General features: G+C 68.2%; 408 protein-coding genes, 3 tRNA genes, 1 other RNA gene, 6 pseudogenes and 1 riboswitch (1 of these 419 only partly in view). Of the genes and pseudogenes, 228 read left to right on the top strand and 190 right to left on the bottom strand.

Annotated elements, in window-relative coordinates; all coding sequences use genetic code 11:
- Nucleotides 1–374, bottom strand: partial view of an FtsX-like permease family protein gene (locus tag E0H75_RS12700; protein WP_131513694.1) — the 5' end (the start) only. The gene continues 2,725 nt to the left of window position 1, outside the view; the window shows 374 of its 3,099 coding nt (coding positions 1–374); its start codon is at nt 372–374; its stop codon lies beyond the left edge, outside the window.
- Nucleotides 375–554: 180 nt separating this feature from the next.
- Here E0H75_RS12700 and E0H75_RS12705 point away from each other — a divergent pair, with 180 nt between their 5' ends.
- From E0H75_RS12705 to recO, 3 genes are all read left to right on the top strand, one after another.
- Nucleotides 555–1,544, top strand: coding sequence for an aldo/keto reductase (locus E0H75_RS12705; RefSeq protein ID WP_131513695.1), 990 nt, complete (start codon nt 555–557; stop codon nt 1,542–1,544).
- Nucleotides 1,541–2,377: an SDR family oxidoreductase gene (locus E0H75_RS12710; protein WP_131513696.1), complete on the top strand. Its 837-nt coding sequence runs from the start codon at nt 1,541–1,543 to the stop codon at nt 2,375–2,377. Before E0H75_RS12705 ends, E0H75_RS12710 begins: the two co-directional genes overlap by 4 nt.
- Before the next feature lie 248 nt (nt 2,378–2,625).
- Complete coding sequence (gene recO / locus E0H75_RS12715) at nt 2,626–3,360, top strand: DNA repair protein RecO (RefSeq protein WP_131513697.1); 735 nt, start codon at nt 2,626–2,628, stop codon at nt 3,358–3,360.
- On the opposite strand, the gene E0H75_RS12720 is transcribed toward recO, so the two are convergent.
- From E0H75_RS12720 to E0H75_RS12735, 4 genes are all read right to left on the bottom strand, one after another.
- Nucleotides 3,357–4,346, bottom strand: coding sequence for a hypothetical protein (locus tag E0H75_RS12720; RefSeq protein ID WP_131513698.1), 990 nt, complete (start codon nt 4,344–4,346; stop codon nt 3,357–3,359). The two genes, recO and E0H75_RS12720, sit on opposite strands and share 4 nt — an antisense overlap.
- A 3-nt stretch (nt 4,347–4,349) precedes the next feature.
- Nucleotides 4,350–4,775 (bottom strand): hypothetical protein, encoded by a 426-nt coding sequence (locus E0H75_RS12725; protein ID WP_131513699.1) that lies wholly within the window; start codon nt 4,773–4,775, stop codon nt 4,350–4,352.
- 130 nt (nt 4,776–4,905) lie between these two features.
- Nucleotides 4,906–5,628, bottom strand: coding sequence for an ATP/GTP-binding protein (locus E0H75_RS12730; RefSeq protein ID WP_131513700.1), 723 nt, complete (start codon nt 5,626–5,628; stop codon nt 4,906–4,908).
- Nucleotides 5,629–5,885: 257 nt separating this feature from the next.
- On the bottom strand, nt 5,886–6,260 hold the full coding sequence (locus tag E0H75_RS12735) for a hypothetical protein (RefSeq protein ID WP_131513701.1): 375 nt from the start codon (nt 6,258–6,260) through the stop codon (nt 5,886–5,888).
- Between the two features lie 558 nt (nt 6,261–6,818).
- On the opposite strand from E0H75_RS12735, the gene E0H75_RS12740 reads away from it, so the two are divergent.
- Nucleotides 6,819–7,640, top strand: coding sequence for an isoprenyl transferase (locus E0H75_RS12740; protein ID WP_475009173.1), 822 nt, complete (start codon nt 6,819–6,821; stop codon nt 7,638–7,640).
- Here E0H75_RS12740 and E0H75_RS12745 read toward each other — a convergent pair.
- The 4 genes from E0H75_RS12745 to E0H75_RS12760 all read right to left on the bottom strand — a co-directional run bounded on the left by E0H75_RS12745 (nt 7,633) and on the right by E0H75_RS12760 (nt 11,274).
- Nucleotides 7,633–8,277: a response regulator gene (locus E0H75_RS12745; protein WP_131513703.1), complete on the bottom strand. Its 645-nt coding sequence runs from the start codon at nt 8,275–8,277 to the stop codon at nt 7,633–7,635. The genes E0H75_RS12740 and E0H75_RS12745 overlap by 8 nt on opposite strands.
- On the bottom strand, nt 8,274–9,491 hold the full coding sequence (locus E0H75_RS12750) for a sensor histidine kinase (RefSeq protein WP_131514099.1): 1,218 nt from the start codon (nt 9,489–9,491) through the stop codon (nt 8,274–8,276). Before E0H75_RS12750 ends, E0H75_RS12745 begins: the two co-directional genes overlap by 4 nt.
- A 98-nt stretch (nt 9,492–9,589) precedes the next feature.
- Nucleotides 9,590–10,399 (bottom strand): ABC transporter permease, encoded by an 810-nt coding sequence (locus E0H75_RS12755; protein WP_131350128.1) that lies wholly within the window; start codon nt 10,397–10,399, stop codon nt 9,590–9,592.
- The gene (locus E0H75_RS12760) at nt 10,396–11,274 is read right to left on the bottom strand and encodes an ABC transporter ATP-binding protein (RefSeq protein WP_131513704.1); all 879 of its coding nucleotides are present in this window, start codon (nt 11,272–11,274) and stop codon (nt 10,396–10,398) included. The genes E0H75_RS12755 and E0H75_RS12760 overlap by 4 nt, the downstream gene beginning before the upstream one ends.
- Nucleotides 11,275–11,501: 227 nt before the next feature.
- Between E0H75_RS12760 and E0H75_RS12765 the strand changes: the two genes are divergently transcribed.
- Nucleotides 11,502–12,596: an S-(hydroxymethyl)mycothiol dehydrogenase gene (locus E0H75_RS12765; RefSeq protein ID WP_131513705.1), complete on the top strand. Its 1,095-nt coding sequence runs from the start codon at nt 11,502–11,504 to the stop codon at nt 12,594–12,596.
- Here E0H75_RS12765 and E0H75_RS12770 read toward each other — a convergent pair.
- The 7 genes from E0H75_RS12770 to E0H75_RS12800 form a co-directional block, all read right to left on the bottom strand.
- On the bottom strand, nt 12,593–13,078 hold the full coding sequence (locus tag E0H75_RS12770; protein ID WP_131513706.1) for a GNAT family N-acetyltransferase: 486 nt from the start codon (nt 13,076–13,078) through the stop codon (nt 12,593–12,595). The two genes, E0H75_RS12765 and E0H75_RS12770, sit on opposite strands and share 4 nt — an antisense overlap.
- A 92-nt stretch (nt 13,079–13,170) precedes the next feature.
- Nucleotides 13,171–14,142 carry an aldo/keto reductase gene (locus E0H75_RS12775; protein ID WP_131513707.1) on the bottom strand — a complete coding sequence of 324 codons (972 nt, stop codon included), beginning with the start codon at nt 14,140–14,142 and terminating at the stop codon, nt 13,171–13,173.
- Nucleotides 14,143–14,214: 72 nt separating this feature from the next.
- Complete coding sequence (locus E0H75_RS12780) at nt 14,215–14,694, bottom strand: MerR family transcriptional regulator (RefSeq protein ID WP_131513708.1); 480 nt, start codon at nt 14,692–14,694, stop codon at nt 14,215–14,217.
- A gap of 59 nt (nt 14,695–14,753) precedes the next feature.
- Nucleotides 14,754–15,149: a Fur family transcriptional regulator gene (locus E0H75_RS12785; RefSeq protein ID WP_131513709.1), complete on the bottom strand. Its 396-nt coding sequence runs from the start codon at nt 15,147–15,149 to the stop codon at nt 14,754–14,756.
- Nucleotides 15,150–15,199: 50 nt separating this feature from the next.
- Nucleotides 15,200–16,204, bottom strand: a complete 1,005-nt coding sequence (locus E0H75_RS12790; protein WP_131513710.1) for a metal ABC transporter permease — start codon at nt 16,202–16,204, stop codon at nt 15,200–15,202.
- On the bottom strand, nt 16,201–16,965 hold the full coding sequence (locus E0H75_RS12795) for a metal ABC transporter ATP-binding protein (RefSeq protein WP_238162985.1): 765 nt from the start codon (nt 16,963–16,965) through the stop codon (nt 16,201–16,203). Before E0H75_RS12795 ends, E0H75_RS12790 begins: the two co-directional genes overlap by 4 nt.
- The gene (locus E0H75_RS12800) at nt 16,962–17,933 is read right to left on the bottom strand and encodes a metal ABC transporter substrate-binding protein (protein WP_131513712.1); all 972 of its coding nucleotides are present in this window, start codon (nt 17,931–17,933) and stop codon (nt 16,962–16,964) included. Before E0H75_RS12800 ends, E0H75_RS12795 begins: the two co-directional genes overlap by 4 nt.
- Nucleotides 17,934–17,985: 52 nt before the next feature.
- Here E0H75_RS12800 and E0H75_RS12805 point away from each other — a divergent pair, with 52 nt between their 5' ends.
- Nucleotides 17,986–19,284, top strand: coding sequence for a YibE/F family protein (locus tag E0H75_RS12805; RefSeq protein WP_131513713.1), 1,299 nt, complete (start codon nt 17,986–17,988; stop codon nt 19,282–19,284).
- 111 nt (nt 19,285–19,395) lie between these two features.
- Nucleotides 19,396–20,547: a metabolite traffic protein EboE gene (gene eboE / locus E0H75_RS12810; protein WP_131513714.1), complete on the top strand. Its 1,152-nt coding sequence runs from the start codon at nt 19,396–19,398 to the stop codon at nt 20,545–20,547.
- 28 nt (nt 20,548–20,575) lie between these two features.
- On the opposite strand, the gene E0H75_RS12815 is transcribed toward eboE, so the two are convergent.
- Nucleotides 20,576–20,887 carry a DUF6703 family protein gene (locus E0H75_RS12815; RefSeq protein ID WP_131513715.1) on the bottom strand — a complete coding sequence of 104 codons (312 nt, stop codon included), beginning with the start codon at nt 20,885–20,887 and terminating at the stop codon, nt 20,576–20,578.
- A gap of 33 nt (nt 20,888–20,920) precedes the next feature.
- Here E0H75_RS12815 and E0H75_RS12820 point away from each other — a divergent pair, with 33 nt between their 5' ends.
- From E0H75_RS12820 to ligD, 13 genes are all read left to right on the top strand, one after another.
- Entirely contained in the window at nt 20,921–21,211 is a 291-nt protein-coding gene (locus E0H75_RS12820) for an antibiotic biosynthesis monooxygenase family protein (protein ID WP_202872975.1), read from the top strand.
- Between the two features lie 95 nt (nt 21,212–21,306).
- Nucleotides 21,307–22,692 (top strand): glycine--tRNA ligase, encoded by a 1,386-nt coding sequence (locus E0H75_RS12825; protein WP_131513717.1) that lies wholly within the window; start codon nt 21,307–21,309, stop codon nt 22,690–22,692.
- A gap of 1 nt (nt 22,693) precedes the next feature.
- Complete coding sequence (locus tag E0H75_RS12830; protein WP_131513718.1) at nt 22,694–23,386, top strand: hypothetical protein; 693 nt, start codon at nt 22,694–22,696, stop codon at nt 23,384–23,386.
- A gap of 3 nt (nt 23,387–23,389) precedes the next feature.
- Nucleotides 23,390–24,511 carry a tRNA dihydrouridine synthase DusB gene (gene dusB / locus E0H75_RS12835; RefSeq protein WP_131513719.1) on the top strand — a complete coding sequence of 374 codons (1,122 nt, stop codon included), beginning with the start codon at nt 23,390–23,392 and terminating at the stop codon, nt 24,509–24,511.
- A gap of 238 nt (nt 24,512–24,749) precedes the next feature.
- On the top strand, nt 24,750–25,613 hold the full coding sequence (locus E0H75_RS12840) for a helix-turn-helix domain-containing protein (RefSeq protein ID WP_131513720.1): 864 nt from the start codon (nt 24,750–24,752) through the stop codon (nt 25,611–25,613).
- Between the two features lie 55 nt (nt 25,614–25,668).
- The gene (locus E0H75_RS12845) at nt 25,669–26,976 is read left to right on the top strand and encodes an FAD-binding oxidoreductase (RefSeq protein ID WP_131513721.1); all 1,308 of its coding nucleotides are present in this window, start codon (nt 25,669–25,671) and stop codon (nt 26,974–26,976) included.
- A gap of 37 nt (nt 26,977–27,013) precedes the next feature.
- Nucleotides 27,014–27,610 carry a dihydrofolate reductase family protein gene (locus tag E0H75_RS12850; protein ID WP_131513722.1) on the top strand — a complete coding sequence of 199 codons (597 nt, stop codon included), beginning with the start codon at nt 27,014–27,016 and terminating at the stop codon, nt 27,608–27,610.
- A complete protein-coding gene (locus E0H75_RS12855; RefSeq protein ID WP_131513723.1) occupies nt 27,607–28,527 on the top strand; it encodes an NAD-dependent epimerase/dehydratase family protein in 921 nt (306 codons plus the stop codon). Before E0H75_RS12850 ends, E0H75_RS12855 begins: the two co-directional genes overlap by 4 nt.
- Before the next feature lie 106 nt (nt 28,528–28,633).
- Complete coding sequence (locus tag E0H75_RS12860; protein ID WP_131513724.1) at nt 28,634–29,017, top strand: PPOX class F420-dependent oxidoreductase; 384 nt, start codon at nt 28,634–28,636, stop codon at nt 29,015–29,017.
- Nucleotides 29,018–29,148: 131 nt separating this feature from the next.
- The gene (locus E0H75_RS12865) at nt 29,149–30,075 is read left to right on the top strand and encodes an acetylxylan esterase (RefSeq protein ID WP_165553670.1); all 927 of its coding nucleotides are present in this window, start codon (nt 29,149–29,151) and stop codon (nt 30,073–30,075) included.
- Between the two features lie 3 nt (nt 30,076–30,078).
- Entirely contained in the window at nt 30,079–30,927 is an 849-nt protein-coding gene (locus tag E0H75_RS12870; protein ID WP_131513726.1) for an acetylxylan esterase, read from the top strand.
- A complete protein-coding gene (locus E0H75_RS12875) occupies nt 30,924–32,066 on the top strand; it encodes an aminotransferase class V-fold PLP-dependent enzyme (RefSeq protein ID WP_131513727.1) in 1,143 nt (380 codons plus the stop codon). Before E0H75_RS12870 ends, E0H75_RS12875 begins: the two co-directional genes overlap by 4 nt.
- Complete coding sequence (gene ligD, locus E0H75_RS12880) at nt 32,047–33,021, top strand: non-homologous end-joining DNA ligase (protein WP_131350180.1); 975 nt, start codon at nt 32,047–32,049, stop codon at nt 33,019–33,021. The genes E0H75_RS12875 and ligD overlap by 20 nt, the downstream gene beginning before the upstream one ends.
- On the opposite strand, the gene E0H75_RS12885 is transcribed toward ligD, so the two are convergent.
- Both E0H75_RS12885 and mug read right to left on the bottom strand, forming a co-directional pair.
- The gene (locus E0H75_RS12885) at nt 33,018–33,344 is read right to left on the bottom strand and encodes a hypothetical protein (protein WP_131513728.1); all 327 of its coding nucleotides are present in this window, start codon (nt 33,342–33,344) and stop codon (nt 33,018–33,020) included. The two genes, ligD and E0H75_RS12885, sit on opposite strands and share 4 nt — an antisense overlap.
- Before the next feature lie 98 nt (nt 33,345–33,442).
- Nucleotides 33,443–33,943: a G/U mismatch-specific DNA glycosylase gene (gene mug / locus E0H75_RS12890; RefSeq protein WP_202872977.1), complete on the bottom strand. Its 501-nt coding sequence runs from the start codon at nt 33,941–33,943 to the stop codon at nt 33,443–33,445.
- Nucleotides 33,944–34,114: 171 nt separating this feature from the next.
- On the opposite strand from mug, the gene E0H75_RS12895 reads away from it, so the two are divergent.
- From E0H75_RS12895 to E0H75_RS12920, 6 genes are all read left to right on the top strand, one after another.
- Entirely contained in the window at nt 34,115–34,831 is a 717-nt protein-coding gene (locus tag E0H75_RS12895) for a Clp protease N-terminal domain-containing protein (protein ID WP_131513729.1), read from the top strand.
- Nucleotides 34,832–34,840: 9 nt separating this feature from the next.
- On the top strand, nt 34,841–36,118 hold the full coding sequence (locus E0H75_RS12900) for a serine hydrolase domain-containing protein (RefSeq protein WP_131513730.1): 1,278 nt from the start codon (nt 34,841–34,843) through the stop codon (nt 36,116–36,118).
- Between the two features lie 45 nt (nt 36,119–36,163).
- Nucleotides 36,164–37,561 carry an ATP-binding protein gene (locus tag E0H75_RS12905; protein WP_131513731.1) on the top strand — a complete coding sequence of 466 codons (1,398 nt, stop codon included), beginning with the start codon at nt 36,164–36,166 and terminating at the stop codon, nt 37,559–37,561.
- 1 nt (nt 37,562) lies between these two features.
- Nucleotides 37,563–39,521 carry a vWA domain-containing protein gene (locus E0H75_RS12910; RefSeq protein ID WP_131513732.1) on the top strand — a complete coding sequence of 653 codons (1,959 nt, stop codon included), beginning with the start codon at nt 37,563–37,565 and terminating at the stop codon, nt 39,519–39,521.
- Nucleotides 39,522–39,806: 285 nt separating this feature from the next.
- Nucleotides 39,807–42,461 (top strand): pyruvate, phosphate dikinase, encoded by a 2,655-nt coding sequence (ppdK, locus tag E0H75_RS12915; protein WP_420323289.1) that lies wholly within the window; start codon nt 39,807–39,809, stop codon nt 42,459–42,461.
- A gap of 332 nt (nt 42,462–42,793) precedes the next feature.
- Nucleotides 42,794–43,072, top strand: coding sequence for a YciI family protein (locus tag E0H75_RS12920; protein WP_131513734.1), 279 nt, complete (start codon nt 42,794–42,796; stop codon nt 43,070–43,072).
- A gap of 240 nt (nt 43,073–43,312) precedes the next feature.
- On the opposite strand, the gene E0H75_RS12925 is transcribed toward E0H75_RS12920, so the two are convergent.
- Complete coding sequence (locus tag E0H75_RS12925; RefSeq protein ID WP_131513735.1) at nt 43,313–44,533, bottom strand: type II toxin-antitoxin system Phd/YefM family antitoxin; 1,221 nt, start codon at nt 44,531–44,533, stop codon at nt 43,313–43,315.
- A 174-nt stretch (nt 44,534–44,707) separates the two neighbouring features.
- On the opposite strand from E0H75_RS12925, the gene E0H75_RS12930 reads away from it, so the two are divergent.
- Nucleotides 44,708–46,234: a helix-turn-helix domain-containing protein gene (locus tag E0H75_RS12930; protein WP_131513736.1), complete on the top strand. Its 1,527-nt coding sequence runs from the start codon at nt 44,708–44,710 to the stop codon at nt 46,232–46,234.
- Here the strand turns inward: E0H75_RS12930 and E0H75_RS12935 are convergent.
- From E0H75_RS12935 to E0H75_RS12945, 3 genes are all read right to left on the bottom strand, one after another.
- Nucleotides 46,199–46,750: an alpha/beta hydrolase gene (locus E0H75_RS12935; RefSeq protein WP_238162986.1), complete on the bottom strand. Its 552-nt coding sequence runs from the start codon at nt 46,748–46,750 to the stop codon at nt 46,199–46,201. The genes E0H75_RS12930 and E0H75_RS12935 overlap by 36 nt on opposite strands.
- Before the next feature lie 96 nt (nt 46,751–46,846).
- Nucleotides 46,847–48,109, bottom strand: coding sequence for an MFS transporter (locus tag E0H75_RS12940; protein ID WP_131513737.1), 1,263 nt, complete (start codon nt 48,107–48,109; stop codon nt 46,847–46,849).
- A complete protein-coding gene (locus tag E0H75_RS12945) occupies nt 48,106–48,651 on the bottom strand; it encodes a winged helix-turn-helix domain-containing protein (protein ID WP_131513738.1) in 546 nt (181 codons plus the stop codon). The genes E0H75_RS12940 and E0H75_RS12945 overlap by 4 nt, the downstream gene beginning before the upstream one ends.
- 74 nt (nt 48,652–48,725) lie before the next feature.
- Between E0H75_RS12945 and E0H75_RS12950 the strand changes: the two genes are divergently transcribed.
- From E0H75_RS12950 to E0H75_RS12960, 3 genes are read left to right on the top strand one after another with little or no spacing between them, the layout of a single operon-like run.
- Complete coding sequence (locus E0H75_RS12950; RefSeq protein WP_131513739.1) at nt 48,726–49,331, top strand: RibD family protein; 606 nt, start codon at nt 48,726–48,728, stop codon at nt 49,329–49,331.
- A gap of 32 nt (nt 49,332–49,363) precedes the next feature.
- Complete coding sequence (locus tag E0H75_RS12955) at nt 49,364–50,590, top strand: deoxyguanosinetriphosphate triphosphohydrolase (RefSeq protein ID WP_131513740.1); 1,227 nt, start codon at nt 49,364–49,366, stop codon at nt 50,588–50,590.
- A 10-nt stretch (nt 50,591–50,600) separates the two neighbouring features.
- On the top strand, nt 50,601–51,848 hold the full coding sequence (locus E0H75_RS12960; RefSeq protein WP_131513741.1) for an NAD(P)/FAD-dependent oxidoreductase: 1,248 nt from the start codon (nt 50,601–50,603) through the stop codon (nt 51,846–51,848).
- Here E0H75_RS12960 and E0H75_RS12965 read toward each other — a convergent pair.
- On the bottom strand, nt 51,845–52,705 hold the full coding sequence (locus E0H75_RS12965; RefSeq protein WP_131513742.1) for a TolB family protein: 861 nt from the start codon (nt 52,703–52,705) through the stop codon (nt 51,845–51,847). The genes E0H75_RS12960 and E0H75_RS12965 overlap by 4 nt on opposite strands.
- Before the next feature lie 18 nt (nt 52,706–52,723).
- On the bottom strand, nt 52,724–54,358 hold the full coding sequence (locus tag E0H75_RS12970) for a glycoside hydrolase family 99-like domain-containing protein (RefSeq protein WP_131513743.1): 1,635 nt from the start codon (nt 54,356–54,358) through the stop codon (nt 52,724–52,726).
- Nucleotides 54,359–54,422: 64 nt separating this feature from the next.
- Here E0H75_RS12970 and dnaG point away from each other — a divergent pair, with 64 nt between their 5' ends.
- Both dnaG and E0H75_RS12980 read left to right on the top strand, forming a co-directional pair.
- Complete coding sequence (gene dnaG, locus E0H75_RS12975) at nt 54,423–56,321, top strand: DNA primase (RefSeq protein WP_131513744.1); 1,899 nt, start codon at nt 54,423–54,425, stop codon at nt 56,319–56,321.
- Nucleotides 56,322–56,387: 66 nt separating this feature from the next.
- Nucleotides 56,388–56,822 (top strand): VOC family protein, encoded by a 435-nt coding sequence (locus tag E0H75_RS12980; RefSeq protein ID WP_131513745.1) that lies wholly within the window; start codon nt 56,388–56,390, stop codon nt 56,820–56,822.
- Here E0H75_RS12980 and E0H75_RS12985 read toward each other — a convergent pair.
- Nucleotides 56,806–57,426 (bottom strand): nucleotidyltransferase domain-containing protein, encoded by a 621-nt coding sequence (locus E0H75_RS12985; protein ID WP_131513746.1) that lies wholly within the window; start codon nt 57,424–57,426, stop codon nt 56,806–56,808. The genes E0H75_RS12980 and E0H75_RS12985 overlap by 17 nt on opposite strands.
- An 86-nt stretch (nt 57,427–57,512) precedes the next feature.
- Between E0H75_RS12985 and E0H75_RS12990 the strand changes: the two genes are divergently transcribed.
- Nucleotides 57,513–57,980, top strand: coding sequence for a GNAT family N-acetyltransferase (locus E0H75_RS12990; protein ID WP_131514101.1), 468 nt, complete (start codon nt 57,513–57,515; stop codon nt 57,978–57,980).
- Between the two features lie 100 nt (nt 57,981–58,080).
- Entirely contained in the window at nt 58,081–58,578 is a 498-nt protein-coding gene (locus E0H75_RS12995) for a DUF1269 domain-containing protein (protein ID WP_131513747.1), read from the top strand.
- A 61-nt stretch (nt 58,579–58,639) separates the two neighbouring features.
- On the opposite strand, the gene E0H75_RS13000 is transcribed toward E0H75_RS12995, so the two are convergent.
- From E0H75_RS13000 to E0H75_RS13010, 3 genes are read right to left on the bottom strand one after another with little or no spacing between them, the layout of a single operon-like run.
- Entirely contained in the window at nt 58,640–59,728 is a 1,089-nt protein-coding gene (locus tag E0H75_RS13000) for a CU044_5270 family protein (RefSeq protein ID WP_131513748.1), read from the bottom strand.
- Nucleotides 59,721–60,377: an RNA polymerase sigma factor gene (locus tag E0H75_RS13005; protein ID WP_238162987.1), complete on the bottom strand. Its 657-nt coding sequence runs from the start codon at nt 60,375–60,377 to the stop codon at nt 59,721–59,723. Before E0H75_RS13005 ends, E0H75_RS13000 begins: the two co-directional genes overlap by 8 nt.
- A 55-nt stretch (nt 60,378–60,432) precedes the next feature.
- The gene (locus E0H75_RS13010; protein WP_165553673.1) at nt 60,433–61,176 is read right to left on the bottom strand and encodes a helix-turn-helix transcriptional regulator; all 744 of its coding nucleotides are present in this window, start codon (nt 61,174–61,176) and stop codon (nt 60,433–60,435) included.
- An 84-nt stretch (nt 61,177–61,260) separates the two neighbouring features.
- On the opposite strand from E0H75_RS13010, the gene E0H75_RS13015 reads away from it, so the two are divergent.
- Nucleotides 61,261–62,028 (top strand): phytanoyl-CoA dioxygenase family protein, encoded by a 768-nt coding sequence (locus tag E0H75_RS13015; protein WP_131513750.1) that lies wholly within the window; start codon nt 61,261–61,263, stop codon nt 62,026–62,028.
- A 4-nt stretch (nt 62,029–62,032) separates the two neighbouring features.
- Here E0H75_RS13015 and E0H75_RS44615 read toward each other — a convergent pair whose 3' ends face one another.
- Nucleotides 62,033–64,945 carry a helix-turn-helix transcriptional regulator gene (locus tag E0H75_RS44615; RefSeq protein ID WP_165553675.1) on the bottom strand — a complete coding sequence of 971 codons (2,913 nt, stop codon included), beginning with the start codon at nt 64,943–64,945 and terminating at the stop codon, nt 62,033–62,035.
- A 126-nt stretch (nt 64,946–65,071) separates the two neighbouring features.
- Between E0H75_RS44615 and E0H75_RS13025 the strand changes: the two genes are divergently transcribed.
- From E0H75_RS13025 to E0H75_RS13030, 3 genes are all read left to right on the top strand, one after another.
- On the top strand, nt 65,072–65,899 hold the full coding sequence (locus E0H75_RS13025) for a methyltransferase domain-containing protein (RefSeq protein ID WP_165553677.1): 828 nt from the start codon (nt 65,072–65,074) through the stop codon (nt 65,897–65,899).
- 71 nt (nt 65,900–65,970) lie between these two features.
- Entirely contained in the window at nt 65,971–66,147 is a 177-nt protein-coding gene (locus E0H75_RS43020; RefSeq protein WP_165553679.1) for a hypothetical protein, read from the top strand.
- Between the two features lie 147 nt (nt 66,148–66,294).
- Nucleotides 66,295–66,519: a hypothetical protein gene (locus E0H75_RS13030; protein ID WP_131513753.1), complete on the top strand. Its 225-nt coding sequence runs from the start codon at nt 66,295–66,297 to the stop codon at nt 66,517–66,519.
- On the opposite strand, the gene E0H75_RS13035 is transcribed toward E0H75_RS13030, so the two are convergent.
- Together E0H75_RS13035 and E0H75_RS43025 are read right to left on the bottom strand one after the other, a co-directional pair.
- The gene (locus tag E0H75_RS13035) at nt 66,479–67,834 is read right to left on the bottom strand and encodes a chloride channel protein (protein ID WP_131513754.1); all 1,356 of its coding nucleotides are present in this window, start codon (nt 67,832–67,834) and stop codon (nt 66,479–66,481) included. The two genes, E0H75_RS13030 and E0H75_RS13035, sit on opposite strands and share 41 nt — an antisense overlap.
- An 81-nt stretch (nt 67,835–67,915) precedes the next feature.
- Complete coding sequence (locus E0H75_RS43025) at nt 67,916–68,086, bottom strand: hypothetical protein (protein WP_165553681.1); 171 nt, start codon at nt 68,084–68,086, stop codon at nt 67,916–67,918.
- A gap of 140 nt (nt 68,087–68,226) precedes the next feature.
- Between E0H75_RS43025 and E0H75_RS13040 the strand changes: the two genes are divergently transcribed.
- The gene (locus E0H75_RS13040; protein WP_131513755.1) at nt 68,227–70,578 is read left to right on the top strand and encodes an arylsulfatase; all 2,352 of its coding nucleotides are present in this window, start codon (nt 68,227–68,229) and stop codon (nt 70,576–70,578) included.
- A 33-nt stretch (nt 70,579–70,611) separates the two neighbouring features.
- On the opposite strand, the gene E0H75_RS13045 is transcribed toward E0H75_RS13040, so the two are convergent.
- On the bottom strand, nt 70,612–71,061 hold the full coding sequence (locus E0H75_RS13045) for a MarR family winged helix-turn-helix transcriptional regulator (RefSeq protein ID WP_131513756.1): 450 nt from the start codon (nt 71,059–71,061) through the stop codon (nt 70,612–70,614).
- 90 nt (nt 71,062–71,151) lie between these two features.
- Here E0H75_RS13045 and E0H75_RS13050 point away from each other — a divergent pair, with 90 nt between their 5' ends.
- Nucleotides 71,152–71,568, top strand: a complete 417-nt coding sequence (locus tag E0H75_RS13050; RefSeq protein WP_165553683.1) for a MarR family winged helix-turn-helix transcriptional regulator — start codon at nt 71,152–71,154, stop codon at nt 71,566–71,568.
- Nucleotides 71,569–71,681: 113 nt separating this feature from the next.
- Here E0H75_RS13050 and E0H75_RS13055 read toward each other — a convergent pair whose 3' ends face one another.
- Nucleotides 71,682–72,572, bottom strand: a complete 891-nt coding sequence (locus E0H75_RS13055; protein WP_131513758.1) for a hypothetical protein — start codon at nt 72,570–72,572, stop codon at nt 71,682–71,684.
- Complete coding sequence (locus E0H75_RS13060; protein WP_131513759.1) at nt 72,569–73,063, bottom strand: SigE family RNA polymerase sigma factor; 495 nt, start codon at nt 73,061–73,063, stop codon at nt 72,569–72,571. Before E0H75_RS13060 ends, E0H75_RS13055 begins: the two co-directional genes overlap by 4 nt.
- Nucleotides 73,064–73,334: 271 nt before the next feature.
- On the opposite strand from E0H75_RS13060, the gene E0H75_RS13065 reads away from it, so the two are divergent.
- Entirely contained in the window at nt 73,335–74,804 is a 1,470-nt protein-coding gene (locus E0H75_RS13065) for a DUF2252 domain-containing protein (protein ID WP_131513760.1), read from the top strand.
- Between the two features lie 56 nt (nt 74,805–74,860).
- Nucleotides 74,861–75,676, top strand: coding sequence for an MIP/aquaporin family protein (locus tag E0H75_RS13070; protein WP_131513761.1), 816 nt, complete (start codon nt 74,861–74,863; stop codon nt 75,674–75,676).
- A gap of 372 nt (nt 75,677–76,048) precedes the next feature.
- Here the strand turns inward: E0H75_RS13070 and E0H75_RS13075 are convergent, their stop codons facing one another.
- A complete protein-coding gene (locus E0H75_RS13075) occupies nt 76,049–77,359 on the bottom strand; it encodes a ferredoxin reductase family protein (protein WP_131513762.1) in 1,311 nt (436 codons plus the stop codon).
- Between the two features lie 195 nt (nt 77,360–77,554).
- A complete protein-coding gene (locus tag E0H75_RS13080) occupies nt 77,555–78,475 on the bottom strand; it encodes a MerR family transcriptional regulator (protein ID WP_131513763.1) in 921 nt (306 codons plus the stop codon).
- A 91-nt stretch (nt 78,476–78,566) separates the two neighbouring features.
- On the opposite strand from E0H75_RS13080, the gene E0H75_RS13085 reads away from it, so the two are divergent.
- Entirely contained in the window at nt 78,567–78,818 is a 252-nt protein-coding gene (locus E0H75_RS13085; RefSeq protein ID WP_131513764.1) for a DUF378 domain-containing protein, read from the top strand.
- A 151-nt stretch (nt 78,819–78,969) separates the two neighbouring features.
- Here E0H75_RS13085 and E0H75_RS44620 read toward each other — a convergent pair whose 3' ends face one another.
- The 6 genes from E0H75_RS44620 to E0H75_RS13110 all read right to left on the bottom strand — a co-directional run bounded on the left by E0H75_RS44620 (nt 78,970) and on the right by E0H75_RS13110 (nt 85,827).
- The gene (locus E0H75_RS44620; RefSeq protein WP_131513765.1) at nt 78,970–81,954 is read right to left on the bottom strand and encodes a helix-turn-helix transcriptional regulator; all 2,985 of its coding nucleotides are present in this window, start codon (nt 81,952–81,954) and stop codon (nt 78,970–78,972) included.
- Between the two features lie 223 nt (nt 81,955–82,177).
- Nucleotides 82,178–82,399, bottom strand: a complete 222-nt coding sequence (locus E0H75_RS13095) for a hypothetical protein (RefSeq protein ID WP_131513766.1) — start codon at nt 82,397–82,399, stop codon at nt 82,178–82,180.
- A gap of 49 nt (nt 82,400–82,448) precedes the next feature.
- On the bottom strand, nt 82,449–83,387 hold the full coding sequence (locus E0H75_RS13100) for an aldo/keto reductase (RefSeq protein WP_131513767.1): 939 nt from the start codon (nt 83,385–83,387) through the stop codon (nt 82,449–82,451).
- A 1,260-nt stretch (nt 83,388–84,647) separates the two neighbouring features.
- Complete coding sequence (locus tag E0H75_RS44985; RefSeq protein ID WP_420323295.1) at nt 84,648–84,965, bottom strand: helix-turn-helix domain-containing protein; 318 nt, start codon at nt 84,963–84,965, stop codon at nt 84,648–84,650.
- Nucleotides 84,966–85,003: 38 nt separating this feature from the next.
- Nucleotides 85,004–85,225, bottom strand: a complete 222-nt coding sequence (locus E0H75_RS44990) for a helix-turn-helix domain-containing protein (protein WP_131513768.1) — start codon at nt 85,223–85,225, stop codon at nt 85,004–85,006.
- Nucleotides 85,198–85,827 (bottom strand): SOS response-associated peptidase, encoded by a 630-nt coding sequence (locus tag E0H75_RS13110; protein WP_165553687.1) that lies wholly within the window; start codon nt 85,825–85,827, stop codon nt 85,198–85,200. Before E0H75_RS13110 ends, E0H75_RS44990 begins: the two co-directional genes overlap by 28 nt.
- A gap of 113 nt (nt 85,828–85,940) precedes the next feature.
- On the opposite strand from E0H75_RS13110, the gene E0H75_RS13115 reads away from it, so the two are divergent.
- Nucleotides 85,941–86,135 carry a hypothetical protein gene (locus E0H75_RS13115; RefSeq protein ID WP_202872978.1) on the top strand — a complete coding sequence of 65 codons (195 nt, stop codon included), beginning with the start codon at nt 85,941–85,943 and terminating at the stop codon, nt 86,133–86,135.
- Between the two features lie 607 nt (nt 86,136–86,742).
- On the opposite strand, the gene E0H75_RS13120 is transcribed toward E0H75_RS13115, so the two are convergent.
- From E0H75_RS13120 to E0H75_RS13130, 3 genes are read right to left on the bottom strand one after another with little or no spacing between them, the layout of a single operon-like run.
- Nucleotides 86,743–87,543: an ABC-2 transporter permease gene (locus E0H75_RS13120; protein WP_131513770.1), complete on the bottom strand. Its 801-nt coding sequence runs from the start codon at nt 87,541–87,543 to the stop codon at nt 86,743–86,745.
- Nucleotides 87,540–89,045 carry a DUF1349 domain-containing protein gene (locus E0H75_RS13125; RefSeq protein WP_131513771.1) on the bottom strand — a complete coding sequence of 502 codons (1,506 nt, stop codon included), beginning with the start codon at nt 89,043–89,045 and terminating at the stop codon, nt 87,540–87,542. The genes E0H75_RS13120 and E0H75_RS13125 overlap by 4 nt, the downstream gene beginning before the upstream one ends.
- Nucleotides 89,042–89,965 carry an ABC transporter ATP-binding protein gene (locus tag E0H75_RS13130; protein WP_131513772.1) on the bottom strand — a complete coding sequence of 308 codons (924 nt, stop codon included), beginning with the start codon at nt 89,963–89,965 and terminating at the stop codon, nt 89,042–89,044. Before E0H75_RS13130 ends, E0H75_RS13125 begins: the two co-directional genes overlap by 4 nt.
- A 142-nt stretch (nt 89,966–90,107) precedes the next feature.
- Between E0H75_RS13130 and E0H75_RS13135 the strand changes: the two genes are divergently transcribed.
- Together E0H75_RS13135 and E0H75_RS13140 are read left to right on the top strand one after the other, a co-directional pair.
- Entirely contained in the window at nt 90,108–91,328 is a 1,221-nt protein-coding gene (locus E0H75_RS13135; protein ID WP_202872979.1) for a sensor histidine kinase, read from the top strand.
- Entirely contained in the window at nt 91,325–92,023 is a 699-nt protein-coding gene (locus tag E0H75_RS13140) for a response regulator (protein ID WP_131513774.1), read from the top strand. The genes E0H75_RS13135 and E0H75_RS13140 overlap by 4 nt, the downstream gene beginning before the upstream one ends.
- On the opposite strand, the gene E0H75_RS44995 is transcribed toward E0H75_RS13140, so the two are convergent.
- Together E0H75_RS44995 and E0H75_RS13150 are read right to left on the bottom strand one after the other, a co-directional pair.
- Nucleotides 91,947–92,597 carry a site-specific integrase gene (locus E0H75_RS44995; RefSeq protein ID WP_202872980.1) on the bottom strand — a complete coding sequence of 217 codons (651 nt, stop codon included), beginning with the start codon at nt 92,595–92,597 and terminating at the stop codon, nt 91,947–91,949. The genes E0H75_RS13140 and E0H75_RS44995 overlap by 77 nt on opposite strands.
- A gap of 396 nt (nt 92,598–92,993) precedes the next feature.
- Nucleotides 92,994–93,749, bottom strand: a complete 756-nt coding sequence (locus E0H75_RS13150) for a class I SAM-dependent DNA methyltransferase (protein ID WP_131513775.1) — start codon at nt 93,747–93,749, stop codon at nt 92,994–92,996.
- Nucleotides 93,750–94,068: 319 nt separating this feature from the next.
- Between E0H75_RS13150 and E0H75_RS43035 the strand changes: the two genes are divergently transcribed.
- A complete protein-coding gene (locus E0H75_RS43035; RefSeq protein ID WP_165553689.1) occupies nt 94,069–94,236 on the top strand; it encodes a DNA ligase-like domain-containing protein in 168 nt (55 codons plus the stop codon).
- 136 nt (nt 94,237–94,372) lie between these two features.
- Here the strand turns inward: E0H75_RS43035 and E0H75_RS13155 are convergent, their stop codons facing one another.
- The 10 genes and pseudogenes from E0H75_RS13155 to E0H75_RS13200 all read right to left on the bottom strand — a co-directional run bounded on the left by E0H75_RS13155 (nt 94,373) and on the right by E0H75_RS13200 (nt 104,302).
- Nucleotides 94,373–94,954, bottom strand: coding sequence for a GNAT family N-acetyltransferase (locus E0H75_RS13155; protein WP_131513776.1), 582 nt, complete (start codon nt 94,952–94,954; stop codon nt 94,373–94,375).
- A 9-nt stretch (nt 94,955–94,963) separates the two neighbouring features.
- Complete coding sequence (locus tag E0H75_RS13160; protein ID WP_131513777.1) at nt 94,964–97,441, bottom strand: tyrosine-type recombinase/integrase; 2,478 nt, start codon at nt 97,439–97,441, stop codon at nt 94,964–94,966.
- 317 nt (nt 97,442–97,758) lie between these two features.
- Nucleotides 97,759–98,028: pseudogene (locus tag E0H75_RS13165) on the bottom strand (ATP-binding protein); the annotation flags it as partial.
- A 378-nt stretch (nt 98,029–98,406) separates the two neighbouring features.
- Nucleotides 98,407–99,261, bottom strand: coding sequence for an alpha/beta fold hydrolase (locus E0H75_RS13170; RefSeq protein ID WP_131513778.1), 855 nt, complete (start codon nt 99,259–99,261; stop codon nt 98,407–98,409).
- Between the two features lie 27 nt (nt 99,262–99,288).
- Nucleotides 99,289–99,711 (bottom strand): DoxX family protein, encoded by a 423-nt coding sequence (locus E0H75_RS13175; protein WP_131513779.1) that lies wholly within the window; start codon nt 99,709–99,711, stop codon nt 99,289–99,291.
- A gap of 103 nt (nt 99,712–99,814) precedes the next feature.
- Nucleotides 99,815–100,657, bottom strand: a complete 843-nt coding sequence (locus E0H75_RS13180) for an ABC transporter permease (protein WP_131513780.1) — start codon at nt 100,655–100,657, stop codon at nt 99,815–99,817.
- The gene (locus E0H75_RS13185; protein WP_131513781.1) at nt 100,654–101,619 is read right to left on the bottom strand and encodes an ATP-binding cassette domain-containing protein; all 966 of its coding nucleotides are present in this window, start codon (nt 101,617–101,619) and stop codon (nt 100,654–100,656) included. Before E0H75_RS13185 ends, E0H75_RS13180 begins: the two co-directional genes overlap by 4 nt.
- 106 nt (nt 101,620–101,725) lie before the next feature.
- On the bottom strand, nt 101,726–102,319 hold the full coding sequence (locus tag E0H75_RS13190) for a PadR family transcriptional regulator (protein ID WP_131513782.1): 594 nt from the start codon (nt 102,317–102,319) through the stop codon (nt 101,726–101,728).
- 472 nt (nt 102,320–102,791) lie between these two features.
- The gene (locus E0H75_RS13195) at nt 102,792–103,235 is read right to left on the bottom strand and encodes a class I SAM-dependent methyltransferase (protein WP_131513783.1); all 444 of its coding nucleotides are present in this window, start codon (nt 103,233–103,235) and stop codon (nt 102,792–102,794) included.
- A gap of 191 nt (nt 103,236–103,426) precedes the next feature.
- The gene (locus tag E0H75_RS13200; protein ID WP_165553693.1) at nt 103,427–104,302 is read right to left on the bottom strand and encodes a phosphotransferase; all 876 of its coding nucleotides are present in this window, start codon (nt 104,300–104,302) and stop codon (nt 103,427–103,429) included.
- Nucleotides 104,303–104,604: 302 nt separating this feature from the next.
- Here E0H75_RS13200 and E0H75_RS13205 point away from each other — a divergent pair, with 302 nt between their 5' ends.
- Complete coding sequence (locus E0H75_RS13205) at nt 104,605–104,967, top strand: hypothetical protein (protein WP_131513785.1); 363 nt, start codon at nt 104,605–104,607, stop codon at nt 104,965–104,967.
- Here the strand turns inward: E0H75_RS13205 and E0H75_RS13210 are convergent.
- Nucleotides 104,964–105,221, bottom strand: a complete 258-nt coding sequence (locus E0H75_RS13210; protein WP_131513786.1) for a hypothetical protein — start codon at nt 105,219–105,221, stop codon at nt 104,964–104,966. The two genes, E0H75_RS13205 and E0H75_RS13210, sit on opposite strands and share 4 nt — an antisense overlap.
- A 60-nt stretch (nt 105,222–105,281) precedes the next feature.
- Between E0H75_RS13210 and E0H75_RS13215 the strand changes: the two genes are divergently transcribed.
- The 5 genes from E0H75_RS13215 to E0H75_RS13240 all read left to right on the top strand — a co-directional run bounded on the left by E0H75_RS13215 (nt 105,282) and on the right by E0H75_RS13240 (nt 109,709).
- Nucleotides 105,282–105,557, top strand: a complete 276-nt coding sequence (locus E0H75_RS13215) for an SOS response-associated peptidase family protein (protein ID WP_131513787.1) — start codon at nt 105,282–105,284, stop codon at nt 105,555–105,557.
- Between the two features lie 342 nt (nt 105,558–105,899).
- A complete protein-coding gene (locus E0H75_RS13220) occupies nt 105,900–106,841 on the top strand; it encodes a phosphotransferase family protein (RefSeq protein WP_131513788.1) in 942 nt (313 codons plus the stop codon).
- Between the two features lie 252 nt (nt 106,842–107,093).
- Entirely contained in the window at nt 107,094–108,410 is a 1,317-nt protein-coding gene (locus E0H75_RS13225; RefSeq protein WP_238162988.1) for an alpha/beta hydrolase, read from the top strand.
- Between the two features lie 385 nt (nt 108,411–108,795).
- Nucleotides 108,796–109,410, top strand: coding sequence for a hypothetical protein (locus E0H75_RS13235; protein WP_131513789.1), 615 nt, complete (start codon nt 108,796–108,798; stop codon nt 109,408–109,410).
- Complete coding sequence (locus E0H75_RS13240) at nt 109,395–109,709, top strand: hypothetical protein (protein ID WP_131513790.1); 315 nt, start codon at nt 109,395–109,397, stop codon at nt 109,707–109,709. The genes E0H75_RS13235 and E0H75_RS13240 overlap by 16 nt, the downstream gene beginning before the upstream one ends.
- Nucleotides 109,710–109,810: 101 nt before the next feature.
- Here the strand turns inward: E0H75_RS13240 and E0H75_RS13245 are convergent, their stop codons facing one another.
- Together E0H75_RS13245 and E0H75_RS13250 are read right to left on the bottom strand one after the other, a co-directional pair.
- Nucleotides 109,811–110,176: a type II toxin-antitoxin system death-on-curing family toxin gene (locus E0H75_RS13245; RefSeq protein ID WP_131513791.1), complete on the bottom strand. Its 366-nt coding sequence runs from the start codon at nt 110,174–110,176 to the stop codon at nt 109,811–109,813.
- Complete coding sequence (locus tag E0H75_RS13250; RefSeq protein WP_131513792.1) at nt 110,173–110,364, bottom strand: ribbon-helix-helix protein, CopG family; 192 nt, start codon at nt 110,362–110,364, stop codon at nt 110,173–110,175. The genes E0H75_RS13245 and E0H75_RS13250 overlap by 4 nt, the downstream gene beginning before the upstream one ends.
- A 174-nt stretch (nt 110,365–110,538) precedes the next feature.
- Between E0H75_RS13250 and E0H75_RS13255 the strand changes: the two genes are divergently transcribed.
- Complete coding sequence (locus E0H75_RS13255) at nt 110,539–111,285, top strand: phosphotransferase family protein (RefSeq protein ID WP_131513793.1); 747 nt, start codon at nt 110,539–110,541, stop codon at nt 111,283–111,285.
- Nucleotides 111,286–111,658: 373 nt separating this feature from the next.
- Here the strand turns inward: E0H75_RS13255 and E0H75_RS13260 are convergent, their stop codons facing one another.
- Entirely contained in the window at nt 111,659–111,898 is a 240-nt protein-coding gene (locus E0H75_RS13260) for an integrase core domain-containing protein (RefSeq protein ID WP_131513794.1), read from the bottom strand.
- Between the two features lie 226 nt (nt 111,899–112,124).
- Nucleotides 112,125–112,513, bottom strand: a pseudogene (locus tag E0H75_RS13265) (transposase); the annotation flags it as partial.
- Nucleotides 112,514–112,568: 55 nt separating this feature from the next.
- Between E0H75_RS13265 and E0H75_RS13270 the strand changes: the two are divergent.
- Both E0H75_RS13270 and E0H75_RS13275 read left to right on the top strand, forming a co-directional pair.
- Nucleotides 112,569–112,982 carry a GNAT family N-acetyltransferase gene (locus tag E0H75_RS13270; protein ID WP_131513795.1) on the top strand — a complete coding sequence of 138 codons (414 nt, stop codon included), beginning with the start codon at nt 112,569–112,571 and terminating at the stop codon, nt 112,980–112,982.
- A gap of 209 nt (nt 112,983–113,191) precedes the next feature.
- Nucleotides 113,192–113,641, top strand: a complete 450-nt coding sequence (locus E0H75_RS13275; protein WP_202872981.1) for an SRPBCC family protein — start codon at nt 113,192–113,194, stop codon at nt 113,639–113,641.
- Nucleotides 113,642–113,916: 275 nt separating this feature from the next.
- On the opposite strand, the gene E0H75_RS13280 is transcribed toward E0H75_RS13275, so the two are convergent.
- A complete protein-coding gene (locus E0H75_RS13280) occupies nt 113,917–115,137 on the bottom strand; it encodes an RNA polymerase sigma factor (protein ID WP_238162989.1) in 1,221 nt (406 codons plus the stop codon).
- Nucleotides 115,134–115,511 (bottom strand): YciI family protein, encoded by a 378-nt coding sequence (locus E0H75_RS13285; protein ID WP_131513797.1) that lies wholly within the window; start codon nt 115,509–115,511, stop codon nt 115,134–115,136. The genes E0H75_RS13280 and E0H75_RS13285 overlap by 4 nt, the downstream gene beginning before the upstream one ends.
- 97 nt (nt 115,512–115,608) lie before the next feature.
- Here E0H75_RS13285 and E0H75_RS13290 point away from each other — a divergent pair, with 97 nt between their 5' ends.
- The 5 genes from E0H75_RS13290 to E0H75_RS13310 all read left to right on the top strand — a co-directional run bounded on the left by E0H75_RS13290 (nt 115,609) and on the right by E0H75_RS13310 (nt 119,305).
- Nucleotides 115,609–115,983, top strand: a complete 375-nt coding sequence (locus E0H75_RS13290) for a PQ-loop repeat-containing protein (protein ID WP_202872982.1) — start codon at nt 115,609–115,611, stop codon at nt 115,981–115,983.
- A 174-nt stretch (nt 115,984–116,157) separates the two neighbouring features.
- Nucleotides 116,158–116,910, top strand: coding sequence for an SDR family NAD(P)-dependent oxidoreductase (locus tag E0H75_RS13295; RefSeq protein ID WP_131513798.1), 753 nt, complete (start codon nt 116,158–116,160; stop codon nt 116,908–116,910).
- A 25-nt stretch (nt 116,911–116,935) separates the two neighbouring features.
- Nucleotides 116,936–118,417, top strand: a complete 1,482-nt coding sequence (locus E0H75_RS13300; protein WP_131513799.1) for an MFS transporter — start codon at nt 116,936–116,938, stop codon at nt 118,415–118,417.
- A gap of 25 nt (nt 118,418–118,442) precedes the next feature.
- Nucleotides 118,443–118,625: a YciI family protein gene (locus tag E0H75_RS13305; protein ID WP_131513800.1), complete on the top strand. Its 183-nt coding sequence runs from the start codon at nt 118,443–118,445 to the stop codon at nt 118,623–118,625.
- A gap of 146 nt (nt 118,626–118,771) precedes the next feature.
- On the top strand, nt 118,772–119,305 hold the full coding sequence (locus E0H75_RS13310; RefSeq protein WP_131513801.1) for a dihydrofolate reductase family protein: 534 nt from the start codon (nt 118,772–118,774) through the stop codon (nt 119,303–119,305).
- A 392-nt stretch (nt 119,306–119,697) separates the two neighbouring features.
- Here E0H75_RS13310 and E0H75_RS13315 read toward each other — a convergent pair whose 3' ends face one another.
- A complete protein-coding gene (locus E0H75_RS13315) occupies nt 119,698–119,919 on the bottom strand; it encodes a hypothetical protein (RefSeq protein ID WP_131513802.1) in 222 nt (73 codons plus the stop codon).
- A 571-nt stretch (nt 119,920–120,490) separates the two neighbouring features.
- Between E0H75_RS13315 and E0H75_RS13320 the strand changes: the two genes are divergently transcribed.
- The 4 genes and pseudogenes from E0H75_RS13320 to E0H75_RS44075 form a co-directional block, all read left to right on the top strand.
- Complete coding sequence (locus E0H75_RS13320; RefSeq protein ID WP_165553697.1) at nt 120,491–120,802, top strand: transposase; 312 nt, start codon at nt 120,491–120,493, stop codon at nt 120,800–120,802.
- Nucleotides 120,799–121,068 carry a hypothetical protein gene (locus E0H75_RS13325; RefSeq protein WP_131513804.1) on the top strand — a complete coding sequence of 90 codons (270 nt, stop codon included), beginning with the start codon at nt 120,799–120,801 and terminating at the stop codon, nt 121,066–121,068. Before E0H75_RS13320 ends, E0H75_RS13325 begins: the two co-directional genes overlap by 4 nt.
- Before the next feature lie 446 nt (nt 121,069–121,514).
- The gene (locus tag E0H75_RS13330; protein ID WP_238162990.1) at nt 121,515–122,510 is read left to right on the top strand and encodes a ferritin-like domain-containing protein; all 996 of its coding nucleotides are present in this window, start codon (nt 121,515–121,517) and stop codon (nt 122,508–122,510) included.
- A gap of 227 nt (nt 122,511–122,737) precedes the next feature.
- Nucleotides 122,738–122,905, top strand: a pseudogene (locus E0H75_RS44075) (IS481 family transposase); the annotation flags it as partial.
- A 348-nt stretch (nt 122,906–123,253) separates the two neighbouring features.
- Here E0H75_RS44075 and E0H75_RS13340 read toward each other — a convergent pair.
- Nucleotides 123,254–123,327 (bottom strand) — tRNA-Ile (locus tag E0H75_RS13340).
- Between the two features lie 127 nt (nt 123,328–123,454).
- Here E0H75_RS13340 and E0H75_RS43045 point away from each other — a divergent pair.
- A complete protein-coding gene (locus E0H75_RS43045) occupies nt 123,455–123,592 on the top strand; it encodes a hypothetical protein (RefSeq protein WP_165553701.1) in 138 nt (45 codons plus the stop codon).
- A gap of 156 nt (nt 123,593–123,748) precedes the next feature.
- Here E0H75_RS43045 and E0H75_RS13345 read toward each other — a convergent pair.
- The 5 genes from E0H75_RS13345 to E0H75_RS13365 form a co-directional block, all read right to left on the bottom strand.
- Nucleotides 123,749–123,821, bottom strand: a tRNA-Asn gene (locus tag E0H75_RS13345).
- 104 nt (nt 123,822–123,925) lie between these two features.
- Nucleotides 123,926–124,465 carry a hypothetical protein gene (locus E0H75_RS13350; RefSeq protein WP_131513805.1) on the bottom strand — a complete coding sequence of 180 codons (540 nt, stop codon included), beginning with the start codon at nt 124,463–124,465 and terminating at the stop codon, nt 123,926–123,928.
- Nucleotides 124,466–124,523: 58 nt separating this feature from the next.
- Entirely contained in the window at nt 124,524–125,408 is an 885-nt protein-coding gene (locus E0H75_RS13355; protein WP_131513806.1) for a sigma-70 family RNA polymerase sigma factor, read from the bottom strand.
- A gap of 150 nt (nt 125,409–125,558) precedes the next feature.
- Entirely contained in the window at nt 125,559–126,065 is a 507-nt protein-coding gene (locus tag E0H75_RS13360) for an SRPBCC family protein (protein WP_131513807.1), read from the bottom strand.
- Entirely contained in the window at nt 126,062–126,382 is a 321-nt protein-coding gene (locus tag E0H75_RS13365; RefSeq protein ID WP_131513808.1) for an ArsR/SmtB family transcription factor, read from the bottom strand. The genes E0H75_RS13360 and E0H75_RS13365 overlap by 4 nt, the downstream gene beginning before the upstream one ends.
- Before the next feature lie 104 nt (nt 126,383–126,486).
- Between E0H75_RS13365 and E0H75_RS13370 the strand changes: the two genes are divergently transcribed.
- Nucleotides 126,487–127,356 carry an exodeoxyribonuclease III gene (locus E0H75_RS13370; RefSeq protein WP_165553703.1) on the top strand — a complete coding sequence of 290 codons (870 nt, stop codon included), beginning with the start codon at nt 126,487–126,489 and terminating at the stop codon, nt 127,354–127,356.
- Nucleotides 127,356–128,477, top strand: coding sequence for a hypothetical protein (locus E0H75_RS13375; RefSeq protein ID WP_131513809.1), 1,122 nt, complete (start codon nt 127,356–127,358; stop codon nt 128,475–128,477). Before E0H75_RS13370 ends, E0H75_RS13375 begins: the two co-directional genes overlap by 1 nt.
- On the opposite strand, the gene E0H75_RS13380 is transcribed toward E0H75_RS13375, so the two are convergent.
- Nucleotides 128,470–128,970 (bottom strand): mycothiol transferase, encoded by a 501-nt coding sequence (locus tag E0H75_RS13380; protein ID WP_131513810.1) that lies wholly within the window; start codon nt 128,968–128,970, stop codon nt 128,470–128,472. The two genes, E0H75_RS13375 and E0H75_RS13380, sit on opposite strands and share 8 nt — an antisense overlap.
- Nucleotides 128,971–129,044: 74 nt before the next feature.
- Between E0H75_RS13380 and E0H75_RS13385 the strand changes: the two genes are divergently transcribed.
- Entirely contained in the window at nt 129,045–130,076 is a 1,032-nt protein-coding gene (locus tag E0H75_RS13385; protein ID WP_131513811.1) for an aldo/keto reductase, read from the top strand.
- Here E0H75_RS13385 and E0H75_RS13390 read toward each other — a convergent pair.
- Nucleotides 130,057–130,665, bottom strand: a complete 609-nt coding sequence (locus E0H75_RS13390) for a hypothetical protein (RefSeq protein WP_131513812.1) — start codon at nt 130,663–130,665, stop codon at nt 130,057–130,059. The genes E0H75_RS13385 and E0H75_RS13390 overlap by 20 nt on opposite strands.
- 26 nt (nt 130,666–130,691) lie before the next feature.
- Here E0H75_RS13390 and E0H75_RS13395 point away from each other — a divergent pair, with 26 nt between their 5' ends.
- The gene (locus E0H75_RS13395; protein WP_131513813.1) at nt 130,692–131,435 is read left to right on the top strand and encodes a DUF5995 family protein; all 744 of its coding nucleotides are present in this window, start codon (nt 130,692–130,694) and stop codon (nt 131,433–131,435) included.
- Here the strand turns inward: E0H75_RS13395 and E0H75_RS13400 are convergent.
- On the bottom strand, nt 131,432–132,136 hold the full coding sequence (locus E0H75_RS13400) for a M50 family metallopeptidase (protein ID WP_131513814.1): 705 nt from the start codon (nt 132,134–132,136) through the stop codon (nt 131,432–131,434). The genes E0H75_RS13395 and E0H75_RS13400 overlap by 4 nt on opposite strands.
- 140 nt (nt 132,137–132,276) lie before the next feature.
- On the opposite strand from E0H75_RS13400, the gene E0H75_RS13405 reads away from it, so the two are divergent.
- From E0H75_RS13405 to E0H75_RS43570, 3 genes and pseudogenes are all read left to right on the top strand, one after another.
- Complete coding sequence (locus tag E0H75_RS13405; protein ID WP_238162991.1) at nt 132,277–134,379, top strand: S41 family peptidase; 2,103 nt, start codon at nt 132,277–132,279, stop codon at nt 134,377–134,379.
- Between the two features lie 18 nt (nt 134,380–134,397).
- Nucleotides 134,398–135,636 (top strand): aconitase X, encoded by a 1,239-nt coding sequence (locus tag E0H75_RS13410; RefSeq protein ID WP_131513815.1) that lies wholly within the window; start codon nt 134,398–134,400, stop codon nt 135,634–135,636.
- Nucleotides 135,633–135,908, top strand: a pseudogene (locus E0H75_RS43570) (aconitase X swivel domain-containing protein); the annotation flags it as partial. The gene E0H75_RS13410 and the pseudogene E0H75_RS43570, both read left to right, overlap by 4 nt.
- A 78-nt stretch (nt 135,909–135,986) precedes the next feature.
- Here E0H75_RS43570 and E0H75_RS43575 read toward each other — a convergent pair.
- On the bottom strand, nt 135,987–137,186 hold the full coding sequence (locus E0H75_RS43575; protein WP_131513817.1) for an MFS transporter: 1,200 nt from the start codon (nt 137,184–137,186) through the stop codon (nt 135,987–135,989).
- Between the two features lie 260 nt (nt 137,187–137,446).
- Between E0H75_RS43575 and E0H75_RS13425 the strand changes: the two genes are divergently transcribed.
- Entirely contained in the window at nt 137,447–138,268 is an 822-nt protein-coding gene (locus tag E0H75_RS13425; protein WP_238162992.1) for a phosphatase PAP2 family protein, read from the top strand.
- Here E0H75_RS13425 and E0H75_RS13430 read toward each other — a convergent pair.
- Nucleotides 138,211–140,415 carry a bifunctional SulP family inorganic anion transporter/carbonic anhydrase gene (locus E0H75_RS13430; protein WP_131513818.1) on the bottom strand — a complete coding sequence of 735 codons (2,205 nt, stop codon included), beginning with the start codon at nt 140,413–140,415 and terminating at the stop codon, nt 138,211–138,213. The two genes, E0H75_RS13425 and E0H75_RS13430, sit on opposite strands and share 58 nt — an antisense overlap.
- A 174-nt stretch (nt 140,416–140,589) precedes the next feature.
- Nucleotides 140,590–141,921 carry a nuclear transport factor 2 family protein gene (locus E0H75_RS13435; RefSeq protein ID WP_131513819.1) on the bottom strand — a complete coding sequence of 444 codons (1,332 nt, stop codon included), beginning with the start codon at nt 141,919–141,921 and terminating at the stop codon, nt 140,590–140,592.
- Between the two features lie 91 nt (nt 141,922–142,012).
- Between E0H75_RS13435 and E0H75_RS13440 the strand changes: the two genes are divergently transcribed.
- Both E0H75_RS13440 and E0H75_RS13445 read left to right on the top strand, forming a co-directional pair.
- Nucleotides 142,013–142,393: a winged helix-turn-helix transcriptional regulator gene (locus tag E0H75_RS13440; protein WP_131513820.1), complete on the top strand. Its 381-nt coding sequence runs from the start codon at nt 142,013–142,015 to the stop codon at nt 142,391–142,393.
- A 20-nt stretch (nt 142,394–142,413) separates the two neighbouring features.
- A complete protein-coding gene (locus E0H75_RS13445) occupies nt 142,414–143,187 on the top strand; it encodes an SDR family NAD(P)-dependent oxidoreductase (RefSeq protein WP_131513821.1) in 774 nt (257 codons plus the stop codon).
- 167 nt (nt 143,188–143,354) lie between these two features.
- Here E0H75_RS13445 and E0H75_RS13450 read toward each other — a convergent pair whose 3' ends face one another.
- The 4 genes from E0H75_RS13450 to E0H75_RS13465 all read right to left on the bottom strand — a co-directional run bounded on the left by E0H75_RS13450 (nt 143,355) and on the right by E0H75_RS13465 (nt 148,593).
- Nucleotides 143,355–144,080 carry a DUF427 domain-containing protein gene (locus E0H75_RS13450; RefSeq protein WP_131513822.1) on the bottom strand — a complete coding sequence of 242 codons (726 nt, stop codon included), beginning with the start codon at nt 144,078–144,080 and terminating at the stop codon, nt 143,355–143,357.
- 59 nt (nt 144,081–144,139) lie between these two features.
- A complete protein-coding gene (locus E0H75_RS13455; RefSeq protein ID WP_238162994.1) occupies nt 144,140–146,209 on the bottom strand; it encodes a fibronectin type III domain-containing protein in 2,070 nt (689 codons plus the stop codon).
- Nucleotides 146,210–146,307: 98 nt separating this feature from the next.
- Nucleotides 146,308–146,922 (bottom strand): GNAT family N-acetyltransferase, encoded by a 615-nt coding sequence (locus E0H75_RS13460; RefSeq protein WP_131513824.1) that lies wholly within the window; start codon nt 146,920–146,922, stop codon nt 146,308–146,310.
- 132 nt (nt 146,923–147,054) lie between these two features.
- Nucleotides 147,055–148,593, bottom strand: coding sequence for an MFS transporter (locus E0H75_RS13465; RefSeq protein ID WP_131513825.1), 1,539 nt, complete (start codon nt 148,591–148,593; stop codon nt 147,055–147,057).
- A gap of 109 nt (nt 148,594–148,702) precedes the next feature.
- Here E0H75_RS13465 and E0H75_RS13470 point away from each other — a divergent pair, with 109 nt between their 5' ends.
- The gene (locus E0H75_RS13470; protein ID WP_238162995.1) at nt 148,703–149,590 is read left to right on the top strand and encodes a LysR substrate-binding domain-containing protein; all 888 of its coding nucleotides are present in this window, start codon (nt 148,703–148,705) and stop codon (nt 149,588–149,590) included.
- A 16-nt stretch (nt 149,591–149,606) separates the two neighbouring features.
- Here the strand turns inward: E0H75_RS13470 and E0H75_RS13475 are convergent, their stop codons facing one another.
- A complete protein-coding gene (locus E0H75_RS13475) occupies nt 149,607–150,233 on the bottom strand; it encodes a dihydrofolate reductase family protein (protein WP_131513826.1) in 627 nt (208 codons plus the stop codon).
- Between the two features lie 124 nt (nt 150,234–150,357).
- On the opposite strand from E0H75_RS13475, the gene E0H75_RS13480 reads away from it, so the two are divergent.
- On the top strand, nt 150,358–151,218 hold the full coding sequence (locus E0H75_RS13480; RefSeq protein WP_131513827.1) for a LysR family transcriptional regulator: 861 nt from the start codon (nt 150,358–150,360) through the stop codon (nt 151,216–151,218).
- Here the strand turns inward: E0H75_RS13480 and E0H75_RS13485 are convergent.
- Nucleotides 151,215–152,027: a UbiA family prenyltransferase gene (locus tag E0H75_RS13485; protein WP_238162996.1), complete on the bottom strand. Its 813-nt coding sequence runs from the start codon at nt 152,025–152,027 to the stop codon at nt 151,215–151,217. The genes E0H75_RS13480 and E0H75_RS13485 overlap by 4 nt on opposite strands.
- An 18-nt stretch (nt 152,028–152,045) precedes the next feature.
- Between E0H75_RS13485 and E0H75_RS13490 the strand changes: the two genes are divergently transcribed.
- The 4 genes and pseudogenes from E0H75_RS13490 to E0H75_RS44080 all read left to right on the top strand — a co-directional run bounded on the left by E0H75_RS13490 (nt 152,046) and on the right by E0H75_RS44080 (nt 154,630).
- Nucleotides 152,046–153,098, top strand: coding sequence for a type III polyketide synthase (locus tag E0H75_RS13490; RefSeq protein ID WP_131513828.1), 1,053 nt, complete (start codon nt 152,046–152,048; stop codon nt 153,096–153,098).
- A complete protein-coding gene (locus tag E0H75_RS13495) occupies nt 153,098–153,610 on the top strand; it encodes an isoprenylcysteine carboxyl methyltransferase family protein (protein WP_131513829.1) in 513 nt (170 codons plus the stop codon). The genes E0H75_RS13490 and E0H75_RS13495 overlap by 1 nt, the downstream gene beginning before the upstream one ends.
- A pseudogene (locus tag E0H75_RS45000) lies at nt 153,607–154,020 on the top strand (FAD-dependent oxidoreductase); the annotation flags it as partial. The gene E0H75_RS13495 and the pseudogene E0H75_RS45000, both read left to right, overlap by 4 nt.
- A 151-nt stretch (nt 154,021–154,171) precedes the next feature.
- Nucleotides 154,172–154,630: an NAD(P)/FAD-dependent oxidoreductase gene (locus E0H75_RS44080; protein ID WP_238162997.1), complete on the top strand. Its 459-nt coding sequence runs from the start codon at nt 154,172–154,174 to the stop codon at nt 154,628–154,630.
- A gap of 219 nt (nt 154,631–154,849) precedes the next feature.
- Here the strand turns inward: E0H75_RS44080 and E0H75_RS13505 are convergent, their stop codons facing one another.
- A complete protein-coding gene (locus E0H75_RS13505) occupies nt 154,850–156,397 on the bottom strand; it encodes a helix-turn-helix domain-containing protein (RefSeq protein ID WP_131513830.1) in 1,548 nt (515 codons plus the stop codon).
- Between the two features lie 90 nt (nt 156,398–156,487).
- Here E0H75_RS13505 and E0H75_RS13510 point away from each other — a divergent pair, with 90 nt between their 5' ends.
- The 3 genes from E0H75_RS13510 to E0H75_RS13520 all read left to right on the top strand — a co-directional run bounded on the left by E0H75_RS13510 (nt 156,488) and on the right by E0H75_RS13520 (nt 159,439).
- Nucleotides 156,488–157,765: an NAD(P)/FAD-dependent oxidoreductase gene (locus E0H75_RS13510; protein WP_131513831.1), complete on the top strand. Its 1,278-nt coding sequence runs from the start codon at nt 156,488–156,490 to the stop codon at nt 157,763–157,765.
- 250 nt (nt 157,766–158,015) lie between these two features.
- A complete protein-coding gene (locus E0H75_RS13515; RefSeq protein ID WP_131513832.1) occupies nt 158,016–158,417 on the top strand; it encodes a VOC family protein in 402 nt (133 codons plus the stop codon).
- A gap of 104 nt (nt 158,418–158,521) precedes the next feature.
- Nucleotides 158,522–159,439 (top strand): hypothetical protein, encoded by a 918-nt coding sequence (locus E0H75_RS13520; protein WP_131513833.1) that lies wholly within the window; start codon nt 158,522–158,524, stop codon nt 159,437–159,439.
- 31 nt (nt 159,440–159,470) lie between these two features.
- Here E0H75_RS13520 and trxA read toward each other — a convergent pair whose 3' ends face one another.
- Nucleotides 159,471–159,860, bottom strand: coding sequence for a thioredoxin (trxA, locus tag E0H75_RS13525; RefSeq protein ID WP_131513834.1), 390 nt, complete (start codon nt 159,858–159,860; stop codon nt 159,471–159,473).
- A 152-nt stretch (nt 159,861–160,012) separates the two neighbouring features.
- Nucleotides 160,013–160,888: an aldo/keto reductase gene (locus E0H75_RS13530; RefSeq protein WP_131513835.1), complete on the bottom strand. Its 876-nt coding sequence runs from the start codon at nt 160,886–160,888 to the stop codon at nt 160,013–160,015.
- A gap of 769 nt (nt 160,889–161,657) precedes the next feature.
- On the opposite strand from E0H75_RS13530, the gene E0H75_RS13535 reads away from it, so the two are divergent.
- The 9 genes from E0H75_RS13535 (at nt 161,658) to E0H75_RS13575 (ending at nt 173,928) form a co-directional block, all read left to right on the top strand.
- Nucleotides 161,658–162,557 (top strand): conjugal transfer protein, encoded by a 900-nt coding sequence (locus E0H75_RS13535; RefSeq protein WP_165553705.1) that lies wholly within the window; start codon nt 161,658–161,660, stop codon nt 162,555–162,557.
- Nucleotides 162,558–162,606: 49 nt separating this feature from the next.
- Nucleotides 162,607–162,894 (top strand): hypothetical protein, encoded by a 288-nt coding sequence (locus tag E0H75_RS13540; protein ID WP_131350394.1) that lies wholly within the window; start codon nt 162,607–162,609, stop codon nt 162,892–162,894.
- Nucleotides 162,895–163,479: a hypothetical protein gene (locus E0H75_RS13545; protein ID WP_131513837.1), complete on the top strand. Its 585-nt coding sequence runs from the start codon at nt 162,895–162,897 to the stop codon at nt 163,477–163,479. It begins immediately after the preceding gene.
- Complete coding sequence (locus tag E0H75_RS13550) at nt 163,476–166,682, top strand: ATP-binding protein (protein WP_131513838.1); 3,207 nt, start codon at nt 163,476–163,478, stop codon at nt 166,680–166,682. Before E0H75_RS13545 ends, E0H75_RS13550 begins: the two co-directional genes overlap by 4 nt.
- Before the next feature lie 182 nt (nt 166,683–166,864).
- Nucleotides 166,865–168,661, top strand: a complete 1,797-nt coding sequence (locus E0H75_RS13555) for a type IV secretion system protein (protein ID WP_165553708.1) — start codon at nt 166,865–166,867, stop codon at nt 168,659–168,661.
- A gap of 915 nt (nt 168,662–169,576) precedes the next feature.
- Complete coding sequence (locus E0H75_RS13560) at nt 169,577–170,623, top strand: VldE C-terminal domain-containing protein (RefSeq protein ID WP_131513840.1); 1,047 nt, start codon at nt 169,577–169,579, stop codon at nt 170,621–170,623.
- A 349-nt stretch (nt 170,624–170,972) separates the two neighbouring features.
- Nucleotides 170,973–171,776, top strand: a complete 804-nt coding sequence (locus E0H75_RS13565) for a M48 family metalloprotease (protein ID WP_165553710.1) — start codon at nt 170,973–170,975, stop codon at nt 171,774–171,776.
- Complete coding sequence (locus E0H75_RS13570; RefSeq protein ID WP_131513842.1) at nt 171,773–173,425, top strand: type IV secretory system conjugative DNA transfer family protein; 1,653 nt, start codon at nt 171,773–171,775, stop codon at nt 173,423–173,425. Before E0H75_RS13565 ends, E0H75_RS13570 begins: the two co-directional genes overlap by 4 nt.
- A gap of 272 nt (nt 173,426–173,697) precedes the next feature.
- Nucleotides 173,698–173,928, top strand: a complete 231-nt coding sequence (locus tag E0H75_RS13575; protein WP_131513843.1) for a hypothetical protein — start codon at nt 173,698–173,700, stop codon at nt 173,926–173,928.
- Between the two features lie 45 nt (nt 173,929–173,973).
- Here E0H75_RS13575 and E0H75_RS13580 read toward each other — a convergent pair whose 3' ends face one another.
- Nucleotides 173,974–175,095, bottom strand: a complete 1,122-nt coding sequence (locus E0H75_RS13580; protein WP_131513844.1) for a winged helix DNA-binding domain-containing protein — start codon at nt 175,093–175,095, stop codon at nt 173,974–173,976.
- A 211-nt stretch (nt 175,096–175,306) separates the two neighbouring features.
- Here E0H75_RS13580 and E0H75_RS13585 point away from each other — a divergent pair, with 211 nt between their 5' ends.
- The 5 genes from E0H75_RS13585 (at nt 175,307) to E0H75_RS13605 (ending at nt 180,769) form a co-directional block, all read left to right on the top strand.
- Complete coding sequence (locus E0H75_RS13585) at nt 175,307–176,767, top strand: M36 family metallopeptidase (protein WP_131513845.1); 1,461 nt, start codon at nt 175,307–175,309, stop codon at nt 176,765–176,767.
- A 40-nt stretch (nt 176,768–176,807) separates the two neighbouring features.
- Nucleotides 176,808–177,743: an oxidoreductase gene (locus E0H75_RS13590; protein WP_131513846.1), complete on the top strand. Its 936-nt coding sequence runs from the start codon at nt 176,808–176,810 to the stop codon at nt 177,741–177,743.
- 54 nt (nt 177,744–177,797) lie between these two features.
- A complete protein-coding gene (locus E0H75_RS13595) occupies nt 177,798–179,393 on the top strand; it encodes a CocE/NonD family hydrolase (protein WP_131513847.1) in 1,596 nt (531 codons plus the stop codon).
- A gap of 193 nt (nt 179,394–179,586) precedes the next feature.
- Nucleotides 179,587–180,423: an aldo/keto reductase gene (locus E0H75_RS13600; RefSeq protein WP_165553711.1), complete on the top strand. Its 837-nt coding sequence runs from the start codon at nt 179,587–179,589 to the stop codon at nt 180,421–180,423.
- 3 nt (nt 180,424–180,426) lie between these two features.
- Nucleotides 180,427–180,494, top strand: a riboswitch (guanidine-III (ykkC-III) riboswitch).
- 20 nt (nt 180,495–180,514) lie between these two features.
- A complete protein-coding gene (locus E0H75_RS13605; protein ID WP_131350418.1) occupies nt 180,515–180,769 on the top strand; it encodes a CBU_0592 family membrane protein in 255 nt (84 codons plus the stop codon).
- Nucleotides 180,770–180,778: 9 nt separating this feature from the next.
- Here E0H75_RS13605 and E0H75_RS13610 read toward each other — a convergent pair whose 3' ends face one another.
- On the bottom strand, nt 180,779–181,624 hold the full coding sequence (locus E0H75_RS13610; protein WP_131513849.1) for a hypothetical protein: 846 nt from the start codon (nt 181,622–181,624) through the stop codon (nt 180,779–180,781).
- A gap of 241 nt (nt 181,625–181,865) precedes the next feature.
- On the opposite strand from E0H75_RS13610, the gene E0H75_RS13615 reads away from it, so the two are divergent.
- The 4 genes from E0H75_RS13615 to E0H75_RS13630 all read left to right on the top strand — a co-directional run bounded on the left by E0H75_RS13615 (nt 181,866) and on the right by E0H75_RS13630 (nt 185,499).
- Nucleotides 181,866–182,900: an AAA family ATPase gene (locus E0H75_RS13615; RefSeq protein WP_131350422.1), complete on the top strand. Its 1,035-nt coding sequence runs from the start codon at nt 181,866–181,868 to the stop codon at nt 182,898–182,900.
- A gap of 29 nt (nt 182,901–182,929) precedes the next feature.
- On the top strand, nt 182,930–183,889 hold the full coding sequence (locus E0H75_RS13620; RefSeq protein ID WP_131513850.1) for a DUF58 domain-containing protein: 960 nt from the start codon (nt 182,930–182,932) through the stop codon (nt 183,887–183,889).
- The gene (locus tag E0H75_RS13625) at nt 183,889–184,842 is read left to right on the top strand and encodes a VWA domain-containing protein (protein WP_131350426.1); all 954 of its coding nucleotides are present in this window, start codon (nt 183,889–183,891) and stop codon (nt 184,840–184,842) included. The genes E0H75_RS13620 and E0H75_RS13625 overlap by 1 nt, the downstream gene beginning before the upstream one ends.
- 159 nt (nt 184,843–185,001) lie before the next feature.
- Nucleotides 185,002–185,499, top strand: a complete 498-nt coding sequence (locus tag E0H75_RS13630; protein ID WP_131350428.1) for a DUF3145 domain-containing protein — start codon at nt 185,002–185,004, stop codon at nt 185,497–185,499.
- 311 nt (nt 185,500–185,810) lie between these two features.
- Here E0H75_RS13630 and E0H75_RS13635 read toward each other — a convergent pair whose 3' ends face one another.
- From E0H75_RS13635 to E0H75_RS13660, 6 genes are all read right to left on the bottom strand, one after another.
- Entirely contained in the window at nt 185,811–187,241 is a 1,431-nt protein-coding gene (locus E0H75_RS13635) for an acyl-CoA carboxylase subunit beta (RefSeq protein WP_131513851.1), read from the bottom strand.
- 78 nt (nt 187,242–187,319) lie between these two features.
- Nucleotides 187,320–188,555 carry a beta-ketoacyl-ACP synthase II gene (gene fabF, locus E0H75_RS13640; RefSeq protein WP_131513852.1) on the bottom strand — a complete coding sequence of 412 codons (1,236 nt, stop codon included), beginning with the start codon at nt 188,553–188,555 and terminating at the stop codon, nt 187,320–187,322.
- Between the two features lie 136 nt (nt 188,556–188,691).
- A complete protein-coding gene (locus tag E0H75_RS13645) occupies nt 188,692–188,940 on the bottom strand; it encodes an acyl carrier protein (protein ID WP_130446978.1) in 249 nt (82 codons plus the stop codon).
- Nucleotides 188,941–189,022: 82 nt separating this feature from the next.
- Nucleotides 189,023–190,018, bottom strand: coding sequence for a beta-ketoacyl-ACP synthase III (locus E0H75_RS13650; RefSeq protein ID WP_131513853.1), 996 nt, complete (start codon nt 190,016–190,018; stop codon nt 189,023–189,025).
- Nucleotides 190,019–190,133: 115 nt separating this feature from the next.
- Complete coding sequence (locus E0H75_RS13655; protein ID WP_131513854.1) at nt 190,134–191,327, bottom strand: ACP S-malonyltransferase; 1,194 nt, start codon at nt 191,325–191,327, stop codon at nt 190,134–190,136.
- 78 nt (nt 191,328–191,405) lie between these two features.
- The gene (locus E0H75_RS13660) at nt 191,406–192,653 is read right to left on the bottom strand and encodes a PucR family transcriptional regulator (RefSeq protein ID WP_420323290.1); all 1,248 of its coding nucleotides are present in this window, start codon (nt 192,651–192,653) and stop codon (nt 191,406–191,408) included.
- On the opposite strand from E0H75_RS13660, the gene E0H75_RS13665 reads away from it, so the two are divergent.
- Entirely contained in the window at nt 192,652–193,695 is a 1,044-nt protein-coding gene (locus E0H75_RS13665; protein WP_131513856.1) for a PHP domain-containing protein, read from the top strand. The two genes, E0H75_RS13660 and E0H75_RS13665, sit on opposite strands and share 2 nt — an antisense overlap.
- 52 nt (nt 193,696–193,747) lie before the next feature.
- Entirely contained in the window at nt 193,748–194,755 is a 1,008-nt protein-coding gene (locus E0H75_RS13670; protein WP_131513857.1) for a pirin family protein, read from the top strand.
- Here E0H75_RS13670 and E0H75_RS13675 read toward each other — a convergent pair.
- From E0H75_RS13675 to aceE, 7 genes are all read right to left on the bottom strand, one after another.
- Nucleotides 194,721–195,263, bottom strand: a complete 543-nt coding sequence (locus E0H75_RS13675; RefSeq protein ID WP_131513858.1) for a hypothetical protein — start codon at nt 195,261–195,263, stop codon at nt 194,721–194,723. The two genes, E0H75_RS13670 and E0H75_RS13675, sit on opposite strands and share 35 nt — an antisense overlap.
- A gap of 74 nt (nt 195,264–195,337) precedes the next feature.
- Nucleotides 195,338–196,954 carry a helix-turn-helix transcriptional regulator gene (locus E0H75_RS13680; protein WP_131513859.1) on the bottom strand — a complete coding sequence of 539 codons (1,617 nt, stop codon included), beginning with the start codon at nt 196,952–196,954 and terminating at the stop codon, nt 195,338–195,340.
- A gap of 34 nt (nt 196,955–196,988) precedes the next feature.
- A complete protein-coding gene (locus tag E0H75_RS13685) occupies nt 196,989–198,086 on the bottom strand; it encodes a flavin-containing monooxygenase (protein ID WP_131513860.1) in 1,098 nt (365 codons plus the stop codon).
- Nucleotides 198,083–198,403: a hypothetical protein gene (locus E0H75_RS13690; protein WP_131513861.1), complete on the bottom strand. Its 321-nt coding sequence runs from the start codon at nt 198,401–198,403 to the stop codon at nt 198,083–198,085. Before E0H75_RS13690 ends, E0H75_RS13685 begins: the two co-directional genes overlap by 4 nt.
- Before the next feature lie 91 nt (nt 198,404–198,494).
- Nucleotides 198,495–199,004: a GNAT family N-acetyltransferase gene (locus E0H75_RS13695; RefSeq protein WP_131513862.1), complete on the bottom strand. Its 510-nt coding sequence runs from the start codon at nt 199,002–199,004 to the stop codon at nt 198,495–198,497.
- A 13-nt stretch (nt 199,005–199,017) separates the two neighbouring features.
- The gene (locus E0H75_RS13700) at nt 199,018–199,539 is read right to left on the bottom strand and encodes a GNAT family N-acetyltransferase (RefSeq protein ID WP_131513863.1); all 522 of its coding nucleotides are present in this window, start codon (nt 199,537–199,539) and stop codon (nt 199,018–199,020) included.
- A gap of 68 nt (nt 199,540–199,607) precedes the next feature.
- A complete protein-coding gene (gene aceE, locus E0H75_RS13705) occupies nt 199,608–202,337 on the bottom strand; it encodes a pyruvate dehydrogenase (acetyl-transferring), homodimeric type (protein WP_238163021.1) in 2,730 nt (909 codons plus the stop codon).
- Nucleotides 202,338–202,633: 296 nt separating this feature from the next.
- Here aceE and E0H75_RS13710 point away from each other — a divergent pair, with 296 nt between their 5' ends.
- The 3 genes from E0H75_RS13710 (at nt 202,634) to E0H75_RS13720 (ending at nt 203,665) form a co-directional block, all read left to right on the top strand.
- The gene (locus E0H75_RS13710) at nt 202,634–203,092 is read left to right on the top strand and encodes a DUF3052 domain-containing protein (protein WP_131513865.1); all 459 of its coding nucleotides are present in this window, start codon (nt 202,634–202,636) and stop codon (nt 203,090–203,092) included.
- A 7-nt stretch (nt 203,093–203,099) separates the two neighbouring features.
- Complete coding sequence (locus E0H75_RS13715; RefSeq protein ID WP_131513866.1) at nt 203,100–203,567, top strand: peroxiredoxin; 468 nt, start codon at nt 203,100–203,102, stop codon at nt 203,565–203,567.
- Between the two features lie 26 nt (nt 203,568–203,593).
- Nucleotides 203,594–203,665 (top strand) — tRNA-Val (locus E0H75_RS13720).
- A gap of 27 nt (nt 203,666–203,692) precedes the next feature.
- On the opposite strand, the pseudogene E0H75_RS45005 reads toward E0H75_RS13720, so the two are convergent.
- Together E0H75_RS45005 and E0H75_RS13730 are read right to left on the bottom strand one after the other, a co-directional pair.
- Nucleotides 203,693–203,899 (bottom strand): annotated as a pseudogene (locus E0H75_RS45005) (winged helix-turn-helix transcriptional regulator); the annotation flags it as partial.
- Nucleotides 203,900–203,917: 18 nt separating this feature from the next.
- Nucleotides 203,918–204,670 carry an SDR family oxidoreductase gene (locus tag E0H75_RS13730; RefSeq protein ID WP_131513867.1) on the bottom strand — a complete coding sequence of 251 codons (753 nt, stop codon included), beginning with the start codon at nt 204,668–204,670 and terminating at the stop codon, nt 203,918–203,920.
- A gap of 136 nt (nt 204,671–204,806) precedes the next feature.
- Here E0H75_RS13730 and E0H75_RS13735 point away from each other — a divergent pair, with 136 nt between their 5' ends.
- The 4 genes from E0H75_RS13735 (at nt 204,807) to E0H75_RS13750 (ending at nt 216,709) form a co-directional block, all read left to right on the top strand.
- The gene (locus E0H75_RS13735; RefSeq protein WP_131513868.1) at nt 204,807–205,259 is read left to right on the top strand and encodes a MarR family winged helix-turn-helix transcriptional regulator; all 453 of its coding nucleotides are present in this window, start codon (nt 204,807–204,809) and stop codon (nt 205,257–205,259) included.
- 85 nt (nt 205,260–205,344) lie between these two features.
- Nucleotides 205,345–205,494 carry an Ltp family lipoprotein gene (locus E0H75_RS13740; RefSeq protein ID WP_131514112.1) on the top strand — a complete coding sequence of 50 codons (150 nt, stop codon included), beginning with the start codon at nt 205,345–205,347 and terminating at the stop codon, nt 205,492–205,494.
- Between the two features lie 202 nt (nt 205,495–205,696).
- Complete coding sequence (locus E0H75_RS13745) at nt 205,697–206,473, top strand: collagen-like triple helix repeat-containing protein (protein WP_131513869.1); 777 nt, start codon at nt 205,697–205,699, stop codon at nt 206,471–206,473.
- Nucleotides 206,474–206,929: 456 nt separating this feature from the next.
- Nucleotides 206,930–216,709: a non-ribosomal peptide synthetase/type I polyketide synthase gene (locus E0H75_RS13750; RefSeq protein ID WP_131513870.1), complete on the top strand. Its 9,780-nt coding sequence runs from the start codon at nt 206,930–206,932 to the stop codon at nt 216,707–216,709.
- A 91-nt stretch (nt 216,710–216,800) separates the two neighbouring features.
- On the opposite strand, the gene E0H75_RS13755 is transcribed toward E0H75_RS13750, so the two are convergent.
- Entirely contained in the window at nt 216,801–217,421 is a 621-nt protein-coding gene (locus E0H75_RS13755) for a hypothetical protein (RefSeq protein WP_131513871.1), read from the bottom strand.
- 347 nt (nt 217,422–217,768) lie between these two features.
- Complete coding sequence (locus E0H75_RS13760; RefSeq protein ID WP_131513872.1) at nt 217,769–218,695, bottom strand: ROK family protein; 927 nt, start codon at nt 218,693–218,695, stop codon at nt 217,769–217,771.
- A 259-nt stretch (nt 218,696–218,954) separates the two neighbouring features.
- Between E0H75_RS13760 and nagZ the strand changes: the two genes are divergently transcribed.
- Nucleotides 218,955–220,436 carry a beta-N-acetylhexosaminidase gene (nagZ, locus tag E0H75_RS13765; protein ID WP_131513873.1) on the top strand — a complete coding sequence of 494 codons (1,482 nt, stop codon included), beginning with the start codon at nt 218,955–218,957 and terminating at the stop codon, nt 220,434–220,436.
- Here nagZ and E0H75_RS13770 read toward each other — a convergent pair.
- Entirely contained in the window at nt 220,423–221,616 is a 1,194-nt protein-coding gene (locus tag E0H75_RS13770; RefSeq protein ID WP_131513874.1) for an ROK family protein, read from the bottom strand. The two genes, nagZ and E0H75_RS13770, sit on opposite strands and share 14 nt — an antisense overlap.
- 112 nt (nt 221,617–221,728) lie before the next feature.
- Here E0H75_RS13770 and E0H75_RS13775 point away from each other — a divergent pair, with 112 nt between their 5' ends.
- The 5 genes from E0H75_RS13775 to E0H75_RS13795 all read left to right on the top strand — a co-directional run bounded on the left by E0H75_RS13775 (nt 221,729) and on the right by E0H75_RS13795 (nt 227,961).
- Entirely contained in the window at nt 221,729–223,360 is a 1,632-nt protein-coding gene (locus tag E0H75_RS13775; RefSeq protein WP_131513875.1) for a glycoside hydrolase family 13 protein, read from the top strand.
- Between the two features lie 18 nt (nt 223,361–223,378).
- A complete protein-coding gene (locus E0H75_RS13780) occupies nt 223,379–224,512 on the top strand; it encodes a Nif3-like dinuclear metal center hexameric protein (RefSeq protein WP_202872984.1) in 1,134 nt (377 codons plus the stop codon).
- A 66-nt stretch (nt 224,513–224,578) separates the two neighbouring features.
- Nucleotides 224,579–225,292: a zinc ribbon domain-containing protein gene (locus E0H75_RS13785; RefSeq protein ID WP_202872985.1), complete on the top strand. Its 714-nt coding sequence runs from the start codon at nt 224,579–224,581 to the stop codon at nt 225,290–225,292.
- Nucleotides 225,293–225,368: 76 nt separating this feature from the next.
- Entirely contained in the window at nt 225,369–226,493 is a 1,125-nt protein-coding gene (locus E0H75_RS13790) for a bifunctional RNase H/acid phosphatase (protein ID WP_131513878.1), read from the top strand.
- Nucleotides 226,494–226,524: 31 nt separating this feature from the next.
- Complete coding sequence (locus E0H75_RS13795; protein WP_131513879.1) at nt 226,525–227,961, top strand: RNB domain-containing ribonuclease; 1,437 nt, start codon at nt 226,525–226,527, stop codon at nt 227,959–227,961.
- An 8-nt stretch (nt 227,962–227,969) separates the two neighbouring features.
- Here E0H75_RS13795 and E0H75_RS13800 read toward each other — a convergent pair whose 3' ends face one another.
- Nucleotides 227,970–228,536: a TetR/AcrR family transcriptional regulator gene (locus E0H75_RS13800; RefSeq protein WP_131513880.1), complete on the bottom strand. Its 567-nt coding sequence runs from the start codon at nt 228,534–228,536 to the stop codon at nt 227,970–227,972.
- A 52-nt stretch (nt 228,537–228,588) separates the two neighbouring features.
- On the opposite strand from E0H75_RS13800, the gene E0H75_RS13805 reads away from it, so the two are divergent.
- A complete protein-coding gene (locus E0H75_RS13805) occupies nt 228,589–229,083 on the top strand; it encodes a GNAT family N-acetyltransferase (RefSeq protein WP_131513881.1) in 495 nt (164 codons plus the stop codon).
- A 2-nt stretch (nt 229,084–229,085) separates the two neighbouring features.
- Here E0H75_RS13805 and E0H75_RS13810 read toward each other — a convergent pair whose 3' ends face one another.
- Nucleotides 229,086–230,219: an alpha/beta hydrolase gene (locus E0H75_RS13810; RefSeq protein WP_165553713.1), complete on the bottom strand. Its 1,134-nt coding sequence runs from the start codon at nt 230,217–230,219 to the stop codon at nt 229,086–229,088.
- 70 nt (nt 230,220–230,289) lie between these two features.
- The gene (locus E0H75_RS13815) at nt 230,290–231,192 is read right to left on the bottom strand and encodes an aldo/keto reductase (RefSeq protein ID WP_131513883.1); all 903 of its coding nucleotides are present in this window, start codon (nt 231,190–231,192) and stop codon (nt 230,290–230,292) included.
- Between the two features lie 140 nt (nt 231,193–231,332).
- On the opposite strand from E0H75_RS13815, the gene E0H75_RS13820 reads away from it, so the two are divergent.
- On the top strand, nt 231,333–231,830 hold the full coding sequence (locus E0H75_RS13820; RefSeq protein WP_131513884.1) for an NUDIX hydrolase: 498 nt from the start codon (nt 231,333–231,335) through the stop codon (nt 231,828–231,830).
- Nucleotides 231,831–231,859: 29 nt separating this feature from the next.
- Here E0H75_RS13820 and E0H75_RS43055 read toward each other — a convergent pair whose 3' ends face one another.
- The gene (locus tag E0H75_RS43055) at nt 231,860–232,036 is read right to left on the bottom strand and encodes a hypothetical protein (protein ID WP_165553602.1); all 177 of its coding nucleotides are present in this window, start codon (nt 232,034–232,036) and stop codon (nt 231,860–231,862) included.
- 63 nt (nt 232,037–232,099) lie between these two features.
- The gene (locus tag E0H75_RS13825) at nt 232,100–232,849 is read right to left on the bottom strand and encodes a helical backbone metal receptor (RefSeq protein WP_337589504.1); all 750 of its coding nucleotides are present in this window, start codon (nt 232,847–232,849) and stop codon (nt 232,100–232,102) included.
- 292 nt (nt 232,850–233,141) lie between these two features.
- Between E0H75_RS13825 and E0H75_RS13830 the strand changes: the two genes are divergently transcribed.
- Nucleotides 233,142–233,711: a histone H1-like repetitive region-containing protein gene (locus E0H75_RS13830; protein WP_131513885.1), complete on the top strand. Its 570-nt coding sequence runs from the start codon at nt 233,142–233,144 to the stop codon at nt 233,709–233,711.
- A gap of 109 nt (nt 233,712–233,820) precedes the next feature.
- On the opposite strand, the gene E0H75_RS13835 is transcribed toward E0H75_RS13830, so the two are convergent.
- Complete coding sequence (locus tag E0H75_RS13835) at nt 233,821–234,009, bottom strand: hypothetical protein (RefSeq protein ID WP_131350497.1); 189 nt, start codon at nt 234,007–234,009, stop codon at nt 233,821–233,823.
- A gap of 53 nt (nt 234,010–234,062) precedes the next feature.
- Between E0H75_RS13835 and map the strand changes: the two genes are divergently transcribed.
- Both map and E0H75_RS13845 read left to right on the top strand, forming a co-directional pair.
- Entirely contained in the window at nt 234,063–234,911 is an 849-nt protein-coding gene (gene map / locus E0H75_RS13840; RefSeq protein ID WP_131513886.1) for a type I methionyl aminopeptidase, read from the top strand.
- Between the two features lie 184 nt (nt 234,912–235,095).
- Nucleotides 235,096–236,094 (top strand): molybdopterin-dependent oxidoreductase, encoded by a 999-nt coding sequence (locus tag E0H75_RS13845; RefSeq protein ID WP_131513887.1) that lies wholly within the window; start codon nt 235,096–235,098, stop codon nt 236,092–236,094.
- A gap of 16 nt (nt 236,095–236,110) precedes the next feature.
- Here the strand turns inward: E0H75_RS13845 and E0H75_RS13850 are convergent, their stop codons facing one another.
- Nucleotides 236,111–236,581: a GNAT family N-acetyltransferase gene (locus E0H75_RS13850; RefSeq protein WP_131513888.1), complete on the bottom strand. Its 471-nt coding sequence runs from the start codon at nt 236,579–236,581 to the stop codon at nt 236,111–236,113.
- On the bottom strand, nt 236,578–238,065 hold the full coding sequence (locus tag E0H75_RS13855) for a S10 family peptidase (protein WP_131513889.1): 1,488 nt from the start codon (nt 238,063–238,065) through the stop codon (nt 236,578–236,580). Before E0H75_RS13855 ends, E0H75_RS13850 begins: the two co-directional genes overlap by 4 nt.
- Before the next feature lie 83 nt (nt 238,066–238,148).
- Here E0H75_RS13855 and E0H75_RS13860 point away from each other — a divergent pair, with 83 nt between their 5' ends.
- Entirely contained in the window at nt 238,149–238,517 is a 369-nt protein-coding gene (locus E0H75_RS13860) for a DUF952 domain-containing protein (protein WP_131513890.1), read from the top strand.
- Nucleotides 238,518–238,526: 9 nt separating this feature from the next.
- Nucleotides 238,527–238,927, top strand: an RNA gene (gene rnpB, locus E0H75_RS13865) — RNase P RNA component class A.
- Between the two features lie 433 nt (nt 238,928–239,360).
- On the opposite strand, the gene panB is transcribed toward rnpB, so the two are convergent.
- From panB to E0H75_RS13885, 4 genes are all read right to left on the bottom strand, one after another.
- Entirely contained in the window at nt 239,361–241,394 is a 2,034-nt protein-coding gene (gene panB, locus E0H75_RS44085; RefSeq protein WP_238162998.1) for a 3-methyl-2-oxobutanoate hydroxymethyltransferase, read from the bottom strand.
- 152 nt (nt 241,395–241,546) lie between these two features.
- The gene (locus E0H75_RS13875; protein WP_131513891.1) at nt 241,547–243,319 is read right to left on the bottom strand and encodes an NAD+ synthase; all 1,773 of its coding nucleotides are present in this window, start codon (nt 243,317–243,319) and stop codon (nt 241,547–241,549) included.
- Nucleotides 243,320–243,335: 16 nt separating this feature from the next.
- The gene (locus E0H75_RS13880) at nt 243,336–243,869 is read right to left on the bottom strand and encodes a P-loop nucleotide/nucleoside kinase family protein (protein ID WP_131513892.1); all 534 of its coding nucleotides are present in this window, start codon (nt 243,867–243,869) and stop codon (nt 243,336–243,338) included.
- Nucleotides 243,866–244,513, bottom strand: a complete 648-nt coding sequence (locus tag E0H75_RS13885; protein WP_165553715.1) for a GNAT family N-acetyltransferase — start codon at nt 244,511–244,513, stop codon at nt 243,866–243,868. Before E0H75_RS13885 ends, E0H75_RS13880 begins: the two co-directional genes overlap by 4 nt.
- A gap of 86 nt (nt 244,514–244,599) precedes the next feature.
- On the opposite strand from E0H75_RS13885, the gene E0H75_RS13890 reads away from it, so the two are divergent.
- On the top strand, nt 244,600–245,787 hold the full coding sequence (locus tag E0H75_RS13890; protein ID WP_238162999.1) for a DUF418 domain-containing protein: 1,188 nt from the start codon (nt 244,600–244,602) through the stop codon (nt 245,785–245,787).
- On the opposite strand, the gene E0H75_RS13895 is transcribed toward E0H75_RS13890, so the two are convergent.
- A complete protein-coding gene (locus tag E0H75_RS13895) occupies nt 245,733–246,371 on the bottom strand; it encodes a peptidoglycan recognition protein family protein (protein ID WP_131513895.1) in 639 nt (212 codons plus the stop codon). The genes E0H75_RS13890 and E0H75_RS13895 overlap by 55 nt on opposite strands.
- Before the next feature lie 81 nt (nt 246,372–246,452).
- Here E0H75_RS13895 and E0H75_RS13900 point away from each other — a divergent pair, with 81 nt between their 5' ends.
- Both E0H75_RS13900 and E0H75_RS13905 read left to right on the top strand, forming a co-directional pair.
- Nucleotides 246,453–246,935 (top strand): hypothetical protein, encoded by a 483-nt coding sequence (locus E0H75_RS13900; RefSeq protein ID WP_131513896.1) that lies wholly within the window; start codon nt 246,453–246,455, stop codon nt 246,933–246,935.
- A complete protein-coding gene (locus E0H75_RS13905; RefSeq protein ID WP_131513897.1) occupies nt 246,932–247,864 on the top strand; it encodes an HTTM domain-containing protein in 933 nt (310 codons plus the stop codon). The genes E0H75_RS13900 and E0H75_RS13905 overlap by 4 nt, the downstream gene beginning before the upstream one ends.
- On the opposite strand, the gene E0H75_RS13910 is transcribed toward E0H75_RS13905, so the two are convergent.
- The gene (locus E0H75_RS13910; RefSeq protein ID WP_131513898.1) at nt 247,790–248,209 is read right to left on the bottom strand and encodes a hypothetical protein; all 420 of its coding nucleotides are present in this window, start codon (nt 248,207–248,209) and stop codon (nt 247,790–247,792) included. The two genes, E0H75_RS13905 and E0H75_RS13910, sit on opposite strands and share 75 nt — an antisense overlap.
- A 113-nt stretch (nt 248,210–248,322) precedes the next feature.
- Between E0H75_RS13910 and glnA (E0H75_RS13915) the strand changes: the two genes are divergently transcribed.
- Nucleotides 248,323–249,663, top strand: a complete 1,341-nt coding sequence (gene glnA / locus E0H75_RS13915) for a type I glutamate--ammonia ligase (protein WP_131513899.1) — start codon at nt 248,323–248,325, stop codon at nt 249,661–249,663.
- Nucleotides 249,664–249,782: 119 nt separating this feature from the next.
- Here glnA (E0H75_RS13915) and E0H75_RS13920 read toward each other — a convergent pair whose 3' ends face one another.
- The gene (locus E0H75_RS13920; RefSeq protein WP_131513900.1) at nt 249,783–250,172 is read right to left on the bottom strand and encodes a hypothetical protein; all 390 of its coding nucleotides are present in this window, start codon (nt 250,170–250,172) and stop codon (nt 249,783–249,785) included.
- 91 nt (nt 250,173–250,263) lie between these two features.
- Here E0H75_RS13920 and E0H75_RS43060 point away from each other — a divergent pair, with 91 nt between their 5' ends.
- Nucleotides 250,264–250,506 carry a hypothetical protein gene (locus tag E0H75_RS43060; protein ID WP_165553717.1) on the top strand — a complete coding sequence of 81 codons (243 nt, stop codon included), beginning with the start codon at nt 250,264–250,266 and terminating at the stop codon, nt 250,504–250,506.
- On the opposite strand, the gene E0H75_RS13925 is transcribed toward E0H75_RS43060, so the two are convergent.
- Entirely contained in the window at nt 250,459–250,929 is a 471-nt protein-coding gene (locus tag E0H75_RS13925) for a hypothetical protein (RefSeq protein ID WP_238163022.1), read from the bottom strand. The genes E0H75_RS43060 and E0H75_RS13925 overlap by 48 nt on opposite strands.
- Nucleotides 250,930–251,092: 163 nt before the next feature.
- On the opposite strand from E0H75_RS13925, the gene E0H75_RS13930 reads away from it, so the two are divergent.
- The 4 genes from E0H75_RS13930 to trmB all read left to right on the top strand — a co-directional run bounded on the left by E0H75_RS13930 (nt 251,093) and on the right by trmB (nt 255,640).
- On the top strand, nt 251,093–254,077 hold the full coding sequence (locus tag E0H75_RS13930) for a bifunctional [glutamine synthetase] adenylyltransferase/[glutamine synthetase]-adenylyl-L-tyrosine phosphorylase (RefSeq protein WP_131513902.1): 2,985 nt from the start codon (nt 251,093–251,095) through the stop codon (nt 254,075–254,077).
- A gap of 73 nt (nt 254,078–254,150) precedes the next feature.
- Nucleotides 254,151–254,465 (top strand): ArsR/SmtB family transcription factor, encoded by a 315-nt coding sequence (locus E0H75_RS44090; RefSeq protein ID WP_131513903.1) that lies wholly within the window; start codon nt 254,151–254,153, stop codon nt 254,463–254,465.
- Entirely contained in the window at nt 254,462–254,905 is a 444-nt protein-coding gene (locus tag E0H75_RS44095; RefSeq protein WP_131513904.1) for an SRPBCC family protein, read from the top strand. Before E0H75_RS44090 ends, E0H75_RS44095 begins: the two co-directional genes overlap by 4 nt.
- A gap of 24 nt (nt 254,906–254,929) precedes the next feature.
- The gene (trmB, locus tag E0H75_RS13945) at nt 254,930–255,640 is read left to right on the top strand and encodes a tRNA (guanosine(46)-N7)-methyltransferase TrmB (protein WP_131513905.1); all 711 of its coding nucleotides are present in this window, start codon (nt 254,930–254,932) and stop codon (nt 255,638–255,640) included.
- Here the strand turns inward: trmB and E0H75_RS13950 are convergent.
- Nucleotides 255,621–258,254, bottom strand: a complete 2,634-nt coding sequence (locus E0H75_RS13950; RefSeq protein WP_131513906.1) for a family 78 glycoside hydrolase catalytic domain — start codon at nt 258,252–258,254, stop codon at nt 255,621–255,623. The two genes, trmB and E0H75_RS13950, sit on opposite strands and share 20 nt — an antisense overlap.
- 316 nt (nt 258,255–258,570) lie before the next feature.
- On the opposite strand from E0H75_RS13950, the gene E0H75_RS13955 reads away from it, so the two are divergent.
- From E0H75_RS13955 to E0H75_RS13975, 5 genes are read left to right on the top strand one after another with little or no spacing between them, the layout of a single operon-like run.
- Nucleotides 258,571–259,482, top strand: a complete 912-nt coding sequence (locus E0H75_RS13955) for a sulfite exporter TauE/SafE family protein (RefSeq protein ID WP_131513907.1) — start codon at nt 258,571–258,573, stop codon at nt 259,480–259,482.
- Between the two features lie 58 nt (nt 259,483–259,540).
- Nucleotides 259,541–260,608, top strand: a complete 1,068-nt coding sequence (locus E0H75_RS13960; protein WP_131513908.1) for an ABC transporter substrate-binding protein — start codon at nt 259,541–259,543, stop codon at nt 260,606–260,608.
- A gap of 17 nt (nt 260,609–260,625) precedes the next feature.
- The gene (locus E0H75_RS13965) at nt 260,626–261,420 is read left to right on the top strand and encodes an ABC transporter ATP-binding protein (RefSeq protein ID WP_131513909.1); all 795 of its coding nucleotides are present in this window, start codon (nt 260,626–260,628) and stop codon (nt 261,418–261,420) included.
- On the top strand, nt 261,407–262,285 hold the full coding sequence (locus E0H75_RS13970; RefSeq protein ID WP_131513910.1) for an ABC transporter permease: 879 nt from the start codon (nt 261,407–261,409) through the stop codon (nt 262,283–262,285). The genes E0H75_RS13965 and E0H75_RS13970 overlap by 14 nt, the downstream gene beginning before the upstream one ends.
- A 17-nt stretch (nt 262,286–262,302) precedes the next feature.
- Nucleotides 262,303–262,773, top strand: a complete 471-nt coding sequence (locus tag E0H75_RS13975; RefSeq protein ID WP_131513911.1) for a PLD nuclease N-terminal domain-containing protein — start codon at nt 262,303–262,305, stop codon at nt 262,771–262,773.
- A 59-nt stretch (nt 262,774–262,832) separates the two neighbouring features.
- Here the strand turns inward: E0H75_RS13975 and E0H75_RS13980 are convergent, their stop codons facing one another.
- The 4 genes from E0H75_RS13980 to E0H75_RS13995 form a co-directional block, all read right to left on the bottom strand.
- Nucleotides 262,833–263,126, bottom strand: a complete 294-nt coding sequence (locus tag E0H75_RS13980) for a WhiB family transcriptional regulator (protein WP_131350551.1) — start codon at nt 263,124–263,126, stop codon at nt 262,833–262,835.
- Between the two features lie 211 nt (nt 263,127–263,337).
- The gene (locus tag E0H75_RS13985; protein WP_131513912.1) at nt 263,338–263,886 is read right to left on the bottom strand and encodes a histidine phosphatase family protein; all 549 of its coding nucleotides are present in this window, start codon (nt 263,884–263,886) and stop codon (nt 263,338–263,340) included.
- A 9-nt stretch (nt 263,887–263,895) separates the two neighbouring features.
- Nucleotides 263,896–264,252, bottom strand: a complete 357-nt coding sequence (locus tag E0H75_RS13990; RefSeq protein WP_131514115.1) for a hypothetical protein — start codon at nt 264,250–264,252, stop codon at nt 263,896–263,898.
- A gap of 67 nt (nt 264,253–264,319) precedes the next feature.
- Nucleotides 264,320–264,835, bottom strand: a complete 516-nt coding sequence (locus E0H75_RS13995; protein ID WP_131513913.1) for a GNAT family N-acetyltransferase — start codon at nt 264,833–264,835, stop codon at nt 264,320–264,322.
- 252 nt (nt 264,836–265,087) lie between these two features.
- Here E0H75_RS13995 and E0H75_RS14000 point away from each other — a divergent pair, with 252 nt between their 5' ends.
- Entirely contained in the window at nt 265,088–266,182 is a 1,095-nt protein-coding gene (locus tag E0H75_RS14000) for a 3-deoxy-7-phosphoheptulonate synthase (protein WP_131513914.1), read from the top strand.
- 53 nt (nt 266,183–266,235) lie between these two features.
- Complete coding sequence (locus tag E0H75_RS14005; protein ID WP_131513915.1) at nt 266,236–268,311, top strand: phosphocholine-specific phospholipase C; 2,076 nt, start codon at nt 266,236–266,238, stop codon at nt 268,309–268,311.
- Here the strand turns inward: E0H75_RS14005 and ybaK are convergent, their stop codons facing one another.
- Together ybaK and E0H75_RS14015 are read right to left on the bottom strand one after the other, a co-directional pair.
- Nucleotides 268,312–268,800 carry a Cys-tRNA(Pro) deacylase gene (gene ybaK / locus E0H75_RS14010; protein ID WP_131513916.1) on the bottom strand — a complete coding sequence of 163 codons (489 nt, stop codon included), beginning with the start codon at nt 268,798–268,800 and terminating at the stop codon, nt 268,312–268,314.
- Nucleotides 268,787–269,473, bottom strand: coding sequence for a helix-turn-helix transcriptional regulator (locus E0H75_RS14015; RefSeq protein WP_131513917.1), 687 nt, complete (start codon nt 269,471–269,473; stop codon nt 268,787–268,789). Before E0H75_RS14015 ends, ybaK begins: the two co-directional genes overlap by 14 nt.
- A gap of 77 nt (nt 269,474–269,550) precedes the next feature.
- Between E0H75_RS14015 and folE the strand changes: the two genes are divergently transcribed.
- Nucleotides 269,551–270,162 carry a GTP cyclohydrolase I FolE gene (folE, locus tag E0H75_RS14020; RefSeq protein WP_131513918.1) on the top strand — a complete coding sequence of 204 codons (612 nt, stop codon included), beginning with the start codon at nt 269,551–269,553 and terminating at the stop codon, nt 270,160–270,162.
- Between the two features lie 7 nt (nt 270,163–270,169).
- Here the strand turns inward: folE and E0H75_RS14025 are convergent, their stop codons facing one another.
- A complete protein-coding gene (locus E0H75_RS14025; protein ID WP_131513919.1) occupies nt 270,170–270,493 on the bottom strand; it encodes a hypothetical protein in 324 nt (107 codons plus the stop codon).
- A gap of 286 nt (nt 270,494–270,779) precedes the next feature.
- Here E0H75_RS14025 and E0H75_RS14030 point away from each other — a divergent pair, with 286 nt between their 5' ends.
- The 3 genes from E0H75_RS14030 to E0H75_RS14040 are packed head-to-tail and all read left to right on the top strand — an operon-like array spanning nt 270,780 to nt 275,994.
- Complete coding sequence (locus E0H75_RS14030) at nt 270,780–272,186, top strand: 3' terminal RNA ribose 2'-O-methyltransferase Hen1 (protein ID WP_131513920.1); 1,407 nt, start codon at nt 270,780–270,782, stop codon at nt 272,184–272,186.
- Entirely contained in the window at nt 272,186–274,711 is a 2,526-nt protein-coding gene (locus tag E0H75_RS14035; RefSeq protein WP_131513921.1) for a polynucleotide kinase-phosphatase, read from the top strand. Before E0H75_RS14030 ends, E0H75_RS14035 begins: the two co-directional genes overlap by 1 nt.
- Nucleotides 274,708–275,994: an alpha/beta fold hydrolase gene (locus E0H75_RS14040; protein WP_131513922.1), complete on the top strand. Its 1,287-nt coding sequence runs from the start codon at nt 274,708–274,710 to the stop codon at nt 275,992–275,994. The genes E0H75_RS14035 and E0H75_RS14040 overlap by 4 nt, the downstream gene beginning before the upstream one ends.
- Before the next feature lie 93 nt (nt 275,995–276,087).
- On the opposite strand, the gene E0H75_RS14045 is transcribed toward E0H75_RS14040, so the two are convergent.
- Complete coding sequence (locus tag E0H75_RS14045; protein WP_131513923.1) at nt 276,088–277,068, bottom strand: carbohydrate kinase family protein; 981 nt, start codon at nt 277,066–277,068, stop codon at nt 276,088–276,090.
- A 94-nt stretch (nt 277,069–277,162) separates the two neighbouring features.
- Between E0H75_RS14045 and E0H75_RS14050 the strand changes: the two genes are divergently transcribed.
- Genes E0H75_RS14050 through E0H75_RS14060 form a run of 3 tightly spaced genes read left to right on the top strand, consistent with a single transcriptional unit; the run spans nt 277,163 to nt 280,006 of the window.
- Entirely contained in the window at nt 277,163–277,804 is a 642-nt protein-coding gene (locus E0H75_RS14050; RefSeq protein ID WP_131513924.1) for an O-methyltransferase, read from the top strand.
- A 7-nt stretch (nt 277,805–277,811) separates the two neighbouring features.
- Complete coding sequence (locus E0H75_RS14055; RefSeq protein WP_238163001.1) at nt 277,812–278,453, top strand: ABC transporter ATP-binding protein; 642 nt, start codon at nt 277,812–277,814, stop codon at nt 278,451–278,453.
- Nucleotides 278,450–280,006, top strand: a complete 1,557-nt coding sequence (locus E0H75_RS14060) for a DUF6297 family protein (RefSeq protein ID WP_131513926.1) — start codon at nt 278,450–278,452, stop codon at nt 280,004–280,006. Before E0H75_RS14055 ends, E0H75_RS14060 begins: the two co-directional genes overlap by 4 nt.
- Nucleotides 280,007–280,008: 2 nt before the next feature.
- Here E0H75_RS14060 and E0H75_RS14065 read toward each other — a convergent pair whose 3' ends face one another.
- Nucleotides 280,009–280,305 carry a nucleoside triphosphate pyrophosphohydrolase family protein gene (locus E0H75_RS14065; protein WP_238163002.1) on the bottom strand — a complete coding sequence of 99 codons (297 nt, stop codon included), beginning with the start codon at nt 280,303–280,305 and terminating at the stop codon, nt 280,009–280,011.
- Between the two features lie 77 nt (nt 280,306–280,382).
- Between E0H75_RS14065 and E0H75_RS14070 the strand changes: the two genes are divergently transcribed.
- On the top strand, nt 280,383–281,300 hold the full coding sequence (locus tag E0H75_RS14070; RefSeq protein ID WP_131513928.1) for a glycoside hydrolase family protein: 918 nt from the start codon (nt 280,383–280,385) through the stop codon (nt 281,298–281,300).
- 21 nt (nt 281,301–281,321) lie between these two features.
- Here the strand turns inward: E0H75_RS14070 and E0H75_RS14075 are convergent, their stop codons facing one another.
- From E0H75_RS14075 to E0H75_RS14085, 3 genes are all read right to left on the bottom strand, one after another.
- On the bottom strand, nt 281,322–282,137 hold the full coding sequence (locus tag E0H75_RS14075; protein WP_131513929.1) for a peptidoglycan recognition protein family protein: 816 nt from the start codon (nt 282,135–282,137) through the stop codon (nt 281,322–281,324).
- 120 nt (nt 282,138–282,257) lie between these two features.
- The gene (locus tag E0H75_RS14080; protein ID WP_165553719.1) at nt 282,258–282,935 is read right to left on the bottom strand and encodes a hypothetical protein; all 678 of its coding nucleotides are present in this window, start codon (nt 282,933–282,935) and stop codon (nt 282,258–282,260) included.
- A 106-nt stretch (nt 282,936–283,041) separates the two neighbouring features.
- A complete protein-coding gene (locus E0H75_RS14085) occupies nt 283,042–284,094 on the bottom strand; it encodes an LLM class flavin-dependent oxidoreductase (protein ID WP_131513931.1) in 1,053 nt (350 codons plus the stop codon).
- Nucleotides 284,095–284,352: 258 nt separating this feature from the next.
- On the opposite strand from E0H75_RS14085, the gene E0H75_RS43585 reads away from it, so the two are divergent.
- A complete protein-coding gene (locus E0H75_RS43585) occupies nt 284,353–284,910 on the top strand; it encodes an aldo/keto reductase (RefSeq protein ID WP_202872986.1) in 558 nt (185 codons plus the stop codon).
- Between the two features lie 7 nt (nt 284,911–284,917).
- Here the strand turns inward: E0H75_RS43585 and E0H75_RS14095 are convergent, their stop codons facing one another.
- Nucleotides 284,918–286,114, bottom strand: a complete 1,197-nt coding sequence (locus E0H75_RS14095) for a lipid-transfer protein (RefSeq protein WP_131513933.1) — start codon at nt 286,112–286,114, stop codon at nt 284,918–284,920.
- An 8-nt stretch (nt 286,115–286,122) separates the two neighbouring features.
- Nucleotides 286,123–286,977, bottom strand: coding sequence for a proline racemase family protein (locus E0H75_RS14100; protein ID WP_131513934.1), 855 nt, complete (start codon nt 286,975–286,977; stop codon nt 286,123–286,125).
- Between the two features lie 146 nt (nt 286,978–287,123).
- Here E0H75_RS14100 and E0H75_RS14105 point away from each other — a divergent pair, with 146 nt between their 5' ends.
- From E0H75_RS14105 to E0H75_RS14125, 5 genes are read left to right on the top strand one after another with little or no spacing between them, the layout of a single operon-like run.
- Nucleotides 287,124–287,855 (top strand): SDR family NAD(P)-dependent oxidoreductase, encoded by a 732-nt coding sequence (locus E0H75_RS14105; protein ID WP_131513935.1) that lies wholly within the window; start codon nt 287,124–287,126, stop codon nt 287,853–287,855.
- Between the two features lie 7 nt (nt 287,856–287,862).
- The gene (locus tag E0H75_RS14110; RefSeq protein WP_131513936.1) at nt 287,863–288,999 is read left to right on the top strand and encodes a glycine C-acetyltransferase; all 1,137 of its coding nucleotides are present in this window, start codon (nt 287,863–287,865) and stop codon (nt 288,997–288,999) included.
- Between the two features lie 36 nt (nt 289,000–289,035).
- On the top strand, nt 289,036–289,560 hold the full coding sequence (locus E0H75_RS14115; RefSeq protein ID WP_131513937.1) for a hypothetical protein: 525 nt from the start codon (nt 289,036–289,038) through the stop codon (nt 289,558–289,560).
- Between the two features lies 1 nt (nt 289,561).
- Nucleotides 289,562–291,769 carry an ATP-binding protein gene (locus E0H75_RS14120; protein WP_131513938.1) on the top strand — a complete coding sequence of 736 codons (2,208 nt, stop codon included), beginning with the start codon at nt 289,562–289,564 and terminating at the stop codon, nt 291,767–291,769.
- Complete coding sequence (locus E0H75_RS14125; protein ID WP_131513939.1) at nt 291,766–294,690, top strand: ABC transporter permease subunit; 2,925 nt, start codon at nt 291,766–291,768, stop codon at nt 294,688–294,690. The genes E0H75_RS14120 and E0H75_RS14125 overlap by 4 nt, the downstream gene beginning before the upstream one ends.
- A gap of 12 nt (nt 294,691–294,702) precedes the next feature.
- Here the strand turns inward: E0H75_RS14125 and E0H75_RS14130 are convergent, their stop codons facing one another.
- The gene (locus tag E0H75_RS14130; protein ID WP_131513940.1) at nt 294,703–295,551 is read right to left on the bottom strand and encodes an SDR family oxidoreductase; all 849 of its coding nucleotides are present in this window, start codon (nt 295,549–295,551) and stop codon (nt 294,703–294,705) included.
- A gap of 129 nt (nt 295,552–295,680) precedes the next feature.
- Between E0H75_RS14130 and E0H75_RS14135 the strand changes: the two genes are divergently transcribed.
- Genes E0H75_RS14135 through E0H75_RS14155 form a run of 5 tightly spaced genes read left to right on the top strand, consistent with a single transcriptional unit; the run spans nt 295,681 to nt 301,434 of the window.
- Nucleotides 295,681–296,217, top strand: coding sequence for a hypothetical protein (locus E0H75_RS14135; RefSeq protein WP_131513941.1), 537 nt, complete (start codon nt 295,681–295,683; stop codon nt 296,215–296,217).
- A 38-nt stretch (nt 296,218–296,255) separates the two neighbouring features.
- Nucleotides 296,256–297,602, top strand: coding sequence for an ABC transporter substrate-binding protein (locus E0H75_RS14140; RefSeq protein WP_131513942.1), 1,347 nt, complete (start codon nt 296,256–296,258; stop codon nt 297,600–297,602).
- 37 nt (nt 297,603–297,639) lie between these two features.
- Nucleotides 297,640–298,881: a serine hydrolase domain-containing protein gene (locus E0H75_RS14145; protein ID WP_131513943.1), complete on the top strand. Its 1,242-nt coding sequence runs from the start codon at nt 297,640–297,642 to the stop codon at nt 298,879–298,881.
- Nucleotides 298,882–298,894: 13 nt separating this feature from the next.
- Nucleotides 298,895–300,274 carry a serine hydrolase domain-containing protein gene (locus E0H75_RS14150; RefSeq protein ID WP_131513944.1) on the top strand — a complete coding sequence of 460 codons (1,380 nt, stop codon included), beginning with the start codon at nt 298,895–298,897 and terminating at the stop codon, nt 300,272–300,274.
- Nucleotides 300,274–301,434 (top strand): dipeptidase, encoded by a 1,161-nt coding sequence (locus tag E0H75_RS14155; protein ID WP_131513945.1) that lies wholly within the window; start codon nt 300,274–300,276, stop codon nt 301,432–301,434. The genes E0H75_RS14150 and E0H75_RS14155 overlap by 1 nt, the downstream gene beginning before the upstream one ends.
- Nucleotides 301,435–301,489: 55 nt before the next feature.
- Here E0H75_RS14155 and E0H75_RS14160 read toward each other — a convergent pair whose 3' ends face one another.
- Entirely contained in the window at nt 301,490–302,725 is a 1,236-nt protein-coding gene (locus tag E0H75_RS14160; RefSeq protein ID WP_131513946.1) for a metal-dependent hydrolase family protein, read from the bottom strand.
- Between the two features lie 148 nt (nt 302,726–302,873).
- Between E0H75_RS14160 and E0H75_RS14165 the strand changes: the two genes are divergently transcribed.
- From E0H75_RS14165 to E0H75_RS14195, 7 genes are read left to right on the top strand one after another with little or no spacing between them, the layout of a single operon-like run.
- Complete coding sequence (locus E0H75_RS14165) at nt 302,874–303,572, top strand: TetR/AcrR family transcriptional regulator (RefSeq protein ID WP_165553721.1); 699 nt, start codon at nt 302,874–302,876, stop codon at nt 303,570–303,572.
- Nucleotides 303,569–305,125, top strand: a complete 1,557-nt coding sequence (locus tag E0H75_RS14170) for an AMP-binding protein (RefSeq protein ID WP_131513948.1) — start codon at nt 303,569–303,571, stop codon at nt 305,123–305,125. Before E0H75_RS14165 ends, E0H75_RS14170 begins: the two co-directional genes overlap by 4 nt.
- Before the next feature lie 22 nt (nt 305,126–305,147).
- Nucleotides 305,148–306,341 (top strand): acyl-CoA dehydrogenase family protein, encoded by a 1,194-nt coding sequence (locus tag E0H75_RS14175; RefSeq protein ID WP_131513949.1) that lies wholly within the window; start codon nt 305,148–305,150, stop codon nt 306,339–306,341.
- 17 nt (nt 306,342–306,358) lie between these two features.
- The gene (locus E0H75_RS14180; RefSeq protein ID WP_131513950.1) at nt 306,359–307,396 is read left to right on the top strand and encodes a dipeptidase; all 1,038 of its coding nucleotides are present in this window, start codon (nt 306,359–306,361) and stop codon (nt 307,394–307,396) included.
- A complete protein-coding gene (locus E0H75_RS14185) occupies nt 307,393–309,240 on the top strand; it encodes a CocE/NonD family hydrolase (RefSeq protein ID WP_131513951.1) in 1,848 nt (615 codons plus the stop codon). The genes E0H75_RS14180 and E0H75_RS14185 overlap by 4 nt, the downstream gene beginning before the upstream one ends.
- Complete coding sequence (locus E0H75_RS14190) at nt 309,237–310,025, top strand: enoyl-CoA hydratase-related protein (RefSeq protein WP_131513952.1); 789 nt, start codon at nt 309,237–309,239, stop codon at nt 310,023–310,025. Before E0H75_RS14185 ends, E0H75_RS14190 begins: the two co-directional genes overlap by 4 nt.
- 50 nt (nt 310,026–310,075) lie before the next feature.
- Nucleotides 310,076–311,803 carry an MOSC domain-containing protein gene (locus E0H75_RS14195; RefSeq protein ID WP_238163003.1) on the top strand — a complete coding sequence of 576 codons (1,728 nt, stop codon included), beginning with the start codon at nt 310,076–310,078 and terminating at the stop codon, nt 311,801–311,803.
- A 3-nt stretch (nt 311,804–311,806) separates the two neighbouring features.
- On the opposite strand, the gene E0H75_RS14200 is transcribed toward E0H75_RS14195, so the two are convergent.
- A complete protein-coding gene (locus E0H75_RS14200) occupies nt 311,807–312,571 on the bottom strand; it encodes a pyrroline-5-carboxylate reductase family protein (protein ID WP_131513954.1) in 765 nt (254 codons plus the stop codon).
- Between the two features lie 182 nt (nt 312,572–312,753).
- On the opposite strand from E0H75_RS14200, the gene E0H75_RS14205 reads away from it, so the two are divergent.
- The 5 genes from E0H75_RS14205 (at nt 312,754) to E0H75_RS14225 (ending at nt 318,486) form a co-directional block, all read left to right on the top strand.
- The gene (locus tag E0H75_RS14205; protein WP_131513955.1) at nt 312,754–313,443 is read left to right on the top strand and encodes a pyridoxamine 5'-phosphate oxidase family protein; all 690 of its coding nucleotides are present in this window, start codon (nt 312,754–312,756) and stop codon (nt 313,441–313,443) included.
- A 29-nt stretch (nt 313,444–313,472) separates the two neighbouring features.
- Nucleotides 313,473–314,699: a PucR family transcriptional regulator gene (locus tag E0H75_RS14210; RefSeq protein ID WP_131513956.1), complete on the top strand. Its 1,227-nt coding sequence runs from the start codon at nt 313,473–313,475 to the stop codon at nt 314,697–314,699.
- Nucleotides 314,700–314,809: 110 nt separating this feature from the next.
- Complete coding sequence (locus E0H75_RS14215; RefSeq protein WP_131513957.1) at nt 314,810–315,784, top strand: ornithine cyclodeaminase family protein; 975 nt, start codon at nt 314,810–314,812, stop codon at nt 315,782–315,784.
- A 12-nt stretch (nt 315,785–315,796) separates the two neighbouring features.
- Nucleotides 315,797–317,041: an NAD(P)/FAD-dependent oxidoreductase gene (locus E0H75_RS14220; RefSeq protein ID WP_131513958.1), complete on the top strand. Its 1,245-nt coding sequence runs from the start codon at nt 315,797–315,799 to the stop codon at nt 317,039–317,041.
- 62 nt (nt 317,042–317,103) lie between these two features.
- Nucleotides 317,104–318,486, top strand: coding sequence for a mercuric reductase (locus E0H75_RS14225; protein ID WP_131513959.1), 1,383 nt, complete (start codon nt 317,104–317,106; stop codon nt 318,484–318,486).
- 215 nt (nt 318,487–318,701) lie between these two features.
- Here E0H75_RS14225 and E0H75_RS14230 read toward each other — a convergent pair whose 3' ends face one another.
- Entirely contained in the window at nt 318,702–319,313 is a 612-nt protein-coding gene (locus E0H75_RS14230) for a hypothetical protein (RefSeq protein ID WP_131513960.1), read from the bottom strand.
- Between the two features lie 73 nt (nt 319,314–319,386).
- A complete protein-coding gene (locus tag E0H75_RS14235) occupies nt 319,387–320,565 on the bottom strand; it encodes a helix-turn-helix domain-containing protein (protein ID WP_238163004.1) in 1,179 nt (392 codons plus the stop codon).
- An 81-nt stretch (nt 320,566–320,646) separates the two neighbouring features.
- Between E0H75_RS14235 and E0H75_RS14240 the strand changes: the two genes are divergently transcribed.
- Both E0H75_RS14240 and E0H75_RS14245 read left to right on the top strand, forming a co-directional pair.
- Nucleotides 320,647–320,826, top strand: a complete 180-nt coding sequence (locus E0H75_RS14240) for a hypothetical protein (protein WP_131513961.1) — start codon at nt 320,647–320,649, stop codon at nt 320,824–320,826.
- A gap of 103 nt (nt 320,827–320,929) precedes the next feature.
- The gene (locus tag E0H75_RS14245; RefSeq protein WP_131513962.1) at nt 320,930–321,136 is read left to right on the top strand and encodes a hypothetical protein; all 207 of its coding nucleotides are present in this window, start codon (nt 320,930–320,932) and stop codon (nt 321,134–321,136) included.
- A 26-nt stretch (nt 321,137–321,162) separates the two neighbouring features.
- On the opposite strand, the gene E0H75_RS14250 is transcribed toward E0H75_RS14245, so the two are convergent.
- Both E0H75_RS14250 and E0H75_RS14255 read right to left on the bottom strand, forming a co-directional pair.
- Entirely contained in the window at nt 321,163–321,615 is a 453-nt protein-coding gene (locus tag E0H75_RS14250; protein WP_131513963.1) for a hypothetical protein, read from the bottom strand.
- A gap of 353 nt (nt 321,616–321,968) precedes the next feature.
- Nucleotides 321,969–322,436 (bottom strand): hypothetical protein, encoded by a 468-nt coding sequence (locus E0H75_RS14255; RefSeq protein ID WP_131513964.1) that lies wholly within the window; start codon nt 322,434–322,436, stop codon nt 321,969–321,971.
- A 107-nt stretch (nt 322,437–322,543) separates the two neighbouring features.
- On the opposite strand from E0H75_RS14255, the gene E0H75_RS14260 reads away from it, so the two are divergent.
- Complete coding sequence (locus E0H75_RS14260) at nt 322,544–322,906, top strand: tyrosine-type recombinase/integrase (protein ID WP_238163005.1); 363 nt, start codon at nt 322,544–322,546, stop codon at nt 322,904–322,906.
- A gap of 33 nt (nt 322,907–322,939) precedes the next feature.
- Here the strand turns inward: E0H75_RS14260 and glnA (E0H75_RS14265) are convergent, their stop codons facing one another.
- The gene (gene glnA, locus E0H75_RS14265) at nt 322,940–324,364 is read right to left on the bottom strand and encodes a type I glutamate--ammonia ligase (protein WP_131350677.1); all 1,425 of its coding nucleotides are present in this window, start codon (nt 324,362–324,364) and stop codon (nt 322,940–322,942) included.
- Between the two features lie 190 nt (nt 324,365–324,554).
- Between glnA (E0H75_RS14265) and E0H75_RS14270 the strand changes: the two genes are divergently transcribed.
- Complete coding sequence (locus E0H75_RS14270) at nt 324,555–325,016, top strand: RDD family protein (RefSeq protein ID WP_131513966.1); 462 nt, start codon at nt 324,555–324,557, stop codon at nt 325,014–325,016.
- Here E0H75_RS14270 and E0H75_RS14275 read toward each other — a convergent pair whose 3' ends face one another.
- The 3 genes from E0H75_RS14275 to lipA form a co-directional block, all read right to left on the bottom strand.
- The gene (locus tag E0H75_RS14275) at nt 325,017–326,294 is read right to left on the bottom strand and encodes an SAM-dependent methyltransferase (RefSeq protein WP_131513967.1); all 1,278 of its coding nucleotides are present in this window, start codon (nt 326,292–326,294) and stop codon (nt 325,017–325,019) included. It abuts the gene before it with no gap.
- Nucleotides 326,295–326,459: 165 nt separating this feature from the next.
- Nucleotides 326,460–327,158: a DUF4191 domain-containing protein gene (locus tag E0H75_RS14280; protein ID WP_131513968.1), complete on the bottom strand. Its 699-nt coding sequence runs from the start codon at nt 327,156–327,158 to the stop codon at nt 326,460–326,462.
- Between the two features lie 18 nt (nt 327,159–327,176).
- Nucleotides 327,177–328,133 (bottom strand): lipoyl synthase, encoded by a 957-nt coding sequence (gene lipA, locus E0H75_RS14285; RefSeq protein WP_131513969.1) that lies wholly within the window; start codon nt 328,131–328,133, stop codon nt 327,177–327,179.
- Nucleotides 328,134–328,189: 56 nt separating this feature from the next.
- Here lipA and E0H75_RS14290 point away from each other — a divergent pair, with 56 nt between their 5' ends.
- Entirely contained in the window at nt 328,190–329,557 is a 1,368-nt protein-coding gene (locus E0H75_RS14290) for a sensor histidine kinase (protein ID WP_131513970.1), read from the top strand.
- Nucleotides 329,554–330,237 (top strand): response regulator, encoded by a 684-nt coding sequence (locus E0H75_RS14295; protein ID WP_131513971.1) that lies wholly within the window; start codon nt 329,554–329,556, stop codon nt 330,235–330,237. The genes E0H75_RS14290 and E0H75_RS14295 overlap by 4 nt, the downstream gene beginning before the upstream one ends.
- Here E0H75_RS14295 and E0H75_RS14300 read toward each other — a convergent pair.
- Nucleotides 330,192–331,388: a low temperature requirement protein A gene (locus E0H75_RS14300; protein ID WP_238163006.1), complete on the bottom strand. Its 1,197-nt coding sequence runs from the start codon at nt 331,386–331,388 to the stop codon at nt 330,192–330,194. The two genes, E0H75_RS14295 and E0H75_RS14300, sit on opposite strands and share 46 nt — an antisense overlap.
- 147 nt (nt 331,389–331,535) lie before the next feature.
- Here E0H75_RS14300 and E0H75_RS14305 point away from each other — a divergent pair, with 147 nt between their 5' ends.
- From E0H75_RS14305 to E0H75_RS14335, 7 genes are all read left to right on the top strand, one after another.
- A complete protein-coding gene (locus E0H75_RS14305; RefSeq protein WP_131513972.1) occupies nt 331,536–332,273 on the top strand; it encodes an SDR family oxidoreductase in 738 nt (245 codons plus the stop codon).
- Entirely contained in the window at nt 332,270–332,512 is a 243-nt protein-coding gene (locus tag E0H75_RS14310; protein ID WP_131513973.1) for a hypothetical protein, read from the top strand. The genes E0H75_RS14305 and E0H75_RS14310 overlap by 4 nt, the downstream gene beginning before the upstream one ends.
- The gene (locus E0H75_RS14315; RefSeq protein WP_131513974.1) at nt 332,509–333,390 is read left to right on the top strand and encodes an RNA polymerase sigma-70 factor; all 882 of its coding nucleotides are present in this window, start codon (nt 332,509–332,511) and stop codon (nt 333,388–333,390) included. Before E0H75_RS14310 ends, E0H75_RS14315 begins: the two co-directional genes overlap by 4 nt.
- A complete protein-coding gene (locus E0H75_RS14320) occupies nt 333,390–333,749 on the top strand; it encodes a sigma-70 family RNA polymerase sigma factor family protein (protein ID WP_165553725.1) in 360 nt (119 codons plus the stop codon). The genes E0H75_RS14315 and E0H75_RS14320 overlap by 1 nt, the downstream gene beginning before the upstream one ends.
- A gap of 127 nt (nt 333,750–333,876) precedes the next feature.
- On the top strand, nt 333,877–334,758 hold the full coding sequence (locus E0H75_RS14325) for an ABC transporter ATP-binding protein (RefSeq protein WP_131513976.1): 882 nt from the start codon (nt 333,877–333,879) through the stop codon (nt 334,756–334,758).
- Nucleotides 334,755–335,927 carry an ABC transporter permease gene (locus E0H75_RS14330; RefSeq protein WP_131513977.1) on the top strand — a complete coding sequence of 391 codons (1,173 nt, stop codon included), beginning with the start codon at nt 334,755–334,757 and terminating at the stop codon, nt 335,925–335,927. The genes E0H75_RS14325 and E0H75_RS14330 overlap by 4 nt, the downstream gene beginning before the upstream one ends.
- A 147-nt stretch (nt 335,928–336,074) precedes the next feature.
- Nucleotides 336,075–337,040, top strand: a complete 966-nt coding sequence (locus E0H75_RS14335; RefSeq protein ID WP_131513978.1) for a LysR family transcriptional regulator — start codon at nt 336,075–336,077, stop codon at nt 337,038–337,040.
- A 130-nt stretch (nt 337,041–337,170) separates the two neighbouring features.
- Here the strand turns inward: E0H75_RS14335 and E0H75_RS14340 are convergent, their stop codons facing one another.
- Nucleotides 337,171–338,856 carry a hypothetical protein gene (locus E0H75_RS14340; RefSeq protein WP_131513979.1) on the bottom strand — a complete coding sequence of 562 codons (1,686 nt, stop codon included), beginning with the start codon at nt 338,854–338,856 and terminating at the stop codon, nt 337,171–337,173.
- Between the two features lie 117 nt (nt 338,857–338,973).
- On the opposite strand from E0H75_RS14340, the gene E0H75_RS14345 reads away from it, so the two are divergent.
- On the top strand, nt 338,974–340,275 hold the full coding sequence (locus tag E0H75_RS14345; RefSeq protein WP_131513980.1) for a sulfatase-like hydrolase/transferase: 1,302 nt from the start codon (nt 338,974–338,976) through the stop codon (nt 340,273–340,275).
- 25 nt (nt 340,276–340,300) lie between these two features.
- Here E0H75_RS14345 and lipB read toward each other — a convergent pair whose 3' ends face one another.
- Entirely contained in the window at nt 340,301–341,017 is a 717-nt protein-coding gene (lipB, locus tag E0H75_RS14350; protein WP_131513981.1) for a lipoyl(octanoyl) transferase LipB, read from the bottom strand.
- A 143-nt stretch (nt 341,018–341,160) separates the two neighbouring features.
- On the opposite strand from lipB, the gene E0H75_RS14355 reads away from it, so the two are divergent.
- A complete protein-coding gene (locus tag E0H75_RS14355) occupies nt 341,161–342,840 on the top strand; it encodes a protein kinase domain-containing protein (protein WP_165553727.1) in 1,680 nt (559 codons plus the stop codon).
- 32 nt (nt 342,841–342,872) lie between these two features.
- Here the strand turns inward: E0H75_RS14355 and E0H75_RS14360 are convergent, their stop codons facing one another.
- From E0H75_RS14360 to lpdA, 3 genes are all read right to left on the bottom strand, one after another.
- A complete protein-coding gene (locus tag E0H75_RS14360) occupies nt 342,873–343,763 on the bottom strand; it encodes a TIGR01777 family oxidoreductase (RefSeq protein WP_131513983.1) in 891 nt (296 codons plus the stop codon).
- 132 nt (nt 343,764–343,895) lie between these two features.
- Nucleotides 343,896–345,794 (bottom strand): 2-oxoglutarate dehydrogenase, E2 component, dihydrolipoamide succinyltransferase, encoded by a 1,899-nt coding sequence (sucB, locus tag E0H75_RS14365; RefSeq protein ID WP_131513984.1) that lies wholly within the window; start codon nt 345,792–345,794, stop codon nt 343,896–343,898.
- 139 nt (nt 345,795–345,933) lie between these two features.
- Nucleotides 345,934–347,322 (bottom strand): dihydrolipoyl dehydrogenase, encoded by a 1,389-nt coding sequence (lpdA, locus tag E0H75_RS14370; RefSeq protein ID WP_131513985.1) that lies wholly within the window; start codon nt 347,320–347,322, stop codon nt 345,934–345,936.
- Nucleotides 347,323–347,478: 156 nt separating this feature from the next.
- On the opposite strand from lpdA, the gene E0H75_RS14375 reads away from it, so the two are divergent.
- The gene (locus tag E0H75_RS14375; RefSeq protein ID WP_131350737.1) at nt 347,479–347,796 is read left to right on the top strand and encodes a hypothetical protein; all 318 of its coding nucleotides are present in this window, start codon (nt 347,479–347,481) and stop codon (nt 347,794–347,796) included.
- 127 nt (nt 347,797–347,923) lie between these two features.
- Complete coding sequence (locus tag E0H75_RS14380) at nt 347,924–348,256, top strand: cupin domain-containing protein (RefSeq protein ID WP_131513986.1); 333 nt, start codon at nt 347,924–347,926, stop codon at nt 348,254–348,256.
- Here the strand turns inward: E0H75_RS14380 and E0H75_RS14385 are convergent.
- The gene (locus tag E0H75_RS14385) at nt 348,245–349,738 is read right to left on the bottom strand and encodes a leucyl aminopeptidase (protein WP_131513987.1); all 1,494 of its coding nucleotides are present in this window, start codon (nt 349,736–349,738) and stop codon (nt 348,245–348,247) included. The genes E0H75_RS14380 and E0H75_RS14385 overlap by 12 nt on opposite strands.
- 99 nt (nt 349,739–349,837) lie before the next feature.
- Here E0H75_RS14385 and gcvT point away from each other — a divergent pair, with 99 nt between their 5' ends.
- The 6 genes from gcvT (at nt 349,838) to E0H75_RS14415 (ending at nt 357,486) form a co-directional block, all read left to right on the top strand.
- The gene (gene gcvT, locus E0H75_RS14390; RefSeq protein WP_131513988.1) at nt 349,838–350,944 is read left to right on the top strand and encodes a glycine cleavage system aminomethyltransferase GcvT; all 1,107 of its coding nucleotides are present in this window, start codon (nt 349,838–349,840) and stop codon (nt 350,942–350,944) included.
- A 380-nt stretch (nt 350,945–351,324) separates the two neighbouring features.
- A complete protein-coding gene (locus E0H75_RS14395) occupies nt 351,325–352,332 on the top strand; it encodes an ABC transporter permease (protein ID WP_131513989.1) in 1,008 nt (335 codons plus the stop codon).
- A gap of 41 nt (nt 352,333–352,373) precedes the next feature.
- Nucleotides 352,374–354,134, top strand: a complete 1,761-nt coding sequence (locus E0H75_RS14400) for an ABC transporter substrate-binding protein (protein WP_131513990.1) — start codon at nt 352,374–352,376, stop codon at nt 354,132–354,134.
- Nucleotides 354,135–354,231: 97 nt separating this feature from the next.
- A complete protein-coding gene (locus E0H75_RS14405) occupies nt 354,232–355,224 on the top strand; it encodes an ABC transporter permease (RefSeq protein ID WP_131513991.1) in 993 nt (330 codons plus the stop codon).
- Complete coding sequence (locus E0H75_RS14410; RefSeq protein WP_420323291.1) at nt 355,221–356,384, top strand: ABC transporter ATP-binding protein; 1,164 nt, start codon at nt 355,221–355,223, stop codon at nt 356,382–356,384. Before E0H75_RS14405 ends, E0H75_RS14410 begins: the two co-directional genes overlap by 4 nt.
- 19 nt (nt 356,385–356,403) lie before the next feature.
- Entirely contained in the window at nt 356,404–357,486 is a 1,083-nt protein-coding gene (locus E0H75_RS14415) for an ABC transporter ATP-binding protein (RefSeq protein WP_131513992.1), read from the top strand.
- Between the two features lie 44 nt (nt 357,487–357,530).
- Here E0H75_RS14415 and E0H75_RS14420 read toward each other — a convergent pair whose 3' ends face one another.
- From E0H75_RS14420 to E0H75_RS14485, 14 genes are all read right to left on the bottom strand, one after another.
- Nucleotides 357,531–358,736 carry a low temperature requirement protein A gene (locus E0H75_RS14420; RefSeq protein WP_131513993.1) on the bottom strand — a complete coding sequence of 402 codons (1,206 nt, stop codon included), beginning with the start codon at nt 358,734–358,736 and terminating at the stop codon, nt 357,531–357,533.
- A 98-nt stretch (nt 358,737–358,834) separates the two neighbouring features.
- On the bottom strand, nt 358,835–360,136 hold the full coding sequence (locus E0H75_RS14425; protein ID WP_131513994.1) for a sugar ABC transporter permease: 1,302 nt from the start codon (nt 360,134–360,136) through the stop codon (nt 358,835–358,837).
- Nucleotides 360,133–360,948 (bottom strand): ATP-binding cassette domain-containing protein, encoded by an 816-nt coding sequence (locus E0H75_RS14430; RefSeq protein WP_202872987.1) that lies wholly within the window; start codon nt 360,946–360,948, stop codon nt 360,133–360,135. Before E0H75_RS14430 ends, E0H75_RS14425 begins: the two co-directional genes overlap by 4 nt.
- 110 nt (nt 360,949–361,058) lie before the next feature.
- Nucleotides 361,059–362,138 (bottom strand): substrate-binding domain-containing protein, encoded by a 1,080-nt coding sequence (locus tag E0H75_RS14435; RefSeq protein WP_131513995.1) that lies wholly within the window; start codon nt 362,136–362,138, stop codon nt 361,059–361,061.
- 158 nt (nt 362,139–362,296) lie between these two features.
- On the bottom strand, nt 362,297–363,484 hold the full coding sequence (locus E0H75_RS14440) for an ROK family transcriptional regulator (RefSeq protein WP_131513996.1): 1,188 nt from the start codon (nt 363,482–363,484) through the stop codon (nt 362,297–362,299).
- 148 nt (nt 363,485–363,632) lie between these two features.
- The gene (locus E0H75_RS14445; RefSeq protein WP_131514120.1) at nt 363,633–364,409 is read right to left on the bottom strand and encodes an adenosylcobinamide-GDP ribazoletransferase; all 777 of its coding nucleotides are present in this window, start codon (nt 364,407–364,409) and stop codon (nt 363,633–363,635) included.
- A gap of 77 nt (nt 364,410–364,486) precedes the next feature.
- Entirely contained in the window at nt 364,487–365,017 is a 531-nt protein-coding gene (locus E0H75_RS14450; protein WP_131513997.1) for a bifunctional adenosylcobinamide kinase/adenosylcobinamide-phosphate guanylyltransferase, read from the bottom strand.
- The gene (locus E0H75_RS14455) at nt 365,010–365,819 is read right to left on the bottom strand and encodes an ECF transporter S component family protein (RefSeq protein WP_238163007.1); all 810 of its coding nucleotides are present in this window, start codon (nt 365,817–365,819) and stop codon (nt 365,010–365,012) included. The genes E0H75_RS14450 and E0H75_RS14455 overlap by 8 nt, the downstream gene beginning before the upstream one ends.
- The gene (locus E0H75_RS14460; protein ID WP_131513998.1) at nt 365,816–367,426 is read right to left on the bottom strand and encodes an ABC transporter ATP-binding protein; all 1,611 of its coding nucleotides are present in this window, start codon (nt 367,424–367,426) and stop codon (nt 365,816–365,818) included. Before E0H75_RS14460 ends, E0H75_RS14455 begins: the two co-directional genes overlap by 4 nt.
- Complete coding sequence (locus E0H75_RS14465) at nt 367,423–368,511, bottom strand: energy-coupling factor transporter transmembrane component T (protein WP_131513999.1); 1,089 nt, start codon at nt 368,509–368,511, stop codon at nt 367,423–367,425. The genes E0H75_RS14460 and E0H75_RS14465 overlap by 4 nt, the downstream gene beginning before the upstream one ends.
- Entirely contained in the window at nt 368,511–369,221 is a 711-nt protein-coding gene (locus E0H75_RS14470; RefSeq protein WP_131514000.1) for an SCO2322 family protein, read from the bottom strand. Before E0H75_RS14470 ends, E0H75_RS14465 begins: the two co-directional genes overlap by 1 nt.
- 213 nt (nt 369,222–369,434) lie before the next feature.
- Nucleotides 369,435–369,644, bottom strand: a complete 210-nt coding sequence (locus E0H75_RS14475; RefSeq protein ID WP_131514001.1) for a hypothetical protein — start codon at nt 369,642–369,644, stop codon at nt 369,435–369,437.
- The gene (locus E0H75_RS14480; RefSeq protein ID WP_131514002.1) at nt 369,641–370,654 is read right to left on the bottom strand and encodes an aldo/keto reductase family protein; all 1,014 of its coding nucleotides are present in this window, start codon (nt 370,652–370,654) and stop codon (nt 369,641–369,643) included. Before E0H75_RS14480 ends, E0H75_RS14475 begins: the two co-directional genes overlap by 4 nt.
- A gap of 24 nt (nt 370,655–370,678) precedes the next feature.
- Nucleotides 370,679–371,266: a DUF3043 domain-containing protein gene (locus tag E0H75_RS14485; RefSeq protein WP_131514003.1), complete on the bottom strand. Its 588-nt coding sequence runs from the start codon at nt 371,264–371,266 to the stop codon at nt 370,679–370,681.
- Between the two features lie 165 nt (nt 371,267–371,431).
- On the opposite strand from E0H75_RS14485, the gene E0H75_RS14490 reads away from it, so the two are divergent.
- The 4 genes from E0H75_RS14490 (at nt 371,432) to E0H75_RS14505 (ending at nt 375,020) form a co-directional block, all read left to right on the top strand.
- The gene (locus E0H75_RS14490; protein WP_131514004.1) at nt 371,432–372,256 is read left to right on the top strand and encodes a PspA/IM30 family protein; all 825 of its coding nucleotides are present in this window, start codon (nt 371,432–371,434) and stop codon (nt 372,254–372,256) included.
- Entirely contained in the window at nt 372,253–372,528 is a 276-nt protein-coding gene (gene pspAA, locus E0H75_RS14495; protein WP_131350805.1) for a PspA-associated protein PspAA, read from the top strand. Before E0H75_RS14490 ends, pspAA begins: the two co-directional genes overlap by 4 nt.
- Before the next feature lie 271 nt (nt 372,529–372,799).
- Nucleotides 372,800–374,326: a sugar transferase gene (locus E0H75_RS14500; protein WP_238163009.1), complete on the top strand. Its 1,527-nt coding sequence runs from the start codon at nt 372,800–372,802 to the stop codon at nt 374,324–374,326.
- A 91-nt stretch (nt 374,327–374,417) separates the two neighbouring features.
- A complete protein-coding gene (locus tag E0H75_RS14505) occupies nt 374,418–375,020 on the top strand; it encodes an RNA polymerase sigma factor (RefSeq protein ID WP_131350808.1) in 603 nt (200 codons plus the stop codon).
- Between the two features lie 41 nt (nt 375,021–375,061).
- Here the strand turns inward: E0H75_RS14505 and E0H75_RS14510 are convergent, their stop codons facing one another.
- From E0H75_RS14510 to E0H75_RS14560, 11 genes are all read right to left on the bottom strand, one after another.
- A complete protein-coding gene (locus E0H75_RS14510) occupies nt 375,062–375,430 on the bottom strand; it encodes a hypothetical protein (RefSeq protein WP_131350811.1) in 369 nt (122 codons plus the stop codon).
- Between the two features lie 5 nt (nt 375,431–375,435).
- Nucleotides 375,436–377,049: a right-handed parallel beta-helix repeat-containing protein gene (locus tag E0H75_RS14515; protein WP_131514005.1), complete on the bottom strand. Its 1,614-nt coding sequence runs from the start codon at nt 377,047–377,049 to the stop codon at nt 375,436–375,438.
- A gap of 34 nt (nt 377,050–377,083) precedes the next feature.
- A complete protein-coding gene (locus tag E0H75_RS14520) occupies nt 377,084–378,286 on the bottom strand; it encodes a glycosyltransferase (RefSeq protein ID WP_131514006.1) in 1,203 nt (400 codons plus the stop codon).
- Nucleotides 378,283–379,530, bottom strand: coding sequence for an O-antigen ligase domain-containing protein (locus E0H75_RS14525; RefSeq protein ID WP_131514007.1), 1,248 nt, complete (start codon nt 379,528–379,530; stop codon nt 378,283–378,285). The genes E0H75_RS14520 and E0H75_RS14525 overlap by 4 nt, the downstream gene beginning before the upstream one ends.
- A complete protein-coding gene (locus E0H75_RS14530) occupies nt 379,527–381,161 on the bottom strand; it encodes a YveK family protein (RefSeq protein WP_131514008.1) in 1,635 nt (544 codons plus the stop codon). Before E0H75_RS14530 ends, E0H75_RS14525 begins: the two co-directional genes overlap by 4 nt.
- Nucleotides 381,158–382,372, bottom strand: coding sequence for a Wzz/FepE/Etk N-terminal domain-containing protein (locus tag E0H75_RS14535; protein ID WP_131514009.1), 1,215 nt, complete (start codon nt 382,370–382,372; stop codon nt 381,158–381,160). Before E0H75_RS14535 ends, E0H75_RS14530 begins: the two co-directional genes overlap by 4 nt.
- A gap of 77 nt (nt 382,373–382,449) precedes the next feature.
- Nucleotides 382,450–384,411, bottom strand: coding sequence for a heparinase II/III family protein (locus E0H75_RS14540; protein ID WP_202872988.1), 1,962 nt, complete (start codon nt 384,409–384,411; stop codon nt 382,450–382,452).
- Entirely contained in the window at nt 384,408–386,585 is a 2,178-nt protein-coding gene (locus tag E0H75_RS14545; RefSeq protein ID WP_131514010.1) for a bi-domain-containing oxidoreductase, read from the bottom strand. The genes E0H75_RS14540 and E0H75_RS14545 overlap by 4 nt, the downstream gene beginning before the upstream one ends.
- 26 nt (nt 386,586–386,611) lie before the next feature.
- Nucleotides 386,612–388,531, bottom strand: a complete 1,920-nt coding sequence (asnB, locus tag E0H75_RS14550; RefSeq protein ID WP_131514011.1) for an asparagine synthase (glutamine-hydrolyzing) — start codon at nt 388,529–388,531, stop codon at nt 386,612–386,614.
- A gap of 1 nt (nt 388,532) precedes the next feature.
- Complete coding sequence (locus E0H75_RS14555; RefSeq protein WP_202872989.1) at nt 388,533–389,768, bottom strand: glycosyltransferase family 4 protein; 1,236 nt, start codon at nt 389,766–389,768, stop codon at nt 388,533–388,535.
- Complete coding sequence (locus tag E0H75_RS14560) at nt 389,765–391,087, bottom strand: nucleotide sugar dehydrogenase (RefSeq protein ID WP_131514013.1); 1,323 nt, start codon at nt 391,085–391,087, stop codon at nt 389,765–389,767. Before E0H75_RS14560 ends, E0H75_RS14555 begins: the two co-directional genes overlap by 4 nt.
- 174 nt (nt 391,088–391,261) lie before the next feature.
- Between E0H75_RS14560 and E0H75_RS14565 the strand changes: the two genes are divergently transcribed.
- Genes E0H75_RS14565 through E0H75_RS14615 form a run of 11 tightly spaced genes read left to right on the top strand, consistent with a single transcriptional unit; the run spans nt 391,262 to nt 402,619 of the window.
- Nucleotides 391,262–392,338 carry an NAD-dependent epimerase/dehydratase family protein gene (locus E0H75_RS14565; protein ID WP_131514014.1) on the top strand — a complete coding sequence of 359 codons (1,077 nt, stop codon included), beginning with the start codon at nt 391,262–391,264 and terminating at the stop codon, nt 392,336–392,338.
- Complete coding sequence (locus E0H75_RS14570; protein ID WP_131514015.1) at nt 392,338–393,570, top strand: class I SAM-dependent methyltransferase; 1,233 nt, start codon at nt 392,338–392,340, stop codon at nt 393,568–393,570. Before E0H75_RS14565 ends, E0H75_RS14570 begins: the two co-directional genes overlap by 1 nt.
- Nucleotides 393,571–393,614: 44 nt before the next feature.
- Nucleotides 393,615–394,481, top strand: coding sequence for a sugar phosphate nucleotidyltransferase (locus E0H75_RS14575; RefSeq protein ID WP_131514016.1), 867 nt, complete (start codon nt 393,615–393,617; stop codon nt 394,479–394,481).
- Nucleotides 394,481–395,146, top strand: a complete 666-nt coding sequence (locus tag E0H75_RS14580) for a PIG-L deacetylase family protein (protein ID WP_131514017.1) — start codon at nt 394,481–394,483, stop codon at nt 395,144–395,146. Before E0H75_RS14575 ends, E0H75_RS14580 begins: the two co-directional genes overlap by 1 nt.
- 14 nt (nt 395,147–395,160) lie before the next feature.
- Nucleotides 395,161–396,282, top strand: coding sequence for a class I SAM-dependent methyltransferase (locus E0H75_RS14585; RefSeq protein ID WP_165553729.1), 1,122 nt, complete (start codon nt 395,161–395,163; stop codon nt 396,280–396,282).
- Between the two features lies 1 nt (nt 396,283).
- Nucleotides 396,284–397,594, top strand: a complete 1,311-nt coding sequence (locus E0H75_RS14590) for an MATE family efflux transporter (RefSeq protein ID WP_202872990.1) — start codon at nt 396,284–396,286, stop codon at nt 397,592–397,594.
- A complete protein-coding gene (locus E0H75_RS14595; protein WP_131514019.1) occupies nt 397,591–398,541 on the top strand; it encodes a glycosyltransferase family 2 protein in 951 nt (316 codons plus the stop codon). The genes E0H75_RS14590 and E0H75_RS14595 overlap by 4 nt, the downstream gene beginning before the upstream one ends.
- Complete coding sequence (locus tag E0H75_RS14600) at nt 398,538–399,791, top strand: polysaccharide pyruvyl transferase family protein (RefSeq protein ID WP_131514020.1); 1,254 nt, start codon at nt 398,538–398,540, stop codon at nt 399,789–399,791. The genes E0H75_RS14595 and E0H75_RS14600 overlap by 4 nt, the downstream gene beginning before the upstream one ends.
- An 8-nt stretch (nt 399,792–399,799) precedes the next feature.
- Nucleotides 399,800–400,348 carry a dTDP-4-dehydrorhamnose 3,5-epimerase family protein gene (locus E0H75_RS14605; RefSeq protein ID WP_131514021.1) on the top strand — a complete coding sequence of 183 codons (549 nt, stop codon included), beginning with the start codon at nt 399,800–399,802 and terminating at the stop codon, nt 400,346–400,348.
- Nucleotides 400,345–401,670 carry a glutamate-1-semialdehyde 2,1-aminomutase gene (locus E0H75_RS14610; protein ID WP_131514022.1) on the top strand — a complete coding sequence of 442 codons (1,326 nt, stop codon included), beginning with the start codon at nt 400,345–400,347 and terminating at the stop codon, nt 401,668–401,670. The genes E0H75_RS14605 and E0H75_RS14610 overlap by 4 nt, the downstream gene beginning before the upstream one ends.
- A 55-nt stretch (nt 401,671–401,725) precedes the next feature.
- Entirely contained in the window at nt 401,726–402,619 is an 894-nt protein-coding gene (locus E0H75_RS14615; RefSeq protein WP_131514023.1) for a phytanoyl-CoA dioxygenase family protein, read from the top strand.
- 15 nt (nt 402,620–402,634) lie between these two features.
- Here E0H75_RS14615 and E0H75_RS14620 read toward each other — a convergent pair whose 3' ends face one another.
- Nucleotides 402,635–403,318 carry a phosphatase PAP2 family protein gene (locus E0H75_RS14620; protein ID WP_131514024.1) on the bottom strand — a complete coding sequence of 228 codons (684 nt, stop codon included), beginning with the start codon at nt 403,316–403,318 and terminating at the stop codon, nt 402,635–402,637.
- A 264-nt stretch (nt 403,319–403,582) separates the two neighbouring features.
- Here E0H75_RS14620 and E0H75_RS14625 point away from each other — a divergent pair, with 264 nt between their 5' ends.
- Genes E0H75_RS14625 through E0H75_RS14645 form a run of 5 tightly spaced genes read left to right on the top strand, consistent with a single transcriptional unit; the run spans nt 403,583 to nt 409,058 of the window.
- Nucleotides 403,583–405,073 carry a sugar transferase gene (locus E0H75_RS14625; protein ID WP_238163011.1) on the top strand — a complete coding sequence of 497 codons (1,491 nt, stop codon included), beginning with the start codon at nt 403,583–403,585 and terminating at the stop codon, nt 405,071–405,073.
- Complete coding sequence (locus E0H75_RS14630) at nt 405,073–406,002, top strand: GDP-L-fucose synthase family protein (protein WP_131514026.1); 930 nt, start codon at nt 405,073–405,075, stop codon at nt 406,000–406,002. Before E0H75_RS14625 ends, E0H75_RS14630 begins: the two co-directional genes overlap by 1 nt.
- A complete protein-coding gene (gene gmd, locus E0H75_RS14635; protein ID WP_131514027.1) occupies nt 405,999–406,982 on the top strand; it encodes a GDP-mannose 4,6-dehydratase in 984 nt (327 codons plus the stop codon). Before E0H75_RS14630 ends, gmd begins: the two co-directional genes overlap by 4 nt.
- A gap of 3 nt (nt 406,983–406,985) precedes the next feature.
- Nucleotides 406,986–407,774, top strand: a complete 789-nt coding sequence (locus E0H75_RS14640) for a WecB/TagA/CpsF family glycosyltransferase (protein WP_131514028.1) — start codon at nt 406,986–406,988, stop codon at nt 407,772–407,774.
- Between the two features lie 9 nt (nt 407,775–407,783).
- Nucleotides 407,784–409,058 carry an MATE family efflux transporter gene (locus tag E0H75_RS14645; protein ID WP_131514029.1) on the top strand — a complete coding sequence of 425 codons (1,275 nt, stop codon included), beginning with the start codon at nt 407,784–407,786 and terminating at the stop codon, nt 409,056–409,058.
- A 302-nt stretch (nt 409,059–409,360) separates the two neighbouring features.
- Here the strand turns inward: E0H75_RS14645 and E0H75_RS14650 are convergent, their stop codons facing one another.
- From E0H75_RS14650 to E0H75_RS14660, 3 genes are all read right to left on the bottom strand, one after another.
- Nucleotides 409,361–410,860 carry a fibronectin type III domain-containing protein gene (locus E0H75_RS14650; protein ID WP_131514030.1) on the bottom strand — a complete coding sequence of 500 codons (1,500 nt, stop codon included), beginning with the start codon at nt 410,858–410,860 and terminating at the stop codon, nt 409,361–409,363.
- Between the two features lie 134 nt (nt 410,861–410,994).
- The gene (locus E0H75_RS14655; protein WP_131514031.1) at nt 410,995–412,518 is read right to left on the bottom strand and encodes a WD40 repeat domain-containing protein; all 1,524 of its coding nucleotides are present in this window, start codon (nt 412,516–412,518) and stop codon (nt 410,995–410,997) included.
- Nucleotides 412,519–412,690: 172 nt separating this feature from the next.
- Nucleotides 412,691–414,904 (bottom strand): LamG-like jellyroll fold domain-containing protein, encoded by a 2,214-nt coding sequence (locus E0H75_RS14660; RefSeq protein ID WP_131514032.1) that lies wholly within the window; start codon nt 414,902–414,904, stop codon nt 412,691–412,693.
- Nucleotides 414,905–415,087: 183 nt separating this feature from the next.
- On the opposite strand from E0H75_RS14660, the gene E0H75_RS14665 reads away from it, so the two are divergent.
- Nucleotides 415,088–416,707 carry a Wzz/FepE/Etk N-terminal domain-containing protein gene (locus tag E0H75_RS14665; RefSeq protein WP_131514033.1) on the top strand — a complete coding sequence of 540 codons (1,620 nt, stop codon included), beginning with the start codon at nt 415,088–415,090 and terminating at the stop codon, nt 416,705–416,707.
- A gap of 10 nt (nt 416,708–416,717) precedes the next feature.
- Nucleotides 416,718–418,031 (top strand): O-antigen ligase family protein, encoded by a 1,314-nt coding sequence (locus E0H75_RS14670; RefSeq protein ID WP_238163012.1) that lies wholly within the window; start codon nt 416,718–416,720, stop codon nt 418,029–418,031.
- Nucleotides 418,032–418,040: 9 nt separating this feature from the next.
- Here the strand turns inward: E0H75_RS14670 and E0H75_RS14675 are convergent, their stop codons facing one another.
- Together E0H75_RS14675 and uxaC are read right to left on the bottom strand one after the other, a co-directional pair.
- Nucleotides 418,041–419,573: a right-handed parallel beta-helix repeat-containing protein gene (locus tag E0H75_RS14675; RefSeq protein ID WP_131514034.1), complete on the bottom strand. Its 1,533-nt coding sequence runs from the start codon at nt 419,571–419,573 to the stop codon at nt 418,041–418,043.
- 68 nt (nt 419,574–419,641) lie between these two features.
- A complete protein-coding gene (gene uxaC / locus E0H75_RS14680; protein ID WP_131514035.1) occupies nt 419,642–421,048 on the bottom strand; it encodes a glucuronate isomerase in 1,407 nt (468 codons plus the stop codon).
- 183 nt (nt 421,049–421,231) lie between these two features.
- Here uxaC and E0H75_RS14685 point away from each other — a divergent pair, with 183 nt between their 5' ends.
- The 6 genes from E0H75_RS14685 to E0H75_RS14710 all read left to right on the top strand — a co-directional run bounded on the left by E0H75_RS14685 (nt 421,232) and on the right by E0H75_RS14710 (nt 427,713).
- Nucleotides 421,232–422,221: a LacI family DNA-binding transcriptional regulator gene (locus E0H75_RS14685; RefSeq protein ID WP_131514036.1), complete on the top strand. Its 990-nt coding sequence runs from the start codon at nt 421,232–421,234 to the stop codon at nt 422,219–422,221.
- Between the two features lie 70 nt (nt 422,222–422,291).
- Nucleotides 422,292–423,521, top strand: coding sequence for an ABC transporter substrate-binding protein (locus tag E0H75_RS14690; RefSeq protein WP_131514037.1), 1,230 nt, complete (start codon nt 422,292–422,294; stop codon nt 423,519–423,521).
- A complete protein-coding gene (locus E0H75_RS14695) occupies nt 423,518–424,606 on the top strand; it encodes an ABC transporter ATP-binding protein (RefSeq protein ID WP_131514038.1) in 1,089 nt (362 codons plus the stop codon). The genes E0H75_RS14690 and E0H75_RS14695 overlap by 4 nt, the downstream gene beginning before the upstream one ends.
- Nucleotides 424,603–425,487, top strand: a complete 885-nt coding sequence (locus E0H75_RS14700; RefSeq protein WP_131350912.1) for an ABC transporter permease — start codon at nt 424,603–424,605, stop codon at nt 425,485–425,487. The genes E0H75_RS14695 and E0H75_RS14700 overlap by 4 nt, the downstream gene beginning before the upstream one ends.
- Nucleotides 425,484–426,320 (top strand): ABC transporter permease, encoded by an 837-nt coding sequence (locus E0H75_RS14705; protein WP_131514039.1) that lies wholly within the window; start codon nt 425,484–425,486, stop codon nt 426,318–426,320. Before E0H75_RS14700 ends, E0H75_RS14705 begins: the two co-directional genes overlap by 4 nt.
- A gap of 16 nt (nt 426,321–426,336) precedes the next feature.
- Nucleotides 426,337–427,713: a mannitol dehydrogenase family protein gene (locus E0H75_RS14710; RefSeq protein WP_131514040.1), complete on the top strand. Its 1,377-nt coding sequence runs from the start codon at nt 426,337–426,339 to the stop codon at nt 427,711–427,713.
- Between the two features lie 306 nt (nt 427,714–428,019).
- Here the strand turns inward: E0H75_RS14710 and E0H75_RS14715 are convergent, their stop codons facing one another.
- Nucleotides 428,020–429,690 carry a right-handed parallel beta-helix repeat-containing protein gene (locus tag E0H75_RS14715; RefSeq protein WP_131514041.1) on the bottom strand — a complete coding sequence of 557 codons (1,671 nt, stop codon included), beginning with the start codon at nt 429,688–429,690 and terminating at the stop codon, nt 428,020–428,022.
- 187 nt (nt 429,691–429,877) lie between these two features.
- Nucleotides 429,878–431,500, bottom strand: coding sequence for a right-handed parallel beta-helix repeat-containing protein (locus E0H75_RS14720; protein WP_238163013.1), 1,623 nt, complete (start codon nt 431,498–431,500; stop codon nt 429,878–429,880).
- Between the two features lie 142 nt (nt 431,501–431,642).
- Between E0H75_RS14720 and E0H75_RS14725 the strand changes: the two genes are divergently transcribed.
- The 5 genes from E0H75_RS14725 (at nt 431,643) to E0H75_RS14745 (ending at nt 435,696) form a co-directional block, all read left to right on the top strand.
- A complete protein-coding gene (locus E0H75_RS14725; RefSeq protein ID WP_238163024.1) occupies nt 431,643–432,845 on the top strand; it encodes a glycosyltransferase family 4 protein in 1,203 nt (400 codons plus the stop codon).
- A 97-nt stretch (nt 432,846–432,942) separates the two neighbouring features.
- Nucleotides 432,943–433,368 (top strand): adenylyltransferase/cytidyltransferase family protein, encoded by a 426-nt coding sequence (locus E0H75_RS14730; protein WP_238163014.1) that lies wholly within the window; start codon nt 432,943–432,945, stop codon nt 433,366–433,368.
- A complete protein-coding gene (locus E0H75_RS14735; protein ID WP_131514044.1) occupies nt 433,365–434,093 on the top strand; it encodes a CDP-alcohol phosphatidyltransferase family protein in 729 nt (242 codons plus the stop codon). Before E0H75_RS14730 ends, E0H75_RS14735 begins: the two co-directional genes overlap by 4 nt.
- Nucleotides 434,093–434,509 carry an FAD synthase family protein gene (locus tag E0H75_RS14740; RefSeq protein ID WP_131350933.1) on the top strand — a complete coding sequence of 139 codons (417 nt, stop codon included), beginning with the start codon at nt 434,093–434,095 and terminating at the stop codon, nt 434,507–434,509. The genes E0H75_RS14735 and E0H75_RS14740 overlap by 1 nt, the downstream gene beginning before the upstream one ends.
- A complete protein-coding gene (locus E0H75_RS14745; protein WP_131514045.1) occupies nt 434,509–435,696 on the top strand; it encodes a glycosyltransferase family 4 protein in 1,188 nt (395 codons plus the stop codon). Before E0H75_RS14740 ends, E0H75_RS14745 begins: the two co-directional genes overlap by 1 nt.
- Here the strand turns inward: E0H75_RS14745 and nadA are convergent.
- Nucleotides 435,693–436,874 (bottom strand): quinolinate synthase NadA, encoded by a 1,182-nt coding sequence (nadA, locus tag E0H75_RS14750; RefSeq protein WP_131514046.1) that lies wholly within the window; start codon nt 436,872–436,874, stop codon nt 435,693–435,695. The genes E0H75_RS14745 and nadA overlap by 4 nt on opposite strands.
- Between the last annotated feature and the right edge of the window lie 119 nt (nt 436,875–436,993).

A 436,993-nucleotide genomic window follows, 5' to 3' on the forward strand; every position in this document is an offset into this window, starting at 1 on the left:
AGCTGCTCGCAGTACCCGTCGCGCCAGGTCAGCCGGCCGACGACCGCGTCATCGGCAGGCTGGAGCCGCCAGCCGATGTCGGTGTAGATGCCGTGCACGGGCGGCGAGAAGAGCGGCTTGAGGTCGGCGGGGATCAGTTGGTCGAGGCTCTCCGGGCGATCGGTGCCGGGACCCTGCGCCCGGCTGCGGGGCAGTCCCGCGATCTGCCAGGCCGCGGTCAGGCGCTGCGCGGACAGGGTCTCCGTCGTCACGGTCTGCTCGACGGCCCGGGCGTACCAGGGCGCGAACACGGCGCAGGTGCCGATCAGCAGGCTGACGCCCGCCAGCACCAGCGCCTGGGACCACCGGTACCGCAGCGCCTTCCGGAGAAACATGTGTTCACCCACCCCAGTGTTCCGCTCGCTCGCTCGCCTGAAGATACGGAACGCGGCGCCGGGTCGGCCTGACCGTGGCGAAATGTCACAGAGTTGTTGTCTAGGCAGGAACGCGATCACGGACGGTCACCGCCCGAGGGTGTTGCCCACCGCAACCGGTGACGGCGGTAGGTTCGGCACATGCGTGAATCCCAGCTCGGTGACCTGACCGTTTCCTGCCTCGGCCTCGGCTGCATGGGGATGTCCCAGTCCTACGGTGCGACCACGGACGAGTCGGAGTCCATCGCGACCCTGCACGCCGCCATCGACGCCGGCTGCACCTTCATCGACACCGCCGACGTGTACGGCGACGGCGCCAACGAGGAACTCGTCGGCCGCGGGCTGACCGGCCGCCGCGACCAGGTGGTGCTGGCGACCAAGTTCGGCTTCAAGAAGCCCGCCAGCAGCGCGGCTCTCCCGAACGTCGTCGACGGATCGCCGGAGTACGCCCGGCAGGCGATCGATGCGTCGCTGCGGCGGCTCGGCGTGGACCACGTCGATCTCTGGTACCTGCACCGCAAGGACCCGCAGGTCCCGATCGAGGAGACCGTCGGCGCGATGGCCTCGATGGTGAAGGCCGGCAAGGTGCGGTACCTCGGCCTGTCCGAGGTCAACGGCGACACGGTCCGGGCCGCGCACGCGGTGCACCCGATCAGCGCCGTCCAGAGCGAGTGGTCGCTGTGGACGCGCGACCCGGAGACCGTCGTACTGCCGACTCTGCGCGAGCTCGGGATCGGGTTCGTGCCGTTCAGCCCGCTCGGGCGTGGATTCCTCACCGGGCAGCTGAAGTCGCCGGACGACTTCGAGCCGGACGACATGCGGCGCGGGCTGCCGCGGTTCATGGGCGAGAACTTCCAGCGCAACCTGGACCTGGTGGAGAAGGTCCGGGAGCTGGCGGCGGCCAAGGGCGTCACCGCCAGTCAGCTCGCGCTGGCATGGCTGCTTGCTCAGGGCAACAACGTGGCACCGATCCCGGGGACGAAGCGGCGCAAGTACCTGGCCGAGAACCTCGGTGCCGCCGACGTCACGCTCACGGCCGAGGAACTCGCCGCTCTGGATGAGGCGTTTCCGGCAGATGTGGCGACCGGGCAGCGTTACACCGACGGCGGGATGGACCTGGTGGGCAAGTGATCGGTGTCACCGGATCCACCGGGCAGCTCGGTTCCCGGATCGCCAGGTTGCTGGCGGATTCCGGCGTACCGCAACGGCTGCTCGTCCGGGATCCGGCGCGGGCTCCTTCGCTCCCTGGTGCCGAGGTGGCCCAGGCGGCGTACGGCGAGCACGCGGCACTGCTGAACGCGCTGGACGGGGTTGACACCCTGATGTTGCTCAGCGCAACGGAGTCCGCAGATCGGGTGGCGTTGCACGAGGCAACAGTTGATGCTGCGGTGGCAGCCGGCGTACGGCGGATCGTGTACACGTCGTTCGCCGGGGCCGCACCGGGGGCGACGTTCACCTTCGCCCGCGACCACTGGCACACCGAGCAGCACATCCGCTCGCTCGACGTGGAGTTCACGTTCCTGCGGGACAACCTGTATCTGGACTTCGTACCGGGCTTCGTCGGCGAGGACGGAGTGATCCGGGGTCCGGCGGGGGACGGACGGGTCGCGGCCGTCGCCCGTGACGACGTGGCTGCCGTTGCGGCCCGGGTCCTCGCCGACTCCGGGCACGCCGGCGCGACGTACGAACTGACCGGGCCCTCCGCCTTCACCCTGGCCGAGGCGGCCGGCGTACTGTCCGACGCCCTGGGCCGAAAGATCCGCTACGAGCCCGAAACCCTGGACGAGGCCTACCGCTCCCGCGAGGGCTACGGAGCCCCCGCCTGGGAAGTAGCCGGCTGGGTAACCTCCTACGCCGCCATAGCCAGCGGCGAACTAAGCCACCTCACCCCCACAGTCCAAGAAATCACCGGGCGGGCGCCCCTGGGCCTCGAGCAGATCGTCGGCGCCCGGCCGAGACACTGACCGCCTGCCGCTCGCGCCCGCTCCTCCCTCTCAGCCTTGGGGTGAGTTGCCGGGGGAATGGTCGGTGAGAGACTGACCTCGTGCCGCTCGCACCCCTCCTCCCGCTCTCAGCCTTGGGGTGAGTTGCCGGGGAAACGGTCGGTGGTGGGTGAGAGACTGACCTCGTGCCGCTCGCACCCCTCCTCCCGCTCTCAGCCTTAGGGTGAGTTGCCGGGGAAACGGTCGGTAGTGGGTGAGAGACTGACCTCGTGCCGCTCTATCGGGATGAGGCGATCGTGCTGCGCACCCAGAAGCTGGGTGAGGCGGACCGGATCGCGACGCTGCTGACCCGCGGCCGCGGCAAGATCCGCGCGGTCGCCAAGGGAGTCCGCCGTACCTCCTCCCGCTTCGGCGCCCGCCTCGAACCGTTCAGCCACGTCGACCTCCAACTCGCCACCGGCCGAACCCTCGACGTAGTCACCCAAGCCGTCTCCATCGCGGCGTACGGCGAAGGAATCGTCGGCGACTACGCCCGGTACACCACAGGCACCGTCCTCCTGGAAACCGCCGACCGCCTCGTGGTCGAGGAGAAGGAACCCGCCACCCAGCAGCACCTCCTGCTGGCCGGCGCCCTCCGAGTCCTCTCCACCGGCGAACGCGAACCAGGCCTCGTACTCGACTCCTTCCTCCTCCGCTCCCTGGCGATCTCCGGCTACGCCCCGTCCTTCGCCGACTGCGCCCGCTGCGGCGAACCAGGCCCGCACCGAGCCTTCAACCCAGCCTCCGGCGGCATGGTCTGCTCCTCCTGCCGCCCCCCAGCCTCAGCCATGCCGGCCACCACCACCGTCACCCACCTCTCCGCCCTCCTCACCGGCGACTGGCCCACCGCCCTCCAAGCCGACCCCCGAACCCGCCGAGAAGCCACCGGCCTGATAGCCGCCTTCTTCACCTACCACCAAGACCACCAACTCCGCTCCCTCCCCCACCTGGACCTAACCCCCTAGGGCTCGCGGACCACCGGCCGACCGAACCGGTTCGGGCTCCCACGCCGACTGCTAGAGACTCTGCCGTGCGCCGCGTCGGTGCGTGCCCTGTCGCCTAGTTCGGGCATGGACAGGGGCGCCTGCGCGGCGGGCGCCAAACCTGTGAGAACGCGCATTTCGGCACCGGGGTCATGCGGCTGTGAAACGGCAGACGCCGTCTTCGTGGGGTACGGCGTACTAGGACTCTTCGTGTAGTGGTCGCGGACCCGCTGGGTCGCGTTGTCCAGCGCGCGCGTGGTGTCACGAGCGACCACGGGGCCGACGATCGGTTGCGACGTATCGAGGTGACCCCATGAAAGCTGCGTCATCGCGTTGATCAGCTCGGCTCGCGCGGCCTGTTGGTGCTGCGGGTCCCGCGGTACGACATCTGCCAGCTTGTTCTTGACGATCTCGTCGGTGATGACATCCCAGCGCATCACCACCGGAGCGTCAATCGCGCGATCGGCTGTTCGTCTGGCGGCGTCTGCGCCGGCGGGATACTCGAGCAGCGAGTTCGCGGCATGGTAGGCGGCGGGATATGCGGCTGGCGGATCCGGCAGCTCGCCGTAGCCAGCCCTGTCGGCGAACATCGCGACGTCATCGACGGAGATCCACTCCGTCAGTCCTTCGTCTAAGGACTTTGAGTGTCTCGAGCGTACGGCGTTGGGCTCGTCGGCGGCGTCGATCTGGACGCGGGCATGGTTCGACTCGTGCAGTACGGTCGTGAGTGCCTGTACCCGCTCTTGCGGAGTGGCGTGGTCACCGAGCTTGTCGAAGACCAGTTCTTTCGAGAACTTGAACGAGCCGTCAGGTTGCAAGCTGCCCCAGCAGTCCGCTTCGCCGACTGTGGCGTAGAGCTCGCGGTTCCAGCGATCGATCTTGCTCGGGCGCAGTGCACGTGCCACCTCGTACAGATGGACGAACCGTCGGTACTCCTCCGACGACGGATTGATCCGGACGACGGCCATCGATCAGCTGCCGTTGCTGTCCTGCGGCCAGTCCGGGTCTCGCAAGTTGCTCTCGAGATGCTCTAGGACGCGAGTCAGGGCCCGGATGCCGGGGGCCTCGTCGGCCGGCGCCCGGTCCGCGATCTCGAAGATCCTCCGGCGGGCCGCAGCCATGATCGCGATGCGTTCATCGACCGAGCCGACAGACTCGGTGGCGGCGCGCTCGACCGACAGCGCTTCCTGCATCAGTGGTGTGGGAGGCTTCGGTGGCACGGCATACCCAGACAACCGGTTGATCAGGTTGATGGCTACGCGACGGTCCTCGTCCGACTCGAGCTGCGGAAGCAACTCACGCAGTTCCTGTTCAGCCGGAGCGACCGCCGCAACACCTTCACGCTGAATGCGCCGCTTCGCAGTCGCATGCACACTACTGAACTCACCGAGCCGCATCGAGCCTCCTCTCCTCTCGCACCCCACTTGGCCCCCGTACGCCGCAGGGCACCTCTCAACCGTCCGGCAGCCTCATCACCGCCGACGTCTCACGAAGAACCTATTCGTTCCGCCCCAACCACATCACGAGTTATCCACAGCCACCTTTGGCTGGCGCTACGGCCTCGCCTCCGTCGGGATCAACCAGCACAGGAACCGCCTCCCCGATCCGCAGTTGCGTGGCGGCCTGCTGGGTTACAGAGAGCTCGCCAGTATCGCCAAGCGTGCTCTGCCAAGAGATGTTCCATTGGGCCGTGGCCGTGACGGGGTAGCTGCAGTCGCTCAGCTCGCGAGAGGCCTTCTTGTATCGGTGTCCGCAGTCGGGCGAGTCCTTGACCCCTCTCGACTTGTCGTACGGCGTTCCGGCGCCCTCACAACGAATGGTGTTGCCATCCCCCATCGACCAATTGATCGCCTCCACCTGTGCTGTGGCGGTCACCGACAGCCCGGGAACGGTCGCGCTCCGAGTGATCGGCCCCCACGTGCTCTCCGTTTTCTCCACCCACAACCACACAGGCATGTTCACAAGGCCGATCTGCCCGACACCCGGTGCCGACCTGACCAGCGGTTTCGCGAGTCGCATTGCCGCGATGGCCCGATATGCCAGCGTTAGTGGATCGATGACCACTGTGTCCGGTTCTCCGGGCAGCCATACCCAGCGGCTGACCAGGTGCTCGCCCAGGTCGTATCCCTGCTTCCGTGCACAAGCCCAGATGCTCCCGTCCGTGTGCCCCTGCCACCGCGGGTCACTGAACGGTGGCTGCGGTTCCTCGCGCGACATATAGCACTGCTGACTGTTCGACCAGTTGCCCATCGCTCCGTCAGTGCATGCCTGGGCGGCGCCGTTGAATTGGCAGGTGGGCTTCTTCGGCTGCTTCGGGGGGTGGCCTTTCGACCCAGGATCTCCGTCGACGGGAATCTTTGCGCTGAGTACAAGGACGTAGGTGCCCGACAGAGGATCCCAGACCCATTCATAGCCAGGAGGCGCGTTCTGCGCCGATGAGACTGTCGGATGCAGCCACCCGATGCTCGCAGCGAGGACTAAGACGAGTAGAACCCTTTGGAGACCCCTCAGCATGATCCGACCGACTTCTCCTCGACCAGAAACCACATCTTGGCCCCGCCTTTCGCGGTGGCATAGACGAGGCGGACGCTCATTGTGTGCCGAGTACCGCCGCTTGTGGTGACGACAGGCACGGGCTTACCGGTTGCGCGGTATCGCATCATCACGCCCGCGCCGTCAACGCAATTCTTCAGGACCACCGAAGGTTGCTCGGCAGAGAGATTCACAGACGTCGCCGTCGAAGACACGATCCTGGCATCACCGCTCTGGTAGAGACCGCGGTCGCGCAAGAAGACGATGCGCTCGACGATGGACGTGAGCCATGCGCCTCCGTTGCCAGCCGCCTCCAATAGATCGCGACTCGCTGTGCCCGGGTCGCGCAAGGCCCCTCCTGCAGCAGTTCGTGCTTTCGCGTACTGCGACTTGGCGGCGGTGATCGCTGCTTGTTCTTCGGGGGTCCAGGTTGGGGTTGAGGGGGCGGTCGGGGTTGGGCTGGTGGTGGGGGAGGTTGGATTTGTGTTGGGCCGGCCTGCCTCGGGGGAGCCGTGGCAGGCGGTCAGTGCGGTGAGGGCACAGAGCGTCGCGACGGTGGTGGTGAGGGGGCGGCGGGGCATGCAGGGCTCCGATCTGGGGTTGCTGTTGGTGTAAGGGTGTCATACGGAGGGTGTTCGGCGGCGGAGTTTTCCACAGGGGTGGGGGAGTCGTTTGCGTTGGTTTCGCCTGATGGCGGGGGTGGGCGGCGGTTGCCTTGTCCTTGCAATCGGTCCTTCTGGACTCGGCCACCCGTCGGTGGGAAGTCTCGGTAGGCGGGGGTGCGGGTGGGACTTGTTGGGGTGGTTGGGGGGCGTGGCTGGGGAGGTGGGGGTGTGGGGGAGGATTTGGGTATGTCGCCTATTGGTCGTCGTCGTCGGGGTGTGGAGGGGTCTCGGGGGGAGAAGGTGGTGGTGGCGCCGGATGGGCATCCTTCGGGGGCTCGGGCGCCAGGGGTGCCTAGGGAGTTGGTGCCTAAGCACGTGGCGATTGTGATGGATGGGAATGGGCGGTGGGCCAAGCAGCGGGGGTTGGCTCGGACGGAAGGGCATCGGGCGGGGGAGGCTTCGCTGCTGGATGTGATCAAGGGTGGGATCGAGATCGGAGTGAAGTACATCTCGGCGTACGCGTTCTCGACGGAGAACTGGGCGCGGTCGCCGGAAGAGGTGCGGTTCCTGATGGGGTTCAACCGTGAGGTGATCCATCGCCGGCGGGACGAGTTGGACGCGATGGGCGTGCGGGTGGTGTGGTCGGGACGCCGGCCGCGGTTGTGGAAGAGCGTGATCGACGAACTCGAGTACGCGCAGGAGCGGACCAAGGACAACGACACGATCACGCTGCAGTTCTGCGTGAACTACGGCGGCCGGGCGGAGATCGCCGACGCGATGCGCAAGATCGCGGCAGAAGTTGCCGAGGGCAAGCTCAAGCCGGGCCGCATCAATGAGCAGACGATCGCGCGGCACTTGTACGCGCCGGACATCCCTGAGGTCGACCTGTTCGTCCGGTCGTCGGGGGAGCAGCGGACGAGCAACTTCCTGGTCTGGCAGCTCGCGTACGCCGAGATGGTCTTCCTGGACACGCTGTGGCCGGACTTCGACCGCCGCGACCTGTGGCGCGCGATCGAGATCTACGCCCAGCGCGACCGCCGCTACGGCGGCGCCATCCCCAACGAGGTCAAGCAAAACCCCAACGAGGCCAACCCCACAAGCGTCAACCCCACCAGCGTCAAGTAGTACGAGGGTTAGGCAACAACCCGCGTTCGTAAGCCACCGTCACAGCGCGAGTCCGATCGTCCACGTCGAGCTTCGTGAAGAGCCGCTGCAGATGCGTCTTCACCGTCGCCTCGCCGATGTACAGCTCCCGCCCGATCTCCGCGTTGCTCAACCCACGCGCCACCGCCGCCAGCACCTCGAGTTCCCGCGGTGACGGCTGCGCGGCGGGCGGCGTGCTCGGCGCACGCAATCGCGACATCAACCGCGCCGCAACCGGAGGCGCCAGCACGGTCTCCCCACGCGCCGCCGCGCGGATCCCATCCAGCAGATCAGCATGCGGAGTGTCCTTCAGCAGATACCCCGCCGCCCCCGCCTCGACCGCGTGCAGGATGTCGGTGTCGGTGTCGTACGTCGTCAGCACCAGCACTCGCGTCGACGGGTACCCGGACACGATCGCCCCGGTGGCAGTGACCCCGTCCGTCCGAGGCATCCGCAGATCCATGAGTACGACGTCCGGCCGCGCCGACTCGACCAGCGTGAGCGCCTCCGAACCGTCTCCGGCCTCGCCGACCACCTCGATGTCCTCGGTCACGGAGAGCATGCCGACCAGCCCCGACCGCACCACTGGATGGTCGTCGACCACCAGAACCCGAATCACGCATCCTCCTGGACCGGCATCAGCACTTGCACCTTGGTACCGCGGCCCGGCGCACTCTCCACCTGCACCGAACCCCCGGACTCCTCGACCCGCCCGCGCATCGCGGCCAGCCCGAACCCCCCGGACACCGTCGCGGGTGCGAACCCGGACCCGTCATCCCGGATCTCGATCCACACGCGCCCGTCGGACAGTCCCAACGTGATCAGGACCTGAGTCGCTCGCGCATGCTTCCGTACGTTCGCCAGCGCCTCCTGAGCCGCTCGCAGCAACACGACCTGCTGCGCCTGCGGAAGCGCCGCGACCTCCTCGTCCGGCAGATCCAGCGACACCTGTACGTCGACGCCGGTCTCGGCCGCGAACCGTTCGGCCTGCCGGCGCAGTACCTCGGTCAATGTTGCCTCCGACAACGCAACCGGGGTGAACGCGGCAACCAACGCGCGGGCCTCGGCGAGGTTCTCCCGGGCCGTGTCCTCGATCGCGGCCAACCGTGCCGCCGCCCCGTCCGTACCGCCGCGTTGCAACTCCACCGCGGCCGCCTGGGCGAGCATCACGATGCTGGTCATACCCTGCGCGAGCGTGTCGTGGATCTCGCGCGCCATCCGCTCCCGCTCGGCCATCACTCCGGCGCTGTGGTGCGCCTCAGCCAGTTCGTCGCGGGCCGATTCGAGCTGCTCGATCAGCTCCGCCCGCTGCTCGCTCTGCGTGATCACCTTCTCGATCCAGATGCCGAACAGCAGGCTCACCACCAGGCTGACCAGCATCCACGGCAGGACCTCCCAGAACGTGTCCCAGCCCCAGCCCGCGCTCCACAGTTGCGCGGCGCCGACCCCGATCACGAGCAGCACACTGAACGCCGCACCCTCGCGTACGTTGTCGCCGAGCAACCAGATCTGCGCCGAAACGATGAACATGAGGAACACCGACTGCGGGAACAGCCCGACCAGCACCATCAGGCACGCGATCATAATCAATCGATAGGCGTGCGACGGCAGCCGCCGCCGGGACCTGATCGCGGGCAGCCCGATGAACTGGTACGCCGCCCCGAGCACCACCACCGCACCGACGAAGAAGGCCCGCCGGACCGGGCTGAGGTCGACCGTGAAGGACACGGCCAGCGTCGTCGCCAGCAGGACCCAGAACACGACATGCCAGCCGACCAGCGTCCGAGTCCAGACCGGCTGGTCCACCCGCTTCGTCGCTTCCACGGCCACCATCTTCCTCCACACCAGGACCCACACACGCGGCGCGCCCCAGGCGGACACGGTACGACGCCGGGCCACCGGGGCCGGTGCCGTACCGCGTTGGTGCTTCATCAGCCCGCGTCCCGCCGGGTCCAGCGGAAGACGCGCTGGGCAACGAAGAGACCGACCACCAGCCAGACCGCGAGCACGATCGCACCGGTTCCGAGCTGCCACGAACCGCCCGGCTCATTCACCTCGAACCCGTCCGGCAGGAACACCGACCGCATGCCCTGCGCGAGCCACTTCAGCGGGAAGATCTCCGCCACCGTGCGCATCCAGGCCGGCAGACTGCTGTAGACGAAGTACACGCCGGAGATGAACTGCAGGAGCAGGACCACCGGCGTCACCACCGCGGATGCGGCCCGCCCGGACTTCGGTACGACGGAGAACGCGATCCCCAGAACGCACCCGGACGCCGTACCCAGGATGAAGATCCAGACGAAGTTCAGCCACTTCTCCGGCTCGCTCGGGATGTCGACACCGAGCAGCAGACCGGCGATCGCGAGCAGCAGTCCGAACTGCAGGACGGAGGTGACCAGGACAACGCCGATCTTGCCGATGAAGTACGACTGTGAGGACATCGGCGTACCGCGGAGCCGCTTCAGGACGTCCTGGTCGCGCTCGATCGCGATGCCGATGGACAGCGACTGGAAGCTGGTCAGGAAGATGCCGGAGGCAATCATTCCCGGGGTGAAGTAGGTGGCCGCGTCGACGCCGCCGGAGAAGTCGGTGCCGCTGAACACGGCGGAGAAGATGCCGAGGAAGATGATCGGGAAGAGGAACGTGAAGATCAGCTGCTCCCGCTCCCGGAAGAACTCCTTCACCTCCAGGCGGGTCCGGGAGAGGCCGATCTTGAGGGGGGAGGGCAACGCCGTGCTCATCGAACCGCTCCTTCCAGGACCGGAGCGGCCGCGACCGCCCCGATCAGTTCCAGGTAGATGTCTTCCAGGCTCGGCCGGCGTACCTGCAGCTCCGGCACCTCGCCGTCGTACTCGGCCATCAGCCGCGCGACCTCGGCGGTCGGGTGGTCGGTGCGCACCTCGCGCATCCCGTCGGCAGACAGCCAGGAGACTCGTGCGGTCCGGGCACCGCGCCCGCCGAGCGTGTCGGGGGTCGCGACCTCGATCATCCGGCCGTCGGCGATCACGCCGACCCGGTCGGCCAGGTGCTCGGCCTCGTCGAGGTAGTGGGTGGTGAGCAGGATGGTGGTGCCCTCGGTGCGCAGGTTCTCGATCAGCGTCCAGAACTGCCGGCGCGCCTCGGGGTCGAACCCGGTGGTCGGCTCGTCCAGGAACAGCAGCTCGGGGTTTCCGACCACGCCGAGCGCGACGTCGAGGCGGCGGCGCTGACCGCCGGACAACTTGCGAGTCCGGGTACGGCGCTTCTCCTCGAGACCGGTCGCGGCGATCACCTCGTCGGGGTCCCGCGGATTCGGGTAGTACCCGGCGAAGTGGTGGACCAGCTCGGCGACGGACAGCTCGGCCTCGTCGCGGGAGGTCTGCGACACGATCCCGAGTCGCGCCCGCCACTGCCGGCCCCCGTGCGCCGGATCAGTGCCCAGCACCCTGACCTCGCCCTCGTCGGCGTGGCGATACCCCTCCAGAATCTCCACGGTCGTCGTCTTGCCGGCACCGTTCGGCCCGAGCAGGGCGAACACCTCGCCGTGGTGGATGTCCAGGTCGACCCCGTCGACCGCCACCTTGTCCGGGTACCGCTTCACCAGCCCCCGCACCGTCACTGCGTTGTCTGTCTGCATGCCTCAACCTTCCCGTCCGCACCCCGTCCCCCGGGAGCGTCGCCCGGCGGACTCCCTGTCCCCCGACCGGTGGACAGACCGTGTCCTACGGACAGGAGGTAGAGGGTCGGCGAGCGCAAACGGTGGTAAAGGTCAGGCGGCGCGAGGGATGTACGTAGACGAGTACGTCCTGTCCTTAGGCACGCCGTGAGATGACGAGACCACCCGCAGCCGGTTAGCGTCTGGGCATGGCTCAGACGGTGCGTGGAGTGGTGGCGACAGGCAAGGGCAAACCGGTGTCGATCGAGGAGATCACGATCCCCGATCCCGGCCCGGGCGAGGCGGTGGTGAAGATCCAGGCGTGTGGTGTCTGCCACACGGACCTGCACTACCGGGAGGGTGGCATCAACGACGACTTCCCGTTCCTGCTCGGCCACGAGGCGGCAGGCGTGGTCGAGTCGGTCGGTGAAGGCGTCACCGACGTGGCGCCCGGCGACTTCGTCGTACTGAACTGGCGTGCCGTCTGCGGCAACTGCCGGGCCTGTCTGCGCGGCCGTCCTTGGTACTGCTTCAACACCCACAATGCCAAGCAGAAGATGACGCTCAAGGACGGCACCGAGCTCAGCCCGGCGCTCGGCATCGGCGCGTTCGCCGACAAGACCCTGGTCGCGGCCGGCCAGTGCACCAAGGTCGACCCGGCCGCCAAGGCCGAGGTCGCCGGCCTGCTCGGGTGCGGCGTGATGGCCGGCCTGGGCGCCGCCATCAACACCGGGAACGTCGGCCGCGGGGACACCGTCGCCGTGATCGGCTGCGGCGGCGTCGGTACGGCGGCCGTGGTCGGTGCCCGCCTCGCCGGCGCGGCGAAGGTGATTGCCCTCGACATCGACGAGCGCAAGCTCGCGGTGGCCCGGGAACTGGGTGCGACCCACGCGATCAACTCCAAGGACCTCGACCACGACGGGGTCGTCGAAGCGGTCCAGGAGCTGACCGGTGGGTTCGGTGCGGACGTGGTGATCGACGCGGTCGGCCGGCCCGAGACCTGGAAGCAGGCGTTCTACGCCCGCGACCTGGCCGGCACCGTCGTACTGGTCGGCGTACCCACGCCGGACATGACGCTCGACATGCCGCTGCTCGACTTCTTCGGCCGCGGCGGTTCACTCAAGTCGAGCTGGTACGGCGACTGCCTCCCGAGCCGGGACTTCCCGCTGCTGATCGACCTCCATCTGCAGGGCCGGTTGCCGCTGGACCGCTTCGTGTCCGAGACGATCGCGCTGGACGAGGTCGAGGCCGCCTTCACCAAGATGCACCACGGCGACGTACTGCGATCGGTGGTCGTGTTCTAAACCTTGAACGAGATCCACGAGTCCGGAGTCGCGTCGGGCTTGCTCGGGATCGTGCGGTGCTCCCTGGTCCAGACGTCGCCGGACACCTCGGTCGCGACCCGCTGCCAGAAGCGGACGGCCTTTTCGTTGTTGTCCTGGAACGCGACATCGCACTGTCCAGGGTGGTGCGCGAGCACCTCCTGGACGGCGCGGAGCCCGAGTCGGTTGCGCCGCATCGGCCGCACCATGAAGAAGGCGTTCAGGACTCGCACCGGTTGGGTCAGCGCCCGCATGAAGCAGAAGCCGATCGGGTTCTCGCCGTTGAAGAACAGATAGCCCGCCCAGTCCGGATCCCCGGTCAGCACCTTCTCCAGCCACTCGCTCCGGTAGCCGCCGTCCGGCAAGGGCAGCTGCCCCTGGAACTCGGACATGTCATGCCGGAACATCAGCCACAACCGCTCCAGCACGACTCGGTCCTCGGCGGCGGCACGTCGTACGAACATAGGTCTCCTCACCAGCAGCACAGGAATCAGAACGCAGAAAAGCCTCCCGCCGGAAGAAGATCCGGTACGGAAGGCTTACTGCGTACAGTTTATCAGTCCAGCGGTGCGGTCTTCCCGGCGACCCAGGCCATGTCCGGGTAGCGGGCGCCGGCCGGGGTCAGCCCGGACAGCGAGGCGAGGTCGTCCGCGGACAGCTTGAGGTCGACCGCGGCCCAGTTCTCCTCGAGGTAGCGGCGCCGCTTCGTTCCCGGGATCGGTACGACGTCGTTGCCCTGCGCAAGCACCCAGGCAAGCGCGACCTGTCCCGGCGTCGCGTCGTACCGGCCGGCGATCTCGCGGACCTGCTCCACCAGCGCCAGGTTCGTCTCCAGGTTCTCGTCGCTGAAGCGGGGGAGGGTACGCCGGAAGTCGTCGTCGGCGAGATCCGTCGGCAGCGCGCCGGTCAGCAGACCGCGGCCGAGCGGCGAGTACGGCACGAGCCCGATGCCGAGCTCGCGGCAAACCGGCAGCACCGACTCCTCGATGTCGCGGCTGAACAGCGACCACTCGGACTGCACCGCCGTGATCGGGTGGACGGCGTGCGCTCGCCGGATGGTGTCCGCGGACGACTCCGAGAGACCGAGGTACCGCACCTTCCCGGCCTCGACCAGCTCCGCCATCGCCCCGACCGTCTCCTCGATCGGTATGCCGGGGTCCGCGCGGTGCTGGTAGTACAGGTCGACGTGGTCGGTGCCGAGCCGGGTCAGCGACGCGTCGATCGCGGACCGCACGTACTGCGGCGACCCGTTGACGCTCCGGTCGCCGGCGAGCGAGTTGCCGACGATGCCGAACTTGGTCGCCAGGAACACCTCGTCCCGGCGGTCTGCGATCGCCCGGCCGACCAGCTCCTCGTTCGCGCCGAAGCCGTACAGGTCGGCGGTGTCGAGGAAGGTGATGCCGAGGTCGAGGGCGCGGTGCAGGGTCGCGATCGACTCGGTGTCGTCGGTCGAGCCGTACGCGAAGCTCATTCCCATGCAGCCCAGTCCCAACCGGCTGACTTCGGCTCCGCTGCTTCCCAGTTTCATCTCTGCTCCTGATTTGGCATGGCTTCGCCCACCGACGGACCGCAGCGGTCCGCCGGTCCGGCGAAACGTGATTTACGAGGGGACGATGCCGCCGTACACGGAGATCTTGTAGTCGGTCACCGCCAGTGCGAGCTGCAGATCGCGCAGCTGCTGCTGGATCCGGGCCCGGTGCTCCTCCATCAGGGCGAGCCGCTGTGGTTCGGTGTGCTCGCCCTGCTCGACCAGGTCCACGTAGTGGCTGACCGTGCCGATCGGCATCCCGGACACGCGCAGCCTGGTGATGACCACGATCCGGGCCAGCGCCCTGCGGTCATAACTACGGTAGCCGGTGTCGTCGCGCTCCACGCGGACGAGACCGATCCGTTCGTAATACCGCAGCGTGTGCGCGGTGAGCCCAGTGACGTCCGCGGCCTCGGCGATGGTCATCCGCTCGGGCAGGTCGTCCGGCAGATCGAGCAGGCAGAGCAGGTCGGCGTCGATCGGCTCCGGGTCGCCGTGGAAGGCGGCGATCGCCTGCCAGCGTTCCTGTGCGGTCAGCTCGGTCGTGGTCATGTCTTCGACCGTACGCCTTAGAGTGCGCTCAAAGGCAAAGGTGACCTGGGTCACACTTGTCAGGCAGGCTGCTGGCAGTCCTGGCAGGTGCCGAAGATCTCCAGCGTGTGGCTGATGTCGGCGAAGCCGTGCTCGGCAGCGACCTTGTCGGCCCAGCGCTCGACCGCCGGCCCCTCGACCTCGACGGTGCGGCCGCAGTTGCGGCAGACCAGGTGGTGGTGATGGCCCTTGGAGCAGCGTCGGTACGCCGTTTCGCCGTCGGCGGTCCGGAGTACGTCGACCTCGCGTGAGTCGGCCAGTGCCTGGAGGGTCCGGTAGACGGTGGTCAGGCCGACGGCCTCACCGGAGGACCGGAGCTCCTGGTGAATCTCCTGGGCGGTCCGGAAGTCGTCGAGATTCTCCAGCGCCGACGCTACCGCCGCGCGCTGACGGGTCGAGCGTGTTCCGATGGCCACCGTTCCTCCTGTTCTCTGGTCCACGTCAATTCTCGCAGAAGTCGGCAACCCTAGTGCTCATCCCAATGGTCACCGTGCGCAGCATGCAGGTGACCGTCGTGGACGTAGTCGACATGGTCGTCGTGCTCCACCTTGGTGTGGCCGCACTGCGGATTGTGCGCATGGGGGTGCCCGGCACTGACAACATGTGGCTCTGGCACCGGTACACCGACCTCCGGCTCCGCGTCGGCCAGCGGCGCGACCCGGCCCTGCCGCCGACGGATCAGCGTCCCGGCCGTAGCCGCCACCACGAACCCGGCCAGGGCCAGTACGACGATGGTGGCGCCCGGAGCGACGTTCGCGTTGTACGACGTGACGATGCCGGCCAGACACGCGACGACACCGATGATGCACGCCGTGACGAACGTACTGCGGAACGACCGGGTGATCTGCTGTGCTGTCGCCACCGGGACGACCATGAGTGCACTCACCAGCAGCAGGCCGACAGTCCGCATCGCGACGGTCACCGTGACGGCAGCCATCACTGCGATGAGGAGGTTGAGCAGTTGGACCCGCAGCCCGGTCACCCGGGCGAACTCCTCGTCCTGGCACACCGCGAACAACTGCGGTCCTAGCCCGATCGCCACCACCAGGACGGTCACGGCCAGTCCGACGACGACGTACAGGTCGCTGGACGAGACTGTGGTCAGCGAGCCGAACAGATAGGTGTTCAGCGTGGCCGCACCTTGGCCGGCGAGGCCGATCAGCAGTACGCCGCCTGCGATGCCGCCATAGAAGAGGAGTGCAAGGGCAACGTCGCCACTGGCCTTGCCGCGGGCCCGGACGAGTTCGATCGCTGTGGCGCCCGCGATCGAGACGATGACCGCTGTGAAGACCGGGGCGGTGCCGGTGAGCAGGCCGAGGGCCACACCGGTGATCGCGATGTGTCCGATGCCGTCGCCCATCAGCGACAGCCGCCGCTGCACCAGGTAGGTGCCGATGGCGGGCGCGGACAGTCCGGTGAGCAGCCCGGCAATCAGCGCCCGCTGCATGAACTCCAGCTGGAACATGGTCATGAGGTCAGCCACCCTGGTTCGTCGCCACCGTGTGAGTGGTGGACGTGGGCGTGGGTCTGGGAGGCGTGCGGCGGACCGTCGTACACGATCCGGCCGCGACGCAGGACGACGGACCGGTCGATCAGCGCGTCCATCGGGCCGAGGTCGTGGCTCACCATCACCACCGTGGTGCCGCGCGCGACCCGGTCCCGGATCGCGTCGGCGAAGATCTGCTGGCTGGCCAGGTCCACTCCGGCCGTCGGCTCGTCCAGGACGAGCAGCTCCGGGTCGGACACCAACGCTCGCGCGATCAGGACTCGCTGCTGCTGCCCACCGGACAGCTCAGCCACGGCGTCCTTGCGCCGGTCGGCCATGTCGACGATCTGCAGCGCGTCCTCGACAGCTCGCTTGCCGGACGCATGCATCGGGGTGAACAGCCGCCGCTGCGACAGCAGTCCGGACGACACCACTTCGTACACAGTCGCAGGTACGCCGCCTGCCGCAGTGATGCGCTGCGGGACGTACCCGATGCGCTTCCACTGCCTGAAGCGGGGGACCGGCGTACCGAACAGGCGGACCTGGCCGCGGGCCGCGGGCAGCAGACCGACGACGGTGCGGATGAGGGTGGACTTGCCGGAGCCGTTGGTGCCGAGGACGGCGACCACCGCGCCCTGGCGGACCTGTAGGTCGACGCCGCGCAGGATCAGCCGGCCACCCAGTTCGACCGAGAGATCGGCGACCTGGACGGCCGGCGCAGCGGAGTCCGGTGGTTGTGATGTCACGCGCAGCTGTTCGCCTTCCGGAGCTCCTGCAGGTTCTCCCGCATCAGGGTCAGGTACGTCTCCTGCGAGTTCGCGTCGGACAGGCCCTCGATCGGGCTCAGTACGGCGGTCTGCACGCCGACGTCACGGGCGATCGTCTCGGCCACCTTCGGGCTGACCAGTTCCTCGTAGAAGATCGTGGTCACCTTCTGGGCCTTCACGATGTCCTGGACCTCCTTGATCCGGGCCGGGGTCGGCTCGGCGTCCGGGGTGAACCCGGCGATGCCGACCATCGTCAGACCGTATCGCTTCGCGAGGTAGGCGAACGCCTCGTGGCTGGTCACGAAGGTCTTGAGCCGGCAGTCGGCCAGGCCGGTCTTGTAGTCGGTGTCGAGCTCGCCGATGTCGGCGAGCAGGGCCTTGGACCGTTCCTGGTAGCCCGCCGCGTTCGCGCTGTCGGTGGCGACCAGCTTGTCGGTGACCGCCTTGACGACATCGGCGTACCGGACCGGGTCCAGCCAGAAGTGCGGATCCAGCGCCTCGTCGGTGTAGGCGGCGGGGTGGGTGGTTCCACCCGGCGTGGCCGCGCCCTGGGTCTCGTCGTGCTCCTCGAAGTCCGCGCCGGTCGCCTCCAGGTGGGCCGCCGGGACGACGTCGAAGCCGGCGTCCTCGGCGTTCTGCTCGACCGCCTCGTCGACGGCCGGCTGCAGGTTCTTCTCGTAGACGACGAGCTTCGCGGTCGCGATCGTGCCGACCTGCTTGGGGGTGAGTTCGAGGTCGTGCGGCTCGACGCCGGGCGCGGTCAGTGTGGTCACGTGCACCGCATCGCCCCCCACTGTCCGGGCGATGAACTCGAGCGGGTAGAACGATGTTACGACGTCGAGCTTGCCGCCAGCAGAGCCGCTGGCGGACGAGCCGCCGCAGCCGGCCAGAGTGACGGCAGCCAAGGCGGTGGCGCCGGCGAAGACAGCACGAAGACCAGATCTCATGACAATCATTTTCATTTAGTTGGAACTGATTGTCAAAACAGGGAGTTCATCCATGGCCAGTCGCACCGTTGGACGCCGCCGTGCCGACCGTCGTCCCAACCGGCCCCGGACGATCGATATTCAGCAGGGTCACGGGCATGGACACGGGCACGGCCACAGCGATCACGTGGTCGATACCTCGGTGGTCGACGCGGATGCGATCGTCGCCCGCCGTGTCCGCATCGTGGTCGCGGCGGTTCTCGCGCCGCTGCTCGCGGCCGCGGTGATCGCCATGATCGTGATGTGGCCCGGTGGTGGCGTGAAGGTCGCGTCGTACCAGACCGACTCGGCCCGGGGTGAGGTCACCGCGCTGACGCCGTGCGCCGAGCAGAAGGATCAGTGCGACGAGGCCACGGTGAAGCTGACCAGCGGGCCGGACGAGGGCAAGTCGGTGGCGGTCCAGGTGCCGAAGGCCGGCCAGGCTCCGGTGAAGATCGAGGTCGGGCAGTCCCTGATGCTCGGCATTCAGAAGGGTGCTCCGCTCGAGCAGCGCTACCAGTACGTCGACCACGACCGGACGACGCCGTTGCTCTGGCTGGTGGCGATCTTCGCAGTCGCCGTGGTGGCGCTGTCGAGATGGCGGGGCTTCGCGGCCCTGATCGCGCTGGCGGTCACCGCGGTGACACTTACCCAGTTCATCCTGCCCGCGATCCTGAAGGGCTCGAATCCACTGCTGGTCGCGGTCGTCGGCGGGGCCGTGATCATGGCGATCGCGCTGTTCCTCACCCACGGGATCAACGCCGAGAGTTCGATCGCCTTGTCCGGGACGATCGCCGCGTTGGGTCTGACCGTGGTGCTCGGCTGGTTCTTCACCAAGTTCTGCCAATTGAGTGGACTGGCGTCGGAGGGCGCGTCTGGGGTGCAGGCACTCGTGCCCGGCGTGGACCTGAAGGGTTTGCTCGTGGCCGGCATCGTCATCGGAGCGCTCGGCGTACTCGACGATGTGACCGTCACGCAGGCCGCGGCCGTCTGGGAACTGTCCGCTGCGAACCCGACCGCGACCCGGCGTGAGTTGGTCGGTGCGGGCCTGCGGATCGGACGTGCGCACGTCGCGTCGGTCGTCAACACTCTCGTGCTCGCGTACGCCGGTGCGGCCTTGCCGGTGCTGATGACGTTCGCGATCCAGGGTGTTCCCGGCCGGTATGTGATCTCCACCGAGATGGTGGCGATGGAGATCGTCCGCGGGCTGGTCGGCAGCCTCGGCATCATCGCCGCGGTCCCGCTCACGACGGCTCTGGCTGCGATGGCGGTGGCTGACCGTTCGCGCGACCTGATCTCGACCGAACCCGAGCACCTTCACGAACCGGTATAGCTGCGCACCATCCTCTTCCCTCCGGAGCACGAGGCTCCTAGAGTGCTGAATAGGTCACGGAGAGTCCGTCTGCAAATACTTTCCGTGGCTGCATCGGGGTGAGGAGTGCTGATGAGATTTCGGCATCGGGACGGTTCGGCCGTCCACCTGGGGTACTGCGCGAACGTCCATCCGGCCGGCGATCTGGACGGCGCGATCGCCGGTCTCGACGGCTGCGCGTCGTTGGTTCGCAAGGAGTTGGACGTCCCGGTGCTCGGCGTCGGCCTGTGGTTCCCGAGCACGCTGGCCGACCGGTTGGCGAACTCGCCGGCCGCGCTGAACAGGCTGCGCCGCGCGCTCGGTCGCAACCAGCTCGAAGTCGTCACGCTGAATGGGATCCCGCACAGCTTCTTCACCGAGGAGATCGTCGGTACCAGGGTGTACTGCCCGGACTGGACCGACCCCGAGCGGCTCCGCTACACCCTCGATCTGGTCGACGTCCTGGCCGAGTTGCTGCCGGACGATGCGGCGTACGGCTCGATCTCGACGCTGCCGCTCGCCTGGCGGGTGCCGTGGTCGAAGGCCCGGAACGCCGCGGCACAGGAGGCATTCGACCAGGTCGAGCGGCATCTCGCCCGGACCGAGGCGCGCACGGGCCGCCGGATCCGGATCGCCGTCGAACCCGAACCGGGCTGCGTGCTGGAGATGCTCGGACAGGCCACCGCCTGGCTCAGCCGCTACGCCAGCCCGTACGCCGGGGGATCGGCGATCGGACTCGGATTCGACACCTGCCATCTGGCGGTGCAGTTCGAGGAACCCGATCGTGGGTTCGAAATGCTCTGGCGAGCAGGCATTGATGTGGTGAAGGCGCAGCTGTCCGCGGCGCCGCAGCTCGCGGATCCGTCCGACTACTCGGGGCGCCGAGCGCTCGCGAAACTGGGTGATCCGAAGTACCTGCGTCAGGTCCGGGAGTGGTGCGGTCCGGGTGTTGACGACGTGGATCTGGCCTACCAGTTGTCGGGCCATGCGGCCTGGCGGATGCATGCGCATGTCCCTGTGCACAAGGCGTTACCGCCTCCGCTCACTGGCACGAACGGCGTACTCGACGACTGCTTGAACCGCCTCGTTGGTGGTGGTCACCCGTTGACGCACCACCTGGAGTCGGAGGTCTACACGTGGCCGCATATGCCACGGACGCAGGAGAAACTGGCCGAACGCATCGCCGGAGAACTCTGTTGCCTCCGCAAACACCTGCTGGGCTTGGGACTTGAGGCATCAGGCTGACTCGATGCCCAGGGCAACAGTCTCGGGCTCAGCTGCTGGCGATCTTGGAGACCGCGAAGAGCAGGATGATCAGGATCGAGAACACGCGCAGGAACCGCGGACCGGTGCCGACCGCGGGCCAGGAAAGGAACCCGAGCCAGGCCAGCAGCAGCGCGAGCAGGATCAGCGCCGGTACGGCGATCGCCACCGGAGCGAAGACTCCGGCCAGGGCCAGCACCAGCGTGATGGCGGGGAGGGTGAGGGTGGGCATCCCGTGCAGCTTCGCCACGTACGGGTAACTGAACTTCGTGATCCGCTGCCGGAGCGGACTCGCCGGCTGACCACCGCTGGGGGAACTCATCTCCCCATTGTTCCAGGTCTTATGGTGGTGCCTGTGTTCGTGGTGATCAGGTTCCGGGTGGAACCAGGGGAGCAGCCGGGGTTTTTCGAGCGGCTACGGGGTGCGGTCGAGGTGCTGGGGAAGCAGAAGGGGTTCGTCGCCGCCCGGGCCGGGCGGAACGCGGACGACCCGGAACTGCTCGCCTTGACGATGGAATGGGAGAACATCGGCAGTTACCGTCGCGCACTGTCGCCGTACGAGGTGAAAGTGGCCGCCGTCCCGCTGCTGTCGCTGGCGATCGACGAGCCCACCGCGTACGACGACGTACCCGAGTTCCTGCCGTAGCAGCGGTCGTTCGGCCGGATGCGACGGTGGCCACCCTGGACCGATAGCCTGGACCCTTCGTACCGCAACCTGTGCCCGTTATCTGGAGTCGAAAAGTGCCCGTGGAAACCGTCGATGCCGTCGTCAGCCTCAGCAAGCGGAGAGGCTTCGTGTACCCGTGCGGCGAGATCTACGGCGGAACCAAGTCGGCCTGGGACTACGGGCCGCTGGGTGTGGAGCTGAAGAACAACGTCCGGACCCAGTGGTGGCGGGCAATGGTGACGAGTCGTGACGACATCGTCGGCCTGGACTCGTCGGTGATCCTGCCGACCAAGGTCTGGGAGGCGTCCGGGCACCTGTCGGAGTTCGTCGACCCGCTGACCGAGTGCCAGTCCTGCCACAAGCGGTTCCGCGACGACCACCTGCGCGAGGACTACGCCCGGCGCAAGAACAAGGACGCCGACGACGTCAAGCTGGCTGAGATCGCCTGCCCGAACTGCGGCAACAAGGGCACCTTCACCGAGCCGCGGATGTTCAACGGCCTGCTGAAGACCTACCTCGGCCCGGTCGAGTCCGAGGAGGGGCTGCACTACCTGCGGCCGGAGACCGCGCAGGGCATCTTCATCAACTTCGCGAACGTGATGGGCACCGCCCGGAAGAAGCCGCCGTTCGGCATCGCCCAGGTCGGCAAGAGCTTCCGCAACGAGATCACCCCGGGCAACTTCATCTTCCGGACCCGCGAGTTCGAGCAGATGGAGATGGAGTTCTTCGTCGTCCCGGGCTCGGACGAGGAGTGGCACGAGTACTGGCTGAAGACCCGCTGGGACTGGTACGTCGGACTCGGGCTGAACCCGGACAACATGCGGTTCTACGAACACCCGCAGGAGAAGCTGAGCCACTACTCGAAGCGCACCGTCGACATCGAGTACAAGTTCAACTTCGGCGGCAAGGAGTTCGACGAGCTCGAGGGCATCGCGAACCGGACCGACTTCGACCTGTCCACGCACTCCAAGCACTCCGGTGCGGACCTGTCGTACTTCGACCAGGAGAAGGGTGAGCGCTGGACGCCGTACGTGATCGAGCCGGCGGCCGGCCTGACCCGCAACGTGCTCGCGTTCCTCTTGGACGCCTACACCGACGACGAGGCGCCGAACGCGAAGGGTGGCGTGGACAAGCGCACGGTGCTGCGGTTCGACCCGCGGCTGGCCCCGGTGAAGGCCGCCGTACTGCCCCTGTCGCGCAACGCAGACCTGTCGCCGAAGGCTCGCGATCTGGCCGCCGAGTTGCGGCGGAACTGGAACGTCGACTTCGACGACGCCGGGGCGATCGGCCGCCGCTACCGCCGGCAGGACGAGATCGGTACGCCGTACTGCATCACCGTCGACTTCGACACCCTCGACGACCAGGCCGTGACGATCCGGGAGCGCGACTCGATGAAACAGGAACGGGTGGCCCTCACCGAGGTCACCGGCTACCTCGCCCAGCACCTGGTCGGCTGCTGACATGGCGGCTCGGCGGTTCCTCGGTCGTGGACACCTGCGCTTCGGCCTGACGGTCTTCGGGCTGTCCGCGGTGATGGTGTTCGTGCTGGCAGCATGTTCGGACTCCAAGCCGCAGGCGGGCGACGACAGCCCCGCTCCGTCGACGCCTCCGGCGAGCTCGAACTCGCCGATCCCGACCGCGTCCACGCCGGCGCTGACGCCGCTGCCGACACCGTCGAAGCCGTGGCCGACGCCGAAGGTGACCGGCGAGCCGGCAAGCGACGCAGCCCTGGCCGACCGGATCCGGTTCGCGATCGCCAAGCAGGCGCAGATCGCGGCCGGCAAGGCCGCCACCACGACGGTGAAGTGCCCGGGCATCGAGGACGTGGAGAAGCCTGGCAATCACTCGTTGACGTGCACAGTCACGTACGGCGGGAAGCCGTACAGCGGGACGCTGACGGTCGACGCGAAGCAGTACTCCGCGTCGTACAAGTTCACCTCCGACTCGGTCGCGATCGTGAAGGCCAAGGTCGTGGACGCGGTGCTGCGTACGGCGCCCGATGCGGCCAAGGTGACCTGCACGATGGCTGATGTTGCCGTGGTCAAGCATTCCGGCGAGCCGATCGCGTGCGGCGTCACCACGATGTCGAACGCGGTCGATCCGTACAAGGCGCAGATCTCCGGCAACGGCCAGGTGCTGGTGGCGAAGGCCTGAACCATGCTGCGACTGGGCAACCTCACGATCGACACACCCGTGGTGCTGGCGCCGATGGCCGGCATCACCAATGCGGCGTACCGACGACTGTGCGCGGAGCAGGGCGCGGGGCTGTACGTGTGCGAGATGATCACGTCGCGCGGGATCGTCGAGGGTGACCAGAAATCGCTCGACATGCTCACGTTCGACGAGCGTGAGACGGTCCGCTCGGTGCAGTTGTACGGCGTCGATCCGACGTACATCGGTCGTGCCGTGCAGGTGTTGTGCGACCAGTACGGCGTCGCGCACATCGACCTGAACTTCGGCTGCCCGGTCCCGAAGGTGACCCGCAAGGGCGGTGGCGCCGCGCTGCCGTGGAAGCGCAACCTGCTCGGCGCGATCCTGCGCTCGGCGGTCCACGCCGCGACGCCGTACGGCGTGCCGGTCACGATGAAGACCCGGATCGGCATCGACACCGACCATCAGACGTACCTCGACGCGGGCCGGATCGCCGAGGAGTCGGGAGCTGCGGCGATCGGGTTGCATGGGCGTACGGCGGCGCAGGCGTACTCCGGTCAGGCCGACTGGTCCGCGATCGCCTCGCTGGTGGACCACGTGAGTATCCCTGTGCTCGGGAACGGTGACATCTGGGAGGCCGGCGACGCTCTGCGAATGGTCGCGGAGACTGGGTGCGCTGGGGTCATCGTTGGGCGTGGATGCCTGGGCCGGCCGTGGCTGTTCCGGGACCTCGCGGTTGCGTTCTCCGGTGGGGAGGCGTTGAACCTGCCGACCCTCGGTGAGGTCGCTGTCGTGATGCGCCGGCATGGTGAGCTGCTGGCTGACCTGATGGGGGAGCCGCGCGGTCTGCGAGACTTCCGCAAGCACGTCCCGTGGTATCTCAAGGGCTTCCCGGCCGGCGGCGAACTCCGCGCGGCGCTTGGGATGGTTGAATCGTTGGCGCAGCTGGACGAGTTGCTGTCCCAGCTGGACCCGGCGGTTCCCTTCCCGGTTGCCGAACTGGGCGCGCCCCGAGGTCGTCAAGGCAGTCCTCGCGACCACATCGTCCTCCCACACGGCTGGCTCGACGACACCGACGGCCTAACCGCCGACCTAGCCGAAGCCGAACTAGGCGTCTCCGGCGGCTGACAGAGGAAACCGCCTCCGGCCCCGGCTGCTCCGGGCGTGGCCGGTGCTGCACACGGTTGTCGCAGACGCATGTAGTCGCCGCGTGGTTCGGAGTGGTAGGCCGGCCTCGCGCCAGTGGTTGTTTAGGGGTAGTGGAGCCATCCGTTCTTGGGTGATTGAGTCGAGGTCAGGCGGGGCCTGAGTATGCACGCAGGTCGAAGGGCTTGACGGCGGTGTGGTTGGCCGGTTCAGTGCCAAGATGGCGGTTGTGGAGTCGTACGTTGAGCGGCCGCCGTTGCCTGGGTTGGCGGGTGTGGTGCGGACGGTTTGGATTCAGCGGACCGGCGAGGCGGCGTACGTGCAGCGGCATTTGCCTACCGGTGGCGTGGAGATTCACTTTCCGATCGGTGGGCGTCCGCAGTTGGTGGGGCCGTTGACCGGGCCTGAGGTCGAGGTCATTCCGGCGCACACCACGATCGTGGGGGTGCGGTTCCACCCGGGCACGGCGCCGCCCTTGCCGACGGTGCTCGACGATTTGGTGGATCAGCGTGTCGGCCTGGCGGACTTGTGGGGAAGTCTCGAGGACCGGCTTGTCGAAGCGATGGCTCGGGCGGGGACAGCCGAGCGAGCCTTGATGTTCTTGCAGACCCACCTGCTGCAGGAGTTTCGTACTGCGGTGCGCGTGGATCCGCTGGTGGGCGAAGCCGTGCAGGCGCTGATGCCGTGGCGGCCGCTCAACATCGACACGCTGGCCAACCATCTGGCGCTGTCGGCGAGCCAACTGCGTCGCCGCTGCCTGCATGCGGTGGGGATGAGCCCCAAGGTGCTCCAGCGGACCTTGCGGTTCCAGGGGTTTCTCGCGCTGGCGCAGGCCGGCGCCACGCCCACGGGTCGGCGTGGTGCGGACGGTACGGCGGGACTTGCGATCGACGCGGGGTACGCCGACCAGGCGCACCTCAGCCGGGAATGCCTCCGGCTGACCGGCCTCACCCCGCGCCAACTCCTCGGCCTCAACCCGAGCCAGCTTCTCGGCGGCACCGTCGATCGGTGCATGTGCGGCCACGACCACTCCGCGTCGTACAAGCCGTTCCTCGCCACCCGGAGGCAGCCGCTCCGGGTCTGACCCGTGCGCGATTCGTTCAAGACCCGGGCAGAGCGCTGGTCATAGCGTCTGACTCATGACCGACTGGATCGACACACTCGACGGCGAGCTGTTCAGGCCCGAATCAGCGGGCTACGACGTGATCCGCCGCCCATTCCACCCCGCCTACCGGGACATGCGGCCCAGGCTCGTGGCTCTGTGCCGCTCGGTCTCGGACGTCGTCAGCATCATCAAGTACGCCGCGACCACCGGGGACCGCATCGCTCCTCGCGGCGGCGGCCACTGCTTCGCCGGCCGATCGTCGACGGACGGGATCGTGCTCGACCTGTCCGGACTCGACACCATCTCGGTGGCGCCCGAGGGGCTCGCCACGATCGGAGCCGGCGCCCGCCTGGCACAGGTGTACGCCGCCCTGCACGCCCACAGCCGAACTGTCCCAGGCGGATGCGGTCCGACCGTCGGCATCACGGGCCTCACCCTCGGCGGTGGGATCGGCCTGCTCGGGCGCAAGTACGGGCTGACCTGCGATCGTCTCGTCGGCGCACAGGTCGTACTCGCAGACGGCAGTGTCGTGGAGTGCGACGCCGACCACGAACCGGACCTGTTCTGGGGCCTGCGCGGCGCCGGCGGCGGCCACTTCGGTGTCGTCACCTCGCTGCGATTCGACACCGTCCCTGAACCGATCACCACCCGCATCGAGGCGCATTGGTCGGGCATCGCAATCGAGGGTCTGGTCTCAGCCTGGCAAGCCTGGGCACCGGACGCCCCGGACGAACTCACCGTCAACCTCTCCCTGGTGTCGGAGCCCGGCGTACCCGTCCGAGCCACGCTCTTCGGAGCTTCGATGCTCGATGAAGCGGCGACCCGGGAGCTGATGCAGCAGTTCATCGATCGGGCAGGGGCGACCTCAACGTTCGACTTGCGTGCCGGACTGCCGTACAGCCAGCTGAAGAGCACCTTCGGCGACCCACTCGACGAACCCGAACGCCTCACCCGGCTCAGGTCGGAGTTCTTCTCCAACCCGCTGGCCGACGGCAGCATCGCGTCTCTCCTGAAGCAGTTCTCGAGGACCGCGGGCCGACGAGAGCTGGCATTGACAGCAATGGGCGGGGCCTACAACAGGATTGTCGACAATGCCACGGCGTTCGCGCATCGCAGCACGCGCTTCCTGCTCGAGCACATCGCTGACGCGGACGATCCTTGGGTCGACGAGTCCTGGGCGACCGCGCACGCCGATGGGTCCGGCCGCGTCTACCCCAACTTCCCGGACAGCGCGCTCGACGACTGGGCGTCGGCGTACCACGCGGACAACTATCCGCGGCTGGCAGCGGTCAAGCGCGCGTACGACCCGCGCCGATTCTTCGACTTCCAGCAAGCCATCTGATCACCACCAAGCCATCTGATCACCACGGAGGACAGACATGAGCAAGGTCATCAGTGCCCATTCGGTTTCGGTCGACGGGTACATCACCGGTCGCGATCCCGGCGCCGGGCGTGGGCTCGGCGACGGAGGGATGCTGTTCAACTGGTACTTCGACGGCGACACACCGAGCCAGGTGTTCGACGGCTTCAAGCTGAGCGAGGCCAGTGTCCGGTTCTTCGACGCGAGCGCCGAACGTGTCGGCGCCAGCCTGGCCGGTCGCAACACCTACGACGACTCCGGCTGGGTCAACGGCGGAGCCCCACATCCGACCGCCCCGCTGGTCGTCGTCAGCCACCGTCCTGTACCGGGGATGAGTGACAAGCGTCAGACCCTGATCACGACCGGGATCGAGGACGCTGTCGCCGCGGCGCGCGAGGTTGCCGGCGGCAAGGACGTCGCCATCATGGGCGGCGGTGCGGTGACGTCGGCGCTCGCGGCCGGCCTCGTCGACGAGGTGATCCTGCACCAGGTGCCGATCCTGCTCGGCGCCGGTCGCAGCTTCTTCCAGGAACTCCCAGAACACGTGGAACTACGCCTGCTCGAAGCGATCCCCGCGCCCGGTGTGACCCACCTGCACTACGAGGTTGTCCGATGATCCTCGTCACCGGCGGGCTCGGCATGATCGGCGCTCACACCGCCCGCGCGCTCCTCGATCTCGGGCAGGAGGTCGTCGTCACCACTCACCGCCGTACCGAGGTCCCGTCGTTCCTCGCCGGCCGGGTCATCGTCGAACCCCTCGACGTCACCGATCGGGACGCCTTCCTCGCCCTCGGCGCCCGCCACGACATCAGCGACGTCGTCCACCTCGCCGGCAGCGTCCCGGGCGAGAACCCGGTGGACTTCTTCCGCACTGATACGTCCGGGCTGCTCAACGCGCTCGACGCTGCCCGAGCATGGGGCGTCCGCAGGTGCGCCGTCGCCAGCAGCCTCGGCGTGTACATCGGCCGGTCCGAGACCCGCTGGCACGAGGAACTTGATCTGCCCACGACCAAATTGCCGCACCTGATCATCGCGTTCAAGAAGGCCGTCGAACCACTCGCCATGCACAGCCTGCAGGGCAGCGGCGTCCAGCCCGTCGTACTCCGGATCGGGACCATCTGGGGACCGCTCGTCGACCCGGAATCGCCGTTCTTCTACATCCCGCCGTACATCAGCGCCGTGCTCCGCGGTGAGGAGCCGAAGCCCCTGTCCGCCGACGACGGTGGCGACTGCTGTTACGCGCCGGACGCCGGGCGTGCGATCGCACTTCTGACCACCGCGGAAAGCCTGGCGCACAACGTCTACAACGTGTCCAGCGGCCGGGCGTACACCAACCGCGACTTCGCGGACGCATTGCAGACAATCACACCAGGCCTGCAACTCGACCTCCTGCCCGGACGGCAGGGCGGACCCGGCGTGGACCCGTACCTCGACATCGCTCGGCTCACCGACGACACCGGCTTCGCGCCCGCCTTCGACGTCGCCCAGTCCGTCGCCGACTATGTCGCCTGGCGCGCCAAGAATCCCCGCTGAAGAAGAACCCCTGCAGCAACAACCCCTCTGAGCAACGTCCCCGCTGAGCAACAATCCTGCTGAGCAACAACCCTGCTGAGCAACAACCCTGGTAAAGGAGAGACCCATGCTCGACCCGAAAGTGCGTAGCGTCCTCGACGGCACCTCGATCGCTCACCTCGCCACGATCTGCGCCGACGGCTCGCCGCACAGCACTCCCGTGTACGTCGGCGCCCGCGGTGACCGCATCGTCTTCTTCACCGGTCCAACCATGCGCAAAGCACGCAACCTGCGCCGTGACCCGCGGGTGGCACTGTCCATCGCGCCTGTCGACAATCCGTTCGAGCCCGTCGTGATCCGCGGCCGGGTCGTCGAATGGATCGAGGGCGACGAGGCCTGGGAGATTGTCGACAATCTGGCCATCAAGTACGCCGGCGCACCGTACCCCCGCGGCGACGAGCGCGTCGTCGCCGTCATCGAGCCCGAGCACCAAGCCGTGGGAGTCGGCTGAGGCCCAGCCGCTCGGACCTGATGAACTTGTCTGGGTCCGGATCGGCGGCGGTTGAAGGACCGGGTGCGGACGCATGCTCTACCGAGCAACCAGCGCACGCTCTACTCAGCACCCCATCGAGAGGAATGCTCTTGAGAGACCCTGAGACCGCCATCGTCGAGGTCGAACTGCCGGACGACTTCGACGCCTTCTGGGCGGCCGGCCTGGCGGACTGTGCGTCGTACCCGCTGGAGCCGGTGCTCACCGAGATGCCGACACTCTCCACGGACAATGTGATTGTCTACGATCTGCGCTACACCAGCTTCGGCGGACTGCGGATCGCCGGCTGGTACACGACCCCTCGCGACCGCCCGGCGCCGTACCCGGCACTCGTGACGATCCCCGGCTACATCTCCGAGCCGACAATCCCGAAGGAATGGTCCGAGCTCGGGTACGCCGCTCTCGCGGTGGCGCCGCGCGGCAAGCTGCGGTCGAACGACGTGTTCAACCCGGGCTACCCGGGACTGCTGACGCACAACATCGTCGACCACAACACGTACGGCTATCGCGGTTTCTACCTCGACGTCGTACGGGCGGTCGACGTACTGCTCGGTCGTCCGGAAGTCGACAATGCGCGGATCGGACTGCAGGGATCGAGTCAGGGCGGTGGGCTCGGGATCAGTACGGCGGCGCTGCGGCCCGACGTGATCAAGGCCGTCGCGGCCGGAGCGCCGTACTTGTGCGGCATCATGACCGCGCCGACGCTGACCCGGTCGTACCCGTACGAGGAGATCAGCGAGTACCTGCGGGTGCATCCCAAGGACGTGGATCGGGTGCGGGAGTCGGTCGCGTACTACGACGGTCTCAACTTCGCGCCGAAGGTGCAGGCGCCGACGCTGCTGTACCTCGGGCTGGAGGACGACGTCTGCCCGCCGGAGACCGGGTTCGCGCTGCATCGGACGCTGACCTGCGAGAAGACGCTGCACACCTTCCCGCACTGCGCACATCACGCCGGGCTGCCGGGCGTGATGCGGATCGTGGAGGACTTCCTTGCCGAGCACCTGCAACCGGGACGGTGACTGATGGATTTCGACGACTACTGGGCCGCGGTCGACAACGAACTGGCCGCGATTCCCGCCCGTCCGGTGCTCGACGTCGTGCCGGCGCGGGCGACCGACGAAGCGACCAGCTACACCGTCCGCCTGACAAGCACGGGCCCGTACCGCGTCTTCGGCCACTTGAGCATCCCCACCGGTGACGGTCGGTTCCCCGCGCTGCTGCAGACGCCGCGGTACGGCAGCGTCAACCACGTGCCGCACCCCAACGACCGGAGCCGGTACGTCGTGTTCGGTCTGATGCATCGTGGTCAGCGATTGGCCGACGAGGGGTTCTCGGCGGCGTACCCGGGATTGTTGACAATGGGGATCGACGATCCGGCGTCGTACATCTACCGCGGGATCGCGGCGGACTGTCTTCGGGCGGCCGAGTTCCTGCTGGGGTTGTCAGAGGCCGATCCGGCGCGCGTGGCGGTGACCGGCGACGACCTGGCCGTGCTAACGGCCGCGCGGCGGCCGGGTTTCACCGCGCTCCGGGTGACTGATCTGCTGTTCTACCGGGCGATGGAGGCGCGGTTGAAGTCCAGCTCGTATCCGCTCGAGGAGCTCAACGATCACCTTCGAGCCGGCTCCTCGGTGCAGATTGTCGACAACACTCTGTCCTACTTCGATCCGACTCGGCACGCGTCCGCGGTGACCGCCACGAGTCTGGTCGCAGCCGACGATCAGGACTGGTGTGCACCGCTGATCAACGCTCTGCCTGCTGCGAGTGTCTACAAGCTGACGCATCTCGATGCGACGGACAACGACTTCCTCGACGCGTGGTTGGCCGAGCTGTCCGGGGTCCCGCCGATGTCAAGGTTCCTGGTCGGATGACCGATCCGCTCGAGGTAGCTCCGCCGGTCCGTCCGTCCACCACGGTGGGCGGGCTCGGCGTGCGGCCGGTGATCAACGCGTCCGCCACGTTGACCATGCTCGGTGGCTCGTTGATGCCGGCCCCGGTTCTGCAGGCGATGAACGACGCGGCCGCTCAGTTCGTCGATCTCGACGAACTGCACACTCGCGTGGGTGAGCGGCTGGCCGAGCTGACGCACAACGACGCGGCATACGTGACTTGCGGTGCGGCGGCGGCGATCACGCTGACCGTTGCCGCCTGCATCACCGATCAGTCGCAGGCGTTTCCGGTCGACGCCGAGGTAGTGATGTTCGCCTCGCAGCGGAACGGCTGCGACTACGGCGTCCAGTTGACCGGCGCCCGGATCGTCGAGATCGGTCCGTCGGTCGACGAACTGCGAGCGGCCCTCGCCCGCGAGCCAGCCTGCGTCCTGTGGTTCGCCGGGACCCATTTCGCGGCCGGTGCGCTTGCCGTCGAAGAGGTGATCGGCATCGCCGCGGAGGCCGGCGTACCGGTGATCGTCGACGCGGCCGCGCAGATCCCGCCGGTCGCGACGCTGTGGCGATTCACTCGGGATGTCGGGGCGGACGCGCTGATCCTCAGCGGCGGGAAGGGGCTGCGCGGTCCGCAGGCCAGTGGCCTGGTGCTGGGACGCCGGTGGATCGTGGACCGTTGCCGGCTGCATGCATCGCCGAACCAGGACATCGGGCGCGGCATGAAGGTCGGGAAGGAGGAACTGCTCGGGTTGCTCGCGGCGGTCGAGTGGACGCTGGAGCAGGATGAGGCGGCGATGCTCGCCGGCTACGAGCGGATTGTCGACAACTGGATCCGCGGATTGCAGGGAATGCCCGGAGTGACCGTTACCCGCGGCTATCCGAGTGAGGCCGGCCAGCCGCACAGCCGGGCGGTTGTGCGATTGTCGACAACCTCCGGCTGGACCCGGGACGACCTGGTCACGGCGTTGTGGAACCGCGACCCGCGGATCGCGGTCGGCACCTATCGGATGCCCGACGACGCGATCGCGCTCAACCCCCAGACGGTGGAACCCGGCGAGGCGGAAAAGGTTCTCGAAGCCCTCGTCGGCCTTCTAAGCTCTGGGAATGGCGAGCAAGCCGGATGAGACGCGGGACGGGGTCGACCTGACCAACTTGGATCAGCCCTTGTTCGACGGGGCTGACGCGACCAAGCGGGATCTGGTCGACTATCTGGATGCTGTGCACGAGCGGATCCTGCTCGAGTTGCGGGAGCGGCCGCTGTCGGTGATCCGGATCCGGCCGGGGCAGCCCAAGTTCATGCAGAAAAACGTGCCGAAGTACACGCCGGACTGGGTCAAGACGGTGCCGGTGTGGGCGGAGGCGTCCAAGCGCGAGGTGTCGTACGCGTTGTGCGACGACCGGCGGACGCTGCTGTGGTTCGCGAACCAGCGCGCGGTCGAGTACCACCCGACGCTGATGCGCGCGGACCATTGGGACCGCATCACGCATCTTGTGCTTGACCTCGACCCGCCGGAGGGGGACGAGACGTTCGCGAAGGCGGTGCAGGCGGCGTTCCTGGTCCGGCAGGCGTTGGCCGACGCCGGGCTGTCGGGTGCGGTCAAGACGAGCGGCGCGAAGGGTGTGCACGTGTTCGTGCCGATCGACGAGTCGGTGTCGATCGAGGACGCGGCGGCCGCGACCCGGGCGATCGCGGCGCGGGCCGAGCGGATCGACCCCGACGTCGCGACCACGGCGTACATCAAGGAGGACCGGGGCGGGAAGGTGTTCGTCGACTCGACGCGATCCGGTGGGGCGACGGTGGTCGCGGCGTACAGTCCGCGGGTCCGGCCCGGTACGCCGGTGTCCTTCCCGGTCGGCTGGGACGACCTGGACCGAGTCACTCCACGCGACTTCACGGTCCGCACCGCCGTCGAGCAGCTCGGCGACGCCGACCGCTGGGCCGATCAACTCCCAGCTCCCCAGTCCCTCCCCGAAGACCTCCTCGAGGAAGGCCGAGCCATCCCCATCGCCCGAGTCATCGCCATGCACGAAGGCAAACGCCGCAAACGGGCCAAGGAGAAGGCCGAGAAGGAGGACTAATCCTCGCTCGCCGTCGTCAGTTCGAGTGCGAGCTGACGGACGTCGGTGGACGGGTGGTTGCGCAGGGCAATGAGTAGGGCGCGCCAGGTGGAGGACCAGCCTGAGCGCGGGCCGGCGGCGGAGATCAGGGACCAGGCGAGCAGGCCGGCGGTCAGGTCCGGGTCGTGGACGAGCTGTGTCGCCGGACCTGCCAAGGACTCAGGGGACCAGGTGGCTTCGCTTGCGGTCAGACGGGAGCGGAGGAGGTTGGCTGCCGAGAAGGCGGTCAACGGGCGGTCGCCAAGTCTGCTGCGCAGTTCGCGCAGCTCGGCTGAGATGTTCAACCAGTCGATTGCGTAGATCAGCAGGTGCAGGCGGAGGCCCAGGAGGGCCGGGGATTCGAGTTCGCCGGCGATGGTCTTGAGGACTTGGCGGCGGTCTCTCAGCTGACTTGCTTGAGTTCGGCGAAGGCAGCAGCGAGCTTCGGCAAGGTGTAGTGGGCGTTGAGTCCACTCGGGTTCGGCAGGACCCAGACGCGGGTGTCGCCGATCAGGCGGTCCTGCTTGCCCATGGCAGCCTTCCGCTCGCCGAAAGCGTCGCGGTACGCCGTGACGCCGACGATCGCGAGCCACTCCGGCTGGATCTGGAGAACCTTCTTCACCAGGTTCTCCCCGCCGGCCAGGTACTCCGCACGGGTGAGTTCGTCGGCGCGCGCGGACGGGCGGTCGACGACGTTGGTGATGCCGAGGCGATAGGTCAGGAGCTCACCCTGCTCGTCGGGTCGCAACAGGCGCGGCGTGAAACCGCTCAGGTGCAATGCCGGCCAGAACCGATTCCCGGGCCGGGCGAAGTGATGACCGGTCTCCGCCGACATCAGCCCGGGATTGATCCCGCAGAACAGCACCCGCAGCCCGTCACTGATCACGTCCGGCAGGGGTTGCACGCGCCAAACCGTACCTAAGGACAGGAGGTAGTGGTCGCCCGCAGGGTCGCTCACGCCTGACGTCAGCGTCGGAGCGGCTCCGCGACCGACCACCTCCTGTCCTTAGCTACACCCCAGGCCGCGTCAACCCAGGGTTGACGGAAAGCAATTTGTCAACCTAAGGTTGACGGCATGACTCCTGGACCTGACCTGCAGCAACTCATCAACACGATCAAGGCGGACGCCGGCAGCGACGACGAACTCGAGCAGCTTGCCGCCGCGGCGTCGACGATCAGCGAACTGACCAGCACCGGCGACGCCGCCCTCGGCTTCTTCGTCGACCGGGCCCGCGGCGCCGGCAAATCGTGGGTCGAGATCAGCGCGGTGCTCGGCGTGAGCAAGCAGGCCGCGCACAAGCGCTTCGCCGACTCGTGGACGAGCAAGCCGGCCTTCAACCGCTACACGAAGCGTGCGATGGCCGTGGTGAAGGCCGCGTCGGAGGTGGCCCGCGGCGACAACCACGACTACATCGGCACCGAACACCTGCTGCTCGCGTTCTACGCAGAGCCTGAGTCGTTGGGTACGAAGGCGCTGCTGCACCACGGCATCACGAAGGAAAAGGTCCGCGCCGCCGTCGACGAGGTGAATCCAGCGGAGGAGCCGACCGACCCGCCGAAGACGCTCGACGCCGAGCGACCGCCGTTCACCCGTAGGACCTCGCACGTGTTGCAAGGAGCGGTCGGAGAGGCGCTGACGCTGGGCCACAACTACATCGGCACCGAACATCTGCTGCTGGCGTTCTACCGGGATTCGGCCAGCGTGGCGACGAAGATCCTGCTGGCGGAGAACTTCGACGAGACCGCAGCCTGGACTGCCCTCCGTGCGCTGCTGGAGGAGGCGACGAAGTAGGTTGGGCACATGCCTGACTGGTCTGCGCGGTTGAGTGAACTGGCGGTGGCGGCGAAGGTTCCGGGGGCGGTGCTCGGGATCTGGCAGGACGGTGAGACGACGATCGCACCGTACGGCGTACTGAACGCGTCGACCGGGGTCGAGACGACCGAGGACGCGGTCTTCCAGCTCGGGTCGGTCACCAAGCCGTGGACCGCCACGATGATCGTCCAGCTGGCCGCTGAAGGGCGGCTGGACCTGGACGACGCCGTGGTGAAGTTGTTGCCCGAGGCATCGATCGATCCACGGATCACCGTCTGTCACCTCCTCACTCACACCAGCGGCATCGACGGCGACGTGTTCACCGACACCGGCCGCGGCGACGAGTGCCTCGAGCGGTACGTCGCTCTTCTCGCCGACGTCGAGCAGTTGTTCGAGCCAGGTACGGCGTACTCGTACTGCAACGCCGGGTTCGTGCTGCTCGGCCGACTGATCGAGGTGCTCGACGGAGGCACCTGGGACGAGTCGCTGCGCAAGCGCCTGGTCGAGCCGCTCGGGCTGACCCGGACCGTCACGCTGCCGGAGGAGGCGATCCTGCACCGCGCCGCCCTGGGCCACCTGGGCACCGACGGATCGCCGGTCAAGACGTGGCAGTTGCCTCGGAGCATTGGTCCGGCCGGAGGGGTCACCGCGTCTGCGGGCGACCTGCTCGAGTTCGCCCGGATGCATCTGACCGATGAGCGCTACCGGTCGATGCAGGAGCCGCAAGTCCCGTACGCAGGCGGCATCGGCGGCTTCAGCAACCTCGGCCTGGCCTGGCGGATCTACGACTGGCAAGGCCGCGGCCTGTTCGGCCACGACGGAACGACGATCTCGCAGGTGGCGTTCCTCCGGATCGACCCCGAGGCACGGCTGATCATGTGCCTGCTGACCAACTCCGGCAACGGAACGGCCCTGTTCGAGCCGCTGGCCACCGAGGTCTTCAGGCACTTCACCGGCGTTGGCCACCCGGCGTCACCGCAGCCGGCGGACGGTCCGGTCGACGACCGCCATGTCGGCCGGTACGAACGAGCTACCGTCCAACTGGACGTCGTACGGCGAGATGAGGCGCTCGTGATGGAATTTCGGGCCACCGGTGACCGGCTGTCGTTCGCCGAGCAGCCTGTGCAGGAGTACGAGCTGCGCCCGACCGAGCCCGCGGACGGCGATCACTTCGTCGCCCGGGAGGCGCCGGATCATCCGTGGGTCCCGGTCACGTTCACCCCGAGTCACGTCTTCGCGTCCGGCCGGGTCACGCCCAAGCGCTGAGATATTCGGGGTGCGATTTGGGGTGACCGAGCTAACTTGTGACCTGTGACTAGTGCACCTGCTGAACTTCCTCGTAAGGCCGGTGACCTCCGGGCCGCCGGGCATCTCCCACGGTCGATCAAGGCCGAGATTCGTGACAACCTGCTGACAGAACTCCGGGCCGGGCGTGATCCGTGGCCCGGCATCGTCGGATTCACCCGGACGGTGATTCCGCAACTCGAACGCGCCCTGCTCGCGGGGCATGACGTCGTCCTGCTCGGTGAGCGCGGCCAGGGCAAGACCCGGCTGCTGCGCACCCTGGTCGGCCTGCTGGACGAGTGGACCCCGGTGATCGAGGGCGCCGAGCTGCCCGAGCACCCGCTCGACCCGATCACGCCGGCATCGCGCCGCCGCGCCGTGGAGCTCGGCGACGACCTGCCCGTCACCTGGATCCATCGAAGCGAGCGGTACGCCGAGAAGCTCGCGACACCGGACACCTCGGTGGGCGACCTGATCGGCGACGTGGACCCGGTGAAGGTTGCCGAGGGCCGCAGTCTGGGTGACCCGGAAACCATCCACTTCGGTCTGGTGCCGCGGGCGCACCGCGGCATCGTGGCGATCAACGAGCTGCCGGACCTGGCCGAACGGATCCAGGTCGCGTTGCTCAACGTGATGGAGGAGCGTGACATCCAGGTCCGCGGGTACACGCTGCGGCTGCCGCTCGACGTGTTGCTGGTGGCAACGGCCAACCCGGAGGACTACACCAACCGCGGCCGCATCATCACGCCGCTGAAGGACCGGTTCGGCGCCGAGGTCCGGACCCACTACCCGCTCGACATCGACGCCGAGGTGGACGTGATCCGGCAGGAGGCCGAGTTCACCGCCGAGGTCGGGGAGCCGCTGCTCGAGGTGCTGGCCCGGTTCGTCCGGCACCTGCGCGAGTCGACGTCGATCGACCAGCGGTCGGGTGTGTCGGCTCGGTTCGCGGTCGCCGCGGCCGAGACGATTGCCGCCGCCGCGCTGCGGCGCAGCGCGATCACCGGCGAGGAGCCGGCCGTCTCGCGGCCGGTCGACCTGGAGGCCGTACCTGCCGTGCTGCGCGGCAAGCTCGAGTTCGAGCCCGGGGAGGAGGGGCGTGAGATCGAGCTGCTCGAGTACCTCCTGCGTCGCTCGGTCGCGGACACCGCGCGGGAGCGGTTCGCTGGTCTCGACCTCAGCCCGCTGGCGAACGCTGTTGCCGATGGCAACCTTGTGACGACGGGTGAGCGGGTCCCCGGCCGGGATGTGCTGGCCGCGCTGCCGGAGCTGCCGGTCCTGCATGATGTCGCCGCGCGCGCAGGCGTCGAGCCGGACGAGTCGCCCGGCCGCATCGCTGCCGCGGTCGAGCTCGCCCTGGAGGCGTTGTACCTGTCCAAACGACTGGCCAAGGACGCCGACAACGACACAACGATCTACGGGATCTGACATGTCCGCGTCGATACCGGAAGGCTGGTCGTACGGGCCGTGGCATGACGGGCCGGATCCGCTTGCGGCGCCGGCCGATCTGCGGGACGCGCTGGATGAGATCGGTCGCGACGTGATGAACGGCTCGTCGCCGCGGTCCGCGCTGGAGGAACTGCTCCGGCGCGGCACCCGGAACACGCAGGGCCTGGACGACCTCACCCGCAGGATGTGGGAGCGCCGCCGCGAGATCCAGCGGCAGCACAACCTCGACGGCACCCTGCGGGACGTCCAGCGGCTGCTCGACGAGGCGCTGGCGGCCGAGCGCCGCGAACTGTTCCCGAATCCGTCCGACGACGCCCGGTTCAAGGAGGCCGAGCTCGACGCGCTTCCGTCGGGTACGGCGGCCGCCGTACGAGAGCTGGCCAACTATCAGTGGGAGTCGTCGGAGGCACGGCAGAAGTACGAGGAGATCCGGGAACTGCTCGGGCGCGAGCTGCTCGGGTCGCGGTTCGAGGGCATGAAGGAGGCGCTGCAGCAGACCACGCCTGAGGACGTGGAGCAGATCAACGAGATGCTCACCGACCTCAACGCGTTGCTGGCGGCGCACGCGCAGGACCGGCCCGAGGTGCCGGAGTTGTTCGACGAGTTCATGGCCAAGCACGGCGAGTTCTTCCCGGAGAATCCGCAGAACGTCGACGAACTGATCGACGTACTGGCGCAGCGGGCGGCCGCGGCGCAGCGGATGATGAACTCGATGACTGCCGAGCAGCGCGCCGAGCTGATGGAGCTGTCGCAGCAGGCGTTCGGCAGTCCGCAGCTCGCTCAGCAGTTGGCGCAGCTGGACGCGCAGCTGCAGTCGCTGCGGCCGGGGGAGGACTGGGCCGGGTCGGAGCGGATGAGTGGTGACGACCCGCTCGGTCTCGCCGACGGTGCGCGGGCGATGTCCGACCTCGCCGAGCTCGATGCGCTGGCCGAGCAGTTGGCTCAGTCGTATCCGGGCGCGCGGCTCGAGGACATCGACCTCGACGCGCTGACCCGGCAGCTCGGCGACGAGGCGACGGTGGATGCTCGCCGGTTGTCCGAGCTGGAACGGCAGCTGCGCGACCAAGGGTTGCTCGAGCGAGCGCCCGACGGTTCGTTGCGGTTGTCGCCGAAGGCTCTGCGGCATCTCGGGCAGACCGCGCTGGCCGACGTACTGCGGGCTGCGCGCGGTTCGGGTGAGCGGGATGCGGCCAATGCCGGGGCGGCCGGAGAGCTGAGTGGCTCCAGCAGGCAGTGGCAGTTCGGCGACACGCAGCCATGGGACGTGCCTCGGACCGTGCGGAACGCTGTACTGCGGAGCGCTACGCGTAGTGGGTCGGTCAAGCTCGATGTGGCCGATGTGGAGATCGCGGAGACCGAGCATCGGGCCCGGGCCGCGGTCGCGTTGCTGGTGGACACGTCGTGGTCGATGGTCCAGGAGGGCCGTTGGCTGCCGATGAAGCGGACGGCGCTCGCGCTGCACCAGCTCATCTCGACCCGCTACCGCAACGACGCGCTCCAGCTCATCACCTTCGGGCGGTACGCCGGAGTCGTCGAGCTACCCCAGCTGATCGGGATGGAGGGCGCCTGGGAGCAGGGGACGAACGCGCATCACGCCCTGCTGCTGGCCGGCCGCCACCTGCGTCGTCATCCGGACGCCCAGCCGGTGGTCCTGATGGTGACCGACGGCGAACCGACCGCGCACCTCGAGCCGGACGGTACGGCGGAGTTCTCCTACCCGCCCGAGCCGGCCACACTCCGCAAGACGATCTTCGAGGTGGACCGCCTGGCCAAACTAGGCGCCTCGCTCACCGTCTTCCGCCTGGGCGACGACCCGCGCCTCAACGCCTTCGTCGACCTCCTGGCCCGCCGCAGCGGTGGCCGAGTCCTCGCCCCGGACTCCGACGGCCTCGGCGCCGCCGTAGTCGGCGACTACCTCCGAACCCGCCGGAAGTTGTAGCCGAGAAGGACTCCCAGAAGCAGGGTGTTACCCGTCTGAAAGGTGGGTAACACCCTGCTTCTGCGTTTCGGTGGGAGATGTGCCGTTTGTCTCGCGTTGTCAATGGGGGAAGGGTTTTCCGGCCTTCGACCTGTGGGCAGAGTCACGTCGGCATCGTGAGACCAGTGTTCAACTGGACTGGTTTTTGGGCTTACTCTGAAGGCAACGCCCCCGCCACTGGAGTCGATGGGCCAGCGGGCCACCACACCGCGCTCAGAAGCACCGCCCGAACCACAGGGAGTGATCGTGCCGAAACTCGTCTACGACTTCGCCGAAGGCAACAAGGACATGAAGGAGCTGCTCGGCGGGAAGGGGGCGAACCTGGCCGAGATGACCAACCTCGGCCTGCCGGTGCCACCCGGATTCACCATCAGCGCCGAGGCTTGCCGCGCGTACCTGGCCACCGGCTCGGTGCCATCGGACCTGGCCGACGAGATCGATCACCACGTCGACGTACTGCAGCAGAAGATGGGCAAGAAGCTCGGCCAGGCCGACGACCCGCTGCTCGTCTCGGTCCGGTCCGGAGCGGCCGTGTCGATGCCCGGAATGATGGAGACCGTTCTCAACGTCGGCCTGAACGACGACTCGGTGAACGGGCTCGCGCACCACTCCGGCAACCCGCGGTTCGCCTGGGACGCGTACCGCCGGCTGATCCAGATGTTCGGCAAGACCGTGCTGGACATGGACGGCGACGTGTTCGAGGACGCGATCGAGGCGGCCAAGGAAGCCAAGGGCACCCGCAACGACCTCGATCTGGACGCGGACGACCTGAAGCGCCTGGTCGAGACGTTCAAGCAGGCCGTGCACGAGCACACCGGACGCGAGTTCCCGCAGGACCCGCGGACCCAGATGGACCTGGCGATCGAGGCGGTCTTCGGCTCGTGGAACTCCGAGCGCGCGATCCTCTACCGCCGGCAGGAGCGGATCCCGACCGACCTCGGTACGGCGGTCAACATCTGCTCGATGGTGTTCGGCAATCTCGGCATGGACTCCGGCACCGGCGTCGCGTTCACCCGCGACCCGTCGAGCGGTCAGCCCGGTGTGTACGGCGACTACCTGCAGAACGCGCAGGGCGAGGACGTGGTGGCCGGCATCCGCAACACCGTCCCGCTCGCGGATCTGGAGCAGATCGACAAGACGTCGTACGACGATCTGATGGCGATCATGGCCAAGCTCGAGGGGCACTACCGCGACCTGTGCGACATCGAGTTCACCGTCGAGCGCGGCAAGCTGTGGATGCTGCAGACCCGGGTCGGCAAGCGGACCGCGGCAGCCGCGTTCCGGATCGCGACCAGCCTGATCGACGAGGGCGTGATCGACACCGACGAGGCGCTCAAGCGGGTGAAGGGTGCACAGCTCGCGCAGTTGATGTTCCCGCGGTTCGACGCGGACGCGGACACCGACCTCATCACCAAGGCGATCGGTGCGTCGCCGGGTGCGGCGTCCGGCACGATCGTGTTCACCTCGGCCGCCGCGGTCGAGGCGGCGGACCGCGGTGAGAAGGTGATCCTGGTCCGCCGTGAGACGAACCCGGACGATCTGCACGGCATGATCGCGGCGCAGGGCATCCTGACCAGCCGCGGCGGCAAGACCTCGCACGCGGCCGTGGTCGCCCGCGGCATGGGCAAGACCTGTGTCTGCGGCGCCGAGGAACTCGACGTGAATGTTGCCCAGGGCACCATCAAGGTGAACGGCACGGTGATCGAGGCCGGCGAGACGATCTCGATCGACGGAACCACCGGCGAGGTGTTCCGTGGCGAGGTCCCGGTGGTCGCCTCACCAGTGGTGCAGTACTTCGAGGGCTCGCTGGCACCGGACCAGGGCGACGAGCTCGTGGCCGCCGTCCACCGGTTGATCACCCATGCGGACGAGGTACGGCGTCTCGGCGTACGGACGAATGCGGACACCGCGGACGACGCGGCCCGGGCGCGGCGGTTCGGGGCCGAGGGGATCGGGCTGTGCCGGACCGAGCACATGTTCCTGGGTGAGCGGCGGGAGGCCGTCGAGCGGCTGATCCTGGCCGACAACGACGGTGATCGTGATGCGGCGCTGACCGAGCTCGAGCCGTTGCAGCGGGGCGACTTCCTGGAGTTGCTCGCCGCGATGGACGGGCAGCCGGTGACGATCCGGCTGATCGACCCGCCGCTGCACGAGTTCCTGCCGTCGATGGAGGATCTGGCGGTCAAGGTCGCGCTGGCCCGCGAGCGCGGTGAGGATCCGGGTCACGATGCCGCGCTGCTGGCGGCTGTCGAGCGGCTGCACGAGGAGAACCCGATGCTCGGCCTGCGGGGTGTCCGGCTCGGTCTGGTCATCCCCGGGCTGTTCGCGATGCAGGTCCGGGCGATCGCGTCCGCGGCCGTCGAGCTGAAGCAGCAGGGCAAGGACCCGCAGCCGGAGATCATGATCCCGCTGGTCGGCGCGGTCCAGGAATTGCACCTGGCCCGGGACGAGGTCGAACGCGTGATCGCCGAGCTGGGCGTCGAGTGGGACATCCCGATCGGCACCATGATCGAGCTGCCGCGCGCGGCGGTGATCGCGGACCAGATCGCCGAGGCGGCCGACTTCTTCTCGTTCGGCACCAACGACCTGACCCAGACCACGTGGGGCTTCAGCCGCGACGACGTCGAGGGCGCCTTCTTCTCCCGCTACCTGGAGAAGGGCATCTTCGCGGTGTCGCCGTTCGAGTCGATCGACCGGGAAGGTGTCGGTGCGCTGGTCCGTACCGGCGTCGACCGCGGCCGCGCCACCAAGCCGGATCTCAAGCTCGGTATCTGCGGTGAGCACGGCGGCGACCCCGACAGCATCCACTTCTTCCACGACGCCGGCCTCGACTACGTCTCCTGCTCACCGTTCCGGATCCCGGTGGCCCGTCTCGAAGCCGGCCGAGCCAGCCTGGCCTGACCTCCGTCGCCGCCCGGTTGTGGGGCTTGACAGCCGGGCGGCGTGACGGACGGTGCAGGTGTACGGCGCGTCGCTGACCGTGACCGGGGATTCCATCACGAAGCGTCACGGGCCTGAACTGTCCGCAGCAATTGTCTTAACCAAACCCTTGCGTACCGGCGGTCCGGCTGGTCAAAATGTCCGGGCGGGAAGGGAGATCACTCGTCGACTTTCGGGTCTGACCTGAACCAGCCGCTGTGGCGGCTCGTGACTCCCTTCCCGCACCAAATCCTTTGCAGAGCAGGCCTAGTGTCCTGAGTCGGAGGTTCGGGACACTAGGTAGGGTTTCTGCCATGGCCCAATATGTCGTGCAACTGCGCTTCGACCTTGCTGAGACCGACCGCCGGATGGAGGTCCGCCCGGCCCATCGCGACTACCTCACCGAGCTGAAGGCCTCCGGCAAGCTGGTCGCCGCCGGACCGTTCGCCGACCAGACCGGCGCGTTGCTCGTGTACGACGTCGCCGACGAGACCGAGCTCCGCGAGATCCTCGCCAAGGACCCCTACACCCCGGCGAACGTCTACGAGATCGCCACCCTCGCCGAGTGGCAGCCGCTGTTCCCGTTGGCCTGACCCACCCAACGCCGGGCTGCTCACCCGCCCGCCAACCGCCAACCGCCAACCGCCAACCGCCAACCGCCAACCGCCAATTTCAGCGGATGACCCCTGAAGTTGCCGGTTCTCACCTCGGAATTTGAGGGTAGAACGAGGGACTTGAGGGGTTATCCGGTCAAATGGCCGCCGTGGGGGCGGCCGCTGGTCGAAGGCGAGGCGGTCCTCGGGCGACGGGCGAGAGCCGGAGGTGGTGGTGGGCTAGATGTCCGCGCCTTCGAGGTCCAGGTGGTCGACGTACGCCCAGAGCCAGACCAGCGGCGCGAGCACCAGCTCGGGCTCGCCTTCCTCGTCGGCCACGAAAACCATTGACGCCTCGCCGTTGGAGATGTCCTCGATCACCGCGTCGCAGACCTCGATCGCGGCCTCGAACGGCAGCAGCCGGGGCCCGTTCTCCCAGCGCGGCTGGGGGAGCGGGAGCACCGGCGCCTCGTCGGTCCCGTCCAGCTCCACCGAGACCTTCTGCAGTTCCTCGTACAGGTCGTAGGTGATCAGCCCGGCCAGCGGACGGCCGTCGAGACCGATCAGGTACGGATCGTCGGAGCCCCCGCGGAAGTTGTCCCGCAGTTCCGCGAACGCCGCCTTGAGGTCGGTCGCCTCGAGGTACGGCGCCTCGTCCAGCTCCTCGTCCTCTACCTCGACCTCGGTCAGCCCGCTGCGCATCTCGTCGAACTGGTGCAGCAGCGTGTTCAGCTCGTCGTACGCACCGCCGCCGGGAGCCTTCTGCGCCCGTGCCTCCAGGTCGTGCAGGTGCTCGAGCAGATCGTCCTCGAAGTGCAGCTCGTACCGCGGCAGGCCGGGCTCGCGGCCGGCATTGATCTGGGCGACCAGCTGGGTCGACACCGGTCCGAGCCGCTCGGCCAGCACCTCCAGCGGCGTGGTCGGCTTCTCCTCGTCGTCGTGCGCGCAGGAGTCGTCCTCGACCTTCCCGCCCTCCAACGCGAGCAGCACCTGGAACGCCGGGAACGCGACCAGCGCCGCGGTCGCCATCATCCCGTCGCCGATCAGCATCAGCGGGTTCGCACCGGCTTCGGTCCGGCGCAGATGGTCCGGCATCAGTACGGCGGCCTGGTCGACGTTCACCTGGCTGGCCAGGGACGACAACCCGTGGTCGGCGTCGACGCCGAGCAACTCGACCAGCCGCTCCGAGCTCATGTCGAAGTTGGAGCGCAGGTAGTACCGCAGCCAGCCGGCATCGACCGGGTTGGCGAGCAGCTCCGCGACCCTGGCGCGGAAGTCGGCCAGGTCTGCGATCGCGAGCACCACCAGGACCGGCTGCTCGCCGTCACCGATCACCAGCGGCCGGGTGTCACCGTTCTGGAACCCGTCGATCACCTGGTGCAGGCTGTCCGCAGCCGCATCGAGCGGCCACGACTCCGCCTCGAACTCGTTCACCACCGCGGCGGAGGTGTCATCGGGCATCTGCTGGTCCTCTCCGGGTGGCGGCGGGAGTTGGGGTAACTCTAGGCGGCCGGGGTTTCGACGGACGGTGAGGGGCCCGTCCGGGGGCCGGTGTGAGCACCGGCGTGACATTGGCTACGCTGGCACCGGCGGGTCGATGCAGAGGTATCTCACATGTGAGATAAGGTCCGGCGCATGACCGATGACTACCTGAGCCGGATCGGAAATCTCATCCGGGACGCCCGCAAGCATCGCGGCTGGACACAGACGCAACTCGCGGAAGTACTGAACACCAGCCAGAGTGCGGTGAACAGGATCGAAAAGGGTCATCAGAACCTCACCCTCGAGATGCTCGCCCGGATCGGCGAGGCCCTCGATTCCGAAATTGTCTCTCTCGGTGGCGGTCCGGTCCACCTCCGCGTCGCCGGTGGCCGGCAGCTTTCCGGGTCGATCGACGTCAAGTCCAGCAAGAACGCCGGCGTCGCGCTGCTGTGCGCCAGCCTGCTGAACAAGGGCCGCACCACGCTGCGCAAGGTCGCCCGGATCGAAGAGGTGAACCGGCTGCTCGAGGTACTGAACTCGATCGGCGTCCGGACCACCTGGCTGAACGACGCCGGCGACCTGGAGATCGTCCCGCCGGCCCACCTCGACCTGGGCAGCATGGACGCCGAGGCGGCCCGTCGTACCCGCTCGATCATCATGTTCCTCGGCCCGTTGCTGCACCGCGAGGACACCTTCCAGCTGCCGTACGCCGGTGGCTGCGACCTCGGTACGCGGACCGTCGAGCCGCATATGGCGGCGCTGCGGCCGTTCGGGCTGGAGGTGAAGGCGACCGGCGGTGAGTACCACGCGGTGGTGAATCGGGCGCTCTCGCCGGGCAAGCCGATCGTGCTGACCGAGCGCGGCGACACCGTGACCGAGAACGCGATCATGGCCGCGGCCCGGTACGACGGTGTCACCGTGATCCGCAACGCCAGCTCCAACTACATGGTCCAGGACCTGTGCTTCTACCTGGACCTGCTCGGCGTCACGATCGACGGCATCGGTTCGACGACGCTGACCGTGCACGGCAAGCCGGAGATCGACGTGGACGTCGACTACGCGCCGTCGGAGGACCCGATCGAGGCGATGAGCCTGATCACCGCGGCGGTCGTGACCGGATCGGAGATCACCATCCGGCGGGCGCCGATCGAGTTCCTCGAGATCGAGCTGGCGCTGCTGGAGGAGATGGGCTTCGACTACAGCCGCAGCGCGGAGTACCTGGCTGAGAACGGCCGGACCCGGCTGGTCGACCTGACCACCCGGCCGTCCAAGCTGCACGCGCCGATCGACAAGATCCACCCGATGCCGTTCCCCGGCCTGAACATCGACAACCTGCCGTTCTTCGCGGTGATCGCGGCGACGGCGACCGGGCAGACGCTGATCCACGACTGGGTCTACGAGAACCGGGCCATCTACCTGACCGACCTGAACAAGCTCGGCGGCCGGGTCAAGCTGCTCGACCCGCACCGGGTGATGGTCGAGGGGCCGACGCACTTCTCCGGCGCCGAGATCATGTGCCCGCCGGCACTCCGGCCGGCCGTCGTCACGCTGATCGCGATGATGGCCGCGAAGGGTACGTCGGTCCTGCGCAGCGTCTACGTGATCAACCGCGGCTACGAGGAACTGGCCGCCCGGCTCAACTCGCTAGGCGCTCAGATCGAGACCTTCCGCGACATCTGACACCCGCGCGTCCTGCAGGAACGCGACGGCCTCGGTGATCACTTCCGGATCGGTCATGATCCGGCGGTGACCGAGGCCGGTCGTCGCGAGGAAATGCGCTCGCGGCCCGTAGGCCCGCAGCAGCACCCGTACCTGCTGGGGATCCACGACATCGTCCTCGTCGTTGTGGATCACCAGCAGGTCCGCGTCGGCGGCCGCCACGGAGAACCTGGCCCAGATCTGCTCGTCGCCGTCGAAGTACCCGCGCTCGATCGACCGCCGGAGTGCCTTGTTGGTCTCCGGCCCCAGGCCGAGCTCGCGGCAAGGGGTGTCGCCGTGTCCGGGAGCGTCGAACGAGACCGGGCTGTAGCCGAGTTCGAGCAGCCTGGCGACGAATCCGGCGTACCGCGACGCGCGTGAGCGCCAGCCGTGCACGAGCAGGACCGGGCGGCGGCCGTCACCCCAGGCGTAGGTGACGACACCGTCGACGACCTCGACCCGCGCGGCCTCGTGGATCGCCCGCTCGGACTCACGCACCCGGCCGCGGCGGGCCTTCGACCTGAACGCGTACTACGAGGCCGCCAACTTCGCCTCGATCCTGCACGACGACGGCAAGGCGTACGACCGTGCTCGTCAGGCCATCCGGTCCCGGCTGGAGTCGGTCGTGGTCGCTGGTACGACGCTGCCGTGGTGAGTGGGGAGATCGCGGCGCCGGCGGATTGGTGAGCACAGGAGCACCAGGCCCGCGAGTGGAACTCCCGCGGTCGTGATCCAGAGCGCCGGCCCGAGTCCGAGCGTCTGGCCGAGTGTTCCGCCGAGGAGCGCGCCCAGCGGGATCGTTCCGTAGTTGACGAACGAGCTCGTCGCGGTCAGCCGACCGAACAGGGCCGGCGCGCAGTAGGACTGCAGGAAGGTCGCTTTCACGACGTTGCCGCCGACGACGCCGAGACTGACGCCGAAGCCACCGGCCAGGTACAGCCACGGGCTGAGGCTGCTCAGCGGTATGAGCAGGGCGAGGGTCGGCAGGCCGAGTTCGCAGATCAGGAGTGCGCGCGCCGTACCGAAGCGCGCGGCGAGACGCCGGCCCGCGAAGGCGCCGGCGACGCCACCACTGGTCGCGGCGGCCACCAACGCACCGACCGTCCCTGCCGTCAGGCCGGCTTCTCGGACGAGGAACACGACCACGATGGCTTGGTAGCCCATCAGGGCGAGGTTCGAGACCGCGCCGAAGATCGTCAGCGTCCGCAGCCAGACATCCCTTGCCACCAAGGCGATTCCTGCCCGGATCGCACCGGCTTGGCGGCCGGACGTCGTACGGCGTTCCCGGAATCCGATCGCGGCCAGGCACGCGAGAGCGACCAGGAACGTTGCGGCGTCGACGAGTAGTGCATTGGCCGGGCCGGCCAGTTGGACGACCAGGCCGCCGCAGCCCAGACCAGCGATCTGGGCGGCTGAAGCGCTGCCGTGGAGCTTGGCGTTGCCCTCGGCGTGGTCGGCCGAGTCGAGGAGAGTGGGCAGATAGGCGGTGTACGCGGTCTGGAACCCGACTGCGGCGGCACCGGCAAGGATCGCAGCGGCCAGCAGCAGGTGGATCGTGAGTACGTCGGCCCAGGCCGCGAGGGGGAGTACGGCGAAGAGCAGGAACGATGCGGCCGAAGAACCCAGCAGGACCGGGCGACGGCGTACCCGGTCGATCCAGGCGCCGGCGGGCAGTCCGATCAGCAACCACGGCGCCCAGGCGGCCGCGGTCAGGAGGCCGACCTGGAAGGTGGTTGCCTGGAGCATCGAGATGGCGATCAGCGGGAGCGCCACCGACGAGGTTGCGGATCCGAACCGGCTGATCGTCTCGCCGGTCCAGAGCAGCCGGAAGTCGCGGTGCCGCCGGAGCAGGCTCATGATCTGCGCGGGAAGGACTGCAGTTGCACGATCACGCGCTCGGTGTTCGCACCCGCGGGCTCTGTGCTGGTGTACTGCTCGACGACCGCGGCGATCTCCTCGTTGAGGTTGTGCAGCTGAGTCGGTGTGAGGTGCAGATCGCGCCAGTCCGAGAGGGCGGCCGCATGCTGCCACTCGGCGGGCCAGTTCTCGTCGACGTACGCGCGGACGCGGTCGAAGTACCGCTCGACCAAGTCGCGCAGGTAGACCTTCAGCGCGCCGCTGGTCTCGGGATCGTCGCGGAACTCTCCCGGGTCGAGGACTGTCTGCCGCGCCGCGAGCCGCCACCACCGCTCACGCCTGGTGCCGCGCTCGACGTCCTCGTCGAGGTAGCCGTGCTCGGCGAGCAGCCGCAGGTGCCAGCTGATCGTGCCGGTGCTCTCACCCAACCGGGCCGCCAGGCTGGTGGAGGTGGCCGGGCCGTCGAGCTCGATCGCCTCCAGGATTCTCATCCGCAGCGGGTGGGCGAGTCCGCGCAGACTTCTCGCATCGATCCGTCGCATAAATGCAGAGTAGTCTCTGCAAAGGAGTCTCTGCAATGCCGGTTTTGTCGGTGGCGACTCCTAGCGTTCGGGGCATGCGGCCTCAGGTAGTGGCTCAGGTGGCGGTGTCGCTGGACGGCAGGACGTCCGGATTCGACGCCGACCTCGCGCGGTTCTATGCGCTCGTGACGTTGTGGCAGGAGGACGTCACGCTGGTCGGTGCGGACACGATCCTGGCCCAGGAGGCGGCGGTTCGCGCCGCGTCGCATCCGGGTCCACGGCCGGCTGCGCCGCTGCTCGCGGTCGTGGACAGCCGAGCGCGGGTCCGTGAGTGGGAGGGGCTACGGCAGCTCGGCCACTGGTCCGACGTACTCGCTCTGTACGCCGACCAGACGCCGGCTCGACCGCCGGACGCGACGACGCGCGAGCTCGTCACTGGGTACGACCGGGTCGATCTGGCCGAAGTGCTCGATGTCCTCGGTGATCGCGGCGCCAAGACCGTCCGCGTCGACTCCGGTGGCACGTTGATCGCCGTACTGCTCGAACTGGGTCTCGTCGATGAAATCGCGCTCCTGGTCCATCCCGTTGTCGTCGGATCCGGCCGGCGATGGTGCGGGTTGGAGGAGGTGCCGTTACGTCATGCCGGCACCGAGGTCTTCGAAGGTGGCATCGTCTGGCTCCGGTACTGCGTCTCCGCCTGAACTGTCGGTGCCGGCCGCTACTGTGAGCGGTGATGAGGAAGCAGCACGAGTGGTACGACGAGCATGACGCCGAGCGCTGGGTGGCGGAGCCGGTCAAACGGCCGGGCCGGACTGCTTTCGCTCGCGATCGTGCGCGGGTGCTGCACAGTGCGGCGCTGCGGCGGCTGGCGGCCAAGACCCAGGTGGTGACGGCGGGCAGCGACGACTTCGTCCGCAACCGGCTGACGCACAGTCTCGAGGTCGCGCAGATCGGCCGCGAGCTCGCCCTCACGCTCGGCTGCGACCCGGACATCGTCGACGCGGCCTGTCTGTCGCACGACCTCGGCCACCCGCCGTTCGGTCACAACGGCGAGCGCGCGCTCGACCAGGTGGCGACCGAGATCGGCGGCTTCGAGGGAAACGCGCAGACACTGCGGCTGCTGACCCGGCTGGAGTCCAAGACGTTCGACCCGGCCGGCCGCAGCGTCGGTCTCAACCTGAGTCGCGCCACGCTGGACGCCGCGACGAAGTACCCGTGGTCCCGCCGCGCCGGCGAGCGCAAGTTCGGCGTGTACGACGACGATCTCGCGGTCTTCACCTGGTTGCGCCAGGGCGTCGGCGAGCAGCGGTGCCTGGAGGCCCAGGTGATGGACTTCGCCGACGACGTCGCGTATTCGGTGCATGACGTCGAGGACGGGATCGTTGCCCACCACATCGACCTGGCGCGGGTCGGTGCGGACCGGGCGCCGTACTGGCAGACGGTCCGGCAGATGTATTTGCCGGAGGCAACGGATGTGGAGCTGGACGCGGGCTGGCGGCGACTGACCTCGCTGGCCTACTGGCCGGCGGCGTCGTTCGACGACAGCCGGCGCGCGCTCGGCGGGTTGAAGGACCTGACCAGCCAGCTGATCGGCCGGTTCTGCACGGCGGCGGAGCAGGCGACCCACGCGGTCTTCGGTCGCTCGCGGCTGATCCGCTACGAGGCGGACCTGGTCGTCCCGGACGGCATCCGGGTGGAGATCGGCCTGCTGAAGGGCGTGGGCATGTTCCACGTGCTCAACTCGCCCGAGCGGCAGGCACGGCGCGCCACCCAGCGCGAGCTGCTCACCGAGCTCGTCGAAGCGCTGTGGAAATCCGCTCCGCGACACCTTGACACCGCCTTCGCCGCGGACTTCGCCGAGGCCGCGGACGACGGCGCGCGGCTGCGGGTGATCGTCGACCAGGTCGCGTCGCTGACTGACCCGTCAGCTCTTGCCTGGCACACGTCGTTGAAGGGTTAATCTGCTGGGTATGAGTGACGCAGACCAGCAGCCCATTGTCATCGTCGGCGCGAGTCTCGCAGGTGCGACCGCGGCCGGGGAACTTCGGAACGACGGTTGGACCGGAGGCATCGTCCTGATCGGCAGCGAGACCCGGCTGCCGTACGAGCGACCACCGCTGTCCAAGGGGGTGCTGCTCGGCAAGGACGAGACGGACGTCGCGCAACTTCACGACCAGCAGTGGTACGACGACAACAAGATCGACCTGCTGCTCGGCAAGACCGTGACCAGCATCGATGCCGCCGGCCATACCGTCACGCTGGACGACGGCTCGCAGGTGTCCTACGGCAAGCTTCTGATCGCGACCGGCAGCCGGGTCCGGCGTCTCGACGTACCCGGTAGTGACCTGGCCGGGATCCACTATCTGCGGACGGCCGAGGAGTCGCAGGCGCTGGACGACGCGTACGTCGCCAAGCCGCGCGTGGTCGTGGTCGGCGCGGGCTGGATCGGCCTCGAATCGGCGTCGGCCGCTCGGGAGCGCGGCTCCGAGGTGACGGTCGTCGAGCCGCAGTCGACGGCGTTGGCGTCCGTGCTCGGTGAAGAGGTCGGCGGGTTGTTCGCCGAGTTCCACCGGCAGCACGGCGTCCAGTTCCGGTTCGACACCGGGGTCGAGGGCTTCGAGGGCACCGACAAGGTCACCGGCGTACGGCTCTCCGGTGGCGAGGTCATCCCGGCGGACCTGGTGGTCGTCGGCGTCGGCGTACAGCCGAACACCGAGCTCGCCGCCGAGGCCGGCATCGAGGTCGCGACCCGGGAGAACGGCTCCGGCATCGTCACCGGCTCGGATCTGAAGACGTCGGTAGCGGACGTCTACGCAGCCGGCGACGTCGTGCGGTGGGACCACCCGCTGTTCGGCCGGTCGGTCCGGGTGGAGCACTGGCAGAACGCGAAGGACAGCGGTGCCGCGGCCGCCAAGGCGATGCTCGGCCAGGAGGTCGCGCACGACGCGATCCCGTACTTCTTCACCGACCAGTTCGACCTCGGCATGGAGTACGCCGGTGAGATTCCGCGCGGGACGTTGTACCAGGTCGTGCTGCGCGGCGACCCCAAGTCCGGTGCCTACTTCGCGTTCTGGCTGGACGACGATCGGCACGTCCTGGCCGGCATGCACGTCAACAACTGGGACACGATCGACGCGATCCAGGACCTGATCCGCTCCGGCAAGCAGGTCGACCCCGCCCGCCTCGCGGATCCCTCGGTGGAACTCTCCGACGTCTAAACCGGATAGGCGACGAACGCGAACTGGGTGCTGTCCGGCGACCAGCTCGGCACGTTCATCGTGCCCTGGCCGCCGAACAGCGTCCCGAGCTCGCGGATCTCGCCACCGGGGCTGAGCAGCCGCAGGCGTACGTCGTCCACATCCGCCGGATGACCCAGCGTGCCGGACGGGAAGCTGACGTAGGCGATCACCGATCCGTCCGGCGCAGGATGCGGGAACCAGTTGACCCGCTCGTCGGAGGTCAGCTGCTCGACCTCACCCGTGCTCACCGAGATCCGGAACAGCTGCGCGTGCCCCGGCGTCGAGGAAGCCCGCTCGGAGTTGAAGTAGATCCACTTCCCGTCCGGGCTGTACTCCGACCCGTCGTCGGCGTGCTCGTCGTTCGTCACCTGGACGTCGGCCCCACCGGCGGCCGGAATCGTCCACACGTTGGCGATCCGGCGCCCGTCGACCTGCTCCAGGCCGATGTACGCCAGCGTCTTCCCATCCGGCGACACCCCGTGCAGGTAGTGGTGGAAGCCCGGTCCGCGGTCGTTGGTCACCCGGCGTCCAGGCCCGCCGTTCAGCGGCACGGCGTACAGGTGACCGTCGTCGGCCGACACGTACACGGTCGTCCCGTCCGGGCTCACCACGTGGTCGTTGTTGATCGCCGGCACTCCGCCGAGCTCGATCTCCCGCAGCTCACCGTCGAGGCGGAACAGCTGACCGTTGCCATTGACGATCAGCTGTCCGTCCGGCGTCCAGTTCGGCGCCTCGAAGAGCAGAGTGGATGAGCTGTGCACCAGACGACGCTCGCCCGTGGCGATGCCGACGACGTACAGCTCGGACCGTTGATCAGGGCGCAGGGTTCGTGGCACGCCCTCCAACCTATGTCATCAGCTCGGGGGAGTGCCTTCCGGATCAGCGACACAGCCCGGGCCTTGAAGCTGGAGCTCGGTGTGCAGGATGTCGAGGTACGCGCAGCCGTCGCGTTCGTTCGGCTCGATGATCCCGCCCTCGTGCCACTCGTTCCACGCGTAGAGGAACAAGTAGTTGTCCACGGTCGACGGCCGGGTCGAGGTCGCCATGTCGGCGGTCGCGTTGCGGACCGCCTGGCGGTAGCCGTCGAACGACTGGTCCGGCATCCAGCGGATCGCGTTCACGTCGGGAGTCTCGATCGGGTACCGCGGTCGCTCGTCGAAGTCGGACAGGACGCAGCGGCCGTACGCGCCCGGCGCCTGGTTGTAGAAGGCCCGCTGACCCTGCAGGTACGTCGCGTACGAGCGGCTCTCGACGGCCGGACCGTCGGTCGTGCAGTACGGCGCATCGGCGCCGGCGGCCGGCACCTGCTTCGGATCGAAGCCCGCCTGGTTGATCATCACGTAGATGTCCTCGCCGAGCTGGCTGCGGGCCTTCGCCCGGACCGCGTCGACGAACTGCTTCACCTGCGCGTTGCTGCCGTCACCGAGTCCGCGGGCGTCGCAGATGTTGAGGATCTTGCGGCCGTCGTTCGTCCGCAGCGTGTTGTCCTGCCCGAGGAACCGCATCAGGTTCGTGGCCACCGCGTCGTACTGCGTGGTCGGGATCTTCAGCGTGTCGTACGGGTGGGCGCAGACGCCGACGGTGAAGTCGATGCTCTCTTTGTTGCGGGCCTGCAGGAACGCGTCCAGTGCGGCCGCGGTGACGGTCTGCTGCTGCTTGGTGTTGTCCCAGTACCAGTAGAAGTTGAAGAAGCTCAGCCCGGCCGACGTCGCCTGGGTGATGTGCTTCTCCAGCGTCGTGGGCTGCGAGTCGTCGTAGTACCCGATGGACGGCTTCAGGTACGACCAGTCCTCACCGGGCCAGTTGTCGGTGGCGTAGTGCGTGCCGTCGTGGAAGTCGCGGACGCCGCCCCACCAGTCGTTGTCACGTCCGTAGATCTCCTTGGTCCGGGCGATGATCGTCCCGTGGCCGTGGGTGTTGAACATGCCGAAGTACACGGCTCCGGCGCGGATCCAGGTCTGGTGGACGTACCCGACCGGGCCGTCGAGGGTGTAGCCGGCGTTCAGGAGTTCGGTGGTCTTCGCCTCCGGCGCCAGGCGCCACTCCTTGCCGTTGGTGAAGCGGCGGAGCTGGATCAGGCCAGGGCCAGGCTGCTGGGCGACGTACCCGGCAGTGCCCTCGAGGATCCACTTCTGCTGGACCAGCGCGTCGCGCTCCTGCGTGGACGAGGTGAAGAGCCATCTGGTCGCGGTCGCCGTCGGCTTGAGCCGGAAGAGCGGCGTCTCGCCGGTCTGCTGCACCCGGCCGAGGAACCCGACCTGGCCGGGCTGGCGCTTGTACCCCGCGCCGGTCGCCGCGGCGAGTTCGCGGGGATCGGCGGTGTAGAGGCGGCCGACGCCGCCCGGGGCGACGAGTTCGACGAAGGGTCTCGGCTGGGCCGGGCGGGCGGCCGCCTGGGCCTGCGGTGGATCTTGGTTCTGGTCGGCGATCGCGGGTCCGGCGGTCAGGATCACGGCGGTGAACGCCGCGGCAAGAGCAAGAAGGCGCACGTACTTTCCCCAGTTTCGTCCTCCCGTGGCCGGGAGTGCTTGCCGATGATCGTAGACTCACGGGGTGGCAGGCCGGATCAAGGACGAGGACATCGCGCTGGTGCGCGAGCGCGCCCGGATCGACGACATCGTCGGCTCGTACGTGACCTTGAAGAACGCCGGCGGTGGTTCGCTGAAGGGTTTGTGCCCGTTCCACGACGAGAAGTCGCCGTCGTTCAACGTCACCCCGGCCCGCGGGTTCTTCTACTGCTTCGGCTGCCAAGAGGGCGGCGACGTCATCGACTTCATCCAGAAGATCGATCAGATCACCTTCAGCGAAGCGGTCGAGACGCTGGCCTCGAAGGTCGGCATCCAGCTCCGGTACGACGACTCCGGCGCCCCGATGCAGCGCGGCCCGGGGAACCAGCGGCCGCGGCTCGTCGAGGCGCACAAGGTCGCCGCGGAGTACTTCGTGGAGCAGCTGTTCGGTGCGTCCGACGCGGCGGCCGGGCGGCAGTTCCTGGACCAGCGTGGGTTCGACAAGGACGCGGCCGTGTACTTCGGGGTCGGGTTCTCGCCGCGCGGTGGTGAGGCGCTGACGGCGCACTTGCGTGGCCGCGGGTTCACCAACGCCGAGCTGGTCGCGTCCGGGCTGTCCGCCGACGGCCAGCGCGGACTGTACGACCGGTTCCGCGGCCGGCTGATGTGGCCGATCCGGGACGCATCGTCGGATGTGATCGGATTCGGTGCCCGTCGTCTGTTCGACGACGACCGGATCGAAGCGAAGTACCTGAACACGCCCGAGACCCCGATCTACAAGAAGTCCAAGGTCCTGTACGGCGTCGACCTCGCCCGGCGTGAGATCGCCAAGGGCCGTCAGGCCGTGGTCGTCGAGGGCTACACCGACGTGATGGCCTGTCACCTGGCCGGGGTACAGACGGCGGTCGCCACCTGCGGGACGTCGTTCGGCGACGACCATGCCCGGGTGCTGCGGCAGCTGCTGCTGGATCACGACCAGTTCCGCGGCGAGGTGATCTTCACCTTCGACGGTGACGAGGCCGGCCAACGGGCGGCGCTGAAGGCGTTCGCAGGCGATCAGGCCTTCGCTTCGCAGACGTATGTCGCGGTCGAGCCGGACGGGCTGGACCCATGCGACGTGCGACTGCAGAAGGGCGACGCCGCGGTCCGGGAGCTGATCGGCCGGCGCGTGCCGCTGTACCGGTTCGTGCTGACCAACGTCCTGTCGAAGTACGACCTGGACCGCGCGGACACCCGGATCGACGCGCTGCGCGAGGCCGCGAAGCTGGTGATCAGCATCCGCGACCGGTCGAAGGTTGACTCGTTCACTCGCGAGCTCGCGGGCCAGCTCGGCATGGAGGTCGACCAGGTCCGGTCTGAGGTCTATCGCGCTGCGTCGCGAGGTCCGGAGCTGGTTGCAGACCGCCGTACTCCGATGGGCCAGCCTGAGGTCGCGGCGCCGCCGCCGCGCGTCGATATCCCGTCGCCGCGGGATCAGCGGTTCGTGATCGAGTGGGACGTGCTGAAGATCGCGATGCAGCATCCCGCACTGGTCGGGGTCGCATTCGACGAGTTGGACGATCACGACTTCACCCATCCGTGGCTGGCCGCGGTGCGGGCCGCCATGGCGAAGGCCGGTGGGCCGTCGGCCGCGCCCGCGGCTGAGGCGTGGGTGGTCGCCGTACGCGATGCCATTGGCAACGATCCGGCTGCCGCGGTGGTCAGTGCCCTTGCCGTCGACCCGCTGCGGCTGGGCCGCGAGCCGGACGAGGCGTATGCGTTGGCGCTGCTGGCTCGGCTGCAGGAGTTGACGTGTGCTCGGCGGATCCAGGATCTGAAGTCGAAGCTGCAGCGGACGAACCCGATCGATCGACCCGACGACTACAACAAGATGTTCGGTGAGCTGATCGCGCTCGAGGCTTACCGTTCCGATCTACGCAAGAAGGCGATCTCCGGGGCGCTCTGAGGTTCACTCTGGTTCATCTGCGCCTGTTCGGCGTGAGCATTCCGGCCGCGTGACGGATGCTGGGGTATGCCCGATGACGGACTCCTGCGACGAGTCGACGCCGTACAGGTCCCGGTGCCGAGCCTGGACGAGGGCCTCGCCTTCTACGTCGAGGCCCTCGGCCACCGGCTGCTCTGGCGGAACGACGACCTGGGCCAAGCCGGCCTCGAACTCCCGGATGGCGACAGCGAATTGGTGCTGACCACAACCAGTCCGTACGAACCCAACTGGCTGGTCGACGACGTACCCACAGCCATCGCCACCATCACCGACCACGGCGGCGCGGTCGTGACCGGCCCTTTGGACATCCCTGTCGGCCGAGTCGCCGTGGTCCAAGACCCGTTCGGCAATCCACTCGTTCTGGTAGACCTGTCCAAGAGCCTCTACACCACCACCTCCGACGGCACCATCACCGGCGTCCGGCCCACGCAGGGCCCAGCTGAGGTCAATCCAGCGACGTGATCCAGGGGTGATCGCTGCCTTTGGTCTCTGTCAAGGCACTCGCGAGCCAACTGCGCGCGCCTGCATCGAGCAGTGGTGCGGTGGCTTCGAAGTCTGCTTGATCCTTCGGGCGGGTCTGCAGGCCCTTGAACAGGAGCACGAGCTCTGGCCGGAGGTATGGAATGCCGTCTGGCGTGTGGGCGATCGATTCGTCGTACGGCCGGTGAATTGCGCGGTCGAGGGCGCAGATCCAGTGCGCGCGGTTGTCCGGGCAGCGCATCACGTCAACGCGCCACTTCCCGTTCGCCGGGTCACGCACCATCGTCTGCTGGTACTCGAAGTACGCCCCACCGGCACCGTCGACAGGCCAGAACCCTTCCCGCCCCGCCACGAAGAACTCGTACGCCGACAACCGCTCCCGCAGTACGTCGAAATCCCACAGCGGCGTAGCGATCTCCAAATCCTCATGAGCCCGTGTCTGGTGACCCCGGAACAAATCCAGTGCCCACCCACCGACTACACACCAGCGCGCGTCCACTCCCGCCAGCAGCTTCGAAATCTCCTCAGGCCGCCACGCATCCCACGTCTCGGGTCCCCACTCCAACTGCACCGGCTCAACCAACATCCCGCGAGCGTAACCGCCCCTCAGGTCCGCCCGTCGCCTGGAATCCGGGTGACGCTGCCTCGCGGTTCTGCGAGCCTTCGAGAGTGATGGACGTGACGATCTCGGCGGCGGTGGAAGCGGACGAACGGGCGAGCAGTACCGCGCGGCTCCTGAGTCAGCTGCCCGCCTGGTTCGGTATGGCAGAAGCAAATGATGCCTACGTGAAATCGGCGCGCGAGTTCCCCGCCCTCATCGCCCGTGCCGGAGACGAGACTGTCGGCATCCTGCTGCACCACCGGCATTTTCCCGAGGCGGCCGAGATCCACCTGATGGCGATCTCGCCTGCGTGGCACCGTCGAGGCATCGGCACCGCGATGATCGGGAAGCTCGTTTCGGACTTACGTCTCGACGCCTGCCAGATCCTGCAGGTGAAGACGTTGGGCCCAAGCCATCCCGACCTCAACTACGCCAGGACCCGCGCGTTCTACCGCTCCGCCGGCTTCCTTCCGCTCGAAGAAACCTCAGCTCTCTGGCCGGGCAACCCGTGCCTGCTGATGGTCAAACCTCTCGGCTGACCGGCGTACTCGGAGAGGTGATGTCACCCGACTGGGGTGAGGTGATCGGGGTGGTGCGGCGGGAGGCTGGGCACGATGGAGCAGTCGAGGGAGACGCGCGATGTCGACACTGACAGTCTGGAAGTTCTCGACCTGGGACGGCGCCAACCAGGCGATCGCGACGTTGGAGGGGTTGGCCAAGCAGGGGCTGATCAGGGTGCATGACGCCGCGTCGGTGTCGTGGCAGCCGGAGGCGAAGCGGCCGAAGACCCGGCAGTTGCGCAGTCTGACCGGCGCTGGTGCGATCGGCGGCATGTTCTGGGGCATGCTCTTCGGAATGATCTTCCTGATGCCGTTCGCGGGCGCCGCCATCGGAGCCGCATCAGGCGCCATCGCAGGTTCGCTCGCCGACGTAGGCATCGACGACGACTTCATCAAGTCCACCCGCGACCAGATCACCCCTGGCACCTCAGCCCTGTTCCTGATGTCGAGCGAAGCAGTCCTGGACAAGGTCCAGGAAACCTTCGAAGCAACCGGCCTCCAGAAGGCAGCCCGCCTCGTCCAGTCCAACCTCTCCACCGAACAGGAAGCAGCCCTCCGCGACATGTTCGGCGGCTGACCCACGCACAGCTGACCAACGCAGCTGGCTCGGCAGCGAGGCTGCCGAGCCGGCTGGTGAGTCAGCGAACTACGGGGCGGTTCGGGGTGATGCGGCTGCTGACGGAGGTCCAGCTGACGACGTCGCCACGCACCAGCGCCTGCGGGTCGCCGTCGCCGTTCAGGGGGCCGGTGACGGTGGCGACTTCGCGAAGGCCGAGGAACTGACCGGTCCCAGGGTCGATGATGAGATCCTTGCGAACGCCCAGGAACTCGACCAGGCCGATCGCAAGTCCGCTCTTCCCATCGAGGTTTACCGCGTCGGCCTGGAGTTGAATGCCGGGAATCTTGCGGGCTGCCTGGTACAGGGCGGCACGCAGGTCGGCGGGTGCGATGCCAGAGGCCAGGACGGTGGCGACCCGGTCGAACGCCTCGAGGTTCAACGACTCGGGAGTTTGCCCCCGGGTTTTCGTCGGGGTGCCATCATGGCGTAGCGCCGTCAGCAGTTTGTCGGGGTCCCGCGGCAGCCGGGCGAGAAAATCGGGAGAAGGCATCAACCAACTGGGGGTGCAGATGTTCTTCCCGTCCTTCTTCTGGAGCATGAGGTAGCCACCGTTCGTGCCCACCCCGCAGACGTACGGTGACTTGATCATCTCGGGCTTGATGTTCAACGGGTCGAGCTTGTTCCATAGCGTTCTGGCCGCTGGGCTGGAGAACTCCTTCTTGGCACTGAGCACCGAGGTCGCAGTGTACGGCGGCTTCTGGTCGGCTGAGATCCACCAGTTGCTCACGTCGAGGCGGGTGCCGACGTACGAGTTGTGAGGCCCGAATCTCCACGTTCCCTGGCTTCGCTGGGTGACCTGGCGGTACTGCCCCGGCGGGATCGGCGCGTCCGGGTTGGCGTTGGTGAGTTCGGCGGCGTTGGCCAGGAAGGTGCTCGCGTCAGCGACCGCGCCGGGCTTCGTGGCGCCGTCCTTGATGACCACGTCGTTCACCAGGAAGCCGACGGCCAGCGTCGCGGCCACTGCGCCGGCAACCAGCACCCGGCGCCGGCCGACGAAGCGGCGTACGGGAGAGGGGGTCAGCACACGCTGACGGGCGCGGGCCAGTGCGACTGGGTCCGCCGGGGGTACGTCGTCGCGTACCCGCTTGAGCAGGTCGATCTCATTCATCAGGGTTCTCCTGGAAGTCGGGGCCGAGTGCTGTGCGCAGGGCGCGGCGGGCTCGGTGCAGTCGGGACCGGACCGTCCCGATCGGGATGTCGAGGGCGTCGGCGATCTCGGGGTAGCTGAGGTCTTCCCACGCGAAGAGCAGCAGGATGTCGCGGTCGGCTTGCCGCAGACCGGCCAGTACTCCGGCCAGAGCGCGCGAGGCCGACTGCGCGTCGACCCGGGCGGCGACCTCCGCTGAGAGCATGTCCGCGCCGTCGAACGATCCACCGGGATCCGAGCGCGAGTAGGCGCGGTACTGGCGGATCTCGTCGCGCCGTCGTCGATGGATCAGGTTGGTGGCGATGCCGTAGAGCCAGGGCAGCGCGCCTGCCGAGGACTCGTGGTAGCTGTGCCGGCGTTCGAAGGCGATCAGGAACGTCTGCCCGACCAGGTCGTCAGCTTCGGTGGTGCCGAGCCGACGGGCGACGTACCGGTGGATCGCGACGGCATGCCGATCGAACAGCAGGGCGAAGTCCTCCTGGCTGGCGGACACGAGTTGGGCGTCCGTACGCCGGCCGACCGAATCGGTCCTCAGGGCAGCTTCTGGCGGTGGCTCCGGTTCGGGTGGCAGGCGTTCGCGGGAGAAGGCCGCCGTCTCTATTCGGTTCACGCCTGCTTCTGCCCGATCGCCAGATATCGGTTCCGCCCCACCCGGAAAGCATGACCTAGTCGGCGGTGCGGAGTGCGCCCGGGGCCGAACCGGTCGCGGCCTTGATGTGGCGGCTGAGGTGGCTGACCGAGTCGTAGCCGGTCAGGTCTGCGATCGCCTGCAGCGGCAACGTGGAGTTGCGGATGTGGCTGAGAGCGTGTCGCAGCCGCACGTGCTGCAGCGCCGTACTCGGGCTCGTGCCACGCAGCCGCGCGAAGGATGCCCGCAGCCCAGACGGCGAGATGCCGAGTTCGGCGGCGACCGAGGCGATCCGGACTCCCGAGGCGAAGCGTTCCTCGAAGATCCGCTCGGCCTGCGCGACGAGTTGCTCTGCCGCGGTCACCGGCGCCTGCGCCGCGCGGCGCAGTAGCAGGTCGAGTTCGCCGAGCAGCAACGAGCAGAGCTGGTCGCTGTCGGTGGTGGGCTGCGTGCTCTCGCGTACGAGCGAGTCGAAGACCCGTCCGAGGTTGCGGTCGCCGTCGTCGAAGCAGACGCGTGGCCAAGGCCAGCGTGGAGCCGCGTCGACCTGCAGAAAGCGGTTGGCGTAGCCGGTGCGGCTGAGCTCGGCGTGCCATGTCCGCGGTGGAGTGAGCAGCACGGTCCCCGGCGTGGCGGCGTACGTCTCGTCGCCGATCGGGCAGGTGATCCGCCCGCGCACGTAGTACACCAGCTCCCACGAGGTGTGCGCGTGCGACGGGTAGTCCTTGCCCGGCCCGGCGGTGTGTACGCCGGCGCCGAGCAATCGAAGCGATTTGTGCATAACCGCTGTCGCCTTCTGCATTGTTTTCTTTGGACGTCGCATCGATGCTGGCATCGATTCGTGCATCTGTGAAGGAGTGCTTGGATGGATATGGCGACCGCACTGCGCGACCTCGGCGTGACCGACGACATACTCACGCACGGCGAGAAGGATCAGCTCGACCGCGACGGATTCCTCCCGCTGGAGGGAATCCTCACGCCGGAGGAGGTGTCCGGGCTCACCAAGCGGATGGCGGAACTGACCGCCGCCGAGGGCGACCGGGCGGGCCTGGAAGTCCATCAGGAGCAGGGCACCGATCGGCTCGCCGACCTCGTCAACAAGGACCCGCGGTTCGAGGTGTGCTTCAGCCACCCGCGCGTTCTGGCCGCGATGCGGCACGTGCTCGGCGAGTTCAGGTTGTCGTCCCTCAACAGCCGCGCGGCGCTTCCGGGTCAGGGACACCAGGGTCTGCACGCCGACTTCGGCCACCCGGTCGAGCCTGGCGCGTACGAGGTGTGCAACTCGATCTGGTTGCTTGACGACTTCACACCGGAGAACGGCGCGACGCGCGTCGTACCCGGGTCACATCGGCGCGGGACCATGCCTGGCGACGAGATGGCCAACCCAGGCGACGAGCACCCCGAGCAGATCCAGCTGGCCGGCAAGGCCGGGACGGTCGTGGTCTTCAACAGCCACCTGTGGCACGGCGGCACCCTGAACCGTACCGACAAGCCGCGCAGGGCGATGCACTCCTACTTCGCGTTGCGTCACCTGCCGCAGCAGCTCGACCAGCAGGCGTACCTGCGGGTCGAGACGTACAAGCGGCTGAGTCCCGCACAACGCTTCATCCTCGACGTCACCGGCACGAGCTGAGCGGTCAGTCTTCGGGCGAGGCAACCAGTTGGTGAGCGATCCGCGCTGCTTCGACGCGACTCGAGACGCCTAGCTTGCGCAGGATGTGTGAGACGTGAATGCTGGTGGTCTTGATGCTGATCGTGAGCTCGGCCGCGATCTCCCGATTTGTGTTGCCGCGGGCAAGCAACCGCAGTACGTCGCGTTCGCGCGCCGTGAGACCGAGGACGTCGTCCTGACCGCTGAGCGCGGGGTGATCCGCGAGGTCGAGGTGAGCCAGCTGCGCGAGCACCTCGAGCTCGTTCAGCAGCGGCCGCGCGCCGAGCCTGCTCGCAACCAGGTGTGCTTCGCGGGCGGGGACTGCCGCCTCCGCTCGCGAAGCGCCGGCGGCGACGAGCGCCTCGGCGTGCCGCCAGCGGCAGTAGGCGGCAGGGTACGGGCGCTCCAGCTGATCCCAGGCTGTGCTCGCCGCCGCCCACAGCGCGGGTTGGGAGCAGCCCTCAACGCGGGAGTGCTCGGCTTCGGCGACGGCGAGCCAGCCGGCCGCGTCCAGTGTCACCGCGGCCACCTCGGCAGCCGAGTGGCGGGCGCGTTCGAGCAGCTGCTGCGCGCGACGGCGCACATCCTCGACAGCCGCTGTGTCGCGGCGGATCGCCGCAAGCTGCGCACGGTCCGTCTCGGCTTGGATGGCGAGAGCGCAAAGCCTCGGCTCGCGGATCGTCACGTCGCCCGTCGCATCGAGCCGCAGCGCGGCATCGAGCACACTCGCCGCGTCCTCGGGCCGCCGCTCCCACAAGGCGAGCTCCGCGACGAGGCAGGAGTACGCCGCCGTCAACTGCGGCTCGAGCACCGCCTGCCCGGCCGCTTCCAGGTGCTGATGGGCGACGGCAAGCTCGCCACGCCTGAGCCCCAGCTCGGCGCGGATCATGTGCACGCCCTCAGGCCGAAAGCTGCTGGTCAGGTGGAGCGCCGCGTCGAGCATCTCCTCGGCGCGAGCCCAGTCGCCCAAACCGAGGAGCGCCTCTGCCGCGTTGGACGCGATCACCATGCCGCTGCTTCGCTCGTACCCGTACCGGCGAGACTTGGCGACACCCTCGAGCGCGTCCTCGGCCGCCTCGCGCAGCCGTCCGCCGATCAGGTGCACGTCCGAGAGCAACACGTACGTTCGCAGCTCCTCGACCACCGCGCCATGCGCCAGCGCGCGCCGGCGGGTGTCCAGGAGGCATTCGATGCCCTCGTCTCCGCGTCCGAGGAATTGAAGGTCCAGACCGAGGATCGCGAGCGCCCGCAGGGCAGGTAGGTCGTCGCCGATCGCAGCGGCGACCGCCAACGCCTGCTCACAGACGGCGCGCGACTCGACCGGCCGCCAGGACAGGCTCAGCGCGTTGGCGAGTGCCGACAGGACGCGGGCTCGCTCCGGCGAGGGCGGCTGCTCCGGAACGAGCTCGACCGCCCGTTCGAACGCTGCCCGGGCGCCGTCCCGATCGCCGATCGGGAGGAGGTAGGTGCCGAGCCGTTCGTACATCAGCCCGAGTTCCGCGTCGTCATCAGCCAGCGAGATCGCCTGTTGCAGGAGCTCCGGAGCCCGTTGGCCGGCGCCGGCGAAGTACGCGACCTCGGCCGTCCGGGCCAGTACCGCGCCGAGGTCGTGCCCGGCCGCGGACTCGGGATCGTCGACCTGCTCCCACAGCTCGAGCGCGCGGTCGAAGTGCTGGAGTGCCTCCGCCGGCCCGGAGACGGCGAGCGCTGCGTCGATCGACGATCGGAGTGCCTCCACAGGCCTCCCGGCCGCCGACCAGTGGAGCGCCAACTCAGCCGCTGTCGGACCAGCGGCGAGACCGGGCTCCGCGCGCAGCGCACGCGCGAGACGCTCGTGCAGTTCCTCCCGCTCGCCCGGCAGGAGAGTCGCATAGACGGCCTCGGCCAGAAGCGAGTGCCGGAACCGGAAGGAGCTCGCCGTCTGATCAGGCACGAGTACGTCGTACTCGACTGTCTCGCGCAGTGCCTCGACGAGTCGTTCCTCGGGCAAGCCTGCGACCGCGGCGAGGAGCCGGTACGGGACGTCACGGCCAGCGACGGCGGCGATGCGGAGGAGCGCGCGGCTCTCACCGTCGAGGCCGTCGAGTCGCTGCAGCAGTACGTCGCGAAGTACCCGGGGAAGCGTCTGCTCGCCACGGACTGCAGCCGCTAGGAGCTCCTCGGCGAAGAACGGATTCCCCTGCGAGCGTTCGTAGATCTCGTTCGCCAGCTCCACCGGGACCGGCGCGGTCCCCGCGAGCAGTTGTGCAACCTCATCACGCTCCAGCGGCTCCAACGCCAGCGCAGTCGCCGCCCGCGCGCGCAAGAGTTCCCCGACGAGGCGTCGCAGGGAGCTGTCCGGCGCGAGCTCGTCGCTGCGGTACGTCGCGACCAGCAGCAGCCTCCGCTCACGCGCCGCATGTGCAAGGAAGGACACGAGATCCAGCGTTGATCGGTCGGCCCAGTGCAGATCCTCGACGACCAGGACGACCGGCGCTTCGGCGCCGAGGTGCTCGAGCAGGGTGAGCGTCTCCTCGAACAGCCGGAGCCGCGAGTCAGGACCACCGAAAGCTGCAGGCGTCTGCGGCTCCGTCAGCTCCGGGACGAGCCGCGACAACTCCGGCAGCGAGCAACCAGAGACGGCCGGTGATCCCCGCAGCGGCCACAGCGCCTCGACGAGGGGGAGATAGGACATGCCGCTACCGACGAGATCGATGCAGCGTCCCCGCAGTACGGTTGCACCCGCCCGCTGCGCCCGACCGCCCAGCTCGGACACGAGTCGGGTTTTGCCGATGCCGGCTTCACCCTCGACCAGCACAGTGGAGCCACGAGCGCGTGCCGCGGCCGCGAGCGTCGCATCGAGGCGTTGCAGCGCGTCGGCCCGCCCCACGAACCTCGGCCACGCCGGTCCTGGCTCCATGTCTAGTTCGAGTATGCGCCCGGGATAGGACGTCGGTGGCCGGGAAGTAGGACGGACCTCCCGATGGTGCGGGCCTCGGCTGAGGGCCAGCATCGGAGGCGGGACGAGCCAGGCCGGGGAGGGGCGATGACTACACAGCAGCAGGTTCGGGATGCGATGCAGTTCGTCAACGAGCAGGACGCCGCGACAGTCGAGCGCTTCATCGAACGGCTCGAGCTTCGCGGCAAGGATCCGACGTTCGTGGCCTACCGCGAGGCGTACGTCGACGCGATGGACCTGCCGCCGACGGCCAGGGTCGTCGAAGTCGGGTGCGGTACGGGCGTCGTGTCCCGCGCGATCGCCTCGCGCGATGGATTCGCCGGCACAGTGACGGGGGTCGATCAGAGCCGGGATTTCATCGCGGTCGCGCAGAGGCTCGCGGCGAACGAAGGCGTTGGCGACCGAGTGGAGTTCGCGGTCGGTGACGCGCACAAGCTCGACCTGCCGAGCGCGAGTTTCGACGCCGCCATCGCCCACACTCTCGTCAGCCACGTCCGCGATCCACTCGCGGTACTCAAGCAGATGGCGCGCGTCATTCGCCCCGACGGCATCGTTGCCGTCTTCGACGGCGACTACGCGTCCCTCACCTTCGACTGCGCTGATCGGGACCTCGGCAAGGCTGTCGAAGGCGCGCTGGAGGCGATGATCATGAGCTCGTCCCGAGTCATGCGCGAGCTCCCGCGCCTGCTGCCGCAGGCCGGACTCCGACTCCTTGTCACGCAGGCGAACGTGTACGCGGAGATCGGCACGAGCACGTTCATGCTCAACCTGGCCGAGACCTACGCGCCGCTGATCGCCACGCAGGGCCTCCTGCCCGCAGCCCAGGTCGACGAGTGGCTCGCGCACCAACGCCGTTCCGCCGCCGACGGCACCTTCTTCGCCGCCTGCAACTACTACGCCTACCTCGCCCGCTAAGCTCCGGCGGGTGGAGGATCCCGAGGTCGCGGCCTGGTTGGGACAGTTGCAGGAAGAGTCGTTCGACCGGGGTGCTCACGGAGGGGCCGGCTGAGGTGCTGGCCACTGTTCCGGACGAAGTGTGGGAGCTGACGCGGCGCCGCAACGACGGCGGCAGCGTGGAATGGGCGACGGCGTGGTTGCGGATGACTCCGCAACGGCTGTTGAGCTTCGCCGAGGTCGCCTGGCGGGAGTCCGGTAGTTCCTGACCACCTTGGTGCATCCGCAAGGTCGACGTACGAGAACGCCTTTGATCGTGGTGGTCGAGGCGGTCCGACGCCGTTCGTCTCACCTTCAATGCGTCGAGCCACCCTCATACCGTTGAAGGTGCTCGAACTCGAAGGGAGCACCCGGACATGACGATCTTCATCCCCGGCAACACCGCCGTCGAGAACACCCGCACCCTGGCCCAGTCGGCGCTGCCCAACGCCCCGGTCGTTACCGACGAACCCCGCACCGGCGTTGAGATCCGCGCCCGGGCCGGAGCCCTCCTCCGCACCGCCGCCCAGCGCCAGCAACGCCTGGCCGACCGGATCGACCCTAGTCTTGGTGTCCGGCCGGTTCGGGGAGCACGTTGGTGAGGACGAAGGCGACGGCTACGGCGACGATGACCTGTGGCGTCACCGATATGCCGTCGGTGCCGAGCAGCAGGGTGGCCAGCAGGGTGGAGGTCAACGGCAACCGCAGCATCGCGGCACACATCGCTCCGATCCCCATCCCGATCGCCGGCGCCAGGCTCATGCCGGGCAGGCCCGCCGCGGCGATCCCCAGTACGGCACCGATGAACATGGAGGGGAAGACCGGCCCGCCCCGGAACGCGCTCAGCGAGAGGCCGTACGCGAGCAACTTGCAAACGCCGAGCAGGATCAGCACCCCGACCGAATAGTCTGTGGCGCCTTTGACGAGCGCGGGCAGCGCGTCCTGGCCGGAGAACAGCACCTGAGTGAAACTGTTGCCGGAGATCAGCTGGTAGGCCATGGCGATCAGGCCGATGAGAAGGCCGAGAGCCGCCGTCACCAAGACCCGATTCAGGTGTACGACCGGACGCAGCGACAGCCCGATCGAGCGGATCACCCAGCCCAGCAAGGCCCCAGCCGCTCCCATCGCCAGAGCCCAGGCCATCGTGGCCAGCGTCGGATCCACAGCCGGCGGCACCGACGGGAGGGCCAGCGAGAAGCTGCCGAGTCCCGTCCAGTTGTCCAGACCGACGAAGACCAGAGCGCCGACGCCGGAGGCCAGCAGACCCGGCAGCGCGATCAAGCTCAGCGTCGCGCCTCCGATGCCGGCGACCTCCATGATCAGGAACGCACCGAGCACGGGGGAGCCGAGCAGCGTGCTGATCGCCGCGAAGCTGCCGGCCGACGCCATGATCGTGAGCGCCATCGGTGGCGCGTCCTTCTTGACCAGATGGACGGTGAGCGCCGCGAGGCCGCCACCGATGGCAATGAGGGGAGCCTCAGGCCCGAGGACGGCGCCGAAACTGAGTGTGGCCAAGGCAGCCAGGATGATGCCGAACAGCTCCTTGTCAGCCGCCGGACCTCCACCGGTCTTGAACCCGAACGCGGGTGAGTGCCCTCCGTTGCCGGGCAGATACCGAACGGTCAACCCGGTCAGCAATCCGCACAGCACCAACCAGGGCACCGGCCACCACGCGGGTGTACCGCCGCTGAAGATCTGCTGCGGAAGATCGTCGAACACGGCCTGCTGGATCGTGCTGACCAGAGCCAGGAAACCGTACGCGATGGCCGAGATCGGAATACCGAGGATCGCGGCGAGCAACAGCGCCGCAACGTACGGCTTCGAACGGATGACCGCGGTCGGGTCCATCGCCGGTGGACCGCCCGCCGGCCGCTCAGCCGTGCGTGCTGCGGCCGCTGGGCGCCGCGAGTCGGTCATGCCTCACTATCCGTGGACGAGGCGCCCGGCCACATCGTCCCGGCCGGATGATCGTTCACCGCGGCGCCAGCGGTACGACGGTCAGCGGCGTCCCCACCGACGCCCGGCCCCGACACCGGCGAGGTGCAGCGCGATGCACAGCAGGCCGGCCATCAGCAGCGTCTGTGGCGTGAACGCATCACTCACACTGGCGTCGGCCCAGTCCAGGATGAGTGCCAGCCCAAAGATCACAGCGGCGATGATCGCGAACATTGAGTGCTCCTTCGAACGATCGGGCGGAAGTAGCCATCAAGTACCCATCGGCCAACCGCGGCAGAATCACCCCACGCGGGGGATGTGACGCGTGCGGCGTTCGGCTGGGGTGGTTGGACATTCATGCGAGGGGGCGACCGATGGCGCTGAACGAGTACGAAGCCGGTAGCGGATTCACCGGCACGATCGGCAGGACGGCGGACGAATCGACGCCCGCGTGGCCGAAGCCCACGCGTGCCGCGCCAGGTGCACCCAACGTGCTGATGGTCGTACTCGACGACACCGGCTTCGGCCAGCTGAGCTGTTACGGCAGCCCGATCGCGACGCCGAACTTCGACAGTCTGGCCGCCGGCGGGCTGCGCTACAACAACATGCACACCACGGCGCTGTGCTCGCCGAGCCGTTCGTGCATCGTCTCCGGACGCAACCACCACAGCAACGGGATGGCGTGCATCACCGAGTTCGCCACCGGCTATCCCGGGTACAACGGCGTGGTCCCGTTCGAGAACGGGTTCCTCTCGGAGATGCTGCTCGGGCAGGGATACAACACGTTCATGGTCGGCAAGTGGCACCTCACTCCGAGCAACCAGGAGACTGCCGCCGGACCGTACGACCGTTGGCCGCTGTCGCGCGGCTTCGAGCGGTTCTACGGCTTCCTCGGCGGCGACACCAGCCAGTGGTACCCCGACCTGGTGTACGACAACCACCAGGTCGAGCCGCCGGCGACGCCGGAGCAGGGCTACCACCTCACCGAGGACCTGGTGGACCGGTCGATCCAGTTCGTCGTCGACGCGAAGCAGGTCGATCCGGACAAGCCCTTCTACCTGCATCTGTGCTTCGGCGCGACCCACGCGCCGCACCACGCCCCGAAGGAGTGGGCCGACAGGTACGCCGGCCAGTTCGACGACGGCTGGGACGCGTACCGGGAGCGGGTGTTCGCCGAGCAGAAGGCGCTGGGGATCGTCCCCGAAGACGCGGAGCTGTCTCGTCACGATCCCGACGTACCCGACTGGGAGTCCCTGCCTGAACCCGCTCGGCGCCTGTACAGCCGGATGATGGAGGTCTTCGCCGGCTTCCTCAGCCATGCCGACCACCACCTGGGCCGGCTGCTGGAGTTCCTCCGCGAGCAGGGCGAGCTCGACAACACCATCGTCATGGTGATCTCCGACAACGGCGCCAGTGCCGAGGGCGGCCCGACCGGTACCACCAACGAGGCACAGTTCTTCAACAACGCGCAGGAGTCGCTCGAGGACAGCCTCGCGGTCATCGACGAGATCGGCGGTCCCAAGCACTTCAACCACTATCCGTGGGGCTGGACGTGGGCCGGAAACACGCCGTTCCGCCGGTGGAAGCGCGAGACCTACCGTGGCGGGAGCTCCGACCCGTTCATCGTCAGTTGGCTCCAGGGCATCCGGGCCCGGGGCGAAGTACGAACGCAGTACGCGCACATCATCGACATGGTGCCCACCGTCCTCGATGCGCTCGGCCTCGAGCCGCCGGCCACGATCCGGGGCATCACGCAGTCGCCGCTGCAGGGGGTGAGCTTCGCGCACACGTTCGACGACGCGGACGCACCGACCAAGCGCCACACGCAGTACTTCGAAATGCTCGGTCACCGCTCGATCTACCACGACGGTTGGCGAGCTGTCTGCCCGTGGCCCGGCCCTTCGTTCACCGAGGCCGGAGCAGGTTTCGGCCAACCCATCTCGGCGGACAAGCTCACCGAGCTCGACGCGACGGGCTGGGAGCTGTACCACGTGGCCGAGGACTTCGCCGAGAACCATGACGTCGCGAGCGAGCACCGCGACAAGCTCATCGCACTCATCGGCATGTGGTACGCCGAGGCAGGCAAGTACGGCGTACTCCCCGTGGACGGAAGCGGCGTCGCGCGGCTCCTCGTCGAGAAGCCGCAGGCCGCCGTACCGCGGGACTCCTACGTCTACCGTCCTGACACCCAGTCGATCCCGTTCAGCGCCGGCCCGCGGGTGCTGAACCGGCCGCACAGCATCACCGCCGATGTGGACCTGCCCGAGGACGGCGCCGAAGGAGTCCTGCTGAGCCAGGGCACGGCGGCCGGCGGATACTCGCTGTTCATCAAGGATCGCAAGCTGCATTACGTGCACAACTACGTCGGCCGCGGCCTGTACAAGGTGTCGACACCGGACGTGCTTCCTGCCGGTCCGCACAAGCTGCGTTTCGAGTTCGAGCCGACCGGAAAACCGGATATGGCCAACGGCCGCGGAACACCAGGACTGATGCAGCTCTACGTCGACGGCACCCTCGTCGCCGACGCCGAGGCACCAGTGACCACACCCTTCATCCTCAACCCCGGCGCCCTGACCTGCGGCGCCAATCCCGGCTCCCCGGTGACCCCGGACTACCCGTCCCCGTTCCGCTTCACCGGCACCCTCCGCACCGTCACCATCGACGTCTCCGGCGACCTCATCACCGACACCGAAAGCGAACTCCGCGCAGCCATGGCCCGCCAGTAAATGGGGTCGCCGGACCGGGCTGGTGCTGGCTGGTCACGCTGGTGCCTCGGCGAATGCGACCGCGTTGATCGTCGCTGGGTCGGTCTCGGCGAGCTGTTGAAGAAGGGCGCGGGCTGTCTCGACCTGGGTCGCGTCGAAGAGGCTGAACACCCGACCGGCAGCCGTGGCGATCCGGTCACGGACGGACGTGTAGCGCTCGGATCCTGCGGGGGAGAGCTGGAGTAGTCCGTCGCGGTCCTCGATGAGTCCGCCTGCGGCGAGGCGCGGGAGCAGCGCGTCGGCCCTCGGCTCGTCGTACCCGCTGGTGGACAGCAGCTCTTTGACAGTGGTCGTCGGGACAATGCCACGCAGACCGAGGGCGTTGAGCGTGAACCACGCGCCGGGCTCGAGGTCTTCCTCGGTGAGAATCCGGGTCAGTGGACCGCGCAGGTTGCGCTCGGCCAGCGCCATCGCGGTGCCGAATGGGAGTGTCGGTGCGTTCACCGTCATGGTCCTTCCTAAGATAGACAGGTAACTGTCCACACCGTAGTCAAAAGACAGGAGACTGTCTATATGCCTGGGCATCCTCAACCGATGATCGGATTGCTGCTGCGCCTGGCGAACCAGCGCTGGTCCACGGAGATGGACGCGGAACTCGAGAAGCTCGGCGTTCGCGGCCTCACCGCGGCACACGCGCGGGTGATTCCGTTCGTGCCGCCTGAGGGCGTCAGCGTCCAGGCGCTCGCCACCAAAGCCAACGTGCGCAAGCAGACCATGGCCCAGAGCGTCGAGCAGTTGATCGCGGCCGGCCTGGTCGAGCGCCGTCCGGACCCCAACGATCGGCGCGCGTGGCTCGTCGTACTCACCGAGTCCGGCCTTGCGATCCGACCGAAGTCCCACAAGGCCGGGGGCACGGTCGAGCGCGCCTGGGCCGGCCAGTTAGGCGAGGATCGACTGGAGGCCCTCCGGACAGCGCTGATCGAACTGGTCGGCTACGACACCGAGCTCTAGCCGGCCTGTTCCCAACGAACGCCCGGCAGCACACAGCCGGCCGACCAGCGTTTCCTGGTCGGCCGGCTGCCTACGCTCTTCGCTCCGCCGGGAGCGTGGTGCTGGTGTCCTGATCAGGTGCTGATCTTGAACTTCGCCGAGGTCACCAGCTCGGCCAGCTGGCGGGCGGTGAATACCGGTTGCGTCAGCGGCGATCGCCCCGAACGGTCGAACTTCTTGGACTGCGCGAAATACACGACGGTGCCGTCGCCGTACCGGTAGGCGGCCCACTGGTCGTAACTGCCGCGCCCGTTCGTGGTCACCACGCCGACCTTCTTTCCGCCGACGTCCACGATGGCGCAGCTACCGGTCCCGCTCCAGAACTTCCGCGCCAGCTTGCAGGGGTCCATCGCCGGTTTCCCGTCGGGCGTGGTCGACTGCACCAGCAATCGGCCGACCCGACCGGCGGTTTCCACCGGGATGGAGGCCTTGTACTCCCAGTAGTCCCGCTCCCCGTCGTTGGACGCATACTGGCTCTGCGGCCATCTCATCGGGTGGCCGTCCGGGTACTTCAGGTCCGGCTCGCTGAACCCTGGCGGTACTGACGAGCCCAGGTCGTGCATCAGCGTCACGGCCCGGGCGGCGCGAGGACCCGCGGTCGCCGTGCGGTCCACCTGGCCCTCCGGCCACGGATCACCAGTCTTCCGCGTGGACGGCACATTCGACGGCGTCTTCGTCGGCGTCATGGTGGAGACCGGCGTCGGCGTAGACACTGGCTGCGTCATGCCGGTGCCGCTCGCCACCATCGGGCCCGCCGACCGGTGACCGGTGTAGTTCGCGACCAGTGCGGGACCGGCCCCGACGCCAACCACCAGTGGTACGACGGCAATCGCGGCCCACGCCACCCTGCGCCGCTTGCGGGCCCGGTGGGCCTGGTCGAGAGCGCGCGCAGGATCCATCGACGGTGGCGGGCTGCTGCGCACCATCACGTCATGGAATGCCTCGTTGAGATCCTCTTCGTTCATCGAACCCTCTCCTCTTCCAGCAGACCGCGCAGTGTCGCCAGCCCGCGCGCGGCCTGGCTCTTGACAGTTCCGGCCGAGCAGTCGAGCATCGCGGCCGTCTGCTCGACGGACAGGTCCTCCCAGTACCGCAGGACCAGGACGGCGCGTTGCCTCGGCGGCACCTTCGCGAGTGCCTCCAGCAACACGAGCCGTTCGTCGGCGCGGTCGCCCGACGGCGCCGCCTGATCGGTCGGTAGGGGCCCGACCGACTCGTGCCGGAACCACCCCCGGCGCCGCTCGGACAGGAACGTACGTACGAGTGTCTGCCTGGTGTAGCTGTCCATGGCCTCGTGCCGCTGGATCCGGTGCCACACCAGGTAGATCTTCGTGAACGTCTGCTGGACCAGGTCTTCCGCGCGATGCCAGTCGCCACACAGCAGGTACGCCGTGCCGCGCATGGCGTCGGAACGTGCCGCGAAATACACCTGGAACGCGGCGTCCCGATCACTCATCTGTTCTCCCATCCTCGATCCCGGGTTAGACACGCCAACAAGCCCGAAGTTGGTTGCATCCGCCGGCAGGCAAGCGTCACCCGGCAGGGGTGATGTCGCGCGTTCCCTCCCGGCTTCAGGGTAGGAGCGTGGTCCTGGAGACGATGTCGCCCCCACCGGTCCCCAGGCCTCCGGGCACGCTGCGTGCCCGTCGCTCTTGCTGGTCCAAGAACTCCACGGCCCGTTCGATCTGGTTCGGGCCTTCTCGGCGGCATGGGCGGAAGGGGGAGCTATGACAGTGACGACTGGGAGCGGCAGCTTGGCGGACCCTGCCACGCGGGCGTTCCGAAGAGATTCGAAGCGGGCCGGGACACACGAGCAGTCGAGCCGTGCGGACCGGGTCGCGCTGGGGAAGGACGCCCGCAGGGTCACTCCGCGGGAGTCGCATGCGGAGTTCCAGGCCGACGGGTCGCGGGATCCGGTGGGGTTGTTGCTGGAGCAGTCGAAGTCGCGGGTGCCGGAGCTGGTGCCGATCCGGCACGGGCGCATGCTGCTGTCGGCGTTCACGTTCTACCGCGGGGCTGCTTTGCCGATGGCGGCTGACTTGGCCACGACGCCTGCGTCGGGGCTGCAGGTGCAGCTGTGCGGAGATGCACATCTGTCCAATTTCGGTGCGTACGCCTCTCCGGAGCGAGAGCTGGTCTTTGACGTCAACGACTTCGACGAGACGCTGCCCGGCCCGTTCGAATGGGACGTCAAACGGCTGGCGGCGAGCCTGGCAGTAGCGGGACGGGACAACGGGTTCCGAGCCAAGCACCGCCGCAAGATCGTCCTCGCGGCGGTGAAGGCGTACCGGAAGGCGATGCGCGGGTTCGCGGAGCAGACATTCCTGGAGGTGTGGTACGCACACCTGGACATCGAAGAGGCCATCTGGCAGTTCCGGTCCCAGATGAAGGCCAAAGGGTTCGAGGCCACGGAGAAGATGCTGGCCAAGGCCCACACCCGCGACAGCACCCAGGCGTTGCGCAAGTTGACCAGGGTCGTCGAGGGCCGCCGGCGAATCATCAGTGACCCCCCGATGGTCGTTCCTGTCGAGGAAGTCTTCCCCGACGTGCAGGCCAGTGCGGTGTATGAGCAGATCCGCGCGGTACTGGGCAAGTACCGGCGCACCCTTCAATCGGACCGGCGGCACATGCTCGAACAGTTCACGCTGGTCCAGGCGGCTCGCAAGGTCGTCGGCGTGGGCAGCGTCGGCACTCGCGCCTGGATCGTGCTGATGGACAGCGGGGACGGAGTCGAACCGGTGTTCCTCCAGGCCAAGGAGGCACAGCCATCGGTTCTGGCCGAGTACTGCGGACGCAGCAAGTACACCAACCAGGGCGAGCGCGTGGTCGCTGGACAGCACCTGATGCAGGCCGAAAGCGACATCTTCCTCGGCTGGACCCACATGCCGAGCCCGGACGGAGTGGACCGCGACTATTACGTCCGCCAACTCAAGGACTGGAAGTTCTCCGTCCCGATCGAACAGAGTGCCCCCTCGGGCATGGTCGTCTATGCCCGTGTCTGCGGCCGGACCTTGGCCCGCGCTCATGCTCGCTCCGGCGACCGCGTCGCCCTGGCCGCCTACCTCGGCCGATCGGACGCCTTCGACCACGCAATCGCCGACTTCGCGGAAACCTACGCCGACCAGAACGAACGCGACTACACCGCGTTCCAGCGCGCCGTCGAAGACGGTCGAGCCCAAGCGACCACCGACATCTGACCACCGAACCCCGGGCGATCCAGCCCGGGCGGCCGAGAAGGAGAGGGTTACGCGCCATGGCAGAACCCGCGATCGATCCCGATGCCGAGCACAGAGCATCACTCGGGCGCCGGTACTTCATCCGATTCGAGGAAGACACGCTGCGGCAACGGCCGTTGTGGATCCGGCTGATCATCGAGTTCCTGGGCACCTTCGTCCTGGTGACAGTGGCGGCCGGATCAGGGGTGATCAACCAGTATGTGGGCAACGAGCCGATCAGCAGGACCGCGGCGGTGATCGCGCCCGGGGCGGTGGTCATGGCCATGATCTACGCCTGGGGCCCGCTGTCGGGACTCCACATCAACCCCGCGGTGACTCTCGCCTTCTCCGCCCGGGGAGTGTTTCCCACCAAGTGGGTGCTGCCGTACTGGGTGGTCCAGATGGCCGGGGCGATCTGTGCCGCACTGTTCCTGCAGTTGATGTTCGTCAACGCCAGCGCAGGCGGGAACTACCCGATCAACACTCCCGGTGGGGAGTGGAAGTCGCTGGTGATGGAAACCGTCCTGACCGCGATCTTGGCCAGCATTATCCTCAACACGGCGACCGGAGGCCGCAGCATCGGCCACAACGCGGCGATCGCGGTTGGCTCGACGGTCGCCCTGCTCGGCTTGTTCGCCAGCCCGATCAGCGGCGCGTCGATGAACCCGGCCCGCACTCTCGGACCCGATATCGTCGGCAACGACTACACGGGCTGGTGGGTCTATGTCGCAGGTCCGGTGATCGGGGCCGCGATCGCTGTGGCCATCATCGGAGCGGTGCGCGGACTGCCCGACAAGGACGAGCGTGAGGCCGCCGAGGGCGGCGCCCTGCCGATGACCACCACCACGGAGTAGGCAGGCCCACAGCAGTTGGCATCCGGCCAGCGTCAGGAGCGTGCGCCCGCCTCGTGTTCAGCCACCCCCTGCCCGGTGATGCGGTCCCCGGTCTCGACGAATCCAAGTCCTACCAACGCTGGCTGTCCCCATGAAGCGAACAAGCTGATCCAGCACCGTGAGACTCTCCTTGCCGTGACTTCGTACCACGTCTGATCCCACGGCGAGGGCCGAGTGGAGGTGCGGCCGGCCGCACCTCCGCCACTCGCTGGATGACGGCGCTGGGGTGCCTTCAGTTCTGGACGAGAGCGAAGGCCAGGCAGGCGAGGAGCAGGAGCACACTCGTGACCACCGCTATGCGGGTCAGATAGACATGGCGCACAGGAGCTCCCTTCAGACCCAGTCGAACTTTTCGGTGTGAATGCGGTCGGCGGGCGCACCGATACCGACCAGCGCCGTCTCCACGGCGGCGAGCATCGGGGTCGGGCCGCAGGCGAAGTACTGGAATCGCCGGAATCCCGTGGGTAGATGGCGGGCGAAGATGTCAGCCTCGATGTAACCGATCTCTCCATCCCAGTTCGGCGGCGGCACCTCGAGCACGTGCACCACTGCCAGATTCAGCCGAGTGGCAAGTTGGTCGACTCGATCGCGCAAGATGATGGTGTCCCAGGCCCGGTTGCCCGCGAACAGGACAACAGGCCGGACGTCGCCACGATCGGCGAGGGTTTCGAGCATGCTCAGGGCGGGGGCGATCCCGACGCCACCGGCGATCAGGCAGAAACCGGCGCCTTCGTACTGGTCGATCGAGAACACCCCATGCGGTCCGTCCACGTAGACCACGGTCCCCGGCTCGACGGACGCGATGCTGGAGGTGAAGTCGCCGGCAGCCTTGATTGCGACGTCGAGGCTGCCCTCCCGCTCGGCGCTCGAGCAGAACGAGAACGGGTGGGACGTGATCGAGAAAGGCGATCTGCCGACCGTGATCCACGCGAACTGACCGGGTTCGAAGCGCAGGCCGTCGTGGCCGTCGGGGCGCAGAGTAAGGATCGTCGTACTCTCGCGGTCCGGTGCGACTCGGTCGACCATCCAAGGCCGGCGGCGTAGTCGCAGTGGACGAAGCAGGCGCACCCAGACGAGCAGCCAGAGGAACGCCGCGGACATGATCGACCACAAGACCTGCTTCCACAGGCTGTCGACGTAGTAGTTCACCAGCAGGACGTGAACCAACGCCGCGACAACCGCGATCACCGCCAGTACTGCGTGCAGGCCCTGCCACACCTCGTACGACAGTCGTAGCCGGCGACGCCATACCGAGCTGGCTACCAGGACGAGCAACGCGGCCGCCGCGATCCCGCCGAACCAGACCCTCGCGGGAGTATCGCTCGGTGTGAACGGGTTGGCCTCGCTCCAATCGGCGGACAGCGCCACGTGGATCACCACAAAGATGAGGCCCGTGTATCCGATCTGCCGGTGGAAATCGATCACCGCGTCCGTGCCGAAGGGCTCCGCCAGAGACCTGACCCGCGCCACCAGCGCGAACTCGATCCCCATCAGGGCCAGGCCGACGAAGCCGAGAGCGACGGAGAAATCGGTCCAGAAACCTTGCCCCGGTTGACTCGTGCTCATCAGTGCGAACACCAAAGGTGCCACGCAGATCCCGACGAACACCCCGAGCCAGGCAATTCCGCGCACGATCGCCGTCATGGCGCCGTCGCTCCAGGAACGGACGCCGCACACCTCACGAACACGACGAGCATGAACACTCCCGGGCGCTGCCCAGCCTCGGTCATGACCTGATCATGCGAACTGCCCACAGACTACCAACATCACTCGAGCGCGCTTCGCCGTACCAGAAGGTGCTCCTAGCACGGGCGCGACCGGCTTGGGGGGCGTCTGCAGTTACGCCGATGAACGGGAGCGGGTGGCCCCTGGCATGCGCTCCGCGGCGGTGACCGGGTCTTCGGTCAGCAGCCGGGCTCCGATGGCATCTGCGATCTCCTGGCTCGTACCGGCACCCGCGATCGCGAGTGGCGCGACCTGAGCCAGCCTGGACAGTTGCTCGGTCAGGCCGTCGAACCGCTCCGGCGCGGTCGCGGCCAGCACGATCAGATCCGGCGGCACTGCGGTCGTGGCCTGGGTCACGTCGTCCAGCGGGGTGTTTGCGCCGAGGTAGGTGATCCGCCAGCCGTTGCGGTTGAGTACCACGCCGAACGCGAGCAACGCCAGCTCGTGCTGCTCCCCAGGTAAGCAGGCGAGCAGAGCCCGTGGCCCGTGGCCGTGTCCCCATCCACGCCCGAGGCCGGCCAACCGGCCGCGGATGACGTTGGACGCAAAGTGTTCCTGTACGACGCTCACGGAGCCGCGCGCCCAGCGCTCCCCGAGCTCGCCCAGATACGGCATCAGTACGTCGCGAATGACGGCCTCGACGGTCAACATGCTCAGCAGGTGATCGATGACGGCCTGCGCGGCCGGTTCGTCGAACTCGTCCAGTGCTACAGCCAGCGTCCGTGCGCCGTCGGCAAGTCCTTCGAGACCGACCTCACTCGGCCGTTCTCCACGCTCGGAGGGCTCGGCCGTCCGCGCCTCGCCGATGGCGGCGCGGGCGGCTTCGGCCGCGGACAATCCCCGAGCAAGGTGGTCCTGCATCCGCTGGACCCGGTGAAGATCGGCCTCGGAGTACAGCCGGAATCCACCGGCTGACCGCACCGGCTGGAGCAGGCCGTACCGCCGCTCCCAGGCGCGCAGCACGTGATCGCTGACGCCGAGCCGGCGACTCAGCTCACCAATCCGCAGTACCGCGGGCGATTCGTTCGTGGCCACGCCCTCACCATACAGAACCTAGACGGATTCTTGACAACCTCTCACGGAGACTCCTACAGTCTAGACAAAACCTAGACGGAGGTTGCACAACATGAAGAAGTTGGATCTTGTCGCAGTAGTACTGCTCGTGGTCGGTGGCCTGAACTGGGGCCTGGTCGCGCTCGCCCGATTCGATCTGGTCGCGGCCGTGTTCGGCATGGACTTCGGGGAGACCAACGCGCTGACCCGGATCGTGTACGGCCTGGTCGGGCTCTCCGCGGTGTACGTCGCCGCGCAGCTGCGAGCCATCCCTCGCCGGTGGGCAACCACCTCACCCACCCACGCCCACACAACGGCCTCGTGATCCATCAGCAGCCCGACATCCGACCGCACGGCCCGCACGATCTAAACGCGGGCCGTGCGCCACGGCATCATCAGACTGACACTGCCCCAGCTGATCCGACACCGACGAGCGAGTGCGGGATCAGGTCCGCCAGACGGCAGGGGTCGCAGGCTCAAGTAGCACTGTGCGTTGTACGGCCGAGTCTGAGCGCGAGAGCAGAGACCTCGTGACGCGATGAGGTTCCTGTCTTTCGCAACAGATGAGACACATGGGCGCTGACGGTCTTCTGGCTGATGAACAGCGCGTCTGCGATCTCGGCGTACGTTCGGCCCGCGACCAGGTGAGCGAGCACCTCTCGCTCCCTCGGCGTCAGGGAACGAAGGGCCACCGGCGTGCGGTCGAGCGGCGGCACCCGCGGCTCTTCCAATCGGATCTTGCCGAGGACGGCCAGTCTTTCCAGCTCGCGCTGGAGGGCGGTGGCGTCGACCTCGACGGCGAAGGCGTACGCAGATCGCAACGGCGCAACGAACGCGACTGTGCTCGGGCTTTGGCTGAGCAGTGCCTGCGCCCAGCGCCATGACATGACCGCTTGTTCCCAACGCATATCGGCAGCTGCACATCGGTCTGCTGCTTCTTGCCATATCTCGGCCCTGACCGACCCGAACTCGCATCGTTCGGTCTCTGCGGTGAACAAGGCCTCCATGGCTGGTCGGACCAGATCATCGGCTGCGAGGACATCGAAGGGGACCGGTTGCACAGTCCCGCGAAGGTTGACGACTTCCTCGAGTAGCCGTTGAGCGTTCGCTACGCCTTCGCGGTCGCGTCGGTCACGCGCACGCTCCGCGAGGTCGGCGGCTGAGCGTGCGCTCCACATCAGCATCTCGTCCGCGATCTGGACATCAATGGACTGCACTATGAGGGTCCGCGAAAGCATGCTCTGAGCTTCGTCGGGACGACCATCTGCCAGCAGGTGCTCGGCGAGGATCGGCGGCGCCATGAGAGCTGGGCGGTCCTCCAGGTCCGGTATGGCTTCTCTGGCTCGCCGTAGGTGCAGACGGGCCGCGGCCAGGTCTCCACGCCGTGTGGACAGCAATGCGGCGGCGAGCCGTACGTCGGCCGTCTTGTCCGCTCCTTCGACCAAGGCGAGGCCTCGGCGGATGACGTGGCCGGCGTCCGCGAAGCGTCCGAACATCAGCAGTTGGCCCGCCAGAACCCGCGTGAGGCCGGAGACCACGTTTGACGCGCCCGCGGCTACGACCTCGCTGAGCCCTTCGGCCATGATCTCGGTCGACTCGGCGACACGGCCGCGCGAGTCGAGGTAGTCGGACCTGACCATACGGGCGTTTTCGAGCAAGATAGGGTCCTTCGTCATCCGGGCGAAACGCACGCACTCGGCTGAGTCGCGATCGGACCGGTCCTCCCGGATGAAGGCCAACGCCCGGGCCCGGTATGCGTGCGTCAGCGCCTCGTTGGTTCCGGACCGGTGCGCTGCCTGGACTGCTTGCTCGGCGTACTGTCGCGCCGACTCGGGGGCGTTGCTGAATGTGTGACTCTCGCTCAGAGCGGCGAGCGCGTCGGCATACTCCCGGCTGTCAGCAGACGTCCGGGCCAGCTCGACAGCGCGCTCGAGCTCATGGATCGGTTCGCCGCTGGCACGGCCCGTTGCCAGGGCGCTGAAGGACCAGCCCCTGATGACCCGGCTTGCCCGCACTGGGTCGGCTCGTTCATCGACGAGGTCATGCGCCCGATCCCACGCCGTGAAGATTGACTCGTCGTCCCCCGCCAGCCGGTGAGCATCAGCGACGCGCTCCAGCAGGTCGAGTTCTTGGACCACGCTGTGCGCTTCGCCGTGATGGACGGTAGGCCAGAGGCGCGTCGCCCGGCTCAGGTGAAGCGCCTCCTCGCGAAGCGCCTTGACCTCGTGTGCGAGATCGGCCGCGCGTAGCGACGTTTCGAGGCAGGACTTCAGGTCTCCTGCACTCTGGTGGTGCAGTGCCAGGTCGCCGAGCCGCCGTACCTCGTCGATGCCTGTGCGGGACCGGGACTCGAGCGCCTTCGCCCACGCCGCGTGCAGGGGACCTGCCTCTCCAGGGACAAAGGTTCCATGCAGTACGTCGGGCACGAGGGGATGCCGGAACCAGCACGTCTCGGCGCCCAGTGCAACGCAGATGCCGGCGTTCGTCGCTTCGACCAGCGCGGCGACCACGGCCTCGGCGCCGATGCCGCGCGTAGCGGCGACCGCGGTCAGATCGTGGATCAGCACGGGCCTTCCGCCGACTGCCAGCATCCGGGTGACCTCGCGCGCCGGCGCCGGCAGCCGGTGCCAGGCCCCGAGCAGTGCTGCCGTCAACTCTGTGGGCAAGTCAGCGGGCAGGCGGTCATCTCCGAGCGTGACTCCACGCACGAGGAGCTCGCTGAGATAGGGATTGCCGTCGGAACGTCGGACCACCTCGGCTACCAGCCGCGGATGTGGTCGGCCGCCGAGCAGCGAGACGAGCTGATCCTCGGTCTCGTCCCGGCTCAGCCTGTTCAGCTGCAGGGATGAAACCGACGGTAGCCGGGCCAGGTCTGCCAACCAGCCGTGCAGCGGATGCCCCACCGGTAGTTCCTCGTCCCGATACGTCGTCAGCAGGGCCAGCCGTTGGCTCCTATAGCCGGCGACAAGGTAGGTGATCGCATCACGCGACGCAGGATCTGCCCATTGCACATCGTCCACGACCAGCACAGTCGGCCGCCGCGACGCGATTGCCATCAGCAGCCCATCGACGACCGCCAGCAATCGAACCGTACCCAGCGAGGGCTGCCCGCCCAACGAAGGCAACAGTTCAGCAGCGTCCGGGACAGCGGCCAACACTTCGGACACCTCCGAAGGCGAGGCCGACTCCAGCCAGCCCTCCAAGGCGCTGACCAGCGGCATGTACGGCGCATCAACCGCACCGAACCGCACGCAGCCGCCCCACAACACCGCTACGCCTTGCGCAGCCGCTTCTTCGCAGACCGCCCTCACCAGGCGCGTCTTGCCAACGCCCGCCTCGCCGTGCACGAACACCGCACACGGCCGACCGTCAACGACGGCACCAAGCGCCGTCGCGAGAACCCCGCGCTCCTCAACCCGGCCGGCGATGTCGGTATCCCGCCGAGCCGCCGCCCCTTCCACAATGCCCAGTCTGACGGAGCACCGCTAGCTTGTCTGCCCGTCCAGACGACAAACGCTGCCTTGCCAAACCGCGGCACGTACGGCATCGAAGGACCGGTTCTTGACTCCAGTTGCTCCAGGAACTCCGCCGCACAGAGCTGGCAGGCGTGCCCTCAGACACCGGCAGATCGCCTGGGAGGTGGTGTCGAGGGCAGCCTGCCGGAACGGCTCTGTGGTGTGTCGGTCAGCCGTTGATGTAGAACTCTTTCCCGTAGTGGTAATACTCCGGGAGCGGGCCGAGCCAGATGTCGATGTAGATCCACGCATCGTAGGGGAGGTCGTGGGAGCCGCCATCCGACTCCTGGGCGTCGACGCATGTTCCCTTCCCGCCCGATGCGGTCAGGGTGTAGCGAATGTTGTACTGACCGGACAAACTCTGGGTGGTGACGCCCATCCTGGGCGCCATGCGACGTCCTGACCCCTTCCCGCATTGAGAGCTGTCCGCACGTCGTCGCCTATGCGTTGTCCAGTTCCGCCAGTTCGTCCTCGGTGAGGATGGTGGACGCGCCTACCACGGCCTCCTCGACCTGATTGACGCTGCTGGCTCCGACGATCGGGGTGAGCGCCGGGCTCCCGGAGGCCAGCCACGCGAGCACCACCTGGCCCGGTAGGAGTCCGCGCGCAGTGGCGACACGGGTCAGCGCCGCCAGCCGTCGTTCGGTGCCGGGGTGGCGGTACTCGGTCTCGAGTGGACGGTCGGTGCGGTCGTATCGGCCCTGGAGGGTGGCGGTGTAGACCCAGCCGTCGAACGACGGGTTGCGTCGCAGGAAGTCGAGGCCGTCCGGTGACAGCATTCCCAGCGGGATCGGCTGGCCCTCCACGTCCATGCCGCCGGCGGGCTGTAGATAGGAGTAGCGCTCCTGGTAAGCGACTGGTTGCGGGTGGCCGGCGCGTTCGGCGGTGGCCCGGATCCGCTCGAGCAGCCAGGACGGGTGGTTTGACACGCCCCAGCGAGCGGTCAGGCCGTCACGGACCAGGCCGCCGAACGTCTCGACCAGGTCCTCCACCGGAACGGTCGGGTCTTCGACGTGCGCCCAGTACAGGTCCACACCGTCCACGCCCAGCCGCTCCAAGCTCTTTGCCATCGCTCCGCGCACGACGTCCTCGCGCAGTCCTTCGAGATGGTCGGGGAACCCGCCGACCCGCGTGGGCTGGGCGCCGACCTTGGTACTGAGGTGGACGCGGACCCCGGAGTTGGACGCCAGCCAGCGGCCCAGCAGCGCCTCGCTCTGGCCGCCGAAGCCCGTCTCGGAGGTCCAGAAGCTGTAGTTGTCGGAGGTGTCGATGAAGGCCCCGCCCAGTTCGGCGTACCGGTCGAGGATCGCGAAAGCGGTCCGTTCGTCCACCGTGGTGCCGAAGTACATCGTCCCGAGGGCCATAGTGGGTGTGTTCATTGCTCCAGCCTCATTGCTGGAGCGCGTTCCAGGTCAAGCCGCAAGTTCACGAGACCTGCGGAGTCGCGGGAGGCAGGCTCGGGCAGACCCGCCCGAAGCGGTCAGGTTGGCGACGGCACCGCTCCGACCAGCACCGGCGCCATCCGAGCCACCGGACCGGAAGGGCCGAGGCGCCCAGCCGACGCACGTCGTCGCCGGCGTTGATCAGCTCGGTCGCGTTGTAGTGACGCTGGTTTCTTGAGAGACGCGAGAATGCCAAGGCGGCGTGCGGCTGAGGCTTCGGAGTTGGTAGCCCCGGCTTGCCTGCGTGCTCGGTGGGGTTGACTGCCGCACCGTTGAGTCGGCCAATCCCTTGCAGACATGAGGTCTGCACATCCGGCGACACAGTCGGCAGCCTGCTGGGTTGTTCCGGGGTGCGCCGGTTGCCCGCGTGGTCGTGACACTGATGAGGCTTAGTCGTTCGGTGCTCGATGTCCTTCTGATGGCCCCTGCGATGGATGCGGCATCTGCGCAGCTCTGCAGAGAACGTGTCCAGGGTTTCCACGTTGAGCCGCGCCAGCTGTGTCGACCCGAGGAAGCCGGTGGAGGAGCTGCGATCACCGAGGCGACCGAGGCGCCCAGGAGAGGTGGCCCCGATCACCTCGCGGGTTGTCGATGCGGGTGCTCTATCCGCTGCTGGGCACGGAGAGCTGGCTGGCCGAGTGCCGCTCGTCGAGCCCCCGAGAGAATTCGGCCCGAAGCCGCCTGAAGATCGTGATCCAGAGTCTTGACTAGTGCTTGATCGTCCAGTCGTGTGGGTTATGGCGAGTACAACCACGAGTGGGGGACGAGTGTCGCGCATCACCCGACGGAGGACAGGCTGCCGTCGAGAAGAGCCTGCCGGACACACCTCTTATGGATCAAGGACGCGCCTGCGGCGCGCGGCCCCGGACTGCGGGCGGCGCTGGCGCGCCGTCCTCGCCGGTGCCCAACAGCAGGACGCTTCCCCATCACTCGATCGCAACCGCCAGGAGCCGCACACCCCACTCAGGAACGCATCCTCTGGCTCGCCGCCGGCAGCCAGCGCGTCGTCGCGCCGCTCAGCCGTCAGCCAGAGCCGCGCGAACTCGCGCACGGGTACCCGCAAGTTCGTCCGCGGGATCCGCTCGAAATCCCGAGCAGTCAGCTCCATGCCACAACACGATCAGCAGACACCGACAAATTCCACAGAAACTACCTCGCGCGGCGGGCAGAGATGCATTCATCATCGGTACGTCGCGACTACCTGGGATGACTGTCCAGCGCGAGCGCAGCAGCCCTTGCCCGCTGATACATAATCAGATGGTCCTCTCGGAACCAGAACCTGCCACGAGCGTCACGGTCACACGGAATCCGGTCGGCCCTGGCCATCCGTCGAACAGTTGAGACGCTGCAACCCAGAATCTTCGACGCCGCGGTTGGACTCAGCTGCCCGGCCCGACCGTCGATTGGAGGATGAGACTCTACATACTGCTCGACCTCACGCCGAAACAGCGGAAACGTCGAGGTCAGGGAGCAGCGCAGCTGACCCGCGGCGACCAGTTCCCGAACTGCGGCCATCGGACGAGCGATGATGCGCGCAGCCTCTCCGATCGAGATCACGTCCCCCAGAGCCAGCAGCGCCTCCAACGCCGGGCGGGGGTATCTCCGGTACCCCGACCCACGCTCGAGCAGCCCCTGCGCGCCATCCGGTGCACCGTACTTTCACTCACGCCGAGAATACGGGCTGCCTCCTTCGCCGAGACCCACTTGGCCTCGTGCTGCTCATAGGCGCGGCGCGTGTCTGGTGTGGTCAAGATGCGGGGAGGGGGTCGAGCCATTGGGCCCAGTCGTCGGGGCCGATGGCCATGGGCATGCGGTCGTGGATGCGTCCGATCTCGTTGGTCGCGGTGGTGGTCAGGATCGTGTAGGACCACCACAGCAACGCACCGGGATCGTCCTCCGGCAACGTCTTGTCTTTCCAGACTTCGTACAGGCCGGCCAGAGCGAGTGAAGAGCCGTCAGTGGGCCGGAACGCGAAGGGCTGCTTGAGCGGCTTCTTGGTCTTCTCGCTGATCTGGTCGGTCTCGAACCACTCGTAGAAGGCGTCGACCGGGATCCGGCAGCGCCGCGACTTGAACGCCGCCCTGTAAGCAGGCTTCTCATCGACCCTTTCGGACCGTGCGTTGACCATCCGGTTGCCGATCTTGGCGTCTTCGGCCCAGAACGGGACCAGGCGGCCCCATTTGAACAGGCGCAGTTGCCGGACCGCGTCGGCGTCCTTCGGGCCGCCCGACGGTGCTCGCGCGATCACGACCGGCGCGGTCTTGGTCGGGGCCACGTTGTAGTCCGGGCTTTTCAGGTCCTCGGCGTTGTCGCCGTCGACCTGGAACTGTTCGAGCAGGACGGTCCGGCGGGCTGTTGACGCGTAGCGACCACACATGACTCCCAGCCTGCCACGCCCGGCGGCGCAGCAGGGTTGAGGTTCGGGTTGAGAGGGTGATACCGGGGCTGTAGGCAACCACCTTCGATGAAGGGAGCACAGCCAGGTCGGAGATGACATCGAGCCGCAGCAGCGGCCACGACTGGCCGGACGAGCAGGTCGATCAGCTGCACGACCTGGCCGCGGGCAACACACCCGTCGGGGTGATGAGTGTCAAGCTCGGGCGGTCCGAGGATGCGATCCGGTCCAAGGCGCAGTCGGAGGGATCAGGCTGGCGCCGCCGACCCGGTCGCCGTACGGCGACATGAGCTGAGGTCTGGGCGCAGTCTGGTGCCATGGCCTGGGTCTGGCGGTGCGGGAAGTGCGACGGGGCCAACGCCCTGGAGCATCACCGGTTCTGCCTGTACCGCGACCGCCGGCACAAGGTCCGAGGCGTGAAGATCGTCGTGTGGCCGCCATTCCGCCGAGCGGGGGACAGGGGTGGCGATGACACCGGCCAAGCGACGCACTGAGCCGACGGAGTTCCGGATCCCGGCCGATCTGGCCGGTCCGGTCGAGGTGGCCCTGGCCCGTTCGGTGGACGAGATCCCCGGACCGCGCGCGCGACCAGGTGGCTCGCGCTACGAGGTGAAGTGGGACGGCTATCTTCACTGGACCTGTCAACTGGAGTGGCAAGCAGGCAGGCCGTTGCGCCATGCGGACAGGCAGAGCAGGCTGGGCCGACATCCGGGCGGCGCTCGGCCTCGTCAGCGTCCAAGTTCCGGCCCCGTCCGTTCTGTGGCCCGGGCATGGTCTCGCACGTTGTTCGGCGGGTCCGCGAGACGTGCTGACCAGCGATCAGATGTCACCCATCCGCGCGGCAGACCCGCGAGCGGCCCGACGCCACCGGGCAGCGTCTGTACGATTCGCGAAGATTCACGCGTCGCGGACCTCGAGCAGGATGCCACCCATAGCTAGGGCTGCGCCGGCGTACGCGGCAAGGATTGCCAGGCCTTGCCACGGACCGACCGGCATTGTTTCCAGTCCGCGGCTCGTTTGGACCGCCAGCCCGGCGGTCATGGGTGCCCATTCGGTCAGCCACTCTCGCCAGCGCGGTTCGCTCACCAGGGTTGCGACGATGGGGAAGACGAAGAGCAGGGAGAGCGAGATCGCAATGGCCGCTCCGGTGTTGCGCACGATGAGTGCGACTCCGAGACCTATCAGTGCGATCAGGAAGAGGTAGAGCACGGTGCCGGCGCATGCCCGCAGCGTTGTCGTGTCACCTAGCGACAAGGCCGGGTAGCCGTGCGCAGGGGTGAACCCGTTGGAGGGAAGGACCGTCCTGGCCACCAGCAACGACCCGGTCACCGCGAGGAGGGAGGCCACGAGGACCGGTCCGGTCACAGCGATCGTCTTGGCGACCAAGGTCAACCACCGTCGGGGGACGGCGGCAAGGGTTGTTCTGATTGTCCCGGTGGCGTACTCGGAGGAGGCGACCAGGACTCCGAAGACGACAGCGGCGATCTGACCGACGTACACCCCGGAGAGCGCGATCCTGGTCGCGTCGATGTCGCATTGGCCACCTTGCGGTGCACAGCCGTCGAAGCGGACGCTGGCGGCAATCACGGCGCCGAGTCCGAGTGTGAGGATGGTGATGCCGGCGAGCAGCCAGCCGGAGGAGCGGACCGTGCGGGTCTTGGTCCACTCGGCGTGCAGCGCCCGGCCGGCCGGGCTCACGCGTCGCGCCGGCGAAGCTGGAGGAAGGCGGCAACCAGGGCGACGGCAACCCACCCGGCCAGCACGGCGGTGCCGGCCCACGGGCCGATGGCGTCGTCCCACCGCTCGCGCGTCTGCTGGATCGCCATCCCGGCCCCCGGGGTGACGCGCTTGAGCCAGGCTTCTCCGCCGAGCGTGAGGAAAGGCCCGATGATCAACGGCGTCAAGACCAGGGCGATGACCAACGTGATGGCGGCTGCGCTGGAGCGCAACAAGGCGCCCAGGGCAAGGGAGAGGATCGCGAGCAGCGCCAGCACGAGTCCGGTGCCGAGGACAGCGCGTGCTACCGGACCGTCGGTGAGCGAGACCGTCGGGTACGCCGGCGGGGCGAACCCGTTTGCCCGCAGCAGCGGCTGGCTGATCAGGAACGCCGGCACGGCTGCGGCGATCCCGGTTACGAACGCGAGCGCAGTGAGAACGACCACCTTGGCGGCCAGAACTCGCCCGCGACGCGGGGTGGCGGTGAACGTCGTACGGATGATGCTGCGGCGGAACTCGGTGGTGATGAACAGTGCTGCGATGACCGAAAATGCGACGAACCCGATCAGGATGCCGGAGAGGCTGTCGCGGACCGCGTCGTTGTCCCCTCCTGTGCCGGGCTGCTGGACCCCGAGGTCACCGGCACCCGACACGGTGAACCTGTCGCCATCCTGGGTGAACGATCCCGCGACACTGTCGTGGGGTAGCTCGCGCGGTGCTCCGTCGGTGTCTAGGTGTTTCCACGTCCCGGTGAGCGGCTCACCATCGGACCCGGTGACGTGAACCGAGTCGAAGACCGCAGTGCTGAGGGTGTAGTCGGGGCTGCTATCGGTCGACGTGGGCGAGCGACGGACGGTCTTCACCCCGGTGGGAGGCGAGGTCACGAACATGCCGATCTCAGCCGTCTCGGGCAGGTGGGCGAGGTCGATGGTGCCGACCTGGGTCCAGGTCACTCCGTCGGCGGACTCGTACCCGGTGATGCGGGACCCTTCGCGGGTCAGCTTTAGCCAGCGAGGACTAGATCCCTTCGACCCGGACGCTTCTTCGGTGAAGTCCGATTGCCACTGGACGCCGTGCCCGGGGGTGACCATGATCGCGGCGTATGCCGCGGAGGTGCTCGCGGCTGTTTTACCGCCGACCGACTTCTGCGTGCTGTCGGTCGGGGCGGTGATTGGGCCGGTGATCATGAGACCTGACTTCGCGTCCGGCCCGGTGTCTTCCTGGTTTGTGACGTCGGCGATGATCGAGCCGTCACCGGTGAGCGGGCGGTGGACGAGTTGCACGGCGAAGAAGCGTTGTGGGCCGACCTCGTTCGCATCGGTGGTGTTGCCTTTGCCGGCGAGGTAGGCCAACAGGATCGTGAGGCCGATGGTGAGTCCGACGCAGACCCAGGTGCTGCGAAGCGAGCGGAGCTTGGTCCATTCGGCGCGCAGCAGGTGTGCGAACCCGGCGCCATGGCTTGAGACGGTGGAGGCGTACGTCATGGGGTCGCCCCCTGCGCACCGAACTCAACGGCGTCCCGGGTCAGCTCCATGTACGCCTCTTCCAGAGTCGCCCGGTGCACGCCGAGCTCCGAGAACGGAAGCTGCGCGGCTCCCAGCAGAGCCGCGACGCGTTCGGCGGACAGCCCGTCCACGGTGACCGCGTTGTGGTCGATCGATGCAACGGTGGCTCCGGCGTTGGCGAGCACCGTCATGGTCTCGGAGCGCTGAGGTGTGCGGAGTAGGACTCGCGATCCCGAGGCCCTTGCGACCAGGTCTGCCACACTCGTATCGGCCATCAATCGCCCGCGGCCGATGACGACAAGGTGGTCGGCGGTCTCCTCGAGTTCGCTCATCAGGTGGCTCGAGACCAGGATCGCCCGTCCTTCTGCTGCGAGGCTTTGCAGGTATCCGCGGATCCAACGGATCCCCTCGGGGTCCAAGCCGTTGACCGGCTCGTCGAAGATCAGCACCGGCGGGTCGCCCAGCATCGCCGCGGCGATGCCGAGCCGCTGGCGCATCCCGAGTGAGAACCCTCCGGCTCGCCTCCGTGCGGCCGACGCAAGGCCGACCTGCTCGAGCACCTCACCAACACGCCGGCCGGGAAGGCCATTGCTCTGTGCCATCCACAGCAGGTGGTCCTGTGCCCGACGCCCGGGATGAACCGCCTCCGCATCGAGAAGGGCGCCGACCTCGGTCAGCGGAGCCGCCAGCGACCGGTAGGGGCGGCCCCCGATGCGAGCAGATCCCGCGTCCGCCGCGTCCAGCCCGAGCACGATGCGCATCGTCGTGGACTTCCCGGCTCCGTTCGGACCGACGAACCCTGTGACCTGGCCGGGGCGCACCGTGAACGTGAGATCGTCGACGGCCACGGTGGTGCCGTAGCGCTTTCGAAGGCCCGCCACTTCGATAGTTGAGTCCATGACGCAGACGCTAGAGACTCGTGCGCCTCACGTCGTCACGCCCGAGAGCGGTCCTTGCGTCCTGCCGAGTCCCCCACACGGGGGACACGACACCACAGTCCCGGGGGACGCCACGGAAGAGTGCAACGGTGACAATGGTGTGGTGAGTCACGCGACATCACCCGCGAGCCGCGCGCTGGCAGCCGGCCGACGGCTCACGCATGCCCCCGGACTGCCGATCACCGGTGCCGTCGTACTTGCACTACTCGCCTTGATCCAGGTGACGGGCGCGACGACGAGCAATGGTCCTGCGTCCGGCCTCGGCAATGTCGGCCCGGTCGCTGGCGGTCCGCCGACCTTCGCCCTACTGCTCGGCCTGCTCGGCACCGCTCCCGTGGCGTTCGTGCGAACCCACCTGCTGCCCGTGGCCCTGGTCGTGACCCTGGCGAACGCGCTGACCCTGGCCGGGGGATATGTCCCCACTCTCGCGGCAACCGTCGCGCTGGTCGTGGTGGTCTTCCTGGTCGCGCGGCAGCGGGCCCCTCGCGTCTGGCTGCCGCTTCTCCTCCCGTTCGTTGTCTTCCTGGCCATTCCACTGGGAGCAGTCGGCGGCCACGAGGACGCCGTCGCCGTCGTACTGACGTTGTCCACGGTCGCCGGGCTCGTCGGAAGCACGGCTCGTTCCCGAAGCGAGTCGGCGGCACGACGTGAGTCCGAGGAGCACCTTGTCGGGAGCATGCTCGAGAACGCGGCGCGCGGGGAGCGAGCCAGGATCGCCCGCGAACTCCACGACGTCGTCGCCCACCACATCTCGATGATCTCGATCCAGGCCGAGACCGCCCGGCTGACGACCCCGGGGATGCCGCCTGATGGCGCCAGACGACTCGCCGCCATCAGTGAGACAGCCCGCGAAGCACTCGGCGAGATGCGGCGGCTCCTCGGCGTCCTACGACAGGACGCGGACACACTCCCGACCCGTGCGCCCCAACCGGGCCTCGACGACCTCGTGGACCTCGTCGATGCGGCGCGCGAGACCGCTAACGGTGCCAGCACCAGACTCATCGTGTCGGGGCAGGTGAGCCCGCTCGAGCCAGGCGTCGAGCTCACGGCCTACCGGATCGTCCAAGAGGCTCTCACCAACACCCGGCGCCACGCGCCAGGGGCCGCCGTCGACGTCGAACTGGACTACACCGACACCGAACTCCACGTCCGCGTCCGAGACAACGGTCCGGGGTTGTCGACTGAGGCTGCAGCGGTCGGGCACGGCCTGCTCGGCATGCGCGAGAGGGCAGCCATGGTCGGGGGCGACATCCAGGTCCTGTCCCGGCAGACGGGGTTCCACCTCGAAGCAAGGCTCCCGCTCGACCATGCTGGTACGCCATGATCCGCGTCGTTGTGGTCGACGACCAGGAAGTGGTGCGAGCCGGATTCGGCGCCCTGATCGCGACACAGCTCGACTTCGCAGTCGTCGGCACGGCCCAGAACGGCGCCGAAGCAGTTCGGCTGTGCGCCGCAGAGCATCCCGACGTGGTGCTGATGGATGTGCGAATGCCGGTGATGGACGGCATCGAGGCGACCCGACAGATCACAACAACGGTCGGGGGTGGCGTACCGAAGATCCTGATGCTGACGACGTTCGACCTCGACGAGTACGTCTTCGACGCCCTCAGTGCCGGAGCGAGCGGGTTCCTGCTCAAGGACGTGACCGCAGAGCGCCTGTTCGACGCCGTCCGCGTGGTCGCTGCCGGAGAAGCGCTGCTCGACCCGGCCGTGACCAAGCGACTCATCGGTGAGTTCGCCCGACTGCACTCCAGGTCGGCCACTGCCCCCTCACTCCTGGCCGAACTCACGCCGCGAGAGGTCGAAGTGCTCGCACTTGTCGCAGAGGGTCTCTCGAACACCGAGATCGCCGAGCGGCTCGTCGTCGGCGACCAGACGATCAAGACCCACGTAAGCCGGGTGCTCACCAAACTCGGCCTTCGCGACCGCACCCAGGCCGTTATCACAGCGTACGAGTCCGGACTCGTTGTACCGGGCACCGCGCCACCGGGGAGCCGATCCCCTTGGGGCTCGGCCTAGTCCCGCGCGTTTCAACGGCGAGAGAACCCTCCCGGCGACTTGGAATACATCGAACCCGGCGTGTCGGGCCGGAGACGAACACGCCGTACCAAGCCAGGACGCGCGTCAATGCTCTGATCAAAGCCCTCGAGGAACGAGCCCAGCGTGCCCATTCGTAGAAGCCGAACAAGACGCTCAGCTGATGGTTGATCGTGCGTGGGGCGTACTTCGTTCCCAGCACCGCCTTGCCCGTGATCGGGTTCACCGACCCCGCCGCCGGTGCATCCGCTCGCCGGTTCAGCCGCTGAGGCACCGGCGAGTCGCGTAACCACTCGACGAACTCCCGGACATCAATCCGCTCAGCGCGCTCCCACGCTGTCCACCGGTCATGCAGAAAACGGAACAACCGCAGCAGGTCGTAGGCATAGCTGCGCAGCGTCGCCGGCGAACAATCCGACGCAGCCAGATCCCGCAAGAACGACGACGCCGACACATGCTCCTCGTCCGGAAACCACACCGGCCAACGCAGACCCTGCGCGAACTCGACAACCCGCCCCAACTCGCAACCCGACACCGACAGGCCCTCTCCAGCCACCCACCAACGACGCCAATCGGGCGCATGAAGAGTTCAGTCAACTAGCCGCGTGGCGATCGTCCGTAGCGGTGACGGGGCGCGGCTGTGGACCCGCAACCGCAACGACATCAGCGACCGCTTCCCTGACATCGTTGCCGCCGCCTCGCAGCAGGTGGCCGCCGGCATCGTTCTGGATGGCGCTATCTGCGGTCGTAGGTTACGTGTTCAACACGTCGCGGACTCGCCGATGGGCGTCCGTGGCTGTCGTGTTGGACAGCCCTAGGTTCTCGTGTCTACGACCCGGCGGGAGAGCCGATGATCCGACGCCTTCTCGCAGCGCGCCCCGAGGAGGACCTAAGGCCGCGTTCACAGTTTCTGCGGCCAAGCTGCGGCCGCCGCGAGCCGCTGACCACGCGCTCAGTCGGACTTAAGCCCAGTCGCTGGCTTTCGCCAAACAGAGATGTGACTTTCGCTGTCCGAGGTGAAGGGGCTTCGGCGCCAATCGCCAAATCTGTCTTCCAGTTCCAATCCGGCCAGTTGCGCCATGAGGTCGCACTCGGCTGGCCAGATGTAGCGGAAGTGGCCTGCGCCGTAGCGCGTGGTCCCGTCGGATTCGCGCCAGTAGTGGTGCGACGTGCACTGTTGCGTGGCGAGGTCGTAGGTGTCGAACACGATGTGTCCGTCGCCGATGCTCATCGGCACCGCTGGCTGACCGGGGGGTAGGCGACGCACAGCGGGCACCCAGAGCTCGATGACGAACCGCCCACCAGGGGCAAGGTGTCGAGCAGCGTTGCGGAAGCACTCGACCTGCTCTGTCTGCGTGCGCAGGTTGGAGATGCTGTTCCACACGAGATAGACCAAGGCGAACTCGCCCGGAACGCTCGTAGTGGCCATGTCTCCAACCACCACGGGCAGCGTCGCATTGTCGACCTTGTGCCGCAGCTTGGCCACCATTGGCGCCGACAGTTCGATCCCGGTCACAGAGACACCCCGGGCGGTAAGCGGGATGCCGACGCGCCCGGTGCCGATCGCGAACTCCAATGCCGCCCCAGGCCCCGCGAGAGGCGCCAAGAAGTCCACAGCCGGGTCGAGTACATCACGTGCGAACATCTCGGCGGAGGTCGTGTCGTACCGCTCCGCAGTGTCGTCGTCCCATACTTCGCTACTTGTCATCGTCCGGCAGCCTGGTGGACAAAGCCTGATCTTGTCGAGCCGTTTTCCAATGTCATGCGGAGGCAGACCACCGGAGCCAGCCGCCGGGTCGTCCGCGATGGGTACGCCTAGTGGCGGCCGTCGCCATAGACCCAGCGTGCCGTGCTCACCAGTCCGCCGCTCGGCTGCAACCAGGGAAACCATGCCTTCGTGGACACGTCCAGGACGCTCACGGCCAAGCAGTACAGCACCCTCCAACTGCCGGCTGAAGATAAACGGCGAGCTCGTCGTACTCGGCGCCGACGGTCGCCTGAGCTTCGACGCCCTCCAGCAGCGTCTGGTGACCAGCCCGGCGAAAGCTCGCAACCGGAGCGCTCAGGTTCCAGCCGCCTATGCGGCCTTCGATCTGCTCGCGATCGGCGGAGTGGATCTGCGCACCCAGCGCTGGACGGTCCGCAGGCAGCGCCTCGAGCAGCTCGCCCGCTCGTGGGTGCCTTATCCGAACTAGGCAGGTTGGAGTGGGTGATCTGTCTGACTGGCTGGGTCTTGTCAGCCCGTGGGCTGAATTCTCATGGCGTTGTGGCAGACCCTGATCCCTGACATCGCGGCCAGGTCCTAGCCCGCTCGTTCCAGGCGGTTGCTGCTCAGGTGTCGGTGCGTAGACGGCCGTGAACATGCCAGTCGTGCCAGCCGTCGGCGTGCTTGATCGCCTGCCGCAGCGTTCCCTCGAGCCTGTATCCGGTGCGCTCGGCGACCTGGCAGGATGCGGTGTTGGCGGTTGAGTGGTGGATGTTCAGCCGGTTGAACCCGATCTGCCCGAAAGCCCAGGCGGCCAAGGCTTCCACTGATCTCGCGGCGATGGCTCGTCCCCGGGCCGTCGGGGTCACCCAGTAAGACAGGTCTGCCGACCCCTCGGCCAGAGAGATGTTGCGCAGTCCGACCTGGCCGAGCGGCTGGTCGTCGGCATCGACGGCCGCCCAACTCGCCGCCGTCTCGGTGTCCCAGCGGTCGGCCCACTGCCCGGTCCACTGACTTGCCTCCTCGAGAGTGTCGAGTCGCCGGACGTGCCAGCGCTGGATGTCGGGACAGGTGAACGCGGTCCGCACTGCGGCGGCGTCGCTCTCCTTCCATGGCCGCAGGACCAGTCCGTCGTTGGTCGCTAGATGCGGTTGTGCGGCGTCCCGCAGTGTTCCCTGCGGCAAGGCCGGATCGACGAGCAGAGGCATGCCGTGATGCTAGTGCGGGTGGTCCCGGCCTTGGGGCCCGGTCTCGTCAGCGGCCATGTCGGACGGTGCGTTGATCTTGGGGAGGCCGAGTAGGACAGGGCCGTCGTCGGCCGTCGAGCGTTCCATTTGGTCGAGTTTCTCTTGTGCGCCGGCGAGGCTGACCTTGAGTCCTTCGACCTCGCCGAGCCAGTTGTTCTGTTCGGCTTCGGTGATGCGGGCGTGAAGGTTGGTGATGATTTCGCGGAGCCGGTCGGCTCGTTCGAGGTCGGGCCTGAGCAGTGCGCATCGAAGGCAGGCGTGTTCGTGGTGGCAGTTGGTGCCGTAGGCGCGGCCGCAGCTGCCGAGGCTGACCTTGCGCTTGACGAAGTGGCCTTCGAACTCTTCCCGCTCCGCGGGGGTTGGACGACGGTATTCCTCGCTGGGACGGGTGAGTCGTCGTTGGCTGATCCAGGTGCGGTGGTGGCGGATCACGTCTTGGGGATAGATCGCCGCGTATCCCTGGGTGGTGGCGATGCTTTTGTGGCCGAGTAGGACCTGCAGGATGTGGGGAGGCAGGCCGCTGGCCAGGGCGTCGGTCGCGAAGATGCGGTGGAAGTCGTGGGTGGTGAAGTGGACTTGTTCGCCGTCGACGATGATGTTGGCGCGTTCGGCGCATCTGCGTATCAATGTCCAGACGGTGCCGGGTGAGATCGGGCGGAGTTCGGGACCCCAGTACTTGGCGAACAGGTGCGGCAGCGTGGGGCCCCACTCGTGGTCGTGGGGGTCCCATCGTGGCGTCAGCGGGATGTCTTGGTGGCCGCCCCGAACGCGGTGGATGATTTCGGACAGGACGTGCACGAGTTCGGGTCCGGCGACGAGGAGGCGTTCTTCGTCGGTCTTGCTGGGCGCGATGTGCAGGAGGGGAATTTCTTCTTCGTTTGATGGGATCCGGTAAGGAACGATCGACACATGGGTCAGCTCGAGTAGCTCCTCGCAGCGGATTCCTGTGAGCCGAAACGTCTCGATCATTGCCCATGACCAGAAGGCCGCGTCCTCTTCGTAGCTCAGGTTTCGCGATTTGTGGTCTGCGCTGTCGATGCGAACCTGTCCGGTGGGCCGAGCCCGTCGGACAGTCCAGGTATCACTGGCAACGCTGATGCTGCCGCCATGGCCGGCCGCGGTGGCCGCGGCGAGCAGTGCGGCCGACGCGTGGCGGTCCTTCCTCGCCTGTGCGAGTAGCTGCGGGAGAACCGGCGCGATCTGGCGGGTTCGTTGCTGTGTTCGCGCAACCTGCTTGCGGCGCAGCTTGGCGTAACCGGCGACCTCGTGCCGGCTGATCGGTGAGGCGCAGGCCCAGGGAGCCCAGTACGAGTCCTCCAGCGCCCACTGGGCGAGGTCGAGATAGAACGCCCGCACGATGAACAGCTGATTCAGATGGCCGACTCGCAGCTCGCCGTCCTGCCGGACTCTGATGCGTTGCTTCCACTCGTCGGCGATATCGCGGGTGAGAGCGAGACTCGGCAGGTCGGGGTGGCGAGAAGTGATGTCCAGCCAGAAGTTCTTGACCAGGATCTGTGCGTGGCTGCGCCAGGTCGAGTAGTCCAGGCTCGGCCGGCGCTGTTTCAGGTACTCAAGGAACAGCTCACGATGAGGGCTGCGAAGGTCGTAGCGGTCGATCAGTTCCTCTGCTGACAGCTGCGGCTCGTGGCCCCGCTGCACCGGCCAGGCCACGGTCTCGTAACTGATCCAGCCCAGGTCCATCAACACTCGCCACAGGTGCTCGATCGAGCGTCGATGCGAACTATGCAGTCGCAGCGGCGCCAAGGTCGCATCCATGGTCAACAGGTCTTCTGCGGTCACCTGGCGGATCGTCTTGCCGGTGTGAGCCAAGATCTTGCCCGGCGTGTGCCGGACTCGCTTGCTGAGCGTGGTGCTGCCGAGCAGTTGATCGATCCGCGCGCCGATGATCGCCGCGTTGCTGGGGTCGCGATACTCGCCGATCGTGTGGAACAGGCCAAGCTGGCGGCCCTGCTGCCAGGCATACGACGGACGCATGATGTCGAGGACGACCATCACGGTGAGACCTGCCGTCAACGAGTCGCGCAGTGGCCTGGCGCAACCGGGCTGCACGACGGTTTGCCAGTCCTCGTGACCAGCTCGGCGGCGCCCGCTCGCAGACGTCGCGGCATCGAGCAGCAGCCACCGGTCGTTCCATGTGTCGCCCGGCAGAGCGGCAAGGTAGTCGAGCATCGCGCGAGCCCCTCTACCTGATCCAGCAGCCCAGATGCGTTTCTCTCGTGTCATCGTGCTTGCGTGGTTTCCTCGGCCGGTCCGCTCACAAGCTGCCAGCTGATGTTCCTCGACCGCCTGCTGAATCTCATCAGCGGTTGCGGCGGCCCACCGCATGGGCAGCGGTGGTTCTCCAATCGGCGCGGATCGCGGATCCGGTGGCACCTCAAGCAGCGGATTCGGACTGCGGCGAGGCCCCTGCTTGACCCCGGCAATCACCGGTCCCTTCCCAACACCGTCGACAATGCCCCCGGGTCATATCCGGCCGGGCCGCCTTGTTCTTCTCGGTCGACGGAGGGACCGAACACGGCGCGGTGGTGAGCGACAACATCCTCGAGCCGTGGCTTGCTGTAGACAGCGAGCGTGTCCAGCGACGCATGGCCCAGCAGGTCCTGCACCTCGTGCAGCGGCACCCCGCCGTCTGGCTGCGGAGGTTTCGTCCGACACCGCTTGTTGGCGAGTTCTGACACCGCCGGGCACGTGTCGGTGCCGCGGATGTTGGTTTGCGTCGACACCGCTTCCGCGCCCGACGGGTGTCAGGTTGTCCGCTGCTTTGTGGCTTGGGCCAGACGGTAGGAGTCGGTGCCGGTCTCGAGGATGGTGCCGCCGAAGGTGAGTCGGTCGACGATGGCTGCGCATAGCCGGGGGTCGGTGAAGGTCTTGGTCCAGCCGCCGAAGGACTCATTGGACGCGATCGCGACCGAGGCCTTCTCCTCACGCTCGGTGAGGACCTGGAAGAGGAGTTCCGCGCCGCGGCGGTCGAGTTGCATGTAGCCGAGTTCGTCGATGCACAGCAGGTCGACTTTCGGCACCGGGCCACCGCCCGGGAACGGTGACCGCATGCGACCACAGTCCGGAATCACTGGCCCTACCGAGGTGCCTGGTCATGTGCTGCGCAGGGCTTCGGTGGGCGGTATTGAGTCGGCCCGGAGTGCGGGGTACGACCGACGACGGAGCCGATGAGCAGCGAGTAGGCCAGGTCGAGTCCCACTGAAGCCCAGGTCAGTACGACGGCCCGGCCTTGCGTGGTGACGAAGACGTTGGTGACGAGCACGCCCAGGATCAGGCCTGTGATGCCGCCGACGACATCAACCTCGACACCACCTGTCCGCCCCGTGTCCCTGGCGCGACGAAGATCTGCTTGCGGGGTCTAATCGGTCTTCCCGCAACACCTCGCGGGCCCCTCAGTGTTCGCTGCTGAAGAACCGTAGCAACAGCGGGCCGACGGTCTGTGGGTCGACGACGTGATCCGGCCCCTCGAGGGTCTCCCGTTGAGCGTGGGGTAATAGGTCTGCAAGCGCGTCGGCTGCGCGGTCGAAGAAGTCCGAGGGCAGGCCTGCCAGGTAGGGGGACGAGATCGGTCCTCCGGTGATGACCAGGACCGGTTGGGTGACCGTTGCCAGGCGATCGGCCGGCAACTGGTAGCGGTTGAGGAAGACGCTGTCGTGGACCAGCGTGGGTGCGAGGGCGACCGAATGCGCCCAATGCGGCGTCTGCTTGGCCGCGGTCGACATTCTCGAACGCATCATCGCCCCTGCCGCGATGTCGTCGTCGGAGGCGCCGGTCACGCGCATGAACAGTTCGAGAACCTCCTCGTCTCGCCCGGCGTCGAACGCGCGTCGGGTGTCCGCGATGTACTTCTCGAATCGAGGGCGTATGTCGTCCCCGACCGCGTAGGGCACGTCCCACACGGCGATCGTGTCGATGGTTGACTCGGCCGCAGCGGCTTCCATCGCCAGCGCACCACCAGAGGACGCCCCGAACAGGTGTGCCGAGCCGCCCGCCGCCGCGATCAACGCATCCAGGTCCTCGATCTCCCTTTCCACGGCGTAGGGCTCGGTAAAGCCGCTCGCGCCGCGTCCCCGACGGGCATAGTTGTAGACCGTGAAGCGCTCGGCGAGAGCCGGCGCCAAGGGCGCATTCTCCACCCCGTCGTCGAGTCCCCCGCCCACCAGAATGACGGCCGGACCGCTTCCCTTCCGGTCGTAGGCGATGGTGGTGCCATCGTTTGATGTCACGCGAAAGGCCATCTCGTTCATCTCACATCTCCGTTCGAGAGGTTTGTCTCAGCGCCTGAGCAGCGTGCCGACGACGGCCTCGGTGCGCGACCAGCGCGCCCTTGCGATCACGGCCGCCACCACCAGGAATGCCAGCGGATGCCAGGGGCTCTGCTCGAGCACGAATTGATTGGTGATGGTGGCACCCGCCAGCAGCGCGACCAGCCCGAGACCGGCCATGCCCGCCAGTGCCGGGATCAGAAGTCCAACCCCTCCCGCGACCTCCAGCGCTCCGACCAGGTACCGGAGCCACTGGCCAGCCCCGATGTCGGCGAACATGTCCACCATGACCGGGTCGCCGGCGAGCTTCGAGATTCCGCCGCCGGCGATTATCGCCGCCAGCACGACTTGCAGAATCCAGACCCCGATGCTGCTCGCCCGCCCGGGCGTGTGCGCAACGGTTTCCGAGTTGTTCTTGGGGATGGTGCTCATTCGGCTCTCCTTGTCGTGTCCGGGCCTGGTACCGGTGATGGCGTTGGCCGAGTGGGCCGGGTTGTCGGAGTTGATTTCGACCAAGTGCTCGCGGTAGCGGCATCTACTTCTTGTTGCGGTAGAGGACCATGGTGATGGGACCGAAGACCGCGACGAGAAGTACGGACGAGGCGAGCACCCAGCCGATTTCCCCGGCGGGCACCGAGCCGTGCATCAGGCCGCGTACCACGGTCGCCAGGTGGGTGATCGGGTTGACCTCGACGACCGCCTGCATCCACCCGGGCATCGTCTTCGGGTCCACGAAGATGTTGCTCACGAACGTCAGCGGGAACATCACCATCATGCTGACCCCCGCCACCGAGTTCGGCGTGCGCAGGATCAGGCTGAGCATCGTCCACAGCCACGACAGGCAGAACGAGAACACCAGCAGCAGTACCACCGAGAGCACCACCCCGACGGCGCCACCCTCCGGCCGGAACCCTAGGACCAGGCCGAGCGTGATCACGATCGCCGACCCGATCGAGTAGCGCATCACATCGCCGAGCAGGGCGCCGACCAGCGGCGACGGTCGCCACACCGGAAGTGACCTGAATCTGTCGAACACCCCCTTCTGGATGTCGGTGTTCAGCGTGATGCCAGTGTTCATGGTGATCATGACGTTCGCCTGCACCAGGATGCCGGGCAGCAGGAACTGCAGGTACTCCTGAGTCGACCCGGCGAGCGCGCCACCTAACAGGTAGGTGAACATCAGCGTGAACATGATCGGGAACATGGTCACGTCGACGAGCTGCTCCGGGACGTGTTTGATCTTCAGCAAAGCGCGCCAGCCGAATGTCAACGAGGTGAGCACCGGGCCGGGGCTAGACGGCCGCTCGCCGGCCAGCACACTGCGCAGCGCGTCCTCGGTGACCGGCGCCGACGCCTGCTCCGCGGACGTGGCATTCATGTGGCATCCTCCTTGGGTGTCTCCTCGGCGGCGTGTCCGGTCAGGGCGAGGAACACCTGGTCCAGGCTCGGCTGACCGAGCGCGAACTCGGTGACGTCGATGCCGCTGCGGGACAGCTCGGCGAGGGAACGGGCGACCCGCTCGGGGCCGGAGATCCTTGCGGACAGCGCGGCCGGGTCGGCGGACGGCTCGGCCGGCACCTCGAGGACGCCGGCGAGGACTCGTTCGGCCTCGGCCCGCTGCTCGGGCGCACGTAGCCGTACGTGCAGCGAGCCGGCGCCGACCGATGCCTTGAGCTGGCCGCTCGAGCCCTCGGCGATCACCTTCCCGCGGTCGATCACCGCTATCCGGTCGGCCAGTTGGTCGGCCTCGTCGAGGTACTGCGTGGTCAGCAACACGGTGGTGCCCTCGGCGACCATGCCCCTGACGATCTCCCAGACCTGGTTCCTGCTGCGCGGGTCGAGCCCGGCCGTGGGCTCGTCGAGGAAGATCAGTTCGGGGGTGACGACCAGGCTCGCCGCGATGTCGATGCGCCGGCGCATCCCGCCGGAGTACTTCTTCACCTGCCGGTCGGCCGCCTCGGCAAGACCGAACGCGTCGAGCAGGTCGGCCGCCCGCTCCCTGCCTCGGCGGCGTGAGTAGCCGAGCAGCCTGGCGAGCAGCAACAGGTTCTCCGCCCCGGTGAGGTCCTCGTCGACCGACGCGAACTGCCCGGTAAGGCCCACCCTGCTCCGTACCGAACGCGCGTCACGCACGACGTCGTAGCCGAGCACTTGCGCCTCTCCGGCGTCGGGGCGCAGGAGCGTGGCCAGCATGCGGATCGTGGTGGTCTTGCCCGCCCCGTTCGGGCCGAGCACGCCGTACACGCCCCCGGCGCTCACGGCCAGGTCCACACCGGCGACCGCGTGGGTCTTGCCGAAGCTCTTCTTCAACCCTCTCGTCTCGATCGCGAACTTTCCCATGGGTCGAGTCCTTCTCTCGGTGTTGCGAACGGATTGGTTGCGCTAGTCAAGTTTGACTACTTGGCCAGAGTGCACGGAGGAGGAAGAAACGTCTAGTCAAGTTTGATTAGGAGCGCATCTTGAGGTGATCGGGGACCGTTCGCCACGAACCCGGATCATCGGCCATGGTGTAGGCGCCCTCAGACAGTCGTTTGCTCAGGCTCTTCGCCCACTCCAGTTCGGTGCGTGCGTGTCCCGCCCACAGTTCGGCCTGATCTTGGACGTGCTCGGGGGTGTCCCGATTGGGGTGCTCCCGCCACTTGGCCTGCACTACGAGCTCCGCTTCCAGGCGCGCGACCCGCTCGTTAATGTGCGCGATGGCATCTGTCCTGGTCAGCATGGGCAACATGGCGATGGACGCGTTGAGCATGTCCGGGTCGTGGGTGCGCCGCAGACCGTCGCGGACCAGTTCGACCATCTCGTCACGTCCCCGAGTTGTCGCGCGGTACAGAACGCGCTCCGGCCCAGAGTTGCCCGGCTCGGCGTGTTCGGTGAGGAGGCCATCAGCCGCCGCCTTCTTCAGCGCGTGATAAATCGAGCCGGGCTTGATCTTGGCCCAACTCTCCGCACCCCAGCTCTGCAGTTCGGACCGCACCTGGTAGCCATGCGCGCCGCCGGAGAGGTGCACGATACCGAGCACCAGGAGCTTCGTCGCCGACACGCGCCCACCTCCGCTCAACCCTCTCGTCTCGATCGCGAGCTTTCCCATGGGTTCGGTTCCTTCTCTCGGCGTTGCGAACGGATTGGTTGAGGCTAGTCAAGTTTGATTACTTGGCGAGAGTACACGAGGAGGAAACGTCTAGTCAAGTTTGATTAGAAGCGTATCTTGAGGTGATCGGGGACCGTTCGCCACGAACCCGGATCATCGGCCATGGTGTAGGCGCCCTCAGACAGTCGTTTGCTCAGGCTCTTCGCCCACTCCAGTTCGGTGCGCGCGTGTCCCGCCCACAGTTCGGCCTGATCTTGGACGTGCTCGGGGGTGTCCCGATTGGGGTGCTCCCCGCCACTTGACCTACGAGCTCCGCTTGCGCGCCCGCCAGGGTGGTGTCAACTCCCACCAACACTAGGCTGCCCTCCTGGTCCGGGTGGTGTCAGCACTGACCTACAAACGGTGCTGGTGGAGACCTCCAAAATCACGGGTGCATGACGGCGCCGACGATCGGGTTCAGGATCAGCGAGGCAATCGACCAGGGAAAGTCTGCGCGCGCTTCTTCGCTGATGCCGACCACGACGAGTCGGCCGCCCGGGCGCAGCAATTCGCGCGCCTTCTCGAGTGTGGCCGGCAACGGCAGATGATGCAGCACCGCCACGAAGGTGATGAGGTCGTAGCGGTTGCTGTGGGACTCGTCGAACGGTTGGGTCAGGATGCGGACGTTGGCGAGGTCTGCGGTGGTGCGCCGGGCTTCGTCCGCGGTCGGGGCATTGGGCTCGATGCCAGTTACTGCGGGAAAGACGTTGGCAAGCCGGCGGACGAGGTTGCCTGTCCCGCAACCCACGTCCAGGGCCTCCGTTCCGCCGCGCGTACACGACGTGCGTGGTGGAGGACGAGTGCGGCATAGGCGTCGTTCTGGGACCAAGGATGGGCGTCATTGAAGCGACCCACGGCGGCCAGCGCACTGTGGAAGGCACGAGACATAGTGCGACAGTACCGACGGATCTCCATTCCGCCCGAATGTCAGGTAGGCCGGGTGTTGAGCTGAGTCATCAGTTCGCGATTGGCCGCCCGGGCCGCGGCGAGTTCATCGCCACGTTCTCGAGTCGCTGCCTGTTACGTGTGGCTGAGGTGACGGGGAAGGTCGTCGAACCAGTTCGACCATCCCTGGTAGAAGCGCCGGATCATCGCCAGTTGTCCAGCAGGCATGGCTTCATCGACAAGCATCCCTGCCCAGTCGGGACTACTCAACATCCGCAGACAGCTCGCGATGCGATAAAGGCGCAGCAACGTCCGAGACACTTCACGTCCGTACCCGGCAAAGAACGCGGCAGGCAACTCGGTGAATCCGTGGAGGTAGGCGTGTTCCTCCACGCCCGCCAGCTCATCCAACGGATACCGCACCGCGGGAAAATCCCAGTCGATCAGCGTCACCGATCCGTCGCCCACTACGACGTTGTGCCAGTTCGGATCGCCATGGCTGAGACACGGGATCTCAGCACGGACCTCATCGGAACGCTGTTTGATCCGTGACCTCAGCTGTTCGAGATGCCCGGCCAACCTCGGTCGATGCCGAGCGACCCACGGCTCGCCGGAGTCAACGGTCGTCAGGAGGCTGTCGACCGGATCGTCGGGTGCGAGCTGCAGCTCCTGTGGGCCGAACGTGCCAGTCAGAGGTCTCGGAAACCGCACCCTGTGGACCTTGGCATATGCCTGCCCAAGTCGGCGCCACACCTCATCGGTTACCGCGCCGCGCTCGGCAGCGGCGGCCATCGTCTCGCCAGCCACGAAGTCGACCAGGACGGCACCGGTGTCATCTGCGGCCCACAGGCGTGGTGCACCGACCTGATGCAACTCCAGGAACCTGGCACGAGGAGCGGGCGCTACCGAGGCTGATCCTTGCCGAAGCAGGACTTGCTGACCGTTGACGAGCGTCGCTAGCAGCAGCTGATTGTCCAGCCCCAGGCCGGGCAATGGCTCGGCTTCAGCCACTGGCGGGAGTGATGCTGCAGCTACCAGTCGGTCCAAGGTCGTCCGTAACTTCACGCGCCGCACCCTACGGACTGAGGCGACCCGACCGCAGCTCGAATACGGGCACCCGACGGCAGCCGAACCATAAGCGCCTGCACAAGACCGCCGCCGACCGCCATACCTCGACAACTGGCACGAGCGCCAACGTAGAGCCACCACGCCTCACCGCAGCCGAGGTGTCGTGCACCCGCCGGATTGCCATCCCCGCGCGATAGTGCACGCTAGAGAACCCAGCCCTCTGAAAGGTCAAGCGCCGCGACACCGTGGAGGTCATCGTCGGCGGCGTCGTCGGACCCATCGACCGGCCGGAGGTAGTGATCGCCGGCCGCTACCGAGGCAACGAGCTGGTTGTCGTCGGCCGCACGGTTCCGCTGAACGCGGCGCAGTCGGCCGAGCTCGGGGCGATGCTTCGCCCGGCCCGGCGCGGGCACCCCTGGCCCGACGAGATCAGCTCCCAGCGCTGGGGCGGCAAGGACGCGAAGAAACCGCTGACCAAGGTCCGGCCCGAAATAGTGGCCGAGGTCACCGCAGACGCCGCGCTCCAGGCCGGCCAGTGGCGGCATCCGCTCAGGTTCGTCCGGCCGCGCGCCGACCTCGATTCCAGCGACGTCGAGCAGCTCCTCTAAGGGCGGCCGCGGTTGAGGCGTGACCCGACCTGCACCTGCACGGTGAGCTGGCTGCCGGCGCCTGGACCGGCAACCACCGCAACGGTGACCAGGTATCGGCCGCTGCCAATGTCGACGGGCCGGGAGATCACCCGGAAGGTCTGACCGCCGGTGGCGAAGAGCAGATCGATCTCGACGCGCTCGGCCGCGAGCCGAAACTGCCCCGGTCCGGCACGCACCGCGTCAACCGGTACGCCGCTGTCTTGCCCGTCCACTCCTTGCCGGTACCCGGCGCTGCTCCGTTGTCACCAGGCGTCGCGCGGCAACCTCGGGGTATGCGTGGTCGCTATGCATCGACAGCCAGCCGGGCGAGCCTTTTGGAGCGGTTCGTCGTCGACGAGCAGCACGCCGACGAACTGCGGGGACCGGACTACAACGTCGCCCCGACCAAGAACAACCCGGTGGTGATCGCCCGGGTCCCGAAGGACGCCGGCGACGACGCGGACCCCGTGCGAGAGCTGCGCAGCTTCCGGTGGGGGCTTTTACCGGATCAACTGCGCCGCAGCCGTGGGACAAATCTGTCCGTATGGCGCTCCTGTCCGGGCGGGTAGCACCGGGCGGGTCGAACGGGCACCAGCGATTTGCGCGCGCGACAGGCGCAGAGGGTATCCCGCAGGAGGAACCGCTTGCGGACACCGTCAGGTGTGGGTTCAGACCTTGGAATCTAGCCGTCGCGGTAGCTGCTGGCTTGGGTGTGTACATCTTGGCGTAGTGACCGTTGAGCGCCATGAGTTCGGCGCCGGTGCCTTGTTCGACGATCTGGCCGGCATCGACTACGAGCTGCCGCGCTTGAGCTAAGGGGGGAGGTGTGAAGATGTACTGGTGGGCGGGAGAGCTCCATCTTCTCTTCGTTCCCCTTCACACACATTCACTGTTGAAGGGAACCTTCGAAGATGACTCATTCGCCACGTGAAGCTACGCTGGCTTGGGCCTGTGGTGCCCTGGGTGCCGGCAGGAGCCAGCTCTCCGTTGAAAGCCTAGGTCGCGGCGGCCACCGCTCTTCTGGCACGTTCCGCCTGAGAATCGAAGGACCGGCGGCCCAGGCCACGGACGTGATCTTGAAGGTACCCGTCCGGGGCTGGATCGCCGCCGCGTGGCTGATCACGAACGCCCGAGCCCTTCAGCTGGCCGAGGCCCGTGGCCTGGCCGCGCCGCGGCTGATCGCCGCCGATTTCGGCGGGAGGGGGAGCGGAACCGTCACCACCCTGGAGACCTTCCTGTCCGGCAGCGCCGATTTCCCGCCGACGGCTTCGGTCGCCCGGCTCCGGGAAGGAGGAGCCGCCCTTGCCAGGGTCCACGCTTTCAACATGGGGGCTCAGGCCCACCTGCCGTACCGCCCTCGGCCGTGCGCCGTTGACGACCGCGCCGGCGAACGCCGGCGCGGCTCGGTGCCGACCACCCCTCTTCTGCGGCAGGCCGACGAGCGGGTCAGATCGCACGGTGTGCCCGCGGCTGCGTCGGTGTTCGTGCATGGCGACGTCTGGGCCGGCAACATGCTGTGGGAGGGAGATCGTTGCGTCGCGCTGATCGACTGGAAGACGGCCGGCGTCGGTGATCCGGGGGTCGATCTCGGCAGCCTGCGGATGCAGATGGCCCTTCAGTACGGCCAGGACGCGCCGGACCATGTGTTGGAGGGCTGGCGGCGACAGGCCGGTCGGGCGGCAACGTCTGTGCCCTACTGGGATGCGGTGGCCGCGCTCAACACGCCGACCGTGATGCACGGCTTCCCGGGGTTCGCTGACGACGGTAGCCCGCTGGACGCAGCGGCCGTCACCGAACGCCGCGACGCGTTCCTCCGCGCCGCACTCGATCAGTTTCCCGTGCGAAGCAGCTGACCGCGTCGTGGAGCGCTCTACCGGCGTGCAGCATCTCCTCCCAGCGACCGTGCGCATGGATGCCGGCTCGGAAGGTCAGCGCCGCGCACCCCGAGATGGTGTACCTGCCCGAAACAGCCCGGACGGGTCGGGCAAGGCGAAAGGCCGCATGCGTGGTCACCTCGGCAGCGTCGATGCCGCAAGCTGTGACGAAGACTACGCAAATTGAATGACCGGACCGCTGACTTGCGGTCCAGATAGGGGGTTTCTCGCTTGAGCATCAGTAAGCGCGATCAGGTGCAGCTCCAGGCGGCGGAGGCGGGCGACGAGCCCTACGAACTCGGCACCGACTCGCTGCCTCAGCCGGGAACCCCTCGGGGCAGCGTCGCCGAGTACCGACTCGACGACAGTGAGAGGTTCCCCGGAACGAAGCGCCGATACTGGGTGTACGTCCCCGCCCAGTACACGCCGGATCACCCGGCGAACCTAATGGTGTTCCAAGACGGCGAATCGTACCTGCGGCCGAATGTCAACGCCCACGTGGTCTTCGACAATCTCATCCATCGAGGCGAGATGCCGGTCTGCATCGGTGTGTTCGTCGAGCCTGGCGACAGCGGTCCCGGCAACCCGCTGTGGGGTGGCGACACGAACCGCAACGTCGAGTACGACACACTCAGTGACGCCTATGCGCAGTTCCTGCTCGATGAGCTGATCCCACGCCTTCCGGTTACCGTGACCGACTATGCCACGCGTCGCGCAATCTGCGGCCACAGCTCGGGAGGGATCTGTGCGTTTACCGCCGCCTGGGAACGTCCCGAGGCCTTTGGCAACGTCGTGAGCCACTGCGGCAGCTTCGTCAACATACGCGGGGGTCACGAGTACCCGAGCCTGATCCGCCGGACCGAACGCAAGCCGCTACGCGTGTTCCTGCAGACCGGTGAGCGAGACCTTGATGTCGTCTTCGGGAACTGGCCAATCGCCAACCGAGACATGGCGTCCGCGCTTGCCTACCGCGGCTACGAGTGTGAGTTGGTCATCGGCGAAGGTGGGCACACGCTCAAGCACGGCGGAGCCATCTTCCCGGACACGATGCGGTGGTTGTGGGGGGCGTACGTAAGACCCACAGCCAAGGAGAAGTCGCCGGGTGACCGCTCAAGCTGCGCCGCGCTACTGGGTACCGGGTGGCTCAGCGATCACGTGGACATGGTCCTGTTCTCGATCGGCCTACGGATCTGCTGGTCGTTCGTCAACTCCAGTCATCTGTTCGGGCTGGGGCATGGAGGGTTGTTGGGTTTGGATGGCTGCGATGGTTGGCCGGGAGGCGGACCAGCCGACGAGGATGGCCATTGCGGCGCCGCATCCGCTGCGGATGGTCCGGATCCGTGCCCGGCCTGGAGCCAGAGGACGTGGCGACGCTTTCAGACGCCAGCCTGCCGAGGACAACGCGGGGATTGTGCTCATAAGCCAGTGTTGAGCTGCGTCATCAGTTCGCGGTTAGCCGCCCGGGCCGCGGCCAGTTCGTCGTCGCGTTCTTCGAGCTGGCGGCGCAGCTCGAGGAGTTGTTGCTCGCGGTCGGTGAGTGCCTGCTGAAGCTGTGGATGTCGTCGGGCGCACCGAGGCCGCTCTCACGAAAGACGGCCTCGCCGAGGCTCTCCGACAGCCGGGTCTCCAGGGCATGGATGTGCTGCTGCAGCCGGGTGTTGTGCGCGCGGGCGTTGAGCAGGTCTGCGCGCAGCGACGCGATGCTGATGGCACTGTTGCTGGAGGCTGGTTCTGCCGGGACGGCGGCTGCCGCGAGCACGGCTGCGTGGAGGTCTCGGTGGCGGTGGATGAAGCTTCGGTGCACTCGGGCTGCCCGTGCGATCGAGGACACCGTGATCGATGTTCCGGCGGGCCGCTGGACCCGAAGGCATAGCCGGCTGGTCCACGCGACGCGCGTTGCCGATCACGGCGCGCTCAACGCACTGGTGGACAAATGGAGACCGACGCCGCGATGGTCGAGCTGTACGGGTTGATACCCGAGCAGTCCATCGGCGCCCGGAACCTACTCGCCAAGGCGGCCCTCGATACCGGAGACCAGCAGACCGCCGCTGCGGTAGCGGCGCTGCGCAAGCCGACGGTGTCGGCCTGGCTCGCCAACCAACTCGTCCGCACCGATCCCGACGGCATTCACGCCTTGACCCAGCTCGGCGAACAGCTGCGCGAGACCTACCTGCCGTCCGACAGCACCCGACGGCGCGAACTCACCCGGCAACGCCACGACCTGGTGTGCGGCCTCGTCCGGGTCGCGCGCGACCAGGCCGCCGGCGGCCGCCGCGTCACGCCCGCAACCACGGAACGACTCACCGAAACCCTCGACGCCGCCCTGGTCGACCCCGCGGCCGCGCAACTGCTCCGCTCCGGACAGCTGACCACGCCCTTCGGCGCGTCGGATTCGGCGTGGTCGACGAGAACGGCGACCCGGTGGGGTTCGCCCCGATCGGGCCGCGCGTCGTACGCCGCGTCGCCCCGCCGCGCAAACGCCCGACTGCGACGACCACGCGGCGCCTTCCTGCAAAGGCTGGCCACTCGCCGGTGGACCACACGCTGAAGCAGCGCCGAGCCGGCCAGCGGAAACGCCGCGACGAGGCGCAGACGGACTACACACTGGCCGCGGCCGAGCACGAGCAGGCCGGTCAGGTGCTCGACGCGCACCAGCATCGCATCGCCGACCTGGAAGCCGACCTTGTCCGGCTCAACGACCAACTTGAACAGACCCGCCAGAGGCTGCGCGAAGCGCGCAAGCAAACCCGGCGCCTCGAACGCGCCTTCCACCAGGCGGCTCGCAACGCCGCCGCCGTCAGAAAGCGGTTCGACACCGAGGAGCAGCGTCTGACCGCAATGGAGTGACCGCCGCGCGCAATCGCCGGGCGCACGTGTGATGTCTCAGGACATGGGTGACAGTTGATGTGTCAGGACTTCGGTGAGGTCTCTGGGGGTTGGGGCCCGGGTTAATGCCAGGAGCCCAGCAACCGCGCAACGTGGTGAACGTCGTCGAGGCCCTTGGCAATGTCCAGCACCAACTCGTAAGCCGTGTCCTCGTCGAACCGCAACTCGACACCGTTGAGGGCATAGAACAACCGCATCGCGACCCAGCCGAGGCGCTGGTTGCCGTCGACCAGGGCATGGTTGCTGACCACCGAGGTCAGCAGCGCGGCCGCCTTCAGGTCCAGACTCGGGTAGACGTCGATCCCGAACACGACCGAGGTGTGCCGTGCGATCGACGACGACAACAGCCCCACGTCGCGAATGCACTCCGAGCCGCCGATCCGTTCGGCAGCCCTCACCAGATCCTCGAGCCTCAGGAACTCGGTCACTCGGCGAGACGCTTCAGCAGGTTCTCGTCCTCGGTGAAGATACGGTCGAGGAGCCGGTCACGCAGTGCGCGGTGGTTTTGGGTGTATTCGGCGATCGCGTTTCTGGCGACGTCCTGCATCGAGCGGTGCTCGGCCTCGGCGGTTCGCCGCAGGGCCTCCGTCTCTTCCTCGGTGAGTCGCAGTGTCATAGCCATACCAAATGATACCATGGCGGTATCACGCGGCCAATCGTGCCATTCGACGTCACCTCGGCGGCAGTGGCGTCGCGCGCGCGGGTCTGCCGGATCGCGCGACGGCCATCGCGCGTGCGCACGCGATAAATTCGGTGACGGAGGCGATCACCCCCGCCATACTGGCCGCCCATGGATGAGGTCAAAGTCGTCATCGCCCACTCCGAGCGCGCGACCCTGCGCGTCGGCGACGTGTTCTTGAAGGTGGATTCCGACCCCGCGCGCCTCGACCGCGAGGTCGAGGTGATGGCGCTGGTGCCGGTCCCGGCCCCGAGGGTGCTCTGGCACAAGCCGTCCGTGCTCGCGATCTCCGCGGTCCCAGGGACAGTGCTGGGCCGGATCGGCACGCCGTCGACGTCATCCCCGGCGGCCTGGGCCGCGGCGGGTGCCGTGGTCCGGGAGTTGCACGACGCGCCGGCGCCGCCTTGGCCCGGCGGGGGCGGCCAGGGGATCGACGAGTTGGCGGCGAAGCTCGACGAAGAGTGCGAGCGGCTCGTGAGGGACGGTCTCCTGCCCGCCAACTTGGTCGCCCGCAACCGCCGGGTCGCCGCGGCCGCGCTCCGCCCGTGGACCCCGGTGTTCACCCACGGGGACCTGCACATCACCCACGTGTTCGCCGACGGCGACGAGATCACCGGCATCATCGACTGGTCTGAAGGGGGACAGGGCGACGCCCTGCGCGACCTCGCCACCCTGACGCTTGGGCACCCGGAGCACCTCGGCGACGTCGTCGCCGGCTACGGCGGAGACGTAGACCTCGACGTGGTCCGCGCGTGGTGGTCGTTGCGATCTCTGCTGGTGGTTCGTTGGCTTGCCGAGCACGGCTTCGACCCGTTCTCGCCACGCGGAGAAGCCGACGTACTGCGCGCCCGGATGTGAGCCTCCGACCCCCGTAGTCGCATCTACTCCGGTGGCCGCTGGCTGATAACAGGTCCTACGTACGCTACAGACTGCACTAGTTCCGCTCGATGCGTCGGCCCGCGGCCCACGAACGGTCGGTGCGCTCTGAGGAGTGTTGAAAATCGATCGTTGTCGACACTGGTGGCCCGGGATCGCTGCCAGCCCTCGCCGCAGCAGGATCTCGCGTTCAGAAACGTGTTGCGCAAGCAACGTGGCTGACAAGCCGGCACTGACCGTTTCCCAACGGCGGACCGGACGACAACCGAGTGTGCTCGTGCTGCGGGTCCGCGCGAGTTGGATCGCGCCGCTGGCGTTGACCCGTTTTGACAGACAGGTTTGATGTGGGGCTGGTTCACGCTACCTGTTCGGTACTGGTGATAATGGTGGTTTCGAACGTGGCAGGGCTGAGGTAGCCGAGGGTGGAGTGGCGTCGGCGGGTGTTGTACCAGCCTTCGATGTAGTCGAAGATCGCGCTGGACGAGGCCTGGGGGGTCGGCCAGGCGCGGTGACGGATCAGCTCGGCTTTCAGGGGCGCGAAGAATGATTCCGCGACGGCGTTGTCCCAGCTCTGCCCGCGTCGCCCGACCGACATGACGACACCCAGATCCCTTGCCAGGTCGGCGTACTGAGTCGATGTGTACTGACAACTGCGGATGGTTTCCTGTTTGTCAATGGCTGGTTTGGCGGCTCCTCCGTTTGTGATGATGGTGTGCCGGTGCTCGACGCGGTCAAGGTCGTTCAGCCGTGGGGTGCTCCATCTTGACCGCGTCTGCGCTCCGGCTGGTTGGCGGCGATGGAGGAGCCGCTGGGGTGTGAGTTCATGCGGCTGGTCGCCGGTGGTAGGGGCGGCGGGTGATGTGGGGCTGGCCGGGGTTGAGCAGGTAGTAGATCTCGCGGGCGAGGTAGCGCTTCAGGCACCTGATGATCTCGAGCTTGGAGCGGCCTTCGGTGGTCTTGCGCGCGACGTAGGCCTGGGCTTGGGGTCGATGCGGATGCGGCTGACGACGGCCAGGTGCAGGGCCCGGTTGGCTTGGCGGTCCCCGCCGCGGTTCAGCCGATGCCGTCGGGTCATCCCTGACGAGGCCGGCAGTGCAGCGACGCCGCAGAGCATCGCGAATCCTGCCTCGGACTTCATCCTGGCGGGGTTGTCGCAGGCGGTGACGAGCATTTGTCCGGCGATTTCGACGCCGATGGAGAGCCGTGCGAGCGCCGATCGTCTCGGCGAGGCCCAGTGTCCTTCGCGAGGATGAAACGATAGCCCGATGCCTGAGTACACACGGTTTGTGGCCGCACATCTCGACGGGGTACTGCGACTCTGCACCAACGAAGGCTGGCCGTCGTTTCCCGCGGACCCGGCGCGTGCTACGAGAGTGCTGACGGCCCCCGGTGTGACCACGGTCGTCGCGCTTGATCACGGGGCCGTCATTGGGTTCGCTGAGCTCTTCAGCGATGGAGAACTACAGGCGTACCTCGCCAACATGGTGGTCGACGAGACTCGCCGCGGCGAGGGGATCGGCCGTGCCATGGTCAACGAGGCTCTGCGCCTTGCCGGCGGGGAGCGAATAGATCTCCTCAGTCAGGACGATGCCACCGACTTCTACCGGACATTCCCTCACTTCGAGAAGGACGGCTTCCGCCTCTACCCGTTCTATCAAGACAGCACACAAGCAAGCTGACCGCGAACCACGGAACCGCAGTGGTGACTGGGTCTGGAGCGGCGATCAGGGCGCGGCGCACCCAGCTACCGGCTCATAAACTCCCGTTCCTGCCAGTTGGCCCCCACGGGAGTTCGTTGCGAACGGACCCGCCTGTGCCGAGCCTTTCGAGCTGACAGACTAATGGCATTGGCGAGTACGAGCTCAGCTCTTTTGGGAGGACCGGAGTGGTGCGGGAGCGGATGATCGAGGTCTCGAGGATGGTGGCGGCCACGCCGGAGACCGTTTTCGGGTTCCTCGTCCGGCCGGACAACCATCACCTGCTCGATACGAGCGGGATGGTCCAGGGGTCGGCGGACCATGTCACGCTCACCGAGCTCGGACAGGTGTTCACGATGAACATGCACAACGCGTTCAAGGGCGACCACACCGTCGAGAATCACGTGGTGGTATTCGAGCCCCACCGGGCGATCGGGTGGGCACCGGCCTCGCCGGGGGATCCTCCGGCCGGGCATGTCTGGTTGTGGCGGATGGCTCCGGCTGGATCCGGCTCCCTGGTGACGCATGTCTACGACTGGCGGAAGTTCACCCACCTCGACATGATCGACAAGCTGCCCGTCATCGGACCCGACGGCCTACAGGAATCCCTCGACCGCCTCGCCCTCGCGGTTTCGGGCTGAACCAGGCAACTCGCGTCGTCCGCGAGGTACCGGTGGCGCAAGGCCCAATGCCAGGATCACGTCGTCCCGCGTTTCCTGTGTAGTCCAGGGCCTGCCAATAGGCGAGTCCAGGGCCTGCCAATGGGCGAGGTTGCCGCGGGCGGTCAGGGTCCTGGGGTGGTCCGGGCCGAGCACCCGCAGCATGTCGGTGAGCAGCGCCTCGGCCGCGGTGGCCACACCGGGGGTCCACCGGCCAAGCCGCGCCGGTTCGCGATGTTGCCGCGGGTGGGCACGGGTCAGTGGGGCAGTGCTGCGGCGCGTGCTTGCAGGTAGAGCTGTTCGGGGATGCTGAGGGTGCGTTGTGCGGCTAGCTGGTATTCGGCGCGGGCGGCGTCTGTGTCGCCTGTCTCGTCGAGCAGGTGGGCGCGGACGGCGTGTGTCCGGTGGTGATCGGCCAGGGCGGGGTCGGCTTCCGCGGCGGCGAGCTCGTGCAGCCCGGCGGCGGGGCCGTGGACCATGGCGTGGGCGATGATCCTGTTGAGGGTGATCATCGGCCCGGGGGCAAGGCTCTCGAGTAGCTGGTACAGGGTGAGGATCTGGGGCCAGTCTGTGGCTTGGTAGCTGGCCGCTTCGTCGTGGAGGGCGGCGATCGCGGCTTGCAGCTGGTAGGGACCGACGGGCGCGGCCGCGAGCGCGCCGCCGATCAGGGCGGTGCCTTCGGTGATGGCCTGGGTGTCCCAGCGGGCGCGGTCTTGTTCGGCGAGCGGGATGAGGGCGCCGTCGGGCCGGGCACGGGCAGGTCGGCGCGCGTCGGTGAGCAGTTGCAGGGCGAGTAGGCCGGTGACCTCGCCGTTGTCGGGGAGGGCGTCGTGCAGTTGGCGGGTCAGTCGGATCGCCTCGGCGGTGAGGTCCACCCGGGTGAGCGCTGTGCCGGAGGTCGCGGTGTAGCCCTCGTTGAAGGTCAGGTAGAGCACGTGCAACACCGCGGCTAGCCGGTCGGGCAGCTCCTCTGGCGGTGGAGTGCTGAACTGGGCCCCGCTGGCTTTGATGGCCTGTTTGGCGCGGCTGATCCGCTGCGCCATGGTGGCCTCGGGCACCAGGAAGGCTCGGGCGATCTCCCCGGTGCTCAGGCCGCCGACGGCCCGCAGGGTGATTGCGATTTGGGAAGCCGGGGTGAGGGCCGGGTGGCAGCACAACATCAGAAGGGTGAGTGTGTCCTCGGTGTCCGGCACTGGGTTGGGGCCGGGTGGCTGTCGGCTCGCGGCCAGCTCTTCTCGGCGGCGGCGAGCCGCGTCGCTGCGCCACTGCTCGACCCAGCGGCGCGCGGCGACCCTGACCAGCCAGCCGGTCGGGTTGGCCGGCACCCCGGCGGCCGGCCACTGCTCGGCGGCGGCGAGCAGCGCCTGTTGGACCGCGTCCTCGCACCCGGCGAAGTCGCCGTAGCGGCGCACGAGCACGGCGAGGACCCGCGGGGTCTGTTCGCGCAGGGTCTGCTCGAGTTCGCGCCCGATGATCACATCTCGTCCGCGTTGAAGGTCATCACGGGCCGCACCTCGATCAGGTCGACCCCGGCTGCGGCCTCGTGCACTTGGGCGCCGTACGCGATCGCGGTATCGATGTCGTCGCAGTCGATGAGGTAGAAGCCGGCCAGATGCTCTTTGGCCTCGGCGAACGGGCCGTCGCCGGTCACGGTTTGGCCGTGGCTGACGTGCACCTGCTTGGCCAGCGACGGGTCGGCCAGGAGTGCGGTGGCGAGCATCTCCCCGGACCTGGTCAGCTGTTCGTTGAGGGCCCGGAACGCGTTCAGGCCCGCCTTGCGTCGAGCAGGGGGCAAGGCGTCGAAGGTCTGCCTGGACGCCGGGTTGCTGTAGATCAGGATCACGTACTGCATCGCTACCTCCGAGGATCGGATTCTTGCACCTGTGTCGAGACCGCACCGCCAGCCTCGACACCCGTCTGACGAACAGCTCAGCGGAAGGAGGTGCGTGATGATGAGTCTGGCGTTGGTGGCCGGGACGGTCTCCTCGGTGATCTTCGCGGCGAGCAACCTGCCGATGCTCCTCAAGGCCCGCCGGACCCGTGACCTGTCCTCGTACAGCCTTGCTTACCTGGTGATGAACAACGTCGGCAACCTGCTGTACTGCCTGTACGTGTTCAACCTGCCGCCCGGCCCGATCTGGGCGATGCAGTCCTTCTACCTGCTGACCATGGGTCTGCTGCTGCGCTGGTACGTGCGCTTCACCCCACAACGCCGCGCTCGGCCCGCTCAGCCCCGCTACAGCGCGGACGCGCAGCCCGCCGAAGCCAGGCGGCCCGTGATCGTGTTCGCCGCGCCGGCAGACCGGCACGGCCACTCCCGATGAGTTCCGGTCCTGCGGCTCCGGTCCATCGCCGCCGGTAAACGGGGATGGCTTCACCCGGTGTGTCGAACTCGCGAACTTGGCATCGACACCCACGTGACCCGCCCGACCTGGACCGACTGTCCCGGCGGAGTGCAAGAAAGTCCGCTGCCACCAAACCAAGACTTAGGAGACCACATGCCCACTCAAGACCTATCAGGATCCACGGCCATCGTCACCGGAGCCAGCAGAGGTCTTGGCCGAGGCGTCGCCGGTGCCCTGTCCCTCGCCGGCGCGCAGGTCATCGGCGTCTCCCGCGACCGCACCCAGCTTGACGAGGTGCGCGCCGAACTCGGCGAGAGCTTCACCCCTGTCGTTGCCGACGCGGCGGACCCGGTCGTCGCCGGCCAGCTGATCGACGCCTTGCAGCCGCGGATCATCGTGCTCAACGCCGGCGCGAGGCCGCTCACCCGGCCGATCCACCAGCACACCTGGGAGACGTTCAGCCGTAACTGGCACGTCGACGTCCAGCAGGTCTTCAACTGGACCCGCGAAGCGCTGCTCCGCCCGCTCACCCCGGGCAGCACGGTCATCGCGTTCTCAAGCGGTGCCGCCGTCGCCGGCTCCCCGCTCAGCGGCGGGTATGCCGGGGCGAAGGCCGCCATCCGATTCATCGCCTCCTACGCCGCCACGGAGTCCGAGCGGGCCGGGCTCGGGATCAAGTTCACCGCAGTACTCCCGCAGTTGACGCCCGCGACCGACCTCGGCGCAGCCGGTGTCGCCGCCTACGCCGCCCGCCAAGGACTGGACCTGGCCACCGCACTCGAACGATTCGGCCCGGCCCTCACCCCGGAGCAGGCCGGCAAAGCAATCGTCGAGCTGGCCGCCGACCCGAACCTCGGCGACACCGCCTACCTGCTCACCACCGCCGGCCTCGCCACCGCATCGTGACGATCCCAATCTCAAGGAGACAGCCATGAACCAGATCAACCGTTGGCGGGCGTTCACCCTGCTCGCCGTTTCGTTCTTCATGACGATCGTCGACCTCACCATCGTCAACGTCGCCCTGCCGACCATCGGTCGTTCGCTGCACTTCTCCGCATCGAACCTGCAATGGGTCGTCACCGCCTACGGCATCGCCTTCGGCGGGCTGCTGATGCTCGGCGGCCGAGCCGCCGATCTTCTAGGCCGGCGCCGCGTGTTCATGGTCGGGCTGGGGACCTTCACCGCTGCTTCGCTAGCGGCCGCGCTCGCGACAACGGACTCGTTCCTGATCGCGATGCGCGCCGTGCAAGGAATCGGCGCGGCGATCGTCCTGCCCGCGGCGCTGTCAATCGTGATGAATATGTTCGGCGAAGGCGCCGAGCGCAACAAGGCGCTGGGCATTTGGGGTGCGCTTGGTGCCGGCGGGGCGACCTTCGGGGCGATCGCGGGCGGGCTGTTCACCCGGTTCGCCGGCTGGGAGTACATCTTCTTTCTCAACGTGCCGATCGGTGTTGTGGTCCTGATCCTGGTGCCGCGTGTCGTGCCGGAGAGCCGCATCGAGACGGCGCGGCGGCGCTACGACCCGTTCGGCGCGGGCTCGGTGACCGGTGGCCTGGTGCTCCTGGTGTATGCGATCTCCAATGCGCCGAAGGTCGGTTGGGACTCGACCAGGACGGTCGCCCTGCTGGCCGCCTCGGCGGCGCTGCTGGTCGCGTTCCTGGTCATCGAGTCGCGCGTGCAAGCCCCGCTGGTGCCGCTGCGCATCTTCCGGCTCAAGACGCTCGCCGGGGCCAACGCGGTCAGCTTCCTGCTGGGTGCGAGCTTCTTCGCGTACATCTTCATCGGAACCCTGTACATGCAGCAGGTGCTCGGCTACTCGGCGCTGCGCACTGGCATCACGTGGCTCACCGCGTCGGTCACCTCCGTCGCATTTGCCGGCCTGGCGCAGGCGCTCGTGACTCGGGTTTCGGCCAAGCTGGTCATGGCCTTCGGCATGACCCTCATCGGTGCCGGTGTGCTCTGGACTATGCAGGTTCCGGTGCACGGCAGCTACTGGGCCGACCTTGCCGGGCCGTTCTTCATCACCGGGATTGGCACCGCGTTCGCGTTCATCCTGGTGTCGATCGCGGCCCTGGCCGGCGTCGCTGAGCATGAGGCTGGACTTGCCTCCGGACTGCTGAACACGACCCAGCAGCTGGGCGGAGCGATCGGTGTGGCCGTCGCATCAACCGTCGCCGCAGCCCACACCGGGACGCTGCTGCACCACGGCCACGCGGAACCGGCCGCACTGACCGGCGGCTTCCACTGGGCGTTCATCGTGTTGGGGCTGATCGGCCTGGCCGCCGTGCCGATCACTTTCGCGCTGGTTCGCCAACGCGAACTGGACCTGGCCGTCGCCGCTACCGCATTAACGACGACGCCGGCGCCGGCGCCCGAAGAGCCCGAGCCGGCCACTGATATAGCCCGCGGATAGGGCCCGATCCCTCAGGAGCTTTCAGATGAAGTACGCGATGTTCATCCACTACAAGCCCGGCTACCACGAGGCGGTGTCCGAGGACGAGCAAGAGGCCGTGGTCGCCGACCACGGCGCGCTGGCGCAGGACCCCCACGCTCGGAGCAGCGCGCAGCTCCAACCGATCGAGACCGCCACGACCTTGCGCGGGCAATCCGGCAACTGGTGAAGCGCCCGCGACGCTGAAAAAGGACTCCCCGACGAGTGTGGGGCGCCTCGCTGGTCGGCTTCCTCGGCAAACGTCGATCTCGCTGAGAAGGCCGCCCGAGGATCGCGTCACATCACAGGATCAACCACTCGAGAAAGAGAAGGACAATGCGCAAGCTGATCGAATCGACCTTTGTCTCGCTCGACGGTGTCATCGAAGCGCCTGAACGGTGGGCCAACTTCGACGCCGAGGACGCGGCGTCGTCCATGGAGCAGCTGGGCAACTACGACGCGTTCGTCATGGGTCGGCTGACCTACGAGAACTTCTACGCGAACTGGGGCCACACCGCTGGCAACCCCTACATCGACCTCATCAACGCCATGCCCAAATACGTCGCATCTCGAACACTGACCGAAACGGCATGGAATGCCACCCTGCTCGGGCCTGACCCATCCAGCGCGATCGCCCGGCTGAAGGACCAGCCCGGCAAAGACCTCATCAAATACGGCACCACCCACTTCGACGACACGCTCGTGCGAGACCACCTGATCGACGAGTTCCACCTCTGGATCAGACCCGTCGTGGCCGGCACAGGACGACGGCTGTTCGAAGACGTGGACACCTCGATGCTCCACCTCAGGCTCACCGACGAAAGGAGGCTGCAGAACGGATCCGTGATCCTCACCTACGCCCCCCGCTGACCTCAGTCCCGGCGGCCTCCGGCCGTTCACCGCCCGCGACCGCTCTCGGTGTCTTTCCTGAGCAAGAGCAATCGCCTCCGGCGGGGACCTCACGACTCCGGGATGACGAGCCCGATTTTGGCCCGCTACGTCGGAGCGGTCGGGGTCCGTCTTCCCGCCCGCCGCTCAGCCCAGTCAGGTCCTACCAGGAGCCACCGGAGGGGCCAAGGTCGTACGTCCAGTTGGGCGCTCCACCTTGGCCCCTCTGGCGTCGCCTCATCGCGCAACGCGTGGGCTGAACGGCAGATGGGAAGACACAGGGGTGGTGTCATGCGGAGCGCAGTGCTCAAAGCGCCACGGATCCCGCGTCGGACGAATCTGAAAGGGACGAGACGGCGATGGGTGTGTCGGAGTCAATCGTCGTCGAACACGACGGTGAACGCACCGCGACCGACAGCGTCCTGACAAAGCTCGGTCTGGAAGGACACAGTGATGATGTCGTCCATGCTGATGGGGTCATCTTCAGCCAGGGAGTCGCTTAGATGCCTGAAAAGTGCCATGAGCGACTGGTCAGCCGCATCCACCGGTAGGCCGACCGAGAATGACTTGCATTCGAAGCCTTCAGTAACGAGCACATCATGACATCACGCGGGCCCCCTCTGAGGTTGCGCTGTGGCAATGCGTAGAGGCTCCAGTTGGTCAAGGCGATCGTGCGCTCGACCGTGCAGGCGGGGGTCGCCCGTGCGCGCTCAGTTCACTGGTGTTGGGACGTCCGCCGAACCCAGACCCAGTCGTGGCTCCAGGAAACCGGCGAACCGCGATGGTCCGGCAAGAACATCCGGGACGGTGCGCCGGAAACCGAAAGTATCGGCTCAGTGTCGACCGTCTCGTAACCACCCCACACGCCGACCTCTACGTAGGAGTTGTGCCATAGGACGTTGCCGGAGGGGCGGACGAAGACATCCAACATCCCTGGGCTCCCAGCACATGCCCCAACGCCCGAGAAAACCTCCTCGGGTCCAATCGGCATGTAACTTGACCACGCCATTACAAGCCCCCTCGAAGCGGCGAGCCCTTCTCCCCATTGGCGCTGCGAATGCGACTCTCGCAGCAAACCCTCACATCGACCGTGAGGCTCAGACTGGGCCTGACCCGTTTTGACGGACATCCGAGATCAGGAGCTTGTGCTCCGGAAGGATGTCCATCATGGAGTCCATGGGTAAGAAGAAGCCGCGGCCTCGTCGTTCGTTCACTGCTGAGTTCAAGGCGGAGATCGTCGAGCTGTGTCAGCGTCGTGACCGGTCGGTGGGTCAGGTCGCGAAGGACTTCGATCTGACCGAGACCGCGGTGCGGGCGTGGCTGAAGCAGGCCGAGCGTGATGCCGGGACCGGTGACGGCGGGTTGACCTCGAGCGAGAAGGATGAGCTCGCGCAGTTGCGCCGGGAGAACCGGCGGCTGCGCGAGGACGTCGAGATCCTCAAGCGGGCCACGGCTTTCTTCGTGAAGGAGACCCGGTGAACTGCTACCCGTTCATCGAGGCGGAGAAGGCAGGCGACCACAGCGTGAAGCGGGCGTGTGAGTTGCTGCAGGTCTCCCGTTCCGCCTACTACGCCGAGCGCACCGGCGGACCGTCACCGCGTGAGCGGCGTGACGCTGAGTTGACCGGAAAGATCATCGAGATCCACGACAACTCCCGCCACACCTACGGGTCACCCCCAGCAGCCTGCTGGGTTGTTCCGGGGTGCGCCGGTTGCCCGCGTGGTCGTGACACTGATGAGGCTTAGTCGTTCAGTGCTCGATGTCCTTCTGATGGCCCCTGCGATGGATGCGGCATCTGCGCAGCTCTGCAGAGAACGTGTCCAGGGTTTCCACGTTGAGCCGCGCCAGCTGTGTCGACCCGAGGAAGCCGGTGGAGGAGCTGCGATCACCGAGGCGACCGAGGCGCCCAGGAGAGGTGGCCCCGATCACCTCGCGGGTTGTCGATGCGGGTGCTCTATCCGCTGCTGGGCACGGAGAGCTGGCTGGCCGAGTGCCGCTCGTCGAGCCCCCGAGAGAATTCGGCCCGAAGCCGCCTGAAGATCGTGATCCAGAGTCTTGACTAGTGCTTGATCGTCCAGTCGTGTGGGTTATGGCGAGTACAACCAAGAGTGCCTTGCCGGGCGGGGTCATCACTGGGCCTGTGCCCAGGAATCCCGCCACTGGCAACCCCTCACCTAGCAGGTTTCGGGATGTGAAGGTCGGTCAGGCCGTCCGGCCTGTGTCCCGGTTGGAGCAAACGACGCCGAGGAGAAACAGGATGTTCGGGACGAGGTATGTACACGACCTGATCGACAGGAGCGCGGAGAATCCGGCGGACCGGCGGCGGTTCCTCAAGAGCGCGACCGCAGCAGGCCTGGGAATGATCGGTGTGAGCGTGGCCGGGGCGACGGTCACGGCTGCGTCTGCCTCAGCGCAAGACGCCAACTCGATTTCGGACAGCGCGATCTTGAATTTCGCGCTGAACCTGGAGTACCTGGAGGGGGAGTTTTACTCCTTCGCAGTGCACGGGCATGGACTGCCCGGCAACTTGACCCACGGAACGGGCCGGCGCGGGCCGGTGATAGGCGGCCGCGCGGTCCCCTTCAAGAGCAGGTCGGTCCGCCAGTTCGCTGCCGAGATCGCCCACGACGAGTTCGACCACGTCCGGTTCCTTCACGCGGCGCTGGGCAGCGCGGCGGTGGCCCGGCCGACCATCAACATCAAGCAGAGCTTCACCGCCGTCGCGATAGCTGCGGGGCTGATCAAGCCTGGGCAGACGTTCGACGTCTACGCCAATGAGAACAACTTCTTGCAGGGCGCGTTCATCTTCGAAGATGTCGGAGTCACCGCGTTCAAGGGCGCCGCGCCGCTGATCAGCAACAAAACCTTCCTGGCCGCGGCCGCCGGCATGCTGGCGGTCGAGGCATACCACGCGGCGACCATCCGCAGCGTGCTGTTCGACCGCGACCTGGCCCGGCAGGCCAACGCGATCTCGGACGCGCGGGACAGCCTGGACGGGCCGAGCGATGATGACCAGGGCATCACCGTCAACGGCACGGCCAACATCGTGCCCGCCGACAGCGACAGTGTTGCCTTTGGCCGTATCCCCGGCCGAGTGCTCAACGTCGTCTACCTGACTCCCAAGAAGGCGTCTCGCGGCGGGTTCTACCCGGACGGCGTCAACGGGCAGATCCACACAAGCAGCTGACCAGCTCACACCTGCTGCGAGCAGGCGCAGCGTGATCATCGCCACGGCACGTAGCGCGCCTCGAAACCCCTAATGTTGGTATCGGCAAGTCTGGTTGAACGTGGGAGAACCTCCGCATTGGATGTGGCTCGTCTAAGGCCCACTCCAACCACGGAGGTTCTCGTGTCCCACGGCAGCGCCCGGCTGACGGTCCACGGTCCCCGACTGATCGTCAACGCCACCAAGCAGGCCTGCTGACGCGCTCGTCCCGGCCGCACACGGTGCCCACAAAGACCAGCGAACGGGTTGAGCAGAAGGTCCCGGCTGCTCGCGCCGAGCACCGCGAAGGCCCCGATGTGCTCGGCCCGAAGGTCGGGGTGCCGGCCCGGACCGTGTCTCGGATCCTGCGCCGTCACAACTTCGACCGGTAGCCACGGACCGTCTGCGCGTCTTGGGATTTCGCTTCTCATAGATCTGGCTGAGAAGCCGCGTGTGCGCCTTCTCTGCTTCGTTCTCCTGGCGCGGACCTACCGGGATAACTGCGGTGAGGTAGAGGTCCTTCTTCGTCACTGGGTCCGCGCCGGCATACACGCGAACCTGGAGCGATCCCGACTTGAGCCGCCGGATCGATCCTCGCTTTCGCTTCGACCTACGCGATCCATCGGTCACGCACGGACGATATGCACGAGCTCCATGCCACGCAGATCCGGTGTCATCCGCAGGTCAGGGGGCAGGAGACTGCTCTGACCTGCGGATTCATGACGTAGGGCGGGCGGGACTCGAACCCGCGACCCAGGGATTATGAGTCCCCTGCTCTAACCAGCTGAGCTACCGCCCCGTGCGTGGCAGATGGTATCTGGTGGGTGTGGGGGAGTGGGGAAACCAGGGGTGTGTCAGGGGTTTGACTGAGGGGTGGGTGGGACGGACCAGGCATGATGGAGGCAGGTCCGACGAAGGGAACACCGATGGGCTGGTTCATTTTCCTCGTGCTCGTAGTGGGCGCGATCGCGGCGTACAAGTATCGGGTGCCGCTGCTGGCCAAGTTGACCGGTCAGCCGCAGGACCGGATTCAGCGCGCCATCGACCGCAAGAAGGGCAAATAACACTGACTCCTGAGGTGTAGATCGCGCCGGTCCTGCCGCGGCTGAGGTTGCGGCAGGAGTGGTGGCCTGCGTACGGCGTGCAGCCACGCGGCCGCCGGGGGAGCCTCAGCGGACATGAAAGAAGCCGGCTCCTGGAGGAGACCGGCTGTCGTGTTGCTCCCGCGACTGGACTCGAACCAGTAACCTGCCGGTTAACAGCCGGCTGCTCTGCCAATTGAGCTACGCGGGATCGGGATGGAACCTGTCCCCGAAACCCCGAGGACCTGAGTAGGTTAGCAGGACGGGGCCGAACTACAAAAACGGGATTCGGCCTGCCCGGGCTTGCCTTCTGGGTCAGATTCCGAACTCCTCCCGGACCGACTTGAGGGCTGCTTCGGCCGCATCCATTACGCCGGGTTGGTCCGGCTCCAAACCCTTGTCCAGAACGAAGTTCCAGGCGACCGGTACGTCGGTGGTGGCCGGGTTGCGGCGGCCGATGATGCGTACGCCGCGCTTGCCGACGAGCGGGACGTGGCGCTGGATCACGATGCTCGCGTCGACCCGTTCGCGGAGCAGTTGCCCGAAGCGGCCCGGGTCCTCGACGGGGAGGTCGGTGGCGCGCAGCGGCGTACCGAAGGCGGTGGTCTCGAAGACGTGCAGGACCGAAGCGTCGGAGTCCCAGCCGGCGCGCTCGATCTTCTCCCAGCCGACACGACGGACGGACTCCGGCGAGTCGGTCGGCAGGTAGACGGCCGCGCGCGTCCCCGCAACCCACTTGCCGTTGGTCAGGCGGACGGCGGCCAGGATGTCTTCCTTGCCGCGGGCTGAGTGCCGGGACGCGATGGTCACCGCCTCGGTCAGCTCACGGGGCCAGGAACTGCGCCTGAGTCTCACCTGCTCATCATCCCAGCCGCCACCAACCGGGCCCGCACCGCCCACGTCTCCGCAGCGTTCAGGCGGCGTAGTCGCGGAGATGGTGGTGGGCTCGGCGGCGCAGCTGACGGAGGGCTTCTCGTTCGAGGGTGCGGATCTGGTCCGGAGGGAGGCTGAGTTGGCTGGCGGTCTCCTCGATGGTGCTCGGCGTGTGGCCTTGGAGGCCGTAGCGGTGGTGGAGGACGGCTTGGTGTAGATCGTCGAGAAACTCCAGGTGGTAGGCGATGTCCCGGCGCAGGCCGGCGTGCAGTACGACGGACTCGTCGTCGATCGCAGGCTCGGAGTCGTCGAGGTCGAGGGTCTCCGGATGGATCCGCCACGCCTGGGCGCGTTCCACCCGAGCCACCGACAGACCGGTCGCCGTGGCGAGCTCCCGAGTGGTGGGATCCCGACCGAGGGTCTGCGTGAGCTCGTGCCGGATCGATGCCAGCCGTCCGGAGTCGGTGTAGGCCTGGGCAGGCATCCGGACCAGCCGTGAGCGATCGGAGATCGCCCGGCCGATCGCCTGGCGGATCCACCAGATCGCGTACGTCGAGAACCGGTGGCCGAGGCGATGGTCAAACCGCTCGACCGCCCGCATCAACCCGATGTTGCCTTCCTGGATCAGATCGAGCAGCGAAATGCCCTTCCCGGTGTACCGCCGGGCCAGGGACACCACCAACCGCAGGTTGCACTCGATCATCCGTCGCCACGACTGCTTGCCGAGCACGACCACCTGCTGCAGGTCGGCCGGATCGTGCCGGCCGCGGTTGCCGGCCAGCCGCTCCGCCGCGAGCAGCCCGGCCTCGATCCAGTACGAGAGCTCGTTCACCTCCTCCAGGGTCAGTAGTTCGTGGTTCCCGATGTCGCGCAGGTAGGCGACCAGTGCGGTCCGGTCAGCCGGCTCGCAGTCCAGTTCAGCCATCCGTTCCCCTCTCTCCTGCCCAAGAGAGTGCCGCGATTCGGCCGCCCGGAACGGACTGACTTTCCGTCGGTGGATAACTACCAGGCGTCACAGCCCGGCCTGTGGATGAAGACGGCCCTCAACCAAGCAGCGGCCGTATGATGCGCAGAATCACGACCAAGAGGGGTACGACGACGCCACCTCGGCGTACCGGTCCGACCAGTTGGGCAACTCGGCCCCGGCCAGATGCGCGTCGAGCCGATCGAAGAAGGCGTGCGTACCAGGCAGGAAGCCGCGCGCGTTGGTGACCGACAGCCCCGTGTGGGTGAACGTCAGCAGGGTCCCGTCGCCGTCCACGGACAGTTCGTACCGCACGACGCTGTCCTCGACGATGCGCTGGTGCCACTCGTGTTCGAACACATGCGGCGGGTCCCAGACGAGGATGCGCCCGGTGAGGCGCTTGGCGTCGGGTGCGGCCGGTGGTTCGTCCGGCAACATCTCGATCGTGCCGCCGGTGCGTCCGTCGATCACGGTCTCGCCGAACCAGGCCTTGCGTTCGATCGGATCGGTAAGCGCGGCCCACACGGCGTCGATCGGATGCGGCAGGTGGCGCCGGAACGTCATCGTGGCGCGGTCGCCGTCGATGATGAGGTCGCCATAGCGATCTTGCGTGGTCATTCGGTGGGCTCCTTCTGATTGTGGGCCAAGTGGCTCTCGAGGGCGTCGAGGTGCCGCGGCCAGTACCTGCGGTACCGACTGATCCAGTTCTCGATCTCGATCAAGCGGTCGGCGCGCAGCGCATAGATCCGGCGCTGACCGTCCGGCCGGACCTCGACCAGACCGACCTCGCGGAGGATCCGCAGGTGCCGGGAGACGGCAGGCTGGGTGAGCTTGTGCAGGTGCGCGACCAGCTCACCGGCCGGCCGCTCGCGTTCGGACAACAGGTCCAGCAGTTCCCGCCGGCTCGGCTCGGCGATCGCCTCGAAGACGTCCATGCCGAGAAGTATCACAGAAAGCGTATATACACTTCAAGTAATATGTTTCCGACTGCGCAACTAACGGGCTGAAATGGTCCGTCCCGAGGTCTACCGTTGGCCGGGTGCGAGTGGCTACCTGGAACGTGAACTCGGTCAAACAGCGGTTGCCCCGGTTGCTGGGGTGGCTGGACGAACGGCAACCGGATGTGGTGTGCCTGCAGGAGACGAAGCTGGCGAACGACGCCTTCACCGCGCTGCTCGGTGACGAGCTGGCCGGCCGCGGCTACGACACGGCCCTGTACGGCGAGGTGCAGTGGAACGGCGTAGCCCTGCTCTCCAAGGTCGGCCTGGAGGATGTGGTGACCGGCGTCGCCGGTGCGCCCGGCTTCCCCAATCCCGAGGCGCGTGCGGTCGCGGCAACGTGCGGTGGCATCCGGATCCACTCGCTCTACGTGCCGAACGGGCGCACGCCGGACTCCGATCACTACCACTACAAGCTCGCCTGGCTCGCCGCTCTACGCGACGTGATCGCCTCCGGTCCATCCGACCAGATCGTCTGTGGTGACATGAACATCGCCCCGACAGACGCCGACGTGTTCGACCCAGCGGCGTACGTCGGTCAGACGCACGTGACCGCGCCGGAGCGACAGGCGCTGGCCGACCTGATGAGCGCCAAGGACCTGCACGATGTCGTCCGCGATCGCTGGCCGGACAACCGTGTCTTCAGCTATTGGGACTACCGCGCCGGCATGTTCCACCAGGACCTCGGCATGCGGATCGACCTGATGCTCGCGACCGATCCGGTGGCCGAGCGGGTGAAGGCGGCGTGGATCGATCGCAAGGCCCGCAAGGGCACCGGTCCGAGCGACCATGCGCCGGTGATCATCGACCTCGATGTCGCGCCCGACGGCGATATCGGCCCGGTCGTGCCACCGCCGTCCGCGCCGCGGACCGGCCGCAAGTCCACCACCAAGCTTCCGCAGAATCGCTGATGCGTCGCCTGGTCGCGGCCATCGCGATGATGGCAGTCCTCTCCGCGTGCAGCGGGGAGACGAAGCAACCACCGGCACCGCCCGCGGTGGCCTGGTCGAAGGTCGACGTCGGCGCGGAGCCCGTCGCGCTCCGGGCGTACGGCGATCAACTGCTGGTCGGCCTGCGGAATCGCGGCGCCAAGGTCGTCCCGGGTCTCGTCCTGCTCGAGCAGGGGAAACAGACCCCGATCGCGATCAAGCCGAACCCGGCGAGCCCGTACGCCTACGAGGCGGTCTGGTACTCGATCGCGTACGACGGCAAGCAGCTGCTCGCGCTCGGCGGCGCATCGGGTGGTGCGCACTCGAACACCCGCTGGACCGTGTGGACCGGCTCGGTCACCGGTGGCCTCATCGAGCGCCCGCAGGTGTTCTGGACCTTCGGTGGGCAGGACGCGGGCGATCTGTTCTCGGCCGTCATCACGTCCTCCGGCGGCCGCGCCCTGCTCGGCTCCTGGGGCGGGGTCGAGACCGGCAACGACGCGACCGTGTGGCTGCCGCAGGGCGACGCCAAGTGGAACCGGCTGAGCTCGGCGAAGACCGCCCTGCAGAGTACGCCGTCCCTCCTCGTCGGGTCGGGCTTCGGGACGACGCTCGGCAAGAGCGTCATGTTCGTCGGTTCCCAGGTGCGGCTCGCGCCGAACGTCGTCGCGCAGGAGGCCGCGGTTTGGCGATCTGCCGACCTCAACCAGGGCTGGACCCGGATCGTCCTCCCGGATCCCGGCAACCGCAGCCAGGCCAACACCGCGACCTGCAACAAGGACTGCGTGATCTCCGGCTACGTCGACGGGAAGCTGGCGATCTGGCGGCTCGGCGCCAACGGCACGGCGCAACGGCTCCAGGGCGTGCCGTCGATCCCGGTCGGCGACAAGGACAAGCTGCCGCCGCCGATCGTCGACGGTGACAAGATCGTCCAGATCGTTGCTCAGGACAACAAGGTGAAGGTTGTCACCGGGAGCGGCGGCAGCTGGACGGTCCAGGAGTCCAGCGGTCCACAGGGCCTGGTGACCGACGCTGCAGTCACCAAGGACCGCAAGGTCTATCTCATCGCCGGTACGACGTTGTGGGAGACCACCCTCAGCTGAGCAGTCCCCGGACGTACGCCGCCTGGCCGATGTGCTCGAGGTCGTCGCCGATCACGCTGACCAGCCGCACGCCCATCGTCACCGGCGGCGTCCAGTTCCGGTCGACGATCTTGTCGAGATCGTCGTCGGTGACGAGCCGCAGGAACTCCAGCGTCCGCGCGTGCACGGCGTCGTAGTACCCGGTCAGCAGCTCGGCCGACAGTTGCACCTGGCCGACCTGCTCGGAGGTGTGGCCGTAGCCGGTGTCGGCCGGGTCGAACGGCAGTCCTAGGCGCTCGTGCCACCCATCGGCGGTCAGGACCTGCTCGTATCCACCCACGCCGGCGACGTGGTCGTCCTGGATCCGGGTCAGGTGCCAGACCAGCCAGGCGATCGAGTTCGCCGTGTCGCCCGGCCGGGTCGCGAGAGTCTTCTCGTCCAGCCCGTCGACCACCCCGTGTACTTCTTCCTGGATCCGGCTGTATGCGTCGATCAGCAGTTCACTTGTGTTCATGGACAGCCACCGTAGTCCCCACTCCCGACAGTTCTAAGGTGGTCGGAGCAAGTCCGGACAAATGAGGAGCAACTGTGGAATACCGCACTCTGGGCGCCAGCGGAGCGATCGTCTCGACCTACGCGCTCGGCACCATGACGTTCGGCAACGAGACCGACGAGGCCGGCGCGCACGCGCAGCTGGACCGGTACGTCGCCGCCGGCGGCAACTTCATCGACACCGCGGACGTCTACACCGGCGGTGTCTCGGAGGAGATCGTCGGTAGCTGGCTGGCGAAGAGCAGCGCCCGCGACGACGTCGTCGTCGCCACCAAGGGCCGGTTCCCGACCGGCGACACCCCGAACGACGTCGGCACCTCCCGCCGCCACCTGCGCCGCGCCCTCGACGCGTCCCTGAGCCGGCTCGGCGTCGACCACATCGACCTCTACCAGTTGCACGCGTGGGACCCGGTCACCCCGCTCGACGAGACCCTCGGCTTCCTCGAGGACGCCGTACGCGCGGGCAAGATCGGGTACGGCGGCCTGTCCAACTTCACCGGGTGGCAGTTGCAGAAGGCCTGCGACCTGATCGACCGCCGCGGCTGGTCGCGGCTCGTCACGCTGCAGCCGCAGTACAACCTGCTGGTGCGGGAGATCGAGTGGGAGATCGTTCCGGCCGCGCAGGAGAACGGGCTCGGCCTGTTGCCGTGGTCGCCGCTCGGTGGTGGCTGGCTGACCGGGAAGTACTCCTTCGACGAGGAGCCGACCGGCGCGACCCGCCTGGGCGAGAACCCGGACCGCGGTGTCGAGTCGTGGCGCCGGCGCAGCACCAACCAGCGTGTCCGCGATGTGGTCGACGCGGTCCGGGAGATCGCGACCGCGCGGGGCAACTCGATGGCGCAGGTCGCCCTGGCCTGGCTGGTCGACCGCCCGGCGGTCACCTCGGTGATCCTCGGTGCCCGGACGATCGAGCAGCTCGACGACAACCTGGCGGCGGCCGACCTGCACCTGACCGCGGAGGAGACCGAGAAGCTCAACCAGGCCAGCGATCCGGGCGCGGCGGACTACCCGTACGGCGGCCCGGGCGTCGCGCAGCGGGGTCGTCCGATCACGGGTGGGCGCGCCTGAACGGCGATCGCTCCACAGCCTTGCGGAGAGCGGTGTACGACGCGACCAGCGCGCGCCGCTCTGCCGCGAGGAGCGGGTCGTCGCGGTCGCAGCCTGCCCGGACCCATCGGTCCGACAGGCCCATCGCCTCGACACGGTTCACAGCTGCCGGCCGGATCGCCTCCGGATCGGCGTCGTACACGTAGGAATAGAGGTCGACCAGGGCGGCCTCCAGCTGGTCGGAGGTGACCGCATCGTCGTGCTGGTGCGCGCGATGGATGCGCCACCAGTCGACCTCCAACCGGGCCGCCCGCGCCGGGTCGAGCGGCAACTCGCCGTCCTGGGCGACGAGTTCGTAGAAGCGGCGCATGTACGCGCGGGCCGCGTCCGGCTGGTTGTCGGGGTACGGTGCCCATAACTGGTTGGCGCGCAGTACGAACCACGCTCCGGCCAGGGTCCGGCGGGGTGACATACCGAATGCGGCGGCGACCATCCCGACGGAGGCGCTGAGGAAACTCCGCCATTCGTGGCGGTAGTACGCGGCCCAGGCGTCGGTCTCGCGATTGCCGACAACCACCGGGTCGAAGGACCGTGGACCTGTCGCAGGCATGACCCCCTCCTCCACAGGAGACCCCGATGAACGATGGTAGTCCCGTGGCCGGCGTCATCGCCCGGATGCAGCAGCGGCTGGACGAGCTGCCGGACGACCTGGCCCACCGCCGGATCTTCCTCAGCACGTACCTGCGCACCACCCGAGCCGTTGGTGATGCCATCGATCTGGCGCGCTTCGAGGACCCGGCCTGGGTCGAGGACTGGGACGTGAAGTTCGCCGAGCTCTACCTGGTTGCGCACGATGCCGCCCTGAAGCCGGGCGCTCGAGCGTCACGGCCGTGGCGGCTGGCCTTCGACGCGCCGGCCGATATCCCGGCGCTGCGTCACGTGCTGCTCGGCATCAACGCGCACGTCAACTACGACCTCCCGCAGGCGCTCCTCGCGGTGATCAGCGACGCCGACTTCACCGACCCCTACCTGATGGAGCGAAGGCGCCGCGACCATGAGCGGATCGACGGTGTGCTGGCCGAACGCGTCAGCGCGGAGGACGACGAGCTCGGTGGCGCGAGGAGTCTGCTCGATCAGGTGCTGACACCGCTCAACCGGCTGTCGTCCCGGCGCTTCCTGCGTGAGTCCCGTCAGAAGGTCTGGCACAACACCGTCGAACTGCAGCACGCACGCAAGCAAGGACCTGACGCGTACGCGACCCGTCTGGCGGAGCTGGAGCTGCTCAGCGCCGCCAAGATCGCCGACCTGCTACGTCCCGGACAAGTCCTGCTGCGTCTGGCCGTCACAGGCTTCGGTGTGACGCTGCCACCACCGGTCTAGCCCGGCAGTACTCCGGACCACACCACTCCGAGCGCCAGACATCCCAACGTCACCAGGCCGAATACGCCGACCCACATCAGTGCCGGTACACCGGTCAACCGCCGCAGCTGATCCGCATCGGAGCTGCGGCCTTGCCCGTAGCGCCGTGAGTGCTGCAACTCGAGTACGGCGCGAGGCGCGGCCAGCAGCAGGAACCAGGTGAGCAGGTAGGCGAATGCGGACTGGACCGACGGTGAGCCCCACCAGGAGATGCCGAAAACAAGGGCGCCGAAGACAACGACCGACCAGAGGCCGTAGAGATTGCGGATCTGCAGCAGCAGGATGAGCAGCGCGACCAGCAGTCCCCAGAGCATCGCAACGGCGTACCCGCGGCTCAGCACGAACGCAGCGGCGAGGCCGAAGAGCGCAGGGCCGGGGTAGCCGGCCAGCAGTACGGCGATCATGCCCGGACCGGTCGGGTGGCCGCGTGACACCGTGACTCCGGAGGTGTCGGAATGCAGCCGGATCCCGGACAGCTTCCGTCCGACCAGTGCGGCGATCAGTCCGTGCGCACCCTCGTGCGCGATCGTCACGACATGGCGCGTCATCCGCCACAACGGCCGGAAGCCGATCAGCACCAGTGCGACGACACCGGTCCCGATCACCAGTCGCAGCGACGGATCCGGCTGTGCCGACGTGATGCTGTCCCAGAACTCAGTCACCCGCCCATCCTTGCAGCACAGCGGTCAACTCCCGGCAGAGCGGGACGTTGACATCGCCAGACGCGCGGACGACGGTTGAGGGATCGCGGCCCGGGGAGGGGCCGCCGCATTGGGGGCACGACATGTCACAGCCACGCAGCATGGAAGCCACGGGGAAGAAGGCGGCGGCGAAGAAGACCGCCACCCGCACGAGCAGCGCGGCGGCGAAGAAGACCGCCACCCGCAAGAGCAGCGCCCGGCAGGAGCCGGCCAAGACTGCGACGGGGACGAAGCGGGCCGCCCGCGCCTCTGCCGCCAAGAGGACCCGGGCAGCTGCGAGTCCCAGCGGGACGCAACGCACCACAGTCGCCGCGCAGGCCGCCGTACCTCTGCCCAACTTCCTCGCATCGGCCGGCACGCTGACCCTCGTGCAGCGCATACAGCTGGTCGAGCAGGCGTTGGTGCTCCTCGAGCAGAACTACGTGCACCTGCCGCTCAAGGTCGCGATGCACGCGGTGAATCCGTTGCAGCGGTTGCGAGTGATGCGCGCGCGGATGGAACGCCAGACCGCCGCGACGATGGGGCCGGAGTGGATCTTCCACCGGGAGATGTCGAGCATCTTCCACTCGGTCCGCGACCTGCACACCAACTACCTTCTGCCGGTTCCGTTCGCCGGCAAGATCGCGTTCCTGCCGTTCATGATCGAGAAGTGCTACGACGCGGCCGACGTCGAGCACTACCTGATCACCCGGACGGTGACCGGCTTCTCGGCCCCGCAGTTCGGGCCGGGCGCCGAGGTGACGCACTGGAACGGTACGCCGATCGCCCGCGCGGTCGCGTTGAACGGCGCTCTGTTCGCCGGCAGCAACGATGCGGCCAACCTCGCCCGCGGTCTGGAGTCGTTGACTCTGCGGCCGCTGGTGATCCAGGCGCCGCCGGACGAGGACTGGGTGACACTGTCGTACGTCGGTCTGGACGGCTCGACGCAGGAGTTGCGTGAGCAGTGGAAGGTCGCCACCAACCTGCCGCCGATGACGGACCTGGATGCGATCAGCGAGACGTCGGCCTCGATGGGGCTGGATCTGGATTCCGACGAGAAGGCCCGGGCGAAGAAGGCGCTGTACGTACGTGACGTGGTCGAGCTGGAAGGCGGTCAGAGTTCGGCCGAGCTGCGGACACCGGCGGCCGTCGCCGGCGCCGATCTGCCGACCACGATGCCGGGCGTCTTCCGCGCCCGCGAAGTGGTCACGTCGTCCGGCACGTTCGGGCATGTACGGATCTTCACCTTCAGCGTGCAGGACCCGGTGGCGTTCCGGAACGAGTTCGTCCGGCTCGCCGCCGCGCTGCCGCAGAACGGCATGATCGTGGACGTCCGCGACAACGGCGGCGGCCACATCTTCGCCAGCGAGTTCACCCTGCAGACGATGACGCCGCGGCGGATCGCGCCGGAACCGGTGCAGTTCATCAGTACGCCGCTCAACCAGCGGATCTGTCGCCGGCACAAGGACAACCCGGTCGGCATCGATCTCGGTCCGTGGTTCGACTCGCTCGACCTGGCCACCGAGACGGGCGCGGCGTACTCGGCCGCGAAACCGATCACGCCCGAGGACGGCGCCAACGACATCGGCCAGACGTACCACGGTCCGGTGGTGCTGATCACCGACGCCCGGGTGTACTCGGCGACCGACATCTTCGCCGCCGGGTTCGCCGACCACGGGATCGGCCCGATCCTCGGCGTCGACGCCAACACCGGTGCGGGTGGCGCGAACGTGTGGACGCACGGCCTGCTCGCCGCGCTGCTCAACGAACCACCTCCACCCGACGAGACCTCGCCGTACATCGCCCTGCCCAACGGTGCGAACCTGCGGGTCGCGATCCGCCGGACGTTGCGGGTCGGTGCGCTGTCCGGTACGCCGGTCGAGGACCTCGGCGTGAAGCCGACGGTGATGCACAAGATGACCCAGGCGGATCTGCTCGAAGGCAACGTCGACCTGCTGAACAAGGCCGGTTCGTTGCTCGCGGCGCTGCCGCACCGGCGGCTCGACGTGAAGACGACCTTCAGCGGTACGACGCTCACGGTCGCGCTGGAGGTGGACGAGTTGGACCGCGTCGATCTGTACCTCGACGATCGCCCGATCAGCTCCGAGGATCTGACCGGCCCCGAGCTCAGCATCGACATCCTCGAGGTCACCCACGGCCAACTCCTGCGTGCCGACGGATATCAAGCCGGTGCACTGGTCGCCTCCCGCCGGACGAAGGTCTGAACGCTGTAGTTTCATGGCATGCAGACGCTGCGCCTGACCGCCGAGGAAGAGGGAATGCTCGGCGGTCAGGACGGTGACGGCGTCGCGCTCGCGATGCGCGTGATCGTCAGCCTGGCCCGGATCGCGGACGCGCCGCGGCTGGTCGAGATCACCTCCGCGCACGTCGACTCGTGCCTGTACCACGGCCAGGTCAGCCTCGACTTCGCCCACCGGCTGGTCGACCTTGGCGCGAAGGTCCGCGTCCCGACCACACTGAACGTCGGCTCGACGGACCTCATCCATCCGGAGCTGGTCCGGGACCCCGACCTCGCGGCGTCCGGTCGCGAGCTCATGTCGGCGTACGTCGCCCTCGGATGCACACCGACGTTCACGTGTGCGCCGTACCAGCTGCCGGACCGGCCGGGGCTCGGCGAGCATGTCGCGTGGGCGGAGTCGAACGCGATCGTGTTCGCCAACTCCGTCCTCGGTGCCCGGACCGATCGGTACGGCGACTTCCTCGACATCTGTGCTGCGATCACCGGGCGGGCGCCGTACTCCGGACTGCAGACGACCGAGGCGCGGCTGGGGACCGTGACCTTCGACTGCCGCCCGCTGGGTGATCGTTTCTTGGGGTCGGAGTTGGCGTATCCGTTGCTCGGGCATCACGTCGGGTCCGTGGTCGGTGGCGAGATCCCTCTGCTGGTGGGGATTCCGGCGTCCGCCGGCGAGGATGAGCTGAAGGCGTTCGGTGCGGCCGCCGCATCGGCTGGGGGAGTGGCGCTGTTCCACGCGGTCGGGGTGACGCCCGAGGCTCCGACACTCGAGGAGGCGATGGAGCTGCCAGTGCGCGAGGTCGAGCTCGACACGATGCGGGAGACACGGCGAGCGTTGTCGACCTTCTCGTCGGGTGAGCTCGATGCGGTCAGTGTCGGCACGCCGCATGCGTCCTATGCCGAGTGTGCTCGGCTGGCCGAGTTGCTGACGGACGGGCCTCCGTTGAAGATCGCGTTCTATCTGTCGACCGGTCGTGCGACGCGCGCCTTGGCCGAGGAGAGCGGCGTACTGCGGACGCTCGAGGCTGCCGGAGTCACGGTCGTTGTGGACACCTGCACCTACGTGACGGCGATCCTGTCGCCGGCCTGGAAGAACGTGATGACGAACTCGGGCAAGTGGGCGCACTACGCGCCGGGCAACATCAACGTGTCGGCCGTGCTCGGCTCGCTGGAGGAATGCGTCGCCTCCGCCCGCGCCGGTCGCGTGATCCTGGAGGACGCATGATCACGGCCCGCACACTCAATCCCGGCATCGCGACGGGTGAGGTGATCCGCCTGACGGCACCCCTGTCCTTCTGGGGCGGCACCGACGAGAACGGCCGCATCATCGACGCACACCATCCCCAGTGCGGCGTCGTACTGGCCGGCCGCGTCCTCGTGATGGAGTCCGGGCGCGGCTCGAGCTCCGCCTCCAGCGTCCTGGCCGAACAGATCCGGGCCCGCACCGCCCCCGCGGCCATCATCCTCGCCCGCCCCGACACAATCATCGCCCTAGGCGCCCTGATAGCCCACGAACTCTACGACCTCACCACCCCCGTAGTCGTCGTCGACGGACCGCTCCCCGACAGCGGACACCTACGTGTGGATGCCGGTCCGGCCGGCGCCACGATCAGCCCGTTGATGCATGAGTACGGCGGTTGCGGCGAAGAGGAGTGCGCAGGCGGTGAGGGCCAGGGGCAGGGTGGTGAGGCGGGCGATGGTGGCGATGGTCAGGCCGCAGGTGATTTCGCCGAGGTACTTGAGTTGGGCGAGGAACGAGTGGGTGGTGGCGCGGATGTCGGCGGTGGTGCGGGCGTTGACCCAGACCGTGCCGATCACCTGGGTCAGCGGTTTGACGATGCCTGAGATCAGTACGACGGCGATCGCGCCGGCGACCGGATCGCGAGCGAAGGCGAGCAGGAGCGTGCCGAGTACGCCGGCTGTGGCTGCGAGAGCGTAGTCGTTGCGCGCGTGGGTGCCGCCGATGCGATGGCCGGCGACGCGCAGGGTGAGCGCGCCGACGAGCAGCCCCGCGACGCCTAGGCCGGTGAACCAGATGGTCGGGTCCGGGTCGGTGGGTAGTCCGAGGTCGATCAGCTGGATCTGGAACAGCCGTCCGACCGACCACGCGCCGTTCACGAGGAAGGTCGCCGCGAAGATCAGACGAATCGCGCGACTGCGCCGTACCAGGGAGATGCCGCGGCGGAAGATGGTCCAGGAGCCCGACCAGCGGGCGGTCCGCACCGGGACGAAGTGGTGCTCGGTGAACCTCAGCGCGACGTAGAGCGCGAGCGAGAGCATCGCAACGCCCGCGATGACGATGGTCAGGTCGCGGCAGGTCGCCCAGGCGAGCAGACCGAGCACGATCAGTCCGGTCGCGGCGCCGGTCAGCTCTGCCCGAGCGGCGCGGGCGAGTACGGCGGTGATCCGGTCCGGCTGGTCGAGCTCGTCGGTGATCCAGGCGACGTCCGATCCACTCGCGAACGTCCACGAGATACCCCAGAGCACCTGGGTGGCGAGGAGCGCGGGGAACGAGTCGACGAGCCCAGTGGTGACCATCGCCGTACCCATCAGGACCTGCGAGATCACCAGTGACCACTTGCGGCTGATGGTGTCGGCGACCACGCCGGCCGGCACCTCGCAGACCAGAGCGAATCCACTCTGCGCGGCGCCGATCAGCACGAGCTGGGCCGGGGAGAGGCCGGCGTCCACGACCAGGTAGACGCTCGTGACCAGCCACCACCCGTTGTGCAGCCCGGCCCGCAGCCAGGTCCAGCGGATCAAGACCGTCACCATGCCGTCACCACTCCGTCACCATGCCCGCAGCCTCTCCCGGCCGGCTCACCCGGTCTAACGGATTTCTCGCGCAGATGTGAGTTGGTTCATATTCTTCGCAACTATAAGCAAGTTGCGATAATTTGGAACGGTGGTGAAGGGCGGCGGCCAGTGCGGCCGGGATCACAGTCGAAAACGAATGACCGTTCTTGATTTTCGGGCGGCCATCGACGCAGGGTGGAATCTTAGAGAACGAGCGTTCGGTTTGAGGTGGGGTCGACGTGGCGCAACTGACTCTGGAACGGGTGGAGCACCGACCGCTGCCGGTCGCGGGGAAGCCGCACGCCGGAATCTGGCGGATCGTGCGCGAGGTCGCCCTGCTGGCCGTGCTGTTCGGGGTGTACAACCTCGGGCGGTTCTTGTCGGCGGACCACACCGGGTCGGCCTTCCGGCATGCCGACGAGGTGATCCGGTGGGAGGCGTGGCTCGGCCTGCCGAGTGAGGCCGCTGTGCAGCAGCACGCACTGCGGATCGACGACCTGGCCGAGGTGGCGAACGCGTTCTACGCGAGCGTGCACTTCCCGCTGACCGCGGTCGTTCTGCTGTGGCTGATGATCCGGCGGCCGGCGGAGTACGGGAAGGCGCGCTGGGCGCTTGCCTCGCTGACCGGGCTGGCGTTGATCGGGCACATGTTCTTCCCGCTCGCGCCGCCGCGGATGATGCCGGGCTGGATCGACACCGGCGTACTGCTCGGGCAGTCCGTCTACGGACCGAGCACGGATTCCGGGGTGGCGAACCAGTTCGCGGCGATGCCGAGTCTGCACGTCGGCTGGGCGTTCATGGTTGCCGTGTTCCTGATCCGGGCGACGCGGTCACGCTGGCGGTGGTTGTGGATCGCGCATCCGGTGCTCACATTCACGGTCGTCGTCGTGACCGCCAACCACTACTGGCTCGACGGGCTGATCGCGATCGCGTTGGCCCTGCCGCTGTTGCTGATCTTCGACAGCCGGCGGGTGCGCATCCCCGCCGACGTCGGTGAGCTTGCTCAGCGTTTGAACGACGAGCCCGCGGTGGCGAGCTCCTCGTCCGCCCGGACGAGATAGGGCTCGCGGTCGAGGACGAGCCGGGCCGCGGCCGCACGAAGGTCGAACCACAGCCCGATCAGCTCGAGCCGTCCTTCGTCCTCGGCCTCGCGCACGCAGGCGAAGCTGCGCAGGTTCGCGAGCTGTACGCCGACGTTCGCGACGGACAGCTTGTCGGCCGGAGACAGTTTCACCCCGGTGGCCGGGTCGACGATGTCCGGCAGCCCGACCGCCCGTCGCAGCGACGGTTCGAGATGGCGCAGCCAGTTCTGCAGACCGGTGCCGGCCGGTGCGTTCGCCTCCAACGCGGCCGCGGCGGCACCACAGTGCGAGTGACCGCAGACGACGATCGATTTCACCCCGAGTACGTCGACGGCGTACTCGATCGCGGCGTCGACCGAGCTGCTGTTCGATCCCTTGGGTGGAACGAGATTGCCGACATTCCGCACGCAGAACTGGTCGCCGGGGCCGGTGGTGGTGATCAGGTTCGGCACGATCCGCGAGTCCGCACAGGTGATGAAGAGTTGCGCCGGGCGCTGACCGTCGGCCGCGAGTTTCGCCAGCATCGGCCGGATCGGATCAGCCGATGCCTCGAACTCACGGATGCCGTCCAGCATCGAGACCCGCTGGTCCGGCTCGGCGACCACCTGGGGGTGCCAGGGCAACAATCGCCGGGCCGGATCCGAGCGCATCGCGGCCCGGAACGCCACCCGGTTCAGCTCGACCGAACCGCCGCGCGCGAGGTGCCCGCGTCGCCAGTCCTCGATCGCCTCGTACGCCGCATGGTCGAGATGGTGAACGTCGAGATCGACCCGAACCCGCGCCGCTTCCGGGATCGACCGGAGTGTGCGCACCAGGGAGGCGACTCCGAGGAACACCAACGTGCCGCGGATCCGGATCGTCCACAGCCCGTCCTCCTCGGTCGTGGTAACAGTCGCCCGGGCCAGTCGGTAGAGCACTCGCACGATCGCCAGCGCCAGGCCGATCAGCACGCCGTCGGCCAGTCCGAGTACGGCGACGCCCGCGGCGGTCACGACGTACACGAGGAGCTCGTCGTGTTTGCGCAAGGTGCGGATGTGAGCGAGCTGGACCAGCCGCAAGCCGGTGACGAGCAGGACACCGGCGAGGGCGGCCATCGGGATCAGCTCGAGCATCGCACCGGCCGCGAGTACGAACGCCGCGATCCAGATACCGTGCAGGATCGCGGACGCGCGGCTGCGTGCGCCGGCTGCGACGTTGGTCGAGCTGCGGACGATCACGCCGGTCACCGGCATGCCACCGAGTGCGCCGGACACCGCGTTCGCGGCGCCTTGACCGATCAGCTCCCGGTCCAGATTGCTGCGCTTGCCGCGATGAAGCTTGTCCACGGCAACTGCCGACAGCAACGACTCGACACTGGCGACGAGGGCAACGGTCAGCACCGCGGTGATGATCTCGATCGGAGCACCGTCGGGCACCGCGGGCAGGACCAATTCCTTCAGCGGCTGCTCCGGCAGGTCGACGCGAGTGACGTCGGTCAGGAACGCCGCGGCCAACGCCGTGACTGCGACGACGGCCACCAATGGCGCCGGAACCATCTTTACTTTGGGCAGTCTGGGCCAGGTGAGCAGGATGGCGACGGTCAGCACGCCGACCAGCACCGAATGAGGGTGATGGGCAACGAGTTGCGCGGGAAGCGCCCCCAGGTTGGCGATCAGGGAACTCTGCGCCTTGCCGCCGAGGACGACGTGCAACTGTTGGACGGCGATCGTGACGCCGATGCCGGCGAGCATGCCGTGGACGACGGCGGGCGACAGGGAGAGCGCGAGCCGCCCGACCCGGGTGACGCCCAACAGGATCTGCAGCAGGCCGGCGGCGCAGGTGATCCCGGCGGTCGCGGCCCAGCCGAACTGGCCGACCAGACCCGCGACGACGACGGTCAGGCCGGCGGCCGGACCGCTGACCTGCAACGGTGATCCGCCGAGCGCGCCGGCGACGACGCCACCGACGACGGCGGCCACCAGACCGGCGATCAGTGGGGCGCCGGACGCGGCGGCGATCCCCAAGGACAGCGGTATCGCGATGAGGAAGACCACCAGCGAAGCCGGTACGTCATGGTGAAGGACCGACCTCCAGGTCGAGCGCTCAGGCACAGAACTGGAAGCAGGCGGGGGATGGGAGGTTGACATGGTCGGCACGGGTCCTCCGGCGTCGGTGCTCTGGGCAACTTGCTCTGGGCATCAGGCGTCGAAACAAAGAGTGTCGATCTGGTTACCCATAGTACTGGCCTGTTCAAGCCCGGAACAGGGACAAATCACGAGTTCGTTGCCGACGGCCCCGACGTACGGAGAGGTGACGATTGCTCAGGGCATCGATGTCTCGGGGAACAGCACCCGGCGTGCGTGGTCGGTGTCGAGGTACTCGCGAACGGCGACGATCGCCCCGTCCCGGACGGTGAAGACCGCGCCGCAGCGGTTGGAGTAGGCCCCGCCCGATCGGGCAGTGGCTTGCGCGGTCCACTCGGCGAAGACCTGGTCGCCGTCGGCGAGCGCATTCGTCAGCGTGATGGTCACCGGAGCTCCTGGCGTGAACAGCTTGCCCGCCACAGCGCCGAGGAACTCGTCGGCCACCGTCTCGCGACCCTTCCACTCACCGGACAGTGGCAGGTCGCCCGGGTACGTCCAGACCACGTCGGGCGCGAAACTCGCGCGGATCGTGGCCAGGTCGCCGGCGGCGACGGCCTCGACGTACTTCGTCACCACGGTCTTCGGGTCGTTCATCGGCGTCTCCTCGGTGGACAGTGTGAGTACGGCGTTGCCGCGGATTCGGCGGTCGCGCAGGTCGTCGAGAACGTCACCGGTCCGGGACCAGTCCTCGATGCGGCCGAGTTCGGGATGCAACCGTCCGGCCGCGACCAGCCGGACGAGCGTGGCCAGATCCGCGGCGTCGTCGCCGTCGGTGTAGTGGAAGTGCTCGATCGTCGCGTTCTCAGGTCCGTCGAACATGGTGAAGAAGTCGAGCCTCGCCGGCTGCCGACTGACCTGGCCGAACCAGATCAGCCGTCCGCGGGGCCGCACCTTCGACAAGGCGATCGGCAGGCCGTCGCCTCCGACGGATTCGAAGACGAGGTCGAACGTTCCGTCCGCGGCCGACGCCTCGGCGACGAGCGTCTCCGCGCCGAGTTCGAGGAGCCTGGCGCCGCGAGCTGGTGACGACACGACAGCAGTGATCGATGCGCCGGCCGCTGCCGCGAGCTCGGTGAAGTAGTGGCCGACACCACCGGAGGCTCCGGTCACCAGGATCCGCCGTCCGATCACGGCACCCGCCGTACGCACAAGACGGAGCGCCGTGAGGCCGGCGAGCGGAAGGGCCGCGGCCTGCTCAAGCGACACCGCGTCCGGCAGTACGGCGAGCTGCGTCAGCGGCACGGTCACACGCTCAGCCCAGCCGGAGTGCGGCACATGCGCCACCACTCGGGTGCCGACGGACGGGCCATCGGGAATCGTCCGGATCACTCGGCCGGCGACGTCCTTGCCGGGGCGCCAGCCGTCTCGCGGGTTCTCGAGTTGGAAGGTCTCACCGCGGTTCAGGGAGTACGCCGCGACCTCGATCACGACCTCACCGGGACCGGGCTCGACCTCGTCGACCTCGGCCACCACGACCTTGCCCCGTCCGACAGGTAGTACTGCTCTCATAGCGTTGCCTCTCGTGCTTAGACTCGACTGCGACGCTACGAACCGTTCGTGGCGGGCGGAAGACAGCACTTATTACTGCTCTAGGCACCCAATGGATACCGACCAGGCCAGAGGCAAGTGGGACGCCACCAAAGGCGCCTGCCCAACACGTCAGGTGCTGGGCCGGATCGGCGACACCTGGAGCATGCTGGTGATCAGCACGCTGGAGAAGCACGGCACACTGCGGTCCGGCCAGCTCAAGCTGCTGATCGAGGGCGTGACGCAAAAGATGCTCACCCAGACCCTGCGCCACCTGGAGCGCGACGGCATCGTCGAGCGGACAGTCGTCGCCACAGTCCCGGTGACCGTGACCTATACGCTGACTCCGCTCGGGCTGAGCCTGTCCGCCGCCGTCGCCACGATGCGGACCTGGGCCTACGAGCACATGGACGAGATCGCCGCCGCCCGCGACGAGTACGACGCCGAAAGCTAGGCCGAGAGCTAGGGAGTCACGTGGATCTGCAACTGTCCGGCAAGACTGCGGTGGTCACCGGTGCCAGCAAGGGAATCGGGCTCGCGTGTGCCGAGGCACTCGCGTGGGAGGGCGTCACGGTGACCGGGATCTCCCGGGATCCCGCGAACCTGGCCAAGGCCCGGGAGGAGCTCGCCGCCAAGGGCCTGACGTACGCCGTGGAAGGGGTCGACCTCACCGATCCGGACGCGACCAAGGCCGTGTTCGAGCGGATCGGCGTACCGGACATTCTGATCAACTGCGCGGGAGCGGCCCGCCGTACGCCGATCGACGAGTTGGACAGCAAGGCGTTGCACGCGGCGATGGAGGCGAAGTACTTCACCTACATGCACGCGACCGACGCGGTCATCCGCGGCATGGCCGAGCGCGGCAGCGGTGCGGTCGTGAACGTGGTCGGCCAGGGCGGCCGGCAGGCGAACCCGCTGCACATCGGTGGCGGCGCGGCCAACGCGGCCTTGATGCTCGCCTCGGTCGGCTACGCCAAGGCGTACGCGGGGCAAGGCGTCCGGGTCAACGTGATCAACCCCGGCACGACCCGCACCGGTCGCGTCGACGAGGGTCTGGAAGCGGCGGTTCGGTCCACCGGCCGGTCGAAGGAGGAGCTGCTCGGTGAGATGGTCGCCGACACCCCGCTCGGCCGAATCGGCGAACCCGAAGAGGTGGCTCGGGTCGCGGTCTTCCTCGCCTCGCCCGCAGCCAGCTATGTCACCGGCGCGATCATCCCGATGGACGGCGGCGTCACCTCCGCCATCTGATGCCTGAGACAACGACAAGGCGCCGGTGCGTCACGGACGTTGATCACCGGCGCCCGCAGCGTGCAGCTCGACAGGACGTATACGTCCGCTGCCGACCGCTGCCCGCCTGAGCCTGCCGGTTATCCGGCTTGATCGCCGGACACCTCCTGTCGAACTGCACCACTCGCTCAGTTCGAGAAGGGAGTGATCGGGCGGTCCTGCGGTACGCCGTCCAGGGTCAGGTCGACCCGTTCGTTGAAGAAGGCAACGAGTCCGGCGACCGGCAGCAGCGCAGCGGTGGGGAAGTCGTAGGACCAAGCCAGGTCGCGACCGCCGATCGACCAGTACCCGGTGGTGCGCCCCTTGTACGGGCAGGCGGTCTGGGTGTCGCTCGGGGTGAGGTGCTCGAAGTCGACCTCGGTCCGCGGGAAGTAGTAGCGCGGCGGCAGCCCGGTCTCGAACACGATCACCGTCGATCGCGATTCGGCCAGCACCTTGCCGTCGTACTCGACCTTCACCTGGCGGCCGGAGCGGAGCGCGTCGCACCGGGCATACGGGTTGCGTGGGTGGACGAAGACCTCCTCGTCCTCCTCGAACCAGCTGTCCAGCGCGTCCCACTGGAACCGGACCCGGTCCTTCGCGATCCCGTCGTCGTACACCCAGGCGTTGCCCGACCCAGCGGTGTGCACCCGCGCGATCCCGTGCTCGAACTCCTTCGTCTCACCCGTGTCGGTCAGTACGCCGTCCGCCACGTCGGCGACCGGGATGTAGTACTGCGGGTACGGCGGGAACTCCCACAGGTAGATCCCGTCCTGAGTGTCGAGAACGACGCGCCCGCCGAGCGTCGCGCGGATCCGCCGTGGGGCCGGAACGGTGTGACCGGGTGGGATCAGGGGAGCCGGGTAATCGTTCATGCATCCAGTAAAGGTCGCGGGGCCGGCCTGAGGGAAGGCCGGCCCGCGGTGGGGATGGATCAGACGGTGATCCAGTCGATGTCAGCGATGTAGCCGTTCGGGTTGCTGACCTTGATGGAGTTGGCTCCGGCGGCCAGCTTCATCGGGAGGTACGTCACCTGTGGCGTCCCCCAGTCGTTGTCGCCGAGACCGTGGTAGTTGACCCAGTAGCTGTCGGTGTCGTTGACCGTGAGCATGCTCTGCCGGCTGGTGTCGCCGTCGGTGTAGGCGATCTTCACCAGGTAGGTACCAGTGGTCGGGACGGTGATGTCGTGGAGCGTCACCGAGGCGTCGTACCCGATGTTGCCGATCTTGGCGCTGCCCGAACACAGTGTGCAGCCGGAGATGCCCGCGTTGCCGGTCAGTGTGCTTGTCGACGCCTCGGCTTCGTACCGGACCGGTCCGCCCGGCTTCGCGGTGAACATGGTCACCGGCGCGCTCGCATCCGACGTACGGCCGCCGGACACACCCTTCACCGTGAAGGCGTACTGCGTCTGCGGCAGCAGCCCGGTCACCACGGCGCTCGTGGTCGAGCTCGTCGCCACCTGCTTGCCGTTGGCGTACACCTTGTACGACGAGGCGCCGGTGCTCGGCCGCCAGTTGAGACTGACCGTCGTACGGCTCACGTCGGTCGCGGTGACGTCGGCCGGCTTGCTCGGTGAGCCCTTCTTCACCGGTGTGATCTTGTACAGCTTCGAGCCGTGCCCCGGCAGCGTCGCGCTGACCTGACCGGAGACGTTCCGCGTGTTCTGGTTCGCCCAGATGTCGCGGACGGTCGCCTTGCCGGTGAGGCCGAGCTGGTCGAAGTTCCCGGTCACGGCGGCCGGGGTGTCGGCCAGGTTGAAGAGGGCGACGGTGACGCTGCCGTCGGCGTTCTTGGCGTACCAGGTCTGCTGCAGTTGGTCCTGGTTCAGCGGGCGCGCGGGGTTGCCGGACTGGTTGATCGCGATGACCTCGCGGTTGGTCAGCAGCTTCAGGCCGTACGCGTCCAGCTTGGTCATGTCGTCACCGACGAACAGCGGTGCGGCGTTGATCGCCCAGAACGTCATGTAGCTCTGCCGCTCGGCGTCGCTGAGGCCGTCCATCTCGCCGACGCCGACGTTGATCGCGTCCAGGTTGTTCCAGTGACCCGGTCCGGCGTCGTCGATCCACTGCGGCAGGTCCCACCAGCGTGCCTTCACAGAGCTGTCCCAGCGGACGATCGTGTCGCAGTAGCACTCGACGTCGGTGTCGATCCGCCAGCCGTTCGAGTTCTGCTTCCAGACGTCGGCGTACCGGTGGCTGAGGGACCACGACAGCGTGTACATCATCGGGCGCCCGGCGTTCTGTACCGCCCGCCACCAGGCCTCGATGTCCTCGGTGTTGTTGTGGTTCGGGTCGTCCGGCGCGCCCTTCCACGAGCCCGGGCCGACGCCGTCCATCTTGATGAAGTCGACGCCCCAGCTCGCGAACAGGTTCGCGATCGAGTCGGCGTACTTCTGCGCGCACGGGCTCGCGTAGTTGATCTTGTACGCCTGGTCCCAGCCGTTCGTCGTGCGCAGGTCGGGGTAGACGATGTCGCGGGTGAAGCAGCCGGGTGCGTTGTAGATCGGCGTGTTGCCATCGCGGTAGACGTCGAAGCCGAGGCCGACCACGGTGTAGATGCCGAACTTCAGCCCGAGCTTGTGGATGTCGTCGCCGACCGCCTTCATGCCGCGCGGGAACCGCTGCGCGTTCGCCACCGGGCGGCCGTACTCGTCGCCGCCGAGCTGCCAGCCCGCGTCGACGTTGATGTACTCGTAGCCGTACGGCTTGAGCTTGGTCGCCAGCGCGTGCGCCTGGGTGAGGATGTTCTTCTCACTGATGAAGCTGCCGGGACCGTCCGGGTTCACGCCCGGGTAGTTGGTCGACTGCAGGCTCCAACTGCTCCAGCCCATGTAGGGCTTGGCCGCGACCTGCGGGTACTTCGCCGGGACCGGCTTCTCGGCCTGGGCGGCGGCCTGGACAGCAGAGCTCTGGACCGCATCGGCCGGGGCGGTCGCGGCGGCCGTCGACACCAGGGCGACGGTGGCGAGCAGGACACCAGCGGTACGACGTCTGAGATTCAGCACGGTGGTCCTCCGGATGACCGGGGAGAGAGCGGACGCGGCCGAGCCTAGGGTCGGTTAATTTACATCGTCAAGTATTCATCGCCGATGACTGTGTGTGGTCACCGGGCGAGGCGTTTCTCCAGGTGTTCGCGGGCGGCCGGCCATTCGCTGTCGGTGATGGAGAACATCGCCGAATCACGGAGCCGACCGTCCTCGCCCGGAGCCCAGGACGGCGACCAGTTCCGCAGTACGCCCTCGAAATGTGCGCCGACCGACTCGATCGCGGCTCGGCTCCGTGCGTTGCGTGCGTCCGTCTTCAGGTCGACGCGCGCGACGTCCCACACCTCGAAGGCGTGCCGGAACAGCAGGTACTTCGCCTCGGTGTTGATCCCGGTGCCTTGGGCCGAACCCGCCAGCCACGTAAAGCCGACCTCGATGGCCCGCAGCCGTTCACCGTCGGGCCACAGCCGCGGATCCCAGAACGACGTGGCGCCAACGACGCGGCCGGTCTCGACGGCGATCTGTGCGTACGGCGCGAGCTTGCCGGTGGCCGCCCGCTCGAGTTGCGCCTCGATGTAGCCGGCCGCCTCTGTTGCCGTGGGCACCCAAGTGAAGGCGTACGACGCCCGGTCCTCGTCGCCCGCGGAGCCAAGACCCACCGCATGCGCAGGCGAGAGCGGCTCCAGCCGGACCCGCTTTCCCTCGAGCACCGGGCCTTCCAGTACGAATCCCACGACACACCCCTCCTGGCTGAGACGAGGTGTCATCGTCGCAGTCAGCCGGTGGCGTGGAACCGGATTTTCACGATCCGGGACAGGGCCGGGGGCAGCTTCCCGGCCCTGACCCGGTCGCGAGGGTGTGTCTCCCTAGTGGTGCTGCGGACGCCGGCGCGGACGCAGCGGCCGGCTGTGTGGATCGGTGCGAGCGTGCTCGCGCCGGCTGAAGACGAACGGGCGCGACGGACGCTCCGCCGCTGGGTGAACCGTCGGCCGGGACAACTGGATCGGCGTCTGCTCGAGGTTGACCCGGATCGGGCGCTGGTGCCAGGGCGAGCGGGTCCGGACCACGACCAGGCGGAACCCGCCGTCGCGGCGCAGCCGGAGACCGATCGCGATGGTCGCGATGGCCGGCACCAGACCGGCCAGCAGCAGGCCGTTGCGGGCGCCCCAGTGTTGGGCGATGAAGCCGACCGTGGGTCCGCCGATCGCGCCGCCCCCGATGAACACCAGGTTGTAGATCCCGGACACGCGCCCGCGCAGGCCGTCCGGAGTGGTCAGTTGGACCATCGACTGCGCCGCCGTGAGGAACATCAGCGTCGCCATGCCCATCGCCGACAGCAGCGGGATGAAGGTCCACAACGACGGCTGGATCGAGGCGGCCATCTCGGTAATGGCCAGGATCGAGGCGATGCCGACCAGGTTCCGCAGTCGTGGAGTCCGGATCCGCCGGGCGGACAGCAACGCTCCGCACAGCGCTCCCGCGGCGACCACGGAGTTCAGTACGCCGTACCCGGTCGCGCCGGTGTGGAAGACCCGGTCGGCGAAGGCGGTCAGCGTCACCGGCAGGCTGATCGTGAACATGCCGTAGATGCCGACCAGCGCGATCGCCCACCGGACCGCCGGCTCGTGGAAGGCGTACCGGACGCCGTCGCGCAGACCGTCCCGCATCCGCAGGCCGGCGCTGGCCCGCCGGGCCGCGACCAGCCCGGGCATCTCGGACTCCCGCATCCGGAGCAGCGCGGAGATCGAGGCGAAGAACGTCACCGCGTTGAGCGCGAAGGACCAGCCGGTGCCGAGGGTGCCGAGCAGGATGCCGCCGAGCGCCGGGCCGATCAGACTGCCCAGCTGGAACGTCGACGACACCATGCTGATCGCGTTGCGGACCCGGTCCTTGCCGACCAGTTCGGTGACGAACGACTGCCTGGTCGGATTGTCGACCGCGGTGGCCAGGCCGAGGATGAAGGCCATCATGTAGACCTGCCAGACGTGCACCTGGCCGGTGAACGCCAGCACGGCCAGGATGCCGGCCAGGCTGCCCATCGTGGCCTGGGTGACGAGCAGGATCTTCCGCTTCGGGAAGCGGTCGGCGAGCATCCCGCCGTACAGGCCGAACAGGAGCGTGGGGAGGAACTGCAGCGCGGTGGTGATGCCGACCGCGGTGGCGCTGCCGGTCAGTGTGAGGACCAGCCAGTCCTGGGCTATGCGCTGGATCCAGCCGCCGGTCGAGCTGACCAGCAGTCCGCTGACCAGGAGGCGGAAGTTGCGGACCTGCAGAGCGCTGAAGGTGTCCCGGAATCCGGGCCGGCGCTGCGTGGCCGGGATCTCGCCGGAGGCGGGCTTCGAGGTGGTGCGGTGGGTGTGGAAGTCGGGGACGGAAGGGACAGTACCGGTGGCCCGGGTGGTCAAGAGTGTTCCTAAGCGACGTGGACTGGTCAGGGGAGGACATGTCTATCCTCAGGGTTCGGTACTGGATTTCGACAGCGAATTACTCCTATTAGTCTTATAGCGTCACGTAATGGGAGGCCCATCGATGTACGACCCGGACCAGCTCCGCACGTTCCTGGCGGTGGCCCAGTCGCTCAGCTTCACGCAGGCCGCGGAGAGGCTGGGTATCCGGCAGCCGACGGTGAGTCAACATGTCCGCAAACTCGAGGCGGCGGTTGGGCGACCACTGTTCCTGCGCGACACGCGGACGGTCACCCTCACCGCGGACGGCGAGGCGATGGCCGGGTTCGCCCGGACCATCCTGGCCGCGCACGAGGAGGCGGCCGGGTACTTCACCGGCTCGGAGTTGCGCGGCCGGCTGCGGTTCGGCGTCACCGACGACCTCGCGCTGACCCCGCTGCCGAAGATCCTGCGTGACTTCCGCCAGCTCTACCCGCGGATCGACCTCGAGCTGACCGTGGCCCAGAGCCCCAATCTGCTCCGCCGGGTCGAGTCCGGCCACCTCGACCTGGCGTACGTCAAGCACGGCGCCGGCGGTGGCTACGAGCCGAACGGACGCCTGGTACGCCGGGATCCGCTGGTCTGGGCCGGGATCGCGGGGACCCGGATCGCGCCGGACGGCCCGGTGCCACTCGTCGCGTACCAGGCGCCCAGCCTGAGCCGCTCTCTCGGTGTGCAGACGCTGGAACAATCGGGCCGGACCTGCCGGATCACCTGCATCGTCCGCGGCGTGAACGGCGTACTCGCGGCCGTCCGCGCTGGGTTGGGGCTCGCGATCTTCGCCCGGTCGCTGATGCCGGCGGACCTGGTCGAGCCGCCGCCCAGCGCCGGGCTGCCGGAGTTGCCGTCGATCGATCTGGTCCTGATCACCAACCCGCGCGCCTCCAAGGAACCGGCCGAAGCCCTCACGGCCGCGATCCTCGGAAGCAACGCACCGCTGAAGCCGGACGCCGCCTAGGCCTGGCTTTAGTGCTTCAGGCGCGGGTGAACGACAGGTGTGTGACTCCGCTGGGTGAGGAGGTCTGCTCGATCTTGTAGTCCTTCTCGACGCCCTCCAGTCCATCCCAGAGCCGTACGCCGCGGCCGAGCAGGACCGGGACCACTACGACATGCAGGTGGTCGATGAGCCGGGCCGCAAGGAACTCGCGGATCACGGTAGGACCGCCGCCGATGCGTACGTCCTGGTCGCCGGCGGCCTTGCGGGCGGTCTCGAGCGCCTCGGCGGGCGAGGTGTCGAGGAAGTGGAACGTCGTACCGCCCTCCATCTCGATCGACGGGCGGGTGTGATGGGTGAGGACGAAGACCGGTGTGTGGAACGGCGGGTTGGGCCCCCACGCGCCCTTCCAGTCCGGGTCCTCGTGCCAGCCGGGGTGACCGAACTTCCCGGCACCCATGATCTCGGCGCCGATCCCCGGGTCGTGCCGCTGGACGAAGACGTCGTCGACGCCCGCGGTACCGCCGGCCTCCCACCACTGGGTGGCGAACATCCACTGGTGTAGTCGGTCCCCGGCGTGACCGAAGTGCGCGTCGGGGCCCTGCCCCGCACCGGTACCGAAGCCGTCGAGTGAGATCGAGAAGTTGTGGACGCGGGCGAGTGACATGGCGGGTGGGTCCTTTCCGTCTCTCGGTCGAGCCTGGTCGGCTCGGTCATGCATCGATCATGGCGGCCACGCGGCATGACGTCGAATGCCAAAATGGCGAGCTTTTCATAGATAAACTTGATCTATGCTCAACGTCACCCACCTCAAGGTGCTGGAGGCGGTCGCCCGTCACGGATCGGTGACCGGAGCCGCGAACGAACTGCACTACTCCCAGCCGTCGGTCAGCCACCACCTGGGCCGGCTGGAAGCCGCCACCGGAGCCAAGCTCATCCAGCGAGTGGGCCGCGGGATCCGGCTCACCCCCGAAGGGGAACTCCTGGCGCAGCGGGCGACAGAGATCCTGGGGCGCCTGGACGCCGCGTCTGTCGAGCTGGAGGCGCGGGTCGGACTTCGGGCCGGACGCGTACGACTGGCCGGATTCCAGACGGTCCTCAGCACCCTGGTGCCGAGGGCAGCCACCGAACTGTCCCGAACCCACCCGGGCATCGAGTTGAATCTTGTGGACGCCCACCCGGCCGATGGGCTGGCGATGCTGCGGGCCGGGCACGTCGACGTCGCGTTGATCTTCCGGCACACCGGCACGCCGTTCGAGGAGGAAGGATTCCGGCTCACCCACCTGCTGGACGATCCCCTCTACCTCGTCAGCGACCAACCCGACCAGCGTCTCGAGGACCACCGCGACTCCGCCTGGGTCGGAGGGTGCGAACACTGCCGGGCCGCCACGATGACGGCCTGCGAGCGCGCCGGCTTCGTCCCGCGCATTGCCTTCGCTTGCGACGACACCGTCGTCTCCCAGGCGGTGGTGGCCGCCGGCATGGGGGTTGCCATCCTCAACGGACTCGCACTGCAGGCACACCAGGCGCCGGGCATCCACGCCGCTCCGATCGACGGCGTCGCCCGCTCGATCTACGCCGCCACGTACGGCGACCCGCCGGACCCGCCCGCCACGACCGCGCTGATCGAGATCCTGAGTTCACTGAATTAGGTGAGGGCGTCGCCGCGGATCACCAGCGTGATGATGCTGACCGCTGCGACCGCGATCGTGACCACGAACGGCGCGTTCCGCCACAACAGGATCACAGCTAGCAGTACTGCGACCACGACCAACGCGATCCACCCGACCACCCCGACCGGACCGGCAGGCGCGATCACGAGCAGCCCGGTGGCCAGCGCGAGCGGTAGCGGAGCGAGCAGTCGCGCGTAGCGCCCGAGTCGTTGCGGCCAGCCCCTGACTCCGGTCGCCAGATCGTCCGCCAGGTCGGGTACGACGTTTGCCAGATGGGCACCGACGCCGAGAAGCGCAGTCGCGACCGTTGCCCACCAGGGCGCCCAGGTGCCCGCCGTGCCCAGCGTCACGAACGACGGCAGTGCGCCGAACGCGAGGGCATACGGGAGCCAGGAGATCACGGTGGACTTGAGACCGAGGTTGTACGCCCAGGCGCAGGCGACGAAGAGCAGATGCATCAGGCCGGCCGCGATGCCGTTGGCCAGCGACACCGGGATCGTGACGACCAGCATGATGCCGGCGGCCACAGCGAGCGTCCGCCGACTCACCAGTCCGCGGACGACAGGCTTGTCCTGGCGGTTAACAATGGTGTCGCGGGCGGCATCAATCGCGTCATTGCTCCAGCCGATCGAGAGGTGGCCGGTGAGGATCGTTGCGGCGACGAGGAGACATCCGGCCGGATTCCGCCCGGCCGACCAGGCAACAGCAGTGACGAACGCGGTGACGGCGATGGTCGGACCGGGATGGCAGGCAAGCGCCAGACCTCGCACCGTCCGCAGAACGCTCACGCACGTAACGATGCCACGATGACGCGGATCGCAGCCGTCCGGCCCGCGTTGCCGCCGTACCGCTATCCACAGGCGGAGCTGACCGACGCCTTCGCCTCGATCTGCCTACCGGACGGCCGCGGTACGGCGTTGCTGCGACGGCTGCATGCGAACGCGGGAGTGTCCTTCCGGCATCTCGCCTTGCCGCTGGAGCAGTACGGCGTACTGAAGGACTTCGGCGAGGCGAACGACGCGTGGATCGCGGCTGCCGTGGATCTGGGCGCTGAGGCGGTCGCGGGCGCGGTGAAGGACGCGGGGCTGACGTTGGACGACGTCGATGTACTGATGTTCACGACCGTGACCGGAGTGGCAGCGCCATCGATCGATGCGCGGGTCGCGTTGCGGCTCGGGCTGCGGGAGGACGTGAAGCGGCTGCCGTTGTTCGGGCTTGGGTGCGTGGGTGGTGCGGCGGGGATCGCTCGTTTGCATGACTACTTGAAGGCTTGGCCTACGCATGTCGCCGTACTGCTGTCGGTCGAGTTGTGCTCGTTGACGTTGCAGCGAGAGGACGCCTCGCTGCCGAACCTCGTCGGTGGGGCGCTGTTCGGGGATGGCGCGGCGGCCGTGGTGTTGACCGGGTCGGAGCATCCCGCGGCGTCCGGGCCGTCCGTGGTGGCGACGCGGAGCCGGTTGTATCCGGACTCCGAGCGGGTGATGGGCTGGGACGTCGGGTCTGGTGGGTTCCGGATCGTGCTCGGCGCGGACGTGCCGGAGGTGGTGCGGCAGTACCTCGGTGATGATGTGCGCGGCTTCCTCGGGGACCACGGGCTGACGGTGCCGGACGTCGGGACGTGGGTGAGCCACCCGGGTGGGCCGAAGGTGCTGGACGCGGTCTCCGAGACGCTCGACCTGCGTCCTGGTGCTCTGGGCGTTACCTGGAAATCGCTCGATGCGGTCGGCAACTTGTCGTCATCGTCGGTGTTGCACGTGCTCGGTGACACGCTGCGGCTGGATCCTTCTCCACAAGGCCCTGGGTTGTTGCTGGCGATGGGGCCGGGATTCTGTTCCGAGCTCGTCCTGCTGGAGTGGTGATGGACACCTTCTACGTCGTCTTCGTGTTGCTGGTCGCCGCCGAGCGGGTGGCGGAGCTGGTGGTGTCGCTGCGGAACGCGCGGTGGAGCTTCGCCCAGGGCGGAGTGGAGTACGGGCGCAGGCACTATCCGTTCATGGTCGCGCTGCACACGGCGCTGCTCGGTGGGTGCCTGGCGGAGGCGGCGCACCGGCCGTTCATCCCGTGGCTGGGGTGGACGATGGTCGTCGTGGTGCTGTTGTCGCAGGCGCTGCGGTGGTGGTGCATCTCGGCGCTCGGTCATCAGTGGAACACGCGGGTGATCGTCGTACCAGGACTGCATTTGGTTGCCGGCGGCCCGTACCGGTGGATCCGGCACCCGAACTACGTGGCAGTGGTTGCCGAGGGCATCGCGTTGCCGCTGGTCCACACGGCGTGGGTGACCGCGGTGGCCTTCACGGTGCTCAACATCCCGCTGCTCGCGATCCGGATCCGCTCCGAAGAGGCCGCCCTGAACTCCGCCTTGGTCAAGTGATCGATCTCCTCGTCGCCGGATGCGGTCCTGCCGGTGCGGCGACGGCGATCCGTGCCGCGCTGGCCGGACTGTCGGTGGTCGTCGTCGAGCCGCGTGCCGCACCGATCGACAAGGCGTGCGGGGAGGGGATCGCCCACAGTGCTGCGTCGTACCTGACCCGGCTCGGAGTCGAGCTGGACGGCCGTCCGTTCTACGGCATTCGGTACCTCGACGGACAGCATCAGGTCGACGCCCGCTTCCACGCCGGCCCTGGGCTCGGAGTACGCCGTACGACGCTCCACGAGGCTCTGATGAAGCGAGTTTCCGACCTGGGCATTCCGGTGGTCCAGTCTCGCGTCGGCGCCATCACCCAGAACATCACCTCGGTCACCGCCGCCGGCCACACCGCCCGCTACCTGGCCGCCGCCGACGGCCTCCACTCACCCATCCGCCGCCAACTCGGCCTGGCCGCGGCCATTCCCGGCCAGCCCCGGTTGTCATCTTTTCTCGCGGCGGCACTTCCTTGTCCGCCCCTGGACGGACCTGGTAGAGGTCTACTGGTCGGAGCTGGGCGAGGCCTACGTGACACCGGTCGCGGGCGACCTGGTCGGAGTCGCCGTTCTCACCTCCGCCCGCGGCACCTTCGACTCACACCTCAGCGCCTTCCCGTCCCTCGAGCGACGGCTGAAGGGCGCCCGGCCTGCCAACGCCGTCATGGGAGCCGGCCCGCTCCGCCAACGAGTCCGCAGCCGAGTCGCCGGGCGCGTCCTGCTCGTGGGCGACGCCGCCGGCTACGTCGACGCGCTCACCGGCGAGGGGATCGCGGTCGCCCTACGCACCTCGGCCGAACTCGTGGACTGCGTTCTCAAGGACCAGCCGGACGAGTACGAAGCGGCCTGGCGCCGGGTCTCCTGGGAGTGCCGCCTGCTCACCGGCTCGTTGCTCTGGGCCCGGAACAGATCGTTGCTCGCTCCCCGCATCGTCCCCGCCGCAGCACTGCTTCCGGGCGTCTACGCCCACATCGTCAACCGGTTGTCCTAGGCAAAGGTGTGAGGCCCGGCGATCGCTCAGACAACCGCCGGGCCCACGACGGCCCGAGCTTCCTGGTGAAAAGCTCGGACCCGGCCTTTCCAGCCGCCTGGTGAACGGCTGGACCGGCTGCTGAGTACGACTCAACCAGCCGGATGTTGCCCAACCGTTGCCAGAATATGAAGCCTTGTTACACAGGGCTGTGGCGAACCTCTCAGTGCGTTCGGGAACTCAGTGCTCGGTCCGCACCGCGGCGATCTGCAGTTGCAGCGCGAGGCGTTCGCGCGGATCCGAGAGATCCAGCTCCGCGATCTCGCCGATCCGTTTCATCCGGTGCCGCAAGGTGTTCGTGTGCAGGTGCAGCTCGCGTGCTGCCCGCTGCGGCTGACCCGGGTACTCGAGCCAGGCCTGCAACGTCTCGACGAACCCCGTGCTGTGTTCGATGTCGTGCCGCAGCAGTGTGGCGAGCGGTCCGTCCATCTTGGTCGTGTCCAGCGAGGTGACGGCTCGGTGAACAGTCAGCACATGCCACGCCTCTTCCACTCGCAATACCGGTCCGGGCGCGAGTCCCCGACGTACCAGGCCGAGCAACTCGACCGCCTCGGCGCGTGAGCTCGGTAGATCGGCCGGACCGCGTGCCGGACCGCCTGCCGCAGCGATTGTGCCGGGCGTGGCCTTCGCCTGCTCGGTGACCAGCTTGCTCAGCCAGGTCCACGACCCCGGTCCGTCGTTGTCCGTGACGACAGCGAGCACAGTGCCGTCCAGATCGGCCAGCTGCGGTTCGCTCCACCCATACCGACGACCGGTCGACTCCCACAGGTCGAGCTGCTGCGGTACGTCGTACCCGTCGGGCGAACCGAGCGCGACAACCCGCCACGGCTGCGGTGGGAGCCGTACGTCGACCGGATTGTCGGGGGAGAACTGCCGGAGGATGGTCCGCAGCCGGTCGATGGCACTCCGGCGCGCGACATCCGCTTGAGCGCGCAGGCGCAGCAGATGGAGCGCCAGCACCGAGGCGGCGTTGCTCAGCTCGGTGGTGACCTCCTCACTCACCGGACCGTCCACAACAGCCCAGATCGAGCCCAGCCACTCGCCACCGGCCCGCACGGGTACGACGAGACGTGGGCGGATGCCGTTCGGTCCGTCAGGCACCAGGAACGGTTCGCTGGAGCGCGCCAGCCGGCGGAAGATGCCTCGAGCCCGGAAGTGTGCGATCACCTCGGCGGGGACGCGGCGGCCGACGATGGTGGAGACGCGGGTGGGGTCGGTGAAGTCCTGGCCGGAGGAGTACGCCAGCACGCGGGACTGGTTGTCCTCAATGGTGACAGGCGCGTCCACGATCGCTGCTGCGGCGTCTGCCAGTGCGAACAGCTCCTGATGTACTCCGGCGTCCCCAGCAGCGGGGGAGTCAGGCGCAGCCGCTCTGTCGATGACGCCTCGGAGTAGCCAGACCACGTGTGCCCAGGTCACGCTCGGCTGGAGTGCGACGAGCGTGAGCTGCCAGCGCTCGGCTGCCGCGACCACAGTCGGTTCGTGGGCGAGCGTCGTACGCACGACGACGCCAGAGGCGCTGCCCGCCGCACACCGCTCGACCAGTTCGACGGCGTCCTCCGCGCCGCGCAGGCCGAGGCCCAGCACCAGGTCACCGGGCTGTCCGGTCGCCGGCTCCTGCGGGTCGGCCAGGAAGACATCCCGGACCTCGCCGTCGCCCTTTCCGGTCACCACCACCTCGAACAGGGCTGGGCCGACGGCGACGATCAGGTCAGGCGCGGTGATCATGAGGTTATTGTGCTCTGCGCACAGTCATTTGTCCCGTCAGTGGTGTGATCGCACCATGACAGCGGATGGTTGACGACGCACCATCGATACATGGTCGCTGCTGGTTCTGCTGCTGGTGTCATTCACACCGTTCCCGATCGCGTCGCCGTCGTCGGCGCAGGCATGGTCGGACTCGCCACCGCCTGGTTCCTCCAGGAGGCAGGCGTCGAGGTCACCGTGCTCGATCGAGACGGCGTCGCCGCGGGTGCGTCCTGGGGCAACGCCGGCTGGCTCACGCCCGGCCTGGCCACCCCGTTGCCGGAACCGGCCGTCCTCAAGTACGGCGTCCGCGCGGTGCTGAGCCCCTCCTCACCGGTGTACGTACCGCCGACGGCGAGCCCGCGGCTCCTCAAGTTCCTCACCCGCTTCGCTCGCAACAGCACCGCCGGACGCTGGAAGACCGCGATGGAGTCGCTGGTCCCGATCAACCGGCAGGCCCTGAACGCCTTCGACCTGCTCGGCAAGGCCGGCGTCGAGGCGGAGACGTACGAGGCCAAGTCGTTCTTGGCCGCGTACCGGACCGAGGCCGAGCGCAGCGTGCTACTCGAGGAGATCGAGCAGATCCACGCTGCCGGTCAGGGCATCGAGTTCGAGGCGATCACCGGTGACGACGCCCGCGAGATCGAGCCGTCGCTGTCCGACGAGATCGGCGCCGCGATCCGGCTGCACGGGCAGCGCTTCATCAACCCGGGCGAGTACGTCCAGTTGCTGGCCGATTCGGTCACCGCGCGCGGTGGGCAGATCATCAGCGGCGTCGTGGTGAAGGACATCGTGGACGAGATCCGCGGCGTACGGCTCATCACCGGCGACGGTGAGACCGACCCGTTCGACGCTGTGGTGATGGCGACCGGCGCTTGGCTGAACGACCTGGCCCGAGAGTTCGGCGTACGCACCGTCGTACAGGCCGGGCGTGGCTACAGCTTCAGCGTGCCGATCGCTCACGTACCGGCCGGTCCGGTGTACTTCCCGGCACAGCGCATCGCCTGTACGCCGCTGGGCGACCGGCTGCGCGTGGCCGGAATGATGGAGTTCCGCAAGCCGGAGGCCAAGCTCGACCCGCGCCGGATCGACGCCATCGTTGACGCCGCCCGTCCGCTGTTGCGCGACGCCGACCTGGACGCCCGCACCTTCGAGTGGGTCGGCCCGCGGCCCTGCACGCCGGACGGCCTGCCGCTGATCGGTGCGACCGCATCGCCGCGCGTCTTCGCCGCCGGCGGACACGGCATGTGGGGTATCACGCTCGGTCCGGTCACCGGTCAGCTGCTGGCCGAGACCATCACCACCGGCCGCACGCCGGACGAGCTGCGTCCCTTCAACCCGCTCCGCTGACGACCAATCCGGCTTGGGGCGACGGCCGACTCTCGGCATCGCCCACCCCGGCTGACTGACGCCTCGGGCGCCAGGTGACCCTCCCGGACGGCAGACCACCCCGTCCACGAGCTCCGCTGCCGGTCACCTCCGCCGCCCCGGTCAGCCCCAAGAGCGGGCCCTGGCTGAGATCCCCTGCCCAGGGCCCGCTCTTCGTTTTCTGTCGGTCCCGCGTGTCAGGGTGTTCTCCTCAACGACGAGGAGGGCATTCATGGCGCTGCGGTGGTACACGGTGGTGGTCGATTGTCACGACGTACGCAAGCAGGCCGCCTGGTGGGCGGAGGCGCTCGACTGGAAGACGATCTACGAGACCGACACCGAGTGCGTGAACATCCCCGGTTGGGTGGACGAGGAGGCCATGAACAACACGCCGTGGGAGCGGATCGGGCCGGGCATGGTCTTCGTCCCGGTGCCGGAGGGCAAGACGGTGAAGAACCGGCTGCACCTCGACCTCGCACCGCACACCAGCCAGGACCGCGACGCCGAGATCGCCCGCCTGGAAACCCTTGGCGCCAGTCGCGTCAACGTGGGCCAGCCCGACGAGCCCAGCTGGACTGTCCTCGCCGATCCCGAAGGCAACGAGTTCTGCGTCCTCAGCTCCCGCGACTCCTGACACCCTCAGCCGGCCGTTGCAGCCACCTGCCGCCAGGTGGTTGCCGAACGGCCGCCCGCGGAGCACGATCGGCTGAACGCACGACGAGGTGAGAGGCAGCCCGGATGTCCGACGATCGCCCTGCAGGTCCGGACCGCGGTTCGACGAGCGGCTCGTGGCCGTACACCCAGGAGCCTGTCCCACCCGGAGGCGGCAGCGACCTCCACACGTTCGAACTCAACCAAGCCACCACCCCGCAGCCCACCAACCCTCAGCACGCAGCGCCGAACCCCGGGCCTGGCCTTGGTGCAGTTCCCCGGCGTCCGTCGGCCACGCAGTCTTCGACCGACTCGACACTGAGGCGGCTGACTGTCGTCGCCCGGATCCTGTGGCTCTCGGCAGGCGGCGCATTGTGTGCCGCCGCAATCGTCGGTCTCTTCGTCGGGGTGGGCGAAGTCGAGTTGCTGATCGTGCTCGGAGGCGGGGTCGTGCTCGCGATCATGCCGGCGGTCGTGGATCGCCTCCGGTCGATGAAGGCCGGGCACTTCGAGATCCAGCTGATCGAGCAGATCGCCGACAACGCGCGCAAGAGTGCGGAGACCCTGCGACGTCTCGGGATGGAGCAGGAGCTCGATGCGTACGCGACGATCTACACCGAGATGCGCGGCGTCGAGCTGACGGAGGTTCGGGGCGCGATGCTCGACCGGATCCTGCAGAGGGTGTCGAATGCCTCCGCGGTCGAGAAGTTCGACCGGGCCGAGGTGAAGGACATGTTTACGCTCGGCTCGCCGATCGTCCGCGTGCTGGCCCTCGGACTCATGGAGGGCGATCTGTCACTGATCGACAGCGAGATCCTGGTCGAAGCCCTCAAACGGCCACTGACAGGGAACGAGCACTACCACGCGATGAAGTTGGTGCTGGGCGGTTGGGGCCACTTCTCGGCAGCCGAACGCACCAAGCTCAAGGACGCGATCGACTCCAACCAGCAGATCCAGTACGGGCCGGGAAGACGCGAGCTGGCAGAAAGAATCCGGAAGCTCTGAGCGAGCTCCCGGATTCTGTGAACTGTTTGAATCAGTGCGTGTGCGGTTCCGCGCCGTGCTCCGCCTCATGGGCGGCGATCTGGGCCCGGACCTCTTCCATGTCGACCGCACGCAGCTGGCCGATCAGGTCTTCCAGGTTGGCGGCCGGAAGCGCGCCGGGCTGCGAGTACAGGACGACGCCGTCGCGCACCGCCATCAAGGTCGGGATCGACCTGATGTCGAACGCTTGCGCCAGCTCGACCTGGGCTTCCGTGTCGACCTTGCCGAACGTGATGTCCGTGTGCTGCTCGGACGACTTCTCGAACACGGGACCGAACATCTTGCACGGGCCACACCACTCTGCCCAGAAATCAACCAGGATCAGGCCGTCGGTACCGACCACCTCGTTGAAGTTGTCCTGGGTCAGCTCGACCGTTGCCACTACGACCTCCGAAGTTAGACGACTACGGACCTTTCAACACCGCCTCGCCTCGCAGTGTTCCCGAGCGATACGGCGTACCAGATCAGTGACCTCGTACGCCGTACGGATTGCCCGCTATCCGGATGCCGGACTGTGACCTGGGACACGCGGAATCAGATCGGAATGTCCACGAAGGGTGACGTGTAGTCCTTCACCTCGTCCAGGATCGACGCGGCGGCTTCCGGGGTGAGGTCGGCCCGCTGCCGCTCGGCGACGATCATCTGCTGCAGCAGCCGGGTCTCGCCGGCCGTGGCCAGGCCGGTGATCTCCGGATGACCGTTCAGCAGCCAGGCGGTCGCGGCCGTGATGTAGCGCTGCTCGTCGAATGGCCGGTACCAGGTGTCGTACGACTTCTCCTCACCCTCACGCCAGTTGCGCCGGGCAATCATCTTGATCGTCATCAGCGCCGCGTCGGAGGCCTTGATCGCCTCCACCAGCGCCGCGTAGTCGGCGGCGTACTGCGGATCCGTCGAGAGGCGGTAGTTGAGAGGTGTGAGAACGCTGTCGAAGTCGAACCGGCGCAGACCCTCGGTGTGCACCGACGGTGCCTGAGCGGTGTGGCCGGTGATGCCGATGGCCCGTACCATGCCCTCGTCCTTGGCGCGGATCGCCGCCTCCAGCGAGCCACCCTTGCCGGTGACGAGGTCGAGGTTCTCCAGATCGCAGACGGCGTGCATCTGGATCAGGTCGACGTGGTCGGTCTGCAGTCGCTCCAGCGACCGGTTGATCTCGCTCCAGGCCTCCTCGAAGGTCCGGCGGCCGGTCTTGGTGGCGAGGAAGATGCGGTCGCGGATCTCCGGCATCCGCGGGCCGAGCCGCAGCTCCGCGTCGCCATAGTCGGCGGCGACGTCGAAGTGGTTGATGCCGGCGTCCAGGGCCTCCAGGATCGAGGCGTCGGCCCGATCCTGGTCGACCCCGCCGAGCGAGGCCGCGCCGTAGATCAGCACCGAGCTCTCGTGCCCGAGTCTGCCCAGTCGGCGTGTTTCCATCCTGGTCCTCCAGGGGTAGCAGGGATGCATCGGACCCTATGCCCGGAGTATGCCGTTTTGACCCCTCGCCACGGGAGAGTTTTCCACAGGCTGGACCCGCAGATCCGTTACTATCTGTGATCACTTGATCTGTTCTTTACCATGTTGTTCGCACGGATTTTCGAACCTGTCCGCGGCGTGTGGCATGGTGTGCGCTGCCCGATCGACCGGAGCGGGCATGAGAGAGGAGCTATGACGACGGTGCCGAAGGTGTCACTCTTGCCCGATGAGTGTGACACTGCCCGCGAGTTGGGTAACAGTATGACTGCGGGGAGCGATGGAGCATCCGGATCCTGGTCTCAGGTCTCCCGGAGGGCAGTCGCTTGCCGTATTCTCCCGGCTACTGTCCGCGTAACTGCTGTCTGAGGGGCGGGTAGCGATGAGTTGGTGGCGAACGTTGCTGAATCTGCCGCCAAGAGGTGAGCATTGGTCGGACCAGCGGCGTACGAAGAAGCCGGGCAAGGGACGGCCGCAGAACACCGCACCGGAGTGGTGGGACCACCCGGATGGCCCGGTGTCACCCACCCCTCGCCAGGCACAGGGCGTAGCGGCGCAGTACTCGACCCCGCAGCAGGCGCCACCGCCGGCCGGCGGTGTGATGGCACCACCACGTCGTCCCTCCTCTCGTCCGCCTGAGCCTTCGCAACCTGGACAGCGCCCACCCGAACGTTTGAAACAGCGATCGTCTCATGGTGCGCACGCCGCACCGGCCCCGGTCCCGGTCCGCGAGGTGTACGAGCCCGGCCAGGCGCCATGGTCGACCGAGTCCGAGTCGTCGTTCTCCACGTGGGCGCGCAGGTTCTTCCGCGGCCTGGTGGTCGTCGTGCTGCTGCTGGCTGCCATCAGTGGCGTCCGTTCATGGATCAGTCCGAACCGGGCGCCCGAGACGGTGGTCAGCGGGCAGAGCAACTTCCCGTCCGACGAGGCCCGCGCGATCGCGACTCGCTACGCCGTGTCATACCTGAACTGGGACGAGGACGAACCGGATGCCCGGCCGGCCCAGATCGGGCTTGACCTGGCCGCCGGCCTGGACAGCCGCGCCGGCTGGAACGGCCGCGGCAAGCAGACCGCGGACCGCGCCTACCCGGGCCAGGTCACGGTCGACTCCGGTGGCGTCACCGCAGTGGTCGACGTACGAGTGGAAGTCCGTCCGTATGTGAAGAAGGGGAAGGTGTGGACCGCGGGGGCGGCCACGTGGGAGCGGGTGTCCGTTCCGGTTGCCCGGACCGCATCGCGGGTGGTGGCCAGTGGGCCGCCGACGTTCGTGCCGGATGTGCGCGTGCCGCTGCCGGACAACATGCCCGAGGCCAGCGCTCCGGACGACGACCTGACCGCGGCCACGCTGAAGGACGCCGAGGCGTTCTTCGGTGCGTACGCGGAGTCGGACAACAAGGTTTCGGCGGTGACCGCGCCAGGCTCCACCATCCGCAGCCTGAACGGTGCGGTGAAGTTCGGTGAGCTGAAGGATTGGCAGGTCTATACCGGCAATGACGACGAGCGGCGGGCGACCGCGGCCGTCACCTGGGACGGGGCGGGCGATACCACCCTCGACCAGACGTACACGCTCACGTTGAGGCGTACTGTCGCCACGGACGGAGCACAACGATGGCAAGTGGCTGCCGTCGGATGAATCCAGCGACTGGCCATCGGATCACCAAGGCAACAAGGGAGACACCGCAATGACGACTCACGAACTGGCCGCGAGCGTGGTGCAGCTCGCCGCGCCGCTGGCCGACCCCAATGTCCCCACGGGTGCGGACTTCAAGGACTGGGTGCTGGTCATCGCGGGGAACATCTTCATCGCCATCCTCGTACTGCGCGCCATCGGGCACTACTTCAAGCGCGAGTGGGGCGAGCTGTTCGGGCACATTGCGGCCGGGGTCCTGGTCGGCGGGCTGATCTACGCCAACAACCAGACCATCAATGTGCTGAAGGGCTTTTGGGGATTGCTGTCCGGAGGTAGCTGAATGCGCGTCGGCCGTACCCTGACCCACCACTTCGAGATCGAGACCCGGCAGTACGACCTGTTGGGCATCGACCTGGGAGAAGGCGCCCGGCGCCGGATGATCATCTTCGGAGCTGTCATCATCGTCCTCTGGGTGGCACTGCTCATCCCGTTCATCGGGGTGCCGAAGAAGCCCACCGTCAGCCTGTACGTCGTTCCGCCGTTCGTGATCACCGCGTTCGGCTGGCGCCCCGGTAAGTTCCACGAACGCCGCCGCCGCGTGACCGAGTGGGCGCTGGCCGTCCGCTACGCGTTGCGCGCCCACCGCCCGATCATCGGTCTCGGCGCCCGGGCCGCCGACAAGACGGAGTACCTGCCATGGCGTGAGCGCGTCGCGACCCAGAAGGTGGCCAACCTGGCGAAGGCCAGAGTGACGCCGGAGTGGGAACGCGAGGTCGTGGTGGAGCTGGATCCGATGGTCCGCGCGGGTGCGGACATCACCGTGAACCAGCGGGCCCGATTGCTCGGCGCGGACCACGTGCAACGGGTCAGTCGCAGGAACTCGTCATCAGGGCTGAGCCGATCGGAGCGGAAGGGCCAACGATGAAGATCGCTGACAAACTCCTGAACCTGGTCGGCGTCGGCCGCGAGCGCGGTCTGCCGCCGCCTCGGCTGGTGGCCATCGCCGACGGCCTGCTGGTGACCGAGCGCAGTGCGGAGGCGTGGTTTCTGATCTCGGTGGCGAACACCGACCTCGCCACCGAGGCAGAGCAGGACGCTGCCCTGGACGCCGCGGTCAGCGCTGCCGCGACCATCCTGGGCGACCGACTCAGCCATCTGAAGGTGGTCTGGGGCCGCTCCACCGGCCAGGACTACATCGACTCCGTGGCCGGCCACTACCGTCTTGGCGACCACGAGGCCTGGGCGCAGACTCGCGCCGACCGCATCGACGAGATGCGGATGCCCGAGCGATACGTCGCGCTCGGCGTACACCTGTCCGACCGTGACCCGCGGGCGACCGCACAGGTCCGCGGTTCGATCAGCGACGCCCTCGGTACGACCTCCTGGCGGGTCAGCGCCCGTGAGCTCGCGCACCTGGACGAGCGGGTCCGCAAGCTTGCGCGGCAGCTCGGTTCCACCGTCTGGCGGGCGCACACCGCGCCGGCCGAGGTGATCTCCTGGCTGGTCAGCCGCGAGATGCACCGCGGAGCCGTGGCCGCGCCCCGCCGCGGCCTCATCACCGGTGCCGCGCTGGCCCGGCTCACCTCCGGCCGAGTGGTGCCGTACACCGATCACCTGCGCATCTACGACACCCGCGGCCAGATCGCGGCGTACACGACCGTGCTGGCGATGACAGACTTCCCCGAGGAGCTCGAGACGCCGGGTGCGGGGGAGTGGCTTCGCACGCTGTCCGAGATCAAGGCGATCGACGACGACGGCGACGAGATCGACGTCACCGTCGAGGCGTCGGTGCGCTTCCGCGTGCTGACCAAGAAGACCGCGCGGAACCTGGTCGACGAGACCCGCAAGAGCGCCAAGGAACAGCGCCGGTCCGCCGCGAAGGGCACTGCGGAGGAGACCGCCGACGAGATCGTCGAGACCGAGCGCATCATGCGCGAGGTGAAGCGAGACATCAACCGCAGTGGACTGACCCTGGTCGAGGACCACCCTCGTCTGCTGGTCAGCGCGGACACCCGCGAGGATCTCGAGGCGTACGTCGACGCCGTCATCGCGCACTACGCCGACCGCGGTATCACCGTGGCCCCGGGCGCGGACGAGCAGCGCGACCTGTGGCTGGAATCCCTGCCAGGCGACCAGTTGCGCGTGCCCGACCTCGGACATGTGCGTGAATCGACCGCGTTCTTCGGCTCCTGGTTCTGGGGCGGTGCGTCGATCGGTGACGCCACTGGACCTGCCATCGGCTATCTGACCGGGTCGACACCCGGTCTGGTGCGTTTCGACGCGGCCGCCGGTTCTGCACTCGGTGACGCGACGACAACGCTGTTCCTGGGCCGGTCCGGTCGAGGCAAGACGACCGCCGCGATGATGGGTGGTCTCGACTCCGCGTTCGCCGGCGCGTGGGTGCCACTGCTCGACCTGAAGGGTGACGCGGCCGGCGTGTCCGCAGTCGCCGCGGAGTACGGCGTACCGACTGCTGTCATCGAGATCACGGCACAGTTCTCCGGTGCTGCTGACCTGCTGCGGGTGCTGCCCGTTGACGACGCGTTGCTGCAGGCTCCGTCGCAGCTGATGCTGTTGCTCCCGCCGCATCTGCGGGGTGCGGCCGAGGCTCCGGTCGTTGCCGCGACCCGTGCGGAGATCCAGTCGCCCGATCCCTCGTCGTGGGGTGTCATCCAGCGGCTGTGCAACGCCGACTCGGAGACGACCCGGACTGTTGGTTTTGCGTTGCGCGACCTGGTGGAGACCGGCCTCGGTTCGGTCGTTGCCGGTCCGCCGTCCGGTCTGTCGTCGCTGACTACCAATCCGGGTCTCTGGGTCGTTCAGATGCCCGGACTTACACTGCCCTCGCCCGAGTCGGCGCCGGAGTCCTGGTCGCCGATCGAACGTGTCGGCATGGCTTGTCTGCGCGGTTGCCTGGCGTGGATGGTCCGGACCACCGGCCGTCGCGAGTTCCGTGGCCGGTCCAAGGTCGTCATCGTGCCTGAGGTCCACCTGCTCACGAAGACCCCTGACGGCGCGTCCTTCCTGGACTACATCGCCCGTGTCGGCCGAGCGCTCGGCGCGTCCCTGGTGCTGGACACCCAGGACCCCGCGTCGATCCTGAAGCTCCCGGGTCTGGTCGAGCAGATCACCACGCTGTTCGCGTTCAGCCTGCGTTCCCGCGAGCAGGTCGACTCGCTGCTCGAGCTGCTCGGTCGCCCGCAGACACCGCCGTACCAGACGCTCGTCCGCGGCATCAACACCGCCGCCAACGGCAAGAGCATCCGCCACGGCCACTGCATCATGCGCGACCGCTGGGACGAGGTAGCCACCGTCCAGATCGACATCCCGAGCGAACGCGTGGCCGCCCTCCTCCGCACCACCCCCGAATCCGAGCACGACGTCCAGCCGGCCCAGCCCGTCATCGCGGCGCACGAACCCGAAGACCCCTTCGCCGAAGACGAAGCCGAAACCTTCGAACCAGCCGCCACCGCCACAGCCCAAGCCGAAGCCCACACCCACCTCCCCGACGAGCCGCCCCCGGCCCCCACCGAGGTGCCCCCGGCCTACGCCCCCAACGGCTCCCCGGACCCGGCCAACACCCCCACAGCCCACACCCAAAACGGCGCAACCACCCCTGCCAACACGCCAGACGCACCAGCCGACCCCACCTACGCCCCCAACGGCTCAGAAGCCCCCGCGTACGCCCCAAACGGCTCAGCCAACCCTGCGTACGCGTCCAACGGCTCAGCCGACCGTGCGTACGCGTCCAACGGCTCGGCCGCATCAGAGGCATCACCCGCCCCCACGTCGGCATCAACCGAGCCCAACCAATCACCCCCGCCCCCAGCCGACCACCCCATCCCCCCGATGGCGCCAGCCGAGCCCCAACCCACCTCAGCTGACCCATCCACCGCCCCCCAACCAGTAGCCCAGCAAAACGGCCACCCGCCCACCCCCAACGGCCACGACCACGACCACCACCACCCCACCCGCTACGAATCCCCCATCGGCCCCGACGAGGTCTACGACCAAGAGGCGGACGAAGCCGCCTACAACGAGGCCATGTACCAACCCGCCCCCAACGGCAACGCCACCCCCGACAACGACCCCCAGCGCCCCTCCTCCAACAAGGAGCACGTCGCATGAGATGGCAGCGCCGAACCCGCACGGCGCTAACCGTCCTCGCCATCTCCCTGATCATCACCAGCCAGGCCGCCCTCGCAGCCGACCCGGATCAGCAGACGACTCCAGCCGGATTCGCAGACCTGCTGCCGACACCTGACCTGACTCACGGGGATACTCGGACGCTCTTCGAGCAGTACAACCCGATGGCGTTCAGCCTTGACTACGAGGGAAGTCTGCGCGACCCACTGCGACCGATCTTCAACTCGTTCGCCCAACTCCTGATGATGTTCGTTGTCGCGGCTACCAGGGCCGGGATATCGGTTGGGTGGTGGCTGTTCTCCTTTACCGACATCCGTCCGCTGATGAACGCGACGTCCGGTGCGATCGGCGGCATCAGCGGTCAGTTGACCGCATGGTTGTTGCCGACGGCCCTTGCTTTCGGGGCAATCGCGGCGTATGTCCATCGGCGGTCGAGCGGCACGGCCTTCGGCCAACTTGTTTGGGTGTTTGCCGCCGGTCTCCTGGCGATCAGCCTTGCTTTCGGCGCTGCCACCTGGCTGAAGGGCGTTGACGGCGCACGACAGGTGGGCGCGCAGACCGTCATGGGTGCATCGGATCAGGTGCTGGGCGAGACCCTCAAGACACCGATCGAGATGCCACAGCCGGCATTCACAGGCACGTCCAGGGACACCATGTTGCGGAAGTCCGGTGACGCTGCTTGGCGCGGGTTCGCCGCGACGCCTTGGTGTATTGCCGAGTTCGGATCGATCAAGGCATGTCAGCGATACGGCAAAGGCCTGCTGGACACGGGTGTTGATGCCGACAAGAGGATGGATTACATCAACAACCAGGTCGTCAAGGGAGAGGGAAGCTCTGACGCTCCTACCGTGAAGTGGGCGAAGGGCGAGAATGCCTTCGGACGTGTCGGCGTCCTCCTCGTCGCGGCCGTCGCGGCTGCCATCTACGCGTACCTCATCATCGGTCTTGCTGCGACTGCGTTGATGGCATTCGTAGGTTGCCTGGTGCTTCTGGTCGTCGGCGTCATCTTCGCGTGCCTGTTCATCGTGCCAGGACGATCGCGTCAATGGGGAATGAACTGGCTCGAGTCGTTACTAGGCCTCATTCTCCAGTCAGTCGCAGCCATGCTTGTGTTCGGCATCGCGCTGTCGATGCTGACGGCCGTCTTCAGCATGAGTGACACGCTTGGCTGGCTGCCGGTCACTTGCCTCGCCCTTGTGGTATTGGTCGCGTCGTGGCGGCTACGACGTCTGCTCGAGAGTGTCACCTCGATGATGCGCCCCGGCATCGGCAGCATGATGATGGGGTCGTATGCGCGTCGCGGGGCAGTGCAAGCCGTGCGCCGTGTGGTTACCGCTCTTCGTAGTCGTGGATCGGCGCCTGCTACGGCGGAGCGGCCAAAGGACGGTCGCCGTCGGCCAGGGGAGAGCGCTCCTGACGAGCGCGTCGAGAGCAACCGGAGCTATCGCACCATGCCGCCGCTCGGAGGTCGCACGCCGCAGGGGAGCGATGAAGTGCACAAAGCCGGCGGCCCGGGTTCGCCAGGACGGTCCACTGGCGACTCCGCAGGCAGGCGTCCGTCCGGCTCCAGACGAGGTTCGGGTCGTCCACCCACCGCGCCTGTCATTGCGTCCGTCGCAGGGACCAAGCCCGGTCGACGGGGCGACAGTGCTGGTCGGACGAAGGACACGATCTTCAAGGGCGGCTCGGTCGAGCACAGCAAGCCAGCCGGTGTCTCTGGCGCCACATCGAGTGCCCGCAGTTCAGGGCGGCATGCGAAGCCGACAACGACGGCCGCTCAACTACGAAACGGTGGCTACGAGCCTCGCCGTGTGCTGCTTCACTCGGCGAGTCTGCGTGCGGGGCCGCCGAAGCGCGCTCGGGAGATCCGCAAGCAGCCCGTCTCGACCTCACGGTCCTACCGGGAGTACGCGGCCGTACGGACCGGCGGTCTGTCTGGTCGCCCGACCGGTGGACGGTGAGCAATCGTGGCACGACGTCGCGAGCGGGAGAGAGGTGCATCGTCGACCGGCGAATCTGTGGACTCGACCAAGAGTGCCGAGGCCGGATCGCGCCGTCAGCGTCGTAGGGAGGATGCAGCCCGCCAACGTGCCGAGTTGCGTGACCGCAGGCGAAGCGAGCCGGCCAGTCCGGCCGGAGTGATAGCTGTCATCGTCCTTCTGGCGATCATCGTTCTAGGCGTTGGAGGAGGGCTGCCACGCCTCTTCGGCCGGAATTCGGGTCAAGAGCCAGCGGGACTACTGAGCCCGAGTGCGCCGCAACTCAGCGAGCCCGGCTCTTCGCAACCCTCCGCATCTGAGCCCTCTGGTGCTTCGTCCGAACCGCTCTCGACCCCACCCCCGCAGACCGAGCGCCCCGGCGCGGAGGCGACCGCCGCAGCGGACACGACGGTACGGAGTTGGGCCAACCTCTTCTACAAGCGCACGCCCGCCACCGAGACCTACGAGCAACTCGTGGACCGGGCCGCTCGGTTCACGACCCCAGAACTTGCGGATAGCTTCTCCAGCGCAGGAGACGCCACCTACGACGCTCTGCGAACGGCGGGTGGCTCCTCGAAAGTGCTGTCAGTAACCACGGTCACGCCGCGGCCCGATACAGCGCCGACCGATACGCCGACCAGAATCACGCGTCTTGTCACCGTCAAGGTTCAGACGACTGGAAAGGGCGCCAGCACGTTTGATGTGCCATTGCTCGTGACAGTTGTGCGCGATGGACAACCATGGCGTGTCAGCGCGGTTGACGGTGGGACTGGCCCGTGACATCGCGGCTGGACGGTGTGCGTGTTTAGCGGTCGGGACCTTGCTGAGGCGGCGGGACTGGCGGGTGCCAAGAGCATTGCACCTAAGATCGCAGGAATCGGTGCTCTGCTGGCGGTCATGGCCGTGGTCATACTTGCCCCGTTCGGCGCGAGCGGCGATCAGGTCACTGCTGCCTGTCCACCTGGCATGCCAGGGGACGTACACGATCCCGAGACGCGTGGTCCGTTGCGGGCGGTCCAGATCTCGTACGCCAAGATCATCGATCAGGTCGCGGTACAGCGCGGTCTGCCGGGCCAGGCGACGTTGGTCGCGCTGATGACAGCCCTCCAAGAGTCTCAGCTCCAGAACCTGACCTATGGCGATCGCGATTCGGTAGGACTCTTCCAGCAACGTCCATCGGCGGGCTGGGGAACGGTTCGGCAAATCCTGAATCCGGTGTATGCAACCGAAGCCTTCTTCGGTGGAGCGAATCCTCCTAGTCCGCCCGGACTGGTGGACATCAGCGGCTGGGAGTCGATGCCGTACACCGTTGCTGCGCAGTCTGTCCAGGTCTCCGCGTTCCCTGACGCCTACGCGCGCCAGGAAGACACTGCACGTGGAATTGCCGAGGAGGCAGGCATCGATCTGAACCGTTCGGGCGATCCGTACGCTGGTCGCTCCGGCGGTGGCCAAAACGGCGGAGCACCGACGCCTTCCCAAGCGGATGGTGAGTGCGGGGGAGGACTGATCAATGGTCGACCTGTGGCAGGGAATTGGCCGCCTGAAGAACAGACTGTCCCAGATCCGACAGGGACGGGCGGGAAGCTGACGCCGCGAACCGCAGCCTGGGTGGCGGCCGCCCGAACCGCGTTGCAGAACCCCAGTATGTCGTGCTGGGACGCGCACGCGTGGAACCCGACCAGCGACCATCCAAAGGGCCGAGCTTGCGACGTCTTCGTCGGTGGTGACAGCCGCAAGTTACCGGCTGTCCGGGCGAAGGGGGACCGGTACGCGAACTGGGCGATCCAGACGGCCGCGAAGACCGGCGTGCGATATGTCATCTGGTACGGAAAGATTTGGAGTGCCCGTACGGGTCAGTGGCGTCCGTACAACGGAGGCGGTGTCTACGATCCGAGCGATGCCACCGGTGGACACTACGACCACGTGCACGTGTCGATGTATTGAGGTGACCTCCGCTGAACAGGTTGGATCTTGGACAATCGTGATAGGACGAGGCGAAAGGTGTCGACTGTGGGTCGCCTAGCGGCGCGGGAGGTGTCCGATGAACGCATCTGACGGGCACGACGACCGGCCAGGCTCATTCTCAGCCGACGACTGGCAACCGCCGCCACAGAGTCGCAGAGGTGGCGGGGCGCCAGACGCTCCTGATAGCACCCCGGGTTCCTTCAGCCCCATCGATCAGCCTGCACAGCAGAAGCCTTCGCCGCAGGGTGTGCGGATCTCGGTCCCGTCAGCTGCGGAACTCCTACTTGGGATCCCTTGGGCGCTGTGGAGCTTCGGTGTTGTTTCCTCGGTGGCCTCGTGGATCTCAACCGGCTGGCTCGGCCTGTTGATCGTCGTCTTGTGGATCTTGTCGGGCCTTGTAATCGTCTTGCCGCCAACCGAGGACTACATCGCGAAGTACCTCTATCGTCTTCGTAAGCCGACACTGATGGAGCAGCAGAAGCTCGACATCGCTTGGAGTGCCGTCTGTAGTCGCGTCGGCGTGGACCCGGGTTATTACAAGCTGTGGGTCGAGGAATCCGACACCATCAACGGGGCCGCGGTGGCCGGCCGATCGGTTGCGGTCACGCGGTGGACGTTGAACAATCTTCCTCCGAGACAACTACAGGCGGTACTGGCGCACGAGTTGGGTCATCACCGTGGGGGCCACCCCTGGGCAACCTTGCTCGTGTTCTGGTATGCCCAGCCGGGACGCTTGGTCGTCTCCTTCGTGCAGGCCTTGTTCCGGCTCGGCGCGCGGGTTCCTGCTTTGGGTTGCCTGATCGTGGGGTTCTTCGCGCTCGCCATCGGCGGGCTGGTACTGAACTCGCTGCTCTTCGGGAAATGGGACTGGGCAGGCTACGCCATCGTGCCATTCCTGGTGCCGATTCCGTTGGCCTGGTTTGCTCGCAGATCCGAGTTGATGGCTGATCGCGTGGCTGCCGAACTGGGCTACGCGCGTGACACGATCGCCTTCCTGTATGACTTGCAGTCGCAGGGGGACGATGTGGCCAGGCGAGCCGCCGGCTGGCGCGGGGCTCTCTACGCGACCCATCCATCTGTCGCTGATCGGATCAGGACTCTCGAGCGTTACCTGAAAGCCTCGGGATCATGAACAAACGCCGAGAACAATTCGAGGCGCTGAAGAGAAAGCTCTCCGCCCTCGCCGGGGTTCCCGACGAAACGGAACAGGCGCCACCACCCGGATCTCAATCCATGCGGCAGCCTTGGGACGCGATTCGTACGTCGCATGCCGATCTTGCCCGGCAGTTGGACGAGCTCGCGGCTGCAGCGGACCTCGGCGACGTCGACCGAGCCCGGATCGCCCACGTCATCGGACGCTCGGGACATGACGCCGGAGAGTTGGAGCGCTTGGCTGAGGCCGTTCAACAGGACCACGGTGCGGCGCTGGTCCATCCGTCCCGTCAGCGAAACCTTCCGGGCACACGATTCGCCCTTCACAACCTCTTGGCCGGCCAAGTACGGCTTGGTGAGGTCGTACCCGATCATCGCAGCGACTACGAGGTCGTAGGAGATTTCGGGCTGGACCTGGATGTTCTGCGGACCTCCCTTCTGGTGATCGGGCCGCCCGGTTCTGGGAAGACCCGCGGCATCGCGATACCGATCGTCGAGCACCTCTCGCTTGCCGCGTTGACCGGCAAGGCGAGCATGGTCGTCATCGATCCCAAGTCCACGGACTTCGCCTATGACGGCTGGTTCGACGTCACGATCGATCCCCTCAATCCGACCTGCGGTTTCAGCCTGTTCGGTGGGTCGAAGACCGCCGACGTCGCCGCAGATCGCCTCGCATCGGCGTTGCTACCGCCGCGCGTCAGCGACGACAAGGCCTACTTCATCGATGCCTCGAAGAATGCGCTCTACGCATGTCTGGCGCCGTTCGAGGCAGCCTATGAGCGTTGGCCGACAGTCCCTGAATTGCTGGGATTACTTCGTGCTGACCAATCAGCGATGGACGGAGTCAAGTCTCGTCTAAAGGGCTCTGGCTCCAAGGAGATGAAGGCCCTTCTGGACACTCGGCGGGCCCAGACTCATCGGTCCGTGGATCCGGCCGCAAGTCTCGTCGAGAGGTTTGCCCTGCTCGACCGGCCTGCCTTGCGCAGGCTGCTCGATCACCCAGGTCCAACGTTCCAGATGCGGGATCTCAATCGGCCTGTCCGTGTTCGGGTCTCGCTGCCGGAGGCGGAGTACCCGGACGCCTCACGGATCCTCGCTCGGCTGGTCGTATCGCAGTTCGTGCAGATCACCTCGTCGAGTGAGACCGATCGATCGATCTTCAAGGGGCTCGTGATCGACGAAGCCGGTCGATTCGTCGACGACTACGTGGCCCGGGGTGTACAGAAACTGCGGTCCAACAACGCGGGCCTGGTGTTGCTGACCCAGACGATCTCGGACTTCCCGCCGGACGTTCGTGCGACCGTGTTCGGATCTACAGGTTGTAAAGCTGTGTTTGGTGGGATCGACCCAGAAGACGCCGACGTCTTCTCGCGCTGGTTCGGGGATCAGTACATCACCGAGACGACGATCAACCGGAGCGCCACGTCAGGAGTCCGGTACGACGAGTTCGGATCGGTAGGTGGGCGGTCCCAGAGTCACACATCTGGGTACAGCGCTCGCCGAGTCGAGCGGGCTCGCTGGACGGTCTCAGACATCATCACCGGCGTTCCGGCGGGGCATGCGCTGATCTCGCTGGCGCGGTCGAACGGTGCTCGGGTCGGGCCTGTCCTGGTCAACCTGCGGGCATAAGCAGACCGCGGCGCACGGAGCTGGATCCTCTTGATGCGCCGCGGTCTCATCGGCTTCAACGGTGTTAGCGCACCTCCACCGACAACAGAACCCTACCGGACGCGTGTACCCGGATGCACAGTGATCTGGCGGCTTCGGGCGGCCGGTTGCTAGCCTTTAAGGCACAGACAGAGGTACCACATGGTGCTTTCGTTCACTTGTGATCGATTCGCCTTGTGGTTGTTAGCGCAGCTCGTGGCGGTCTTTCACCTGTCCATCAGGAGCTGGATCCTATGGCTGTCGCTAACACCCGTTACAAGCGCACATCTTTTGAGAAGAGAGTTGAGCGTTGGAATGCCAACCTGGTTGCGTTGACCTCGTTGATGGGGACTTTGAATGGTTTGCTCAGGCAGACTGCTCAGGTTTTCCTGATCTTGGTTGCCGTGGTCGCGGTGTTCTCTCCGGGGCTTTTGCCGCTCGTGGCTGCGGTGTCGGCTCTGCTCTTGCAGATTCGGCGCGCGTAAGTACGGGACACAGCAGCCCGACCCTTGTGGTCGGGCTGCTGTGCGTCAGGCGGCGAGACGATCGACCTGGTGAGTTGCGCCCGGGTTGGTGAACGTCAGGAGGTTGTGGGCTTCGGATTCGATAGCGATCCAGGCGCTGCGGGTCAGGGGGACGAAGGGGGCTATTTCGAGGGTGGCCTGAGATTTTGTGGCTTGGGTGAGTTTCCACAGCGCTTTTGCTTGGCCGTTGTGGAGGACTGAGCCTTTGGTCAGGGCTTCTTGGAGGGTCAGGGATTGGCGGGTGGGGGTGTCTATCCAGCGGGTTCGGTTGGCGTGGGATAGGAGGAGGTTGTCGAATTCGGGGAGGAAGCGGGTGGGGGCTTCTATGTCTTCGGTGGGGAGGGGGATGGTGGGGAGGTCGTAGAGGGTTCGGCCGGTGGTGGCGTCGGTGTAGGGGCGGAGGTCCAGGCGGTCGAAGATCTCGGTGAGGCGGGTGAGGCCGGACCAGGTTTGGGCGTCCGCGACCGAGGCGGGGCCGTATGCGGCCAGGTAGCGCAGGACGAGGCGCTCGAGGGACGGGACCGGGTCGGTGGAGGCGGCGGGGTCGACGGGGGAGTTGAGCCAGAGGTCGGCGGTGGACATGGCGGGGTTGCCGCCCTTGCCCCAGATGCCGCGGGGTGGGGTCTGGATGGTGGGGAGCAGGCAGCGTACGGCGTGGGCCAGCGCGGCTGGTTCGCGGTCGGGCCAGAGCGGGCCGAGGTGCTCACGCAGTTGTACGGCGGTCGCCGGGCCGGCGGTCATGCGGTCGATGCCGGCTCGCAGTACGGCGCCGATGTCGAGACCCTCGAGGCGATGCCGGCCGTACGTCATGTTCTGGAACACTTCCCGCTCGAGCCGCGGCTGGATCAGCGGCCGGAATGCGAGGAAGTCACGGCTCGACATCAGGTGGATCGTCGCCCGCATCATCGAACCCCGGACCACCTGCCGCTCCTCCAGCAGTTTGGCGAGTTCCTCCGGCTGGAAGGACCGCAGCCGTGTCCACAATCCGACGTACGGCGCCAGTGGTGACTGCGCCTGCATGCCGACGAGATGCTCGATCGCCTCCAGCGCGGTCGCGTCCCGGCGTTCGAGCAGCCACTGCCGCTCCAGGGTGGCGCGATTCAGGGCCTGCAGGCTCAGCTTGGTCATGGCGGGATCCTCTCCTGTCCGTCGGGTTCGACGATAGGAGAAGAAGCGGCCAGCTTCAGTCCTCTATTCACCAGCAAGGTTTTCCCTTGCGGCGCCGGAATGGCGGGAAGTTCCGCTTCCCAGCGGGTGCCCGGGCGAACTAGGGTCTCGACGGATCGTAGTTGTTGCATCACGCAACACGAACGGGTTCGTCAACTGTGGGAGGGAACGTATGACGAAACGCCGCAAGGCGGTCGTGGCCGTCACCGCCGGACTGGCCACCATTTCGCTCGGGCTGTCCGTCACCAGCGCCGCGGGGGCCGCGCCGGAGACCACGACCCTGGGCAACCTGAAGTTGATCAGGACCAAGACGTCGCTGCTCGGCAAGCACTACTGGTACCAGCAGACCTTCAAGGGCCTGCCCGTCGTCAACGGGTACTACGCCAAGCACGAGACCAAGGGCGGCGGCGTCGAGATCGCCGACGGCCGGGACGCCATACCGGCGAATCTGGACGTGTCGGTGAAGGTGCCTGCGGCAACAGCAACGAGCAGCGCGAACAGCGTGGTCAGTGCTCGCGCTACCCGGGCCCGGATCGCCGGGCCGCACAAGGACGCCGTACCGGCGCCGGCCGCCACCCAGGGCGCGGCCCAGCTCGCCGTCGTCGGCGGCAAGGACGCGCGGGTCGTGTGGAAGGTGACCAGCAAGTCGGCCGAGGGCGTCAGTCAGTCTCTGGTCGACGCCAAGAGCGGCACCGTGGTCGAGTCGAAGGTGGTCAGCCAGAACATCGACGGCCACGGCTCGGTGTTCGACCCGAACCCGGTGGTCAGCGAGAAGAACGAGAAGCTGACCGACCAGAACGACAAGAACCAGGACGCCCTGTTCCTGGCGCAGAAGAACGTGATCCTGCGGAACCTGGACGGCTCCGGCAAGCTCAACGGCACGTATGTGAACATCGCCGACGCCAAGGGCGGGGTCGCACAGAGCAAGAACAACACCTTCGTCTACCAGCGCGCGAACAACAAGTTCGAGCAGGTGATGGCGTACTACCACGTCAACCAGACGCAGGAGTACATCCACCAACTGGGCTTCACCGAGGTGAACAACGAGTCGCAGGACTTCTCGATCAACACGTTCGCCGGCGACAACTCGTTCTACTCGCCGGACGACGACATGATCACGATGGGCGAAGGCGGCGTCGACGACGCCGAGGACGCCGAGGTGATCTGGCACGAGTACGGTCACGCGATGCAGGACGACGTGGTGCCGGGCTTCGGCGCGTCGCTCGAGGCGGGCTCGATGGGTGAGGGCTTCGGCGACTACTGGGCCGTCACCATGTCCGAGCCGGTCAGCAAGGGCTTCGAGCTGCCCTGCGTGATGGACTGGGACTCGACGTCGTACACCAGCACCGAGCCGCACTGCCTGCGTCGTACCGACACCGGCAAGACCACCGACGACATCGTCGGCGAGGTGCACGACGACGGTGAGATCTGGTCGAACGCGCTCTGGGACATCAACCGGGCGCTCGGCCGGACCAAGGCCAACAAGGTGATCCTCGAGGCGACGTTCTTCTACGACCCGGACACGTCGTTCAAGGCCGCGGCACAGGACACCGTCCAGGCCGCCCGGCTGCTCTACGGCAAGGCCGCCGCGCTGCAGGTGACCGACGCCTTCAAGGCGCGCAAGATCCTCTGACGGTCGCTCCAGGTTGTGCGCCCACAACTACTGTGGGCGCATGACCTGGAGTACGGCGGACATCCCCGACCTGACCGGACGACGCGCGCTGGTCACCGGCGCCACCAGCGGGCTTGGGTACGAGACGGCGCTCGAACTGCTGAGACACGGCGCCGAGGTGCTCATCGGCGCGCGCGATCCGGAGAAGGCCGCCAAGGTCTCCCAAGCACTTGCCGACGCCTCCGGCCGGCAGCCCACCGTCGTCGAGCTGGACCTGGCCGATCTGGCGAGTGTCGAGCAGGCGGCCGGCAAGCTCACCGCGACGTACGACGCGCTCGATCTGCTCGTGAACAACGCCGGCGTGATGGCGACGCCGTACCTGCAGACCAAGGACGGTTTCGAGCTCCAGATCGGCACCAACCATCTCGGGCATTTCGCCCTCACCGGCCGCCTGCTGCCGTTGCTGGTCCAGGCGCCCGCGGCCCGGGTCGTGACGGTCAGCTCGTTCATGCACACGACCGTCCGCGGGATCGCGCAGGCGGACTTCCGGCGGCCCGCCAGCGGCTACTCCAAGTGGGACGCGTACGGGAAGTCGAAGCTCGCCAACGTGCTCTTCATGCTCGAACTCGAGCGCCGCGCTCGCGCCGCCGGCGTGAAGCTGCTGAGCGCCGGCGCGCATCCCGGCTACGCGTCCACCCACCTGCAGACCAACGGCCCGGAGCTCGCCGGCCAGCGATTCATGGCCAACGTGATGCGCATCGGGAACACGCTGTTCGCGCAGTCCGCCGCGATAGGCGCCTGGCCGAGCCTGTACGCCGCGACCAGCCCAGACCTGCCTCCCGGCTCGTACGTCGGCCCCAGCTTCCTCGGGTTCCGCGGCAAACCGGCGCTCGCGCGTCCCACCCGGACCGCGCGGGACCCTGACCTGGCCCAGCGGCTGTGGCAGTGGTCGATCGAGGCGACCGGAGTGGATCCGGCACTCACCGTGCCGAGGTAGTGACACAGCGACAGCTTTTGGTTACCCTCCAGTAATTCTCGATGGAGGTCCCACGTGCGCAGACTCGCAGCCGCCCTCGCTGTCGCCCTTGCCGTTGCGCTCGCCCTGATCACCATCGGTCCGCGCGCCGAGGCCGACCAGTCCGCGCCAGGCTTCAGTACGTCGTACCAGCGCATCCCCGGCGCGGGCGGGACCGGAATCGGCGCCGTCGTGCTGACGCCGACCGGCCAGGGCGACGGGCCGTTCCCGCTCGTGGTGATGCCGTCGAGTTGGGGTGTGCCGAACGTCGAGTACGTCGGCCAGGGCGCGAAGCTGGCCAAGTCCGGGTTCCAGGTCATCGCGTACTCGAGTCGCGGCTTCTGGGACTCCGGCGGCGGCATCGACATCGCTGGCCCGCCGACCGTCGCCGACGTCAGCAAAGTGATCGACTGGGCCGACCAGCACACGCCGGCCGACACCAGCCGGGTCGCCGCGGTCGGGATCTCGTACGGCGCGGGCACTTCGCTGCTCGCGAGCGCGCAGGACCCGCGGATCAAGGCGGTCGGCGCGATGAGCGGCTGGGCCGACCTGATCGCGTCACTCGATCCGAACGACACGGTGGCGCTCCAGTCGGTCGCGGGCCTGCTTGCCCTCGGCAACATCACTGGCCGTCCGGGTCCGGAGATGGCCTCGCTGCAGACCAAGTTCGTCACCGGCAACTTCGACGGCGCGATCGCCGAGGCCAAGCAGTTGGCGCCGGTCAGGTCGGCCGCGACGATGGTCGACCAGATCAACGCGAACGCGCCGGCGATGTTCCTGGCCAACGCGTTCGAGGACTCGATCTTCCCGCCCTCGCAGTACACGGACTTCTTCACCCGGCTGACCGGCCCGAAGCGGCTGCTGCTCGCGCACGGCGACCACTCGACCCCTGAGGTGCCCGGCGCGATCGGCCTGCCCAACGAGACCTGGGACGAGCTCGCGGCCTGGCTGCGGCACTACATCGGCGGCGCGGACAACGGTGCCGACGCCGAGGCGCCGGTCCAGCTGAAGTCGCAACGCGGCGTCTGGCGTGGGTACCCGAACTGGGCCGCCATCGGGCAGCCGCGTACGGCGTACCTCACCAAGCCGACCGGGTTGTCGCGGACCGGCAGTCTCCAGACAAAGGCCTCGACAGGGTGGACCAGTCACATCGCCGCTGGCGTCCCGACCCTGGCGGACAGCGGCGTGGTGCTCGTTTCCGGCGCACTGCAAGGGCTTCTGTCGATCCCGACCGCGGTCGCGACTCCACTCGTGGACAGGTCGTTCGCGGGCGTCTGGTCCGGCCCGGTCTACACCAGTGGCGCGATCGTCAACGGCACACCGAAGCTGCATCTGACGGTCGAGCCGTCCGGTCCGAACACCTCGCTCTTCGCCTACCTGTACGACGTCAACGCGCTCGGTGTCGGCTCGCTGATCGCGCACAAGCCGTTCACCCTGCGCGACGCGACTCCAGGCAAGGCCGTCCCGATCGACCTGAGACTCGAGGCGACCAGTTGGGAGGTCCCGGCCGGCAACCACCTGGTCCTCGTGGTGGACACGGTCGACCCGCGCTACCTCGGCCGTAGCGTTCTCGGTACGTCGGTCACCTTCAGCTCCCCGTCGAGCGACCCGTCCTGGATCAGCATCTCGTGATCCTGTCCGCCGCCCGAGCGGTGACGGCGGTCGCGATCGATGCCCCAGGCAAGCGCACTCTCCAGCACTAGGCGACCCTCGAACCCCGGCACCGGCCCACGCCGGCCCTCTGAGGCGGGCAGGTTCGGGATGCGAAGTCGTCGCGTCTCACCGATCCTGGTAGGTACTGCCGACCATGGGAGGTGACAGTGCGATGGCCGCTCCCAGCCGAGCGCTCGCGCCCACCTCGGTAAGCAGGTTCCGGCCGCCCCGCTTCGGGCTGAGCGGTTCACGTCTCGGCGAACCACCGGGTCCGGACGGTGACGCGGCCGCGGTCGCCACCGTGGACGCGGCGTACCAGGCCGGCATCCGGTTCTTCGACACCTCCCCGGCGTACGGAGAGTCGGAACGACGTCTTGGTACGGCGCTGCAGCGGCGGCCGCGCAGTGAGTTCCTCGTGTCCACCAAGGTCGTCGGTGCGGACGCCGGCGCGTCGGTGCGGACGAGTGTGAAAAGGCTCGGCCTCGCGGTCGACCTGGTGCTCGTCCGCGACCCCGACGACGCTGCGCTCGAGGCGGCGTACCCGGTGCTGCAAGTGTTGCGGCGTAGGGGAGAGATCAAGGCAATCGGAGTGGCGTCGGGGGACTGGCGGCTGCTCGATGGACTGGTGCGCGATGTGGCTCTGGATTGCGTGTTGCTGTCCGGGCAGTACTCGCTCCTCGACCAGTCCGCGGCGCCGCTGCTGGATCGTTGCCTGGCCCGCGGCATCTCGGTGATCGTGTCGGGCATCCTGACCCGGCCGATCCTGCAGAGCGAGAAGTCCAGCGATCCCGTCGCGATCCGGGCACGGCGCATCTCCGCCGTCTGCGAGCGGTACGGCGTTTCGTTACCGCAGGCAGCACTCGCCTTCCCGGCAAGGCATGCCGCGGTTACGTCCGTGCTGATCGCGGCGGCCAGCCCGGCCGAGATCCGTGCCGACGCGGCCCTGGTCCGGCAGCCGGTGCCGGTCACCTTGTGGCGGGATCCGGAATTGGTGCGATTGGTATTCTGACCGCAGGATCCGCGGTCTGCGGTTCCCCGGTCGAGTGGCGTCGTACCCGGTCCACGACAAGACGGCGCCCGCCCCAGGAGGGGCCACTCCGATGCATGTCATCGACATTCTCGAGATCGCCGGCGCGGTCACCATTCTGGTCGCGTTCGCGGCGGCTCAGGCGGGCAAGCTTCGTCAGCGCACGCTCGCGTACCAACTGCTCAACCTGCTCGGATCAGGGGTGCTCGCGGTGATCGCCGCCGTCGAGTCCTCGTGGGGCTTCCTGCTCCTGGAGGGCAGCTGGGCCGTGATCAGCCTGATCGGCCTGCTCACCCTCAACCGAGGCCGAGAGCCCGCCACGCACTGAGCTATCGCGTCAGAACTTGTCGCCGGGGTTGGTCGGCGGCGTTCCCGAAGGCAGCGTCCCGGTGGGGGTTCCGGTCGTCGGCGTCGAACTCGTGGTCGGCGTCGGTCCGGTCGATCCGGTGTTCGGCGGCGGGGTGGTCGGGGTGACTGTCACCGTCACCGTGTTGCTCGGCGTCGGGATGACCGGCTCCGGCTCCAGCGGCTCGGCGTTGCGGAACAGCAACCAGGCCAGGAACACCGCCAGCGCCATGATGAGCGCCATTGTCACCAGCGCGAAGACCAGCGCCCAGCGCGAGGCCGGGCGCAGGATGTTCGGCCACGGCAGCGGCCAGATCCGGAACAGGCCCGGCCTGCGGCGCCCCTCCCAGTAGTGCCGGAAGTCCGGCCCACGGACCCGTCCGTTCTGCGGGACCCGGTCCATCAGTACGGCGGACAGCACGTCCTCGCCACGGCGCTCCGCGATCAAGCGCTCGTCCGACGCCGCACTGCTCCCGTCGTCGGTCCGGATCGGGCCGAGCGCGACCCACAACGCCAGGTCGTCGTCGTCCGAGTCGTTGTGCGCCAGTACTCCGTCGTCCGGCAACTCGTCGACGGCGTTCACGAACCGGTCGCGGGCGGCCGCGTCGTCCGCGGAGCCCTCGGTCATCATCGCGACCACGGCGCTCCGGCCGTCGTCGGCGCTGGCGGTGTACAGATAGCCGGCCGCGTTCGCGCCGAGGCGGCCGCGCAGCCAGTACTCCCCGACTCGCGGCGGGTCCTCCGGCAGCAGCGGCAGGGCGTCCGGGATCACCCGCGCAGGCGCGTCCTCCGGCGTATCCGCCGTACGCACCTCAGCCTGTGATTCCGTCGCAGTCATCACCTCCAATCCCACCACATCCCTGGTAGCACTGTCGCCACCGGGAGAACTCACCGGCTGTGACGGCCCCGATCGAGGCGTGTGAATTTGGGTCGATGGGGAGGATGGGGAAAGGACCTGGTGGGCCGTCGGAGCGGGGGACCCGGGGATCTGATGGAATGGCCGGAGTTGTGAGTGCGCCACAGCAGCGAGGCGGCGCGGAGATGACCAAGGTCCGTGCGCGGACCCCGGAAGGACAGGCATGACCGAAACCACTGTGCCGGCTGGATCGGTGGCCCAGCAGTCCCGGCTGATCGGCGAGGCCGTCACCGAGGTCAAGCGGGTGATCGTGGGCCAGGAGCACATGGTCGAGACGCTGATGGTCTCGCTGCTCGCCAAGGGCCACTGCCTGCTCGAGGGCGTGCCCGGTGTCGCCAAGACGCTGGCGGTGCGGACCTTCGCGTCGGTGGTCGGCGGCACGTTCGCCCGGATCCAGTTCACCCCCGACCTGGTCCCGTCCGACATCGTCGGCACCCGGATCTACCGGCAGACCCGGGAGGCGTTCGACATCGAACTCGGCCCGACGTTCGTGAACTTCGTCCTCGCCGACGAGGTGAACCGGGCCCCGGCCAAGGTGCAGTCCGCGATGCTGGAGCTGATGGCCGAGCGGCAGGTGTCGATCGGCGGCCAGACCTTCCCGATGCCGAAGCCGTTCATCGTGATCGCCACCCAGAACCCGATCGAGTCCGAGGGCGTCTACCCGCTGCCCGAGGCGCAGCGAGACCGGTTCCTGGTCAAGATCGACGTACCGCACCCGCGCGGGCACGAGGAGTTCGAGATCCTCCGCCGGATGAGCGTCGACCCGCCGGAGCCGCGGCAGGTGCTGAAGCCGGAGACGATCCTGGAGCTGCAGCGGTCCGCTGAGCAGGTCTTCGTGCACAACCTGGTCGCGGAGTACGCCGTCCGCCTGGTGATGGCGACCCGGACGCCGTCCGACTTCCACCTGCCCGACCTGGAGCCGATCATCGAGCTCGGCGTCAGCCCGCGAGCCACCCTCGGCATGATCGCGGCCGGGCGGGGACTCGCGCTGATCCACGGCCGCGACTACCTGCTGCCGAGCGACATCCAGACCGTCGCGCTGGACGTGATGGGCCACCGGCTCGGACTGACCTTCGACGCGGTCGCCGACAACATCGACCCGCGCGCCGTGATCGAGCGCATCCTGGCCACCGTCCCGCCGCCCCAGCCGGTCTGGCGCGACGGCAACGACGGCACCGGCCGCCCGGAGTTCGTCTAGTGGCCAACCGCCCCGACCCGCGAGCTGCGATGACGATCTCGCAGCTCGCTCCCGAGCGTGCCCTCCGGCGGCTGGAGCTGACCGTCGTACGGCGGCTGGAGGGGTACCTGCACGGGGAGCACCTGGGCCTGCTGCCCGGGCCCGGCACGGAGCTGGCCGAGGCCCGGGAGTACCAGGTCGGGGACGACGTACGACGGATGGACTGGGCCGTCACCGCCCGTACGACGGTCCCGCACGTGCGGGACCTGATCGCGGACCGGGAGCTGGAGACGTGGGCCCTGGTGGACCTGTCCGGGTCGATGGACTTCGGGACGTCGCAGCTGGAGAAGCGGGAGCTGGCCGTCGCGGCCGTCGCCACGGTCGGGTTCCTCACCCACCGGCTGGGGGACCGGTTCGGTGGCCTGATGCTGCGTGACTCGGCGCTGCGGCGCTGGCCGGCCCGGTCCGGGCGTCTGGCCCTCTACGGCCTGCTCCGGGCGCTGCTGGCCGAGCAGATGGGTGACCAGGAAGCGCACCGCAGTGACTTGGCCGCTGCCCTTGAATCGATGGCGCGCACCCAGCGCAAGCGGGGTCTGCGCGTGGTCGTGTCCGACTTCCTGACTCCGCAGGACGGCGAGGTCGACAGCCGGCTGGAGCCGTCCTGGGAGCGCGCGATGCGCAAGCTCACCGCGCAGCACCAGGTGCTCGCGGTCGAGATCGTCGACCCGCGCGAGCTCGAACTGCCGAACATCGGCGTGGTCACGATCGGTGACCCGGAGACCGGCGAGGTGCGCGAGATCGACACCCGCCGGCGCAAGGTCCGGGAGGCGTTCGGGCTGGCCGCACTCGCGCAACGGGAACGAACCCGGATCGCCCTGCGTAGGGTAGGTGCGGGGCACTTGGTCCTGCGCACCGACCGGGACTGGGTCGCCGACACCGTGCGGTTCGTGCTCGCCTACCGGCGAGTGGCGCCCCGCCTGCACCAACCGCCGAAGGGAGTGGCTCGCTGATGGAGTTCCTGTCTCCGGCCAGACTGTGGTTCCTGCTGATCATCCCGGTCGTGCTCGCGGCGTACATCTTCCTGCAGCACCGCCGGTCGCAGTACGCGCTGCGCTTCACCAACATCGCCCTGCTGGACCGGGTCGCGCCGAGGCGGCCGCAGTGGCGGCGGCACCTGGCCGTGGGCCTCGCGCTGCTGTCCGCGCTGTCGTGCATCGTGGCGTTCGCGCAGCCCAAGGACAAGGTCAAGGTGCCGCGCGAACGGGCCACCATCGTGGTCGCGATCGACGTGTCGCTGTCGATGATGGCCACCGACATCGAGCCGAACCGGCTCGAGGCGGCGAAGAAGTCGGCGAAGAACTTCATCAACCAGTTGCCGGGCAAGTTCAACGTGGCCCTGGTCAACTTCGCCGGTACGGCGTCCATCATCGTGCCGCCGACCACCGACCGGGCGACCGTACTGCGTTCGGTCGACGGCCTGGAGCTGGCCGAGTCGACCGCGACCGGTGAGGGCATCTTCACTTCGCTGCAGGCGCTCACCCAGGTCCCACCGGACCCTGACCACCCGAATGACCCGGCCCCGGCCCGGATCGTGCTGCTGTCCGACGGGAAGCGGACAGTCGGCCGGACGGCGCAGGAGGGCGCGCAGGCCGCGAAGGCGAAGAACACGCCGGTCTACACGATCTGCTTCGGCACCGACTCCGGCTTCATCGAGATGGACGGCATCCGCCAGCGGGTGCCACCGGACCGGGCCGAGCTGCGCAGCGTCGCCGAGATCAGCGGTGGCGAGGCGTATACCGCGGAGTCCGCGGGCGAGCTCGAGGACGTCTACAAGGACATCGGCTCCTCGGTTGGGTACGACGAGGTGGACAAGGAAGTCACCGCCCGCTTCGCCGGTATCGCGATGCTCTTCACCCTGGCCGCCGCCGGTGCCTGTATCGCCCTGGCGTCCCGGTTCCCGTAACCCCGACCAGAAGCGCGACACGGCCGTGATGTAGTTGACACGGCGAGGTTGCTGGTGTTGGTGGGGTCGGTGGTGCAAGATGTACGCAGAGTTCCGCCGGGAACGACGCGGCTGTTCGAGAACGCTGGGGAAGGCGCCCCTCGAGCACAGGAGGTCCCGGTGGCGACGACTCGTGGCGTTCTTTACGTCCACACCGTGCCGTCAGCGTTGTGCCCGCATGTCGAGTGGGCCGCGGGCGGCGTACTCGGCGTGCCTGTGAAACTTGACTGGACGCCGCAGCCCGCAGCTCAGGGCACCTATCGGGCCGAGCTGTCATGGCAGGCCGAGGCAGGGACGGCGGCCAAGCTGGCTTCCGCGCTGCGCGGATGGCAGAAGCTCCGGTTCGAGGTGACCGAGGAGCCCAGCAACGGCGTCGAGGGCGAGCGGTACTCGTTCACCCCCGACCTCGGTGTCTTCCACGCCACCACCGGCGTCCACGGCGACATCATGGTGCCGGAGGAGCGCCTGAAGGCGGCGATGCTGAAGGCAGCCAGCGGTGAAGCCGACCTGACCGAGGAAGTCGAACGCTTGCTCGGTCGCCCCTGGGACGACGAGCTCGAACCCTTCCGGTACGCCGGCGACGGCGCACCGGTGCGATGGCTCCATCAGGTCGTCTGAACGGAACCTGAGAACTTCAGAAGAAAGCCATGGCGGGCAGCGACTTCCCCGAACTTTTGGATGAGACTGAGCATCAGACATCTCACTAGGGTGGGAGGGGCCGTGGCCGCTGGGCCACCGGGTGTCGGGACACCCCCGGTTGTCGAACAACAGCGGCCGCACCACGTGAAGGGCGCGGACCTCAGGGTCCGCGCCCTTTGTGCGTGTCTGGGCGTGCAGCTCGACAGGAGGTGTGTCGCGAAACCCGGCCGCTGACGCCGCGCGCAGGCGTGGCGGACGGGCCGAGCCGCCGACACGTCCTGTCGAGTTGTTCAGAGCGGAATGTTCCCATGGTGCCCGCGGGTGCGGCCGGTTGCTTCGGCGTCGGCGATCGCGGTGGCCAGGGCCGTGCGGGTCTTGGCCGGGTCGACGACCTCGTCGACAACGCCGATCTCGCGGGCACGGTCGATGCCTCCGGCCAGCTTCTCGTGTTCGGCAGCGAGCTCGGCCTCGACCTGAGGACGCAGTTCAGGGTCGACCTCGGCGAGCTTGCGCCGGTGCAGCACCCGGATCGCGGCGACCGCGCCCATCACGGCGACCTCCGCACGCGGCCAGGCGAAGACCCGGGTGGCGCCGAGCGACCGCGCGTTCATCGCGATGTAGGCGCCGCCGTAGGTCTTCCGGGTCACCAGCGTCACCCGCGGTACGACGGCCTCTGCGAACGCGTGCAGGAGCTTCGCACCACGCCGTACGACGCCGTCCCACTCCTGACCGACACCGGGCAGGTACCCGGGCACGTCGACCAGGACCACCAGCGGTACGCCGAACGCGTCGCACATCCGGACGAACCGGGACGCCTTCTCCGCCGATAGGGCGTCGAGGCAACCACCCAGCCGGAGCGGGTTGTTCGCGATCACGCCGACGGTGCGACCGCCGAGCCGGCCGAGCGTGGTGACGATGTTCGGTGCCCACCGCTGGTGCAGTTCGACCGAGGAGTCCTCGTCGAGCACCCCTCCGACCAGCGGATGGACGTCGTACGCGCGCTTGGCCGACTCCGGCAGCAACCCGGACAGGTCGGTGTCGGGAACGTCGGTCGCCACCGTCCCCTGGTTCGCGAGCAGATCGGTGACGCGCCGGGCCCGCTCGATCGCCGCGGCCTCGGAGTCGGTGGTGATGTGGACGACGCCGGACCGCCGGCCGTGCGGCTCCGGCCCGCCGAGGCGGAGCATGTCCACGTCCTCACCGGTGACAGAACGGACCACATCCGGCCCGGTCACGAAGATCCGGCCCTCCGGACCGAGGATGACGATGTCGGTCAGCGCCGGCCCGTACGCCGCTCCGCCCGCGGCCGGACCGAGGACGACGGAGATCTGCGGGATCTTCCCCGACGCCTGCGTCATCGCGTAGAAGATCTTCCCGACCGCATGCAGGCTGAGCACGCCCTCGGCCAGCCGGGCGCCGCCGGAGTGCCACAGGCCGATGATCGGCACCTGCTCCTGCCGGGCGACCTCGTACGCCCGGACCACGACGTCACAGCCTTCGTCGCCCATCGCGCCACCCATCACCGTGGCGTCGGAGCAGAAGGCGATCACGGGTGCGCCCTCGACGGTCCCACGCGCCGCGATCATCCCGGACAGGTTGTCCGGAGTGATCAGCTCCAGGCTGCCGGGGTCGAGCAGGGCGGTCAGTCGGGTGACCGGGTTGCGCGGGTCCTGCTCGCGGGGCAGCTTGACGGGCTTGGGTACTACGGGGGCGGTGGTCATAGGTCCTCCGGGGTGAGAAGGAAACTGCGGTGCCGCCCGGCGTACGGCGTACCGTCCGCCGGGCGACTGGCGGCTGGGCTACACCGTCTTGAAGGCGATGGCGGCGTTGTGACCGCCGAAGCCGAACGAGTTGTTCAGCGCCGCGAGGTCCCCGTCGGCCAGCTTGCGCTGTTCCGTCGCGACGTCCAGCTCGATCTGGTCGTCGAGCTTGTCCACGTTGATGGTCGGCGGCACCAGCCGGTGGTGCAGCGCGAGTACGGTCGCGATCGACTCGACCGCACCGGCCGCGCCGAGCAGGTGACCGATCATCGACTTCGGCGCGGTCGCCACCGCGTGGTCGGCGTCCTTGCCGAGCGCCAGCCGGATCGCCAGCGACTCCGCGATATCGCCCTGCGGGGTCGAGGTGGCGTGCGCGTTGATGTGGGAGATGTCGGCCGGGGTCAGGTCGCCCTCGACCAGTGCCCGCTCCATCGCCCGGCGCGCACCGGACCCGGTCGGGTCGGGTTGCGCGATGTCGTGGCCGTCGGCGGAGATGCCCGCGCCGGCCAGCTCGGCGTAGATCTTGGCGCCGCGCGCCTTCGCGTGCTCGTACGACTCCAGCACCAGGATCCCGGCGCCCTCGCCGAGCAGGAATCCGTCCCGGTCGACGTCCCACGGCCGGGAGGCCTTCTCCGGCTCGTCATTGCGCTTGCTCAACGCCATCATCTGCCCGAACGCCGCCAGCGGCAGGGCCATGATCGCGCCCTCGGTGCCACCGGCCAGTACGACGTCCGCGCGGCCGAGCCGGATCTGGTCCAGGCCGAGCGCGATCGCTTCGTTGCCCGAGGCACAGGCCGAGACCGGGGTGTGTACGCCGGCCTTGGCGCCGAACTCGAGGCTCACGTACGCCGCGGACGAGTTGGGCATCAGCATCGGGATCGCCAGTGGTGACACCCGGCGCGGGTTGGACCGCAGCGCGTCGTAGTTGGACAGCGTGGTGTGCAGGCCACCGATGCCGGACGCGACCGCGACCCCCAGCCGCTCCTTGTCCAGCCCGGAGTCCTCCAGACCGGCGTCGGCCCACGCCTCGCGGGCGGCGACGACGGCGAACTGCGCGTTCCGGTCCAGGCGGCGGGCCTTCACCCGCTCGAGCACCTCGGTGGGCTCGACCGCGGCCGGGGCCGCGATCTGGACCGCGAGGTTCTGCACCCACTCGTCGGTGAGCCGGCGCGCGCCGGAGCGACCGGCCAGCAGGCCTTCCCAGGTACCGGACACGTCGCCGCCGAGCGGCGTGGTGGCTCCGAGCCCGGTGATCACGACTCGGGTCTTCGACATCTTTACCTCATCCTTTGCGAGATCTGGGGGACAGGAGCGAGGGGTGGGTGGTGCGCTGTCACTGTGGGCCGGTGTGTGGTGCTCATCGGACGGATGGTCCGATGAGCACCGGCCAGCACACGGGAACGGCGGGTGGTCAGCCGTTCTGGGCGCGCTCGATGAACGCGACCGCGTCGCCGACGGTCTTGAGGTTCTTCACCTCGTCGTCGGGGATCTTCACGTCGAACTTCTCCTCGGCGGCCACCACGACCTCCACCATGGAGAGCGAGTCGACGTCGAGGTCGTCGGTGAAGGACTTGTCCAGCTGGACGTCCTCGACCGGGATGCCGGCGATCTCGTTCACGATCTCGGCGAGGTTGGAACGGATCTCTTCGGTGCTGGCCATCTTCTCGGTTTCCCTTTCGGATCTGCTTGGGCTACTTCAGCCGGGCCGGCCACCTGAGCCGCCCCGGACAACTATGGAGGTACTACGGCACCCGGATGACCTGGGCGGCGAACACCAGGCCGGCGCCGAAGCCGATGACGAGCGCGAGGTCGCCGCTCTTGGCCTCGCCGGACTCGCGCATCGCGGTGATCGCCAACGGGATCGAGGCGGCCGAGGTGTTGCCCTGCCGTTCGATGTCGCGGGCAACCTTCACGTGCGCGGGCAGCTTCAGCGCCCGGCGCATCGCGTCGGTGATCCGCATGTTCGCCTGGTGCGGCACGAACAGGTCGAGGTCCTCGGCCTTCACGCCGGCCACGTCGAGCGCCTGCTGCGCGGTCTTGGCCATCTCGAACGACGCCCAGCGGAACACCGGGTTGCCGTCCATCGTCAGGTGCGGCCACTGGTAGCTGCCGGCCGCCTCCTGCCACGACTCCTTCTGGCTGATCACCCGGTGCTGGGTGCCGTCGGAGCCCCACACCACCGGGCCGATGCCGGGCTCGTCGGTCGGCCCGACGACTGCCGCACCCGCTCCGTCGGCGAAGATGAACGCCGTACTGCGGTCGGTCCGGTCGGTGATGTCGCTGAGTCGCTCGACCCCGATCGCCAGCACGTACTTCGCGCTGCCGCCGCGGACCATGTCGTTGGCCATCGCGATGCCGTAGCAGAAGCCCGCGCAGGCGGCGGAGATGTCGAACGCGGCCGCGGTCGGCGCGCCTACCTCGACCGCGATCTGGGTCGCGATCGCCGGGGTCTGGTACAGGTGCGTGACGGTCGCGACGATGACGCAGCCGATCTGGGCCGGGTCGATCCCGGAGTCCTTCAGTGCGTCCTTGGCGGCGTTGACCGACATCATCAAGACGGTCTCGTCGTCGCTGGCCCAGCGGCGTTCCTTGATGCCGGACCGGGTCTGGATCCACTCGTCACTGGAGTCGATCTGCTCCAGGATCTCGGAGTTCGGGACGACGCGTCGCGGCCGGTACGACCCGATGCCCAGGACACCGGCGTACGTCGAGCCTGTCGACGGCGTGATCGTGGTCATTGGGCCTCCCGGCCCGGACTGAGGAGCGCAGGGAGCGAAGCGAGTGGAGTGACGAGGGAAGGCCGGGAGTCAAAGCCCGATGACCCGCCGCGCCGGAGGCGTGGCATCAGCACAGTCATGAGGACGCTCCGTTCGGATGGAGGCGGACCAGCGGCTGCCCGGGGGCGACCGGGTCGCCCTCTTCGACCAGCCACTCGACCACGATGCCGCCGTGCGGCGCCTTGACGTCGAGCTCGTCGCGCAGGCTCTTCACCTTCGCCACGACCTCGCCGGCGTCGACCGTGTCACCGGACTCACGGCGTACCTGCTCGGAGCGGGTGAAGGTGCCCTTCATTGGCGCGACCAACAACCGCCAGGTCGGGGACGCGTCGATCTCGGACGGGCTGCCGTGCTTGTCCACGAACGCGCGGGCGTCGTCGAGCTGGTCCGGGGTCTTCAGCGCGAACGTCTCGACACCCTTCAGCGCGCGCCTCGCGATCCCGGTCAGCGTGCCGGCCGGTGGCAGCTCCAGGATGCCGGTCACCTCGAGGTCGGCCATCGTCTGCATGCACAGATCCCAGCGGACCGGCGCGTTGACCTGGGTGACGAGCCGGCGCAGGACGTCCTGGCCGTCGTGCACGACCTGGCCGTCGCGGTTCGAGATCAGGCGGGTGCGCGGGTCGTGGGTGCTGATCGCGGTCGCGTACCCGGCCAGGGTGTGGACCGCGGGCTCCATGTGCTTGGTGTGGAACGCGCCGGCCACCGACAGTGGGATCAGGCGGGTCTTGGCCGGCGGGTCCGCGGCGAGCGCGGCCAGTTCCTCGACCGTGCCGGCGGCGACGATCTGGCCCGGGCCGTTGTCGTTCGCGGGGGTCAGGCCGTGCTCGGCCAGCTTGGCCAGGACCTCGTCCCGGTCGCCACCCAGTACGGCGGTCATCGAGGTGGCGGTCTGTGCCGCCGCGGCCGCCATCGCCTTGCCGCGCTCGCGGACCAGGACCATCGCCTGCTCGGCCGTGAGTACGCCGGTGCCGGCCGCGGCCGCGATCTCGCCGACGCTGTGCCCAGCGACCGCGCCGACCTTGGTGAAGGCGTCGGCGGGGTGCGGGAACACGGCCAGCGCCGCCAGCAGGCTGGACGCGACCAGGAGCGGCTGCGCGATCGCGGTGTCCCGGATCGTGTCCGCGTCGGCCTGCGTGCCGTAGTGGGCGAGGTCGAGGCCGGCCACCGCGGAGAGCCAATGGAGCCGGCTCTCGAACACCGGATCGGCCAGCCACGGCTCGAGGAAACCTGGGGTCTGGGCACCCTGACCGGGCGCGACGATGACGAGCACGTGACAACTCTCCCTGAGCCGGGCCGTCCGTGCCCCTGGAAGGGGCACGAATTCTACCGGGCCGACTTTGTAGGGATCCTACAAAACGTAGCTTCCGGGCTCGGGATTGAGCAGGCGGCCCAAGGTCAGTGCGACACGAAGTGTGAAAGCGTCTCGCGGGTTCAGCGGGTGGTAGCCCGTGAGCTCCGCCACACGCTTCAGCCGGTACCGGACGGTATTGGCGTGGATGAACATTGCTCGCGCGGTCGCCTCGATCGAACCACCCGAGTCCAGATAGGTCGAAACGGTGTCGAGGAGGACCCCATCCCCTAGTGTGAGCGGGCCGTAGACGTCAGTGGCCAGTTGCCGGCGGGCATGGCCGTCTCCGGAGAGTGATCGTTCGGGAAGCAGTTCGTCGGCCAGGACCGGGCGTGGCGCGGCTGGCCAGGCGGGCGCCGCGCGCAGTCCGGCGACGGCCGCGCGGGCCGACGTCACGGCCGCCATCAGGTCTTTCACAACCGGCCCGACGACGATCGGTCCGGGTCCGAACCAGTGAGCCAGCCTTTGTACGATCTCGACAGGTTTGCTCGTACCACCGAGTACCACCACCAGGCGGTCGCCCTGCATCGCACACAGAGCGTCAGCACCGGCCTCGCGGGCGGCGTACCGGACCGCGTCGGCGACGTTGGCGTTTCCCTCGCTGGCCGGAGCGCGGCCGACGACCACGGCGATCTCGGCGGATCCCGACGTACCGGACGATCCGGTCCAGCCGAGGGCGGAGGCGCGAGAGCGGACGGAGTCGTCGGCCTCGCCGCGGATCACGGCGTCGACGACCAGCGCCTCCAGCCGGTCATCCCAGGCGCCACGCAGCTCCGCAGCTTGGGCGTAGACGGTGGCGGCCGCGAACGCGACCTCGCGGGCGTAGCGCTGCATCGCCTCGCGCACCACCGGTACGTCGTCCGGCGGCAGCAGGTCGCCGATCGTGGTCTCGATCATCTCGATCGTGGTGCGGACCAGGTCGACGGTCTGGTGCAGCGAGATGACCCGGGTGAACTCCCGCGGAGCGGAGCCGAAGATCCGGGTCGGCATCGAGGGGTGCGCCTCGGGGTCGCGGAACCAGTCGACGAACGCCGTGATGCCGGACTGGGCGACCAGCCCGATCCACGACCGGTCCTGCGCCGACAGCGTGCCGAACCACGGCAGTTGCTCGTCCATCGCCGCCATCGCCGCGGTGGCGAGCGCGCCGGTCTGATTCTGCAACCGATCAGCCCGCGCGAGATGCGCCTTGGTCGCCCGCTTAGCCACGTCCAGACCATAGCTCCCATGTCTTCGGCATGATGGGCACATGACGGACAACGCGGGTGTGGCGGATGCGGTCGCGGCGCTGCGGGCGATCGGGTACTACCTGGAGCGCGACCAGCAGCCGACCCACCGGGTCAAGGCGTACCGGCGGGCGGCGGACACGATCGCCGCGCTGCCACCCGCCGAGGTTCGCGCCCGTCGCCGGGCCGGCACGCTGACCGAGCTGGCCGGGATCGGGCCGAAGACCGAGGCCGTGATTCTCGAGGCGATGGATGGCGCCACCCCGTCGTACCTGGTGAAGCTCGAGGAGGCGGCCGGAGACCTGACCACTGCGGGCCGTGCACTACGTGCGGAGCTGAAGGCGGATCTGCACCTGCATTCGGAGTGGTCCGACGGTGGCAGTCCGATCGAGGAGATGGCGCGTACGGCGCATCGCCTCGGGCACAAGTACATGGCGCTGACGGACCACTCGCCGCGGCTCACCGTTGCGAACGGACTGTCCCGGGAACGGCGCCTGGAGCAGATCGAGGTCGTTGCCGAGCTCAACAAGAAGCTGAAGGACGAGCTGGACGGGTTCACGATCCTCAACGGGATCGAGGTGGACATCAACGAGGACGGTTCGCTGGACTGCGACAGCGAGATCCTGGCCCGGCTCGACGTGGTCGTCGCGAGTGTGCACTCCAAACTGCGGATGGCGTCCGAGCCGATGACCGAGCGGATGGTCCGCGCGGTCGCGAACCCGCACGTCGACATCCTCGGCCACTGCACCGGCCGCCTGGTCACCGGCGGTCGCGGCACCCGGCCGGAGTCCGAGTTCGACGCCGAGGTGGTCTTCGAGGCCTGCCGCCAGTTCGGTACGGCGGTCGAGATCAACTCCCGCCCCGAACGCCTCGACCCTCCCAAACGCCTACTGTCCCTGGCCGTCGAGATGGACTGCGTCTTCTCCGTCGACACCGACGCACACGCCCCCGGTCAACTCGACTGGCAACCCTACGGCTGCGAGCGCGCCGAGGAATGCGGCGTCCCCGCCGCCCGAGTCATCAACACCTGGGACCAACCCACCCTGCTGGAGTGGACTCACTCCTGAGAGCTCAGCCGAGCAGGTCCGACCCCAGCCGCGGCGGCGTAGATTTGCTGGTATGAGCGATCTGGAGAAGGACCCGGCGGAGGTGGTCTCGACCGGGGACGGCGAGGGGCCTGTGGTCGAGTTGCTCGAGGGCCGTGAGGTGGTGCTGGGGCGGTCGACGAAGGTCCGGCGGCTGCTGCCGAACAAGAACCGCCGGATGGTGGGCGCGTGGTGCTTCGTGGACCACTACGGGCCCGACGACATCACCCACCGGGTCGACTCGTACGACGTACCGGGGGAGCGGGGGATGCTGGTCCCGCCGCATCCGCACACGAGTCTGCAGACGGTCAGCTGGCTGTTCGAAGGGGAGATCGAGCACCGCGACAGCGTCGGATCGCACGCGTACGTCCGGCCCGGTGAGCTCAACATCATGACCGCCGGCAACGGCATCGCGCACTCCGAGGTGTCGACGCCGACCGCGCCACCGACCCTGCACGGCGCGCAACTGTGGGTCGCGCTGCCCGACTCGGTGCGGAGTACGACGCCGGCGGCGTTCGACGCGTACGCCGACCTCCCCGAGCTCGAGCTCGACGGCGCGCGGGTCACCGTGATGGTCGGCACCGTCGCCGGTGTCACCTCGCCGGCCCCGGCGTACACGCCACTCGTCGGCGCGGACGTCACCGTCCAGCCGGGCCGCACGCTGACCCTGCCGCTGACGCCTTCCAACGAGTACGCCGTACTGATCGTGGACGGATCGCTCACGGTCGGGGACCTGACGCCCGGCTTCGGCGAGATGGTCTACGTCGGCGCCGGCCGGGAGTCCGTCGACGTGGTTGCCTCCGACAACGGTGTCCGCTTCCTGCTGCTCGGCGGCGAGCCGTTCGAGGAGCAGCTGGTGATGTGGTGGAACTTCATCGGCCGCTCGCACGAGGAGATCGTCGCCGCCCGGGACGCCTGGCAGGCGGCAATCGGGGCCGGTGGCAACGACCGCTTCCCGATGGTGCCCGGGTACGACGGCGATCCGCTGCCGGCTCCGGGGCTGCCGGCTATCGCGCTGAAACCAAGGCCGCGGGCGCGCTGACCTGACGACGGCGGCGGTAGTACGCCCAGGTCAGGAGCAGGACGGACGGACCCCACAGTTGCAGCGGCGCGTAGCAGGTGATCATCAGCACGGCCGCGCCGGTGCTGCCGAACGGGATGAAGCTGTCGCTGAAGACGTCCCGGAACCCGTAGGTCCAGATCGCGATCAGTGACAGCCCGCCGAGGATCGCCGGGATGATCGCGGCGTACGGCGCGACCCGGCGACCGCCGATGAACGGGATCCACGCCGGTGCGACCTCGCCCCACCGCTTCACCAGACCGAAGGTGATCAGCGCGACTCCCTCGGCGAAGATGGTCAGGCAGACGACGTACAGATGCTCTCCGAAGCCGTGCAGGTGAGCCGGCTGGCCGGAGTCGTCGAGCATCCCCATCGACGAGCCCGCGACCAGACCGAGACGCCACAGCCCGGACGGCAGGGTCATGAACGGGATCGCGTGCGCCAGGCCGTACGCCCAGCGAGGAACAGGTCGCTCGGTTGTTTGCTTCACGCTACGAGCATCTGGCCGCGGGCGGTCCCGGGACCTCACCCGCGGGAGTGAACCGGCTCCCTCCGGAGAACCTTTCAGAGCAGGTCGTGGTCGCGGGCGTACGCCGCCGCGGCGGTCCTGGACGGTACGTCGAGCTTGGTGAAGATGTTGGTCAGGTGCCGCGCGACGGTCTTGTCGCTCAGCACCAGTTGCTGCGCGATCTCCGCGTTGCTGCGCCCCGCCGCGACCAGACGCAGTACCTCGATCTCGCGGGCTGTCAGACCGCCCACGCTGTCGCGGTGCAGCAGTCTCTCGACCTCCTGCCGCGCCGGGACCGTGCCGAGCTCGTCAAAGCTGCGGTGCGCTGAGGTCAGCTCTGTGAGGGCCGACTCCTCGTCGTCGAGGATCCGGAACGACCGCCCGATCAGCACCTTCGTCCGTGCGATCTCGTACGGCGCCTGAAGCGTGCTCCACAGCCGCAACGCCTCCCGGGCCTGCGGCAGCGCCTGGTCCGGGTCACCCCGCTCCAGCGCCACCAGGGCCAGTGAGTACGCCGCCGCCGCACGCAACCCGGCACACCCGAAACCGGCGGCGATGCCGGCCAGTTCTCTGGCGGCCGACTCGGCCTCGTCAACGGCGCCACCGGCCACCAGGACCTCGACGGCTGGTGCCAGCAGGCGGGATCGGAACACCGGCCCCATCGTCTCCGCGAGCAAACGCCGTACCGTTGCGACTGCCGCGGAGGTGCGGCCACGGGCGAGCAGCAGCAGCGCCCGGCCGGGCTGAGCGTCGTAGCCGAATCCGGCCGCCTCGTCGTAGGAGCTCTCCGCCACGGCAAGGTCGCCGCGGATCCGGTGGACGTCACCACGCTCGCTCAGGGCGAGTCCGGCCGCCGCCTGGGAGCCCGACGCCGCATAGCGCCGGCAGGCGTCGTCGAACTCCTGCACCGCGTCGCCGTAGGCGCCGTGCAACCGCAGGATCTGACCCCGGTGTACGGCGCACTGGCCGGTGAACGGCACCAGATCGGGCTGGGTGTCGCACCACCGGGTCAACGCGGCCGTCCACGCGGCCGCGCGGGAGTAGTCCTGCACCTCCTGACAACCCTCGATCATCGCGCAGTAGGTGTTGCCCGCGAAGATCGGCGACAACTCGCCGGCCGCGACACCGACCATCGCTTCGTCGAGCAGGGCCAGTCCCTCCGGCACGCGACCGGAGTACATCAGCATCCGGCCCTGACAGACGAGGCCCTGGGCCAGCAGATCGGCATCGCCGAATCTGCGGGCCACATCGGTGATCTCGCCGCCGACGCGCAACGCTCCGCCCAGGTCGCCCTGCTCGAGCCGGCGGTAGAAGTCGTGCACGAGCAGGTAACCGCGCTCGACCACGTCGCCCTGGTCCACGAGCAGCCGCTCGGCCCGCGCGGCCCAGCCGCTGCCGATCGCGACCTCACCGCGGGTGTTCAGCACCAGCGCCAGCCAGAAGGCGGCCCGGACCGCGCCCAGGATGTTGCCGTCGTCAACTTCCCGCCGGTAACCGCGCTGCAGCGAGCGGACACAGGCGTCGTCGTCCCCGACCAGGTACGCGGCGGTGGCCAGCGTGAGCAGGTCGCCGGCGCCCAGGTCGGTGGCGGACGACAGCCGGTCGTACGCCGTCGCCCAGTCCCGCCGGTCGAACGCCGCCCGGGCGCGCTCCAGATCCTCGACTATGCCCATCGCAGTCCCCTCCCCGCGAGGATGACCCCTCCGATCACGCCGGGGCAAGACTCCGGTTCGTGCCGGCTCGCGCCGCGATCCGTTTGGCCAGGTACGCCGCGTCCCGCCCGACGCCCGGCAGGGTCATGGACGCGAAAGCGTACTGGAAGCACAGGCCGCAGAAGAACAGGCCGGGAGCCTCCGCGGCGACCCCGCGCAGTTCCCGGGGCCAGCCGTCGGCACCGATCACGGCTCCGTCGATCCAGTCGAACACCTGCCGGAAGCCGGTGCACCAGATCACGTTCGTCACGCCCAGCACCCGGCCGTCGCCCAGTACCGGCAGCCCGGCCTCGACACCGGTGACCTTCTCGTGGACCCGCTCCACCCCTCGCGCGAGCAGGTCCGCCCGCTTGACGCGGATCATCGGGCCACCGTGCAAGCGCCCGTGCTGCATGATTGCGTCGGAGTTCGGCAGCCGGCGGGTGACCAGGTGCCGACCGACGAACAGGAAGACCGGCCAGAACAGCCGCTCACCCGGTTGGCCCGGCTTGACCGGGAGTTGACCGGGGTCGCGTCCGACCAGCACGGTCCGGTGTGTCTGCGCGACCTCGTAGGCGATGTCGGTGCCCGAGTGTGATCCGCCGACCACCAGGACGGGTCCCGGCTTCAGCTGGCCCGGCCGGCGGTACTCGCTCGAGTGCAGTTGCCGGATCGCCGGATCCAGGTCGACGGCGAAGTCCGGCAGGCTCGGCGTACGGCCGAAGGTGCCGGTCGCGACGACGACGTTGTCGGCCACGATCCGCTCGTCGCCGATGACCACGGTCCAGCGGCCGTCGTGGCGCTCGAGCCGGTCCACGCGGACGCCGCTGCGGATCGGCAACGAGAAGTGTCCGGCGTACGACTCGAGGTAGTCGGCCACCTCGTCCTTGCCCGGATAGTGCCAGGGCTCGCCCGGGAACGGCAGTCCGGGCAGGCCGTCGTACTTGGTCGGCGTGTAGAGCCGCAGGGTGTCCCACTGCGCCCGCCACTGGTCGCCGACCCGGGCGTTGCCGTCCAGGATGACGAAGGACCGGCCGAGTTTCTGCAGGTGGTACCCGGTCGCGAGGCCGGCCTGGCCGGCGCCGATGACGACTGTTTCGATCGAGCTGTTCATGCGAGGCTCCGCTCGTTGTCCAACGACGCTGTCGGGACGACGCCGCGCCGAAGCGGGCGGAAGCGCAGCCACCACAGCAGCATCAGCGCGGACGTCACGACGTAGAAGCCGTGCAGGGCCCAGATCGGCCCGGCCGGCAGGTGCACCACGTAGATGCTGTGGACGGCGTTGCCGACGTTGGCCAGGACGAGGTTCGCCGGGCTGTACGACTCGAGGTCGCGGGTCCGGAGCGCCTTCACCACCATCGGCAGGACGCTCGACGCGAAGAGGATGGTGGACACCGTCCCCGCGAGAAGAGCAACGCTTGCGCCAGTCATGTCACCGACGGTAGGGATCGCGCCTCGTCCACCGCGTCGGACGGAATACGCAACTCTCGCAACGACTGACGTACGACGTTTGTCGTACGGGTCAGAGCTTGAACCAGTACCGGCGGGTCGGGCCCAGCCAGGTCTCGCGGATGTCTTCCAGTACGCCGCCGTTGCGCTCGATCGTCCGCGCCGACGCCAGGTTGTCCTCGTCGCAGGTGACCAGAACCCGCCCCATCCCACGCACCCGCGCGACATCGAGCACCTGGGCGAGTGCCCACGAGGCCAGGCCGCGACCCCGGGCCGACGGCCGGACGCCGTACCCGATGTGACCGCCACCCTCAAGCAGCTTCTCGGTCAGTTCGTGCACCAGGGTGATCGCGCCGAGGTAGGTGCCGTCCTCAACGATCCACCAGGTGGTCGCGGGAAGCCGGTTCGGCCCGGCCTCGGCGGAGTGCCGCAGCCGTTCGAGCCAGGCGGCGAATCCCTCGGTCGTGGTCACGTCGTCGTCATCCCACAGCCCGGATCCCTCCTGATACGCGGTGCCCCACTCCCGGGACGACTCCAGCCAGGAGGCGCGCAGATCGACGGTCGGCTCGATCAGTTCAGGCATGGTCCGAGGGTAGTCAGAGCTTGATCCAGTAGCGGCGGGCGAGGCCGAGCCAGGTCTCGCGGATGTCTTCCAACTCCCCGCCGTTGCGCTCGATCGACTTCGCCGACGCGGTGTTGTCCTCGTCGCAGGTGACCAGCACCTTGTCCATCCCGCGCGCCCGGGCCACCTCGAGCACCTGACCGAGCGCCCACGCGGCCAGACCACGACCGCGGGCCGACGGCCGGACGCCGTACCCGATGTGCCCGCCGGCCTCGAGCAGCTTGGCGTTCAGCGCGTGCCGGAGCGAGATCGCGCCGAGGTAGTTGCCGTCCTCAACGATCCACAGGTACGTCGCGTGCACCCGGTCGGGCGGCAGCTCACGGGAGTCGTCGCTCTGCTGCCGCAGCCGCTCGACCCACTCGGCGAAACCCTCGACCGTGGTCAGATCGCCGGCCTCCCACACCCCGGCGCCGTCCTGGGACGCGGTGCCCCACTCGCGGGACGACTCCAGCCAGGAGTCACGGAGCTCGACGGTCGGCTCGATCAGTTCAGGCATGGATCCGAGGGTAGGACAAATGCGAACCGCCCCTCCCGTGAATTACGGGAGGGGCGGTTCGGCAGACGTCAGGCGCCGGCGCCCTCCTGCTTCACGCCGGCGACCGCGGTCGGGTCGTCGATCCGGTACTTGCGGGCCGCCTCGGCCGCGACCTCCGGCTTCACGTCGCCACGCTTGGCCAGGATCTCCAGTGCGGCCACGACGATCGACTCGGCGTCCACCTGGAAGTGGCGCCGGGCCGCTGCCCGGGTGTCGGCCAGACCCCAGCCGTCGGTGCCGAGCGAGGTGTAGTCGTTCGGGACCCAGCGGGAGATCTGGTCCTGCACCGCGCGCATGTAGTCGCTGACCGCGACCACCGGACCCTTGGTGTCCTTCAGCTGCTCGGTGATGAACGGCACCCGCTCCGGCTCCTCCGGGTGAAGCAGGTTGTGCTCCTCGGCGGCGACGGCGTCCCGGCGCAGTTCGTTCCACGACGTCACCGACCAGATGTCGGCGGCCACGGAGTACTGCTCGGCCAGGATGTCCTGGGCCTTGCGCACCCACGGCAGCGCGACACCGGACGCGAGCAGCTGCACCCGCGGTACGTCGTCACCCTCGGCCGTCTCGTACTCGTGGAAGCGGTACATGCCCTTCAGCAGTGCCGCGACGTCGAGGTTCTCCGGCTCGGCCGGCTGGGGGACCGGCTCGTTGTAGACGGTGAGGTAGTAGAAGACGTCCTCGCCGAACGGCTTGTTCTTGTCCAGGCCGTAGCCGTACATCCGGCGCAGCCCGTCCTTGACGATGTGCGCGACCTCGTAGGCGAAGCCCGGGTCGTAGTGCACCGCCGCCGGGTTGGTCGAGGCCAGCAGCGGCGAGTGGCCGTCCGCGTGCTGCAGTCCCTCACCGGTCAGCGTCGTACGCCCGGCGGTCGCGCCGATCAGGAAGCCCCGGCCGAGCTGGTCGCCGAAGGCCCACTGGAAGTCGCCGGTCCGCTGGAACCCGAACATCGAGTAGAAGATGTAGAACGGGATCATCGGTTCGCCGTGCGTCGCGTACGCCGTACCGGCCGCGATCACCGAGCCCATCGCGCCGGCCTCGCTGATGCCCTCGTGCAGCAGCTGGCCCTGCTCGGACTCCTTCCACGACAGCAGCAGTGCGCGGTCGACGGCCTCGTAGTTCTGCCCGTGCGGGTTGTAGATCTTGGCCGTCGGGAACATCGAGTCCATGCCGAACGTGCGGTACTCGTCCGGGGCGATCGGGACGATCCGGTGCCCGATCTCCGGATCCTTCATCAGGTCCCGGAACAGCCGGACCAGCGCCATCGTGGTGGCGATCGGCGCGTTGTTGCCCTTGCTGAGCGGCTTGTAGACGTCGTCGGCCGGCAGCTTCAGCGAGGTCTTCGGAGCGACCCGCCGCTGCGGCAGCGAACCGCCGAGCTGCTTGCGCCGCTCCATCATGTACTGGTACTCCGCCGAGTCGGTGCCGGGGTGGAAGTACGGCGGGTTGTACGCGTCCTCGAGGTCCTTGTCCTCGATCGGCAGGTAGAGCCGGTCGCGGAAGGCCTTCAGGTCGTCCGAGGTCAGCTTCTTCATCTGGTGGGTCGCATTGCGGCCCTCCAGCGCCTCGATCGTCCAGCCCTTGATGGTCTGCGCGAGGATCACCGTCGGCTGCCCGACGTGCTCGGTCGCGCTCTTGAACGCGGCGTACACCTTGCGGTAGTCGTGGCCACCGCGCGGCAGCTTGCGCAGATCGTCGTCGGACAGCTTGCTGACCATCTGCTGGAGTCGCTGGTCGCCGCCGAAGAAGTTGTTCCGGATGTACTCACCGGACTCGACCGAGTAGGTCTGGAACTGGCCGTCCGGCGTGGTGTTCATCTTGTTCACCAGCGCGCCGTCGTGGTCCTGCGCCAGCAGCGCGTCCCACTCGCGGCCCCAGATCACCTTGATCACGTTCCAGCCGGCGCCGCGGAAGAACGCCTCCAGCTCCTGGATGACCTTGCCGTTGCCGCGGACCGGTCCGTCCAGCTGCTGCAGGTTGCAGTTGATCACGAAGGTGAGGTTGTCCAGCTCCTCGCGGGCGGCCAGGCCGATCGCGCCGAGCGACTCCGGCTCACCCATCTCGCCGTCACCGAGGAAGGTCCAGACGTGCTGCTGGCTGGTGTCCTTGATGCCGCGGTGGTGCAGGTACCGGTTGAAGCGGGCCTGGTAGATCGAGTTCAGCGCGGCCAGCCCCATCGAGACGGTCGGGAACTCCCAGAAGTCCGGCATCAACCGAGGGTGCGGGTACGACGACAGTCCGTTGTGCGGACCGCGGGAGACCTCCTGGCGGAAGCCGTCCAGCTGGTCGGTGCTCAACCGGCCCTCGAGGAAGGCGCGCGCGTACATCCCGGGGGAGGCGTGCCCCTGGATGAAGATCTGGTCACCGCCGCCGGGGTGGTCCTTGCCGCGGAAGAAGTGGTTGAAACCGACCTCGTACAGGCTGGCCGCGGACTGGTAGGTGGCGATGTGGCCGCCGACCTCGAGGCCCTTGCGGTTGGCCTTGCTCACCATCACCGCGGCGTTCCAGCGGATGAAGGCCCGGATCCGGCGCTCGATGTGCTCGTCGCCGGGGAACCACGGCTCCCGCTCGGGCGGGATCGAGTTGATGTAGTCGGTGCTCCGCAGGGCGGGCACCCCCACCTGTCGCTCCCGGGCCCGCTCGATCAGCTTGAGCATGAGGTAGCGTGCTCGCGCCTTGCCCCGTTCGTCCAGGACCGCGTCGAGCGATTCGACCCACTCGCGTGTCTCGTCGGGGTCGATGTCGGGGAGCTGGGTGGGCATCCCCTCGGTGATGATGGCTGGTGGTTCGTGTCCGGAAGCCACGGTGTCCTGCCGTTCTCTCTGGTTGTCTTCACCGCAATCCTGTCACCTGTTCGGAATGCGTTCTACTTCGCCTTCCACAGGGGCCTGATTCCGGTCGTGCACGCGTGATCTGAGCGGACACGGACTGTACCCGCCACGCGGATACCGGACACGTCACGGAACCCTCGTGCATACTTGCGCGACGCGGTACGTCACGATGGACTATCGCTACTGACGCCTACCCCCGGGCAAGCGGGGACCACGGAGGAGGACACGTGAGCGCGACCGCGGACCACGCGGACGGAAACGGCAATGGTGTGCCGACCGGCATTCCTAGCACCGCGTCCCGGCTCGGCCTGGAGGCCGGCTGGGTCGTGCAGGAGATCGGGTACGACGAGGACTGCGACGACGAGTTCCGTGATGCGATCAAAGCGATCACCGGCGAGGAGTTCGTCGACGAGGACACCGACGAGGTCGTGGACGTCGTACTGCTCTGGTTCCGCGAGGAGGACGGCGACCTGGTCGACGCGTTCTTCGACATCCTCACCGACCTGAAGGCCGGCGGGGTCGTGTGGCTGCTGACCCCGAAGGTCGGCCGGGACGGGTACGTCGAGACCAGTGACATCGCCGAGGCGGCTCCGGTCGCCGGGCTGTCCACCACCAGCACCCTGAGCGTGACCGACGACTGGTCGGCCACCAAGCTCGTGGTGCCGAAATCCGGCCGTCGGGGATGACGCGACGGTGACCCCTGCCGTCGGCAGCCGGGCACCGGACTTCACAGCCCGCAACCAGCACGGCGAACAGGTCCGGCTGAGCGAGTACGCCGGCCGCAGCGACGTCGTACTGGTCTTCTATCCGTACGCCTTCAGTGGGGTCTGCACGAGCGAGTTGGCCGCGCTGCGTGACCGGCCGGACCTGCTGGCGGCGGCGGAGTTCCTGGCGATCTCGTGCGACCCGATGTTCGCCCTGCGGGCCTACGCCGACGCGCACAAGCTCGAGTTCGGTCTGCTCACCGACTTCTGGCCACACGGCGCGATCGCCTCGTCGTACGGCGTCTTCGATCCCGAGCGCGGATGTGCTCTGCGCGGCACGTTCGTGGTCGACCGGGCCGGTGCCGTCCGCTGGTCGGTGGTGAACTCGATCCCGGAGGCCCGCAACCTCGACGACTACGCCCGGGCGCTGGCAACTCTGGGACACGACCTCGGGTAGACTGCGCCGGTCGTTTGATCCACACCGGGCGGATAGCTCAGCGGTAGAGCGCTTCCCTTACAAGGAAGATGTCGGGGGTTCGATCCCCTCTTCGCCCACACCAGTCCCAGCGCGCCGTACACAGTGCGGTGGACGATTCCTTCGTCTTCGAGAGTTCGCAGCGTGCGGGTCGGCATGCGGCGGCTGATGCTCTCGATCGCCCGGTCGAGTTCGTTGACGCCGTATCCGCGCTCGGCGAGGAGCGGATGACCACCGGGCTCCACTTGTCCTCGACACGCCGCAGCACGACCGTGACCGGGCAACTCGCCAGCTGCCGGGTCGTGACGGTCCACGGGCTCCCGATCGCCGGGTCAGAGCAAGGCGCCGCCGGTGGCGTCGATGGTCTGGCCGGTCACCCAGCCCGCGTCGTCGGAGGCCAGGAACGCGACCACGCCGGCGACATCGTCGGGTACCCCGACCCGCGCCAGCGGAGAGCGCGCCGCGGTGGCCGCCCGTGCCGCTTCGTCCGAGCGCAGCCACGAGGCGTTGAGGTCGGTGTCGATCGCGCCCGGATTGACCGCGTTGACCGTGACGGCCCGCGACCCGAGGTCCTTGGCGAGGGTCGTGGTGAACACGTCGATCGCCGCCTTGGTCATCGCGTACGCGATCAGGCCCGGATCGGTGTGGCCCAGGGTGTAGCTGGTGGAGATGTTGACGATGCGGCCACCGTCGCGCAGCCGGGAGAGCCCGAGCTGCGCCACGAAGAACGGAGCTCTGGTATTCACCGCGAAGAGCCGATCGAAGCTCTCCGGTGTCGTGTCGGCGATTCCGCCCAGCTCTGCGATACCGGCGTTGTTGACCAGGATGTCCAACCCGTCGGCATGCGCGTCGAACGCCGACCACAACGCCTCGGCGTCGCCTGGGACACCCAGCCCTGACCTGACGGTGAAGGCCGAGCCACCCGCAGCCTCGATCGCACCGGCGGTCCGCTTGGCGGCCTCCTCATCGGTGTTGTAATGCACCCCGACGCAGGCCCCGTCGCGCCCCAACCGCTCGGCGATCGCCCTCCCGATGCCTCGGCTGCCCCCGGTGACCAGAGCGGTCTTGCCTGCCAATGTGCCCACGAACTCGCGTCCTTCCCGTGCCTCGACGGCGATGGCTGAACCAGCAAGCCAGAACCATATAGATCAAGCTAGAAACATTCAAACTTAGAGCAAGTCTGTATGGTTGTCGCTTGATCGAACCGCGTACGATGCGTCCATGGCCACAGGGCGAAGCGATGCTGTTCGGGAGCTGTGCGGGCTGGTCAGCGAGCTGGCCCAGCGCATCAGCGACCATGTCGGCACCTGCGCCTCCACGCTCGAGCTGACCGAGGCGCAGGCGGTCGCCCTCAGGGAGCTGACCGGGCCGATGACGTCGCGCGAGCTGGCGCGGCGCATGTCCTGCGAGCCGTCCAACGTCACGTACGTCGTCGACCGGCTGGCCCGGCTCGGTCTGGTCGAACGTCAGCCCGACCCGCACGACCGGCGCGCCAAGCAACTCGTGCTCACCGAATGTGGCGCCAAGGTCCGCGACGACCTGCTGGCAACGCTCGTCGTCGACTCGCCCCTCGAGGGACTCAGCGCCGCCGAACAGCGCCAACTCCACGACCTCCTGCTCCGCGCCATCAAGGAGTCCCCGAACCCCAAGACCCGTACGCGGCCTCGGGGCTGAGGCGTCTCCGGTGATCGGACACTTCGCCGATGCGGCGTATCCGCAGGCAGCGAGGGTCGTTGTCCTGGGTGGCACGCAGCCTTCGATGACCGCGGGCCAGGAGCAGGCGATCGGCGCTGCCGAGTCTTACCTGGAGTTCACTGCGTTCAGCCTGATCCACCAGCTCGAGTCGAGCGCCGGCGAAGGCTTCACCCACGCGCAGGCTGTCTACGGAGTGACCAAAGCCGGCCTGTGATCGAGAAGGGCCGGCAGACGGTGGACATCGAGTGGTGCCGGGCTTCCTGGCCTATGAAGCCGCAATACAAGGAAGATTTCGGCGGCTCGATCCCACTTCGCCCACCTAAATCTTTAGGCTCCGTTATCTTACGGATTCCGCTCCAGACCAGTAACGTGCACAGGATCCCGAGGGGGGCTCGGGGACAACTGGAGGGGAATCCATGTCTCAGCACGCGCAGAACAGCCGTGTCCGGAAACTCGTGCAGAACCGCCATGTACGCCGTTACGCCGCGCCCGCGGTGCTCACGGCCGCATTGGTCGGGGTCGCCGTCATTCCGTCGGCCACCGCCGCGTCGACCGTGCCGGCCAACAGCGTCGGCTCGGCCCAGATCATCAACGGCGGCGTCTGGGGTGGCGACATCCACGACAACACGATCGCGGAGTCGAAACTCGGATGGGACCTGCGACAGAAGATCGCGAAGAACGGAACCAAGGGGGACAAGGGTGACCCCGGTGCGCCCGGCCCCAAGGGTGACACCGGTGCGAAGGGTGACCCGGGTGACCCGGCGACCGACGTACTCGGCAAGGAAGGTGTCTCGGACACCCTCGGCCCGAAGGTGATCGCGAACATCGGTGGCTCGTTCAAGACGCAGAAGACGAAGGTCGGCGAGATCACGCTGGCGCCGGGCAAGTGGCTGCTGAACGCGTCCGCGTTCTTCGCGCGCACGGAGGCCGGCGTCGCCGGCACCCGGCCGCAGCTGGCGCTGCGCGTGGGCGCTTCGGACACGGCGTTCGGAGACGACTTCGGCACGATCCTCGGCGCCGAGATCTCGCCGGCGAAGGACCGTGAGCTGACCGGCTCGACCGTGAAGGTCGTGAAGGTGTCCGAGGCGACGAAGGTCGAGGTCTTCGGGTTCGGCTACAACGACGACGGCAGCTCCGCCGGTGGCGGTCAGATCACCGTGACTGCGGACGTCGTCGCGGTTCGCATCGGCTGAGGTTTTTCGCTCAGCGAACGTTCCACCAGGTCGTCCCCGGTCCGCTCGGCGGGCCGGGGACGAGGTGTCTCCGGTGATCGGACACTCTGCCGATCCGGCGTATCCGCAGGCAGCGAGGGTCGTTGTCCAGGGTGCCGGCGGTCGGCGGGATTTCTTAACTCATCGATCGCCGGAACGGACTCCTCCAGGGCCGGTCTCGACTGGTAGGGTTCACGGCTGTCGGTCGGCGCGATGACGCACCGGGGTGCCCGGTCACGGCTTCGTTCCGGCAGACGGAAAACGGGGCTTTCTGTCGGTGAGAGCGAGACGGGTCTGCCCTGAGCCCGGCTCCGTCCAGTTGGGGAGGCGCGTGTCCGTGGGTCGCCAACTGGACGGCACCACCGTTGTGTCCCGGCCTGCCCGCGCATTCGCTGAACCCCTCCCGACCCACCTCGTGCCGGTGGTGGGAGGCACGTGGTGAGAAGCGGTGTGGACCGGCCGGCGATCAGCACCGGACCGGCCCTGATGATCCCGGCCGGATACCCCAGGGACCTGCCCAGCGCGCTGCTCCGCGCGGCCCGCGACTTCGGCGGCGCCGGCGTGGTCGAGATCGGCCCCGACGGCCGTGAGACCAAGCTCGACTTCCCGACCCTGCTCGAGTTGGCTGCCCGCATACTGGCCGGCCTGCGGGCGAACGGCGTACGCGCCGGAGATCCGGCGGTCGTGCACTGCACCGAGCCCGTCGGCTTCTTCGCGGCCTTCTGGGCCTGCACGCTGGGCGGCATCCGTCCGTTGCTGATGGCCCCGAGTCCTGAGGGCGACCGGTCCGAGGAGGGTCGCGAGCGGCTCCGCAAGCTGACCGACCTGCTCGGCTGGACCGTGCTGATCGGCCGCCCGTCCGACCTCCCGAACGACCTCGGCCTGCCGGTCCTCGACCCGGACGCCCTGGCCGGCCATGAGCCGACGTCGGAGTTCCACCGCCCGGCCGCGGACGACGTCGCCGTACTGATGATGTCGTCCGGCACCAGCACCGGTGCGCCGAAGATCGTGCAGCTGACTCACCGCGGGCTGGTCGAGTTCGCCGCTGGTACGCCGGCCATGCTGCCGGTGCGGCCCGGTCAGACAACGCTGAACTGGCTGCCGCTGACGCAGAGCGGCGCGTTCCTGCTGTACCACCTGCTGCCCGTGTTCACCGGCTGCACCAACGTGCATGTGAACACCGACTGGGTGCTGGCTGACCCGCTGCGCTGGCTGGACTTGATGGACCAGCACCGGGTCAACCATTCCTGGTCCCCGAACTTCGGCTACCGCCTCGCCACGCGGGCGATCGCGGGCGAGCCGGACCGGCACTGGGACCTGTCCGCGCTGCGCAGTCTGGTCAGCGGTGGCGAGCAGATCACGGTGCCGGTGGTGTCGGAGTTCCTGCGGCTGACGAACCGGTTCGGCGTCGTACCGGAGACCTTCGTCGCGGCCTGGGGGATGACGGAGACGGTCACCGGGATCACGTTCGCGCGGCCTGGGCTGACGCCGAACGTGCACCGCGTCCGGATCCCGCCGACCGGCGTCATCGAGTGGGTCGACCAGCGGCCGGCCACCGGGAAGGTCGCGGTTGCTCGGCCGGGTAAGACGCGGGCCGAGGCACCCGGCGTGCTGAGCCTGGTGTCTGTCGGTGCTCCGGCGCCCGGTACGACGGTGCGGATCGTGGCGCCGAACGGTGCGGTGCTGCCGGAGGGCCGGATCGGTCAGCTGCAGGTCGCGTCGGCTCGGGTGACACCGGGGTACCTGGGCAATCTGGAGGCGGACCGGGCGGCGTTCCCGATTGGCAACTGGCCGGCGCGGAAGTGGCTGGCGACCGGGGACCAGGCGTTCATCACCGGCGGGCAGGTGGTCATCACCGGCCGGGACAGCGAACGCATCATCATGTCCGGGAAGCTCTACTACGCGCACGACATCGAGTCGGTCGCTGCGACGGTGGTCGGTGCCGAGCAGGGTCTGGTCGCGGCTTGTGGGATCGCGGACGGCGAGAGCGGGACCGACCGGCTGGTCGTGTTCTACGCGCTCACGCCGGAGTCGATCCCGGGGATGGATCAGGCGATCCGGAGTCTCGTCCTGGCCCGGCTCGGGCTTCAGGCCGAGGTGATCGGCGTACCGCGCCGGGACTTCCCGACCACGCCCGGCGGCAAGATCCTCCGCCCGCTGCTCAAGCAACGCTGGATCGACGGCACGCTGGAAACCCCACCCCACCCGTACGTCGAACCAGCCGGCGCCAACTCGTACTCCGGCCCCGCCGGCGAAGGCCCGCACGCAGGCGCCGCCGACACCCTCATCTCAGCCGAAGAAGACCCAGCCGAACGCACCACCGAACTCCCGGTAGTCCGCCTCGCCTGGAAACGCACCCTCCAACAATCCATCCCCACCCCACCCCAACGCCCCACCCTCGGCACCCCCACCCCCTCCCAGCAGGCCACGCCCTCCGAGCCCACCGCAGCCGCCGCCCAGCCCGCTCCCCCCGCAACCGAGCCAACCGCCGCCGTCGAGCAACCCGCTCCCGTCGCAACCGAGCCAACCGCCGATGCCGCCCACTCTGAGCCCGCCCCAATCCCCGACACCGAACAAACCACCGAGCTCCAACGAATCCCCGACACCGACGAGCCGCCCCCGCCCGTCGGTGCCGAAGGTCAACGGCCCCCGGAGCCCGCCGCAGAATCCGAGTCGGCCGAGCCCGTCGAGAACGCATCTGCCGCGCCTGCGACCGCAGCACAGCCCCACCCGGAGCCCACTGCAGAGGCCGAGGTCAAGCAGCCCGCCGAGCAAGCGCCCAAGCAGCCCGCCGAAGCCCAGCCAGATCCCGCAGCACACCTCGAGCCAACCGACCCAGCCGAAGCAGCAGCCGACAAGCCTGCGGCTGAAGCCCAGGCACAGCCGGAGGCCACCGCAGAGGTCGAGCCGGCTGAGCCCGCCGAGGAAGCATCTGAGCAGCCTGCCGAAGAGCAGCCCCAGTCCTCCGCGGACGCCGAGCCGACCCAGCTTTCCGAGGCAGCAGCCGAGGAACCCGCGGCCGAAGCACACCCCCAGCCGTCCGCGAAGGCCGACCGGACCGAGTCTGTGGCGGGGACGGCTGAGGAGTCTGCAGCCGAAGTGCGCACTGACCTGGCCGCGGAGACCGAGGCGATCGAGCCCGCCGCGGAAGCACCTGAGGAGCCTGCGGCCGAAGCACAACCCGAGCCGGAGTCCTCCGCGCAGGTCGAACCGACCGGGCCTGTCGAGGGAACGGCCGAGGAGCCTGCAGCCGAAGTCCAGCCGCAGCCGGAGTCCTCCGCCGAGGCCGAGTCGACCGAGTCGGTCGAGGCAGCAGCCGAGTCCGCGGGCTCCGAAGCGCCGCAGGAGTCCGCAGCATGGACTGAGTCGGCCGAGCATGCCGCGGAAGCACCTGAAGGGCCTGCTGCCGAAGCACAGGCTCGGGCTGAGCTCCCTGCCGCCCGGTTCATCGCGCAGTACACGATCACGCATGCCCCCGCCCTCGACGTACCAGCCGAAGCACCCGCCCCAGAACCGGTCGCCAAGGCAACCGACCACGAACAGCCCCAGCCCGCCACCGAGCAGCAACCCGAAGCCGAGGCAGCACCGACGGCCGCGGCTGGTCCCGTCGCCGGAGCCGCTGCCGAGGAACAGCAGCCCGAGGCCGAGCTGAAGCCCGCCGCCGAAACCGGGCCCGCCGCGGAGGTTGTCGACGAGCAGGCGCCTGAGGTTGGGCTGGAGGCAGCCGCCGAGTCCGAGGTCGGCGCCGATGAGCAGCTTGAGGTCGAGCCAGGCGCCGAAGCTGAGCCTGCCGCGGAGGCTGTTGCCGAAGAGCAGCAAGAGGCTGAGCCGACGCAAGCAGCTGAGGCTGAGTCGACTGAGACCGTCGACGAGTCGGCCGCCGATGCGACCTCCGAGGAGATCGCAGAGGCTGAGCAGCCTGAATCCACCGAGGAGCTATCCGCCGAAGCCGAGCCGATCGAGGAAGTAGCTGCCGAGGCTGCTCAGGACGAGCCTTCGGAGGCTGAGTCGGTCGAGGAGGTGGCGGGCGAGCCTGTCGAGGAGCACACGGTGGCTGCGTCGGCGGTGTCCGTCGCGGAGGCAACCGTCGAGGGTGTCTCCGGGGCAGAGCCGGTTGTAGAAGGAGCGACCGAGCAGGTCGCGGAGGCTGGGCAGGAGTCGGAGGCTGCGCCAGAGCTGGTCGCGTCCGCAGAGTCGGAACCCGAACACCCGACTGACCAGGCTCAGGCAGCGCCCGCGCCGCAGGCCGAGTCCGCGCAGCGGGAGCGGGAGCGGGAGCGGGTTGTGGGGGCTGTGGCTGTGGTGGGGTTGGCTGGGCGGTTTCCGGGGGCGGAGACGCTGGAGCAGTTCTGGGACAACCTTGTGGGTGGGGTGGAGAGTCTTCGGCGGTTCACGAGTGAGGAAGTGAGCCAGGCGGGCGGGCATGTGGATGACGGGCTGGTGGCCGTCAGTGGCGTGCTTGATCATGTGGAGTCGTTCGACGCGAAGTTCTTCGGCCTCAGCGACCGTGAGGCCGAGTTGATGGACCCGGCGCAGCGGTTGTTCCTGGAGGTCTGCTACCAGGCGCTCGAGCACGGCGGGTACGCCGGTACCACCGGCCGCGTCGGCGTGTTCGCGGGCTCCGGCATGAACCTGTACACCCAGCAGCACCAGTCCCGCGACTCCCTCGCCACCCGCGTCGCCTATCGCCTCGGCCTCACCGGTCCGGCCATCGGCGTACAGTCCGCCTGGTCCTCGTCCTTGGTCGCGGTGCACCTGGCCTGCCAGGCGTTGCGCTCCGGCGACGCGGACCTCGCCCTCGCCGGTGCGGCCGCCGTACAGGTGCCGCAGGCAACGGGCTACCACCCGGCACCGGAGTCGATCCTGTCGCCGCGCGGCCAGGTCCGTGCGTTCGACGCGGCCGCAGACGGCACGGTCGGTGGGAACGGCGTTGCGGCCGTACTGCTGAAGCGGCTCGACCAGGCCGTCGCCGACGGAGACACCGTGTACGCCGTGATCCGCGGCACCGCGGTCAGCAACGAAGACGCTTCCGAGGGCAACCAGGTCGACCTGATCGAGCGTGCGCTGGAGCGGTCCGGGTTCGCGGCGGACTCACTCAGCTACATCGAGGCGAACGCGATCGGCAGCGCCGCAGCGGACTCCGCCGAGGTGGAGTCGCTGACGACCGCACTGCGCCGGCACACCGACAAGGTCGGCTTCTGCACGATCGGCTCGGTGAAGCCGAACATCGGCCACCTCGACAGCGCCGCGGGCATGGCCGGCCTGATCAAGACCATCCTGATGCTGCAGCACCGGATGCTGGTGCCGACGATCAACTACACCGAGCCGAACGCGGAGCTCGCGCTGGAAGGCAGCCCGTTCGTGATCGGCACCGAGGCGCGTGACTGGGAGGCCGGTACGACGCTGCGCGCGGGCGTCAGCGCACTCGACGCCGGCGGTACCAACGCGCAGGTCATCCTGGAGGAGTCGCCGCGGCAGATCCGTCGCGGCGACGACGGACCGGTCGTGCTGCCTCTCTCTGCGCCCGACCCGGACGCTCTGGCGGATCTGGTCGAGTTGTTCCGCACCGATCTCGGCCACGGCACCGGACACCGCCTGATCGACCTCGCTGGTACGGCGGCCCTCGGCCGACCGCCACACCGGCACCGCATCGCGGTAGCGGGCGCGTCCGAGGCCGAGCTGGTCGACGCACTCGGCTCAGCTCAGGCGACCGAAGTCCCACGCGGCGGACCGGGTCCACTGGGCTACGCGTTCACCGGTCAGGGCGCTGCGCGACGCGGAATGGCTGCTGCACTTGCCACTCGCTTCCCGGTGTTCCGCTCGGTGCTGGACGAGTGCGACCGCGTGTACGCCGAGGAGACCGGTGGCAGCCTGCTGGAGCTGTTACTGACACCTGCCGGTGCGTCCGAAGGTGTCTGGCCGACTGAGACCGCGCAGCCCGCGCTGTTCGCGTTCGAGGTGGCGCTTGCGCGGCTCTGGCAGTCGTTCGGTGTGCAGCCCGCGCTGGTGGTCGGTCACAGCGTGGGGGAGTACGCCGCTCTGTGCGTGGCCGGTGCCCTCTCGCTGGCGGACGGCGTACGGCTGACCGCCAAGCGCGGCGAGCTCATGCAGCGTGGCACCGTGCCCGGCGCGATGGTTGCTGTCCGTGCGGACGCGGACCGGGTTCGCGAGCTGACGCAGACGCCTGGCGTGGAGATTGCCGCAGGCAACGGTCCGCAGTCGTTCGTGCTGACCGGTTCCGAGGTGATCGTCGGGCAGCTCGCGGAGCAGCTGGACCGGCTGGAGGTTGCGTATCAGCGGCTGGACGTGGATCGGGCGTTCCACAGTTCGCTGGTGGATCCGATCCTGAAGGACTTCGCCGCGATCGTCCGGGAGATCACGCTGAAGCCGTTGCGGACGCCGATGGTGTCGAGCTGGTCCGGCGATCTGCTCGAGTCCGGGACGGTGCTGGACGGCGACTACCTGGTCGGGCAGTTGCGGCAGCCGGTGCTGTTCGGTGACGCGGTCGAGGCGGTCACGGCCGCCGGTTGCCGTCGCTTCCTGGAGCTCGGGCCGGACGCCGTACTGAGTCCGGCAGGGCGCCGGATCGCGCCGAACAGCACGTGGATCCCCGCGCAACGGCTGGGTCAGGATCCCGTCCTCGCGACGATGAACGGGCTGGCCGAGTTGTACGAGCAGGGCACCGAGATCGCGTGGTCGAAGGTGTACTCCGACGGCGGTCGCGTGCCGTTGCCGACGTACCCGTTCCGGCGGGTGCATCACCCGGTCGACACCTCTGCGACCGGGCTCGCTGGTGATGGTGCCGGGCGGGTGGCGCGGGTGCAGCCGAGTCCGTTCGAGCGCGCGGCGCGGGCGCAGGCGGTCGTGTTCGAGCCGTCGAGTGCGGCGGTGAAGCGGATCCCGCTGGATCCGCCGTCCGAACCGGAGGTTGCTGAGAGCAACGAGCCGGTGGAGGAGCAGTCGCCGTTCGCGTTGCCGGCGGAGACACATCAGATCGACGCGGACTATCTGGCGCAGGCCGGGGTGTTGTCCGGCGACGAGATGTCGGCCGAGCGGTACCGCGACTCGCTGGATCTGATCCTGGATCTGACTTGTGAGGCGCTGAACCTCGATCCGTACGACCTGACCGTCGACCACACGTTCGCCGAGCTCGGCGCCAGGCCGGACTCGATGGCGCCGGTCATCACCGAGATCAACTCCCGCTTCGAGGTGACGCTCACCTCCGAGGATCTGTTCAGCGCCTACACCACTCCGCACAAGCTCGCCACAGCCGTCGCCACGCAGGCCCCGGAAGCCCCGGAAGCCCTGGAAGCCCCGGAGGCGGAGCAGGCGGCCGTTGCAGTCCCGCCGGAGACCGCCGCCGAAGCACCCGAACCGGTGGAAGGTGCGGCCGAGGAGGCGCGCGCCGAGAAGACCGAGAACGCCGCGGCGAAGGCTCCGACCGAGGAAACCGAGCTCCAGCCTCCCGCCGAGAAGGCCGAGGTCGAGCCTGCGGCCGAGGACGCTGAGGTCGAGGCTCCTGCTGAAGAGCTTCAGGAGATGGCAGCCGCGCCGGTTCGGGATGCTCGGACTGCTCTGGCTGATCTGGGCTCCGGGTTGGCGGAGTTGGCGGCGAAGGTCGACGAGGCCGCAGCGGCGACCAGCGAGGCCGAGTTGCCAGGCAACGGCATGGCCGTGCTCATGTCGCAGCAACTCCGCGTGGCGGGCCAGCTGGTGGACGGCGTCACCAAGCTGATGCGCGAACAGCTCGCCCTCCTCGAAGCCGCAACCTCAGAAGACCCAACCACCTCCGAACACCTCGGCGACCCCGACCCATCAACGCCTCAAGAGCCGAACGGCGCGCAGGACGCAGCGGGCAAGGCTGAAGCCATCGACGATGTGCAGCCTGATGCACCCGCGGCGGACCCAGAGGACGAAACAGAGCTAACAGCCGAAGCGCAGACCGAGCCTCGCAAGGGCGAGGACGTTGAGCGGTTGCGGCGGGACCTGGGCTACTGGGAGATGGCGCTGGCCGGGGCAGAGCCGCTCGTGCTGGTTGCGGACGGCGTCCGCCCGGCTGCCTCGGGCGCTGTCGGGTCCGTGAAGAAGGAGTTCGAGGAGGAGCTCGGCGACGCGGTGTTCGTGTTCAGCCGGGGCCGGAAGGTCTCCCCGCTGATGACCATGCTGGCGGCCGTCGGCACCGTGCTCGGGCGATTCGCCGCGCAGGACGACGTGACGATCGGGACCGCGTTGATCCGGCCGCAGGGCGACACCTCGACGGCGGCCCGGCGCGCTCTCCCGATCCGGATCGACCTGTCCGGCGAACCCGACCTCGGCGAGATCGCGCACCGGGTGCGCGACGTGACGGCCGGCGCGTTCGACCACGCCGGCACCGACCTCGCCGTGCTCGAGCGTGACCCACTCTTCCAGGTTCTCGTCGAGTTCGAGGACGGCGACGACGAGCTGCCCGAACCGCTCGACCTCCGCCTCCGGCTGACCCACCACGGCGCCGGCATCACGTGTACGGCGGACTACCGCTCCGGACTGTTCGAGCAGCGCACCATCGACCGCCTCGTCGCGTACCTCGAAGCGGTCCTGCGTCGCGCCACCGCCCAGCCGAACTTGCGCCTCCCCGACCTGATGTTCCCGATCGAGTCCGACCTCGAGGCCCTCCGCGAGCTCGAAGGCGACACCGCGCCAGCCGGCCCGATCGGTCGAGTACGTCGGGATGCCGTCGTCGCCGGCGAGCTCAGCGGACTGCACACGCTCTTCGAGCAGCAGGTCGCCCGCACTCCGGACGCGATCGCGCTGATCCAGGATCAGCGCGAGCTGACGTACGGTGAACTCGATCGCCGGGCCAACGCACTCGCGTGGCGGCTCGTCGACCTCGGCGTGAAGCCCGGACAACTGGTCGCCGTACGTGTTGCCCGAGGCACCGAACTGGTCGTCGCGGTGCTCGCCGTGCTGAAGTCCGGCGCGGCGTACCTGCCGCTGGATCCCGGCGTACCCGAGTCGCGCTGGGCGTTCATGGTCGCGGACTCCTCCGCGGTCGCGCTGGTCGGTGACGACGCGGCCCTGGCCGATCGGCTCGGACTGCGGTTGGTTCCGGTGGCAACGTCGGACGGCGATGCGCGAGCGCGGCAGGCGCCGCCGGTGCGGGCCGCCGCCGATGATGTTGCCTACTGCATCTACACGTCCGGCTCGACCGGGAACCCGAAGGGCGTCGTCGTCCCGCACCGCGGCCCGGTCAACCTGATCCGGCATTATCTGCGGACCCGGAGTTCGCTGCGGACGCTGCAGTGGACCTCGTTCGGTTTCGACGTTCACGTGCAGGAGATGTTCACCGCGCTGGCCTCCGGCTCGGCGCTGGTGCTGATCGGCGAGGACGACCGGTACGACCCGGACGCGGTGATCGCGGCGCTGCGGGACCACGACGTCGAGCGGTTGTTCATGGCGTTCAGCCCGTTGACGGCGTTGCTCGCGACGATGCGGCGGCTGCCCGAGTTGCCCGCGCTGCGGGAGATCGTCGCGGGCGGCGAGGCGATGGTGCTGACGCACAAGGTGCGCGACTTCCTCGAGGCGCATCCGGAGTGCCGGCTGTTCAACGAGTACGGCCCGGTCGAGGCGTCGATCGTGACCACGATCCACGAGGTCGACCCGGCCGTGGACCGGCCGTCGATCGGGCGTCCGGTCGAGGGCGTCGTCGTACGCCTGCTGGATCAGGTACTGCGGCCGGTGCCGGTCGGTGCGGTCGGTGAGATCCACCTCGGCGGACCGGCCGTTGCCCAGGGCTACATCGGGCGGCCGGACGAGACCGAGCACGCGTTCGTGCCGGATCCGGGGCATCCGGGAGCGCGGTTGTACCGCAGCCGCGACCTGGGCCGCTGGCGGCCGGACGGGACGCTGGAGTACCTCGGTCGCGCCGACGACCAGGTCAAGATCCGCGGCCACCGCGTCGAACCCGGCGAAACCGAACACGTCCTGGCCGATCAGCCCGGCGTGGTCGACGCCGTTGTGGTCGCCTGCGCGGATCCGGCCGGCGACACCTGCCTCCTCGGGTACGTCGTTCTCGAGGACAGCGATCCGGCAGTCCTGGCCCGCCTGATGCTCGACCTGACCAAGGAACTCCCGATCTACCTGGTGCCGGCCGACCTCATCCCGATCGAGGAACTCCCGCTCGACGACAACGGGCGTCTGGACCGAGCCCTCCTCCCCGAACCGGAGTGGCTCAAGCCGTAGAGCACTGTCCTGCACCGTGGACGGGGGTTGTCGGGGGCAGCCCTCCCGCAGCCACCGGCCTCCGTCCGCGGTGCAGAACCCGCGACGATCCTCATCCCTCCTGAGGATCGATCGCACTCCTCGCCCGGCGGCGGAACAGCGATGAGGCGCTGATCACGCAGACGAGCAGGGAGTAGACCGCCAGCGCGGACCCGACGCTTCCGGTCGTCGGTCCGACGCTGCCGGCACCGGATCCGTTCCCACCGGAACCCATTCCGTCTCCGCCGGACCCGACCGCCACCACGGCGGTGACCACGATCAGAGCGATCAGTGGTCCGGTCCAGCCGAGCACACCCAGCCGGAGCGCGTGGCCGTCGTCGGCCGGCGCTCCCATGGGTGGAGCCGACCCTGCCACGGCTGCGGCGGTTCCCGGGCCGGCGAGGGCCCGTCCGCGCAGCGAGCCGTGCAGGGCAGCGACGCCGCACGCGGCGGCGACGTTCATCAGTAGCAAGCGTCCGGCGACGTCCTCGAGCGCCACCGCCCCCGGGCCAACGGTGCCGTAGACGACCGCGTACACGTCGACCGGCACAGTGACCGCGGCGGCCAGGACAGCGGCGATCTGGAACAGTCGCGGCCGTCCGACAGATGCTCGCAGTACGTCGTACCTGGACGTGGTCCGGACCAGCAGCGCGGTGAAGAAGACAGCGAAGAGCAGGAGTACCGCGACGTCCATCGGGGACCGAGTCTCTCTGGTCGAGCGTTGCCCTGGACAACGCTGGCGGACGTTGCTGACCTGACCTGACGCCGTGCTGTTCGCGAGGGCGGCGGAGAGTCTCCTCTCCGCCGCTCACGCGTTCGGCTGATCCTGGCCCCCCATCGACCAACCGTTGCCGACCGGTCCAGGCCCCCCTGACCAGTCTTGGATGACGTGCCCCCACCCCATCCATCCGTTGCATCGCGTGGGACGGCCCAGTCGTTACACAGATCCGGGCAATTGGGTTAAAACTGCGCAAAGGTGCGCATGCGACCCTGTTCCGCGCGTGCAGATGTGTGCGTAACGCCGGGAGAGGTGTACGGCGGTCAGCCGACGGCGGCCCAGGCCTGATGGGCGGCCCCGAGCAGGCCGGCGTTGTCGAGCTGGGCGGGCTCGACCGCCAGGTCGGTGATGAAAGGGAGTTGTGCGAGCCGCTTCACCCACGCCTGCACCGGGTCGAACAGAACCGGCCCGGCCTTCGACACCCCGCCCCCGATGACCACCGTGGTCAGATCGACCGTCACCGCCGTCGCGACGATCCCCGCGGCCAGTGCCTGCGCGCCGTCGTCGAACGCGGCCAGCGCGAGCTCGTCCCCGGCGGCCGCGTCGGCGGCGAGTACGGCGGCATCCGCCTCCTCGCCGATCCGCCAGCCGCGACGCTTGGCCCGGGCAACCATCCGCGGCCCGCTCGCGTACGCCTCCACGCAGCCGTACGACCCGCACGCGCACGCCTCGCCGTCCAGGTCCACGACCACGTGACCGATGTGCGCGGCGTTCCCCGACTGACCGATGACAGGCTTGCCGTCGACAACCAATCCGCCGCCGACGCCGGTCGACACCACGATCCCCAGAAGCGTGTCGGCGTCGCGTCCGGCGCCCGTCCAGAACTCACCCAGCGCGAAGCAGTGCCCGTCGACCCCGAGCGTCACGGGTACGTCGCCGACCAGCCCCCGGACCCGCTCGACCAGCGGGAAGTTCCGCCAGCCGGTGATGTTGACCGGTGACACCAGCCCGTGCTCCTGATCCAGTGGCCCGGCCGAACCGATCCCGACCGCGACCGGCGTCGCGTCACCGCGCACCCGCCCGATCAGCTCGCCGAGCGCCGCGAAGACCACGTCCGCGTCGCCGGGTGGAGTCAGGATCCGGTCCCCGGTGAGGATCTCACCGTCGCTGGACACGAGTGCGGCGGCCATCTTCGTGCCGCCGATGTCGATGCCCAGGACGGTGTCCTGCTTCACTGGTTCGTCACTCATGGTCCCCCCGTCAGTGCCGATGCAGGTGGTCAGGTCGGGAGACAACGTTATCCGTAGTCGGCCCGGACAGACAGGGGTCAATGGCAGGAATCCCCCGCAAAGCCGCAGGAAGACGCCAGTTAAATGCCTTGACATAGCCTGACAACGATCGCCCTAGGCCGTCCAGAAGGCGCTAATTATTAGCTGTCCGTGACGGCATTGGCCGGACTCCGGCGGCCAGGGCTGGCGGCGCGCACCTCGGGGAGGAGAGGGTAGGGGGATGAGTGATCAACTGGATCGTGATGCCGCCGGCGCGCTGATCGTCGGCTTCAGCGGGACCACCGCCCCCGACGAGTTGCGCCGTGCGGTCGCTGCCGGTCTCGGCGGCGTCATCCTGTTCACCCGCAACGTCGCCGACGCCGATCAGGTGGCCGCCCTGACCGCGTCGCTGCGGGCCGAGCGGCCCGACCTGATCATCGCGATCGATCACGAGGGCGGCGAGTTCAGCCACCTCGCGCCGGCCAACCCGTGGCCGCTGGCCTCACCGCGCGTCCTCGGCGATCTCGACGACGTCGACCTGACCCGCGCCTCCGCCCGGGACGCCGCGGCGACGCTGGCGAGCCTGGGCATCGACCTGATGCTCGCGCCGTCGGTCGACGTCAACAGCAACCCGGCGAACCCGATCATCTCCACCCGCTCGTTCGGTACGACGGCCGACGTGGTCTCCCGGCACGGCGTCGCGTTCGTCGAGGGCGTGCACGAGGCCGGCATCGCCGCCTGCCCAAAGCACTTCCCGGGCCACGGCGACGTCGCCGTCGACTCCCACGTCGGCCTGCCCAGCGTCGACCGCTCGATCGAGGAGGTCAACGCGGTCGAGCTTGCGCCGTTCCGGGCGACGATCGCGGCCGGCGCCGACGTGGTGATGAGCGCCCACATCATCTTCTCCGCGTACGACGACCAGCCGGCCACCCTGTCGCGCCGCCTGCTGACCGGCCTGCTGCGCGAAGAACTCGGCTTCACCGGCGTGATCACCACTGACGCACTGGAGATGCAGGCGATCACCAAGACCAGGTCGATCGAGGACGCCGCGGTCGCGTCGATCGGTGCCGGCGCCGACCTGGCCATGATCGCCGTCGGCTCCGCGGACCCACAGGCGCTGACCGCGCGGGTGGTCGATGCCATCGGCAACGGAACGTTGGACGCCGAACGAGTCGCCGACGCGGCTGCCCGGGGCCGTGCGCTCGCGGCGAGCTTGGCCCAGCGCACCCGGCAGCCGGGTCTCGACGGTGCCCCGATCCGCGAGGTCGCCGCCCGCGTGGTGGCCGGCCAGAACATCCCGGTGCTCGGCTCCGCGCCGTACGTCATCGATCTGACGCAGGGGCTGCACCCGGCCTGGAACCCCTATTTCAGTGGGCTTCCCGAGGTCTTCGGTCGCGTTGCACCAGGTTCGGACGGCGTCGTGCTCCGTGGCGAACATCGGCTCACTGACGGTGATTCACCAGCCGGCGACGCGATCAAGACAGCGGCCGCAGCCGCCGCGGGCCGTCCGCTCGTCATCGCGGTTCAAGACGCCGGACGTACGCCGTGGATGCGCGACGCGCTGACCCACCTGCTCGAGGGGCACAAGGACAACGTGTTCGTGCTCTGCACGGGTATCCCCGAGGATCGCGCCCTCGTCCCCGAAGGCATCCGCTCCGCCACCACCTCGGGCCGCAACGTCATCGTCCTCGAGGTAGTCGCGAGGGCGCTCACGCAGGCTTGAGATTCAGATCCAGGGCGTGTTGCTCGACGTAGTTGAGAGCGTGGCGGACCGCGCCGACGGAGACGATCGCGTCGCCGAGGGACGAGACGGCGACGCGCGGCGGCGTACTGGTGAAGGTGGCCAGGTGGCGTTCGATGTCGGGCAGCAACGCCTTGGCGGCCTGGGCGACCGCGCCACCGAGGACGACGAGCTCGGGGTTGAACAGGATCCCGAGCGTCGCCACCACCCGGGCGGTCCGCCCGGCCACGTGCTGAAGGATGCCCAGGGCAACTTCATCGCCGGAGCCGGCGGCGGTGAAGACCTGTTCCGCGGTGATCGGGCCGTCGAGTGTCCGCAGGATGGTGTCGACGGCCGGATCGGCGACCGCGGCGGCGCCTTGGTCACGCGCGATCCGGGCGATGCCGTGGGTGTCACCGACGCCCTCGACGAGCTTGAGGTAGACCATCTCGCCCGCACCACCACGACTGCCGTGCAGCAGCCGGCCCGAATCCATCAGTCCGGAACCGAACCGCTCACCGGCGAGCAGTACGGCGAGGTCGTCGACGTCCCGCCCTTCGCCGCGCCACTGTTCTCCCAGGGCGGCGAGATTGGCGTCGTTCTCGAGCAGCACCGGCCAGCCGTGCAACTCGGTCAGCCGCTTCGCCAGGCCCGCGTCGAACCGCCGCCAGAACTCGTCGTCGACCAGGATGTTCCCGTCCCGGTCGACCGGCGCCGCGACTCCGACTCCCGCAGCCAGCACCTGTGGATCGCAGACCCCCGCGCTCGCCAGGGCTTCGACGATCGTCTCGTGCACGATGTCGGTCCGCTCGCCCGGCGTCTTCACGTCGGACACCGAGCGGCCGGCCTTGGCGACCGTCTCGCCGCGCAGGTCCGCGAGCAGCACCGTGGTCTTGGCGTCGCCGATGTCGATCCCGAGCACATACCCGGCCCGGCTGTTGAACTCGAACCGCCGCGACGGCCGGCCCACCGCGGTGTCGTCGCGGCCGGGGTCGAGCTCGACCACCCAGCCCATCGAGATGAGGTCGTTGCAGACGGCGTGCACGGTCGCCCGGGTCAGGCCGGTGGCCTGGATCAGACCGGTTCCTGTCATCACTCCCGCGTTCGAGAGCACGCCGAGGAGCTTGCCCGCGTTCACGCGGCGCAACAGCGGCGGTGTCGCCGTGGCTTGAGTCACTGTCATGCAAAGCCCCTTGACCAGCTCGAACGTCCCGGCGCAGAATACTGCAGGATCTAAATTTAGACTCTATATTAATCACGGACAACACTCTGCAGACGACTTCAGTGAGGCGCTGATGACGAGCAAGCAGTTGACGAACGATGCCGATTGGTGGCGGCAGGCGGTCGTCTACCAGATCTATCCGCGGAGCTTCGCCGACTCCGACGGCGACGGCCTCGGCGACCTGCAGGGCATCGTCAGCCGCGTGCCGTACCTCGAGGCCCTCGGCATCGACGCGGTCTGGCTGAGCCCGTTCTACCCGTCCGCCCTGGCCGACGGTGGGTACGACGTCGACGACTACCGCGCCGTGGACCCGCGGCTGGGCACCCTGGCGGACATCGACCAACTGGTCGACGCGCTGCACGCGGCGAACATCAAGCTGATCGTCGACATCGTGCCGAACCACACCTCGGACCGGCATGCCTGGTTCACCGAAGCCCTGGCCGCACCGAAGGGTTCGCCGGCGCGGGAGCGGTACATCTTCCGGGAGGGCGACGGTGACCAGCCGCCGTCCGATTGGGACTCGGTGTTCGGCGGCTCCGCGTGGGCGCAGACCGCCGACGGTCAGTGGTACCTGCACATGTTCGCGGCCGAGCAGCCCGACCTGAACTGGGAGCACCCGGAGGTCCGGGCTGACTTCCTCCAGACGCTGCGCTTTTGGTCGGACCGCGGTGTCGACGGCTTCCGGGTGGACGTCGCGCATGCGCTGATGAAGGACCTGTCGGAGCCGATGCCGTCACAGGCGACCCTGCCTCGAGTGTCCGAGTCGTACGGTCTGCACCCGCTGTGGGACCGGGACGGCGTACACGAGATCTATCGCGAGTGGCGGCAGGTCCTGAACGAGTACGACCCACCGCGGTCCGCTGTGGCAGAGGCGTTCGTCCCGGCGTCGCGCCGGGCGCGGTATGCGAGTGCGGACGGGCTCGGGCAGGCGTTCAACTTCGACCTGCTGCAGGCCGACTGGGAGTACGACAAGTTCCGCCAGGTGATCGAGGAGAACCTCGCGCTTGCCGACCAGAATGGCTCCTCCTCGACCTGGGTGTTCTCGAACCACGACGTCGTCCGCCACGCGACCCGCTACGGTCTGCCGAAGGACCCGTCCGGCCTGTGGCAGGACGGCAAGGCTTGGTTGTTGAGCAACGGCACCGAGCCGACCGTCGACGTGGAGCTGGGGTTGCGCCGGGCCCGCGCAGCGGTGCTGCTGATGCTGGCGCTGCCGGGTTCGGCGTACCTGTATCAGGGGGAGGAGCTCGGGCTGCAGGAGGTCGGCGAGCTGCCGGCCGCGAACCTGCAGGACCCGGCCTACTTCCGCTCGAAGGGTGCCGAGAAGGGCCGTGACGGGTGCCGGGTGCCGATCCCATGGACAGTCGGCGGGCTGTCGTTCGGCTTCGGCTCGGGTGGGTCGCATCTGCTGCAGCCGAAGTGGTTCGGTGGGTACTCCGTCGAGGCGCAGGAAGGCGACGTCAGTTCGACGCTGAGCCTGTACCGCAAGGCCCTCGCAGTACGCCGGGGACTGCAGACCGGCAACTCGCTGACGTGGGTCGATGGCACGGACTGGGTCCTGCACTTCACCCGTCCGGGCGGCTGGCAGTCGATCACGAACTTCGGGGTGGCGCCGGTCGAACTGCCGGACGCTGCGGTCGTGCTGTCGAGTGGTCCGCTGGAAGGCGACAAGCTCCCGAGTGACACCACTGCCTGGCTGATCTGATGCGGCAGGATGGGGGCCGTGACTCCGACGCTTGCTGACGTGATCGCCGTACTCGACCGCCTCTACAACCCTGCCTGGGCGGAGTCCTGGGATGCGGTCGGTCTGGTCACTGGCGATCCGGAGCAGCAGGTACGACGGATCCTGTTCGCCGTGGACCCGATGCGCGTGGTGGTGGACGAGGCGATTGCGGGCGACGTCGATCTCCTCGTCACGCACCACCCGCTGTTGTTACGCGGCGTGAACAGCGTGGCGGCGACGACGCCGAAGGGCCGGGTCGTGCACGACCTGATCCGGAGCGGTACGGCGCTGCACGTCTGCCATACCAACGCGGACAACGCGAACCCGGGTGTGAGTGACGCACTGGCCGCGGCACTCGGGCTGCAGGACACGCGGCCGCTCAAGGCGATGCCGTCCGACCCGATGGACAAGCTCGTCGTCTTCGTGCCGGTCGACGAGACACAGGCCATGCTCGACGCACTGGCGAAGGCAGGCGCGGGCCAGATCGGCGACTACGAGCGGGCCGCCTGGAGCGGCACCGGTGAAGGGACCTTCCGTCCACTCGAGGGCGCCAATCCCACGATCGGACAGGTCGGCGACATTGAGGTCGTGCCGGAGAACCGGGTCGAGATGATCCTGCCGCGGGGCAAGCGGCGGGCCGTGGTCGAGGCGCTGAAGGCGGCGCACTCCTACGAGGAACCAGCGTTCGACATCTACGAACTGGCTGCGCTGCCGAGCGAGCGTGGTGGCGGCCGCATCGGTGCGCTGTCCGCGCCGCTGCCGCTGAAGGACTTCGCCCGGTTGGTCGCCGATCACCTCCCGCGCACGGAGCACGGCGTACGGGTGTCGGGGGACCCGGAGCGGACGATCGAGACCGTCGCCGTCGTCGGGGGAGCGGGCGACTCGGAGTTCGAGCGAGTCCGGGCGTCCGGCGTCGACGCGTACGTGACCGCCGACCTCCGGCACCACCCCGCGACCGAGGCCCAGGCGTACGCCGAAGGCCCGGCGCTGGTAGATGTCGCGCACTGGGCCAGCGAGTGGCCGTGGCTGCGGGACGCCGAGCGACTCCTCCTCGAAGGGTTGGCAGCGCAAGGCAGTACCGTGGACACTCACATCTCGACGCTCTGCACGGACGCGTGGACCCTGCGGTTCTGAGCGCTGCTGACAACTGAACGATCTAAGGAGCCGACTCTGAACGCCGAGCCCGCCGTCCAACGCCGGTTGCTGGACCTGCAGGATCTCGACCTGCAGCTGGATCAGGTCGCGCACAAGCGCAAATCGCTGCCCGAGCACCAGGCCCTCGCCGACCTGACCGCAGAGAAGTCCGTGGTCGATCGCGACCTGGTCACCGCCGACACCGAGGTCAGCGACCTGCAGCGCGAGCAGAAGAAGGCCGACAGTGACGTCGACCAGGTGCGGCAGCGCAAGGCCCGCAACCAGCAGCGGCTGGACTCCGGTCAGGTCACCTCGGCCAAGGACCTGGAGAACCTGCAGCACGAGATCGGCTCGCTGGACCGGCGGATCTCCGACCTGGAGGACGCCGAGCTCGAGGTGATGGAGAAGCTGGAGGCCGCCGAAGCGGTCCAGCTCGATCTGCGTACCCGCGCCGAGGCGTTCGCCGGCCGGCAGTCCGAGCTCGAGACCAGCCGCGACGCCGCGCTGAAGGAACTCGACGAGCAGCGCGCCGGGCTCGGCGACAAGCGCGCCGGGGTGGCGGCCGAGCTACCGGATGCCCTGATCACGCAGTACCAGCGGCTCCGCGAGCACAACGGCGGCATCGGCGCCGCCCCGCTGGTCGGAAAGCGCTGCATGGGCTGCCGGATGGAGCTGGCGCCGTCCGATCTGAACCGCATCAAGACCGCCCCGGCGGACGCCGTACTGCGCTGTGAGGAGTGCGGACGGATCCTGGTCCGGACCGCGGAGGCCAGCGTATGAGCGAGCGGAGCGAGCTCATCATCGAGCACAGTGCGTCTTGTGCCTCATCCGCGCCCGGAGCGAAGCGAGGACGTGGATGAGCTATCAGCACGTGATCGTCGAGGCCGATGGCGGGTCGCGCGGGAACCCGGGACCGGCCGCGTACGGCGCGCTGGTCCGCGACCCGGCGACCGGCGAGGTGATCGCGCAGGACGGCAAGACGCTGGGGATCGCGACCAACAACGTCGCGGAGTACTCCGGACTGATCGCGGGGCTCCAGCTGGCCGCGGAGTACGCGCCGGACGCCTCGATCGAGGTGCGGATGGACTCCAAGCTGGTGGTCGAGCAGATGGCCGGCCGGTGGAAGATCAAGCACCCGGACCTTCAGCCGCTGGCGATCAAGGCGCAGGGCCTGGCGCCGTTCGGGACCGAGTGGACGTGGGTGCCGCGGGCCCAGAACTCCGCCGCCGACGCGCTGGCGAACAACGCGCTGGACGGCGTACCGATCCCGCTGAAGCCGGAGGCCGGCGGACCTGGGCCGGCAGCGGTCAAGGAGCCGTCGGATCTGCAGAAAGCCTTGCAGGGTTGGGGTGCGCAGGCCGAGCCGCCGACGCAGCTCATCTTCCTGCGGCACGGCGAGACGCCGCACACGGTCGAGAAGCGGTTCTCCGGATCTGGGGGCGACGACCCTGCGCTCAGTGACACCGGTCGGGCTCAAGCCCAGGCGGCCGCTGAGTACCTGTCCCGGATCGGTGGTGTCGACGCGCTCGTGACCTCGCCGATGGTGCGGGCGAGGCAGACGGCGGAGGCGGTCGCCGGCAAGCTCGGGCTCGAGCCGGTGGTGGACGACGGCTGGGTGGAGTGCTCGTTCGGTGACTGGGACGGGCACACGTTCGCCGAGGTGCAGGAGAAGTGGCCGGACGCGATGAACGCGTGGCTGGGCTCGACCACCGTCGCGCCGCCTGGTGGCGAGTCGTTCGACGCGTGCGCCCGCCGGGCCCGGTCGGCGCGGGACGGGCTGCTGACCCGGTACCCAGGCAAGACCGTTGTCGTCGTCACCCATGTCACGCCGATCAAACTGATGGTCCGGTCGGTGCTGCAGGCACCGATGGCGTCGGTGTTCCGGATGGAGCTGCGACCGGCGACCATCACCGAGATCCACTGGTACGCCGACGGCCTCGCCTCGCTCCGCTCCTTCAATGTGGAACCCTCGCTAGTCTGACCTCACTGAGTCCAGAGGACGGAGAGCCAAGGTGCCGCTGCAGAGAGTTCATTTCGCCGAGGACGTGCCCGAGGTGTTCCGGGCGTCGCTGCAGGACATCCGGCGTGAGCTCGAGGTGCCGGCGGAGTTCCCGGCCGAGGTGGTCGCGGCGGCACTGCACGCAGCGAGGAACCCGCGGCTGCCCGAGCTGGACCGGACCGACCTCGAGTTCGTCACGATCGATCCGCCGGACTCGATGGACCTCGACCAGGCCCTGCACATCGAGCGCACCGGCGACGGCTACACGGTCCACTACGCGATCGCCGACGTCGCTGCCTTCGTCCAGCCCGGCGACCCGATCGACCTCGAAGCCCGCCGCCGCGGCGAGACCCTCTACGCCCCGGACAAGCGGACCCCGCTGCACCCGCCGGAGCTGTCCGAAGGCGCGGCGTCGCTGCTGCCGGACGGAGTGCGTCCCGCCTTGCTGTGGACGATCACGGTCGACGCGACGGGCGAGGGGACAGGCGTCACCTGCGAGCGCGCGCTGGTGAAGTCCCGCGCCAAGCTGAACTACGCAGGCGTGCAGAAGGACCTCGACTCCGGCAACGCGTCGGAGTCGCTGCAACTGCTTCGCGAGGTCGGCAAGCTGCGTGAGCAGCGTGAGCTCGAGCGCGGCGGAGTCAACCTGCCGATCCCGGACCAGGAGGTCGTCACCTCCAACCATGGTTGGGGCCTGGAGTTCCGCGCACCGCTGCCGGTCGAGGGCTGGAACGCGCAGATCTCGCTGCTCACCGGCATGGCCGCGGCCAAGCTGATGATGAAGGGCAAGATCGGCATCCTGCGGACGCTGCCCGAATCGCACGACAGTCTGCGGTACAAGCTCGAGCACACCGCCAAAGCACTCGGGATCACCTGGCCGGACGGTACGTCGTACGCGCAGTTCATTCATGGTTTGGACCCGAAGGTGCCGGCGCACGCGGCGATGCTCGCTGCCTGCACCGTGCTGTTCCGGGGTGCTGGGTACTCCGCGTTCGCGGGGAGTGTGCCGGAGCGGCCGGAGCATGCCGCGATGAAGGCGGAGTACGCGCACGTCACTGCGCCGCTGCGTCGGCTGGTGGATCGGTGGACCGGCGAGATCTGTGTGGCGCTGTCGGCGGGCACTGAAGTTCCGGCCTGGGTGCGCGAGTCGATGGACGAGATCCCGAAGACGATGGACGAGGCGGACCGCCGGGCGAACGCCTACGAACGCTCGATCGTCAGCATGGTCGAGGCCGGTCTGGTGGCCGATCGAATCGGGACGGAGTTCGACGGTGTGATCACCGACGTGGACGAGCGCGACACCACCCGCGGCGTCGTCGCTCTCTCCACGGTCGCGATCGAAGGCCGCGTGACCGGTACGGCGCCACTGCCGCTCGGTCAGGCGATCCGCGTGAAGCTGGTCGAGGCCGATATCGCCAAGGGCACGGTCGCGTTCGAGTTGGTGTCCTGAGCCGGACACTAGCCCCGTAGGTAGTCCTCGACGGCCGCGGTCGTGCGGTCCAGGTCCTCGGTCGCGAGCAGGTCGATCAGCGCGCCGCGCAGCATCGCCAGTACGCCGGTACGCCGTGCCTCCGCGGCCGGGCTGCCGGGATCGGGCTGACTCGCCTTGAGCAGTTCGAGCCAGTCCTCGACAGTCGAGCGGCCGTAGTCCGCCCACGGACCGTCCGGCGCGACCAGCGAGCGCCCGTACGCCTCCACCCAGAACTTCATCAGCGGCCGACGCTCGGGCTCGGCCAGCCACGTCCACAGCTCGCGCGCGACCACGGTCAGGCCGGGCGGTTCGTCGTACCTGGACTCGATCTGGCGGAGCAGTTCGAGCTCGTCGACGCGGGCTCGGGCGAGCAGGGCGCGGATCAGGCCGTCCTTGCTGCCGAACAGGAACAGCAGCACCCGCGGGCTCGACTCGATCGCGCTGGCCAGCGGGCGCAGCGACAGATCGGCCAGCCCGTGGCTGAGCGAGTAGGCGTAGGCGCGCTCCAGCAGTTCCTGCTGACGCGCGGAAGGGGCTGGCTTCGTCGACGGCACGGAGCTAGTATCACCTACTGAAACAGTCGTGTCAGTAGATTGGGTGGACTGGATGAGCCGGACGAAGGCGATCAGGAAGCTGGGCAAGCCGGGAGACCTCGGTTGGGTGGTGCAGGCGCACGCGGAGATCTACGCGGCGGAGTACGGCTGGGGCCTGGAGTACGAGGCGCTGATCACGCGGATCGTGGCGGCGTACGCGAGTGAGCACGACGACGGTCGCCAGGCCGCGTGGATCGCCGAGGTGGACGGGGAACGGGCCGGCAGCATCTTCTGTGTCCGTGGACCGGACGAGGCCACCGCCCAACTCCGCCTGCTCCTGGTCGATCCAGCGGCGCGGGGTCTTGGCCTCGGTGCCGACCTGGTCGACACGTGCCTCGACTTCGCGCGCGCGGCCGGCTACAAACGGATGGTGTTGTGGACCAACGATCCGTTGGTGGCGGCGCGGCACATCTACCTTGCTCGCGGCTTCCGCCTCACCGGCTCCGAGCCGCATGACTCCTGGGGTTCGGAACTCGTTGGCCAGACCTACGAGCTCGACCTGGGCTGAGTTCAGTCCGCGCAGGTCGGCGCGCCGGGTGCCGCGGTCCGGTAGAGGGCGTGCGAGAGGAACGTTGTGACGTAGCCGTTCATGACGGTCAGCGCGTGGCGCGGGCCCACGGTGCCGAGCGGCAGGAACTTCCGCAACGGCAGCGCCAGGTAGTACGCGCCGTAGTCGGTGAAGTTGAAGTGCCGCGTCCCGGGGATGGTCGCGCACCACGCCGTACCCGTGCTTGCCTTGAGCAACGACAGGGCGCGGTCGCGGCCGTCGTCGGTCTTCGCGTCCGGGCCGCAGACACTGGTGATGCACGAGTCGTCCGCGCCGAGCAGCATGATCGGCGCGTGCACGCCCTTCGTCACCACGTCGCCGAACTGCAGTCCGTCCACGTCGACCGCGGCGCCACACCGTTGATCGGTCCGGCACGCCTCCAGTGATGCCGCGCCGCCGAACGAGTGGCCGACGTACGACGTACCGATTCCGGTCTCGACGCTGTTCGGCAACTGCTTGCCGAGGGTGGTGGCGGCGAAGCGGGCGTCGGCGGCCCAGGTGGTGACGAGGTGGTCGCCGGCCTCGAGCGCACCCGTCGAGGTCTCGCCGAGATTCGGTGGGTTGGCCGATTCGGTGCTCCTGACCGTCTGGCCGTCGAGGACGGTCAAGTTCGCGCTGTACGTCGGAGTCACGCCGGCGACCAGGTAGCCGTGGCTGGCGAGATCCTCGGCGAGGCTGGCGTACATCGGCGCGGACAGGCCCATGCCCGGCATCAGCACCACGACCGGGAAGCGGCCGGGGGCGATGGTTGCGCGGTCCAGCGCGTGGTCCTGCAGACCGTTGAACGGTCCCTGGAACACCGCGATCGGTGACTTCAGGTGCAGCCCGTTCCATAGTCCGGGCGCATACTCGACGTGGCGTCCGGTGGTGCTCTTGGCCACCGGGTACCAGAGCCACACCGAGAGCCGACGCGGACCTTCGCCGTACGGGTCCCGGCGGACCGTGTCGGTCCACTCGAACGTCCGGCGGCCGACCTGGAAGGTCCCGGTCGGGTCGGGCAGGGCCACCGGTTCGGACCGCTTCACCAGTACCCAGCCGATGTACCCACTGCCGCCGAGCAGAGCGAACAGCACCAGGATCACGATTCCCGTGCGCATCCGTCGCATCCCTCTGCGGGCCATATCCCAAGCCTCTCACCACGACGGTGTCGAACCCGGCAGACGTGCCCTAGATCCAGGGGAGGGCTGAGCGTTCGGTCCAGTACTCGTCGGGCTGCTGGACGAACTCGACGAGTGGGCCGTCGACGTGGAAGGCGAGGTTGCTGGCGAGTTGCTCGGCCGTGATCGCACCGCTGAGTACGACGTCCGCCCACGGCTGCGCGACGGCGGCGCCGATCGCGAGCGAGTCCGGAGCGACGCCGTGCTGATGGGCGAACGCGGTGAACGGCGTCTCGCCCGCCTTCGCGGTCAGGCGTCCGTTCGCCACGACTTCCTTCACGACGACGAACCAGCCGGCGTCGTGCGCCTCGGCCAGCGCGGCCCCGGCGGATGTCTCCAGCACGTTCCAGGTGGACTGGACCGCACTGAACGGGCCGTCGAGCTCGATCGCCCTGCGCAGCGTCTCGGCCTGCTGCGGTCCACTGGTCGACAATCCGACGCGTACGTCGCTGTCCGCAAGCTCCTGCAGCCGGTCGAGCAGTTGCTTGTCGCCGAGCGCCGGACTGTCCGACGTCAGGCTGTGCACGAGGTAGAAGTCCGGCGGTCCACCAAGCGCTTGAAGGGTCTCCGGCCACTGCCGTTCGAACGTCGCGAGCGAATGGTCCTTGACCTCGTGTGTCGCGGCATCGGTCCGCCAGTCGGCGACGTACGTGTAGCCCCACTTGGAGCCAATGGTGAGTTCGGTACGGCGTTCCGGCGTCAGCCACTCACCGAGGAACGTCTCGGCGAGTCCGTACGAACGCGCGGCGTCGAAGTACCGGACACCGGCGTGCCACGCCTGGTCGAGCAGATCGTGCGTACGCCGGCGAAGATCCTCGACCGCACGGGCCGGCGGAAGGTCTTCGTCGTGCCCGAGATTGATGTACCCGGGCCGACCCAGTGCCGCGAGACCCAGACCAATACGCGCTGTCATGGGTTCGATCTTCTCACTTCACTCTCGCTCTTCCCTCACGATGTCAGCTGATCACCTTCCTTACGGGCGCGAGGCAACCAGTGTGAGACTCGCCGCATCGTGCGACGCCGGATGCCCTGTGTCGTCTAGCGTTTTGTCATGTGACCGATCCACGTCTGCCACCACCAGGCACCGTCGTCCGCCGGACGACGGCGCGCGTGCTGCCGGTGCGTCCGGACGGCAAGGTGTTGCTGCTGCACGGCTGGGATCCGCTGAAACCGCAGACGCCGTACTGGTTCACGATCGGCGGTGCGGTGAACGACGGGGAAACGCTCGCCGAAGCCGGCACCCGCGAACTGCGCGAAGAGGTCGGCATCGTGCTGCCGCCGGACGCACTCGGCGATCCGGTCGCGACGAACACGATCGAGTTCGAGTGGGGCGGATGCCCGATCATCCAGCGGCAGACGTTCTTCGCGATCGGAGTCGACGGCGTCGAGGTGACGTTCGCCAACCAGGAAGAACTCGAGTTGGAGACGATCAGCGCCCACGGCTGGTGGCACGCGGACGAGCTGGAGGCGACCGGCCGGGCTGCGCACGTCACCATCCCAGGACTGTTGCGTCGCGCCGTCGACGCGATCACCCTGCGCCGCGCGTCCTGATCCGCCGCAACGGCGTCTCAAACGGTCCGTCAGCGCTTGCGGGCTCGTTTCAGCACCTTCTTCGGCACCTTCTTGTCGACCTCGTAGTGCACGCGATCGAGCCGTTCCGCACAGCCGGCCTTCGACAGCCGCAGCAGGACGACCGGGCACTTCTTGCACCTCGGCTTGTCCTTGCAGCACTTCTTCTTCGCGGTCATCGACGGCACGCAGCGAGTGTAGGTGAGGCATACCTAACCGTCTAGCTGAGCGAGCAGTGATCGTGGCGGACGTCACTCCAGTTGTCGGCTGAGCACTTCCCGTGCTTCCAGCAACGACGGCCCGTACCAAGTCAGGTGCCGGCCCGACACACAGCGCGCGGGCTGCATGAAGGCTTCCGGCCCGTCGCCGGGGGAAAACGCATAAGGCTCGTCCGGCAGTACGACGAGATCGTGCTCGGGTAACGCGTCCGGATCGAACCGCGGATAACGTTCGCCGGAATCCCGCAGTACGTTGTCGATACCGATCCGGGCGAGCAGATCACCCGCGAACGTGTCGCGTCCCAACGCCATCCACGGCCGCCGCCAGATCGGTATCACCGCGCGCCGGCGCATTCCGTCGTACGGCGAACTCCACACCGCGCGGGCACCGGTCAACCAGTCGGGTACGTCGCCGATGATCGCGGACAGCATGCGTTCGAGTGAGTCCAGTGATTCGTCGACGGTCGTCGGTGCGGTCACCCACACCGCGATTCCGCGATCGCGCAACGCGTCGAGATCGACGACGCGATTCTCTTCGGCGTTCGCGATCACGACGTCCGGTGCGAGTGCCGCGATGAGTTCGACGTCGGGATTCTTGGTGCCGCGAACGCGTGTCACGTCGAGGTCTGCGGGATGCGTACACCAGTCGGTCGCACCAACGATCAGGTGCGCGTGCGTTGCTGCGATCGACTCCGTCAACGAGGGCACGATGCTGACCACACGTAGCACTTCGGACGGCATCGTGACGACGTCTCCGAGGTCGTCTCGCGGCTTGTCTCGCACGTCTCTCACCTCACTTCGCGAAGGCCGTTGCCGACGACAACACTCGCCGATTGCGTGCTTCGACACGAACTTTGTGCGCGTGTCGCCAAGAAATTATCCGGTCCCTCGGGCATCCTCATAGCGCGGTGGAATCCCTTCTGCACAAGGATTTTCGGCATTTGCGCGCCGGTTTGCGACCAGGACGCCTTAAGCTGCGGACGTTTCGGGTGCTTTACGTACGCACCAAGTGTTGTCATCATCGTGACGACGAGGAATCCACCGTGGTTTTCCTCAGCCGCACCAAGGAGGCAGAGTGCCAGCCAAGAAGGCAGCCGCAGGGAAGGCGACAGCCAAAAAGGCTTCTCCCGCCAAGAAGACTGTCGCGAAGAAGGCCAGCGCCGCGAGGACGACGTCCGCGCGCAAGGTCAGCGCAGCGAAGAAGACAGTGACGAAGAAGGTGAGTGCGGCAAAGAAGGCGCCAGCCCGGAAGACCGCCGCGAAGAAGACCACTGCTGCGAAGAAGACGACCGCAGCGCGGAAGACGACGGCGAAGAAGGCTCCGGCCAAGAAGGTCGCCGCGAGGAAGACGACCGCGAAGAAGACCGTCGCGAAGAAGGCGCCGGCGAAGAAGACCACGGCCCGCAAGACGACCGCGAAGAAGACCGTGGCCCGCAAGACGACGGCGAAGAAGACCGTCGCGAAGAAGGCACCGGCCCGCAAGACCGCGGCGAAGAAGGCACCGGCCAAGAAGGTCGCTGCGAAGAAGGCCCCGGCGAAGCGGACCGCCGCCAAGAAGGCGCCCGCCCGCAAGGTCGCGGCGAAGAAGGCCCCGGCCCGCAAGGCTCCGGCCCGCAAGACCACCGCGCGGCGGGTCACCCGCTGAGCCCGGCGTCCGCACTCGCGCGACGTCGACGCAACCAAAGCCAAGGGGCACCACCGAGATCGGTGGTGCCCCTTGGTGCGCGTTCACTCCGACAGCGCCAGGTGCGATGTCAGTCGTCGTCCCAGTTGGGATCGTTGTCCCAGGCCTCGTTGCGTTCCTGGACCTTCTCCAGTGCCCGAGCAGCTTCCTCGGGGGAGTTGTACGGCCCGAGCCGGTCGCCGGCCTTCTCCCCTTGGTACGGCTCGACCTTGCCGGTCTTGACGTTGTAGTACCACTCGTTGCTGTGATCGTCGCTCATCTGGATGACCACCTCCTGGGAGTCTTGTCGCAGCTCACTAGAATGATCTCACCATGTCGACTATCACTCCCGGCATCATCTCGCCGCGCCGCGAAGTACCCGCGTCCATCCCGCGTCCCGAATACGTCGGCAAGCCGTCGCCGACGCCGTACGACGGTTCGTACGTGACCGCGCCGGAGTTGGTGGACAGGATGCGCGTCGCGAGCAAACTCGCCGCGCAGGCCTTGCAGGCGGTGGGTGCGGCGGCGAAGCCCGGTGTGACCACGGACGAGCTGGACGCGATCGGCCACGAGTACCTGATCGAGCGCGGTGCGTACCCGTCGACGCTCGGCTATCGCGGTTATCCCAAGTCGCTGTGTACGTCGGTGAACGAGGTGATCTGCCACGGCATTCCGGACGACCGTCGGCTCGAGGACGGCGACATCGTCAACGTCGACATCACGGCGTTCCTCGACGGTGTGCACGGCGACACCAACGGGACGTTCCTGGTCGGCGACGTCGACGAGGAGAGCCGGCTGCTGGTCGAGCGCACGCAGGAGGCGCTGAACCGCGGCATCAAGGCGGTCAGGCCGGGCCGGAAGGTCAGCATCATCGGGCGCGTGATCGAGTCCTACGCGAAGCGCTTCGGGTACGGCGTCGTCCGCGACTTCACCGGCCACGGGATCGCCACCGCGTTCCACTCCGGCCTGATCATCCCGCACTACGACGACGAGCGTTTCGACGACGTGATCGAGCCCGGCATGACGTTCACGATCGAGCCGATGCTCACCCTCGGCACCTACGACTACGACCTCTGGGACGACGGCTGGACCGCCACCACCAAGGACAAGTCCCGCACCGCCCAGTTCGAACACACCCTGGTGGTCACCGACACCGGCGCCGAAGTCCTGACCCTGCCGTGACCGAGGCCGAGGGCTGGCCGAGTCTGCCGGCCGATCTCGATCGCGCCCACAAAGTTCTGACCGCTCCCGCGATGCTCGAGTACGCCGCTCCGCTGACCGGTGCACAACGCATCGATCGGCATCGTCGAACCGCGCCCAACGATCGCAGCCGAACGCCGGGTCTGGTCCGTACTACCGTGGATGGATGAATGGTCGGCTGACCAACCTCGTCCTTCTGGTCGTGGTCCCGCTTGCGACGGTGTCGGGGTTCTGCATGTTCGTCTCGGGCAGCGGGACCGTGTGGCCGATCGCCTTCCTGCACGGGGCCCTCGGTCTGGCCATCGTGGTGCTCGTTCCCTGGAAGTCGATCGTGGTACGTCGGGCGCTGCACCGCGCGCGGCGGCCCAGCTGGGTCGCGTCGCTGCTCCTGACCGCAGCGACGGTCGTGGCTCTGGTCACCGGCGTGGCCCACCGCGCCGGTGTCCTCCTCGCCGACTCACCCGTTACGACAATGCAGCTGCACGTCACCGCAGGTGTTGTTGCCGCAGTCCTCACGCTGTGGCATGCCCACCATCGACGGGTCCGGGCACGCCGGACCGACCTGTCGCGGCGAACGTTCCTGCGCCTCGGGGTGGCCGCGTCGGCAGCCGGTGTCCTCGAGGGGACCGCCCAGGTAGCGAGCGCACTGGCCATGCCATCCGGCATACGTCGATCCACCGGCTCCTTCAAACTCGCATCGTCCTCGGTCGCAGCCATCCCGAACACGTCATGGCTCTTCGATCGGGTGCCCGAGATCGATCTCTCGTCGTGGCGGCTGACCGTGACGACGGGCGGCGTATCCCGCGACTGGTCCCTGGAGGACCTCGGCCGTTGGGACGACCGGCTGACAGCCGTCCTGGACTGCACCGGCGGATGGTGGACTGATCAGGAGTGGTCCGGGGTGCGAGTGAGCAGGCTGCTGCCTGACGGTGCGACCGGAACGGTAGAGGTGACGAGCGTGACGGGCTACTCCCGTCGGCTTCCACTCACCGACCACCTGATCCTCGCCACCGGCGTCGGCGGTAACGGTCTCAGTGCCGGCCACGGGGCGCCGGCGCGCCTGGTGGTCCCCGGTCGACGCGGCTACCACTGGGTCAAATGGGTTGTTCGTATCGATCACGACAGCCAATCGTGGTGGGCCCAAGCGCCGCTGCCATTGCAGTGATGCTGGGCTTCCGGATCTATCCGTCCTGAAAGCCGAGGGTGCGGTAGAGGGTCAGTGCGGGAGTGTTGTCGTCGTCGACGCGGAGGGCGACGGTCTCCGCGGAGCAGCCGCTCAGGAGTAGCCGGGCGATGCCCAGCCGGCGGTGGGTCGGCGCGGTGAAGAGCTCGATGACGAACGCGCAGTCGGGGGTGTCGGGCCACGGTGCGCGCTGGACGACCAGGATCGCGCCGACCATGCGATCACCGACAAGAGCGAGCCGGCTCAGCCGTGAGTCGAGCACCCCGTACGCGTCCTCGAACGTCAGCGCGATGTCCTCGATCGCCTCCTGCTCGGACGCCGACGCCGCACCAGGCGGGTAAGCCTCGAAGTACAACCGCCCCAGCGCCGCCGTGTCCGCCACCACGGGCGGACGCAGTACGACGCCTTCCACCGGAGCCGCCTGGAGAGGACCCGGTGGACGGACGAGGGTCAGCATCGGTGGCGTCATCGGTTGGATGCGCCCCGGACGAACGTCGCGATGTCTTCGGACTGCTGGACGCGGGACGGGTCGTGGACGTACATCATGTGGCCGGCCGGGTAGTACTTCGTCTCGATGTTGCCGAGCAGTTCGGCCGGGAGTTGCAGGCGGCCAAGGGTGTGCTCGGTGGCGAAGTACGGCGTCGCGCCGTCGTAGTGGCCGCAGGCGACGTGCACCTTGAGATGCGGATTGACCCGCATCGCCTCGGCGAGCTTCTCCGCGACGGTGATCTGGTGACCCTCGAACTCCTTGTACGACCAGTTCTTCGCCGCATCCATGCTGAGGATCTCGTACGGCAGGTCGTTGTGGTAGCCGAGCTCGACCCGCACGTAGTGGTTCAGCGCCGCCGTGTACGGCCCGATGATCGCGCTGAACGACGGGTCCTTGGCCGGCGTCTCACCTGCGTAGTCCGCCTCCCATCCGGTGAAGCGGCCGTCCAGCCGGCCGACGGTCTGCCGACGGGACCGCAGTACCTCGCCGAAGAACCGCAGGTGCTCGATCCGCAGGTTGACCCGGTCGATGTAGTCCTCGGTCAGTCCGGTCAGCGCCGCGATCCGGCCGACCACCTCGGCCCGGAAGTCCGCCGGGATCCGGTTGCCCTGGGCAAGCGCATTCGGGTACCGCCCGGCCGCGAACCGCTCCGCGTCCGCGAGCACCTCCTCGAGCGTCCGGTCCGGCATCAGGCCGTGGTAGTGCGCGATCGCGGCGTACGTCGGCAGGTAGAGCGTGTACGGCAGATCGTTGCCCGGGGTGAAGTCGAGCGTGCCGAACTCGAGCACGGCGGAGATCAGCACCACGCCGTTCAGGTACATGCCGTAGCGCTCCTGCAGATGCGACGCGAGTCCGGCGGCGCGCGTCGTACCGTAGGACTCGCCGGCCAGGAACTTCGGCGACATCCAGCGTCCGTTGCGCGACGTCCACAACCGGACGACCTCGCCGACCGACTCCAGATCGCGGGTGAAGCCGTGGTACTCGCCCGGCTTCTCGCCCTCGACCGCACGCGAGTAGCCCGTCGACACCGGGTCGATGAAGACGAGATCGCTGTGCTGCAGCAGGGTCTCCGCGTTGTCCACCAACCCGTACGGCGGCGGCGCGAGCTCACCGGCGTCACCGGAGACGACGCGGCGCGGACCCAGCAGTCCGAGATGCAGCCAGATGCTCGACGAACCCGGCCCACCGTTGAACGCGAACGTCACCGGCCGCTCGGCCGCCTCGGCGCCGTCCAGCGTGTACGCGGTCAGGAAGACCTCGGCCTTCGCCTGATGCCCGTCGAACTTGCCGTCGGTCAGCACCTCCTGCTTGAGCACGATCCGCCCGGTGGTCGCGGTGTACGCCAACTCGCGCCCGTCGATGGTCAGCGTGTGCTGCGACGTGACCAGATCGTCCACCGGCGTCGCCGGCTTCTTCTCCGCGCTCGCGTCGTTCCCCAGCTCGGTGCTCTCATCCTTGGCCATGTCGAGCACCCTAATCCACGGATCGACAGAACACTGCTGTGGTGATCGGTGCTCCGAGGCGATGGCGCCACTAGCCTGTGGGCATGGCGACGATTCTGCATATCGCGTTCGTGGAGCACTGGGAAGCCGCGCAGGAGGCCGGCTGTTATCGGTGGTCGACGCGAGGCAAGTCCCTCGACGACGGGGCAACGTTCATCCACGCATCCCGGCCGGAACAGGTCGCCATGGTGGCGAACTTCGCGTACGCCGACGTGGCTGAGCCGCTGTGTCTGCTGGTGATCGACACCGCGCGTCTGGTGTCCGCGCTGTGCGACGAGGACCTGGACGGGATCGGCATCAGCTTCCCGCACATCTACGGCCCACTGAACCTGGACGCCGTCGTCGACGTCCGCCCGTACGAGCGAGGCTCCGACGGGCGCTGGCCGGAAGTGTCCGCCGAGGCCGTATCCTGAACCGAGGAACGGGTCGGTCGGGCGATCGCGTCGTCCGCGAGAGCGGGCGCCGAGGAAAGTCCGGACTCCACAGGGCAGCGTGGTGGGTAACACCCACCCGGGGCAACCCGCGGGACAGTGCCACAGAGAACAGACCGCCAGCGGCTTCGATGAACCCCGTGGTTCATCGGAGTGCGGGTGAGGGTGAAACGGTGGTGTAAGAGACCACCAGCTCCGCAGGTGACTGCGGAGGCTCGGTAAACCCCACGTGGAGCAAGGCCAAGAAGGGCGGTGGGCAACCACCACCCGCGCGAGCGTTCGAGGGCTGCCCGCCCGAGCTCGCGGGTAGGCCGCTGGAGGTGCCCGGCAACGGTCACCGTAGATGGATGATCGCACTCGACAGAATCCGGCTTACATGACCGGCCCGTTCCCCCTCACCCCCGAAGGACACCGCTGCGGCGGCAGTCTTCCGGCGCGAGCAGAACACGGTAGAGGTGGTCAGCGCGGACAACCGGTATCACGCGCTAACGGAAGCTGGCCAGCCGACGGACACCGCCGTGGCCTTGAACAGCAACTGGTGGCCGACGACACGGCACTACCTGTCTCAGGCCACCGCCAGGTGTTGCAGGCCCGGCACCCGGCTGGAGCAGCGCGCGCCACACAGGCTCCTAACAGGACTGCCGCCGCGCTGGTGTCCGCAGTAGCCGAGCCGGTTGGCTAGTGTCCATCGGCTCGCTGGGTCGCGGTGTGCAGTTGATCGCGCCATCCACTCGACTGGTGTGCAGGTTCTGCGCGCCGTCGCAGGCGCCAAGAACCAGCCGCCGCGGAGCGGTGTCCTTTCGGCGGTGTCGTTTGCGGGTGGCCTCAGAACGTGTGTTCGTCGGCGGGGAAGGCTCCGGACGCTACGTCGGCGGCGTACGTGGTGGCTGCTGTGGTGAGGATTCCGCGGAGGTCGGCGTACTGCTTGACGAAGCGCGGCATCGTGCCGGACCGTAACCCGGCCATGTCCTGCCAGACGAGCACCTGGGCGTCTGTGTCGCGCCCGGCGCCGATGCCGATGGTCGGGATCGTGACGCGCTTTGTGATTTCCGCGGCGACGTCGCCCGGGACCATCTCCAGTACGACGGAGAACGCGCCGGCCTCGGCCAGTGCGACGGCGTCGTCGATCAGGCCGGCGGCTTGGTCGCCACGGCCCTGCACGCGGTAGCCGCCGATGCTGTGCTCGCTCTGCGGTGTGAAGCCGATGTGCGCCATCACCGGGATGCCGGACTGGGTCAGCTTCTCGACCATCGGTACGACAATCCGCCCGCCTTCCAGCTTGACCGCGTGGACGCCAGCCTCCTTCATGAACCGGACGGCGGTGTGGAACGCCTGCTCGGGTGAGGCCTGGTACGAACCGAACGGCAGGTCCGCGACGACCAGCGCCCGGTCGACCGCACCTGCGACGGCGCGTGCCAGCGGGATCAGTTCGTCGACGGTGACGCGGAGCGTGGTGTCGTAGCCGAAGACGTTGTTCGCGGCGGAGTCGCCGACCAGCAGCACCGGGATGCCGGCGCGGTCGAAGATCTCGGCGGTGTACTGGTCGTACGCCGTCAGCATCGCCCACTTCTCGCTGCGGTTCTTCATCTCCCGCAGGTGGTGGATGCGGTACCGCCGGGGCCGCTTGCCGGCCTCACCGGTGCCACCGCCATCGGTCGGCTTGTTGTCCGCCGGCGCGACCGGTGCACCGAGCTCGGACGAACCGGCGCTCGCCATGGCCTGTGCCCTGCGGGCAGCGCGGTGCGAACCGGTGTGCTCGTTCGGCACCTGGCTGGGGGCGTCCTGCTGGACGTCCGCCCGCCGCCGCGCGCCGACCTGAGGCTTCGGCTCGTTCATCGGTGTGTTGCTCTCGTACTCCGCACTCGGATCCGACAGGTACCTGTTGTCCTGCTTGCCACCGGCCTCCTGCTGGTAGCCCTCGATCGACTCCGGCATGTACGCCGTGATGGTCGGGGTGTCCACCGTGAAGTTGCCCGGCGGGGTGGCAGGCGTGCCCGGCCGGGGCTGCTGGCCCTGAGGCAGAGCAGGCTGGGCAGGCGGTGCCGGGGGTGGCGGCGTCGTCGGAGGCTGACCAGACGGCTGGTGTGAACTGAGCCCGTTGCTCAACCCATTGCTCAGTCCGTTGCTCTGAGCCGGACCGTTCGACGGCGTCGGACCCTGCGTGGGCGCCTGACCGCTCCAGTTCGCGTTGCTGGTCCCGTTCGAGCTGTGCGGCCCTTGGGGTCGCTGCGTCAGCCCGTTGCCGGTCTGCGGCGGAGCAGGCGGTGCAGGTGGCGCAGGTGGCCGCTGCTGCGGCTGCGGCTGCTGCCCGGCCGGTGGCTGCGCCTGCCGGTTCGGCGGTACGCCGTTGCTCCCCGGGCCGAACGGGCTCGGCCGGCCCTGCTGCGGCGGGGGAGTCTGCTGCTGCGGCTGCGCAGGCTGCTGCGGTCGGAACGGGTTCTGCTCCGGGTACGCCGGTTGTCCGTACGACGGCTCGTCGCTACGGGACTGCTCGCGCTCCCGCTCTCCGTAGTACTCCGGCCGCTGCGGCTGATCGCCGAACTGGCGGCCTTGCGACTGGTCGCCGTACCGCTGCTGCTGGGGTTGCTGCGCAGGGGGTGGCGGCACCGCGGGCAGGTACGGCGGCTTGGGTACGTATGGCTGCTGGGGCACCGGGCCGCGCTCGTACGACCTGGGGGCGTTCGGCAGCGACGGCGACGGGTCGAGACCGAGGCCGTTGGCCCGGTCCCGCCAGGAGTCGTTGTCGTAGTCCGAGCGGCGGTGCTCCTCGGTTGTCCGGTTCTTCGGTCCGGTCCCGTACGGCGACGGCAGCTCCTCGTCCTCGCCCTGGGTACCGGCCGACAGGAAGTTGTCAACCATGCCTTCATCGTCCCACCGTTGCGGAGGGTGAGCGCCACCGGCTGTGCCTGAGTGATCGCTCACACCGTCGCCAGGCGAACCGGACCGGCCGGTGGGCTCTTCAGGAGAGCCCCACGGAGTGTCATTGGATGGGCGGTACCGCCAGGAATCGCTCAGTGCTCGGCTGCCTTCCGTGCGTCCTCACGCCATGCATTGGTGATCGGCAACCGGCGGTCCCGGCCGAAGGCCTTGTGGGTGATCTTCGGGCCCGGTGGGTACTGCCGGCGCTTGTACTCCGCGCGATCGACGAGCTGGATCACCTTGCTGACCAGCTCGGTCTCGAATCCGGCCGCGACCAGTTCGGCGCTGCCGCGGTCCAGCTCGACGTAGTCGTCCAGCATGTCGTCGAGCAGGTCGTACGGCGGCAGCGAGTCGGTGTCCTGCTGCCCCGGCCGCAGCTCGGCCGACGGTGGCTTGGCGATCGAGTTCTCCGGGATCGGCGGTTGCTGGCCGCGCGCCTTCGCGTCCGCGTTGCGCCACTTCGCCAGCCGCCAGACCAGCGTCTTCGGCACGTCCTTCAGCGGGGCGTAGCCGCCGACCGCGTCGCCGTAGATGGTGGAGTAGCCGACGGACAGCTCGGATTTGTTGCCGCAGGCAAGAACCAGGTGGCCGTCGGCGTTCGACAGACCCATCCAGATCACCGCGCGGACCCGGGCCTGCAGGTTCTCCTCGGCCAGGCCGGTCAGGCCGAGCGTGTCGATGAACGGCTGCACCATCGGCTGGATCGGCACCACCCGGTAGTTCAGTCCGGTCCGGGCCGCGAGCTCGGCCGCGTCGTCCTTGGAGTGGTCGCTGGAGTAGACGCTCGGGTTGGAGATGCCGAACACATGCTCGGCGCCGACCGCGTCACACGCGATCGCGGCCACCAGCGACGAGTCGATTCCACCGGACAGCCCGAGCAGGACGGACTTGAACCCGTTCTTCTGCACGTAGTCCCGCAGTCCGGTGACGATCGCGCCGTACATCTCGGCCTCGTCGGACAGCCGTGGCGCGACGGCGGCCGCGATCGGGTCGTACTTCGCCAGGGCCTCGTCCTGGATGACCGTGTGGACGATCTCGATGCCCTCGTGGGTGCCGGCCGGCGTACCCGTCGGGGCGGCTAGCTCGAGGTCGACCACCATGCTGCCCTGCTCGAACTGCGGGGCGCGGGCGAACACCTTGCCCTCGGCATCGGCGATCAGCGAGTCGCCGTCGAAGACCAGTTCGTCCTGGCCGCCGACGAGGTTCACGTACGCCAGCGGACAACCCGCCTGGCGGGCGCGGCGGCTGACGAGCGCGCCGCGGACGTCGTCCTTGTTGGCCTCGTACGGCGAGCTGTTGATGACGAGCAGGAGCCCCGCACCAGCGGCCTTGGTGGCAGCGACCGGGCCGCCGTCCTGCCAGAGGTCCTCACAGATCACCACAGCGACGTCGACGCCGTGGATCCGGACCACCTGCAGCGTGTTGCCGGGAACGAAGTGCCGGAACTCGTCGAAGACGCCGTAGTTCGGGAGGTGGTGCTTGACCGCGCTCGTGATCACGCGGCCCTGGTGGATCACGGCCGCGGAGTTGGTCGGGGAGCCCTTCGGCCGGCCGAGCCGGTCGATGCCCATCGCCGTACCGGTCGCGCGGTCGAGGTAGCCGCAGACGACCACGATGTCGCCGAGCTCCTCGTCGGCCAGCCGCCTCGCCAGGTCCTGGATCCGGGCCTGCGACGCGTCCACGAACGACGCCCTCAGGGCGAGGTCCTCGACCGGGTATCCGGTCAGCGCGAGCTCCGGGAACGCCACGACATGCGCACCGCGCTCGGCCGCGTTCCGGGTCCAGGCAACGATCTTCTCAGCATTGCCGTCGACATCACCGACGGTCACATTGAGCTGAGCGAGCGCTACCCGAAGCTGAGGCACGAGAGCACATTACTGGTTACCGCGGCTCTTGGGAGAGTCCGCTGTACTCCCGGACCAGCCGGAGGTTGTGCGCGAGCGGATCCATCGCGTCCACGGTGAGGTGCTCGCGCGTCAGTCCCGGGTACTCGACCCGCATCCGATCCACGTGATTCCACCCGACCTCGTGCCATCCGGGAATCCCACGCCGCCGCCCCTCCAACCGGAGCCGGTGCTCGGCTTCGTCCGTACAAACGCACTCGATCAACCGCAGCCGTGCGTCGTACTCCGTTGCCAGCTTGCCCCATCGGTCAGCCACTGAGTCGTCAATCAGACAGTCGAAAATCGCCGACTGCTCGAACATCAGTTGCCGGCGGACCAACGTCTCCAGCAGGTCGTAGTACATCGCCAGGAACGCCGGCCGGCTCAGTCCGCCGAGAACGCCGTGCGGTTTGAGCGCCCCGAGCAACCAGTCACCGGCGAAGACCGGAGTACCTGCTTCGACAGCAACTGCCTCGGCCAACGTCGACTTCCCAGTCCCCGGCAAACCGGTAAACACGACGACCTGCTTCATCCCCCCGACAGTAACCCCGTCCGCCCAACAACCAGGTCAGCGACCGGCGACCAGTTGAGGGATTCGTAGAGCGGGAGGCCTTCGGCGGAGGCAGAGAGGAGACCTGTGGTCGCGCCTTGATCGAGAGCTGCGTCGGCCAGGGCGGTCATCACGGCATGGGCCAGACCGCGGCGGCGGTGCGGCGGCGCGGTGTAGATGACGTCGGCAACCGCGTCGGCTCCGAGGACCGACATCCGTCCGCTCGCGGCGGTCTTTCCATCAGTGCGCAGTTCGACGTCGATCAGGCCAGGCATCGCACTCACTTCGAGCTCGTACGACCCGGGCACCTGACTCGCTGGCTGATCCGACAAGGAGATTGTCAACAATCGCTCGGTCCGGATGAGCTCGAGCGGATGCAGTACGGCGGCCACGCGCGAGGGCGACGTCGTGGTGATCTTGAGCCAAGAGCTGCCGGCCGGGTTGGCGTCTGTGTGGGCCATCCGGGCGGCTGTGGTGGCGTGCTGTTCGGTGGTGAGGTATTCGACTCGGCGATCCGGCTCGCCGATGCGGACAACGATGACGCCGTCGACCTCGGCGTAGTCGGTCCACTCCCGCGCCTGCGACCAGCCGCGTTGCCAGCGACGGAGTACGTCGTCGTCGTACATGCGCCTCATCAAACAGCGACCAAGGTTCAGTAGGTCGGGACTTTGGGTGGATGGTGGGGGTGCTTCGGGGCGGTTCACTCGGAGGTGTGGTGAAACGAGGTGGGCCGATCGGGGTGGGGGAGCGGGCGTTGGGGCCTGATCTTGCGCGGGGGTTCATGTTGTTGTTCATCGCGCTGGCGAACTCGCATTACTTCGTTGATGGGACACGCGTGTTCGGTGGGTTCCCGATGGACGGCTCGTGGGTCGACCGCGTGGTGGGGATGGTGTTGTCGACCTTCGTCGACGGCCGGGCGTTCCCGATGTTCGGGGTCCTGTTCGGGTACGGCGTCGCGCAGATCGTCCGGCGGCAACGGGAAGCCGGCAAGGAATGGTGGCCGATCCGGAAGTTGCTGTGGCGCCGGAGTCTCGTCCTGATCGTGCTCGGCTTCGTGCACGCGATGTTGCTCTACGTCGGCGACATCCTCGCGGCGTACGGCGTACTCCTCTTCCTCGGCGTCTGGGCGCTGCGCTGGAAGGATCGCTGGCTGTTGATCGCCGCGGCTCTGGTCTTTGTCCTGACCGCGTTGCCGAGTGACGACTCGCTGGCGACCGCGTCCGATGCCACCGATCCCTCGATGCTTCCGCCGGACTTCCTAGGGCAGTTCGGCGACCGGATCGTCGTGCAGCCGTTCATCGCCTTGCTCGGCTGGATCGGGTTCATCACGCCGTTCCTGGTCGGTCTGTGGGCCGGCCGCCGGCGCATCCTCGAACGGCCGACCGAGCACCTCACCCTGCTGCGTACGACGGCAGTCGCCGGCCTCACCGTCGCAGTCCTCGGCGCCCTCCCGGTGTCGCTTGTGGTCGGCGGCGTGATCGATCAGCCGAGCGACGACGTACTCACCCGGCTCGGCCCACTGCACGACGCATCCGGCGTCCTCGGCGGTTTCGGGTATGCCGCTCTGATCGTCCTGGTCGCGCTCATGCTGCGTGATCGCCAGGGCCGGATCACCCTGGCGATCGCCGCCGTCGGCCAGCGGTCGCTGACCTGCAATCTGTCTCAGTCAGTCGTGTGGGCCGTGGTCTTCACGCCGTACCTGCTCGACCTGTCTCGCACGCTCTCCACCAAAACGACAGCACTGCTCGCTGTCGCGACCTGGCTGGCGACCGTGCGGATGGCCGACAGAATGCGGCGCGCCAACTACCGCGGTCCGTTCGAGATCCTGATCCGCAGGGTCACGTATCAGCCGAAGAGGACCGCAGCCACCCGATCGCGGAGTTCGGGCAGCCTCGCATAGAACACGTCACCCGGGCATTGGGTCGAGTTGTAATCCCGGTGCCCCACGATCGCGCTGTGCGGGTCGAGGCCGTACGTTGTGCACAGCCAGGCGCAGGTCAGCACGGACATGTCGAACAGCGCGGTCGGCACGTTCTCGCTGACATAGATGCCTTCGTGCTCGATGCCGATCGTGTGGCTGTTCTGGTTGGCGGTCTGGGCGCCGAGGACGTTCTGCCCGTTCCGGATCGAGGACAGCGACTTGCTGCGGCCCTCCATCAGATAGCCGCCGCGGCTGATCGTGAGCTGCTGGCCGGAGTCGATCCAGCCGTTGGTGTCCATGTGCAGGTCCTGGATCCAGTGCGACTGCGCGTACGCCGCCGCCAGCGAGTAGTCGGTGACGTTCGGGCTGGCGCTGTGGTGGATCACGATGTGGTCCGGCGCGCCGATCACCTGGGTGGCGGCCTTGGGCGGGCGCGCAGACCATTCGGTGCGCGTGTAGCAGCGCGGCGCGGGGGCGGCGTGCGCTGCCGTGGTCGAGACGGCGATGCCGCCGATCAGCACGCTTCCGGCGGCAGCGCCGCGCAGGAGAGTGCGCCGGGACATCCGGGCAGGTTGGAAGTTTTCTGGGGCGGTCATACTCTGGAAAATTCCCTACCAACGAGCCGCCGAAACCGGTCTGGTCTAATGACGGTCGTGACTGATGGGCAGGAGCGGGCGGGGGACGTCCGGCTGGGGCGGGTCGGCAGGGGCGTACGGGTGGCCGTCGCCCTGGTCGGGATCGGCCTGCTGATCAACGGGTCGGTGCGCGCCAGCGACGATGCGTGGCCGTTCGGCCCGATGTCGCAGTACGCGATGTCGGTGCCCGACGACGCCTCCATCACCTACACCCGGATCAGCGCGCAGACCGACGCCGGTACGACGGTCGACGTGCCGCTGAACATCGAGGGTGCCGGCGTCGCGCGGGCCGAGATCGAGGCGCGGACCGGCGAGATCGTCAAGGACCCGTCGCTGCTGCAACAGGTCGCGGACGGGTGGGCGAAGAAGCACCCGGACAAGCCGAAGTACGTGAAGCTCGAGTTGATCCGCGACACCACCCAGCTGGTCAAGGGCCGCGTCGTCGGACCGCCGACGCCGGCGGTCCTGGCCACCTGGGAGGTGCGCCGATGAGCGCCCGCACCGTGGCCACCCGCGCCGCGAACTGGTTCACCCCGGCCATCGCGTTCGCCCGGATCGCGTGGTTGCGGACCGTCCTCTATCTGTTCGTCATCGTGGACATGCACGCCTTCGTCCGCGACACCCGGCTGAAGGGCGAGCATCCCGGCCTCTACCAGCCGTTGCTCTTGGCCCGCATGTTCGACCTCCCCAAGCCCACGGTCTTCAACACGACCGCCTTGTACGTCGTCCTGATCGCGGCCTGCCTGGTCGGCGCGTCGAACTACTTCCCGCGGATCGCCGGCTGGATCGTGGCGCCGGCGTTCACGTGGTGGGTGCTGATCGGCATGAGCGACGGGAAGGTCGACCACGACCACCTCGCGCTGGTGATCGCGTTGTGGGTCCTTCCAACTGTGAAGGCCGGGCGTCGCGGACGCGCGTCGTACAACGATCAAGCCCGGTCGGAGTCGGCCGGTTGGGTGATCCGGTGCGTGCAGATCTGCGTGATCGCGACGTACTTCCTGTCCGCGATAGCGAAACTGCGGAGTGCCGGATGGGCGCTGACCTGGCCGGGGAGCGCCGTACTGACGTGGGCGATCGTACGGCGGCCGCACCCGGTCGGGGAGTGGCTGCTGCACCATCCGTGGATGCTGCACGTGATGCAGTGGGTCGGGATCACCGCGGAGTTCCTGTCGCCGGTGATCCTGTGGCTCAAGGGCCGGTGGCAGTTGTTCGGGGCCTTGTTCTTCCTCGGGTTCCACGCGGCGAACACCGCGATCCTGCTGATCCACTTCCTGCCGACCGTGGTCTGCTGGCTGGCGTTCGCGCCGATGGAGCGGATCGTGCCGTGGTTCCAGCGGCGGCGGGCCTCAGACAGCGACGCCGGAGAGGCCGAAGACCAGGCCGAACACGGCCGGGAGGCCAAGGAGCAGGCCGGCGCGTAGCCGGAAGCGGCGGCCGCCGGGGCCGGGCGTCCGGACGACCCGGGACAGCACCGCTCCGGCGTACCCGAAGACCAGGGCGGCGAGCAGGATCTCCTTGGTCGGCAGGTCGTCGGCGTTGTGGTGGGTGAGCCCGAGCGTGACCAGGCCCGGGCAGCAGAACGCGAACATGCCGAATCCGAGCTCCGGGACAGGTAGCCAGCGCCGCCCGAGGACATCCTGCTCGGCAGTGCGCTTCCGGCGGATCGTCTGGACGAATCGCGCCGTACTGAGCAGCAGGTCGCTGGCGCAGAGCGCCGCTGCCACGATCAACGCCACCTGGTAGCCGGCACCGAAGATCGTTTGCACGACAGACACGGTAGGCCCTGGCGCTGCCGATGTCCCCGGCAGCACGTAACGTCTGCTTAACAGAGCCGGGGCACACTGTGTGAGAACCGACCGATGCCGTGAGAGGTGGACCGATGGACAAGCAGCAGGAGTTCGTGCTGCGCGCGCTGGAGGAGCGCGACGTACGCTTCGTGCGGCTCTGGTTCACCGACGTGCTCGGGTTCCTGAAGTCCGTGGCGGTGGCGCCGGCCGAGCTGGAGGGCGCGTTCGCCGAGGGAATCGGGTTCGACGGCTCCGCGATCGAGGGGTTCGCTCGGGTGACCGAGGCGGACATGCTGGCCAAGCCCGATCCGTCGACATTCCAGATCCTGCCCTGGCGCGGCGAGACGATGGGCACCGCGCGGATGTTCTGCGACATCAACATGCCGGACGGGTCCGCGTCGTTCGCCGACCCGCGGCATGTGCTCAAGCGGACGCTGTCCAAGGCGGCGGACCTGGGCTTCACCTTCTACACCCACCCCGAGATCGAGTTCTACCTGTTCAAGTCGCTCAGCGGCGCGCCCGGGACACATCCGGAACCGGTCGACTCGTCCGGGTACTTCGACCACACTCCGCAGGGGATCGGGAACGACTTCCGTCGCGAGGCGATCACGATGCTCGAGTCGATGGGCATCTCGGTCGAGTTCAGCCACCACGAGGGCGGGCCGGGCCAGCAGGAGATCGACCTGCGGTACGCCGACGCGCTCAGCACCGCGGACAACATCATGACGTTCCGCGTGGTGGTGAAGGAGGTCGCGCTCACCCAGGGGATCTACGCCTCGTTCATGCCGAAGCCGCTGAGCGACCAGCCCGGGTCCGGGATGCACACCCACATGTCGCTGTTCGAGGGTGACCGGAACGCGTTCTTCGAGGGCGGTGCGCAGTACCAGCTGTCCAAGACCGGGCGGGCGTTCATCGCCGGGCTGCTGCACCACGCGGCCGAGATCACCGCGGTGACGAACCAGTGGGTGAACTCGTACAAGCGGCTCGCGGTCGGTGACGAGGCGCCGTCGTTCATCTCCTGGGGGCACAACAACCGGTCCGCGCTGGTCCGGGTGCCGATGTACAAGCCGCACAAGGGGCAGTCGTCGCGGGTCGAGTTCCGGTCGCTGGACTCGGCGGCGAACCCGTACCTCGCGTTCGCGCTGATGCTGGCCGCCGGGCTGAAGGGCATCGAGGAGGGGTACGAGCTGCCGCGCGAGGTCGAGGACGACATCTGGGCGCTGACGCCGCGTGAACGCAAGGCCCTCGGCATCAAGCCGCTGCCGAGCAGCCTGGCCGAGGCGATCAGCGCGATGGAGGACAGCGAACTGGTCGCCGAGACCCTCGGCGAGCACGTCTTCGACTTCTTCCTCCGCAACAAGCGCGCCGAATGGCTCGACTACCGCCGCCAAGTCACCCCCTTCGAACTGAACAAGCTCCTACCTGTCCTCTAGTGCCGTGAAGTGGCGATTTGCCGCGTGGTGGCGGGAAATAGTTTCCTGAGTGGCCACCTAGTGGTCGCCGGAGTCGCGTGGGATCGGGTCCCATGCGGCGACTGCTGGTGGGTATCGGACTACTCGTCCTGTTGTTCTTCACCGGAGCCTCGGCGGCCTCGGCTCATGTGATCGCGTCGACCGGTTACTCGACCGTGCACCAGGACGCCAGCCGGGTCACATATCTGCTGAGCCTCGAGTACGACGTACTCGGGCGAGCCGTCGACCTCGGCGCACCGACCACAGACGACGGCCGGCGTGCGCAAGCCCTGGACACCGCCAAGGAACGCATCGCGGAATACCTCCACGACCGGGTGATCGTCGCCGTCGACGGTGCCGCGTGTGAGCAGTCGCTGGAGACGACGTCGGTCGGCCAGCGCGCCACCAAGGCGTACGCCGACGACCACGCCAACCTGGTCGAGTACGCCTTCGACAGCGGCTCCGGCCGCACCGTCTTCGACCGCTCTCACCACGACTTCACGGTCGGCGACAACACGATGGCCACGTCGAGTCTGCAGTTCGGCAAGATAGGCGTCGAGCGGCCGACAAGACCGGGGCGAAGTGGACCCGGACGGGCCGGACAACCAGACCTACGGGCTGGTGTACGGCGCGGACAGCGGGGCCTTCACCGGGTACTCGCAGGCGATCTGGACGATGAGCAAGTTCAAGCTCGACCTGCCGGCCGGGGGATCGCACACGATCACCCGGCGGGTGGCAGCCCGTCGGTCACGGCGCACAGACTGCGGCAGAGTGTGTTCAGAGTTCGGCGGCGTGGAGTGGGGCCTGGTCGGAGGCGTGCTCTGAGGTGGTTGTCCAGCGGGCCGCGGCGGTCGAGTGGCGGTACGGCGGATCGGTCGGTGAAGCCGGCGCGGTCAGGTCGAGGTCCGGGAGCGGTGCGGGCTCGGCGGGCGTGACCACTTGGGTGCCGTCCGGTGCGAGCGCATGGACTTCTTCGACCGTGAGTAGACCGACCGGGCGGATCCCTTCGGTGATCACCACGATGCATCCCGGGATCACCTGCTGAGCGCGGTTGCCCTTGGACGGGACGAGGATCCCCTCCGCCGGCGTACGCCAGGCGCCCGGTGCGAACCGCCGCAGGGCGATCCCCGCCTGCCCGTCCTCCGCGGTGCGCGGCGGCACGAACGCGGTGGCTGTGTAGTCGTAGTCGTAGTCCGGCTCGGGCGGCCCGGACACCCGCCCACCCTGCTGAGGCGTCAACCAAACCACAGTGCCCCGCACGGCGAGCGACCCCGTCATCATGACCATGAACAGCCATCATGCCGACTACTGACCGAATCCGCTACACGACACCGTGTATTCACTGCAACACACTTGGTATCCAAACGAGGTGCCCAGTTCCCGTACCCAGGGGCACAGGTAGCCTGCTGGGGTGGCTGAGGCTCGGAGGGGTTCCTGGGAAGGCCGGCTGGTTCGGCTGGGCTTCGGGGATCCACAACGGGCCGGGGTGAGGCTGGAGCAACTGGACGCGCTGGACTCGCACAGCCCGATCGCCACCGCGCAGTTGATCAACACGCTGTCGGAGTGCGCGGATCCGGACCTCGCCCTGCGCGGACTCTGCGGGGTGGTGGAGGCGCTGCACCGGCACGAGTACGACACCTCCGCCTTCGCCCGCACGCTGGAGATGGACGACGACTTCCGCCGCCGGCTCGTCTTCGTGCTCGGCGCGAGTGAAGCATTCGGCCGCCATCTCGAAGTACACCCACGCCATTGGTACGACCTGGCCGACCCCGCCCTGGCCGCCGTACGCCCGACACCTGACGACGTCCGCGCCAGGCTCGCCACAGCCGTCGACGCGCCCAACCCGGTCGACGCGTTGCGGGTCGAATACCGCCGCCTCCTGCTCCGGCTCGCCGCGCGCGACCTCGCCGAAGGGCTGCTGGTCGACGAGGTCGCCGCCGTACTGGCCGACCTCGCCGGGGGAGCGCTGGAGACCGCGCTCCACATCGCCCGCAACGAGTACTTCGCCGCTCACCCCGGCGCCGCCGACTGCCGCCTCGCGATCATTGCCATGGGCAAGTGTGGCGGCCGCGAACTCAACTACGTGAGCGATGTCGACGTCCTGTTCGTCGCCGAACCGCATGACGGCGACCCCGAGGTCCCAGCCCTCAAGACCGCGACCAACCTCGCCGTCGCCGCGATGCGGATCTGCTCGGAGCACACCGGCGAGGGCACGCTCTGGCCGGTCGACGCCGCACTCCGCCCCGAAGGCAAGTCCGGCCCGCTTGTCCGCACCCTCGACAGCCACCTCGCGTACTACCAGCGCTGGGCGAAGACCTGGGAGTTCCAGGCCCTGCTCAAGGCGCGCCCGGTCGCCGGTGACGCCAAGCTCGGCGAGCAGTACGCCGAGAAGACCGCCGAGCTGGTGTGGTCCGCGGCCGACCGCGAAGGCTTCGTCGACGACGTCCAGGCCATGCGCCGGCGCGTCATCGACCACATCCCGGCGGCTGACGTCGACCGTCAGCTCAAGCTTGGCCCCGGCGGTCTGCGCGACGTGGAGTTCGCCGTACAGCTCCTGCAACTCGTCCACGGCCGCAGCGACGAAGCGGTCCGCAGCGGTACGACGCTTGTCGCGCTCGAGTCGCTGACCGCCAACGGGTACGTCGGTCGCACCGACGGCGCCGTTCTCGCGGATGCATACCGCTTCCTCCGATCGATGGAGCACCGCATCCAGCTGTACCGCTTGCGTCGTACTCATCAGGTCCCCGACGACGAGGCTGACCTCCGCCGCCTCGGCCGCTCGCTCGGCTTCACCAAGAACCCGGTGACCGACCTCACCGCGGCGTGGAAGAAGCACGCGCTCGAGGTCCGGCGCCTGCACGAGAAGCTGTTCTACCGCCCGCTGCTCGCGGCCGTCGCCCGCATCCCCGGCGGCGAGGTCCGCCTGACCCCGGAGGCCGCGAAGCAACGCCTGACCGCCCTCGGGTACGCCGATCCCGCCTCGGCGCTGCGCCACATCGAGGCACTGTCCGGTGGGGTGTCGCGGCGGTCGTCGATCCAGAAGGCGCTGCTGCCGGCCATGCTCGGCTGGTTCGCGGAGTCGCCCGACCCCGACGCTGGTCTGCTGGCGTTCCGGACCATCTCGGACACCCTCGGATCGACCCCGTGGTACCTGCGTCAGCTCCGTGACGAAGGCGCGTCGGCCGAGCGCCTCGCGCACCTGCTCGCCAGCGGCCGGTACGCCGTCGACCTGCTGCAGCGTGCTCCAGAGGCGACCGCGATGCTCGCCGACGAGCGCGAACTGGTGCCGCGTTCTCAGGAGGCGCTGCTGACCGAGATGTCCGCAGCCGCCGGCCGGCAGGAGCAACCCGAGGCGGCGGTGGCCGCGATCCGCGCAGTCCGCCGCCGTGAACTCTTCCGGACCGCCGCCGCCGACCTGTCCGGTCTGCTCGAGGTTGAGACGGTTGGGGAGGGCCTGACGGCGATCTCGGTGGGCACCTTGACCACCGCGCTCGAGGTGGCCAAGCGGGCGGTGGCGAAGGGTGAACCCGAGCCGACCCGGATGTCGATCGTGGCGATGGGCCGCTTCGGCGGTCACGAGCTCGGGTACGGCAGCGACGCCGACGTGATGTTCGTCCACGACCCGCTGCCTGGTGCGGACGAGCGGGCAGCGACCGACTTCGCGACTCAGGCCGCGACCGAGCTGCGCCGGCTGCTCGCGTTGCCGGGTGCGGATCCCGCGGTCGCGATCGACGCCGACCTGCGTCCCGAGGGCCGCCAAGGGCCGTTGGTCCGAACGCTGGCGTCGTACGCCTCGTACTACGCGCGCTGGTCCGCGGTGTGGGAGGCGCAGGCGCTGCTGCGCGCCGACCCGCTGTGTGGCGATCCCGAGCTGTGCGCGTCCTTCCGCGAGCTGATCGACCCGCTGCGCTACCCGGCCGACGGAGTCAGCGACCGCGACGTGATGGAGATCCGCCGGATCAAGGCGCGCGTCGACGCCGAGCGCCTGCCACGTGGTGCCGACCCGAGCACGCACACCAAGCTCGGCCGTGGTGGCCTGGCCGACATCGAGTGGACCGTGCAGCTGTTGCAGCTCCGCGAGGCACACCGCCTGCCAGAACTTCGTACAACGCGCACCCTCGGCGCACTGCGCGTCGCCGTCGATGCAGGCCTGGTGGAAGCAGCCGAGGCGGCCACCTTGCGCGAAGCGTGGGAGCTGGCGAGCCGGATCCGGAACGCGATCATGCTCGTCCGCGGCCGGCCCGGTGATTCGCTGCCGCGCGATCCCCGTGACCTCTCCTCGGTCGCCCAGATCTGCGGCTACCCACCCGGCGAGTCCAGCCGCTTCTCCGACGACTACCTCCGCATCACCCGCCGCGCCCACAACACCGTCGCCCGTCTCTTCTGGGACGACTGAAAAGACCCGGCATGTCTGCGCTGGGGATCGCCACGCGTTGACAGGCAACCTTTTAGTTGCCTATGGTCGAGGGGTGGAGCTGGTGTTCAAGGCGTTGGCGGACGAGGGACGCCGCCGGTTGCTGGACGCGTTGCGCGAGCGCAACGGGCAGACCCTGCTGGAGCTGTGCGAGCTGCTGCCCGAGCTGACCCGGCAGGGCGTGACCAAGCACCTGCGCCTGCTCGAGGACGCCAACCTGGTCGTCACCGTCAAGCGCGGCCGGCACAAGCTCCACTACCTGAATCCGGTACCGATCAACGAGATCGCCGAACGATGGCTGAGCAACTACGAGCGCGACAAACTGCGCGCCCTCAGTGCATTGAAAGCGGCGCTCCAGGAGGACAGATGAGCAAGCCCGCGATGATTCATGTCACCTACATCGAGACCACCCCGGAGAAGCTGTGGGAGGCGCTCACCTCGGGCGCGTTCACCCAGCTGTACTGGTTCGGCCGTCGGATCGAGTCGGACTGGACCGTCGGCGCGCCGGTGCGGTTCTACGACAGCGCCGACGACAGCCTGACCGACTCCGGTGAGGTGCTGGTGTACGACGAGCCGAAGACGCTCGCGTACACGTTCAAGAACGAGTTCCTGGAGTCGCGGCGCGACGAGGTGCCGGGCCGGGTGACGTTCACGCTCGAGCCGGCCGGGTCGACCGTGGTGAAGCTGCAGGTCGTGCACGACGAGATCACCGCCGACGCGGTCGAGGGCTGGCGCACCGGCTGGGCTCCGATCCTGGCCAACCTCAAGACGTACCTGGAGACCTCCCGCACCCTCGCGATCGAGTTCTGAGCGGGGTTTTCTAGACTTGGCGTGGTGGAAAGGACGGATCAGGTCAGGCAGGAGGGCGTGTTCAGCCACGTCCGGCGCACTGTCCGGATGACAGTCGGGCAGAGGCGGGTCTGGGAGACGCGCTGGTCCGACCTGGGCCGGAAGCTGGAGGAACTGCCGTCGGGTGACGTCGATCTCGACGAGTGGTTCGGCCGGCACGCGCCGACCGTTCTCGAGATCGGATCCGGGATGGGCGACGCGACCGCCCAGCTCGCGGTCGCGGCGCCGGAGGTGAACCACCTGGCCGCCGAGGTGTACCCGCCCGGCCTCGGCCAGCTGATGCTGTGGGTGGAGAAGTACGACCTCGACAACGTCCGGATGCTGGACGGCGACGCGCTCGACTTCCTCCGCGATCACGTCGGACTGGGCGCGTTGTCCGGCGTACGGATCTACTTCCCGGACCCGTGGCCGAAGAAGCGGCACCACAAGCGCCGGCTGGTGACGCCGCCGTTCATAAAGCTGGTGGCGTCCCGGTTGCAACCCGGCGGAACGTTGCATCTGGCAACCGACTGGGCGGACTACGCGGACCGGATGCTCGAGGTGTGCGAGGCCGAGCCGCAGCTGCGTAACTGCTACGACGGCTGGGCCCCGCGCCCGGAGTGGCGTCCGGTCACCAAGTTCGAGTCCCGCGCCCAGGCCGAGGGCCGGGCCGTGCGCGATCTCCTCTACACGAAGGTCACGCCGACCGGCTCGTGAAGCTCCAGTGCCCGGCCGGCACCGTGTAGACGGTGTAGCCGTCCTGGTACGACGGTTCGCTCGCGAACTGACCCGGTACGGCGGTGACGTCCGCTGGTGCCGCGGACGGTACGTGGACTTCGGCCGTCGTACCGATCGGCACCTGCACCTCGAGGGAAAGCACCCGGCTGACCTGCCGCCACGTCACCGAGACCCGGCCGCGGATCGTGTCGGTGTGGATGCTCGACGAGGTCGTCTCGTCGCGCGCGTCCGGCCGGACCACGATCCGCTCCCAGCCCGCGTCGACGTTGCGGAGTCCGGCGACGTTCTCGTAGATCCACTGCACGACTGTGCCCTGGAAGTAGTGGTTCCGCGACCGCGAGTCCTCCTCCCACTTCTCCCACATCGTGTCCGCGCCGAGGTCGAACCAGTAGCCCCAGCTCGGATACGAGCGCTGCAACGCGACCTTGGTCGCGGCCCCGCCGTACCCGTGGGCGGTCAGCACCGGCAGCAGTTCGCCGACGCCGAGGCAGCCGGTGTTGAGGTGGAAGCCACGCGCCTCCACGTCCGCTGCGAGGTTTGCAGCGACCCGCGGAACGAGCTCGTCGGGCACGATGCCAAAGGCGAGCGGGACGGCGTTCGAGGTCTGCCGGTAGTCAGGGTCGTCGGCCGACCGGTAGAGCCCGGCCTCGCGATCCAGGAATGCCCGGTTCAGTCCGTCGGCCAGTTCGGCCGCCGCCTTCCGGTAGTCGTTCGGCTTGCCGATCAGGTCACCGATCTCCGCGGCCATCAGCACAGCGCGATAGAGGTACGCCGTACCCGTGAGCCGACGGTCCTCGGGCGCCGGGCCGCGGCCGTAGCCGGGCGGCAGCCAGTCGCCGAGCACGCTGACGGACAGCCCGTCATCGACCCGGTCGAGCTCCCAGGCCAGGTAGCGGGTCAGCGAGTTCCAGTGCTCACGCAGCAGCCGCTCGTCGCCGTACGCGCGGTGCATCTCGCGCAGCAGGAACGGGTAGACGGTCGGCCACTCGGTCGCGGGGGAGAGGTCGGTGAAGCCCCACCCGCTGGACGGGACGATGACCGGCAACTGCCCGGACTCGGCTTGGCTGTCGCGGATGTCGCCCAGCCACTTGGTGAAGGAGCGAGCCATGTCGAGCGTCGCCAGCATCGTCGGTCCACCGACCTGCGCGTCCCCGGTCCATCCGTTCTTCTCCATGAACGGCGTGTCGGTCGGGATGCCGTGCAGGTTGTTCAGGATCGTCCGCCGCATCGCCTGGTCGAACTGCTCGTACGGCGCCTGCGCCGACGTGAACCTGGTCACCGTAGCGACGTCGGAGTGTGCGACGCGCATCAGTACGTCGGGACGCTCGGTCAGCCCGTCGATCTGGACATAGCGGAAGCCCTTGTAGGAGAAACGCGGCTCCCACTCCTCCACACCGTTGCCGGCGGCAATGTACTCGTCGCGCTGGATCCGGTCGCCCTCGACGTGCCGGTTCACCGCGACCACGTTGCCATCAGCAACCGTTTCGCCGTGGGTCAGGCCAACGACCGTCCCGGCCGGCGCGGTGACGGTGAGCCTGGTCCAGCCGGCCGTGGTCTGGCCGAAGTCGGCGACCCACACGCCGGGCTGCACCTCGGTGAGCTCGACGGGCGCTACGGTCTCGACCACCCGGATCGGCTCGTGGGCCTGTCCTTGCAGCTGCCCCTTCGGCGCGTCGACCACAGCCGCCGCGGACCAAGCGGAGTCGTTGAAGCCGGCCGCGTCCCAGCCGGGGAGCGCGCGGCGGGCGTCGTACGTCTCGCCGGTATAGAGGTTGTCCGAGAGTGTCGGGCCTCCGGTGATGCGCCAGGACTCGTCCGAGACGACCTCGGTTGTGCGGCCATCGTCGTACTCGACGACGAGGCGCGCGATCAGCCGCGGCTCGGCGGTCCAGGGCGCCTCGTGCCAGCGCCAGGAGTTCGGCGACGTGAGTCCGAAGAAGCCGCGGCCGAGTTCAGCGCCGACCACGTTGTCGCCGGTGCGGACGAGTTCGGTGACGTCGTGGGTCACGTACAGGACGGTGTGGTCGTAGTCGGTGAAGCCGGGGTCGAGGACCGCGTCGCTCACCGCCTGACCGTTGAGGCGCAGGTCGGCGTACCCGAGACCGCTCGCGTACAGCCGCGCGCGTCGCACCGCGCCGTTGACGGCGAAGGCCTTGCGCAGCAGTGGAGCGCTCTCCACCTGGCCGCCGATCCACCGGGCGGGTCCGAAACCTTCGTTGAGCAGGCCGGTCTCGAACCATTCCGGTGTAGCCCACTCGCCTTCGCGGTCCAGTCCGTCCCACAGCTGGACGGTCCAGTGGTAGCGGGTGCGTGCGGTCATCGGCGGGCCGTCGTACTCGATGCCGAAGGTGCGCGCCGAGCTCACCTTGCCGGAGTCCCAGACGTCCGCGCTCTCCGGCGTCAGCAGCTCCGGCGTGCTCGCGACCAGGATCCGGTACGCCGTCTGGGTCGCGCCGTACCCCGGCGCGGTGGCGATCCAGCTCAACCGAGGCTGCGCCACGTCGGTGCCCAGTGGGCGGACGGCGTACTCGGTCTTCAGCATTCCGGCGTTCAGTGGACCCCCAGGCGTCCAACCGTCCGGCAGATCAGGCATCAGGCGGCTCCTCAGGCTCATCGGCACCCCGAGGACCGTAGGCAGCCCGCCGCCAGGCTTTCAACACTTCTGACCACAACCGGCCGACAAGCCCGTCCGCTCAGCGATTGGTCGTCTCACATCGCGAAACCTGAGCATGTCACTCGACTTTGTCCGCTTTCATGGACTCATGCAGGTCACTCGAAACGCTCCCGGCGACGCGCTCACGCGGCGCCGGCACGTCGACCTGCTGCGCGTGAACTCCTCGGGTTGTCGGCCTTCGGCGTAGGACTCCGCCCTCCGTCACCGTCTCCTCCCGACCCGTAGGAGCAGTTCCGTGCGTCGTCTCATCCTGATCGCCTTGCTGGGCTCCGTCGCCCAACTCGTCGACGGCACTCTCGGCATGGCTTACGGCGTCACCGCCAGCACAGCTCTGTTGATCACCGGGATCACCCCGGCCGTCGCGTCCGCCTCCGTCCATCTCGCCGAGGTGGGCACCACACTCGCCTCCGGCATCTCGCACTGGCGCTTCGGCAACGTCGACTGGCGCGTGGTCGCGCTCATCGGTGTGCCGGGAGCTGTTGGTGCGTTCGCCGGTGCGACGTTCCTGTCCAGCCTGTCGACCGAGTCGGCTTCCGTGTGGGTCGCAGCCCTGCTGCTCCTGCTCGGCGTCTACATCCTGGCCCGGTTCGGCACCGGGCAGGTGCGGGCCGTGATCGAGGGCCGGCCGGCGGGCCGGTTCCTCGGGCCGCTGGGGCTGGTCGCCGGCTTCATCGACGCCACCGGTGGTGGCGGCTGGGGCCCGGTGGCGAACTCTGCGTTGCTCAGCAGCGGCAAGCTCGCGCCGCGACGCTCGGTCGGCTCGGTGAACGCCGCAGAGTTCCTCGTCTCGGTCGCCGCCAGCATCGGCTTCCTGTTCGGACTCGGGGGGAAGAACCTGCCGTACGGCATCGTCGCCGCGCTGCTGATCGGCGGAGTCCTCGCGGCACCGCTGGCCGCATGGCTGGTGTCGCGACTGGCGACTCGCTGGCTCGGTGTCGGTGTCGGCCTGGTGCTGATCCTGACCAACGCCCGCACGCTGATGAACGGCCTCGACGTTGCTGACGGCCCGCGCTACTTCGCGTACGGCGTACTCGTCCTCGGCTGGGCCGCGGTCGTCCTGTACGGCGTACTGTTCGCCGGCCGCCGCGCCGTGGCCGAGGCCGAGCGCGCCCTGGACCACGAGCGCGAGCTCGAGACCGCCTCCTGACCTGCTCTGTCCTTCCGCCCGCGGCCGTCCGGCTGCCTGCACCACCGAAGGTCTGCCTGTGCGTATCCACAGCATCCGTCCTGTCCGCCTGCTCGCAGCCGTCCTGGCTCTGTCGGCCGCCGTCACCGGCTGCTCGCGGGCCGACCGCGACGAGGCTCCGGTCGCGTCGACCGACAAGGGCCCGGCCACCGAGCTGCGGCTCGGGTACTTCCCGAACGTCACCCACGCCGCCGCGCTGGTCGGTCTCGACCAAGGCCTGTTCACCAAGGAACTCGGCAGCACGAAGCTGGTGCCGACCAAGTTCAACGCCGGCCCGGAGGCCGTCGGCGCGCTGCTCGGCGGCTCGCTGGACGCGTCGTTCATCGGCTCCGGTCCCGCGATCAACGCCTACGCGAAGTCCAACGGCGAGGCCGTTCGGCTGATCGCGGGTACGACGTCCGGCGGTGCGCAACTGGTGGTGAAGCCGACGATCACCAAGCCGGCCGACCTGGCCGGCAAGACCGTCGTCACCCCGCAACTCGGCAACACCCAGGACGTCTCGCTGAAGAAGTGGCTGGCCGGGAACAAACTCACCGGGAAGGTCAAGGTCACCAACCTGGAGAACGCGCAGACGCTGGACGCGTTCAAACAGGGCGATGTGGACGCGGCCTGGCTGCCCGAGCCCTGGTCGTCGCGGCTGGTCCTCGACGCGGGCGCGAAGGTCTTGCTGGACGAGGCGTCGCTGTGGCCGGACGGGAAGTTCCCGACCACGGTGCTGATCGTGCGGACCCAGTTCCTGCAGGAGCACCCGGAGACCGTGAAGGCGCTGCTGACCGGCCTGGTCTCCGCGATCGACTTCGCCACCACCGACAAGGCAGCAGCCAAGACCGCGGTGAACAAGCAGCTCAAGGAAGCCACCGGCAAGGCGTTGCAGCCGGCCGTGATCGACCGCGCGTTCCAGAACATCCAGATCACCGCGGACCCGATCGCGTCGACGTTCCCGCAGCTGGCCAAGGACCAGGTCACCGCGGGCATCGCGAAACAGGCACCGGCGGTGGCCGGGTTCGCGGACCTCGGCCCGCTGAACGACGTACTGGGCAAGGCAGGCAAGCCGGCCGTCGACGCCGCCGGTCTGGACACGAAGTAATCACCAGGGAGGCAGCCATGACCGCGACCGTCGAGGCCGATCGGGCCGTAGTGGACAGCGTGAGTCCGGTGCGGTTTCACCAAGTGGGCAAGGCGTTCGGGAGCGGCCGGTTGACGGTCGTGGCGCTCGAGGGCGTCGACCTGGAGGTGGCTGTGGGGGAGTTCGTCTGCCTGCTCGGGGCGTCCGGCTGCGGCAAGACCACACTGCTCAACCTGGTCGCCGGTCTGGATCAGCCGACGAGTGGCCGGATCGAGCTGAGCTCGTCGCGGCCCGCAGTGGTGTTCCAGGAGGCTGCGCTGATGCCATGGCTGACGGCGGCCGGGAACGTCGAGTTGCCGTTGCGGATGGCCGGCGTACCGAAGGCACGGCGGCGTGCGAAGGCTGCTGAGTTGCTGGAGCTGGTTCGGCTGGCCGGGCTCGGTGACAAGCGGCCGCACGAGCTGTCGGGCGGGATGCGGCAGCGGGTCGCGTTGGCCCGCGCGCTGGCATCCACGACGGACAACACCGGCTCGGGTGCGGGCAAGCCGTCACTGCTGCTGATGGACGAGCCGTTCTCCGCGTTGGACGCGATCACCCGGGACGTCCTGCAGGGAGAGTTGCTGCGGATCTGGCGCGCGACCGGTACGGCGATCCTGTTCGTGACGCACGACGTTCGCGAGGCCGTGCGGCTCGGGCAGCGCGTCGTACTGCTGTCGTCGCGGCCTGGTCGGGTCGTGCGGCAGTGGGACGTCGACCAGTTGCCCGAGGCAGAGGCAGTCGACGAGATCAACACCGAGCTTCGCAGGGTGATCAGCAGTCATGCCGCAGCTTGATCTGCAGGAAGAAGGCTCGGTCGAGGCCGGCCTGGATGCGCTGGACACGCCGGTCCACTCCAGTGAGGGATCGCTGGCCCGACGGATTGCGGCGCGGGTGCTTCCACCCATCGGTGCGATCGCCTTGCTGGTCGCGGTGTGGCAGGCGTTGTGGGCGGCGGCGTTCTGGCCCGAGTTCAAACTGCCGGCGCCGCTCGCGGTGTGGGATCAGATCTGGCAGCTGGTGACGTCGGGGGAGATCCTCGAACTGTTCTGGGTGTCGGTGCACCGCGCGGTGATCGGCTTCGCGCTGTCGCTGCTGATCGCCGTACCGCTCGGCCTGGCGATCGCCAACATCAGGGTCGTACGGCGGGGGATCGGTCCGCTGGTGTCGGGATTGCAGAGCCTGCCGTCGGTGGCGTGGGTGCCGGCCGCGATCTTGTGGTTCGGGCTGAACGACCGGGCGATCTACTGGGTCGTGTTGCTGGGCGCCGTGCCGTCGATCGCGAACGGGCTGGTGTCCGGTCTGGATCAGGTGCCGCCGATTCTGCCGCGGGTCGGGAAGGCGCTCGGAGCGGGACGGCTGAGTGGGATTCGGTACATCCTGCTGCCGGCGGCGCTGCCCGGATTCCTCGGCGGACTCAAGCAGGGCTGGGCGTTCTCCTGGCGGTCTCTGATGGCCGCCGAGTTGATCGCGACGTCGCCGGACCTCGGTCAGGGACTCGGCCAGTTCCTGCACAATGGGATGTCGCTGTCGGACATCTCGATGGTGTTCGCGGGCATCCTGCTGATCTTCGTCGTCGGCGTCGGGATCGAACTGCTGGTGTTCCGGCCGCTGGAGAACTCGGTGTTGCGCGCGCGGGGGCTGAACGTCACTGCGCGCTGACGCCGTACTGTTGGAGCGTGGTCCGATTCCTGCCGTTCCTGATCAGCCTGGTGCTCAGCGTGTACGCGCTGTTCTCCTGCATCCAGACGCCCGACGAGGACGTGCCGCATCTGCCGAAGCTGGTGTGGATCGTCCTGATCGTGTTCGTCCCGTTCGTCGGGCCGATCGTCTGGCTGCTCATGTCGCGCACGCAGGGCACTCGTCGGGAAGTCGCGGGCCGGCCGCCACGGCCGTCCTCGCGCCCGGTCGCGCCCGATGACGATCCGGACTTCCTGAAGACGCTGGATCGCTACCGGGACCCGCGAACGACGGTCAAGCCGCCGCACGACGACCAGCCGCACGACCGCCCCGAGGATCGGCCGCAGGACGCCGTGCCGAAGCCTGAGCAGCCCAAGGAGCCGGAGACGAAGCCCAAGTCGAAGGACTCCGGCTCCGAGACGACGCCAGAGGCTGAGACCACCTCAGAGCCCGACGACGGTAAGGCCTGAGCTTGCGCGCAGGCCCGGCCGGTCAGAGCTTGTGTGGTTGTGGGTGGACGAACAGCGCCTCACGCAGACTTTCGGTGCTCGGGCAGGAGGGTGTTGTCGCGCTCCGACTCCGTGGTGCCGCCCCAGACGCCGTACGGCTCTCCGACCGAGAGTGCGTGCTGACGGCACTCCGGCTGGACCGGGCAGGTCCCGCACAGGGACTTGGCCACCATCTCGCGGGCGCGTTTTCGCACGCCACGCTCCGACTCGGGCGAGAAGAACAGCTCTGGGTTGACGTCGCGGCACGCGGCCTGCGACTGCCAGTCCCACAGATCCATGAGCGGGCGGGGTAGGCGAGGCATCCCTCTCGACATGGCAACCTCCTTGACTCACCGTGAGCGCGGACGGGCGCTCGGTGAAAACTATGCTCAACTCATGGCGAGTTCAACCCTTGTTGTCTCGAACTTCGGTCCATTCGTTATCGGCAGGTGTCGTCGCGCGTCGTGATCGGGGCCGGATCACGCGGAGAGTGTGTTCACGTCATCACCGGGTGTGACTTGCGCCACTTGTCCGGTCCCGGACAGGTCAGACCTCGCCGGCCGGGTCGAACCGGTAGTACTCATGTGCGCCGTGCGGGGTGCCGGTCTCGCCGGTCAGGGCACGGATGACCATCGCGTGCGTGATCGCCAGCACCGGGCCGTCCGTGCTCGCGGAATGCCGGGTGAGCGCCGCGCGGGCCCGCTCACGGACCCGGGACAGCGGCTCCCAGGGCCGTTGGATGCCTTCCGGCCATTCGCCGTCGTACGCCTCGAACTCGGCCTGTGCGGCCCGTACCTCGGCGATGCCGCGCCACGCGCCGGTGTGGTCCGGCAGCCAGTCGCGCAGGTCGTAGTCGACCCGGACGCCGAGGGCCAGCCGGTGACCGATGATCGCGGCGCTCTGCAGCGCGCGGGTGAACGGCGAGCTGACCAGGTACGTCGCTCCGATCCCGCTGAGCAGGTCCGCGAGCTCCTGGGCCTGTTTCGTCCCGAGCGGGGTGAGCGGGGCGGAGTCGGCCGCCATCCCGGGCCAGCCCCGGGAATCGATCGTCTCGTAGTCCGGCTCCCCGTGCCGGACCAGATAAATCTGTGTCACGGCCATGTTCTACCGGAGATGGCGGGCGCCTGCCCATCCTCGGGCGTGGCTGCCTGTGGACGGATCTGCGATCGAGGCGGGCGGACGGATCTCGTGCAGCTCGTCGAAGAGGTGATCGATGTCGGCGGCGGGATGCGGGCGTGCCGCCTGCTGCGGCTCGATCCAGCGCACCTCGGTCGCGCCGTGGTGGCCGTGCACCGCGAGCACCGAGTGCAGATTCGGCCAGACAGCTGTCGCGGGATTGTCACCGCACCAGCGCAGCGCCACCGACCCGTCGCTGAACTCGCAGCCCTCTGCGACGACTCCGGTGCCCGACACGCCACTGGGATCCCGGTAACGAACCAACTCGAAGGTCCGTGGCCTCACCACCGTGCTGCACTCCTCATCGTGTCGACCCGTCTTGCAGCCCTCAACGAGCCCGGACCGCCTGCGGTTACTGAGGAGTGACAGTCCGGCGCATGAAGAGGCGTTGCGCCGGGTCGAGTCCGAACGCCGTCTCGGCGGCCAGGAGTTCGGTCAGGCCGGAAGTCCATTCGTCCGGCCGCAGCTCCACGAAGCCGAGGCGGGCGTAGTACGGGCCGTTCCAGGGCACGCTGCGAAAGGTGCTGAGGGTGAGTGCCTCCAGCCCTTGCCCGGCAGCCCACGAGTCGACGTGCTCGATCAGCAGACGGCCGAGGCCCTGACCCTGGTGGTCCGGATCGACACTCACCTGCTCGATGTGCGCCGCGTCGTCGACCAGGGTGACCAGGACGAACCCGGTCGGGCGGTCGTCGGCGTCGGTCGAGACCCAGAGCCGGCCGGCCTGGCGACTCTCCTCGAAGACCTCGAGTGGCGGCGCCGGATGCTCGGCGATGTCGGTCATGCCGATGTCGCGGAAGAGGACGCCGGCGGCGACCTCGAGCTCGCGCAGGAGCTCCAGTTCGTCCGGGCGCGCGGTACGGATGTTCACCCGCTGAGACAACCATGACCGAGGCGCGGATGCCACGGACTTTCCGCGCCGGTGGTACTCTCGGTGCCGTGAAGCGCAGCTATTGGCGATTTTTTGAGTGGCCGGCCTTGGTGCCGGGCGACTCAGCCGATCGCTGACGCCCACCGAAGACACCAGAGCCGGCCCGAAGGCAAGGACATCCGTCCTTGCCTTTTCTCGTTCCCAGCCGGCTGCCTGCGACCTTCCGCGGCGTCGGCGGAAAGGTCCCCAGTCATGAACACCATCCCCCAGCACCAATCGATACCGCAGACCAGTCAGGCGGCCGTCGTCGATCGACGGATCGAGAAGACGGTCCCGTTGGTCACTCCGCTGGCGCTGCACGACGAACTGCCGCTGAGTGACGCGTTGGCCCGGACCGTCGTCGGCGGCCGTCAGGCGGTCGCCGACGTACTGAACGGCGTCGACGACCGCCTGCTGGTCGTCGTCGGCCCCTGCTCGGTCCACGACGCGAGGGCGGCGCTCGAGTACGCCGAACGCCTCCGTCCGGTCGCCGAGCGCCTGTCCGACGGCCTCCTCGTGGTGATGCGCGTGTACTTCGAGAAGCCGCGCTCGACCCTGGGCTGGAAGGGCCTCATCAACGACCCGGGCCTGGACGGCTCCGGTGACGTGAACCGCGGCCTGCGGACCGCCCGGCAGTTGCTGCTGCAGGTGCTCGAGCTCGGCCTCCCGGTCGGCTGCGAGTTCCTCGACCCGATCACGCCGCAGTACATCGCCGATCTCGTCGGGTGGGGCGCGATCGGCGCCCGGACCGTGGAGAGCCAGGTGCACCGCCAGTTGTCGTCCGGCCTGTCGATGCCGGTCGGCATGAAGAACCGCCCCGACGGCTCGATCGGTACGGCGGTCGACGCGATCAAGGCGGCCGCCGTACCGCACGTGTTCACCGGTATCGACCACGACGGTGCGCCCGCCATCCTGCACACCCGAGGCAACCCGGACTGCCATTTGGTCCTGCGCGGCTCCGACGGCGGACCCAACTACGACGCCGAGTCGGTCGCGGGAGCCCAGGAACTGCTGCGGAAGGCCGGCCTCGCGGAGCGGGTCGTCGTCGACTCGAGCCACGGCAACAGCCGCAAGGACCACCGCCGGCAGCCGGTGGTTGCGGGCGAGATCGGTGCGCAGGTGGCCGCGGGGAACAAAGCGATCGTCGGCGTGATGCTGGAGTCGTTCCTGCAAGAGGGCAGGCAAGAGCTCGACCCGACCCGCGAGCTGACCTACGGGCAGTCGATCACGGACGCCTGCATGGGCTGGGAAACCACCGAGGCGGTGCTCGAAAAGCTGCGTGATGCCGCGGTCGCTCGGCGCGGATAGCTGTTCATCTGGCGGCTGCGCGGCGGCCACAGGCCTTGCTTACTGTCCGGGGCATGACTGAGATCTCCCGGCGCCTGGTGCTCGGTTCGGCGGCGGGTGGGGCAGCGTTGTCGCTGCTCCCACCCTCGCTGCACACCGCGATGGCGCAACCTGTGCGGCGAGGTGGCTTGCGAGCGATCGAGCACGTGATCGTGCTCATGCAGGAGAATCGTTCGTTCGACCACTACTACGGGACCCTGCGCGGCGTACGCGGGTTCGGCGACCGGCAGCCGTTGCGGCTGCGCAACGGCAAGAGCGTGTTCCACCAGCCCCAGACCGGCGGCGGCGAGGTGCTGCCGTTCTCGGTCCGCGAGGCGGCGGCCGCGGCCGGCCGGCAGCCCGACGACATTCAGTACCTCGGTGCGCTGGACCACGGCTACAGCGACGCGACCCAGGCCTGGAGCAACGGCTGGCGCGACGACTGGGTCCAGGCCAAGACGTCGGCCACCATGACCCACTACGAGCGTCGCGACATCCCGTTGCAGTACGAGCTCGCTGAGACCTTCACGATCTGCGACGCGTACCACTGCTCCGTCAACGGGTCCACCAACCCGAACCGCAACTACCTGTGGTCCGGCACGACCGGTTACGAGCCCGGTACGACGCAGCGCGCGGTCACCAACGCGGCGTACGACTACAACCACCTGGGCTACGACTGGACGGCGTACCCGGAACGGCTCGAGAGGGCCGGTGTGTCCTGGCAGATCTACCAGGAGTGGGACAACTTCACCGACAACGCGGTCGAGTACTTCATGACCTTCAAGGAGCTGGGGCACCGGATCCTGGCGTCGGTGCCGGGCGGCTACCGCACCACCGAGGAGTTCTACGACAAGCTCTTCGCGAAGACGCCGGCCGAGCGGACCGACGCGCTGAAGCAGCTGGACGCGGCGGTCGAGCAGCTGCCGATCAAGGATCAGAAGCTGTTCCGCAAGGCGATGTACCGGTCCGAGCCGGAGTCGCTGATCCCGCGGGTCCGCGCCGACATCAAGGCCGGGAAGCTGCCGCAGGTGAGCTGGCTGGTGCCGTCCGCGGTCGACTCCGAGCACCCCGGTTCGTCCACGCCGGTGGGTAGCGCGAACCTGGTCTACGAGCTCCTCGACGCGATCGCGTCGGACCCGGAGACCTGGTCCAAGACCGTGCTGCTGATCAACTTCGACGAGAACGACGGCTACTTCGACCACGTCCCGCCGCCGGTCGCGCCGCGGCCTGCCTCGGGTGAGGGCGACGACTGGTACGCCGGTCAGCCGATCGGACTCGGGCCGCGGGTGCCGATGACCGTGGTGTCGCCGTGGACCGTCGGCGGACACGTCAGCTCGCAGGTGTTCGACCACACCTCGGTGATCCAGTTCCTCGAACGCTGGACCGGTGTGCAGGAACCGAACATCAGCACCTGGCGCCGGACCGCGTGCGGCGACCTCACGTCGGCGTTCGACTTCGACCGTGCGTACCGGCAGCCGTCGGTGGACGCACCCGGCCCGGTGCCGGCGCCGATCGCGCGGTGGAAGCCGACGCCGCCGGCCGACCAGGCAGTGCCGCAGCAGGAGCACGGCCGTCGTCCGGCCCGTGCTTTGCCTTACCAGCCGTCGGTTTCCGGCTTCGTTGCTGATGGCAAGCTGATGTTGGCCCTCGGCAACGACGGGGACCAGGCCGCACACTTCGCGATCTACCCGTACGGCGGTGAGCTGCCGCTGCCGGCGCACGTCGACGTACGGCGCTCGCGCGTCGAGGAGATCGCGGTGGACGGTCCGTTCGAGCTGGCGGTCCAGGGTCCGAACCGGTTCTGGGCCGACCTGGCCGGCTCCGTCGACGGACAGGCCGCGGGACTCGACGTGCGCACCGACCGGCACGGCAACGAGCTCGAACTGGAACTCGTGAACACCTCGCGCAAGGCGATCACCGTCAAGCTGAAGGCGCGCGGCTACGGCAGCAAGACCGTCACGGTCGAACTGCGGGGCAAGCAGAGCCGGTCGCTGTCCTGGCCGACCGACCACGGCTGGTACGACGTCGAGGTCACCAGCCCGGACGACACGTCGTACCGGCGTCGCCTCACCGGGCACCTGGAGATCGGCAAGCCCAGCATCACCGGCTGATCAGCGGGCGATCGCTGCCGTCGCCGCCTTGGTGACGGTGATCAGGTCGGCGGGGGACAGGCCGATGTCGAGACCGCGGCGGCCACCGGACACGTAGACCTTGGCGTGTTCGGTGGCCGTGCTGTCGACCACCGTCGGCAGGGCGCGTTTCTGGCCGATCGGGCTGATACCGCCGACGACGTACCCGGTGGTGCGTTCGGCGGCGGCCGGGTCGGCCATCACCGCCTTCTTCCCGCCGGCCGCGGCCGCGATCGCCTTCAGGTCGAGTTGCTTGTCGACCGGTACGACGCCGACCGTGAGCTTGCCGTCGACCTCGACCAGCAGGGTCTTGAACACCTGCTCGGCCGCCAGCCCCAGCGCCTCGGCCGCCTCCAGCCCGAACGACTTCGCCGCCGGATCATGCTCGTACGTGTGCGTGCTGAACTCGACCTTCGCCTTCGTCAACGCAACCGTCGCCGGCGTCCCCTGGCTCTGCCTACTCTTCGCCACCCGCCGAGCCTAGGCCAGGACCGACGACCCGGACGCAGCAGTGACCGGCCTGCGGGTCGAGGCGGGCTTCCAGGGGCTCGTCGATGGTGTTGAGGAGGCCGGTCACGAGGTGCAGGTTCATCCCGCAGACCAGCCGGGGATGTTCGGCGGCGAGGCGGCGGAACGGGCAGTTGCCGAGCGCGATCCCGTCGTCGGCGGTGCGCGGCTCGAAGCCGTGCCGCTCGAGGATCTCGGTCAGCGAGAGGCCCGATCCGGTCCTCCCGAGGGCCTCGCCGTACTCCTCGGCCTTGCGGTTGACCGCGTCGCGGGGTGAGCAGCCGGTCGTCTCGGCGTCCTCGACCGCGGCCGCGAGCAGCCGGCCGGCGACAGCGTACTGGCGCTCGGGGAGGGTGATCTCGATCTCACGGTCGGACCGGTGGTAGAGCTTCGCGGGCCGCCCGGCGCCGGGGCCGGTGCGCCCGGAGCGGCGCTCGAAGCCGGTCGCGAGCAGGCCCTCCTCGGTCAGCCGGTCCAGGTGGAAGGCGGCGGTGGTCCTGGGGATGCCGAGCGCGGCGGCTGCTTCCTCGCGACTCACCGGCGCCGGCTGGGCGACGACGTACTCGTACAGCCGGCGTCGCGTCGGCTCCTCGAGCACGGCGACGGCCTGCACGCTCGCGTCCCAGGATGTGTCCACGGGATGATTCTATCGACAAGATCCGTTGATGAAAATGTATGCTTGCTTCGTCCGTTGACCCCTCAGGGAGTGTGCAGATGGCGATTTCGGCCGATCTCGAATCCGTCCCCCTCCATATTGTCCCCGGTCGCGCGGAGATCGATCTCCCCGCCGCCCAGCGGGCCGTCGTGGATCTGCTGACCGCGCTCGGCCGGGACCCGCACAGCGCGCACCTCGCCGACACCCCCAGGCGAGTGGCCGATGCGTACGCCGAGATGCTCACTCCACGCGAGTTCGAGCTGACCACGTTCCCGAACGACGAGGGGTACGACGAACTCGTCCTGGCCAAGGACATCCCGGTCCAGTCCCTGTGCGAGCACCACCTGCTGCCGTTCACCGGCGTCGCGCACGTCGGCTACCTGCCGGGGGAGCGGATTCTCGGGCTGTCCAAACTGGCCCGCGTGGTCGAACTGTTCGCCCGCGACTTCCAGGTCCAGGAACGGCTGACCAAGCAGGTCGCCGACTGGCTCCAGGACCACCTGGCGCCGAAGGGCGTCGGCGTGGTGATCGAGGCCGAGCACCAGTGCATGTCGCTGCGCGGCGTTCGCGCCACCGGCTCCCGCACGGTCACGTCGTCCCTACACGGCACGCTGCGCGAGAACGCCAGCTCCCGCCAGGAGTTCTTCGCGCTCACGGGTCTGACGCCGTAGCCGGCGATCAGGCCGTGGCCACCGCCGGTGGGCGGTGGTGGGTGTGCCGTCCGGTGGCGAGGATGTGCGCTACCTCGCCTGGAAGGAGATCGGTGCCGGGGACCGGTTCCATCTCGCAGACGTCGATCCAGCGCACCACGGTGGCTCCGCAGTGGCCGTGGACGGCGAGGATGGAGTCCAGATCCGGCCAGATCGCCGTGGACGGGTTCGGGCCGTGCCAGCGGAGCGCGACCGAGCCGTCGGTGAAGACACAGCCTTCGGCCACGATGCCGGTGCCGGAGACTCCGCTGATATCGGTGTAACGGACGAGTTCGAAGGTCTGGGGTTTCACCGGCGGACCTCGCCGGAGGGCACGGAACCGCAGTAACTCGAACTGGATTGGCCTGAGGGTGCCATGGTCCTTTCCCCGTTGTCGGCGTGGGTGGGCGCTCGCCACAAACCGGGGACATTACCGACTGTCAGCGGGGAAGGACGGTCTGTAGCGACTCTTCTTCTCAAATCAAGCTAGAACCAAACCGGCCGACACGCCAGAGGTCTCCCCGCGTGTCTCGAACCTCGATCCGGCCCACGCGGTATTTCGGTCCCGGTCCGGCCGCGTCCCGTGATCGAATACCGAAGTGTTCCTGACGCTAGCCACCGACCTTGCCGGAGTAGACGCACCCGCGAGCGATTTCGGGTTCCTGTTGCACAAGAACCCCGCGCGACCGCAGGGGATCGAGGTGACCGGCGGCACAGCGCATGTGTTCTACCCGCAGGCAACCGACGAGCGCTGTACGGCGGCCGTCCTGCTCGAGATCGACCCGATCGCGCTGGTCCGCTCCGGGCGGGGCAAGGCGCAGGAGGGGTTCACCCTCGGGCAGTACGTGAACGACCGGCCGTACGCCGCCTCCAGCCTGCTCGCCGTCGCGCTCGGCAAGCTCTTCCGGACCGCGATGAACGGCCGCTGCGACGCCCGTCCCGACCTGGCTGCTCGGCCGATCCCGCTGGAGATCCACGTCCCCGCGCTGCCGTGCAACGGCGGCGCGGAGCTCGCCGGCCGCATGTTCGGACCCCTCGGCTGGAATGTCGACGCTCGGCCGGTGCCGCTCGATCCGGAGATCCCCGCGTGGGGTGACTCCCGGTACGTCGATCTGCGGCTGACCGGCGTACTCCGGCTGGCAGATGCACTCAATCACCTGTATGTCCTGCTCCCGGTGCTGGACGACGCCAAGCACTACTGGGTCGGTTCGGACGAGGTGGACAAGCTGGTCCGGGCCGGTGAGGGCTGGCTCGGGGGGCATCCGGACAAGGACCTGATCTCGCACCGCTACCTGGCCCACCGCCGCTACCTCGCCGACACCGCCCTGGAGCGCCTCGCCGAGGCCGATGGCGTGGAGCTCGTGGAGGAGCCGTCGGAGGAAGGCTCGGTGTCGCTGGCGGTCGAACGTCGCCAGACGGTTGCCGGGGTACTGCGGGAGCTCGGTGCGCGGCGGATCGCGGACCTGGGGTGCGGTGAGGGCGCGCTGGTCGGTGAGCTGCTGAAGGACCCGATGGTCGGCGAACTGATCGCGACCGACGTGTCCGCGCGGGCGCTGATCGGCGCCAAGCGGCGGCTGCACTACAACGATCTGCCCGACCGCCAGCGGGAGCGGCTGCGCTTCCTGCAGTCGTCGGTGACGTACGCCGACCACCGGCTGACCGGCCTGGACGCTGCCGTCCTGATGGAGGTCATCGAGCACGTCGACCCACCGCGACTGCACGCTCTGGCCAAGTCCGTCTTCCAAGCTGCGCGCCCGGCCGCGGTCATCGTCACCACCCCCAACAGCGACTACAACGTTCGCTTCCCGTCCCTGCCCACCGGCCGTTTCCGCCACCCCGACCACCGCTTCGAATGGACCCGAACCGAATTCCAGTCCTGGGCTCACGAGGTTGCCCGGGTTTTCGGCTACAGGGTGGAGTTCCGGCCGGTCGGGGCTGAGGATCCCGAGGTCGGTCCGCCCACTCAGCTCGCCCTCTTCCGCCAGCTCGAGAAGGTGGCCGCCTGATGACGACGATCGACATCCCAGCGCTGTCTCTTGTTGTGCTGGTGGGGGCCAGCGGGTCGGGGAAGTCGACCTTCGCGCGGACGCACTTCAAGGCGACCGAGGTGATCTCGAGTGACTTCTGCCGTGGGCTGGTCTCGGACGACGAGAACGATCAGGCAGCGAGCGCGGACGCGTTCGAGGTGCTCAACTTCATCGCGGCCAAGCGCCTGGCCGCCGGCCGCCTGACCGTGATCGATGCGACCAACGTGCAGCCCGAGGCGCGCAAGGAGCTGGTTGCTCTGGCGCGTGAGCACGACGTACTGCCGGTCGCCATCGTCCTCGACCCGCCGGAGCGCGTCTGCGTGGAGCGCAACGCCCAGCGACCCGACCGCCAGTTCGGCGCCAAGGTCGTTGCCCGGCAGCGCTCGCAGCTGAAACGCGGTCTGCGCAGCCTGAAGCGCGAGGGCTTCCGCACGGTCCACGTTCTTGACAGCGTCGAGGAGATCGATGCCGTCAGCATCGAGCGCACCCGGCTGTTCAACGACGTGACCGACCAGACCGGCCCGTTCGACATCATCGGCGACATCCACGGCTGCCGCGCCGAGCTCGAACAACTGCTGACCGAGCTCGGCTACACCCTCACCCGCGACGCCATCGGCCGCCCGATCGACGCCGTCCACCCGGACCGCCGCGCGATCTTCGTCGGTGACCTGGTCGACCGCGGCCCGGACACGCCCGGCGTACTGCGGTTGGTGATGGGAATGGTTGCCGCCGGCCACGCGTATTGCGTTCCCGGCAACCACGAGGACAAGTTGCTCAAGGCACTCAGGGGCCGGAACGTCAAGATCAGCCACGGTCTCGAGACCACGCTCGAGCAACTGGCCGAGGAACCGCCGGAGTTCCGTGACGCGGTCGCAGAGTTCATCGACGGCCTGATCTCGCACTACGTCTTCGACGGCGGCAAGCTCGTCGTCTCGCACGCCGGCCTGGTCGAGCGTATGCACGGCCGCGCGTCCGGTCGGGTCCGTTCCTTCTGCCTGTACGGCGAGACGACCGGCGAGACGGACGAGTTCGGCCTGCCGGTCCGCTACCCGTGGGCGAACGAGTACCGCGGCCGCGCGATGGTCGTCTACGGCCACACGCCGACCCCGGAGCCGGAGTGGATCAACAACACCATCTGCCTCGACACCGGCTGCGTCTTCGGCGGCGCGCTCACCGCGCTGCGCTACCCCGAACGAGAGTTGGTCTCGATCCAGGCGGCCGAGGAGTACTACGCCCCGGCGAAACCGTTGCATGTGGCAACCGCGCCCGCACGCGAGCCCGACGTTCTCGAGCTCACCGACGTGACCGGTCGCCGGGTGATCGAGACGTTGACTCACGGCCGGCTGAGCATCCGGGCCGAGCAGGCCGGCGCCGCGCTGGAGGTGATGAGCCGATTCGCGATCGACCCGCGCTTCCTGCTGTACCTGCCGCCGACGATGAGTCCGGTCTCCACCTCGAGCGAACCCGGGCTGCTGGAGCACCCGCTGCAGGCGTTCGAGGCGTTCAAGGGTCAAGGTGTCACCGAGTTGGTGTGCGAGGAGAAGCACATGGGCTCCCGCGCCGTGGTCCTGCTGACCCGGGACGACGATGTCGCCGAGAAGCGCTTCGGTCTGGCCGGTCGCGGCGCGGTCCACACCCGCACCGGAAGGTCCTTCTTCGAAGCTCCACTGACCGACGAGCTCCTGCTCCGGCTGAGAGCCGTCGTCGAGCAGGCAGGCGTGTTCGACGAGCTCGACACGTCGTGGCTGCTGCTCGACGCCGAGCTCCTACCGTGGAGCGCCAAGGCCGAGGACCTGCTCCGCAACCAGTACGCCGCTGTCGGTGCGGCTGCTCGCAACTCATTGCCAGCAGCAACCGCAGCGCTTCAATCGGCTTCCGCAGCAGGGCTCGACGTCGATCGGTTGCTCACCGCAACAGAGCGTCGTACGGCGAATGTCGAGCGCTTCACCGCGGCCTACAGAAGGTACTGCTGGCCGACGGACGGGCTCGACGGGATCCGGGTCGCGCCGTTCCAGGTCCTCGCGTCGGACGGAGCGACGTACCAGGAGCGGCCGCACGCTTGGCACCTGGGGATCGGGGACCGGATGGTTGCCGCCGGCCCGGATCTGATCACGCCCACCCGGCGCTTGTACGTCGATATGTCGGGCTGGGATGCCGCGGTCGCGTGGTGGCAGGAGCTCACTGACGCGGGTGGTGAAGGCATGGTCGTGAAGCCGGCCGCCAACCTGACCCGGACTGCGAAGGGACTGGCGCAGCCGGGGCTGAAGGTCCGCGGGCAGGAGTACCTGCGGCTGATCTACGGCCCGGACTACACCGAGCCGGCGAACTTCGAGCGTCTCCGCGACCGCAACCTAGGTCACAAGCGCTCACTCGCACTCCGCGAGTACGCCCTCGGCCTGGAGGCCCTGGAGCGAGCCGCCCGCGGTGAGCCGCTCTGGCGCATCCACGAATGCGTCTTCTCCGTCCTAGCCCTCGAGTCGGAACCGGTGGACCCACGCCTATGACCAGCTACACGATCCCTGGAATGCACATCCGCGAACACACTTTCTCGGTACCGCTGGACTGGTCTGCTCCGAACGGTCCGGATCGCATCGACGTGTTCGCCCGCGAGGTCGTCGACCCGGTCCGCAAGGACGACGATCTGCCCTACCTGCTGTACCTGCAGGGCGGACCGGGCGGGAAGGCGCCGCGCCCGGTCGAGCCGACCGGGTGGATCGGGACGGCGCTGAAGACCTACCGGGTGATCCTGCTCGACCAGCGCGGCACCGGTCGCAGTACGCCGATCAGCGCGCGGCGGATGGAGTCGTTCGAGAGCGCCGAGGCCGGTGCGGACTACCTCGCGTGCTTCCGCGCGGACTCGATCATCGCGGACGCCGAACATCTGCGGACGACCGTGTTCGGCGGGGTCAAGTGGTCGACGCTCGGGCAGAGCTACGGCGGATTCCTGACGCTGACCTATCTCTCGAAGGCGCCCGAGGCGCTGACCGCGTGCTACGTGACAGGCGGCCTAGCCTCGATCGACCCGGATGCGGCCGAGGTGTACCGGCGTACGTATCCGCGGGTCGAGGCGAAGAACCGCGAGTTCTACCGGCGCTATCCGCACAACGTGGACCGGGTCGCCGCGATCGCCGACCGGCTCGCGGCGGACGACGTACGGCTGCCGGACGGTGACCGGCTGACGGTACGGCGGTTCCAGACGCTCGGGATCGGCTTCGGGATGAAGCCTGGGTACGAGCGGATGCACTGGCTGCTCGACGAGGCGTTCGACGGGGACGCGTTGTCGGACACGTTCCTGAGCCAGGTGATGGTGGAGTCGTCGTACGACGGCGGGCCGCTGTTTGCGGCGTTGCAGGAGAGCATCTACGGATCCGGTCAGGGTGCGACTGCCTGGGCTGCCGAGGCCGAGCGGGCGCGGCGGCCGGAGTTCGCCGAGGACGCGCGGCCGGTGCTGTTCACCGGCGAGATGATGTACCCCTGGATGTTCGAGGAGATCCGGGGACTGCGTCCCTTCCGGGCCGCCGTCGAGGTCCTGGCGGCGCGGCCGCGGTGGTCGGAGCTGTACGACCTCGATCGGCTCGCGGCGAACGACGTACCGGTGGCGGCCGCGGTGTACTTCGACGACATGTACGTCGACTCCGGGCTGCAACTGGACACGGCCCGGCGGGTCGGCAATGTGCAGGCCTGGGTCACGAACGAGTACGAGCACGACGGCCTCGGCGCGGAGCGGGTGTTCAACCGCCTGACCGAGCTGGTCCGCTCGGTCGGCGGCGGCGTCCGCGCGGACTGACTGGCAGCTCCAGGTCACCGGCCGGCTACCGGATCCGGGTTAGCGTCGCCAGCACCAAGCAGGCCACCTTCACGATGGACGTGCTCTGAGCCGTCAGGCCGACTTCAGGGCGCCGTCCGCGGTGGCGGCAGCGTCCGCGCCGTATGCCGACTCCAGGCGGTCGAGGAACGCGGCGCGGTCCAGGGTGTACTCCTGGGTGCCGACCGTCTCGAGGACCGTGGTGGCCAGGGTGCAGCCGATCTGGGCGGCCGCCTCGTGGTCGAGGTCCGCGGCGCGGCCGGTGAGGTAGCCGGCCCGGAAGGCGTCACCGCCGCCGGTCGGGTCCACCAGGCCCGGCGCCGGCACGGCCGGGACCTTGGCCAGGATGCCACCGGTGTTCTCGATGACCACGCCGTCGCCGCCATGGGTGGTGACGCGAACGCTGACCCGCTCCAGGATCTCGCCGTGGCTCCAGCCGGTCTTCTGCGCCATCAGCCCGGCCTCGTACTCGTTGCTGAACAGGTACGTCGCCCCGTCGACGAGCCGCCGGATCTCCGCACCCTCCATCCGGGCCAGCTGCTGGGACGGGTCCGCGGCCACGGCGATCCCGTGCGCCTTGGCCAGGTCGGTGTGCTTGAGCATGCCCTCGGGGTCGTCGGCGCCGATCAGCACCAGGTCGATCCCGCCGGTCTTGGCGTGGATCGCCGCCAGGTCGAGCTCCCGCGCCTCGGCCATCGCGCCGGTGTAGAACGAGGCGATCTGGTTCGCGTCCAGGTCGGTCGTACACGTGAACCGGGCGGTGTGTACGTTCTCACAGACCCGCACGTGCGACACGTCCACACCGGCCTCGGTGAGCGCGGCGCCGTACTCGGCGAAGTCGGCACCGACCGAGCCGACCAGCAGCGAGGGCTGACCGAGCTGGGCCATGCCGTAGCAGATGTTCGCCCCGACGCCGCCGCGGTGGACCACCAGCTCGTCGACCAGGAAGGACAGCGAGACCTTGTGCATCTGTTCTTCCAGGAACTGGTCCTTGAACCGTCCGGGGAACGTCATCAGGATGTCGGTCGCGATCGATCCGGCGACGGCGATGCGCATGCGGGGTGCTCCCTCGGGTGGGGTGGTTGATCGTCGTTCGGGCAACCCATAGAGACTACAGGCGACCGATCTAATACACGGAGGGCGGGATTCGATGGGAAATCAGGTGCAGGTGACCGACCAGTTGCACGACTACATGGTCGCGCACGGCATGCCACTGGACGAGATCGCCACCGAGCTGGTCGCCGAGACCCAGGGGCTCGGACGCGCCGCGGTGATGCTCACCACCCCGGACCAGGCCGCTCTGCTGACCACGCTGACCCGGCTGATCTCCGCCCGCCGGGCGGTCGAGATCGGCACCTTCACCGGCTTCTCGGCGCTGGCGATCTCGCGCGGGCTGCCGGACGACGGGCGGCTGATCTGCCTCGACGTGGACGACGAGTGGACCTCGATCGGCCGCAAGTACTGGGAGCGGGCCGGCGTGGCGGACAAGATCGACCTGCGGATCGGCGACGCGCACCAGTCGGCGACCGAGCTGGACGGCGAGTTCGACCTGGCCTTCGTGGACGCCGACAAGGGCTGGTACGTCCAGTACTTCGAGGCCGTGCTGCCACTGATCCGGCCGAACGGGCTGATGTTGTTCGACAACACCCTGGCCGGCGGGCGCGTGGTCGGCGTTCACGACGAGGATCCGGTCGACCGCAAGGAGTTCAACGCACATATCGCCAAGGACGCCCGGGTCGATGTCGTCATGCTCGGCATCGGTGACGGGCTCACCCTGGTCCGCAAGAAGTGAGCGAGGCGTGAGCAAGGTGGCGGCGCGCCTCGCCGTGTCGGGGCTGCAGCACAAGTACGGCGATCGCCCGGTGATCGAAGGCCTGACGTTCAGCCTGGCGCCGGGCAAGGCGATCGCGCTGGTCGGGCCGAACGGCGCCGGCAAGACGACGGTGCTCAAGTGCATCGTCGGCTCGGCCGAACCCGCGGCCGGCAAGATCCTGCTGGACGGCCTGCCGATCGACGAACGTGCCGAAGCGGTACGACGCGACGTCGCCACCCTGCTCGACGACCTCGACTTCTTCCCGGACCTGACCGCGGCCGAGCACCTCGACCTGCTCGCCCGCGCCCATGGCAACCCAGAGCCGGAGGACCTGGTCGACACCCTCCTCGACGACATCGGCCTGCTGCCCGCCGCGGACCAGTTGCCCGGTTCGCTGTCTTCCGGTCAGCGCCGCCGCCTCGCCCTGGCGACGGCACTGGTCCGGCCGCGCAAACTCCTCGTCCTGGACGAGCCGGAAGCCCGCCTCGACGTCGGCGGCGTCCAGTGGCTGTCCAACCGTCTGAGCGAGGAGAAGCGGTCCGGTACGTCGATTCTGTTCGCCAGCCACGATCCGGCCCTGGTCGAGTCGGTCGCGGACTCCATCGTCACGCTGACCCCACTGCCATGAGTTCAGCGGACGGTCCGGTCGTCTTCGACCCGTCGGACTTCGGCGCCATTCCGACGTCGCGGGCGCTGCGCCAATGGATGCGCACGACCCGGCGGCGCCGGGCGGACCGCTCGTTCGGCCAGATCTTCGAGGACGTCTACCTGGTCCTGTTCACGCTCGCGATGGCCGGGGCGACCGGCGGCAACGTGCTGCGGCAGCTGAACGCGGACGCGTCCCGCTGTACGACGGCGGCCTGCCTGGACCTCGCGCACTACCTGCCGTGGATGCTCGTGCCGTTGCTCGTGGCAACAACGCTGCGGGTGCTGCTGAGTGTCGGGCCGGTGTCGGCGTCGCGGGCGGCCGGGTTCTGGTTGCTCGCCACTCCGGTGAATCGGACCGCGTTGCTGCGGCCGGCGTACTGGCTTGTGATCGTCATCGTGGCGGTTGCCGGCGCTGTGGCGTCGGTGATTGCCTGGGCGTTGCTCGGTGCGCAGTTGCGGTCGATCGGGGAAGCGTCGGTGCTGACTGCGTCGCTGCTGGTCTGCGCTGCCTGTGTGACGGTGTGGGCGCAGCAGTCGGCGGAGCGGAGCAGGTGGACGCTTCGGGTGGCCGACGTACTGCTGATCGCGGCCGCGATTCCGGCGGTGTGGCTGGCCGTTCGCCGTGAGCCGGCGTCGGATCAGTCAATCAGCGGGACTCCGCTCATTGCCATCAGCCAGTCCTCGTCGGAGCCGCCGCTGCTGACGTCGGCGCAGGCGCACTTCCTCGTGGTCGGGGTGGTCTGTCTGTTCGTGGTGGTTGCGCTGGTGATCATCACCGCTCGGACGCTCGACAAGCTCACGCGGACCACCGTGATCGCCGGTGGTGAACTGCTGGCCGGTCTCGCCGGGGCGGCGAGCAGTCTGGACATCAGCATGCTGGCCGACGTCGTTGCGGGGCGGCACTGGCGGATGAAGGGCCGTGTGCGGACGCGGCGTGGTCGTGGGTCGCGGGGTGCTGCCCTGGTGCAGCGGGAGTTCCTGCGGATCCTGCGCTGGCCCCGACGGCTCGTGATCGGCTTCGCGCTGCTCGTCGTACCGTATGCCGTCGCGGGGACCGGCTTCGACGTACTCGTGCCGATCGCGGCTGGGTTCGCCGGGTTCGTCGCCGTACGGCCGCTGATGGACGGGCTGCGATCGGTGTGCCGCTCGACCGGCCTGGTCCGCGCGCTCGGGATGGACCTGCGCGAGCTGCGGGTGATCATGGCGGTCGTCCCGGCGTTGTTCGCTGCGGTGTGGGCAGCGCTGGCGTTCCCGGCCATCGGGAGCGGTGCCGCTGCCTTCGCGGTTGCTGCGGGCATGCTGTCGGGCGCCGTACGCCAGGCCTCCGCGCGGCCGCCGTCGTACTCCGGACCGCTGGTCGCCTCACCGATGGGCGCGATCCCGCCCGGCCTGTTCTCGCAGCCGATGCGAGGCTTCGACCTCCTCATCCTCTGCCTGGCCCCGGTCCTGCTGAACCTCAGCTCCACCTGGGTCCTCGCCATCCCCGGTTTCGTCCTCGCGATCATGTTCGCGATCCGCCCGAAGCAGGACTGACGCTAGGACTCGTGCGCGAGCCACTTCCGCTCGATCTCGCGGGGGAGGTCGACGTCGTGCTGCCGGGCGAGCAACACCAGTTGGCAGAACACATCCGCGAACTCCTGGTGGAACGTGTCGCGGATCTGCTCGCCGCTCAGACCCTTCGACCGAGCCCGTCCGGTGTGCTGTAGGTAGGCCTGCGTCAGTTCTCCGACCTCCTCCTGCAACTTCAGCAGAAACCAGTCCGGATCCCGCTCGAACCCCAGCACCTCGCCGTACCGCCCCGACAACTTCTCCAACCGCTCCGAAAGCTCCACAAGATCCACCTCCGCACCCAACCACCCCCCACCGACAGTCCCGCGCAATTGTCGGCGGGGCGGCCCAGACTGGGGGGATGGACGTGGTGGCGTGGTTGGTGGGGTCGGTGGAGCCGGCGGTTCGGGGAATGGCTCGGCGGGATTTGCTGGAGGAGGAGCACGGGGAGGACGTGCTGAGTGGGGCGATCGTGCAGACGTTGCTGACTGATGCCTGTGCGGACAAGCGGGCGTACCGGAAGTGGACCGGCGCGCACTGGCGGATCGTTTCGCTGGTGGAGTTGGAGGTGCCGGCCGGTGAGCCGCGGGCGGTGGAGGCGGCGGAGTACGACCTGGCTGAGGTGATGCGGTCACTCAAGTACGGCGTGAGTGTCGTCGACGGACTGGTACGGCGGTGCGGCTCGATCGAAGGCAACACCCTCGGGGCGTGTGCACGGCTGGGTATGGCGGCGGTTCCCCGGGTTGAGAAGCTCGCAGAGGGACTGATCGAGTGGCAGTGGCCTGACGGCGGCTGGAACTGCGACCGGAAGGCATCCGGCCGCCGTTCGTCCTTCCACGAGACGCATGCCGCGGCCTGGGGCCTGCAGGAGTACTACCGCGCCACCGGAGAGACCGCCGCGCAGAATGCCGCGTTGCGGGCAGGGGAGTTGTTCCTCGAGCACCGGCTGTTCCGGAGCATGTCGACCGGTGCGGTCATCAACAAGCGATGGTTGCGGCCGGCCTACCCGCCGTACTGGCACTACGACATCCTGCAGGCCCTGCTGGTGTTGTCGCGGCTCGGACTCGCACGCGACGAGCGCGCCGCCGACGCCCTGGACGAGCTGGAGCGGCAACGACGACCGGACGGTCGATGGAACGCCGGTACGCCGTGGTGGGGACCGCTCGGCGGCACCCGGACCCCGGAGGTCGTCGACTGGGGACGGAGTGGTCCGAACGAGATGATCACCCTCAACGCGCTGCGGGTGCTCACCGCCGCCGGACGCCGTACGTTGCCTTGAGCAACGTACGGCGAGCGTTCGCTACTTCTCCGCGTCGGCCGGGAGCGGCTCGGGGTCTTTGCCGATCTCGGGCACATCGGAATCGTCGGCCGGCAACTCCAGGTCGGACTGCGGCTCCGGAGCCGGGACGAGTGGCTGGTCGAGGCCGTTGTCCTCGCTGATCGCCGCACGGGCGACCGAGGCCTCGATCCGGTTCAGTTGTTTGCGCATGGCGGTTCCGGTGCCGGTCGGCGCGGCCCAGAACCGCCTCATGTACTCCTCGATCTCAGCCTGCATCATGGCCCTGAGCTGAGCTTGTGTGTACGGCAAATCGTCCTCCACGTGACCTGGGGTGAACTCGCCACGGGCGAGCGCCGCCCGGGCTGCGGGACCGGGGCAGTCGGTGCCGCCCGGCCGGACCGCGGAGTGCGGCCTGATCGCCGTACCGCGGGGAAAGATCGTGCGGAAGTCGGCGATCACCGCACGGGTGGTCGCCTTCAGCGCGGCGGTCGGCTGCTCGCCGGTGACCAGCACCAGCAGGATCGCGCCGTACCGTTCGTTCAGATCGGCGTTGCCGTTCGCGCCGGACTGCGTCCGCAGCCCGCGCAGCGTCCAGGCCCGGCCGGCCTGGTCGACGGCGACCTGGTACGCGATGTCCGACCAGCCGCGGTCGTCCATGTGGTAGTTCTGCCATCCACGCAAGGCCGACGCGACCGCGGCCTGACTGTGGATGACACTGGTCGACCCGGTCCCGGGCCAGTGGATCACCGCGCCCTGGACTCGGGAGACGGTCAGGTTCCCCGGCCCGTCGTTCGGCGGCCGCGCCCTCCAGGCGGACCGCGGCAGGTATGTCACCATCCAGTTGCTCCTCACGTGCCTCACGAGCACCGCGTGCTCGCCGCTGGCACTCGGTGATCAACCGATCACACTCGGCGCGCAGTCGTCAAGGCTGAACGGGCGTCCAATCAGTGCTCCGGTTCACGCAGAACTCCCGGCGAGCAGCCAGAACGCGACGACGGTGACCAGGACGACGACCACCACCAGGACGAGGATGCCGACCCAGATCCGGACCACTCGCTGCCACGGCTTCGCGAGCGCGGTCGCGGGGTCGGGCCGGGCGGCCTGGGCCGGCTGCCACAGTTCGACCACCAGGCGTCCGGCGAACGCACCGGCGGCGATGATCAGGATCCACACCCAGCCGCCGGGACCGAAGTGGGGAAGGTGCATGTGGCTGGAATGCTGGTCGCTCGACGCATGGATCGTGATGGCCGGCCGGCCTTGGAAGAGGATCAGCCGGAGCGCTGCCAGGCCGGCCACAGCGGCGATCGTCAGCCACAGCGAGCGCATGATCAAGCCGGCCCTGGTCAGCCGCAGCGCGAAGGCCGTGGCGACCAGCGGCAGCAGCACGAAGACCGGCGCGACCAGAGCGGCGACGACCAGGACCGCGACGATGACCGCAGCGATGACGACGAACAGGCCGACCAGCACGCCGTCGATCCCCGAGCGTCCCTCGGTCGCCCCGGAGATCATGTCGCCCGCGATGGGTCCGCCGACGTGGATGAACAGCCACGCGAAGAGAGGTCCGCCGACCAGCACGGCAGCAAGCCCTCCGATCGCCGCGCCGACGGCGGCAGCGGCGGATCGACCCCACGTCATACCGACTGAGAGCGGTGCAGTCTGCATCAGAACCTCGGCCCTTCACATCGCGACGAAGGTCAGGACCGTACGGCACCAGGAGGCCACCGGCACCGCGGTCAACCGGTCACGATGCGAGCAGTGGCAGAAGCTGGTCGCCGACGCGGACCGTTTCCTCGCGGTACGGCGTGTCGGAGAGGATGAAATGGGTGACGCCGAGGTCCTCGTACCTGCGCAGGGACTTCGCGACGTCTTCGGGTGATCCGACCAGCCACGTCGTACCCGCGCCGCCTCCGCCGTACTTGCCGGGCGCCGTGTACAGATTGTCGTCGAGTACGTCGCCACGCTCAGCGAGGTCGAGCAACCGTTGCTGCCCGACGGCCTTGAACCATCGGCGATCCCGGGAGCCCGCAGCGTCCGCCAGCTTCGCGACCTTGGTCTCGGCATCCGCCCACGCCTGCTCGGTGGTGTCGCGCACGAGCGTGGTGATCCGCAGCCCGAACTCCAGCGGCGGATGCTCCCGCCCCAGTTCGGCCTCGAGTGAACGCAGCCTGCTGATCCGCTCCGCGATCCCGTCCAGCGGCTCGCCCCAGAACAACTGCACATCGGCATCCGTCGCCGCCACCCGCTGCGCTGCCTCGGACGCACCCCCGAAGTACAACCGCGGATGTGGCCTTCCTTCCCGTACGACGGGACGCGTGGCGACCGTGGACCCGGTGACCGAGAAGTACTCGCCGTCATACGACACGTCCTCCTCGGTCCACAGCCGGCGTACGAGCTGGAGGAACTCGCGTGTCCGGGCGTACCGCTGCGCCTGGTCGCCCTCGGAGTCGCCGTACGCGGCGAGATTGTCCTGGCCGGAGACGATGTTGATCAGCAGCCGTCCGCCGCTGAGCTGATCCAGCGTCCCCGCCGCCGACGCGAAGTGCGCGGGCAGCCAGTACCCGGGCCGGATCGCCACCAGCGGCTGGAAGGTCGTCGTCCGCGCCGCCAGCGCGGTCGCCACCGTGAACGTGTCCGGCCGGCCCCACCCGGTCCCGATCAACGCGCCGCCCCAGCCGTGATCCTCGGCGAGCCGGGCCAGTTCGGTCAACCGCTCCAGACTGTTGTGACCCGCGACGGCGTCGTCCCCGCGATGCCCGGGATCGACCTGATTCGGGAGGTACCAGAGGAAAGTCATGCAAGGGAGTTTATGTCCATCGTATTAGTAGACTTTCAGACCGTCTCGTGGTCTGGACAAGCGGGCTGTTCGCCCACACCGGCCTCTGACTCAGTACTGCGAGTTGTCGGGGCCAGCAGAATTCCCTGTTGGACTGTGCGCCGCGATCGTGAACAGGATGCTGGAGACGTTCCCCGACGGTTCGGAGGACCGGATGACGAAGGCAGCACAGCGTTCGCTCGGCGACGGTGGACCGGAGGTCAGTGCGCTCGGGATGGGGTGCTGGGCGATCGGCGGGCCTGTGACGAGTCGCTGCGGCGGCTCGGGACGGACCACATCGACCTGTACCAGTTCCACCTGGGCGGCTACGACCTGGCGAAGGCGGACGACGTCCTCGCGGTTTTCGAGGAACTGGTTGCCGCGGGCAAGGTACGGGCGCACTTCAACGTTTTCGGTGGCAACGCCGAGGTGCTCGAGCTGTGCGAGCAGCACGGCCTCGCGAGTATCGTCCGCGGTCCGCTCGGCATGGGCCTGCTGACCGGGAAGTTCGACCAGAACAGCACCCTCCCGGCGGACGACGTACGCCACGGCTGGAACTTCCGCACCGGCGACCAGGCCGAGTCCCTCCGCCGCCTCGACGCCATCCGCGACGTCCTCACCTCCGACGGCCGGACGCTGGCCCAAGGCGCCCTCGCCTGGCCCTGGGCCCGCAGCGAAGCCTTCATCCCGATCCCCGGCTTCAAGACCGTAGCCCAGGTAGAAGAAAACGCCGGCGCCCTCGACCACGGCCCCCTCACCAAGACCGAACTTGCCGAGGTCACCACAATCCTGCAGTAGAACGGCCTCAGCGGTTCGCGGGCTGGTAGGCGGTGACGACGGCGGCGCCGCCGAGGCCGATGTTGTGCTGGAGGGCGACGGCTGTGCCGTCGACCTGGCGGGCACCGGCCTCGCCGCGGAGTTGCCACGTGAGCTCGGCGCACTGGGCGAGGCCGGTGGCGCCGAGCGGATGGCCCTTGGAGATGAGTCCGCCGGACGGGTTGACGACCCAGCGGCCGCCGTACGTCGTGTCGTTGCCGTCGACCAGCTTGTGCCCCTCGCCCTCGCCGGCCAGACCGAGCGCCTCGTAGGTGAACAGCTCGTTCGGGGCGAAGCAGTCGTGGAGTTCGATCACGTCGAGGTCGTCGGGGGTGAGCCCGGTCTGCGCGTAGACCTGGTCCGCCGCCGTACGACTCATGTCCGTGCCGACCAGGTTGATCGCGCTGTTGGTGCCGAAGGTCGAGGGAAGGTCGGTGACCATCGCCTGGCCGACGATCTCGACGGCGCGGTCACCGAGGTCGTTCGCCTCGACGAACCGCTCGCTCGCGAGCACGGCCGCGCCGGAACCGTCGGACGTCGGCGAGCACATCAGCCTGGTCAGACCGGCATCGGCGTAGACCGTCTTGGCGTTCTTGATGTCTTCGACGGTGTAGACGTCCTGGAACTGCGCGTACGGGTTGTTCGCCGAGTGCCGGTGGTTCTTGGCCGCGATCTTCGCGAAGTGCTCCGGCGTCGAGCCGTACCGCTCGTTGTGCTCCAACCCGGCGACGCCGTACATCCACGGCGCCGGCGGGGAGGCGAACTCGCGGATCTCGGCCAAAGCCTGGACGTGCTTCGCGACCGGCCATTCACGGTCCTCGTACGCCGCCGCGAGCGAACCGGGCTGCATCTTCTCGAAGCCGAGCGCGAGCGTGCAGTCGGCCAGACCGCCGCGGATCGCGCTCGCGGCCAGGTACAGTGCGGTCGACCCGGTCGAGCAGTTGTTGTTCACGTTGGTGATCGGGATGCCGGTCATGCCCAGCTCGTAGACCGCGCGCTGGCCGCAGGTGGAGTCGCCGAACACGTACCCGACGTGCGCCTGTTCGATCCGGTCGAAGGTGATGCCGGCGTCGTCCAGCGCCTTGCTGCCGGACTCCTTGGCCATCGCCGGATAGTCCCAGCCCGTCCGGCGACCCGGCTTCTCGAACTTCGTCATGCCGACGCCGATGACGTAGACCTTGTGCACGTCGTCTCCTAGTCCATCGTGACGAGGCCGGACAGCATGATGTCCAGCTGATCGGTTGTGCCCGACCCGATCGACTGTGCCTCGAAGGAGTGGCCGAACGGGCTTGCGTGAACCAGTGGCGCCCCGGCACAGACCTCGCCGTCTTCGACAGCGAGCACGTACCGAACGCAGGTGCCGGTTCCACACGGACCGCGATTGAGTACGCCGTCACCCCAGATCACCGCGCTGCGGGTCGACAATCCGGCCACCGGTTCAGTGATCAGCAGCATGTCCGGCGCCGGGACTGGGCTCGCCGGGCCACGCAGCCGGCTCAGGAGGTCGTGCCCCACGACTGTGAGCTCGTGGAACAAGAACCGGTCGAGCTGTACGCCGAGGTCGGAGGCAGTGACGGCCGCGAAGCGGTTGCCGCCGGCCGATGCCGACCTGATCCGAAGGGGCCTGCCCAGATAGTCGACCTGCTGAGGGACCGACGTACGCGCCACCGCCGGCATGTCGACGGCGACGCGGCCGGAGCCGAGGCTCCTGCCCACGATGAGACCGGCCGCCGTCTCGAACGTCACAGCCGGGTCCGTGCTCGGGTTGGTGCACATGGCCGTGGCGAACAGGGTCGCTTCGCCACAACCGCCGAGCGGCCCGTGCGCGGCGACGAACCTGAGCCCATAGTCGGCGTCGTCCGCCGACGGTGCGAACACCGCAGCGACAATCGCCGACGGGTCGCCTCCGCGGGTCTTGAAGTAGTCGACCCGGACCATTTCGAGCGCCTCGCCCTCGCACTGTCCCGACCAGGTCAGGTCGTAGCACGCGACCGGTTGGCCCTCGCTCGTGCCCTCGGCGACGAATCCGCTCACGATGGTTGCAGTCACCGAACCATCATTGGTTCGGTGTCCTCGCGGTTGCGCCCTACAGGCGCAGGAAAACCCGTCACCGGCTTCCGACGAAGCGAGCTAGCCCGGCTCGGAGCGCACTCATAGCGTGAATCGGCGGTCAAGTTCGGGACGGAGGCATCGGAATGTTCGCACCCACCGAGTCGGCGGGCGTCGCTGTGGTGACCGGCGGGGCCGGCGGCCTGGGACGGGCCTGTGTCGACTCGCTGCTGGCCCGCGGAACGGCTGTGGCCGTCGTCGATCGGATTGCACCGAAGGACCTGCCTGACAAGGCCATCTGCGTGACCGCCGACGTGACGTCGCCCGACCAGGTGCGGAGCGCCCACGAGGAGGTGGTGGACCGGCTCGGTGAGGTGTCGATCCTGGTCAACGCCGCCGGGATCGCTCGCTCCACCCGGTTCGCCGACATCAGTCTCGACGAGTGGCAGAGCGTCCTGGGCGTCTCGATCACCGGCACGTTCTTGATGACGCAGGCGTGCCTGCCGGGGATGCGTGCGGCCGGCTGGGGCCGGATCGTGAACTTCTCCTCGACCGCGGGCAAGAACGTCTCCACCTTGGGCGGTGCCCACTACACCACTGCCAAGGCGGGACTCCTCGGTCTGACGCGCGCCCTGGCCAAGGAGCTCGGCCCGCTCGGCATCACGGTGAATGCGGTCTGCCCAGGACTCTTCGAGACCGAGATGGCGCGCTCGCTCGCGGCCGGGCGCGACCTCGACACGTACCTCGGTGGTCTGCCGGTCCCACGGATCGGGCAGCCGTCGGAGGTGGGCGAGCTGGTGGCCTTCCTCGCCAGTGACCAGGCGGCGTACATCACCGGAGCGTCGGTCGACATCAACGGCGGGGAGCTGATGGTCTGATGCCGCCGTGGTGACGCTGGACGGACCGCAAGGCCCGCGGATCCGCACCAGCGATGGGCGCGAGCTCCTCAACCTCTGCTCCAACGACTACCTCGGGCTGGCCAACGATCCCGACGTACGCCGGGTTGCCCATGAGGCGCTCGATCGGCTCGGGTTCGGCTACGCCTCCGGCCGGATCATCTCCGGTACGTCGACGGCGCACCTGCACCTCGAGCAGGAGCTGAGCACCTTCTTCGGCACCGAGGCGTCGCTGCTGTTCACCTCCTGCTTCGACGCGAACACCGGCCTGTTCGAGGTGCTGCTCGGACCTGACGATGTCGCGATCTCCGACGCCGCGAACCACGCATCGATCATCGACGGACTTCGCTTGTGCCGGGCACGCCGGGCGATCTACCCGTCCCGCGACCTCGAGAGTCTCCGTCGGGAGCTCGTGGCATCCAGCGATGCCGGGCGCCGGCTGATCGTCACCGACGGCGTCTTCTCGATGGACGGCGTCAGCCCGGACCTCGAGGCTGTGTGCAATCTCGCCGATGAGTACGACGCGTTGGTCGTCGTCGACGACTCGCACGGGACCGGTGTACTCGGCGACCACGGACGGGGCACCGTCTGCGATCCAGGAGTCGCCGGTCGGGTGGACCTGGCGACCGGAACCTTCGGCAAGGCCTTGGGCGGCGCAGGGGGCGGCTTCGTCAGTGGCCGGCGCGAGTTCGTCGACCTGCTGCGTGAGAAGTCGCGTCCGTACGTGTTCTCGAACGCGCTCCCGCCCTTGCAGGTCGAGGTGGCTCGGTACGCCTTGCGCATGCTCGAGCGCGACGACGACCGCCGTTCGCGGTTGCTGGACAACACCGCACTGCTGCGCAGCGAACTCAAGCGCCATGGCCTCGTCGTGCCAGAAGGCAAGCACCCGATCATCCCGATCATCCTGGGTGATGCCGACATCGCCCGCGCCACGGCCGCCGAGCTGCTGCGGCGCGACATCCTGGCGGTCGCCCTGACCTACCCGGTCGTTTCCGCGGACACAGCACGGATCCGGCTGCAGGTATCGGCCGCGCATACCCCGGCCGAGCTGTTGGCCGCGGCAACCACGATCGCGGAGGTCGTCCGCGGAATGAACGCTTGCGAAACCTTCGGCGTACGCACATAGTGTACGTGCATACGTGATCGCGGAGAGGTGCACAGTATGGGCGGGCGCTGGCTGGTGCGGGGCGCGATGGCGATGGTTGCCGTTGTCTCCTTGTCCGGATGTGACTTCACCCAGCTGAGCTTCCGGGTCGACGACCGGTTGCACTTCGCCGGCCCCGAAGCCCGATCGACGGTGGGTACGCCGGTCAAAGTCAGTTGGACGATGGACGAATTCTGGATCGCGGCCGACGGCAGCGAGCCGCCGTCGGACCAGGCCGGCTACTTCGCGGTCTTCGTCGATCAGAAGCCGGTCAAGCCCGGCCACACGATGGACGACGTGGCCGACGGTGACGCGGCCTGCGAGGAGTCACCGACGTGCCCTGACCAGGACTACCTGACCAAGCACGACGTCTACACCACCACGAGCGGCGAGATCGCCATTCCGACGATCCCGGATCTGCCCGGCAGTGAAGAGAAGGTGCAACTCCACACCATCACGGTCGTGCTCATGGACACCTCCGGGCATCGCATCGGTGAGTCGGCCTGGGACCTCGAAGTCCGGGTCCGGAAGGCGGGGTTCTGACGTGTCGGACCGAGAAGAACTGCGGGCGAACGAACAAGCGGCTCTCCAGGAGGTGGAACAGACCAGCGCGGCGCTGCGCGAGCGGGCCCGCGCGACCCTCGGGGTCACCGGCGACGAGAACACGGAGAGCTTCCGGTCACTGGTCCGCAAACACAACCTGAGCTACTACCCGATGGTTGCCTTGGGCCTCTTGTTCGTCACCGGCGCGTTCCAGAGTTACGCGTTCACGGTCCTGACGCCCGAGATCAGCCGCACGCTCGGCATCTCGATCGCCGCCATCGTCGGAGCCCGCGCGCTGTACCAACTGGCGATCGCGATCGCGCCGCTGCCGATCGCGCGGCTGTCCCAGAGCCGGGCGCGGCGAGCGATGCTGTGCATCGTCACCGGGGTGGTGTGGAGCTGCATCACGCTGATGACGGGACTCGTCACTTCACTGGTCGCGCTCATCGTCATTCTCTGTCTCGACGGCCTGGCGACCGGATCGGTCGTCGCGTTGCATGCGCCACTCATCGCGGACAGCTACCCACCGGCGGCACGGGTGCGCGCGCTGACGGCGTACACCGCGATCGGCACTTTCGGACAGGCCCTCGCTCCGCTGCTGGTCGGCATTCTCGCGTCCGTTGCCGGTCTGAGCTGGCGTGGCGTCTTCCTGGCCCTGGGACTCACCTCGCTGCTGCTGACCTTGTGCGCGATCAGACTGCGTGACCCAGGTTTCGGGAAGTGGGACTCCGAGCAGTTGCGTGCCAGCGTGCATGAGGAGCACGGCGAGCCGGCGGATTCGCTGGCGGCCAAGGACGTCGCTCTCGGGTTCTGGGAGATCTGCCGCCGGGTGATGCTCATTCCCACCAACCGGAGGGTCTTCGCCGGGTTCGCCGTGTACGGCGTACTCACCGTGCCGCTCGGCACCTTCATCTCGGTCTTCCTCGACCAGCGGTGGAACCTCGGCCCGGGCGAGCGTGGCCTGTTCTTCTCGGTCTTCTTCGGGATCGGCGTCCTCGCCCTGATCGGGTACGGCGGCCGCGGTGAGAAGCAGTTCCGGTCCTCGCCGGCGCGGGTGCTGCGGGCCGCCGGTTTCCTCCTGGCGGGAGCGGTCGTCTTCATCGCAGTGGGCGGCGTGATGCCGGCGTTCGTGCCGATGCTGATCTGCTTCGGGGTCGCCGGCGCCTGCATCGGGCTCCTGCAGCCGATGCTCGGTATCTCGATGCTGTCGATCGTTCCGGCCCACATGCGCCCGCATGCCCAGGCGCTGGCCGGGATCTTCGTCGCGATCGGCGGCTCGGCCGGGGCGCTGCTCCTCGGCGGCATCGAGGACCAGTACGGGATCGGGGGCACGATGGTCGCGATCGCCGTACCGGGCGTGATCGGTGCCTTCATCATCGCCAGCGCGGGCACCTTCATCGAGTCCGACCTCGACCGGATGATCGACGAGGTGGTCGAGGACGAGGAGATCCGCCGGGTCGAGCAGAGCGGCGGACGCCTTCCGTTGCTGGCCTGTCGCGGGATCAACTTCTCGTACGGCCAGCTGCAGGTCCTCTTCGACACCGACTTCACCATCGACGACGGCGAGATGGTCGCGTTGCTCGGCGTCAACGGCGCCGGCAAGTCGACGCTGCTCAAGGTCATCTCGGGCATCGGCCTGCCGACCGCAGGCAGTGTGCGCTACCGAGGCCAGGAGATCACCTACCTCGACGCCGAACGCCGGATGCGGCTCGGCATCACCCAGGTCCCCGGTGGTCGCGCGGTCTTCGGGCCGATGACCGTCGTCGAGAACCTGCGCAGCTACGGCTACACGATGGCCAAGCACCGTGGCGCCGTCGACAGCGCGATCGAGAGGTGCCTCGAGGCGTTCCCACGGCTGGCCGAACGCCGCAACTCGCTGGCCTCGACGTTGTCCGGCGGCGAGCAGCAGATGCTCGGGCTCTCCAAGGCCTTGATGCTGCGTCCACGCCTGCTGCTGATCGACGAGCTCTCGCTCGGCCTGGCGCCGGTGATCGTCGGTCAACTCCTCGACATGGTTCGGCAGATCAACGCCGACGGCACGGCCGTGGTGCTGGTCGAGCAGTCGGTGAACATCGCGCTGAACCTGGTCGACCACGCGTACTTCATGGAAAAGGGCGAGATGCGATTCGACGGCCGCGCTGACGAACTCCTGGCTCGCGACGACCTGCTGCGCGCGGTCTTCCTGCACGGCGCGGGAGCGGCGCGATGACCGCGGTCCTGCGGCGGACCCGCAAGCCGATCATCCAGCTGACGGCGTTCGTGGTCGCCGTCGTACTGACCAAGATCGTGACCGCCGTGCTCGACCGGCACGACGTCATCAAGGCGGAGACGCCGCTCCCGGTGATCATGCTCGGCACAATCGTTGGCCTGACCTACGGTCTGCTGGCGGTCGGCATCGTGCTGGTCTACCGGAGCAACCGGATCATCAACTTCGCGCACGGACAGATCGGGGCCTTCGGAGCGGCGTTCTTCGGCGTCGTCGCGATGAAGTGGCATGTCCCGTACTGGATCGCGTTCGTGATCGCGCTGCTCGCGTCCGCGGCGACCGCGGCCGCTGCCGAGACCGGCGTCGTACGGCGGCTGCGCAACGCACCGCGGATCGTGTCGATCGTCGCGACGCTGGGCGTCGGCCAGTTCCTGGTCATCTTCGCCGCTCTGATCAACTCCACGGCATCCGGACCGCTGTATCCGCAGCCGGAATGGTTGCCGGTCTTCAACGTCGGCGCGCTGCATGTGACAGAGGCGTACTCCGGCATGCTGTTCCTATCGCCCCTGTTCGTGCTCGCGATCGCGTTGTTCCTGAAGCGGTCGCGGTTCGGTCTCGCCATCCGCGCCGCGGCGGCCAACCCGGAAGCCGCGCGGATGTCCGGCATCTTCGCGAGCCGGATGTCGACTTTGGCCTGGGCGATCGCCGGCGCCCTGTCCGCCTTCACCGCGATCCTCACTGCCCCGACACAGGGCTTCGCCAGTGCGGACAGCTTCGGTCCCGCGCTGCTGTTGCGTGCGCTGACCGCCGCCGTCATCGGCCGGATGCAGAGCCTGCCGATCGCGCTGGTCAGCGGTGTCGGTCTGGGCATCCTCGAACAGTTGCTGCTGTGGAACTATCCACAGTCGGGTCTGGTCGAGGTGGTCATGTTCGTGATCATCCTGGTCGCGCTGCTGGTGCAGCGCCGGCGCGGTGGGCGCGACGAGGAGAAGGGCAGCTGGGCGGCGGTGCGCGGCCTGCGCCCGATCCCGGAGAACCTGCAGAGTCTCTGGGCGGTGCGTGCGATGGGTCCGGCGTTCAGCATCCTGACGATCGCGGTGCTCGCGATCCTGCCGCTGTTCATCTCCAACGGCCTGTCGGTGACCTTCACCGGCATTCTCGCGTTCGCAATCGTCGGATTGTCGATCGGTGTGCTGACTGGTCTCGGTGGGCAGCTGACGCTTGGCCAGTTCGCCGTCGCCGCGATCGGCGCGGTCATCTCGTTCAAGGTGGCGAGCAGCACCGGCATCTTCCCGCTCGCGCTGCTCCTCGCCGGTCTCGGCGCGGGACTGGTCTCGGTGCTGATCGGTCTGCCCGCGCTGCGCATCCGCGGCCTCATGCTCGCCGTCACCACGCTCGGCTTCGCGCTGGCCGCGCCGTTGTGGCTGCTCACGCAGCCGTGGATGCTCGGCGACGGTCAGGATCCAGGCAAGCCGTCCGGGTGGCCGATCGGTGCGCTGGACACCGGCCGCTCGTACTACTACTTCGCGCTGGCGTTGTTCGTCCTTGCCCTGGTGGTGGCGCGGAACATCCGTCGCAGCGGATTCAGCCGCCTGCTCGTCGCCATCCGCGACAACGAGGAGAACGCGCGGGCGTTCGCCGTACGGGCGAGTCTGGTCAAGCTGCAGGGCTATCTGATCGGCGGGTTCATCGCCGGTATCGGCGGCGCGACGTACGCGCACTCGCTGTCCACCATCAGTGCCGGGACATTCCCGACGTCGGCAAGCATCGACGTCGTCGTCATGACGGTGCTCGGTGGCGTCTCGGTCCTGATCGGGCCGGTGCTCGGGGCGATCTGGGTGCTCGGCTTGCCGTTGCTTGACATCGGCAACATCGGACTGGCCGCGACGAAGTTCGGAGTACTGCTGCTGATCCTGTGGAAGCCGGGCGGCCTGATCCAGGTCGTCGCGCCGCTCCGGGACCGGATCGTGAAGTTCATCGCCCGCCGCCACGGCATTGATCCCGAACCGCTGTACGCCGGTGAGGACACCACCGACGGTACGGTGACGGCCCGGGGCGTCCGGGTCAGCGACCTGCGTGTCGGTGAACCGCGCGCCGAGCTCGCGGAACGCCCTGAGGCGGGCGCGGTACTGCTCGAGGCGCGCGATCTGCGCAAGAGCTTCGGCGGCGTACACGCTGTCCGCGGGGTCTCGTTCAACGTACGGGTCGGCGAGACGGTCGGACTGCTCGGACCGAACGGCGCCGGCAAGACGACGACGTTCGAGCTGCTCGGAGGCTTCACCAGACCGGACACAGGGCAGGTGGTCTTCAATGGCGAGGACATCAGCAAGGTCGGTCCGGAAGGGCGCGCCCGGCGCGGCTTGATCCGATCGTTCCAGGACGCGGCGCTGTTCCCGACGATGACCGTGAAAGAGACGGTCATGCTCTCGCTCGAGCGAGTGCGGCCGACGGGCTTCGTGACGTCGACGCTCGGCGTGACGCTGGGCGAACGGAAGAAGGAGGGCCAAGCCCGTGCGCTGATCTCGGCGATGGGGCTGGACCGCTACCGGGACAAGTCGATCCAGGAGCTGTCGACCGGCACCCGCCGTATCACTGAGATCGCCTGCCTGGTGGCGTTGCAGCCGATCTGCTTGTTGCTCGACGAGCCGTCGAGCGGCGTCGCCCAGCGCGAGACTGAGGCGCTCGGACCACTGCTCGTCGACCTGAAGAAGGAGCTCGACCTGACGCTCGTCGTCATCGAGCACGACATCCCGCTGATCATGGGGATCTCCGATCGGATCATCGCGATGGCCGACGGCCACCTGATCGCCGAAGGTACGCCGGACGAGGTGCGGACCGACCCGCTGGTCGTCGATGCGTACCTGGGCGGCAGCATCGAAGCGATCGAGCGCTCCGATGCCGGCCTGGCCGTGGCCGACCGATGAAGACCGGTCGGCCTACTCGGGCTGGGCCGGGTCCTGGGGGACGGCGTCGAGCAGCGCCTCCATCCGCGACCGGATCGGCGCTGCGTTGTCGGGGGCCGTGAGGATGTACGGCCGGTTCTCGACCATCGCATCGACGACGAGTTCGCCAACAACCGCGGGTGAAACGCCGTGATCACGCACCAGCTTCTGGGCCGCCTCCAGAATGGTGTTGATCTTGGCCGAGCGCTGCGGCGCGTCCGCGGGGCGGAAGCGTTGGGTGTTCTCCACCATGTCGGTGGCCACCGGTCCGGGACACAGGACGCTCACACCGATTCCATGGTGCGCCAGTTCCACCCGCAGGGACTCGCTCAAGCCGACAACGGCGTACTTCGACGCGTGGTAAAGGAATCCGGACTTGTAGAGCAGCGACTGCCCGTCGACGAAGAGCCCTGCCGCTGAAGCGGTGTTGACGATGTGTCCGCCGAGGCCGCGCTCGATCATGCGTGGCACGAACGCCTGGAGGCCGTTGTAGACGCCACCCGCGTTGACCCCCATGACGTAGTCCCACAGGGTGTGGTCCATCCGCGCCGGCGCGACGGAGTCGATCACGCCGGCGTTGTTGACCACGATGCTCACGGGACCCAGGTCGGCCTCGACGACGTTCGCGATCTCGGCGTACCGTCGGCGATCGCGGACGTCGAGCAAGTACGAACGGGCGCTCGTGACCGCGGACAGCTCGGCCTCGGCGGCGTGCAAGGCCGATTCGTCGAGGTCGGCCACCGCGACAGAGACGCCTCGGCCGGCGAGCGAGCGCGCGATCGCCAGTCCGATCCCGCGTGCCCCTCCGGTGACGAAGGCCGTACGGCCTGCGAGGGAATCCATTGTCTCTCCTCACTCGGTGCCGGCGGCTTCGCAGATTTGCCCGGCAAAGCCTTGCGCTGACCCTAGGCGTATCAGCATAGTGTATGGGCATACGTCATAGCTCGTGCTTGACAGGAAGGAGTTCCGCCGATGAGGACTGTTGCTGCTGTCACCGGATCTCTGCTGGTCCTCGGGATCGCCCTCAGTGGGTGTGGGAACTCCGATCAGGCCGCGAAAGGCACGCCGTCCGCGACGATCGAGGACAAGAGCACCAGCGCTGCCACCGTGGACGCCTGCAAACTGCTGACGCCTGGTGGCCTGGAGCAACGGTTCGGAGTCTCCTTCGGTGCCGGTGCGCTGACCCATCAAGAGGAGACCGGCTCCGACCAGTGCGTCTGGACCAGCTCGGGTGGCGCTTCGACGACGACGTTCTCACTCACCGTGTTGCGCCAGGACGGGCTTCGCGGCGACCTCAAGTCCAGCGGGATGACGCTGGCACAGCTGTTCGAACAGACCAAGGGTGCGTACCCGAAGGCCAAGCCGATCGACCTCGGCGACCAGGCGTACATCGCGGCTCGCGAAGTGCAGGTACTGGCGGGCGACACCTGGTACTCGTTCTCGTTCCACGGCCCGGATGACACCGGGGTCGACGGACTGAAGGCACTGGCCGCTCAAGTGGTCGGCTGACCGTGCACACCTCGGGGAGAAGAAAGGAGTCAGGATCGATGATGCGTATTCGGAGCGCCGTTGTGGCGGCGTGCTGCGCAGTTGTCCTCGTCGCTTGCGGCGTGCAAGGCGGTAGCGGTAGTGGTGGTACGGCGGTCAAGGGCAGTGGTTCGGAGTTCAAGCCGTCGACGTCCGGGCCGATCAAGATCGGGGTGCTGATCACCGACACCCGGGCCGAGGCCGAGCGGAACGGCGTCAGCGTCGTGAGCCCGTACAAGGCCGCGGCCCATGCCATGATCCAGGCCGTCAACACCGGCGGCGGCGTCGCGGAGCGGAAGCTGGAAGTCGTCGACGAGACGATCGACTTCTCCACCCCGAACTTCGACTCGGCGTTCGAAGCGATCTGCCAGCGGTTCACCAAGGACAAGCAGGTCCAGGCGGTGGTGTACGACGGCCTCATCTACAACCAGGCCTTCAACAAGTGCCTGATGACCGCCGGCGTTCCGATCCTGTACATGGGGCAGAACGGATCCCCGATCGGCGACGACACCGATCTCAAGGATAACCCCGGCGTCATCGCGGTGAACGCGGTGAGCATCGATCGCCGCGTCAAGAGCATCATGAACAAAGCCGTCGAGGCCAAGTTCCTTGCCTCCGGCAGCAAGCTCGGCGTCGTCATCGAGGACTGCCCGTACAACGAGCGGGCCTATGAGAACACGCTGAAGCCGCTCGCCGACAAGGCCGGCGTCGAACTGGTCAAGTCCGAGATCAAATGCGCCCACGGGTACGCCGACAACGGTCCGAACCTGGCCCAGGTCCAGTCCCTCGCGCTCAAGTTCAAGTCCCAGGCCGTGGACAGCGTGATGATCATGACGCTGTACGAGAACGGGATCATCTACTACTTCGCCCAGGGCGCGCACGCTCAGAACTGGTCGCCGCAGTACCTGCTCTTCCACCCGCAAGGCATGGCCGACGTGATGAAGCTCTACCCGCCGGACCAGTTGACGAAGATGCGCGGTTTCGGTGGCATGCCTGACCAGGACGTCACCGAGCCGCCGGCGCCACCGGCCGAGCAGGCCAAGGTGCGCAAGTCCTGTATCGACAACGCCCGCAGCAACGGTGTGCCGGTCCAGAAGATCACCGACCAGATCGTCATCTACCAGGCCTGCGACGTGGTGCGGCTGCTGCAGCAGGGCCTGGCCAACAGCGGCGGCCTGGGTGGGATCGACAAGCTCGTGCCCAGGATCGAGAAGATCGGCACGGGTTTCGTCAGCGCCCTCACGCTGGACGGCGCGACCCAGTTCGGGCCGGACCGGCACGACGGCATGGAGAAGACGGCCGCGTCCAGCTTCGACCCCGGCTGCAAGTGCTTCACGTACAAGTCCGCGCCCGCGCCGGTCGGATAGCGATCGCCAACACCTTCGAGAAGGGCCGTACAGCATCATGACCACAACGAGCGAGCCTGCGGTGCACGGACACGTCGAGGACGGTTGGGGGAAGGTCGCCGACCAGTTCCGCGCGAACTTCGAGGGCAATCCCGGTGAGGTGGGCGCAGCATGCTGCGTGTATGTCGGTGGCCGTCCCGTCGTCGATCTCTGGGGCGGCCTGGCCGACAGCGAGACCAAGCGACCGTGGCGCGAGGACACCATCGCCATCGTCGCCTCCACGACGAAGGGTGCGACCGCGATCTGCGCGCACCTGCTGGCCCAGCGCGGCGAGCTGGACCTCGACGCCCCGGTGGTCGACTACTGGCCCGAGTTCGGTGCAGGAGGCAAAGACCAGATCCCGGTGCGGCTGCTGTTGTCACACCAGTCCGGCCTGCCGGTCGTCGACGGTCCACTGACGCTGGAGCAGGCGTACGCCTGGGACCCGGTGATCCGTGCGATCGAGGCCCAGAAGCCGGAGTGGGAGCCGGGCACCGAGCACGTCTACCACAGCATCACCTACGGGTACCTGGTCGGCGAGCTGGTACGCCGGGTCTCCGGCAAGTCGCTCGGCACGTTCTTCGCCGACGAGGTGGCCGGCCCGCTCGGGCTGAACGCCTGGATCGGGCTGCCCGAGGAACAGGAAGAGAAGGTGGCGCGGATCGAGTACGCCGCTCCACTCAGCCTGGAGGAGATGACCGCCGGGATGATCGAGACCACCGGCCTCGATGCCGACACGGTGACCCGGTGGATCCAGGCGGTCTGGGGCGAGGGCTCGATCCAGGCCCGGGCCGGCTCGCTCGGCGGCGCGTTCGACGTGACGTCCGACCTCAACGCTGAGCGGGCCTATCGAGCGGCCGAGATCCCGGCCGGGAACATGCTCACGGACGCGCGATCGCTGGCCCGGATGTACGCCGCCACGGTCAGCGACGTGGACGGCGTACGGCTGCTCGATCCGGCCACGGTCGAGCGGGCGACCGAGATCCAGACCGACAAGACCCGGATGCACGGGCTGCCCGCGGACCTGGACCTCCCGGCCGACCGCTCGTTCAACATGTCGCTCGGGTTCTGGCGGGCCTGCCCGCCGTTGCCGATGGCGGGGCCGAAGTCGTTCGGTCACCCGGGCTCGGGTGGGTCGGTCGCGTTCGGCGAGCCGGATGCCGGCGTCGGCTTCGGCTACGTCATGAACCGCTGGTCCTTCCGGACCGGCGAACCGCGGGCGTCGAGCCTGGCCGCGGCGGTCCGGTCCTGCCTCGGATGACGGGAGACCTCGGATGACGGAACTCCAGAAGACGGTGCAGGAACCCGTCGCCCGATCCGGCGTACCCGGTGCGGTGGTGGGTGTGCTCGAGGACGGGCGGATCGAGACCGCTGCCGCCGGTCTCGCGAACCTCAGCAGCGGCGTCGAGATGACGCCGGACACGTTGTTCCTGACCGGCTCGATCACCAAGGTCTGGACCACGACGTTGCTGATGTCGCTGGTCGAGCAAGGGCTCGTCGACCTCGACGCGCCGGTCAAGCGCTACCTGCCGGAGCTCGTCCTCGGCGACCCGGAAGCCGCGGATGCCCTGGTCGTACGGCATCTCGTCACCCACTCCACCGGAACGGACGCATCGGACCTGATCGCCGACGTCGGTGAGGGTGACGACGCGATCGCGAACTGGGTGCCGCTGCTCGCGGACGTCGGTCAGCTGTTCCGGCCGGGCGAGTACTTCTCCTACAGCAACGCCGGCTTCGTGCTGGCCGGCCGGATCATCGAGGTCGTCACCGGCGAGGGTTACTCGACCGCGATGCGGCAACGGTTGTTCAAGCCGCTGGGACTGGAACGCAGCATGTTCACGGCCGAGGAGGCGATCCTGCACCGGATGGCGATCGGCCACTATCCGGGCGCGGACGGGTTCGTGCGCAGCGAACGGTTCATGATGCCGCAGTGCCTCGCGCCGGCAGGTACGACGTTCATCACCTCGGTCGAGGACACGCTGACCTTCGTCGGCTCCCATCTGCCGGCGGTTGCTTCGTCGCCGCGCCTGCTCAGCCCGGAGACCACCGGCCGGATGGCCGCACACGAGATCGACTTCCCCGTGCCGGAGACGGGCTCGGTGGGACTCAGTTGGCTGCGCAAGCAGTACGGCGATCACGTCGTACTCACCCATGGCGGAGGCTCGTACGGAGGCGTCGCCATGGTCGGCGTCGTTCCCGACCTCGGCGCGGCGTACATCGCCTTTGCGAACGGGGGGCCGGCCTCGATGCCGTTCCACCAGGAGATCGCCGAGGCTCTGCTGCAGGACCGGTTCGGTCTGCCCGCGCCGGTTGCGCCCGATCTGTCCGGTCCGGAGCCGAAGCCGAGCCGCTACCACGGCAGGTATGTCTGTTGGGGCTGCGAGCTCAAGGTCAGTGACGACGGCGACGCGCTCTCCTACCAAGCCAGGTTCACCGACCCGGTTCTCGGCCGCAACCGTTCGGATCCGCCGCCCGTCCGGCTGCGACCGATCGGAGCACAAGGCCTGACCTTGGCCGATCACCCCGATCAACCGCCCTTCGCCTATGGGGTCGGCGACGACGGATCCGGACACCCGGAGTTCCTGTTCCTGCTGGACCGGCTCGTCCGCCGCATGGGTGACAACCAGCACCGCCACAGCTCTGGAGGATCTTGATGACGGAACAGTTCGGTACGTTCGACTTCGGCTTGGACGAGGGGCAGGAGGAGCGGGCCGCGCGGCTGCATCGCGAGAGCCTCATCGTCGATGTGCTGTTCCAGGGACCGGTCGGGTACCGGGCGTTCGACGAGGAGATGAACAAGGAACTGCGCACCCTGCTCGAGAAGACGCACGACACCATGGAGACGTTCAGCCGTGGTCTCGAGGCCCCGATCCGCCGCGCGATGGCGGGCCGGCTGGACGCGGTCAAAGAACACTGGGACGCCAGCGGGATCACCTGCGGGAACCGCCAGGTGGAGATGTCCGACGAACGCCACGTCCGGGAGTGGTCGTTCGCCTTCGTGCAGAAGCAGTTCGACTACTTCCCCTGGCTGATCAAGGCTCTGACCGCGGCTGACATCCGCCGTGCTCACGAGACCGGAGTCCATGCCGGACTGGTCAGTTCGCAGGTCATGCTGGGTCCGTGGCGCGACCTCGACGCACTGGCCTGGGCGCACGATGCAGGCCTGCGCATGATGCAGCTCACGTACAACAACATGACGACTGTCGGCGTCGGATGCACCGAGCGGACGGACGCCGGGCTGTCCGCGTTCGGTGTGGCCAGCGTCAAGGCCATGAACGAGCTCGGCATCATCGTCGACACCGGCCACGTCGGCCGGAAGACGACGCTGGATGCCTGTGAGGTGTCGGAGGCACCGGTCGTCGCCTCCCACACCGCGGCACAAGGCGTGTTCGATCATGCGCGAGGCAAGAGCGACGAGGAACTGCGCGCGCTGGCCGCCACCGGCGGCATCATCGGCATCGTCACCGTCCCGTTCTTCCTCGGGGCCGGTCCCACCGTCACCATCAACGCGATGCTCGACCACATCGAGTACGTCGCCGATGTCGCCGGTGTCGATCACGTTGCCATCGGCACCGACTGGCCGATGCAACTGCCGAAGTGGATGCTCGACGATCTTCTTCAGCCGATCTTCGCCGAGACCGGCTTCAGGCCCGAGGACAAGCTGGTGGCGACGCAGGAGCTGGTCGGGTTCGACGACTACCGCGACTTCCCGAACATCACCCGCGGCCTGGTCGCGCGTGGCTGGCCGGACGAGGACATCGCCAAGGTGCTCGGCCTGAACTTCGTCCGCGTGATGGAAGCCGTCTGCGGCTGAACCTGAACAGCGGCTGGTGGTCATCACCCCGAGCAGTGACCACCAGCCGCGCTGTCTACTTCCGTTCGTCCTTGGCCACCACGCCGTTCTGCACGACGAGTACGACGCTGTCCGGGTCGGCGAACAGCTTGGGGTCGTCCAGCGGATTGCCCGCGAACGCGACGATGTCGGCCTGCTTGCCGACCTGGAGCGTGCCGATCTCGCTGCCGAGCCCGAGCAGGTCGGCGTTGACGCGCGTCGCTGCGATCAGTGCTTCCATCGGGGATTGGGCCGCGGCTCGCAGTGTCAGCTCCTCGCCCCGCCCGGTCTGGTCGGGTCCGATGACGTCGGACCCGAGGCCGACCCGGACGCCGGCGGCCGTGGCGGCGAGCAGCCCGTCGACCATCGCCTGGCGGACCCCTGCTGCCTTGTCAGCGAAGTGGCTGGGCAGACCGAGGTCGTCGATGTTCCTGATCAGCCTTTCGAGCGCGGCCAGTGTGGGCACGAGAGAGACCTGGCGCTCGGCCATCAGTGCGGCCGTCTCCTCGTCGATCCCGCTGCCGTGTTCCACACACTTCACACCGGCGAGGACTGCCATCCGGATGCCGTCGACGTTGAGGGCGTGGACGGTGACGTAGGTGCCCCGGGCCGCGGCCTCGGCGACGGCCACCGCGATCTCCTCGGCGCTGAATTGCGTGTCGGTGAGCTTGTCGTGCCTGGAGATGACGCCGCCGGTGACGCAGAGCTTGAGGAAGTCGGCGCCGCGCCGGAACGATTCACGGGCGTTCCTGCGCATCTGGTCGGGCCCGTCGGCCAGCATCGTCAGCGTCCGCAGGCCGGGAACCTCGATCTCGTTCCATACGTGGGTCGGCTCCCACTCGGACGCATAGTGTCCGTGTCCGCCAGTCTGGCAGTGGATCGGTCCGCACTGCACGATCCGGGGGCCGCGAAGTTTGCCCGATGCAACGACACGGGCCAGGCCGGCGTCGATGCCGCCACAGTCCCGCACCGTGGTGAAACCGGATCGAAGGGTCTGCGCACAGTTGGAGAACATGTCGGCGGCGATCTCGGCCACCGACATCCCGTACTCGACGCTCGGCTCGAGTTCGCTGGCCAGCCCGAGATGGACGTGCGCGTCGATCAGACCGGGAGTCAGGGTCAGTCCGGTGCAGTCGACGACTTCGGCGTCGCCAGGTACGGATCCGCCGATCCGGGTGATTCGTCCGGCGTCGATGAGGATTCCGGCCGGCTCGGGGCCGGTCCCGGTCGCTGTGACGACGGTTGCGCCGTGCAGCCAGAGACTGGAAGTCATGGGCAGTGTGCTCCTTCGGCAGTGGGTGTCGGCGTCGCGGACGAGAATCTCGGTCCGAACCATTCGCTTACGTACGCCCATACACTATGCTGGTACGCCAAGAGGGGTGCAAGAGCTACGCACGCCGTACCGGACTGGAGGAGACACCGTGGCGACACAGCGCAAGGTGCAGAAGTCAGCGCGGTTGGCGCGCGGCGCACTCGACCGGGAGACGGTGGTCGCCGCGGCGCTCGAGATCGCCGACCGCGACGGCCTCAGTGGCGTGACGATGGCCCGGGTGGCGGAGGCGCTGGGCGGCAGCCCGATGTCGCTGTACCGGCACCTGAGCGACAAGCAGGAGCTGCTGGACGCCGTCGCCGATCTCGCGGTGTCGGAGGTCCCGGCGATCGCCAAGGACGGTCGCCCCTGGCGAGTGCGGCTCGAAGAGTTCGCGCTGGAGTCCCGGAAGTGCGCACTGCGCCACCCGGCGCTGATCGAAATCCTGCTGCAGACCTGGGTCCGCGGCCCGCACACGGAGGCGGTCGGCCTCGACATGATCGTGCTGCTGCAGGAGGCCGGCTTCGAGAAGGAGTCGGCCATCCGTGGGTTCATGGCCCTGCGCAACCACATCATCGGCGCGATGGCGTGGGAGGTGTCCCGGTTCCGCGGTGGCAGCGAGGCGTTCGCCCGCGGCGTGTCCGACAACTTCGTGCACGCGGACACACCGGCCGACTCGCCGTTCCGGGATCTGCTCGAGGTGGTGCCGGAGGATCCGGAAACGCAGTACCTGTTCGGGATCCAGCGCCTGCTCGACGGGTTCGAGACAGAGCTGCGCAGGATCCGTCGACGGTCCGGACCGAAGAAATGATCGACGACCTCTACCGACGACCGTCCTTCGTCGACCTGATCTCCCGCTCGCTGCAGAACTACCCCGATCGCGTCGCGTTCTCCACACCGACCGGTGACCTGACGTACGACGAAGTGCGCCGGCTGATCTCGCGGGTCGCGTTCGCGCTGCGGGACGCCGGGGTGAAGCCTGGGGACGGCGTGGCGATGATCGCCCCGAACCGGCCGGAGACCTTCGCCGCGGTGACGGCGGCGCAGTCGCTGGGTGCCCGGTACACACCGTTGCATCCGATGGGATCCCTCGCCGACCACGTCGTCGTCTGCACCGACGCCGAGATCAGCACGCTCGTCGTCGATGCGGCGCAGTACGCCGACCACGGCGCGGCGCTCGCTGCCGAGCTGGACCCGAGCCCGAGAGTGCTGCTCCTCGGTGGGGGATCCGGATCCGACGTACTGGCCGGGCCGGACACGGACGGGGTCATTCCGTCCGTGGCCCGTGAGTCCGACGTCGCGTTGCTGGGCTACACCGGCGGGACGACCGGGCGGCCCAAGGGCGTGATGCTCACGCATCGTTCGCTGGCCACGCACCTCTACCTCACCGTCGCGCACTGGCAGCTTCCGACGGAGCTTCGCTTCCTGGGATCGACGCCGCTGACCCACGCACTCCAGGGCATCGTGCCGCCGGTCTTCCACCAAGGTGGAAGCGTCGTACTGACCAAGGGCTTCGACCCCGCGGAGTTCTGCGAGACCGTGCGGAAGCACCGGATCACGGCGACCTTCCTGGTGCCGAGCATGATCTACGTACTGCTCGACTACATCGCCGAGCACGACGTGGATCTGTCCAGCCTGCAGACGATCCTGTACGGCGCCGCGCCGATGTCACCGGATCGGCTCGAGCAGGCTCTCGAGGTGTTCGGGCCGGTGTTCGTGCAGTTCTTCGGACAGAGCGAGGCGCCGAACACGGTGACGACACTCAGCAAGCAGGACCACGATCCGCGCCGGCCCGAGCGGCTCGCGTCCTGCGGCAAGCCGCATCCGACGCTGGACGTCGCAGTGCTGGACGAGAACGACCAGCCCTGCCCGGTTGGTGAGCTGGGAGAGGTCTGCGTCCGCGGTCCCCTGGTGATGGACGGCTACTGGAAGCAGCCGGAGTTGACCGCGGAGACGCTGCGCAATGGTTGGCTGCACACCGGTGACGTCGGTCGCTTCGACGCGGACAACTTCCTGTACCTCACCGATCGCAAGAAGGACATGCTGATCACCGGTGGGTTCAACATCTACCCGCGCGAGGTCGAGGACGCGGTGGTGACGCATCCGGAGGTCTCGGCCGCGGCCGTGATCGGGGTTCCGGACCCGAAGTGGGGCGAGGCGGTGACGGCCTTCGTGGTCAGGACACCGGGCGCGACCGTGACGGCCGACGAACTCGTCGCGCTCGTCCGCGAGCGCAAGGGGCCGGTGCATGCCCCGAAGAGGCTCGAATTCCTGGACGCCCTGCCGCTCACGCCGCTGGGCAAGGTCGACAAGAAGGAACTGCGGGCCCGCTTCTGGGGCGACCGCGACCGAGCCGTGAACTGAACGCCTGCCAGGAGGAGAACCGATGAGCACCGACACTGTCGCACGGCCCGGTGACCCGCGAACGAGGTCCGGGCGCGCGGCCCGGCCACGCTGGGCGGATGACGAGGCGGTCGCGCTGGCCGCGGTCGCGCGGGCCTTCTTCGAGACCGAGATCGTCCCGCATTTCGAGCGCTTCGACGAGCAGAAGTACATCGAGCGCGAGGTGTGGCACAAGGCCGGCGCGCTCGGCCTGCTCTGCTGCGAGGTGCCGGCCGAGTTCGGTGGGGGAGGTGGCTCGTTCGCCCACGACGCCGTCGTACTGAGTGAGCAGGCACGGGCCGGCGACACCGGGTTCGGCAACATGGTGCACAGCGGAGTGGTGGCCCCGCTGCTTGCGACGTACGGCAATGACGAGCAACGGCGGCGCTGGCTGCCGGGGATGGCGACCGGCGACATCATCGGCGCCGTGGCGATGTCCGAACCGGGTGCGGGCAGCGACCTCAAGAACATCGTCACCCGGGCCGAGCGTGTCGCAGACCAGTACGTTCTCAACGGCTCCAAGACCTTCATCAGCAACGGCGCCCGCTGCGATCTGGTCGTGGTCGTCGCGAAGACCGACCCCGCGGCGGGACGCAACGGGATCTCCTTGCTCGCCCTCGAGACGGCCGACGCACCGGGCTTCCGGCGCGGGCGCACCCTCGACAAACTGGGTCGGCATGCCTCGGACACCGCGGAGTTGTTCTTCGACGAGGTGTCCGTCCCGGTCGGCCACCTGGTCGGGGCGGAAGGCCGCGGACTCGAGATCCTGAAGGCCGAGCTACCCCGCGAGCGGTTGGTCATCGCCATCACCGCGGTGGCCGCGATGGAGCGTGCGCTGGAAGAGACCGTCGCCTACACCAAGACGCGGGAAGCGTTCGGCGGTCCTTTGTTTTCGATGCAGCACGTCCGGTTCGAGCTCGCCGAACTGGCGACGATCGTCCGCGCGTCCCGGGTGTTCCTGGACGACTGCGTCGAGCGGTTCGTCGACGGCACCCTCGAGCCGGCCACGGCGTCGATGGCGAAGTGGTGGCTGACCCAGAACCAGACCGACGTCACCGATCGATGCCTGCAACTGTTCGGCGGTTACGGCTACATGCGGGAGTACCTGATCTCCCGGCTGTACGTCGACGCCCGGGCCCAGAAGATCTACGGCGGGGCCAACGAGGTGCTGAAGGACCACATCTCCCGATCACTCTGAACGAGGTGCCTTTGCGTATGACCGATCCACTTCTGCTCCACCAGGACTCCGTTGTGGTCGACACGCACAACGACCTGATCCTGTTGGTGGACCACTTCGACCGGCGCGAGCAACCCGACCACTTCGGCCAGTTCTGGCTGCCCGAGCTGCGCGCCGGCGGGGTCGACGTACAAGTCCTGCCGATCTGTATCGAGGATCAGTTCCAGTCCGAGGGTGCCTTGCGTCGTACGTTGCTGCTGATCGAGCGGATCCATGAGCTCGGAGCGGAGTACAGCGACGACGTGGCCGTGTGCCTGACCGGCGCGGAGGTCGACGCCGCGACGTCGTCGGGACGGATCGCCCTGGTGATCGCGCTCGAGGGCGCGCACGCCATCGGGCAGGACCCGCAACTGGTACGCACCCTGGCCCGGGTCGGGGTTCGGGTGATCTCCATGGCGCACTACGCGCGGACGTTCCTTGCTGACGGCAGCGGTCTGGACTCGACCTCGCGCAGCCGGTTGACGCCGGAGGGCATCACCGCGCTGCACGAGATGGAGGAGCTGGGCATCGTCTTCGACATCAGCCATCTGGGCATCGGCGGTGTCGAGGACGTGCTGTCGCTGGCGACCCGGCCGTTCCTCGCGACGCACTCGGCCTGCCTTGGCATCACCGACAGCCACCGCAATCTCGGCGACGAGCAACTGAAGGCGATCGCCGAGCTCGGTGGGGTGATCGGAGTCGCGGCCGCGGTTCCCTTCTTCATCGACGCGAAGTCCCCGACGGCCGAGCGCGTCGTCGATCACATCGAGCGCATCATCGACGTCGCCGGCATCGATCACGTCGGGCTCGGACCAGACATCATCGATGACTACTACCAGCACGTGTTCGGCGGCTGGGTCGGTGCCCCGACCAACGGCGTCGAGTACGAGCGAGCCGAGATCGTGCGACCGTCGGACTTCCCGAGGATCACCGAGGTGATGGTGCGCCGCGGATTCCGCGAGGCCGACATCCGCAAGATCCTCGGCGAGAACGTGCTGCGCGTTCTCCGTGACGTGATGGGAGTCCCGGCCAGATGACCGTGTCGGATGACCTCCAGTACGCGCTGAAGAGCAAGGACGTACGTACGCCGGCGCAGTTCGCGGCGGCCGACGTCAAGATCGAGACGGTGAACGTGTCGATGCGGGACGGCGTCAAGCTCGCGACCGACTTGTACGTGCCGCCGAAGACGCCCGCACCGGTGATCGCCGTACGTACGCCGTACGGACGCGACGGCGACAACCTGGTCGCGCCCTTCATGGCGTTCGCCCGCCGGGGGTACGTCGTCGCCGTACAGGACCTGCGTGGCACGGGAGACAGCGAACCAGACGACCACGACTTCTACATGTTCGAGCCGCAGGACGGCTACGACTTCGTCGAGTGGATCAGTGCCCAGGACTGGTGCGACGGCTTCATCGGATCCCTCGGCGGCTCGTACGTCGGTCAGGTGCAGTGGCCGATGGCAACCCATCCGAAGATGACCACGATCGTCCCGGAGGTCAGCGGGATCGGGGTCGGCACCAAGACGGCGTCGCTGCACATGGTGGTCAACGCACTCGCCCATACGATCGGCCACGGCGAGGAGAAGACGGATCTGCCGCACTGGCAGGTCGAGCCGATGATGCTGGACGAGACGCTGTCGACCGGCTTCTTCAACGAGCCTTTCGTCCACCCGATGCTGGGAGAGCTCACGGACTCGTTCCCCGCGCTGAAGGACCTGTCACCGGTCGAGGCGCAAGCGTGGTTGTGGGCGCACTACTGCTCGTTGACCTGTGCGGAACGGGCCGAGTTCGTCCGTGAACTCACCGGGTCGCCGCACGTCACCATCGTCGATGCCGAGAACATCGGGCCGCTCTTCGGCCAGGGCATCTCGCTCGACCGGCACACGTTGCCGTCCGTCGACCCCACTCAGCAGGTTGCCGACTTCCAGGCGATCCCGCTGTTGCGCACCGGTTGGTACGACTGGTTCATCAACGACGCGCTGGCGACCTTCGAGCTCCTCCGCACGCACGCTCCCGAACCGTTGCGTTCCCAAGCCCGGATCATCATCACCCCCTCATCGCACAACTCGGTTGGTTACAAGGAGCGGATGGGCGAGCACCCGGAACTGCAGCACAACCACTGGTCGAACGTCGACTTCACCTTGCGCTGGTACCAGACCGTGCGGGACGGCTCGATCGACGAGTGGCCGCGCGTCATCTACTACCTCATGGGTGCGAACGAGTGGCGCAGCGCGGACGACTGGCCACTGCCCGAAGCCGTGGACACGCCGTACTATCTCGGCGCCGGCGCGAGATTGAGTACGACGCCTCCGCAGGAACATGAGGCTGCAGACCAGTACGTCTACGACCCGCTCGACCCGACCCCGACAGTGGGCGGCAGCATCGTCTCCTGGGTCTATCCGCCCGGCAGTGTGGATGTCAGTGCGGTCCAGCAGCGTAACGACGTACTCACCTACACGACCGAACCGCTTGCCCAGGACATCGATGTCGTGGGCAACCTTCGGGCGGTGCTGCATGCCAGCTCGTCCGCGGTGGACACCGACTTCGCCGTACGCCTCAGCGACGTCGCTCCGGACGGACGGGCGATCCAGCTGCAGAACGGTCTGCTGCGGGCGCGGTATCGCGATCTCGATCGTGGCGCCGAGCCGCTCGTACCCGGTGAGGTCTACCCGCTGGAGATCGACATGTGGGTCACGGCCAATCGATTCAAGGCCGGCCACCGGATCCGGGTCGACGTCAGCTCGGCGGACTTCCCGCGGTTCGACCGGAATACGAACCTGGGTGGTGCGGCAGGTGATCCGGTAGCGGCGACACAGACCGTCTATCGGGATGCGTCGCACCCGTCACACGTCCTGCTCCCGATCATCCCGGTCACCCCATGAGTGCGCCGTACGAGCACCTGTCGACGCGTCAGGAGGGCGCGACCACAGTCGTGACGCTGGACCGGGGGCCGGTCAATGCGGTCAACCTGGACATGTACGAGGAGATCCGCGACCTGTTCGGCCGGTTCGACGAAGTACTGCCGGGCACGAAGGCAGTGGTGCTGACCGGCGCCGGGAAGCACTTCTGCGCGGGGAACGAACTCGAGGAGTTCCTCACCCTGACCGAGGTCAACTCCGCCGGGCGGATGCGACTGGTCCGGGACACCTTCGCCTCGATCTACGACTGCCCTGTGCCGGTGATCGGCGCGGTCCGCGGGGCGGCGCTCGGCACCGGTCTGGCCATCGCGGCAAGTTGCGATGTGGTCGTTGCCGGTGAGAGCGCTCGATTCGGTACGCCGGAGGTGAGCGTCGGCGTGATGGGCGGTGCCCGCCACCTCGCCCGCCTGATTCCCCAACCACTCGTGCGTGCGATGTACTTCACCGCCGAGCCGTGGCCGGCGGCCGAGCTCGTGCAGTACGGCGCGGTGCTGCGCGTCGTACCCGACGGCGAACTGCTCGACGTGGCGCTCGGCCTGGCGGAGAAGATGACGCGACACAGCCTGGCCGCGCTCCGCCATGCGAAGGAGGCCATGAACACCGTCGAGTTCATGGATCTGAAGGCCGGCTACGAGTTCGAGCAGCGGATGACCGGGCGTCTGGCTGCCGAGGCCGACGCCAAGGAGGCGATCGCCGCGGTCCGCGAGAACCGCAAACCGGCGTACAGCGACCGGCTGGGACGGGCGTGACCGGGGTCGTCGACTCGCTGTGGGTGTATCCGGTCAAGGGTGCCGCAGGCGTGTCAGTCGATGAGGTCGACGTACTGCCCGGCACGGGCGCGCTCCACGATCGTTCGGTTGCGATCGCGCGTGGTGATCAGCCAGTGGGGCCTCGGACGCCGTGGCGGCTGCGATCCGCCTTCAAGCAGGTCGCGCGCGACGCCGACATGACGCAGGTGACGGTGACCATGCCGGCGCCTGGCGTGGTCGAGCTCCGTCACAGGGCTCACCTAGCTGGGCCGTCAGTGCGCTCGGACCAGGCTCAGCCGGACCAAGAGGCAGTACTGCGTCAGTGGTTCGGAGAACCCGGGCTGCGACTCGTGCACGGCGATGCGGCAGCGCTGTGGGACGTCGCGGACGCCGAGCTGTCCGTGATCAATCTGGCTACGATCCGCGCGCTCGAGCAGCTCACCGGCACCACGCTCGACATCCGCCGATTCCGTGCCAACGTGTACGTCGACGGTCTGCCGGCCTTCGCCGAACTGTCGTGGGTGGGCCGGCGGATCCGGCTCGGCGACTGCGAGGTCGAAGTGATCCGGCCGATCGCTCGCTGCCGCGCGACCTCGGCGAACCCGGGGACCGGGGAGCGGGACCTGGAGTTCCCATCCCTGCTCACCCGCACCATCGGTCTCCCACACCTGGGCGTCTACGCACGCCTGGCCGGACCCGCGCGGCTTCACGTCGGTTCGACTGTCGTCGTCGGTGACCGCCCTGATCCCGTTCCGCTCGGCGACAGGTTGCGGGAACGTCGTGAGGTCATGCATCCCTGGCCGCGGGAGGCCGAGGTGCTCGAGACGGTTCGTGAGGACGACCGGACGATCAGCGTGTGGCTCCGCGACCCCTACCGTCAGCCGGTGTTCGCCGGTCAGCACATCCGGGTGCACCTGCCGACAGCGAATGCTGCGCTGACCTGGCGTGCCTACAGCGTCTCCGGCCGGCGCGATGATCGGATCCGGATCACAGTGCGACTGCGCGGCGCGGTCTCGGAAAGCCTTGCGTTGTTGGCCTCTGGAGACCGCCTGCTCATCTCAGGACCGTTCGGGGTCCCTACGCTCTCCCGAGAACCTCGACCGCTGTACCTGGTGAGCGCCGGTATCGGCATCACTCCCATGGCTGCGGCGCTGCAGCAGTTGGTGGCGGTCGCGGACGGTCGCCCGGTCTCCGTGCTGCACGTCGACGCGAGCAAGGAAAGCGCGACGCTGTGGCCCGAGGTGGTCGAGCTCGCTCGACTGTCCGGTGCGACGGCCACGCTCTTCGAGACGCGGCGCGCCGCACGACGTCCCACCAAGCGCGACATTCTCGACAGTCTCGCCGGCGACCGCGACGCCGAGGCTCTGGTGTGCGGTTCGACCGACTTCGTGGCCATGGTGTCCGATGCCCTCCGGTCGGCGGGAGTGGACGCGGATCGCATCCATTCCGATCCGTTCCTCTCGCCTGCGACGGAAGTGCCCGTCCGACGACCCGCACCGGGGTCCGGCCCGCACCCGGTGACCTACCTTCCCGACGGCACGGCCGCGACCTGGACCGATGCCGACGGCACCCTTCTCGAACTCGCCGAGAACCATGGGGTTCCCGTGCTCTCCGCCTGCCGGTCCGGCGCCTGCGGCACCTGCACGCTCGACCTCGTCCACGGCGAAGTCTCGTACCTGGTCGATCCCGCCCTCCCGCCGGGATCGCGGGCGGTGCTGGCCTGTTCCGCGGTGCCCACCGGGCCCGTCGTACTGCGGCTGCCCAGGCCACCCGAATAGGAGTCAGTCGGTGACGATGGCGCCGCCGGTGTACGGACGGCTCAGGCGGGTGAGGACATCGTGGTAGGCGTCCATGAACGCGGTACGGACGTTGTTCCGTTCGAGGGCTGCAACGCCGCGGACCGTGGATTCGCCCGGTGTGCCGACCTCACGGCGTACGGCGAGGGTGTCGCCGTCGCGTTTGATCAGCAGCTCGGCCGTGCCTGCCATGGTCTCGAGGAACATGGATTTCGCGCTCTTGAGGTCGAGGCCGTGGCACACCGCGGCGTCGATCGCGGCCTCGGCCAGGACGGCGATGTAGGCGGGCATGACCCCGGCCGTTGCCGTGGCCAGGTCCATCTGGCGCTCCGGAAGTACGACGACCGTCCCGAGCCGGGAGAGGAGCTCGACCGCGGGCTCGCCGCCTGCGGCCACGGCAACCACGCCTCTGCGGACCTCGACCGGCGTATTGGGCATCGTCCGTACGACGGTGGCACCGGGATAGGCGGCTTGGAGCTCGGCGACGGTGGTCGGGCCCATCATCGAGATCACCATCTTCCCCGTGGCGTCGACACCCTTCGCGATCTCGGCCAGCTGGTCGGGACGATGGCCGAGGAAGATGGTTTCGGAGCGCTTGAACAGGTCGGCGTTGGTGGGCATCACCTCTCCACCCAACTCGGCCACAAGTGCCGCCGCCCGTCCGGAGCCGGCGTCGGTCGCGTAGACCGGCTCACCGAGTCCGCGCGCGATTGCAGTGGCCATGTTTCCTGCGCCAACGAAGCCGATCATGAGGATCCTCTGTCAGGTGGGGACGAACGGTCATCTGAACCGTAGAGCGGTCGAGCTGTTCGTACTTGCGTCGCACGTCGGACCCGTGCCGCGGGTTTTGCATCACCTGTCGTTAGCAATCGCGGGCCGGGCTGCCGAGGATCGGTGCAAGGAACGTTGTGCCGGCAGGAAGGCCGCTGAGAATGCCGAGTAGAGGTGCGACCGACAAGTCGACAGGGCCCGCGAGTCCGCGGGTCCGGGTCCGGCGTCGACCCGCCCGAGCCTCGTACGACCTCGACAAGGTCCACGAGATCCTGGACGAGTCCCTCATGTGTCACGTCGGCTTCGTCGTCGACGACCAGCCGTACGTGTTGCCCACCCTGCACGTCCGGGTCGGCGATTCGCTGCTGATCCACGGCTCCCGCCGGAACCGGATGTTCAACCTGATCACCGACGGCGCGCCCGTCTGCGTCGAAGCCACGGTTCTCGACGGACTGGCGATGGGCCGCTCCGTGCTGCAGAACTCGGTGAACTATCGCTCGGTCGTCGTCCTGGGCACGGGTACGGCGATCGAGGATCCCGAGGCCAAGCTGGAACGCATGCTGGCCCTCGTCGAGAAGTGCATCCCGGGCCGGTTGCCGGACCTGCGACCGCTGACGGATGCCGAGCTCGGCAGCGCGCTGCTGGTGTCCATTCCGCTCGACGAGTGCTCCGTCAAGGTGCGCACCGGCGACGGGGACGACGCGGCCGCGGACCGAGCCCTACCTGTCTGGGCCGGCGAGCTCCCGTTGCGGGTGACCCCTGGTGAGCCGGTCCCGGATGAGCACGTGCCGGCCGGTACGGCGGTCCCCGAGTATCTGCGGTTGTGGGGCCAGGGCAGAACGGGAGTGTGACTCCGGCCTTCGGACGCTATCGTCGGGGGATGACGTCAGAGCTCCAACGGTTGGTTGATGCTCTCGGCCACAAGATCCAGCGCAACGTGACTGTTGACGATGCGTGGATGCGTCAGCTGGCCTTCTCTTCGCACGAGTACGGCCCGGTCGACCAGCTCCGCCAGCAGTCGATCTTCCAGCAGCACGACGTACGTCCGGAGGTCCTGGCCTGGACGCAGGCCGCCGGAGCGCGGACCGCGGTGGAACCGTTCCGGCCGCCGATCGATGCCCGGATCGGTTGCATTCATCAACGATTGGTGGTCCCGATCCGGTGGCAGGGCGCACTGGTCGGGTACATCTGGATCGTCGAGGGGGAGAACGAGCTCACCGCCGAAGAGCTCAGGACCGTCTCCCAGACGACCGAGACGCTCGCGGCCGCCCTGCATCGAGACCAGCTGGCAGAGGAGTTCAGCAAGAGCAGGGTTCGCGATCTTTCCCATGAGCTGATTCTGGCCGGCGACCTGGCCGCTCGCCGGCACGCCGCCGCCGACCTCGTCGACGGCGACTACTTCGTCGCATCCGAGCCGGTGTGCGTCGTGGTGGTGACGCTGTCCGCAGACGGTCGCGGGCTGTCCGAGAACGAGCGCGACGTACTCGGTGGATGGCTCGATCGTGCGGGACGTCGGCTGAGCGATCGTCGTCACATCTGCCTGGTCCGGCGAGATCACGGTCTGCTTCTGCTCTCCGACAAGGACCCCATGTTCGGCGGCACGGAGAAGGTCGCGCTGGTGCGGGACCTGCTGTCGAGCATCCTGGCGGATCTGCCCGGCAGTGATCCGTACGCCGGCATCGGCAGCGTGGCCGGCGATCTGACCGATGCGCACAGCTCGTACGAGACGGCACAACGAGCAGCCCGGGTGGCTCGCGTCATGGCCGGCGCGGACCGCGTGATGTCCCACGAAGAGCTCGGCGTCTACGGACTGCTGACCAGGATCCCGGGTCGCGAGCTCGACGAGACCTGCGTGCCACCCGGCCTGCTCCAGCTGATCGGATCAGGTCCGAAGGGCGCCCAACTGGTCGACACGCTCGAGGCGTTCCTGGAGAACGCGGGTGACGTCCAGGCGACGGCGGAGCAACTGTTCGTGCATCGCACCACGCTGTACTACCGGCTCCAGCGGATCGAAGAACTGACCGGCGCGCACCTGTCCAACGGGGAGGACCGCCTCGTGTACCACCTGGGTCTGAAGATCGCCCGGTTGATCGGGCTCAGGCGTTAGCTACAGGAGAAGGAGAGCGGGCTGCCGCTTTCCGACGACGGGAGAATGCCCGCCGCCCGACCATCCCCCTAGCGTGAACGCGTGACGCGATTCGGGATGGAGACGCCGGGATGCTGGTGCTGACTGCGACGGACGTACGGGCGGCGTTCCCGATGGGCGACGCGGTGGAGTTGATGCGCTCGGCGATGGCCGCGCATGGCAGGGGAGAGGTGTTCCAGCCTCCTCGCGTCGTGCTGGACCCGCCGGCGTTCGATGGGTCCGTCTGGCTCAAGCCGGCCGCTGTCGAGGGAGGCGTCGGGCTGAAGGTGCTGACGATCGTTCCAGGGAACCAGCAGCGTGGCCTGGAGGTGATCCAGGCGTTCGTGGCCCTGCTCGATCCCGTGACCGGCGTACTGCTGGCGCTGCTCGAGGGCGGAGTGGTGACCGAGCTTCGGACGGCCGCGACCTCAGGCGCTGCCACCGGTCTGCTGGCCAATCCGGACGCAGGTGATCTCGCCATCATCGGCGCCGGAGTACAGGCTCGGAGCCACCTGCTGGCGATGGCCGAGGTTCGCAAACTCCGGCGCGTCCGTGTGTGGAACCGGACCGGACAACGAGCGCTCGAGTTCGTTCGATGGGCCGAGGCTCGCGGCTTCGAGGTCGAGGTCTGCGAGAGCGTGCAGTCCGCCGTGGACGGAGCGGACCTGGTCTGTACCGTCACGTCCTCGACGGAACCCTTGATCGACGGAGACTGGATCTCCCCAGGCACCCACCTCAACGCGGTCGGCGCCTTCCACCGGGAGGGTCGCGAACTCTGCACGAACCTGGTGCAGAAGGCTGACGTCTTCGCCGTCGACAGCCGCGAAGGCGCCTTCGCCAACGCCGGCGACATGCTGATACCACTCGACGAGGGAGCGTTCGCCGACTCGTTCGATCCACCCGAGGTCGGTGAGTTGCTCGTCGGCGCGCGGGCCGGGCGGACACGACCGGACCAGATCACCGTGTTCGAGTCCTTGGGACTGGCGATCCAAGACGTCGCCGCTGCAGCGTCGATCGTCGCGCTTGCGCAGCGTGAGGGCATCGGCGTCGTGATCGACTTTCCCTGACAGGAGCCGGTCGTGACCAAAGAAGTCACCGTTGTCGGGGGAGGGGCCATCGGTCTCGCCAGCGCCTACTACCTGGCCCAAGCGGGTGCGGCGGTGCGTGTAGTCGAAGCCCGTCGCGTCGGCAGCGGAGCCTCGTGGGGCAACAGCGGCTGGATCGCTCCCTCATTCGCCGCGCCGATCCCTGCCAAGGGCCTGCTGGGCTACACGTTGAGGTCCCTGACGGATCCCGCATCGCCGATCTACTTCGCCCTGCGAGCAGATGCCGACTTCACCCGGTGGGCATGGAGGTTCTGGCGCCACTGCAACGACAGCGCCTTCCAGCGCGGAATGCGGGCTACGGCACGGTTGGGTGAGAACACCCACGCCCTGTACGCCGAACTCGCCGCCGGCGGAATCGACTTCGGCATCCAGCGTGCGGGGATCCTGATGGTGGCCCGTCAGGCCGAGGCGCTGGCAGGTGATCTCGACCGGCTGAGGATCCTGTCGGCGTACGGCTATCCGTTGCCCGAGGCAATCTTGACCGGGGACGATTTGCACAAGGCCGAGCCGGTGCTGTCCGACGAGGTGACCGCGGGATTCCTGATCGAAGGCGAGGCGCATGTCGACCCGGCGCGGATCAGTCGTGGATTCGCGGACGCCCTCGACGCCGAGATCCTCGAGGGCACCGAGGTCGCCGGAATCGACCACCGCAACGGGCGAGCGACTGCGCTGCGAACGTCCTCGGGGCGCTTCGAGGTCGAGAACGTCGTACTCGCCGCCGGAGCCTGGACCGAACCCCTCGCGCGGATGCTCGGCGTGAAGCTGCTGATGCAGGCCGGCAAGGGGTACAGCTTCTCCATCCGTCCCCGGATCCAGCCACGCAGGCCGATCCATTTCGGGGAATCGAAGGTGGTGGTCACGCCGCTGTCCGACGGCAAGGCGCGTGTCTCCGGGACGATGGAGCTGAGCGGCCTCAACCTGCGTCTCGACGAACGCCGCATCCGCGCCATCAAGGCTGGGGCGCGCAGGTATCTGGCGGACTGGCCCGGCGACACCGTCGAGGACGAGTGGGTCGGGATGAGACCGCTGGCCGCTGACGGCCTGCCGATCCTGGGACGCGTACCCGGGTTCGAGAACGTCTATCTGGCGACAGGCCACTCGATGTCAGGCATCACCTTGGCCCCGGCGACCGGTCTGTACATGTCCGAGCTGATCATGACCGGCCACACACCAGGCGTGCTGAAGCCTTTCGATCCGGGACGCGTCATGCGCCGCTGAAACAGGCGAGGTGATTGTGCTCCACTGGGATGGTTACCGGGCCCAGTAGAGGAGAGAGCGCAATGGCCGACGCGCACTACGACGCGATCGTGATCGGGACCAGCCAGGGCGGCCGGTTCCTCCCCGTCGAGCTGGCGAAGGCGGGCCAGAAGGTGGCGCTGGTCGAGCGAGGTCTACTCGGCGGGGTGTGCGTCAACACCGGATGCACCCCCACCAAGACGATGGTCGCCAGCGCGCGCCTCGCCTACCAGGCCCGCCGCGGCGCGGAGTACGGCGTACGCACGGGTCCGGTCTCGGTGGACCTGGCCGTGGTGCGCGAGCGCAAGCGCGCGATGGTGGCCGGCGCGCGGGACAACTACGCCGGCCGGCTGGCGCTGGACGGGCTCGAGCTGATCGAAGGCGAGGCGCACTTCACCGGGCCGAAGACGGTTGAGATCGCGTTGACGAACGGCGGGACACGGGAGATCAGTGCGCCGGTGATCATCATCGACGCGGGCACCAGGCCCAAGCCGCTGGCGATCGCCGGCGACGTTCCGGTCCTCGATTCGACCTCGATCATGGAGTTGGACGAGCTGCCGGAGCACCTGGTCGTGCTCGGCGGAGGCTACATCGGCCTGGAGTTCGGCCAGATGTTCCGCCGGTTCGGCAGCGAGGTCACGATCGTCCAAAGTGCCGCGCGGGTGATGATGGCCGAAGACGACGACGTGTCTGACGAGGTCGTCACGATCCTGCGCGATGACGGGATCACCGTGCTGACCTCCGCGACGCCGGTCCGGGTCGAGCCGGCCGGCGGCGGCCGGGTGCGGCTGGCCGTTCGCACCGACGACGGTGAGGAACAGATCGAAGGGTCGCACCTGCTGGCGGCCATCGGCCGCGTCCCGAACACCGAAGCGCTCGCTCCGGAGGCGGCCGGCATCCGCCTCGACGAGCGTGGCTTCATCGAGGTCGACGAGTACCTCGAAACCAGTGTCCCCGGCGTCTACGCGATGGGGGACATCAAGGGCGGGCCGGCCTTCACCCACCTGTCCAACGACGACTACCGCATCCTGCACGCCATCCTGATCGATCACGAGAAGCGGAGTACGCGGGACCGGATCGTCCCGTACGCGGTGTTCATCGACCCGCAGCTCGGCCGCGCCGGCCTGACCGAGCGCGCGGCCAGGGCACAAGGACGCGCCATCCGGGTGGCGAAGCTCCCGATGAGCGCGGTGATCCGGGCCCTCGAGATCGGCGAGACGCGCGGCTTCATGAAGGTCGTCGTCGACGCGGACACCGGGCAGATCCTCGGCTGCGCGGTCATCGGCAGTGAAGGCGGCGAGATCATGACGATGATCCAGATCGCCATGCTGGGCAAGCTCACCCACACCGCGATGGCTGACGCGATCTTCACCCACCCGCTGCTGGCCGAAGGCCTCAACAGCCTCTTCGCGATGTTCGACGCCTGAGACAACGCAAAGCCCACCCGGGTCTGCCGGGTGGGCCTTGTGCCGCCGTTCTGGGACGAACTCAGACGTCGTAGTACAGCTCGAACTGTTGCCACAAGGTTGGCTGTTGTTGACTGTTATTGGCAATGTGCCGCTGACCTGCGCACTAGCCATTGGTGGTCGTTGGGTGAGGTTGGCTTCATACGGCTGTCTGACGGAACACGGACGGAACAGAATCACCCGGTAGGGGCGTCGGTCTGCTCGCCGCTGCGGGCGGCAGGCTCGGTGGGTGCTGGCCACAGTCCGAGCACGATCCCCGCCGCAAGCCACATGCGGCGGTAGCCGCTCATATGCTGATGCAGCGACTGCGCGAACTCAGCCAGGTCCGGCGCGCTGCGCTTCTTGGGCAGATCGGACCCGCGTAGTCGGCTTGAATACACGTTGACGTAGTCCTGCGGGTCGATCCTCTGGGCTTGCTCCGGCGTGAGCTGACCGGTGCGTACGAGATCGTCGGGCGAGGGGACATCGCCGATGATCCAACGCGAGTGCATCAGGTCACCCCGCTTGCGGAGTAGGTCCTTCGCGGTCGTTGCCCAATCGGTGATTGCGTCGGCCCACGGCTGGTGGTCCGGCTCCGCTGCATCGCGCAGCGAACGCTTGATCTCGCGTACCTGCTGGTCGGTCTTCATTCGGAGCGTGTCGGCCAGTGGCGTGTTTGTCAGCATCGAGACAAGCTGGGACAGCCCCCATTCGATGCGGGCCGAATCGACGGCGACGGCGCCGATGTGCGGGAGGAAGGTCGACAGAGCTTGGTCGACGCGTTCGATTGGGTCCGATGGCTCCGGCATACGCGTATGTCTGGCGGGTGAGCCTGCGCGAGGCCAAGAGCACAGCACGTGAAGCTTTGCTTCGGCCGTCCGGTCAGACGGCGTGCAGCGTCTCCTCGAACTCGGTCACAAGGCCCTCGCCGGGGAAGCGGTCCCGCAGTTCATGGTCAAGCTCACCGGCGATCATCAGTAGATGGATCTTGCTCTGTCGGCCGTGCTTGAGCCCGGTTTTGCCGAGTTCCACGGCCTGTTCTAGGTCGCCTTCCCGGCCCGCCACGATTCCGAGGGTGATCCGGCACTCTGAGACCCGCATCGGGCTGAGTTCGGTGCCGTCCGGCGACGTGTTGTCGCTGATGACGGTCGTCGCGTACTGCGTGGCTAGGTCGTCGTCACCGGCCATGCGGTGCACGTCCATTGCGTAGTAGTCCCACTTCGCCGGGTCCACCTTGAAGTGATTCTCCGGCCGGTCCGGGTACGGCAGCCGGTCGAGGATCTCCTTGCCCGAGGCAAGCAACGTGCTCAGGCCGGCTTCACCGAGACGGGCCTTGGCCTTGGCTTCCTGTGCGATGAGTTGGACGTGGACGCTGGACGACTGCGCGACCGCCTGACCGCGTTGGGCGGCATCGACTGCCTGCCGGAACCGGCCTTGGGTGAGTGCGAACCAAGCCGTCATCTCATGCCCCCACCCGGCAATCTCAGGGTGTCCGGCCTCAAGGCCGAGTTGCAATGCCGCCGTCCGGGTGGACTCAGCCGCCGACCGCATCCCGAGGTCGTACTCCACGCACCCGGCCAGCAGGGCAAGCCATCCACCAGCCACCAACAGTTCCTGATGGGCCTTCAGGCCGACCGGACGCCGCAACAGTCGACCGACATGTTGGAGCCATTCATGGGCCTCACGACGCAGGTCAAGGGCGTCGCGGTAGCTGTACTGGCAGCACAGTTCCTCGATCGTGGATTGCAGCGTCTCCAGCGTCTGGGAGGTGGTGTCGCTGGCCTGCATCCGCTGGACCAGCTCGGCGGTCTGCCAGGGGGTGCGGTCGAGCTTCGCCGCAACATCTTCGCGGGCGGCGGCGATCAGCTCACCCTTCGCTCTCAATGCCTCGTCGCACAGCCGGGCCAGGTCGTCGGTCGGGGCCTTGCGGCCGTTCTCGATGTTGCTCAGGTAGGACCGGCTGTAGTTCGTGGCTCTGCAGAGGTCGGCCAGGGACCAACCGCGGTGATCCCGGTACTCGCGTAGACGGCTCCCGAACGACACGCCACCAGTGTCACCCATGGCCTTGTATCCCTGCATCCCGAACCAGCGGGATACGCGGGAATCATCGTGCCGGACAGCGGACTAGGCCAAGCTTTCAGCATGAACACCGAGACACCTACCAGCGCAACGGGGAAGGTCGACGGCAGTTGGCCGGAACTCAGCACCTCGCGGTCTGAGCCGTGCGACGGCTGTAACCCGGTGACGGCGCGGCCGTGCGTGCTCGGCCACCACTCCGGCTACCACCGTGACGCATCCGGTGCCGAATGGCTGGACGAGTGACGCGGTGCGGAGCGAAATGAAGGACTGGTAATGCAGCGTCGAGTTCACCCTCACGAGGGACAACCTCAGCCGGGACGCTGACGCCCATCTGACCCGAACAGGCGTGCGCGGCGACCTGCAGAAGACGGGCCACTACGTGTTCAACAACACCGACTCGCACGAGGACTACCTCCAGGCGCTCATGAGCACGGTCGGAGAGCTGGACGCGATCCTGAAGCCGTACGGCATCGCGCGTCGGATCTACGCGTGCCGGGCTGGTCGAGCTGGAGTACCACCACTAGACCGCAGGGGCGTGCGTGCCGATCCCTGACATCCGCGCACGTCCCTGCCGCCACGTCAGCCCACGTCGGCCGGCGGAACAGGCCCGTAGTCCGGGACACCGCCGGGCTTGGCCCGACCACGCATCTCCTCCACGAGCGCGGATCTCGTCGCCCGGTCCAGCGTCCCGAGGTCGAACGAGCCGACCCCATCGGACAGCGTCCACCCGCGTCGCCGGAACGACAGCGACAGTTTCAGCAACAGCAGTGCGTCGGCGTCCCCCTCGGGATGTACGGGCATGAGTTCGGCCAGCAGTGCTCGCAGTTGTCCGGTGTTCGGTGTTCCGCTGGTGGGGTCCCGGTCGATGCGTCTGGACATGTTCAGGGCGGCGGCGGCTCTGGGGTTCGTCGAGTCGATGCCGTACAGCTCCAGGTACGCCGCCGTGGCCTGCTCGACGTCGCCTCGCTCCCAGTCGGCCCTACCGCTCAGCTCGTCTTCGATCATCCGCCGCACGACGGCACTGGGGGTCATGTTTCGACGCTTCGCCAGGGCCACGAACCCTTCTTTGCTTGCCCTAGGCAACTTCACGGCAAATGTCGTCAGCTTGTCGGTTTGTGTCATGGGTCCCACCATGTCGAGGTTGCTCAGGACGGAGACGGACCGGCGTCGGGGGGCGCATGACTGGGGCCGGGTGCGAGATTTTCTGAGGGCCTGCGGGTGCGCTCCAGCGGTAAGGGAACTGGTGCGCACCCTGCCCTTCGGTCCCGCGCAGGTGGGGTCATGGACCAGCACACAAGAAGGTCAAGCCGGTCTCTCCCACCTTCGATCCTCCGCGGACACGTACAAACCGCCGTGGCGACGTTGACGCAGGGACCATGCGAGGGTCAGCGCCGTTCGTTGCCGAACAGCCGATCGAGGTCATCGCTTAGTCCGCCTTCACCAACCGCGCCGAGATCACCCGTGTAACCGCGCGGTCCGTCGACGGGGACTCGGCCCTTCGGCAGTCCGGCGAGGACGGCAGCGGCGGCCGGGGTGTCCTGCAACATGGCCACCCATGGTTCCCGTTCGAAGGACCGCAGTCGCCCGTCTCGTATGGCGGCCTCGACCAACGTCCGTTCTCGTGCGGTGCGGTGCCGCTCGGCGTCTGCACGCAACCCGGCCAACCCGGTGGTATCGATCGTCGCGGTGCCCTCGTCGGCCTGGACGGTCTCGCTCAGTGCCTCGTCAATGGCGGCGCGGACCACGGCGGGGTTGGACGTTGGATCGCATCCGAGCCGTTCGGCCACCGAGGCACGGAAGTTGTCGAGCCCTACGGCTTGATCCTTCAGGTTGGTGAACACGCCCTCGTCCACGACAACGCACCCGACCGGCGGCGTGTACGACGGTTCGGCCGGCTGAGCCGCTGAAGACCGAAGCGTCCAAGACGTCTGTTCCGATCCCCTCGGAACTGGCACTCGAATTGTCGGCGGCGGTCGCACGGTGGGGAAGCGGCTGGCTCGTGACTGACGGCGCTGGCGGGCAGGCTTCGACGTGGTCGATCGACCGGGCAATGCGCTCGGCGCGGAAGAAGGTGCCAGGGCTGCCGGAGGGGTTCCGCTTCCACGACCTGCGGCACTACCTCGCGTCTCTGCTGATCGCGTCACGCGCTGACGTGAAGGTCGTGCAGGCCCGCGTACGGCACGCGAGTGCGAAGACCACGCTCGACACCTATGGGCACCTGTGGCCGGACGCAGATGAGTCGACCCGTGCCGCCGTTGGTGCTGTGCTGGCGGCACGGGTCGAGGGTCTCACGGAACAGCCACGGAACGCGGAGGGGTCATGACGACGTTTCCGCAGGTCAGCGGCCTACAGCCGATCAGACGTCGTAGTAGAGCTCGAACTCGTGCGGGTGTGGGCGGAGCTGGATCGGGGCGATTTCCTGCTCGCGCTTGAGGTCGATCCAGGTCTCGATCAGGTCCTCGGTGAAGACGTCGCCTTCGAGCAGGAAGGCGTGGTCGGCCTCGAGGGCGTCGATCACGGCCGGGAGCGAGGTGGGCACCTGCGGGATGCTCGCGTGCTCCTCCGGCGGGAGCTCGTAGAGGTCCTTGTCGACCGGGTCGATCGGCTCGATCTTGTTCCGGATGCCGTCCAGGCCGGCCAGCAACTGGGCCGCGAAGGCCAGGTACGGGTTCGCCGACGGGTCGGGGCAGCGGAACTCGATCCGCTTCGCCTTCGGGTTCGACCCGGTGATCGGGATCCGGATGCAGGCCGAGCGGTTGCGCTGCGAGTAGACCAGGTTGACCGGCGCCTCGAAGCCTGGCACCAGGCGGTGGTACGAGTTCACCGTCGGGTTCGTGAAGGCCAGCAGCGACGGCGCGTGCTTGAGCAGGCCGCCGATGTACCAGCGGGCCACGTCGGACAGGCCGCCGTACCCGGACTCGTCGTAGAACAGCGCGTCGCCGCCGGAGAACAGCGACTGGTGGCAGTGCATGCCGGAGCCGTTGTCACCGAAGATCGGCTTCGGCATGAAGGTCGCGGTCTTGCCGGCCGCCCAGGCGGTGTTCTTGACGATGTACTTGAACTTCTGCAGGTTGTCCGCAGTCTTCAGCAGTTCGTCGAAGCGGAAGTTGATCTCCGCCTGACCCGCCGTACCGACCTCGTGGTGCGCACGCTCGACCAGCAGGCCGGAACGCTCCAGGGCCAGCGTGATGTCGTCGCGCAGGTCGCCGAAGTGGTCGGTCGGCGCGACCGGGAAGTAGCCACCCTTGTAGCGGACCTTGTAGCCGCGGTTGCCGCCGTCCTCGACCCGGCCGGTGTTCCAGGCACCGGCGACCGAGTCGATCGAGTAGTAGCCGGAGTTCGCCTTGGTCTCGAACCGGACGTCGTCGAAGACGTAGAACTCGGCCTCCGGCGCGAAGAACGCGGTGTCCGCGATGCCGGTCGATTTCAGGTACTCCTGCGCCTTGCGGGCGATGTTGCGCGGGTCGCGGCTGTACGCCTCGCCGGTCAGCGGGTCGTGCACGAAGAAGTTGATGGCCAGCGTCTTGGTGCCGCGGTACTCGTCGACGAAGGCGGAGGTCGGGTCGGGCAGCAGCTTCATGTCGGACTCGTGGATCTGCTGGAACCCGCGTACCGACGACCCGTCGAACATCAGGCCCTCTTCGAAGACCTCGGGACCGAACGACGACACCGGGACGGTGAAGTGCTGCATGATGCCCGGCAGGTCGCAGAACCGGACGTCGATGATCTCGACGCCCTCGTCCTTGACGTAGGCGAGCAGCTCCTCAGCGCTGGAAAACATACGTACTCCTCGGGGTGGCTCAGAGATTCATCTGAACGTAGGGCCTGCCGATTACTCGGTCGTGACCCCAATGTTTCGCGGATGTTACGCCCAGCGTGTCCGCGCTGACCCACTGGTGTACGGCGGTGACGGCCTGAGATCTCCCGGTCCGCTGTGTCCCGGCCCGGACCGCTTCCGTAGGCTAGTCATCATGGCATCATCCGCACAGCCGGGCACAGGACCCTCCGAGGAATTCCGGTTCCCGGGGAATCGGCTGGGACTCCCGGCCACCGGACCGGGCTCGGTCGCGGGCTGGGGCCGCCGGGTGCTGGCGCTGCTGCTGGACTGGCTGATCGCCGGACTGATCGCGTCCGCGGTCACGTCGAAGCCCATCTGGGCGGGCGGCAATGACTTCGGGACCGCGCAGCTGGTCACTTTCTTCGCCATCACCGCGATCCTGACCGGGCTGGCCGGCGGCACCATCGGTCACCGTGTGTGCGGGATGCGGGTGATCCCGATCCGCGGCACCACCAGTTACACGACGCAACCGGGCCTCCTCGCGGGTGCCATCCGCGCGTTCCTGATCTGTCTGCTGATCCCCGCGGTCGTCTACGATCGCGACCGCCGTGGCCTCCACGATCGCGCCGCGAACACCGCCGTCGTACTGCGGTAGTCAGAGCCGGGTGAGGCGGAGCTGGACGTCGTCCAGGTAGCCGGTGCGGAAGCCGGCCTCGGAGTACGCGAGGTAGAACTCCCACATCCGGCGGAAGGTGTCGTCGAAGCCAAGGTCGGCGATGGCCGGCCAGCGCTCGATGAAGCGGTTCCGCCAGATCCGCAGGGTGCGCGCGTAGTCGGCGCCGAGGTGCCGGAGCACTTCGAGACGCAGGCCGGTGTGCCGCGTGGTGACGTCGTCGATCACCTTGATCGAGGGGATCAGGCCGCCGGGGAAGATGTACTTCTGCACCCAGGTGAACGTGTTCCGGGTGGCCAGCATCCGCTCGTGCGGCATCACGATCGCCTGGACGACGGCGACCCCGCCGGGCGCGAGCCGCCGCTCGATCGCGTCGAAGTAGACCGGCCAGTACTTCTCGCCGACCGCCTCGATCATCTCCACGCTCAGGACGGCGTCGAACTCGCCGATCTGGTCGCGGTAGTCACGCAACGCCACCTGCACCCGATCGCCCACGCCGGCGTCCGCGATCCGGCGCTGGGCCATCAACGCCTGCTGCGAAGCGATGGTGATCGCGGTGACCCAGGCACCGCGCTGCGCGGCGCGGATCGCCAGGCTGGCCCAGCCGCACCCGATGTCGAGCACTCGTGATCCGGACACCACTCCGGCCGCGTCGAGGATCGCGTCGAGCTTGTTCAGCTGCGCCTGCGTGAGTTCGTCGTACGACGCTGTGGCCAGGTCCGCTGCGGCGGCGGGGCCGAAGTACGCCGCCGAGTAGGTCAGGGTGGGGTCGAGGAACTCGGAGAACATCGCGTTGCTGAGGTCGTAGTGGCGGCTCACGTTCTCGCGGGCGCCGGCCCGGTCGTTCTCCTGGTCGCCAGGCAGGGACCGAGTCACCAGCCAGCGCAGCGACTGTGCCCATTTCGGCAGCAGGTGCCGGGTCTCCTCGTTGCTGAACCGCTCGGCGAACGGGACCAGCAGGTCGGACAGATCCGTGCCCGGCTCGGGATCCCAGTCGCCGGCCAGATAGGCCTCACCGAATCCGGACCCGGCGTCGTGACCCAACCGGTCCAGGAACGCTGCGCTGCGGTGCACGCGCATCGCCGGTCCGCCCAGGCCGTAGGACCTGTTCTCGAGGTGGATCGTGGCCGGCAGGTCCCTGGCGATCAGACGGAGCGCGGCCAGCGCGCCGGCCCGGCGTACCGGGTTCGACCGAGGGCGGGCCAGCGTCGGCCACGTCTCGGCCACCGGCTGATGCACAACCGGCAGGAGATCCGTCATGATCGTCAACCTCGTGTCCTCGATCCGTCCTGGTCGCACCTTAAGGCCCAACCTCCGCCCCACGACGCGACACGAAGGCACACCCGTGCCACGTCACGGACAGATCAACTGATGAGCGGCCGCCGGGTTACCCCGGCATCTCGCTCGTCGCCCCCCGGCGCCGAGTCAGCGGCCCTTCATGGCCTGCCTGGCGCCCTTGAGGCTGGTCGGCACCGGACCCTTCGGCATCGGCACCTGCGGGCGGACGGCGTCCAGCGCCTTCAGCCGCTGCAGCAGGTCGGTGATCTCGGACGGCTGCAGCGCCTGGGGCAGCTTCATCACGTGCTTGGTGAGCTTGCGGATGTCGATCTCGTCCTCGCCCTGCCCGGCCACGATCTGGATCACCGGCGCGCCACCGGCCACCCGGTTGTGCTTCTTGCCCTCGGCGGCGAGGAGGTTCTTCACCCGGCTCGCCTGCCCCTCGCCGACCAGCACGATGCCGGGCCGGCCGACGACCCGGTGCACGATGTCGGCGTTCTTGGTGACCGCGACGGCGGGCGTCACGGTCCAGCCGCGGCGCAGGGTCTGCAGCGCGGACGCGGCCGCACCGGCCTGGCCCTCGATCTGGCTGTACGCCGCCTTCTCGACCCTGCGGCCGAAGATGATCGTGGCGGCGAGGAAGCCGAGCGCGACACCGAGCGGGATCCAGATCATCAGCGGCCCGACCAGCAGCCCGACCACCACGAAGACGGCGACGACGCCCAGGAAGATCCCGGCGAGCACCAGTCCGATCGTCGGATCGGACTTCTTGGTCATCTTGTACGCCGAGGCGATCTGCTTGAGCCGACCGGTCTTCTTCTCTTCGGGCGCGTCGTTCTTGGCCATCTCTCCCGGATCCCTGTTTTAAGCGGTCTGTGCTGCGTTCCGGGTCGCGGCGTTCATCCGCGACTCCACAGCCTGACGGTACAGCCGACCGGCCCGGTACGACGAACGCACGAGTGGCCCGGACATGACTCCGGCGAAACCGATCTCCTCGGCCTCGGCCTGCAGCTCCACGAACTCCTCGGGCCGGACCCACCGCTCGACCGGGTGGTGCCGCACCGAGGGGCGCAGGTACTGGGTGATGGTGATGATCTCGCAGCCGGCGGCGTGCAGGTCGCGCAGCGCCTGGCTGACCTCGTCCCGGGTCTCGCCCATGCCGAGGATCAGGTTCGACTTGGTCACCAGGCCGTAGTCGCGGGCCTGGGTGATGACGTCCAGCGAGCGCTCGTAGCGGAAGCCCGGCCGGATCCGGCGGAAGATCCGCGGCACCGTCTCGACGTTGTGCGCGAAGACCTCGGGCCGTGACGAGAACACCTCGGCCAGTTGCTCGGGGACGGCGTTGAAGTCGGGCGCGAGCATCTCGACGCCGGTGCCCGGGTTCAGCTCGTGGATCTGGCGGATCGTCTCGGCGTACAGCCAGGCGCCGCCGTCGTCCAGGTCGTCGCGGGCGACGCCGGTCACGGTGGCGTAGCGCAGGCCCATGGTCCGGACCGACTCGGCGACCCGGCGCGGCTCGTCGCGGTCCAGCGCCTCCGGCTTGCCGGTGTCGATCTGGCAGAAGTCGCAGCGGCGGGTGCATTGGTCACCGCCGATGAGGAACGTGGCCTCGCGATCTTCCCAGCACTCGAAGATGTTCGGGCAGCCGGCCTCCTGGCACACGGTGTGCAGCTGCTCGGACTTCACCAGCTTCTGCAGTGCCTGGTACTCCGGGCCCATCTTGGCCCTGGTCTTGATCCACTCGGGTTTGCGCTCGATCGGGGTCTCCGCGTTGCGCACCTCGAGCCTGAGTAGCTTCCGTCCTTCTGGGGCGATCGTCACGACTCCAAGGGTACGCGGCCCAGGTCAGGAGCCATCCACCCGTAGGCTGATGAGCTATGGCCACGCTTGAACTGGGTACGGCGCCCGCGGATGCGGAGCCTGGGACACCGCCCGGCACCGGGACGACTGTCCGGGGCTGGGTGCGGCCCGGGCCGACCGCGGCGCAGCGGCGTTTCGACGTACTGCTGGGCCTCGGGATGGCGGCCGCCGCGGTGATCGGCACCGAGCTGGCACGGGGCGCCTCGTCGACCCACGTGGACCTCGGGATCGGCGGAGTCGAGGCGTACGTGCTGAGCGCGGCGGTCTCCCTGCCGCTGTGCTTCCGGCGCCGGTTCCCGATTCCCGTGCTGCTGGCGGTCGCGGCGCTGTTCGTGGTCACGGGGGAGCGGGCGAGCTTCGCCTTCGCCAGCAACCTCACCACCCAGGCGTCGCTGTTCATGGCCATCTACGCGGCCGTCGCCTGGTCCCGGGACCGGCGGCTGATGAAGGCGGCGGTCGCGGTCGTCTTCCTCGGGATGTTCGGCTGGTTGACGATCAACTTCGTCAGAGCCCTGCGCAACAACGAGATCGAGGGCCCGAACCACGCGCTGCTCTCGCCGTACGTCTCCAGCGTCATCCTCACCGTCGCGCTGAACATCCTCTACTTCTTCGGCGCCTACTTCTGGGGCCGGACCGCGTGGGGCACCGCCCGGCAGCGCCATGAACTCGAGCAGCAGGCCACCGAGCTCGCCGCTCAGCAGGAGGCGAACGCCCGCCGCGCGGTGATCGACGAGCGGCTGCGGATCTCCCGCGAGCTGCACGACGTCGTCGCGCACCACATCAGCAGCATCGGCGTCCAGGCCGGCGGCGCCCGGCGGGTGATGGACTCCGACCCCGACGCGGCCAAGAACGCGCTGAGCGTGATCGAGAACTCCAGCCGTACGGCGGTCAACGAGATGCGCCAGCTCCTCGGCATGCTCCGTGCCGCCGACCCGGACGTCGACCTGGAGGCGCCGGTCGCCAAGGCGCCGCAGGCAGGCGCCGACCGGCTCCCGGCGCTGATCGCGGACGTGAACGGCGAGGGCCTGTCGGTCGGCTTCCACCAGATCGGCCAGCCGGTTCAGCTGCCCGAGACGGTCTCGGTGTCGGTCTACCGGATCGCCCAGGAAGCGCTGACCAACGTACGGCGGCACTCGACGGCGCGGAGTGCCCACATCACGCTGCGTTATCTTGGTGACTCGGTCGAGCTCGAGGTGATCGACGACGGCCGGCCCAAGCACGCGCCGGTCGGCAGCCGGCTCGGCCATGTCGGGATCCGTGAGAGGGTCGGTCTGCTCGGCGGCGAGTCCGAGATCGGGCCGCGCCCGGTCGGTGGCTTCCGGGTCCGGGTCCGGATCCCGCTCGACCCGCAGAACCGCCCGCTGCAAGGAGGAGACCAGGCATGACCGACACGGTGACCGAGCCGATGCGCGTCCTGCTGGTGGACGACCAGGACCTGGTTCGCGCCGGGTTCCGGATGATCCTGTCGGTCGAGCCGGAGATCGAGGTCGTCGGCGAGGCCTCCGACGGGGAGAAGGCGATCGAGCTCGCGCTGGTCCTGCGGCCGGACGTCGTACTGATGGATGTCCAGATGCCGGGCATGGACGGGATCACCGCGACCCAGCAGATCGTCGCGGCGGACGCGGGCAAGGTCGTCATCCTGACCACGTTCGACCGGGACGACTACCTGTTCGAGTCGCTCGGGGCCGGGGCCAGCGGATTCCTGCTCAAGAACTCGGCGCCCGAGGACTTGGTCGACGCGATCCAGGTCGTGCACTCCGGTCATGCGCTGCTCGCGCCCGAGGTGACCAGGCGCGTCATCAAGCGGTTCACCGGTGGCGGCGAGCGGGTCTACCGCCCCGACCTGCTGGAGGACCTGACCGAGCGCGAGCGTGAGGTGCTCGGCCTGATCGCCCGCGGCCTGACCAACACCGAGATCGCCAACCAGCTGTACGTCGGTGAGGCCACGGTCAAGACGCACGTCTCCCGCGTGCTGCTCAAGCTGGGGCTGCGCGACCGCGTCCAGGCTGTCGTCTTCGCCTACGAGTGCGGCTTGGTCACCCCTGGCGACGACCCGACCGGCTGACCGGCGACCACAGCGACCAGAGAGCAGACGGCGGCGGTCACCACGACAACGGCCGGTACGCCGATCTGCTCCGCCGTTAGCGGGACGACCGCGAGGACGGCGGCAGCGCAGAGGATCAGCGCGGGATGGATCACCCGGTCCACCTCGATCGGCTTGTGCACGGCCCAGAGCAGCACGATGAACGCGGCAGCAGGCACCGAGACCGAGTAGCCGACCGTCACGGGGGAGACCTCCATCTCGTGACCCGTCTGGACGGCCACCTCCAGTCCGGCGCCCAGCGCGGCCAGCGACGCGAAGACGCCGTAGTGGCCATAGCCCCAGCGGTACGACTGGTTGCGCCGCTGGCTGAGGCACTCTCCGGCCGGGTGCTGGAAGTAGAACCACCAGAGTGCGAAGAGCAGCACCAGACCGGCCCCTGCGACGACCAGGAGTGAGCCGCTGAACTCGCCCGCGGCCAGCGCATTCTGCACGCCTCTGGTCGCTGCCAGCACGCTCTCGCCGAGCAGGATCAGCGTGAACAGGCCGTACCGCTCGGCGATGTGGTGCGGATGCCAGTTGGTCGGGTAGGTGCGCTCGGCCCAGCGCGGCACGGACAGCTCGAGTACGACCAGCACCAGGAACACCGGCGGGTTGGGACCACCGGTCAGCACCAGACTCAGCAGCCACCCCACCTGCGCCACCGCGATCCCGATCGCGTAGCGGAGCGCCGTACGCCGACGGGTCGGGTCCTCGGCGGCCGCGCGCAGCCACTGGGCCACCAGTGCGAGCCGCATGACCACGTACCCGAGCGCCACCCAGCGGAAGTCCGAGTGCTTCGCCGCCTCCGGGATGCCGGCCGCGATGACCAGGACACCGCCCATCTGCACCATCGTCAGCAGCCGGTAGGCGACGTCGTCGGTGGCGTACGAGGAGGCGAACCAGGTGAAGTTCATCCACGCCCACCAGATCGCGAAGAACACCTCGAGGAACGGCACCACCCCGTCGGCGAGATGACCGCTCTCGATGCTGTGCGCCAGTTCTGCGGTGGCCGCGGCGACCGCGACCACCAGGGTCAGGTCGAACAGCAGCTCCAGCGGACTGGCGGTGCGGTGTGGCTCGTCGACGGCGCGGGCCGTCATCCGGGCTCTGAGCGGAGTGCGTTCTGCGGGCAAGGTCGGCTCCTTGTCGGTCCGGTCACCAACTGAGACAGGACAGTCTCCCGAACTGTGACCGCCCGCGCTGTCACAACCGCGGTGTGTGCCCTGTCTTAGCTGGCGACAGGAGTGCGACCAGCGCACCAGGAGCCCGAGAGGCGAACCATGAAGATCGTGGTGATCGGCGGTACCGGACTGATCGGCTCGAAACTGGTCCGGCGATTCGAGGCGGACGGTCACGAGGCGATTGCGGCCTCACCGAACACCGGAGTGAACACGCTGACCGGCGAGGGACTGGCCGAAGTACTGGCCGGCGCCGCCGTGGTGATCGACGTGTCGAACTCACCGTCGTTCGAGGACACCGCCGTGCTGACGTTCTTCGAAACGTCCACCTCCAACCTGCTCGAGGCCGAGGCCGAGGCCGGCGTCGGGCACCACGTCGCGGTGTCCATCGTCGGCACCGAGCGGCTCCCCACCAACGGCTACTTCCGGGCCAAGATCGCGCAGGAGCAGCTGATCAAGAAGGGCGGCATCCCGTTCTCGCTGGTGCACGCGACGCAGTTCTTCGAGTTCACCAACGCGATCGCGGACACCGCCACCGACGACGCCGGCAAGATCCACATGGCGCCGGTGAGCTACCAGCCGATTGCCGGTGACGACGTCGCGGACCAGGTCGCCCGGACCGCGGTCGGCGAGCCGCTGAACGGCCGCCGGGACATCGCCGGGCCGGACCGGTACCGGATGGACGACTTCTTCCGGAAGGCCCTGCCCGACCGCGAGGTCGTGACCGACGACCACGCGACGTACTTCGGCAGCGAACTGCTCGAGGACAGCCTGGTCCCGATCGATGACGTGACGCTGGGGCAGTTCCACTACCCGGAGTGGGCGGAGGCGCACCGATGAGCTCTGGCGACTTCCTGGAAGGTCTGGAGAGAGAGGTCGACGCCGACCTGGCCATGGTCGAGGCGGGTGCCCCTGCGGCCGACACCCCGCCGAGCGAGTGGCTGGTGGACCCGGAAGAGGTTGAGGTCGAGCAGACTGAGTACACCAGTCTGCTGGGCGCGATCAAGGCGCTCGAAACCGACCGGACGGATCCGGGCGAGGCCCCCACCGGACTCGACGACACGGTGCGGGGGCAATGAGAGGAGTGACGGTGGCGGACGACCTCGAATCGGCCCTGGAGGTGTTCGAGGGCGTTCGCCCACGGCTGTTCGGGATCGCCTACCGGATGCTGGGGAGCGCCACCGAGGCCGAGGACCTGGTCCAGGACGTGTGGCTGCGGTGGCAGGCGGCCGACCGCAGTACGGTCACCAACCCGGCGGCGTACCTGGCGACCGCGACCACTCGGCTGGCGATCAACGCGGCCCAGTCGGCCCGGGTACGCCGGGAGACGTACGTCGGGCCGTGGTTGCCGGAGCCGGTCGACACCAGCGCGGATCCGTACCTCGGTGCCGAGCGCGCTGACGCGCTGGAGTTCGCCGTACTGCTGCTGCTGGAGCGCCTGTCGCCGAACGAGCGGGCGGCGTACGTACTGCGGGAGGCTTTCGACTACCCGTATCCGCAGATCGCCGAGATCCTGCAGCTCAACGAACCGGCGGTCCGCCAACTCGTCAGCCGGGCCCGCAAGCACGTCACCGGCGAACGTCGTACTCCGGTGGACAGTGCCGAGCAGCGCAAGCTCCTCAGCGCCTTCGTGACCGCGGCGAGGTCGGGTGACCTCGCCGAGCTCGAGGAGCTGTTCGCCCCGGACGTGACCAGCGTCTCCGACGGCGGCGGGATCCGGAGTGCTTCCAAGCTCCCGGTGCACGGTGCCCAGACGGTGGCGAAGTACTTCCGGTCGTTCAAGGACCGCTTCTGGGTCGGGGTCGAGGTGGAGCTGTCGACCGTCAACGGGCAGCCTGCCGCGCTGCTGCGGCAGGACGGCAAGGTCTTCACGGTGCTGACCATGGTCGCCACCAGCGACGGCATCGAGCAGCTCATGTGGGTGATGAATCCGGCCAAGCTCGGACGCGTGGGGTGATGGAGTCCGTCGTACGACGCTTCGCGGCGGCCTGTGCGGCGGAGGACCAGGAGGCCGTGCGGGAGGTGCTGGCCGCGGACGTCGTCCTGGTCAGCGACGGCGGCGGCCGGGTCCTCGCGCCCCTGCGCCCGATCCGCGGCGCGATCGAGGCCGCGCGGATCGTCGTCACGCTGATGTCGGCCGCCGTCTTGTCGATCGAGGAGATCAACGGCCGTCCCGGCATCGTCCTGCGCCGCAGCGGCCGGGTCGAGGCCGTCGCCTCGCTCGAGGTGTCCGGGCCGGTCATCACCCGGATCTGGGTCGTACTGAATCCGGACAAACTGGCCCACTGGCTGGCGGCTGATCCGTCCCGCGGATGACACCGCCGATCACCCTGGAGGCCGACGTGCCCGCACGCCCGTCCTGACTAGCGTTGGAACCGCTCCCGCCGTGGGAGCGACCGGCGTGCGCCCGGTCAGGGGCCGACGTGATGGGAAGCGGTGACGGATGCTGAGGGTGGCTGGGCTCACTCGGCGGTTCGGGGATCAGCTCGCGCTGGACGACGTGACATTCGACGTCGTCCCGGGACGGATGACCGGATTCGTCGGGGCGAACGGAGCCGGGAAGACGACGGCGATGCGGATCATCCTCGGGGTGCTGGCGGCGACCGCCGGCGAGGTGCGGTGGAACGACGCGCCGCTGACCCAGGAGGTACGGCGGGACTTCGGCTACATGCCGGAGGAGCGCGGGCTGTACCCGAAGATGAAGATCCGCGACCAACTGGTGTTCTTCGGCCGGCTGCACGGTATGTCCGCGGATCGTGCGGAGGAGCGCACCGACAAGCTGCTCGAACGACTCGGGCTGGCTGAGCGGGCCACCGACGCACTCGAGACGCTGTCGCTGGGCAACCAGCAGCGGGTGCAGATCGCGGCCGCGCTGGTGCACGAGCCGATCGCGCTGGTTCTGGACGAGCCGTTCAGCGGTCTCGACCCGCTGGCGGTCGACACGATGGTGGACCTGCTCCGCGAGGAGGTGACGCCGGAGGTGCCGGTGCTGTTCTCGAGCCATCAGCTCGATCTGGTCGAGCGGCTGTGCGACGACCTCATCGTCCTGTCCAGGGGCAAGGTCGTCGCGGCCGGTCCGGTGGCGGATTTGGCCGCCGGCGCGGGTACGACGTACCGGCTCGTGGTTGACGGTGACGCGGGCTGGCTGCGCGACATCCCGGGCATCCAGGTCCGCGACGTGGCCGGCGGTACGGCGCTGTTCGACGTCGAGACCGACGGGGTAGGACAACAGATTCTTCAGCAGGCGATCACTCGCGGGCCGGTGCTCGAGTTCGGGCCGGAACGGGTGGCGTTGAGCGACATCTTCCGGGAGGCGACCCGATGAACGACCGATCTCTGGACCGTCCGTGGATGCTGATCGCCGAGCGCGAGATCACCACCAAGCTGCGGGACAAGACCTTCATCGGCTCGACCGTGGTGATGCTGTTCATCGTGATGGTCGCCGTGATCCTGCCGGCGGTGCTCGCCGGCCGCGGCGGCGCGGACAAGATCGCGGTGGTCGACGACGCCGGCGCGAAGGTCGTGCAGCAGGCGTCCACCACCAAGGGCGGTGACGGCTTCGAGGTGGTCCGGGCCGCGGATCGTCCGGCCGCCGAGCAGCTCGTGACCGACGGCGACGCGAAGGTGGCGCTGCTGCCGGACGCCGATGGGTACATCGTCCTCGGCAAGGACCGGGTCGACTCCGGGCTGGAGGGCGCGCTGCGTGAAGCTGCGTCGGCCGTCGGGATGGAGAAGAACGCGGCCGGAGCGGGCCTGACGCCGACCGAGCTGCGCGCCGGTACGAACGTGCAGCTGGAGCTGCTCAAGCCGGGTCCGTTGCCGGACATCGTCTCCGACTTCGTCAACATCGGCCTGGCGCTGGTGTTCTACATGACCGCCCTCGGCTTCGGCATGATGATCGCGCAGAGCGTCGTCCAGGAGAAGGAGAGCCGGGTCGTCGAGATCCTGGCCGCCGCGGTACCGATCCGGTCGCTGCTGTGGGGCAAGGTGCTCGGCAACACCGTGCTGGCGTTGTCGCAGATCGTGGTGATCGCGGCCGCGTCCCTGATCGGGCTGCTGGCCACCGACCAGGCCGACATCCTCGAGGTGGTCGCGCCGGTGGCCGGCTGGTTCGTGGTCTTCTTCGTGCTCGGGTTCGTCGCGCTGGCCGGGTTGTGGGCGGTCGCGGGATCACTGGCGACCCGGCAGGAGGACCTCGGGTCGACCACGCTGCCCGGGCAGATGATCCTGATGATCCCGTTCTTCTTCTCGGTGTTCGCCGGATCGTCGGCCAAGACCGTGGCGTCGTTCATCCCGATCGCGTCGTCGATGGCGATGCCGGGCCGGATGCTGACCGAGGACGTACCGCTGTGGCAGCCGCTGCTGGCGATCGTGATCCTGCTCGCCGGGACCGTCCTGATCGTCCGCCTGGGCGCCCGCCTCTACGAGCGCACGCTGCTCCAAACCGGCCGCCGGCTCGGCTACCGAGAGGCACTGGCTATCAAGGCGACCTGACACGAGTCTTGGGCCGTGGCCCCTGCCGCGGACCAAAACTCATCGTTACAGCCGGGGCCGGCGTTACACGGTTGGTCCCGGCTGAGACGAAACCGCAACACTCGGAAACTGTGAGCTGTGCGTTGACCTGGACTACGGTCTCAACGCATGAACGTTGAGCTGCGCCACCTGCGGGTGGTGGTCCTGGTGGCAGAAGCGGGGTCCGTCGGGCGGGCCGCCCGCTGGCTGAAGGTCAGCCAGCCGAGCCTGACCGCGCAGCTGAAACGCATCGAGGCCGCCTTCGGCGGTGAGCTGTTCGAGCGCTCCCGCACCGGCGTCACCCCCACCGCCCTCGGCCGGTACGCCGTAGATCGCGCCCGCGCCATCCTGGTCGACGTCGACCACTTGTCCGCCACCGTCTCCGCGATGACGGCGGTCGAGTCCAGCGCCGTACGGCTGGGCGGATTTCCGACCGCGCCCATGTCCGGCATCGCCTCCCGGCTGCGAGACCACGGCGAGATCGAGCAGGTGAGCATCGAGGTCGAGTGGTCCACCAGCGTGCTGCTGCAGCAGCTGGAGAGCGGACGGCTCGACTTCGCGCTGCTGCGCGAGTTCCCCGGCTTCGAGCTGCGGCTGCCCAGCGGCGTCGAGTCGACCACAGTGGTCGAATCGGAATCGGCGTACGTCGTGATGTCCGCCGACCACCCGTTGGCGGTGGCGTCGCGACACCGCGGTGAGATCGACCTGGCAGCGTTGCGCGACGAGGAGTGGATCGGGGAGCCGCCGGACGACAGCGGTTTCCACGTGTTGTTCCGGGCGGCGTGCGAGGAGGCCGGGTTCCACCCGAAGGTCGAGCACCACTCGGTCGACACCTCGGTACTGATGGGCTTCGTCACCAGCGGTCAGGGCGTCGCGCTGGTCTCACCGACGTCGTACCGGATGCTCTCCACCGACGTCACCACCCGCACCCTCACCGGCGACCCCATCCACCGCCGCCTGCTACTGGCCTGGAGCACGGAATCCCCGCGCGCCCAGATGGCCCCGGACGTCCACGAAATGGCCGCCGCAGCCTACGAACAAGCCTTCACCGAACACGCCCGCCGAGACCAACACCAACGCATGCACGTCGCGTAGCTCCCAGCCGGTGTCGCCGGCCGTGAACACCTTCCAGAGACTCTGAACACGTTCTGGGCACGGTCAACACGTCATACCGTGTCCGCGGTCCCCAGATCCTGTCCACACACCCACGGCCGGACGGGGGGAGCTAGGCCCCAGCCGCCCGGATCTGCCCGGGGCCATCGACCACCGGCGGATTCTCGAATGCACTGATGAAGAACTCCCCAGTGTCCTCCGGATCGTCCATCCGCTCCCGATACTGAGACCCCACCTGCTCCCGAACCCCCGGCACCGGCGCCGTCCCCAGCCGCTCCCCAACCTCAGGCACCGGCGGCGTCCCCACCCGCTCCCCGACCTCAGGCACCGGCGGCGTCCCCGCGCGCTCACCCTTACCCTCAGGCACCCCACCCGGTGCCTCAGGCGCGGCCGCCTGCCCACTCGCCGCCTGCGGCCCCGCCAGCTTCCGCTCGTCGCCGCCCGCCTGAGGCGCACTCGTCTGCCCACCCGACGCCTGCGGCCCCGCCGCCTTCGGCTCGGCGGGCTTCGGCTCGTCGCCGCCTGCCTCAGGCGCGCTCGCCTGTCCTTCCCCCTTCACCGACGGCTCAGCCGCCCCCGACTGCCCAGCCGCCGCCCAAGCCGCTCCGGCCGCCGCCGCTCCGGCCGCTCCGGCCGCTCTGGGAGCTTGTGCTCCGGCCGTCGGTCCGCTCGGTGTCTGCGGTCCTGCCGGCTTCGCCTCTTCCGGACGCTCCTCGGTCTCCGCCTGCTGCCCCGTCTGCACCGGCACCTGCTGCGTCTCCGGCTCAGCCTCGTCCACCGGCGCCGCCTGCTCAGGCTTGCTGGCAGGTGCCTCGGGCTCATGCACCTCAGACACGGGCACCTGCTGCGTCTCCCGCTGCTCAGACGCGGGCGCCTGCTGTGTAGCCTGCTCGGCTTCCTGCACCGGGACCTGCTGTGTCTCCTGCTCAGCCGCGCCGGCCGCCGGCGCGCTAGCGCTCGTCGCGACCTGCGTCACCTGCTCGTCCTCGGCCATCGGCGGCTGCGATGGCTCCGCTACCGGTGCGGACTCAGACTGCTTCTCCTGCTGGGGTTCCGCGGCAGGTACCTGCGTGGTCTCGTCTCGATCGGTCGGCACGAGCACCGTGTCGTCACCAGGTTCGTTGCCCTCGGCATCGTTGTCCCTGCCGCGGAACTGCGCCGTGTTCTCCGCCGGACCAGCGGCCGGGAACTGCGCCGTCTGCTCATCCGCCTGACTCCGCGGCCGCACCGGCTCCGGGTCCTCGTCGAACAGGTCGTCGAACCGGCTCCGGCTCTCGTACGTCCCGGCGTACTGCCCCGGATAGGTGCTCCCGGCAACCGGATACAACGCGGCCGCGTCCGCCTCCTGCTGCGCCTGCACGGCCTCCTGCTCCTGCTGCAGCCGCTCGGCCTCCGCGCGCTCCCGCTTCCGGCGCTGCGCACCCTGCACGATCAGCTGGATCCCGTAGACGAGCGAGATCACCGCCAGGATCGGTACGACGCCGTTCAGCGTGTACTGCTTCGAGCCGTCGATCATCCCGTTGGTGACCCCGGGGACGTCGTTCAGGAAGTTCGTCGTCCGGTTCGGGATCCACAGCCAGCAGTAGATCAGCGTGCCGAACGCGAGGAACGCGCCGAGCGCGCCCGCGCCGGAGAAGTACGACACGACGGTCCAGAAGATGAGCGCGCCAATGCCGTAGGCAAGCGCCATCTCCTTCGCATTCAGCTCGATGCCGCCGGGCGCCGCGAGAACTCCGAACACAGCCGGGCCGGCGAGCGCAACGGCCACTCCGAGCAAGAAACCGAGAAACTTGGACACACCTCCAAGGTAGCGACGTTTTGCCGTCACACCCTGCAGACACTTCGGCACGTACAGAAGGGCAAACGCTTGCGGCAGAAGGCAGCGCCCACTTCGCGTGACCTAGGCTGAGCACCTGTGGAGCGACCGAACATCGTGGTGATCCTGTCCGACGAGCACACCGGTTCCGCAGCGGGTTGGGCCGGTCACCCGCGGATACAGACGCCGCATCTCGACCAGATGGCGGCGCAGAGCGTCTCGTTCGACCGCGCCTACACGAACAGCCCGATGTGCGTTCCGTCGCGGTTGTCGCTGATGACGGGTCAGTACGTGCACCAGATCGGGGCTTGGGACAACGGTGTCATCCCCGGTCCGGATTTCCGCTCGTGGGGCCATCATCTGCGCGACTACCAGACGGTCATCGCGGGCCGCACGCACTTCAACGGCCCCGATCGCCTGCTGGGCTTCGACCGCCGCTTGACCGACGATCTCGACTTCTGGATCGATCACAGCGGCCGTCCACCTCGTCGTACGGCGGAGTGGCGGCGACCCACCAATTCACACGTCACCGAGTACGGCGCTGGTGAGCACGTCCACACCCGCCACGACGTAGATGCCACCGATGCAGCGCTCGACTTCCTCCGCGATCCCGGCGAGGAGCCGTACCTGCTCTATGTCGGCTACATGCATCCACATTTCCCGCTGGTCGCACCGCCCGAGTTCCGCGACCTCTACGACCCGGCCGATGTCGAGCTTCCGCCCGCTCCGTCCGAAGACCAGCATCCGGTGATCTCGCTGTTGCGCCACGGCTTCCGCAACGATGAGCCGATCACAGAGGAACAGGCACGCGAGGCGACCGCTTGCTACTGGGCATTGATCAGCCATCTGGACCACCAGATCGGCCGGCTGCTGGCGGCGATCCCCGACGACACGGTCGTCATCTACATCAGCGATCACGGGGAGATGGCCGGTCACCACGGGATCTGGCAGAAGCAGTGCTTCTACGAACCCGCCGTCCACATTCCGTTCCTGCTTCGCCACCCCGCACTGGATCCAGCCGGGACCAAGGCCCCGGTGAGCCTGATCGACGTACTTCCGACGCTCCGGGCGATCGCCGGTCTGGCTCCCGACCCGGCCCTGCCGGGCACCAATCTGCTGGGTCCCGTCCCGACCGACCGTCCGATCCTCTCCGAGTACCACGCCCAGGGCATGATCAACGCGGGCTACATGCTGAAGTCCGGTCCCTGGAAGTACTGCTACTACGGACCGACCGACCCGCCCCAGCTGTTCGACCTCGACGCCGATCCGTTGGAACTGGACGACCTGGCCGCCCATCGATCCGACATGGTCGCCAGACTCGATGCCGCTCTCAGAGCGATCCTCGACCCCGATCAGACCAACGACCGCGCGCAAGCCGAGCAGGCAGACCGGGCCAACTGAACGGTCGTCAGTGCAGGCAGTGACGTCAGACGCTCAGGCCGTACGTGATGGCCGTGGGCGGTTCCTCGATGTGGTTGATGTCCGGTGAGCGCTCGTACTCTTCCCACGCGAGCATCCGGTCCAGGTGCCGTCGGATCGGCTCGACCACCTCGGTGACCGTGACGTCACGGCCGAGCTCCTTCGACAGGGTGGTGACGTCGGCGTCCGAGATCCCGCACGGCACGATCCGGTCGAACCAGGTCAGGTCGTTGTCGCAGTTCAAGGCGAACCCGTGCATGGTCACGCCCTGTGCGACCCGGATCCCGATCGCGGCGATCTTCCGCTCCCGGCCGCGGTCGTCGGCCGCCACCCAGACCCCACTGCGACCCTTGACCCGTCCGGTCTTCACCCCGAGCTCGGCGCAGACCGCGATCAGCGCCTCCTCCAGCCGGCGGACATAGTCCACCACGTAGACATGTGAGGCCAGCTTCACGATCGGGTAGCCCACCAGCTGCCCGGGACCGTGCCAGGTGATCTTCCCGCCGCGGTCCACGTCGACCACCGGCGTCCCGTCCAGCGGCCGCTCCTGCGGCTCGGTCCGCTTGCCCGCGGTGTACACCGGTGGGTGCTCGAGCAGGATGACCGTGTCCGATCCGGTGCCCTCGGCAACTTCCGAATGCAGGCGTCGCTGCTCGGCCCACGCGGTCTCGTAGTCCACCGCGTCGGCGCCGAACCCGGCCTCCACATACTTGATAGCCCTCACGTCTTCGAGTGTATGCGTCCCCGATGCCCGCCGTTCGCCGCCGTCCACAGGCCGCCCCCGATCAAGCCGTCGTACGGCGGCCGCCGGGGTGTGCTGTGGATAACTTCCGGGGGCCTGGTCGCGATTCGTGCACTCTCTTGGGCATGGACCTCGACGACATCGCCGGTTACAGCCTGCGCCGGAAGCTCGGGTCCGGATCGGCCGGCAGCGTCTGGCAGGTCCGCGACCTGGCCTCCGGCCGCAACGCCGTGCTCAAACGTGTCCCCGTCAGTGCGATCTCAGACCTGGAGGAGCTTCGTGAACAACTCTTCATCCTGCAACGCGTCAATCATCCCCATCTCGCGCGTCTCCTGGAGCTCCGCGAGACCGAATCCGAGTGGCTCCTGTTCACCCAGTACATCGCGGCAGGCACCCTCACCAGCCTGCTCGGCCGCCGCGGCGCCCTGTCCACGGGCGAACTGGTCACGCTCCTCAGCCCGCTGGCGGAGGCTCTCGACCACCTCCATCGCTCCGGCCTCACCCATGGCCGAGTCACCGCACCGAACGTCATGTTCGACTCCGCTGGCCGCCCAGTCCTCACCGACCCCGTCATCCATCCCTACCTCAACCCCGCGGCCAGCTCCCCAACGCCCACCGACGACCTCACCGCTCTGACCCACCTTGCCCATCAGTCCGGCGGCGGCCCGTCCCTCTTCCCACCAACGCTGTTCACCACCGGCGGGACCCGCGACCTCCTGGCCCTCGATGACCCTGCCCCCATCGACCTTGCCTTCCCCGAGCAGGAGAGCGGACCGGACACCACCAATCCACCCACCGACGACGATGACCCCGTCCACCGCTCCCGAGGCCCACTCACCCCATCCCCACCCGATGAGTCAGCAACCGATCCCGTGCAAGCAACCGGGCCTCAGCTCACCTCACCCAAGCCCGTTCCACGCCTCCCCAAACCCTCTCGCCGCCCCACGTCTCGGCGCCCAAGACTCAGCCGCCGCACCGCCGCCGCACCCACCAACCCCCTCGACCGCCTAACGCCCAGGCAACCCGCGCCCGCGCCGCCTACTCCACCGTCCTCGACACCAGCCACGAACTCTCCGGGCCTGCCTCAGCCGGGGCGTCGCCGACCACGCCGTCGCGTCTGGCGCCGGAAACACACGTTCTGGCGGCGCAGGTTCCCCCACCCCGGGTACGGCGTACTGGCCGCAGCAGGACTCGGCGCGGCGGTCGTACTCGTCCTCGGCCTACTCACAGTCGGCGCACTCGACAACCAACCCACCCCGACAGCGGCTACCGAGCCATCCGCAAGGCCACCCCAGCAGACTCCGACCCAAGCACCGACGCAGACCTCAACGCCAGCACCAACGCACAGCTCAACTTCAGTGGCTTCGCAGACCCCGACCGCGGCGCCTTCGACGGCGTCGCACTCACCTCGGCCGGCTGAGACAACGGACTGGGCGCGGACTCTGCAGGCTCTGGATGCCCAACGAGCACAGGCTTTCTGGGCTCTGGAGCCGAGCATTCTCGACAAGATCTACGTACCAGGGAGCAAACCGTGGACCTCCGACCGCGCCCTCATCGTGGCCTACAGCAAGCAACAACTCCGGGTCCGGGGACTCCGCATCCACATCGACTCGACCACCGTGGAGCGCCGCACAACGACGAGCGTCACGCTCCGGACCGTCGACCACCTGATCGCCGGCAGCTTCGTGGACCGTCACGGCACCAGCACCCCGCTGCCGCCGGCCACGCCCACGACCAGGCTCATCACCCTCACCGCGAACCCCAGTACGCCTGCGTGGCGAATAGCCACCATCACCAACGTCTGACAGCCAAGGCGCGCCCCATTGGGAGCCGTGCGTCAGTCGCTGAGAGCGGCCGACAGTGCAGCAGTGACGGTGGGGTGGTGGAACGTGAAGTTGGTGGACTGCAGGCGCGTCGGGATCGCGCGTTTGCTGCCCAGAAGCTCCCAAACGAATTCACCGAGGACGGCCTTCATCAGGAACCCGGGAATCGGGAAGAACGCAGGCCGGTGCAGCGCGGTCGCCAGTGCCTCGGTGAACTCCAGGTTCGTCACAGGAATAGGCAACGTGACGTTGACAGGCCCGCTGATCGAGTCGGTCTCGGCGACATGCCGGACCGCTCGGAGCCAGTCGGTCAGGGAAACCACCGGGAAGTACTGCGTGCCCGGTCCCAGCCGTCCACCCAGACCGACGCGGAAAGGAAGCGAGATCAATTGAAAGGCAGGAGCCCTGTGATCGAGGACCACGCCCGTACGCAGGGATGCGACGCGGCTGCCGGCCTCGCGAGCGGGTTCGAGCGCGCCTTCCCAGAGGCGGACGACGTCGGACAGGAACCCTTCGCCCAGGTCGGAATCCTCGGTGAGAATGCGGTCTCCGCAGTCCAGGCCATAGCCGCCCACACCGCTCTGGCTGATGAGCACCGGCCGGCGCTCAAGCTGGGCGGCGACCGCGGCCAAGGTGGCGGTCGTACTGACCCGACTTTCGCGAAGGATCCTGCGGTACGTCGGAGTCCACGGTCGGCCGATGTTCGCCCCGGCAAGGTTCACCAGGACATCCGGTTCGCCGAGTGCGGCCGGGTCCAGGTCGCCGCGCGCCGGATCCCACCGGATCTCGTCCGGCTTGGCCGGCGTACGCCGTACCAGGCGGTGGACCTGGTGGCCGTCGGCGACCAGGTCGCGCGCGAGTGCGCTGCCGAGGAAGCCGGATGCGCCGGCCAGGACGTACTTCATCCAGCGTGCTCCTTCGTCGGGGTCGGCCGTGTCCGGCAGTGTGCTGACAGCGGTGCCCACGCCCAAACGGGCGTGAACGGAAAAGGCGCCGGTGCTCGCCTCGGGGAGACGGACACCGGCGCCATCAACGGATCAGACGTCGAACTGGGCCTCTTCGAGGCGCTGCTTGACGGCGGTCAGGTAGCGGGCAGCGTCGGCGCCGTCGACCAGTCGGTGGTCGTAGGTGAGCGCCAGGTAGACCATCTGCCGGATCGCGATCGTCTCGCCGAGTTCGGGGTGGGTGATGACGACCGGGCGCTTGACCACGGCGCCGGTGCCGAGCATGCCGACCTGCGGCTGGTTCAGGATCGGGGTGTCGAACAGCGCGCCCCGGCTGCCGGTGTTGGTGATGGTGAACGTGCCGCCCGCCATCTCGTCCGGCAGCACCTTGTTGTTGCGGGTGCGGTCGGCCAGGTCCGCGATCCGCTTCGCCAGGCCGGCGATGTTCAGGTCGCCGGCGTTGTGCACGACCGGCACCATCAGGCCCCGCTCCACGTCCACCGCGATGCCGAGGTGCTCGGCGGCGTGGTAGGTGATCTCGCCCTTCTCCTCGTCGATCGACGCGTTCAGCTTCGGGTACTGCTTCAGCGCGTCGACCGCGGCGAGCGCGAAGAACGGGAGGAAGGACAGCTTGACACCCTCGCGGGCCTCGAAGTCGGCCTTCTTCGCGTTCCGCAGCTTGGCGATCTCGGTCACGTCGACCTCGACCACGGTGGTCAGCTGGGCCGAAACCTTCAGCGAGTTGACCATGTGGGCGGCGATCGCCTTGCGGATCCGGCTCATCTTCTCAGTGGTGCCGCGCAGCGGGCTGATGGAGGGAGCCTTCGCCGTGGGAGCAGCGGCGGCTGCCGGGGCGGCGGCGGGTGCGGCCGCAGCGGCCTTCTTCGCCTCGGCTGCGGCGATCACGTCCTGCTTGCGGATCCGGCCGCCGACGCCAGTGCCCTGGACAGCGTTGAGGTCGACCTGGTGCTCGGCCGCGAGCTTGCGGACCAGCGGGGTGACGTAGTTCGGGCCGTCGGACGACGATCCGTTCGCCGACGCGGGGACCGGGGCAGCGGCAGGAGCCTGAGCCGGGGCGGCCTGCGGGGCCGGCGCGGCGGCAGGCGGCTGAGCGGCGGGGGCCGGAGCCTGGGCGGCCGGGGCCTGAGCGGGCGGAGCGGCCTGCGGAGCCGGGGCGGCCTGCGGTGCCGGGGCGGCCTGCGGAGCGGGCGCGGCCTGAGCTGGGGCCTCAGCCTGGGCCGGGGCCGAGGCGGCCGGAGCTGCGGCGGGCGCGGGGGAGGAGGCCGGGGCGGCGTCGCTGGAGCCGACGATGGCCAGCTCGGCGCCGACCTCGACGGTCTCGTCCTCGGCGACCTTGATCTCGAGCAGCTTGCCCGCGATCGGCGACGGGATCTCGGTGTCGACCTTGTCCGTGGAGACCTCGAGCAGCGGCTCGTCCACCGCCACGTCGTCACCGACCTGCTTCAGCCAGCGGGTGACCGTGCCCTCGGTGACACTCTCGCCGAGCGCCGGCAGCGTCACCGACGTACCGGAGGCGGAGCCGCTACCGGAGGACTGGGCCGGGGCGGCCTGGGGTGCCGGCGCGGCCTGCGGCTCGGGTGCAGCCTCGGCGGCAGGAGCCGGAGCCTCGGCAGCCGGAGCGGTCTCAGCCGGAGCAGCCTCAGCCGGGGCGGACTCGGCCGGAGCAGCCTCGGCCGGAGCAGCCTCGGCCTCGGCGGGCGCGGAGTCGGCCGGGGCGGAGCCCGAGCTCTCGCCGGCGTCGCCGATCACGGCGAGCTCGGCGCCGACCTCGACGGTCTCGTCTTCGGCAGCCTTGATCTCCAGCAGAGTGCCGGCCACGGGCGAGGGAATCTCGGTGTCGACCTTGTCGGTCGAGACCTCCAGCAGGGGCTCGTCGACGGCAACCGTGTCGCCGACCTGCTTGAGCCAGCGGGTGACGGTTCCTTCGGTGACGCTCTCCCCGAGGGCCGGCAGGGATACAGAGGTCGGCATGACGGTCGTTGCTCCTTCGTCTGATCGGTCGAGTGTCAGCCTACGGGGCCGCCGGAGCGAGCGGGATCCGGGTTACAGCGGACGCGCCCGCCCCGCGGCCTCAAACCTACTCGGACAGTCCAGTGGCTGCCCGACCATCTCAATCGTGGAAATGCAGTGCCTTTCCGGCCAGCGCGAGGTGGGCTTCGCCCAGGGCCTCGTTCTGGGTCGGGTGGGCGTGGATCAGCGGTGCGACGTCGGCCGGGTAGGCCTCCCAGTTGTAGATCAGCTGGGCCTCGCCGATGAGTTCGCCGACCCGCGAGCCGACCATGTGCAGGCCCACGACCGCGCCCTCCTTGGCGCGGACCAGCTTCACGAACCCGGAGGTCTTCAGGATCTGGCTCTTGCCGTTCCCACCGAGCGGGTAGTTCACTGTCTCGACCTCGCCGTACTTCGCCTTGGCCTGCTCCTCGGTCAGACCGACCGACGCGACCTCCGGCTCGGAGTAGGTCACCCGCGGGATGCCGGCCTCGTCGATCGGAGTCGGGTTCAGCCCGGCGATGTGCTCGGCGACGTAGATGCCCTGCTGGAAGCCGCGGTGAGCGAGTTGCAGACCCGGCACGATGTCACCGACCGCGTAGACGCCGGGGACGCTGGTCTGCAGCGTCTGGTCGACGGTGACGAAGCCACGGTCGAGCGCGACTCCGACCTCCTCACAGCCGAGACCGGCGGTGTTGGGTCCGCGGCCGACCGCGACCAGCAACACCTCGGCCTCGATCACCTCGCCGCCCGCGACGCTGACCTTGACGCCGGAATCGGTCACGGCGACAGACTCGAACTTGGTGCCGGTCTTGAACGCGATCTTGCGCTTGCGGAACGCCCGCTCCAGGGCCTTGCTCGCGTCGGCATCCTCCGCCGGGACGAGCCGGGGCAGCGCCTCGACGATCGTGACCTTGGTCCCGAAGGAGGTCCAGGCGGAGGCGAACTCGACGCCGATCACGCCGCCACCCAGAACGACGGCGGATTCGGGGACCCGGTCCAGCGTCAGCGCGTGCTCGCTGGCGATCACCCGGTCGCCGTCGAGCTCCAGGCCCGGCAAGGACCGCGAGTACGAGCCGGAGGCAAGGATGACGTTCTTACCTGTGTACGTCGTGTCGCCGACCTGCACGGTGGTGGGGGAGGTGAGGCGGCCTTCGCCCTCGATCACGGTGATGCCACGAGCCTTCAACTGACCCTGCAGGCCCTTGAACAGCCGGTCGACCACGCCGTCCTTGTACTTGTTCACCCCGCCCATGTCCACGCCCTCGAGCGTGGTGCGGACGCCGAACTGTTCACCTTCGCGGGCCGAATCGGCCACCTCGGCGGCGTGCAGGAGGGCCTTGGTCGGGATGCACCCACGGTGCAAACAGGTCCCGCCGACCTTGTCCTTCTCCACCAGGGCCACGGACAGGCCGAGCGTCGCGGCCCGCAGTCCGGCGGCGTAGCCACCGCTGCCACCGCCAAGAATCACCAGGTCGTACGTCGTACCGCTGTCTGCCGTGTTCGTCACAGGTTCCTCCGTGGGCGTCTGGTCGGCGGGCCGGCCCCGGATCGCGGTTCCGGCCCGGCGACATCTTTTCACCGCCGGGGCCGGGCGCCACCGCCGGGCCGGTCGGCGGGCGTGCCGCTGGGTGCCTGGAGTTGTGGTGTTAGGGATACTTTCCCCATGAAGTGGTTCGGTCGCCGGCAGAAGCCGGGCACGATGCGCCGTTCGGAGAATCCGGATCAGGCGCACCTGCGGGAGTTCGCCCAAACCCGCCAGGGCGTCGAGGGGTTCGTCGAGCCGCGGACGGCGGTGACCGAGTACACCCTGCTGCTGGTCGCCATCGACGGCGAGTGGACGCGTCGCCGGGTGCCGTCGGTCCAGTGGGCGCACAACTTCGCCAACAAGCTGGGGATCCCGTCGTACGACGCGGCGGTGGTCGGCTACCCGCCTCGGATGCGCGAATACAACGCGCGGATGAAGAAGAACGGGCTGAGCTGAGGCGCGTCGCGCTGCCGCGGCCGCCGCTGGCGGGTGCAGGTAGCTCGCCTTCGGCGCTTCGCCGGTTGCTTTACGCCGGACCGCCGGTGCCCACGCAAAGCCCCGAACCGGCCTGGGACTGAGGTGGATGAAGGATCAGCGTGAGTTCTTCGCGACCGGCAATCTCGAGTGGACGGACGCAGGTGGAGGCATCGCCGAGAAGGTGCTCAGCCGCGACAACGAGAACGGCGACCTGACCCGGCTGGCCAGATGGGACCCCGGCACCACGTCGGGCGCCGGGGTCATCAGGCACGAGTACGTCGAAGAGGTCTATCTGCTCGAGGGTTCGCTGACGGATCTCACCCTCGAGCAGACCTTCGGCCCCGGCGACTACGCCTGCCGGCCGCCGGGGATGCCGCACGGCCCGTACACGACGGCCGACGGCTGCACGATGCTCGAAATCCGCTACTCAGCTCGCTGAGGCGGCCAGTTCCACCAACGTGCGTACGGCGTACCCGGTGCCGCCGGTGGGGGTGTAGCCGGACGGTCCGCCGTCGTTGAAGGCCGGTCCGGCCACGTCGAGGTGCACCCAGTCGATGCCCTCAGCAACGAAGTCGCCGAGGAACGCGGCCGCGGCCAGCGCGCCGCCCCAGGGCTCGCCGGTGATGTTGGCCAGGTCCGCGACCTTGGAGTGCGACTTCAGCTTGTCCAGCATCTCGGACGGGATCGGCAGCGGCCACATCGCCTCGCCGGCGGTGACCGCGGCGTCGACCACCCGGTCCCGGGCCGCGTCGGTGTTCGCGAACGCGCCGGCCACCTTGGTGCCCAGGGCAACGACGCAGGCACCGGTCAGGGTGGCCACGTCGATGATCAGGTCGGGCTCGTCCTCGGACGCGCGGACCAGTGCGTCACCGAGTACGAGCCGCCCCTCGGCGTCGGTGTTCAGCACCTCGACCGTCTTGCCGCCGTACATGTTGAGTACGTCGGACGGGCGGGCTGCGGATCCGGACGGCATGTTCTCGGCCATCGCGGCGTACGCGGTCACCTGGACCGGCAGCCCGAGGCGCGCGATCGCGACGGTCGCACCGATTACCGCGGCGGCGCCGGCCATGTCGGACTTCATGCTGACCATGCCGGTGGAGGTCTTCAGCGACAGGCCGCCGGAGTCGAAGGTGATGCCCTTGCCGACGAAGGCCAGGTGCGTCACCGGCTTCTTCGGTGTGTAGCTCAGCCGGACCAGCCGCGGCGGATTCGTCGAGCCCTGGCCGACGCCGAGGATGCCGCCGTACCCGCCCTTGGCCAGAGCCTTCTCGTCCAGCACCTCGACCTTGACGCCGTACTCCTTGCCGAGCTTCAGCGCCTGCGCGGCGAACTCGACCGGGTGCAGGTCCGACGGCGGGGTGTTGACCCAGTCGCGCACCTGGTGCACCGCGTCGGCGGTCACCTCGGCCCGCTCGAGCGCGGCCTTGGCTTCCTTCGTCCGGGCCAGGTCGGTGAGCACGATGAGGTTGCCGGGGACGTCGGACGGGCTCTCCGACTTGTACGCGGTGAACGAGTAGCGACCGAGCAGCGCGCCCTCGGCGACCGCGCGGATGCACTCGGCGTCGGGTGTCGGCAGCGCGAGCGCGACGGAGTGGGCCGTCTTCGCGGCGCGTACGCCGGTGCCGGCCGCGGCCCGCAGGTCCTCGGTCTTCAGTTCGCCGTCGGGGGCCGGGCCGAGACCGACCGCGATCAGGCTGGGCGACTTGGCCGGCTTCGGGCCGGGCACCTTGGTGACCTCACCGGATTTGCCGGTGGCGCCGAGGTCGGACAGCACCTCCACCAGCTTCCCGCCGTACGCGGCGTTCAGCGACTCGGTGCCGGCGGGCAGGGTGACGCCGCCGCCGAGTTTGACCACGCCGATGACCACGGCGTCGGTCTTGACACCGGCCGCATCGGACTTGCTCAGGGTGATGGTGCTCACGAAATCCTCAGTCCTCCTTGACCGCGCCGGGCAGACGGCCGGCCGTGACGGTACGTGAATGCTGCCTCCGCATGCTACGCGTCGGGTAAGTTCCGCTCCATGACCGCGTCAGTCGAATTGAAGAAGTCCCCGTTGCACGAGCGCCACGTCGCGCTCGGCGCCAAGTTCGCCGAGTTCGGCGGCTGGGAGATGCCGCTGGAGTACAGCGGTGTCGTCGCCGAGCACACCGCGGTGCGCACCTCTGTGGGCGTCTTCGACGTGAGCCATCTGGGCAAGGCGACAGTGAAGGGGCCGGGGGCAGCGGCGTACGTGAACTCCTGCCTGACCAACGACCTGGGCAAGATCGCGCCGGGACAGGCGCAGTACACACTGTGCTGCAACGAGCGCGGGGGAGTGGTCGACGACCTGATCGCCTACCTGCATGCCGACGACGACGTGTTCCTGATCCCGAACGCGGCCAACACCGCCGAGGTGGTCCGGCTGCTGCAGGCGGATGCGCCGGAGGGTGTCGTGGTGACCAACACCCACGACGACTACGCCATCCTCGCGGTGCAGGGGACCAACAGCGACGACGTGGTGTCCGCCATCGGCCTGCCGATCGGCCACGACTACATGTCCTTCATGACGGCCGAGTTCGCCGGTACGCCGGTTGTGGTCTGCCGCACCGGATACACGGGCGAGCGCGGATACGAGCTCGTCGTACCGAACCAGGCCGCGGTTGCGGTGTTCGACGCGTTGCTGGCTGCCGGGGCCTCGTACGAGATCGTCCCGGCCGGACTGGGAGCGCGGGACACGCTGCGGACCGAGATGGGGTACCCGCTGCACGGCCAGGACATCACTCCGGACATCACCCCGGTGCAGGCGCGGTCCGGCTGGGCTGTGGGGTGGAAGAAGGAGCGCTTCTGGGGCGACGAGGAGCTGCGCGCAGAGAAGGAGCGTGGACCGGCCAGGATCCTACGCGGCCTGCGTGCCGCCGGACGGGGGATTCCGCGGCCGCACATGACCGTGCTGGACCAGTCCGGCACCACTCTCGGCGAGGTGACGTCCGGAACGTTCTCACCGACGCTGAAGAAGGGCATCGCGCTCGCGCTGCTGGACGCCACGGTGAAGGAAGGCGACCAGGTGGTCGTCGACATCCGTGGCCGGCAGGAGACCTTCGATGTGGTCAAGCCACCCTTCGTCACCGTGCACGTTCGGGAGAGCTGAAGGTCCTCGGGCCAAGATGTGACTACGGTGAGCAACCGGACACAGAATGTGTTCCGTCGTCACCGAGTGTTATAAGTTGGCACAAATTGGCCACTGTCGGTGCTGTGCCGACGCGTTTTGCGAATGAATGAGCACAGATAGTGACGTCGCGGGGCAAATGTTCCGTTCCGGTACCCGTTCCGGTAACGATTTGTGCACTGGTGCCGGGCACCGCTGGTTTGGTGTCACAGTGTCAGGCAGGCTTGCGCCGGTTGTGGGGGATCGGCGCTGTCAAGGGGATTTGACGGAGTCGCCCACAGAGCAAAGGCTCGGCACGATATCCACCCGATATGTGCCGGATCACCAGACCGAATCCGGTTGACAGAGCTGACGGAGCGCGAATGAGTATTGGGTCACCAGGCTCGACCGTAGGTGTCGAGGACCACCCGGCGTCGGCTGAACCGGTACGGACCGCAGCGACGCCGCACGGCAAGTCGCCGAGCCGGATCGCATTCGACCGGCTGCGCAAGGACAAGGTCGCTGTGACGTGTGCGTCCATCGTGGTGTTCTTCATCCTCATTGCGGTGTTCGCACCGCTGCTGGCCAAGCTGGAGGGGCAGAACTACAGCACCTTCCACACCGACCTCGTCGACGAGTTCGGCTATCCGACGATCTCCTTCAGTCCCGACCACTGGTTCGGGGTCGAGCCGAAGACGGGCCGCGACAGCTTCGCCCGCTGGGTGTACGGCGCCCGTCCGTCGCTGATCATCGCCTTCCTCGCGACCCTGTTCGGCACCGTCGTCGGTGTCGTGATGGGCCTGCTGGCCGGCTTCCTCGGCGGCTGGGTGGACCGGGTCATCTCGTGGCTGGTCGACTTCGTGCTGAGCCTTCCGTACCTGCTCTTCGCGATCGCGCTGGTGCCGATCGTCGAGTCGATGCGCGGCGGTTCGTTCAACCTGACCCCGCAGGAGCAGGCGCAGATCCGCTTCTACGTCCTGATCTTCGTCTTGTCGTTCTTCGGCTGGGCAGGTCTGGCCCGGATCATCCGCGGTGAGGTCCTGTCCCTGCGCGAGCGTGAGTTCGTGCTCGCCGCCAAGGCGATCGGTGTCCCGACCCGGCAGGTCCTGTTCAAGGAACTGCTGCCCAACCTGGTCGCACCGATCGTCATCTCGGCCTCGCTGTCGTTGCCCGCGTATGTGACCGCGGAGGCCGGACTGTCGTTCCTCGGCGTCGGACTGGTCGAGCCGATCCCCTCGTGGGGTCAGACGATCGCCGTCGCCACCAACTGGTTCAAGGCCGACCCGCTCTACCTCTGGTTGCCAGTGATCGGGATCACCGTTCTGGTGTTGTCCCTGGCCCTGCTCGGAGACGCGATCCGGGACGCCTTCGACCCCAAGACTCGCCGGTAGTTCGGCGATTGCCCCAGCGGCAGAAAAGGAGAAACCCGATCATGCAGTGGAAACGGATCACCGCAGTCGCGGCGACGGTCATGTTGGCCGCCGTGGCCTGTGGCAGCCCGTCCTCGAACAGCGGAACCAACAGTGGTGGGCAGGGCGACCTGGGTGGCGCCCAGGAGAAGGCGACTGACGCCACTGCGAAGGGCCCGGCCGCGGAAGTCGACGGAGCGAAGAAGGGTGGCACCGTCACGGTGCTGTCCGACGTCACGCCGGACACCTTCGACCCGACGAACATCTACTACACCGACGGTAACCAGATCAGCAAGCTGATGTTCCGCACGCTGACCCAGTACCGGCTCGACGGGGACAGCCACAAGCCGGTCCTCGTCCCGGACCTCGCCGAGGACCTGGGTACCAAGTCGGCCGACGGCCTGACCTGGACCTTCAAGTTGAAGAAGGGCATCAAGTACCAGGACGGCACGGAGGTGAAGGCCGCCGACTACGCGTACGCGATCAAGCGCTCCTTCGCCCACGACCTGTACGACGCCGGACCGACGTACCAGCTGCAGTTCTTCAAGGACGGCGACACGTACAAGGGCCCGTACGGCGCCGGTGGCGCGAACTACGCGGGTGTCGAGACGCCGGATGAAAGCACGCTGGTCATCAAGCTGGCGAAGAAGTTCGACGACCTGCCGTTCTACGTGGCGTTCCCGATGTTCACGCCGATCCCGCAGGCGAAGGACACGCAGAAGAACTACGAGCAGCGCCCGATGTCGACCGGCCCGTACAAGGTCGACTCGTACGTCCCGGGTACCGAGCTCAAGCTGTCGAAGAACCCGAGCTGGGACCCGAACTCGGACCCGGTCCGGCACCAGTACGTGGACGCCTGGGACTTCAAGTTCGCGCAGGACACCATCAAGGCTCAGCGTCAGGTCCTGGCCAGCTCCGGCCCGGACGCCAACGCGCTGAACTACTCCAACCTGGACAGCACCCTGCTGTCCGAGGTCAAGGACCAGTCGCAGCTCGTCAAGGGCCCGTCCCCGTGCACCATCACCTACCCGATGGACACGCGGAAGATCCCGCTCGAGGTCCGCAAGCTGATCGCCAAGGCCTACCCGTACGACTCGTGGCGTAAGGTCGCCGGTCTGAACCCGGCCACCGACCCGCCGGCGTCGACGATCCTGCCGCCGGCCGTCCCGGGCTTCGTGAAGTACGAACTGCCGGGTCTGAACGGCACTGGTAAGGGCGCCGAGGACGACGCGGTCGCCGCCGAGATCAAGTCCGAGCTGGGCAAGCTGGGCAAGGCCAACTTCGAGCTCAGCTGGTACTTCTCGATCGACGACCCGATCTCGACCCAGAGCAGCCAGCTGCGTCAGCAGGTGTTCGAGAAGGCCGGCTTCAAGGTCAAGACGATCGGTGTTCCGAAGGCCAAGCTGCGTACCTACGTGGGCAACCAGGACGCTCCGGTCAACATCGGCAAGACCCCGACCGGTTGGTGCTCCGACTGGCCGTCCGGCACCAGCTGGTTCCCGGTCCTGTTCCGCTCGGACGCGATTGCCCTGGGCAACAGCATCGGCCAGCTGCAGGACAAGGCGCTGGACGCCAAGATCGACGCGGTCTCGGCGAAGACTCCGGACGAGCAGCTGAAGGAGTGGACGAACGTCGACAAGGACATCCTGGAGAATTACCTCCCGGCCTTGCCGCTGTACTACTCCAACACCGAGGCTCCGATGGGCAAGAACATCGGGCACGCGATCAACGACCCGACACAGGGTCTGCCCGAGTTCACCTCGATCTACCTGAAGCAGCCCTGATCGAGGCCCGTTCTGAAGCAGTAGTCAGTCAATGAACGGTGGAGTGGTGCCCGGATCACTGTCCGGGCACCACTCCGATCGGTGAGGAGACAAGCCCGTGCTCTACTTCGTGGCGCGCCGTATGGTCAGCGCGCTCAGTGTCGTGTTGGTTACGCTGATCGCGACCTTCGCGCTGTTCTTCGTCGCGCCCACGGACCCGGCCGGCGCGATCTGCGGCGAGCGCAACTGCACCCAGCAGCGCTACAACGAGATCAAGGCGAACCTTCACCTGGACAGGCCGAAGGTTCAGCAGTTCGCGGAGTACACCGCGGGCATCTTCACCGGCCGTGACTTCACCACCTCCGGCGTCACCCAGCACTGCGCCGCGCCGTGCCTGGGCTTCTCGTTCAAGAACGACCGCCCGGTCACCGAGATGCTCAAGTCCCGGCTCCCGGTGACGGTGTCGCTGGTCGCCGGTTACGCGGTCCTGGTACTCACCATCGGCGTCTTCGTCGGATCGATGGCGGCGAAGAGACGCGGCACCCTGGGCGACCGCGGCCTGATGACCAGCACGCTGGTGGTCAGTTCGGTCCCCTACTACATCGTGGCGCTGATGGTCGCGCTGTATCTGACGATCTTGTACCCGATCCTTCCCCGGGGAGAATGGCATCCACCGTCGGAGAACATCGGGAAATGGTTCGCCGGCCTGCTCACTCCGTGGCTGGTGCTCGGCATCTACAGCTGCACCTCCTACGCTCGGTACTCCCGTGGCTCCATGGTCGAGACGCTGAGCGAGGACTACATCCGGACCGCGCGGGCCAAGGGCCTGTCCGACCGGGTGGTCACCTACAAGCACGCGTTGCGGTCCGGCCTGATCCCGGTGATCACGATCTTCGGCCTCGATGTGGCCACCAGCCTCGGCGGCGCGATCTTCACCGAGAAGATCTTCGGTTTGCCCGGCCTCGGCGTGCTGGTGCTGGACAGCTTGAACAGTTACGACCTGCCGGTGATCATGGGCACCGTACTGGTGGCCTCGGTCATCCTGGTCGCGATGAACTTCCTCGTGGACATCAGTTACAGCCTGATCGACCCGCGGGTGAGGCTTACGTGAGCACCCCCGCCCCTGAAGACCGGAAGGACAGCATGGTCGAGAGCGCAGCTGGCGAGTCGGAGGCGACGGCGGCCGCGAAGCGTGGTCCGTCGGTCGCTACCCGTGAGCGCCGGCAGGGTTCGATCAACCCCAGCGGCGAGACGCCGTATCTGGTGGTCGAGGACCTGGCGGTCCAGTTCCCGACCGCGGACGGGCTGGTCAGCGCCGTGAACGGACTGAGCTATTCGGTTCCGCTCGGCCGCACGCTGGCGATCGTCGGCGAGTCCGGCTCCGGCAAGTCCGTGTCCAGCATGGCCGTGATGGGCCTGCACGATCGCAAGCGGACCCGGATCACCGGCTCGATCCGGCTCGGCGGCGACGAGATCGTCGGCCTGCCGGAGAACGAGCTGATGAAGATCCGCGGTGACGCGGTGGCGATGGTGTTCCAGGATCCGCAGTCCTCGCTGCACCCGCTGTACACGGTCGGCAACCAGATCACCGAGGCCTACCGGGTGCACCACAAGGTGTCCAAGGACGTGGCGAAGAAGCGTGCTCTGGAGATGCTCGACCTGGTCGGCATCCCGAACCCGCAGCGCCGCTTCTCGCAGTACCCGCATGAGTTCTCGGGGGGTATGCGGCAGCGCGCGATGATCGCGATGGGTCTGGTCAACGACCCGAAGCTGGTCATCGCCGACGAGCCGACGACCGCGCTGGACGTCACCGTGCAGGCGCAGATCCTGGATCTGCTGAACAACCTGCAGAAGGAGTTCGGCTCCGCGATCGTGCTGATCACCCACGACCTGGGTGTGGTAGCCGAGATGGCCGACGACGTTCTGGTGATGTACGCCGGCCGCTGTGTCGAGTACGGCACCGCCGAGGATGTGCTGGCCAACCCGCGGATGCCCTACACCTGGGGTCTGCTCGAGTCGATCCCGACGGTGTCGGCGGCCAACGAGCGGCTGCGCCCGATCAAGGGTCTGCCGCCGAGCCTGCTGAACCTGCCCGACGGATGTTCTTTCAACCCGCGCTGTCCGTACAAGGACCGCGTCAAGGGTGAGCGTTGCACCACCGAACTGCCGGAGTTGCTGCCGGTGGACGGCGCCGGTGCCCACACAGCCCGTTGTCACCTGCACGACAAGGCCACGATCTACGCGGCCGAGGTCGCGCCGAGACTGAGCTGACAGGGGGCTGAGGAGAGAGATGAGCGACAACAACACTGTGCGCAAGGTCGACAGCGTTCCGTCCGGCAGCACTGCGAAGGACTCCGGCGCGCCGCTGCTGCAGGTCCGGGACCTCAAGATGTACTTCCCGATCAAGGAAGCGGCCGGGCTGGGCCGGACCAAGAAGGTCGTCCAGGCCGTCGACGGCGTGAGCTTCGAGCTGAAGGCCGGCGCGAGCATGGGGCTGGTCGGCGAGTCCGGCTGCGGCAAGTCGACGACCGGCCGGATGATCACCCGGCTGCTCACCCCGACCGCGGGCGAGATCCTGTTCAAGGGCACGAACATCGCGCACCTGAAGGAGCGGGAGCTGCGCCCGTTCCGGCGGCAGCTGCAGATCGTCTTCCAGGACCCGTACAGCTCGCTGAACCCGCGCCAGACGGTCAGCAACATCATCAGTACGCCGCTGCGCGTGCACAACCTGGTGAAGAAGGGCAAGGAGCTCGACCGGGTCCAGGAACTGCTGGAGCGGGTGGGCCTGAACCCCGAGCACCACAACCGGTACCCGAACGAGTTCTCCGGCGGCCAGCGCCAGCGCATCGGCATCGCCCGGGCGCTCGCGGTGGAGCCGGAGGTGATCATCGCCGACGAGCCGGTGTCCGCGCTGGACGTGTCCATCCAGGCCCAGGTGATGAACCTGCTGGAGGACCTGCGCCGCGACCTCGGCATCGCGTTCGTGTTCATCGCCCACGACCTGGGCGTGGTCCGGCACTTCTGTGACCAGGTCGCGGTGATGTACCTGGGCAAGATCGTCGAGCAGGGCTCCCGCGAGCAGATCTACGGCGCTCCGCAGCACCCGTACACCCAGGCGCTGCTGTCCGCGGCTCCGGACCTGGGCACCATCCGTGGTGTCCCGCCGAAGGAGCGGATCCGGCTGGTCGGCGACGTCCCCTCGCCGATCGACCCGCCGAGCGGCTGCCGGTTCCGGACCCGTTGCTGGAAGGCCGAGGACATCTGCGCGACGCAGGAGCCCCTGCTCGAGCCGAAGGCCCACTCCAGCGCCGGCCACGCCGCAGCCTGCCACTTCGCGGAGCCGAAGGTCGACCTGACCGCCGCCACCGCCTGAAACCCGTTGCAAAGAAGGGCCCTCGCAGCTGCGGGGGCCCTTCTTCATCCGTGTTTCAGTTCGTCCCGCTGCTGTGCGAAGCGGACCGACTCGAACGCGACCAGCACCGTCAGCAGAGCAGCGAGTACGGCGAGTTGCCCGAGCGCCGGCACGCTCGCGACCAGCGGTATGGCGATCAGCACGAGAGCGGCCGTGATCAGCCGGGACGCGCTCCACTGGTGCACGGTCCGGCGCTTGAACCCGACATGGCCGAGCAGGTAGAGGGCGACGCCGACGAAGAGCGCGAAGAGTCCGCCGCCCTTCAGCGGATCGTCCAGGTGATGGTGCTCCGTGTCGCCGACGTACTCCAGGACCTTCTTCAGGCCGAGGGCGAGCAGGACGATGCCGATCACCATCGGCAGGTGCAGGAACGTGTACGCGTCGCGGGCGAGCTTGGGACGGGTCTCGGGTGGCTCGTGCTCCAGGGCGCGTTCGCCGTACCGCACGGTCGCGTCGAAGTAGATCCACCAGAGCGCAGCGGACACCATCAGGCCGAGGAGGGACGCGAGCAGGATCGGCCAGGAGATCGGCAGGTCGGTGACGCCGACGCCGATCGCGACGATCGACTCGCCGAGCGCGATGATCACGATGAGGCCGTGCCGTTCGGCGAAGTGGGCCGCCGACCGGAACCGCCAGCCGCGCGCGTCGATCAGATAGGTGCCTCCGTAGTCCGCCGCCAGTGCCGCTGCCCACAGCAACGTTTGGGTCCTCCCGTGGTACTGCGACGCGATCAGCAGGAGCGCCGTAGCGGAGAGCATCGACGGTGCGAAGCGGATCAGGGTACGGCGTAGCACCGGGTCGCCGTCTGCGATCAGCCAGAACAGGATCAGGTGCAGCGCGCGGAAGGCGAAGTACGCACAGGCGATGACCACCGGGCCAGACAGACCGCCGGGCAGGTCATGGAAGGCCTCGGGTATCGCGAGAGCGATCAGGAACATCGCGGCCATCGACAGCAGCAGGACGCCGGCGACCGAGCCCTCGTCGGCCTTGACGAGGTTGCACAGCCAGGAGAAGCCGATCCAGCTCCACCAGAGCAGCGCGACCAGCAGGATCCCGCGGAGCAGGCCGTGCCAGTTCAGGTCGTGCGCCATCAGCGCGGTGATCTGCGTCAACGCGAAGACGAAGACGAGATCGAAGAACAGTTCCAGCGTGGTGACCGACTGGTCCGCACTGGTCTTCAACGCCCGGATGGATCTCCTGGATGCCGCCATGGCGCACATCCTGCCACCCGCCGGCGCCGTCTCACGGGATCGCTGATTGGAACGGTGGGCTCCCGCTGGTCAGGGTCAGGAGGGAGCCCACCGGGTCTCTAGGCGCGGCCGTGTGCCTGCCGGCTGCGACGGCTGAGCGAGTCGATCGTGACAGCGATCAGAAGCACTGCGGCAGTCACGATGTAGCGGACGCTGGAGTCGAGGCTGAGCAGGGCCAGACCGTTCGAGATCGACATGATCACCAGTGCCCCGAGCAAAGCGGAGTACGCCGATCCCCGGCCACCGAAGAGGCTCGTGCCGCCGATGACAGCAGCGGCGATCGCGTTCAGGTTGGTGTCGGTGCCGCCGCTGCTCTGGCCGACCGCGACCAGCCGCGCCGCCGCCAGGATGCCGCCGACCGCGGCGAAGGTCGAGCATGCCGCGAAGACGGACAGGTAGATCATCCGGACGTTGATACCCGCGCGCCGGGCGGCTTCGACGTTGCCGCCGACCGCGAACACCGAGCGGCCCCAACGAGTCCGCCGTACGACGAGGTCGGTGCCGACCACCAGCGCCAGGAAGAACAGGAACATCGACGAGACACCGCGATCGCCGTTCAGGACGACGACCGGGACGACCAGCGCCACGGTCAGCGCGGCGGCCTTGATGGCGATGATCGAGGTGGGTGCAGCCGACAGTCCGGCGGCCGCCCGGGCGCCTCGGCCGCGCAGCCGGGTCAGCACGTAGAGCGCGACGACCACCACGATCAGTCCGTAGGCGACAGCGGGGGAGAGGAAGCTGCGCGCGGCGAACCCGACCAGCGCGGAGTCGTACGGCAGGTTGAGGGTGCCTTCCTTGCCGAGCACAAGCAACTGGAGACCGAGGAAACCGAGCAGACCGGCCAGGGTGATCACGAAGCTCGGTACGCCGAACCGGGTATAGAGAGCGCCGTAGAACAACCCGATCGCGAGCCCCAGCGCGACGCTGACCAAGAGCGAAAGCACCCAGGGCCAGTCCAGGTTGACGAACGTGACGCCGAGGACGGCGGCGGCCAGGCCGCTGACCGAGCCGACGGACAGGTCGATCTCGCCGAGCAGCAGCACCAGCACGATGCCCAGCGCGATCACGCCGACCGAGGTGGTCTGCAGGGTGAGGTTCACCAGGTTGCGGCTGGACAGGAACGAGCTGTTCGCGATCTGGAAGACCGCCCAGATGATGATCAGGCCGACCACCACCGGGACCGAACCGAGGTCACCCGAGCGGAGCCGGGCGGTGAACGCCGAGACGGCGCCGCTGACGCCGTGGCTGGCGATCAGGCGCTCGTCCTGCAGGTCGGCGGGCAGTTGGTCGGTGCCGTTCGTGGACGAGGTGCCGGGGCGCGGCGTGTCCTGCGGCCGGATCTCTGATCCGTGCAACGTCATGATGCCGAGCCCTCCTGCTGTGTCCGGCGCGCGGCGCGCTCGGAGACGGCGTTGTCCGTCGCGCCAGTGATGGCGGCGATGATGTCCTGCGTCCTGGTCTCGCTGACCACGAAGACGCCGTTGTTCCGGCCGAGCCGCAGTACGGCGACCCGGTCCGCGACCGCCATCACGTCGGCCATGTTGTGGCTGATCAGGATCACGGCCAGGCCGCGTTCACGCAGCCGTTCGACCAGGTTGAGCACCTCGGCCGTCTGGGCCACGCCGAGAGCCGCGGTGGGTTCGTCCAGCATCACGACCTTCGGCTGGCCGAGCAGGCTGCGGGCGATCGCGACGGTCTGCCGCTGCCCACCGGACAGACTCGCGACCGGGATCCGGACCGACGGGATCTTCGCGGACAGCTGCCGGAGCAGCTCCCACGACGACCGCTCCATCTCGACCTCGTCGAGCACCCGGCCCCGGCGCAGTTCGCGGCCGAGGTACAGGTTCGCGACCACGTCGAGGTTGTCGCACAGGGCCAGGTCCTGGAACACCGTGGCGATGCCGAGCTGCTGCGCCTCGGCCGGGCTGCTGACCCGCACCTGCTGCCCGTCGAACACCATCGTGCCGTCGTCGGCGGTGTAGACGCCGGCGATCGTCTTCACCAGCGTCGACTTGCCGGCGCCGTTGTCGCCGACCAGGGCCAGCACCTCACCGGTCCGGACGTCCAGCTCGATGTTCTTCAGGGCCTGGACCGCGCCGAAGCGTTTGGAGACGCCCCGCAGCGTCAGCACCGTACCGGTGCCGACGGGGACGGGGGTGGGGGTGACAGTCACTCGATCAGCCTCCTGGGCTTTGCGTTCAGGCCATGATCGCGGCGATCCGTCCGCCGGGACAGACCCGGCGTTGCCCCGCACCTCACTGCGGGGCAACGCCGAAGGGCGGGTCAGTTGCTGGTCAGGCCGGCCGCGGTGCAGGCGGCGGCGAACGACGCGGTGCAGATGTCGGTGACCTTGTAGATGTTGTCCTTGACCACGGTGTCCTTGATGTTGGCCTTGGTCACCGCGACCGGGTCGAGAATCGTCGACGGGATGCCGCTCTTCTCGGTGGTCGACTCGGGCTTGCTGCCGTTCGCCAGCGCCAGCGCGCCCTTGGCGGCGGCCTCGGCCTGCGGCTTGACCGCCTTGTAGATCGTCATCGCCTGGTCCCCGGCGACGATCCGCTGGATGGCGGCCAGTTCGGAGTCCTGCCCGGTGACCGGCGGCAGCGGGGTGACGCCGCCACCCTTGAGCGCTGCGATCGCGCCACCCGCCGTACCGTCGTTGGCGGCGTACACACCGACCAGGCCGTTCTTGATCGCGCTCAGCTGGCCTTCCATCCAGGCCTGCGCCTTGTCCGGGCTCCAGTCCGGGGTGTCGAACTCGGCGGCGACCTTGAAGCCGCTGCTGTCCAGCACGCTGTGCGCGCCCTTCTTGAAGTCGGCCGCGTTCGGGTCGGTCGGCGCGCCGTTGATCATGGCCAGGTTGCCGGAGGTCTTGCCGGCCGCCTTGAGCGTGTCGACCAGGGTCTGTGCCTGCAGCTTGCCGACCGCCTCGTTCTCGAACGACACGTAGTAGTCGGCGTTCTCGATGAATCGGTCGTACGCGACCACGGGGACGCTCTGGCTCTTCGCGGAGGCGACGACCGCGGCGGCGGCCTTGCCGTCGACCGGGTCGAGCACGAGCACGTTCGCACCCTGGGTCAGCGCCGCCTCGGCCTGCTGTTGCTGCTTGGCCGCGTCCTGGTCGGCGTTGCTGTAGATCAGCTCGCAGTCGGCGCAGGCGGCCTTCAGCGCCTCGGTGAACAGCGGCCGGTCGAGCGCCTCGTAGCGGGTCGTCTTCGACTCCGGCAGCAGCAGGGCGATCTTCTTGGCGCCGCCGCCGCTGCCCGAGCCCGAGTCGTCGTCGGAGCCGCAGGCGACCAGGGAGACGGCGAGGGCCGAGACGGCGAGGCCGAGGCCGACGAGACGGGATGCTGACACGGACATATGGCGGCTCCTTGACGTGAAGACCCGGGTAGGCCTGACGGAAGTCAAACCCCCGGGTAGCCTTGACGTCAAGACTTGAATTCAAGAAATAGACATATTCGTGTCACGTGATCGTTCGCAGGGCAGGGCGACGCCCCTCGTCGTACGCCGAGGTGGTGTCAGGAGATGCTGAGCGACTTGGTGGCGTGAGCGTGGCTGAGCACCGAGGCGAGGTGGATGGCGCCGATGATGTCGGCCTCGTCACCGAGTTCGGCGCGGCGTAGATCGACGGTCGCCGCGGCGCTGGGGATCGCGCAGCGGTCGAGAGCTTCGCGGAGCGGGTGCAGGATCAGATCTCCCGCCTCCGCCATCAGGCCGCCGACCACGATCACCTCGGGGTTGAACAGGTTCACCAGTCCGGCCACCGCGACACCGACCCGGCGGCCCGCATCCTCGATCACCCGGCGGCAGCCGAGGTCGTCCTGCAGGGCCCGGCTGATGATGTCCTTCAGCCGGAGCGGGCCGTGCGACGCGGCCAGGCTGCTGATCAACGCGCGGGATCCGACGAACGTGTCGAGGCAGCCCCGGTTGCCGCAGCGGCAGATCGGCCCGTTCTCGTCGATGGTGACGTGGCCGATCTCGCCCGCCGTACCGGCTGAGCCGCGGAACACCTCGCCGCCCAGCACGATGCCGGCGCCGACACCGTAGGAAAACTTGAGGTAACAGCCGTGCCGGACGCCGCGGAGGGCGCCGTTGCGCAGCTCGCCGAGGGCGGCCAGGTTGGCGGTGTTGTCGAGCGCGACCGGGGCGCGGAGGTGGCCGGCCATGGCCTCGGCGACGTTCACGCCGCGCCAGCCGGGCAGGACCGCGTCGGAGCCTGCCTCGCCGCTGACCGAGTCGACCGGCGCGGGCAGGCCGAAACCGATCGCGCTGATGTCCTCGACGCCGGAGCTGACCGTCTCGGCGAGGTCGGCGAGCAGCCTGGCGGCGCGCTCCATGCCGTCGTCGGCGACGTGGTCGGCCTGCAGGGGCATCAGTTGCTGGGCGAGTACCTCACGGGACTCGTTCGCGATCGCGACCCTGACGTCGCGCTCACCGAAGGCGACTCCGGCGAGCAGGCCGCCGCCGGACGCGAGTGAGACCAGGACCGCGCGGCGGCCGTTGCGGATGCTGCGGGACAGGCCGACCATGCCGGCCTGGTCCAGCTCGCGGACCATGTTCGACACGGTGGCGGCCGACAGCCCGGAGGCGGTGGCGATCTCGACCTGGGTCAGGGGGCCGTGTTGCCGGACGACTCCCAGAACGCGTTCGCGGTTGGCTTCGCGCAGCGAAGCCTGCGACCCAGGTGCGGGGCGGGTTGCGTTCATTACATAAACATAACGGATCGCGAGGTGTACCCGGCCCTGTACCGGCCGTAAACCGCCAACATCACATCTGTCCTCGCCGTCACTACCCCACGTTCGCCGTTCACCGGCGACAGTAATGCACCCCGGCCCGGCGGTGGTGGAGGCGGGCTCAGGCGCTCAGGGCGAGGGTCAGAAAGGCGACGGGGAGGGCGAGTTCGATGGCGGTGCCGAGGACGTCGCCGGTGGTGCCGCCGAGGGCGGTGTGGGCGCGGCGGGTTGTAGCGAGCGCCGTGGCCACGGCCAGCAGGACCGCGGCTGCTGTGCCGCACAGTCGGAGAAGGTCGGGCGATGTGGTGAGCCAGGTGAGGGCGAGGGCGGCGGCCAGTACGACGATCGTGGCTGCGGCTGCCGTGAGGGGGCGTACGGTGGCGGCGACGACCGTGCCTAGGCCGTCCGGGCGGGCTGCCTGGATTGTGATGCGGCAGGACCAGGGGAGAGTCAGGCGACTGGCTGTGGTGGCGATCAGGGCTGCTTGCCAGCCGAAGCCGGCCTGGATGCAAGTGGTGAGCGCCGCGACGTCGAGCAGGAGTACGCCGACGATGCTGACGACACCGAATGGCCCGATGTCGCTCTGCTTCATGATCCGGAGCATGGTCTCGCGGTCGCGCCGACTGCCGAGCGCATCCGTAAAGTCCGCCAAGCCGTCCAGATGCAAAGCACCGGACAACCCCGCCACCACAAGCACGGCAACCACCGCGGCGAGCAGATCCGCATCCGGCCGCACCACCTGAACCAGGGCCACCGCGCCAGCAGCAACCGAACCAATCACCAACCCCACGGCAGGCGCGAGCACCATAGCCCGCCCACCAACCAGACGATCGACCGTCGACGGCACCCGGGCAGGCAACACCGACAACGTCCCCAAACTCAACCAAGCCCCGTCCATCCACCCACCGCCGCCCCGGCCGGCCGAGCCGTCTCCAGGCGGGGTGCTTGGGTTGACCGGCTGCCCCTCGTTGCCTGTCATGTGAGCGGAAGTGTGCGACCGGCGATGGTCCACAGGACCTCGTCGGAGGCTAGGGAGATGGTGGTGTTCAGGCGGCCCATCAGGTCGCGGAAGAGGCGGGTGCCGGCGTCGGCGGGGACCACACCGGAGCCGATGTCGTTGCTGACGGCAACCACGACCCGGGACGTGCCGGACCAGGCGTCGGCGAGCTCGGCAATGCGTTGGTCGACCAGGTCCGAGCGACTCAGATCCGACCAGACGTCGAGCGAATCCATCGTGCGAGAGAGCCACAGCGTCAGGCAGTCGATCAGCATCGGCGGACCGGCTGACTCGAGCAGCGGGACCAGATCGATCGTCTCCGCCAAACCCCAACTGGCCGGGCGTCGGGCCTGATGCTTGGCGACTCGCTCCGCCCATTCCGCGTTACCCGAGTCGTCACCACCAGTCGCGACGTACAGCACCTCCGGCTCCGCGGCCAAGCGACGTTCGGCGGCGATCGATTTGCCGGATCGCGCCCCACCGAGGATCAACGTCCGCTGCTCAGCCATCGGCCCTCCCGGAATCGAACACCACTGGTACGTCGAAGGCCGCCTTCCGCGCCGTACGCCGGAAGGCCTTCAACACCGGCCGCCCGACGAGCAGCACCAGGACCGCGCTGAGGATCCCGCGCGGAATGTCCCACCCCAACGACGTCGCCACCACGAACAGGAAGTACCGATGCAAGTTCCCGCCCAGCGCGTCGCCCGGGATGAACGAGAAGTCGCTCCCGAACGTCGCGTACGGCCAGAACCACAGATTCATCACCACGCCATACAGCACGCCAGACACAAGTGAGTACGCCGCCAGCAGCAGCAACTCCAACCGCCCACCCGCCCGTGGCAGCAGCCCCGCCAGGCACCCCACCCACGCACACGCGAACATCTGAAACGGCATCCACGGCCCGACCCCGCCACTGATCAACGCCCCACCCAGCAGCGACACAGCCCCCAGCACGAACCCGAACCCCGCCCCGAACGCCCGCCCAGCCAGCACCAGGAGGAAGAACCCCGGCTCCAGCCCCGCCGTACCCGGACCCAGCGCCCGTAGCGCAGCGCCGACAGCCGCCAGCATGCCGAGTAATGAGATCACCTTCGCGTCGATCCCCGACTCGGACAATTCCGCTAGTACGACGGCCACCAGCAACGGCAGCAGCAGCACGAAGAGCCACGGCGCGTCGGTGGTGTGTCCGATCGCGGACTCACCCACCTGGTCGGTGTGCAAGAACAACGGCCAACCGAAGGCCAGCAGTCCGGCCAACGAGGCGACCATGAGTGCCGCCGTACTGCGAGGCTTCAGCCGGACGAGATTCACGACGCCCGGTCCAAGGCGGTGGCGACCTCGCCGACGGTCAGGAACGGCAGCGGGGCAAGGATCTTCGCCACCTGCGGCGCGAACGCCGGCGACCCGGCGATCACCGTCGCGGTCTCGCCGTCACTCACCAACTCGCCCTCAGCGAGCACCAGAACCCGGCTGGCGACTTCCGCGACCATCTCCACGTCATGCGTCGACAGCAAAACCGCATGCCCAGCAGCAGCGAGCTCACGCAGGATCTCCACCAGCCGCCGCTTGGCACCGTAGTCCAGCCCGCGCGTCGGCTCGTCCAGCAGCAGGAGCGGCGGAGCGCCACACAGTACGACGGCCAACGCCAGACAGAGCCGCTGTCCCTCGGACAGATCCCGCGGATGCATCCGGTCGTCGATGTCCGGGGCGAGCCTGGTCAGTAGCGCTCGGCAACTACCGGACGGCACTCTGAAGTCGGAGTCGGCGCTCGCACACTCGTCCGCGACGGTGGCCGCGTACAGCAGGTCCGCCGGCTCCTGCGGCACCAGTCCGACCGCCTTCACGAGCCTCTCAGGCCTGGTACGACGTGGGTCCGTACCGCCGGCGACCGCCGTACCGGATCGGGCCGGGACGATGCCGACCAGGGCGTTCAGGAGCGTTGACTTACCGGCGCCGTTGCGGCCCATCAGAGCGACGACCTCGCCTGCCTTGATGCTCAGTGACACTCCGCGCAGCGCCATGACGTTGCCGTAGCCGGCAACCAGGTCGGTGCACCGCGCAAGCTCTGCGCCGAGAGAGGCGTTGGGTCGGACCGGCGCAGCGGAGTCCAGCCTGCTGCGCAAGGCGACAGCGGCCCGCCTGGCGTCCCGCACAGACAGAGGTAGGGGAGTCCAACCAGCGAGGCGTCCGAGCTCCACCACAGGCGGTGCGACCGGCGCGGTCACCATCTGATCGGCCGGCAGACCGGTCGACACCGCAGCAGAACCACCGGGTACTTCGATCACCCGGTCGGCGTACTGAATGACGCGCTCGAGACGGTGCTCAGCCATCACCACAGTGACACTCAGATCGTGCACGAGCCGTTGCAGCGCAGCCAGCACTTCTTCAGCGGCCTGAGGGTCCAGGGCCGACGTTGGCTCATCCAGCACGAGCACAGCGGGGTGTGAGGTGAGGGCCGCGCCGATGGCGGTCCGCTGTCGCTGTCCGCCCGACAGCGACGTCAGCGCACGATCACGTACGTCGGCCAGTCCCAGCAGATCGAGTGTCTCTTCGACCCGGCGCCGCATGACGTCCGGTGCGACTCCGAGTGACTCCATGCTGTACGCGAGTTCGTCCTCCACTGTGTCGGTGACGAACCCGGCCATCGGGTCCTGCCCGACCATCCCGACCACATCGGCCAGGTCACGCGGCCGGAATTCGCGGGTGTCCCGTCCGTCGATCAGGACCCGCCCGGACAGCGTCCCGCCGGTGAAGTGCGGCACCAGTCCGTTGATTGCCCGCAGCAACGTTGACTTGCCGGAGCCGGTCCGGCCGATGACGAGCGCCAGTTCGCCCTCAGGCACGGTGAAGCTCACATCCCGCAGGGCTGGTTCGGCGGCGCCGTCGTAGGTGACCGTGACCCGGTCGAACTCGATCATGCGACCGCCCGCCTCACCAGTGGCGGCGCGGCCAGCGCGGGCGCCAGCCCCACCAGAATGCCGAGAATCGGCAGCAGCGGAGCCGGTGGAACCACCATCGGCCCCGGCAACACCAGACCGGTCACGCCACGCGCCGCTGCGGTCACCATGGCCGCGGCGGCGATCGCACCGGCGCCGACGACCAGCCACTCGGGCAGAGCCCACGGATCGGGCCGGTACCGCGTTCGCGTCACGCGCTGCCGCCCGACCGCCATCGCACCGACAGCCAGCAGCAGTCCGACGCCGAGAGTGGACGCAGCGAAAGGAAACGCCATGGAGTCGGTCAGGAGCGCATAGACGCCGAGCAGAATGCCCAGCAAGCCCAGCAGCACGCACAGTCCGGTCAGACGGCGCTGCTGCTTAGGGACCTGCGCCGTACGGCCGTAGCCGCGGGAATCCATCGCCGCCGCGAGCTCCACGGACCTGTCCAGTGCACCTTCCAGCACCGGCATGGCCGTCGTACGGAAGGAACCCCGGGTGCGGCCGCGTAGTCGGCGGGCGGCGCGGATCCGGCGGGAGTCCGTCACCAGTTGCGGTGCGAAGGTCAGCGCCACCACGCAGGCCACGCCCATCTCGTAGAGGGCTCCAGGCAACGACTTGAGCAGCCGGCGGGGGCTGGCCAGTGCGTTGGCGGCACCAATGCAGCACAGCATGACCGCCAGCTGGAGGCCGTCGTACAGAGCGGTGATCAGGGCCTCGGCGGTGACCTCGCCGCCGAGCTTGACCCCGCTGGCCCAATCGGGCAAGGGGATCTGGGGCAGCGTGAACAGCACTGTGTTGCCCTGCGAGCGAGTGGACAGCAGCGCTTGCAGGACTACTCGGAGACCGATGACCACGAGCCCGAGCTTGAGGAACGCGCCGTAGCTGTGGGCCCAGGGAGCGTCGCTCCGGCGGGCCGCCACGACGAAACCAGTCACTGCGAGGATCAGCAGGAGCAGCACCGGGTTACGCGTCCTGCTGGCGGCCACGGCCATCCCGAGAGACCACAGCCACCACGCCCCCGGGTGCAGGGCCCGGGGGAGCGTCAGGTGGTGGACAGTACGCACTACTGACTCGAGGAGCGCCGGCGGCTGAGCACCAGACCGCCTCCGGCCAGTACGAGGACGACCACCGCGGCGATGATGATGCCGGTCCACGGTGCACCGTCGTCGGACGAGGACGAGGACGAGGTGGTCGGTGCGGGGGCAGCGGTGGAGCCGACCGCGGCACCGATCTGCAGTGTCACCGGCGTATCCGTGGCCGGGATCTTGATGTTCTTCACCTGGTCGCCGCAGCCCTTGCCCGGGTACCCGTCGACCCCGCAGGTCAGCCCCTTCTCGATCCGGACCGGGCCGACCGCGGCCAGGACCTTCGCCCCGGTCGCCTTCGGATCCGTCACCACGCAGGTGCCGGTGGCGGGCTTCGGCGTCTCACCGCTGAGCGCGTCCTCCGGCGTACCCGGGTCGACCACCAGGGCCACCCGCTTCTTCCCGGTCTCGGCCGGGGTCTTCCCGCAGATCGCCTCGAAGTCACCGGCCGCGCGCGGCATCCGGGGCGCCGCGCCGCCGACGGCGAACCGCCAGCCCTCCACGGCTCCATCGGCCGGTACGACGACGTCCGCGCCCTTCTGGGCGAAGGCCCACTTGCCCGCGGTCCACTGGTAGTAGCCCCAGAAGCGGTAGCCGTCCTCGGCCTGTGCGCTGGTGGCGACGGTCCCCGCCAGCAGGAGACCCGCCAGCAGGCTGAGGACCAGTCGTAGCGTCCGTTGTGCAGTCATCTCATCGTCCTCGGTCGGGCCGCGGCCCGATGGAGGAGGTCCCGCCTGCGCAGGCAGGGTAGGGGCTCCACCCGCGGACCACGGCGGGTAGTTGAGCCTGTCTGCCTGCGTCACAGTGTTCCGGCTCGCCACCTGAGGTGGCCTACGGTTGCGGGTCAGCGCCGGACTTGGACCGGCTTCCCTGTGACGCAGGCGTTTGGTTCGGACCGAAGCCTACTCTGGCGCGGCCAGACTCATCGGGCCGTAGACCTCACGGCCGTCCTCCAGCAGGAAGACCTGCCCCACGCCACGCTCGGACAGGTCCCGCCAGGTCTCACCCAGCCAGCTCTCCGCGTCGCCCTGCGCGGAGAACTCGGCCCCGCCGACCTCACCGGGGTCGACCAGGGCGCCGCTCGCGGTCTCGAACCGCCAGCTCCAGCTCACGAGCCCGGCCGGGTCTGTGGCGCGTTCTGCACGGTCTTGGCCGGGTCACGCTCGACGATGCCGCCGAGGACCTCGTCGATGCGCTTGAGCAGCCCGTCCTCGAGCTTCACGCCCGACGCCTTCACGTTCTCCACCACCTGCTCGGGCCGGGAGGCACCGACGATGGCCGACGAGACGTTCGGGTTCTGCAGCACCCACGCGACGGCCAGCTGGGACAGTGACAGTCCGGCCTCGTCGGCGAGCGGCTTGAGCTCCTGCACCCGCGTCAGCACGTCGTCGTTGAGGAAGCGCCGGATCATGTTCGCGCCGCCCTTGTCGTCGGTGGCCCGGGAGCCTTCCGGCGGCTGCTGGCCCGGGACGTATTTGCCGGTCAGCACACCCTGCGCGATCGGGGAGAACACAACCTGGCCGATGCCCAGCTCCTCCGACGCCGGCACCACCTCGGCCTCGATCACCCGCCAGAGCATGCTGTACTGCGGCTGGTTCGAGACGAACGGGATGCGCAGCTCACGGGCCAGCCGGTGGCCCTCCTGCAGCTGCTCGGCGGTCCACTCGGACACACCGATGTAGAGCGCCTTGCCGGAGCGGACGACGTCGGCGAAGGCCTCCATCGTCTCCTCCAGCGGCGTCTCGGTGTCGTACCGGTGCGCCTGGTAGAGGTCGACGTAGTCGGTCTTGAGCCGCTTCAGCGACCCGTTGATCGACTCGTGGATGTGCTTGCGGGACAGGCCGGTGTCGTTCGGTCCACCCGGGCCGGTCGGCCAGTAGACCTTCGTGAAGATCTCCAGCGACTCTCGCCGCTGACCCTCCAGCGCCTCGCCGAGCACCGACTCGGCCTTGGTGTTGGCGTACACATCGGCCGTGTCGAACGTGGTGATGCCGGCCTCGAGGGCCGCCTGCACACACGCCCTGGCCTGTTCGTTCTCCACCTGGGAGCCGTGGGTGAGCCAGTTCCCGTACGAGATCTCGCTGACCTTCAAACCACTGTTGCCGAGATAGCGGAAGTCCATACCCCCGACCCTACTGGGCCCGGATCAGCTCGGCTTCTCGCCGCGCTTCACCATCGGCTTGGGCAGCCGCCAGCGGCGCATCTGCATGGTCCGCCGGACCGCGTAGAACCCGAGGCCCTTGGTCGACTCCTTCGGGAACTTCATCGTGACCGCCTTGCGCAGGCCGGCCGAGAGCAGGAACCAGTCCAGTGCGATCAGCACGATCATCACCAGGAAGAGCAGGTTGACGATGCCGGCCAGCCAGGGGAACTGCGCCGAGAACACCACGCCGACCAGGGACACCACCAGGAGGACCGGCAGCGCGAACTCCATCACCGAGTAGCGGGCGTCCACGTAGTCCCGGGCGAACCGCCGGACCGGGCCCTTGTCGGCGGCCGGCAGGTACCGGTCGTCGCCGGTGCGCATCGCGTCCTGCATCTTGGCCCGCTCGGTCCGGACCTTCTCCCGCCGGTACGCCGACGCCTCCTTGCGGTTGCGCGGCTTGCGCAGCGCGGCCTTGCGGGCCGCCTCCGCCTCCTTCCGGGTCGGGGTGGGGCGTCCCTTCCCGCCCGGCTTGCCCTGGGGCTCGGCGGGTACGGTGGTATCTGTCTCAGACTTGGTACGACGGAACACGGGGTCTGAACCTCATTCGGCAGGGCAGGTCGCGACTCGGGGTGGTCCCCGGACCTGACACCCACTTTATCGGGGCCGGTCCTGATGGTGTGGTGACCCGTGGGGACATAGGGTGGACAAGGCACGCCGGGTCGTCACGCCGGCACAGAAGGGGTACGGATATCGATGAGCATCTTCAGGCGGATGTCGACGATCTTCAAGGCCAAGGCGAATTCCGCCCTGGACAAGGCCGAGGATCCTCGCGAAACCCTTGACTACTCGTATCAGAAGCAGCTGGAGCTGCTGCAGAAGGTGCGGCGTGGTGTGGCCGACGTGGCCACCAGCCGCAAGCGGGTGGAGCTGCAGGCCTCCCAGCTGCAGTCCCAGTCCAGCAAGCTCCAGGACCAGGCGCAGAAGGCGCTCTCGATGGGCCGCGAGGACTTGGCCCGGGAGGCCCTGACCCGCAAGTCCGGGCTGCAGGGCCAGATCGACGATCTGCAGACCCAGCACGCCCAGTTGCAGGGTGAAGAGGAGAAGCTGACGCTGGCCTCCCAGCGGCTGCAGGCCAAGGTCGAGTCGTTCCGGACCCGCAAGGAGACCATCAAGGCCACGTACACCGCGGCCGAGGCGCAGACCCGGATCAACGAGGCGTTCTCGGGCATCTCCGAGGAGATGAGCGACGTCGGTCTGGCGGTCCAGCGGGCCGAGGACAAGACCCAGCAGATGCAGGCCCGGGCCGGCGCGATCGACGAGCTGCTCGCCTCCGGCGCGCTCGACGACGCCAGCGGTACGGCGAAGGACAACATCACGCTGGAGCTGGAGCGGATGTCGTCCGGCTCCGACGTCGAGAGCGAGCTGGCCGCGCTGAAGGCCCAGCTGGCCGGCGGCAGTGCGCCCAAGGAGCTGTCCGGCGACACCCCAGGTCCGTCCCAGGCGCAGGCGCCTGCCCAGCAGCCGACGCAGCAGCCGGCCGCCGAGCCCGCCCGGCCGCAGGACGGTGACGTTCGATGATCGTTCGCATCATGGGCGAAGGTCAGTGGCGCCTGGCCGACGACAAGCTGGACCAGCTGAACGCGGTTGACACCGACCTGGAGAAGGCTGTCTCCGCCGGTGACGAGGCGGGCTTCAAGACCTCCTTCGCCGCGCTGCTGGAGTTCGTCCGGGCCGGCGACAAGCTGCCGGACGACGAGCTGCACGACTCCGACGCGATCCTGCCGCCGGGCGACAGCACGCTGGGCGAGATGCGCGAGCTGATCAGCGGTGACGGCCTGATCGCCGGCTGAACACCCTGCCGGCGATCGCCGTCGCGACCCGGCGGCCGATCACTTGCTGTAGTTGATACGAGACCCCCTGATCCTGGAAACAGGCTCCGGGGGTCTTCGTCTGTGCGCTGGATTGCGCACGGGTAAACACTCGCCCCGGGTACTGTCAGAGCAGGCGTTCCCGTAGTACTCTCTGGGTCAATGCCGTTGTGGGGCGGCATTTCATCGAGGTCCGTGACGGGGAGTGGGTTGGTCGCGGGCGTCGCTTTTCACCTGTGGGGGGTGACTGTGCGTGACTGAATTCGTCATGTCCGAGGGGTTGGCCGATTCGGCTGATCTACGGCCGGCGCCGTCGGGGGAGCGTCGTCGGCCGGTCTGGGTGGTACCGGACGAGATTCCGGCGATCGTGCCGCTGTCGGCCCGGTTCACCGAGGCGCGTTGGGTGGGCAGGTACCGCCGAGCTGCGCTCGCGGCCGACCTGGCCGCGGCCGTGACCGGTGGCACGCTCGCGCTGGTGGCCCGGTTCGGGGCCCAGATCAACCTTGGCTACATCCTGGTGGGCGCGCTGCTGCCGATCGCCTGGCTGGCCTGTGTGGCACTGCAGCGGGGCTATGAGACCCGGTACTTCGGCACCGGGCCGGAGGAGTTCCGCTCGATCATCCGGGCCGCGGTCGCACTGACCGCCCTGGTCGCCATCACGTCGTACGCGACCAAGAGCGAGGTCGCTCGTGGTTTCGTCATCCTGGCGGTTCCGATGACCTGCCTGGCGGCGATGTTCGGCCGCTGGGTGCTGCACCGCAGCATCTCCTGGCGGCGGTTCGCCGGGCGGTGCATGCGCCGGGTGCTCGTTGTCGGACGCAACGACCAGGTGACCACGCTGCGGCGGCACCTGGAGGAGCGGCCGGCCGACGGCTACATCGTGGTCGCGACCTGCCTGCCACGGGGTGACGCCTTCGAGGAACCGGCTCCCGAACGGCTGGGCCGGACCGAGATGGACATCCTGGCCGCGGTGGACCAGTTCGACGTCGAGGTGGTGGCAGTCGCCGCCGACCCCGAGTTGGCCGGATACACCCTGCGGAAGCTGTCCTGGGCGCTCGAGCAGCGCGGTGTCGAACTGATCGTCTCGCCGGGCATCGTCGAGGTGGCCGGCCCGCGGATCTCGATCCGCCCGGTCGCCGGACTCTCGCTGCTGCACCTGGAGCGGCCGTCGGTCAGCGGCGGTCCGCATCTGCTGAAGACCATCTTCGACCGGGTGCTCGGCTGTCTGCTGCTGCTGGCGGTCTCGCCGATCCTGATCATGACCGCGGTCATGGTGAAGGCGACGAGCCGGGGGCCGGTGCTGTTCCGGCAGACCAGGGTCGGCCGCGGCGGTGAGCAGTTCTCGATGCTGAAGTTCCGCACGATGGTGGCCGACGCCGAGGAACGCAAGGCCGAACTGCAGAAGCTGAACGAGGGCAACGGGGTGCTGTTCAAGCTCCGCGACGATCCCCGGGTGACCAGGGTCGGCAAGTACCTGCGCCGGTTCTCGATCGACGAGCTTCCGCAACTGGTGAACGTGCTCCGGGGGGACATGTCACTGGTCGGCCCGCGGCCACCGCTGCCGGCCGAGGTCGCGAAGTACCAGATCGACGATGCGCGGCGGATGCTCGTGAAGCCCGGACTGACCGGCCTCTGGCAGGTCAGCGGTCGCAGCGACCTGACCTGGGAAGAGTCCATGCGGCTCGACCTGCGGTACGCCGACAACTGGTCGATCGCGCTGGACCTGCTGATCTTGTGGAAGACCGCCCGCGCCGTCCTGGGAAGCGACGGCGCCTACTGAACCCGCCCGGCCATCTGCCGGCCGGGCGAGTCAACGCACCACCACGTCGGGGGACGTCAGAACACGCGGTGCATTCCCGAGGGGGGAATTCATGATGCAGCAACTCAGTGCCGAGCCCGGTACTGATCAGGAAACGGCCGACGACGCTGCCGTCGTCCGGTCCGAGGCCGCGACCCTGGTGATCCAGGCCGCGTCCGGGGACCAGGGCGCCTGGAGCCGGTTGGTCGACCACTATGCGCGGCTCGTCTGGGCCGTGACCCGCAGCTTCCGGCTCAGCGACAGCGACGCGGCGGACGTGTCCCAGATGGTCTGGCTGCGGTTGCTCGAGCACATCCACCGCGTCGACCCCGAACGGGTCGGCGCGTGGCTTGTCGTTACCACCCGCCGGGAATGCCTGCGGGTGCTGGCGTTCCGCAAGCGGGTCCTGCTCACCTACGAGTCGGCCGCGTTCGAGGGGGTTCCCGGCGACCTGCCGGAGCTGGACGCGGATCTACTCGCCGACGAGCGGGCGGTCGACGTACGGCGGGCTCTGGAGAGCCTGCCGGACCGGTGGCAACAGCTGCTCGGCATGCTGATGGCCGACCCGCCCGCGCCGTACGCGGAGATCTCGGCGACGATCGGAATCCCGATCGGCAGCATCGGCCCGATCCGCGGCCGGTGCCTGGAGAAACTCAGACTGCTGCTTGCCTCCTGAAGCAGGAGCCTGTATCCGGCGGCTGGTCCGGATCCGTCTGATCAGAGCATGATCCAGGCGGTCCGGACCGGCCGTTGTGTGCTGCCCGGCCACCGCAGCAGGAAGCTGACCAGCCGGGCCGCGGTCGGTCCGTCGTCGGCGCCACGGGACTCGACCATCACCGGTCCCGACGGGGAGACCCGCAGCTCGACGGTCAGGTCGGTCTGTCCGTGCACGTCGACATCCAGGGTGATGCCGTACCCGGCGAACCGCAGTCGCCGTACGTCGCCGCTGTCCGGGGCGTCGACGAGGCTGTCGAAGACCACGTCGAGAACGTCGAGGTCCCGCTCGTGCCGCCCGAATGCGGCGTACCCGACCGAGCGGAGCAGTGCGATCTGCTCGCCGGCGGCACGCTCAGGAGGCCCGATCACCGTGCTCAGCGCTCCCCTTGCACCTTGATCACGCTGTCCTGGTCCTGGCCGTACGGCGCGCCCTGCCAGGAGGCCCAGTTCACCCGGCTGCCCTGCTCGTGCACGACGAAGTTCCACGGTCCGGCGTACGTGTTGTTGAAGAAGCGGTTGCCCTGGTGGTACGTGATCGCGTCCTGCACGGTCGCCATCTGGTACGGCGACCAGTTCGGGAACGTACCCCAGTTGGAGAACAGCCCGTTGAAGCCACAGCCGCTGCGGAACGCACAGGTCTTCCCGATCTTGTCCGGGTCGAGGCTGAAGACGTTGTCGTGCACGCGCACGTTCTGCGTCTTCCATCGGCAGTCGCCGATGTACGGCTGGTTGTGGATGGTGCTCGAGTTGCAGGTCTTGGCGGTGACCACCGTCGGGTTGACCAGCGTGCCCGAGCCGGTGCTGGTGTTGGCCGGCGACCCGGCGAACCGGTCGGCGTTCTCCCACAGCAGTACGCCGGCCCAGTTGTCGGTGAAGACGTTCCCGCTGATCTCGAAGGTCTTGTTGTAGACACCCGTCACCCGGGAGTCGCTGCCGGACTCGGAGATGTACACCGCCGGGGTCGGGAAGCCCTGGTTCTGCGGGCCCTTGCCGAGACCGTTGCGGGCGAAGGTGTTGCCCCGGATCCCGGCGTTGTAGCTGGTCTCGTAGACGATGCCCTCGGCCAGGTTGCTGGAGATGTAGTTGCCCTCGATCACGAACCCGGTGTTGTTGGTGTCCGCCCACAGTCCCGCGCTGAGGTTGTCGTGCACCCAGTTGCCGCGCACGACCGCGCCGGTGACCTCCCAGAACTTGCCGCCGCCGGTGCAGCCGCAGCCCTTCTTGAGCTTCTCCCAGTCGTCGGTGTTGTTGCCGGCGATCTCGTTCTTCTCGATCGTGATGCCCTTGACCTTGCCCGGGTTGTAGGCGTTGAAGCCGTACTGGCCGTTCTCCTGCAGGCAGTTGCCGCGGACAACGTTGTGGTCGCCGACCATCAGTCCGGCGCCGGCGTTCAGGCGGATCGTGTTGGCCTCGACCGTCCAGCGGGAGGCGGCGTCGTGGTTGACCACACCCTCGTCGTTGTTGGTCCGCGGTGCGCCGAAGTTCTGGATGGTCAGGTTCTTCACCGTGACGCCGGCGGCGTACCCGGTGAAGGCGTACCGGTTCCTCTTCCCGCCGTCGAGGACCGCACCGGGCGCGCCGATGTAGACGTTGCCTTCCTTCGGGATGACCTGGGCGTACGGCCCGGTCCCGACCCGGTGTGTGCCCGGGGACAGCCAGAACGTCGTACCGGCCGGATGCGCGTTGGTGACGTCGTTGAGGTTCTGGCCGGTGCCGACCACGACCGCGCCGGACGGAGCTTTGGCCGGACCGGCCAGGGCCTTGGCGTTGCCGCAGACCCGCGCCGGCGGCGTTGTCGGTGCGGTGACGTTGGTTTCCGTGGCCGCGGGTGATGCGGACGGGCTGGACTGAGCCTTCGATCCCGCGTCACCGTCGAGGACGGTGATCCCGACCGCGACGAGCGCGGCGACCACGACCGACGTCGCGGCGATGAGGAACGGCGGGCGGCGGTACCACGCGTGTCCCGTGGACGGGTCGCGTTGTTCCATGGCGTTTCCTTCGGGGGGCATCAGGACCTCGGACTCAGGCAGTGGCGGTAACCGGGTGCTCGATCGCGTACCGGTAGATGTCGAGCAGTTGATCGATGCTCTGGTGTGGCTGGTGCTTCTTCTCGTACGTCGTCCGGGCCTGCCGGCCGAGATCGTCGTAGCGGTCGGGGGAGGTGTCGACGTCGAGCAGCAGTTTGGCGAGCGCGTCCGGACGACCCGGCTCGAACAGTGCGCCGTCGACGCCGTCGGTGATCAGGTCCGGGAACGACCCGTGGGCGGATGCCAGCAGCGGTACGCCGACAGCCATCGCCTCGACCACCACCAGGCCGAACGTCTCCTCCCACTCCGACGGCAGGACGACCGCGCGGGACGAGCGGATCAGCTCGAACACCTCTGGCTTGGTCATCATCCCGCGCAGTTCGACCGACGGTCTGGTCGCCGCCCACGCGGTCACCTCGTCCAGCATCGGGCCGCCGCCGGCGATCACGAGCCGGAGCGCGTCGTCACCCGCGATCGCCCGGTAAGCGTCCCAGCCCTTCATCAGCAGGGGTGCGCCCTTGGCCGCGTCCAGGCGTCCGACGTACGTGACCTGGCGCTGCCGCGGTCCGCCGACCGGGCCGTCGTACGGGACCAGGTTGTGCTTGACGAACGTCCGGTCCGGATCGAAGTTCATCGCGGCCATCAACCGGCGCTGGGACTCGGAGATGAAGATGTACGCCGACACCAGGCGGCGCCAGCTGCGACGGTGGCTCCGGGCGTTGAGCACAGTGGTCGAGGTCGCCAGCGCGGAGCCGCGGTAGCAGCGGTGGACCACAGCTGGCATCGGGTTACCACCGGCGCAGTCGTGGCAGACCTCGCCGTTGCGGAAGAAGTCGCCGCTGGCACAGAGCAGCTTGTAGTTGTGCAGGGTGATCACGACCGGGACACCGGCCTTGCGGCACGCGTACAGCACCGATGGGCTCAGCAGCGGGAACGTGTTGTGAATGTGAACGACATCAGGCCGGTCCTCGGCCAGGGCAGCGGCAAGGTCGCGCCTGCTCGTCGGGTTCCAGACAACGCGAGCGGGCAGCGTCGCCTTCTGCCAGGCGGGCCAGTCCTCGATCGCGTCACTGTGCCGCTCGAAGTGCCGGACCTTGTGGCCGAGGGCGGTCAGCGCCTCGCTCTCCTGGTCGACCACCCGGTTCTCGCCGCTCGGCGCGGTCGACCGGTACCGGTTGTGTACCAGCAGGATCTTCATCGCACTCCTTCACGGGTGGATGTGGAGTACACGAGCGACGCCGCCAGCGTCAGCTCGAGCAGGTACGGCGACGCCTCGCTGAGGCCGCTCTCGGTGAACGACGCGACCACGCAGTACGCGACCAGGAACAACGCGAGCGCGCGATGCGGGCCCTGCGGACGGAACCAGGCGGCGGTCAGGACGAACAGCACGAGCATGATCGTGATCGCGACCCCGACCAGCCCGACGTCGTAGTACGTGCCGAGCCAGTTGCTGTCGATCGGCAAACCGTTGAAGGACTTGTTGGACAGGCCGAAGCCGAACAGGGTCTCGAACGCCGACCGCGGCTGGGCCAGGATCGAGTCCCAGACGGCCCTCCGGCCGGTCAGCGCGGTCACCTCTTCGGCGTCCTGCCCGCGCGCCAGCCAGGTCGCCACCACCGACCCGAGGGTGAGGGCCCCGACGGAGAAGACGGCGAAGCCGATCGCGAACGACTTGCGCACCCGCGACCGTGCGGTGAACAGGCTCAGGCCCGCAATCAGTACGCCGGCCAGCATCGCGACCAACGCGGTCCGGGTATGCGTCAGCAGCAACACGGGAATAGCCACCAGCACGCTGGTGAGCGCGACTCCGCGCCGGAGCAGCCCGGACAGCCACAGCACGATCGTGAGGCCGGCCGCCACTGCGGCGTAGTGCCCGACCTGCGTCGGCGGGATGGGCCACAGGGTGCCGCCGAGCCGGTCCTCGGTCAGCGCCACGCCTGGCGCGACGAGCAGCCCGATGACGACCGATCCGAGGACCGTCCACAAGACCAGGAGGTGCGTTCGGACGAGCAGCAGGTCCCGGCGGGTCCACCACGGTGTCAGCAGCCACAGCACGATCGCGAAGGTGAACAGGCGGCTGGCGCGGAACAACGCACCGAACAGGAACTCGGCCCGGACGCTGGCCAGCAGGCCCTCCGCCGCCAGCAGCATCAACAAGAAGATGAACACACTCGGCCGGATCCGGACCGGCCGGTTGACCGACAGCGCCATCATCAGTGCGCCGACCAGGGCTCCCTGGGCGATCAGCTTGCCGACGGATCCCGGGATCGGCAGCAGGTGCGGTGCGCCCGGGAAGAACGTCATCACGTTGAGCACGAGCAGTGCCCAGGTGAGCTGGACCCGCCGGCGCCGCCGGACCTCGGGCGCGACCACCCGCCTGGTCGGGCGGTGGCCGAGCCGCGTGGCCAGTTGCGTGCTCCACCGGGTGGTGATCGTCGTCATCGGCCGAACATCTCGATGTCCACCGTCCTCGGCGTACCGGCCTCGGCTTCGGCAACGCCGACACTCTCGTCGGTGTGGTCCGGACGGAGGACGACAGCGGTGTCCAGTTCGAGTCCGGCCAGCCGCAGCATCTCGCCGGTGGCCTGGATCTTGGTGGTGGTCGTCTCGCCCGCGGTCACCACGACGGCGGCGTGCGACGCCCACGTGCCCAGATGATCGGCGCCGATCTGCGGCGTCAGGGTGGTCAGACTGAGAACGAGGTCCGCGACCTCCCAGGCCGAGTCGAGGGCGATGTCACCGGAGCTCGACGGCCGGTTGGAGTCGCTCAGGTGCAGGTAGCAGCCCTGTGCAGGTCCGCGGTCCGGGTCGGGGCGGTGAACGTCGATGCGCCGGCCCGGTTCGCTGAAGCGTGACTCGTGCGTGCCGGGAGTCCTGACGCCCAGCATGCCCGCGAGCCTGCCGGTCTCGGTGAGGTCGGCCACCAGCACGTGCTTGCCTTCCTCGGCCAGCGCGACCGCCAGCGACGCCACCACCAGGGCACAGGTCTTCACGTCGTCGACGCTGACCACCGCCGTGGCCGGTGTTGGACGCTCGCCCCAGAAGATGCGCTGGTCGAGATGTTGCACCATCAGCCGGACCTCCGGCTGCCGTCGCTGCGAATCGCTCAGGTACCGCGGAAAGGGCAGGAGCCGCCACCGTCGCGGCCGCTCGCTGCTCAGCCGGACCCGGGCACCGAGTGCCCGGGCGATGTCCTGCCGCTTCCAGAGCCGGTCCGAGACCAGCGCACGCACGATGACGAAGCCGAGACCGATGAACAGTCCGGCCAGCAGCCCCGTGGCCGCGTTGATCGCGATCGTCCGCTTGGCCGAGACCGGTACCGGCGCGGCCGCGTCCAGCATCCGGCTGCTGTTCATGCGCGACGCCTGGACCTGCTGGTCGAGCAGTTGCTGCCCGACGTACTGCGCGCGGTCGCGGGCGGCACCGAGCCGGATCGCTTCCGGGCTGGTCGGGCGCTTCAGCTCGTCCGGGTCGTCGCCGGCGGCGCGCACCGCCTGCTCGGCCACGGCCAGGTCGCTCTGGGCCGCGGTCAGGTCGCGGCGCAGTGGCGCGTCCTGCAGCGCGATCTGCTCCTTGCGGTAGATCAGGAACACCTGGGCGACGACGGTCGCCAGCTTGGTCGCCTGGTCAGGAGTCTTCGCCGAGGCGGTGATCTCGAGTACGCGGTCGGTCTTGGCGCCCGCGGCGTACTCCTTGAGCAGGTCGTCCTGGGTCTCGGGCAGCTTGAGCAGGTCGATCACCCGCTGCGCCACCGTGTGCGTGGTCGCCAGGCTGACGTCCGTGGCCATCGCCTTGGCCGGGTCCTCACCATCGCGATGGGTGAGCAGCAGCCGGGTCGACGACACGTTCGGGGTCGGCACTACGACGGTCGACGCCAGACCACCGGCCAGTCCGACGATCGCGACGATCAGCCAGATCCGCAGGTGCCGGCGGACCGCGTCGCGGAGAAACCGAAAGGTGACCAGCGCGTCCGGCGGGTACGCGGTCGACGGTCCGTCGTCGGCGAACAGGCCGTCGTCGTCGGTCCAGGCCGGCTGGCTCACCACGGGCTCGTTGTACGGCTGGTTACTCATTTGCCCCTCCTCGCGGTACCGGTGAGGAGGGTGGGCAGCCGCGAGCTGGACCGGCGCATCGACTGCGAGACGCGGCCGATGGTGCGGTCCGTCGGGTCGGGATCGGTGACGACCAGGCCGTCGATGTTCCGGCCGTCGGCCGCGGCCGCGACCGCCAGCCGGGCCAGTTCCTCGGCCGTCACGGTGCCGGCCGACAGGGCGACGATCGTGTTGGTGGTGTGCTCGGCGCCGACCAGGTGCGGCGCGTCCCGGTCGACGACGACCAGGTGGATGCTCAACGCGGTAGCGCCTTCCGGCTCCTGGTGCGAGTCGACCACGATCGACGTGGTGATGCCGATCGACGTGGCTAGCGCCGCCAGTTGCGGACCGAGCGGCAACGCCTTGTCGTCACCAGTGAACGAGATGACGGTCAGCGAGACCGGACCGCCGCCCTTCACGTCCAGGCCGAGGTGATGCAGCGTCTTGCGCAGACTCCAGGCCTCGACGGCCGTCGGTGAGTAGTGCTCGAGCAGATAGGCCCAGTCCGACACGTCGTTGGCGTGGTACGACGACACCGATGCCAGCACCGGAAGGCCGACCGCGTCCGCGATCTCGTCCCGCAGCCGCAGCCGCCGGTCGCCGCGGACCTTCGCCAGTACTCCGATCGAGCCGGCCACGGCGCCGATCAGTGCGCCGAGCAGGCCGAAAATGCCCAGATGAATTGCCATGTTGCCACCTCGTGAGGTGGTCGCTTCCTCCAACACCCGTGCCCCCGTCTTCTTCCCCAGGTCGCCAGGCAGGTTCTGGTCACTGGAGACGTAGACCAGGTAGACCTTGGCGACAGCATTCGCCAGTCGCATCGACTGACCGCCCGTCGTTCCCTTGGCGTCGATCTGGATGACGTCGTCGGTGACGGCGGTGACCGTGACGCGGCCCTTGACCACCTCGCTGGACAGCTTCGGCGACTGGTTCTGGCCGGCGCTGCGCAGCACCGGCTCGCTCTCGGCGATGAACACCTGCGTCTCGATGCTCTGCGTGCCGGTCGCCTTCTCCGAATCGGCCGCCGGTGGTGGTGGCAGCACCACGAGCGAAGTGGCGGTGTGCAGTGGCGGCACCAAGAACCCGGCGGCAACGCCGCCGAGCAGGCCGACCGCTGCCACGCCGGCCACGATCAGGCGGTGCCTGCGAATGGCCCGCCAGGACTTCTTGACGTCGAGCTGCTGTGCGCTCACAGTCCCCTCCAGTCGAACGCCACGATGGTGTCCTGTAATAGAGGGCGGTCACCGAGGGCTGATACAGCGATCTCCGGTCAAGACCGGAATCGAAATGTGCTGACCGCCGGGTCGTCCGTGGTGAGGTTTCCGGTACCGACGAGGGTCGTGATCGGCACCTTGTGCCCGAATCGCGGTGAGTACCAGCCCAGCAACGGATCGTCGTCACCACGGTGCGCGGACCAGCTCAGTCCGGCCGGCAACTCGACGACCGCCGAGCCGTTCGGCCACTCCAGCCGACCGGTCGCTCCGTCCAGGTCGACGCTCACCTCCGGCCCGAGATGCCACGCGATCCGTACGGCGGCCGACGCATCGAGCCGGTCCTCGACCCGCAGTACTCCGTGATCCAGTACGGCGGTCCGCCGGTGCGTCACCGGGGTGTCGCCGGATTGGTAGCCGTCGTGTTCGGCGTCCCACGTCGACGCCTCACCATCGGCGGCGTACCGGCGTACCCGGCCTGTTGCCCCGCGCAACCAGAGGAACGGGCCGCCTTGGACGGACTGCTCGGTGCTGGATACCTCGACTGTGTTGTGGGCGATGGTCGAACGGAAGTAGTTCCGCCAGGCTTCTTCACCGTGGTAGCAGTACGTGCCTGGATCCGCCAGGATGTCGACGCCGCCGACCCGCACCTCCAGCGCGAGCGCGTCGCAGTGCGCGTGTGCGGCGATGGAGAGGAAGCCGTGCGGCCCTGCGTCGGCTCGGCACCAGATCTCTGGTCCAGCGTCGCGGCTGCGCAAGATCGTCAGGCCTGCGTCCTCGAAGTGCTCGGGTCGTTCGTCTGGACGATCGGATTGTCGACCATCGACAAGTGCACCGACGAGGGCCGCGGTCGCCGTGACCGGGACCTCCGGCCACCACGGCGCGCGGCCGACCACGGCGGCGCCGAGGGACAGGAACGCCGACCAATTGCTGACATTCGGCGGATCCAGGACCAGCACCATGCCTTCGTCGTCATCGCCTTGACGCGGCGGCCGCAGGGTGTTGTCGACAATCGCCGCGGCCACGTCGATCGTGCGGGTCAGCAGCGCCCAGGTCTTCTCGGTCAGCGGATGACCCGCCTTGTCCGCTTCGAGAGCGGCGTACAGGCCGAGCTCGGAGACGAAGCGGTGGTAGTCGGTCGCGAGTTCGCGGTTCACGCCGGACGGGAAGGTGTTGGCGTCCAGTTCGCTCTCGAGCAGCGCGGCCGCTTCATCGCGCCAGCGCGAGCTCTGGGTGAACCACGGGAACGCGCAGGCACCCACGAGCTGCCCGGCGGCCTCGGCGATCACATGATTGTTCGCCGACGAACCGCGGCTGCGGAACGCGGCCAGGTAGCGCTGGTGCCAGTAGATCTGCCGGAGCGCGAGTTCATTGTGCTCGAAGAGATCGGTGACCTCGGGCCAGTCGTTCAGCAGCCGCCGGATCCAGGTCCAGCTGATCAGCCGGATGCCGATCTCGATCCCGCTCGCCCAGTGCACACCGGACAGGAACGGGTTGGACCGCCACCAGTCGGTCAGATGCTCGGCGACGCGTTCGGCGTACGCGTCGTCGAGGGTGAGGTACCAGGCCGCGGCGAGCTGGGTCAGGTGGTGGTGCCGGGACAGTTCCCAGACCTGCTTGACGTTCCCGACCAGTTCCTCGTTGCGGTGGTTCAGCCGGAACGTGTACTGCGCCGGGTCGGATCGCCGGCCGGTGGTCGGGTCGCGGAACCAGTCCGGCGAGCGCAGATCCGTCCGGTCGGCGCCGAGGACCTCCAGCTTCCCGGCCATGATCGCGTCCGCGGTCGCGATGATCGCCTTGCGCGCTTCCTCCGGTACGGCGTCCGCCGCGTGCGACGGCAGCGTCGTACCGAAGGTCAGCTCCTTGCGCACCGGCGGATGCACCTGCACGTCCTGCCCGGGCCGGACCTGCTGGTAGGCCCAGGTACTACGACGTGCGTGGTCGCGCGTCCGCCAGGCCAGCTCGGTGGGGGACATCCGGCGCAAGCGGCGGACGTACCAACCCAAGGGCTGGCGGCTCACACCATCTCCGGACGGCCGCTGGCCAGGCTCCGGTCGACGGCGATGGTCGCGCGGGTGGTGGCGATCAGGGAGTCGAACGAGATCGGCATCGGGCCGCCGGACTTGACCGCGGCGACGAAGCGTTCGAGCTCGACCCGCTGGCCCTTGTCGGTGCCGCGGGCCTTCCGGGTCGACGGCTTGCGGCCCGCCCAGACCGAGGCGCTCTGGAAGTTGTCCAGCCGGCCGTTGCGGCCGCCGCCGGTGATGTCCAGCGTCTCCTTCGGGAACCGCGCGTTGCCGCCGCCGACGTACGTGATCTGGCCGGCCGAACCGTTCGCGAACCGCAGGGTGACGATGACGTCGCCGGTGTCCGGTCCGGGGACGGCGTACACCTCGCTGGGTGGGCTGCTCAGCCACCAGGCCAGGGTGTCGATGAAGTGACCGCCCTCGCCGCCGAACCGGCTGCCTTCCTTGTCCTGGTCGAGGTACCAGCTGGACGGGTCGAGCCGGCCCGCGTTGACCAGGTAGCGCAGCGAGTAGTTGCCGCCCGGGTCGCCGAACCGGTCGCGCAGGTCGGTGAGCAGGGGAGCGAACCGGCGGTTGAACCCGACCATCAGCCGGTCGTTGCCGGTGGCATCGACCGTGGCGACGATCCGGTCCACGTCCTCGGTGGTCAGCGCCAGCGGCTTCTCCACGAAGACCGCCTTCCCGGTCTCCAACGCCCGGCAGGCCAACTCCGCATGACTACTGTGCCGAGTCACCACAAACACCGCATCCAGACTCTCGTCGGACAGTACGGCGTTCGCCTCGGTCGAGATGTTCTCGAACCCGAACCTGCGCTGGGCGTTCGCGGCCGACAACGACTTGTTGGTCGCGACGTGAGCCAGGACAGCATCCTCGTTCTTCTGCAGATGCGGAAGAAGCATGCTCGACGCGTAGTTACCGGCTCCGATGAACCCCAACCGAGCTCCGCCGGCGGAGCTCGGCCCCCCGGGCGTCTCCCGCCGGCGGGTAGTAGTCGAGGCAGCCGCTGCGGCCGGCACCGTGGTCTCGTCGGTGGGCGGTTTCGGGTACTCGAAGAGGAAGCCGACTCCGGGGAGGGTGCCTGTGCTCAGTTGCTGGTAGACGTCTGTGGCGTCGGCGATCGGGAAGGCGCCGGCGATCAGGGAGCCGATGTCCATCTGTTCGCGGGCGATCAGGTCGATGAAGCACGCCAGGTTGCGGCGTTCGGTCCAGCGGACGTAGCCGGCCGGGTAGTCGATGCCTTGGAGTTCGTAGCGGTCGTCGTACCGGCCCGGGCCGTAGGAACGGGAGAACCGGACGTCGAGTTCCTTGTCGTAGTACGCGTTCCACGGCAGGTCGAGCCTGGTCTTGCCGATGTCGACCACCCGGGCGCGGTCGCGCGCCAGCCGGGCCGCGGTCTCCACCGGACCATTGGAGTGACCACCGGCGGCGAGCAGGATGTGATCGGCGCCCAGTCCGTTCGAAGCCTCGAGGATCGACCGCTCCAGCGACGCGATCCCGGCCTCGTCCGCGGACGAGCAGTGCAGCGCGCCGGCCTTCTCCGCCATCCGGCACCGGTCATCGACGGTGTCGATTCCGAACACCCGCACCCCGGCCGCGACGAGCAGCCGCACCACGAGCTGTCCGACCAGCCCGAGCCCGATCACCACGGCGGTGTCGCCGAGCTGCACCTCCGACTGCCGTACGCCGTGCATCGCGATCGCACCGACCGTCGAGAACGCGGCCTGCTCCGGCGGTACGCCGTCCGGCACCGGCACGCACAGGTTGACCGGGATCCAGTTGTACTCCGCGTGCAGCGCGAACTCGTTGCCCGCGGCAGCGACCAGCTGCCCGACGCTGAACTCCTCAGCGCCCGCTCCCACCTCGACCACCACACCACACAGCGAGTAGCCCAGCGGCGTGTACGAGTCGAGCTTGTTCATCACCTTCTTGTAGGTGTTGACCGCGCCCTGCTGGGCGACCGAGTCCAGCACCTTGCGGACCTGGTCCGGCCGCGCCCGCGCCTTGCCGAGCATGGACAGCTTGGCCTCGCCGACCTTCATCAGCTCGGTGCCGGTGGAGATCAGCGAGTACAGCGAGCGGACCAGCACGCCTCCCGGTGCACAGGTGGGCGGAGGCACGTCCAGGACCGCGAGCTCACCGGACTTGTAGTTCTGTGCAACCTGTTTCATGCCAGTCCTTCAGAGTGAGTGGAGCTTCAGAGTGAGGTGATGGTCACGCCCAGGGAGCGCATGTGCCGGGTCCAGGTCTCCAGCGTCAGCAGCTGCCAGATCTGCTTCGAGTAGTCCTCGCGTCCGGCCCGCTCGTCGTCGACCAGCCGCTGGACGGCGGCCTGCTGGAGGAAGCCGCTGCCGACGAGTTCGCCGCGCAGCAACGTGTCGTCGACGAGTTCCCGCAGGTCGTTACGGACCCAGGCCCGCAGCGGCGCGCTGAACGACGCCTTCGGCCGGTAGATGATCTCCTTCGGCAACCAGGCCTCGGCTGCCTTCTTCAACGCGAGCTTGCTGACCCGGCGGTGGATCTTCTCGCTGCCCGGGATCGAGAATGCCGCGGCGGCGACGATCGGGTCCACGAACGGCGTCCGGACCTCGGTCGACGCGGCCATGCTGGACCGGTCGGTGTAGGCCAGGTTCAGTCCGGGCAGGAACATCCGCGAGTCGGCCAGGCACATCCGGTTCACGTGATCGTCGAGCGTCGTGTCGTGGTAGATGTCGCTGTGCTCGGACAGCAGCTTCCCGACGTACGGCTCCAGGTCCGGGCTCAGCAGTCCGGTCAGCTGGTCACCGTCGTACATCGTGTAGCTGCGCCGGAACGCCGTCTCCTCCGGCAGGTCCGCGAAGGTCAGGAACCGCTTCGCCCACCGCGCGTACCGCAGTCCGCGACCGTTCACGGTGACCGGCATCCGCCGTACCGCCGGGCCGATCAGACCGTTCCGCAGTACGCCGGGGAGCCGCTGGTACTGCGCTCCCATCACACAGGCGAGGTGTTTGCGGTATCCACCGAACAGCTCGTCGGCGCCCATCCCGGACAGCAGCACCTTCACGCCGGCGGCGCGCGCGGCGTCGCACATCAGCAGCGTGTTGATCGCGGCCGGGTCACCGATCGGCTCGTCGAGCGTGTCGACAATCCGCGGAAGCAGGTCGACCACGTCCGGTGCGATCTCGATCTCGTGCAGGTCGATGCCGAACTGCTGTGCCACCTTGCGCGCGTAGATCGCGTCGTCGGGCATCGCCTCGAGCCGCTGGTCCTCCGCGCGGAACGTGATCGTGTACGAGTCGACACCTGGATCGAGCCGCTTCGCCAGCACGGTGACGAGGCTCGAGTCGAGACCGCCACTCAGGAACGTCGACACCGGCACGTCGGCGACCATGTGTGCGGCGACCGACTCCTCGATCACCGTCCGCAGATCGGCTCGCGGCCCGGCGGCTGCCTGGGTCGCGATGTCGGTCACGCGCCAGTACGTCTCGTGCCGGCTGCTGCCGTCCGGCCGGAACTCGGCCCACGAACCCGGCGGCAACTTCTCCACGCCGTCGATCGCGCAACGCTGCTCGGGCAGCCAGTAGTAGAGCATCGACGCGATCAGCGCGCCGGGCTCGGTGCGCAGCTCCGATCCGACCGCGGCGACGAGCGCCTTCAGCTCGGACGCGAACACCACGCCGCCCTCGCGGCGCAGGAAGTACAGCGGCTTGATGCCGAGCGGGTCGCGGGCCAGGTACATGCTGCCGCTGTCCTCGTCCAGCATCGCGAACGCGAACATGCCGCGGAACCGCGACAGTGCCGCCGGACCCCAGCGACGCCAGGCCTCGAGCACCACCTCGGTGTCCGAGCTGGTGCGGAACGCGACGCCCGACCTGGACAGCTCGGCGCGCAGTTCCTTGTAGTTGTAGAGCTCGCCGTTGTAGCAGATCGTCAGCCCGCGCTTCGTGAACGGCTGGTCCGCGCCCGACGAGAGGTCGATGATCGACAATCGACGATGCGCCAGGTGCGCGCGGACGTCACCGTCCTCGAATCGGTAGACGTGGTCGGCGTCCGGACCGCGGTGGGCGATCCGGTCGCTCATCGTCTCGGCCAGCGCGAAGCCGTCGTGCTGCTGGTAGCAGCCGGCGATGCCGCACACCTCAGGACCCCGTGGCCCGGGCCACGTCGCCGATCTCGCTGACGTGACCGGTCAGGCCGTCGTACACCTCGAGGTAGGCCCTCTGCTGGTGCTTCCAGGCGAGCACCTGCTCGACCCGTTCGCGGCCAAGCCGGCCCATCCGGCGGCGCCGCACCTCGTCGTCGAGCAGGTCGACGATCGCTTGCCCGTACTTCGCGACGTCGTTCGGCTCGACGTACACCGCGGCGTCCTCGGCGGAGACCTTGGTCTCGATCAGGTCGAAGGCGACGACCGGCAGCTCGAAGGCCATGTACTCCATCGTCTTGTTCATCGTCGACACGTCGTTCAGCGGATTCTTCGGGTCCGGCGACAGGCCGGCGTCCGCGGTCGACATGACCGCGCGCACCGTCTCGTCCGGCACCCGGCCGGTGAACTCGATGTGGTCGCCGAGGCCGAGCTCGTCGCGCAGGGCAACAACCTCCTCGAAGGAGTCACCGCCGCCCATCAGCGTGAACGCGATGTCCGTACGCCCCAGATTGTTGACAATGTGATCCGCCGCGCGGACGACGATGTCGACACCGTCCTGCGGTCCCATCACGCCGATGTAGGTGACCAGGTACCGGCGGCCGCGGCGGAGCTTGTCGTCGACAGCGGACGGGTCGCGGCGCAGCCTGTCCGGGTCGGGCCCGGTGCGGACCACGGTCACGTCGTGGTTCGCCTTGCCGCTGCGGGTGATCGCGATCCGACGGTAGGAGTCGTTGGTCGAGGTCACGTGGTCGGCCTTGCGATGCGTCATCCGCTCCAGGAACCGCAGTCCCTTGTACGGCAGGCTCGTCGTACCGCCGAAGCGGGACTGGAACAGCTCCGGGCACAGGTCGTGGTGGTCGAAGACGAACTTGGTCCGGTCCAGCCGCCGCAGCAGCATCGCGATCGGCCAGAAGATGTCCGGTGGGTTGCAGGCCTGCAGTACGTCGAACGTGCCGGCCTTGCGCGCCCGCAGCACCAGCCGCAGCGTCGCCAGGAACGAGTACGCGTACTCCGCGACGAACCCGACCTTGCTCCCGCCAGGGGAGTACGCCTTGTACTGGTGCACGGTCACCCCGTCGATGACCTGGTACGCCGGGTCGCCCGGCCCCTTGGGGCAGACGACGGTCACGTCGTACCCGGACGCCACCAGGGCCTGGCACTCCAGCCAGACCCGGCGATCGAACGGCACCCACAGGTTCTGGATGATGATCAGTACGCGCGGACCGCTCACCAGCCGACTCCTTCGTATCCGGGCAGCGCCTCGACGGCGTCGCCGAGCCGGCCGCTGAGGTCGATGGTCCGGGCCGGTGGAGTGGTCAGCAGCGCGTGGACCGCGGCGGTGTCGGTAGCCGACACGATGGCCAGGTCGGCGCCCGCCAGGGCCGCGATCGGGTCGTCGGTCAGCACCCGTTGCAGGTGCGGCAGCTTCGAGGTCACGTGCCGCAGGTTGGCGCCGACCAGGCGGCTCGGGTTCACGATCGCGTCGTAGATGCGCAGGTTGTACCCCTTGCCGATCAGCCGTTCGGCCAGCTCGACGCTCGGGCTCTCGCGCAGGTCGTCGGTCGCGTGCTTGAAGCTCAGGCCGAGCAGTGCGATCTCGCGTCCCGGGCCGGCCACGACCCGGTCGACGACGTCACGGACGGTCAGCTCGTTGGTCGCCAGCGTGCCGGCGAGCAGCGGCAGGTCTGTGTCGTTGACCCGGGCCAGGTGCAGCACCGAGCGCAGGTCCTTCGGCAGGCACGAGCCGCCGAACGCGAACCCGGGCCGCAGGTAGTACGGCGAGATGTTGAGGCTGGTGTCCTGGACGAAGATCCGCATGACCTCGCGCGAGTCCACGCCGTAGTACCGAAAGATCCGGCCCATTTCGTTGGCGAAGGACACCTTGGTCGCGTGGAACGCGTTGCAGGCGTACTTGAGCGCCTCCGCGGTCCGGACGTCGACAACCTGGACGTCGACCCCCAGGAATCCGAACAGGTCGGTCAGGGCGGTGCCGACCTTCGCGTTGCGTGTCCCGACGACGACGAAGGGTGGATCGTAGAAGTCGGCCAGCCCGGATCCTTCCCGCAGGAACTCCGGGCACATCGCCGTACCGAAGGTGAAGCCGTCGGCGGCCGGTACGTCGGCCAGCACCTGCGCGACGACGTCGTCCACGGTTCCCGGCGGGACCGTGCTCCGGACCACGATGCTGTGGAACCCGGATTCCGGTGGTTCGGCGACATGGGCCGCCTCGGCGATGTCGCGCACCGCCCGCCGGATGTAGGTCAGGTCGGTACTGCCCGCCGCGGTCGACGGCGTCCCCACACAGATCAGCGAGACGTCGGCGCGTTCCAGCGCGAGTCGCGGATCGGTGGTCGCGTGCAGTCTTCCCGCGGCGACCCCGTCCGCCACCAGTTCGTCCAGGCCCGGTTCGACCACCGGGCTGTGTCCCTCGGTGATCGGACCGACCTTCGCAGTATCGACATCGACTCCCCAGACGTCGTGGCCGTTGGCAGCCAGGCACGCGGCCGTCACTGACCCCACATAGCCCAAGCCGAATACGGCAACCTTCATAACGCCCCCCACAGGCTCATGACGCGGGCATCCCCCGCGTACGGCAGCAGCGCAGAGAAGAGCAGCCGCGGCCGCCGCTTGATACACACCGCCGGAAGAAATTGCGTGTATCAGGCGGCTCGGTCGCCGATCTGTATTGGGCGACAGACCAGTGCTGGGGTGAGGGAGCGACGGATGAGGGTTCTGGTCACCGGAGACCGGGGATATATCGGCGCTGTGATGGTGCCGTTCCTGCGCGATGCCGGACATCAGGTGGACGGGCTGGACACCGGGTTGTACGAGGGGTGCGACCTGCTGGGAGGACCGGATCCGATCGGGAACCGGAAACCGCGGGACATGCGCGACGTCACCGCGGCCGAACTCGAGGGGTACGACGCCGTGGTGTGTCTGGCCGCGTTGTCGAACGATCCACTCGGGCATCTGAACCGCGACGCGACGTACTCGGTCAACCTGGACGGGACGCTCAAGGTCGCGCAGGCGGCCAAGGACGCCGGCATCGAGCGGTTCCTGTTCGCCTCCTCCTGCAGCCTGTACGGCGCGGCCGGCTCGGAAGCGGTCGGCGAGGACGCGGACATGTACCCGGTCACGCCGTACGGCGAGACCAAGGCGCTGGCCGAGAAGGAGTTGTCGAAGCTTGCCGACGACACCTTCAGCCCGACCTACCTGCGCAACGCCACCGCGTACGGCGCATCCACCCGGCTGCGGCTCGACATCGTGGTGAACAACCTGACCGCGATCGCGATGACGACCGGGCAGGTGCGGCTGGAGAGCGACGGGACGCCGTGGCGGCCGCTGGTGCACATCGAGGACATCAGCCGGGCCTTCCTGACGGTGCTCGAGTCGCCACGCGAGGTGATCCACGACCAGGCGTTCAACGTCGGCCGGTCCGAGGACGTCGTCCAGGTCCGCGACATCGCCGAGATGGTCCGCGAGGCGGTGCCCGGCTCGACCCTGTCGATCGCCGACGGCGCCGGACCGGACCTGCGCAACTACAAGGTCGACTTCAGCAAGCTCAACGACACCTTCCCGGACCTGAAGCTGCAGTGGACGGTGCGGTCGGGCGTGGACGAGCTGGCCCGGGCGTACGAGCGGCACGGCCTGACGCTGGAGGACTTCAACTCCGCGCAGTTCGTCCGGCTGCGCCGGATCCAGCAGTTGCTCGGCGCGGGCATGGTCGACGACCAGCTCCGCCGTCAGACCGACGAGCAGTTCCCCGGTCCCGGGGACGCACGATTCGAGGAGAAGCACTGATGGGGGAATCAGTCGCCTGCCGCCTCTGCGGCGAGACACTGACGCGGACGTTCGTCGACCTCGGCATGTCGCCGCCGTGCGAGAGCTTCCTGCGCGCCGACCAGATCGACAGCGGTGAGACCTTCTACCCGCTGAACGTCCGGATCTGCGACAACTGCCTGCTGGTCCAGCTGCCGGCGTACGTCGCGGCCGACGACGTGTTCAGTGACTACCTGTACTTCTCGTCGTACTCGACCAGCTGGGTGGAGCACGCCCGCCGGTTCGTCGTCGACATGCAAGAGCGGCTCGACCTCGGCGCCGAGAGCCTGATCGTCGAGGCCGCCAGCAACGACGGCTACCTGCTGCAGCACGCGACCGCGCTCGGCATCCCGGTGCTCGGCATCGAGCCGGCCGCGAACATCGCCGCGATCGCCAACGAGAAGGGCATCCGGACCGAGAGCTACTTCCTCGGCGAGGAGACCGGCAAGGACGCGGCGGCCCGGCACGGCCAGGCAGACCTTGTCGTCGGCAACAACGTGTTCGCGCACGTGCCGGACATCGTCGACTTCGCCAAGGGCCTGCGCGCACTGGTCAAGGACGACGGCCTGGTGTCGCTGGAGTTCCCGCACCTGCTCCGGCTGATCGAACGTCGCCAGTACGACACGATCTACCACGAGCACTACTCGTACCTGAGCCTGAAGACCGCCGCGCTGGCGCTGCAGAAGGCCGGCCTGAAGGTCGTCGACGTGCAGGAACTGGCCAGCCACGGCGGTTCGCTGCGGGTCATGTCCACGCCGATCGATACCGCGGGCGAACCGACCGAGCTGGTCGGGAAGGTCCTGCAGGACGAGGCGGACGCGGGCCTGCACACGGTCGAGGGCCACCTGGGCTTCGCGACCGAGGTGTTCACGATCAAGTCCGACCTGCTGGAGTTCCTGATCCAGGCCCAGCGCGAGGGCAAGTCGGTCGCCGGCTACGGCGCACCCGGCAAGGGCAACACGCTGCTGAACCACTGCGGCATCCGCGAGGACCTGCTGCCGTACACGGTCGACCGCAGCCCGCACAAGCACGGCATGTTCCTGCCGGGCACACACATCCCGATCTTCGCCCCGGAGCGCCTCGCCGAGACGCGCCCCGACTACATCGTGATCCTGCCGTGGAACCTGCGGGAGGAGATCGTCCACCAGCTCGGCTACGCACGGGAGTGGGGCGCGAAGTTCGTCGTACCCATCCCGCGTCTCGAAGTGCTCTGAATCGTAAGAGTGATCTGACACTCAGTGGGGGAAGGAACAGCGCGATGAAGGTCGTGATCTTCTGTGGGGGGTTCGGGCTGCGGATGCGCAGCGGGGTGGACTCCGCACCGAAACCGATGATGACGATCGGCGACCGGCCGGTCCTGTGGCACGTGATGCGGTACTACGCACACTTCGGCCACACCGAGTTCATCCTGTGCCTGGGCTTCGGGGGGTCCGCGGTCAAGGAGTACTTCCTGCGCTACGAGGAGACGGTCTCCAACGACTTCGTGATGTCGAAGGGCGGGCAGCGGATCCAGCTGCTCGACTCCGACATCAGCGAGTGGAAGATCACCTTCGTCGACACCGGGATCGACACCAGCATCGGCGAGCGGTTGCGCCGGGTCCGCCCGTACCTCGAGGACGACGACGCGTTCCTGGCCAACTACGGCGACGTGCTGACCGACGCTCCGATGGACAAGATCGTCGACCACGTGATGACCAGCGACATCACCGCCAGCCTGCTCGCGGTACCGCCACAGGCGTCCTTCCACGTGGTCGAGTTCGGCACCGACGCCCGGGTCACCGGGCTGCGGTCGGCGGCCGACCTGAACGCGTGGATCAACGGCGGCTACTTCGTCATCAAGAAGGAGATCTTCGACGTCCTGCACGAGGACGAGGATCTGGTCGGCGACGCGTTCCCGCGGCTGGCCGCGATGCGCAGGCTGGAGGCCATCCCGCACCACGGGTTCTGGGCGCCGATGGACACCCTCAAGGAGCGCAGTCAGCTCGAGGAGCTGTACCGGTCCGGCAAGAAGCCGTGGGCGCTGTGGAGCCACGAGGCCCGCGCGCAGCGCGGCCAGGTGATGGACAAGGGCTTCGACGTTCCGCCCGCATCCACCGGCGACGACCCGGTAGTGGTGGCGATCTGATGCTGCCGTTCCAGCTCGGCCTGATCGACGGGCCGGTCCATCTGGTGGCCCTCGGCGCCCATCCGGACGACATCGAGATCGGCTGCGGCGGCACGCTGCTGAAGCTGGCCGAGTCGGTGCCGGAGCTGACCGCCGAGTTCGTCATCGCGACCGGGTCGGCACTCCGGCTGGACGAGGCCCGCCGCGCGGCGGAGCTGTTCCTGCCCGAGTGCGAGGTGACCGTCACCTCGGCCGAGCTGCCGGACGGCCGGCTGCCGTCGTACTGGAACGAGACCAAGGAGTTGCTTGAGGCAACGGCTCGGGCCGCGCAGATCGGTTCGAGCCGGCGCCCGGACCTGGTGCTGGCGCCGAGCCGCACCGACGCGCACCAGGACCACCGCCTGATCGCCGAGCTGGCGCCGACGGTCTGGCGGGACCACCTGGTGCTGCACTACGAGATCCCCAAGTGGGACGGCGACATCAGCCGGCCGTGGCTGTACGTCGAACTGACCGAGGAGCAGCTGCGCGACAAGATCGCCCTGCTGCGCAAGGCCTACCCGTCCCAGGTCCCGCACGACTGGTTCGACGAAGAAGTCTTCGCCGGACTGGCCCGGCTGCGCGGGATGGAGTGCCGCGCGCGGTACGCCGAAGCGTTCACCACGGCCAAGGCGACGTTGACATGGTGACCGGAGGGGATGCAGTGAGCTTCAAATGTCGTGGGTGCGCGGGGGAGAACGTCGTACCCGTGGTGGATCTCGGTGCACAGCCGTGCGCCGACTACTTCCCGACGGCGGACACGCCGGGGCCTGATCCGCGCTGGCCGCTGGAGCTGTGGCTGTGCCGGGACTGCACGCTGGTGCAGCTCGGCCCGGTCGAGCCGCAGCTGCCCGAACCGCCGCTGGCGGTGGAGTCGGCGACGAGCATCGCGCACGCCGAGTCGTCGGTGAAGGAACTGTTGAGGGACTACCCGGAACTCACTGGTGGAGTGGTCTTCGAGTTCGCCAGCCACCACGGTGGCTCCTGGCTCGAGCACCTGTACGCCGCCGGCTGCCGACTGGCCGGTGACGGCGAACGGGCCGACCTGGTCGTCGACGTCCACGGCATCGCGCACGAGCCGTCGGTCGGTGAGATGCTGCGGCTGCGTGCCGAACGGCTCGCACCGGGCGGCCTGCTGGTGCTGGAGTTCCACCACTTGCTACCGCTGTTCATCGGCAACCAGTTCGACACCATCCGGCACGGCCACTGGTCGTACCTGTCGCTCGGAGCGGTGAAGCGGCTGTCCGCCCTGCACGGGCTCGCGGTCGAGTCGGTACGCCAGGTCGACATGTTCGGCGGCAGCCTGATGGTGATGCTGCGGCACGCGGACGACGCGAAGCCGGACGCATCGGTCGACGTACTGCTGGAGGACGAGGACGCGGCCGGCATCGCCGAGGAAGTCCAGCTGGCCAGCCTGCAGGAGGCCGCGTGGCACGCCGCCGGCGCGCTGCACGACGAGCTGGTCCGGCACAAGGCCGCCGGACGCACAGTGCTCGGGTACGGCGCTCCGTCGAAGGCGCCGGTGTTGCTCGACCTGAGCAAGATCGGGACCGACCTGCTGGAGTTCACCGTCGACGCCGCACCGGGCAAGCACGGACGCCGGATCCCCGGCGGCTGTGGTGTCCCGATCCGGCCGATCGACGAACTGCGGGCCGCCCGGCCGGATGTCGTCCTGGTACTGACCTGGGACATCGCCGACGAGGTCATCTCCCAACTCGAAGCCGGTGGCGGCTGGGGTGCCACATACCTGGTCCCGCTGCCCGAGCCGCACGAAGTCGTGGGCTGACATGAAAGGTGTTCTGCGCCGCCTCACCTGGGGACTCGCTGACCAGGCTGTGACCAGCCTGGTCAGCTTCGTGGTCGGTATCGTCGTCGCGCGATCGCTGGGTGCCGTGGAGTTCGGCGCCTTCAGCCTCGCGTGGGTGACGTACGGGGTCGTGGTGAACATTTCCCGCGGCCTCGCCACCGACCCGTTGGCGGTGCGGTTCAGTGGAGTGCCCAGGCCGGTGTGGCGCAAGGCAGTGGCAAGTTCGACCGGGATGGCGATCGCGGTCGGTCTGATCATGGGCACGATCTGTGTCCTTGTCGGTGTCGCGCTCGGCGGCCGGCCGGGTGCGGCGTTCATCGCGCTGGGGATCGTGCTCCCGGGCCTGATGCTGCAGGACAGCTGGCGGTTCGCGTTCTTCGCGTCCGGTCAAGGTGGCAAGGCGTTCATCGCCGACATCACCTGGGCCACCGCGCTCGTCCCGCTGCTCTACCTGGCGTCGCGGGATCCCAGCGTCATCCGGTTCGTGCTGGCCTGGGGGGCCGCCGGCGCGTTCGCCGCGCTGGTCAGCGGTCTGCAGGCAGGCGTCGTACCGCGATTGTTCAGGGCGCTGGAGTGGTTGCGGCAGCACCGGGATCTCGGGCTGCGCTACCTGGCGGAGAACCTGACCATCAGCGGTGCCTACCAGTTCAAGATGTACGGGCTCGGCGCGCTCGCGGGGGTCGCCGCGGTCGGTACCGTCCGCGGCGCCGAGATGATGCTCGGCCCGTTCTTCATCGTGTTGTCCGGGGTCGGTCTGGTGGCGGTTCCGGAAGCCGCCAGGGTCCTTCGCCGGCGGCCACGGGCGCTGCCGTGGTTCTGCCTGCTGCTCGGTGGGGCACAGTCCTTCGCCGCGCTGGCGTGGGGCCTGGCGCTGTTGTTCTTGCTGCCGGACGAGTGGGGCCACGCGCTGCTCGGTGAGGTGTGGCTGACCTCGTCCGCACTGTTGCTACCGGCAACTTTGTCGGTGATGTTCGCAAGCTTCTACACCGGTGCGTCGGCAGGGCTGCGTGCACTCGGTGTGGCCAGGAGAAGCCTCCGCGCCCAGCTGTGGGCGTCGGCGGCGTACCTGATCGGCGGTGTCGGCGGTGCCGCGATCGGCGGTGCGCTCGGGTCGTCCTGGGGAGCGGCCTGTGCGACGTTCGTCGGCGCGATCGTGTGGTGGTGGAGCTTCGGGGTGGGGATCCGCGAGCGGTGGGCGCAGCCGGAAGCCGAGGCTGCCGAACCGGTCGAGGCCGTCCAGCCTCCCGAGGCCACGGAGATGCAGGAGATGCCAGAAATGAGGAGCACATGAACGCCGTACCACGGCTGAGCATCGGCCTCCCGGTGTACAACGGGGAGAAGTATCTGGCCGAGTCCCTGGATGCCCTGCTGGGACAGACCTTTACCGACTTCGAGCTGATCATCTCGGACAACGCGTCGACCGACCGGACCGAGGAGATCTGCCGCGAGTACCTGGCGAGGGACTCCCGGATCAGCTACTTCCGGCAGCCGACCAACATCGGCGCCACACCGAACCACAACTGGACCTTCGAACAGGCCCGCGGCGAGCTGTTCAAGTGGGCGTCGTACGACGACCTTTACGGCAGCGACCTGCTGCTGCGGTGCATCGAAGCGCTGGACGCCGACCCCGGGGTCGTGCTGGCGCACGCCCACCAGGCGATGATCGACGGCAACGGCGACATCGTGCTGAAGGTCGACTACCCGCTGGCCACCGACGACCCGAACCCGGTCGAGCGGTTCCGCAGCCAGTTGTTCGCGGTCGGCGGCGACGACTTCTACGGCGTGATGCGCTCCGAGGTGTTGCGCCGTACGCCACTGAACGGGAGCTACCACCACTCGGACCGGACGATCATCGCCGAACTCGCGTTGCACGGCCGGTTCTACCAGGTGCCCGAGTTGCTGTTCTTCCGCCGGGACCACCCGGACCGGGCCGAGCGGGCCAAGCCGACCATCCGGTCCCGCTCGGCGAACATGGAGCCGCGGCGGGCGAGCCGGCTGCGGCATCCGACCGTCCGGCTGCTGGCCGAGTACATCGGTGGCTTCGTCGGCGCGATCCGCCGGGCGCCGTTGTCGTCGGCGGAGCGGCGCGGATGCTACGCCCAGCTGATCCGCTGGATGGCGAGCCGGGCCAAGCCCGGATCGAAGCAGCGGATCGAGGACAGCGCGCCGCCGAGCGCCCCGATGGCGATTCCGGACAGCTCGGCGGTGGCGGGTCAGAGGAGGGTCGCACAGGGATGAGCGCCGCCGTTGCAGGCAGGCCGCCGCGGATCGCCATCTTCGGCCTGCTGGGATCGGGCAACCTGGGCAACCACGGGTCGCTCGACGCGATGCTGTGGTTCCTCCGGCGCGACCACCCGGAGGCGGACATCAGCTGTGTCTGCTCCGGCCCGGAGACGCTGGAGCGGCAGTACGGCATCCCGGCGACGGCGATGACCTGGTTCCAGGCGTACGGCCCCGGCCGGTCCCGGGTGACCACGATCGCCCGCAAGATCTTCGGCAAGTTCGCCGACCTGGTCCGGATGCCGTTGCTGCTGCGTCGCTACGACCTGATCATCGTGCCGGGTATGGGCGTGCTGGAGACGACGCTCGAGCTGAACCCGTGGGGCTTCCCGTACGCGGTGTTCCTGATGTGCCTGTCGGCCCGGATCGTCGGCGCGCAGGTCGCCTTCGTCAGCATCGGCGCGAACTTCGCGCGCGAACGGTCGATCCGGTACCTGTTCCGGAACGCCGCGCGGATGGCGACGTACCGGTCCTACCGGGACAGTTATTCGCGCGACGCGCTGCGGCAGATGGGACTGGATACCAGCAACGACGCGGTCTACCCGGACCTCGCGTTCGCACTGCCGGAACCCAAGGAGCCGGAGTCGCGCGATCCGCGCCGGACCATCGGCCTCGGCGTGATGGAGTACCACGGCGCCTCGACCGACCGGTCCCGGTCGGACGAGATCTACACCGAGTACGTCGGCAAGATCGTCGAGTTCGCCCGCCAGGTCGTCGACGAGGGCTACCGGATCCGGCTCGTCACCGGCGACCCGGCCGACGAGGCTGTCGTCACCGCCATCTCCGACGACCTGCGACGGACCCGGCCGGACCTGGTCGACGAGCGACTGGTCCGCGAACCCGCGGACTCGCTGGGTGAACTGATGGAGCAGCTGGCCGGTGCCGACCTGGTCGTTGCCTCGCGCTACCACAACGTGCAGTCGGCACTGAGGCTGTCGAAGCCGACCATCTCGGTCAGCTACGCGGTGAAGAACGACATCCTGATGGAGGGGATGCGGCTGGCCGAGTTCCGCCAGCCGATCAAGGACCTCGACGTGACCCGGTTGATGGACCAGTTGCGGGCGCTCGAGGCGCGCGCGGGCGGCCTCGAGGCCGTGATGCGGGAGAAGAACGCCGAGTACGTCGAGCAGCTCGAGCAGCAGTTCGCCGTACTGTCCGACCGGTTCTTCGGCGCCGGACGGCCGGTGGCCACGGGCAGCGACCAGTAGGAGGATCGATGGACGTCATTCAGGTTCCGAGGATCGCCGGTGCGCTGCTGTTCCTGCCTACGCCCTACGTGGACGAGCGCGGCTTCTTCTGCCGCACCTTCGACCGCGCGGTGGTCGCCGCGGCCGGGCTCGATCCCGACGCGTTCGAGCAGGACAGCATCTCCCGCTCGGCCAAGGGTGTCGTCCGTGGTATGCACGTCCGGTCCGGAGCCGGTGAAGCCAAGCTGGTGCGCTGCTCGTCCGGTGCCGTGCTCGACGTGGTGGTCGACCTGCGGCCGGACTCACCGACGTACCGGAACACGGAGTACTTCGATCTGACCGGGGAGAACCAGGTCAGCGTGTACGTCCCGGCCGGCTGCGCGCACGGCTTCCAGGCTCTGACCGATCCGGCCGACGTGTCGTACCGGATCGACCGGGCACACGACCCGAGGGAGGACGTGTCGATCGCGTTCGACGACCCGGGTCTGGGCATCGAGTGGCCGCTGCCGGTCACGCTGATGTCCGAGCGGGACAAGGCCGCACCGTCGCTGGCGGAGGCCAGCAGGAGGCTGACATGACACCATCGGAGAAGTCGTTCGGCCGTTCGGTCGAGCTGAACGCACGATTGCAGGGCGTCGTACCGGGTGGCGCGCACACCTACGCCAAGGGCTTGGACCAGTACCCGGAGAACATGGCGCCGGTGATCACGCATGGCCGTGGCGCCCACGTCTGGGATGCCGACGGCAACGAATACATCGAGTACGGGTCCGGCCTGCGCGCGGTCAGCCTCGGGCACGCCCACCCGGCGGTGCTGGAAGCGGTCCGCGGCCAGCTCGGACTGGGGACGAACTTCGTCCGGCCGAGTGTGATCGAGCTCTATGCCGCGGAACGCTTCCTGGCCACTGTGCAGACGGCCGAGATGGTCAAGTTCGCCAAGAACGGTTCGGATGTCACGACCGCCGCAGTCAAGCTGGCCAGGGCCGCCACCGGGCGGCCGATGGTGGCGATCTGCCGGGACCAGCCCTTCTTCTCGATCGACGACTGGTTCATCTCGACCACGGCGATGTCGGCCGGCATCCCCGGTTCGACCGCAGACCTGACGGTCCACTTCCCGTACGGCGATCTGCCCGCGACCGAACGGGTGCTGCAAGAGCACGAAGGGCAGGTCAGCTGCCTGATCCTCGAGGCGGCCACCCAGCACGACCCGCCGGACGGCTATCTGGCCGGCCTGCGGGACCTCGCCCACCGGCACGGCTGCCTGCTGATCTTCGACGAGATGATCACCGGCTTCCGCTGGTCGGAGGCCGGAGCGCAGGCCGTGTACGGCGTGGCGCCCGACCTCTCGACGTTCGGCAAGGCCCTCGGCAACGGCTTCGCGATCTCGGCACTGGCCGGCAAGCGCGAGTTCATGGAGCGGGGTGGCCTGCGCGACGACCGCGAACGGGTCTTCCTGCTCTCCACGACGCACGGCGCCGAGAGCCACTCGCTGGCCGCGGCGATGGCGGTGCTGGACACCTACGAGAAGGAAGGCATCGTGGCCCGGCTGCACGCGTTGGGCGACCGGCTGGCCGGCGGCGTCCGCGAGGTGGCCGAGGCGGCCGGTGTCGGCGATCACGTGGTGACCCGCGGCCGTGCCAGCAACTTGGTCTTCGCGACCCTCGACCAGGACCTGCAGCCGTCCCAGGACTACCGGACGCTGTTCCTGCGCGAACTGATCCTCGGTGGGGTGGTCGGTCCGTCGTTCGTCGTGAGCGCGGCCCTGACCGACGTGGACATCGCCCGCACGGTCGAGGCGGTCGCGCAGGCATGTGTGGTCTACCGCAAGGCGCTCGACGCCGACGACCCGAGGGGGTGGACGGGCGGACGTCCGGTCAAACCGGTGTTCCGTCGCTTTGTGTAGACGGGTAGGGCGAAGGGCCGGCGCGGGGCCGGCTCCGCAAGAGGGGGGTTCCATCATGCATTCCATCTATGTCGACGCCGAGTTCGGCGACGACGAACGCAGGCAGAAGTTGTACGACGGCGACCTGTTCGTCTACTCACCGCGGCCGTCCACTCTGGCCCTCACCGAGTTCGCCGGTGAGATGGCCCGGGCGGCGTTCGCACCGCTGGATCCGGAGACGGCGCAGTTCGACATGGCCGTCGAGGACTACGCGGCGCTGCTGGCCGAACTCAAGCCGCGCTTCATCCACCATCCGGAGTCGAAGCGGCTGATCCAGGAGATGCTGGCCGACTTCGGCTGCGACACCGAGCAGGTCTACTTCGACGTACCGCGGATGCGGAGTTCGACGTCGAACGACTACCTGACCACCGGGATCGCGTTCGCCTTCCATCCGCACCGCGACACCTGGTACTCGGCGCCGCACTTCCAGCTCAACTGGTGGCTGCCGATCTTCCCGATCAGCGTGGACAACGGGCTCGCCTTCCATCCGAAGTACTGGCAGACCCCGGTCAAGAACAGCTCCCGGGTCTACAACTACGCCGAGTGGAACGCGACCAGTCGCAAGATCGCCGCGACCCAGATCGGCACCGACACCCGGGTCCAGCCGGTGCCGGAGGAAGAGGTGGAACTGGTGCCGCAGATCCGGCCGATCTGCAAGCCGGGCGGCATCATCTTGTTCTCCGGTGCGCAGTTGCACTCCAGCGTGCCGAACACGTCGGGCCGGACGCGGTTCAGCATCGACCTGCGCACCGTGCACCTGGGCGACGCGATGGACCGCCGGTCCGCGCCGAACGTCGACTCCGAGTGCACCGGTACGACGATGGGCGACTACCTCAGGGTCAGCGACCTGGAGCACATCCCGGCCGACGTCGTCGGTGAGTACGACACGCCGAGCCACGCACTCGCGTGACAGCCCCGGCCGGCGTCACTTCGACGCCGGCCGGTCCGCTCGCCTCCGGGCGAGCCGGTTCATCACCAGGGCCGTCGGCGGGATCACGAACAGCCCGCAGCCGAAGCCGCCGAGGGTGTCGGTCGGGTAGTGGGCGGTCAGGTGGATCTGGGCAAAGGCGCTGAGTCCACCGCCGATGATGGTGACGGCAAGCAGGATGGCAGTACCCGCGATCCGGCCTGTGCGCAGCAGATCAGCGAGGAGCAGGCCGATCACCATCGCCGCCGCTGTCGCCGCGGCGACATGTCCGCTGGGATAGGACAGGAAGTCGTCGTGGATCCGGCGGTTCACCAGCGGTTTGAGTGCCGTCGTGAGCACGCTGGTCGTCACGATGCCGAGGACGGCGGCGACCGCCAGAGCCTGGCGTCCGGCGATCAGGCAGAGCGCGGCGGTGGCGAGCACCAGGACGACCCGGCCGGCAGGTTCGCCGAGCCAGTCCATCGCGCGGACGAGATTCCACGCCCCGGCGGGCGAGTCGCCGACCAGGTTCTGCACCCGGACATCCAGCCGGCTCGGGCCGGTGTCACCGGCGAACAGCACAGCCGGCACGATCCACAGCACCGCCCCGACCGCCGCCAGTACGACGGCCGGCCCGCGGACCGCCGGCACCAACGCCGGCCGCATGGCCGCACGCGGCAAAGCAGCATCCTGCGACGCCATTCCTACCCCCCACCCCACGAGTCCCGCACCCCGACGCAAATTCTATCCAAGGGTTGCCGAGCCGCCGTCGCCGGCGGCCCTCGGTCGTAGTACTGTGCGATGTCGCACCGCCGACGGGCGGGTGAACTTCTGGGGATGTGGGGCACGCATGCTTTGGCGTCACCGTGGGTGGCGATCTCCGTTGGACAGTGTTGATGGCAGACTGCACGCTGCGACGGACACGTACCGTGTTCGAGCACTTGCAGCTTGGAGCAAGGGGCCGTTGTGAGCGGAGCAGAGGCGCCGGATGCGGTTGACGGCCGTCGTCCGCTGTGGGTGCTTCCGCACGAGGTGCCGGCGATCGTCCCGCTCCCGTCACGGTCGACAGAGCCGCGCTGGGTCGGTGTGTACCGCTGGGCCGCTGTCGGCGGTGATCTGCTCGCGGCCATGCTCGGTGTGTCCATCGCTCTGCTGACCCGGTTCGGCTACCACGTCGGCAGCGGTTATCTGATCGTCAGTAGCGTGCTCCCGCTGGCCTGGGTCGGCGCGGTCGCCATGTCCAAGGGGTACGACCCGCGCTACTTCGGTGCCGGACCGGACGAGTTCCGGTCGCTGCTGCGTTCCGGTGTCGGCCTGACCGCAGCCGTCGCGATGGCGGCGTACGTGACCAAGACCGAGATCGCGCGCGGCTTCGTCGTACTCGCGATTCCGGTGATGGTCGGCTCCGCCTTGGTACTGCGGTACGCGTTGCGCAAGGACCTGCACCGGCACCGGGTCAGAGGCCGCTGCATGCATCGGGTTCTTGTGGTCGGGCGAAGTGGCCCGGCCGCAACACTTTGTGAGCACTTGGAGAGCCGTCCGACGGATGGCTTCCGCGTCGTGGCCACCTGCCGCCCCCGCGGCGACCAGCACGGGACCGGGCCGATGCCGCCGGAGGAGCTGGACGAGCCGGACATCCTGGCCGCCGCCGATCGGCACGCGGTCGAGGTCGTAGCGATCGCCACCGAGCCTGAGCTCGCCGGGCAATCGCTGCGCCGGCTGTCGTGGGCCCTGGAGCAGCGCGGCATCGAGCTGATCGTCTCGCCCGGCATCATCGAGGTCGCCGGTCCGCGCATTTCGGTCCGGCCGGTCGCGGGTTTGTCACTGCTGCACTTGGAGCGGCCGTCGGTCAGCGGTGGACCGCACCTGATGAAGGCGGTCTTCGACCGGATCCTGGCGCTCGGGATGATCGTCCTGCTGGCGCCCGTGCTGATCGGTCTCGCGGTCGCCGTCCGGCTGACCAGCACCGGACCGGTGCTGTTCCGTCAACAGCGGGTCGGCCGTGGTGGCGCCGAGTTCACCATGCTCAAGTTCCGCAGCATGTACGCCGACGCCGAGCAGCGGCTCGGCGACCTGTACGCCCTCAGCGACGGCAACGGTGTGATCTTCAAGATGCGCGACGACCCGCGGATGACCCCGTTCGGCCGGTGGATCCGCCGCTTCTCGCTCGACGAACTCCCGCAGTTGTTCAACGTGCTGCGAGGCGACATGTCCCTGGTCGGCCCCCGTCCTCCGCTGTCGGAGGAGGTCGCACTGTACGCTGCCGACGACTCCCGGCGGATGCTCGTCAAGCCCGGCATCACGGGACTGTGGCAGGTCAGCGGCCGCAGCGACCTGTCCTGGGACGAATCGGTCCGGCTCGACCTGCGGTACGTCGACAACTGGTCGATGACGCTGGACCTGCTGATTCTCTGGAAGACCGTGCGCGCGGTGATCTACGGCGCAGGAGCGTATTGATGGACCTGAAAGCACCGGTGTACGTCGCGGGCCACCGCGGCCTGGTCGGATCCGCGATCTGGCGGCGGTTGGAAGCGGCCGGCTTCACCCAACTGATCGGCGCATCGTCGGCGGAGCTGGACCTGCGGGACCGGGCCGCGACATTCGCGTTCCTGGCCCACCACCGGCCGGCGGTGGTGATCGACGCGGCTGCTCGCGTCGGCGGAATCCTCGCGAACCGGGACCACCCGACCGAGTTCCTCAGCGACAACCTGCGCATCCAGGTGAACCTGATGGACGCGGCCCTCGAGGTCCGCACGCCGCGGCTGCTGTTCCTGGGTTCGTCCTGCATCTACCCGAAGTACGCCGACCAGCCGATCCGCGAGTCGAGCCTGCTGACCGGTGAGCTGGAGCCGACCAACGACGCGTACGCGATCGCCAAGATCGCCGGCATCATGCAGGTCCAGGCGGTCCGCCGCCAGTACGGGCTGCGCTGGATCTCGGCCATGCCGACCAACCTCTACGGGCCGAACGACAACTTCGACCTGACCAGCTCGCACGTCCTGCCCGCGTTGATCCGGCGGTTCGACGACGCCCGACGTACCGATGCCGCCGAGGTTGTGCTGTGGGGGAGCGGGACGCCGCGGCGGGAGTTCCTGCACGTCGACGACCTGGCCGACGCGTGCCTGCACCTGCTGGAGCACTACGACGAGCCGGAGCCGATCAACGTCGGCGTCGGCGAGGACGTGACGATCCGCGAGCTGGCCGACCTGGTCGCCCGGGTGGTCGGCTACACCGGTGCCATCAGCAACGATCTGTCCAAGCCGGACGGTACGCCGCGCAAGCTGCTCGACGTCAGCCGGTTGCGGGCGCTCGGCTGGAAGCCGTCGATCGGGCTGGAGGAAGGCGTCGCGGCCACGTACGCCTGGTATCAGGAGCAGACCTCATGAAGAAGGCGTTCGTCACCGGGATCACCGGGCAGGACGGGTCGTACCTGGCGGAGCTGCTGCTGGCCAAGGGCTACGAGGTCCACGGCCTGATCCGCCGGGCTTCGACGTTCAACACCCGCCGGATCGACCACCTGTACGAGGATCCGCACGCGAAGGACAAGCGGCTGTTCCTGCACTACGGCGATCTGACCGACGGGTCGCGCCTCGTCACGCTGCTGGCCTCGATCCAGCCGACCGAGGTCTACCACCTGGCCGCGCAGAGCCATGTCCGGGTCAGTTTCGACGAGCCGGAGTACACCGGTGACACCACTGGGATGGGGACGACGCGGCTGCTCGAGGCGATCCGGATGATCGGGCTGGACTGCCGGTTCTACCAGGCCTCGTCGTCGGAGATGTTCGGCGCGACGCCGCCGCCGCAGAACGAGGAGACCCCGTTCTACCCGCGCTCGCCGTACGGCGCGGCCAAGCTCTACAGCTACTGGATGACCCGGAACTACCGCGAGGCGTACGACATGTTCGCGGTGAACGGGATCCTGTTCAACCACGAGAGCCCGCGCCGCGGCGAGACGTTCGTGACCCGGAAGATCTCCCGCGCGGTGGCCCGGATCAAGCTCGGCCTGGAGCAGCGGGTGTACCTGGGCAACCTGGAGGCCTGCCGCGACTGGGGCTACGCGCCGGAGTACGTCGAAGGCATGTGGCGGATGCTGCAGCACGACACCCCGGCCGACTACGTGATCGCGACCGGTACGTCGTACTCGGTCCGGGACTTCGTCACGTTCGCGTTCGACCACGTCGGACTGGACTGGGAGCAGTACGTCGACTACGACGCGCGGTACGAGCGTCCGACGGAAGTGGACTCGCTGATCGGGGACGCGTCCAAAGCCACGACCGAGCTCGGGTGGAAAGCCCAGGTGCATGTGCCCGAGCTGGTCCGGATCATGGTCGACGCGGACCTGGCCGCGCTGACCCGCGAGGACTGAGGAATGACTGCGGAGACCACTGACCCCCGGCTCGCCACGTCGGCGCACGACCGTGTCGACGTGCTCGGGATCCACGTGAGCGTGACCGATCTGGACGAGACGGTCGAGACGTTCGGGCGCTGGATCGACGACGGCGAGCGGCAACTGGTCTGCGTGTCGGACGTGAACGCACTGCTGCACGCGCGCGCCGACGAGTGGTTGACCGAGGTCTACAACAACGCCGGGCTGACGGTCGCGGACGGGATGCCGCTGGTGTGGGCGGGCAAGCGGGCCGGGTTCGACCGGATGGCGCGAGTCGCCGGGCCGGACCTGCTCGAGCGCGTGATGGCCGAGGCCGCCGACCGCGGGTGGACACAGTACTTCTATGGCGGCGCCGAGGGTGTGGCCGAGAATCTGCGGGACACGTTCCAGGAGCGCCACCCCGCGTTGAAGGTGGTCGGTACCGACTGCCCGCCGTACCGGCCGCTGACCGAGGCGGAGGACGCCGCCGCCGTCGCGCGGATCAACGCGGCGAAGCCGGACATCGTCTGGGTCGGTCTCGGCGCGCCCAAGCAGGAGCGCTGGATGGCCGAGCACCGGGACCGGCTGAACGCGTCGATCCTGATCGGGGTCGGTGCCGCGTTCGACTTCCACACCGGCCGGCTGGACCGGGCACCGCTGTGGATGCAGCGGTCCGGGCTGGAGTGGAGCTACCGGCTGTACAAGGAGCCGAGACGGCTCTGGAAGCGGTACCTGCTGGGCATCCCGCGTTTCGGCGTCGGCATCCTCCGGCGCCCCCCGCGTCCGGTTTAGGGTGCCTTGGTGAAGTTCCGGCGGCCGAAGCTACGTCGGCTGGCCGGGCCGGCCGGTCGCGCCAGTTGGGGTTTGGCCGACCAGGCGCTGTCGAGTCTGAGCAATCTCGCCGTCGGAGTCGTCGTCGCCCGCTCCAGCACTGTCGCCGACTTCGGTGTCTACGCGCTGGCCTTCGGCGGCTACACCATCGCGCTGAACGTGTCCCGTGCGGTCGCGACCGAGCCGCTGGCGGTCCGGCACTCCGGTGAGCGGACACCCGACTGGGAACGAGCGGTGCGTGCCAGTACGGCGACTGCTCTGCTGGCCGGGTTCCTCGCGATGCTCGTGGGGCTGGGGATCGCGGCGTTCCCCGGTGTGCCGTCGAAGGGCGTGCTGCTCGCCTTCGCGGTGACGATGCCGGGGTTGCTGCTGCAGGACGCGTGGCGGTGGGCGTTCTTCGTCGTGGGGGAAGGGCAGAAGGCACTCGTCAACGACCTGATCTGGTTGCTCGCCATGCTGGTGATCTTCGGCGGGCTGTATCTCACCGACACGGCATCCGCCTTCACGCTGACGTTCGCGTGGGGACTGGGTGCGGTGATCGCGGCGGTGGCCGGTCGGTTCCAGGCCGGGATCTCGCCGCGTCGCCAACTGATCCGCGAGTGGGTACGACGGAACTGGGACCTGACCCCGAAGTACATGGGGGAGATGCTCGCGGTCTCCGGCACGATCCAGGTCTACATGCTCGGCATCACCGCCGCGGCCGGCCTCGCTGCCACAGCCGGTATCCGCGGTGCACAGGTTCTGCTGGGTCCCGTGAACGTCCTCAACCAGGGCATCCGGATGATCTCCGTCCCCGAAGCCGCCCGCGCCCTCCGCCACTCCTACCGACGCCTATGGCTGGTCGGTCTGGTCATCTCTCTCGGCGTCGGGGCCGGCGCCCTGGCGTGGGGCGCCGTCTTCCTGCTGTTGCCGGACGTTGTCGGCCGGCAGCTTCTCGGCCCTGGGGTCTGGGCCCAGGCTCACACTGTCTTGATTCCCGTCATCCTGCTGCAGGCCCTCGGCGCCTCCAACGCCGGTGCGTTCGCCATCCTCCGAGCCCTCGCCGCCGCCACTCGAGGCCTCCGCGTCCGGCTCATCTCCTCCGTCATCCTCATCACCTTCGGCGTCGGCGGCGCCGTCCTGGCCGACGCCAAAGGCGCCGCCTGGGGCCTGGCCACCGCTTCGTTCTGCACCCTCCTCCTGTGGTGGAACGAAGCCCACCGAGCGATCGCCGCCCACCGCCGCTCAACCACCGCAACCCCCTGAGGGCGCGGCACCCAAAGGTCATTTCGGCGGACGGCCGGGTGGCGGCGTGCAGCTCGACAGGAGGTATCAGGCCGGCAGGTAATGCAGCTGAGCGTGCGCGCGTTTTGTGTACGGTGTCTCGCAGGTGCACTACCTGTCGGCCCGTACACCGCCGGCCCAGCCCCACCGACCCGTGTGCAGTTGAGCGGATCTCTCCTGGCGTTGCCCCTTCTACGGTCGAATTACGACCAGAGAAGGGTCAATCTGCGGGGTTATCCGCTGAAGTTGCCCCCGTGCGTGGTGGCCGGACGAGTGAGTGCTGGTCAGCGCACCTTGATGGTGGAGTAGCCGCCTCGTACGGCGTTGTGGCCGTCGTACGCCTCGATGCGGTACATCTGCGTTGTCCCGGACGGTGCCGTTGGGTCGGTGAGGGTGATGGTCGGCCGGCTCCAGAAGGTGGAGTTGGCGGTGGTGGTGGCGACGATCGTGTTGGTGGCGCCGCGGAGCAGGCGATAGGTCAGGGTGATGTCGTCGTTGTCCAGCGAGGTCTGGACGGTGGCCTTGACCTGACCGACCGTCGTACTGGAGAGCGTCGGCAGGACCGGCCCCAGGGGAGCGGCGCCGTTTCCGAGGTTCGTGAAGCGGGTGAGGCCCTGCTGGCCCACGCCGTTCACCTTGGTGAAGTCGCCTCCGACCCATAGATCGCTTCCACCGGTCGCCGACACGAGCGGACCGACCAGCGTCGGCGGACCGGCGTTCGTGTTCGGGAACCACGGTCCGAGCGAGCCGTTGGCCGGGTTCTGCAGCAGCAGGAAGTGCGTGCCGGTGCCGTCGCTGAAGGCCCCCGGGCAGCTGTGCGCGTGCGAGCCCTTGAACAGCCAGCCGTTCAGGACTGTCAGCGCCTCGGTCGCGCCAAGGCAGGTGTTCTTCCAGACCAAGTTGCCGGTGGCAACATCCGCGGCCCAGGTCCCGTCGAAGCAACCACCGCCGTCGCCCGCGTTGGCGAAGTACACCCGGTTCCCGGACGTCTCGATGTCCTTCACTCGCGAGGTGCACCCACCGGTCGGCAGCGGTACGGCGGACGCGGCGGCGAACGGGAGCAGTGCGCCGGTCGAGTTGTTCACACTCGCGACGGCCCAGCGGTTGGTTCCGCCGATCTTGGCGAACGTCCCGCCCAGGTAGACCTTGGAGTTGTCGTCGGCCGCGTCGATCGCGTACACGTCGGCGTCCGCGTTCGGGTTCCACGGCAGCAGGCTGCCGTTGACCGTGCTGATCGCGGCCGCCCGGTTCCTGGCGATGTTGTTGACCAGTCCGAACGATCCGCCGAAGTACAGGCTGGTGCCGCCGATCGCGAGCGCCTTGACGCGGTACGAAACGCTCGGCTTGATGGTCGACACCAGTGCGCCGGTGGCGGTGTCGAACGCCGCGATCCGGTTCCGCACCTGGCCGTCGACGCGGGTGAAGTCACCGCCGACGTACACCCGGGATCCGTCGGCCGACGCGACGATCGCCCAGACGAAACCGTTCAGGGTGTGGTTGAAGCTGGTGTCGAGCGCACCGGTCGTCTGATTGAAGGCGGCCAGATAGGTCCGGGTGGTCTGGTTCGTACCGGCCGCCGCACCTGGCGGACGGACCTTCGTGAACCTGCCGCCGACGTACGCCTTGCCTTTGGCAACGGCCAGGCCGAGCACACTCGCATCGGTCTGCCAGGCCGAGTTCGCGACGGCAGTCAGTGACGCGCCGGTGCTGACGGCTGGTGGTGCCGGGATCAGGCCGAAGGCCAGACCCGCCGCCCCGATCACAGCAAGCAGTCGTCTCCCCATGATTCCCCCCAGTTCCCCAGTACCCCAGATTTCCCCGTACCCCAGTTCCCCGGACTCTCAGGCTACGACCGGCAGGCCCCCTCCCGATCCACAGCCGAAGGGGGTCTGCCCTTTCAGGCAGACCCCCTGACGAGCTACTTCACCTTGATCGAGACCGACGGGCCCTTCACGATGTTGCGCCCGTCGTGGACCTCGATGTGGTAGGTGACCGTCTGGCCACTCTTCACACCGGTGTCGACCATCGAGTACAGCTTGCGCTTCTCCCAGTAGTAGGAGACGTACTTGTACGAGCCGACGTTCGTCGAGCCCCGGAACACGTTGTACGTCAGCGTCAGGTTGTCCACGTCGTACACGTCGTTGAACGCCACCCGGACCTGGTTGGCCGTCGTGCTGGTCAGGGTCGGAGCCTTCGGCTTGGCCGGGTAGGCGCCGCCCGGGGTGTTGGTGAACCGGGCCAGGCCCTGCTGGACCGCGTTGTTCACGTGCAGGAAGTCGCCGCCGACCCAGAGGTCGGTGTTGGTGCCGGCCATCGCCAGCGGTCCGACCTTGGTGGTGCTGTTCGGGTTGGCGTCGGTGTTCGGGTACCACGGGCCGAGCTTGCCGTTGATGCCGCTCTCGACCAGCAGGTAGTGCGTACCGGTGCCGTCGCCGAAGGCGCCCGACGAACTGCAGTTGTGTGCGTGCGAGCCCTTGTAGACCCAGTTGCCGATCGCCTTGATCGCCTCGGTCGCGCCCAGGCAGGTGTTCTGCCACAGCAACTTGCCGGTGGTCGCATCGGCGGCCAGCACGCCGTCGTAGCAACCGCCGCCGTCACCGCCGTTGGAGACGAATACCTTGTCGCCCAGGGTGTCGATGTCCTTCACCCGGGTCGTGCACTTCACCGTCGGCTTCGGGATCGCCGCCGCGGCCGGCATCGAGTACGCCGCCCCGGTGGTCGTGTTCACCATCGCCAGCGAGTAGTGGTCCTGGCCGTTGATGGTGCTGAACGGTCCACCGACGAAGACGCGGGTGCCGTTGTCGGACACGTCGATCGCGTACACGTCGTTGTTCGCATTCGGGTTCCACGCCGTCAGATCGCCGTAGAGCAGCCGGACCGCGGCGAGGCGGTTGCGGGTCTGGCCGTCGACGCGGCCGAAGGCGCCACCGATGTACACGGTGCTGCCGGAGATCGCCAGCGCCTTGACGCGGGCCGCGACGACCGGGTCCCAGGCCTGCACGATCCGGCCGGTGACCGCGCTGTACATCGCGATCTTGCTGCGCTTCAGGCCGTTCGCGACGGTGAAGTCACCGCCGATCACCACCCACTTGCCGTCCGGGCTGGTGGCGATGCTGTACACCGGGCCGTTGAGGGTCGGCGCGAACGTCGTCGGCGCGCCGGTGGTCCGGTTGAAGGCGGCGACGTACGTGCGGACCACTTCACTCTGACCGGCGGCCTTGCCGGGTGGGCGGATCCGGGTGAACAGACCGCCGGCGTAGACGGTGTTCCCTGCGATGGCCAACGCGTTCACGCTGTTGTTGGTCTGCCACGAGGTCTGCTTGATCGCCGAGACGGCGGAACCGAAACCTGGGGCCGCCGCCACCACTGGCGGACCGGACGGAATCAGTGCGGCGGCCACCACCGCCGCGCCGGTGACGATGGCCAGAACTAACTTCTTCATTTATGTCCTTCGGACGGGCGGGTGCCTCACAACGGTGCGTGGCCTCAAAACACACACCAGCAGCGGACATTAGCGGGGTGGGAGCTCGTCCGGAAGACGAGCTCCCACCCGCGTTATGACTTTGTGTTGTGAACCCGGAAAACTTGTCCGAAGCCTTACTCAGCGAGCCTTCTCAGCGGGCCGCGAAGTGCGACTGCACCTGGACCGGAGTGAGTGCATACGGGTACACCGCGCCCTCGTCGATGCTCATCCCGACCTGGCTCGCGCCACCGCCCGGCCAGTTGGTGTTGTTGTCGTACCCGAGCCGCCACCAGCCGTAGTACAGCGACGCGGTTCCGGCACTCGCGCTTCCTGCGAGTGCACCGTCGACATACAGCTTCATCGCGCCGTTGTCGAAGGTGCCGACGACGTGGTGCCACTGGCCGTCGTTCTTGCCCGAGGTGCTGGTCAGCGTCTTCTGGGCGCCGTCGTTCACCCCGAACACGATCGAGCCGTTGGTGCGCATGTACAGCTGCCGGTCGCCACCGGTCGCGCTGGTGCCGGCCTTGGAGTTGCCGAAGCCGATGATGCGTCCGCCGCGGTTGGTGCCGCTCTGCTTCACCCAAGCCTCGACCGTGAACTGCTGCGGCATGCTGTAGCCCTTTTCGGACGTCATCCGGCCGCTGGTCAGGGTCGCCGTCATCGCGGTGTTCCCCGCGATCGCCCCCGGCTGTCCGAGCACCGCACCACCGTAGGTGCCGTTGTTGCTCTGCCCGGACGAGTCGACGGACGTCGTCGTACCGGCGGCCTCACCCAGTCGCCAGTAGGCCTGCGGACCGTCGGCGTTGATGATCTGGTCGTACGCCGTGGACGGCGCACTGGCGACCGTGACCGGGTCGGAGTAGTTGCCGCGCAACGTCGTACTGCCGTCGGTCACCTCGACGCGGTAGTTGGGCGTCTCGCCCGGCACCACGTTGGTGTCGATGTAGTGCAGCCACGGCCGATCCCATGGGGTCGACTTGGCCGTCCACGTCGCGATCGTGGTGTTGCTGAAGCCCTTCAGCAGCCGGTAGGTGAGCGTGCTGTCGTCGTTGTCGACCACGGTCGGGAAGTGGATCTGCACCTCACCCGGCTTGACGCTGTACGGCAGCAGCTTGGCCGGCTTGGCCGGAGCCGCACCTGGCGTCGCGTTGGTGAAGCGGGTCAGGCCCTGCTGGCCGACGCCGTTCGTGCTGAAGAAGTCGCCACCGACCCAGAGGTCGTCGCCACCGGTCGCGAACGCGAGCGGTCCGACCTCGGTGGGCGGGCCCGCGTCGGTGTTCGGGTACCACGGGCCGAGCGTGCCGTCGGAGACTTTCTCCACCAGCAGGTACCGGTAGTCGAAGCCCTGCGGGAAGCCGCCGGCGCCCTGGTTGGCGCAGTCGTGCGCGTGCGAACCCTTGTAGAGCCAGCCGTTGACGACCTTGACTGCCTCGGTCGCGCCGAGGCACGAGTTCTTCCACTTCAGCGCGTTGGTCGAGACGTCGACCGCCCAGGTGCCGTCGAAGCAGCCGCCACCGTCACCGCCGTTGCCGAAGTACACGGTGTCGCCACTGGCATCGATCGCCTTGACCCGAGTGGTGCAGGAGCCGTTCGGCGGCGGGACCGCGGACGCACCCGGGAACGGCAGTACGGCGCCGGTCGCCGGGTCGAGGCTGGTCACGGTGTTCTGGTTGGTGCCGTTGACGGCACTGAACTGGCCACCGGCGTACACCTTGGAGCCGTCGGCCGCGGAGTCGACGGCGTACACGTCGCCGTTCACCGACGGGGCGAACGGAAGCAGGGTGCCGGCGTCGGCGCTGACCGCCGCGAGCCGGTTCCGGGTCAGGTTGTTGACCAGGCCGAACGAACCGCCGAAGTACACCGTGTTGCCGTGCACCGCGATCGTCTTGACCCGGTACGAGACCGAGGGCTTCCAGGTCGTCACCAGCGCACCGGTGGCGGTGTCGAACGCCGCGATCCGGTTCCGGGTGACGCCGTTGACGGTGGTGAAGTCACCACCGACGAAGATCCGTGATCCGTCGGCGGACGCCGCGACCGCATAGACCTGGCCGTTGAGGACCGGGTTGAACGCGGTGACCAGGGCACCGGTGTTCTCGTCGAAAGCGGCCAGGTACGCCTGGGCGACCTCACCGCTCCCGGCGGCGGCGCCCGGTGGCCGCACGCTCGTGAATCGGCCGCCGGCGTACGCCTTGCCCGCTGCGACCGTGATGCCCTGCACACTTCCGTTGGTCTGCCAGGTCGGGCTCGCCACTGCTGACAGCGAAGCCTCGATGCTCTGGGCGGGCGGCGCGAAAACGACCACCAGTGCCCCGGCGACGAGAGCGCCCACGAGCCCCAGACGCGTGAGCAACCATCTCTTGTTCATCCTGCGGTGTCCCCCTCGGACAGAAGGCGCGCGGAACGGCGCCATACCAAATTCCCGGCAGCCCCCGGGAATCCCCCGGGGGTCAGAGTAGGGCATGACCGGACGCTTCGGTACGCCCGATCCCGGCTGCCTATATCCTGAGTCGCTGGCACCGAGCCTGTGGGCGATGGAAGTGGGGTAGGGATGGAACCGGGCACCGTGGTCTGGCGGGAGACCGCTCAGTCACTGCTACGGCAGAAGTGGCTCATCCTGGGGTGCATCGTGCTCGGGCTTCTCGGCGCTTCCGTCTTCGCGCTGTCCCAGACGACGCGCTGGACCGCCTCGAGCCAACTGGTGCTCGGGCCGGCGGTCCCGCCGGCCCTGGTCGGCAAGCTGCCCACCACGGACAAGACCGGCCCGCTCGGCATGGATCTGCCCGCCGAGACGCAGGCCCGCGTGATGGCCAGCCCGACGCTGCTGCACAGCGTGGCGAAGTCGCTGGGCATGGACACCACCGACGACGCGATCCAGGAACTGGCGGCGGTGACCCGGGTCAAGGCGGTCACCGACAACGCGTACCTGGTCACCACCGACGGCCCGACCGCGGCGAAGGCGGTCGAGCGGGCCAACGCGATCTCCAGCATCTACCTGAAGCAGCGCAACGACGAGGCCAAGGCACTGCTGACCACGCTCGCCGGGCAGGCCCAGGACCGGTCCAAGACCGCGACCCAGCAGTCGAAGAGCCTGGTCAGCCAGATCGACGAGGCAGTCCAGCGGGGCGACTCGCAGACCGCCGCCGCGCTGCGCGACCAGCGGGTCGGGCTGGCGACCGAGGCCCGGCAGGCCGCCGACGACGCGGCCGCGATGGTGAAGGCGCTGACCACGGTCGGTGCCGGCAGCGAGCTGGTCACGCCGGCCACCACCGACACCGCGACCTCCTCGCCGATGGTTGCCCGCGACATCCTCGTCGGCGGCATCCTCGGCCTCGTGCTCGGCTTCGGTCTGGCGCTGCTCCGGTCGCACCTGACGCCGTACATCGTGACTCGTGACCAGGCGGCGCGTGCCGCGAGCTCGCCGGTCATCGCCGCGTCGGAGGGCAACCGGCGCCGGTTCTGGCACCGGACGGCTCCCGAGTTGCCGCAGTACGAGATCACTGCGCTGGGTGCCGAGGCGAGCGGTGCGCTTGCTCGTCGCGAGTTGAACCCGCGCGCCTTCGCCGGTGGTGGCCCGGGCGCGATGCTCGTGGTCTCCGCATCCCCGACGCCGAACTCGGCTGGTATCGCGCTGGCGATGGCCGAGGCGAACGCTCGCGACGGTCGCGAGACGCTGCTGGTCCTGGCGGACATCGAAGGTACGCCGGTTCTGTCGCACGTGACCGGGCATGAGGGCCTGACCGACCTGGTGATGGAGCCTGCGGCGACGCGGGCGATCCGGGCGCGCAAGCTGTTCCGGCCGGGCACGGTCGCCGATCTGTATGTGCTTCCGCCTGGCCTGAACCACGAGGAGACGGCCGCGGCCGTTGGTCCCTCGCTGGTGCCGGGCATCGTGGCGGACCTGCCGCCTGGGTACTCCGTCGTCATTCACGGACCGGCGTCTGTTGGCCGGCACGGGATCACGCCGCTGGCCGCGGCTGTGGACGCGTCGGTGCTGGTGGTGCAGGTCGGGCACGACAAGGAGATGGACGTTGCGCGACTGACCGGTGCGTTGCAGTTCGCTGGTGCGCCGGTGCTGGGCGTCGTACTGATCGGTGCCTCGCCGCACGACGAGACGCTGGGCATTCCGCTGAACTACAAGCCGCTCGACACGGCTGCACCGCTGCGCTGATCGTGTGGTCATGATGCGATCCGCGACCGCCTACCGTTCCGGTGGGACCCGTCTGGCGCCGCCGGTGCCGGGCACGGTCGACGGGGAGATCCAGAAGCCGGCCTGGTTCTGGCTGGTGTTGTGGTGCTTGTTCGTGCTCGGCGTGCAGCCGTGGTCGTCGCGAGTCGCGGCGCCGCAGGGGACCACCGGGTCGACGAACAGTGTGATGAAGGGGCTGTTGCTCGGGGCGATCTTCCTGATCGCGATGGCTGCGACCAAGCCCGGGTTCCGGACTCGGGTGAATCCGGCGAGCACCATGTACGTGCTCTACGTGATGTTCGCCGTCGCCACGGCGTTCCTGCTGGCTGAGCCGCTCGGACCGTTGACCCGGTTGGCGCGGTTCATGATCGGGCTCATCCTGGTGTTCCTGCTCTGGCGGCCGCTGGTGCAGGTGCCGGAGCGGTTGGTGCGGGCGCATCTGTGGGCGCATGTGTTGCTGGCGGGCACGGTCGTGGCGAGTCTGGCGTACGCGCCCAGTCAGGCGTGGCGGCCGCTGAGTTCGCTCGGCGCCGGATATCGCCTGCAGGGTGTCATCATCCCGATGCTGCCGCCGCGGGTCGGTGAGGTCGGCGCGATCCTGTTCGGGCTGGCGCTGCTCGGGCTGCTGTGCCGGAAGCTGTCGATGATCCCGTCGGTCGGGGTGATGGGGCTGGGCGTCGTACTGGTGGCGGCGAGCCGGACCCGTACGTCGGCGGCGGCGATCGCGTTCGGGCTGGTGATCGCGTTGATCATCACCCGGAAGACGTGGGCCGGGCGGATCGCGAGTCTGGCGGTGCCGGGACTGATCGGGATCGCGTTCCTGACCATCGGATCGCTGCACACGTGGGTGTTGCGCGGGCAGGGGACGCAGCAGATCAGTTCGCTCAGTGGGCGTACGACGAGTTGGCAGGCGGTGCTGGACGAGAAGGTGTCGATCCAGACCGCGATCATCGGTCACGGCCTCGGCAACAAGCGGGTGCTGCTGCGGCGCGGCGAGGGCGACATCGACGTGATGGCGATCGACAACAGTTGGCTCGGCCTGTACTGGGAGACCGGTCTGCTCGCGGTCACGATCGTCGCGATCGCTCTCATCCTCGCGTGGGTCTCGGTCCTCCGCGCCCCCACGCCGTACATCCGGGCCTGCGGAGCCCTCCTCCTCGGCTACGTCACCGCCGCCTCCCTCAACGAAAGCGGCCTCTCCGACCTCAGCTCCATGACAGTGCACCTGTTGGTCGCCGCCGCCATCTGCGACGCCGACCGAATCCGCCACAGATCCCGAACCCAGGCGAGAGCTCAAGTGTCCTGAGTCGGGACACTAACTGCTCACTGAGTCCTGGTCGAAGCCGGCTTCCTGCCATTGGGGCCAGGTGAGGGTTTTGCCCTGGTAGGCGAAGCGGTCGGCGGACTTGCCGCCGATCTGGTAGCTGTTGTGGCGGAAGGAGATCGCGCCGGGGCGGGTGGGGGAGCCCTTGTTCTCGACGACGCCGGTGCTGGAGGTCGCGTCCTGCATGACCACGAGGTTGCCTTCGATGGTGACATCGTGGAGGACGTACGTACCCCGCGGCCCGTCACCCCTGGTGCGGGACTGGATCGAGATGCCGTTGCGGTTGTCCTTGACCAGGTTGCCGCGGACCTGCACCCCGGCGGACGTGTTCACGTTGATCCCGCCGCCGTCCCACAGGCTCCCACCGGATCCGCGCCCGGTTCCATTCCCGTTGCTCTCGACAACGTTCTGCTCGATCACCGCCTGGTAGCTGATCTCGTACCGGATCCCGTCCGCCGCGTTCCCGCGGATCCGGTTCCCGCTGATCATCCGGTCGTACTCCGCAATGTCGCTCCACATCCCGATGCCCCGGTTGTCGACGATGTCGTTGCCCGACACCTCGCCCGACGACCGGGTCGACTTGATCCCACCGGACTCCCAGTCGGCGATCCAGAACCCGTCGGTGTTGTTCCGGGTGACCAGGTTCGCGCTGATCCGGACGCCCTCGGACTTGTACTGCCCGATCCCGAGCTGCCCGTTGTCCGCGACCGTGTTCCGGCTCAGCTCGGCCCGGTCGCCCTCGATCACCATGATCCCGACCGCGTGGTTCCAGCGGACCTCGTTCGAGACCACCTTCCACCCGGGCCCGACCTGGATCGCACCATCCTGCGGCAGGCTGGCGAAGTGCTCGATCGTCAAACCGGTCACGGTGACGTCGTCTGCCGACTTCTCGATCGCAGTCGGCGTCCGCGACATCTCGAGCGTACGGCCGTCCGGATCGTCACCGACGTACACGGCGTTCGAGGCGTAGTCCCCGAAGAACGTCCCAGGCTTCAACTCGCCGAGGCTCATCACCCGCGTCAGATGCTTCCCGTCGACGAACACCTGCTCACCGCGCTGGCACGGCTTCGCCTTGTTGTCCTCGCACTGGCCCTTCAGCGGGTACGCCGCCGGCAGTACACCACGCACCACCCACCGATCGCCGTCCCGCTGCCACCCACTCAGCGCGACAGACCCAGTCAGTACGACGCCCTTCCCACCGGCCAGCGTGTCACCGGCCCGCGGCCGGATCGCCCGGCTGATCCGATGCACACCCTTCGCGAAGCAGAACGTCGTACCTTCCGGCGCCGCGTCGATCACCTTCTGCGGATCCGCCCCCACCGGGATCGCGGTCCCCACACACGCCTTAGCCGTACCAGGTCCCGTCGGCCCGAGCTCGACAGCAGCGGCCGCCGGCGGGGCAGTAGGCACCGTCACCGTGGGCGCCGCCACAGACGGCTTGGCTGAGTTCCCATCACCCGCAGAGCACCCGGCCAGCAGCAGCACCAGTACGGCGCCACCCGCCACAACACCACGACGCCTCATCAACAGCCCTTCACCCACCCCCGGCGAACAGATCTGGAGGAGACTACCCGGAGGTGGGGTGACAAGTGTCAGCTGAGGTAGGTATCCCGGGCGAGGTTGTAGGCGAGGTCCTTGGCCACCTGGAACGCGTCGTCCTCGTCGAGGCGGTGCTGTACGACGAGGTTGGCCAGATAACCGGCGTCGATCCGCCGGGCCAGGTCGTGCCGGGCCGGGATCGACAGGAACGCCCGGGTGTCGTCGACGAAACCGGACATGTTGTAGAACCCGGCCGTCTCCGTCACCAGCTCGCGGAACCGCCGCATGCCATCCGGGCTGTCCAGGAACCACCACGGAGCGCCGAGCCGCACCGCCGGATACACACCGGCGAGCGGTGCAAGCTCCCGTGAGTACACAGTCTCGTCGACAGTGAACAGCACCAACCGGAAACCAGCAGCGTGTCCGAACCGCTCGAGCAACGGCCGCAGCGACCGGGTGAACTCGGTCGCCACCGGAATGTCGTGCCCCTGGTCCGGCCCGTACGCCGCGTGGATCGCCGGATCGTGGTCACGCAGAACGCCCGGGTGCAGCTGCATCACCAGCCCGTCCTCAGCCGACATCACCGCCGACTGGTACAGCATGTGCCCGGCGAACGCGTTCGCGTCCTCCGCCGACACATCACCCTTCAACGCACTCGTGTAGATCCGCGCCGCCTCGGCATCGGTCAGCGGGATCGCCGCCGCACTGTAGTGGCCGTGGTCGGTCGCCCGCGCACCCGCCTCGACGAACGCTTGCCGCCGCTGCCGGATCGCCGCCAGGAACCCGTCGTACGTCGCGGTGTCGACGTTGGCCAACTCTCCGAGCCGCGACGCGAGCACACTCCACCCCGGGCGGTCGAGGTGGACGAGGGCGTCGGGACGGAAGGTCGGGACGACTCGACCGGGCAGGTCCGCGGCGAGCTTCGCGTGCTGGGCGAGGTCGTCGGTCGCGGCGTCGGTGGTCGAGATCAGCTCGATCCCGAATCGGTCGAGCAGGGCTCGCGGCCGGAACTCGGGCTCGGCGATCCGGGCGGAGATCTGGTCGTACAGCTCGTCCGCGGCCTCGGCCGACGGATGCGTGGTCACGCCGAGGACCTCGGCGAACTCGTGCTCCAGCCAGTACCGGCTCGGCGTACCGAGGAACAGGTGCCAGTTCGCGCAGAACTCCCGCCAGACGTCGCGCGGGTCGGCGGGCGCGGTGCCGTCGCGGCGGGGGAGGCCGAGGCGGTCGGGGGAGATGCCCTGGGAGATCAGCATCCGGGTGACGTAGTGGTCCGGGACGACCAGCAGCTCGGCCGGGTTGCCGAACGGCGCGTCGGTCGCGAACAGCCCGATGTCGACGTGCCCGTGCAGGCACAGCAACGGCAGATCCTTCGTCGACGCGTGGATCCGCCGGGCGACGTCGCGCGCCTCGCCGGCGGGTAGGGCGCGGTCCGGATGAGGCTGCAGGGCCTTCGGCATGGGTCCTCCGGGATGAGTGGGCTGAAACAGGTACTGCAAAGGATTGCAGTGCGCATGAGTCCACACAAGCCCTTGTCCACAAGGCGAATCTCAACGACCCTCAATCGACCGTGGGTGAACTCTTGACACAAGAGTGAAACCGATTGCAGACTGCGACCGCGAGGCCGACCTGAGGAGGTGACCATGCCTGCGACGATCCGTGACGTGGCGCGGCTGGCAGGCGTGTCGCCGTCCACCGTGTCCCGCGCGCTGTCGATGCCGGAGATGGTCAACGCCGCGACCCGGGTCCGAGTCGCGGCCGCGGTCGAGCAACTCGGCTACCAGCCGAACCGTGCTGCCCGCGGTCTCATCACCGGCCGCACCGGCAACATCGGCCTGGTCGTCCCGGACCTGGCGAACCCCTTCTTCGCCAGCGTCACGAAGGGTGTGCAGGCACGCGCCCGCCGGTCCGACACCGCCGTGTTCGTCGCGGACACCGACGAGGACGTGACCGCGGAGGTCGGCCTGGTCCGGGCGCTGTCCAAGCAGGTCGACGGGCTGATCCTGTGTTCACCACGATCCGGTGACGCCGACCTGTCCGCGATCGCCCAGGACACGAACGTCGTCCTGGTCAACCGCACCGCCGAGGGCATCCCCGGCATCACCTACGACAACGAGGAAGGGATGCGGCAGGCCGTCGCCCACCTCGTTGCCCTCGGCCACCGCCGGCTCGCCTGGGTCGGTGGACCGGTCACGTCGTGGTCGACCCAGCACCGCGGCATCGGCCTCGAGAACGCCGTCGCCGACCACGGTGTCGAGCTGAGCCGGGTCGGTCACTTCGGGCCGACGTACGAAGGTGGCATGGCGGCGGCGGACCAGGTCGTCGCCTCCGGCGCCACCGCTGTCATCACCTACAACGACCTGGTCGCGATCGGGCTGCTGGCCCGGTTGCACGCACGGGGGATCTCGGTTCCGGGCGACCTGAGCGTGGTCGGCGTCGACGACATCGCGATGTCCCGGATGGCCCGGCCGGCGCTGACCACGGTCCGGCTGCCCAAACAGGAGGCCGGCCGGATCGCGGTCGAGCTCCTGCTGGCCCTGCTCGACGACCCGGACAGCACCGTCGACACCCGCGGCACCCTGCACGGCGAGCTGATCGTCCGTGACTCCACGGGTCCCGCGGCAAGCCCCTGATCTGCCGCCCTGAGCCGATCAATCCCGGCACCACGCCGGGCCCGCCTTTGATCCAGAGGAGATAGACCCGATGCCCCTGCAGCGCAGAACCGGCCGTCGCGTCCGCCGCACAGCCGTCGTCGGCCTGCTCGCCGTACTGGCCGCGTGTGGAGCCCCGACAAGCCCCAACCAGTCGTCCGGCGACAGTTCCGGCGACGCGCCGGACAAGCCCTCGAAGGCGGTGACGCTGAACATTCTCGACGTGGCCGGGAACCTGCAGCTGACCCAGCCAATGATCGACGACTTCGTCAAGCAGCACTCCGACGTGATCTCCAAGGTCACCTACTCCAAAGGTCCGGCGCCCGAGCTGTCCGGCAAGATCAAGGCCCAGCAGGACGCCGGCCGGGTCGACATCGACCTGGTGCTGACCGGCACCGACGGCCTCGCGGCCGGCGCGGAGCAGGGCCTGTGGATGGACCTGCTGCCGAAGTACGCCGATCGGCTGCCCGGCATGAAGGACTACCTCGAGCCGGCCGCGAAGATGCAGGAGCTGGCCGGCAACGTCGGCGTCACCGTCACCTACTACCCGTCCGGCCCGCTGCTGGAGTACCTGCCGGCCAAGGTCCCGTCGCCGCCGAAGTCCGCCGAGGAGCTGCTCGCGTTCGCGAAGGCCAACAAGGGCAAGGTCATGTACGCACGCCCGGCCAACTCCGGCCCCGGCCGCACCTTCCTGATGGGCCTGCCGTACATCCTCGGCGACAAGGACCCGAAGGACCCGGTCAACGGCTGGGACAAGACCTGGGCCTACCTCAAGGAGCTCAACCAGTACGTCGACTTCTACCCGTCCGGTACGGCGGACACGATGAAGGCGCTGGCCAACGGTTCGGCCAGCATCATCGCCAGTACGACGGGCTGGGACATCAACCCGCGCGTCCTCGGCACCGTGCCGAAGGAGGCCGCGATCACCCCGCTGAAGGGCTTCCACTGGGTCACCGACGCGCACTACGCCGTCGTACCGAAGGGGGTCTCGACCGACAAGCAGGCCGCGATCCTGCAGTTGCTGCAGTTCATGCTGACGCCGGAGCAGCAGGCTAAGGCCTACGACAAGGGCTACTTCTACCCGGGTCCGGCGATCAAGGGTGTCGACCTGTCGAACGCGCCGCAGGAGAGTCAGGACGCGATCACCGAGTTCGGCCGGCCGGAATACGACAAGTTGATTGCCGACAATCCGAACGAGGTGCCGCTGGACGCGAAGGGCCTGGTCGCGGCGTTCGACAAGTGGGACCGGGAGGTCGGCGGCAGCAAGGTGAAGAAGTCGTGAGTGGATTCGGCCAACTCCGGCTCGAAGGCGTCGGCCGCCGCTTCGGGACGGCGGACGCGCTGGCCGGGCTGGACCTGACGATCGAGCGGGGCGAGTTCATCGCCCTGCTCGGCCCGTCCGGTTGCGGCAAGTCGACCGCGCTGAACTGCCTGGCCGGGTTGCTGCCGCTGACTGCCGGCAGCATCTGGCAGGACGAGCAGCGGATCGACACGCTGCCGCCGGAGAAGCGCGGCTTCGGCATGGTCTTCCAGAACTACGCGCTCTTCCCGCATTTGACCGTTCGCGACAACATCGCCTTCGGTCTGCGCATGCGCCGACTGCCGAAGGACGAGGTACGGCGCCGGACGACCGCGGCGATCGAGATGGTCCGGCTCGAGGAGCACGCGAGCAAGCTGCCCGGACAGCTGTCCGGTGGTCAGCAGCAACGCGTCGCGATCGCCCGGGCGACTGTGCTCGAGCCGTCGCTGGTCCTGATGGACGAGCCGCTCAGCAACTTGGATGCCAAGCTCCGGTTGGAGATGCGGACCGAGATTCGTCGGCTGCACCAGTCGCTCGGCCTGACCACGGTCTACGTCACGCACGACCAGGAGGAGGCGCTCAGCATGGCCGACCGCCTGGTTGTGATGCGGGAGGGCCGGGTGCAACAGATCGGCACGCCCGAGGAGGTCCACACGACGCCGACCACCTGGCATGTCGCCGACTTCATGGGCTACCGCAACCTGCTGCCTCTCGCGGCGCAGAGCGTGGCCGGCGAGGTCGTGACAGTCCCACTCGGCGGTACGACGATCGACGGCGTGGCGCAAGGTACGGTCGCGGCCGGTGAGGACGTGGTCGTGGCCGTGCGGCCTGAGGACGTGAAGCTCGGCAACGAAGGCCTGAAGGGTCTCGTCGAGGTGGTCGAGTACCAGGGCCGCGAGCTCGCGGTGGAGGTCGTGCTGGAGGACGGTACGCGTCTCCACGCCCGGACTGAACGCAAGGTCCAGGCCGGTGAGTCGGTGTCGGTTGCCATCGACCCGACCCGGCTGCTGGTGTACGCGTCCGACCGTCCCGCGGCGGAGCTGGTGACTGCGGGGCTCGCGGTATGAGCCAGACCGCGAGCTGGCAGCACCGGCTGGCCGAGCGCGGCGTCGACCGGCGGCTCTGGTTGTTGCTGCCGGCCACCGTCTTCGTGCTGCTGCTCTTCATCTACCCGTTCCTGTACGGGCTGAGCCTGTCGTTCCAGCCGCTGAAGGGCGGCGGGGCGCTGGCCAACTATCAGAAGTTCTTCAACGACGCCTATCAGCGCGACACGATCGCCACCACGCTGAAGATCGCGCTGCCTGCGGCCCTGCTGAATGTGCTCGCCGCGGTGCCGATCGCGTTCCGGATGCGTGGCCGGTTCCGCGGCAAGCGGCTGCTCACGACGGTGCTCGTCGTACCGATCACGCTCGGCACGGTGCTGACGGCGCAGGGCCTGCTGAACTATCTCGGCCCGACCGGCTGGTTCAACCGGATTCTGATGGCCGTCCATCTGATCGACGACCCGATCCGGCTGACCAACAACTACTGGGGCGTGTTCTTCTCGCTCATCATCACCGGCTTCCCGTTCGCGTTCCTGCTGGTGCTGTCGTACCTGAGCGGGATCGACCCCACCCTCGAGCGGGCCGCGGCGACACTGGGCGCGTCCCGGGCGCAGCGGTTCCGCCGGATCACGCTGCCGCTGCTGGCTCCCGGGCTGGCGACGACGTTCCTGCTCACGTTCGTCCTCGCGTTCTCGGTCTTCCCGTCGGCGGTGCTGGTCGGTAACCCGGCCGGATCGACCCGGGTGATCTCGCTGGCCGCGTACCAGGCGGCGTACGAGCAGTACGACTACGCCTACGCCTCGGCGATCGCGATGATCATGGGCGTGGTCGAGTTGGTCGTGGTGGCGATCGTGCTGCTGTGGCGGTCGCGGCTCTACACCGGATCGACAGGAGGCAAGGGATGAGCACGCGAGCCCTCAAGGCGACGCCGACCGCCTGGCTCATCTGGGCCGTGGTGGTCTTCTTCTTCGTCAACCTGGCCGGTGTGGTCGGGTCGGTGCTGGTCAGCTCGTTCGGCCGCCGCTGGTTCGACACCTGGGTCCCGGACGGCTTCACCACCCAGTGGTACGGCGACGCATGGCACGAGTTCGGGTTGTTGCAGGTCATCTCCGTGACCCTGATCGCCTCGGGGCTGGTCGTCGTACTCTCGGTCCTCGTCGGCGCTCCGGCGGCGTACGTGCTGGCCCGGCAGGACTTTCCGGGCAAGCGGCTGGTGTACCTGACCTTCCTGCTACCGATCCTGATGCCACCGATCACGTACGGCATCCCGCTCGCGACCGTGCTGTACAAGTTCGGCTTCGCGGGTCATCTGTCCGGCGTGGTGCTGGCGAACCTGGTGCCGTCGGTGCCGTTCGTGATCCTGACCATGACGCCGTTCATCGAGCAGGTGGATCCGAAGATCGAGAGCGCGGCCCGGATGCTCGGGGCGAACACCCGCGCGGTGTTCCTGCGGATCCTCGCACCGCTGCTCGTGCCGGGCCTGCTGGCCTCAGCGATCTTGGTGCTGGTCCGTACCGTGGGGATGTTCGAGCTGACCTTCCTCACCGCCGGTCCGGACTCACAGACACTGGTGGTCGCGCTGTACTACTCGATGTCGGCGGCCGGGATCCGCGCCCAGCAGTCGGTCGACGCGATGGCAGTCATGTACACGGCGATGATGCTGGTGCTGCTCGTGGTCGCGCTGCGCTTCGTCAACCCCACACAGCTCGTCGCCCGTGTGAAGGAAGAACCCGAATGAAAGCTGAGGTGCTCGCTTGAGCAGGCTGAGTCTCACCAACCTCCCCGTCGCCCCCGCGGTCGATCCGCGGGCGCTGTCGGTCGGCATCGTCCATCTCGGGCTGGGGGCGTTCCATCGCGCCCACCAGGCCGTGGTCACCGAGCGGGCCGCGCTTGCAGCCGGCGACACGCGGTGGGGGATCACCGGGGTGAGCCAACGCTCGGGCAAGGTCCGCGACCAGCTGGCACCGCAGGACGGTCTGTACTCCGTTCTGGAGCGTGGACCGGGCGATCCGTCAGTGCAGGTGATCGGCAGCATCCGTGTGGTCCTGACCGCCCCGGAGGATCCCGACGCTGTGGTGGCACGGATCGCGGATCCCGCGGTGTCCGTGGTCACGCTGACGGTGACCGAGAAGGGGTACCGCGCGGCCGGTCACGGCCTCGACCTGGACGATCCCGAGATCCAGGCCGACCTGACCGGCCGCCCGCCGCGCACGGTGGTCGGGCAGCTCGCGGCCGCCCTGGCGCGCCGGGACGAGCCGTTGACGATCGTGTCGTGCGACAACCTGGTGGCCAACGGTCCGTTCCTGCGGAAGCTGGTGACGGACTACTTCGAGGCCCTGGGCAAGGTTCCCGAGGTCTTCGAGGCGACCCGGTTCCCGGCCAGCATGGTCGACCGGATCGTGCCGGCGACTACCGACGCCGACCGTGACGAGGCGGCCCGGCTGCTCGGCGTACGGGACCAGGCGGTTGTGGTCGCGGAGCCGTTCCTGCAGTGGGTGATCGAGGACGACTTCGCGGGGGACCGGCCGGCGTGGGAGCGCGGTGGGGCAGTCCTCACCGGGGACGTGGCGCCGTGGGAGCAGGCCAAGCTGCGGATGCTCAACGCCACGCACTCGATGCTTGCCTACCTCGGTGCGTTGCGCGGCTACGAAACCATCGCCGAGGCGGTGCGGGACGAGGAGCTGTCGGCGCTGGCACGTGAGCTGATGGTGGAGGACGTCGTACCGACGCTGAAGGCGCCGGACGGGCTGGATCTGACCGAGTACGGCGCGTCGGTCCTCGAGCGGTTCGCGAATCCGGCGTTGAAGCATCGGACCACGCAGGTCGCGATGGACGGGTCGGTGAAGCTACCGGTCCGGATGCTCGGGACGGTGCGCGACCGGCTGAATGCTGGTGCCGAGCCTCGGGTGATCTCGCTGGCCGTCGCTGCCTGGATGGTCTACGTGCTGAAGACGCCGATTGTCGACGATCCACAATCCGACCGGTTGAAGGCTGCGCTGGCGGGAGTCTGCGAGCCGGCCGCGGTCGTCGACGCGCTGCTCGGTGTCGACTCGGTGTTCACCCCCGACCTGCGCGACTCGACCGTCTTCCGCGAACTGCTGGTCGACCACGTCAGCTCCCTGACAACCTGACCCCGCCCACTCACCGCTCCCGCCCACTCCCCACCACCCGCCGCCCGCCGCACGCCACCCGCCGCCCGCCGCCCACCGCCCACCGCCCGCCGCCCACCACCCGCCACCCGCCGCCCACCGCCGCCGCCGCCCACCACCCGCCGCCCACCACCCGCCGCGGATCATTTAAGCGGATAACCCCCGGCCTTACCCCTTCTCCCCTAGAAATACCGGGGAAGAAGGGCGCAATTGAGAGGTTCTCCCCTCAAATGACCCGAGGGGGTGACCGCAGGGGGTGACCCGAGGGGGTGACCGGAGGGTGAAGGGTCAGCGGGCTGATCTCCGGGTCGTGAAGGTGCTCGTGGTGTCCTGACCGGTTTTGCGCCACTCCTGGGCGCTGTACCACTCGCCGGTCTGCTGGAACCGGTCGGCGGTCAGGCTGTCCAGGATGTAGGTGTTCTTGTCCAGCGTCACCTCGCCCAGCGGGATGGCCGCGCCGGCGTTCTGCACCATGCCGGTCGCGGTCGTCCCGCCGCGCATCGTCACCTGGTTGCTGGAGACAACGATGTCGCGGAGGACGTTGAGTCCCCACGGGCCGGAGCCGCGGGTGCGGGACTGGATCGAGATGCCGTTCACGTTGTCGGCGACCACGTTGTCACGGACCTGGACGTTCGACGACGTGTTGATGTTGATCCCGCCGCCGTCCCACAGCGACGTACCCGAACCGCGGCCGGTGCCGAGACCGTTGCCGCTGATCGCGTTCTTCTCGATCACGCCGTTGCGGCCGATCTCGTACCGGATCCCGTCCGCCGCATTGTCGACAATCTGATTGGCGTTGAAGGTCCGGCCGTCGTCGTACGCGTCGCTCCACAACCCGACGCCCCGGTTCAGCTTGATCAGGTTGCCGGTGACCCAACCGCCGCTGGACCAGGTGGTTTTGATCCCGCCCGACTCCCAGTCCGCGATCCAGAAGCCGTCGGTGTTGTTGTAGCTCACCTCGTTCGCCGAGATCGTGCCTTTGAGGGTGCTGTACTGCCCGATGCCGAGCTGGCCGTTGGAGTGGATGAAGTTCTTCTCCAGGACGGCGCCGTCGGCGTTCACCAGCATCACGCCGACCGCGTGGTTCCAGCGGATGTCGTTGGCGATCACCTTCCAGCCCAGGCCGAGCACGACCGCGCCACTTTGCGGCGGCGTCGCGAAGTGCTCGATCGTCAGCCCGCGTACGGTCACGCCGCCGGCTGTCGACTGGATCGCGGTCTCGGTCTTCGACATCTCGACCGACCGGCCGTGCGGGTCGTCACCGAGGTAGACGGCGTTCGCCGCGTAGTCGGCGTAGAAGGTGCCGGGAGCAACCTTCTCCCGGGAGGCCACTCGGGTCAGGTGTTTGCTGTTCAGGAAGACCTGCTCGCGCAGGTAGCAGAGGTTCGCGACGTTGTCCTCGCACTGCCCGGTCTGCGGGTACGCCGGTGGCAGGACTCCCGTGGTCACCCAGTCGCCGTGCGACGCGGTCCACTTGGTCAGCGGGACTGACCCGGTCAGTACGGCGCCCTGATCGCTGGCCAGGACCTGGTCGGCCTTCGGGTGGATGGTCTGCGTGATCCGGTGCCAGCCGGCCGTGAAGCAGAACGTCGTACCGGTCGGTGCGTCGTCCACGATCTTCGCGGCGTCCTGGCCCTGCTTGATCGTGACCCCGTCGCACTTGGGCGCTTGCGATGGTCCCGATGGGAACGCCGCGTCCGCGGAGGGCGGCGTCGTGGGCAGATTCGGTGGCGGCGGCGTCGGCTGCACTCCGGGCAGGACAGCATGGAGCGGATCGTCAGACGGTGCCGCAGGCAACAGGCTGTCCGAGGATGCCGCGGGCAACAGAGTCTGCGGCGCCAGGCTGAACTCGCCTTGCGCCAAGACGTTGTCGCCGGGCTCGCTGTGTGCGGGCAAGGCTGTCGTCACGGCGAAGGTGCCGACTGCAACGGTCGCCACAACTGCGGCAGCTGTCTTCATTGCGGAGCCTCCGGGGGCACAGGTGGATCCTGGGCGCACCCCCCATGGCGCGGCTTCGAGACAGCAGACTACTACGTCAGGTAGTTATTGCAACACATTCTGCCGCATATTTTGTTGCACCCAGCCACAATCCCGTTGCAATAGGCAATCGCCCGACTGCTTGCAATGGGCAAGCGTTCCGCCCGGCTCAGTTGGCGAGGAAGCTGCCTACCAGGTCGAGGCCGGCTTTCTGCCAGCCGTCGGAGGTGAGTTTGCTGCCGAACATCGAGAAGCGCTTGGCGCCGAGGGCGTCGAGGACGTACTTGTTGCCGCTGAACACGACCTCGCCGGCCGGCACCTCGGCACCGGTGTTCTTCACGATGCCGGTGCTCTGGGTGCCGCTGGTCATCTCGATCGTGTTGCCGGTGATGCTGATGTCGCGCAGCAGGTACGTGCCCCACGGGCCGGTGCCGCGGGTCCGGGACTGGATCGCGATCCCGTTGACGTTGCCCTTGACCACGTTGCCGCGGACGGTGACGCCGGACGAGGTGTTGATGTTGATCCCGCCGCCGTCCCACAGCGACGTACCCGAACCGCGCCCGGTGCCGAAGCCGTTGTTGGTGATCGTGTTCTTCTCGATCGTCCCGTTCCGGCTGATCTCGTAGCGGATCCCGTCGGCGGCGTTCCCGACGATCTGGTTGGAGCTGATCACCCGGCCGTCGTCGGCGACGTCGGCCCACATGCCCACGCCCCGGTTGGCCTTGATCAGGTTGCCGCTGACGGTGCCGGACGAGCGGGTCGACTTGATCCCGCCGGACTCCCAGTCGGCGATCCAGAAGCCGTCGGTGTTGTTCGAGCTGATCACGTTCCGCGTCACGGTCGCGTCGGCCGAGCTGTACTGCCCGAGGCCGAGCTGGCCGTTGTTGCGGATCAGGTTCTTCTCGACCTCGGTCTTGTTCGCCTTGACCAGCATCACGCCGACGGCGTGGTTCCAGCGGACGTCGTTCGCCGTGACCTTCCAGCCCGGGCCGGAGACCAGGGCACCGGCCTGCGGCGCGCTGGCGAAGTGCTCGATGGTGAGCCCGCGGACCTCGACACCGGTCGACCCGGACTCGATCGCGGTCGATGTCTTCGACATCTCCACCGAGTGGCCGGTGGGGTCATCGCCGAGGTAGATCGCGTTCGCGCCGTAGTCGGCGTAGAACGTGCCCGGCGCGACCTTGGAGGTGTTGCCGACCCGGGTCAGGTGCGTGCCGTCGAGGAACAACTGCTCACGCAGGTGGCAGATGTTCGCGACGTTGTCCTCACACTGCCCACTCGCGCCGTACGCCGCCGGCAGTGCGCCACGGACCACCCAGGCCGAGCCGGACTTCGTCCACCCGGTCAGTGGGACGGATCCGGTCAGTACGGCGCGAGCCGCGCTGGCCAGCGTCATGTTCGCCTTCGGCCGGATCGTGTCGGAGATCCGGTGCAGACCGGCCGCGAAGCAGAACGTCGTCCCGGCGGGCTTGGCGTTGACGATCGACTGGGCGTCGTCACCAGGCTTGATCACGACGCCGCTGCAGGGACCGGCGAAGGCCGGGCCGGCGTCACCCTCGTCCGCGGTGGGGACCGACGGGCCGGTGGGGGAGGTCGGCTCGGTGGTCGGCGGCTTGGGTTGCGTGGTGGGCTTCTTCGACGGCGGCTTGGTGGTGGCCGTCGGCGACGACGTCGCCGGATGGGTCGCCTTCGGCTTGGGCGCGCGGTGTGAGGGGAGCACACCGGAAGCGGCTGTGTCGCGCGCCGGATGTGACTTGGCGGCGGTTGTCGCGTTGTTCTCGTTGGCGATCACCGGGAGCGCGATCGTAACGACTGCCAGCGCAGCAGCGATAAGCGCTGCGAACCACAACTTCCTCAATGCATCCTCCGGGGTTGCGGTCCCTGAAACCAGGTGTAGCCACCGCGAGACTTAAGGTAGTGCCATGCGGGTCGCCATGTTGCACAACCGTTACCGGACCGGTCAACCCAGTGGCGAGAACACCGTTGTCGCGCAAACGGTTGATTTGTTGCGTAACTCAGGACATGAGGTCGACCTGTACGTGCGGAACAGCGACGATATCGCCGCGATGAGCCGAAAAGATCGCGCGCTGTTACCGTTCCGCTCCGTATGGTCATTTTCGGCCGAACGCGATTTAACACTTCTATTGCAGGAAAATCGGCCCGATGTCGTGCACGTGCACAACACGTTCCCGCTGTTCAGTCCGTCGGTACTGCGAGCGGCGTACCGGCTGGGCCTGCCAGTCGTGGCGACGCTGCACAACTTCCGGCTGATGTGCGCGAACGCAGTCCTGCAGCGTGACGGCAAGCCGTGCGAGTCCTGTGTCGGCAAGCTTCCGTGGGCCGGCGTGGCGCACAGCTGCTACCGCGAGTCGCGCGTGCAGACGTTGCCACTGGCCACGAGCATCGGCGTCCACAACACCTTGCACACCTGGCAGCGGTACGTGACCACTCTGGTCGCGCCGTCGGAGTTCGTCCGTGATCGGTACGTCGCCGGCGGCTTCGATCCCGAGCTGTTCGTGGTGAAGCCGCATGCCGTCCCGCACTCCGGGCAGGTTCGCAGCGGTGCCGGCGATGCGGTCGTCTTCCTCGGCCGCCTCGAGGACGACAAGGGGTTCGCGGATCTGTTGCGGGCGTGGGATTCCTCGCTCGGGAAGCTGATCGTCGTCGGCGACGGCTCGCTCCGCGCGGAGGCCGAGCAGCGCGCCCGCGAGGACCTGTCGATTCAGGTGCTTGGTCAACTTCCCTGGGCCGACAGCATGGAAGTACTGCGGTCCGCGCGTGCCGCCGTCGTACCGGCGCGCTCGTATGAGAGCTTCGGACTCGTGGTGGTGGAGGCGTTCGCGCACGGAGTGCCGGTGGTCGCGTCCCGGCTCGGGGCGCTGGCCGAACTGGTGGACGACGGCGAGACCGGCGCGCTGACCGAGCCCGGTGACCCGGAAGGGCTGCGCAAGGCCCTGGGGTTGGTGACCGATCCCCGGACTTCGATAGCCTTCGGCGAACGAGCCCGGCAGGTCTATCTCAACCGCTTCACCCCGGAGCGCGACCTCGCGGCCACGGAGAGGATCTACACCGATGCGATCGCGCGGCACGCCGACGGCGGGCGGACGCGACGGGGACGCTGGGCGGACCGTGACTGACCGGTATAGTGCCGCTGACGCGGGGGGACGCGTCGTGTCGGGCCGTCGAAGCTCATCGAGAGAAGGCTCCTGTGCGGAGCCACTGGGGGATCAGAGTTTGTCGCGGATCGGATTTCTGGCCGGAGTCTTCGACCTGTTCCACGTCGGGCACCTCGACGTGCTCGGACGGGCCGGGCAGGGCTGTGACCGGCTGGTCGTGGGGGTGCTGACCGACGAGTGGGCGATGGACGCGTGGGGTGCGCGGCCGTTCGTGCCGCTACCGGAACGCATCCAGATCATCGAGCACCTGCGCTGTGTCGACGAGGTCGTCGTGGTGGACGGCGTACGGCCCGACTGGCTGACCGGGGTAGTAGGAGTACAGACCGTGTTCGCTGCGAGTGGTACCGACGGCGTGCTCGGCGTGGACGAACTCGACGGGATACCGGACGAGTTGGTCAGCGTCCTGCCGGCCGGTCGCGGATCCCGCAGCCCGATCCTGCGCGCCGCCATCGACCAGCGGCAGTCGCGCAGTTCCGTCGCATGACCGCGCTGGGTGAGGTTGTCGGTCAGCTCTCCCGGGCGCAGAAGCCGTCCGCCGGGACGCCGGCGTACTCACGCTTCGTCAACCGGCGGATCGGCCGGGTCTTCGCGGCCGCTGCGTTCCTCGGCCGCCGTACGCCGAACCAGGTGAGCCTCGCGTCCGGCTTCTGCTCGTTGATCGGCATTGTGCTGGTCGCGACGGTCCGTCCGTCGCTCGGCCTCGCGCTGATCGTGACGGCGCTGCTCGTGCTCGGCTACGGCCTCGACTCGGCGGACGGCCAGCTGGCCCGGCTGCGCGGTGGCGGATCACCGCTGGGCGAGTGGCTGGACCACATGATCGACGCGGTCAAGATCGTCCTGCTGCACAGCGCGGTACTCATCTCGTTCTACCGCTTCGATGCCTTCAGCAACGAATCGCTGCTGCTGATCCCGCTCGGCTACGTCTGCATGTCGTCGGTGCTGTTCTTCGGCCTGATCCTGATCGACCAGCTGCGCCGGCGCCACGGTGCGACCCAGCAGCCCAACCAGCGCGGCGACTCGGTGGTCAAGTCGTTGCTCATCGCACCGACCGACTACGGCGTGCTGTGCCTGGTCTTCCTGGCCTTCGGCACCCCGTCGCTGTTCATCGTGCTGTACGGCGCTCTGCTCGCGGCCAACCTGGTCTTCCTGGCGGCCGCGATCGCCAAGTGGTACCGCGAGATGGCTACCTTGCAGCCGGGGGTGGGCTGATGGGGATCGTCGGCTACGCGCCCGGTGTGTACGACATGTTCCACATCGGCCACCTGAACATCCTGCGCCGGGCCCGGGAGCACTGCGACCACCTGATCGCCGGTGTGGTCGAGGACGACGTGGTGGCGCGGATCAAGGGCCGGCCGCCGGTGGTCCCGCACGACGAGCGGATGGAGGTCGTCCGGGCGATCGGCCTGGTCGACGAGGTGGTCAGCGACTGGTCCAGCGACAAGTTCGAGATGTGGAAGCAACTGCGGTACGACGTCCTGTTCAAGGGCGACGACTGGAAGGGCACCGAGAAGGGGACCCGGCTGGAGCGGCTGCTCGGTGAGGTCGGTGCGTCGGTGCACTACTTCCCGTACACCGCGTCCACCTCGAGCACGGATCTGCGCAGGTTGCTGGAGGGGATGGGCTGATGCCGACCCGGCCGAAGGTCCTGCTCAGCGCGTACGCGTGCCGGCCCAAGGGCGGGTCGGAGCCGGGTGCGGGCTGGGCCTGGGCGAAGGCCGCGGCGCGCGACCACGACGTCTGGCTGCTCACTCGGGGCAAGTTCGCCCACGAGATCGCCGAGGAGCTCGCGATCCGGCCGGTGCCGGCGCTGACCGTCGTACCGCTGGAGCTGCCGAAGTGGGTCCTGCGGCTGCGTCGCCGGCCGGCCGACGTGTACTGGTACTACCCGCTGTGGCAGGGCCTGGCCCGGCGTACGGCGCGGCGGTTGCATGCGGAGCACTCGTTCGAAGTCATCCACCATCTGACCTTCGCGGTCGACTGGATGCAGGCCGGCGTGGTGGAGGAGTCGTCCGCGAAGGTGATCTGGGGACCCGTCGGCGGATCGACGACCGCGCCGCTGTCGATGGCGCACTGGCTCGGGCCGCGCGGCGTGGCCGCCGAGCTGGTACGGCGTACTTACACCGGCATCCGCCGTCGCCTGACCGGCCGGAAGCTGGCCCAGAAGGCCGACCTGATGGTTGCCCAGAACAAGGACGTGGCCGAGGTCTTCCGCCCGTACGCGCGCGAGATCGTGGTGCAGCCGAACGTCGCGATCCGGCGGTTCACCGCCTCCGGGCCATACGAGCCGTTCGGTGCGCCCGGGGTGAAGACAGCACTGTTCGTCGGCCGGCTGATCCCGTGGAAGGGCGTGTTGCTCGGGATCAGCGCGCTGGCGCGTCCGGAGGCAGCGAACTGGGAACTGCGGATCATCGGCGACGGTCCGGACTGGGGACGCGCTGAGCACCTGGCCGAGGAGCTGGGCGTCCGTGACCGGGTTGAGTTCATGGGTCAGCTGCCGCGCGAGGACGTCCTGGCAGCAATGTTCCGCGCCGACGCGCTGCTCGCTCCGGCTCTCCGCGAGGCCGCCGGCTGGGCCGTCACCGAAGCCCTGGCCTCCGGCTGTCCGGTCGTCTGCCTCGACCGCGGTGGCCCATCAGTCATCGTCGGCCCTGAGGATGGCGCCGTCGTCTCCTGGCGCGGCGACGTGGTCGGTGAGCTCGCCAAGGGCCTCGCATCCCTCAAAGGCCGCATCACTCCAGTCGACCGCTGGGGGCCGGACCGGCTCCCCGATCTGCTGGCCAAGTGGTACGCCCCGGCCCGCGTTTCGTCCTAGTCCTGGGCGGTCTTACCCGGGAGAGCGAGCATGCGGTCGAGGGCCAGCTTGGCGTACTTCTCGGTGTCGGCGTCGACCGTGATCGGGTTGACCACGTGGCCGGCGACCAGGTTCTCCAGCGCCCAGACGAAGTGCGGCAGATCGATCCGGTTCATCGTGGCGCAGTAGCAGACCGTCTTGTCCAGGAACACGATGTTCTTGTCGGTGTGCTGCTTGGCCAGCCGCTGCACCAGGTTGAGTTCGGTGCCCACTGCCCACGACGTACCAGGCTCGGCCGTCTCCAGGGTCTGGATGATGTACTCCGTCGAGCCGACCAGGTCAGCCTTCACCACGACGTCGTGCCGGCACTCGGGGTGGACGATCACGTTCACCCCAGGGACGCGCGCCCGTACGTCGTCGACCGACGCGGCGGTGAACCGGCCGTGCACCGAGCAGTGTCCGCGCCACAGGATCATCTTCGCCGCGGCCAGTTGCTCACGGGTCAGCCCGCCGCCCGGCTTGTGCGGGTCGTACACCACGCACTCGTCGAGCGAGATGCCCATCTTCAGTACGGCGGTGTTCCGCCCGAGGTGCTGGTCGGGCAGGAACAGCACCTTCTCGCCCTGCTCGAACGCCCACTCGAGCGCGGTGTCCGCGTTGCTCGACGTACAGACCGCTCCGCCGTTGCGGCCACAGAAGGCCTTGATGTCGGCGCTCGAGTTCATGTACGTCACCGGCACAGTCACGTCCGCGACGCCGGCGTCGGCGAGCGCGTCCCAAGCCGCCTCGACCTGCTGGATCCTGGCCATGTCCGCCATCGAGCAGCCGGCCGCGAGGTCCGGCAGGATCACGGTCTGCTGGTCGTTGGTCAGGATGTCGGCGGACTCGGCCATGAAGTGCACACCGCAGAACACGATGTACGGCGCGTCCGGCCGGGCCGCTGCGTCGCGGGCGAGCTTGAACGAGTCACCGGTGACGTCCGCGAACTGGATCACCTCGTCGCGCTGGTAGTGATGCCCGAGCACGAACACCTGGTCGCCGAGGGTCGCCTTGGCCTTCAGCGCGCGCTCGACCAGATCCGGGTCGGAGGCGGGCGGCAGGGCGCCGGGACACTCGACGCCGCGCTCGGAGTGGGGGTCGGTGCTCTGGCCCAGGAACAGCAGCGGGAGGGACTTCGGGCCGTCCGCGATCGTCGTCACGTCAAACATCGTGTCATGCCGCCCTACCTTTCAGTCGTGGCTTTGACGTGATAGATCGAAGCCATGTGCGAGCAGGGCGGGTATGGCTTTCATGCTGGCTGTCTCTCAATGGCTCGGGG

The organism is Kribbella capetownensis, assembly GCF_004331485.1.
GTDB lineage: Bacteria > Actinomycetota > Actinomycetes > Propionibacteriales > Kribbellaceae > Kribbella > Kribbella capetownensis.

Excerpts from the sequence above, each read along its gene's own strand:
- E0H75_RS12705 (WP_131513695.1), top strand. The coding sequence starts at position 555 with ATGCGTGAATCCCAGCTCGGTGACCTGACCGTTTCCTGCCTCGGCCTC.
- E0H75_RS12720 (WP_131513698.1), bottom strand. The coding sequence starts at position 4,346 with ATGGCCGTCGTCCGGATCAATCCGTCGTCGGAGGAGTACCGACGGTTC.
- E0H75_RS12725 (WP_131513699.1), bottom strand. The coding sequence starts at position 4,775 with ATGCGGCTCGGTGAGTTCAGTAGTGTGCATGCGACTGCGAAGCGGCGC.
- E0H75_RS12730 (WP_131513700.1), bottom strand. The coding sequence starts at position 5,628 with ATGGGCAACTGGTCGAACAGTCAGCAGTGCTATATGTCGCGCGAGGAA.
- E0H75_RS12750 (WP_131514099.1), bottom strand. The coding sequence starts at position 9,491 with ATGGTGGCCGTGGAAGCGACGAAGCGGGTGGACCAGCCGGTCTGGACT.
- E0H75_RS12755 (WP_131350128.1), bottom strand. The coding sequence starts at position 10,399 with ATGAGCACGGCGTTGCCCTCCCCCCTCAAGATCGGCCTCTCCCGGACC.
- E0H75_RS12760 (WP_131513704.1), bottom strand. The coding sequence starts at position 11,274 with ATGCAGACAGACAACGCAGTGACGGTGCGGGGGCTGGTGAAGCGGTAC.
- E0H75_RS12765 (WP_131513705.1), top strand. The coding sequence starts at position 11,502 with ATGGCTCAGACGGTGCGTGGAGTGGTGGCGACAGGCAAGGGCAAACCG.
- E0H75_RS12770 (WP_131513706.1), bottom strand. The coding sequence starts at position 13,078 with ATGTTCGTACGACGTGCCGCCGCCGAGGACCGAGTCGTGCTGGAGCGG.
- E0H75_RS12775 (WP_131513707.1), bottom strand. The coding sequence starts at position 14,142 with ATGAAACTGGGAAGCAGCGGAGCCGAAGTCAGCCGGTTGGGACTGGGC.
- E0H75_RS12780 (WP_131513708.1), bottom strand. The coding sequence starts at position 14,694 with ATGACCACGACCGAGCTGACCGCACAGGAACGCTGGCAGGCGATCGCC.
- E0H75_RS12790 (WP_131513710.1), bottom strand. The coding sequence starts at position 16,204 with ATGACCATGTTCCAGCTGGAGTTCATGCAGCGGGCGCTGATTGCCGGG.
- E0H75_RS12800 (WP_131513712.1), bottom strand. The coding sequence starts at position 17,933 with ATGAGATCTGGTCTTCGTGCTGTCTTCGCCGGCGCCACCGCCTTGGCT.
- E0H75_RS12805 (WP_131513713.1), top strand. The coding sequence starts at position 17,986 with ATGGCCAGTCGCACCGTTGGACGCCGCCGTGCCGACCGTCGTCCCAAC.
- eboE (WP_131513714.1), top strand. The coding sequence starts at position 19,396 with ATGAGATTTCGGCATCGGGACGGTTCGGCCGTCCACCTGGGGTACTGC.
- E0H75_RS12815 (WP_131513715.1), bottom strand. The coding sequence starts at position 20,887 with ATGAGTTCCCCCAGCGGTGGTCAGCCGGCGAGTCCGCTCCGGCAGCGG.
- E0H75_RS12830 (WP_131513718.1), top strand. The coding sequence starts at position 22,694 with ATGGCGGCTCGGCGGTTCCTCGGTCGTGGACACCTGCGCTTCGGCCTG.
- dusB (WP_131513719.1), top strand. The coding sequence starts at position 23,390 with ATGCTGCGACTGGGCAACCTCACGATCGACACACCCGTGGTGCTGGCG.
- E0H75_RS12840 (WP_131513720.1), top strand. The coding sequence starts at position 24,750 with ATGGCGGTTGTGGAGTCGTACGTTGAGCGGCCGCCGTTGCCTGGGTTG.
- E0H75_RS12845 (WP_131513721.1), top strand. The coding sequence starts at position 25,669 with ATGACCGACTGGATCGACACACTCGACGGCGAGCTGTTCAGGCCCGAA.
- E0H75_RS12850 (WP_131513722.1), top strand. The coding sequence starts at position 27,014 with ATGAGCAAGGTCATCAGTGCCCATTCGGTTTCGGTCGACGGGTACATC.
- E0H75_RS12855 (WP_131513723.1), top strand. The coding sequence starts at position 27,607 with ATGATCCTCGTCACCGGCGGGCTCGGCATGATCGGCGCTCACACCGCC.
- E0H75_RS12860 (WP_131513724.1), top strand. The coding sequence starts at position 28,634 with ATGCTCGACCCGAAAGTGCGTAGCGTCCTCGACGGCACCTCGATCGCT.
- E0H75_RS12870 (WP_131513726.1), top strand. The coding sequence starts at position 30,079 with ATGGATTTCGACGACTACTGGGCCGCGGTCGACAACGAACTGGCCGCG.
- E0H75_RS12875 (WP_131513727.1), top strand. The coding sequence starts at position 30,924 with ATGACCGATCCGCTCGAGGTAGCTCCGCCGGTCCGTCCGTCCACCACG.
- ligD (WP_131350180.1), top strand. The coding sequence starts at position 32,047 with ATGGCGAGCAAGCCGGATGAGACGCGGGACGGGGTCGACCTGACCAAC.
- E0H75_RS12895 (WP_131513729.1), top strand. The coding sequence starts at position 34,115 with ATGACTCCTGGACCTGACCTGCAGCAACTCATCAACACGATCAAGGCG.
- E0H75_RS12900 (WP_131513730.1), top strand. The coding sequence starts at position 34,841 with ATGCCTGACTGGTCTGCGCGGTTGAGTGAACTGGCGGTGGCGGCGAAG.
- E0H75_RS12910 (WP_131513732.1), top strand. The coding sequence starts at position 37,563 with ATGTCCGCGTCGATACCGGAAGGCTGGTCGTACGGGCCGTGGCATGAC.
- E0H75_RS12920 (WP_131513734.1), top strand. The coding sequence starts at position 42,794 with ATGGCCCAATATGTCGTGCAACTGCGCTTCGACCTTGCTGAGACCGAC.
- E0H75_RS12925 (WP_131513735.1), bottom strand. The coding sequence starts at position 44,533 with ATGCCCGATGACACCTCCGCCGCGGTGGTGAACGAGTTCGAGGCGGAG.
- E0H75_RS12930 (WP_131513736.1), top strand. The coding sequence starts at position 44,708 with ATGACCGATGACTACCTGAGCCGGATCGGAAATCTCATCCGGGACGCC.
- E0H75_RS12940 (WP_131513737.1), bottom strand. The coding sequence starts at position 48,109 with ATGAGCCTGCTCCGGCGGCACCGCGACTTCCGGCTGCTCTGGACCGGC.
- E0H75_RS12945 (WP_131513738.1), bottom strand. The coding sequence starts at position 48,651 with ATGCGACGGATCGATGCGAGAAGTCTGCGCGGACTCGCCCACCCGCTG.
- E0H75_RS12950 (WP_131513739.1), top strand. The coding sequence starts at position 48,726 with ATGCGGCCTCAGGTAGTGGCTCAGGTGGCGGTGTCGCTGGACGGCAGG.
- E0H75_RS12955 (WP_131513740.1), top strand. The coding sequence starts at position 49,364 with ATGAGGAAGCAGCACGAGTGGTACGACGAGCATGACGCCGAGCGCTGG.
- E0H75_RS12960 (WP_131513741.1), top strand. The coding sequence starts at position 50,601 with ATGAGTGACGCAGACCAGCAGCCCATTGTCATCGTCGGCGCGAGTCTC.
- E0H75_RS12980 (WP_131513745.1), top strand. The coding sequence starts at position 56,388 with ATGCCCGATGACGGACTCCTGCGACGAGTCGACGCCGTACAGGTCCCG.
- E0H75_RS12985 (WP_131513746.1), bottom strand. The coding sequence starts at position 57,426 with ATGTTGGTTGAGCCGGTGCAGTTGGAGTGGGGACCCGAGACGTGGGAT.
- E0H75_RS12990 (WP_131514101.1), top strand. The coding sequence starts at position 57,513 with ATGGACGTGACGATCTCGGCGGCGGTGGAAGCGGACGAACGGGCGAGC.
- E0H75_RS12995 (WP_131513747.1), top strand. The coding sequence starts at position 58,081 with ATGTCGACACTGACAGTCTGGAAGTTCTCGACCTGGGACGGCGCCAAC.
- E0H75_RS13000 (WP_131513748.1), bottom strand. The coding sequence starts at position 59,728 with ATGAATGAGATCGACCTGCTCAAGCGGGTACGCGACGACGTACCCCCG.
- E0H75_RS13010 (WP_165553673.1), bottom strand. The coding sequence starts at position 61,176 with ATGCACAAATCGCTTCGATTGCTCGGCGCCGGCGTACACACCGCCGGG.
- E0H75_RS13015 (WP_131513750.1), top strand. The coding sequence starts at position 61,261 with ATGGATATGGCGACCGCACTGCGCGACCTCGGCGTGACCGACGACATA.
- E0H75_RS44615 (WP_165553675.1), bottom strand. The coding sequence starts at position 64,945 with ATGGAGCCAGGACCGGCGTGGCCGAGGTTCGTGGGGCGGGCCGACGCG.
- E0H75_RS13025 (WP_165553677.1), top strand. The coding sequence starts at position 65,072 with ATGACTACACAGCAGCAGGTTCGGGATGCGATGCAGTTCGTCAACGAG.
- E0H75_RS13030 (WP_131513753.1), top strand. The coding sequence starts at position 66,295 with ATGACGATCTTCATCCCCGGCAACACCGCCGTCGAGAACACCCGCACC.
- E0H75_RS13035 (WP_131513754.1), bottom strand. The coding sequence starts at position 67,834 with ATGACCGACTCGCGGCGCCCAGCGGCCGCAGCACGCACGGCTGAGCGG.
- E0H75_RS43025 (WP_165553681.1), bottom strand. The coding sequence starts at position 68,086 with ATGTTCGCGATCATCGCCGCTGTGATCTTTGGGCTGGCACTCATCCTG.
- E0H75_RS13040 (WP_131513755.1), top strand. The coding sequence starts at position 68,227 with ATGGCGCTGAACGAGTACGAAGCCGGTAGCGGATTCACCGGCACGATC.
- E0H75_RS13050 (WP_165553683.1), top strand. The coding sequence starts at position 71,152 with ATGATCGGATTGCTGCTGCGCCTGGCGAACCAGCGCTGGTCCACGGAG.
- E0H75_RS13055 (WP_131513758.1), bottom strand. The coding sequence starts at position 72,572 with ATGAACGAAGAGGATCTCAACGAGGCATTCCATGACGTGATGGTGCGC.
- E0H75_RS13060 (WP_131513759.1), bottom strand. The coding sequence starts at position 73,063 with ATGAGTGATCGGGACGCCGCGTTCCAGGTGTATTTCGCGGCACGTTCC.
- E0H75_RS13065 (WP_131513760.1), top strand. The coding sequence starts at position 73,335 with ATGACAGTGACGACTGGGAGCGGCAGCTTGGCGGACCCTGCCACGCGG.
- E0H75_RS13070 (WP_131513761.1), top strand. The coding sequence starts at position 74,861 with ATGGCAGAACCCGCGATCGATCCCGATGCCGAGCACAGAGCATCACTC.
- E0H75_RS13075 (WP_131513762.1), bottom strand. The coding sequence starts at position 77,359 with ATGACGGCGATCGTGCGCGGAATTGCCTGGCTCGGGGTGTTCGTCGGG.
- E0H75_RS13085 (WP_131513764.1), top strand. The coding sequence starts at position 78,567 with ATGAAGAAGTTGGATCTTGTCGCAGTAGTACTGCTCGTGGTCGGTGGC.
- E0H75_RS13095 (WP_131513766.1), bottom strand. The coding sequence starts at position 82,399 with ATGGCGCCCAGGATGGGCGTCACCACCCAGAGTTTGTCCGGTCAGTAC.
- E0H75_RS13100 (WP_131513767.1), bottom strand. The coding sequence starts at position 83,387 with ATGAACACACCCACTATGGCCCTCGGGACGATGTACTTCGGCACCACG.
- E0H75_RS44985 (WP_420323295.1), bottom strand. The coding sequence starts at position 84,965 with ATGGCCGCAGTTCGGGAACTGGTCGCCGCGGGTCAGCTGCGCTGCTCC.
- E0H75_RS44990 (WP_131513768.1), bottom strand. The coding sequence starts at position 85,225 with ATGGCTCGACCCCCTCCCCGCATCTTGACCACACCAGACACGCGCCGC.
- E0H75_RS13110 (WP_165553687.1), bottom strand. The coding sequence starts at position 85,827 with ATGTGTGGTCGCTACGCGTCAACAGCCCGCCGGACCGTCCTGCTCGAA.
- E0H75_RS13115 (WP_202872978.1), top strand. The coding sequence starts at position 85,941 with ATGACATCGAGCCGCAGCAGCGGCCACGACTGGCCGGACGAGCAGGTC.
- E0H75_RS13125 (WP_131513771.1), bottom strand. The coding sequence starts at position 89,045 with ATGACGTACGCCTCCACCGTCTCAAGCCATGGCGCCGGGTTCGCACAC.
- E0H75_RS13130 (WP_131513772.1), bottom strand. The coding sequence starts at position 89,965 with ATGGACTCAACTATCGAAGTGGCGGGCCTTCGAAAGCGCTACGGCACC.
- E0H75_RS13140 (WP_131513774.1), top strand. The coding sequence starts at position 91,325 with ATGATCCGCGTCGTTGTGGTCGACGACCAGGAAGTGGTGCGAGCCGGA.
- E0H75_RS13150 (WP_131513775.1), bottom strand. The coding sequence starts at position 93,749 with ATGACAAGTAGCGAAGTATGGGACGACGACACTGCGGAGCGGTACGAC.
- E0H75_RS13155 (WP_131513776.1), bottom strand. The coding sequence starts at position 94,954 with ATGCCTCTGCTCGTCGATCCGGCCTTGCCGCAGGGAACACTGCGGGAC.
- E0H75_RS13170 (WP_131513778.1), bottom strand. The coding sequence starts at position 99,261 with ATGAACGAGATGGCCTTTCGCGTGACATCAAACGATGGCACCACCATC.
- E0H75_RS13175 (WP_131513779.1), bottom strand. The coding sequence starts at position 99,711 with ATGAGCACCATCCCCAAGAACAACTCGGAAACCGTTGCGCACACGCCC.
- E0H75_RS13180 (WP_131513780.1), bottom strand. The coding sequence starts at position 100,657 with ATGAATGCCACGTCCGCGGAGCAGGCGTCGGCGCCGGTCACCGAGGAC.
- E0H75_RS13185 (WP_131513781.1), bottom strand. The coding sequence starts at position 101,619 with ATGGGAAAGTTCGCGATCGAGACGAGAGGGTTGAAGAAGAGCTTCGGC.
- E0H75_RS13215 (WP_131513787.1), top strand. The coding sequence starts at position 105,282 with ATGCGTGGTCGCTATGCATCGACAGCCAGCCGGGCGAGCCTTTTGGAG.
- E0H75_RS13220 (WP_131513788.1), top strand. The coding sequence starts at position 105,900 with ATGACTCATTCGCCACGTGAAGCTACGCTGGCTTGGGCCTGTGGTGCC.
- E0H75_RS13235 (WP_131513789.1), top strand. The coding sequence starts at position 108,796 with ATGGAGACCGACGCCGCGATGGTCGAGCTGTACGGGTTGATACCCGAG.
- E0H75_RS13250 (WP_131513792.1), bottom strand. The coding sequence starts at position 110,364 with ATGACACTGCGACTCACCGAGGAAGAGACGGAGGCCCTGCGGCGAACC.
- E0H75_RS13255 (WP_131513793.1), top strand. The coding sequence starts at position 110,539 with ATGGATGAGGTCAAAGTCGTCATCGCCCACTCCGAGCGCGCGACCCTG.
- E0H75_RS13260 (WP_131513794.1), bottom strand. The coding sequence starts at position 111,898 with ATGTCGGTCGGGCGACGCGGGCAGAGCTGGGACAACGCCGTCGCGGAA.
- E0H75_RS13270 (WP_131513795.1), top strand. The coding sequence starts at position 112,569 with ATGCCTGAGTACACACGGTTTGTGGCCGCACATCTCGACGGGGTACTG.
- E0H75_RS13285 (WP_131513797.1), bottom strand. The coding sequence starts at position 115,511 with ATGCAGTACGTGATCCTGATCTACAGCAACCCGGCGTCCAGGCAGACC.
- E0H75_RS13290 (WP_202872982.1), top strand. The coding sequence starts at position 115,609 with ATGATGAGTCTGGCGTTGGTGGCCGGGACGGTCTCCTCGGTGATCTTC.
- E0H75_RS13295 (WP_131513798.1), top strand. The coding sequence starts at position 116,158 with ATGCCCACTCAAGACCTATCAGGATCCACGGCCATCGTCACCGGAGCC.
- E0H75_RS13300 (WP_131513799.1), top strand. The coding sequence starts at position 116,936 with ATGAACCAGATCAACCGTTGGCGGGCGTTCACCCTGCTCGCCGTTTCG.
- E0H75_RS13305 (WP_131513800.1), top strand. The coding sequence starts at position 118,443 with ATGAAGTACGCGATGTTCATCCACTACAAGCCCGGCTACCACGAGGCG.
- E0H75_RS13310 (WP_131513801.1), top strand. The coding sequence starts at position 118,772 with ATGCGCAAGCTGATCGAATCGACCTTTGTCTCGCTCGACGGTGTCATC.
- E0H75_RS13320 (WP_165553697.1), top strand. The coding sequence starts at position 120,491 with ATGGAGTCCATGGGTAAGAAGAAGCCGCGGCCTCGTCGTTCGTTCACT.
- E0H75_RS43045 (WP_165553701.1), top strand. The coding sequence starts at position 123,455 with ATGGGCTGGTTCATTTTCCTCGTGCTCGTAGTGGGCGCGATCGCGGCG.
- E0H75_RS13355 (WP_131513806.1), bottom strand. The coding sequence starts at position 125,408 with ATGGCTGAACTGGACTGCGAGCCGGCTGACCGGACCGCACTGGTCGCC.
- E0H75_RS13360 (WP_131513807.1), bottom strand. The coding sequence starts at position 126,065 with ATGACCACGCAAGATCGCTATGGCGACCTCATCATCGACGGCGACCGC.
- E0H75_RS13365 (WP_131513808.1), bottom strand. The coding sequence starts at position 126,382 with ATGGACGTCTTCGAGGCGATCGCCGAGCCGAGCCGGCGGGAACTGCTG.
- E0H75_RS13375 (WP_131513809.1), top strand. The coding sequence starts at position 127,356 with ATGCGTCGCCTGGTCGCGGCCATCGCGATGATGGCAGTCCTCTCCGCG.
- E0H75_RS13380 (WP_131513810.1), bottom strand. The coding sequence starts at position 128,970 with ATGAACACAAGTGAACTGCTGATCGACGCATACAGCCGGATCCAGGAA.
- E0H75_RS13390 (WP_131513812.1), bottom strand. The coding sequence starts at position 130,665 with ATGCCTGCGACAGGTCCACGGTCCTTCGACCCGGTGGTTGTCGGCAAT.
- E0H75_RS13395 (WP_131513813.1), top strand. The coding sequence starts at position 130,692 with ATGAACGATGGTAGTCCCGTGGCCGGCGTCATCGCCCGGATGCAGCAG.
- E0H75_RS13405 (WP_238162991.1), top strand. The coding sequence starts at position 132,277 with ATGGAAGCCACGGGGAAGAAGGCGGCGGCGAAGAAGACCGCCACCCGC.
- E0H75_RS13410 (WP_131513815.1), top strand. The coding sequence starts at position 134,398 with ATGCAGACGCTGCGCCTGACCGCCGAGGAAGAGGGAATGCTCGGCGGT.
- E0H75_RS43575 (WP_131513817.1), bottom strand. The coding sequence starts at position 137,186 with ATGGTGACGGTCTTGATCCGCTGGACCTGGCTGCGGGCCGGGCTGCAC.
- E0H75_RS13430 (WP_131513818.1), bottom strand. The coding sequence starts at position 140,415 with ATGTCAACCTCCCATCCCCCGCCTGCTTCCAGTTCTGTGCCTGAGCGC.
- E0H75_RS13435 (WP_131513819.1), bottom strand. The coding sequence starts at position 141,921 with ATGAGAGCAGTACTACCTGTCGGACGGGGCAAGGTCGTGGTGGCCGAG.
- E0H75_RS13440 (WP_131513820.1), top strand. The coding sequence starts at position 142,013 with ATGGATACCGACCAGGCCAGAGGCAAGTGGGACGCCACCAAAGGCGCC.
- E0H75_RS13450 (WP_131513822.1), bottom strand. The coding sequence starts at position 144,080 with ATGAACGATTACCCGGCTCCCCTGATCCCACCCGGTCACACCGTTCCG.
- E0H75_RS13470 (WP_238162995.1), top strand. The coding sequence starts at position 148,703 with ATGGGAGGCCCATCGATGTACGACCCGGACCAGCTCCGCACGTTCCTG.
- E0H75_RS13475 (WP_131513826.1), bottom strand. The coding sequence starts at position 150,233 with ATGTCACTCGCCCGCGTCCACAACTTCTCGATCTCACTCGACGGCTTC.
- E0H75_RS13480 (WP_131513827.1), top strand. The coding sequence starts at position 150,358 with ATGCTCAACGTCACCCACCTCAAGGTGCTGGAGGCGGTCGCCCGTCAC.
- E0H75_RS13490 (WP_131513828.1), top strand. The coding sequence starts at position 152,046 with ATGACGCGGATCGCAGCCGTCCGGCCCGCGTTGCCGCCGTACCGCTAT.
- E0H75_RS13495 (WP_131513829.1), top strand. The coding sequence starts at position 153,098 with ATGGACACCTTCTACGTCGTCTTCGTGTTGCTGGTCGCCGCCGAGCGG.
- E0H75_RS13505 (WP_131513830.1), bottom strand. The coding sequence starts at position 156,397 with ATGATCACCGCGCCTGACCTGATCGTCGCCGTCGGCCCAGCCCTGTTC.
- E0H75_RS13510 (WP_131513831.1), top strand. The coding sequence starts at position 156,488 with ATGGTCGCTGCTGGTTCTGCTGCTGGTGTCATTCACACCGTTCCCGAT.
- E0H75_RS13515 (WP_131513832.1), top strand. The coding sequence starts at position 158,016 with ATGGCGCTGCGGTGGTACACGGTGGTGGTCGATTGTCACGACGTACGC.
- E0H75_RS13520 (WP_131513833.1), top strand. The coding sequence starts at position 158,522 with ATGTCCGACGATCGCCCTGCAGGTCCGGACCGCGGTTCGACGAGCGGC.
- E0H75_RS13530 (WP_131513835.1), bottom strand. The coding sequence starts at position 160,888 with ATGGAAACACGCCGACTGGGCAGACTCGGGCACGAGAGCTCGGTGCTG.
- E0H75_RS13540 (WP_131350394.1), top strand. The coding sequence starts at position 162,607 with ATGACGACTCACGAACTGGCCGCGAGCGTGGTGCAGCTCGCCGCGCCG.
- E0H75_RS13545 (WP_131513837.1), top strand. The coding sequence starts at position 162,895 with ATGCGCGTCGGCCGTACCCTGACCCACCACTTCGAGATCGAGACCCGG.
- E0H75_RS13550 (WP_131513838.1), top strand. The coding sequence starts at position 163,476 with ATGAAGATCGCTGACAAACTCCTGAACCTGGTCGGCGTCGGCCGCGAG.
- E0H75_RS13555 (WP_165553708.1), top strand. The coding sequence starts at position 166,865 with ATGGCGTTCAGCCTTGACTACGAGGGAAGTCTGCGCGACCCACTGCGA.
- E0H75_RS13560 (WP_131513840.1), top strand. The coding sequence starts at position 169,577 with ATGGCCGTGGTCATACTTGCCCCGTTCGGCGCGAGCGGCGATCAGGTC.
- E0H75_RS13570 (WP_131513842.1), top strand. The coding sequence starts at position 171,773 with ATGAACAAACGCCGAGAACAATTCGAGGCGCTGAAGAGAAAGCTCTCC.
- E0H75_RS13575 (WP_131513843.1), top strand. The coding sequence starts at position 173,698 with ATGGCTGTCGCTAACACCCGTTACAAGCGCACATCTTTTGAGAAGAGA.
- E0H75_RS13580 (WP_131513844.1), bottom strand. The coding sequence starts at position 175,095 with ATGACCAAGCTGAGCCTGCAGGCCCTGAATCGCGCCACCCTGGAGCGG.
- E0H75_RS13585 (WP_131513845.1), top strand. The coding sequence starts at position 175,307 with ATGACGAAACGCCGCAAGGCGGTCGTGGCCGTCACCGCCGGACTGGCC.
- E0H75_RS13590 (WP_131513846.1), top strand. The coding sequence starts at position 176,808 with ATGACCTGGAGTACGGCGGACATCCCCGACCTGACCGGACGACGCGCG.
- E0H75_RS13600 (WP_165553711.1), top strand. The coding sequence starts at position 179,587 with ATGGCCGCTCCCAGCCGAGCGCTCGCGCCCACCTCGGTAAGCAGGTTC.
- E0H75_RS13605 (WP_131350418.1), top strand. The coding sequence starts at position 180,515 with ATGCATGTCATCGACATTCTCGAGATCGCCGGCGCGGTCACCATTCTG.
- E0H75_RS13610 (WP_131513849.1), bottom strand. The coding sequence starts at position 181,624 with ATGACTGCGACGGAATCACAGGCTGAGGTGCGTACGGCGGATACGCCG.
- E0H75_RS13615 (WP_131350422.1), top strand. The coding sequence starts at position 181,866 with ATGACCGAAACCACTGTGCCGGCTGGATCGGTGGCCCAGCAGTCCCGG.
- E0H75_RS13620 (WP_131513850.1), top strand. The coding sequence starts at position 182,930 with ATGACGATCTCGCAGCTCGCTCCCGAGCGTGCCCTCCGGCGGCTGGAG.
- E0H75_RS13625 (WP_131350426.1), top strand. The coding sequence starts at position 183,889 with ATGGAGTTCCTGTCTCCGGCCAGACTGTGGTTCCTGCTGATCATCCCG.
- E0H75_RS13635 (WP_131513851.1), bottom strand. The coding sequence starts at position 187,241 with ATGACCACCGCCCCCGTAGTACCCAAGCCCGTCAAGCTGCCCCGCGAG.
- fabF (WP_131513852.1), bottom strand. The coding sequence starts at position 188,555 with ATGTCGAAGACCCGAGTCGTGATCACCGGGCTCGGAGCCACCACGCCG.
- E0H75_RS13645 (WP_130446978.1), bottom strand. The coding sequence starts at position 188,940 with ATGGCCAGCACCGAAGAGATCCGTTCCAACCTCGCCGAGATCGTGAAC.
- E0H75_RS13650 (WP_131513853.1), bottom strand. The coding sequence starts at position 190,018 with ATGACCACGATCACGCCGTCGACAGGCTCGACGTACGCCGGTGTCCTG.
- E0H75_RS13665 (WP_131513856.1), top strand. The coding sequence starts at position 192,652 with ATGACGGACAACGCGGGTGTGGCGGATGCGGTCGCGGCGCTGCGGGCG.
- E0H75_RS13660 (WP_420323290.1), bottom strand. The coding sequence starts at position 192,653 with ATGTGCCCATCATGCCGAAGACATGGGAGCTATGGTCTGGACGTGGCT.
- E0H75_RS13670 (WP_131513857.1), top strand. The coding sequence starts at position 193,748 with ATGAGCGATCTGGAGAAGGACCCGGCGGAGGTGGTCTCGACCGGGGAC.
- E0H75_RS13680 (WP_131513859.1), bottom strand. The coding sequence starts at position 196,954 with ATGGGCATAGTCGAGGATCTGGAGCGCGCCCGGGCGGCGTTCGACCGG.
- E0H75_RS13685 (WP_131513860.1), bottom strand. The coding sequence starts at position 198,086 with ATGAACAGCTCGATCGAAACAGTCGTCATCGGCGCCGGCCAGGCCGGC.
- E0H75_RS13690 (WP_131513861.1), bottom strand. The coding sequence starts at position 198,403 with ATGACTGGCGCAAGCGTTGCTCTTCTCGCGGGGACGGTGTCCACCATC.
- E0H75_RS13695 (WP_131513862.1), bottom strand. The coding sequence starts at position 199,004 with ATGCCTGAACTGATCGAGCCGACCGTCGATCTGCGCGCCTCCTGGCTG.
- E0H75_RS13700 (WP_131513863.1), bottom strand. The coding sequence starts at position 199,539 with ATGCCTGAACTGATCGAGCCGACCGTCGAGCTCCGTGACTCCTGGCTG.
- aceE (WP_238163021.1), bottom strand. The coding sequence starts at position 202,337 with ATGCCCACCCAGCTCCCCGACATCGACCCCGACGAGACACGCGAGTGG.
- E0H75_RS13735 (WP_131513868.1), top strand. The coding sequence starts at position 204,807 with ATGGCCACAGGGCGAAGCGATGCTGTTCGGGAGCTGTGCGGGCTGGTC.
- E0H75_RS13740 (WP_131514112.1), top strand. The coding sequence starts at position 205,345 with ATGACCGCGGGCCAGGAGCAGGCGATCGGCGCTGCCGAGTCTTACCTG.
- E0H75_RS13745 (WP_131513869.1), top strand. The coding sequence starts at position 205,697 with ATGTCTCAGCACGCGCAGAACAGCCGTGTCCGGAAACTCGTGCAGAAC.
- E0H75_RS13755 (WP_131513871.1), bottom strand. The coding sequence starts at position 217,421 with ATGGACGTCGCGGTACTCCTGCTCTTCGCTGTCTTCTTCACCGCGCTG.
- E0H75_RS13760 (WP_131513872.1), bottom strand. The coding sequence starts at position 218,695 with ATGAGTGACGAACCAGTGAAGCAGGACACCGTCCTGGGCATCGACATC.
- nagZ (WP_131513873.1), top strand. The coding sequence starts at position 218,955 with ATGAGTGATCAACTGGATCGTGATGCCGCCGGCGCGCTGATCGTCGGC.
- E0H75_RS13770 (WP_131513874.1), bottom strand. The coding sequence starts at position 221,616 with ATGACAGTGACTCAAGCCACGGCGACACCGCCGCTGTTGCGCCGCGTG.
- E0H75_RS13775 (WP_131513875.1), top strand. The coding sequence starts at position 221,729 with ATGACGAGCAAGCAGTTGACGAACGATGCCGATTGGTGGCGGCAGGCG.
- E0H75_RS13790 (WP_131513878.1), top strand. The coding sequence starts at position 225,369 with ATGAGCTATCAGCACGTGATCGTCGAGGCCGATGGCGGGTCGCGCGGG.
- E0H75_RS13805 (WP_131513881.1), top strand. The coding sequence starts at position 228,589 with ATGAGCCGGACGAAGGCGATCAGGAAGCTGGGCAAGCCGGGAGACCTC.
- E0H75_RS13810 (WP_165553713.1), bottom strand. The coding sequence starts at position 230,219 with ATGCGCACGGGAATCGTGATCCTGGTGCTGTTCGCTCTGCTCGGCGGC.
- E0H75_RS13815 (WP_131513883.1), bottom strand. The coding sequence starts at position 231,192 with ATGACAGCGCGTATTGGTCTGGGTCTCGCGGCACTGGGTCGGCCCGGG.
- E0H75_RS13835 (WP_131350497.1), bottom strand. The coding sequence starts at position 234,009 with ATGAGCGACGATCACAGCAACGAGTGGTACTACAACGTCAAGACCGGC.
- map (WP_131513886.1), top strand. The coding sequence starts at position 234,063 with ATGTCGACTATCACTCCCGGCATCATCTCGCCGCGCCGCGAAGTACCC.
- E0H75_RS13845 (WP_131513887.1), top strand. The coding sequence starts at position 235,096 with ATGAATGGTCGGCTGACCAACCTCGTCCTTCTGGTCGTGGTCCCGCTT.
- E0H75_RS13850 (WP_131513888.1), bottom strand. The coding sequence starts at position 236,581 with ATGACGCCACCGATGCTGACCCTCGTCCGTCCACCGGGTCCTCTCCAG.
- E0H75_RS13855 (WP_131513889.1), bottom strand. The coding sequence starts at position 238,065 with ATGGCCAAGGATGAGAGCACCGAGCTGGGGAACGACGCGAGCGCGGAG.
- E0H75_RS13860 (WP_131513890.1), top strand. The coding sequence starts at position 238,149 with ATGGCGACGATTCTGCATATCGCGTTCGTGGAGCACTGGGAAGCCGCG.
- panB (WP_238162998.1), bottom strand. The coding sequence starts at position 241,394 with ATGGTTGACAACTTCCTGTCGGCCGGTACCCAGGGCGAGGACGAGGAG.
- E0H75_RS13880 (WP_131513892.1), bottom strand. The coding sequence starts at position 243,869 with ATGAAGCAGGTCGTCGTGTTTACCGGTTTGCCGGGGACTGGGAAGTCG.
- E0H75_RS13885 (WP_165553715.1), bottom strand. The coding sequence starts at position 244,513 with ATGTACGACGACGACGTACTCCGTCGCTGGCAACGCGGCTGGTCGCAG.
- E0H75_RS13895 (WP_131513895.1), bottom strand. The coding sequence starts at position 246,371 with ATGTCCCGGCGCACTCTCCTGCGCGGCGCTGCCGCCGGAAGCGTGCTG.
- E0H75_RS13900 (WP_131513896.1), top strand. The coding sequence starts at position 246,453 with ATGACGGTCGTGACTGATGGGCAGGAGCGGGCGGGGGACGTCCGGCTG.
- E0H75_RS13905 (WP_131513897.1), top strand. The coding sequence starts at position 246,932 with ATGAGCGCCCGCACCGTGGCCACCCGCGCCGCGAACTGGTTCACCCCG.
- glnA (WP_131513899.1), top strand. The coding sequence starts at position 248,323 with ATGGACAAGCAGCAGGAGTTCGTGCTGCGCGCGCTGGAGGAGCGCGAC.
- E0H75_RS44095 (WP_131513904.1), top strand. The coding sequence starts at position 254,462 with ATGAGCAAGCCCGCGATGATTCATGTCACCTACATCGAGACCACCCCG.
- E0H75_RS13950 (WP_131513906.1), bottom strand. The coding sequence starts at position 258,254 with ATGCCTGATCTGCCGGACGGTTGGACGCCTGGGGGTCCACTGAACGCC.
- E0H75_RS13965 (WP_131513909.1), top strand. The coding sequence starts at position 260,626 with ATGACCGCGACCGTCGAGGCCGATCGGGCCGTAGTGGACAGCGTGAGT.
- E0H75_RS13970 (WP_131513910.1), top strand. The coding sequence starts at position 261,407 with ATGCCGCAGCTTGATCTGCAGGAAGAAGGCTCGGTCGAGGCCGGCCTG.
- E0H75_RS13980 (WP_131350551.1), bottom strand. The coding sequence starts at position 263,126 with ATGTCGAGAGGGATGCCTCGCCTACCCCGCCCGCTCATGGATCTGTGG.
- E0H75_RS14000 (WP_131513914.1), top strand. The coding sequence starts at position 265,088 with ATGAACACCATCCCCCAGCACCAATCGATACCGCAGACCAGTCAGGCG.
- E0H75_RS14005 (WP_131513915.1), top strand. The coding sequence starts at position 266,236 with ATGACTGAGATCTCCCGGCGCCTGGTGCTCGGTTCGGCGGCGGGTGGG.
- folE (WP_131513918.1), top strand. The coding sequence starts at position 269,551 with ATGGCGATTTCGGCCGATCTCGAATCCGTCCCCCTCCATATTGTCCCC.
- E0H75_RS14035 (WP_131513921.1), top strand. The coding sequence starts at position 272,186 with ATGACGACGATCGACATCCCAGCGCTGTCTCTTGTTGTGCTGGTGGGG.
- E0H75_RS14040 (WP_131513922.1), top strand. The coding sequence starts at position 274,708 with ATGACCAGCTACACGATCCCTGGAATGCACATCCGCGAACACACTTTC.
- E0H75_RS14045 (WP_131513923.1), bottom strand. The coding sequence starts at position 277,068 with ATGCGCATCGCCGTCGCCGGATCGATCGCGACCGACATCCTGATGACG.
- E0H75_RS14050 (WP_131513924.1), top strand. The coding sequence starts at position 277,163 with ATGGGAAATCAGGTGCAGGTGACCGACCAGTTGCACGACTACATGGTC.
- E0H75_RS14060 (WP_131513926.1), top strand. The coding sequence starts at position 278,450 with ATGAGTTCAGCGGACGGTCCGGTCGTCTTCGACCCGTCGGACTTCGGC.
- E0H75_RS14070 (WP_131513928.1), top strand. The coding sequence starts at position 280,383 with ATGGACGTGGTGGCGTGGTTGGTGGGGTCGGTGGAGCCGGCGGTTCGG.
- E0H75_RS14075 (WP_131513929.1), bottom strand. The coding sequence starts at position 282,137 with ATGGTGACATACCTGCCGCGGTCCGCCTGGAGGGCGCGGCCGCCGAAC.
- E0H75_RS14080 (WP_165553719.1), bottom strand. The coding sequence starts at position 282,935 with ATGACGTGGGGTCGATCCGCCGCTGCCGCCGTCGGCGCGGCGATCGGA.
- E0H75_RS14085 (WP_131513931.1), bottom strand. The coding sequence starts at position 284,094 with ATGACTTTCCTCTGGTACCTCCCGAATCAGGTCGATCCCGGGCATCGC.
- E0H75_RS14105 (WP_131513935.1), top strand. The coding sequence starts at position 287,124 with ATGTTCGCACCCACCGAGTCGGCGGGCGTCGCTGTGGTGACCGGCGGG.
- E0H75_RS14115 (WP_131513937.1), top strand. The coding sequence starts at position 289,036 with ATGGGCGGGCGCTGGCTGGTGCGGGGCGCGATGGCGATGGTTGCCGTT.
- E0H75_RS14125 (WP_131513939.1), top strand. The coding sequence starts at position 291,766 with ATGACCGCGGTCCTGCGGCGGACCCGCAAGCCGATCATCCAGCTGACG.
- E0H75_RS14130 (WP_131513940.1), bottom strand. The coding sequence starts at position 295,551 with ATGGATTCCCTCGCAGGCCGTACGGCCTTCGTCACCGGAGGGGCACGC.
- E0H75_RS14135 (WP_131513941.1), top strand. The coding sequence starts at position 295,681 with ATGAGGACTGTTGCTGCTGTCACCGGATCTCTGCTGGTCCTCGGGATC.
- E0H75_RS14140 (WP_131513942.1), top strand. The coding sequence starts at position 296,256 with ATGATGCGTATTCGGAGCGCCGTTGTGGCGGCGTGCTGCGCAGTTGTC.
- E0H75_RS14145 (WP_131513943.1), top strand. The coding sequence starts at position 297,640 with ATGACCACAACGAGCGAGCCTGCGGTGCACGGACACGTCGAGGACGGT.
- E0H75_RS14150 (WP_131513944.1), top strand. The coding sequence starts at position 298,895 with ATGACGGAACTCCAGAAGACGGTGCAGGAACCCGTCGCCCGATCCGGC.
- E0H75_RS14155 (WP_131513945.1), top strand. The coding sequence starts at position 300,274 with ATGACGGAACAGTTCGGTACGTTCGACTTCGGCTTGGACGAGGGGCAG.
- E0H75_RS14160 (WP_131513946.1), bottom strand. The coding sequence starts at position 302,725 with ATGACTTCCAGTCTCTGGCTGCACGGCGCAACCGTCGTCACAGCGACC.
- E0H75_RS14170 (WP_131513948.1), top strand. The coding sequence starts at position 303,569 with ATGATCGACGACCTCTACCGACGACCGTCCTTCGTCGACCTGATCTCC.
- E0H75_RS14175 (WP_131513949.1), top strand. The coding sequence starts at position 305,148 with ATGAGCACCGACACTGTCGCACGGCCCGGTGACCCGCGAACGAGGTCC.
- E0H75_RS14180 (WP_131513950.1), top strand. The coding sequence starts at position 306,359 with ATGACCGATCCACTTCTGCTCCACCAGGACTCCGTTGTGGTCGACACG.
- E0H75_RS14185 (WP_131513951.1), top strand. The coding sequence starts at position 307,393 with ATGACCGTGTCGGATGACCTCCAGTACGCGCTGAAGAGCAAGGACGTA.
- E0H75_RS14190 (WP_131513952.1), top strand. The coding sequence starts at position 309,237 with ATGAGTGCGCCGTACGAGCACCTGTCGACGCGTCAGGAGGGCGCGACC.
- E0H75_RS14200 (WP_131513954.1), bottom strand. The coding sequence starts at position 312,571 with ATGATCGGCTTCGTTGGCGCAGGAAACATGGCCACTGCAATCGCGCGC.
- E0H75_RS14205 (WP_131513955.1), top strand. The coding sequence starts at position 312,754 with ATGCCGAGTAGAGGTGCGACCGACAAGTCGACAGGGCCCGCGAGTCCG.
- E0H75_RS14210 (WP_131513956.1), top strand. The coding sequence starts at position 313,473 with ATGACGTCAGAGCTCCAACGGTTGGTTGATGCTCTCGGCCACAAGATC.
- E0H75_RS14215 (WP_131513957.1), top strand. The coding sequence starts at position 314,810 with ATGCTGGTGCTGACTGCGACGGACGTACGGGCGGCGTTCCCGATGGGC.
- E0H75_RS14225 (WP_131513959.1), top strand. The coding sequence starts at position 317,104 with ATGGCCGACGCGCACTACGACGCGATCGTGATCGGGACCAGCCAGGGC.
- E0H75_RS14230 (WP_131513960.1), bottom strand. The coding sequence starts at position 319,313 with ATGCCGGAGCCATCGGACCCAATCGAACGCGTCGACCAAGCTCTGTCG.
- E0H75_RS14235 (WP_238163004.1), bottom strand. The coding sequence starts at position 320,565 with ATGGGTGACACTGGTGGCGTGTCGTTCGGGAGCCGTCTACGCGAGTAC.
- E0H75_RS14240 (WP_131513961.1), top strand. The coding sequence starts at position 320,647 with ATGAACACCGAGACACCTACCAGCGCAACGGGGAAGGTCGACGGCAGT.
- E0H75_RS14250 (WP_131513963.1), bottom strand. The coding sequence starts at position 321,615 with ATGACCCCCAGTGCCGTCGTGCGGCGGATGATCGAAGACGAGCTGAGC.
- glnA (WP_131350677.1), bottom strand. The coding sequence starts at position 324,364 with ATGTTTTCCAGCGCTGAGGAGCTGCTCGCCTACGTCAAGGACGAGGGC.
- E0H75_RS14270 (WP_131513966.1), top strand. The coding sequence starts at position 324,555 with ATGGCATCATCCGCACAGCCGGGCACAGGACCCTCCGAGGAATTCCGG.
- E0H75_RS14275 (WP_131513967.1), bottom strand. The coding sequence starts at position 326,294 with ATGACGGATCTCCTGCCGGTTGTGCATCAGCCGGTGGCCGAGACGTGG.
- E0H75_RS14280 (WP_131513968.1), bottom strand. The coding sequence starts at position 327,158 with ATGGCCAAGAACGACGCGCCCGAAGAGAAGAAGACCGGTCGGCTCAAG.
- E0H75_RS14290 (WP_131513970.1), top strand. The coding sequence starts at position 328,190 with ATGGCCACGCTTGAACTGGGTACGGCGCCCGCGGATGCGGAGCCTGGG.
- E0H75_RS14295 (WP_131513971.1), top strand. The coding sequence starts at position 329,554 with ATGACCGACACGGTGACCGAGCCGATGCGCGTCCTGCTGGTGGACGAC.
- E0H75_RS14305 (WP_131513972.1), top strand. The coding sequence starts at position 331,536 with ATGAAGATCGTGGTGATCGGCGGTACCGGACTGATCGGCTCGAAACTG.
- E0H75_RS14310 (WP_131513973.1), top strand. The coding sequence starts at position 332,270 with ATGAGCTCTGGCGACTTCCTGGAAGGTCTGGAGAGAGAGGTCGACGCC.
- E0H75_RS14315 (WP_131513974.1), top strand. The coding sequence starts at position 332,509 with ATGAGAGGAGTGACGGTGGCGGACGACCTCGAATCGGCCCTGGAGGTG.
- E0H75_RS14320 (WP_165553725.1), top strand. The coding sequence starts at position 333,390 with ATGGAGTCCGTCGTACGACGCTTCGCGGCGGCCTGTGCGGCGGAGGAC.
- E0H75_RS14325 (WP_131513976.1), top strand. The coding sequence starts at position 333,877 with ATGCTGAGGGTGGCTGGGCTCACTCGGCGGTTCGGGGATCAGCTCGCG.
- E0H75_RS14330 (WP_131513977.1), top strand. The coding sequence starts at position 334,755 with ATGAACGACCGATCTCTGGACCGTCCGTGGATGCTGATCGCCGAGCGC.
- E0H75_RS14335 (WP_131513978.1), top strand. The coding sequence starts at position 336,075 with ATGAACGTTGAGCTGCGCCACCTGCGGGTGGTGGTCCTGGTGGCAGAA.
- E0H75_RS14355 (WP_165553727.1), top strand. The coding sequence starts at position 341,161 with ATGGACCTCGACGACATCGCCGGTTACAGCCTGCGCCGGAAGCTCGGG.
- E0H75_RS14360 (WP_131513983.1), bottom strand. The coding sequence starts at position 343,763 with ATGAAGTACGTCCTGGCCGGCGCATCCGGCTTCCTCGGCAGCGCACTC.
- sucB (WP_131513984.1), bottom strand. The coding sequence starts at position 345,794 with ATGCCGACCTCTGTATCCCTGCCGGCCCTCGGGGAGAGCGTCACCGAA.
- E0H75_RS14375 (WP_131350737.1), top strand. The coding sequence starts at position 347,479 with ATGAAGTGGTTCGGTCGCCGGCAGAAGCCGGGCACGATGCGCCGTTCG.
- E0H75_RS14380 (WP_131513986.1), top strand. The coding sequence starts at position 347,924 with ATGAAGGATCAGCGTGAGTTCTTCGCGACCGGCAATCTCGAGTGGACG.
- gcvT (WP_131513988.1), top strand. The coding sequence starts at position 349,838 with ATGACCGCGTCAGTCGAATTGAAGAAGTCCCCGTTGCACGAGCGCCAC.
- E0H75_RS14395 (WP_131513989.1), top strand. The coding sequence starts at position 351,325 with ATGAGTATTGGGTCACCAGGCTCGACCGTAGGTGTCGAGGACCACCCG.
- E0H75_RS14400 (WP_131513990.1), top strand. The coding sequence starts at position 352,374 with ATGCAGTGGAAACGGATCACCGCAGTCGCGGCGACGGTCATGTTGGCC.
- E0H75_RS14415 (WP_131513992.1), top strand. The coding sequence starts at position 356,404 with ATGAGCGACAACAACACTGTGCGCAAGGTCGACAGCGTTCCGTCCGGC.
- E0H75_RS14420 (WP_131513993.1), bottom strand. The coding sequence starts at position 358,736 with ATGGCGGCATCCAGGAGATCCATCCGGGCGTTGAAGACCAGTGCGGAC.
- E0H75_RS14425 (WP_131513994.1), bottom strand. The coding sequence starts at position 360,136 with ATGACGTTGCACGGATCAGAGATCCGGCCGCAGGACACGCCGCGCCCC.
- E0H75_RS14435 (WP_131513995.1), bottom strand. The coding sequence starts at position 362,138 with ATGTCCGTGTCAGCATCCCGTCTCGTCGGCCTCGGCCTCGCCGTCTCG.
- E0H75_RS14440 (WP_131513996.1), bottom strand. The coding sequence starts at position 363,484 with ATGAACGCAACCCGCCCCGCACCTGGGTCGCAGGCTTCGCTGCGCGAA.
- E0H75_RS14445 (WP_131514120.1), bottom strand. The coding sequence starts at position 364,409 with ATGGACGGGGCTTGGTTGAGTTTGGGGACGTTGTCGGTGTTGCCTGCC.
- E0H75_RS14450 (WP_131513997.1), bottom strand. The coding sequence starts at position 365,017 with ATGGCTGAGCAGCGGACGTTGATCCTCGGTGGGGCGCGATCCGGCAAA.
- E0H75_RS14460 (WP_131513998.1), bottom strand. The coding sequence starts at position 367,426 with ATGATCGAGTTCGACCGGGTCACGGTCACCTACGACGGCGCCGCCGAA.
- E0H75_RS14470 (WP_131514000.1), bottom strand. The coding sequence starts at position 369,221 with ATGACTGCACAACGGACGCTACGACTGGTCCTCAGCCTGCTGGCGGGT.
- E0H75_RS14480 (WP_131514002.1), bottom strand. The coding sequence starts at position 370,654 with ATGGACTTCCGCTATCTCGGCAACAGTGGTTTGAAGGTCAGCGAGATC.
- E0H75_RS14490 (WP_131514004.1), top strand. The coding sequence starts at position 371,432 with ATGAGCATCTTCAGGCGGATGTCGACGATCTTCAAGGCCAAGGCGAAT.
- pspAA (WP_131350805.1), top strand. The coding sequence starts at position 372,253 with ATGATCGTTCGCATCATGGGCGAAGGTCAGTGGCGCCTGGCCGACGAC.
- E0H75_RS14505 (WP_131350808.1), top strand. The coding sequence starts at position 374,418 with ATGATGCAGCAACTCAGTGCCGAGCCCGGTACTGATCAGGAAACGGCC.
- E0H75_RS14515 (WP_131514005.1), bottom strand. The coding sequence starts at position 377,049 with ATGGAACAACGCGACCCGTCCACGGGACACGCGTGGTACCGCCGCCCG.
- E0H75_RS14520 (WP_131514006.1), bottom strand. The coding sequence starts at position 378,286 with ATGAAGATCCTGCTGGTACACAACCGGTACCGGTCGACCGCGCCGAGC.
- E0H75_RS14525 (WP_131514007.1), bottom strand. The coding sequence starts at position 379,530 with ATGACGACGATCACCACCCGGTGGAGCACGCAACTGGCCACGCGGCTC.
- E0H75_RS14530 (WP_131514008.1), bottom strand. The coding sequence starts at position 381,161 with ATGAGTAACCAGCCGTACAACGAGCCCGTGGTGAGCCAGCCGGCCTGG.
- E0H75_RS14545 (WP_131514010.1), bottom strand. The coding sequence starts at position 386,585 with ATGAAACAGGTTGCACAGAACTACAAGTCCGGTGAGCTCGCGGTCCTG.
- E0H75_RS14560 (WP_131514013.1), bottom strand. The coding sequence starts at position 391,087 with ATGAAGGTTGCCGTATTCGGCTTGGGCTATGTGGGGTCAGTGACGGCC.
- E0H75_RS14565 (WP_131514014.1), top strand. The coding sequence starts at position 391,262 with ATGAGGGTTCTGGTCACCGGAGACCGGGGATATATCGGCGCTGTGATG.
- E0H75_RS14570 (WP_131514015.1), top strand. The coding sequence starts at position 392,338 with ATGGGGGAATCAGTCGCCTGCCGCCTCTGCGGCGAGACACTGACGCGG.
- E0H75_RS14575 (WP_131514016.1), top strand. The coding sequence starts at position 393,615 with ATGAAGGTCGTGATCTTCTGTGGGGGGTTCGGGCTGCGGATGCGCAGC.
- E0H75_RS14580 (WP_131514017.1), top strand. The coding sequence starts at position 394,481 with ATGCTGCCGTTCCAGCTCGGCCTGATCGACGGGCCGGTCCATCTGGTG.
- E0H75_RS14590 (WP_202872990.1), top strand. The coding sequence starts at position 396,284 with ATGAAAGGTGTTCTGCGCCGCCTCACCTGGGGACTCGCTGACCAGGCT.
- E0H75_RS14595 (WP_131514019.1), top strand. The coding sequence starts at position 397,591 with ATGAACGCCGTACCACGGCTGAGCATCGGCCTCCCGGTGTACAACGGG.
- E0H75_RS14600 (WP_131514020.1), top strand. The coding sequence starts at position 398,538 with ATGAGCGCCGCCGTTGCAGGCAGGCCGCCGCGGATCGCCATCTTCGGC.
- E0H75_RS14605 (WP_131514021.1), top strand. The coding sequence starts at position 399,800 with ATGGACGTCATTCAGGTTCCGAGGATCGCCGGTGCGCTGCTGTTCCTG.
- E0H75_RS14610 (WP_131514022.1), top strand. The coding sequence starts at position 400,345 with ATGACACCATCGGAGAAGTCGTTCGGCCGTTCGGTCGAGCTGAACGCA.
- E0H75_RS14615 (WP_131514023.1), top strand. The coding sequence starts at position 401,726 with ATGCATTCCATCTATGTCGACGCCGAGTTCGGCGACGACGAACGCAGG.
- E0H75_RS14620 (WP_131514024.1), bottom strand. The coding sequence starts at position 403,318 with ATGGCGTCGCAGGATGCTGCTTTGCCGCGTGCGGCCATGCGGCCGGCG.
- E0H75_RS14630 (WP_131514026.1), top strand. The coding sequence starts at position 405,073 with ATGGACCTGAAAGCACCGGTGTACGTCGCGGGCCACCGCGGCCTGGTC.
- gmd (WP_131514027.1), top strand. The coding sequence starts at position 405,999 with ATGAAGAAGGCGTTCGTCACCGGGATCACCGGGCAGGACGGGTCGTAC.
- E0H75_RS14640 (WP_131514028.1), top strand. The coding sequence starts at position 406,986 with ATGACTGCGGAGACCACTGACCCCCGGCTCGCCACGTCGGCGCACGAC.
- E0H75_RS14650 (WP_131514030.1), bottom strand. The coding sequence starts at position 410,860 with ATGGGGAGACGACTGCTTGCTGTGATCGGGGCGGCGGGTCTGGCCTTC.
- E0H75_RS14655 (WP_131514031.1), bottom strand. The coding sequence starts at position 412,518 with ATGAAGAAGTTAGTTCTGGCCATCGTCACCGGCGCGGCGGTGGTGGCC.
- E0H75_RS14660 (WP_131514032.1), bottom strand. The coding sequence starts at position 414,904 with ATGAACAAGAGATGGTTGCTCACGCGTCTGGGGCTCGTGGGCGCTCTC.
- E0H75_RS14665 (WP_131514033.1), top strand. The coding sequence starts at position 415,088 with ATGGAACCGGGCACCGTGGTCTGGCGGGAGACCGCTCAGTCACTGCTA.
- E0H75_RS14670 (WP_238163012.1), top strand. The coding sequence starts at position 416,718 with ATGATGCGATCCGCGACCGCCTACCGTTCCGGTGGGACCCGTCTGGCG.
- E0H75_RS14675 (WP_131514034.1), bottom strand. The coding sequence starts at position 419,573 with ATGAGGCGTCGTGGTGTTGTGGCGGGTGGCGCCGTACTGGTGCTGCTG.
- uxaC (WP_131514035.1), bottom strand. The coding sequence starts at position 421,048 with ATGCCGAAGGCCCTGCAGCCTCATCCGGACCGCGCCCTACCCGCCGGC.
- E0H75_RS14685 (WP_131514036.1), top strand. The coding sequence starts at position 421,232 with ATGCCTGCGACGATCCGTGACGTGGCGCGGCTGGCAGGCGTGTCGCCG.
- E0H75_RS14690 (WP_131514037.1), top strand. The coding sequence starts at position 422,292 with ATGCCCCTGCAGCGCAGAACCGGCCGTCGCGTCCGCCGCACAGCCGTC.
- E0H75_RS14700 (WP_131350912.1), top strand. The coding sequence starts at position 424,603 with ATGAGCCAGACCGCGAGCTGGCAGCACCGGCTGGCCGAGCGCGGCGTC.
- E0H75_RS14705 (WP_131514039.1), top strand. The coding sequence starts at position 425,484 with ATGAGCACGCGAGCCCTCAAGGCGACGCCGACCGCCTGGCTCATCTGG.
- E0H75_RS14715 (WP_131514041.1), bottom strand. The coding sequence starts at position 429,690 with ATGAAGACAGCTGCCGCAGTTGTGGCGACCGTTGCAGTCGGCACCTTC.
- E0H75_RS14725 (WP_238163024.1), top strand. The coding sequence starts at position 431,643 with ATGTTGCACAACCGTTACCGGACCGGTCAACCCAGTGGCGAGAACACC.
- E0H75_RS14735 (WP_131514044.1), top strand. The coding sequence starts at position 433,365 with ATGACCGCGCTGGGTGAGGTTGTCGGTCAGCTCTCCCGGGCGCAGAAG.
- E0H75_RS14740 (WP_131350933.1), top strand. The coding sequence starts at position 434,093 with ATGGGGATCGTCGGCTACGCGCCCGGTGTGTACGACATGTTCCACATC.
- E0H75_RS14745 (WP_131514045.1), top strand. The coding sequence starts at position 434,509 with ATGCCGACCCGGCCGAAGGTCCTGCTCAGCGCGTACGCGTGCCGGCCC.